The organism is Caballeronia sp. AZ1_KS37, assembly GCF_023631165.1.
Lineage (GTDB): Bacteria > Pseudomonadota > Gammaproteobacteria > Burkholderiales > Burkholderiaceae > Caballeronia > Caballeronia zhejiangensis.
The window spans coordinates 1-404,573 of sequence record NZ_JALQDP010000038.1 but is presented as its reverse complement, the minus strand read 5'-3'; the positions used below and the strand labels follow the sequence as shown (position 1 = coordinate 404,573).

Genomic DNA, 404,573 nt, shown 5'->3' with positions numbered 1-404,573 from the left:
ATCGTCGCGATCAACAAAGACCCCGAAGCGCCGATCTTCAGCGTCGCCGATTACGGTCTCGTCGGCGATCTGTTCTCCGTCGTGCCGGATCTCGCGAGCACGCTGTGACGATGGATCGCGTGCCGCTGCACACGCGCCAGATCACGCTGCAAGGCTTCAGACGCGCGGATGGCCTCTACGACATCGAAGGCCATCTGCGCGACACGAAGTCATACGATCGCGATTCCCATGGCGTGATCGTCAAGGCGGGCGATCCGGTACACGAGATGATGCTGCGCATGACCATCGGCGTCGATTTCGTCATCCGCGAGGCGAAGGCCGAATCGATCATCGTGCCGTATGTCGGCCATTGCGAAACGATCGCGCCCGACTATCGCAAGCTCGAAGGCATGAAGCTCGCGCCGGGCTTCATGCGCGAAATCAGAAATCTGTTCGGCGGCTTGCGCGGCTGCACGCATCTGACCGAACTCATCGGCGCGGTGGCCACCGCCGCATTTCAGACGATGAGCGAGGAAATCAACGCGAGCGGCACCATGCGGCCGTTCCAGCTCGACGGCTGTCACGCGCTTCGTACGGATGGTCCGCTCGTGAAGGCATTTCATCCGAAGTGGTACGAGGCGCCGAAGCGCCTGTGACGCATCGGCGTGCGAGCCGTGGCTAGCGCGCGTTGCCAGCAAATGTGTATTCTCTCGAAGTCGTTCCTCGAGAGGAGCATCCGTGAAATACCCCTTGCTTCTGGGCTTCGGCATCGTCGCAATCGACGTGATCGTATGGCGCGCGCGATTGCCCGACAATGACCTGGCCCGGCTCTTCATACGGCTCGCGCTTTTTTTTGTGTTGAGCTGGGTGCTCTTTGCATCGGGTCTGAGTCCGTTCACGCAGGCGCCGTTCGCCGACGTCGTCGAATTGCACTGGGCGGGGCAAATTCTCGAAGTCATCTGGTGGTTGATGGGCGCGCGCCTGCTCACGCTCTCACTCGACACGCTGCTGCTTCCACGCGCCTGGAGAAAACAGCGGCTGTTCTCGGACGTTTTCGGTGCCGTGGTGTTTCTCGCGGCGGCCGTGGCGGCGCTTGGCTTCGTGCTCGAACTGCCGGTACGCGGCCTCGTTGCGACATCGGGCGCACTGGCGATCGTGCTGGGCCTCGCTATCCAGAGCACGCTCAGCGATGTATTCGCGGGCATCGTCATCAACACGACGGAACCCTACGCGATAGGTGACTGGGTGACGATCGACGACGTCGAGGGCAAGGTCGTCGAGATGAACTGGCGCGCGACACATCTGTTGACGGGGCAAGGCAATACGCTCATCGTCCCTAACGCTGTCGCGGCGAAGGCGAAAATCACCAATAACAGCAGACCGGGCGACGTCCACGGCATATCGATCGTCCTCGAGATCGAACCCGAGGCGCGGCCGAAGAACGTGCTGGACGCACTCGGGCGCGCGCTTACCGGTTGTAATCTGATTCTCGCGACGCCGGCCCCATACGCCCGCATAAAGCGCACGACGACGAACTCGGTCCAGTATGAAGTGGTGGCCTTCGTCGACGACATGAACAAAAAGCTCGCCGTATGCAACGAGCTCTTCGACCTCTGCTACCGCCATCTCACCGCGGCTGGCGTGGCATGGCGCGCGCTGGGCGTAGCGGCGCCCGCGCTTGCATCGAGAGATGAAAAAGAAGCCTTGTTAAGACGCGTCGACTTGTTCGACAGCCTTTCAGGCGAGGAAATAACGCGGCTCGCGAAGCGTTTGTCGCGACACGAATATCAGGCGAATCATCAGATCCTGGCGCCCGACACCGTGCCCGATAGCTTGTCGATCGTGCATTCGGGCGTGCTCTCGGTCGCGGTCGTCGAAGCGGCAGGCGCTCGCGAGGTTGCTCGCATCGGGCCGGGCGAAGCATTCGGGGAAGCGGGATTGCTCGCCGGAATCGCGATGCAAGTATCGATCTCGACGCTCACGCCATCGGTTCTATTTCAGCTGGCCAAGGACGACATGACGTCGTTTCTCAAAGATCATCCGGAAGTAGCGAAGCAAATGTGCGAGCTTCTGGCGTATCGGCAGGATAAGCTCGGCAAGCTCGCGACTCCGATGCCCGCCGAGCACGAACAAGGCCACTCGCTGTTCCAGTGGTTGATCGGGAAAGTATGGAACGCGCATTCGCTGAATCACGACTCCCGAAGCGATTGAGCATACGGCTCAAGCTGCTTCAGCGGAGATGGGTGGCGCGGCCGGATCGATCACATTCTCGTCAGTCACCGACGCAAAAGCCTGAACGGCCGCGCGTGCCGCCGCTTTCCTCGTCTTGCCCGCACGCGACGGCGGCTGGCAGGCGCCGCACACGACGCCGTGCTGCAAGTCATGCTTGTGCGCGACGAACTTGCCGGTGCAGCGGCAGCAGGGCGTCAATTGCAGCATCTCCGCCTCGAAGAAACGCACGAGCGTCCAGGCGCGCGTCAGGTCGAGCACCGGTTCGGCGTCGTTGCGCGTGCAGTGCTCCAGATACAGCCGATATCCTTTGGTCAGCGCATCGAGGTGCGAGCAGCTCGCTTCGTTCTTGAGGAACAGATAAGTGTTGAAGAATAGCGACGCGTGAATGTTCGAAAGCCACGGCATGTACCAGTCCGCGGAGAAAGGCAGCATTCCCTTTGGCGGCGACACGCCTCGCACTTCACGATAAAGACGGATGAGACGTTCGCGCGAGAGCGTGAGTTCGCTTTCGAGGACCTGCATGCGCGCACCGAGTTCGATGAGCGCGACTGCGCGAAACACCTCTTGCGCTTCTTCGGTCAGGCTTTTCTTTGCAATGAGGTTCATGGAGGACGGCGCCTTAGATCAGCAGTTTGACGGGTTGGCCTGCCAATAGAACCGCAGCATGCGTCGAAGCGATGTTGGCGTGCTTCGGAGGTTGCGTCAGCGCGGAGAGCAGCATGTGATCGTTGAAGCGGAACGCGCATAACAGCTGATCGGAAGAGGCGAGCTTCACGACTTGGGGCAGCGAGAGGCTCATCAGCAGATCGGCAACCTCGGCGGATAGCCCGAGGCGAAACATGCCGATCGCGCGGTCCTCGCGCAAGATTCGCTGCGCCAGGATGAGATAGGAAAGATTGATCTCTCGAATGCTTTCTTGGATTTCGAAGGTGCTCATCTTTTTAGGCCTTGATGTCTCCAAGGCTTTCGTTGCCTTCAATGATTTCAGTCTAGGCGCGCGTCTCCACCGGATCAATCGTCAGAAGATTGATTTTAATTAATCGATTAGCAACACCGTTAAAGGATTGTTATCCCGTTCTCCGGGAACGGAATATGCGCTGCGGGGCGGCCTTGTCGGCACAGGAAAGCGGCTTTGCTCACGATGATCGAGCGGCAGTCGATACCGGCGGCGCTTCAGTATTCAACTATCCGGCGAGTGGCCGCCTACCGAACCTCGACCATTTTCGCGCCACAATCCCGACATGCTTCCACACGGACAGGCTATGGAACGTCGCGCACTGCTTCCCCCGTTGAATCCGACCCGGGCGTTCGAGGCGACCGGACGCCTGCTGAGTATTTCCAAGGCCGCCGACGAATTGGCCGTGACGCCCGCCGCCGTCAGCCGGCAGGTACGCACGCTCGAAGCCTATCTGGGCGTCGATCTGTTCGAGCGTGTGAAAGGACGGCTTGAGCTGACCTCGGCGGGTGCGCGGTATCTGGCGGAGTTGATGCCGCTCTTCGCAGCGCTGCGCGAAGCCACCGACAGTCTGCGTTCGTCGGAACGGCGCGCCCGCGTGCTCAAGATCCGCTCGCCCGCCACATTCGCGGTGCGCTGGCTGATTCCGCGTCTCGCGAGCTTTCATCGGCTGCATGAAAACATCGACGTGCAACTGACGACATCACCGGCTCCGCTCAATTTCGCGCGTGAGGATATCGACGCCGGCATTCAGCTAGGCGACGGCAAGTGGCCCGGTCTGCGCGTGCAACGTCTGATCGCGAACGAACTGGTGCCTGTCGCCGCGCCGTCGAGACAGGTCAAGGCGCGCTCGCAGTTACAGGGCGAAACGCTTCTGCACACGCTCGCACGCCCTGAAGACTGGACCTTGTGGCTGAAGGCTGCGGGCCTTCCATTGAGCGGGCGACGCCGCGAGATGCGCTACGAAACGTCGCTGCTCGCGTATCAGGCAGCGATCGAAGGGCACGGCGTCGCGATCGCGCAGAAGGCGCTGGTGCGCAGCGAACTCGAAAGCGGTCTGCTCGTCGCTCCGTTTTCATTCGAGCTGGACCGCGGCAATCACACATACTACTTCGCGTGGCCGACGGCGCGTCCGCAATCCGATGCACTGAAGATTTTCCGCCGATGGCTGCACTCGTTGCTCAACGAATAGCGCTCACGAATCGCCGACCCTTTAACAAAAAGTCAAAGGCTCGTTTCTAAATTGTCGATTGTCTGGAAGGCCGGTGAGTACCTATTCTCGTCGGCATGATTCGTCGCAGTGACGAGTCACGAGACAGGACAATCACAAATGCCAAGAGACAGCCTCAACGGCGTGCGGGTGATCGATTTCTCGCATGTCCTCGCCGGTCCGGTCTGCTCGATGACGCTCGCCGATCTCGGCGCGCACGTCGTCAAGATCGAGCCGCCCGACGGCGAGATCGGGCGGCGCATCGGCCCGCCGTGGATCAGCGGTGAAAGCCCGGCCTTCATCAGCGTCAACCGCAACAAGTACAGCGTCGCGATCGATCTGAAAACCGACGCGGGGCGCGAAGCCGTTCGCCGCATGTTGCGCGAGGCCGACGTGCTCGTCGAAAACTTTCGGCCGGGCGTGATGGCATCGATGGGACTCGACTTCGACGCACTGCGTCAGTTGAATCCCCGGCTCGTCTACTGCTCGATCTCCGCCTTCGGTCAGACGGGCGCGAATCGCAAGCGGCCGGGCGTCGATGGCGTGATCCAGGCTGTCAGCGGTCTGATGAGCACGCTCGGCACGACGAACGCCGAGCCGCTGAAAGTCCCGATTCCCGTTGCCGACATGATGGGCGGCTATCTCGCATCGATCGCGATTCTCGGCGCGCTGCATCAGGTTCGCGCGGGCGGCGGTGCCCAGCATCTCGACGTGAGTCTCTACAACGCGACGCTGATGCTGCAGCAGATCGGCTTCGCTGCGTATTTCGCGTCCGGCCGCGAGCCGGAAAAAACCGGCAGCGCCGCGCCTTATGCATGCCCGAACGAAGCGTTCCCGACGCAGGACGGCTGGATGATGGTCGTCGCCTATCATCCGGAACGATGGCGCGCGCTGTGCGAGGTGCTCGCATCGTCCGCACTCGCAGCGGATCCGCGCTTCGCCACCAACGACGATCGCGTGCGCCATCGCAAGGCGCTGCATCACATGCTCGCGGCGCGTTTCGTCGAACGCCCGACCGCGGAGTGGATGGAACGGCTCGCAGCGCGGGACATTCTGTGTTCGCCCGTCGCAACCTACGGCGATGTCATCGAAACGGCGGAATACGCCGAATGCGGACTGGCGCAGACGATCGATCATCCGGTCGCGGGAATCATGCGTACGCACGGCTTCGCGCTCGGTCCATCCGACCGCGCAAGCGTGCCCGACGTGCCAGCGCCGCTGACGGGCCAGCACACGCTGCAGATGCTGGAGCGATACGGCTTCGCCCAAAGCGAGATCGCGGAACTGCTGAACGCGGGCGTGATCCGCCTGGGCCGCGCAACGCGCGAGACCTGCGATGAAGACCGCAAGGTGAGCGCATGAGCGCCGCGATCATACGGAGCGAACGACGCGGCCAGGTCGCGCTCGTGCGTCTCGCGTCGGATAACCCGCTCAATCCGCTGACCGACGCGTTGATGGATCAGCTCATCGACGTCCTGCTGCGCAACGAAGCCGATCCGCAAATTCACGCAATCGTTCTGACAGGGTCCGACAAGGCCTTCGCCGCCGGCGCCGACATCGTCGCGATGTCGAAGCTCGATTACGCGAGCGCATTCTCGGATGACTACATCGGACGAAGCTGGGACCGCATCCGCATGGCCCGCAAGCCGATCATCGCTGCGGTAGGCGGCTATGCGCTGGGCGGCGGCTGCGAACTGGCGATGATGTGCGACATCGTCATCGCCGCGGACGATGCGCTCTTCGGCCAGCCCGAAATCAAGCTCGGCATCGTGCCGGGCGCGGGCGGCACGCAGCGTCTGCCGCGCGCGGTGGGCAAATCGACCGCGATGCTCGCGTGCCTGACCGGCGAATCCTTCAACGCAAGCGAGGCATTGGCATATGGACTCGTGTCGATGGTCGTCGCTCGCGAGCGCTTGATCGACGAAGCGATGCGCGTCGGCGAGCAGATCGCGCGTCATTCGCTGCCGGTGATCGTCGCGATCAAGGAAGCCGTCAATCGTGCGTTCGAGTCCTCGCTGTCGGAAGGTCTGTTGTTCGAGCGAAGGCTATTTCATGCGGGCTTTGCGCTCGCCGATCAGAAAGAAGGCATGGCCGCGTTTCTCGAACGTCGTCAGGCCGCATTCCAGAACCGGTAGTTGCCGGCGAAACTATCAGGAGACTTTGTCGTGTCAGCTTATTCAAACGATTCGGGTTCGCTGGTCGAGTCATCCCTCGACGACGGCGTGCTCGTGCTCACGCTCAACAGCGCAAGCGACGGCAACGCGCTGAACGTCGCGATGACAGAGGCGCTGTCGGATGCGCTCGAAGAGATCAACGACCGGCGCGACATGCATTGCGTGCTGCTGCGTTCGTCGTCGCGGCACTTCTGCACGGGTGGCAACGTGAAGGACATGCAAAGCGGCAGCGACCTGATGAGCGGCAGCGTCGAAGACGTGCGCGACCGCTTGCATCGCAGCTTGCACCGGATCACGCGCGCATTGAGCGGTCTCGATGTGCCTTCGGTATGCGCGGTCAATGGCGCCGCAGTCGGAGCGGGCTGCGATCTCGCGTTGATGTGCGATATCCGCGTGGCGAGCACGAAAGCCGTTTTCGCAGAGAGCTTCTTGCGGCTGGGACTTGTATCGGGCATCGGCGGATCGTGGTTTCTCGCGCGCATCGTCGGCTATGCGAAGGCGCTCGAACTGACGCTGACCAGCGAGTTCATCGATGCTGAAGCGGCGCTCAAGCTCGGCATCGTCTCGAAGGTCGTGCCGGAGGATGCGCTCGACACCGAAGCGTTGTCGCTGGCGAAACGCATCGCGCACAGCCCGCCGACTGCACTGCGCATGGCGAAGCGGCTCGTGCGCGAAGCGGCCGATGCATCGCTTGAAACGACGCTCGGAATGGCGGCGAGCATGCAGGCCATTCTGTTGTGCGGCCGCGAGCACAAGGAGGCTGTCGACCGGTTTCTCGCGCAGCAAGCGGCGAAGAAGCGCACGCACATGTGATGCGCCTTACGGCCACTGCGTCGATCGCGCGGGGCCTCACGAACTGAATCACAGGAGACGACCATGTCCACGACTTCCGGCGCGCGACATTCAAAGCCCGGCATGCTGCGGATCATCGCGACATCGAGCCTCGGCACGATGCTCGAGTACTACGATTTCTTCGTCTACGTCGCGCTGACATCGACGCTGACGCACTTGTTCCTGCCATCGACGGATCGCACGGTCGCCGCGATGGCGGGCGTCGCCACGTTCGGCATCGCGTATGTCGCGCGGCCGCTCGGCACGATCATCTTCAGCCCGATGGCCGACCGCATCGGACGCAAGAAGACCTTCGTCATCACGCTCGCGATCATGGGTATCGCGACGGTGGGCATCGGCTGTCTGCCGACCTACGCGATGGCCGGCCTGCTTGCGCCGATCGGCCTCATCGCGCTGCGCGTGGTGCAGGGCATCGCGCTCGGCGGCGAATATGGCTCCGCGGTCGTCTACGTCATGGAGCATGCGCCCGCGGGCCGCAAAGGCATGGCGACGAGCGTGCTGCAAAGCACCGCGAGCCTCGGCCTTTTGCTCGCGCTCGCTATCGTGTCGGCGCTGAAGTTCGCGCTCGATGCAGCCGCATTCGAATCGTGGGGCTGGCGCGTCCCGTTCCTGATCTCGGCGCCGATCGTCGCGGTGGCGACATGGATCCGGCTCGGCATGAAGGAAACGCCCGTGTTCGCGGAGATGAAAGAGGCGGGCCGTCTGTCGAAATCGCCGCTGCAGGACACGTTGTCGAGCGCGACGTCGTGGAAGGCGATTCTCGTCGCGATGTTCGGCGCGCAAGGCGGAACGTCGGTATCGCTTTATACGTCGATCGTCTACATGCTGTACTTCCTGCAGAACGTGTTGAAGGTCGATCCGTCGCGCGCAAATCTCTGCCTTGGCGTCGCTATCGTCGTGGCCGCGCCGCTTTATCCGGCGTTCGGCCGTCTGTCCGATGCGATCGGCCGGGCGCGCGTGATGCTGATCGGCATCGTGCTCTGGATACTCGCAGCGTATCCGGCATTCGCGGGCATCAGGACGAATGCGCTCGCGGGCGGCTGGGTCACGGCGACGCTGCTCGTCGCGCTGCTCGCCGTGTTGACCGCGATGATCATGGCGCCGCTGCCCGCGTTCATCGCCGAATGTTTTCCACCGCAAAGCAGGACCACGGGCTTCGGATTGTCGCAACAACTCGGCAATGTGCTGTTCGGCGGGTTTCTTCCGCTCATCAGTCTTTCGCTCGTCAATCTGACGGGCAACCCGCTTGCGGGCGTCGGGTATTCGATCGTTTCGCTGTTGCCCTGCCTTGCCGTTACCTATTTTTGGGGACTGCGGCAGGACCGGCTCATTCGTCAGCGTCATTACGAAGTGCAGTGCGCGAGCCCTGCCGACACGGCTCAATTGCCGGTACGTTGAATCGGCGATGACACGAAGCGCGGCATCGCGATGCCGCGCTTCGCGTGGTTCAGGCGAGACCGGCCATCAGCGTGTATTTCACATGCACATATTCCTCGATTCCATGATGACTGCCTTCGCGTCCGTAACCGGATTGCTTCACGCCGCCGAACGGCACCGAAGCCGTGCCGACCGAGCCGGAATTCAGAATCACCATGCCCGCCTCGATGTTGCGCGACAGCCGGAACGAGCGGCCCAGATCGCGCGTGAACGCATAGGCGACGAGTCCATATTCGCTGTCGTTGCTGCGTGCGATGACTTCTGCTTCGGTCGAGAAGCGATAGATCGGAAAGACGGGACCGAAGATTTCGGTCGATGCGATCGGCATATCGTCCGCGACATCGACGAGAATCGTGGGCGCATAGAAGAGTCCGCCTTTCGCGTGCGCATGTCCGCCGAGCACGGCCTTGGCGCCGCGTTCGCGCGAATCGTCGACGAGCTTGCCGACCTTGTCGATGGCCGCACGATTGATCAGCGGACCGACGACGAACCGGTCCTGCAGCCCTTGATCGACCGGGATCGCTTCGACGAGCGCCTTGACGCGCTGAACGAACGCATCGTGGATGCTCGCCTGCACATACACGCGGTTCGGCGAAATGCAGACCTGTCCGCTGTTGCGCAGCTTCGCGGACACGAGCGCTTTCGCGGCTTCGTCGAGATCGGCATCGTCGAAAACGATGAAGGGCGCGTTGCCGCCGAGTTCCATCGTCATTTTCTTCAGCGTGCCGGCGCACTGCGCGGCGAGCAGCTTGCCGACCGCGGTCGAACCCGTGAACGAGATCTTGCGAATGCGCGGATCGTCGGTGATGAGTTTGCCGATCTGAACGGGGTCGCCCGTCACCATTTCGAACACGCCTTCCGGAATGCCGGCGCGGCGAGCGTATTCGAGCAGCTTGTATGCGGTCAGCGGCGTTTCCTCGGCAGGCTTCAAGAGGATCGTGCAACCCGCCGCGAGCGCGGTCGCGACCTTGCGCGTAATCATCATGAACGGGAAATTCCACGGCGTGATCGACGCAACCGGCCCGACAGGCTCTTTCGTGACGATCACCGCTGCGTCTTTCGCGTGCGTGGGGATGGTATCGCCGTACACGCGTTTCGCTTCCTCCGCGTACCATTCGACGAAGCCCAGGCCATAGTCGATTTCGCCGAAGGCTTCCGACATGCACTTGCCGTTCTCGCGGCACATCAGTTCGGCGAATGCGGTCTTGTCGGCGCTGACGAGGTCGAACCATGCGCGCAGCAGTGCGCTTCGTTCGCGTGCCAATGTGCGCGACCACGCCGGAAAGGCCGCGCATGTGCGGTCGATGGCGGCGCGCACCTGCGCTTCTGAATGATGTTCGACTTGCCCGACGAGCGTGCCGTCGGCGGGATTGAGTACATCGATCATGCTTGTTCTCCGAGGTGAGTTGACTTGCATGATCGAATGTTAGGCATATGGCAACGCGACGAGAACGCGTGATCGTCTGCAAAGCTTGCCCGATTCTATGAACACGCCTTTATCGAACTCGACGCATGAAAACGCACCGCCCGCCCAAATTGCCGACGATGGAAACCGAAGCCGCCGCACTCGCTCGCGTGCACGCTTCGATGGTGAGCCGGCTGCTGGAACTCGCGCCGAACGAAGGCTATAACGCGACGCCGATGCCGGACATTCGCCTGTTGCGATCGAACCGTCCGCTCACGCGTACGCCGGTGCTGTACGAGCCGGGTATCGTCGTCATCGCGCAAGGCCGCAAGCGCGGCTATCTCGGCAGCAAGGTGTATGTCTACGATGCGCAGCACTATCTGGCTGTCGCGTTGCCGCTGCCGTTCTCGATGGAAACCGACGCCACCGCCGACGAACCGTTGCTCGCGGTGTACGTGCGTCTCGATGCGACGCTCGCCGCCGATGTATTGCTTCAGATCGACGAGCGCAATGGCGTGGTGCCCGGCGGGCCGGGCGGCATGGCCACGACGCGGCTCGATCTGGCGCTCGGCGAAACCATGCTGCGCTTTCTCGACGCAATGCGCGATCCGCTCGAAGCCGCGCTATTGGGGCCGACGCTGGTGCGCGAGATTTACTTTCGCGTGTTTATCGGCGAGCAGGGCGCTTCGATGCGCGCCGCGCTCGACCTCGATGGACATTTCGGGCGCATTTCCAAGGTGCTGCGCAAGATCCATTCGAGCTATGCCGAGGCGCTGACGATCGAAACGCTCGCAAGGGAAGCGGCCATGAGCGTGCCGTCCTTTCATATGCACTTCAAGGCGGCCACCAATACTTCTCCGCTGCAGTACATCAAGTCGACGCGACTGCATCAGGCGAGGCTATTGATGGCGCGGCAAGGCATGACGGCTGCGGCGGCGAGCGCGCGAGTCGGCTATGAGAGCGCATCGCAGTTCAGCCGCGAATTCAAGCGGCTTTTCGGCGGCACGCCTTCGGAAGAATTACGACGAATGAAGCGGCATTTCGCGGTGCCGGAGGCGGGGCCGTCGCCTTATGTGTCGTCGCATTGAACCGACGTTCCTCGTTAAAGCTCATTGCGTCGAAGCTGCTCGTCGCGCTTCTCTTTGCATAACTCGATGAACCTCTGCACCGGCGCCGTCGGCGTAGCGCCGCGACGCGTTGCGATCCCGTACGGCGCGCCACGTCGCTCGATACGGATCGGCAGCACCGCCATCATGCCGTGCGCCTGAAAGTATTGCGCGACCTTCAGTGGCATCAGCGCAACGGTCCCCGCGCTGGCGCGCAATAACGACAACGTCGCGAACGTCGATGACGTTTCGATCGCGTATCGCGGAAAAGGAACCTCCGCGTCGTCGAAAAGCTGTTCGAGCAGCGAGCGCATCGGCAGGGCGGCTTGCGGCACGATCCACGGATTGTCCGCAAGCGCTTCGAGCGTCAGGCGCTGCACGCTCGCGAGCGGATCGGCGCCATCGACCACGAGACACACTTCCTCCACTTCGAGCGGAATGAAATCGTAAGCCTCAGGGTGAACGCTGATGCTCGGCCGCCCGATGACGAGATCGAGCAGACGCTGATCGAGCATCGACAGCAAACGCGCGCTGTTGTCCTCCCAGACCTCGACGGACACGTCCGGCTGCACTTGCCGCAGCGCACGCAGGATGGGCGCGAGCCACTCGGGCATCGAACCCATCACCGCGCCGATGGCAAGCATCCCTCCGCCGCCGCGCATGATGGCCGCGAGCTCGTCGCGCAGCGCGCCGATCTCCGAACGCACCGCGCGCGCGTGACGAATCACGCAGCGCCCGAGTTCGTTCGGCACGATGCCGCGCGGCGAACGGGCAAACAGTTCAGTGCCGAACATCGCCTCGATTTCGCGCAGCGACTTGGTCGTCGCGGGCTGCGAGAGCGACACCTGTTGCGCCGCCTTGCGCAGCGAGCCATGGTCGTCGAGCGCGATCAAAAGCGCGACGTGATTGCCGCGCAGCCGCCTCAATATCGCATCGATACTGGTTATCACCGATATAACTCCAACGTCTCACCTGATCGGAACGTTTCATTATCTGGCCGCGCCGATGCCTCTTTAAACTGGCTCGGTCGATGTTCGTCACAGCCGGGCGCTCGACGGCGCGGCTCGATCATGCCGGAACTCACGCGGCCTCGGCAAGCGCAGCAGAAATCACGCATCCACAGGAGAGAGGCAAATTGAAAAGAATCGGACTCGATGTCGGCGGCACCTTCACCGATGTCGTGATGGTGGACGACGAAGCAGGGCGCATCTGGTCGACCAAGGTGCCGACGACGCCGAAGGATCGCGTCATCGGCACGATTGAAGGCTTTCGCAAGATTCTCGAACTCTCGGGCACCGACAGCGCCGACGTATCGTTCATCGGCCACGGCACGACGATGGCGACCAACATGGTCGTCGAGGGCACCGGCGCGAAGACCGCGCTCGTCACCACGCGCGGCTTTCGCGACATCCTCGAACTAAGGCGCGTGTCGCGTCACGACCGCGCCGATCTTTACGATCTGCTGTTCGAGAATCCGCGTCCGCTCGTCGAGCGCCGCTGGCGGCTCGAAGTGAACGAGCGCCTGCGCCATGACGGCAGCATCGAAACGCCGCTCGATCACGCGCAGCTCGAAGCGCTCGCCGAAGAGATTCGCGCGTCGGATATCGAAGCCGTCGCCGTGTGCTTTCTGCACGCGCACGTCAATCCGCGGCACGAACGCGAAGCCGTCGAAACGCTGCGCCGTCTGCTGCCGGAGCGCTTCGTGTGTGCATCGCACGAAGTGAATCCCGAATCGATGGAATACGAGCGCGCGAGCTCGACGGTCATCAACGCGATGCTCGGTCCGGTCTGCGGGCGCTACATCGGCCGGCTCATCAGCGCGCTGGCGCAGCATGGCTTCGCGGGCAAGTTCCTTTTCATGCAGTCGAACGGCGGGCTCGCGAGTCCGGCCATGGTCGCCGACAAGCCGATCGTGCTGCTCGAATCCGGACCGGCGGGCGGCGTCTCGGCGGCGATCCGCAACTGCGAGAAGAGCGAGCTGAAGAACGCGATTCTCGGCGACATGGGCGGCACGACCTTCGATGTTTCGCTGATCCGCGACTCGCGCCCCGAACTCCGCAACAAGAGCCTGCTGCACACGTACACCGTGCGCTCGCCCAGCATCGACATCGATTCGGTCGGCGCGGGCGGCGGCTCGATCGTGTGGATCGACGCGGGCGGCGGCGTGCGCATCGGACCGGAGAGCGCGGGCGCCGATCCCGGACCGGCGTGCTACGGGCGCGGTGGCACGCGCCCGACCGTCACGGACTGCAATCTGGTTCTCGGCTATATCGATCCCGACAGCTTCCTCGGCGGCGAATTCAAGCTCGATGCGCAGGCGGCATGGCGCGTCGTCGATGAAGTCATCGCGCAGCCGCTCGGCGTCTCCGTGCCCGAAGCCGCGCAGGTCGTGCGCTCGGTCGCGAACGCGTTGATGGCGCAGGCCATCCGCATCATGACAGTCGAGCGCGGCTACGACCCGCGCGAGTTCTCGTACATCTGCTACGGCGGCGCGGGGCCGGTGCACGCGGTCGATCTCGCCCACGAAATGGGTATCCGGCGCGTGGTGATTCCGCCGCTGCCGGGTCTTTTCAGCGCGTTCGGCATGACGGTCGCGGATCAGCAATACGACTATCAGCGTCCGCTGGAAAGCGATCTCGCGATGATCGACGACGCGACTCTGAACGCCGCGCTCGATGAACTGGCAGCGCTTGGCATGGAAGAGCTTCAGCGTCACGGCGTCGAAGCGCAGGGCGTGAAGGTCGTGCGTCTCGCCGATTGCCGCTACGCCGGCCAGCCCGATGTCATCACGGTCGAAGTGCAGGCAGACGCAGTGGGCATCCGCGCGGCGCTCGCGCAAGCCTTCGAGGACGCGCATCTGCGGCAATGGAACTTCATCAGCAAGGACAAGCCGGTCGTGGTCGCCAACGTGCGTCTGCAACTCGTGACGACGACCGGCTGGCGCGGCTCGGTCGCGAGCGCCGATGGTGGCGCGCTGCCGCAGCCGGTTCGCACCCGCGAAGTGTATTTCGATGGCCACGCGCGCACGCTGCCGGTGTTCGCGCGCACGCAGATTCCGGTCGGCGCGACGATCGAAGGGCCGGCGGTCATCGAAGAACACAGCAGTTGCGCGGTGCTGAAGGCGTCGCATGTCGCGCGCGTCGATCCCGATCTCAATCTCGTCATCGAACTGGCAGCCTGAATTCATGGACATCGTTACTTACGAAATCATCCGCAGCAGTCTCTTCGCGATCGCCCGTGAAATGAAGATCGCGATGATGCGCACCGCCGGCAGCCCGCTCATGCACGCGAGCGGCGATTCGTCGGCGGCCATTTTCGACGCCGACATGCAGCTCGTCGCGCAAGGCAACGACATCCCGACGATGCTCGGCTCGGCCGTCATCTCGACGCGCGTGTCGGTGGAAGCGGTCGGGCGCGAGAACCTGCGTCCCGGCGACGTCATCGTCAGCAACGATGCCTATGTGGGCGGCGGCAATCATCAACCGGACGTGCAGTTCACGCGGCCCGTTTTCGCGGGCGGCAGGATCGTCGCCTTCGTGATGACGCGCGGCCACTGGACCGACATCGGCGGACAGTCGCCGGGCAGCTATACCGTCACGACGTGGGACGTGTTCGCCGAAGGCATTCGCATTCCGCCGGTGTTTCTGTATCGTAACGACGAGCCGGTGCAGGACATGCTCAACCTGCTCACGCGAAACAGCCGCAACGCGCACGAACTGCTGCTCGACATTCAGGCGCAATACGCGGGCACGTTCGTCGGCGACCGGCGCATCGGCGAACTGGTGGCGAAGTATGGCGCCGATGCATTGCGCGACGTGATGAGCCAGAGTCTCGATCACTCGGAGAAGCTCATTCGCGCGGAGATCGCACGCATTCCGGACGGCGTGTACGAAGCGCAGGAGTATCTCGATCCGATCGAGGCGCCGGGCTGGAAACAGGAGCGGCCGCTGCTCAAGGTGAAGATCACGAAGACGGGCGATCACATCACGTTCGATTACACCGGCACCGGGCCGCAGGCGCGCGGCGGCATCAACTGTCCGCTTTCGGTGACGTGCAACAGCACCTGGTTCACCGTGAAAGCGCTGACCGATCCGGGCATTCCGACCAACCAGGGCTGCTATCGGCCGGTGACGATCATCGCGCCCGAGGGCAGCGTGCTGAACTGCCGCTATCCGGCGTCGGTGGTGTCGGGCAACACGGAGACCTCGCCGCGCGTGATCGATCTGCTGCTCAAGGCGCTTGCGCCCGCGGTGCCGGAGCGCATCACCGGACAAAGCAACTGCGCGTCGTGCGCGGGCATTTTCAGCGGACGCGATACCGATGCCGCGCGCATCGCCCGAACCGGTCAGGAGTTCGTCACCATGCACGACGTCCACGCGGGCGGCATGGGCGCGCGCGCGCAGAAGGACGGCGTGAGCGGCGTGCGCGTCTACGTGGGCAACGCGGGCAGTCAGTCGATCGAAATGATCGAAGCGACTTCGCCGCTGATGGTCGAGGAATGGTCGCTCGTCACCGACAGCGGCGGCGCGGGCCGACAGCGCGGCGGGCTGACATCGCGGCGCGTGTATCGCGTGGAATACGACGAAGCCACCTTCACCGTGTCCGGCGAACGCGGACGTTCCGCCCCCGAAGGTCACTTCGGCGGGCAGGCCGGCACGCGCTTTCTGTGCGTCGTCGAACGCGCGGACGGCAGCACGCAGGAGGTCGCGGCGAAGGGCGGACAGACGGTCGTGTATCGCGGCGATCGCGTGACCGTGCAGCCCGCGGGCAGCGGCGGCTATGGCGATCCGCGCGAACGCGATGAGAAGCGCGTCGATGCCGATGTCGCCGATGGCTACATCAGCGCCGATGCCGCCGCGCAAGTCTACGGCCGCACGCGCGAAACCATCGACGCACCGCTCGAAGTCACCGCCGAATGAGCGCGAGCGAAGCCATGAATCAGCCTTTGCCGCTCGCGGGCGTGTGCGTGATCGAGATCGGCCACAGTCTCGCCGCGCCGTATGCGGGCATGATCCTCGGGTCGCTCGGCGCGGACGTCATCAAGATCGAAAGCGCGGAACACGGCGACTACGCGCGCGATTGGGGCCCGCCTTTCGTCGATGGCGCGGCCGCGTTGTTTCATGCGGTGAATCACGGCAAAAAAAGCATCGCGATGTCGCTGTCGAATCCGGACGAAGCACAGGCGTTGCGCGAGCTGATCTCGCAACGCGCCGATGTCGTGCTGCAAAACCTGAAGGCGGGCGGCACGGAGAAATACGGTCTCGGCGGCGAGGCGATGCTGCGCATGAAGCCGTCGCTCGTCTATTGCAATCTCGGCGCGTTCGGCACGGCCGGGCCGCTGCGCGACAAGCCCGGCTACGATCCGCTCGTGCAGGCGCTTTCGGGCCTGATGAGCTTTCTCGGTCAGCCGGGCGAGCCGCTGTCGCGCATTCCGGTTTCGGTGAACGACATGGGCACCGGACTCTGGGCCGCGATCGGCGTGCTCGCCGCGCTCTTCCGGCGCCAGACGACGGGCGCGGGCGAGATCGTGTCCGTGTCGCTGTACGAGACGGCGATCAGTTGGGCGGGCATCCAGATCGCCGACTATCTCGCGTCGGGCGTGCTGCCGGGACGCTGGGGATCGGGGACGGCCGCGATCGTGCCGCATCAGGCCTTCGAATGCGCGGACGGCACCATCATGGTCGCCGCGGGCAACGACCGCCTGTTCCGCCGCTTGTGCGACGTGCTCGATATCGCCGCGCTCGCCGACGACGCGCGCTTCGTCACCAACGGCGCGCGCGTGACCAATCGCGTCGCGCTGATCGACTTGCTGCATATCGAGTTCCGCAAGCGGGGCACCGCGCACTGGCTGGAAGCGCTCGATACGGCGGGCATTCCGTGCGGACCGATTCAGACCATCGATCAGGTCGTCGAACACGAGCAGACCAAGGCGCTCGATCTGCTGCGCATCACCGACGACGGCGCGGCGACGGTCGTCGGCGTGCCGATTTCATTCGGCGGCGTGCGGCCTGCGCGCACCGGCGTCACGCCGAAACTCGGCGAACACAATCATCTGCTGGCGAAGAAAACACTGGAGACATCGTGAAACTTGCATCGCAACTGGTCGGCGCGCTCGACACGCTGACGCTCGAAGAAATCGACGAACAGATTCTCATCGTCAAGCTGAACCGTCCGGAAGTCTCGAACGCGATCAGCACGACGATGGGCGACGAGATCATCCGCGTATTCGGTGCGCTCGAAGCGAACCCCGCGCTGTATCGCTGCGTGATCCTGACGGGCGCGGGCGAACGCGCGTTCTGCGGCGGCGCGGACCTCAAGCAGCGCGAAGGCATGACCGACGAGCAGTTCGGCGTGCAGCACTATCTGTTCGAGCGCATGAACCGCGCGCTCACGTATTGCCCGGTGCCGGTCATCTGCGCGGCCAACGGCGCGGCGGTCGCGGGCGGACTCGAACTGCTGCTCGCGTGCGACTTCGCTTATGCCGTCAGCCACGCGACGTTCGGCTTCACCGAAGTGAAACGCGGCATCATGCCGGGCGGCGGCGGCACGCAGCAACTGCCGCGCGCGATCGGCGTGCGGCGCGCGAAAGAGCTGATTCTGCGCGGCGGCAAGTTCACGGCGCAGGAAGCGCTCGCGTGGGGCGTCGTCAACCGGCTGTGCGAGCCGGGGCGCGTGCTTGCCGACGCCATCGACGCCGCGCGCGACATCTGCACGAGCGCGCCGCTTTCGGTCGCGCAGGCGAAGAAGGCGATCGACCTCGGCATACAGGGCGATCTGCGCACCGGGCTCTATCTGGAAATCGAAGCGTATAACCGGCTGATTCCGACCGAGGATCGTCTCGAAGGCATCAGCGCTTACAACGAGAAGCGCGCGCCGCGATTCAAAGGCCGCTAGATCAAAACCCGGACTCACCGGAGGAGACAGACATGACACCCGACATCGGCAGCTTCGACAGGCCCAAGGCCGAAGCGACCTACGGCAAAATCACGCGCAGGCTCATCCCCTTTTTGTTCCTGTGCTATGTGTTCGCGTTTCTCGATCGCATCAACATCGGCATCGCGCAACTCGACATGAAGCACGACGTGGGCTTCAGCGATCTCACTTACAGCATCGGCGCGGGCATCTTCTTTCTCGGCTACGTGCTGATGGAAGTGCCGAGCAATCTGCTGCTCGCGCGTATCGGCGTGAAGCGCACGTTCTCGCGCATCATGATTCTGTGGGGCTTGATCGCGGCGGGCACGGCGTTCGTCACGCTGCCATCGCATCTCTATACCGTGCGCTTCTTTCTCGGGCTCGCGGAAGCGGGGCTTTATCCCGGCGTGATCTTCTATCTCACGCGCTGGTATCCGGTCGAGCGGCGCGCGAAGGTCATCGCCATCTTCACTTGCGCGACGGGCATCGCGGGCCTGTTCGGCGGGCCGCTGTCGGGCGCGCTGATGACTTACTTCGACGGCTATGGCGGCCTGCACGGCTGGCAGTGGATGTTCATCGTGCAAGGCTTGCCCGCGAGCGTGCTCGGCGTGATCGCGTTCTTCTTTCTCGATGACGGCCCGCAGCAGGCGAAGTGGCTCACCGAGAACGAAAAGGCGATCGTGCTCGACGACATCCGCAAGAGTTCGAGCGTCTCGACGAAGCACGCGGAGCATACGTTCGGCCGCGCGCTGAAGGACTTTCGCGTCTACGTGATGGGCTTCGTGTGGTTCACGCAGATCGCCGGCGTATTCGCGATCGGCTTCTGGCTGCCGACGCTCATCAAGAGCGCGGGCGTGTCGGGCGCGTTGCAGATCGGCTGCTATTCGGCGATCCCGTACTTCGTGAGCTGGATCGCGCTCATCGCGCTGAACCGTCATTCGGATCGCACGATGGAGCGGCGCTGGCACTGCGCGATCGCGATGGTGTTCGGCGCGGCCGGTCTCGTCGTCGCGGCGTTCACGACGGGCAACCTTGCGCTGTCGCTCGCGGCGTTGTCGGTGGCCACCGCCGGCATCCTCGCGCCGAATCCGCTGATCTGGGCGATCTCGACCGATTACATTCGCGGCAGCGGCGCGGCGGGCGGCGTCGCGGTGATCAACTGCGTCGGCCTGCTCGGCGGCTTCGTGAGTCCGATGATCATCGGCTCGATCAAGACGATGACGAACAGCATGGCGGGCGGACTCGGCGCGATCGCGCTTCTGATGGTGCTCGGCGCAATTGCAGCCGTGGTGCTTGCGCCGTCGACATCGGCGGTCGCAAGCGGCGCAGGACATACGGATGAAGGCAGCGATGCCGTCGCGGACGCGACCGTCTGAAACCGGAGCAGACATGAAAGAAAGAGACGTGCAGATTCGCGAAGTGGGCTTGCGCGATGGCTTACAGATGGTGCGAACGATCCTCACGAGCGGGCAAAAGCTCGAATGGTGCGCGCGCATGGTCGATGCGGGCGTGGTCGATATCGAAGTGACGTCGTTCGTGCCGCCGAAAGTCGTGCCGCAATTCGCGGATGCGGTCGAGGTCGCGGCAGGCGCGCTTGCCATCGACGGTCTTCATGCAGCGGCACTGGTGCCGAATCTGAAAGGCGCGCAACGTGCATTCGATGTGGGGCTGAACAAGGTGCATTACGTGCTCTCCGCGAGCAACGAGCACAACCTGAAGAACGTGCGGCGCAGCACGGCGGAATCGGTCGCGGACTTCGAGCGCATCGCGGCGGCGCGTGACGAACTGAATCGCGATGTCGTGCTCGGCGCGGGCGTGGCGACCGCGTTCGGCTGCACGATCGCGGGCAAGGTCGATGAACGCACGGTGCTCGGACTCGTCGAGACGCTCATCGATGCGGGCGCGCAGGAGATCACCATCGCCGATACGGTCGGCTATGCGAATCCCGCGCAAGTGCGCGCGCTGATGCGGCAGGTCATGTCGCTTGCGGGAGCGGTGCCCGTCGCCTGTCACTTCCACGATACGCGCGGGCTGGGCCTCGCCAATGTCATGGCTGCGCTCGATGCAGGCGTGCGTGCTTTCGATGCATCGCTCGGCGGGCTCGGCGGCTGTCCGTTCGCGCCCAACGCGACGGGCAACATCAATACCGAGGACACGGTGTTCATGCTCGAAGCGCAGGGCTTGCGCACGGGCATCGACATAAACAAGCTGCTGGCGCTACGCGAGACGATCGCCGCATGGTTGCCGGGCGAGCCGTTCACGGGCGCGATCGCCCGCGCGGGACTACCCGCGACCTTCGTCGCTCGCGAGGCCGTCGCCGCGTAACTTCAGTCAGCGGCTCAGGATGCCGCCGCGAGCCGTTCCAGCAGATCGGCGAGCAGGCCGGGCGCGAGCACCATCGCGTCATGGCCGGTGTCGATGCGCTCCCAGCCCCAATCCGGGCATTGCGATTTGACATGCTCGCGCACCGGCGCGAGCGTGTCGTATGAAGGATTCGCGCAGTGCACGTAAGTGCAGGGCAGGCCATTGCCGAGCGGCGATTGGAGTTGAAGCGGCGTGGTGTAGGTCGCGAGCGGATGGGGCGTGAGCCGCCGTTGAACCCACTCGGCAAGCGGATGATCATCCGGAATGCCGGTGCCTTTCAGTCCGTTGACGGGCATCGCGATTGCCTGGCCGCTTGCGCCGACCGATGCCATACGCTCATCGACGACGCTTGCGGGCAGCACATCGAACGCGGATTGGCCGCTTTGCGCGAGCAGGCTGTCGAGGAAGACGATGGTGCGCAGCGTGTGCGCGATGCGATCGGCGACGCCCGACGCGACGAGTCCGCCATAACTATGGCCGACCAGCACGACGCCGTTCAATTCCTCCGCCTCGATGACGTTGACGATATCCTCGATGTTCACATCGAGCGACGTGACCGACTCAATCAGATGATGGCGCTCGCCGAGTCCGGTCATGGTCGGCGCGACGACGCGATGACCACGCGCGATCAGTTCATCCGCGACGAAGCGCCAGACCCAGCCGCCATGCCATGCGCCGTGAATCAGGACGAAGTTGAACTGCGTGTCGTTCCGTGGACTGCTCTTCAAGTCGGTCTCCTGATCGATGTGCACGAATGCACAAATCGTCTCAGAGATAGCGCGGCCACGCAACCGGTTACGCATGCAACTATCGCCGCTGCTTACTGGTTATCACCGATATAACCCGCGCGTCTCACCTGATCTCATCTTTTCACTATCCGCGTCTATCGATGTTTCTTAGACTGGCTCCATTGCTCGAATCGTGGCCCACGCCGTCAATCATGGAGAGCGCGAGTGAACCCGTCCGTTGTGGAATCCGATCCGGCGTCAGCCGATTCTTCGCAAGTTCCTTCCACCGCACTCGCGCATGAGCGGGCGCTCTACTGGCGCGTCACGCTGCGCATCGTGCCCTTGCTTTTCGTGTGCTACGTCGTCGCGTTTCTGGATCGCATCAATGTCGGCTTTGCGAAGTTGCAGATGCAGGACGCGCTCGGTTTCAGCGACAGCGTGTACGGCCTCGGCGCAGGCATCTTCTTTCTCTCGTACTGTCTGCTCGAAGTGCCGAGCGCGATGCTGCTCCGGCGCATGGGCGCGAAGAAGACCATCGCGCGCATCATGATCTGCTGGGGCATCGTCGGGGCATGCTCCGCGTTCGTCACGAACGTCACGCAGTTTTATATCGTGCGTCTGCTGCTCGGCGTGTTCGAAGCGGGCTTCTTTCCCGGCGTCATCTTCTATCTGAGCTCGTGGTTTCCGGAGAGACGGCGCGGTGTCATCATCGCGTGCTTCATGGTCGGATTTCCGGTCGCGGGTCTTGTCGGCGGTCCGGTCTCCGGTTGGGCGATGACGAGTCTCGCGAACGTCGCGCATCTCGCCGGATGGCAATGGCTTTATATCGTCGAGGCGTTGCCGGCGGTCGTGCTCGGTCTCGTCACGCTGATGCTGCTGGACGACAACATCGACAAAGCGAAATGGCTCACCGAAGCGGAGAAGGGCGTGCTTCGCCAAGGTTTCGATGTCGAGATGGAACGAAAGCGAAGGGCAGGGCAACACGGTCACGCGAAGCTCGCCGAGGCGCTCGCGGATCCGAAAGTCTATATGCTCGCGTTCATCGATTTTGCCTTCGTTTGCGGCACGTATTCAGTGACGTTCTGGCTTCCGACCGTCATGAAAGACTCGGGCATTACGAATCTTTCGCTGCTCGGATGGCTTTCCGTTATACCGTACGGAATGGGCGCGATCGGGATGGTCACGATAAGCCGAAGCTCGGATCGCATGCTCGAACGCCGTTGGCATGCGGCGATCTCGGGTTTCATCGGCGCTGCCGCGTTGTTGATGGTTTCGCATCCGACCAACTCGCCCGCGTTGACCGTTGCGTTGCTGACGGTGGCCTGCGTCGGCATCTTCGCGACCAACGTGCTGATCTGGTCGCTCGCAGCGGATTATCTGAACGGATCGCCGGCGGCGGCGACGAGCATCGCGTTCGTCAATTGCATCGGCTTGTTGAGCGGCTTTTGCAGTCCCTTCGTCATCGGATGGCTGAAGACCGCGACGGGAACGCTCGTCAGCGGCCTCTACGTGATGACGGCGATACTCGTCGCGGGCATTCTCGTGATGCTGCTCGGCTTCAAACGTCATACCGAAACGCAGGCGCGCGCCGCGCTGACGGCAGGAACAGAGTGAACCCTATGCATAACATCGCCATTCTCGATGACTTCCAGAACACCGCGCTTCGCTTCGGCGAGTGGAACAGCTTGCGCGAACACGCGGACATTACCGTTTTCACGGACCCTATCCGCGACGAGAACGAACTGGTCGAACGTCTTCGACCCTACGACATTCTTTGCGTGATGCGCGAGCGCACATGGTTCACGCGCAGCGTGCTTTCGCGATTGCCGAATCTGAAATTGCTGGCAAGCACGGGGCCGTGGAATGCAGCCATCGATATCGAAGCCGCCGATGAACTCGGCATTGCCGTATGCGGCACGGCATCGTCGCCGACGGCCGCCGCCGAGCTTGCATGGGCGCTCATTCTCGCCGCGACGCGGCACATCCCGAGCGAAGTGGCATCGTTCAGAAGGGGAGGCTGGCAGGTGTCGGTGGGCGGCGATCTGCACGGCAAGACCATCGGACTGATAGGACTCGGCTATACCGGCGGCGCGACCGCGCGAGTCGCGCAGGCTTTCGGGATGCACGCCATCGCATGGAGTCAGAACATGACGCAGGAGTCCGCCGCGAAATTCGGCGCGCGCTACGTGTCGAAGGAAGAATTGCTCGCATCGAGCGATATCGTTTCGATTCATGTGCGGCTATCGGAGCGCACGCGCGATCTCATCGGCGAGAAGGAGCTCGCGACGATGCAATCGCACGCGCTGCTCGTGAACACGGCACGCGGACCGATCGTCAACGAACGCGCGCTGATCGATGCGTTGACCGCGAAACGAATCGCGGCCGCCGCGCTCGATGTTTTCGATCAGGAGCCGTTGCCCGCCGATCATCCGTTCCGATTGATGGATAACGTGATCGCGACATCGCACATCGGTTATGTCACCGATGACTCTTATCGCATCTACTACGGCGAGTCTGTCGAAAACATTCGCGCATGGATCGCGGGCACGCCCATTCGCGTGCTGACGTCCCAGAAACGCGAGATCAGTTACGTCAGCGGGGTCGCATAGCGGTCGCTAGAACCGATACAACTCAGCGGGATTATCGACGAGTATCTTGCGGCGAACCGCGTCGCTTTCCACGAGCCGCATCGTCCAGTCGAACATGCGCGCGTCGTCCGGAACGGGCTTGACGTTCGGATGCGGCCAGTTCGACGCCCACACGCCGCGCTCGGGAAAACGCGCCGATATCGCGCGCACGAGCCAGGACACGTCGTCGAAATCGGGCGCGCCGGTGCGCGAGCTTTCATACGGCGCGGACAGCTTGATCCAGCAACGCGGCCCGTCGAGCAGGCGGCACAGCGACGCGAATCCATCGCTTTGCGATGTGACCGGCGCAAGGAACTTGCCGAGATGATCGATGACGAGATTCGACGGCAAACGCGCGAGCATCGCTTCGTGCTGCGGCAGCGTGTGGCCGTCGAGCTGAAGGTTGATGTTCCAGCCGAGCGGTGCAATGCGCGCCGAGATGTCCGCGAGTGCGTCCCACGGCAGCACGCCGCCCGGCAGCATCATGAAGCGCACGCCGCGAATGCCCGCATCGTGCAGACGCTGCAGTTCGTCATCGCCGATATCCGGCGGGACCACCGCGATGCCGCGCGCGCCGTCGCCCAGTTGCGCGATGGCCGCGAGCGTGCAGCGATTGTCGAAGCCATACCCGGTCGGCTGCACGACGATCGCGCGCGAAAAGCCCAGCGTGCGCTGCACGTCCCGATACGCCGATGCGGGCGCGGGCGGCGGCGCGAACGTCGCGGTCTTGGCGAGCGGATAGCCTGCTTCGTAGACGTGAATGTGGCAGTCGCAAGCGCCTTCGAGTTTCATCGCGCGTGCTCCTGCATATCGAAACCGGCGAGACGGAACGCTTGCGCCGCGTTCACCGCGCCCGCGGGCACGTGGCCTTCGAACAGCGCTTGCGTTTGTGCGACCGTTTCCATCGATTGATGCTCGATCGCGCCCGGCGTCAGCCCGCCGACATGCGGCGCCGCGATCACGCGCGGATGCGCCGCGAGCGCCGGCGCGGGCATCTGATCGACCGCGCGTCCGACATCGAGCGCGCATCCCGCGAGATGGCCGCGCTCGAGCGCATCGAGCAGCGCGTCATCATCGACGAGTTCACCGCGCGCGGCGTTGATGAAGTACGCGCCGCGCTTCATCGCGGCGAAGGCGCGCGCGTTCATCAGATTCGCCGTCTGCGCATTGGCCGGCGCGAGGCACACGACGAAGTCCGACTGCGCGAGCAAGTCATCGAAGCCGGTTTGATGAAGCCGCGTATCGTCGATCGTCGCGTAAGGATCGGACACGACGACGCGCATGCCGAATGCCAGCGCCAGATCGCAAAGATAGCGCGAAATCTGTCCATAGCCGATCACACCGAACGTGCTGCCGCGCAACTCGCGGCCCATCATCGGCGCGGGCGCTTCGTGGCGATGATAAGCCTCCGCATACGCGGTCGTGCCGCGCGCGAGATCGAGCATGGCGCCGATCACCCACTCCGACACGGACGGCACGAAGCCCGCGCTCGCCTGCGTGACGAGCACGCCGAGCTCGCTGGCGGCATCGACATCGACGGTGCGAATATCCACCGCGCAGCGCACGAACGCGGCGAGCTTCGGCAGCGCCTCGAACAAGGCGCGCGGCGCGGGCGTTTGCCGGTACGCGATGATGACATCGGCATCGCGCGCGGCATCGGCGAGTTCGGCGGTCGTCAGCTCGCGATCCTCGGTGTTGTACGCGACGTCCGCGAACGCCGCGAGCGCAGCCGAAGCGCGTGCGCCGAAGTAATGATCCAGCATGTGCCGGGGATGACTCACGAATACCTTGTTCATGTCCTCGTCCTGATTCGTTTCGCGGGCGCGGCGACCGACTCGCGCTCCACCAGCGTGATATCCGTGAACAGCGCCTGCTCCGATGCCGGCATGGGTTCGTCGTGTGGACGCATCGCGCGCTCGACCATCGCGGCGGCCATGGCGGGCACGGGAAGCTGCACGGTCGTGAGCGCGGGATTCGAGATCGCCGCCAGAAAATGTCCGTCCATGCCGACGATCGACACGTCTTCCGGCACGCGCAAGCCGCACTCGCGCAAACCCGCCATCAGGCCGAGCGCCATCAGATCGTTGACGGCGACGATGCCGGTCGGGCGCGCATCGTCCGGCGCGAGCAGACGCGCGAGCGCGCGGCCGTTTTCGGCGATCATCGAATCGCCGTATTCGTTCACCGGGCCGCTATCGAGCACGCGCGCCGTCTGCGCGAGACCTGCATCGTTTGCGGCGGAAAGAAAGCCGTTGATCTTGTCGCGCCGGCTCATCGTCACGCCGGTCAGCGTGGCGAAGGCGAGCCGCGTATGGCCATGTTCGATGAGATGCCGCGTCGCGATGCGCGCCGCTTCGAAGTTGTCGGGCGTGACGTGCTCGACGCGCGTCGCTTCGCCTTCGGTCGCGCGCCGGTCGTAGCTCACGACGACCATGCCGCGCTCGACGGCGGTTTCCAGATGCCGCTCGTTCGCGAGCGACGAGATCACGATCACGCGCCGCACGCCTTGCGAGAGCAAGTCCTCGAAGAACGACGCTTCCTTCGCCGGATCGCGATACGTGTTGCCGATCATCACGCGATAGCCGTAGCGCTCCTGCGCATACGTTTCCACTTCGCGCGCGATATAGCCGTACATCGGATTGGCGATCGATGGCACCAGCAGTCCGATGATCGGCGTCTGCCCTGTCTTCAACTGACGCGCAAGCGTGCTCGGACGGTATTGCAGCGCGTTCATCGCGGCCTGCACGCGTGCGAGCGTTTCCTGGCGCATCTGGTCGGTGCGGCCGTTCAGCACGTTGGATACCGTGCTTACGGACACACCGGCCTCGCGGGCGACATCCTGAATGGTGCTCATAAGGTTTGACATCTGCCGGCTACAGGCCGAGCCGGGTCGGCAACCACAACGAAAACGACGGCACCAGAATCAGCGCAACCAGTGCGATGAACAGCACCAGCAGATATTTGAGCATAGGACGCGCGACGGCTTTCATTTCCGTGCCGGTGATGGCGCAGGTCGCGAAGAGCCCGAGCCCGACCGGCGGCGAGAAGAGACCGAGGCCCATTGCGACGACGATCACCGTGCCGAAGTGCAGCGGGTTGATGCCGAGCTGCGTCGCGATCGGCGTGAGCAGCGGCCCGAAGATGATGAGCGCGGGCGCGCCTTCCAGCACCGCGCCGAACACGATCATGATGAGCACGGACAGCAGCAGGAACATCGTCGGGCCGTATTGATGCGCGAAGGCGATCATCGAATCGGACACGAGCGCGGGAATCTGCTCGATGGTCAGCGCGAAAGACACGCTCGAAGCCGCCGCCACGATGAACAGAATGCTGCTCGCCATCGACGCGGAGCGCACGAACACGCGCGCCACCGACTTCGGCGTGAGCTCGCGAAACGCGATCCAGCCGACGATCAACGCATACACGACGGCGAAAGCCGACACTTCCGTCGATGTCGCGATGCCCGAGGTCACGCCTTTGCCGATCATCGTGATCATGACGAGCGCGACCAGCGCGCCGCCGGCGAGCGGCAGCCACTTGCGCGGGTTCGTGAGCGCATCGGCGAGATTGATGCGCCGGCCGCAGATCACCGCGACGATCGCGAGCGCCACCGCCAACACCGCCGCCGGAACGACGCCCGCGAGAAACAGCCCCGCGATCGAAATGTTGGCGACAAAGCCCATGATGATCATGTTCACGCATGGGGGAATGGTCTCCGCCATCACGGCGCTGCACGCGAGAAGCGCCGCCGCTTCGTTCGGATCTTCCTTGCTCTGGCGCACGGCAGGCATGACGACGCCGCCGACCGCCGCGATATCCGCGAGCTTGGAGCCGGATACGCCCGAGAAGAACGCCGTCGCCATGATCGTGATGAGGCCGAGTCCGCCGCGCACGCGCCCGAAGATGCGCAGCAGCAATTCGATCAGGCGCGACGACATGCCGTTGGTTTCCATCAGCAAGCCCGCCAGCACGAAGAACGGAATCGCGAGCAGCACGAAGTGGTCGGTGCCGGCCATCACTTGCTGCGAGTAGACGAGCATCGGCAGGGTCGGTTCGGCGAGGAAGTAGAGCAGGGCCGAGAACGCGAGCACGAAGCCGATCGGCACGCCGAGCACGAGTCCGCCGATGAAACCGGCCATCAGCAGAAAGCCGGGCTTGAGCGCGTGGGCGGGCACGAATGCGTTCCACGCGAACACGGCTGCCGCGAGCAGCACGCAGCCGGCGAGGGTGCCGAGCACGGTCTTGCGCGCGCCGTTCAGCGCGTTGGCGAGCGCGAAGACCGTCATGAAGACGCTGCCGATCACGAGCGGATAGACGTTGATCCACGCGGGCAGGCCGCTCGGCGTCATCTGGCCGTAGGAATCGACGAGCAGCAGACACGACGACACGCACAGATTGCCCGCGACGCCCGCAAGCACCCAATGTCCGACGTGCACGAGCGCGGGTTGCCAGCGCCTCGGCAACATGCCGCGAAACAGGTCGACGCCGACGTGCTGGCTGCGTCCGAGCACGGTGGCCGCGCCGAAGAACACGAGCACGATCATCAGCGCGCCGGCGACTTCCTCGGCCCAGTCGAACGGATCGTGCAAGAAATAGCGGTAGATCACCGAAAGGAACACCACGATCACATCGGCCGCGAGCACGGCCGCGCAGAAGTATTCGATCCAGTGCATGAGGCGCGCGAGGCCGCGCGCGAGCACGGTCTCATGGCCGAAGCCGGGCGCGGCGAGTTGCGCCTCGGGTCCGGGCGTCGCGGAGAAGGTGGTCATGGTGTCGGCCTCTTTGGCGTCGTTGGTGCGCTCAAGCGCGCGCGGCGGCGATGGCGGCGAACAGCGGCGCGGTCGCCGGATACTGCTTCGCGAAACTCGCATACAGCTGCGACTGCATTTCAGCGCGTGCGGTGTCGCGATCGGCCTTCGACATCGGGTAGAAGGTCATGCCTTTCTTCTTCAGTTCCTGCTCGGCGGCGGCGGCGGTCTGAATGGCGGCGGCGCGCTGCTTCGCGGTCGCGTCCTGCGCCGCTTTCTGAAACGCGGGACGCAGGTTTTCCGGAATCTTCGCGAGCGCGCGGCGGCCCGTCACGACGACGAGCGGGCTGAACACGTGCTGCGTCTGCCAGCACGACTTCACGACTTCGTCGTACTTGCTTGCGAGGACCGTTGCGCAATCGTGTTCGAAGCCATCGACGACACCGGTCTGCGCGGCCATATACAGCTCGCCGATGGGAATCGGCGTGGGCACCGCGCCCATCAGCTTGAAGGTTTCCATGAAGGCGGGTGTGGGCAGCACGCGCAGCTTCACGCCTTTGATATCGGCGAGCGACTGCGTGGGCTTCTTGGTGAACACGTTGCGCGCGCCGAAGGAATAGCCCCACGTGAGCACCGAGCAGCCCGCGCGCTGTTGCAGCAGCGTATCGAACGATTTGCCGACGGTGCCGTCCATCGCGCGGCCGACGTGATCGAAGTTGTCGAACACATAGCCGAGATCGAGCATGCCGAGCTCGGGCAGCGCGGTTGCCCAGATCGACGAGCCCGTCACCATCATGTCGACCGCGCCGACTTTCACCTGCTGGACGACGTCGCTTTCCTTGCCGAGCTGGTTGTTCGGGAAATAGTCGATGCGAATCTGATCGCCGACGCTCGCCTTCAGGTTCGCGGCGAGGTTCTGATACCAGACGTAGTGGGCGGCGTTTTCGTTCGGCGGCATCGATGACGACAGCCGCAACGTGGCCGCGGGCTGCGCGCGCACGATCGCGGGAAAGCCCGCGCCCGCCGCCGCGAGCGTTGCCGCCGAGGCCGTCTGAAGGAACCGTCGGCGGGAAATGCCTGAACCGAATTGCATGGTGTTGTCTCCTGGATGCCGCTCTGGGCGCGGGCGGAAATAGGCAGCCCGACACGACAGGCGTGGCGCGACTGTATCGATTTAGTGTATCGATACAGTAAAGGGAAGCGTGGGTGGGTCATATGGGCGTATACCCGCGGGCAATCACGCGCCGAGGTGGGTTCGAAGAGGGAGAAAGCGCTGAAACTCGAACCGCCGCGGCAACCGCACTCCACCGCATCCTTTCGCGGCAGCGCTTCTAACCCCCCAACGCCTCCTTCTCCGCCACCAGTTCGTTTCGCAACAGCCGCGCCCCGGGCGACAGCGGCGCACCTCGCGTGGTCACGAGCTCATACGGCTCGCTGCGCGAGGTGAACGACAGCGGCAAAATGCGCGTGGCTTCGTGCCTGACGAAGAACTGAGCCACGTCGATGGACACCAGCGCCACGAACGAAGGATTGTCCTGAAGCAGGCTCAGCGTCGCGAAGGCCGACGTCGTCTCCAGCAGGCTCGACGGAAAGCGAATCGCGGCTTGCTGAAATTCGCGCTCCAGCAGCACGCGCATGGGCATGTTCGCGCGATAGACCACCCAACGGTACGCGGCCAGATCCTTGAGCGTCACTTTCTTCGCCTTGCGTAACGGATGCTGCACGTTCGCCACGACCGCGAGCGTTTCATCCTGCAGCTTGATGCTCTCGTACATCTCCGGATGCTGGCTGACCGAGGTCCGGCAGATAGCCAGGTCCAGCCGTCCCGCATCGATGAGACTCAACAGCGTCTCGCTGGCGTCCTCGATGATCTCGACAGACATTTCAGGCTGCCGCGCGATCAGCGCGGACACGGCCCGGGTCAGCAAAGGCACGGCGCCCATGATGACGCCGACCGCGACACGTCCGCCATGTCCCCGCAGGATGCCCGCGATCTCTTCCCGCATGTGCGACAGATCGGTGTAGATCAGCCGCGCATACCGGATCGCGCAATGGCCCGCGTCATTCGCTTCGAGCCCGCGCCGCGTGCGCGTGAACAGCGCTGTTCCAAAGGTGGTTTCGATTTCCTGAAGCGCCTTGCTCGCGCCCGGTTGCGTCAAGCCGACTTGATTGGCCGCTTTCAGAAGCGAACCATGATCGCCCAGCGCAACAAGCAACCTGAGTTGCCTGACGTGGAGGCGCGAGGCGATCGAATTCACGTTGGGTGTCATGAGACTTGAGAGAGAGTTATATCAGCATGAGAACTTCTCAATTTTGCTCCGATGCGCCGCTCTCTATACTTCGCCGAAAGAACGCATGAAAACAGCGCGCCTCGATCATTTCCGGAAGATGGGCAGCGCAAACCGACAGCGCGTCGAGTATCGGAAACTATAACGGAAGGTCATCATCATGTCTCTCATCAACTACGTTACGCAGATCCAGTTCGACTTCGGCGCGGTGAACCTGCTGAAGAGCGAATGCGAACGCCTTTCGATCCGGCGGCCGCTGATCGTCACGGACCGGGGCATTCGTGCCGCGGGCATTCTCGACACGGTGCTGAAGGTGCTGGAGCGCGCCGACGGCGAAATGATCTACGACGCCACCCCGCCGAATCCCAACGAAGCCGCGGTGCGCGAAGCGGTCGCGCTGTACAGGCAAGCGGAATGCGACGGCATCATCGCAGTGGGCGGCGGCTCGTCGATCGATCTTGCAAAGGGCGTGGCCGTCTGCGCGACGCACGAAGGCCCGCTCCAGAGCTTCGCCGTCATCGAGGGCGGCGCGAGCCGGATCACCGCGAAAACCGCGCCGGTGATCGCGGTGCCGACCACGGCGGGCACCGGCAGCGAAGTCGGACGCGGCGCCATCCTGATCCTGGACGACGGCCGCAAGGTGGGCGTGATCTCGCCGCATGTCGTGCCGAAGGTCGCGATCTGCGATCCCGGCCTGACGGTCGGCCTGCCGCCGCAACTCACCGCCGCCACCGGCATGGATGCGATCGCGCACTGTCTGGAAACTTTCATGTCGCCGATGCGCAATCCGCCGGCCGACGGCATCGCGCTGGACGGGTTGCGCCGCGCCTGGGCGCATATCGAACGGGCCACGAAAGAGCCGACCGACCAAACCGCGCGGGAAAACATGATGATGGCTTCGATGGAAGGCGCACTCGCTTTCCAGAAGGGACTGGGCTGCGTCCATAGCCTGAGCCATTCGCTCGGCGGAATCGACCCGCGACTGCATCACGGCACGCTCAACGCCATCTTTCTGCCGGCGGTCGTGGAGTTCAACCGAAGCGCTCCGTCCATGCGCGACGAAGAAAAGATGGAGCGCATGGCGAGCGCCATGCAGTTGCGTCAGGACACGGAGATTTCGTCGGCGCTGCGCGACATGACGGCACGCCTCGGCTTGCCGACCGGCCTTCGGGCGCTGGGCGTCACGCGCGAGATGTTTCCGCGCATCGTGTCGGGCGCGCTCAAGGATCACAGTCACAAGACCAATCCGCGCGAAGCATCGGAAGCGGATTACCTCGGCTTGCTGGAAGCGTCGTATTGACGAAGAGACGGACGCCCGGCCAACGAGGCGTCCGCGCATGACACGGACGGAGACACCGCATGAACAAGAGCAAACGGATCGTACGGATCCAGCGCATTTCGATCTTCTTTCTGACCCTCGCCGGCAGCATCAACTATCTGGATCGCAGCGCGCTCTCCATTGCGAATAGCGTGATTCGCGGCGAGATGGGCCTGAGCGCGTCGCAGATGGGCCTGCTGCTGTCGGCCTTCTCGCTCGCCTATGCGTTCGCGCAACTACCGGTCGGCGCGATGCTCGACCGTTTCGGCGCGCGCGTGATGCTGGGCTGGGGCATGATCCTGTGGTCGGTCGCGCAGGCCTGCTGCGGGCTCGTCGGCAATATCCAGCAGTTCTTCCTGGCGCGCGTGTGTCTCGGCATCGGCGAGGCGCCGCAGTTTCCGGCCGGCGCGAAGGTCATCGGCGAGTGGTTCGCGGTGCGCGACCGCGGCACGCCGACCGGCATCTTCGTCGCGTCGACGACCGTGGGCCCGGCGATCGCGCCGCCGATCCTCACCGCCATGATGCTCGCGCTCGGCTGGCGCAACATGTTCTTCGCGACGGGCGTGTTCGGCGTCATCGTGGCGATCGGCTGGTATGTCGCCTATCGCAATCGCGACGAAGTGAAGCTCGCGGCGGAGGAGACCGCCTATCTGAACCAGGACTCGCAGGAAGACGAAAACAGCAAGCCGCTCAGCGGCGCGCAATGGCGCAGCCTGTTCCGGCAGAAGACGACGTGGGGCATCTTCTTCGGCTTCATGGGCGTCATCTATACCGTGTGGCTCTACCTCACATGGCTGCCGGCGTATCTCGAACACGAACGCGGCCTGAGCATCGCGAAGGCGGGCTGGGTCGTCTCGATTCCCTATGTCTTCGGCACGCTCGGCATGCTGAGCAGCGGCTTCACGGCAGACCGCCTGTACCGCAGAGGCCTGCAGGCGATCACGAGCCGCAAGTGGCCGATCTGCATCGGTCTCGTGGGCGCGGCGGCGTTCACCGTTCCGGCGGCGCTGACGCCGTCCACCACGCTCGCCGTGATCTACATCTCGGGCGCCATGTTCTTCATCAATCTGGCATCGGGCGGCGCGTGGTCGCTGATCTCGATCGCCGCGCCGCGTCAGGCGGTGGCCTCGCTCGGCGGCATCCAGAACTTCGGCGGCTTCCTGGCCGGCTCGGCCGCGCCGATCGTCACCGGCATCGTCGTGGACCGGACGCATTCGTTCGTCGCCTCGCTGATCGTGAGCGCGGTCATCGCGCTGCTCTCGGCGGTGGCGTATCTGCTGCTCGTGCACCGGCCAGTCGCGGTATCGGAAGACGTCGGGGAAACGGCCGTCGGCGCGCTTTCCTGATTCGCTCGCCATGCCGGCGTTGCGTGTCGTTTGAAAAGATCTTCTGTCGGAGTTCGAGCTTCAATGCAAACAGTAACGTGTGTCGAAGACCTTCGCCTCATGGCGAAAAAGCGGGTGCCCAAGGCGTTCTACGATTACGTCGATAGTGGCTCGTACACCGAATCGACTTATCGCGAGAACGGTCGCGCGTTCGCCCGGCTGACGCTCAAGCAACGCGTGGGCGTGAACGTGGAAGGGCGCAGCACCGCAAGCACGATGCTCGGACAGCGGGTCGCAATGCCCGTGGCCATCGCACCGACCGGACTGACGGGCATGCAATGGGCCAACGGCGAGATCCTGGGTGCGCGCGCGGCCGAGCGCTTCGGCGTGCCGTTCACGCTCTCGACCGTGAGCATCTGTTCGATCGAGGACGTTGCGGCTCATACGAAGGCGCCGTTCTGGTTTCAGCTCTACGTAATGCGCGACCGTGGCTTCAACCAGTCGCTGATCGAGCGCGCGAAGGCCGCCGGTTGTTCGGCGCTGGTGGTCACGCTCGATCTGCAGATCAACGGGCAGCGTCACAAGGATCTCAAGAACGGCATGACCGTGCCGCCTCGCCTGACGGCGGCGAACCTGCTTGATTTTCTGCGCAAGCCGGGCTGGGTGATGCGCGCCGCTTCGGGCAGACGCAACTTCGGCAATCTCGCCGGCTTTATCAAGGGCGGTGACGATGTGATCGCGATCAGCAAGTGGGTCGCATCGCAATTCGATCCGAGCCTCGACTGGAACGACATCGCGCATATCCGCAGTCTCTGGCCCGGCAAGCTGGTGCTCAAGGGCATCATGTGCGCCGAGGATGCGCGCATGGCGGCTTCGCTGGGCGCCGATGCCATCGTCGTCAGCAATCATGGCGGACGGCAGCTCGACGGCGCGCCGTCGACGGTCGAGGCCTTGCCCGCCGTGGTGGATGCCGTGGGCGACGCCACTGAAGTGTGGGTCGATGGCGGCATCCGCACCGGCCAGGATGTGATGAAGGCGCTCGCGCTGGGCGCGAAGGGCACGATGGTCGGCCGAGCCTTCATGTATGCCCTCGGCGCGATGGGCGAACCCGGCGTCGCGCGCATGCTCGAGATTGTGCGGAACGAACTCGACGTGACGATGGCGCTGACCGGCGTCCGGTCGATCGAGGAGATCGGGCCGCACAACTTTCACGAGCCGCGTGTTGCACAGGCTTTCCGCGCGCGCACGGCCGGGGCCATGACTCAACGAGAAGAATCTGTCATTTGATTGGAGGTTGGACGCGCAATGGATCTGCAAATCGAGGGTAAATGGGCGCTCGTTTGCGCCGCGAGCAAGGGGCTGGGTAAGGGCTGCGCCGAAGCGCTGGTCGCTGAAGGCGTCAACGTCGTGGTGACGGCGCGCGGCGAGGACGCGCTCGAATCGACGGCAGCCGGGCTTCGGCAACTGAATCCCCGCGTTCAGGTGATCGCGGTGGCAGGCGATATCACGACGAGCGCCGGTCGGGAGCGGGCACTGAGCGCGGCGCCTCGCATCGACATCCTGATCAACAATGCGGGCGGCCCGCCGCCGGGCGATTTTCGCGACTGGACCCGAGACGACTGGATCGCGGCGCTCGATGCGAACATGCTGACGGCCATCGAACTGATGCGCGCCACCGTCGATGCGATGGCCGAGCGAGGCTTCGGCCGGATCGTCAACATCACGTCGGGTGCGGTGAAGGCGCCCATCGATGTGCTCGGGCTGTCCAACGGCGCGCGTTCCGGCCTGACCGGCTTCGTCGCGGGTCTGGCCCGGCAGAAACGGATCGCGGAGCATAACGTGACCATCAACGATCTGCTGCCGGGCTTGTTCGATACCGACCGCCTGAAGCAGTCCACCCAAGCGGCCGCTACCGCGCAGGGCAAGGCGTATGACGCTGTGCTCGAAGCGAAACGTCAGGCAATACCGGTAGGGAGATTCGGCACGGCGCAGGAGTTCGGCGCGATGTGCGCTTTCCTGTGCAGCGGACACGCGGGCTACCTGACCGGTCAAAACATCCTGATGGATGGGGGCTCGTTTCCCGGGACGTTCTGACGGATCGTTTCATCGCGGCCGTCAGTCACGAGCGGCGTTCTTCTCCGAGCGCCAAAATCAGGCGGCGTTACCGGCGTGCAACGCGTCGTCCAGTCGCCGCCTTTTTCGGCATTGATAACGTTTGAACATCAATGCTTCGAAAAATTGCACTTCTTGTTTCAGCCTTCTTGCGCAAGTATCTGGTCTCAAGACGTTCATAAAAGAGAACGCGTCGGAGACAGGCACGAAGCGCAGCACAGCGTTTCGCTGCATCCCGGTGCACGCCCGTTCAGGGCTGCCGTCAAGAGTCGTCGACGCCCATCTCGCGTAACCCACCTCGCTACTTGAATCCTGCCGCCGCTTTCGAGCGCGTCTACGGCAGCGGTGCATCTCGCGCCTGCCGCAGCGAGTCGATGCACTTCCAGTATCCGCTTCATTCGTCATTGCTCAAATCAGGAGACACGTCACATGCAGATCACCGGAATGTTGCACGGCTCGCGCCTGCTGCAATTCGTCGGCTTTCCGTCCAGCGAAGTGCTGGGCCCGGGCGCCAGCGAAGAAGAGATCAAGTCGCTCATCGACCGTCACGGGCAGATATTCATCAAGCCGGTGTTCAAGGGCGGTGTGGGCAAGAAGGGCAAAGCGGGCTTGCTCGGCCGCGCCACGGATCTCAAGACGGCGCTCGCCGAAAAGGAACGACTGTACTTCGCCGAACACGCCGTAGGCCATGTGAAAGCCAAGGCGAACGGCGTGACGTTCGAAGCGGGCGTGCCGGCCAAGCACGAGGTCTACTTTTCGATCACCGATTCCACGCGTTTCCGCGCGCCGACGATGACGCTTTCGCACATGGGCGGCATGGACATCGAGGAAGTCGATCCGAAGCACGTCGCGATGGTGCCGTTCGATGCGCTGACCGGATTGAAGGCGTTCGTCGTGGCGAATGCGCTGAGCGAGATCGGCGCGCCGCGCGAAATCATCTCGCCGCTCGTGCAGCAGTTGCCGAAGCTCTGGGAGTTGTTCCACGACTTCGGGATGACGACGCTCGAACTCAACCCGATCCGCATGCGCGAGGACAAGAAGGGACGTCTCACGCCCGTCGCGTGCGACTTCAAGTGCGGATTCGATCGCGACGATCCGCGCTTCTCGCGGCTCGGCCTGCCCCCGCATCTGTTCGCCGCCGACTACTCGGATTTCGAACAGGAGATCAACCAGTTGCGCACCCACCAGGGTCAAAGCGATGTCTACGTGATCAACGACAAGGGCACGATCCTCGCGCCCACCTTCGGCGGCGGCGCGAACTCGCTCGTCACGGAAATGCTCGGCGATGCGGCCATCATCTCGTCGGACTTCGGCGGCAATCCGCCCTACGAAAAGATGAAGGAAGTGGCGCGCATCTGCTTCCGGCACTGGCTGAAGCAGTCGAATGTGCTGTTCATCATCGGCGGCAAGTCCAACAACACCGACATCTTCGAAACCCTGCGCGCGATGGCCGATGCGCTGCGCGAGCACTTCAGCGAGCACGGACCGACGCCGCTCTATGTCGTGCTCGGACGCGGCGGCCCGAACCTCGTGCGCGGCATGTCCGCGCTGCGCGACACCTGCGACTCGCTCGGCCTGCCGTATCGCCTTTTCGGTTTCGACTCCGACATCAGCGAGGTGATCCAGTACGCGCGCCGTGCGGATACATGGATGCAATCGGGCGGACGCGCGCAAGTTGCGGCGCGCATCGGCGCGCGCGACGCGCAATCGCATACGGCATCGGCTTGAGGAGATCGGACATGCACAAGCAAGGCAATAGTCGTTTCAAATACTTCGTCGGCATACAGTCGCTGGCGGATATCGCGACGCGCGAAGACCGCGTCTGCGTGCTCAACATCCTGGGCGGCGAATCATCGGACGTGACGCCGGTGAGCCACGCTTTCTCGGGCGCGAATGTCGTCTTCGGCACGGCGCCCGGCAAAGGCGGACAGATGCTTGCGACGCCCGCGGGCGACATTCCGGTCTTCAACAACGTGCGAGAAGGGCTGGAAGCCGGACATCGGTTCAACTGCGGCGTCGTCTATCTGCCGCCTTCGGCCGCGCGCGACGGCGTGGCCGAACTGATCCGCGTGAATCCGGATCTGCGCAAGATCTTCATCATCACGGAGAAGATCGCCGTGCACGATGCGCGTGAGATTCGCGCGATGGGTCAGCAGGCGGGCATCGACATCTTCGGCGCGAACGGGCTGGGCGTCGCGGACTCGTGGCAACGCGTACGCATCGGTGGCGCGCTCGGCGGCGACGATCCGGGCGCGACCTTGCGCCAGGGATCGATCGCGATCTTCTCGAATTCCGGCGGCTTCAGCACAACGATTGCGCAATACCTGCGCATGAGCGGCTGGGGCACCTCGACGGTCATTTCCAGCGGGAAGGATGTCTACATCCACTATGCCGCGCCGGAATTCGCCTTCGCGCTCGCAAACGATGCGCGCAGCAAGGCTGCCGTGCTGTACTGCGAGCCCGGCGGCTATTACGAAGCCGACGCGGACTTCACGAAGCCCGTGGTCGCGTGCGTGGTGGGCCGCTGGAAAAGCCGTCTGACGCGCGCGGTGGGACATGCTGGCGCGATGGCGGGCGGCGCCGACGATGCGCTCGCGAAGGAACGCTGGTTCAAGGAGAAATTCGGCGTCGAAAGGCTTTTCACGCCCGGCGATCCATGCTGCTCGGCGAAGGGTGCGGTGGTGACGAACATCGCGCATATTCCCGCCGCGCTCACGGCGGTGATGCGGGCGAACGCGACGATGCCCGACTTCGAGCCCGAAGGCAGCCTCGCGCTCAAGCCGTGGTTCGGCTCCGATCAGGGGCTCGATTTGCCCGACGATCTCGCGCTTGCGGTCGTGAAAGCCGTCGCGCCCTATGACGAACAAGTCGCGCGGGTGAACGACCAGATCGGCGCGATTCCGCCGCGGCAGCCGTTGAAGGACGCATCGGGCGCCTCGCAGATGGATGCGAAGACTCAGGTGAGCAGCCTGCACGGCGTATCGATGCTCGACGCGTCGACGCATTCCTTCGAAGCGAACGTGTGCCTCGCGCTGCTGCACGAGTTCGGCGGCGCGAACGATGAGAAACTGATCGACGTCGCGGTCGGCGCGGCGGTCAACCTGTACGGCACGCCCGAACTGGCGGCGGCGCAGGCGGCGCGCGAGGCCGGCAATGCGCCCAATGCCGTGCTCGCGGCTGCTGCCGCCATCGTCGGGCCGAATCGCCAGCGCGCGGCGCGCGAGGCGGCCAAGCTGATGATCGACCGGTTCGCCGCAGCAAGACTCGTCGACGCATTCGATCGCGATTTCCACATCGACGCGATCGACACCGAGGGTAGCGCGGCACTGTTCTGCGAGGAACCGGATCCGAAGGCCGAAGCCATGCTCGCCGGTCTCGCCGCCCGTGGCGTGAATTCCGTATTCGTGCGATGGATTGCCAGCGGCCCGGGCCATCCGCGCGCGGACGCCGTGCTCGCGGCGATCACGACGACACTCGCCTGGGGCCCGCTCATGCGCAAGCGCATCTCGCGTCTGACGGCGGAGAGTCTGCCGTGGTGGACGAAGCTGTTCGGCACGCTGATCGGCGCTTCGGCGGACGCGTCGCGCCATCGTCCCGACAGCTTCTGCGATGTTTCCACCGAGGCGTTGCTCGGCGAGCGCTCGCTGACGGAGATTGCGTTCGCGGCGCTGCTCGGCCTCGAACCGTCCGCCGACGACCTGTTCGCTTTCAGGACGCTGACCGGATTGCTGCTCACGAACGGACCGGGTGCGATCTCGGCGCAAGGCGCGAAGGGTGCGGTATCCGCCGATGGCCCCGAATCACCCGAACGCGTGCAACTGAACAAGGCGTTGACGGGTTTTCTGACGCACACCGGCTATACGCACGGCGGCAATGGCTACGAAGGCATCGCCTTTCTCAACGATGCGTTTCGCGACAGCGCCCTCGACGATCCCGCGGACCCGCATCACGGCGTCGATCTCGACGCGCTCGCGCGCCGTTCCGTCGAGCATTACGCGCGCTACAAGGCGAGCCAGAAGCAGGCCGGCAGCCTCGACATCGCCAAGCTGCCGGGCGTCAATCACCCGGTTTTCAAGGACAAGCCGGTGAATCACGATCCGCGCGAGGTGTTCATCGCAGATCTGTACGAGGCGCGAGGCGAGTACAACGCGTTTCATGCGTATTACCGCGCGCTGGTGCAGGCCTTGTTCGACGCGGGCGTCTCGCGCAACGTCTACTGCGTCAATGTCGATGCCGTGATCGCCGCGCTGCTGCTGAAAATGCTGTGGCAACCGCTCAAACGCGGCGCATTCAGCGAGGCGGATCTCGAAACCGCTGCGTTCACGATCTTTCTGTATCCGCGCATGCTCGGTTGCGCCGCGGAAATCGACGATCACCTGAACCGCGGTCGAAACATGGACACGCGCACGCCCGCTTCACAGTGCCGTTTCGTGGCCTGAGCGCCGACATCCGGGAGGTCGGCCGAGCCGACCGTTTCCGGCGATTGATAACCATAGGACATCAATCGTTCAGAACATTGCACTTATCGTTTTGATGGCGACGCGCCATCATTCCCGAAAGACAAGAGCGGACACTCCGCAAATTTCGGGACTTCAGGAGACACATCGATGCATCCCTCACCTTCCACCCTTTCGCCGGGACATTCCAAGGCTGCGGCGGTTTTCCGCGTAACGGCCGGCAATTTCCTGGAGCAGTTCGACTTCTTTCTGTTCGGCTTCTACGCGACGCAAATCGCCGGCGTGTTCTTTCCGGCATCGAGTGAATTCGCTTCGCTGATGATGACGTTCGCGGTCTTCGGCGCCGGATTCCTGATGCGTCCGCTGGGCGCGATCGTGCTCGGCGCGTACATCGACGATGTCGGCCGCCGCAAGGGCCTGATCGTCACGCTTTCCATCATGGCGAGCGGCACCATCCTGATCGCATTCGTGCCGGGATACGCGACGATCGGTCTTCTGGCCCCCGCGCTCGTGCTCGTCGGACGTCTGCTGCAGGGGTTCTCCGCGGGCGCCGAACTGGGTGGCGTATCGGTCTATCTCGCCGAGATGGCCACGCCCGGCCGCAAGGGCTTCTTCACGAGCTGGCAGTCCGCGAGCCAGCAGGTCGCGATCGTCGTGGCCGCGGCGCTCGGCTTCGCGCTCAACCAATTCCTCGACACCACGGCCATCGCGAGTTGGGGATGGCGTGTGCCGTTCTTCGTCGGCTGCATGATCGTGCCGTTCATCTTCATGCTGCGTCGCAATCTGGAAGAAACGCAGGAATACAAGGCACGCCAGCATCGCCCGAGCATGAAGGAAGTGTTCCGCACGCTGGCCCAGAACTGGGCCGTCGTGATCGCCGGCATGATGCTGGTGGCGATGACCACCTCGAGCTTCTATCTCATCACGGTCTATGCGCCGACTTTCGGCAAGACGGTCCTGCATCTGAGCACGGCGGATAGTCTCCTCGTGACCTTGTGCGTGGCCGTGTCGAACTTCGTGTGGCTGCCGATCGGCGGGGCGCTCTCGGACAAGATCGGCCGCAGGCCGCTGCTCGTCGGCATGACGGTGCTCGCTATCGCAACCGCATACCCCGCGCTGTCGATACTCGCCCACGCGCCGAGCTTTATCAACATGCTGCTCGTGCTGCTTTGGCTCTCGTTCATGTACGGCATGTATAACGGCGCGATGGTCGTCGCGCTGACCGAGGTGATGCCGGTTCAGGTGCGCGTGGCGGGCTTTTCGCTTGCTTACAGCCTTGCGACGGCGGTGTTCGGCGGCTTCACGCCGGCCATCTCGACGGCGCTCATTCACATGACCGGCGACAAGGCCGCGCCCGGATACTGGATGAGCTTCGCCGCCGGCTGCGCGCTTCTGGCGACGTTCGCGCTCTATCGCCGGCGTGCGGCGACGCTGACTCCGGCGCACTGACGCGTCGCTCGTTGCGCCAAGCGTCTATCGAACCCTACACGACTCCGATCATGAAAAATCTGCTTCCGAAACTATGCGCGGCTGCGCTCATCGCCACCTCGGCCGTTGCGTTCAGCGTGCAGGCCGCCGACCTGCACGTCATGAGCTCGGGTGGCTTTACCGCGGCGTACAAGGTGCTCGGTCCGAGGTTCGCGTCCGAGACGGGCAACACGCTCGACACGGCGCTGGGTCCGTCGATGGGCAAATCGCCCGAAGCCATTCCCAACCGTCTCGAACGGGGCGAGCCGGCCGACGCCGTCATCATGGTCGGATACGCGCTCGACGAGCTGATCAAGCAGGGCAAGGTCGTGCCCGGATCGCGCGTGGAACTGGCGGACTCGCGCATCGGCATGGTCGTGCGCGACGGTGCGGCCAAGCCCGACATCAGCTCGGCGGAAGGCCTCCGGCAGACGCTGCTGCATGCCAAGTCGATCGCCTACTCGGACAGCGCGAGCGGTGTCTATATCGAGCGGGAGCTGTTCACGAAGCTCGGCATCGAGGATCAGGTCAAGCCCAAGGCGAAGATGATCCCGCGCATACCGGTGGCCTCGGTCGTCGCGAACGGCGATTACGAGATCGGCTTTCAGCAGGTGAGCGAGTTGCTGCCGGTCACGGGCGCGACCTTCGTCGGAAAGATTCCCGAGTCTTTGCAGTCCGTCACGCGTTTTGCCGCTGGCATTCCCGTGAGCGCACAGCATCCGAAGGAAGCGAAGGCGCTCCTCGACTATCTGGCATCGCCCGGCGTTCAGGCAGATGTGAAATCGACGGGACTCGATAGCGTCGCCGCGCATTGATACAGCCTTCGCCGTCAACTTCTCGAGGTGCTGCTCGCGTGGTCCTCTGCGCCGTCGGCGTCGCCCGGCGCCGGCGCGCGCAGCATCCGGGCGAGGCGCGCGCGATCGCAAGCGCCTTCCCACATCGAAACGAAGATCACCGCGCACGCGTTGCTGATGACGCTCGTGAGCGCGCGCGCTTCGGACATGAAGCGGTCGATGCCCACCAATAGCGCCACGCCGGCGACGGGAAGATCCGGAATCACCGTCAGCGTCGCGACGAGCGCCACCAGGCCGCTCCCGGACACGCCCGCCGCGCCTTTGGACGTGAGCAGCATGACCGCGAGCATCATCGCGATCCGCGGCGCGGAAAGCGAGACGTCGCACGCCTGCGCGATGAACATGGAAGCAAGCGTCAGATAGATCGCGGTGCCGTCGAGATTGAACGAATAGCCCGCGGGCAGCACGAGTCCGACGACGCCCTTGTCGCAGCCGAGCATCTCCAGCTTGGTGATGAGGCGCGGCAACACCGGTTCCGTCGACGAAGTCGCCAGTACGATGAGCAATTCCTCGCGCAGATAACGCAAGAGCCGCCAAAGCGCGAAGCCGTGCAAGCGCGCAAGCGCAGCGAGGACGAGCGCGACGAACAGCACGCATGCCACGTAGAACGACACCATCAACATGCCGAGGGAGCCGACCGAGTGAATCCCGAAGCGGCCCACCGTGAAAGCCATCGCGCCGAATGCGCCGAGCGGCGCGAGCCGCATGATCATCGCGAGGATGGGAAACAGCGCCTGGGCGATGCCATCGATGAGCGCGAGCACGGGCCTGCCTGCGCCGGGATGCAGATTCAGTGCAAAGCCGAATAGCAGCGAGAGCAGCAGCACCGGCAGCACCTCGCCCTTCTCGAAGGCGCCGAGCATCGTTTCGGGGATGACGTTCAGTGCAAAGGCGACGAGACCATCCGGATGCGCCTGCTTCACATACTGCGCGATGATCGTCGTATCGAGACTTCGGGCGTCGATATGCATGCCCGCGCCGGGCCGCATCAGAAAGGCCGTGACGAGTCCCAGCGCGAGCGCCACGGCAGTCAGAAAATAGAAGAGTCCCAACGCCCGGAAGATTGCGCGCCCGATGGCCTTTCCGCTCGCGACAGACGTGATCCCGGAGACGATCGTGCAGAAGACGATCGGCGTGATCATCATCCTGACGAGGCCGACGAAACCGTCGCTGACAGGCTTGAGAAGCGAGCCGGCTTGCGGCCAGAAGTGCCCGAGCGCCATGCCGAGCAACATGCCGAGCACGACCTGCACATAGAGCAAACGGAGCGTTCTCGCCACCCTCACGACGCGGGCTTCCTGCTCGGGCGCGCTTTTGGAGCGACGTCGTCGGTTAATGTGCCGCTGCTCCTGACATCGCCTCTCATATCCAGAATCGTTTGATGAAACTCCTGCGCGGCCGGCGTCAGCGTACGCCCGCGGCGTCTCACGATTCCCACTCGTCGCTTCACGACGGGGTCGACCAGCGGCACACTCGTGAGGATGTGATGATTGCGTCCGGGCATGGCCATCGACGGTACGGCGGCGACGCCGAGGCCCGCTTCGACGAGACCGAGCATGGTCGTGACGTGACGTGTTTCGCACACGCTGGGCGCGCGCGGCGATACGGCCGAAAGAGCCTGATCGAGCAACAGGCGATTGCCGGACGTCTTGTCCACGGATACGTATTCGTGTTCGTAGAGCTCGTTCCAGGTCACGCGTTTCTTGCGCGCGAGCGGGTGGTCACGACGGCAAGCCGCAACGAACTGCTCCTGCAGCAGCACTTTGAAGTCGACCTCGGACTCCTGGCTTCCCATGAAGCTGACGCCGAAATCGGCCTCGCCGCTGATGACGGCGGAGAGCACTTCGTTCGCGCTCGCATCGAGCAGTTTCACCCGGATGCGCGGAAAACGGCGATGGAAGCTCGCAACCGCGCTTGGCAGAAAGTAGTAGGCCACGGATGGCACACAGGCAATGGTTACGTGACCCAATCGGCTCGATGAGACATCGCGGATGCCGAGCAGGGCGACATCGAGATCGTCCAGCAGCTGCTCCGCGCTCGGCGCGAAGGCGCGGCCGACAGTCGTGAGCGTCACGCTGCGCGTGGTGCGTTCGAAGAGACGCACGCCGAGCGCTTCCTCCAGCTTGTCGATCCGGCGGCTCAAAGCCGGCTGGGATATGTTCACCGCCTCGGCTGCCTTTCGGAAGCTGCCCAGTTCCACCACGGCTCTGAATGCCTGCAAGTCGTTGAGGTCGAAGTTGACGCCCACGGGCCATTCTCCGCGTTCTTAGATGCCGATATTGTGCATTACGCGGAGGGGGGCGGCTATTTGTGGGGGCGGGTTGTGATCTTGGTCTGGTCGGACGAGGGTGGCGGTGGGGCTTCGCGAAGCCGTGAGCCGGAGATGATGGCGAGCGGATAACGATTGATGCGTTCGATGCTATTTTCCGGTTGTCGATCGGCGCGCGTTTTCAAGCGGCAGGGAGCGGGTGGGCGGGTCTCTCGGCACTAGACGTCGATCGTTACAACCCCGACCGCACGGCGGAGGTTTGGGCAAAAAAGCGTGCAGTGAGCAAGCGGGTCGATCAGAGTCGGAAGTTGGTTCGAAGGGGGCTTATCGGCCATGAAGGGCCTTCGCTCGCAGAAGCGGCGAGACATTCCAGCGTCCGAAATACATCGACTAGCGACATCAAGCCAGGGCGATGGAGCCCGCTTAGAGGATTTGACGATTGCGTCGCGCGTCGGATGACTTTCGGCCATGGAAGGGTTAGCGATGCGGCTACCCCCGGCTGGTAGACGTCTAGGTGCTTTGACGGTCGATTATGGTGAAGCCAGTATCGATCTTGACGTGCACAGGCTGATGCCCGGCTGCCGAGCTTTGCGCAAAGCGCGACAGTAATGATTCGGCCGCTTTCACGCCGATGACGGCGCCTTCGACTCGCACTGTCGAAAGAGAAGGATAGATGTGCGCGGCAGAGCTTAGATCCCCGAAGCCCATCACAGCAATCTGCTCAGGTACGCTCATTTTCCGACTGGCTGCTTCGGCAAGCACCCCCTGCGCGAGCGTATCGGAACTGCATACGACGATTTCCGGCGGCGTCTCATCGAACAGACGGGCCGCGCCTTCGCGCCCCCTTTGCACGGTGGCCGGTGCAGGGAGGATCGCGAACGTAGCTTTGCCAATGCCGTGTTTCGCGAGTTCGGCGATCAGGCTCCTGCAGCGGCGCAAACCTCGCGGATCATCGATGGAAACGACGCCGAAGCGCTTATAACCTTTCGCGAGAAGGTGCCGCGCGACTTGCTTGCCTACTTCTTCGTGCGAGAAGCCAATGACGGTGTCGATCGGTTTGTTGGTGAGATCCCAGATTTCGACGACCGGAATCTTGGCTTTGACGAGCCGCTCGACTGTCGCCTTGGTATGGCTTGTACCGGCGAGCACGATCCCATCAGGCCGCCTGCCGAGAATCGCTTCGACTAAGGCTTCTTCGCGAGCTGTCGAGTAAGCGGTGAGACCCAAAAGCGTCTGATAACCCGACGCGGTCAATTTGTCGACGAGCGACTGCACGGTCTCCGCAAAGATAGAACTTGCGATGGTCGGCAACAGGATGGCGACCAGCCGGCTTTTGCTGCTGGCCAGTCCGCCCGCAAGCATGTTGGGCACGTACCCGGTGGCCTGGACCGCTTCAAGCACTTTCTTCTGGGTGTCGCTACGAACGAGTTCCGGCCGATGAAGGGCACGGGAGACTGTCATCGGCGCAACGCCCGCCACCCTTGCCACATCGATAAGCGTCACGCTCTGGAGCACGCCCGCTTCGGTCGTTTGCCGGTTATCGCTTTTCTTGGCCATTTCAGAGTACTGGATCTAACGATTAGTGCGCAACAGCATTAGACCACGAACCGCATCGAACCCATGCGGAAACGCAAGCAGGCCCATGCCGCAAGGGTAAACGACAATGGTTGCGCAATCAATGAGCGAACATGATTGCGCAATCATGACGAGACACGGCGCTCGGTGCGGCGACTGAGCGCCGACCGTCGAGACAAACGGAGGCGGCAGTGGTTACTCGGAGCAGCATTCCAGACAATGGCAAGCGCACGCGAGTGCGGTGGTTCATTCTCGCGATCATTTTCATCGTTACGGTTTTCAACTATGTAGACCGCGCGACGTTATCGATCGCCGCGCCGAGCATGCGCCACGACCTCGGTTTCGACGCGTTGACAATGGGCGTTGCCTTCTCGGCGTTCGGCTGGGCCTACACCGCGATGCAGATTCCCGGCGGTCTCATTCTTGACCGTTTCGGCGCCCGGACCGTGCTCGGCATCAGTCTGATTCTGTGGTCGGCACTGACGTTCGCCCAGGGTTTCGTTCATCTGTTTGCGTCAGCATTCGTGGCGCTCTTTGCCTTGCGCTTCCTGATGGGAATCGCGGAATCGCCGGCGTTCCCGTGCAACAGTCGTCTTACCGTCATGTGGTTCCCGAGCGCCGAGCGCGGTCTCGCGACGTCGGTGTTCCAATTGGCACAGTACTTCGCGCTCGCAGTGTTCACGCCGGTCATGACGTACACCGTGAGCATGTGGGGTTGGCATTACGTCTTCTACACGACCGGCGCTGTGGGCGTTCTTCTAGGATTCTGGTGGCTCAGGTCGGTGCGGGAACCACAGCGCGATCATCGCGTGAGTGCGGCCGAACTTGAGTACATCGCGGCAGGCGGTGGTCTGCCGACCATCGGCGACAGCCCGCAGCCGTTCAAGTGGAAACAGGTGAGGGCAATCGCTGCGAACCGCATGATGATAGGCATCTATATCGGCCAGTTCTGTCTGACGTCGATCACCTGGTTCTTCCTGACGTGGTTCCCGACCTACCTGATCGAAGCGAAAGGCATGTCGATCCTTAAGGTCGGCATGGTGGCGGCGCTGCCGGCAGTGGCAGGTTGCGTGGGCGGGCTTGTCGGTGGCCTCTGGTCCGACTGGATGCTTAAACGCGGTTTCAGTCTCACCGCCTCTCGGAAGACCCCGATCATCTGCGGCCTCGTTCTGTCGAGCACGATCGTGGTTGCCAACTATGTGCATTCGACGACGATTGTGATTCTCGTCATGTCGATTGCGTTCTTCGCCAAGGGCGTCGGCAATTTGGGCTGGTGCATTGTCGGCGACGTTTCACCCAAGCGCGCGATGGGCATCAGCGGCGGAATCTTCAACCTGTGCGGCAATCTCGCGAGCATCGTTACGCCGCTTGCGATCGGCTGGATGATCAAGAGCACCGGGTCGTTTGAAGTCGCGCTGACTTACATCGGTGCGCTGTCGCTGCTTGGCGCGTGCTCATACCTGCTGATCGTCGGAAAACTCCAGCGTCTGGAAACCGACGACGAAGGCGACGGATCGCGCAAGAGCGCCACCGCCTCCCTCAAACCGCGCCACGGCCACTGAGTCGCCGCCTCCCAACACCTTATCGCAAGGAGCCCCTCCCATGAATGCCACATCTTCGCTCATCGCTGGACCGTCGAACGACTCGATCAAGTGGATTCGCGTTGCATCCACGTTTCTTCCGCTCGCCAACCCGATCAGCGACGCCAAAGTCCTGACGGGTCGGCAGAAGCCGATGACAGAGATCGCCATTCTGTTTGTCGAAATCGAGACGGCAGACGGTCATCGCGGGCTCGGCTTCAGTTATTCAAAGCGTGCCGGTGGCCCTGGCCAGTTCGCGCATGCGAAGGAGATCGCTCCTGTGCTCATCGGCGAAGACCCGAGTGACATCGCTCGATTGTGGGACAAGCTGGCGTGGGCAGGGGCATCGGTAGGGCGCAGTGGCATGGCGGCACAGGCGATCGGCGCGTTCGACGTTGCCCTGTGGGACCTGAAGGCCAAACGCGCGAATCTGTCGCTTGCCAAGCTCCTCGGCGCCCACCGCGATTCGGTGCGTTGCTACAACACCTCGGGCGGGTTCCTTCACACGCCACTCGATCAGTTGCTTGTCAACACCGACGCCTCGCGCGAGAAGGGAATCGGCGGGATCAAGCTCAAGGTCGGGCAACCAGACTGTGCGATTGACATTCGCCGGGTCCAGACGGTGCGCAAGCATTTGGGTGACGCCTTTCCGTTGATGGTGGATGCCAATCAGCAGTGGGACCGGCCGACCGCTCAACGTATGTGCCGCACCTTCGAGCAGTTCAATTTGATCTGGATCGAGGAGCCGCTCGATTGCTATGACGCGGAAGGTCACGCTGCGCTGGCTGCCCAGTTCGATACGCCGATCGCAACCGGCGAAATGTTGACGAGCGTATCCGAGCACTGGGAGTTCATCCGTCAGCGCGGCGCGGATTACCTGATGCCGGACGCGCCGCGTGTCGGCGGCATTACGCCATTCTTGAAGGTCGCGACGTTGGCTGATCACGCGGGGCTGATGCTGGCGCCGCACTTCGCGATGGAATTGCACGTGCATCTCGCGGCTTGTTATTCCCGTGAACCCTGGGTCGAACATTTCGAATGGCTTGAGCCGCTGTTCAACGAGAAGCTGGAGACGCGTGACGGCCGGATGTTGGTTCCGACACGACCGGGCCTGGGGCTCACACTGAGCGACCGCGTAGCAGGCTGGACGGCTCAAGAGGCGGAAGTCGGTGTACGCGGCTGACGCAAGGCCGTCAATCAAGGCGACATGGCCGCTCGTCGCTGGGAAGGTGCTTGGGAGAGGTTCGGACGCTCCCGATCAGTTTGTCAGGAGCGCGCGAAAGACCCGTCCGAGGTCTCCACGATAGGCCGTACCCGGCCCATCAGCAGCCAGTCATAGACCAACCGTCTCAATGGCGGAAAGGGGTCGGCTTCAGCCCTTCGGACCACGGTCGTAGCAGAACAACGAGGCGGTAATCCGCGAATTTCGGCTGATGGTCATCAAGGGCCGTCAGAGATTGCATCCGCATCGAATCGTCGCTGCTGCTTCCAGCCCACCGCGCCCGTCCAGCAACCCACAAAAAAGGCGGCACAACCAAGTGCCGCCAATCCAAAAACCAAAACCCCTACCGCACCTTACCCGCCTTCCACGCCGACAGCAGTTGCTCATACTTCACCGTTTCCCCCTTCGGCTTCTCATTGGCAAGCGCCTTCCACGGCGCGTGCTGGTCGGACAGCCACTTCGACGGATCGCTCTGCGCATTCAGCTCCGGCGCGCAAACCTTCATCCCCGCCCGCTGCAAACGGGACAACACCTGGTCCATTTCCTTCGCCAGGTTATCCATCGCAGCCTGCGGCGTCTTCTCACCGGCGACAGCAGTGCCGACGTTCTTCCACCAGAGTTGCGCCATCTTCGGATAGTCGGGCACGTTGTTGCCGGTCGGCGTCCACGCGACGCGCGCCGGGCTGCGATAGAACTCGATCAAGCCGCCGTATTTATCCGCGTTCTTCGTGAAGTAGTCGCTATGAATGTCGGAGTCGCGAATGAACGTGAGGCCGACAATCGACTTCTTGAGCGACACGCTCTTCGACGTCACGAACTGCGCGTATAGCCACGCGGCAGCGCGCTGATTCGGCGGCGTCGACTTGAAGAAGGTCCATGAGCCGACGTCCTGATACCCGTTTTGCATGCCCTCCTTCCAGTAGGCGCCGTGCGGGGAGGGCGCCATGCGCCACTTCGGCGTGCCATCCGCATTCGTGACGTTGCCCGGCTTGAGCATCGACGCCGTGAACGCGGTGTACCAGAACACCTGTTGCGCGATGCGTCCCTGCGCGGGCACCGGGCCCGCTTCGCTGAAGGTCATGCCCGACGCTTCCGGTGGCGCATATTTCTTGAGCCAGTCGATGTATTTGGTCGTCGCGTAGACCGCTGCCGGGCTATTAGTGCCGCCGCCGCGCGATACCGACGCGCCTACCGGATGACAGCCATCAGGCGTCACGCGGATGCCCCATTCGTCGACGGGCATGCCGTTCGGAATGCCCTTGTCGGCTTCGCCCGCCATGGAAAGCCACGCGTCCGTGAAGCGCCAGCCGAGCGACGGGTCTTTCTTGCCGTAATCCATATGGCCGTAGACCTTTTCTCCGTCGATGGTTTTCACGTCGTTCGTAAAGAACTCGGCGATGTCTTCATACGCGGACCAGTTGACCGGCACGCCGAGTTCGTAGCCATATTTCGCCTTGAACTTGTCCTGCAAGTCCTTGCGTGCGAACCAGTCCGCGCGGAACCAGTAAAGGTTCGCGAACTGCTGGTCGGGAAGCTGATAGAGCTTCTTGTCCGGCGCGGTCGTAAAGCTCGTGCCGATGAAATCTTTCAGGTCAAGACCAGGGTTCGTGTATTCCTTGCCTTCGCCCGCCATGTAATCGGATAGCGGAACGATCACGCCATAGCGATAGTGCGTGCCGATCAGGTCCGAGTCCGAAATCCAGCCGTCGTAAATGCTTTGGCCGGATTGCATCGAGGTCTGCAATTTCTCGACGACGTCCCCTTCCTGAATGATGTCGTGCTTCACCTGAATGCCGGTGATTTCGCTGAACGCTTTCGCTAGCGTTTTCGATTCGTAGGTGTGCGTGTCGATGGTTTCCGACACGACATGAATCTCCTTGACGCCCTGCGACTTGAGTTTCGCCGCGGTATCGATGAACCATTTCATCTCGTCCATCTGCTGCTGTTTCGACAGCGTGCTGGGTTGAAACTCGCTGTCCACCCATTTCTGCGCCTCGGGCGTTCCCGCCAGAGCCTGGTTCGCGAAGGCACCCGACACGATACTTGCCACTGCCAGCGCGACGATCCGTCTCCTCTGATGCATGGTCTTCTCCTGTGTCTTCCGTGCCCCTTCGATCTTGTCGGCGCCCGCTGGGGGCATCAGCGGAACCGGCAGTTGTCAGTCATCGCTGCATGCGTCGGTTTGCTAGCCTTTCCACATGATCGCGAGCAGCACCAGCACCGAGGCTACGAAGCCCGGCCACGAACTCGAGCCCTCCGCGCTGATCGCAAGCCACGCGAGATTCACATAAGCGGCAGTCAACAGGCCGATGAAAAGGCGATCGCCGCGAGTCGTCGCGATAGGCAGAAAACCCTTGCGTTCATGAGTCGGCGAGCACAGTTCCCATACCGTCATGCCGCCCAGCATCACGACGATGCAGCCGAAAAAAATCGCCACCTCGGGCGTCCAGTACATCCACGTGAACATCACACTCTCCCCATCGCGAAGCCCTTCGCGATGTAGTTGCGCACGAAGTAGATCACGAGCGCGCCGGGAACGATCGTCAGCACGCCCGCAGCCGAGAGCACGCCCCAATCCATGCCGGCCGCCGACACGGTGCGCGTCATCACGGCAGCGATAGGTTTCGCGTTGACCGAAGTCAGCGTGCGCGCGAGCAGCAGTTCGACCCAGCTGAACATGAAGCAGAAGAAAGCCGTGACACCGACGCCCGACTTGATGAGCGGCAGAAAGATCTTCACGAAGAAGGCGGGAAACGTATAACCGTCGATATACGCGGTTTCGTCGATCTCGCGCGAGACGCCCGACATGAAGCCTTCGAGAATCCATACGGCAAGCGGCACGTTGAAGAGCATGTGCGCGAGTGCGACGGCAATGTACGTGTCGGTCAGGCCGATGCTCGAATAGAGCTGGAAAAACGGCAGCAGGAACACGGCGGGCGGCGTCATGCGGTTGGTGAGCAGCCAGAAGAACATGTGCTTGTCGCCGAGAAAGCGATAACGCGAGAACGCATACGCGGCAGGCAGCGCGACCAGCACGGACATCACCGTGTTCATGAGCACGTAGATGATCGAATTGATGTAGCCCCAGTACCACGAGGGATCGGTGAAGATCACCTTGTAGTTGTCGAACGTGACGTGCTGCGGCAGCGTGGCGAACGTCGACATGGTCTCCTCGTTCGTGCGCAGGGAGATCGACAACATCCAGTAAAGCGGAATCAGCGCGAACAGCATATAGACGACGAGCACCAACGTCCGCATCCAGCGGCGCTTATCCTGCATGGTCGTCTCCTTGCGCAGCGGGGCCGCCTCTGCCGACGCGATTCATCCAGTTATAGAGAATGAAGCACAACAGCAGAATAATCAGGAAATAGATCAGCGAAAAAGCCGCGGCCGGGCCGAGGTCGAACTGGCCGACCGCTTTTTGCGTCAGGTACTGACTGAGGAAGGTCGTGGAATCGCCGGGTCCGCCGCCTGTCAGCACGAACGGCTCGGTGTAGATCATGAAGCTGTCCATGAAGCGCAGCAGCACGGCGATCATCAGCACGCCGCGCATCTTCGGCAACTCGATGTAGCGGAATACCGCAAAGCGGCTTGCGCCATCTATCTCCGCGGCCTGATAGAAGGCGTCCGGAATCGCGCGCAAGCCCGCATAGCACAGCAGCGCGACGAGCGGCGTCCAGTGCCAGATGTCCATCACCAGCACCGTGAGCCATGCGGCGGTGGGACTCGCCGTGTAGTTGTAGTCGAAGCCGAGACTATTGAGCCAGTAGCCGAGCAGTCCGATATCCGGGCGCCCGAAGATTTGCCAGATCGTGCCCACCACGTTCCATGGAATCAGCAACGGCATGGCGAGCACGACGAGCGTCGCCGATGCGCGCCATCCCGAAGCCGGCATCGACAGTGCGAGGCCCACGCCCAATGGAATCTCGAACAGCAGAACGCACGCAGAGAAAATGACCTGTCTGCCGAGTGCCTGGCGCAAATCCGGATCGGTCATGGTGTTGCGAAACCACTCCGTACCGACGAACACATGCTGCGTCGGGCCGATGATGTCCTGCACCGAATAGTTGACCACGGTCATCAGCGGCAGGATCGCGGAGAACGCGACGCAGATGAACACCGGAACGACCAGCAACCACGCTTTCTGATTGACGGGCTTCATCGCGCGGCCTCTTCGGAGATGCGTGTTTCGATTCGTTCGTCGTTGCAGAAGAATACGGTCTCAGGCGCAACCAGATGCAGCCAGGCAGGTCCGTCGACAATCCGTACATGCGGTTCGAGCCTCGCATTGAACACATGGCCGTCGCATTGCGCGGACACCAGTTGATAGTTGCCGAGTTGCTGTGCGCGAAGCACCCGCGCGTTGAGCGCACCCGCTCCGCCTTCATGCGAAAGCCGTACGAATTCCGGGCGAATCCCCAGCTTGAGCGCGCCGTTTGTCTGCTGATGCGCGGCCCGTAGCGTCGCGAGCGTGCCCGCGTCGAGCGGCAGGCGCTGCGAGCCGATTTTTGCGCCGTCTGCGTCGAGCTCGATCGGACAGAGATTCATGCCCGGACTGCCGATGAAGTAGCCGACAAAAGCGTGATCCGGCCGCAGAAAAAGCGCATCGGCTCCGCCTTTCTGAACGACGCGGCCATTCGTCATGACCACGACTTCATCCGCGAAAGTCAGCGCTTCTACCTGATCGTGCGTCACATAGATAAGCGTGAGCTTGAGTTGCTGATGGATCTTCTTCAACTGCCGGCGCAGCATCCACTTCATCGCGGGATCGATCACGGTGAGCGGTTCGTCGAAGAGAATCGCCGCCACGTCCTTGCGCACGAGGCCGCGCCCGAGCGATATTTTCTGCTTGGCGTCGGCGGCCAGATTGCTCGCCTTGAGCGGCAGGTCGCGCGTCATATCGAGGATTTCCGCGACTTCGTGCACGCGCTTCGTGACCTCGGCGGTCGACATCATCCGATTGCGCAGCGGAAACGCGAGGTTGTCGAACACGGTCATCGTGTCGTAGACCACGGGGAACTGGAACACTTGCGCGATGTTGCGCTCGCGTGCGCCGAGCGCAGTCACGTCGCGTCCGTCGAACAACACCTTGCCCTCCGACGGCTTGACGAGCCCCGACACGATATTCAGCAGCGTGGTCTTGCCGCAACCCGATGGCCCGAGCAACGCGTAAGCGCCGCCGTCATCCCAGACCATGCTCATGGGTTGAAGCGCGTAGTCGTCGAGCGTCGCGGGGGCCGGTCCGTACGCGTGCCCGAGATTCTGGAACTCAATGCACGCCATGAGCTGCCTCCGGGCTGGACACCAGTTGGGTATCCGCGCCGAACACGAACAGTTCGTCAGGGTCGATGAAAACATCGAGCTGCGTGCCGAGCTCGATCTGATGCACGCCCTGCAATTGCGCAACCAGGTCGACCGCGCCGGTCAGCGTGCGCAAGTGCAGGTATGTTTCCGAGCCGCTCAGTTCAGCGAGTTCGAGCCGGCACGCAACGGCGATCGCACGAGCGGCCTTCGCCTCGAGACGCACGTGCCCGGGCCGGATGCCGATGCGGCATGCGCCGTTCGCGGCGAGACCGTGCCGGACCGGAACCTCGACGCCGATCGGCAGACGCGCGCGGCCGTTGCCGCAGTCGCTCGTCAGCATGTTCATCGGCGGGTCGTTGAAGACGGCTGCGGCTGCGACGTTGACCGGTGCGTTATAGACATCGAGCGTGGGACCGAACTGCAGAACCCGGCCTTTATCGACGATTGCCGTATGGCCGCCCAGCAGCAGCGCTTCGAGCGGTTCGGTGGTCGCGTAGACGACCGTCGTCTTGCCGTCGGCGAAAAGCGTGGCCAGTTCGAGGCGCAATTCCTCGCGCAGCTTGTAATCGAGATTGACGAGCGGTTCGTCGAGCAGCACCAGCGACGTGCGCTTCACGAGTGCACGCGCGAGCGCGCAGCGCTGCTGCTGTCCGCCCGACAGTTCGCCTGGCCGCCGCTCCAGCAAATGGTCGATATGCAGTCGGGCCGCGACTTCGTGCACGCGCCGGCGGATTTCGGCAGGGTCGGTTTTTTGCAGACGCAAAGGCGAGGCGATGTTCTCGAACACCGTCATCGCGGGGTAGTTGATGAACTGCTGATAGACCATCGCGAGATTGCGCTGGCGCACGCTGACGCCTGTCACGTTCTGGCCGTCGACGAGCACCCGGCCGTCGTTCGGCCTGTCGAGACCCGCCATCACGCGCATCAGCGTGGTTTTGCCGGCCTGCGTGGGTCCGAGAAGCACGTTGATGGCGCCTGGGACAAGGCGCAAATCCACGCCGTACAGATACGGCTGCCCGCCAGAAACGACGCTGACCCGCTCCAGTTCAAGGACCAAATCGCTCTCCTCTCGGCATGCACGACGCCAGCCGCAGAGCTGGCGCTTCAGAATGACGTCAATTGGGTTGCGCTTCGATTACATGCAGCAGCCAGAATGTCCCTTTTGTTGGTTTGCGTTTAAATCGGGGTAAACCTTACGACAGGATGAAATCCGGAAACCGGCTGCGGGCTGGGGGCGATCGGCATGAGATACGTTGAAATAGAGCATTGACTCAATTTCTTTAGACGCACGTTGGACGGTCCGATTGCTGCGTAGCAAAAAGGCGGATTCGTATGCTGCCCGTCGGCACGAACGGCGCATTCGCCGAGCCTCAGAAGAGAAACCACGCCTCGGCGTCTTTCGCGAGCGGCGAGGCTGCGGTGCGTTCGGGCAGCGCGCGGAGATGCGCGCGTGCATGCTGAAGTGCATCGGAGAAACCGCGCAGTGTCTGCGTCGTCGGCCGGTCGTCGAGGCGGCGGCGTTGCACGGCCTGCGCGACGTTCCGGTGTATCAGCGCCGTCTGCGCATCGATATAGGCGATGCACGCGCGCGCGAGCGCCGTCGATAACGTGCCGATACCCATGAGCGCCGGCACGCTCGCAATGGTGCGATAACCGTCGGAAGGAAGCATCGCGAGCGCGCGGCGCGGATCGGCGAAGTCGCGTCTCAGGACATCGAACAACGGCGCGGCCCATAGCTCGCGCTCGATGCCTAGCGCGTGCCGTCTGCGTTGCACGGCCGCCTTGGCCTCTTCATCCACGATCTCGCCAGCCTTGAGGAGCAACGCACCCGGATGCTCGCCCGGGCGGATGCATTGCGCGCCGATCCATCCCGCGCCACGCGAGCGCTGCGCAAGCACCGCATGTTGCAGGTGATCGGGCACGAGCGGGTCGAGCGGCACCGCGATGCACTGATCCGGCTTGCCCTTTGCATGAAGGCCGCACAACCCGTCATGCGCAAGCGCGGAACAGCGGCCGAGCGACGGGTAATCGAGCGCAAGCGTCGTGATGGTGATGGCACTGGCCTCATCGACGGGAAACGCGTGCAGTGGCGTGTCTGCGCCTCGCGGCATACGCCCGAGCGCGATGCAGCCGACGAATACGTCGCGGTGTTCGAACAGTTCGCGTAGCGACATCGCCGGCGGACTGTTGCAGCATTTGCCGCACGCGGTGCAGTCGAACGAGTAGCTATTCACCAAGGCCGGCGCACGGAATCCTGATACTGCGTGAGGATGAAATGCGCGACGTCGTCGGAATGAAAGACACGAACGAGTCGCCCGACCCAGGCGGCCTTCGCGTCGCGCGTACGCACGGCGAGAACATGCTGATAAGGCGAGCGCGCATCTTCGATGCCGATGCTGTCGCGGCCCGGCTTCAGGTTGTTGCGCGCGGCGTCGTCGGCGTTCATCGCGACGAAGCTCGCCGTGTCGAGCGCTTCGTAGAGCTTCGCGCGTTCCACCCGGCGGATCTTCAGATCGAAGCGATTGCCGGCGATATCCCCGAGCGTCGGATGAAGGCCCGCGCCGTCCTTCAGCGTGATGAGCGCATAGTTCTGCAGGAGGATCAATGCGCGCGCGGTGCCGGCGGCATCGGCCGGAACGGCGACGGTCGCGCCGCGCGGCAAGTAGGCGATCGATGCGAGCTTGCGCGAGTAGAGCGCCATCGGCAAGGTCACGGTCGCGGCGACGCTTTCGATCGCGTAGCCGTTGCGCGCGCTGCGGGCGGCGAGGCTGGCTTCGTCCTCGAAACTGGCGGCATCGATGGTACCGTTTGCGAGCGCGGCGTCGATGCGCGCGGCATCGTCGAAAGTCACGACGGCGAGCGGCAAGCCCTGCTTCGCGGCGACTTCACGCACATGCGCGACGATCGTCGCTTCCTCGCCCGGCATCACGCCGATGCGAACCGTCTGCTCCGCGGCATGCGCCGTCGTCACGAAGGAGGCTGCCAGAACCGCCCCCGCGAAAACGAATCGCGCGCGCATCAGCCGTCCCTCAGCACGGTGCGAAAGCCGATATGCGACGCGGGCAAATCCGCTTCCTGCTGCTCGCGCGACGACGCCCGGTAGCGCACGCAATAATCCTGCGCGCACAGGAACGAGCCGCCCTTGATGACCATGGCCGTGTCGTGCTTGCGCGCTGGGATCACCGCCGCCGTGTCGCCGTTCGAATGCGGCTGACGCGGACCGGTGTAAGGATCCTTCGTCCATTCCCATGCGTTGCCGATCATGTCGTACAGCCTGAAATCGTTCGCCGCATAGCAACCGACCGGCGCCAAACCCGCATGGCCGTCTTCGGCGGAGTCGAGCACGGGAAACACGCCTTGCCAGTAATTCGCCGATGGCTTGCCGCGCGCATCGCGCGGAGCGGCGTCGAGCTGCGCGCCTTCCCGCCCGGCCTTGCCCGCGTATTCCCACTCGGCCTCGCTCGGCAGATCGCGGCCGAGCCAGTGCGCGTAGGCGAGGGCGTCGGCGAGCGTCACCATCGTCACCGGACGATTTTCGTGCCCTTTCCATGTGCTCGACGATCCCGTGGGATGCTTCCACGACGCACCTTTCACCCACGACCACCACGCGAGATCGCGTGCGTTCATTTCTTCGCGCGTCGGGACATGGAACACGACAGCGCCGCCCTGACGCTCGGCTTCGGTCACATAGCCCGTCGCGTCGACGAAAGCGGCGAACTGCGCGTTGGTTACATCGGTCTGGTCGATCCAGAAGGCTCCGACCTTCGTCTTGCCATCGCCCACCGGGCGCTCGTCCTCATAACCCTGTGTGCTGCCGAAGACGAATTCGCCGCCGCGCAGGTGCACCATGCCCGCGCGCGGATCGTCGCGCCACTTGGCGGGAATGCCCGAATAGCGTTCGCATTGCTGCTCGGAGCCGAGCGGCGCCAGCGTGCGCGCGAGATTGCGCGGATCGAAGCCGTGCTCCGCGTTCACGGCGAGCGCCCCGCCGAAGCCCGCGCCGAACAACGCGAGCGTCACGGCGCCGGCGCCTGCAACGGATGTCCATCGACGACTCATCGCGCGCTCAGTAGTAGCCGCGCGGCCGCAGCGGTTCGACGCCGCCCACCGTGCTCATGTAGCTGTTCCACTGCTGCACGAGACTGTCGATGACGGACGGATTCTGCGCCGATACGTCGTTGTTCTCGCCGCGATCGGCCTGCAGGTCGAAGAGCTGCCAGTGACCGTCGGCGGGACCGGTCGGCGGCTCGGTCCAAAGCGCCTTCCAGCGGCCATCGGAGCTGCGCAGATAGCCGCGTCCATAGGCTTCGTCACCGAACGCGGCGGTGTGCACTTCCGCGGTGCCGTCGCCCTTGAGAATCGGGAGCAGCGACTGTCCGGTGACCGGATAGACGTAGCGGTTGTTATAGACCACCTTGCCCTTGTTCGAATCGACGCCCGTAAGCGTATTGATCGAAGCCGGCGCGGGCTGCGTCGGCGGCGTGATCTGTGCGACGGCGAGGAAGGTCGCGGTGTTGTCGGTGACGTGCGTGAAGGCGCGCAAGGTGGGCAACTGCGCCGTCTGTCCGGGCAAATGTGCGATGAGCGGTGTCGATACGCCGCCTTCGCCCGCGTAGCCCTTGGTGAGGCGGAACGGCGTCGCGCTGACTTCGGCCCAGCGCAGGCCGTATTGCAGACGCCGTGCGTTCTGCTGACCGTTGTCGGTGCCGAGCGTCGAATAGACCGCATCGGATGCGTTCGCGGTATCGGTCGCGGTCGGATCCGCGCCCGAGTCGATCGGCCAGCCTTCCGCGCCGTTATCGGACTGAAACAGGATGAACGTGTTGTCGTATTCGCCGATGTCTTTCAGATGCTGGATCAGCAGGCCGATGTTGTGATCGAGATTCTCGACCATGCCGGCATAGATTTCCATGTAGCGCGCTTGCGCCTTCTTCTCGGCGGCGGACAGGCTGTTCCACGACTTGTTGACCGTGCCGGGACCATAGTCGCTGTAGCCTTGCGCGGCGTTGTGCACGGCGCTGATGTATTTCGCGTTCGCGGTGCCATTGTTCGCCGTGGCGGGCGACGAGGTCAGCGTTTCCGGCGCGCCCTGATACGGATTGAAATCGGCGGGAATGATGCCGAGCGCCTTCTGCCGGGCAATCCGCGCATTGCGGATGACGTCGTAACCTGCGTCGTACTTGCCCGCATAGTTGTGCAAGTAAGGCTCGGGCACCTGCAAAGGCCAGTGCGGCGACGTGTAGGCTGCGTAGGCGAAGAAGGGCTTGCCGTCGCCCTTGTTCGAATCGATGTAGGAGATCAAGCGCTGCGTATAGAAGTCGGTCGAATAGAAGACGCTCGGACTGCCGCCTGCGCCGCCTGGCTGGCCGGGCTGTCCCGGCTGAACGTATTGACCGTCTTCCGTGTAGTTTTTCGAGGCTGCGGGTTCGTGCGCGAAGTGATTCGTCGCGGCGCCGCCGAGCAGCGCATAGCTATGCTCGAAGCCCCACTGATCCGGCGTTTGCCCGCCGCCCGTGGTGCTGCCTACGATTCCCGAGCCGATGTGCCACTTGCCCGCCATGTACGTGTGATAACCGCCATCCTTCAGCAACTGCGCGACCGAGAGCGCCCGGTCGTTCAGATAGCCTTCGTATCCCGGCAGGCCCTTGCGTTCGTCGGTCGGCGTGCCCATCGTGCCTTCGCCGACGAGATGGTGGTCGGTGCCTGAGATCAGCATGGCGCGCGTGATCGCGCAGACCGTGCCGGTGTGATGGTTCGTGAGGATGCGGCCCGATGCGACGAGCGCATCGAGATTCGGCGTGTTGATTTCGCCGCCGAACGCGTGGATATCCGAGTAGCCGAGATCGTCGGCCATGATGTACAGGATGTTCGGCCGTTTGGCGGCGGCGACCGGCGCGGTCGTCGGCGAGCTGTCGCTGGAAGAGCCGCACGATGCCAGCGCGAAGAGGCTGGCGACGGCGAGCGCAACGGCGGCGCGGCGGGTAGCGATCGAGCGGTGCAAGGTCATTGTCGTTATGGCGGTCCGTTGAAAGCGAGCGGCGATCTTAGCAACCGGCTCAAGGCCGCCAAAGATCGATTTCTGCTTTGCTTGTCGCCTTCAGAGATTTGAAAGAACCGCGATTGCGCGTCGCGCGAATGCGCTCGGCGACGCTCGAAGCACGAGGCTTCGAGCGTGTCTTCCGGATGCGCCCGATTCGTGTAAGCGCGTAGGGAAACGGTGTGAGCGCAGCGTATCGAGGGTGTCGTTCCGCGCTTTCGCCGCGGGATTTTCACCGGTTCGATGCGGTTCTTCGCAGCTCAGAAGCGCACGCGCACGCCGCCGAACGCCGCCACTTGCCGGTTCGTCGACGACGGCGTGCCCGCGTCGGCGATAGCCGCGATCTTCTGATAGCCGTTGCCGACGCGCGTCGAGGCATCGCCCGCCGCGAGCTGATAGACGCCGGAGAGATAGAGGTCGGTGCGCTTCGACAATACATAGTCGACGCCGAGCGTGAACTGATGCCAGCGCGGCTTGAGTGTCGCGCCGCCGGTGCCGGGCAGACTGTTGGCGCGGCCATCGGTGAAGGTGTACACGCCGATCAGCGTCGTCGCCGGCGTAATGTTGTAGCGGCCGTTCACATCGTAGTTGTTGAACTTGCGCGACGAGCCATCGTTGTAGTCGAGCTGCGTGTGGCTCCAAGCGAAGCCGACTGTCGCGACCGATCCGATCGCGTAGTTGCCGCCCGCGACCGCCACTTGCTGCCGCGCGACGCCGCCGTTCAGGCCATAGAAGAAGGCGCCGCTGTAGTCGTCGCCGGACGTGGTCGATGCACCGCCGACCGCGCCGCTCGTGTTCGACGCGACATTCGGATGATCGAGCAGCAAATAGCCCGCGCCGAGTTGCAACGGCCCGCTGGCGTAGCTCGCCGATACGCCCCAAGCGCGGTTGTTGCCGAAGCCCGCGCCCGCGCCGTTGCTCGCCTGATTGCTGAACCCGTAGAGCGCATCGACAGTCACGCCCGCGAAGGTATCGCTCTTGAACTTCACGGCATTGTTGATGCGGAAGGTCTGATTCAGATTGTCGTTATCGCCGACGTGCGTGGCGGGCGACCAGAATCCCGGCCCCGCGAAGAGCGCAACGAGATCCGTGTTCGGATCGTACTGACGCCCGAGCGTCAGCGTGCCGATGCCCGTCTTCGCCACGCCCACATAAGCTTGCCGCCCGAATTCGCGTCCGCCTTGAGCGAGTGTGCCGTCGTTGACGCGATAGCCGCTCTCGAGCGTGAACAGTGCCTTGTAGCCGCCGCCCAGATCTTCGATGCCTTTGAGGCCCCAGCGGCTGCCGTTGAGCTTGCCGCTCGTCGCCTGCACGTTGGATGCGCCACGCTGATTGTTCGTATAGGCGAGGCCGGCGTCGATGATCCCGTACAAGGTGACGGAACTCTGTGCCTGAACGATGCCCGGAAGGGCGGCCAGTAAGCCAGCGGCGCCGGCGAGTGCGACTCGTTTCATTCGCTTCCTTAGGTATTAACCATGAGTTCGAGGAAGCCGGATACTACGGTCGTGCTTACCGAAGTCCAACAAAGGATTTTTCGTTTGTAATGGTCGGAGCGTCTGATTTGGATTCCGGATTACATCGGAGAAGCGATGCAGAAATCGCGAGCAGGCGCGCAACGAACGCTTCGCGCCGCGCGAGGCCGGTCATATCGATATGAGGCTTCGTTGGTTAGCGCGCCGGCCGTTGCTGCATAACATGAGCGGCTGCGCGTGATGTCACGCATTCATACCGACAGGAGCACCATGAGCGCTGACGAAAGACTCGACCGTCTGATCGACCCCGAACGCACTTCGAGCAACCCGAAGGCTAACTATCGCAATGCCACGCGCTGGGGCGATCTCGTGTTCGTGTCGGGCAAGTCGGCGGGCGCCGCCATCGACGGTAAGCCGTCCAAAGGCAGGCTGGGTGACACGCTCACGCTCGAAGACGGCGTTTCGTTCGCACGCGAGGCGGCGGTGGAACTGCTGCTCGTGCTGCGCGATGAACTCGGCTCGCTCGAACGCGTGAAGCAGGTGCTCGACGTGCAGGGGCTTCGTGAATGCCGACGCCGCCTTCGAAGACCACGCGAAGGTGCTCGACGGCGCATCGGATCTGCTGGTCGAGGTTCTGGGCGATGCCGGCGTGCACGCGCGCTCGGTGTTCGGCGCCGTGTCGTTGCGCGGCGGGCAGCCGGTGATCCTGCGCGCCGTCGTCGGCGTGAGCGACTCATGATGTCATCGCATTCGCAGGAACGCGTTAGACGATGGCGCTTAAGCAACCCTTGTCATTTGCATAGTCGCAATCGCGATTGGGCATCCCGAAACCGCGACCTATAATCGGGCGCCCGACTGCCTGTCTTCTCTGCCCGACTCATCGAGCATGCCGAAAATCCCGCGTTTCTCATCGTTTTCCGCCACACGGCCGGGCGATCCCGCGAAGCCGGAGCAACACGCTCCCGCGTCGCCGCGACGCCGGATGCTGGGCGGCCTCGCGCTGTCGGCAGCCGTGGCGCCTCACGCGAATGCGGCGTCCGGACTCTTGCAGCCGCTCAGCGTCGAGCCGTGGACGCGCATGCCTGGCGCGCCGATTCTCGATCATCCCTATGGCCTGCCATCCCCGCGCGAATCCGAGGTCGTGCGTCGCGCGGCGCGTGCGTGGCCGGTGCCGGGAGCGGCTTCGTCGCTGACGCCGCTCGCCGAACTGCACGGCGCGATCACACCGAACGGGCTTGTCTACGAACGCCATCACGCCGGTGTGCCGGATATCGACCCGGACCAGCACCGGCTCGTGATTCATGGCCTCGTGCGCGAGCCGAAGCTCTTCACGATGGACGATTTGCTGCGGCTGCCTTCCGAGTCGCGCGTGCACTTTCTCGAATGTTCGGGCAACACCGCCAGCGAATGGAAGGGGCCGAGCGGGCTGCCCGTTCAGCTCACGCACGGGCTTCTGTCGTGCTGCGAGTGGACCGGCGTGCGGCTTTCGACGTTGATCGAGGCGGCCGGCGGGCTCGCTGCGAACGACGGCCACGCGCCGCGCTGGATTCTCGCGGAGGGCGCCGATGCAGCCGCGATGACGCGCAGCCTGCCGCTCGATCGCGTGCTGGATCGCGCGCTCGTCGTGTATGCGCAGAACGGCGAGCGGCTGCGGCCGGAGAACGGCTATCCGCTGCGGCTTCTGGTCCCCGGCTTCGAAGGCAACACCAACGTGAAGTGGCTGCGCAGGCTGAAGCTCGTCGACGCGCCGCTCGAAACGCGAGAGGAAACGTCGAAATACACGAACTTGCTGGCCGATGGTCGCGCGCGCCAGTTCGTGTTCGAGATGGATGCGAAATCGGTCATCACGCGGCCATCGCCCGGGCACAAGTTGACGACTCACGGTTACTACCCGATCGTGGGGCTCGCCTGGTCGGGACGCGGTGCGATCCGTCAGGTCGAAGTATCCGTCGATGGTGGCCGTTCATGGCAAGCGGCGCGGCTCGATGGCACGCCCGGCGATCGCGCGCTCACGCGCTTTCATGCGGGATGGGTGTGGAACGGTGAACCGGCCACGATCCTCTCGCGGGCAACGGATTCGACCGGATACATCCAGCCGACGCGCGAGGCGCTCGTCGCCGCGCGCGGGCTGAACTCGAACTACCACTACAACGGCATTCAGCAATGGCGCGTCGACGCCGATGGCAGCGTGAAAAATGCATAGGGAATCAACTCGACAACTTCGCGCCGTGCGCCCGCTGATCGTGGGTCTGACGGCGCTGTGTCTTACCGCCTGCTCGGGGCCGTGGCTAGACGGGCGCGCGTCGCAGGCCGGGTTGGACGATGCAACGCATCGCGCGGCTGTCGGCACGATCGGCACGATCGGCACGCCCGTGAGCGCGGCGGACATCGCCGCGTGGAACATCGATGTCGCGCCTGACGGTCGCGGCCTGCCCGCGGGCAGCGGCGACGTGGTGACCGGTGCGCGGATCTTCGCCGCCAAGTGCGCCTCGTGTCACGGCGCGAAAGGCGAGGGCGTGCTGGGCGACCGGCTGATCGGCGGGCGTGGCACGCTCGCGAGCGAGAAGCCGGTGCGCACGGTCGGAAGCTACTGGCCGTACGCGACGACACTCTTCGATTACATTCGCCGCGCGATGCCCTATAACGCGCCGCAATCGCTGAGCGCGGACGAGGTGTATGCCGTGAGCGCGTGGATCCTGAATCAGAACGGCATCGTTCCCGACGACGCCCGCCTCGATGCCCATTCGCTTGCCGCCATCCGCATGCCGAATCGCGATGGATTCGTTCCGGATCCGCGACCGGGACGCCTTTGACCTGCATGGCATGACGTAATGACGAATCGATGCGGCCGGTGATTTGCAAACGTAAAAGGATTGGTTGGCCATGCGTTCGTCGGCCCCTAGCATGAAGCGGTTCGGGCAATGTTGCCTGAATTTGCCGCGAGGACTCGCTCCATGCAATACAAAGGTTATGAGGTTGCACCCTCCGCTCAGGCCATGCCGAGCGGCTTGTATGCGGCCAACCTGACGATCGAACATCGCCGGTACGCGCACGGTGCAAGCTTCACTTTCGATGCGCTCGATTACTTCTTCGAGCGCGATCATGCGATCGCCTATGCGGCACGCTGGGCGCGGCTGTGGATCGATCAGCGCAGCGCGCGCAAGAAGCGCGGATAACGTCGACGAAGCATCGGATAGCCGCATGAGCTGTCGGTCCGGAAGGCGCCCGCGATCCGTCTTTCGTCATGCGCGCCGCAGATTTGGTTAGCAGATCCAATTCGTTCCAATCTCCGCGCGGGATGGTTACGCTGTGGCGGCTCTCAACCACGCATGACGTCGACCATGACCCAACGCGATCTACTCATTCTGCTGGAACCGGGCTTCACCGATCCGAAGCGCCCGGGCGAAGTGTTCATCTGCCCGGACGGTGCGCCGATCGAAGGTCTGCTCGCAAGCGATCCGGCGCGCAACGCGCGCCTCGATATCCGCCGCGTGCCCTTCGAGCGTCCCCGCAAGGCCGCGGTCGAAGCACTAAGCGAGGCGCATCAAAGTCTGCCGGTGCTGGTGCTGGGCGATGCGTACCCCGCGCCGTCCGACGCGCAAACCGTCGGCGAGAAACGCTTCGTCACCGATACGCGCCGCATTCTCGCGTTGCTCGCCGAGCGCCACGGTTTTCCCAAAGTGCATGACTGATCCGGCAAACGAGACTATTCGCTCATGCCCCGACCTATACATCTGAATCTCTTCGTTCACGGACGCGGCCATCATGAAGCAGGCTGGCGTCATTCCGGCGCGACGCGCCAGGCGCTGACCGATATCGACTATTTTCGCGATCTCGCCGTCAGGGCCGAGCAAAGCCTGTTCGATTCCGTGTTTTTCGCCGATGCCCTCGCGCTCGGCGATGGCGCGCAATTCGTCGCGTCCGGCGCGCTCGAACCGATCACCACGCTCGCGGCGCTTTCGCAGGCGACTTCGCGCATCGGGCTGATCGCGACGGCATCGACCACGTACACCGAGCCGTTCAATCTCGCGCGTCAGTTCGCTTCGCTGGATCACATTTCGCGCGGGCGCATCGGCTGGAACATCGTGACCTCGTGGGTCGGCGGCGCGGGGCCGAACTTCGGCTACGAGCAGCAGATCGAGCATGCGGAGCGCTACGCACGCGCGCACGAGTTTCTCGAAGTCGTCACGCAACTGTGGGATAGCTGGGCCGATGACGCCATCATCGATGACGCGTCGAGCGGACGCTTTCTCGATCCGGCGCGCGTGCGCAAGATCGGCTATCGCGGGAAGTTTCATCGCGTGGCGGGGCCGCTGAATCTGCCGCGCCCGCCACAGGGGCATCCGGTGCTGGTGCAGGCGGGCTCGTCGGCGACGGGCAAGGCGTTCGCCGCGCGCCATGCGGAAGCCGTCTTCACCGCGCATCTGACGAAGCAATCCGCGATCGACTTTTATGCCGAGCTCAAGGCGGGCGCGAGGGCCGCGGGCCGCTCGGAGCAGGACATCGTGATCCTGCCGGGCATCAGCGCGGCGATCGGTTCGACCGAAGCGGAAGCCAGCGCTCTGCTCGACGAACTCGACTCGATCACCGATGTCAGCGTGGGACTCGGCCGCCTGTCGAACCGCTTCGGCGGCTACGATTTCTCGACGCTGCCGCTCGATCAGCCGCTGTCCGTCGATGACTTTCCGGACCCGTCGACGGTGCAGGCCGCGCAAAGCCGCGCGGCAGTCATCACGCAACTGGTGGCGCGCGAGCGTCCGACCTTGCGCAGCCTGTTGAGGAAGCTCGCGGCGGCGCGCGGGCATTTCACGCTGTCCGGCACGCCCGAACAGATTGCAGATGTCATTGCCGACTGGACCGAAAGCCGTGCCGCCGATGGCTTCAACGTGATGCCGCCCGTACTGCCCGCGCAGCTCGAGCACTTCACCGAGCATGTCGTGCCGATTCTGCAAAGGCGCGGCCTGTTCCGGCGCGAGTACGAAGCCGCCACGCTGCGCGGTCACTACGGTCTCGCACGTCCCGCCAATCCTTATTTCAAGTCTTGATGCCGATCCGCTTCCTGAAATCCATCATCGCCGCCGGTTGCTTCGCCGCCGCGTTTGCCGCGCACGCTGACGAGGGCTATCCCGCGCAGATCAACATCGGTATCCAGAAGGGCGACGGTCTCGTCGCGCTGCGGGCATCGGGCAAGCTGGAGCAGGCCTTCGCTTCGCATCACGTCAAGGTTTCGTGGCACGAGTTCGTGTATGGCGCGCCGCTCGTCGAAGCCATCAATGCGGGCGACGTCGATGTAGGCACGGTCGGCTCGACGCCGCCGATCATGGCGCAGGCGGGCGCGGCGCCATCGGTCGTGTATGTGGCGTATGCGCCGAGACTCGTCAAAAGCTATGCGATCGTCGTGCCGAAGGATTCGCCCGTGAAGGACCTGCGCGATCTGAAGGGCAGAAAGATCGCCTTCGCCAAGGGCTCGCAAGGGCACCTGTTCGTGCTGAAGGCGATGCAGGATGCCCACATGGACCCGAACGCCGCGCAGTTCACGTACCTGTCCTATGGCGATGCGCGCTCGGCGTTCGAGCGCGGCTTCATCGATGCGTGGGCCGTGCCCGATCCGCGTTACGCGGACACCGAACTGACCACCGGCGCGCGGACCATTCTCACCATCGGGGATCTGTCGGTGCCGCAATACGGCTTCTATATCGCGACGCGCGACTTCGCGCAAAAGTATCCCGCCGCGCTGCGTCTGCTGTTCGATCAGCTTGCACGTCAGACGAACGACAGCCTCGCGCATCCGCAGGATACGGCGCGCTTTCTGTCCGCCAATACGGGCGTGCCGCTCGCCGTATGGAACCGGGCGATCTCGCGCCTGGAGTGGGGCGCGAGCTATCCGATTCCCGACGACGTCCTTAGCGCGCAGCAGGACTCGGCGAATCTGGCTTTCGATACGAAGGTGATTCCGCGCCGCATCGATGTGCGCCAGGCGGTGTTGCAGATCAGGTAAGGATCGACGCGCGCGCTACGCAAGCCTTATCCGTTTAGCGCCGCTTTTCATATGCTTCGTCGAATTCGTTCGTGGCGTCGTTCGCGTCGCCCGTACAAGATGGAGAGTTATCCCTTTCTGTGGAGCTTTCCATGAGCGGCGATGCCCCGCGCCAACTGCATCTGAACATCAACGCGCTTCATTCCGGATTCGTGCCGTCGGCATGGCGTCTGCCGGATTCGGATCCGAACGTATTCCTCGACGTGAGCCACTATGTGCGCCTGGCGCAACTGGCGGAACGCGCGTGTCTCGATGCAATCTTTCTCGCCGATAGCGCCGCGATCTCCGATCAGCTCGACATGCGCCCCATCACGGCGCTCGAACCGACGATGCTCCTCACGAGCATTGCAGCCGCGACCACGCATCTTGGGCTGATCGCGACGGCATCGACGAGTTACAACGAGCCGTATAACATCGCACGCCGATTCGCGACGCTCGATCTGATCAGCGGCGGGCGCGCGGGCTGGAACATCGTGACGACCGCGGACCTGCCGTCCGCGCGCAACTTCGGTCACGACACGGTCCCCGACCATGCAACGCGCTATGCACGCGCGGACGAGTTCGCGGCGCTCGTCAAGACGCTGTGGAATAGCTGGGATGACGACGCATTCATCGCGGACAAATCGAGCGGGCGCTTCGTCGATCTCGACAAGGTGCATCCGGCCGATCATCGTGGGCGATTCTTCAGCGTGCGCGGCGCGCTGAATCTGCCGCGCTCGGCACAGGGTCATCCGGTTCTGGTGCAGGCGGGCGCATCGGGCGACGGACGTGAGCTAGCCGCGCGTCACGCGGAAGCGGTGTTTTCGGCCTCGCAATCGTTCGATGAATCGCGTGCATATCGCGAAGATCTCAACGCGCGCGCGGCGCGTTACGGACGCGGCGCGAACGCGGTGAAAGTGCTCGCGGGACTGACGACGATCATCGGTTCGACGGAAAGCGAGGCGCTGCGACGCCGTGACGAACTCGTCGATCTGATTCCGGTGCAGTACAGCCTGAACCGCATCGCTGGCACGCTCGGCGTGCCCGTCGATTCGCTTTCGCTCGACAGGCGTTTGCCCGACGACTTGCCGCTGCCCAATGGCGGCAACGGCAATCACACGTTCTTCAACGCGACGCTCGCGCAGGCGCGCACGCATGGCTACACGGTGCGCGAGCTCATCCGTGCGCTGGCGGGCGGCGGCGGACATCGCGTGATCGTCGGCACGCCCGAGCAAGTCGCGGATGACATCGAGCACTGGTTCAGGAACGGCGCCGCCGACGGCTTCAATCTGATGCCCGACGTGCTGCCCGATGGTCTCGAAGCCTTCACGGAAGGCGTCGTGCCGATACTTCAGCGGCGCGGCATTTTCCGTCGCGCGTATGAGGGCAAGACCTTGCGCAGCCATCTGGGGTTGTCGGTGCCCGAGGGCGCGGTGCTCGACATGCATTAGGCGGGAGGTGGGGGAGCGGTGCGCGTGGCGTAGCGATCGCCTCTCGGCATTGCACCCAACGTCACATGCTTTTCGCGTCGCCATGCTTTCCATATGCATAACCGTTCGTTCACGCGCGCGCGCAGCCGTTTTATCGTGATCGCCGCGGCGCGTCATATTCGGCCGTCGAACAACGAACAGAGAGGAATGGCATCACATGGCAGGCTTTAACCGACGCGATTTTCTGGTCTCATCAGGCGCGGCGCTCGCGTCCGCCGGCCTGTCTTCGCTCGCTTTCGCGCAGGAAGCGGCACCCAGGCGTGGCGGCACGCTCAACATGTTGATCAATCCCGAGCCGCCCGTGCTCGTATCGATCTTCCAGACGACGGGCCCCGCGCTCGTCGCGAGTTCGAAGGTGCTCGAAGGCCTGCTCGCCTATGACTTCGATCTGAAGCCGAAGGCGCAGCTCGCGACCGCGTGGAACGTGAGCCCGGACGGTCTCAAGTACACGTTCACGCTGCGCCAGAACGTGAAGTGGCACGACGGCGAGCCGTTCACATCGGCGGATGTGGCGTTTTCCATCGACTTGTTGAAGTCGATCCATCCGCGCGGGCGCAGCACCTTCGCCAACGTGACGCGCGTGTCGACGCCCGATGCGCGCACCGCGATCATCGAATTGTCGAAGCCCGCGCCGTATCTGCTGAAGGCGCTGTCGGCGGGCGAATCGCCGATCGTGCCGAAGCATCTCTACGCGAACGGCGATCCGCTGACGAACCCGCATAACAACGCGCCCATCGGCACCGGGCCGTTCCGCTTCAAGTCGTGGACGCGGGGCGCGAGCATCGTCTACGAGCGCAACCCGGATTACTGGGACGCGGGCAAGCCGTATATCGATTCGCTCGTGTTCAAAGTGATTCCCGATGCCGCCGCGCGCTCCGCCGCGTTCGAAACCGGCGCGCTCGATCTCGGCGGCGAGAATCCGGTGCCGCTTTCGGATCTGCCGCGTCTCACGCAATTGCCGCAGCTCGCCGTGGAAACGCGCGGTTATCGCTTTCTGGAACCGCTCTCGGAGATCGATTTCAATCTCGCGCATCCGATCCTGAAGGACGTGCGCGTGCGTCAGGCGATCGCCCATGCGATCAATCCGCAGATCGTGCAGAAGACGATCGCCTACGGTTACGCCGACATTTCTCCGACGCCGATCACGCCCGCCTCGCCGTATCACGACGGGAAGCTCGCGCCTTACGCATTCGATATCGCGAACGCGGAAAAGCTGCTCGATGCCGCGGGTTATCCGCGCAAGAACGGCGGCCCGCGCTTCCAGTTGACGCACGATTTCCTGCCTTATGGCGACATGTACCGGCGTCAGGCCGATTACGTGAAGTCGGCGCTCGCGCGTGTGGGCATCGACGTGACCGTGCGTTCGCAGGATCTGCCTTCGTTCCTCAAGCGCGTGTATGCGGACCGTCAGTTCGACTTCACGAGCATCGGCGTGAATACGTTGTTCGATCCGAGCGTGGGTGTGCAGCGTCTCTACTGGTCGAAGAACATCCGGCCCGGCGTGCCGTTCTCGAACGCGCCGCACTACAGCAATGCGGAAGTCGATACGCTGCTCGAATCGGCATCGATCGAAACGGATGAGAAGAAGCGCGTGGCGCTCTATCAGCAGTTTCAGCAAATCGTGTATCGCGACCTGCCGATCCTGAATCTCGTCGCGCCGCGCATGGTCACGCTCGCGAACCGGCGCGTGCGCAATCACACGGTGTCGGCGCAGGGGCTGGAAGGCAATCTCGCCGATGTGTGGCTGAGCGCCTGAGGACGGACGCCGATGAACCGACGCACGCGCTTCGCCGCCATCGCGCGGCGCACCGCATGGCAGGCCTTGCCGACGATGCTCGCCATCGTGGTCCTGAACTTCTTCCTGCTGAAGCTGATGCCAGGCGACGCCGCCGATGTGCTCGCGGGCGAAGCGGGCTCCGCGACCGCCGAAACGCTGCAGGCATTGCGCGCGAAGTTCGGCCTCGATCAGCCGGTGCTGCATCAGCTCGGCGCGTATCTGTCGCATCTCGCGCACGGCAGTCTCGGCTATTCGCCGCGTTACGACGCGCCCGTCATGCAGCTGATTCTGTCGCGGCTGCCGAACACCTTGCTGCTGATGGGCACGGCGCTCGCCCTCGCGATCGTCGCGGGCATCGTGCTCGGCGCGGTCATGGCGCATTGGGCGGGCAAGTGGCCGGATCGCGTGCTGTCCGTGCTCGCGCTCGTGCTGTATTCGACGCCCGGCTTCTGGATCGGCCTGCTCGCCATCGTGCTGTTCTCGGTGCATCTCGGCTGGCTGCCGAGCGGCGGCGATATCACCGTCGGTCCGTCCTTGCACGGCTTCGCGTATGCCGCCGATGTCGCGAAACATGTGCTGCTGCCGGCCGTGACGCTCGCGACTTTCTTCGTCGCCATCTACGCGCGTCTCACGCGCGCCGCGATGCTCGAAGTGAAGCGCCAGGACTTCGTGCGTACCGCGCACGCGAAGGGGCTGCATCCGCTGCGCGTCACCGTGCGTCATGTGCTGCGCAACGCGCTGATGCCGCTCACGACGATGGTCGGCATTCACTTCGGCACGCTGCTCGGCGGCGCGGCCGTCACGGAAACCGTGTTCAGTTGGCCGGGCCTCGGGCGTCTTGCGCTCGATGCCGTCATGGCGCGCGATTTCAGCGTGCTGCTCGGCGTGTTGTTGCTTTCGTCGCTGCTCGTGATCGTCGCCAACGTGACGGTCGATCTGCTGCAGGCGTGGCTCGATCCACGCATCGTCTGACTCATCGAACCTGAAAACGCATGGCTTCCGATTCCACCGAACTCGCTTCATCCGGCCACGGCTCGGCGTGGCGGCGCCAGCTCGCCGGTGCGCTATTCGGCACGCGGCGCGCTCAACGTGCGCCTTACGCTCGCGCCTCGCGCGGCGTGTGGCGCGCGCTGCTGCGCAATCCGTCCGCGCTCGCGGGCATCGTGCTGCTGACTGCGTTCATCGCGCTTGCGCTGAGTGCGCCGTATCTTTTTCCCGGCGATCCGCTCGATATGGTCGCCGCGCCCTTCGAATGGCCGGGCAGCGACCCGCTGTATCGCCTCGGCACCGATTCGCTCGGCCGCGATGTCGCCGCCGGCATCGCGCACGGCGCACGCGTGTCGCTGCTGATCGGCGCATCGGCGGCGGCGATCGGGCTCGTCATCGGCACGCTCGTCGGCGCGATCGGCGGCTTCTTCGGCGGCGTCATCGACGATCTTCTCGTGCGCGTCACCGAGCTGTTTCAAACCGTGCCGTCGTTTCTGCTCGTGATCGTGATCGTCGCGATAGGGCGGCCGAACGTGACGGTGATCGCGCTGGCCATCGGCATCGCTTCGTGGCCGACGGTCGCGCGTATCGTGCGCGCCGAGTTCCGCACGCTGCGTTCGTCGGACTTCGTGCTCGCCGCGCGCAGTCAGGGGTTTTCCGACGCGCGCATCATCTTCGGCGAGATCTTGCCGAACGCACTGCCGCCGGTGATCGTGACCGCATCGGTGATGGTCGCGAGCGCGATCCTGATCGAGTCTTCGCTGTCGTTTCTGGGCATGGGCGACCCGAACGTCGTCACATGGGGCGGCATGATCGGCGCGGGGCGCGATTCCTTGCGCACCGCGTGGTATCTGACCGCCGTGCCGGGCGCGGCGATCGTGCTCGCGGTGCTCGCGCTCAATCTGCTCGGCGACGGCCTCAACGACGCACTCAACCCGCGCATGCGCGAACGTTCCTGACCCGAGACCTGTCCGTGGCGAATCTTCTTGAAGTGCGCGATCTGCGCGTGAGTTTCGGCGCGCATCGCGCGGTGCGCGGCATCGATCTGGACATAGCCGAAGGCGAGACGCTCGCGCTCGTCGGCGAGTCCGGCTGCGGCAAATCGGCGACCGCGCTGTCGCTCATGCGGCTCGTGCCGGAGCCGGGCCGCGTGACGGGCAGCGTCCGCTTCGACGGACGCGACGTGCTCGCGCTGAGCCCGCGTGAAATGCGCGATGTGCGCGGCCGCGACATCTCGATGATTTTTCAGGAGCCGATGACATCGCTCAATCCGGTGCTCACGGTCGGCGCGCAGATCGTCGAGACATTGGGGCGGCACGAAGCGCTGTCGAAGCCAGCGGCGATGAAGCGCGCCGTCGAACTGCTCGATCTCGTGCGTATTCCGGAGCCGCATCGACGCGTCTTCGACTATCCGCACGAGCTGTCGGGCGGACAGCGCCAGCGCGTGATGATCGCGATGGCCGTCGCATGCCGTCCGCGTCTGCTGATCGCGGATGAACCGACCACCGCGCTCGACGTCACGATTCAGGCGCGCATTCTCGAACTGCTTGCCGAATTGCGGCGCGATCTGTCGATGTCGCTGCTGCTCATCACGCACGATCTCGGCGTCGTCGCCGAACATGCGGATCGCGTCGCCGTGATGCTCGCGGGCGAAAAGGTCGAGGAAGCGCCGGTGCGTCAACTCTTCGAGCGGCCGCGGCATGCGTACACGCGCGGGCTGCTGGGCGCATCGCTGAACGTGGCGACGGAGTTGCATTACCGCGACTGGAAGCTGCCGGAGATTCGTCACGTGCAAGGCGCCGATGACAAGCCCGCGTTCAACGTGACGCCGCTTGCGCCCGTCAGCGCGCCGGAAACGCGATTCGACAACGACGCGCCGCTGCTCTCGGTGCAACATCTGACGGTCGATTATGTGCATCGGCATGGCAGGGGCGCGTTGCGCGCCGTCGACGACGTGTCGTTCGATATCGCGCGCGGCGAAACCGTGGGTCTCGTCGGCGAATCCGGCTGCGGCAAGTCGACCCTTTCGAAAGCGATCCTGCGTCTCGTGCCGGCGTCGGGTGGCGCAATCCGGCTGCGCGGCGTCGATCTCGCGCCCCTGAGCGAACGCGCGTTGCGCCCGCTGCGGGCGCAGGTGCAGATGGTGTTTCAGGACCCGTATGCGTCGCTGAATCCGCGCCGCAGCGTCGGCGACATCCTCGATACGGTGATGATCGTGAACGGCATCGCCGATGCGCGCGAACGCCGCCGACGCGCAAGCGCGATGCTCGATCGCGTCGGTTTGCCGAGCGCCGCGCTTGATCGCTATCCGCACGAGTTTTCGGGCGGTCAGCGGCAGCGCATCGGCATTGCGCGCGCGCTCGTGCTCGAGCCCGCGCTGCTGATCTGCGACGAACCCGTCTCCGCGCTCGATGTGTCCATTCAGGCGCAGATACTCAATCTGCTCGTCGAGCTGAAACGCGACCTCGGGCTCGCTTATCTCTTCATCTCGCACGATCTCTCGGTGGTGCGCTATATCGCCGACCGCGTCCATGTGATGCATGGCGGGCGCATCGTCGAAAGCGGCGATCATCGCGAGATATGGCGCGCGCCGAAGCATGCGTACACGCGCACGCTGCTCGAAGCGATTCCCGGCAAACGATTCGACGCGCAGGCCGCGTAGAGCACGCATCAATACCATAGGAACGTCACGTCATATGTCGAATAAAAATCAGAAACTCGAAGCCGCGCTCGCCGCGCTGCCTGAGCTGGCACAGGCCATCGGCGAAGATGCGGCCGCGCGCGAGGCGCGCCGCGAACTGCCGTTCGATGCCTTTGCGCTGTTTCGTCGATCGGGCCTCGGGACGTTGCGCTTTCCGCTCGAATGGGGCGGACTCGGCGGCTCGCTCGAAGACGTCTTCGACGTGATCGCAACGCTTGCCGCGCACGAAAGCAACGTCGCGCACGCGTTGCGCATTCACTTCGACCAGACCGAAGCGCTGCTGCTTGCGCCGCGCACGCCGTTCAATGCATTGCAGATCAAGCGCGTGGCGGAAGGCGCGATCTTCGGCGGCGCATCGACCGAAGCGGGCACGTCGCGCCCCGGCGAAATCACGACGCAACTTCGGCGCGAAGGCGATCACTTTCGTCTGAGCGGCCGCAAGTACTACGCGACGGGCACCGCGTTCTCCGACTACGCGCGCCTGAACGTGCAGGACGAACACGGCGAGGCCGCCATAGCCGTCGTGCCGGTTCAACGCGAGGGGCTGCGCGTGCTCGACGACTGGGACGGCATGGGGCAGCGCATGACCGCGAGCGGCAGTCTCGAGTTCGACGATCTGATCGTGTACGCGGACGAAGTCACGCCGCGCGTGCAGACGACGCTCACGGGCCGTCACGGTGGCGCGCTGCGTCAGTTGCATCTGGTGGCGGTGGCGGCGGGCATCGTACGCAACGTCGTCGCGGATGCGGAGCGCTATGTGCTGAAACACGGACGCCCCGTGCTGCATAGCGCGGCGCCGTCGGCGCGCGAGGATGCGTTCATTCAGCAGGTCGTGGGCGAATTGAGCGCGAACAGTCACGCGATCGATGCGCTCGTGCGCGACAACGCGCGCGTGCTCGAACGATCGTCGCAAGCGATCCGCAACGGCGATGCCGGCGCCGACGCGCTCGTGCTGGAAGGCGCGCTCGCGACGGCGCGCACGCAGATCGTCGTCAGCAAGCTCGCGTTGAGCGCGGCGGAGCGCATGTTCGAAGCGGGCGGCGCATCGGCGACGGCGCGCGCGCACAACTTCGATCGCCACTGGCGCAATCTGCGCACGATCTTCAGCCACAATCCGCTGATGCATAAGGCGCGCGTGATCGGCGATTACGCGCTCAACGGCGTGACGACACATCTGACCGAAGGGCGCGTGTTCTGACGTCTTGCGCGGATCGCTACACGATGCCGCGCCTTTCAGGCGCGGCGCGCGAGGCATCGACGGCCGTCAAGCAAGACCGGGCGGCGCGGCCCTCAGCACGTCGACATGTTTCGGCACCAGCCCGAGCTCGACGAAGGTGTCGGCGATCTGCTGCTGCTCCGCGATGATCGCCCGCGTGATGGCTTCCGTACCGAAGACCTGCCGGCTCACCGCGAGATCGACGACAGGTTTGGGCAGGCCCCAAAGCCGCGCGAGTTCGCTCGCGAGTTCGTCCGGATGCTGCTTGCCCCATTGATCGACGGCCTTGATCTCCTCGATGACGATGCGGATCACGTCGGCATTCTTCGCCACATAGTCTTGCGACGAAAAATAGTAGGCGCGGTTGCCCACGACGCCGCTCGCGTCCGCCACGACGCGCGCATTCAGCGACTGCTGCGCGGCGGCGAAGTACGGGTCCCAGATGACCCACGCATCGATCGAGCCGCGCTCGAAGGCGGCGCGCGCGTCGGCGGGCGCGAGATAGGCGAGTTCGACGTCGCGATACTGAAGGCCATGTTGGCGCAGCAGCTTCACGAGGAAGTAATGGACATTGCTGCCCTTGTTCAACGCGATGCGCTTGCCTTTCAAATCCGCCACCGTTTTGACGGACGATTGCGCCGGCACCAGCACGGCTTCGGAATGCGGCCGCGTCGGCGTGGCGGCGACGTAGGCGAGCGGCGCGCCGGCCGCCTGCGCGAAGATCGGCGGCGCTTCGCCCACGTCGCCGAAATCGATCGAGCCGACATTGAGCGCTTCGAGCTGCACCGGACCCGCGGAGAACTCCGTCCAGCTCACGGATACGTTGAGCGGAGCCAGACGCTTCTCCAGCGTTGCACGTCCCTTGAGCAGGTTCAGATAGCCTTTCTGATTGCCGATGCGCAACACGCGCGGCTGCGCTTGCGCGGCTTGCTGGGCGAACGATGCCGGCGTGACCGCGAGCGCGGCGGCGCCCGTCGCGGCCCGCGCGGTCAGGGAGAGAAAAGCGCGGCGATCGGTGGTTTTTGTTTTCGACATGGCGGGAGCTCTGGTTGGCGAAAGCTTCCGATGCTAAGACGAGCGCCCATTCGGACCAACGTAGCGATGCACATATCGCTATCGCAACGGAAGTCATAAGCATGTGCACGCGACGGCAATGCGGGCGTCGCGCCAAATCTCCACGCCTGCTTTCTTCGTGACAAAAACTTCGTTCCGTCGGAGCGGCGGCACCGATAGAGTGCCAGCCTCGCCATCGTGCCGCCGCCCGGCGACGCACACCGGCGCAACGAACAAGGAACTCACCAATGAAAATCAGGACCTGGGGCGCGGTGCTCGCTGCACTGCTGGCAGTGGCTTCGAATGCCGCGCATGCGGACAGGCTGGACGACATCAAGAAAGCCGGCGTGCTGCGCGTCGCGGCGTTCGACAGCAATCCGCCGTTCGGCTTCGTCGATCCGAAGGACAATCAGATCGTCGGTCTCGATGTCGACTATGCGCGCGCGGTGGCGAAGAGCCTGGGCGTCAAGCTGGAAGTGCAGCCGACCAATCCGGCCAACCGCATCGCGTTTCTGAAGTCGGGCAAGGTCGATCTCGTCTTCGCCAACTTCACGATCACCGACGAGCGCAAAAAGGAAGTCGATTTCAGCACGCCGTACTTCGCATCGGGCACGCAGTTCATCGCGAAGAAGGGCGTGCTGAAATCGCCCGATCAGATCAACAGCCTGCGCATCGGCGCGGACAAGGGAACGACGAACGAACAGCAGGTGCGGGCGAAATTCCCGAACGCGACCATCGTCGCCTATGACGACACGCCGTTCGCTTTCGCCGCGCTGCGCACGGGCAACGTGCAGGCGATCACGCAGGACGGACCGAAGCTCGTTGCGTTGCTCGCGCGCGTGCCGGACAAGGCCAGCTACGAAATTCCGGCCTTCACGATCTCCAACGATTACGAAGGCGTCGGCGTGCCGAAGGGCGAGACGCGCCTGCTCGACGCCGTGAACGGCACGCTCACGAAACTCGAAGCGGACGGCGAAGCGACGCGCATCTACGACAAGTGGTTCGGCCCGAAGAGCGCCGCGCCGCTGCCGCGCCTCTTCAAGATCGGCGATCCGCAGAAGAACGGTTGATCGCCGTCGATCATGCATAGCTGGCTCGATCCGAAATATCTCGCGTGGCTGGAGCAGGGCTTCGCCGTCACGCTGATGTTGTCCGCCTGCGCGGCGATCTGCGCGACGCTGCTCGGCTTCGCGCTGGCCGTCGCGCGCACGTCGGGCAATGCGGCGCTCGCACGCGTCGCGGCATCGTATGTCTTCGTCTTTCGCAATTCGCCGCTGCTCGTCCAGTTGCTGTTCTGGTATTTCGGGGCGGCCGCGTTGCTGCCGTCCGAATGGATGACGTGGCTCAACACGCCGCATGCCGCGACGTTCGGGCCGTTCGTTTTGCGTTGGCCGAGTTTCGAGCTGTTCGCGGGCTGGATCGGATTGACCTGCTACACGACGGCGTTCATCGGCGAGGAGTTTCGTGCGGGTATGCGTGGCGTGAGTGCGGCGCAAGAGCAGGCGGCGGCCGCGCTCGGCATGAGCCGCTATGCCGCGCTGCGCTACGTGATCCTGCCGCAGGCGCTGCGCATCGCGACGCCGCCGCTCGCCGGGCAATACATGAACGTGGTGAAGAACTCCTCGCTGACGATGGCGGTAGGCGTCGCGGAGCTTTCGTACATGTCGCGTCAGGTCGATACCGAGTCCTTCAGGACATTTCAGGCATTCGGCACGGCCACGGTGTTCTATGTGCTGACCATCGCGGTCATCGAAGCGGCGCTGGTCGTGTGGCAGCGCACCGGCGTGCGCGCGTTGCGGCGAGTCCACGCATGAACGAGGTCGACTGGTTCGCGTCGCTGCGCTATCTCCTGCTGGGCGCGTTTCCTTCCGGACCGCTCGGCGGCGTTGCGCTGACGCTCGCGCTTTCCATTTCCTCCGCGATTCTTGCGGCGATCATCGGGCTCGCGGGCGGCATCGCGCTTTCGATGACACGCGGCGTCGCGCAGATCCTGCTGACCGCGCTCGTTGCGTTCTTTCGCGCGATTCCCGTGCTGATGCTGATTTTCTGGACCTTCTTTCTGATGCCGATTCTGCTGCACGTCAATGTGCCGGGCCTCGCGACCGTCGTATGCGCGCTCGCGCTGATCGGCGGCGCGTATCTGTCGCATTCGGTCCATGCGGGCATCGTGTCGATCGGCAACGGGCAGTGGCAGGCGGCGATGTCGCTCGGCCTCACGCGCTGGCAGGCGCTGCGCGAAGTCGTGCTGCCGCAGGCCGTGCGCGTGATGATGCCGTCGTTCGTCAATCAATGGGTCTCGCTCATCAAGGATACGTCGCTTGCCTATATCGTCGGCGTGCCGGAATTCACGTTCCTCGCCAATCAGCTCAACAACCGGTTGATGGTCTATCCGGCGCAGATCTTCCTGTTCGTCGGCTTCGTCTATCTGATGCTGTGCGGTGCGCTGCAAGCGCTCGCGCACGCACTGCTCTCGCGCCGCTCCGCAGAGCGCAGCCGGGTCCGCACGATGCCTGCAATGCAACGCAGAAAAGCTCGTTTGTGAAACGCGTCGCGCGGGCCTAGATTGATGTCATCGTCATTCGAAGGTAGCGAGTCATGGCGCATATCCTGACGTCTTGCTGGCACATGCTGTCCAACCGTTTCGAACGGTCGCGCGAGCGCCGCTTTCTGCGTGAAGCCAGACGCGCGATGAATGCGTGCGGGTGCGAAGCGCCGCGCACTTCTACGCGCGGCGACGGAGAGGCGAGCCGCGCGGAGCGGCTCGAACACATCGCGTTATTCGCGCAGGCGGGGTACTTCAACATGGGCAATGCGGTCGACATGTTTCAGCCGCCGGTCGAACCGCCGCTGTTTCGCTGCGATGCAGGCGGCGCGTCGACCGCTCGCACCCATCGATGAGCGCGCGCGACGAATTTACCGCTCGCGCATCGCAAGCCCGCGCGAGCTGACCCATTACATAGAAAGGACTGCACTGTGGCTGCATTCGACATCGACGACATCGTCCAATCGCTTCAGACAGTCCGCCAGCAGTGGCGCGAAGCCCAGAAGCGCTCGCTCGAACCGGGCGGGCGCGAGCTTCCCGCACGCGAGGCGCTTGGCGACATCATCGGCGCACTGAAAGGCGCGCTCTTTCCGATGCGGCTCGGACCGCCCGACCTGCGACAGGAAAGCGAAAACTTCTACGTCGGCCACGCGCTCGACTTCGCGCTGCAAGGGCTGCTCGTGCAGGCGAAGCTCGAACTGCAATACAAGGCGCGTCATCTGCCGCGCGACGATCACGCCGTCGAAACGCGCGCGAGCGATGCGATACGCGCGTTCGCGAAAACCCTGCCGCGCATTCGCAGTCTGCTCGACAGCGACATCCTCGCGGCCTATCAGGGCGACCCGGCGGCGGGCAGCGTCGATGAAGTGCTGCTCTGCTATCCCGGCATTCTCGTGATGATTCACCATCGCGTCGCGCACGAGCTCTACCGGCTCGGGTTGCCGCTGCTCGCGCGCATCGTCGCCGAACTCGCGCATGGGGAAACGGGCATCGACATTCATCCGGGCGCGCGCATCGGCTCGGGCTTTTTCATCGATCACGGCACGGGCGTGGTGATCGGCGAGACGGCGGTCATCGGCAATCGCGTGCGCGTCTATCAGGCGGTGACGCTCGGAGCGAAACGCTTTCCGCGCGACGCGGAAGGTCATCTGGAGAAGGGCCTCGCGCGTCATCCGATCGTCGAGGACGATGTGGTCATCTATGCGGGCGCGACGATCCTCGGACGCGTGACGCTCGGACGCGGCGCGGTGATCGGCGGCAACGTATGGCTCACGCACGACGTCGCGCCCGGTGCTTCGGTGACGCAGGCGCTTTCGCAAAGCGGTGAGGAAGGCGCGCGTGCGTCCGCAGTGGAGGTTGCGCGGTAAGCACTATGATTCGCGAAGCGCAAGCCTGAATGCAGAAGTTCAAGCGCGCAACGCATGGAAAAGTCAACCATGCGCCGCGACGCTCACGCCTGACCGAGCACCCCGAGCCAAGCCTGACCGATGACTTCATGCGCCGCATCCGCGTTCGGCGGATGAAACGCGCCCGCGCGCACATCGCGATACAGCCGTTCCAGCTCGCTATGACGCGACAGCGAAGCCGCGCCTGCGATCTTCAGCGCGAGGTTCACCACGCGCAACGCGCCATCGACGGCATGCTGTTTCGCCGCAAGCAAGTGCGCGATCCACGGTTCGCTTTCGCCGTAACCCGTCCACCAGCGCTCGGCCGCGCGCTCGACGAGCGCCTCGATGCTCGCAAGCTCGATGGCCGCCTGCGCGACCGCCTGCTGCGTCAGCGGCTTGTACGCATAAGTCTTGCCGCCGATGGCCGGCGATGCACGCTGCTTCGCCGATTCCACCGCGATGTCGAACGCGCGCTTCGCGATGCCGTAATAGACCGCGCCGAGACCGGGCAGCACCGCGCCGAGAATGCCATCGACGAAAGGATCGTCGGGAATGCCCGCCGGCAGCACGCGGATCACCTTGTCGCGCGGCGCGATGGCGCCTTCGAGCCAGGTATCGTCGCTGCGTGTCGCGCGCAGGCCGAGCGCATCCCAGGTCTGCACCGTGCGATGTCCCGCCGCGTCACGCCGGATGAACGCATGCACGATCTTCGGCGCCTGCGGATCGGAGTCGTCGATGCCATGCACGCCGAGCCAGTCCCATGCGGGCGCGAGCGAGGTGAAGATCTTGCGGCCGTCGAAGCGATAGCCGCCGTCCGGCAACGGCGTCGCCTTCACCGACGACCACGCGAGACCGAGATCGTTGCCCGGCTCGCCATGGCCTGCCGCGAACACCTTGCCCGCGCCCGCTTCCTCGAGAATCCATTGCGCGGACTTGTCGCCGCGCCGATACAGATGCAGCGCCGCGCCGACCCAGTACAGATGCATGTTCAGCGCAAGCGCCGTCGATGGCGCGCGGGCCGCGAGCCGCACCTGCTCGCGCAGCAGTTGCGGCAGCGTGAGGCCGAGTCCGCCGAATTCGATCGGCACCGTGGCGCGCAGGAAACCGGCTTCGTGAAGATCGCGCAGGTCGTCGGAGAAGAAGCGATTCTCGCGGTCATAACCGGCGGCGCGCTGGCCGATCGCATCGAGCAGCGCGTCGGACAGCAGATGCGAGGCATCGCCCGGCGCGGGCGACGCGATGACGGGTTCGAGTACGGCGCTCATCGAAACTCTCCTGTGTGCGGATGCGGGATCGGCATTACGCGAGCGCCGAGAAATACTTCTCGTCGGGCACGACGCCGGCCGCGATGAAGATGCGGTTCGTATGGTTGAACCACGACGCGGTTTCGATCGCTTCGAGGATATCGGCGTCGTCGAGGCCGAGCGTGCGCAGGCGGTCGAAGTCCTTACGGGTAATCGCGCGCGGCGATGTCGTGATGGTCTCGGCGATTTCGGCGAGCGCCAGTTGCCGCGCGGACAGATCCGCGAGGTGATAGTCGAGCGCAATGCGCCGGGCCTGCACGCGGTCGCCGAGCGCCTCGCCGAGCGCATGCGCGTGATGGATTGCGCACAGCCCGCAGCCGTTCGTGCGCGACACGATCACCGCGATCAGCTCGCGCTCGTCGAGCGGCAGTCGTCCGCCCGTCGCGCTGAAAAGTTTCTCGAAGTACTGCGTGAAGCGGCGCGCGGTATCGGCATTCAGGGACAGCGCCCGAATCCAGTTGTCGCCGCCGTGCTGCTCGACCAGTTGCCGGAGATCGTCGCTCAGCGCATCGTGCGTCGGAACGTCGAGCCGTCCGATGACGTGCGTCTCAGTGCTCAGAACTTCTGCCATGTCACATGCCTCGCCTGGAAGGAGTGAAGAGAAGCTGCGGCTCATTATGCGCAGCGATCTTTCGTGCGATCCAATATCGATTTGCGATTTGCAATTCGGCGAGCGCGATGTGTCCAAACACCGATTAGCTTATGAAAAATCAGTCACACCGCTCGTCGGCGAGTGCGTTAATTTGGATGCCCGAACATAGCGCCAGGAGACTCCATACGATGTCCACTCTTGCACCTTCAGATCCGTTCGCCGATCAGCTGAATTCGGATGCCGATGCAATACGCGAACCGGTTTCCCGTTTCGGCTTGCCCGACGAGGCCCGCTTGCCGCCGCACGTCGCGGCGATCCACGCGAAGTTTCGCCGTCAGTATGGCTTCGTGCCCAACTGGCTTGCGGCGCTTTCCGTCAACCCCGATACCGCGTACCGGCTCGTCACGTTCTACGAGCATCTATTCGATCCGCACCGCAGCCATCTCACGGCAGCCGAGCGCGAGCTGATCGCGGTGGTCACGTCGGCCGTGAACGAATGCAGCTATTGCGTTTTCAATCACACGCAGGCGCTGGCGGCCGTCTCGGGCGATACCGTGCGTGCGCAGCGCATCGCGCAGGGCTTTCGCCATGTGCGCCTGTCCGTGAAGGAGGCGGCGCTCGCGGAGATCGCGGAGCGCCTCACGCGCGAGCCGGGCAGCATTCGCGATGAGCATCTGCAATGGCTGCGCTCGATCGGCTTCACGCAGCAGGCGGTGACCGAAGTGCTGGAGATATCGGCGTTCTTCAACTATGCGAACCGGCTGACCATCGCGTTGAATGTGGTGCCGGACGAACAGTTCTTTGCGGGCCGCGATCCGGCGACACAATGAAGCCGGGGCCTGTTTCCTTCCGAAAACAGGCCCCGCGTCCCGATGATCGGCGATGCTTCGCCGTCGCGTTCAATGCTGCGGCGCGTCTTCCCACGCCGGCAACGTCGCCCCGTGATACACGGAAAGAATCGACGACGCGACATTCGCCTGCTGATAGCTCTCGACCAGTGCCTTGACCCACGGCGCCTGCGCATCTTTCGCGTTCACCGCGATGAAGTTGCGATACGGATTGTTCGTCACCTTTTCCTGCGCGATGCGCTCCTGCGGAATCTGGATGCCCGCCTTGATCGCCCAATCGGTATTGACGACCGCGGCGTCGACATCGCCGATCGCGCGGCCGACGATACCCGCGTCCAGTTCCTTGATCTGCACATGCTTCGGGTTGCTCGCAATGTCACGAGCGGTCGGCAGCAGGCCGACGTTCTCGCGCAGCTTGATGACGCCGTTCGCCTGCAGGAGCAGCAGGGCGCGGCCTTCGTTGCTCGGGTCGTTCGGCACGCCGATCGACGCGTTCTGCGGCAGCGCGTCCACCGACTTCACCTTGCGCGAGTAGAGGCCGATCGGCTGCACATAGGTGAAGCCGACCGGCACGATGTCGTAATGGCGCGCCTGGATCTGCGCATCGAGATAAGGCTTGTGCTGGAACGAGTTGGCGTCGAGATCGTGCTGCGCGAGCGCCTCGTTGGGCTGCGTATAGTCGGAGAAGGTCGTGACCTTGACCGTGATGCCGCGCTTCGCGGCGTTGGCCGCGACGGTGCGCCAGACATCCTCGTCCTCGCCGGACATGATGCCGACCCGCACGGTCTGGTTCGCCGCGAACGACGGCTGCGCGCTCACGACGGCGCACGCGAGCAGGACCGGGAACAGGACAGTCTTGAATGAATGCTTGATCTTCACGAATGGACAGGCAGGCTGGTTGAAAGAAGCCGATGCTAGAGGCGCGGCGCGTGCGCGGCAAATAATATCGGGCGCTATGGATATGTCCCGTCGCATGATTTGCAAATGGTCAGCGCGATCGAGCGTGTTTGCGCGAGTTGGAGTAAGTTGACGCGGTTCGCCACTCCTTCATTCATCGACGCGATGCCACAGTCCCGACAACTCCATCTCGGCGCATTCATGCGTCCGGTGAGCCTGCACACCGGCGCGTGGCGCTATCCCGGCGCGTATCCCGATGCGAACTTCAACTTTCGACATCTGAAGCGGTTCGTTCAGACGCTGGAGAAAGCATGCTTCGATGCGTTCTTCATGGCCGATCATCTTGCCGTGCTGAACATGCCGGTCAACGCGCTCAAGCGCAGCCACACGGCGACATCGTTCGAGCCGTTCACGCTGCTGTCCGCGCTCGCTTCGGTGACTGAGCACATCGGCCTGATCGCTACTGCATCGACGACGTTCGACGAGCCGTATCACATCGCGCGGCGGTTCGCATCGCTCGATCATCTGAGCGAAGGGCGCGCGGGCTGGAATCTCGTCACCACGTCGAACCCGGATGCCGCGCTGAATTTCGGCCGCGACGAACACATGGAGCACGACGAGCGCTATCGGCGCGCGCACGAGTTCTACGATGTCGTTACCGGTCTCTGGGATAGCTGGGCCGACGACGCCTTCGTGCAGGACACGCAACGCGGCCTCTTCTTCGATCCCGCGAAGCTGCACGTGCTCGATCACAAGGGCGAATATCTGTCGGTGCGCGGGCCGCTGAACATCGCGCGGCCGGTGCAGGGCTGGCCGGTCGTGGTGCAGGCGGGATCGTCCGAAGCGGGCAGGCAGCTCGCCGCCGAAACCGCCGATGCCGTCTTCACCGCGCAGCCGAATCTCGCCGCGGGCAAGCGCTTTTATGCCGATGTCAAAGGCCGGATGGAGCGCGCAGGCCGCGCGCGCGAGCATCTGAAGATACTGCCGGGCGCGTTCGTCGTAGTGGGCGACTCGCGTGACGAAGCGCAGGAAAAGCGCGCATTGCTCGACACTTTCGTGCATGACGACAGCGGTTTCGCGTCGCTGTCGATCGCGCTCGGCCACGATGTCTCGTCGTTCGATCCGGACGGCCCGTTGCCCGAGATTCCCGAAACCAACGCGAGCAGAAGTGCGCGCGAACGCGTCATCGACATGGCGCGCGCGGAGGGGCTCACCGTTCGGCAACTGGCGCAGCGTGTCGGCGGCTATTCCGGCTTGCAGATGGTCGGCACCGCGACGGATATCGCCGACGAAATGGAACAGTGGCTCGTCGAGGAAGGCAGCGACGGCTTCAACGTGATGTTCCCGTATCTGCCCGCGGGCCTGGATGATTTCGTCGCCAAGGTGGTGCCGGAGTTGCAGCGGCGCGGCATTTTCCGTCGCGCTTACGAGAGTTCGACACTGCGTGAGCATCTCGGCTTGCCGAGGCCGGCCAACCGTTTCTTCGCGCGCGGCTGATGCGCGCGGCATCGCGCGGAACGTGCGTCGGGATACCAAGCATCGTCCATGGTCGAAGCGCACGGATCGACCGTATGCTTTCGACGTCTTGCCTGCCTCAGCGCTGTGCGAGCGCGACTTCGCGAGTCACTGCATGCCACGCATCCGGCCGGTGCGAAGCGAACGCGAGTGCGAAGTTCGACGCCTGCTGTCCGACGGTAAACAACTGCTCGACGACCTTCGGATCGGAACAATGGTCGGCGCTTTCGAAGCGCGTTTCCAGCGTGTTGACGGCGGCGCCGAAGGGCGTCGGCCAGCCGCGCAGCGCATGCACGATCGAGCGCAGCGAGGTCAGCACCGTGCCCGCCGCCTGCCAGCCATAAGCGGTGACGATGCTGCCGACCGCGCGGCCGTCGAGATAAGGGCGCTCGTCGTTGCGCAGTTCTTCGAGTGTGTCGAGCGCGTTCTTCACGAGCCCGGAGATACCGCCGTGATAACCGGGCGTCGCGATGACGAGCGCATCGGCGTCGCGCACGGCTTCGATCAGTTCGCGCTGGGCGTCGGTGAGATCGCGCGTTTCGGGCGCGTAGTGGGGCAGGCTGTGCAGAAATGCGCCGCCGAACAGGCGCACGCGAGCGCCGGATTCTTCCGCGCCTTTGAGCGCGAAGCCCAGCGCGCGTTCGGTGGACGATGCAGGGCGCGTAGTGCCGCCGATGCCGACCACGAGCGGCCGGCGAATGGGTTCGATACGGGACAAGATAACAACTCCGGATAAGGCGGAACAGCGCGCAGCGACTATTCAGCGGGCGGCTAAGACTGACCATGATAGTCGCCCGGATCGCCAAGCGGAAAGCACGAATCGAGCTAAGGATATGCGTGTACATGCCCGCGGCGCGGGAAGGCGGCTTATCGTCGGCGCCGATTTAATCAGCACGGGAAGTCATATCGCGTTCGCGCCGCACGGCTTATGCTGGAAGCCCTTTTTTATTTCGATCGCCAGAATCCATGACGCACCGACCCGCACCGACCGATATCGACATTCATCCTTTGCTCGCCGGACGATGGAGTCCGCGCGCCTATGGCGAACAGCCCGTCGCGCACGCCGATGTGCTTGCGCTGCTCGAAGCGGCGCGCTGGGCGCCATCGGCGTATAACGTGCAGCCCTGGCGCTTTCTCGTGTTCGAGAAGACCCGGAACGCTGCCGCATTCGAGGACGCCTTCGCCACGCTGGTTCCGTTCAACCAGACGTGGAACCGGAACGCGCAAGTGCTGATCGCGGTGCTCGCGGATACGCTCAACGCCAAGGGCGAGGTCAATCCGAACGCGAGCTACGATACCGGCGCCGCGGCGCTGGCGCTGCTGCTCGAGGCGCATGCGCGCGGCCTCGCCGCCCATTCGATGAGCGGCTTCGACGCGAAGGCCTTGCGGGACGCGTTCGGCATCGCGGAGCGCTACACGCCGCTCGCCGTGATCTCGGTTGCGCATCATGGCGATGTAGGCGTGCTGTCCGACGCGTTGGCCGAACGGGAGCAAGCGCCGCGCAAGCGGCTGCCGGTGGTCGACATCGCGCAGTTCGGCGGGTGGAAGAACTAAGTAAAGCGGGAGCGCGCCGCGACATGGCGCGCGACTGTGCAGCGCACGGTTTCTCGTCCCGGGTGTAAAGCCCATGTCGATTCGTGTCGATAAAGACTAGTCAAAACGTGCGCCGCGTGCGCGATCCGAAAAATTCATGAAAGATAAGCCAGCCATCCAGCTCGCGCACGGCGATGCGTCGCACAAGTGCACGGGTTGCCGCGTCCCCGATAGCGACGTCATCGATCTGGCCTTCGCGTTCCAGCCTATCGTCGATACGCGCAATGGCGTCGCGTATGCCCATGAGGCGCTGGTGCGCGGCCCGAACGGCGAATCGGCGGGATCGGTGCTCGCGCGGGTCGACGAAGCCAATCGCTACCATTTCGATCAACGCTGCCGCACCGTGGCGATCGAACAGGCCGCGTCGCTCGACATGAGCGGATTCCTGTCGATCAATTTCATGCCGAACGCGGTTTATCAGCCTGAAGCGTGTATCCGCAGCACGTTCGAGGCGGCCGAGAAATTCAAGTTCGCGACCGATCGCATCATCTTCGAAACCGTAGAGGGCGAGAGCGTCATCAGCCGCTCGCATCTGGTCGAGATATTTCGTGCGTACAGACGCTTCGGCTTTCAGACCGCCATCGACGATTTCGGCGCCGGCTACTCCGGGCTCACGCTGCTCGCCGAATTCCAGCCAGATTTCATCAAACTCGACATGGAACTGGTGCGCGGAATCGACACGGATTCGGTGCGGCAGAGCATCGTGCGGGGCGTGTTGTCCATGTGCGGCGATCTCGGCATCCGCGTGATCGCCGAAGGCATCGAAACCCGTGGCGAGCGGGACTTCTTCTTCGCGCAGGGCGTCACGCTGATGCAGGGATATTTCTTCGCGAAGCCCGCGTTTCGCTCTCTGCCCGCGCCGACCGAAGACTGGACAGTCCAGTCCTGAGCGCGCGAAATTGCCGTTTCAGCCGTGCTTTTCGCAAAGCAAGCTGACTTGGCGACCAAAACTCTTCAAGGCCGAAAAATTGCTAGGAGGTAAAAAACACCACTCAAAGGTCGGTTATGCCAGAGATCGTTCCACTGCCGCTCACGAAGACAGGAATCCCCGAACTCGATGTCGTTCTGCGCGGCGGGCTGCCGACGCATCGGCTGCATCTCGTCGAAGGGGCGCCCGGCACTGGAAAAACCACGATCGGCATGCGCTTCCTCATTGCGGGCGTCGAGAAAGCTGCGAAGTGCCTGTATGTCACCTTTTCGGAGTCGGAGCAGGAGCTTCGAAGCGCCGCAGCCACGCATGGCTGGGACATGTCCGGTATCGATATCTTCGAACTGATACCGGACGAGGCCAACGCATCGCGTCAGCAAACGGTGCTCTTTCCGTCGGAGGTCGAGTTCGACAGGACCATCGAACGGATCATCCGCCGCGTGGAGGAGACAGGCGCCGAGAGGGTCGTCATCGACAGCGTGTCGGAGTTGCACATGCTCGCGCAAAACAAGCTCGCCTACCGGCGGCAGATGCTCGAACTCAAGCGCTTCATGCAGGGAAGGGAGGTCACCGCCATCCTTCTCGACGACCTTCTGAGCGGAGAGGACGGAGAACTTCATAGTTTTGTCCATGGCGTTATCACGCTCCAACTGATCGAGCGCGACTACGGCGCCGCGCGCAGGCGGCTGCGGGTCGCAAAAATGCGCGGCATGAACTTCCAGAGCGGATGGCATGACTACATGCTCGTGCCGGGAGAAGTGCTCGTGTTTCCGAGCCTGATCGCCGACGAACATGCGAGTCTTCCCGGCGGAGCGCCGCTCGAAAGCGGCTTCGCGGACCTCGATCGCATTCTCGGCCACGGACTCGATCGCGGGACGACCACGATGATGATCGGTCCATCGGGTGCGGGAAAATCGTCGATCGCCTTGAGCTATGCGCTGTCGAGCGCGAACAACGGCGAGTTTGCGTCCTACTTCTCGTTCGATGAGACCTACGAGACATTCCTGCGACGCGGCCACAGCCTGGGCCTGAGCGCGGACGAGGCCATGGCGAGCGAGCGATTCTCGTGGCGGCGGATGAACCCGTCGCGTCTCTCGCCGGGCGAATTCGTGTGGGCCGTGCGCCGCGATGTCGAAGACCGCAACGCTCGCGTGGTCGTCATCGATAGCATCAATTCGTATCTGAGCACGATGCCGGAAGAGCGTTCGCTCGTGCTGCATCTGCATGAGTTGCTCACCTATCTGAATCGGCGCGGCGTCGTGACGATCATCGTGCTCGCTCAACAGGGCGTGGTCGGCGATGTCCAGAACCCGATCGACCTCAGTTTCCTCAGCGACACCGTGTTGCTTCTGCGCTTTTTCGAAGCCGCGGGCCGTTTGCGGCGCGCGCTTTCGGTCATCAAACAGCGAACGGGCCTGCACGACAACGCGATCCACGAATATCAGCTTTCGTCGATTGGCGTGGAAGTCGGGCCACCGCTCGAAACCTTGCGCGGCATTTTCACCGGCGTTCCGACCTACGAAGGCGCCCGCGAAGAATTGATCGGCGAGGGCGACCAACCGGCTGACGCGTCATGATGCGTGACGAAGCGCCGACGACGGTGCAGGTGCTCGCGCCGGTCGGACAGGATGCGCGGATCATCGTCGAGACGCTGCGCGCCGGCGGCATCGATGCGCTCGAAATCGGCACATTGGCCGATATCTGCAAACAGCTTCGGCAAAACGACGGCATGAGCATCGCGGGGCTGCTGTTGACCGAAGAGTCGCTTTCCGAGCTGGCGCCGTCGGGCGATTTTGCCGACTGCCTCGAAAAACAGCCGCCGTGGTCGGACATTCCTATCTGCATTCTGACGGTGCCGGGCGATCGTCCGAGCACGGTGCAACGCTGGCGTCTCTTCGAAGCGCTCGGCAATGTCACGTTGCTCGCACGACCGTTGACCGCGGAAGTGCTTCAAAGCGTGGCGCGCGGTCTGATTCGCGCGCGCGCACGGCAGCTTCAGACGAAACGGCATCTCGACGAGCTCAAGGACGCCGCGCAGCTTCTGGAACGGCGGGTCGCCGAGCGCACCGAAGAGCTGATGACGGCCGAAGAAACGCTTCGGCAAGCACAAAAGATGGAGGCGATCGGTCAGCTCACGGGCGGCATCGCGCACGACTTCAACAACCTGCTGCAGGTCATCAACACCAACATGGAGTTGACCAAGCTGCGCATGCGCCAGGGCCGTTTCGCCGACATCGAACGCTTCGTCCAAAGCGCGCACGATGCGACGCAGCGAGCCGGCGCGCTGACGCATCGGCTGCTTGCCTTCGCACGCAGACAAACGCTCGACCCCAAGGCGATCTCGCCGAACCGCCTGATCGACGGCATGCTCGATCTGATAAGGCGCACCTTGGGACCGTCCGTCGAAGTGAATGCGCGGCTCGAAGAAACCCTGCACACGACGTTGAGCGACCCGGTGCAACTGGAGAACGCCGTGCTCAACCTGTGCATCAACGCACGCGACGCCATGCCCGCGGGCGGCACGCTGACGATCCGCACGAACAACGTCTCCTTCAAGGGACGCCTTGCGCGCCTGCACGGTTTGAGCGATGGCGATTACGTCGTGATCGCGGTCGCCGACACGGGATACGGCATGGCAGCGGAAATCATCGACAAGGCGTTCGATCCGTTCTTCACCACGAAGCCCTTGGGGCAGGGCACGGGCCTGGGCTTGTCCATGGTGTACGGATTTTCGCGTCAGTCGGGGGGCAAAGTGTCGATCGAGTCGCAGGTCGGCAAGGGCACGACGGTGAGCATCTATCTGCCGCGACTGACGGATTCGACACCGGAAGCGGAAGATTTGCCGGCGACGATCGTCCTGCCTGCTGTCGGAAAGCAGCGCACGGTGCTCGTCGTCGATGACGAAGCCGATATTCGCCTGGGCTGCACCGAAGTGCTGAAGGATGCGGGTTTCAATGTCATCGAAGCCAGCGACGGTCCGTCCGGGCTCGACATCCTCAATTCGAACGCGGAGATCGACATCCTGGTTAGCGACATCGGCATGCCGGGCATGAACGGGAAGGAGATGGTGGACCGGGCGCGGTTCAGGCGGCCCGCCTTGCCGGTCCTTTTCATGACGGGATATGCGGAGAAATCGGTGTTCGGCAACGGCAGGGTCGAAGAGGGCGCGCACCTGCTGACGAAGCCGTTTGCGATCGAAGAGCTCGTGCTGAAAATTAACGACATGATCGACGCAGAAGACTGACGCGCTCGACGTCGAACCTGCGAGACGGGAAGTCCGGAGCGTCGTCTTGCCCTGTCATTTCGAGTACACTGCCGACCTGAAGTGGCGGGATCGGAACCGACAGGTACGGAACGGCGGCGGCAAATGGGTAGCGATGCCCGGCTTGCCACCCAACATAATGGATCGACGCAATGGACAAACTCGCGCGGCTACGCAGCGAAGTTCCGGGACTTGACGATATCTGCGACGGCGGATTGATAGCGGGCTCGTCTTATATCGTGCAGGGACGGCCGGGAGCGGGAAAAACCATCCTCGCCAATCAGATTGCCTTTGCGCAAGCCCGTCAGGGACACAAGGTTCTCTACATCACGCTGCTCGCGGAATCGCACGACCGGCTGTTCCAGTCGCTATCGGCGCTGAGTTTCTACGATGCGAGCCGCCTCGGCAAGGATCTGACTTACCTCAGTCTTTTTCGCACGCTTCGCGAGAAGGGACTCGATGCGCTGGTCGCATTGCTGCGCTCCGAGCTCGCGCGCACGCAGGCCAGCATTCTCGTGCTCGACGGATTGCTCAATGCCCGCGAAAGCAGCGAAACCAATCTGGACATCAAGACCTTCGTCGCGGAATTGCAAGGTCATGCTGCGTTCACCGGTTGCACGGTTCTCTTCCTGACCAGTGCCCGGATCGACGAATCCAGTCCCGAACACACGATGGTCGATGGCGTGCTGCACCTCGAGGAGAACCTGTTCGGGTCGCGCACCGTACGGCACATTCGCGTTGCGAAATCGCGCGGCAGCCGTGCGCTGAGCGGCTTGCATCTCTATGAAATTTCGGAGCGCGGCATCGCCGTATTCCCTCGCCTCGAAGCCGCTCTCGCTCGACCGTCCACGCAAGAGACCGTCGGGTTGACGAAGGTCGCCACGGGTACGGGCGGGCTCGACGAACGGCTCGGCGGCGGTTTGCCTGCCGCCTCGATGTCCGTCGTGGTGGGGCCAGCCGGCAGCGGCAAGACGACCTTCGGAATCGGCTATCTCAACTGCGCGACCGTCGAGCGGCCTGCCGTGCATTTCGGTTTCTATGAAACGCCGGAGCGGCTGTACGCGAAAGCGAAGGCACTGGGTCTCGATCTGCAAACGCTCGTCGAAAAGAAGGCGCTGTGCATGTTGTGGCGCCCGCTCACCGAAAATCTTCTCGACAAGCTCGCCTACGAGCTGCTCGACGCGGTTCGCACGACGCGCGCAGAACGTCTGTTCATCGACGGCCTCGCCGGTTTCGAACGCGCGACCGTCGATCCGCATCGCATGGTCGAATTCTTCGCCGCGTTGAGCAACGAGCTGCGCGCGATCGGCGTGACGACGGTGTGCACCTGGGAAACGAAGGAGCTGTCGGGGCCGTGGCGCACCAATCCATCGCCGGAAATCCTGTCGCAGATCGACAATGTGATCGAGATGCGCCATCAGGCGGCGGGTGGTCCTTTGCGACGCAGCATCACGGTGCTCAAGGTGCGCGACAGCCTCTTCGATACATCGACCGCGGAAGTGCAGATTTCCGGACTCGGCGATGGGCTGCACGTCACGGGAACGATGTCCACGGCGCGAGGCGCAATGGGCGACGACGCGAGCGGACGATAGCCAGGCTGCGCGCATGGCTAATCTTGTCGTCGTGGACGATGAACCTCTCGTTACCGATTTCCTGAAGTTCCTGCTGCAGGACTTGGGGCACGTCGTGCATGCTGCTTCGAACGGCGCGGACGGGTTGCAGGCGATCCAGCGCATCAGACCGTCGCTCGTGGTGACGGATTTCATGATGCCCGTCAGTTCAGGCGTGGACCTTGCGCGAGCGCTCAGCGGCGACGATGACTTCCGGCGGATTCCGATCGTCCTGTGCAGCGCCGCCCCGCACGCGATCGATCCGGCCGATCGGGCGTTGTTCGCGGCAATACTGCAAAAGCCTTATCCGCCGTATCGTCTGATCGAACTGGTGACATTGCATGTTGAAAGAGGCGGCGCCGGATTGCGCGGCCAGCCGTAGTGACGAACAAGCAGGATACTGAGGATTTGACTCAGTCCCGCGCCGGGATTCCAACCGTTTTTGTATGGCTGTGAGCGGTCCATGACGCGTGTCCTTCTCGTTGATGACGAACCTGATCTGCTCGAAGCGTGGAGCTTCGCGCTCGAATATTCCGGCTACGAGGTGGAGCGCGCGCGCGATGGACGAGAGGCCATTGCCGCGATGCAACGCTCGGTGCCCGACCTGCTCATCACAGACCTGATGATGCCCGGCATGGACGGAGAGGCATTGTGCCGGGCCGTTCGGGAGCGGCCGGAATGGGCGGCGATTCCCATCGTGCTGCATACGTCCGCCCATGTGGCTCGGCCAAGCGGCATCGTTCTCTGGAACGCCTTGCTCAGAAAACCGGCCTCGATGGACCAGTTCCTGAAGACCGTTGCCGAACTCACGCAGGGATTTGGACAAGGAGAGGATCGATCGTGACGAAGCGTCCTCTGGCAACATCACCACGGCTCTTCCGATGACCGACTCGACTTCCCGTTCGGCGGAAGCGAGCGCTGTCGGCACGGCCGACCGGGCGATCTTCGACCGCTTGATCGAGCCGTATCTCATGCTCGATCAGGGCCTGAGAGTCGTGTTCGCGAACCGGGCATGGCTTGCGATGTTCGGCGAGACCGAAACGGCTTTGGGGCAATGCGAACATCTGATCCGCGCGCTCGTGGCGAATCTGCACCCGGGTCAGCGACGCCTCTCGCCCGCTTTCAGCCTGGACACGCCGGATCGCGCCGCCACGCACGAACAGCCGTCGCGGTACTGGCAGATTCACGTCTCGCATCTTCCCGCGACCGCCGATGAACCGCCGCTCATCCTGCTGCGCTTCGATGACGTCACGATGCACACGCTGGCGACGCGCACGGAACGGCGAGAGAAAGCGCGACTGCGCTCGCATGCGCGGCTCCGGCAGATTCTTGCGAGAGAAGCCGAGCAGCGCCTGCACGATCATCGCGTTCGGTTCGAACGGGCGTTGGCTTTCGCTGGCGTGGGCGCGTGGGAGCTCGACGTCGGAACGGGCGCGGTGCATTGCAGCGAACAATGCGTCGAAGATCTCGGCTTGCCGGACATCGCCGGGCTGGATCGGCAAAAGCTGTTCATCGAGCAGCCCGATCCGGTTGCGGAGCACTGGCAGGCGCTGCAAGCCAAACGAAGCTTCGAGTGCGAACGATGCATCGATGGAGCGCGTGGCCGGCGCTGGGTCCTGATTCGCGGCACAGGGCAGTTCGCGGACGACGGCACCATGCAGTCGGTGATGGGCTTCACGCTCGACATCACGTCGCGCAAGGAACGTGAGCTCGAGCTGTCCGCGACGGCCGGCGAGGAACGTTCGGGGCGCGAGCGCAGCGAAGCGCTCGCCAAGACAATGGATCATTTCATCGCGGCCGTCAGTCACGAGTTGCGCTCGCCTTTGAACGCGATCGTCTCGTGGGCGGAACTGCTGCAGGTCGTCGCCGATCCTTCACACGTCGCGCGGGCGGGCGAAGCGATCCGCCGCAACGGCCGCCAGCTGTCGCATATGGTCGACGATCTGCTCGATAGCGGCGCGGTCGTTACCGGCAAGCTCTCGGTTCATCTGCAGCCGGTGGATATCGGTGCGCTCGCGCTCAACGTCGTCGAAGACATCCGCAAGACCGCGGAGCACAAGGGCCTGCGATTGCAGACGCCGCACGTCGAGCCGTGCATCGTCATGGCGGATGAAAGCCGCCTCGAGCAAGTCGTCTGGAATCTGCTCACGAACGCGGTGAAATTCACGGACGCGGGCAGCGTGTCCATTTCCGTGAGCACATCGGACGGCCAGGCGGTGCTGACCGTTCAGGACACGGGGCGCGGCATTGCACCCGATGCGCTGCCGGACGTCTTCGACCGCTTTCAGCAGATCGCGCCGCAGTCGAGCGGACGCGTCGGCGGCCTGGGGCTCGGACTGTGGCTCGTCAAGAACATCCTGAGCCTGCACGGCGGAACGGTCGATGTTGCGAGCGCCGGACGCGGGCAGGGCGCGACTTTCACCGTGCGTCTGCCGCTCGACTCGAACTTGCGTTGAGAGGCGCACGGCTCGTCGGCTCGTTACGCATGCGGAGCGAGCATCGCTTCGATGTATGCGGCCACCGCGCACACCGTCTCGTCATCGCCTTTGCGGCCGACAATCTGCAATCCCGCCTTGAGCGACGCCCCTTCAACCGGAACCGGTAACGTAAGCGCCGGATGTCCGCTCAGGTTGAAAGGTCGGATAAGCGACGACATTGCGATCACCGGAGTGCCCGCGCGCGCGGCCTCGATCGTGATCGGCAGCGATGGCATGGTCGGAAGAATGAGGACGTCGGCGTCCGCCAGCACGCGATCGACCTCGTCCGTGAAGTCGCGACGTATGCGCTCGGCTGCATCGAGCTCGGATACCGGCGTGTTCGCGGCGGCGCTCAACCGCGCCAGGATATCCGGGCCAAGCTTTCCGCTGCCGACGAGATGACCGAACGCGCGCCACGTCTCGGCGTTGATGACGGCGAGACCGGCCGTGAACGCATCCTGAATGGATTCGAGCTGCACGGCGCGCGACGCGAGTCCGCTGCGCGCGACCGCGCTCGCCACCGCGTCGCGGATCCGACCTTCGGCTTGCACATCGGGCAACGCGACGCGTATCGCTGTCACGTCGCGGCGCGCACGGCCGCCCTGAAATGACGGATCGATTGCGAGCATTACGTCGATGACCGTGTTCATCGCCCGTGCAAACGGGCCGACACAGTCGAGCGACGTCTGGCGCGGCGCGACACCTTCACGCGACACGCGCCCGAAAGTCGGCTTCAGGCCGATCACGCCGCAGCATGCCGCGGGGCAACGCACGGAGCCGCCGGTATCGGTGCCGAGGGCGGCATCGACGAGCCCGAGCCCCACCGCCGATGCCGAGCCGCTCGACGATCCGCCGGGAATGCGCGCCGGATCTTGGGGATTGACGGGCGTGCCGCTGAAGTCGTTGAGGCCTGTCATGCCGAACGCCAGTTCGTGCATGTTCGCCTTGCCTGTAATGCGCCAGCCCGCATCGAGCAGCCGCTGCACGACTTGCGCGTGGCGCGGTGCGGGCGGCGCATCGGCGAGTGCGCGGCTGGCCGCGGTCGTCGGATAGCCGGCTATGTCGATACTGTCCTTGATCGCGATGGTCGGTGCATCGGCGGCGGCATGCGTCGCGAGATCGAATTGCTGCAAAAAGGCGCTCATGCACGGACTCCTTGCGCGGGGTTGAGTTGCCAGGGCGCGTCGAAAAGGCGTTCGGTGCGGAAGTGGCGAATCAGCCAAACGTCTTCATCGTGAGGCGACGGAGTGAAATCCACATCGAGCCGCGCCGAGATGAGCTCGGCGTTTGCATCGACATATCCGGATGCCTGCAACATGATCCAGCGGCCCTTCGCCGTATCGCCTTGTACTTCGATATGCTCGCTCGTCAGGAAGTGGACGTTGGTCGCGAAGTGCGGCGTGGGCGGCAGGTAGCGTTGCAGCATCGCGACGATAGCGTTCGGCCCCGCCAAGCGGCCGAACTTGTCCGCATACTGTGGACCGATGCCTTCCCACACGGCGTCATCGCTGAAGAGTGCCGTCAGCGATTCACCTTCGAGCGCGCGTGCCGGCACATCGCAGAGCGCCATGTATCGGGCGATGGTCTTGCGCACCGCGTTCTGCGCTTCGAGCACGCGCAAGCGCGCCTGCAGGCTCTCGATGATTTTGTCCGTCATGGCTTCACGTATTCTTATCGGCCCAAGGCGCGAGCGGTCTTTCCGCCCAGGCCGAAATCGGTATTCGGAATGTCTTTGATCAACACGCGCGTGGACTGCAAGGGCACATTCAGCACGGAAGCGCCGGTCTCCGACAGATACGCGATCAGCGCTTCTTTCTGCGTCTGCGTGCGGCCAGCAATCAGGATCGCGATGATGACGGGCAATCCCGCCGCGCTGACTTTGCCGCCGAGGCCGCTATTGGATGCGGGCAACTCCGACAGCAGAATGCGCACGGATTCGGCCGGCGCACCGATCGCGTCGACGGTCGCTTGCGTGAGCCCTTGAATGAGCGATGCCTTGCGTTCGTCGGCGTGACCTTGAGGCAAATAGACTTCGAGTGTTGGCATGAACGTAGCGAATGGATAGCGCGCGCATCGCTGAAAGCAATGCCGGACGACCGACATCGACACGACGCGCGCATGACTTCAAAGCAGAAAGCCGATGGCGCTCAGCGCCTCGGTCGAGTCGATCAGGCGGATCACCTTCTCCGACAGACGCGGCTCGCCGCTCGACATATCGATCTTGTGCGTCAGGTCGGCAGCAAAGATCGTGGACAGACCGCGCTTGTAGGCAATCACGATCTGCGAGGACTTGACCTCGACGAGGTCCGCGCTGTCGCCAGATAGCGTGAAGCGCGACACCGTGCGCACCGTGCGCGCCGCATCGGAGGCCGACGCCGAAAAGCCGGACGTCATACGCTGCACGCGCAACTCGCGAATGTGATGGTCATCGTATGCGTAGTTGAGCGTGGACGCGTAGTCGGTCGTCCGCGGATCGATCGGCACGACGTAATGGCCTTTCGGGTCCCACAGATCCAGCCAGGCGCGATAGTCCCGGCGGTCGAGCAGTTCCGCTTCCCGCCAGATGAATGCGATCGCGCGCGCCAAGGTCTGGTCCGTGAAGAGTGCGTTGCGTTCGTCCATCATGCTTGCTCCATCATCGCGCGCCATTGTCTGTAGGCTTCGCGCATGCCGGTTTCGTCGGTCGAATGCGCGGTCTTCTCACCGTTCGGTGCGATCGTTTCGCGGTTGAGGCCGCGGTTCACGAGGATAGGTACGTCAGGGCCGGCGTATGAGCCGCGCTGCACGCGCTCCCACGCTTCGGCGTCGTCAGGGCTGCCGAAGCCCAACGGGCCCTGGAAGTGCTCGTGCATGCGCAAGCGCGCGCGATTGGCTTCCTCGGGGCCGCCGTCCATTCCCAGCGCGACATGGCGGATTTCCGTTTCCACCGCGGAGATCGGGCGCAGCACGCGGAAGAACGCCATCGAAAGCGCGAGGTTCGGAAACAGATTGAGGTTGAAGCCGACGCCCATCAGCGAACGCACGATGCGGCGCACTTCTTCTGGCGTGTGTTTCTCTGCGAGTTGCGCGGCGAGTTCATTGAAACGTTCGGGCAGCGGCGCGCCGTCGTCCTGATCGAGATCGACGAATTCCGGCATCAGCACGGCAAGGCTGTGACCATTGCCGAGCGATCGGCAGAACGCCTTGTCGCTCGTCATGAAGCTCGTGATGACGGCGGCCGTTTCATCGTCGATGGACTTCATCCATGACTTATGGACGACGGGAAAGTGATACAGGTCCGTCGTGTTCTCGAGCTGGATCTTCCAGTTGCCCTTGAACCTGAACTTGTGCTCGCCATTCGCCTTGATGGGGTAGCCCGCGCCCTGCTTCATGAAAAGATCGATCCACGGTTTGGCGCCGCCGAGGAAGTCCTCGAGCGGTTCGATCGATTCATCGAAGCTCGCGAAAATCAGCCCTTGATAAACGCCCACGCGCAGCTTCTTGAGCGGCAGATCGCCTTTCTCGCACACGCCTTCATAACCATCGCCGTAGGGCAGGGCGCGCAGCGTGCCGTCGAGCGCATAGGACCAGCTGTGATACGGGCATGTGAAACCCTTGGCGTTGCCCTTGTGCTCTTCGCAGACGGTCGCGCCCCGATGACGGCAACGGTTCTGCAACACGTTCACGGTTCCGGTCTTGTCGCGCACGACGATGACCGGCTGACGGCCGATGGTCGTCGTCACGAAGTCGCCGGGCTTCGGCAACTCGCTGTCATGCGCAACCCACACCCACGTCTTGTAGAAGATGCGTTCGAGTTCGGCCTCGAACAACTCCGGATCGTAGTAAAGCGAAGGCGCAATGCGATCGGACTCCGCGCGCCTGGCGAGCGCGCTGGTGTCGATGGTCTGATAGGTCGGCGTACTCATCGTATTCCTCGGAGAAGTTGAGTGGCTGATCGAACGACTGACGCGAGCTTGGCTGGGCGCTCGGCAAATCCTCTCGTTGACATCAGTCTCGCTTTTCGAGGATCATGCGTCAAATCGATTAAAAACGGGTCGCTCAATCAGTGCGGCCTATATCTCGGACGGCCCGTCATGACATCCATCGACCATATCGATCTGAATCTGCTGCGCGTTTTCCAGGCTATCGTGGAAGAGCGCAGCCTGACGCGCGCAGGCGAGCGTCTCGCGCTCTCTCAACCGGCGGTCAGCTATTCGCTCGGGCGATTACGCACCTTGTTCGACGACGCGCTATTCATCCGCACGCGCACGGGCATGCAGCCCACGCCCGTCGCGCTGGAATTGGCCGAGATCGTCGGGCGCGCGCTCGACACCGTGCGCCAGGCGTTGCGTTACGCCGAGCGTTTCGATCCGGCGACGAGCACGCGTACCTTTCGCCTGTCGCTCTCGGATGCGGGGGAGATGGCGTATCTGCCGGCGATCTGCGCCGCGTTGCACGATGCCGCGCCGCGCGCGAAGCTGGTGGTCGAGCCGTTGCCGGTCGAAGAAATCGAAGAAGCGTTGCGCGCGAGCCGGCTGGATTTCGCGATCGGCAACTTGCCGTCGCTATTGCCGCGCACGCGCCATTGCGTGCTCTTCGAGGAGTCGTATGTATGCATGACCCGCAAGCGCGACGATCTGCCCGAAGGCACGAAGCTGAAACTCGCGCAGTTCCTTGCCGCGTCGCACGTTCAGGTTCGCTCGCTCGAACACAGCCATGACGCGCTCGACGATGCGCTGCGCGGACGAGGCGTCGGACGCAATATCGCGCTGGCGTTGCCGCATTTCGTGGCGGTGCCCGGCGTGCTGGCTGCAACGGATCTGTTCGCCACGCTGCCGGAAAAGCTCGCGCATATCCTCAACAGAGGCGAGGCGTTCAACATTTACGCGCTGCCTGTACCGTTGCCGAGAGTGGCCGTGACGATGCACTGGCACGAACACTTTCACGACGACGAAGGCAACGCGTGGATGCGCGCCCTGATGACCGACACCCTCGCGAGCTTCAAGACGATGTGATTTCGCTCAGAGATCGAGCACCAGCACGGGCGAACGGGAACGCGACACGCAGCAGCAAATCACGCTGTTGCTTGCGCGTTCCGCTTTGCTCAAACAGTGATCGCGATGCTCGGGCTCGCCGCTCACGACATCCACCATGCACGTACCGCAAACGCCTTCGCCGCACGAGGTATCGACTTCTATGCCGATGGAGGCGAGCGCATCGACGATCGACGTGCTCTTGTCCACGCGAACCGTTTGTCCGCTGCTTGCGAGTTGCACCTCGAAGCTGTCCAACGAGGCTTCGGCCGTGGCAATCGGCTCGGCTTTGAAGCGTTCCAGATGGATCGCATCCGCGGGCAGGCGAGCTTGCGCCGTCTCGACCACGGCATCCATGAAGGCGCTCGGCCCGCATGTGTAGACATGTGCGTTCGGACCGGCATCGCGGATACATTCGTCGAGCTTGTCGCGCTGCTCGTGCCGCTCGACGCCGAAATGCAGCTTCACGTACGCGTTGAACGGGGCACGCGTCAGCAAGGTCATGAATGCCGCATGCGCCTCGCTGCGCGCGAAGTAATGCAGCGTGAAGCGCGCATTGCTCGCGACGAGGCGATAAGCCATCGACAGCAAGGGCGTGATGCCGATGCCCGCGCCGATCAGAATGTGCTCGCTTGCGGCCGCGTGAAGCTGGAACAGACTGCGCGGCGCGCCGACGGAAAGCTCGGAGCCCACGGTCACTTCCTCGTGAAGCGAGCGTGAACCGCCGCGCGATTGCGCTTCCTTCTTGACCGCGAAGATCTGCGTCCGGAGACATGCCGGATCGCCGCAGAGCGAGTACTGACGCGTGACACCCGAGGGGCCGGTCACATCGATATGCGCGCCGGGCTCATAGGGTTCGAAGGGCGCGCCGTCGATTCGCGAGACGCTGAACGAGCGCACGCCGTGCGCTTCCTCGCGCAACGCGTCGACTCGGACTTTCACGGTTTGAGCTTGCATGATCGCCTTCCTTTCGATGTGTTTCCCACAACCATGCATCGATCTTAGAGCCGCACGCCGAATAAGAAAAATAGGCTAAAAATCGTGTATCGCATCAATGTGACTGATGACGCGTTTCGTGCGTGAAGCGCAGGGTGACGACCGTCACGAGACTGAGCGCGATGAGAAACACCGCGACGGGCCAGGACGCGTGATAGTGCGAAAGCAACGCGGTCGCGAGGAGCGGCGACAGACCGCCAGCGAAAATCGAAGCCACTTCATGCCCGAGCGCAACGCCCGAGTAGCGCACTTCCGTGCTGAACAATTCGCCGACGAGCGCAGGCAAGGTGCCGATCATCGCGCCGTGACAGACGGCCGTGCCAAGCACCAGCGCAAGCCAGATGAGCGGCGTCGAATGCGTGTCCAGCAGCCAGAAGAACGGGAAGGCCATCGCCGCGAGCGATGCGGCGCCGATCATATACACGGGCTTGCGTCCGATGCGATCGGAGAGCTTGCCCCACAGCAGCATCGCGATCATTTCGACAACCATCGCGAGCATGACGCCGGTGAGCATCGTCGAATTCGGAATGCCGATGAACTTGCCGTACACCAGCGAAAACGCGAGAAAGATGTACGCGCCGCCGTTCTCCGCGACGCGCAGGCCCATCGCCATCAGTATTTCCTTCGGATGACGCTTGATCGCTTCGAGCACCGGCATATGCGACGTCTTGCCCGCTTCTTCCGCGTTCTCGAAGTCGCGACTCTCAGGCAGGCTATGACGAATGTAGACGCCGAGCGCGAAGATCACGATGCTCGCGAGAAACGGCAGGCGCCATCCCCACGAGATGAACTGATCGTGCGGCAAGGCCTGCACCGCGAGAAACGCCGCCGAGGAAAGAACGAAACCGCCGCCGACGCCGAGCTGACTCCACGCCGCGTAATAGCCGCGCTTTTCAGGCGGCGCGTTCTCGCTGATCATCAGTACGCCGCCGCCCCATTCGCCGCCGGACGCGATGCCTTGCAGCAGGCGAAGTGCGACGAGCGCAACAGGCGCCCACAGACCGACGTGATCATAAGTCGGCAACAGGCCGATGCCGAACGTCGCGAAGCCCATGATGAGCAATGTCCAGACGAGCGACGCGCGCCGTCCATAACGGTCGCCTATATGGCCGAACACGATACCGCCGAGCGGCCGTGCGACGAAGCCCATCGCGAATGCCGCGAACGCGCCGAGCGTGCCGATCAGCGGGTCCGCATTGGCCGGAAAAAACAAACTGCCGAACACGAGTGCGGCCGCCGTTCCGTAGACGAAGAAGTCGTACCACTCCATCGCGTTGCCCGCGACCGACGCAATGACGATACGTCTGAGCGTGCGATCCGGCATTGCTGCGCTGGTTTCGGCGGTCGAGGTATGAACTGTTGCCATGTCTGCTCGCATTGAATGAGAAGGGCTGCAGCCTTCTTGAGGCTTCGCATGACAAACAGTGTCGTGGCGACACTCACCCCGGTCAAATTCGCCGAAAAGAACGCGTGATATCAGCCCAGCAAATGAGCGTCACGCGTCGGGCTGGCGAAACATCGAATGGATCGTATTGCGCAGCCACGCTACGCCCGGATCGCTCGTGAATTGCGTGTGCGAGTGCACCTGAATCTCGATGGGCGGCAGCGCAAAAGGCAATGGCAGAATGCGAAAGGCCTTACTACGATTGAAGCGCAGCGCGATGCTCTTGGGGAAGAGCACGGCAAGGTCCGTGTTCATCACGATTTCGGGCGCCACGACGAAATGCGGCAGCCGGACCGCGACATCGCGCTTGAAATTCAGCTCGTCGAGCCATTGCTCGACCATGCGATGGCCCGTCGCGTTGGTGCTCGCGTAGACGTAGCGCAAGGCGGTCAGGTCGTCGCGTGTCGGCCGCGACTTGCGTAACGGATGATTGGCGCGCACGACGCATACATGCTCGTCGACGAATAGCGTCTCGCTCACGCATCCCGCGTCGAGACCCGGCACATAGCCGAGCGCAAGATCGATTTCTCCGGCGCGCATGGCGCTGCTTACGGATTCCACCGGAACATTGACCGCTTCGATTCGAATGCCGCGCGCCTCGCGGTCGAGCAGCGCGACGAGCGGCGGCAGAAAAAAGAATTCCGACATGTCCGACATCGAAATGCGAAACACGCGCCGGGCGGTCGCGGGATCGAAGCTGGCGAGTTGCTGGACCGCCTCGTTGATGATCGACAACGCCTGCGCGAGCGGCGGATACAGCCGATGCGCGGCATCGGTCGGCACCATGCCGGCGGGCGTGCGCACGAAAAGCGGATCACCGAAGATCGTGCGCAAGCGCCGTAGCGCATGACTGACCGCGGGCTGCGTCAGTTCGAGACGTTCGCCGGCGGCGGTCAGGCTGCGCAAATCCCAGATGGCGAGGAACACGCGCAGCAGATTGAGATCGGCGATACCGGAGTTGGGCTTCGTCATACACGGTTGACTCACGAACGAGCGCTGGTCGCGCCATGCGGCCATCAATGTGTGGCGAGATTACCGTATGTGCTGTGCATTGCAAAATGCGGCGTGGCTCCGCGATAGGGCGGCAAGGTATGGAAATCGCGCCGCATCGATTCGCGCACCGGCGAGGCGAGTGCGTCGGCGAGCGCGGACGCATCGTCGAAGACGACCTTGTTGCGCTGCATCGCATTCGCGCGCGTGCAAGGCAGGCCGATGGTGCAATCGATGCGCGTGTAGATCTCCAGCTCGCGCAATCGCGGCAAGGTGGACATCAACGGCGCGTGATGCCGCAGGTAATGCGCGAGCCATGTGTCGAAGTCCTCGGCCGGCCCTTCGTACGCGACGAGATAGGTGCAGCGCTGAATGCGCGCTTGGGTGGATGGCGCGTGCGAGGCCAGCGCGCGCACGGCCATGACTTGCTGCATGAAGCGCCCGGCGATCAAAGGTTCTCGAAGCGCGCGATGGATCGGGCCATCGAGTCTCGCGGCAGCTTCGAGCGCGGCGAGTTCATCGAAATACAGTTGAAGCACGCACGATGGCGCATCGGCCGCGGGCGGAATGCGCGGATCGACGTGTTGCGCCATCGGCTCGTGCACGACCAGACTGCGTAAGCCGTCGATGCGCTGCAATGGCGCAATATCGACCAGCGGGCGCTGCCCGCCCGCATCGATCAGAAACAGGCAGATTTGCATACTTACGCCGCCTCGCAGGAAGCAGCCGCGCGCGCGAGCCGATGAAACTGCCGGCCGAAGTACACAAGCCCATCGCCGTCTTCGCGCGAGCCGATGTGTTCTACCTGTACGAAAAGCACTGAATGCGAACCGACCTGCTTGCTGTCGACGATACGGCCTTCGAGACTCGCGATTGCATCGTCGAGCACGGGAAGTTGCAATGCGCCAGGCCGCGAACCGCAGCGCGCAAAGCGTTCGTCCATCGAGCCTCCGTCCATGCCCGCGAACGCGCGCGCCAGTTCCTGCGCGTGCGCGCCCAGCACGTTGATGCACGCCCGGCCGTTAGCGAGCAACACATCGTGAACGTAACTCGACTGATTGATGCAGACGAGCATCGTGGGTGGCGTATCGGTCACGGAGCACACGGCGCTTGCCGTGATACCGCAGCGTCCGTGCGGGCCGTCGGTGGTAATGACGTTGACGGCGGCGCCGAGCGAGGCCATCGCGTTGCGAAACTGTGTGCGCGCTTGATCGTGTGTCATGGCAGATGTCCTTTCAGGATTCGCGGGTTCAGGGATACGGCGTAACGGGCGCAATGCCGACGAAGATCGCGCCCGATGCGTCGTAATTGCCTTCGCCGAGAAAGGCGTGTTGCGTGACGACGATCGAATCGCGTACCAGACGCTGCGTCCGGTTCTCGCGATAGATCGCGCCGATGCCCGCCATCTTGTACGCCTGCATCACGATATCGGCGCAGGTGTGGGCCGCGTGCGTCGCCGAAAGACGCAGCAAGTTTGCTTCGGCAGGCAACACCGGGTCGCCCGCGAGCACCGTGCGCCACGATGCTTCCGCGCACTCGAAGAAGAACGCCCGCGCGCTGCGCAGTTGTGCTTCCGCCTGCGCGAGCCCGGAACGATAGTAGGCGCGATCGGCGAGACGCGGCGCACCGGTCGTGGTTTTCGTCACGCCGGACATCCCCGCCAGCAGGTCGAGCGCCGCGCGCGCCAGGCCGATGTTCACTGCCGCATGCACCTGCGCCTGATACGCGACGGCGGGATACCGGTACAGCGGTTCATCGATCAGCGGCGTGCCGCCGCGCACGAAGGTCCATTGTTCCTCGACGTATTTGTCCTTCAGGCGCAGATCATGGCTGCCCGTGCCCTGCATGCCGACCACGTTCCAGTTATCGACGATCTCCACTTCGCTCGCCGGGAAAACCGCAGTAAAAGGCTTGCCGGCGTTCTTGTCGTCGGTGCCGGCCGGCGCCCCGCCGATTCCCACGCCGATCCAGTCCGCGCCCTTGCAGCCGCTCGCAAAGCGCCACTGTCCCGACACGAGGAATCCGCCGGGCGCGCGCTCGGCCTTTTGCAGCGGATACAAGCCGCCCGCGAAGACCTGATCGGGACCGGCCGCATAGATTCGCGCCTGGGTCTCCACAGGCAGTGAAGCCAGGTACGTGTTCGCGGAGCCGAACGCCGCGACCCAGGCGGCCGATCCGTCCGCGATCGCGATACGTTCGAGCATCTCGAGGAAGCGCGCGGGCGGCAGCGCATCGCCGCCGAAACGTTTGGGCGTGCTCGCGCGGAAAATCCCCGCGCGCTTCATCTTGCCGACCATATCGCGCGGCACGTGGGACAGGGCGTCGAACTCGTCGCGGCGGCGCTCGACTTCCTCGATCAGCGTATCGAGGTGCAGCGGTCCGGCGTACTCGGGATAGTCGTTTTGCGAATCGATGATGGCTTCGCTTCGAAGGGCTTGCATAGGTGATACCTCTCGGTCGATGTGTGTCGATGTCATTCGGGCTGACGGCGTGCAGCGGCGCGCATCGCTTTGGGATACGTCTCGCGTGCGAGCAGCGTGGCGACGACGGTGATCAGGCCGAGTACGCCCAGATAAATGGCGACCGGCACGGCGCTGTGATAGTGGGCGAGCAACGCGGTGGCGATCATCGGCGAGAGGCCGCCGCCGAGTACGGAAGAGACTTCCCGGCCAATGCCGAGTCCCGAGAAACGCAGGTGCACCGGCAACATCTCGCTGATGAACGCGGGCTGCGCGCCTTCGAGAATGCCAAGCGTGATGCTGTTCGCGAGGACGAGCGCCGCAACCACCTTCCAGTACTCGCCCGAGCCGAGCAGCGCGAAGTACGGCCACGCGACCAGCACGATGGCGATTGCGCCGGCGAGATACACCGGCTTGCGTCCGACCTTGTCGGTCACCCAGCCGAAGAAGAGCGAAACGGGGATCATCAGCAGCATCGAAATGCACAGGCCGCTCAGAACCCAACTCGACCTGATGCCCAGAAACTGCCCGTAGGCGATCGAAAATGCGAAGAAGAGGTAGGACGCCGCGCCCTCGCCGAAGCGCAGGCCGAACACGGTCAGCACTTCGCGCGGACATTGGCGCAGCACTTCGATGACAGGCATCCGGCTTTCGTGGCGCGTCGCCTTGACTTCGGCGAATGCGGCACTTTCTCCGACGGAGCGGCGCATCCACAAGCCGAGAAGAACGAGTGCGGCGCTCGCGAGAAACGGAAGGCGCCATCCCCAACTCTGGAAGTCGCCCGCCGGCAAGTTCTGCACCAGCAGGAACGCACCGGTGGACAGGACGAAGCCGAGTGCCGCGCCACACGGGCTCCACGCCGCGAGCGCGCCGCGCTTCGATTGCGGCGCGTTCTCGTGGATCAGCAGGATACTGCCGCTCCATTCGCCGCCGGCGGCCAGTCCCTGAAGAATGCGCAACAGAACGAGCATCACGGGCGCCGCAATGCCGACCTGCTGATAGGTCGGCAAAACGCCCATCAGGACCGTGGCGGTGCCCATCGTGAGAAGGGTCAGCATCATCACGACCTTGCGGCCGTAACGGTCGCCGATATGTCCGCATAGCACGCCGCCGATAGGTCGCGCGATGAAGCCGACCGTGAAGCCGCCGAATGCGGCGATGGTGCCCGTGAGCGGATCGGTGCCGACCGGAAAGAACAGCTTGCCGAAGACGAGCGCGGCGGCGGTGCCGTACAGAAAGAAGTCATACCACTCGAGGATCTGGCCGAGCACTGCCGTCGTGACTGCACGGCGCACGTTGCTTGGGCGACGAGCCGATCGGGTTTGAGCGAGCGCGCTCAGGTCGGAATTCAGAGCTTCAGGGTTCATGGTTGGGGAAGACATGAGGTGATGGTTCCCGCTTCCCTGATGCTCAAGAAGCGGTGCGAGTCGTATCGATGCGATGCGATGGGCCCACGATATGAGCCTCGATAATCGCGGTCAAATTCGAGACAAAAATGCGCGACATGAATCTGGTGCATGTGCCGTTGCATGTCGTACGGAATAGCCCTTGCCTCGCATGACATATCGATCGCGCTTATCGCCGGTCATGCTTTTGGCTTATTTGCCGCGTGAAACGAGCGGCCGCAGACTGCGTGGCGCATCGCATTCATCACCGCAATGAGCCTTCATTGCGTCAATCAACAGAACGACTCGCATGGAACACGCACGTATGAAACTCGCCTTGGGAACTTCTCTGGCGCTGCTTGCAGTTGCAGGCACGGCGCACGCACAAAGTGCGGTGACGCTGTACGGCATCGTCGACGATGGCTTCAACTGGACATCGAACGCCGGCGGCCACAATCTCTACAACCTGTCGAGCGGCGTCATGCAGGCCAGCCGCTGGGGATTGAGGGGCAGGGAAGAGCTTGGCGGCGGGCTTGCTGCGCTGTTCGTACTCGAGAACGGCTTCGACCTGAATAACGGCTCGCTTGCGCAGAAGAACCGCGGCAGCACGCAAGGTCTGATGTTCGGCCGGCAGGCGTACGTGGGCTTGTCCAGTGCTTACGGCACCGTGTTGCTCGGGCGGCAATACGATTCGGTCGTGGATTATGTGGGCCCGTTCGAGTCCGGTACCCAGTGGGCGGGATATATCGGCGCGCATCCAGGCGATCTGGATAACCTCAACAACGCGTATCGCGTGAACAACGCGATCAAGTTCGTCAGTAAGGCTTACTACGGCGTTACCTTCGGCGGCGTCTACAGTCTGGGCGGCGTCGCGGGTGCGGTCTCGCGCAACCAATTGTGGTCGCTCGGTGCGGGCTATGCGAACGGCCCGCTGACGTTGGGCGTCGGTTACCTGAACGCGCGCAATCCGAACGTCGGCTTCTTCGGCGACAACGGCGCAAGCACGCCGCCCGCTGCGAGCGCGAACTTCATCTCTTCGCCCGTCTATAGCGGCTATGCATCGGCTCGTACCTATCAGGTGGTCGCGGCAGGCGCTGCTTATGCATTCGGCGCGGCCACGGTGGGTGCAACGTATTCCAACGTGCAGTTCAAGAACCTCGGCGATACCGCGAACTCCGGTCCCAATCCGCGCGGCTATTCCGGCAATGCGAACTTCAATAACGTCGAAGTCAACTTCAGGTATCAGCTCACGCCGGCGCTCCTGCTCGGCGCGGCATTCGACTACACGAAGGGCGGCGACGTCGATTCGGCCACCGGCAACAATCCCGGCGCCAAGTATTACCAAGGCGCGCTCGGCGCCGATTACTTCCTGTCTAAGCGCACCGATGTCTATCTGATCGGCGTGTACCAGAAGGCATCCGGCATCGATTCCACCGGCACAGCGGCGGTTGCGGCGATCAACAACCTCACGCCGTCGACGAGCGATCGTCAAAGCACGGTCCGCGTGGGCATCCGCCACAAGTTTTGAAGCCAGCCGACATTCGCGCCGGGATGTCATCCATTTCACGGATGGCATCAACCACATTTGATCTATTTGACGGATATGCGGGTGCGGCCTAATTTGTCGTCGAGACGACGCGTGAGTCCGCGCGTGGTACCGCGGAACGGAAGACCTGTGTCGTACCCCCCCATACCTATGGAGACAACATCGTGAGCGTCAAAGTATTCGATACGAAGGAAGTTCAGGGCCTGCTTTCGGCCGCCGCCAATCTCGGCAGCGATAACGGCAATGCACGTGCGAAGCAGATCACGCATCGGCTGCTAAGCGACCTGTTCAAGGCCATCGACGACCTCGATATGACGCCCGATGAAATCTGGGCAGGCGTGAACTACTTCAACCGGCTCGGTCGCGACGGGGAAGCGGCCTTGCTCGCGGCGGGTCTCGGTCTCGAGAAGTTTCTCGACATTCGCATGGATGCGCAGGACCGTCACGCGGACATTCACGGCGGCACACCGCGTACCATCGAAGGTCCGCTGTATGTGGCGGGCGCACCGTTGCGCGATGGTGTGGCGAAGATCGACCTCAATCCGGACGATGACGCCGGGCCGCTTGTCATTCGCGGCACCGTAACCGGTCCCGACGGCAAGCCTGTCGCGGATGCCGTCGTGGAGTGCTGGCATGCAAACTCGAAAGGCTTCTACTCGCATTTCGATCCGACCGGCGCACAGAGTGACTTCAACTTGCGTGGCGCGGTGAGAACAGGACAAGACGGCAAGTACGAGTTCCGCACGCTCATGCCCGTAGGCTATGGATGCCCGCCTCACGGTTCGACGCAAGAATTGCTGAACGCGCTTGCACGGCATGGCAATCGTCCTGCACACGTTCATTTCTTCGTGACGAGCGATAACTTCCGCAAGCTGACCACGCAGATCAACATCGAGGGCGATCCGCTCATCTGGGATGACTTCGCGTATGCCACGCGCGAGGAATTGATTCCTCATGTCGTCGAAAAGAAGGGCGGCTTTGCGCTCGGTCTAAAGGCGGACGCTTACAAGGAAATTCAGTTCGATATCGCGCTGACTCGCCTCGTCGAAGGCAAGGACAATCAGCTTGTCAGTCGTCAGCGCACGGCGGTGACGGCTTAAGTCGGCGAAGCGGCTGACTCCGCTTCCATTTGCTGCGGCAGCGACGATGTTCATCGCGTTGGCGGCGATGGGGCGAGAGTGACGAATCACCTGATCGCGGGTGCTACGCTCTGCAGCAAAGCCTGAAGGTCGTCGATGTTGAAGGGCTTGGAAAGAATCGTTACACCGGCGTTTTTTGCTCGTTCGAACTCGTCGGCATAGCCGGTCATCAGCGCAATAGCCTGCTTCGGCCATTTCCGCCGCACTTTTTCCGCAACATCGATTCCGTTGTTGAGCCCAGGCATTTGAATGTCGGAGAGAATGAGATCGAACTTCGCGCCGTCCTCCAGCAGACCTAGCGCTGCATCTCCGGTGAGTTCGTGTCGGGATTGCCAGCCGAACACCTCCAGTACGGCCGAAAGTCCCGCGGCCACTTCCTCGTTGTCTTCGACCAGCAAAATGGAACCCTTGGTCGCCTCCGTCACGGTGACGGGTGGTGAGGGAGACACGGTCGTCGCTTTGGCTTTGGCTTCGGCCTGCCCGGAGCCACGGGGAAGAATGAGCGACACGGTCGTTCCTTTACCTTCCTCGCTCTCGATACGTGCTGTTCCGCGCGCCTGCTCGCACATCGCGATGACCTGCGCAAGGCCGAGCCCCGTGCCAGCGTTCGCGGCTTTGGTCGTAAAAAGCGGCTCGAATGCGCGTTGCATCACTGATGCCGGCATGCCGACGCCGGTATCGGAACAAGCGATGACAACATAGTCACCGGGCTTCAGGCTTCCTTTCGAAGTATCGAGCGTGATGTTCCTGGTGCGAATGGTAAAGTCGCCGCCGCCGGGCATTGCATCCCTGGCATTCACCGCAAGGTTTATCAGCGCCGATTGAAGTTCGGTTTGGTCAACGTAGATTGGCCAGATTTCGTCAGAAGACCTGATGTGAAAGCGGATGCGCTCATTGAGCGACATCTGAATCAGAGAGGCTTCCCGTTCGAGCCAATCTTTGACATCCACGAACTCCTCACGCAGCGGTTGCTTGCGAGCGACGCTGAGTAGCCGCCTTGCCAGGACCTCCGCCGAAGCGGAAGCCCGTTCCACTGCGATGACTTCTTTCTCCAGTCCGTTGAAGTGCTTGCGACGGGCCAGTTCCATGTTCGCCTTGACCACCATGAGGAGATTGTTGAAGTCATGCGCGACGTTTGCCACGAGATTGCCGAGTGCGCCCATACGCTTCATCTGACGGCTTGTTGCTTCCGCGGAAACGCGCATCCCGAACTCGGCTTTCCATCTGTCCCACGCCGTTCGTTCACGTTTCAGACGGCTCAAACTGAACACGACCAGAAACCAGATGCCTACGCATGGAACCAGCGTCGCGATGGCGATAAGACCGTCGTGTCGCAACCATCTGTATGTAACCGTCGAGACCGGGATTCCGGAGGTCACGTAAAGCGGGTATGAGCCGACCTCTCGATACACCAGGAGCTTCTCGACGCCGTCGAGCGTCGAGAAACCCTTGAGACGTCCGCTTTGCCGATTAGCCTGAATAGCTTCCAGCAAGGGTTGACTGCTTGTCGGTGCGCGTCGCGCTTTTGGCTCGGGAAATCGAACGAGCGTAGTACCGTCGCTTCGGAAAAGGCCCACCGTCAAAGCCCGGTCATGTGCGGTCAGCCGGTCGTAGAACGACGAGAAATAATCGCGTCGAAGGGATATGGCCAAGACACCGAGATACTGGCCACTCGAGTCGTATCGAGGGAACGTCACATCGAAAACGTCCCGAGCCGGGTCGGATATTTGTTCGGGCCGCAGCATGCCAACTGCCGCAGAAGCGGCATGGCGTGCAGACCAGATATCCGAGCGGTCTCCAATCGATTGAAGGCCGACCGGATAGGTGCTGCTGCTGGCAAGCAAATTTCCTTTCCGGCCAAAGACAGCAATCGAGAAAACCGATGGCACCCGCTCGGCGGTTTGCCTCAGAAAGCGATGAACAGATTGCTGTCGCGCGCGAAGTGGGACATCCCCGTCGTCACCGAGAAAGGCCATTATTCGAAGCGATACCTCCTGATTCACGTCGAGGACTTTTACGGCCTGCTCCTCGGCAACTCGCGAGAGTCTGTCGATTCCTTCAGTCGAATCCGCGATTCTGGTTTGAAAACCGAAATAACCGTACGTGGCGAGAAAAAGCAATGGTGTGATGATTGATGCTGCAAGCACGGCGAGCAGCATGCGCCGGGTCACGCCAAAGTCGCGTGGCGGAACGGGGATATCGAGCGCAGTGCTGTCCGGGACAGATGTTTCCTGATGGGCAATCATGGGACTTCGGGGCGGGGCGCGAAGGCGAAGTCTATTCAGATGTTCGTACGACGTCAAACTTACCGTTGGCGCGGCGGTCGTCGACGTGTTTAAGGGCCGGATAGATACGGCGTCATGGATTCTTTTGTTTGCTCGCACGATTTTCTTGAAGCCGTGCGTCTGTGTTTGGCGAGCGTTCGTATTGACTGATACGTCGGTAGATTTGTGGCCGACGCCGTAAAACTTACTTGAATCTGAACAAGATTGGAGAACTCCCATGCTTCATCAACTCGATGTCCGTAGAACCCTTGCGTTGTCGGTTTCCATCGCGACGTTGTTAGTTGCAAGCTCGGCAGTTGCAGGTGGTAATGGCAACGGTGGAAATGGCAGCGGCGGATCTCACGGTGCCGCCACGTCGGGCATGACGTATCACAGTGAGCCGGTATCGAGCCCTTGGAATCGAATTCCGGGGGACATGCCGAGAGAGGTAAGTTCGACGGATGCCAAAGCGCGTTCCACGTCGGCGGGTACGCCCGATATGTCGATGGCACCGGGAGAATAGGGTATCGGGTAATCGACTGGAAGAGGGCGGCGACGTTCTCGCGATGTGAATGTTTCGGATGCCGATTCAATTGCGCAGCAATCGACGACTTACCCGCACCGCATCCGACCGACGGCAAAGCCGGTCAACCCCGGCGCGGGCGAAGCCGACCTGGCAATGCGCGGCGCGACGCCGCCTCGCCAGTCGTACCTGTTCGCTTACTGGCTCGCACCCGCGGGTGCGTCGCTGGCGGCGGTCGCCGGGAAGCTGGCGGCAGCCGGCGCGGATGACCCTGCGCTGTCGCTTGCCGCGGTGCTTCCGCCGCTCGTATTGCGGTTGCAGCCCGACGTAAAGCAGACGGACGCCGTCACTGCGGCGATCAACATGGCCCTGATCGTGATGGTTCGGTTCATGGCGTGCTCCTCATGGACTTATCGAGTCAAATGGCGCTGCGTTTGACCGGCAGCGCCGATGTCAGTCGGGTGACTTCAGGCGGTCGCCTTCGCTTTGCGTGCCCGGCGGTGTTCCCGGCTTGGTAGCGGGACCGGCGTCCGGCGCGCGATCCTCGTTGGGGCCGCGCGGCGCCGGCTCCTTCGGGTTCGCCGGGATGTTCTCGGTGTGTCCCGGCACCGGCTGCCCTTCGATATGCTGCGGCGTCTGTTCGTCGGTCATGATTGCCTCGTCGATGCCTGATGGTTGTCCGGCTTGGGATCGGGTTCCGCCGTGGTATCGGTGCCGCTCTTGCCATTGCTGCGGTTGGTGATCTCGCCGGTTTCGTCGAGGACGTCGTCGAGATCGTCGTCGGCATCCTCGTCGGGAGCCGACAACCATTGAAGCAGCGGCAGACGCGCTGTGTACTGCGATGCAGGCAAGAAGAAGTGGGTCATGGTGATCGCTCGATTGGCTGAAGGTAGTGAGATCGAGCAAGCGTTATTCCATCAGCGTGACGAGCGCATGCATTGCCGACTCCGCACTCAGGCGCCGTTGCCATCGCTTCGCGCTGCGCCGCGCATCTCGTCCGCCGGACGCGGAAAGCCCGTGCGGTCAAGATAAAGCTGGGCGTAATGCTCCGAGCGTTCGCTGCGCTGCCGCGCCCGGTCATCGGACAGCGAAGTCACCGCGCGCGCATCGAGCGCGGTGACGCCCGCGACGTTGAGCAAGGCGCCGAGCGCACGCGTGTGCGCGCCTTGCCGGCGTTCGCGTGGCGCCGTCGCCACGGTCATCAGATCGAGCGCGTCGCCGCCGATGCGCGCCATCAGATACGGAGACGGATCGCGCGACGAAAGTATGCCGATGCCGCAGGCAATCTCTCTCAGCCCATACAGCCTGACGAGGCCAGGGCTGACGCGCAGGCCGGACATGCGTGCGACGGTACGGGGCGCAAGCAGTTGGGCGGTTCCCAATGCGAGACTGAAGAATGCGAGTCCACGGGCAAGCGAGTGGCCCTTCGCTTGCTGGTTGTCGGTCGCGGGATACTGGCTCATGGTGTGTTCCGGCTAGGTATGACGACTGGATGAACGAACATGTCGAAGCCTCCTGCAAGGCTTATTTCTTCGCTTCCTGACCGGATGCCGAGCGGTCCAGATATTCGGTCGAGATGGAAGGGATGTGTTCGAGCAGCCATTGCGCCATTGCCTGCTCCTGAGGCAGGATCCGTTCGCACGCGGCCCGGGTTTCGGCATCGCCGCAGCGCGTCGCTGCCGCAATCAGCGAGGTGTAGGACGCGATCTCCATGTTCTCGAACACATAGCTCATGATGGCGCCTTTCACGACTTCGTCGGTCATCGTCATGCCGCCCGCCGCTTGCGCGAAGGCCATCATCTTGGCGGCAAGATCCTTGACCGTCGATGTGCTGCCGCCGAGCCGCTCGATGCACGCGGCGACGATCTTCTGCTGGTCCAGCGTTTCTTCCAGATGCTGATCGATACGCGCCTTCAGTTGCGGATAGTGCTCGAGGCGCCCGGACTGCGCGCGCAGCATTTGCTCGGCTTGCTGTTCCATCGCGTGCGCGTCGCGAAGCCAGTCGAGCAGGTGTTCGGTCGGTTGAGCCATGGTGTCTCCCGGATCGATGTGAACGGATGAGCGAAGCAATCGCGCTTCGCGCTGCCCGATGACTCGCAATCGTCATGCCGCGCATGTTCGTGGCATGACGACGAATAGTTAGGATGCCCTTCGTACTGTTGCGACATGAAAATAAAGCGCGATACTTTAAGCGCGCCTTGAATGGCGCGTTATCTTCCGTGGCTTCAGCCCGCCGTTTTCAGGCGGGCCTTTTTTTTGCACAAAGTCGCATCGAGCGGGGCAGATGGATCGACCAGCCCGTGCCCGATGTGCGGGCGAGTCACGCGCTTCCCGAGCATCTCGGGTACGCTTCGTCCGCTGCCGAAAGAAGGCATGAACATCGCACGCACCAGGAGTTTTTCCCATGCTCGCCGCAATTGCTACATTGCTCGTTTTCCAGTGTCTCGGAGAAGGGCTTTCCTATCTCTTCAGCCTGCCGGTGCCCGGCCCGGTCATCGGCATGCTTCTGCTCGCCGGATACTGCGCATTGCGTCCGGCCGCCGCGGCCACGCTCGAACCCACGGCGCTCGAACTGCTCCGGCACCTGTCTCTGCTGTTCGTGCCGGCGGGCGTCGGCATCATGGTGTCGGCGCATGCGCTGCGCGGCGACGTGCTTGCCGTCGTGTTCTCCGTTGCAGTCAGTACCACACTCGCGATCGCCGTCACCGCGCTCGTCATGCGTGCGATGCTGCGCGGCCGCCGCCGCGTCGCCCATGAACACGGAGACCGCACATGATCCCGGTGCCGCACTTCGGAGCGATCTGGGTCTATCTGGCGGCCACGCCGCTGCTCGGCCTTACCATCACGCTGCTCGCGTACCTCATCGCGCAGCGCATCTACGCGGCGTGCCGCTTCAATCCGCTCGCCAATCCGGTGCTGATTTCGGTGGCCATCGTCGTCGTGGTGCTCAAGACGAGCGGCACGGCCTACGAAACGTATTTCGACGGCGCGCAGTTCGTGCATTTTCTGCTCGGGCCGGCCACGGTCGCGCTGGCGTTGCCGCTTTATCGGCAGTGGGCGAATCTGAAGCGGCTCGCGTGGCCGATTCTCGTGAGTCTCGCCGCCGGCTCGCTGACCGCGATCGTATCCGCCGTGTCCGTGGCGGCCTTGCTCGGGGCGTCGCGTCAGTCGATTGCATCGCTCGCGCCGAAGTCCGCGACGACGCCCATCGCGATGGCCGTGGCGAAGGAGATCGGCGGCGTGCCTTCGCTGACGGCGGTGCTCGTCATCACGACGGGCGTGTTCGGCGCCGTCACCGCGCGGGGTATCCTCAATGTGCTGCGCGTTTCCGACGTCGAGGCGCGCGGCTTCGCGCTCGGCGTGGCGTCGCATGGCATCGGCACGGCGCGCGCCTTTCAGGTCAGCGAAGAGATGGGCGCGTTCGCCGGCCTCGGCATGGGGCTGAACGGCGTGTTTACCGCGTTCGTCGTGCCCGTTCTGCTGCCTGTGTTGTCGAAGCTGCTGTGATGTCCGCGCGCCCGGCTTGAATGTCGCACGGAATAGCCATTGCTGGCGACGACGGCATGAGTCGCGCCCTCGCGACGTCACAACCGCCAAGGAACCTGTCCATGTCACAGCCTGCACTGTTCCAACCTGCGCGCTTGCGCAATCTGACCCTCGCCAATCGCATCGTGATCGCGCCGATGTGCCAGTACTCCGCCGAAGACGGCTGCATGAACGACTGGCATCTGATTCATCTCGGTCAGCTCGCGCTGTCCGGCGCGGCCTTGCTCACCATCGAAGCAACGGCCGTGCTGCCGGAGGGACGCATCACATATGCGGATGTCGGTCTCTGGAACGACGAAACCGAAGCGGCGCTGAAGCGCACGCTCGACGGCATCCGGCGATGGTCGGACATGCCGGTCGCGATCCAGTTGAGTCACGCGGGACGCAAGGCATCGACCGATGTGCCGTGGGAAGGCGGCGCCCAGATTCCAGCCGATCACGCGCATGGCTGGCAGACCGAAGCGCCTTCGAGCGTCGCCTATGAGGACGGCGAAGCGCCGCCGGTCGCGCTCGATGCGGCCGGACTCGCGCGCATCCGCGATGCGTTCACGGCGGCCGCCACGCGCGCGGCGCGTCTCGGCATCGATCTCGTTCAGATCCACGCGGCGCATGGCTACTTGCTGCATCAGTTCTTGTCGCCGTTGTCGAACCGGCGCGACGATGAATACGGCGGTTCGCTCGAGAACCGCATGCGTTTTCCGCTCGAAGTGTTCGACGCCGTGCGCGCCGCATTTCCCGCCGAGCGGCCGGTGACGATCCGCGTGTCCGGCACCGATTGGGTCGAAGGCGGCTGGGACATCGAGCAGACCGTCGCATTCGCCAAAGCGCTCGAAGCGCGCGGCTGCGATGCCGTTCACGTATCGAGCGGCGGGCTTCATCCGGCGCAGAAGATTCCGGTCGGGCCGAGCTATCAGGTGCCGCTCGCGCGCGCCGTGAAGCAGGCGGTCGGGATGCCGGTCATCGCGGTCGGGCTGATCACGGGCATCGAACAGGCGGAGGCCATCGTCGGAACCGGCGATGCCGACATGATCGCGCTCGCGCGCACGGCCCTGTACGACCCGCGCTGGCCGTGGCACGCCGCGGCGGAGCTGGGCGCACAGGTGCGCGCGCCGAAGCAGTATCTGCGCTCGCAGCCGCATCAGTACCGGCATCTCTTCGAAGAAGACTGATCGTGCGATGCGGTCGCGCGCTCGAAGGGAGCGACGCTTGCAAGCCGGTTCTCATGGCGGCGTTCGTTCGCCGCCCTTCGCGCCGGGCGCGAGCACGTTCGGCAACACCGGATTCTCGGGCTGCGTATAGCGCACCTGCACGAGACGGGTGATCGCAGCGAGGCTCTCCTCGGCGGAATCCCGATGTTCGCGCTCGACGGCGGCGGTTTCGTCGGCGAGTTCGGCGTCGCCGATTACATCGCGGAACCACGTCGAATAGTCGCCGCGCCGCAGATGAAAGAGCCATGTGTCTTCATCGACGCCATCGGCCAGTTCGAGGAAAAGCGTGAGGTTGTGCGCGCGCAGCTTGAGCCGATTCTCCGGCCCGCGAAAGTAGAAACTGCGCTCGGGGATAAGCATGCCCGCCGCATATTTGCGCACATGACGGCGACGCTGCGTTTTGGCCGGCTCCACGCGAACGATGCGCGGATCGCCCCAGGCGTCGCCGCTGAGCGGCTCGCGCCGCCAGACGAGCGCCTGACCGACTTCGGGCGCGTCCGATAGCCGGCGCGGCATCGCGATGCCCGCGGCGCGCGCGAACTCCTCGAGCGCTTCCCAGGCGCCGGGACCTGCGCCGATGAACACGTTGACGCGTTCGAGCACGCGCTGCGAGATCGCGTTCGGATGCACCGTCGCGAAAATGGCCGGGCCGAGTTGCTCCGGCAGGGTTTCGTCGGCGGCGTTCGCGGCGTTCGGGAAAAGCTGATGCGCCTCGTCGAACAATATCCAGTGCGGCCGCCCGTTGAGCGCGCGCGTCGATTGCAGCTCGGCGAGCAGTTCCGCGCAGTACGAAGGCCGCTCGGCGAACGCAACGTGCATCAGATTCGCGACGACAGGCTGGCGCGGCTGGCGCAGCAACTTCATGATGTCGTCGCCTTTGGGCGCGTGCTCCGCATTGCCGATGGCGAGCGTCTTTTCGAGGTTGTCGAAATCGCCTTCCGGATCGAGCGCGCAGAACTGATATCCCGCCGCGCACAGACGCTCCATGAGTCCGGTCAACAAGGTCGACTTGCCGCCGCCCGACTGCCCGGCGAGCAGCGCGACGGTGCCTTGCTGTTCGAGCGTTTCGGCGGTGTCTTCATCGCCGCCATCGCCGCTTACGGTGCGATGCCCGATCAGCAGGTTGTGCCGCGCGTCGCGTCGGCTCAGGTGTGCGAGGTCGTCGGCCAGAATCTTGTCGATGAGTTCCGCGACGCCCGCCCCGGCGACGCCTTGGAGACAGATATCCGCGTGCGCCTTCAGCACATCGAGCGCGTTGCCGACCGCGGCGCCGAACTCGCACGCGTCCAGCAGCGGATGATCGTTCTGCGCATCGCCGACGCCGACGGCATTGCGCGGCGAGAGCGCCATCGCATCGAGGGCGGCATCGAGCCCCGTCGCCTTGCTGATGCCGGGCGCGAGAATCATCACCGCGTCGCCGTTGAACACGACGTGCAGATCGAGGCCGAGTTCGCGGATCGCTTCGTGCGCCTGTTCGTCGTACGGGCGCGATGTGGCGACGAGCGTCTCGCTCACGCTCAGGTGCTTCACGCCGCGTTGCCGCATCGCTTCGACGAACGCGGCGGGCGGCGGCGGCGCGAGAAGCGTGCGTTCGCGCGTCGCCGGGTGATAGAGCACGCCGCCGTTCTCCGCGACCACATACGAAAACCGGTCGATGCCGTCGCACAGACTCAGCAGATCGTCGAGTTCGCGGCCGGTCACGAGCACCATATGGCGGCCGGATTCGCGCAGCCGGTCGACGGCGCGCCACGTCGCTTCATCGACGCGGCCATGCTGCGCCAGCGTGCCGTCGTAATCGCTTGCAACCACCATGCAGCGCATTCAAACCTCCGTCAATGTGAGCCGCGCGGTGCGCTCGCGCACGAGCCGCTCGTAGACCTCGACATAAGCACGCGCCATGCGCTCCGCCGTGAAAAACTGCTCGAAGCGCGCGCGGCATGCGCGCCGGTCGATCTCCGGCAATCGCGCGACGGCGTCGACCGCCTCGTCCTCGTCGCGCACGATGAACCCGCTCACGCCATGCTCGATGATCTCCGGCACCGAACCGCGCCCGAACGCGATGACCGGCGTGCCGCACGCCAGCGCTTCGATCATCGCGATGCCGAAGGGCTCCGGCCAGGCGATCGGAAAGAGCATCGCGCGGGCATGGCCGAGCAGTCCGCGCTTGCCGTGATCGTCGAGTTCGCCGACGAATTCGACGTGCGGCGCCTCGATGAGCGGTTCGACATCGCGAATGAAGTAGGGGCGATCCGCTTCGTCGATCTTCGCCGCGATCCTGAGCGGCACGTTCGCCCGCCGCGCGATGCGGATGGCCGCGTCCGGTCCCTTCGATGGCGCGATACGTCCGACGAACGCGAGATGCCGTTCCGCCCGCGCCTGAAACGGCAGCAACGCCGCGGGCATGCCGTGATGCACGGTCGCGGTCCAGCCGGCCCACGGCATCGGCTCGCGCTGCGCATCGGAGATGGACACGAGCGGCACATCGGCGAAACGCCGGTAAAGCGCGTCGAGGCCGGGCACGTCGAGCCGCCAGTGAAGCGTCGTAACGTGCGCGGCATCGAGCCGGCGCGCGTACGGAAAGCTCATGTAGTCCGTATGAAAATGCACGATGTCGAAATCGCCGGACGCGCGCACGACGTCCTCGAGCATCGCGAAGTGGAAGGCTTGCGGATCGGCGGTGTCTTCGAGCAGTCTCACGGCGCAGTCCGAACTCGCGACGAGCTTCGCGCGTGTGCGCGAGTCGGCGCTTGCAAAGAGCGTGACGTCGTGTCCCATCTTCACGAGTTCTTCCGTGAGCCAGGACACGACGCGCTCTATGCCGCCGTAACGTCGCGGCGGCACGCTCTCATAAAGAGTGGAAACCTGAGCGATGCGCATGGCCAGTTATGCGAGTGAATGCAACCGGAAACGGCAATCGTCATGCCTGCATCGGGTCGCCGGGTGCCCATTCCTCGCCGCCTCGCGCTGGATCCGCGAGCAGCGTGCGATAAATCGCGAGGTAATCGCGCGTCATGCGCTCGGCGCTGAAGCGCCGCTCGAAGCTGCGCCGGCAATCGTTGCGACGAATGGTGCCGAGTTTCTGCACTGCACGCGCGGCCTGTTCGACATCGTCGACGATGAAACCCGTCACGCCATGCTCGACGATCTCCGGCACCGCACCGCGCCGGAAAGCGATCGCGGGCGTGCCGGAAGCCATCGCCTCGATGAGCACGAGGCCGAAGGGCTCCTCCCAGCCGATCGGAAACATCAACGCACGCGCGTGGGAGAAGAGTTCGAGGCGCGTCTCGCCGCCCACTTCGCCGAGATATTCGACGAACGATTGCGAGGCCTCCAGCATCGGATAAATCTCTTCCCTGAACCACGCGCGTTCGCCGGGATGCACGGCCGCGGCGATCTTGAGTGGCAGCCCCGCGCGCCGCGCGATCTCGACGGCGCGCTCGATTCCCTTCTCGGGCATCATGCGGCCCACGAAAAGCAGATAGTCGCCGCCGTTCGGAGAGAAGCGCATGGCATCGAGCGGCAGGCCATGATGCACGGTGCCGATCCAGTTGGCGTGCGGTGTGTCCTTGCGCTGGCTGTCCGAGATGGAAACGAGCGGCGCATCGGGATAAGCCTCGTAGAGCGGACCGTGATCGGGCACGAGCAGTCGGCCGTGCACGGTCGTAAGCGACGGACACGACATATACCGCTGCAATGGCAGATGAAACGGCTCGCCGTGGAAGTGGACGAGGTCGAACTGCGCGGACCGGCGCACGACGGCGTCGAGCTGACGCAGATGATGGCTCGTCGTATCCCACACGCGTTCGTCACGCCAGAGTCCCACCGGATGTGTCGCGCGAAGGCGCGCCCGGGTCTTGGAGTCGCCCGCAGCGAACAATGTGACGTCGTGACCCCACGCGACGAGTTGTTCCGTCAGCGCGGAAACGACGCGTTCGGTCGCGCCATAGGCTTTGGGGGGAACACTTTCATAGAGCGGTGCAACTTGTGCGATCTTCATTTTGCGGTCCTTGCGGGCCGTTCGCTGCAAGCCCGATTGCTTGCGGATGACGGATAAGCTCGCCGAGCAATCGAAGGGCCACACGCGCGACGATCGCGGGTCGCGCTCGAAGCAGGCACGTCGCCGCCGCGATTCAGATCATTTGTCCTGGACGCCGGGCTTCGCCGGATGGCCGATTGCGCCGCCGGTGTGCTGATTGTCGTGGCCGGCGAGATATCGATCGATCAGCCGGCGCGCCTGCTCGACGCCGCCGCGCAGCGCTTCCGCGCTCGTCAGCCAGTTGGGTTCGACCGTCTCGACTTGAGGCAGAGCGACCGGCCGTCCGTTGCGGGTGACGCGCAGCTCGGGTGTCCAGTCGCCGGTTGGCGTTTGTTTCGTCGATACCTCGACGTCGTAGCCGCCAAGGGAAAAGGTCTCGGTTTTCATCGTCGGTCTTGTATCGGTTGGATCGGTTGTTTCGGGTGAACGAGGTCGCAGCAGCAGGCCCTATGCCCGACAGGCATCGAATCTGCTGTAAGCACGCATCGCATCGTGCACGACGCACGCAGCAGCGGCCTCAGGAGAAGAGTCAATGTCCGAATCGCAAGCAGGCGCCGAGTCGCCCCACCTCGACCACGATCAGCGCGAGCAAGCCGCGGATCATTCGACGCCGCATGCGCTCGTCATCCACGAAATCGTGCGCGAAGAGGGCGAAACCGCGATGGAGCGCACGGCCTCGGCGCTCATATGGTCCGGGCTCGCGGCCGGTCTTTCGATGGGTTTCTCCTTTCTCGTTCAGGCGATCTTGCAAAGCGAGCTGCCTGCATCCAAATCGCAGCATCTGATTGCAAGCCTGGGATATACGATCGGCTTCGTGTTCGTCATCCTCGGGCGTCAGCAGCTTTTCACCGAGAGCACGCTGACAGCGGTGCTGCCCGTGCTCACGCGGCGTGACTTGCGCACAGTGGGTAAAACGCTGCGCCTATGGTCGATCGTGTTGTTGTCCAATCTCGTCGGAACGGCCGTATTCGCCGCGCTTCTGCAGTTCAAGGACGTGTTCGATCCCGACGTCAACGCGGCGCTCGCGGAGGTCGCGCGTGCGCCTTTCAGCGCCGGCTTCGGCGTCACACTGGTACGCGCCGTCTTCGCCGGCTGGCTGATCGCGCTGATGGTCTGGCTCTTGCCGAGCGCGCGGTCCGCGCGCCTGCTCACCATCCTGCTCGTGACTTACACCGTCGGCGTGAGCAAGCTGACGCACGTCATCGCCAGTTCGGCCGAGGCCGCGTATGCCGTGATGACGCACGCCGCGAGCATCGGCGATTACTTCGGCGTGTTCCTGCTGCCGACGCTTCTCGGGAACATGATCGGCGGGATATCGATGGTCGCGATCGTCAACCATGCGGCCATCGCGCCGGAAATCGGCGACACGCAGTAACGCGGACTCTGTCGGCCCGGAGCCGTGGACCGCTGCACCGTCAGCGGGATTTATCGCACACGGCTGGGTCATTGCTGAACCGGCGTGGATCACGCCCGGTCGCCGCTAGTCGCGACGCTGATGCCAAATCGTTGATTTAACGGCGGAATCTGTCACTGGCACGGACAGTGCATTGTGCGTTCAACTTGTATTCAAGATTGAACTCATGAACGCGACCGCATCTGCCGACGATCACGCACCGCTCACCGTTCGCGCACTTCTCGATGCGTACGCGCGCGGCGATACCGACCCGCAGCGAATCGCCGTAGCGACGCTTGCTCGCATCGAAGCGAGTGATCGCCCGGAAGCATGGACGCTCGTCGTTCCGGCAGCGGATCTGCAAACGACGGCAGCGTCGCTTGCACGCGAGCTCGCCGAAGCCGGACCCGCGATCTTCGAGCGCAAGCCTTTATTCGGCGTGCCGTTCGCGGTGAAGGACAACATCGACATTGCGGGCTTGCCGACGACCGCCGCATGTCCGGCGTTCGCCTATACGCCCGGCGAAACGGCGTTCGCCGTGCAGCGCTTGATCGATGCGGGCGCGATGCTCATCGGCAAGACGAATCTCGATCAGTTCGCGACCGGGCTCGTCGGCACGCGCTCGCCGCATGGCGCCGTGCAACAAGTTAGTCATCCGGAATATGTGTCGGGCGGATCGAGTTCCGGTTCGGCGGTGACGGTGGCGCAGGGCATCGTCGCGTTTTCGCTCGGCACCGATACCGCAGGTTCGGGCCGCGTGCCGGCGGGTTTCAACGGCATCGTCGGAATGAAGCCGTCGCTGGGGCTCGTCAGCAAGCGCGGGGTCGTGCCCGCGTGCAAGAGTCTCGATACGCTATCGATCTTCGCGCACGACGTCGCCGATGCCTGGATCGTGCTGCAGCAGATGGTCACTTTCGATGCGCTCGACGGATATTCGCGCCGCGTCGCAGCGCTCGGCTTGCTGCCGGATGCGCCGCGCGTCGCGATTCCCGACACGCTGGAATTCTTCGGCGACACGCACGCGGCCGACGCCTTCGCGGCGACGCTGGATCGTCTGCAACTCGAACCCGCGACGTTTCCCTTCGCGCCGATGCAACGCGCGGCCGCGTTGCTGTACGACGGTCCGTGGGTCGCGGAACGCCGCGCGGCGCTGGGCGATTTCTTCGTCACGAACCGCGATGACATCGATCCGACCGTAGCGAAAGTGATCGGCAAGGCCGACGCATTCTCCGCCGCCGACGCATTCAACGCGCAATACGAACTCACGCTGCTGAAGCGGGAGGCGGAAGCGTTGTTCAAAACGTTCGACATCCTGATCGTTCCCACGACGCCGACGCATCCGACCATCGCGCAAGTGCAGGCGAACCCGGTGGAAGTGAACAGCCGTCTCGGCGTCTATACGAACTTCGTCAATCTGCTCGACCTGTGCGCGCTCGCCGTGCCGGGACCGCCGCGCGCCGATGGCTTGCCCGCGGGCATCACGCTCATTGGGCCAGCGGGCGCGGATCGGAGACTCGCGGCAATGGGCGCGAAGATTCAGGCACTTTCCGATGCCAGCATCGATCCGCTGCCGATCCAGGAGCCAAGCATCGAGCTCGCCGTAGTCGGCGCACATCTGCGCGGCATGCCGCTCGAATGGCAGATGAAGCAGGCGGGCGCGCGGTTCATCGAAGAAACGATGACGTCGCCGCACTACACGCTCTACGCATTAGCCGATACGCAGCCGCCGAAGCCCGGACTCGTGCGCACCGAAAACGAGGGTGCCGCGATCGCCATCGAGATATGGGAGATGCCTATGCGGACCTTCGGCGCATTCGTCGCGGCGATTCCCGCGCCGCTCGGTATCGGCACGGTCACGACCGCCGATGGCCGCATCGTCAAAGGCTTCATCTGCGAACCGGCCGCCGTCGCGCCGGACAGCGGCGCACGCGACATCACTTCCTTCGGCGGCTGGCGCGCGTATCGGCACAGCCTCGTCTCTTCATCCAGCGATCAACTCAAACAGGAAGCTACATCATGACCAATCGCCGCCAGTTCATCCAAGGCGCGGGCGCGCTCGCGCTCGGCAGCGCGCTGCCCTTCGATCTCGCCTTCGGCGCAAGCAATCTCACCGTCGGCGTGATCTATGTCGGCGCGAAGGGCGATTACGGCTATAACCAGGCGCAGGCTCAGGCCGCCGCGATCATCAAGAAGATGCCGGGCGTGAAGGTGGTCGAGGAAGAGAACGTGCCCGAGACCGTGGCCGTGCAAAAGACGATGGAAGCGATGATCGAACAGGACGGCGCGACGCTCATCTTCGCGACTTCGTTCGGCTATTTCGATCCGCATGTGCTGAAGATGGCCGCGAAGTATCCGAAGGTCCGCTTCGCGCATTGCGGCGGTTTGTGGAAGCAGGGCAATCCGCCGAATATCGCGAGCTACTTCGGCTATATCGATGAATGTCAGTACCTCAACGGCGTCGTCGCGGGACACGCGAGCAAGAGCAAGAAGCTCGGTTTCGTCGCCGCCAAGCCGATTCCACAAGTGCTGCGCAATATCAATGCATTCACGCTCGGCGCGCAATCGGTGGATCCGTCTATCACCACGCACGTCATCTTCACCGGCGACTGGTCGATGCCGGTCAAGGAAGCCGAAGCGGCCAACAGTCTCGTCGATCAGGGATGCGATGTGCTGACCTGTCACGTCGACGGTCCGAAGGTCGTCATCGAAACGGCGGAGAAGCGCGGCGCGATGAGTTGCGGCTATCACGCGAGTCAGGCCGCGCTTGCGCCGAAGGGTTATCTGACGGGCGCGGAGTGGGATTGGGCGACGCCTTTCAAGGAACTCGTCACGGATGCGCAGACCAGCAAGCCGCAGCCCAACATTCTGCGCGGCGGCCTGAAGGAAGGCTTCGTGAAGATGTCGCCCTACGGCGCGAAAGTCACGGCCGATGCGAAGTCCAATGCCGACGCCATCAAGACGAAGATGGCCGCGGGCGATTACGTGATCTTCAAAGGCCCGATGAAGGACAACAAGGGCGGCAGTGCCATCGCATCGGGCACGGCTTACGCGCAGACGGATATCAAGCTGGAAAGCATGAACTATCTCGTCGCGGGCGTCGTCGGGCAGATCTGATTCATTCCTTCGCGGAGCCGGCATGCGTTCCTATCCTCTGTTACCGCGCGTGGCGCTGGGCGCATTGCCCGCTTTGCCGACGTTGTGCGCGCTCATCGGCACGCTGGTGCTGTTCTCGCTATTCCTGCTCGTGCAGGGCCAGCCCGCCAACGATGCGCTCGTGCTGATCGCGCAAGGCGCATTCGGCTCGTCGTTCGCGTGGCAGAGCACGTTGCTGCGCGCCGCGCCGCTGATGCTCACCGCGTTGTGCGTCGCGTTGCCTGCGCAGGTCGGGCTGATCGTGATCGGTGGCGAAGGCGCGCTCGCGCTCGGCGGACTCGCATCGGCGGTCGTGGCGACGGTCGTGCCTGCCGCGATGCCGTGGTTCGTCGTCGCTCCGTTGATGGCGCTCGCCGGCATGATCGCGGGCGGCGTGTGGATCGGCGCGGTCGGCGCAATGCGGCAACTGCGCGGCGTCAACGAGACGATCAGCAGTCTGTTGATGTCGTATATCGCGATTGCATTGTTCAAGCATCTCGTCGAAGGACCGTTGCGCGATCCCGCGAGTCTCAACAAGCCTTCGACGCTGCCCGTTCCCGACGCGTTCTCGATCGGTTCGTTGCCGGGTCTCGATGTGCATTGGGGCTTGTTCTGGGGGGCGCTCGCGTGCGTCGCGGCATGGGTCTTCGTGCGCCACAGCACCAAAGGCTTCGCGATGCGCATCGCGGGCGGCAACAACCATGCGGCGAAGCTCGTCGGGCTGCCGGTGAACAAGCTCGCGATCGCGGCCTGCGCGATGGGCGGCGCGGCGGCCGGTCTCGCGGGCATGTTCGAAGTCGCGGCGGTGCAGGGCAGCGCGAACGCATCGCTGCTGGCGGGTTACGGCTATGCGGGGATTCTCGTGGCGTTCGCGGCGCGTCAGAACCCGTTGGCGATCATTCTGTGCGCGGTGCTCGTCGGCGGTATCGAAGCGAGCGGCTCGCTTCTGCAACGCCGCCTGGGTCTGCCCGATGCTACCACGCTCGTCCTGCAAGGTCTGCTCTTTGCCAACCTGCTCGCGTGGGAAGCGATGGGCAGTCGTCTCGCGGCGTGGCGCATCAGGCTGCAGGCGATGACCGTCGCGCGCTCGTCGGTTCGACTGGAGGGCACTCATGTTTGATGCACATTCACCCGTCGCGGTGCTGCTGCTGTCGTTGTTCGCGGGCGCCATCCGCGTGAGCACGCCTTATTTGTTCGTGAGCATCGGCGAATGTCTGACGGAGAAGGGCGGGCGCGTCAATCTCGGCCTCGAAGGCATTCTCGTATCCGGCGCGATGACCGGTTATGCGGCCGCGTATCTGTCCGGCTCGCCGTGGCTCGGCGTGCTCGCGGCCGGCTGCGCGGGGTTGCTGCTCGGCTGCCTGCACGGTCTCGTGTGCTCGTTGCCGCGCGTGTCGGACATCGCGTTCGGCATCGCGCTGATGCTGGTCGGCACCGGCCTGGCGTTCTATCTCGGCAAGCCGTTCATCGAGCCGCAAGCGCCGATGTTGTCATCGATCGATCTCGGTGCTTGGGCATCGTCGCCGCAGTTGCATAACGCGTTGCATGTCAATCCGCTCTTCATCATCGGCGTCGCGCTGGCGTTCGCGTTGCAATGGGGCTTGCGACATACGCGTTGGGGCATGGCTTTGCGTCTCGTCGGCGAGAACGCGGAAAGCGCCCGCGCGATGGGTTATCCGATCACGCGCGTTCGCATTCTCGCGACGACGGTCGGCGGCTTCTTCGCGGGCGTAGGCGGCGCGTATCTGTCGCTGGTGTATCCGGGAAGCTGGAACGAAGGCTTGTCGAGCGGACAAGGCCTGATGGCCGTCGCGCTCGTCATCTTCGCGCGCTGGCAGCCGTTGCGATGCCTGTGGGCCGCGCTGATCTTCGGCGCAGCGGGCGCGCTCGGACCCGCGTTGCAGGCCATCGGCGTGACGAGCGGTTACTACCTTTTCAATGCGGCGCCTTACGTCCTCACGCTCGTCATCATGATCGTCAATTGCCGTCCCGACCGCACGCTCGCGGGTGCGCCCGGCGAACTGAGTCTCACGCGTTGAACCCTATTTTCATGGAGTCGAACACATGAGCCGCTTCATCGAAGCACGTCCCTATCCGTGGCCCTACGACGGCAATCTGCGGCCGGAGAACACCGCGCTCGTCATCATCGACATGCAGACGGACTTTTGCGGCATCGGCGGTTATGTCGACAAGATGGGCTATGACCTCTCGATGACGCGCGCGCCCATCGAACCGATCAGGAACGTACTCACGCTGATGCGCGAGCAAGGCTTCACGATCATTCATACGCGCGAAGGGCACCGGCCCGATCTGTCGGATTTGCCCGCCAACAAGCGATGGAGAAGCCGTCGCGCGGGCACGAACGGCATCGGCATCGGCGATGAAGGACCCTGCGGCAAGATACTCGTGCGCGGCGAACCGGGCTGGGAAATCATCGATGAACTGAAGCCGATCGAAGGCGAGATCGTCATCGACAAGCCAGGCAAAGGCTCGTTCTGCGCAACGGACCTCGAAATGGTATTGCGCACGCGCGGCATCGTGAATCTGGTGCTCACGGGCATCACGACCGATGTCTGCGTTCACACGACGATGCGCGAAGCGAACGATCGCGGCTTCGAATGCACCATTCTCGCGGATTGTTGCGGCGCGACCGATCAGGGCAATCACGACGCCGCGCTCAACATGGTGCTGATGCAGGGCGGCGTATTCGGCACGGTGTCGGATTCGAAGGCTTTGCTCGCGACGCTGGGACGCTGACCATGAACGCACCGACCAAAGCGATGAGCGTGGAAGTGCTCGGCGCGACGAAGCGTTTCGGCGCTTTCACCGCGCTCGACGACGTGACGCTCAAAGTGCGCGCGGGCACCGTGCATGCGCTGCTCGGCGAAAACGGCGCGGGCAAGAGTACGCTCGTGAAAGGGCTCGTCGGTTATGGCGTGCTCGATCACGGCGAGATCATCGCGGATGCGCGGCAGGTGAGAATCGCGTCGCCGCGCGATGCGCAGGCGCTCGGCATCGGCATGGTGTATCAGCATTTCACGCTGGCGGCGGGCTTGTCGGTCGAAGAGAATTTGCTGCTCGCGCGCGGGCGATTGCCGTGGAAGATCGACTGGCCGAAGGAACGTGCCGCGCTCGATGCCTTCATGCGTTCGATGCCCTTTCGTCTGCCTCTCGATGCGCCCGTCGCCGGTCTCGCCGCAGGAGAAAAGCAGAAGCTCGAGATTCTGAAACAGCTTTATTTGCAGCAGCGTTTCCTCATTCTCGATGAACCCACGTCCGTGCTCACGCCGCAGGAAGCAGACGAAGTGCTCGGCCTGATGCGCGATCTCGCCACGCGCGGCGAGCTGACCGTGTTGATGATCACGCACAAGTTCCGCGAAGTGATGGCGTATGCCGACGACGTGACCGTGTTGCGTAAGGGCAGGCTCGTCGGGACGAGCGCGGTCGCGGATACGAGCCGCGACAAGCTCGCCGCGTGGATGGTGGGCGGTGAATCCGCGAAGCAGGACGATCCCAAACTCGCCGGAATGCAGCCCGGACGCAAGCCGCTCGATGCGGCTTCGCCCGTGCGTCTCGCGCTGTCCAGTCTCAACGTCGTCGATGATCGTGGACATCGGGCGGTGCGCGACGTTTCGCTCAGCGTGAAGTCGGGCGAGATACTCGGCATCGCGGGCGTATCGGGCAACGGGCAGAAGGAACTGATCGAAGCGCTCGTCGGCCAGCGCCGCGTGCAAAGCGGTGAAATGCGCATGCATGGCGAGCCATACCGCGCGACGCGTGAAGAGATGACGCGGCTGCGCGTATTTGCGCTCCCCGAAGAACCGCTGCGCAATGCGTGCGTCGCGAACATGAGCATCGCGGACAACCTCGCCTTGCGCGACTTCGACCGTGCGCCGATGAAGCGTCACGGCTGGCGTCTCGATCGCCGTGCGATGCGCGAACGCGCCGAACGTCTCATCGCCGAGTTCAACGTGAAACCGCCGGTGCCGGCGCGCGCCATCGGCACGTTGTCGGGCGGCAACGTGCAGCGCGCCGTGCTCGCGCGCGAGCTCGGGCAAGCGGTGGATGTGCTGATCGTCGCGAATCCCGTATTCGGACTCGACTTCGCATCGGTCGCGGACATCCACGCGCGCATTCTCGCCGCACGCGATGCAGGCGCCGCAGTGCTGCTCGTCAGCGAAGACCTCGATGAACTGCTGGAACTGGCGGATCGCATCGCGGTGATCGCGGAAGGGCGGCTGGTACACGAAACGGCTGCGAGCGGCGCGGATCGCGTCGCGTTGGGAAGACACATGGCGGGTCATGTCGAAAGCGCCACGCGCGCTGCGTCGGAGCCGCTCGCCGTTCACGCATAAAGGAGCAAGGAAGAATGAGTTCGAGCGGTCTCGGTGGATTGAACAAGTCGCCGCAAGGCATCGTCGTGGGTCTCGTGCAGTTGCAGAATCCGGCTGTCGCCACCCCGGAGCAACTGGCCGCGCAGACACGGCGCATCGTCGAACTGATCGGCAAGGCGCGCCGCAACAATCCGTCGATGGATCTGGTCGTGTTTCCCGAATACATGCTGCACGGCCTGTCGATGGATACGAACGATGCCATCATGTGCTCGCTCGACGGTCCCGAAGTTGCCGCGTTCAAGGCGGCGTGCATCGAGCATCGCATCTGGGGATGCTTCTCGATCATGGAGCGCAATCCAGGCGGCAATCCCTATAACAGCGGGATCATCATCGACGATCGGGGCGAGGTGCGACTCTACTATCGCAAGATGCATCCGTGGGTGCCCGTCGAGCCGTGGGAGCCGGGCAATCTCGGCGTGCCGGTGTGCATCGGGCCGAAGGGCGCGAAGCTCTCGCTCATCATCTGTCATGACGGCATGTTTCCGGAGATGGCGCGCGAAGCCGCTTACAAGGGCGCGGAAATCATCTTGCGCACGGCGGGCTATACCGCGCCCATTCGCCATGCCTGGCAAATCACCAATCAGTCGAACGCATTCCAGAATCTCGCGCAGACCGCGAGCGTGTGTCTGTGCGGCAGCGACGGCACGTTCGACTCGATGGGCGAAGGCATGTTCTGCGATTTCGACGGCACGGTGTTGGTCGAAGGCAGTCATCGCCCGGATGAGATCATCACCTGTGAAATGCGCCCCGATCTCGTGCGCGAAGCCCGCATTCACTGGGGCGTCGAAAACAACATCTATCAGTTCGGACATCGCGGCTATGTCGCCGTGAAGGGCGGCGCGCAGGATTGTCCTTACACGTTCATGCAGGACATGGTGCGTGGCGAATATCGTCTGCCGTGGGAGGACGAAGTCGTCGTGAAAGACGGGACGTCATGCGGTTTTTCGAAACCCGAACGCCGATACGAGGGCTGACGCGATGCCTACCCTGACCCGCGCCCGACCGTCTCCGTTCACGTTCGATGTAGCGCATACGGCGTTGATCGTCATCGACATGCAGCGCGACTTCGTGGAGCCGGGCGGCTTCGGCGAAGCGCTCGGCAACGATGTGTCGCTGCTGACGTCGATCGTGCCGACCGTCGCGCAACTGATCGAACATGCGCGCGATCGCGGCTGGCTCGTCGTGCATACGCGCGAATCGCACGCGCCCGATCTCTCCGATTGTCCGGATGCGAAGCGGCTGCGCGGCGCGCCACGAGCGCGCATCGGCGATATGGGACCGATGGGCCGCATTCTCGTTCGCGGCGAACCGGGCAACGCCATCGTCGATGCGGTCGCGCCCATTACGGGCGAGATCGTCATCGACAAGCCCGGCAAAGGCGCCTTTTACGCAACGCGCCTCGGCGAAGAGCTTGCGCGATGCGGCATCACGCATCTCGTGTTCGCAGGCGTCACGACCGAAGTATGCGTGCAGACGAGCATGCGCGAAGCGAACGATCGCGGCTACGAATGCGTGCTGATAGAAGACGCGACGGCGAGCTACATACCGTCGTTCAAGACTGCGACCATCGAGATGATTCGCTCGCAGGGCGGCATCGTCGGATGGACGGCCACGCTCGCCGATGTGCTGGAGAATTGATGGAACTGAATCGTCCGGAAACGGTGGCTGAAGTCGAGCGCGCGTTCATCGCCTATGAGAAGGCGCTCGTCGATAACGATGTGGCTACCATGAACGCGCTCTTCTGGCACGCGCCGGAAACGGTACGATACGGCATCGCCGAAGTGCAGCATGGCGGCGATGAAATTCGCCGCTGGCGCGAGACGTGCGCGCCGGTGCCGCGTTCGCGGCGTTTGCATCGAACGGTGGTCACGACTTTCGGCACGGATTACGCTTCGGTCAGCACCGAATTCACGAGCGATGCCACGCCTTTGCTCGGACGTCAGATGCAGACGTGGGCGCGCATCGGCCATGCATCGAATGCGTTCGCGGGGTGGACCATCGTCGCGGCGCACGTGAGCCTGATCGAAACGCCCTGAAGAGGCATTACACGGAGACATCGAATCAACTCGCCCAAACTCACGGAGCGCAGTGCCGTGCGCGCCATTCAGAGCGCCAATCCGCTTGCCGAGCAGGTTTATCAGCAGTTGAAGCAGGACATCTTCAGCTTTCGCCTGTTTCCCGGCGACCGCTTCTCGGAGACCGACATCGCGCAATACTACGGGGTGTCGCGTACGCCGATGCGCGACGCGCTGTTCCGCCTGCTGCGCGAAGGCTATCTCGAAGTCGGTTTCAGGCGTGGCTGGAAGGTGTCGGAGATCAACTTCGCGCAGCTCGATCAGTTGTATGACTTGCGAATCGTGCTGGAGACCGCATCGCTCGACAAACTCGCGAGCAGCGCGCCACCGCATCCGGAAGTGGATGCGCTCAAGTCGGTGTGGTGCGTTTCGCCCGATGCGCAGGAAAGCGATCCCGTCGCGATGTTTCGCCTGGACGAGGACTTTCACCGCGGACTCGTGCGCGCAAGCGGCAACGGCGAGATGCTGCGCGTGCATAACGAAGTGACGGAGCGCATCCGCATCGTGCGGCGGCTGGATTTCTTGAAGCCGCATCGCACTAGCGCAACTTACGACGAGCACGCGAAAATGCTGCGCTTCATCGATCGCGGCAAGTGCGGCGAAGCGGCGATGCTGCTGCGCGCGCATATCACGCAAAGCAAGCTGGAAGTGCGCAAGATCACCGTTTCCATGCTGACGGAAGCGCGCGACCGCAAGCTGCCTTTCGTCGACTGAGCGAACGGGAATGTAGCGGACGCAGACGTGCGGAATCAGCCGCTCCGCAGGGAGCGGCCGATCTCACCACGCGTTACAGCGGCGTCTTTTTCGCCGGCGGAACCGCGCCGTCGGCTACGTCCCGGTTGCCCGCCGTCCGCTCGACTTCCACTTCGGTACCGCGCACCGTGTCGTGAATGGTTTCGGTGCGGTTCGTTTCTTCCTTGCCGACGACCACTTCCTCGACCACGCGCGCCGTCTTCGCCACGACGGGCTGCTCGGCCGTTTCCCTGATCTCGACGAAGCCTTCCTTCAGATCCGCCACCGTCGCCGGACGATCCACCGGCCGACGCTCGATGTTCGCGTGTTCTTCACGCAGATTCACCGATTCGCTCACCGGCGTTTCGGTCACCCGCGAATAGACGCGCACGCCGCCCGTCTGCACTTCGCGCTTGCCGACTTCGACGGATTCCTTCACGACGGGAAAGGCCTGCCGTTCAGCGGCGATCTCATCGGCCGTATAAGCCGGCGCATTGCGGTCATAGCCGCTATAGCCCGTGCTGCGCCATTGCTCGACGCGCGTGTCGATGTCGATGGCGCCGGCTGCATAGAGCGCGTCGCGCACGCGTTCGATCGACGATTCGTCGATCACATCCACCGTCAACAGCGCGCCGCCGCGACGGACCGCTTCGTGATAGTGGCCGATTTCCTCGGGCTGATCGTGATCGCCAAACAGGTTCTTGAAGAAGTGCTCGATGCGCGCCATCGCGCCTTCGTGATGCTCGCCGGCGGGACGGTCGGTGGCATCGCCGGACACGGACGTGGACGCGCTCATATCGTTCGCATGCACGTTCATATTCGTGCGGGCGACGCCTTCCGTTTCGAGGCGCGTCTGAGCAAGTTCCGCGTCCTGAAGCGTATTGAATACACCGATGATGGTCTGGCTCATTGCATTATCTCCGTGAGAGTGAATTGGGGTATCGAGAGGTGCGCCGGTCCATATGCGCAACGGCCGTTCCCGCCTCGGGTGCGGGTGAATCTAGCCGGCATCCGGATCGGGCTTCCACTTGCCGCTCGTGCCTTCGCGGCGTTCAACCACCAATTCTTCGGAGTTCAGAAGAACCTGGTGGACGACGTCCTGTTGCGTCTCTCGCGTTGTCACATGCACCTCTTCTTTCAACGTGAGCTGCATGCGAACGACCGGCACGTATTCGTACACAGGAATGATGAGCGTGTCGCCTTCGCGACGCGGCTCGGCACGTTCCTCGACCGGACGATTCACGGCCACGCGCCTGACTTCCACCTCTTCGGCGCTCAGGCGCATGCTGACCGGCTGCATCTCTTCATGCACCACCTTGCGAACGCGCACGGCGCCGGTCTCCGTCCGCTTCACGTCGACGGACAATTCTTCCTGCACGGCGGAAAGCCGGAGCTCGTCGGGCGTGCCGGACGAGTCCGCGTTCGTCGCGTTCGGGGTCGTGGGCTTGTCATCGGCGCTCATCGGCGTCTCCGTTGAAGCGTGGTCAGGTCGTCGGCCGGGCGCGCTCAAAGGCGGGCGCCTGCCTGCACGGTGCGATTGCGAGGGGCCGCGTTCTTGCGATCCAGCGCGGAGCCGCCGCCTTCCTCAACCGGCGGCTGATGACGAAAGCCCGCGCCGCCCGAAACGATCGCGATGATCGCGCCGACGACGAGCGCCGCGAACGAGAACCAGCTTGCGCGAGCGACGCCACGCGCGGCGGTGTCGGCGGCCTGGCGCGCGTTCTGTTCGGCATCCGGAGAGGATGCAGCCGACGCCGCCGATGCCATCGCCGCCTGCACTTGCTGCTTCGCGGAGTCGATGAGCTGATTGTTGCCGCCCGCCTGATTCGCGGCGGTCGCGCCGGCTTGTGCGCCGACTTGCGCGGTGGTTGCGACGATGCTGCCGGCCGTGCTCACCGCGCCCGTAATCAGCGAGGTCATGCCGAACACGACGAGCAGCGTCATCACCGCCCATGACAGCAGACCGTGGAGCCATCCGAGGACGGGCGCGCAGCGTCCGGCGTAATAGGAGCCGACGAAAACCGCGAGCACGGTCGTGACGATTACCCATACGCCCGAGCCGAAACCGAAGCCGTGCAACGTATCGGGCTTCGACAACGGCGAGAGGAGCGATGCGCCGATCGCCGTGCCGAGCACGCTCATGATGAGATAGACGATCATCGAAAGGATGACGCCCGCGATGATCGAACCCCACGACAGGCGCGGCAGGCCTTCTTGAGTAGTAAGCAGTTTCATGATGTCTCCAGGAAGAGTTGCGGCGTCGATGCGCGCGGCACTGATGCGCAAGCGCTGTGCCGCGCGCAAGTTTTGAATCGGCGCGTAAATGCGAGTGATTCAGACGCCGTCTGATCGATGGATCCGCCTGCTCGGGGCGTCACTTCGCGGCGGGAGGGAAGCGTGCGTCAGTGGAGCAGAGCACGAGAGACGTATGACTTGCGGGAATGCGATGGGATTTGCATCGGGCGCAGGCGCTGGTTCACAGCGACGCACTTCACTTCAGCGGACTGCGGCCCATAGCAATGACACACCCGACGACACCATCAGCGCATCGACGATGAACCGGAAGGTGTTAGCGGACATGCGCGCGACGATCCCGCGCGCGCAAAACGTGCCTGCCATGATCGCCGCGCCGGTAATCAACCCTTGAGCGACCACTTGAGTGGGCAGGGCGCCGAACTGCTGAAAGGCCGCGACTTTCGCTCCGTAGACGATCAGCGAACCGGTAGCTTCGGTCGCGAGAAACGCGCCCTTCACAAGGCCGTAGTTCATGAAAACCGGCACGGTGATCGGTCCGGTCGAAACGACGATGCCCGTCAGGAAGCCGACCGGTGCGCCAATCAGCGCGAGCTGGAAGAGCGAGAGGCGCATGGCCCGGCGGGCGAGCCATCGGCGCGTGGGCACCATCGCGATAAAGAAGAGACCAAGCGCGAGCTCGACCGCGTGCGGCGGGAGCGCAAGCAGCGTGTGAACCCCTAATATCGCGCCGGGCGCGGCTGTCGCGCCATAGGCAATGGAAGCTTTCCAGTCGATCTCGCGCCACCAGGACAGGACCTTGCCGAGATTGCCCATGATCGCGGCGATGGCCATGATCGGAACGGCCTGCTGCGGGCCGTAGATGAGCACGAGCACGGGCATCAACAGCATCGACGAGCCGGTGCCGATCACGCCGCTCAAAACACCCGCCATCCAACCCACGCTCAATACGATCAGGTATCCCATCGAGGTCTCCATGCGCCAGCGCCGATTCTAGCCGCGGACGCGAAACCCGCGAGACGCTGGTTCCAAGCGGATGCGCGAGCTGCGGCATGCACGCAACGCCGCATTGCATGGAAGATTGACTTCACTCAATTGCCGTGGGAACTGTGTAACACTATTGTCACAATCTAATTTTCGACAGCCTGGCGTCAGCGTCACGTCCATTCAAAGGAAATCGATTCGCCGTGCTGGTTCTTCTCAATCTGCTCTCTGGCGTCGCCCTCCTGGTTTGGGGCTCACATATCGTTCGCACCGGCATTCTCCGGGTGCTCGGCGCCGATCTCCGCGCCATTCTGGGCCGTAGCACCGGCAGCAAGACGCGCGCGTTTCTGGCGGGCATCGGCGTGACGAGCCTCGTGCAGAGTAGCAACGCCACAGCCGTCATCATTACATCGTTCGCCGCGCAGGGACTGGTGCCGCTCGCGGCCGGGCTAACGGTTCTGCTCGGCGCGGATGTCGGCACCGCGTTGATGGCGCGAGTGCTGACGCTCGACCTGTCATGGCTTTCGCCGATCCTGATCCTGTTCGGCGTGCCGCTTTTCCTGACCCGCAAGCAGACGCGGGCGGGGCAGGTGGGCCGAACCATCATCGGACTCGGATTGATTCTGCTGGCGCTGCATCTCATCGTCGAAGCGGCTCAGCCGATGATGCAGGGCGCCGGCGTCAGGGTCATGTTCGGCGCGCTCACAGGCGACACGATGCTCGACGCGCTCGTGGGCGCGGGCTTCGCGATGCTCTCGTATTCGAGCCTCGCCGCAGTCCTGTTGACGGCGACACTGGCGTCGTCGGGCGTCATCTCGCTGAAGGTCGCCTTGTGCCTCGTCGTCGGCGCGAATCTGGGCAGCGGGCTCCTGGCGCTCTTGAACGCGCTGCCGCAGAACGCGGCAGCACGGCGTCTTTCCGCTGGCAGCTTCGCATTCAAACTGGCCGGCGCGATCATCATTCTGCCTTTCGCATCGCTGCTCGCACGCGGATTGCCGGTTCTGATCGCCAATCCGCGCGAAGCCGTAGTCGGTTTCCATGTGATCTACAACACCGTGCGCTGCTGCGCGTGTCTCGCCCTCGTCGAACGGGTCGCTGCGATCAGCCGGCGTTTGCTGCCGGATCGCACGGTCGCGACCGGCGAGTTGCGCCCGCTGTACCTGGATCCGGCAGGCCTCGTGACGCCGAGCCTCGCGCTGGCGAATGCTTCGCGTGAAGTGCTTCGCATCGGCGACATCGTGCGCGTCATGCTCGATAACGTCGCCGATCTGCTGAGACGCAACGATCTCGCCGTCGCCCGCGAAACCATGCGCATGGACGACGACGTCGACCAGCTCTACGCGGAAGTGAAAAGCTATCTGACGCTGATCTCCCGCGAGCAGCTCGACGAGGCGGAGAGCCGTCGCTGGACGGACATCATTTCGCTGACGATCAATCTCGAGCATGCGGGAGACATCATCGAGCGAATCGTCAGTGATATCGAAGAGAAGAAAATCTCGCAACGGCTCGCGTTCTCGGAACAGGGCCTGGGCGAACTCGACGATCTGCATGCGCGGCTCATCAGTAACCTGCGGCTCGGATTGTCGGTGTTTCTCAACAACGATCTGCGATGCGCCGAGCAGTTGCTGGCCGAGAAGGAACGCTTTCGCGATCTGGAGCGCGCCTACTCGCACAAGCATCTGGACCGGCTGGCGGGACAAAGCTCGCGCAGCGTGGAAACCAGCGCGCTGCACCTGGATCTCATCGGCAATATGAAACGGCTGAACTCGCTCTTCTGTTCGACGGCGTATCCCGTGCTCGATGCGGCGGGCGCGCTGCATGACACGCGTCTGCGCAAGCGCTCGCTCGACACGCTGCACGTCAAGGAATGACGCAGCTCACGCAAGCACCAGGTCGCCCACTGTCTTCTTGAGCGCGCGCAAATCCGCGGCCTCGCCGGACTTGCGATCGGTCACGAGAACGTCGATGTCGCGAGGCGCGCAAAACGTGATGCGGCTGCGCTGGCCGATCTTGCTGTGATCGGCGAGGATCGCGACGCGGTCCGCATTCTCGACCATCGCCCGGGCAATCTCGGCTTCTGCACGATCGAAGTTGCTCGCCCCGTGCCGCTGATCGATGCCGACGGGCGAGAGCATCGCCAGATCGGCGCGGTATCGCCGGATGTCGAGCACGGTCGTCGCGCCCGTCGTGGCCGCCGCGCGCTCGCTGAGCATGCCGCCGAGCAGGATGACTTCGTTCATCGCGCGCACGCGCTCATGCGGTCCCGATGTGCCGCGCAACCGCAGCGCGACATCGACCGAATTCGTGACGATGGTGAGATTGGCGAGCTTCGCAAGCTCGTCCGCGAGGATGGCGGTCGTGGTTCCGGCATCGACGAATACGGTTTGCCCGGCGTGAACGATGCCGATTGCCGCCCGCGCGATGGCCGACTTCGCGCGCACGTTCGCGCGGGCGCGTTCGGCGATGGGCGCCTCGTCGCTCGACGGGACGGCGCCGCCATGCACGCGCCGCAGCGCACCCGCCTGCTCCAGATCGAGCAAGTCGCGGCGCACCGTTTCGCGCGACACGGAAAGCTCCGCCATGATCCTCTCGTTCGAGACACGGCCGAGCATCGACAGGAGCGCGCGTATGCGCTGATGACGGTCTTTCTGCCACATAGGGAATGCTCGATGGTGGAAGCAACAATGAGAATTGCGCTGGCACGCTGTTGTTCAGCTTACATCCGTCATAAGCGAAAGTTGTACTTTTTTGGCAGCTTGCAAATTTGAGGATTTGAAACTAGCCTGCATCAGCAATCGGCGGTTCTCTTCAACGCACTACCTTCCTTTCGGGAACAGCGATGACGATGAAGCGTATCTGGGCGGGCCGTCTCCTTTCGATCTCCACGGCAGCGGGACTCGCGGCGGGCGGCATCGACGCCGCATCGGCCGCGCCATCCGAGGCGCTCGTGGCCGCCGCGAAGCAGGAAGGACAGTTGACCACGATCGCGTTGCCGCACGACTGGTGCGGATACGGCGCGCTGATCGACACGTTCCAGAAGAAGTACGGCATCCACGTCAACGAGCTGAATCCGGATGCGGGCTCGGGCGACGAGATCGAAGCGATCAAGGCCAACAAGGGCAACAAGGGTCCGCAAGCGCCGGATGTGATCGATGTCGGCCTGTCGTTCGGTCCGTCCGCGAAGAAGGAAGGCTTGTTGCAGCCTTACAAGGTGTCGACGTGGGATTCGATCCCGGCTGCGTCGAAGGATGCGGAAGGCTACTGGTACGGCGACTACTACGGCGTGCTCGCGTTCGAAGTCAACGCGGACATGATCGACAAGCCGCCGTCCGATTGGGGCGATCTGCTCAAGTCCGACTATCGCAACGCGGTCTCGCTCGCGGGCGACCCGCGTTCGGCCAATCAGGCGATTCAGGCTGTCCATGCGGCGGGCCTTTCGCAGACGAAGGGCGACGCGTCGAAGGCCGACCAGGCGGGCCTCAAGTTCTTCGCCGATCTGAACAAGAGCGGCAACTTCGTGCCGGTGATCGGCAAGGCCGCGTCGCTCGCGCAGGGGACGACGCCGATCATCGTGCGTTGGGATTACAACGCGCTTGCCGATCGCGACACGCTCAAAGGCAATCCGAAAGTGCAGGTGATCGTGCCGAAGACGGGTGTCGTCGCGGGCGTCTATGTGCAGGCGATCAGCGCCTACGCACCGCATCCGAACGCCGCGAAATTGTGGATGGAATTCCTTTACTCCGACGAAGGGCAACTCGGCTGGCTGGCCGGATACTGCCATCCGATGCGCTATAACGAGCTGGTCGCGCAGAAGAAAGTGCCGCAGGCGCTGCTTGCCAAACTGCCGCCGGCATCGGCTTACAGCAACGCCGTGTTCCCGACGCTCGAACAGCAAAACGCCACGAAGGACGCCGTCACCAAAGGCTGGGATCAGGTCGTCGGCGCGAACGTGAAGTAGCCGCGAGTTCGCCGGAATGAGCGCATCGCCGCAGCCAGGCGCTTCGGGCCCGGATCTGCTGACGCCGGCCGCGCCCGCGCCGCAGTCCGGCCCCGCCCGCGCGAGCCGCGGCGCGGGCTGGCTCACGTATGCGGGCGTCGCGCCATTCTTTGCGTTCGCGCTGCTGTTTCTGTTGTTGCCCACCGCCTTTCTGATGATCGGCGCGTTTCAGGATGCGCAGGGACGCTTCACGCTGGCGAATCTTCGCGAACTGTTTCAGCCCGCCGTGCTCGATGCCTACTGGATCAGCGTGAAGGTGAGCGTGGCATCCGCCGCCGGCGGGACGCTGTTCGGCGCGTTGCTCGCCTGGGCAGCGGTGCATGGCCGGCTGCCGGCGTGGATCCGTCCGACGCTCATGACGTTCTCGGGCGTCGCGTCCAACTTCGCGGGCGTGCCGCTCGCGTTCGCATTCATCTGCACGTTGGGACGCGTGGGCCTCGTCACGGTGCTGGCGCGCAAATACCTCGGCGTCAATCTGTATTCGACCGGCTTCAGCATCCTCAGCTTCGTCGGGCTGACCATTACCTACCTGTACTTCCAGATTCCGTTGATGGTCCTCATCATCACGCCCGCGCTCGACGGTCTCAAACGCGAGTGGCGCGAAGCGTGCGACTGTCTCGGCGGCACGGCCGCGCAGTACTGGCGATACGTCGGTTTGCCGGTCCTGTGGCCGAGCGTGCTCGGCGCGGCGCTGCTGCTCTTCGCCAACGCGTTCGGCGCAGTGGCCACGGCCTATGCGCTGACGGGCAGCTCGCTCAACATCGTGCCGATTCTGCTGTATGCGCAGATTCGCGGCGACGTGCTGCATAACCAGAACCTCGGCTATGCGCTCGCGCTCGGCATGATCGTGGTCACGGGCTTGTCGAACGGCGGCTACATCTGGTTGCGCGCGAGGGCCGAAAGGGGACGCGCATGAAGACGCGAAGACGCGCATGAAGACGCACATGAAGACGCAATCGCGCGCGGGCGCCTGGATCGCGATGATCGTCGGCACGATGTATTTTGTGATTCCGCTCGCCGCCACCTTCGAATTCAGCCTGCGGATGCGCCGCGACGCTTACAGCTTCGACGCGTATCGCGTCGTTCTCGGCGATCCGCGTTTTCAGGCTTCGTTCGGCTACTCGGTGCTCATGGGCCTGCTCACCATCGTGATCGGCGTGCTGCTCGTCGTGCCGACCGCGTACTGGGTGCAATTGCGTCTGCCGAAGCTGCGGCCCGTCGTAGAGTTCATCACTTTGCTGCCGCTCGTGATACCGGCCATCGTGATCGTGTTCGGTTATCTGCGCATCTATAACAGCAGTTCCATCCTGCCGCTCACCGGCAACGAGCGCGCGACCGATCTGCTGCTCGTCTTCGGCTACGTCACGCTGTCGTTACCGTACATGTACCGCGCCGTCGATGCGGGCATGCGCGCCGTCGACGTCCGCTCGCTGACCGAAGCCGCCGAATGTCTCGGCGCCGGCTGGACGACGATCCTTTTCCGCGTGATCTTTCCCAACGTGCGCTCGGGCATTCTGTCCGGCGCGTTCCTGACGTTCGCCGTCGTCATCGGCGAATTCACGATCGCGAGCCTGCTGGACCGTCCGGCGTTCGGACCTTATCTGCAACTGATCGGCGCGAATCGCGCATACGAGCCCTCGGCGCTGGCGATCATCGCGTTCGTCGTCACATGGGCATCGATGGGCCTGATCCAGGTGTTCGGATCGGCGCGCGCACTGGCCGGCCATAAAACCTGAGCCGACGAGGCCGCGACTTATGCCATTTCTCGAAATCGACGATCTTCACAAAACGTTCGGGCCGAACGTCGCGCTGCATCGGTTCGACATGACGATCGAGCAGGGCGAATTCATCACGTTTCTCGGTCCGTCGGGTTGCGGCAAGACGACGGTGCTGCGCATGATCGCCGGATTCGAAACGCCCACGCGCGGCACGATCCGTCTGAATGGACGCAACGTCACGCACATGCGTACGCGCGACCGCGCCGTCGGCATGGTGTTTCAGGCCTATGCGCTTTTCCCGAACATGACGGTGGCGCAGAACATCGGCTTCGCGTTGAAGGTCGCGAAGCGTTCGCAGAAGGAGATCGACGCGCGCGTCGCCGAGATGCTCGAACTCATCAAGCTGCCGCAACTCGCCGCGCGTTATCCGTGGCAATTGTCGGGCGGACAGCAACAGCGCGTGGCGCTGGCGCGCGCGCTCGCGAGCAAGCCGCAGGTGCTGTTGCTCGACGAACCGCTGTCCGCGCTCGACGCGAAAATCCGCGTGTCATTGCGCGAGGACATTCGGGCGCTGCAGCGCGAGCTCGGCATTACATCGATTTTCGTCACGCACGATCAGGAAGAGGCGTTGTCGATCTCCGACCGCATCGTCGTGATGAACGACGGGCGCGTGGAACAGATCGGCTCGCCGCTCGACATCTACAATTTTCCGCGCACGCGCTTCGTCGCATCGTTCGTCGGGACGCTGAACATTCTCGCCGGGCGCGTGATCGATCCCGGAAGCGGGCGCATCGCGGTCGATGGTCAGGAGCTCGTGACGTCGCGCCAACTGCCGCCGGATGATGCCGGCAAGGAACGATTGCTGGCGCTGCGCCCCGAAGCGATCATCCTGGAGCCGCCGTCGAACGGACGGAATTCGCTCGCGGCCACCGTCGAGCAGATCAGCTTTCTCGGCGCCGTGGTGCGCATTCGTGCGCGGGTCAGCAACGCGGTCGTATCGCTCGATGTCTTCAACGATCCCAACAGGACCCTGCCGGAGCGCGGGCAGCCGGTAGCGCTCGGGTTTTCTCACGACAACCTTCTCGTGCTCGATGAAAACGGGCGCTAGCTTTGCAATGTGAGGAGCAGTTGCCCACGCAGATCGGCAATCCGGCGCGCGCGGGTTATCGATTGCGCGCGCCGCGTTGCCGGCGATGGCTTCGTGACACCCTCAGGCGAGCGGAATGCGCGTTTCGTCGAGCGGGCGCAGCTTGCCGGGATGCACGGCGCGGCATAGCGCCTCGACGCAGTAGAAGTCGCCGAACATGGTCGCACCGTCGACGCCGATATTGTGCGGCTTCGAGTAACACGAGTTATGCAGCAGCCCGTGCTGACCGTCGCGTGTGAATTCGTCGCGGCAGAGCGCTTCGAGCATCGCGAGGCCGTGGCCTTGCCATTTGCCCGCAGCGTGCGCATCGGGATGCACGCGTGCCATCTCCAGCAACGCCGACGCCACCACGGCGGCAGCGGCCGTGTCCTTGATCTCGGCGTCGCGGCCGGTCGCATCGAAGTCCCACGGCGGCACCTGACGCCCTTCCAGGCGGCGCAGGTAGTAATCGGCGAGACGCTCGGCGAGGTCCAGATAGCCGCGCTTGCCGGTTTCCCGCGCGGAGTTCACATATCCGTAGATCGCCCAGGCCTGGCCGCGGCTCCATGCGGATTCGTCGAACGCGCCCTGGAACGTGTAGCCGCGTTTGCGCGCGCCGCTCTCCACGTCGTATTCGACGGCGTGATAGGTCGAGTCGTCGGCGCGCACGAAGGCGCGCGCGGTCATCTCGGCGTGCGCGTCCGCGGCGTGCCGGTAGCTGCCGTCGTCGGCGTGATTGGCGGCCCAGTAGAGCAGCGACAGATTGGCCATCGTGTCGATCGCGGAGGCGCTGCGGCCGCGCGGATCGGAGATCGGCCCCCAGGACGCGAGATAGGCGCCGCCGCGCGTGGTCACGAGCCGGGCGCGCAGCTTGTCCGCGGCTTCGAGCGCGATATCGGCGAACCACGCGTCGCCGGTGATGTGATGCCCCGGCACCGCGCTGCTATCGAAGATAAAGCCGATGTCATGCGTGTTCGGATCCTGCGCGCGCTGGCGCACGAGCAGCATGCGGGCACGCGCCCATTCGAGAAAGCGCGCCTCGCCGGTGTGCAGATACGAACTCAGCAGCAAGCCGACCCAGAAGCCGCAGAACCAGTTGCCGTGGCTCCATGCGTCGCCGTCGTAGCCCGCAGAGAGCGACGCGGGCAGACGCACCCATTGACCATCGGGACCGGTGACTTGCGGGAATTCGACGCCGAAGGTCAGCTCGTCGGAAGCGACCTTCTGCGCGGTTTTATCGAGTGTTTCGCGAAACAGCTTTGCCTGGTTCTCGCTGAGTGACAGCGGGTTCATTGCGTTCGACACGGCGTCTCCTTGAGTTCGTCATTCGCAGGACGATTCTAAGAAGCGCCTGCGCGAGCGCGTTAGGATGAAACGCATGAACTGTTGGACATTTCCGCACCGAAGCGGCGCACGACGACGCTCAGATGTGCAGCTTGTCGAGGCTGCGCCGATAGTCGATCGGCGAGCGGCCCGTGTGCTTGCGAAAGCATCGGCTGAAGTAGGCGGGATCGTCGAACGAGAGCATCGCGGCGATCTCCGCGACATTCACTTCGGAGTGCAGCAGCAGCCGTTTGGCCTCCAGCATCACGCGCTCGCGGATCAGCTTGGGCGCGGTGCTGCCGAGCGCCTGACGCGTCGCCTCGTTGAGCGCGCGCTCCGTGACGTTGAGCAGGCGCGCGTAATCGGCCGCCTCGTTGACCGAGCGAAAATGCTTCTCCAGCAGACTCTTGAAGCGGCGCGACAGCAGCACGCTGCGCGTCGCGGCGGCATCTCGCATGGCGGCGGCGTCGCACATGCGCGCGACCTTGATCAGGAAAACGTGCAAGTAGGCCCAGATCGCGTCGGTGTAGCCGACCTGTTCCTCCTGATACTCATGGCGAATGCCGTCCATCACGCGCGCCAGTTCGCGCACCTGCGCGTCGCTCAGATTGACGCACGGCGCGAGCTGCTCGAAGTTGTAGACGGGCACTTCGGTTTCGGTATGGCGGTTCTGCACGCGGAACGCGAAAAACTCCGACGAAAAGCTGAGCGAATAGCCGAGCGTGTCGGCCGAAAGATCCAGATCGTGAATCTGTCCGGGCGCCATGAAGTAGAACGTGTTGGGACGCACGTCGTAGCGCACCGAATCGATCACATGCGAGCCGCTGCCCGCGAGCACCCACATCATGTGATAGAAGTCGTGCCGATGCGGATAGACCAGCGTCGACTTGAGCGCCTCGATCGGCGCGAGATGAAAGTCCGGCGTCTTGACGTGTGCGCCGTATTCGTAGTCCTCGATCCGGATCACCGGAACGTGACAGCAACATGCGGTATCCAACTGTCTCCTCCGTCGGCGGCGAGTGTCTTCGCGCCCGCCTGCATGCCCGCGCTGCGCGGGCGACTGCACGAGTGTAGCCGTGCCCGCGCCCGCCGGTTAACTGGCATTTACACCATGCGGCCCGCGCGGCGATGTCACGCCGCCGCGCTGCGCGCCATCAGCGCATGATCGAAGCGCAGTTCCTTCAGCGCGGAAAGTCCGCTCAGCACGACGTGCCCTTGTTGATTGCGCACGGTCGTGTCCATCACGAGAATGTGTTTCGCGGGCTTCTTTTCGACGACGCATACGCTGATCGTCACCGTATCGCCGATATACACCGGCCCCAGAAAACGCAGCTCCTGTCCGACATACACGAAGCCCGGCCCTGTCAGTTCGGTGTGCGCCGCCGACACCAGCGCGGCCGTCAACAGGCCATGCACGACGCGCCGTCCGAACGGCGAGCATTCGGCGAAGGCGTGCTGCATGTGCAGCGGGTTCAGATCGCCGGACAGGTGCCCGAACGCGTCCACTTCGGCCTCGGTGACCGTGTGCACGTTCACCTGCGTACGGCCGATCTCGACGTCGTCGAAGCGCAAGAGCGCCGGCCAGTTGTTCGGTTGTGCGCTCATGCTTCTCTCCTCGATGTCAATGCGATGCCGCGTTCGACATAGCCGTCGATTTCCTGCGGCGTGTAGCCCAGTTCCGCGAGCACTTCGCGGGTATGTTGTCCCTGTTTCGGCGGATGCCGCCGCAAGGGCGGCGCCGCGCCGTCGTAGCGCACAGGATGCGCGAGCACGCGCACCGGTCCCGCTTCCTCGTGATCGAACGACAGGATCATTTCGTTGTGGGCGACTTGCGGGTCCTGCTCCACCTGCTCGTAGTCGTTGACGGGCGCGAACCAGATATCGTGTTCCTCGAAGGTGCGCATCCAGTCCTCGGTCGTGCGCGTTTTCAGCGTGTCATAGACAAGGCGATTGATCTCGTCGCGCCTTCGCACGTTGTCCTTCGGATGCGTGAATTCGGCGAGCGCGGGACACGACAGCGCATTCGCGAGCTTCTGCGTCGGCGTGAGCGACATCGCGATATAACCGTCACGCGTCCGGTACACGCCATACGGCGCGGGATGAAAACGGCTGCCCATCGGCGGATGCGTGCGTGCCCACAACGGCCCCTTGTTCATGTAATACGTGAACGGCTCGATTTGCAGATCGAGCGCGGCGTTGAGCAGATTGCTCTCGATGCGCGTGCCGACGCCCGTGCGCTCGCGCGCCTGCAACGCGGCCACCACGCCGAATGCGGCGAGCACGGCGGCATGCTGATCGACGATGGCGGAACCGACCGGCGTGGGCGGCGATTCGGCATCGCCGGACAGCATGGTCAGTCCGCTCATCGCCTGCAAGAGCAGATCCTGGCCCGGACGTTTCAGATAAGGCCCGGACGAACCGTAGCCGGTACACGAGCAATACACGAGACGCGGATTGACTTCGTGCACCTGCGCGTAGCCGAAGCCCATCTTGTCGAGCACGCCGGGACGATAGTTCTCGACGAGCACGTCGGCTTCGCGTATCAGACGCCACACGATCTCGCGCGCGGCTTCGTCGCGCAGATCGAGCGAGATGCTGCGCTGATTGCGGTTGCCGAGCAGAAAGAACACGCTCACGCCTTCGATGAACGCATCCGCGCCGGTCCAGCTACGTTCGAACGCGCCGCCGGGCGGTTCGACCTTGATGACATCCGCGCCGACATCGGCGAGCATCTGCACGGCGGCGGGGCCTTGCAGGAAATGCGTGAAACTCAGCACCTTGATGCCTTCCAGCATGAACATTCTCCTCTCGGTTTCAGCGCGCGATCACGCGAGCAGCGTGCGCGCGATGATCATGCGTTGTATCTCCGACGTGCCTTCGACGATCTCCAGCACCTTCGCATCGCCGAATGCGCGCGCGACGGGAAACTCGGCCATGACGCCGTAGCCGCCGTGAATCTGCAATGCCTGATGCGCGGCTTTCATCGCTTGCTCGGTGGCGAACAGCTTGGCTTGCGACGCCTGCACATCGAAGGGCGCGCCGGCATCTTTCGACGCGGCGGCGTCGTAGAGCATCAGACGCGCGGCGTGCGCATCGGCCGCCATGTCGGCGATCTTGAATTGCAGCGCCTGGAACTCGGCGATCGCGCGTCCGAACGCGCGGCGCTCCTTCATGTACGCGACCGAGCGATCCAGCGAGCCCTGCAGGATGCCGAGCGCGAGCGCGCCGATCAGAATGCGCCCCGTGCTGATCTGCGCGAGCGTCTGACGCAAGCCCGCGCCGCGTTCGCCCAGCAGTTGATCGGCGGGAATCGCGCATTGCTCGAAGAACAGTTCGTGCGTGATCGATGCGCGCCAGCCGATCTTGCGCAGCTTTCTGCCCTTGCCATAGCCGGGCGTTCCTTGCGGCACGATGAAGTTGGAGATCTCCTTGCGGCCGTCGGGTCGCGTGCCGGTGACAGCCGCGATCACGGTCGGCCCGCCGATCTCCGTACCCGAATTGCTGATGAACGTCTTCGCACCGTCGATGATCCAGCGTTCGCCGTCGAAGACCGCGCGCGTGCCGATATTCGCCGCATCGGAACCGGCGTCGGGCTCGGACAATCCGATCGCGCCGATCTGCGTGCCGTCGAGAATGGGGCGCAAGAAACGCGCTTTCTGCTGCGGCGTGCCGTAGTTGTTCAACAGGCTCGCGACGGTCGAGTTCGCCATGAGCGCATTGGCGACGGCGCAGTCCACGCGCGCGAGTTCTTCGAGCACGATCACGAACGACAGCCAGTCACCGCCACCGCCGCCGAATTCGTCGGGATACGGCAAGCCCGTGAAGCCGAGTTCGCCGGCCTGCCGCCAGATCGCGTAGGGAAACGCTTCCTGCTCCCAGAGCGTCTCCGATTGCGGTGCGATTTCCTTCTCGGCGAAACGGCGCACGGCCTCGCGCATCATCGTGTGCTCTTCGCCGAGCCAGTGAGGTTGATTGAAGGTTGTCGTCATGGCGTGACCGGTGCGGTGTCGGCTTGCGCGGCGCGGCGTGCGCGTTTGCGTTCCACGAAGTGGCGCAGGCCCGCGCGCGCGCCTTCGCTCGAAAAATTCACCGCGTATTGCGCGGCCTCGAAGTCGAGTCCGGCGGACAAGGGCATGTCGCTCGCGCGATTCAGCGCGCGCTTCGCCATCTCGGCCGCGAACGGATCGTAGGAGGCGAGGGTGTCGGCCAGCGCGCGCACGGCGTCGAACAGTTTCGCGGGCGCGGCGATTTCGTGGATGAAGCCGAACGCCTCGCATTCGCGCGCGGAAAAGCGCCTGCCGCTCATCACGAAGCGTTTCGCGCACGCGAGCCCCATCTTGGCGACGGCGAGTTGCGTGCCGCCCCAGCCGGGCATGGTGTTCAGGGTGATCTCGGGAAATGCGAAGCTCGCCTCGCTCGATGCCACGATGAAGTCGCACGCGAGCGCCAGTTCGAAGCCGCCGCCGAGCGCGTAGCCGTTGACCATCGCGATGGTCGGCTTCGCGCTTTCATGCAGACGCAACAGCGCGCGCTGTCCGGCCACCATGTCGCGATAAGCCGAGACGCCGTCGAGCGACACGAGCCGCTCGATGTCGTTGCCCGCGGCGAACGCCTTTGCGCCGCTGCCGGTGAGCGCGATCACGCGCGTCGCGTCGTCGGCGAGCGCATCGGCGATTTCGGCTTCGAGCGCCGCGAGCATGTCGGGCGTGAACGCGTTGAGCTTGTCGGCGCGATTGAGCGTCAGGAGGCGCAGCGCGCCATGCTGCGACGCGAGAACGGGAAGCGTGTCGTTCGTCATGGCGTCACAGCACTTTCAGATAGGTCTTGCCCGATGCCACGACCACGCCGTCCTGGCGCGTCACGTCGGCGGCGAAGATGCACACGTTGCGCTCTTCATCCTTTTCTTCGAGCGTGAGACGCGCGCTCACCGTGTCGCCGATGAACACCGGCGCGTTAAAGGTGATGTCGTAGCGATACGATACGGCGCCGGGGCTCGGCGCTTTCGCCGCCATGTATCCCATCACCGTGGAAAGGAAGCCGACCGACAGGCAGCCCTGCGCGATGCGCTTTTCGAAGCGCGTGCCCTTCGCGTATTCCTCGTTGAGATGCACGGCGTAGAAATCGCCGACGATGCCGGCAAAGCCGTAGATATCGTATTCGGAGACCGTCTTGGCGAAATCGGCGGTGTCGCCGATTGCATAGCAATCCATATGAGGGCGTTTGGCCATGTCGATGTTTCTTCTCGGATGAGTTGGGGTTAACGCTGAACGATGCGTGCTGATGTTGCATCGCCGGCTTGGAAGTCACTTTAAAGACGCGTTACAGGCAACCGGTAGGACGGTTCGCGCGATCTTTTGGACTTTTTTGCATCGGACCCGGCGATGCGAAAGGGCAGCGTAAAAAAGTCCAAGAAATTCGACGACTGGTCCTAACGCACCCTCGCCGCGATCACAAATACTTGCGTCAACCCGCCGGCTCCGCATTCGCACCGGGCACTCGCACCGAACGATGCGGCGCACTCGCCGGGCGGTATCCATATCGAGCAAGGAGACAACATGAGTTCGCTTTTCAGAGCGCAGAGCATGCTGCGCATGGCGATGAGCGCGGCGCTCGCCGCGATGTGCGTGGCGGCGTCGTCTGGCGCGAGCGCGCAGGACAAGGTCGTGATGAAGCTCGGTCACACGCTGGCGCCGGACAATCACTATCAGTTGACCGCGCAGGTCTTCGCGAAGGAAGTCGCCGCGCGCACGCACGGTCACATCGAGATTCAACTGTTCCCGCAATCGCAGCTCGGCGGCGAAGTGCAGATGACGCAGGCGCTGCGCACCGGCACGCAGGAGTTGATGATCTCCGCGCAGGCGCCGATCGACAACACGATCAAGCAATGGCAGATCTTCGATATGCCGTATCTCTTCTCCAGCATGGACGAGGCGAACGGCGTGCTGCAAGGCCCGGTCGGGCGAAAGTATCTCGACATGATGAAGCCGGTGAACATGATCGGCCTGACGTGGCTCGCGGTCGGCGAACGCAACCTGTTCACGACCAAACGTCCGGTCACGTCGCTCGCGGACATGAAGGACCTCAAGGTGCGCGTGATGCAGAGCCCCGGCTATATCGCGGGCTACAAGGCACTCGGCGCGAATCCGACGCCGCTCGCCTACAACCAGTTGTTTCTCGCGCTGTCGCAAGGTCTCGTCGATGGCGCCGATACTTCGCCCGAGCAGTTCGTTCAGGACAAGTTCTCCGACGTCGCCAAGCACTTCTACGTGACGCATGTGAACTATCTGCCGGTCGTGCTGGCGATGAGCAAGAGCGCGTGGGACAAGCTTTCGCCCGCCGATCAGAAGGCGTTCCAGGACTCGGCGAAGATCGCGGCGGACTTCGATCTCAAGGAGTACAAGCGCGAATACGACGCCGCGATCGCCGCGATGAAAGCGAAGGGCATTCAGGTCACGACGGTCGATACCGCGCCGTGGGCGCAAGCGACCAAGACCGCGCGCGACGAACTGATCGGCAAGATTCCGGACGGCCCGGCGCTGTATCAGGAGATCAATTCGGCCAAGCAGGCGCCGGCGGTCGCATCGAAATGACGGATGCGAACGACGGCCACCGCACAACCCAGGCACCACGGGAGGCGACACGCATGGAAAAGCTCGCGCGCGGCTTGATGTTCGTTGACGGCATCGTGCTGAAGATCAATCTGTTCGTCTGTAGCTGCCTTTTGCTCGGGGCGGTGATCGTCGCGGGGCTCGGGGTGATCTTCCGCTTCGTGCTGCACGATTCGCTGTCGTGGTCCGACGAAGTGTCGGCGTATCTGTTCGTGTGGCTGACGTGCCTCGGCGCCGCGGCCGGCGTGAAGCTGCGCGCGCATCCGGAAGTGCGCGTGCTGGCCGATCGCGTGCCGACTGCGTTCGCGCCGCTGCTCAAGGACTTCACCGACTGCGCGATCCTGGCGCTCGGCGCGGTGTTCGTCCTGTACGGCACGGACATGCTCGCGCTGATGGGCACCGAAACCGCCGCGTCGATTCCGATCTCGATGGTCTATCCGTATCTCTCGATTCCGGTGTGCGGCGCGCTGCTCGCGTTTCATTCGCTGGTGCGGATCGCCGTCTCGCATCTCGCGCCGCAGACGCAGACCGACGCCACGCTCGTCGAGGGCGTGTCCGAACATCTCTAGGAAAAACATCATGTGGGCAATCGCATTTGGAGCAGGGCTGCTCGGGCTCGGCGTGCCGGTGGCCATCTGCATCGGCATTGCGGCGACGCTCGCGCTGTCGATCAACGGCACGTCGCTGCTCGTGATTCCGCAGCAGCTTTTTTCGAACCTCAACAACGTCGGCCTGCTCGCCATTCCGTTCTTCATGCTGACGGGCGCGATCATGGATTCGGGCGGCGTGTCGAAGCGCATCATCGAATTTTCGCAAGCACTGGTGGGCTTCATGCGCGGCGGCATCGGTCAGGTGACGATCGTTGCGAGCATGTTCTTCGCGGACCTTTCCGGCTCGGCGACGGCCGACACGGCAGCCATCGGCTCGGTGATGATTCCCGGCATGGTGAAGAAGGGCTATAACCGCGCGTTCGCGGTGGCGCTGCAATCGGCGGCGGGCTCGCTCGGGCTGCTCTCGCCCGTGTCGATGAGCATGCTCGTCTATGCCTATACGGCCAACGTGTCGGTCGGCACGATGTTCATCGCCGGCATCATTCCGATGCTGCTGGTGGTCGCGTCGTTCATGATCGTCAATTACGTGACCGCGGTGAAGAAGGGCTACAGCGCCGTCGAGCCGTTCGATGGGCGCAAGCTGTGGACGACCTTCCGCGAAGCGTTCTGGGCGCTGCTCACGCCGGTCATCATTCTGGGCGGCATCCTCGGCGGCATCTTCACGCCGGTGGAGGCGGGCGTGGTCGCGGCCGTCTATGTGACGCTGGTGAGCGCGTTTATCTTTCGGACGCTGAAGCTCTCGCATTTCAAGGACATTCTGGTGCGAACTTCAGTGAACACCACGCGTGTCTCGTTCCTGCTCGGGCTCGCGTTCGTGCTTGGGCGCTATCTGATCGAAGCGCAGATTCCGCTGCACGTCGCGAATAGTTTTCTCGCGATCACCACGAGCGCGATCGTGCTGCTGATCCTCATCAACCTGTTTCTCATCGCCGCGCATACCGTGCTGGAAACGATCTCGAGCATTGCCGTCGTGATTCCGGTGTTCCTGCCGCTCGTCGTGCAGATGCACATCGATCCGGTCGTGTTCGGCGTGATCGTGCTGATCAACTCGGCCATCGGCATCAATCTGCCGCCGATAGGTTTCTGTCTCTTCACGGCGGCTTCGATCGGCGGCGTGTCGGTAGAGAAGGCGACACGCGCGATTCTTCCCTTCATCTTCGCGCTGGTGATCGACCTGCTGCTGATCATCTTCTTCCCGCATATCCCGGAGTTTCTGCCGCATTTGCTGGGGGCGAAGTAAGCGGGCATTTGCCCTTCATCGGATAAGAAGGGCGCGAAAGCGCCCTTTTTCACATCATGCGCGCGCGTGGTGCAGGCGACTTCTCGGCACGTGAGACGTTCGAGCCTCCGATCTGTCTTCGCCCAAAGCCGCACATTCACGCCGTTCATCGGGTAAACTCCTCTGGCACTAGTCGTTTTCCTGAATAAAGCACTCACGTGCAGTTATAGGGACGAAACTTCATGTCAGAACCGCCGAAAATCAGTGTGCTGGTGCCCGTGTACAAAGTCGAGCCGTATATCGAAGAATGCCTCGACTCACTACTGTCGCAGACTTCCACCGATTTCGAAATCATCGCCGTCGACGACAGCAGTCCTGACCGCTCCGGGGAAATGACCTTACGCATCCTCGAACAGCAAAGCAGAATTCGCTGGAAGTTCATCAAAAACGCTGAAAACAAGGGGCTCGCAGAGACTCGCAGGATTGCGGCACTCGCCGCGAGCGGCGAATATGTGCTCTGCGTGGACAGCGATGACCACGTTCATCACGATCTCATACGCCGGGTCGCCGAAGAAGCGGAGAAGCTCAATGCGGATATCGTAATTTTTGCCGCCGAGAATATTAGCCCGGACGGCAAGATCAATTATCGCGTCGAAGCCGGCGATACCGTCATGAGCGGTGTTGAAGCCGTAGAGAAAATTCTGGACTTGACGTTGCAGGCGTATTGCTTCAACAAGTTAGTACGCCGCTCGATCTTCCTCGCGATCGAGCATCCGACGGGGCTGATCTACGAGGATATTTGTGTTTCGGTCCAGACGCTCGGTAAAGCCAGCGTCGTTCGTCTCATGCCCGATACCTTGTATTCGTACATGTATCGCGAATCGGGCATCTCGACACGATTCAATCCGAAGATCATTGACATCTTTGCGATCATGGATCGGGTAGAGAAGAGCACGGCGTCCATGCCGATAAGAAATTACCGGAAGCTTTTCTTCAGGCTGAAATATGTCTATGGCTTTCGGACCATCGCGTTTCAGGCAGCGATCAAGGCGCCGACGTATCGGTCAGCCGAGCCTATTCTGGATAGCGTCGCGCAGAGGCTTCGTCTCAGGCACTTGCTCGGCATGGTTTCGGACCATCGGCCGAAGCTGTCGCTGGTCATGGCGATGCTGAAGATTCATCCGTGGATCTTCTATCGTTTCGTGCGACGATTCGGGCACTAGGCGGCGGATCGATCTCGCAGGGCCGTGCGAGCGTCGCTGCTCATCCCGGTTTTCTTCATGGCGCCTCGGCGGTGTGTGCGGCAGCTTTCGTCTGCCGCCTTTCTAACTGACTTTACATAAGCTTTATTATCGTGCCTTGTATTGTAGGTCCCAAGTTCAAATGTCGTGTTTCTGCAAAGTACATATGCCACACCTGCAGCGTTTCGAGTTCAAGTTGATCCGTCTTCACCCTATACGCAAGGATGACCTGACTGTATCCACGACTGATGGCGTCGAGCGCGTTGCGAACGTATCGTGAGTCCATCGCGCGGCAGGAGCGCGCCTGAATTTCAGCCCGGAGACAAAGCCGACATGGACAAGCTCTTCAGCATGCGTGTGTTCTCGCGCGTCGCCGAGACCGGCAGTTTCAGCGGCGTCGCGAAAAGCATGGATTGCAGCGTCGGAATCGTCTCACGCGCGGTCGTTTCGCTCGAAGACAGCTTGCGCACGCGGCTCTTGCAGCGCACCACCCGCCGCGTGTCCCTCACCGATAGCGGCGAACGTTACTACCAGAAGTGCAAGGAGATCCTCGCTCAGATCGACAGCGCCGAAGCCGAGGCAAGCGACGCCGCCACCGTCCCGCGTGGACGCCTGCGCGTGCATGCTTCGCCGGACCTGGGTCTCGCGCAGTTGATGTCGGCCGTGGTGGAATACCGGCGCGCGCATCCGCAAGTGAGTGTCGATCTGAAGTTGCTGCCGGGCATGCCGGATCTCGTGCACCAACAGTTCGACGTCTCGGTGCTGGCGGCGGCGGCGCTCCCCGATTCGGGCAACGCGTACAGGATCGTCGGGCGCTTCGAGCGTGTGCTCGTCGCCGCGCCCGGCTATCTCAGGCGTCACGCGGTGGAATCCCTCGGCGATTTGCCGACGCACGCGCGCACGCGCATCAGCGCGCCTTTCGGACACCCGTGCGACTGGCACTCGGAATTCGCCACGGACTCAGGCAGCAGAGCCGAAAACGACAGTCAGATCATGGTGAACGATGCACAAGCAATGCGCGCCGCCCTGCTCGCGGGCGCCGGCGTCGGTGCGATGCCGCACTACGTCGTCGCCGACGACATCGCGTCCGGGCGACTCGTGCGGGTCTTTCCCGATCACGCGCTGCGAACGGCGTGCGTATATGCGGTCTATCCGTCGCGACAGCATATCGATGCGAAGACCAGAACCTTCGTCGAGTTGCTCGCATCCTCATTTCAGAACCGCTTCGACGCAGCGCCGCATTCCGCAGCGGGTCTCGCCTCGACCGTCGATCGCTTTGCTATTGCTTAGGCTTGCGTATAACTACGTAAAAAGGGCGAATCGACATCCATCAGCACGCTACGCATGAAATGCAGCCGCGCGAGCAAGCTGCGCATGCGCAGGATCTCGTGGTCCGCGCCACGCATCGCTTCGATGCCGTGCATCGCGACTTCAATCTGGCGGTCGATCGCGCGAAGGCTCGCGTCGCGCGTGTTGTGCGACGGCGTATCGAGAAGTTGCATCAAACGCCGCATCGTCTCTTCCGTCGATGCGCGCCAGTCCGCAGCCACCATGCGAACCGCATCGACATCGCGACTATCGATGCGAAATTCGATGGATGCGTGCCCCAGTTCCAGCACGACCAGAATCCACGAAAGCGCTTGACGATACTGTGCCGTTGGCTGCGGAAGCAGCGCGCGTATCTGAGCGATGAGATCGAACGTGCCCGACTGGAAGAGCTGCCTCGCGTCGTCGAGCGGCGCGGTGCATGCGACGTTCATCTGACGTCGCAGGTCGCGAGTCAACGCAGCGACGCGCCACGGCTTCTCGACAGGAAACACGAACGTCCATGCGACCGCACATGCAAGCATCGCGAGCGTAAGCGCGATGCCGCTATTCAACAGCGGCTCGGGTGCGTAACGGATGACGCGATCCGGTCCGCCGAGGATACAGAAGAAGATGCAGAAACTGAGGCCGAAGCCGGTGAACTTCGGTCTTGTCGCGAGGAATGCGCCGAGCCCGAGCAAGGGAGTGAGGACGAAGCACAGCAGTGGAAAGCCGTCGATCGCCGGATACACGTAGTCCAGCACCAGATACGCCGCGAGCGTCGATACAGCCGCGCCCGATGCCATCTGCAACGAGAACCGGATGGGTGTCGGCGAATTCGATCCCAACGCCGACACGGCCGCCGCGCCGATGATCGCGTAGCCACCGGCGGGCCAGTCGCTCGACAACCACCAGGCGCCGATCGTTCCGAGCACCGCACACGTCATCAGGAACGTCACTGCGATCACGCTCGTGTTCGTGACAAAGACGCGCTTGATGTCCGACTCTTCGAAGACGTGCTTCTCGTAGACGAGCGATACATACGCACCGGCATAGTACGTCCAAGACGACACGTAGTCAGACAGCAATTGAACGGCAGCATCGAAATCCATCAGTGCTTGCGCGCTCACGGTGCGCGCGAGTTCCTCGCGATCCGCTTCCGCCCGCGCATTCAGACGCACGCCAAAAGCCGAGACGAGCGCGGCTCTGCGGCTGATCGTATCCTCATCGATCATTCCGGCATCGCGCGCGACGTCCAGCAAAGTCGCGAGTTCCGCGCAATAGGCGGCAACCACGTCGACCGCATGGCCACGACGCGTCGCCAGGAAACGATGCAGCGCATGCAGCCTCGTGCACAGATCCATGAACGCAGCATTGAGGCGCGCGAGACGACGAGAGCGCGATCGCACTTCGGGGTCTTCGAAAGAAGCGAATGCGCGCGTGGCTTCGAAGCCAATGACGCTGTCGATAAACTCGCCGTACTTCGTCAGGAAGCGTTCGTTGTCGATCTCGCCGCGCAACGCTTGCGCCGCGAACTTCGAGAACGATACGAAGCGCTCGCGACGGATACGTCTCAGCCGCGCGGACGACCATTGCGGCAGCACGATCGCGCTGACCACCCCGCTACAGACGATGGCGAGCAACACGGCCGCCGAACGGTTCAGCGCGGCGATGAAGAGCCCGTTCGGATCGGTCACGCTGGGAATGCCGATAAGCGCGCTCGTATAGCCCGCCAACACGAACGCATACCAGCGGAAGTTGCGATAGCGCAGCGCGGCGGCGGTGCAGAGCGACACCCACAGCGTCAGCGCACCGATATAAAGCGGCGGTTGCTGCGGGAACAGCGCACCGAGCATGACCGCGACGATGGTTCCGATGATCGTGCCGACCATCCGGTAAAAGCTCTTCGATAGCACCATGCCGCTCTGCGGCTGCATCAGCACGAAAACCGTTGTCATCGCCGTGCGCGGCGTGGGGATGTCGAGCTTCATCGCGATGCCCATGGCGATGAACGCGGCAGTAAGTGTCTTTGCCAGATGCAGCCAGACGAGACCATCGGTCGCCGCCCAGTGAGCAAGCCCGAGGCGCAGCGTGCTGCGTTGCGTACGACGGGATTCGATCGCCGCGTTTCGCATTACAACGCACTTTGCACACGCGCGATGACTTCATTCGCATATCGAACGATATGCCCTTGTGATAGCCCACTGTCGACGACGACCGTGCATGTCGTCCCCGCCGTCAGCTCGACGCCCTCCGGCACGCTGTCGATGCCGATCCGCACCGGCACGCGCTGCGCGAGCCGCACCCAATTGAAGACGGGATCGACGTTCGCGGTGAGGTCCATGCTTTGCGGATTGTCGCGGTCATAGATGCCCCGTGCGATGCTTTGCACATGACCTCGCAGCAGCGTTCCACTCATCAGGCGGATCTCCGCCGCCCGACCGACCTTCACTTCCGGCAGCTTCGTTTCCTCGAAGTAACCATAGACCCAGAACGAGTTTCGATCGACCACCGCGAGCTTCGGCGTCGAAATGCTCGCGTAGTCACCCTGCCATGTGTTCAGGTTCGTCACGTAGCCGTCGACCGGAGAAACGACGCGCGTTCGCGAAAGATTCAGCTTCGCAGCATCGAGCGCGGCTAGCGCCTGGTCGTAGGCAGCCTTCGCGGCATCGGCCTGAAGGCCGGAGTTCTGCTTGACTTCGTCGGAGACGACTTCATTGTCGAGAGCCGCGCGGCGCTTCGCATCGTCGCGACGCAGTGCCAGTTCCGCCCTGCTCGCGGCGACCTTCGCCTCGGCCTCGGCGACCGCGATGCGGTAATGCGACGGATCGATCTGCATCAGAAGATCCCCTCTTCTGACGAACTGATTGTCGTGCACCGGCACGCCGACGATCATGCCCGATACATCGGGCGCGATCGTGACGACATCGGCATGCACGCGGCCGTCGCGCGTCCACGGCGCATCCATGTAGTGATCCCACAAGGTCTTGCCGATGAACGCGGCTATCAGGAAGAGCGCCATTGTGCCAAGTACGCTCCAGACTCGCTCGATTCTCATTGCGCTCTCTCGTCGATCGCATAGGGAATGCGACCCCGCACCGCGTTGCCCGGCGCGCGGCCTCTTTTGCTCAGAGCCCCAACTCGCTGAGCCCCGGATGATCGTCCGGTCTTCGGCCAAGCGGCCAATGAAACTTGCGTTCGCTTTCGGCGATCGGCACGTCGTTGATGCTCGCATGACGATGTCTCATCAGACCATCGAAGCCGAACGCCCAGTTCTCGTTGCCATAAGAACGGAACCAGTTGCCCGCATCGTCGCGCCATTCATAAGCGAAGCGCACGGCGATGCGATTGCCGCCGAACGCCCAAAGCTCCTTGATGAGGCGGTAGTCCATTTCCTTGCGCCACTTTCTGTCGAGAAACGCGCGCACCTCCTCGCGGCCGTGAACGAACTCCGCCCGATTGCGCCATTGCGTGTCGAGCGAATAGACGTGCGATACGCGATCGGGGTCGCGCGAGTTCCATCCGTCTTCGGCCTGACGCACTTTCTCGAGAGCCGTCTCGCGCGAGAACGGTGGAAATGGAGGGTGAGATTCCGGAATGTCTTTCATGGCTCTCACCATCACTTGCGAATGAACGCGAGCAGTTGCTCGTTCACGATATCGGCATGCGTTGTGCAGATGCCGTGCGGCGCGCCGGGAACGACGACGAGCGTGCCGTCGGGGACGATCTTCGCGGAGAGCTTGCCGGAGTCGTCGAGCGGCACGATCTGATCGGCGTCGCCTTGCAGCACCAGAGTCGGCATCGTCATCTTCCTGAGGTCTTCGGTGAAGTCCGTTTCCGAGAATGCCTCGATGCAGTCGTAGGCGCTCTTGATCGAGCACTGCATGCCCGCGAGCCAGAACCAGTCGATCGTGCCTTGCGAAGCGTGCGCGCCTTCGCGATTGAAGCCGAAGAAGGGCGTCGCCAGATCCTTGAAGAACTGCGAGCGGTTCCCGATAACGCCCTTGCGGATATCGTCGAAAACGGAAAGCGGCAGGCCGCCGGGATTGGCCTCCGTCTTGAGCATCAAAGGCGGCACCGCCGAGATCAGCACGGCCTTCTTCACGCGCTTCGTGCCGTGACGGCCGATATAGCGGGCGACTTCCCCACCGCCCGTCGAATGGCCGATGAACACGGCGTCTTGCACATCGAGGTGATCGATCAGCTCCGCGAGGTCGTCCGCATAGCGGCTCATGTCGTTGCCGGCCCACGTCTGGCCCGAGCGCCCGTGGCCGCGTCGATCGTGCGCGATCACTCGATAGCCACGCTCGGCGAGATACATCATTTGCGCGTCCCACGCGTCCGCGTTGAGCGGCCAGCCGTGCGACAGGACGACCGGCTGGCCCGAGCCCCAGTCCTTGTAAAACAGTTCGGTTCCGTCTTTCAGTGTGAATGTGGCCATTGCAATAGCTCCTTGAATGCTCGATCAGGCGCGCCGCTCATGCAGTCGATGTTCGGCACGGCGCGTAACGCGGCGGGTCCGTCGCGTAGGGAAGGAGTATTCACGGCCATCGAAACCCGGTCTTTTCGATGCAACCGGTGTTTTAGCGTATGCACGGCGATGGCGAAGCGGCAACGCCCGCTTTCGCAATTCGTGCGGATCGCAAACGGCCCGGCTTTTATGCAAAACCCCTCGTATGCGAACGACGATCATCACGTTTACCAAACCAACGAATGGCATTGTTTGCGAGGCGAAGGAAATGAGCGAGAAGAAAGCAATACGCATCTATAGCGAGCCTGCGGGCGGCTGGGGTGCATTGAAGGCCACCGGCGAGGCGCTGAAGATCCAGGGCATTGCCGTGTCGGGCGCGCAGACGCTGCTGCGCATGAACCAGCCGCAAGGCTTCGACTGCCCCGGCTGCGCATGGCCCGATCCGAAACATACTTCGTCGTTCGAGTTCTGCGAAAACGGCGCCAAGGCGGTTGCATGGGAGGCCACCGCGATGCGCTGCACGCCCGAGTTCTTCGCGCAGCACAGCGTCTCCGAGCTTGCGGCATGGAACGATTACGACCTCGAGATGGCGGGCCGTCTCACGCACCCGATGGTCTATGACCCGGAATCGGACCGCTACGTGCCGATCGAATGGAACGATGCGTTCGCCCTCGTCGGCCGTCATCTCGACGCGCTCGAACATCCGGATCAGGCGGACTTCTACACGTCCGGCCGCGCGTCGAACGAAGCAGCGTTCCTGTATCAGCTCTTCGTACGCGAATTCGGCACCAACAACTTCCCCGACTGCTCGAACATGTGTCACGAGGCGACCAGCGTGGGCCTGCCGCAATCCATCGGCGTCGGTAAAGGCACTGTGCTGCTCGAAGACTTCGAGCATGCGGACGCGATCTTCATCTTCGGTCAGAACCCCGGCACCAACAGCCCGCGCATGATGAGCGACCTGCACGCCGCAGCCCGCCGCGGTGCGAAGATCGTGTCGTTCAATCCGTTTCGCGAGCGCGCACTGGAACGCTTCGCATCGCCGCAAAATCCGGTCGAGATGGCGACGCTCGGTTACACGAACATCAGCTCGTTTCTCTATCAGGTGCGCGTGGGTGGCGACGTGGCCGCGCTCAAGGGCATGATGAAGGCGATCGTCGAAGCCGACGATGCCGCCCTCGCCTGCGATCAGCCGCGCGTGCTCGATATCGAGTTCATCGAAGGCCATACGCACGGCATCGAAGCGCTGCTCGCCGATCTGCGCGCGACGCCGTGGGACGCGATCGAACGTCACGCAGGACTCACGCGCGACGAGACCACGAACGCGGCGAACATCTACATGCGCGCGAACAATGCGATCCTTGTTTACGGCATGGGCATCACGCAGCATCGCCGCGGCACGGAGGCAGTGCAGCAGATCGCGAACCTCGCGCTGTTGCGCGGCAATGTCGGGCGGCCGGGGGCGGGCATCTGTCCGGTGCGCGGACACTCGAACGTGCAAGGCAATCGCACGGTCGGCATCACGGAGAAGCCGAGCGCGCAACTGATCGCGGGCATCGAGCGCGCGTTCGGCTTCACGCCGCCGCCCACGCATGGCAACGATGTAGTCGCCACGCTCGAATCGATGATGCGCGGCGAAGCGAAGGTCTTCATCGCGCTGGGCGGCAATTTCGCGGCGGCGATTCCCGACTGGGAACGCATGCAAAGCGCGATTCGCAAGCTGAATCTGACGGTGCATATCGCGACCAAGCTCAATCGCAGTCATCTCGTACATGGCAAGGACGCGCTGATACTGCCCTGCCTCGGCCGAACCGAGATCGACATTCAGGCGGACGGGCCGCAGTCGATCACCGTCGAGGATTCGATGTCGATGGTGCATGCGTCCGCCGGGCGCAACGAGCCCGCATCGCCGTATTTGATGAGCGAGCCGGCCATCGTGGCGGGCATGGCGCGCGCCACGCTCGGCGAGAAGTCACGCGTGCCCTGGGAGCATCTCGTCGCGAGCTATGACCGCATCCGCGACGCGATCGAGATCGTCTTTCCGATCTTTCAGGCGTACAACGCGCGCATTCGCGTGCCGGGCGGCTTCCATCTGAGCTCGCCGGCGCGCGAGCGCGTGTGGGACACGAACACCGGCCGCGCGAATTTCCTCGTGTTCGACGGTCTCGATGAAGATCCCGCGCAGGACGATCCCGAAGCGCTCTCGCTCACGACGATGCGCAGCCACGATCAGTACAACACGACGCTCTATTCGCATTCGGATCGCTATCGCGGCGTGTTCGGTCAGCGCGACGTGGTGTTCATGAACGCGCGCGAGCTGGCGAAACGCAAGCTGCGTGCGGGCGATCGCGTCGATATCCGGGCCATTGCGCAAGACGGTATCGAGCGCGTCATCCGCAACTTCAAGATCGTCGAGTACGCGCTTCCCGACGGGTGCTGCGGTGCGTACTACCCGGAAGTCAATCCGCTCGTGCCGCTTCATGCGTTCGACCCGCAAAGCCGCACGCCTGCCTACAAGTCGGTGCCTGTCAAGGTCGTGCGTAGCGGCGCTGTCGACGATTACGCCTCGAGCGCCACCGATCAACGACACGGAACCGAACATCATGCTTGATCACGTACTCGACCTGTCGCGCGCGCAGTTCGCGATGACCGCGATCTTCCACATACTCTGGCCGATTCTCACGATCAGCCTTTCCGCGTTTCTCGTGCTCGTCGAAGTGCTGTGGATCCGCACCGGCGACGTTGCGTATTACCGGCACGCGCGTTTCTGGAGCAAGCTGCTCGTGCTGAACTTCGCGGTCGGCGTCGTGAGCGGCATTCCGATGGAGTTCCAGTTCGGCACCAACTGGGCCGGCTTCTCGCAGTTCAGCGGCCAGTTCACCGGCAATATCTTGGGCTTCGAAGGCGCGATGGCCTTCATGCTCGAAGCAGGTTTCATCGGCGTGATGCTGCTCGGCTGGGGACGGGTGTCGCGCGGCGTGCACCTGTTCGCCACGTCGATGGTCGCGCTCGGCTCCAGCATCTCGGCGTTCTGGATCATGGTCGCCAACTCGTGGATGCAGACTCCGGCGGGCTATTCCATCGTCGACGGAAAGATCGTCGTGACGGATTTTCTCGCGGCGATCTTCAACCCCGACATGGTCTGGGGCGTGGGGCACATGTGGGTCGCGGCCATCGAGACGGGCATGTTCGTCATCGCCGGCATATCAGCGTGGAATCTCTACCGGCGGCGTCATCCGGAGTTCTTCGTGCGCTCGTTTCGTCTCGCGCTGCTGGTGCTGGTGTTCGTCGCGCCCTTGCAGATCTGGCTGGGCGATTCGAGCGGCGTGAGTGTGTTCGAGACACAACCTGCGAAGGGCGCGGCCATCGAAGGGCACTGGAAGACGAATGCGCCGGGCACAGGCGCGTCCTGGTCCCTGCTCGCCTGGCCGGACCGGGAGGCGCAACGCAACGACTGGTCCATCGAGGTGCCCGGCATGCTGAGCGTGCTCGGCACGCACTCGCTGCACGGACAGGTGAAAGGACTGACCGACTTCGCCCGCGACGATCAGCCGCCCGCACTGCCGCTGCTCTACTACGCGTTCCGCGTCATGGCGGGCATCGGCTTCGCGTTCATGCTGCTTGCGTTCTGGACCGCGTATGCGCTGCGCAAGACGCGCGGAAAGCTCGATGCGCTGCTCGCCCGGCGCAAGCTGTTGCTCGCGTGGGTGCTCTGCATCCCGTTGCCCTACGTGGCGGTGGAAGCGGGCTGGATCGTGCGCGAAGTCGGCCGGCAACCGTGGGTCGTGTACGGCTTGCAGCGCACGCGCGATGCCGTCTCGTCGGTTCCGGCCTCTTCGGTCTCGCTCAGTATCGCGATGTTCCTCGCCTTCTACGCCGTGCTGCTGTTCACGTTCTTCGTGCTCGCAAGACGCTGGCTGCGCGCCGGCCCCGATCTGGACATCATGCCGCCCGCCGCGATGGCCGGCGAGACGGCTCGATCGAAAGCGAACGCCGTCACCGGTTACTGAACTCAGGAGTCTGCAAATGGATAGTGCCGTTCATACGATGCTCGCCGATACATGGTTCGGCCTGATCGGGCTGATGCTCGTCTTCTATGTCGTCACCGATGGTTTCGATCTCGGCGTCGGCATCCTCACGCTGCTGCGCAGGCAGTCCGCCGACCGCGATGTCATGGTCCAGTCGATCGGTCATGTATGGGACGCCAACGAAACGTGGCTCGTCGTGCTGGGCGGCGCACTGTTCGGCGCGTTTCCCGCCGCCTATGCGCTGCTGATGGAGCATCTCTATTTGCCCGTCATGGCGCTGATCGCGGGATTGATCATGCGTGGCGCCGCAATCGAGTTTCGTCATAGCGTGGATCTCTGGGACAAGGTGTTCGGCATCGGCAGCCTGATCGCGGCGCTCTCGCAGGGCGTCGTGCTCGGCAAGGTCATCACGGGGCTCGCGCCCGGCAAGGTGGCGCTCGTGTTCGTCGTCGTCACGGCGATGGGCGTCGTCGCGGGCTACTGCCTGCTCGGCGCGACCTGGCTCGTCGGGAAGACCTCGGGCATGGTCGAGCAATGGGCGCGCAGGATGTCCCTGCTGAGCGCGATGTTCACGGTGGCCGCCGCCGCGCCGCTCACGCTGGCGACGTGGTTCAGGAGCGATATCGGTCATGCGCGGTGGTCGCAACCGGGCGTCATGCATCTGCTGATCGTGCTTGGACTCGGCGCCGTGGCCGCGTTGGCGTTCATCATGGCATCGCTCTATCTCGGCAGTTCGCGCGGGCCGTTCCGCGCATCGGTAGCGCTCTTCGTGCTGTCTTTCGCGGGACTGGCGATCAGCGTGTTCCCCGATTTCATTCCGGGCAAGCTGGGCGTTCTCGGAGCCGCTTCCGACTCGCCGACGCTCGCGTTCATGCTCATCGGCATCGGACTCGTCTTTCCGGTGATGATCGGCTACAACCTTTATCAGTATCACATCTTCCGCGGCAAGCTCGCGGGCGGCGCGCACGCGGGAGAGTGAACGATCTTCGTTGATGGACACGAAAACGCCGCCCTGGGGCGGCGTTGCATTGAAGTCGCGCCATTCGATCGGACAGCGCTCATGCCGCGTCGAGCGTCGTCTGCCAGTGCTTCGGCGTAGCGCCGACCAGACGCTTGAAGACCGTCGTGAAGTGCGCCTGCGAGCGGAATCCGCAGGAAAGCGCGACATCGAGAATGCTGTGCTTCGAGGTGCGCAAAAGCGCCTGCGCGTGATCGATGCGCTTTTGCAGCAGGTATTCGTGCGGGCGCATGCCGGTGGCGCGCCGAAATTGCGCGGCGAAATGCATCCGTGTGAGTCCGGTGCTCGCGGCGATGTCGGCCAGGCTGATGTTGTCGGCCAGATGCGATTCGACGAACTCCGATACGCGGTTGATGCGCCATTGCGGCAGCGCCGACGGCTCGCGTCCGCGCACGGCCGGCGCCGAGAAATGACGCGCGACGAGCCGCGACACGATTGCACAAGCGACGCTGTCGATGAACACTCTGCCAGGCGCCGCGCCTTCCGTCTTGCAGACGGCGAGCGCTTGTCCCAGACGTTCGAGCGCGGGATCGCGTATCAGCTTCGGATCGCCGAGCACGATGTCGCCCGCATGCGGCCGCTGGAACAGATCCTCGTAGCATTCCGCCAATGCCCGCTGCGGCACGAAGAGATGCAGCACATCCATCGCGGATTCGAACACGGCCGAGACGCGCGTCGCGGGCGCGGTCACTTGCACCACGCCGGCCGGCACGCGCCCGTGCAGCAGCTTGCGCCCCGCATGACGAAAGATCAGTTGCGCGCACCGGAGATTCAGGCTGACGCAATGATGCGTGCCGCTGCCTTCGTTGACGGCTTCGAGCGGCGCTTCGCCGTGATGCAGCCAGCGAGACATTGCCATTCGCTCGGACTGCGCATCCGCTGCGGGCTGCAGCACGCGCGGGCTTGGGCTGCGCCATCGGTCTTCGAGTTCGATCAGGGGCGCGCGCGGCGTCCCGGCTTGCGAAAGCAGGTCGAGCGTCATGATGTTTCCTTCTCTTGCTTGGATCTGACGGCGTGCCGAGGACCGGCACAGCGATGACTCAACGTTAAAGAAACGGAAACGGCCCGCCTAGCCGTACAAAAGGTTGACTGCCCCGCCGAATGGTTGAGCCGACCTATATCAAGGTTTGATGCCCGCGTCCGGCAATGCACTTGCACCGGGTCAACCCCGATTGTTCCGATGAAAGATCGTCTGCTACCTTCCAAATCATACGTATGATCTAGAGGGAGCTGAATGCCGACCTTGCACAGGCAAGTCCTCAATCAAATGGGCGAACAGATCTGCGCGGGCAAATTCGCGCCCGGCGACATCCTGCCGGCCGAAGGCGAACTCGCCGAACTCATGCAGGTGAGCCGCATCACGATTCGCGAGACGATGAAGTCGCTGTCCGCGAAAGGCATGCTGCAGGTGCGGCGCCGTCACGGCACGATCGTGTTGCCGCGCTCGCACTGGCAGTTGTTCGATCCCGACGTCATCACATGGCGCGCACGTTCGGGCGTGGTCGATGACGACCTCATCCGCGACCTGATGGAACTGCGCACGATCATCGAGCCGAATGCCGCGAAGCTCGCGGCGAAGCGCGCGACGCCCGAGGACCGCATCGCGTTGCGTCGCGCATTCAAGGCGATGGAGCGCGCCGTTGCAGGACAAGGCGAATACGTGCCGGCGGACCTCGCGTTCCACGGTGCGATTCTCACGGCATGCCACAACCAGTTTGTTCAGCAGATGCAAAACGCGCTCTCCGCAATTCTGCGCACGAGCTTTGAGTTGAGCTCGGAGATCGAGGGCGGCCCCGCCCGCTCGCTGCCGATGCACGAAGCGTTGTGCATCGCGATCGAACAAGGCGATGCACATGCGGCGGAGCAAGCCGTGCTCACGCTGATCGAACGCGCGGAAAAGGACTTCGACGATCGCGCGGCGCTTGCCCGCACCGTGAACGACACGCCTTCATAGCAATACATCATCGTTTGGCAACCAGGAACGCAGCCTCGCCAAAGAGGCTGCGCGGACGCGCTCGCGTCGACGTTTCGACCGCATCACATAAGGAACACGCATGAACAAGTTGTTCGATCTCAATGGCCGAACGGCCCTCGTCACGGGTTCGGCACGCGGCATTGGCTACGCGCTCGTGGAAGGACTGGCGAGGGCGGGTGCGCGCGTTATCGTCAACGGCACGAAAGCCGAAACCGTCGATGCCGCTGTCGGCCGTCTGCAGGCACAAGGCTTCGACGCACGCGGCCGCGCATTCGACGTCACCGATGAAGCGTCGGTTGCCGCTGCGTTCGCCGCGTGGGATGCGGAGGGCATCGAAGTGGACATCGTCGTGAATAACGCGGGCATTCAGTTCCGCAAGCCGATGATCGAGCTCGCGCTCGCCGACTGGCAACGCGTGATCGATACCAATCTGACGAGCGCATTCATCGTCGCGAAGGAAGCCGCGCGTCGCATGATCGAGCGCAAGCGCGGCGGCAAGATCATCAACATCGGTTCGCTTACGAGCGAAGGCGCGCGCGCGACCGTTGCGCCTTACACGGCCGCAAAAGGCGGCGTCAAGATGCTCACGCGCGCGATGAGCGCCGAATGGGCGTCATTCGATATTCAGGCGAACGCAATCGGCCCCGGCTACATCCTGACGGACATGAACCAGGCGCTCGTGGATAACGCGGACTTCGACCGGTGGGTCAAGAACAGCAATCCGTCGCAACGCTGGGGCAAGCCCGAAGAGCTCGTCGGTACGGCGGTGTACCTCGCGTCGTCTGCATCGAGCTATGTGAACGGGCAAATCATTTACGTCGATGGCGGCTGGCTCGCCGTACTCTGACATCGGAGACATCATGGACAACATCAAAACGGTCGCACCGCAAAGATGGTGGCATCTCATGCCGATCATCTTCATCACGTACAGCCTCGCTTATCTGGATCGCGCGAACTACGGCTTTGCGGCGGCTGCGGGCATCGACAAGGATCTGGGCATCACGTCGGCGACCTCGTCGCTGATCGGCTCGCTGTTCTTCCTCGGATACTGCCTGTTTCAAGTGCCCGGCGCGATCTACGCACAGAAGAACAGCGTCAAGAAGCTGATCTTCGCGAGCCTCATCTTGTGGGGCCTATGCGCCGCCGCGACCGGCATGGTGAGCAACATTCCGACGTTGATGGCGCTGCGCTTCATCCTCGGCATCGTCGAAGCGGCGGTGATGCCGTCCATGCTCATGTACATCAGCCGATGGTTCACGCGCACGGAACGCTCACGCGCAAATACGTTCCTCATTCTCGGCAATCCGGTCACGGTGTTGTGGATGTCGATCGTGTCGGGCTATCTCATTCGCAACTTCGGCTGGCGCGAAATGTTCGTGATCGAAGGCGTGCCCGCGATTCTGTGGGCCATCGTGTGGTGGTTCACGGTAAAGGATCGTCCCGCCGATGCCCCTTGGATGAGCGACAAGGAGAAAACCGATTTCGATGCCATCCTCAAGTCCGAGCAGGCGCATATCGCGCCGGTGCGGGACTACAAGGCGGCGTTCCGTTCGTCCATCGTGCTCAAGTGCTGCGCCATTCACGCGTTGTGGAGTATCGGCGTGTACGGCTTCATCATGTGGCTGCCGTCGATTCTGAAGTCGGCGTCGAAAACGATCGATATCGTCTCGGTCGGCTGGCTCTCCGCCGTGCCGTATCTCGCGGCCATCGTTTTGATGCTGCTCGCATCGTATCTGTCCGATAAAACGCGCAATCGAAAGCTCTTCGTGTGGCCGTTATTGTTGATCGGCACGGTCGCGTTCGTGGGTTCGTATCTCGTCGGCACGTCGAATTTCTGGCTGTCGTTCACGTTGCTCGTGATCGCGGGCGCCACGATGTACGCGCCTTACGGACCGTTCTTCGCGCTCGTCCCCGAGCTGATTCCGAGCAATGTGCTCGGCGGCGCGATCGGTCTCATCAACGCGTGCGGTGCGCTCGGCGCCTTCCTCGGCGCGTGGCTCGTCGGCTATCTGAACGGTGCGACGGGCAGTCCTTCCGCATCGTATGTGTTCATGGCCGCGGCGCTGCTCGCGTCGGTCGTCCTCATGATGCTGGTGCCCGCGCAGACCGGCCAGCGCTCGACACCCAAGGGAGGCACGGGCAGCAAGTCCGATTCCGTGACTTCTCTTCTCGTGAAATAACTCATGGCAACGCTCATCACCGACGTCAAGGTCATCCTGACCGCGCCTGAAGGCATTAATCTCATCGTCGTCAGGGTCGAGACGAATCAGCCCGGCTTGTATGGGCTCGGCTGCGCGACCTTCGCGTACCGGCATCTCGCGGTCAAGTGCCTGATCGAAGATTACTTGCGGCCCTTGCTGATCGGGCGCGATGCCGAGGCGATCGAAGAGCTCTGGCAATTGATGCATCAGAACGCGTACTGGCGCAATGGACCGATCGAAAACAACGCGATCTCGGGCATCGATATGGCGTTGTGGGACATCAAGGGCAAGCAGGCGAACATGCCGCTGTATCAGTTGTTCGGCGGCAAGGTGCGCGAAGGCGTGCCGATCTATCGTCATGCGGATGGCCGCGATCTCAACGAACTCTGCGACAACATTCAGCGATATCGCGAGCGGGGCATCACGCATGTTCGCTGTCAAAGCGGCGGATACGGCGGCGGCGCATTCGGCCGCGCGCCATCGAATGCGCCGGAAGGCGCTGCGGACGGCATTTACCTCGACAGCCGCAAGTACATTCGCGACACGCTCAAGCTGTTCGATGGCATCCGCAGCAAGATCGGCTTCGATGTCGCGTTGTGCCACGACGTGCATGAGCGTCTGAAGCCGGTGGAGGCGATTCGCTTCGCCCGCGAGCTCGAGCCTTTCGAGTTGTTCTTTCTCGAAGATGCGATCGCGCTCGAAGAAGGCGAATGGATGCGCCAGTTGCGCGAGAAAACCACGACGCCGCTGGCGCAAGGCGAGCTATTCAACAATCCGTATGAATGGCGCTTTCTGATTACGGAGCGGTTGATCGACTTCATTCGCGTGCATCTGAGTCAGATCGGCGGCATCACCGCGGCGCGAAAACTGCAGATCTTCGCCGAGCAATTCGGCGTGCGGACAGCCTGGCATGGTCCGGGCGACATGTCGCCGCTCGCGCACGCAGCGAACATTCATATCGACCTTGCATCGCGTAATTTCGGCGTGCAGGAATGGTCGGGCACCGAGCCGCCGAACTTCGTGATTCAGGAACTGAAAGGTCCGCGTGAGGCACTGCTCGATGTGTTCCCGGGACTTCCTCAGTTTCGCAACGGCTTCGTTCATGCCAACGAAAAGCCGGGCTTGGGCGTCGATCTCGATGAGCGTGAAGCGGCGAAGTATCCGTGCGAGCGTAACGTCACGCTATGGACGCAGACGCGCTTGATGGACGGCGGGTTGCAGACACCCTGACGGCTGCGCTCGATTGACTTCCTGCCGGCTCCATGGCTATTCTCGCGTCATGAAAACGTCGCGGCGCGAGCGATCGCGTCCCCGGAGATTCACTTGCGCTTCGACCTCCAATCGCTGAAGCTTTTCGTCGCCGTCTGCGAACACGGGAGCATCGCGCGGGCTGCGGAATTCGAGAACATCGCGGCTTCGGCGCTCAGCAAGCGCATGTCGCAGCTCGAAGACATCCTCAAGACGGCGTTGTTCGTGCGTAGCAACAAGGGGCTGGAATTGACCGTCGCGGCGGCAGCACTGCTGCAACACGCACGGACGCTGCTGCGCGACATCCAGCAGATGGAAAGCGAATTGCTCGACCACGCGGAAGGCGTTCGCGGTCAGATCCGGCTACACGCCAGCCTCTCCACCATCGTCCAGTACATCGCCAAGGATATCCGCGATTTCCTGGATCTCCATCCAGCTTTGCGCATCGACCTTCAGGAGAGCCTGAGCCCTGCTGTCGTGCGCGCCGTTTCCGAAAACACTGCCGATATCGGCGTGTTCGGCGGCACCACGGTAACTGCCGGCCTGCAGGTCTATCCGTACCGAAGCGACCGCCTCGTGGTCATCATGCCGCCCGATCATCCGCTGGGCCGTGCCGGCCGTCTCAAGTTTCGCGAGGTGGCGCGATATCCGCTCGTGGGGCCTCAGGAAGGAAGCTATCTGAATTCGCTGGTGTTGCGCGCGGCGGCAGACCTCGACCATCCGCTCAAGCTGTCTATCCGGGTCAATGGCTTCGAGCCGGTGCGCAGCATGGTCGAAGCGCGCCTTGGCGTGGGACTCGTGCCCGAGCATCACGCCGAGCGCTACGTCAGCTCGGCGCCGCTGGTTGCTGTCCTGCTGGACGAACCGTGGGCCGAGCGGCACTGGAAAATCTGCGTGCGTGAGGCGGAGTCTCTTCCCGCACCCGTCCAGCTCTTCCTCAAACACCTGCTCGCAAGCGCGCAGCAGCAGCCCGGCAATCACGAATAAGCTAGCCTCAATCCGGGTTCCGGCCACGACAGCACACCCAGACGCCCGGTGCCGGACATCGTGACATACGCTGTCTTCATGTCGGCGCCTCCGAAGCAGATGTTCGTCACCATGCCGTCGGGGACCATGACTTGCCGCATCACCTCGCCGGTCGGCGCGACCACGGTGATGCAACCCGTGACGAGCGTCGCTACGCAAATGTTTCCTGCCGCGTCCACGGCCAGGCTGTCGAATCGCTGGTAGCCCGGAAGCCCGCACACGAGACGTCCGCCGTGCGGCGATGGATACGGATGCTTGCGCGCCCGGCCGGGTTCCTCCAGGTCGAACGCCCATAAGCGCGCCGTTTCTGTTTCGGCGACGTAGACCACGCGATCGTCGGGTGACAGACCGACGCCGTTCGCGGTAGTAAGCGGATACGCGACTTCGACGATCATCGACCCGTCGGCTCGCGCGTAATAAAGACCCGCGTGATCGCGATCGCGCAGCCGGTTCTTGCCGAAATCAGTGAAGTAAAAACCGCCTTCGTGGTCGAACACGATGTCGTTCGGCCCGCACAGCGGTTGATCGCCGCAGCGGTCGTAGAGCGTCGTCAGCGTGCCCGTGCGCGGGTCGAACCGTTCGATCCGCCCACTCGTATAGCCTGGATGGATACCCGGCCGAGTGCGATTGAGCCCCGCAACGGTACGGAACAGGAATCCCCCGTTGTTGCAGATGTAGAAAGCGCCGTCCGGACCCACAGCGAGACCGTTCGGCCCTCCGCCTGTTTCCGCAACGACGCTCACGCTGCCGTCGACGGATACGCGGCTGATCGTCTCGCGCTCGATTTCGACCAGCACGACCGAGCCATCGGCCATCGCCACCGGTCCCTCGGGGAACATCAGGCCCTCCGCCAGGATGCGGATGTCGCTCTCCATGTCTGGTCTCCTCGGTTCAACGCTTGTCCGCATTCTCGACGAAACGGTTGTCGTATGTGGTCTTCAGGTCGATCGATGCTTTGCCGATTTCGGGATCGAATGCGGTCAGGACATCGTGTACGGTATGCGCGGCGGCGTCCGTCATCAGGCCGTCGCGCGAAATGCAGCTTCGCATGTTGGCGTACGCACGAGCGAAGACATCCTTTTCGGCCAGCGCATATTGCTGCGGCACGGCGGCGGCGACCTGTTCGGGCGTTGCATGCGCCATCCAGCGCTCGGCCTCGACGATCGCATTCGTCACCGCTTGCACGGTATTCGGATACTTGACGAGAAAATCTCTCGTCGTGTACATGGCCGCTTCCGGATAGTCGCCGCCCAGTGTCGCGCGCGTGCCGGCCGGGTCTCGCATCACGGCCAACGGAAACAGATCGCCGCTGCCCTGCAGAACGGTGGCGACCGGGTCGTTGCTCATCAACGCGTCGATCTGACCGCTGCGCGCCGCAGCGATCGCTCCGGCAGATGAACCCACGCCGATGATCGACACGTCGCCGGGCTTCAAGCCGGACTTGCTCAGCAGATAGTTCACGCCCATATGAAAGCTCGATCCGGGCGAACTCACGCCGATACGCATGCCTTTCAGGTCCGCATAAGTCTTGACCTTGTCGTGGCTCGCGCGCGTCGCACCGAACACCCATCCGGGGCACGAGGCCAGCGTCACGAACGAGACCAGCTTCTGCCCCTTGGCGGCCATGGTTATCGTATTGGAGTAGGCGCCTGCCACGATGTCGGCACTTCCGCCCATCATCGCCTGCAGAGCCTTAGCGCCTCCGCTGAACACGCCGATTTCGACATCCAGCCCGGCCTGTTTGAAGTAGCCCCGGCTGTCCGCAATGACGAACGGCAGGTAAGGAAAGCCGACGCCCGCCGCCGCCAGATGCAGCTTCGGCTTCTCCGGCACAGGCGCGCCGCTCGCGGCCGATGCAGTCGAGACGGCAGCGAAGATTGCCAATGCAATGGAAACCTGACGCCAAAGCGCTGTCACGATGGTTTGTCTCCGTCGAATATTTCTCGCGCGACCGTGCCGCGAAGCGTTCAACCCTGCACGACGTTCTGGCGCTGCTGCCCGAGGCCCTCGATACCCAGCGTCACGATATCGCCCGCTTTCAGATAGACCGGAGGCTTCTGCCCCAGGCCGACTCCGGGCGGCGTGCCCGTGGAAATAATGTCGCCCGGCTGCAATGACATGAACTGCGACAGGTATGAAACCAGATATCGCACGCCATACACCATGGTGACCGTACTGCCGTTCTGATAGCGATGTCCGTTGACTTCCAGCCACATCGGCAGCGTCTGCGGGTCGGGAATTTCGTCCGCGGTGACGAGCCAGGGCCCGGTCGGACCGAACGTATCCGCCGACTTGCCCTTGGTCCATTGGCCCTGACGCTCCGCCTGAAACGCGCGCTCGGACACATCGTTGATGACGCAATAGCCCGCGACATGGTTCATCGCATCGGCCTCGCCGACATACTTGGCCGTCGTGCCGATGACCACGCCCAACTCGACTTCCCAGTCGGTCTTGAGCGAGTCGCGCGGAATCTCGATCGAGTCGTTCGGACCGACGATCGCACTCGTGGCCTTCATGAAGATGATCGGCTCCGGCGGCACCGTGGCGCCGGTTTCCGCTGCGTGGTCGGAATAATTCAGGCCGATGCAGATGAACTTGCGCGTGCCGCCCACGCAGGGGCCCAGACGCGGATTGCCTTCCACGCGCGGCAACGACGCAATGTCCAGCGCTTTCAGGCGTGCGAGGCTATCCGGCAGCAGAGCGTCGCCGGCGATATCGGCAACATGGTTCGACAGGTCACGGATATGTCCATCGGCATCGAGAAGGCCCGGCTTCTCTTCGCCCGGTGAACCGTAGCGCAACAGCTTCATATGTATGCTCGCTTCAGTAGGTGGCGCGCCCGCCGGACAGATCGAAAACCGCTCCGGTGGTGAAGGAATTTTCTTCGCTGACGAGCCACGCGATCATCGCCGCGGCTTCATTCAGTTCGAGGAAACGGCCCCGCGGAATCTTGCCCAGCATGTACTCGATATGCTCGGGCGCCTGCTCCATCGCGCCGGGCGTGCGCGCAACGGCCGGTGTCACGCAATTGACCGCGATGTCGTGACGTGCCAGCTCCTTTCCCAGCGACTTCGTCATTGCGATGACCGCGGCCTTCGCCGAGCTGTAGGCCGCCGCATTCGGATTGCCTTCCTTGCCGGCGACCGAAGCGAGATTGACGATACGGCCGTAGTTCTGACGGACCATTTCCGGGACCACCGCACGGCAGCAATGGAACGTGCCGTTCACGTCGATCTCCATGACCTGCTTCCAGATATCGATCGGATAGTCGATCAGAGGCGCATTCGGGCCGACGATCGCCGCGTTGTTGACAAGGATATCGATACGTCCCATCGATTCCAGCGTTGTCGCGACAGCCGCTTGCACGCTCGCGTAATCGGCAATGTCGACGCGCTCGAAGTGAACGTCGTGCCGGCGCAGTTGAGTACGGGCCTGCTCGATGCCAGCAGGATTCACGTCCCAGACCACGAGTCGCGCACCGGACTCGAGCAGCCGGCGGCCGACTTCGAGACCGATGCCTTGGGCGCCGCCCGTCACGACAGCGACGCGGTCCGCCAGATTGATTGTGTTCGTCTGCAATTTAGTCCCTTCAGGTTGGATCGCGCATTCACGCGCTGGCGGCAACGGTCTGTCCGGCCACGGGGCGCCAGCGCAGCAGATAGTCTTCGATCATCGATACGGCCGTATCGAGCACTAGCGCGAACACGGTCAGCACCAGGATCCCCGCGATGACCGAGTTGATATCGAACACGCCTTCGGCCAGCAGAATCAGATAGCCAACGCCTTTCTCCGAGCCCAGATACTCGCCCACCACGCTGCCGACGAACGCGATGCCGATCGCGTTGTGCAGGCTCGAAAACACCCAGCTCGTCGCCGATGGCAGATACACATGCCTCATCAGTTGACGCGAGTTCGCCCCGAGCATCCGCGTATTGGAGAGCACGGTCGGGCTCACTTCGCGCACACCCTGGAACACGTTGAAAAAGACCACGAAGAAGACGAGCGTCACGCCCAAGGCGACTTTCGACCAGATGCCCAGCCCGAACCAAAGCGCGAAAATCGGCGCGAAAATCAGGCGCGGCATGGAGTTCATCGCTTTGATGAACGGATCGAACACGACCGCCAGAAACGGGCTAAGGGCAAGCCAGAGACCGCATCCCAAACCCAGAACCGTGCCGATTGCGAACGCAAGCATCGTTTCGAGCAGCGTCGTGTACAGATGGCGAAACACCGAGCCCGTGACGAACCACTCGACGATGCGACGCGCCACGCCTACCGGATCGCCGAAGAAGAACGGCGACAGCCATTTCTGATACGTGCCGAGCCACCAGATGAACAGGACGCCGAGCAGGATTGCGAGCCGCGTCGCCAGAACGGTGAAGCGATTGCCTGGACTAAACTCGATTGCGCGCATAGCTTTTCAGAACCTCGCCTCTAAGCACGTCCCATATCTGGGTGTGCAGTTGAAGGAAACGCTGCGTCATCCGGATCTCCGACATCTCGCGCGGCCGCTCGAGATCGATCTCGAACTCAGCGATAGGTCGTGTACCCGGTCCCGCCGATAGCACGATGACCCGGTCGGAAAGCGAGATCGCCTCTTCGAGATCGTGAGTCACGAACATCACGGACTTGCGGTCGTTCGACCACAGCCGTAACAGCTCGTTTTCCATCAGATGACGAGTCTGGATATCGAGCGCGCTGAACGGTTCGTCCATCAGAATGATGCGGGGATTGAGCGCCAGGGCTTGCGCGAGACCGGCCCGCTTGCGCATGCCGCCCGACATCTGATGCGGATATTTCTTCCCATGACCTTGCAGCCCTACTCGCTCGAGCCAGCCGCGGGCGACGCTCAAGGCTTCCTCGCGCGGCATCCCGCGAAAGATCAGGCCGATGGCAATGTTCTCTTCGGCGGTCTTCCACGGCATGAGCGCATCGACCTGGAACAGGTAGGCGGCCTGCGTGTTGAGACCGTGAGTCAGTTTCTTGCCGAACACGCTCAGGCTGCCCGACGAAGGCCGGGTAAGCCCGGCGGCGACGTTCAACAGTGTCGACTTGCCGCAACCCGTAGGACCGACGATCGAGACGAACTCGCCGTCTCGTATCGTCAGGCTTCCGCCGGAAACCGCGGTGTAGGTCTGCGCTCTCTTGCCGTTGCCGGCAAAAGTGCAGGTCACGTTGTCGAAGCGTAACGCTTCGCGCGCTTCCGCCTGTCCGCTGTCGAGCGGGACGCTATACGCGGCGGTGCTCATGGCTGGACCTCTGCCGCCTTTCTGACAAATCGATTGTCGTAGGTCGTGGCGAGGTCGATCTTGGCCGAGGCCACCGCCGGGTCGAAGGCCGCAAGCACTTCATGCACCGTTTGGGCGCCCTTGGCCGTGATTTCCCCGTTCTGCGCGATGCAGCGTCGGCTGTTCGTGAAGGCCTCGGCGTAGAGCGCCTTGTTGTCGCCCAGAAACTGCGGCGGCACGTTGTCGGCGACCTGTTGCGGCGTCGCCGTGGCGATCCACTTTTCCGCGCGCACGATCGCATTGGCGACTGCCTGAACCGTCTTCGGATTCTTGTCGATGAAGTCCTGCGTCGCGAATACGCTCGACTCGGGATAGTCCGCCCCGAACACCTTCACGTTGCCGTCCGCCGTACGCATGTTCTCGAGCGGTCTCAGGCTGCCGTCTTTCGTCAGGATCGTGGCACTGGGATCGTTGACGATAAGCGCATCGATTTGCCCCGCACGCACCGCCGCAACGGCGCCGGCCGCCTGCCCTACCCCGATGATCGATACGTCCGAAGGCTGCAGCCCCGCCTTGTGCAGGATGTAGTTGACCGCCATGTGCGTGCTGGAGCCTGGCGCGCTCACGCCGATTCGCATGCCCTTCAAATCCTTGGGCGACTTGACGTCGGTCTCGTGTTTCTGCGATACGCCGAAGATCCATCCCGGGCAAATCACTTGTGCGGCCACCACGACGAGGTGCTGACCCTTCGTCGCCATGGTGATCGTGTTCGAGTACGCGCCCGCCACCATATCGGAGCTGCCGCCCAACAAGGCCTCCAGCGTCTTCGAGCCGCCCGAGAATGCGGCGATGGTTACGTCGAGCCCCTCGTCCTTGAAATAGCCGCGCTGCTTGGCGACGAGCATCGGCAGGTATGTGATGCCCGTCGACGCCGCCGCGATGTGCAGCTCGGGCTTCTCAGGCGTGTCCTTCGCCACTGCCGTGGCCGATGCGCAAACGAGTCCCACGGCTGCGCACAGTGCAACTGCGAGTTTCAGCTTCATGGTTGTCTCCTCCCTTTCAAGGGATGTGGGTGCGAAAACTGCCCTGCAAGGCTGGCCTTGCGTGATCGTGACGCCGCGCTGCCAGCCGGTCCAGGCCGCGATCCGCCCTAAACGACTTCTTTCTGCAAGGCTTCGACCACTGCATCGCCCATGTCACGGGTGCCGACGCTTTGCGCACCTTCCTGATGGATATCGGCGGTTCTGTAGCCGGCGGACAGCACGGCCCGCACGGCCTGTTCGACGCGCTCGGCGGCGTCTTCCATCTCGAAGCTCTCGCGCAGCATCATCGCGAGCGACAGGATGGCAGCAAGCGGATTGGCGATGTCCTTGCCTGCAATGTCCGGCGCCGAGCCATGCACGGGCTCGTACAGCCCTTTGCGGTCGTAGCCCAGCGAAGCCGACGGCAGCATGCCGATCGATCCGGTCAGCATGGCCGCGGCGTCCGACAGAATATCGCCGAACAAGTTGCCCGTGACGATGACATCGAACTGCTTGGGCCGGCGCATCAGCATCATGGCGGCGGCGTCGACGAAGAGATGGCTCAGTTCGACGTCCGGATAGTCCCGCCCGACGCGCGTGACAGTTTCGCGCCACAATTGACTCGCCTCCAGCACGTTGGCCTTGTCCACCGAGCACAGCTTGTGGTGACGTCGACGAGCGGCGCGGAAAGCCGCGTGCGCGACGCGTTCGACTTCCGATTCCGAATAGCGCATCGTGTTGAAGCCGACGCGCTCGCCTGCCTCGTTGGTCTCGAAGCCGCGCGGCTGACCGAAATAGGCATCGCCGTTCAGCTCGCGAACGATCACGATGTCGAGTCCATCGACGACTTCCGGCCGCAAGGTCGAAGCGCCGATCAGTTCCGGGAACATATACGCCGGACGGAAGTTCGCGTACAGCGTGAGCGCTTCGCGCAACTGCAGGAGACCCGTTCCGGGACGACGCTCGCGGGGTATCCCTGCTTCGTCCGCGACGCCTACCGCACCGAACAGGATGGCGTCGGCCTTGCGCGCCACGTCGAGCGTGGGCTGCGGAAGGGGCACGCCGTGCGCCCGGATGCCGGCCTCGCCGATATGCGCCTCCTGGGTCTCTGCATGGGGCGCCACGACTTGCAGCACCTTGAGCGCCTGCGCCACTACTTCCGGACCGATGCCATCACCGGGCATGACTGCAATCTTCATCTGAACTCCTCCAGGTCGTTTTGGAAAGCGCGCGCCTCACCATGCATCGGCACGATTGCGCTCGAATGCATCGATGCGGTCTCGATGCGAAAGCGTGTAATCGATCTCGTCCATGCCGCGCAGCAGGCATTCCTTCGCGAAGGGCTCCATATCGAAAGGATGCGAAGCGCCATCGGGTAACGTCACGGTCTGCGCGGGCACGTCGATGGAGATCCGGCTGACTGCCCTGCTGCCGAGGCTTTCCAGGAGCGGAAGCACGACGCTCTCCGGCAGCACGATCGGAAGCAGCCCGTTCTTCAGGCAGTTGATGAAGAAGATATCGCCGAAGCTCGGGGCGATCACCGCCCGGATTCCGTAGTCATACAGCGCCCAGACCGCGTGCTCCCGCGAAGAGCCGCAACCGAAGTTGTGGTTCGCCACCACGATGCGCGCCTCGCGAAACGACGCCTGGTTGAGCACGAACTCAGGCTTCTCGGCGCCATCCGGACCGAAGCGCAGCGCACGAAAGAGGAACTGGCCGAAATCGTCGGAGCGGGGTTTTTGCAGGAAGCGCGCGGGCAGGATCTGGTCCGTATCGCAATCGATGCCGGCGATCGGGACGGCGACCGCATCGAGGTGAATCAGGCTTTCCATTTCATGCTCCCAGGAGACGGCGCACATCGGTCAGACGCCCTGTCACGGCAGCGGCAGCAGCCATGGCCGGACTCATCAGATGCGTGCGCACCCCCGGTCCCTGACGGCCCACGAAATTGCGATTCGAAGTGGAAGCGCAACGCTGCCCGGGCGCGGCGATATCGCCGTTGGTTGCAAGGCACATCGAGCAGCCGGGATAACGCCACTGAAAACCGGCTTCCTTGAACACGCGGTCCAGTCCTTCCGCCTCGGCCTGCGCCCGTACCTCGTGCGAGCCCGGCACGACCCACGCCTCGACGCCAGATGCGATGCGGCGGCCGCGCGCCACCTCCGCCGCGCTGCGCAAATCCTCGATGCGCCCGTTCGTGCACGATCCGATGAACACCCTGTCGATCGCCACGCCTTCCAGCGCCGCGTTCGGAGGCAACCCCATGTAGTTCAGCGCTTTCGACATCGCCGCGCGTCGATCCGGGTCGGCTTGTCGCGCGGGATCGGGAACGCGTCCGTCGATGCCGCAGGCGTATTCGGGCGTCGTGCCCCACGTGACCATAGGGGCGATGTCGGAGACGTCGATGTGTATTTCCCGATCGAAGGGCGCGCCCGGATCGGTGAACAAGTCGCGCCATTGCGACATCGCGCTGTCCCACGCATCGCCATCGGGTGCGTAGGGACGCCCCGCGATGTACGCGAACGTGGTTTCGTCCGGTGCGATCATGCCTGCTCGCCCGCCAGCTTCGATGGTCATGTTGCAGAGCGTCAGCCGGCCTTCCATCGACAGGCCGGAGATCGCGGAGCCCGCGTACTCGATGACGTGGCCCACGGCGCCGGCCACGCCGATCCGGGCGATCACGGCGAGAATCAGGTCCTTGGCGGTGACGCCCGTGCCCGGGCTGCCATCGAGTGTGACGCGCATGTTGCCCGACTTGCGTTGCCACAGGCATTGCGTGGCGAGCACGTGAGCCACCTCGGTCGCGCCGATTCCGAAAGCAAGCGCGCCCATCGCCCCATGTGTCGATGTGTGGCTGTCGGCGCAGACGACGGTCATGCCGGGCAAGCTCAACGCTTGCTCGGGCCCGACCACGTGAACGATGCCGCGACGGGAATCGTCCATGTCGAACAGCGTGATCCGAGACTCGGCGGCGTCGCGCTGAAGCGCCTGAATCATGCCGCGCCGCTCCGGGTCGGCAACCGCGGACAGGTCGTTTGCGACGCTGGAAACGTAATGATCCGCCGTGCCGAAGATGCGCTCGGGGGAGCGTGGCGTCAGGCCGCGCTGACGCAACAGATCGAAGGACTGCGCGGTGACGTCGTGAATGAAATGGCGGTCGATGAACAACAGATCCTGTCCGTCGTCACGCGACATGACCCGGTGACGGTCCCAGATCTTGTCGTAAAGCGTGCGCGGGCGACCCGCTCCTTGTTCGAGTTGCATCGCTTCGTCTCACTCCGTGAATGCGCCGTTTGCGAACGCTTGCGTATGCTCGGCGGGTCGGTGTTGTGAGAGCATCATGCGCCAGACGCACTGCGTTGTACGTGCTATTTCGGCAAGGCACCATCGTGAAACGCGATGCCGGGGCGGCCCCTGCGGTAGACGACGCGATAGTCGAGGTGCAGCCCCGGCTCCATGCTTGCCAGATTCCGACTGTGGACAGCGGCAAAACGGCAGGCTGGAAGCGGCGAGATATGCCCGGCGGCGGGTTCCGATGCGTTCAGTCGACAGAAGATTCGAGCTCCGAACCGCTGCGAAACCGCGCGGGCGACACGTCGTGATACCGCCGCCACACGCGCCGAAAATCCCGGACGGATGCGAAACCGGATTCCTCCGCCACGCGCTCGATGTTGTAGTCCGACTGCGCGAGCAAGCGCTGCGCGCTCGCCACCCGCAGACTCTGCTGATACTCCAGTACGGTGACGCCCGCGTGCTCCGCAAACAGGCGGCTCAGATGCCGCTGGCTCACATGCGCGGCACGCGCGAGTTCGGCGACGCTCCAGTCGCGCGCAGGGTTTTGCGCGATGGCATCCTGCGCGCGATGCACCGCCGGATGCATGTGATTCCGATGCGCAAGCCACGGCGAAAGCTGCACGTCGTCGCCTGCACGGCGCTGATAGACCACCTGACGGCGTGCGATATCGGCGGCGCGCTCGGCTCCCGCATAGTGCTCGATCAGATACAGCGACAGGTCGATACCCGCGGTGATTCCGGCGCTCGTCAGCACGTCGCCGTCATCGACGAACAGGCAGTCGTATTGCACGCGCGCGGTCGGTTCCGCGCGCGCGAGTTCATCGACGAGTCCGAAGTGCGTGGTGCAGCGCCGTCCCGCAAGCAGCCCCGCGCGCGCAAGCAGGAGCGCGCCGGAACAGATGCTGGCGATGCGCGTGTCTTCGGCCGGGGCGCATCGAAGCCACTGCGCGACCGTATCGAACGGCGCGTTCGCGCCCGGCTCCGGCGACTCCGTGCTGCCGACGACCATGACGAGACTGTTCCGCGGCAGCCTGTCGGGCAACGGTTCGATACCGTCGATGAAGGTGCCGAGCGACGTCGCCGCGCGCTCGAGCGGGCCGCAGTGATGCAGCGCGAACGGCCCGCCGGCTTCGGCCGCCATTCGCATCGCCTCGGCCGGGCCGGCATAGTCGAGCATCAGCACGGGCGGCGTCAGCACGAACCATACGGATATCGGCGGAATCATGCAGCTTTTGCCGTGCGCCACGCAGCGAGCGCGTCGTCGGTTGTGGCGATGCGCGCGAAGCGTCCCTGCAGCACGAGTTCCGTATGCGCCTTGATCTCGGACGTCGAGTAGACGCGGCCGCTGATGGCGTGAGTCATCGGAAACGTGAGGGTAGCCTCGGTCACGTAGTCGACGGCATAGCCGATGTCCGAGGCGACTCGCGTCGTCGTCTCGCAGCACTGTTCGGTGCGGATGCCCGCGATCACCAGATGATCGATCTGGCGCCGGCGCAGCCACAGGTCCAGGCCGGTATCGGTGAACGCGTTGTGCGTGTGTTTCTCGAAGACGACATCGGGCGAAGCGGGCAACCAGTCCAGCGGCTTCACAAAGCCCGATTCCTTCTTGAACGGTCCGGCCTTGCCGACATGGAAGATATGAACCACCGGAACGCCGGCTTCGCGCGCGCCGCGGTCGAGGCGCAGTACGGCTTCCTTGAAAGCCGGCAGATCCGTGTCGGACCAGTCGGGCATGTGGCGAAACGATTCCTGAACGTCGATGATGACGAGAGCGGAGCGGCGTTGGTCAGCGGTCATTTTTGGCCTCGATGATTGAACGTGCAATCATCATAATGCCCCGTCAACCGCGCAGGAAAGAGCATTATGCGTCATCTTTGCGGACAAAATCCGCCATCACGAGCCCATAAGTTCGTCGGGCAGCATCGCGAGTATCCATGCCGCTGCGTTGCGACCGGATGCGGCCAGCCCTACACTTGGCTACGCGCATCGCGCGCGGGAGCAACGTGTCATGGTCGAAGTCCTCGTCATTCTCCAGTTATCCATATCGGCCGCCGAGCGCGATGCCGTCATGCGCGCCGCCCCGCCGACGCAATCCATCTCGAACCGCGTCTACGTGAGCACCGCGGATGCTTCGGCCGTTCCACGCATCGCGTCGATGCACGGCGTCGCCAGCGTGCTGACGCACGCGGAATCGTCGGTGAAGCAGTCGAACGGGCTCGACGATACCGAAGCGCTTTTCGTCGATGCATGGATGTCGCGGCTCGGCCAGGTCAAGACGCGCCGTGGCGATCAGCTCGACTGGGACACGCCGCCGATGCAACCGCCCGATCCGAAGCGGTGACGCATCGGCCGCGTGGACCCCTAGCCCATCGCGCTCAGGAAACCGATCCGCCTCCGAGTGCTTCCATCGTGAGTTCCGGTTGCGGCGCGGGCGCATCGCCGGGTTGCGGACTGCCGCCGAAGTATCCGCCGCCGAACGCGTTGCCGCCGCCGGCGGTAGGGGTGCGGGTCGCGGTCGAAGTCGACGCGAGGCCGCCGCCGTTCGACGAACCGCCGCCGACGCCCGCGAGCCTGCCCGAATCCGGGGCCGATACCGCCGTGCCCTCGCCGTTCACGCTCCCCATTCCATAGCCCGCTTCCCCTGCCAGCGTGGCTGCGCCGGGACCGCCCTTGCCATCCTCGTAAGAATCGAACGCCGATGCCGATGCGCTCGCCATGCCGCCGTAAGAAGCCGCGACCGATGATGGCGTCGGACTCTGCGCGCCGGAGCCCGGCACTACGTCGAGATCGACGAGCCGCATGCCTTGCGCCGATACCTCTTCCCATTTCGCGACGAAGTGCTGCCAGTCGGCGCCGGACCACAGGTAGTACGCATCCGCGCCGGGCAGCCAGACGCCCGAGAAGCGCTGACCTTGCGCGGACTGCGTAATCTCGATATCGACGAGACGCAGATTCTGCAGGGCGAGCTCCTGCCACTTCGCGACGAAGTTGTTCCAGTCCGCATTGACCCAGAGATAATGACCGCCCGTGCCCTGCCGCCACACGCCGAAGAAGCGCTGCTCGTTGCCCACATCGACGATCTTGAGATCGATGAGACGAAGGTTCTGATCCGCGAGCTGCTGCCACTTCGCGACAAAGCTGTTCCAGTCGGCGTTGATCCAGAGATAGTAACCATCGTCGCCGGGCAGCCAGACGCCCGAATACAGCAGCGTGCCGTTGACGTTCTGCACTTCGAAATCGACGAGCCTCAACCCCTGGGCGCCCAGCTCCTGCCATTTGGTGATGAAGTCCGCCTGATTCGCGTTGACCCAAAGGTAATAGCCGCCCGTGCCCTCGCGCCAGACGCCGTGGAATCGCTCGGAACCGTTCTCGCGCGTGATCTTGAGATCGGCGAGACGCAGATTCTGCTCCGCGAGTTGCTGCCATTTCGCGACGAAACTGTTCCACGATGCGTTGACCCACAGATAGTGCGCGTCGTTGCCCTGCCGCCATACGCCGGTGTAGGTCTGTGTAACGAGCGGAAAGCCGAGATGGAACGGCGTGTGCACGCACATGTTCCAGGTGTTGCCCTTCATCAGACAATCGACGCCGCCCCCTGGCGCGCAATTCGCGCAGTTGGCGTTCGGTTTGAAGTACACGCCCCACGATCCGCCGCAGTTGCAGCCGCTCGCCGCGTATTCGTCCGGCGCGCCGAAAATGTGCCCGCTTTCGTGCGCGAATACGCGGTCGATGTTGTCGGGGCCCCATCCATCGTTGTCGTAGTTCATCACGAGACGCGGGCCGCCGATCGACGCATAAGCAAAATGCCCGAGCGGATACTTGGTGAAGAAGCCGCAATACGTCCAGTCGGTGCCGAGATCGGTGCGCAGCTTTTCGATGTACGCCGTCACCGCGCCCATGCCCGTGCCGTAGCCGAGCTGCGTCATCGCGGGATCGCGCCACAGCGTCTCTTTTTCATCGAAAGTCAGCGTGTCCGCGCCGGGCTGCACCTCCACCGCGACGATCTTGATGTCGTACTTGAAGGTCAAGCCTTCCGGGTTTTGCGTCGCCAGCCAGCTCAGTCCGTTCTGCACTTCGGCGACGACCTTCGTACGCTCGTCCTGCGAAAACTTGAGATTGTCGTTCGGTCCTTCCACGATCACGATTCCCACCGCGACCGAGCCGGTCAGACGCTGGCTCGTCGGCGCGCCCGCCTGCGCCATCGCCCTTTCGGCGCGCTCCCTGGAGTCTTCGGGCGGCGTACACGAATACTGCATTTCCTCGCTGGAATCCCACGATTCGCCCTCGCGCGGACGCGATGACTTCGCGGTCCGATACGCGCTCGATTCGCGCAAGGCGAACGCGTTGTAGCCCAACTGCTCCGTCGCCGACAGCGAGTCGACCACCATCGCGGATGCCTGCAGCGATTCGTACGCCAGCGCCTTTGCCGCGGGTTCCGCCGATTCCTCCATCACGATCACGCGCGAACCGTAGACATGCACGACACGGCGGCTCGATGTGGATTCGGGATGACGCCGCGCCTCGGCGAATGCGCCTGTCTCGGGCAAGATCACGACACGTTCACGAATGTTGATATCACCGGCCATTTCAACCTCCTTTGAAGAGATAGGGATTTCCTGGAAGGCCATTGAGTAAGGGGTCTTCAGGAAGCGCGTGTTGAACACGCTCGTCGTCTGCGCGCCATCAGGTCAGCTCGCAGTGATCGGGACGCCGAAGAAATACAGCCTCGATCGAAGGGACGCGCCGTGATACGGCGCCCATGATTCGCGTTCTTCGTCAGAATGGGCGCAACGGTTCTTTGAGGGCCGCATTGCGAAGATCGTCCGCTTACCTTGCAGCGCGCGTTTTTATCGGCACCTTAGGTAAGACGCGTTCGCTCGGCCCGATTGAAAGCCTAGTAATCTTTCGATGCGATTTTTATTCTTTTTTCGCGCCGTTCCAGTGGCCTTTCGACGCGGGAGGCCGACTCACACCCGGAGGATCAAACGATGACGAAGTACCTAATCTCCTTCCCTGCATCGGCGATGAACGTCTCCGATGAAGACATCGACGCGGTCGGCGAAGCGGCACGCGCGGTCATCAGAGAGGCGAAGGAAGCGGGCGTCTATGTGTTCGGCGGCGGTATCAATGGGAACGTGACGCCGCAGATGGTCGCCGCCGACGGCACCGTCACGAACGGGACGTATCCGCAGACGAAAGAGTTCGACGGCGGCTTCTGTGTGCTGGAACTTCCATCGCGCGAAGCGGCCGTCCAATGGGCCGCTGACATCGCCAAAGCCTGCCGCTGTGCGCAGGAACTCCGCGAGTTCGGGTACGACCCGGAGAGCTGACACGCTCAACCAAGTCGACGACTGCCGCCACCTTGTATCGCAACGTATCGGCGGCGGCTGCGGATACGCGCGATTACACAACGCCTCGATTTCGACACGCACGGGATACGTCGGCGCGCTTCAATACGTCCATCGCGCAGCAGTGAGCCGCGCCAGCAGCGGGATTCGACGTATTACGTATGCAACGCGATCCGAGCCGAACGATCGTGTTCGAAGCGCAGTACGCGTGACGGAGTCAGCCGCCGAAATAGCTTTGCCTTCATCAGGAGTTCTCATGTCATATAACAAGACGCTTCCCAAGTCGCCGTCGCGCCGCCGCTTCGTCGAGGTTGCGGCGGCCGGTATCGCAGCGGCATCGCTGAACAAGCTCGCGTTTGCTGAACCGAACTCATCGATCGTCTCAGTCGCGAAGACCGCGAATAACGACAAGGAAGCGATTCGTCCGCTTCGCGTGCATGTTCCCGAAGCGCAACTCACCGATCTGCGCCGCCGCATCAAGGCAACGCGCTGGCCCGAGCGCGAGACCGTTTCCGACGAATCGCAAGGCGTGCCGCTCGCGATGATGCAGGAACTCGCGCGCCACTGGTCCACGGACTACGACTGGCGCAAGTGCGAGGCGAAACTGAACGGCTATCCGAATTTCATCACCGAGATCGACGGGCTGGACATCCACTTCATCCACGTTCGCTCGAAGCACGAGAACGCGATGCCGCTCATCGTCACGCACGGATGGCCCGGATCGGTGATCGAGCAATTCAAGATCATCGATCCGCTGACCAATCCCACGGCACACGGCGCGAGTGCGTCGGATGCGTTTCATCTGGTGATCCCGTCGCTGCCGGGCTATGGCTTCTCGGGCAAGCCGACGGCGACCGGCTGGGGACCCGAGCGCACCGCACGCGCCTGGGTCACGCTCATGAAGCGGCTCGGATACGACAAATTCGCGGCGCAAGGCGGCGACCTCGGCGGCGTGGTCGCCAACGTGATGGGCAAGCAGGCGCCGCCCGAGTTGCTCGGCATTCACGTCAACTTCCCGGCGACCGTTCCCGCCGATATCGCCAAAGCGCTGCAGGCAGGCGATCCGCCACCTGCGGGCCTCAACGATGAAGAAAAGCACGCGTACGAGCAGCTTGCCAGCGCCGCAAGAAAACGCCGGGCGTACGCGCTGGAAATGGGCACGCGCCCGCAAACGCTCTACGGCATCGCGGATTCGCCGACAGGTCTTGCCGCATGGCTGCTCGATCATGGCGACGGCTACGTGCAGCCTGCGGCGGCGCTGACTTCGGCGGTGTTCGGGCGCGACGTCAACGGCGAATCATCAGGGGCGATGACGCGAGACGACATTCTCGACGACATCACGCTCTACTGGCTGACGAACACGGGTGTCTCGTCCGCGCGCTTCTACTGGGAATCGCACTTCAACTTCCTTGCGGCCGCCGACGTATCGGTTCCCGCGGCCGTGAGCGTGTTCCCGCGCGAGAACTATCAGGCGCCGCGAAGCTGGACGGAGCGCGCTTATCACAACCTCATCTGGTACAACCGGCTCGACAAGGGCGGACACTTCGCGGCGTGGGAACAGCCGGACCTGTTCGCCGGGGAAGTGCGTGCGGGGTTGAGGTCGTTGCGCACGTGAGCGCGTGCTGGGCCACATCGCAAGACGAACGTTCGGCGCGTCGACGGCATGTCCGCGATCGCATCGCGCTTCGTGATCCACGCCTAATAAGCGATGCGCGTAACCACGCTGAAGGACATATCGTTCTGTTCCAGGCGTGCAGTCATTGCCTCGCGTGCGTCCGCATTGGTCGGAACGTCCAGGTAGCTCTTGCCCGCAAAGCCCGGCTCGAAACTTACTTCGGCTTCGTCGGCAATCGCCTGAAGAATCTCGTGCTCGGCGGATTGAACGAGCTGGTCGTCATCGGTATGGCTTACTGCGAAGCAGGTGAGCATCGTTTGACCCCTTGCGATTGTGCTGTGACGCTGATGCGTCTCGACTGCGAAACGGGCGAGCGCCTGCGTGGCGCACAAGTGCCGACGCATCTATTGTCGCCTCGGATGAGCGACATGATTACTTGACAAAAAGTCAGTGGTGCCGAGATCGAAACAGGCGGAATACAGTCAGCTTCCTCGTGAATTGCCGGGCTAGAATTTTGGGCTCGTGTACGGCCGATGGCACCGATCGGCCGATTCGCGACATCGCGTGAATGAAACAGCGGCGAGCGGTACTTTCGAACCGCTCGCCGCCCGCCATACCGCCATTCGTTGCGCCGCGTTCCTTACTTCTGAACGACGACAGCCTTGTTGAACGAACCGCCCTGCGTGATCGCAGCCGCATTGCCGATACCGCTCTGAGTCACGGAGCCGTAGTTGGCGTTGCCGATCTGGACGATCGAAGCCGTGTTATACGCACCGGCTTGCGAAGCATCCGCGGAGTTGAAGTAGCCGACTTGCGTCAGCGTCATGTCTTCGTGCGAGCCCGACTGCTTGCCCTTCGCTTCGTTGAAGCCGCCGCCCTGACCGGCCAGCAGCGTCGATTCGAACGCGCCTTGTTGCGTCAGATCCATGTTGTTGTTCGAACCGACCTGCACCGCGGCTGCCAGGTTGCTGCCGCCATCCGTCTGATGAACGGCCGCCGTGTTGCGATCGCCCGCCTGAACGACATACGTGTGATCGTTGGCTTCGCGATACTGATCGACGTATGCCGTGTTGTAGGCCGAGCCGGTTTGCAGGATCGTCGTCGTTTCGTTGGTCGCGTTGCCTTGCGTCACCTGCGCATAGTGCGGTGCGCCTGCGCCGCTCTGGTCGATGGTGGTCGTGTTGCCGCCGCCGTTTTCCGAATGCACTTGCGCGCGGGCGAAGTCGGCCTGCCTGATCGACACGTTGTCGCCGATTTCCGAAACCTGCTCGATCTTGCCGTCGTTATGATCGCCGATCTGATCGATGCGAGCCGAGTTGTAGCCGCCATTCGTCTGCGTCACGGTCGCGATGCCGTTCTTGTTGCCTTGCAGGATGTCGACGCGGTTGCCGATCGTGGTCGTCTGCGTGACCGTCGCTTTTGCGCCGTCGCTCACGCCTGCCGTCTTGCCGGTGCCTTGATCGACGTTGACCGTGTTCCAGCTCGAGCCGGTGCGATCGATGGTCGCCGAGTCGTTCTTGCCGAATTGCGTGACCGTGTCCTTGTCGTACGACGAAGCCGTCTGCGTCACGTTCACCGTGCTGTTGCTGCCCGTTTGCTTGATGGTGGTCTTTTCACCGATCGCCTGCTGCTGCGTGAGCGTCGCGCTCAGCTTCGATTCGCCCGAAACGCGTGCCGCGTTTTGCTGGATGTCGGTCACGTTGGCGCCGCCGTTGCTCGAAGTAACGGTCGCGCTCGAACCGTCGCCGTTCTGCTGGACCTTCACGCGGTCATGGCTGGACGCCGTCTGCGTCACGCCAGCAGTGTTGCCGTTGCCGTACTGCTCGACGATCGCGCCTTCGCCGACCGACGCTGCAAAAGCCGACGTCGATGCCAATGCTGCCAGACCCATAGCGATGATGATTGCCTTCACTTTCATTTTTATGCCTCGTTGACTTGATGTTTTTTGCACGTAGATTCGTAACCCTAACGGACGTCAACCCCCGCTGACGCCCGGCCCTGCACACTCACACACCTACCTGTACTGCGTGGTCTCCTCGCCTGCCTACTTCATCAGAACCGCAGCCCGGGCGCCGCCCGTCTGCGTAACCGATAATCCTGAACCGTTCCTGCTCTGCAAGATCGAAATCTCGTTGTTGTTGCCAAGCTGCGTCACCGACGACGACATCGAATTCCCGACCTGCGTGACCGTTGCTTCGTTACCGCTGCCGTTCTGCATCGCGATCGACCGGTTGTACTGACCCGACTGATATCCGGCGTAAAGATTGGCGGCGCCGCTTTGCTGAAGCACGGTCCAGTTGTCGTTGCCGGCCTGCGCCGTCGCCGCCGCGTTCGCGATGCCGATCTGATTGGCCATCAAGCCGTTATGTCCGGCCTGAATCGCGTCGAGACGATTACCCTGGCCGTGTTGCGACACGCGAGCGACTTGCGTCGCGCCGCCGAAGCCCGGTTCCGGCGGACCGAAATCCGAGACCGACGACAGGTCCGCCGCATACACCGCGAGCGAGACGACCGCGCCGAGCGCCGCGCACACAGCGACCTTCGATGCGCGCATTGGCGCACGCGATGCTTTCATGCTGATCTCCTTCGCTGAGACTGATTAACTGCCGATGGTCTTCGGCGGATCGATTCTCACCGGGCTATACGACGGGTTCACGTCTTCCATCGTCTGCGCGTAGCCCTGGTTTTCCTGCAGATATCGCTGCATCGTCGGGTCGTACCAGTCCTTCGTGTCCTTGAGCGCCCACGACTGGTTCGCGACGCCTTGCACGATCAGATGCACGAGCGCCGATTCGATCGCTTCGTTCACGCACAGCTGCTGCGGCTCGTTGCGCGTCATGCCGGCTTCGGCCTGCAACAGATCCTTGAAGCCGATGAAGCGATACACGCCGGTATCGACCTGAATCGAATAGATGGTCTTGGTCGTCGACACGCTGTTGAGTATCGTGCCGTTGCGGATATCCACGGCGCGCAGGTTCACCGTCACTTGATCCACGCGATATTGTTGGGATGCCGAAATACCAAGATACGCGATGCCCGCGCCGCCCGTGCGAATGTTCGTGTCGTAACCGACGATGCCGCCTTCCAGCACGATGCTCGCCGGTGCGAGCGCGCCGATCTGCGGTATCGCGTTCTTTTTGTCGTCCGGCGTTTCCAGCGCGCGCATGATCTTGCGTTCGGTCAGGAGGTCCTGAAGGTTTTCGCGCTCGACGGGCGTGAACCAGCCGGAATCGCGCATCGCCTTCACGAGAAACGAAGCGCCGCCCTGCGTCACCTGCGACGAGAACGAGCTGTCCGGCGACGGCTTGTACTGGCCCGTCAGATCGCGAAAACCGTACACGGCCGCGACGATGCGCCCTTTCGGCGGCGGCAGGTGCGTGAGGTCGCGCGTCACGCGCGTCGGCGGCGTGAGCGTCGCGTTGCCCGCCGAAGGCATCGGCGTCGTGACGCAGCCGGTCAACAGCATCGTTGCAAGGAGCGTGGCGCCCAGTGCCGCGCGCGTCGCCAGTGTCGTGATAGCTTCTTTGTTCATGTCGTATGCGCGCTCGCGTTACTGTCCGTTGCCGACGACGAAGGTCGTCGAGGCGCCCGTGGTCTTGTCGGTCGTCGTCACTTGCAGATTGCCGCCGGTAACTTGCGTGATCGCAATCGAGAAGTTGCCCGTGTTGATCGTGCCGGGATGCAGCGTGCCGTCCGTGCCGACGATCGAGCTCGATATCGACGACGCGACGCGCGACAGAATCGCCTGCTGCAATTGCGTGTTGAACTGGTCGAGCGTGGACTGGCTGCTCGTACCGAGGTTCTCCGTCGACGGATCCTTGTACTTGTTCTGCGCGTTCGCCTCGTTGAGCAGATTCGTCCCGTTCAGCGGATTGCCGCCGAAGTTCGGATTCACCGGTTCATACACAAGCGATGTGGCTTGCGCGGCGATAACCGGCATCGCAAGCGCGCAAGCGAGCAACGCGCGTTTCAAGAGCGCATTCGTTTTCATTGCGGTTTCCCCGTATTTTTTGGCCTTACTGCATCGATTTTCTTACGATGCGATTTTTTTATAGTTCGTCCATCGCCATGTCGGCGTCGCGGAACAGCAGACGGGTCAGGTCCGCCTGCATCACGTTCTGAAAGGCGATCTGCGCCGCGCCTTCGGCAATCGGCTTCACGTTCGAGCGCGCAATCGGCAGGAACGCCTGGAAAACGCGACGCTGGCCGTACTCCACCCACACGAGACTGCCGTAGCGCGGCGACGGCCGCTCGTGCACCGAAACGATGTAGCGCTCGGACAGCGGGATGGCGCCCCAAGCCTGCGCGAACCAGGTGTAGAAGTCCTGCCCCGCGAGCGTCACCGTGTCGGTCGTGACCACGCCGCCGAGCGTATCGTCGAGCGCTTGCTTGCCTTCGATATCGACGGTGCGCGAGCGTGCCGTGCCGGCGAGGGTGGCGCTCTTGTCGAGCGACGATGCGGCATTCACCGTGCCGCGCGGCGTGAGAGGCGCGCCATTGGCGGCCGGCAATTCGCCGGTGTTGCCGACCGGACCGGGCGTCGGCGTGCTGGGCAGCGAGATGAGCGGTTGAGCCTGAGACGCCGTGTTCACGTGCGCGGCCGGCTGCGTTTCCGCATCCTGCGCATTCGCATTGATCGCGACGATCGAAACCCCGATGCACACTGCGATGACCCGCCCTTTGACAGGCGCGTTGTTCTTCTCACGCTGCATGACTTCCCCGTATGTCTTTGGCCGCTATGGTGCTGCCTTCAGACGGTCTGTTTTAAACGCTTCGTTTTTATTTGTACGACGAGACGGATTCTCCGTAATAACCGGTAATGGCTATGTTGTCCGCGCCACATTCATGCCAAGAAAATCGCAAGCAACGACGCATCGGCTCAAAGCGTTGCGCCGATGTTTTCGCGCGTCTACCCAAGGAAACGTTTGCTGGCAACCAAGGATGACGCCCGATGTTGGTGCAGCCGATACATCAAACGTGCGCCGCTTTCACCGCGGATGGGCAATGCGCTCCGTCCGAACCTGCGCAACGCCGCCAGCAGCCATAAAAACTGTTGGCACGATTCCCGCTTAGAGGGGATGGCAAGGAGCCGGCGCATCATCCGGTTCATCGAACAATCTGGAAATGGACGGCTAGGGTTCCGGTCTGCTTCACGCGGATGCTGGTCCGAGAGCTGTCGACCTCAGGCGAGGTTACACGGCGGGATAAAAGCCCGGGAGAGAACGCGATGAGTCGCGCTGCTCCCTTGCCGTCGCCAACCGTCTCCTTCGAGGTCAACCTCATGCGCAAGCTCGCTCGCTTTCTTGGCATCGCCGCACTCTCCGTCGCCGCTTTCGCGTCCAGCGCCGCATCCGCCGCGCCGCGCAACGACTTCAAGGTCTGCTGGACTATCTACGCGGGCTGGATGCCGTGGGGCCAGGCCAAGACGCAGGGCATCGTCTCCAAGTGGGCGAACAAGTACGGCATCAATATCGATGTCGTCCAGCTGAACGACTACGTCGAGTCCATCAATCAATACACGGCCGGCAAGTTCGACGGCTGCGCGATGACCAACATGGACGCGCTCACGATCCCGGCTTCGGGCGGCGTGGACTCGACGGCGCTGATCGTCAGCGATTACTCGAACGGCAACGACGGCGTGCTCATGAAGGGCAAGGGCAAGCAGATCGCCGATCTCAAAGGCCAGCAGATCAACCTCGTCCAGTTCTCGGTCTCGCATTATCTGCTCGCACGCGCACTCGAAAGCGCGCACATGAGCGAGCGCGACCTCAAGGTCGTCAACACGTCCGACGCCGATATCTCCGGCGCATTCGCCACGCCCACCGTGCATAACACGGTCACATGGAATCCGATGCTCGCCGACCTGAAGGCGCAGCCGAACGTCACCGAAGTCTTCGACTCCAGCAAGATTCCCGGCGAGATCATGGACATGATGGTCGTCAATACGAAGACGCTGAAGGACAACCCGGCGCTCGGCAAGGCATTGACCGGCGCATGGTTCGAGATGGTCGCGCTGATGCACGGCGATTCCCCCGAAACCACGAGCGCGCTGACTTCGATGGCCAAGGCGTCCGGCACCGATCTCGCCAACTTCAAAGGCCAGCTCTCGACCACCGCCCTCTTCTACACGCCGAAGGCCGCGCTCGAATTCGTGACCAGCCCCGACATGCCGAAGATCATGACGCGCGTCGCCAAGTTCTCGTTCGATCACGGCCTGCTGGGGCAAGACGCGAAGAGCGCGGATGCCGTCGGCATGGCGTTCGACAAGGGCGTCGTCGTCGGCAACAAGAACAACGTGAAGCTGCGCTTCGATCCGGCCTACGTCGAGATGGCGGCGGCCGGCAAGCTCTGAGCGCTTCAGGTTCTACTACATGGCGGTCAACATGCGACTCATCAATCGACATCCGAGCAGGACCGGCGCGCTGATGCTGTTACTGCTGCCGTTCGTCGTGCTGCTCGCGGTGTATTTCACCGGCTCTTCGATGCGGCTCGCCGACAATCCCGACGACAAGCTGTTGCCGAGCGCGACGCAGATGAGCGATGCGATGAAGTCCGCCGCCTTCGCCGAAGACAAACGCACCGGCGAGTATCTGCTCTGGACCGATACCGCGTCGAGCTTGCGAAGGCTCGGCATCGGGCTCGTCGTGAGCGCGGCGATCGCGCTCGTTGCGGCCATCGCGACGGGATCGTTTCCGCTCGCAAGCGCGACGCTTTCGCCGTTCATCACCGTCATATCGATGGTGCCGCCGCTCGCCGTGCTGCCGATTCTCTTCATCGTCTTCGGTCTCGACGAACTGTCGAAGGTCGTGCTGATCGTCATCGGCATCACGCCGATGATCATTCGCGATCTGCACGCGCGCGCCGCTGAAATCCCGGCCGAGATGTGGATCAAGGCGCAGACGCTCGGCGCGAACAGTTGGACGCTTGTTCTGCGGCTCGTGCTGCCGCAGCTTCTGCCGCGTCTGCTCGTCGCGATCCGGCTTTCGCTCGGCGCCGCATGGCTCTTTCTCATTGCAGCGGAAGCGATCGCATCGACCGACGGGCTTGGCTATCGCATCTTTCTCGTGCGGCGCTATCTGTCGATGGATCTCATTCTTCCCTACGTCGCGTGGATCACGCTGCTCGCGTGGCTCACCGACGAACTGCTGCGTCGACTCACGCAGTGGTGCTTTCCGTGGTACGGCGGAGGCGCGCGATGATCGTCGTTCACAACGTATGGAAAAACTACGGCGATCAGGTCGTGCTGGAACGGCTGAATCTCACCGTGAAGGAAGGCGAATTCTGTTCGATGGTCGGCGCGTCCGGCTGCGGCAAGTCCACGTTTCTGCGCCTGCTGCTCGGACAGGAACGGGCGACGCGCGGCGAGATTCTGCTCGACGGCGAACCGTTTCCCGCCGAACCGGACGCGCATCGCGGCGTCGTGTTTCAGCGCTACTCCGTCTTCGATCATCTGAGCGTGCTGCGCAACGTGATGCTCGGTCTCGAACTGCCGCGCGCGAAATTCACGGGACGGCTCTTCGGCGCACAACGACGCGCCGCACGCGACGAAGCCGCCGCGATGCTCGAACGCGTGGGTCTTGGCGCGGCGCTCGACAAGTATCCGCAGCAACTTTCGGGCGGCATGCAGCAACGGCTCGCCATCGCGCAGGCGCTGATGATGAAGCCGCGCGTGCTGCTGCTCGACGAACCCTTCGGCGCGCTCGATCCCGGCATCCGCAAGGACATGCATGTGCTGTTGTCGGAGTTGTGGCGCGAATCGAAGCTCACGATTTTCATGGTCACGCACGACCTCAAGGAAGGCTTCACGCTCGGCAGCCGCGTGCTCGTCTTCGACAAGGTGCGCGTCGATCCGCAAGCGCCCGGCGCGTACGGCGCGCGCATCACCTACGACATTCCGCTCGACCGCACGCGCGCCTCGGCATCGGCGGTGCATATGGCGCAGGCCGCGGTGCAGGGCGCATCCAGCATCGAACTCGTCTCCGACTAAAGGAAGCTCTACGCCATGACAGTGTTACTCGAAGAAACGGTCCCCGGTGGCGGTCATGCATCGCTGATCGTCAAGCGCGGACAGTCGCTCTGCATCACCGATATTCGCGGCGGCGCGAACGTCAGCGTGATGATGGTCAACGCGGCCGAAAAGAGCGAGCGGCTCAATCTGCCGGATTCGCTGAAGTGCCAGCACACCGCGAAGCTCACCACGGGCCATTGCCTCTATTCCGACATGGGGCGCGTCCTGGCCGCCATCGTCGCGGATACATGCGGCTGGCACGACAGCATCGGCGGGGTATCGAATGCGCAGGAAGTGTTCGAACGATACGGCGCGGGCCGCTATCAGGAGTTGCGCAACGGCTTCTATCGCAATGGCACCGACAACTTGCTCGTCGAGATGAGCAAGTGGGGCCTCGACGTTTCCGACCTGCTGATGACGCTCAATCTCTTCAGCCGCATCGACGTGACGAGCGATGGCGCGCTCGCCTTCGTGCCCGGCAATTCGAAAGCGGGCGATTACGTCGAACTGTATGCGCCGATGAACACGCTCGTCGTGCTGACCGCGATCCAGCATCCGCTCGACCCGCATCCCGAATACTCGCCGAAGCCCGTCAAGCTGGAACTGAAGGAATCGCATCCCGAAGTCGCGGAAATCTGCCGTACCGCATGCGAAGAGAACGTGCGCGGCTTCATCAACACCGAACGCTTTTTCCTTTGAGCGAACCTGAGAGATGAGCAACATGACCCAAGCGCTTACCGTCAGTGAAAAACATCCAGAAAGCGCGGTGTATCGCGAAACGCTCGCCGCGGGCGAACCGTGGCTGCATGAAGTGAAAGCGGGGCAGACGCTGCGCATCGTCGATCTGGAGGGCAATCAGGCCGTCGATACGCTCTTCTACAGCCTTCACGATCCGCGCGAACGCTTCGATCCGCAACGCACGTTGCGTCGGCAGCAGAGCCTCTATCTGACGTCCGGCTCGGTGCTGTATTCGAATCTCGGCAATCCGATGCTGACGATCGTCGCCGATACCTGCGGCCGTCACGACACGCTCGGCGGCGCATGTGCGCAAGAGAGCAACACGGTGCGTTATGCGCTGGAAAAGCGCTACATGCATAGCTGCCGCGACAACTTCCTGCGGGCATGCGCGCACGACGGACGGCTCGCGAAGCGCGATATCGGCGCGAACGTCAACTTCTTCATGAACGTGCCGGTGACGGCCGAAGGCGGCCTGACCTTCGAAGACGGCATCTCGGCGCCGGGCAAGTATGTCGAGCTGCGCGCGGAGATGGACGTCATCGTGCTGATCTCCAACTGTCCGCAACTGAACAATCCGTGCAACGCCTATAACCCGACACCCGCGGAGCTGATCATATGGAACTGAAGCGCATTCGCAGCTGGATCTATCACGTCATGCTCGTTCGCTCGGGACGCTGCTGCACGACCACGCGCGAACAACTGAACCGAAGCTATCGCTGAAGCGATCGCGGCCGCGGACGACCGCGGCTCGCCATGCTCACGGCGGGACGGCCCGCCTCCGAACGACCCTTCCCTTTCCATGTTCGAGAAGATCCTGATTGCGAATCGCGGGGCGATCGCCTGCCGCATTCTCAGAACCTTGCGCGCGCTCGATGTCACCGGCATCGCCGTGTATGCCGAAGCGGATCGCGCTAGCCGCCATGTAAGCGAAGCCTCGATTGCGCATTCGCTCGGCGACGGTCCCGCCGCGACGACCTATCTCGACACGGCGAAGATCCTCGACATCGCGCGTGCCGAAGGCGTGCAGGCGATTCATCCCGGCTACGGCTTTTTGTCGGAGAACGCGGCGTTCGGCGAAGCGTGCGAAGCGGCGGGCATCGCGTTCATCGGACCGACGCCCGCGCAATTGCGCGCGTTCGGCCTCAAGCACACCGCCCGCGAAATCGCCGCGAAGGAAGGCGTGCCGATGCTCGAAGGCACGGGCCTCCTCGACGACTTGCCGTCCGCGCTCGCTGCGGCAGAGCGCATCGGCTATCCGGTGATGCTGAAGAGCACGGCGGGCGGCGGCGGCATCGGCATGCGCGTGTGCTGGAACGCGGGCGAACTCGGCGCGCATTTCGACGCCGTGCGCCGTCTCGGCGAGAACAACTTCAGCGACGCGGGCGTGTTCCTCGAGAAGTACATCGAGCGGGCGCGGCATCTCGAAGTGCAGGTCTTCGGCGACGGCCAAGGCGACGCCATCGCATTGGGCGTGCGCGACTGCTCGGTGCAGCGGCGCAATCAGAAAGTGCTCGAAGAAACGCCCGCGCCATCGTTGCCCGAAGGCGTATCGGCTGCGCTGTGCGATGCCGCGATCCGTCTCGCGAAGGCCGTCGATTACCGGTCGGCCGGCACGGTCGAATTCGTCTACGACAGCGCGGCGGAACGGTTCTATTTCCTCGAAGTGAACACGCGTTTGCAGGTCGAGCACGGCGTCACCGAGCAGGTCTGGGGCGTCGATCTCGTCCGCTGGATGATCGAACTCGCCGCTGGAACGCTCGCGCCGCTTTCCTCGCTGATGGCGGGCCTGAAGCCGCGCGGCCACGCGATCCAGGCGCGCCTGTACGCGGAAGATCCGGGCCGCGACTTCAAGCCGAGCCCCGGCCTCGTGACCGATGTCGCCTTCCCCGAAGCCGATGGCCGCGCGCTGCGCATCGATACGTGGATCGAAGCCGGATGCGAAGTGCCGCCCTACTTCGATCCGATGCTCGCGAAAATCATCGCGTGGTCGCCGACGCGCGACCAAGCGCGCCACGCGCTCGACGAGGCGCTCGCGAACACGCGGCTTTACGGCGTGGAGACGAATCGCGACTATCTGCGGCAGATCATCGGCGACGCGCCGTTCGCGTCGGGCGAGCCGTGGACGCGCTGCCTCGAAGCGCTGAAGTATCGCGCGAGCACGATCGACGTCGTCAGCGGCGGCACACAGACGACGGTGCAGGACTATCCGGGCCGGCTCGGCTATTGGGCGGTCGGCATTCCGCCGTCGGGACCGATGGACGACCGCTCGATGCGCCTCGGCAATCGTCTCATCGGCAACGCCGCCGACGCCGCCGCGCTCGAAGTGACGATGAGCGGCCCGACGCTGCGCTTCAATACCGATGCGGTGATCGCGATCACGGGCGCTGACATTCCCGTCACGCTCGACGATATCGCGCAGCCGATGCACACCAGCATCCATGTCGCGGCGGGCTCGACGCTCGCGCTCGGCACCATTCGCGGCGCGGGCGCGCGTGCCTATCTGTGCGTGCGCGGCGGCTTCGATGTCGCGTCGTATCTCGGCAGCCGCAGCACGTTCACGCTCGGCCAGTTCGGCGGACACGGCGGACGCGCGATCCGCGCCGGCGACGTGCTGCACGTCTATCCGCTCGGCGACGCGCAAGCAGGCGCGACGCTCGGCGATGCGCTGCGCCTCGAACCTGTTCGCACGATCCGCGTCATCTACGGCCCGCATGGCGCGCCCGAGTATTTCAGCGCGGCGTATATCGAACGCTTCTTCGATACCGAATGGGAAGTGCACTTCAATTCGAGCCGTACCGGCGTGCGCCTGATCGGGCCGAAGCCCGAATGGGCGCGCGAGGACGGCGGCGAGGCGGGCCTGCATCCGTCGAATATTCACGACAATCCGTATGCCGTCGGCGCGATCGACTTCACCGGCGACATGCCCGTGATCCTCGGCCCCGACGGCCCGAGCCTCGGCGGTTTCGTGTGTCCGGTGACGATCATCGAAGCGGACTTGTGGCAGATCGGCCAGTTGAAGGCGGGCGACAAGGTGCGCTTCGTTCCCGTCGAGATCGGCGAAGCGCGTGAGGCCGCGCGGCGGCGGCGTCGTGAAATCGAATCGCTCGATATCGAACGCGGCGAAGTGACCGAACGACGTGCGGCGCTGACCTCGCCCATCGTGCTCGATAGCGGATCGGGCCGCGAAAGACTCGTCGCGCGCGTGTCCGGCGATACGCATCTGCTGCTCGAAATCGGCCCGGCGGAACTCGATCTCGTATCGCGCTTTCGCGGTCATGCGCTGATGCAGTCGCTCGAATCGCAGGCGCTTCCCGGCGTGGTCGATCTGACGCCGGGCATCCGCTCGCTGCAGATTCATTACCGGCCCGACGACTTGCCGCTCGCGCCTCTGCTTGCGATCGTCGAAGAAGCGTGGGCGCAAGTGCTGCTGCAAGGCGATCTGCGCGTGCCGTCGCGCATCGTGCATCTGCCGCTTTCGTGGGACGACCCGGCGTGCAGGCTCGCGATCGACAAGTACATGACGACGGTGCGCAAGGATGCGCCGTGGTGCCCGAGCAATCTGGAGTTCATCCGGCGCATCAACGATCTCGATTCCATCGATGCCGTCAGAAAGATCGTCTTCGATGCGAGCTATCTCGTGATGGGTCTCGGCGACGTGTATCTCGGCGCGCCGGTCGCGACGCCGCTCGATCCGCGTCATCGTCTGGTGACGACGAAGTACAACCCGGCGCGAACGTGGACGGCGGAGAACTCGGTCGGCATCGGCGGCGCGTATCTGTGCGTGTACGGCATGGAAGGTCCGGGCGGATATCAGTTCGTCGGACGCACGCTGCAGATGTGGAACCGCTACGCGCAGACCGCGGATTTCTGCGGCCAGCACTATCTGCTGCGCTTCTTCGATCAGATCCGCTTCTACGAAGTGTCCGCCGACGAACTCATGCGCATTCGCGCGGATTTTCCGCTCGGGCGCTATCCGCTGCGCATCGAGGAAACGGAGCTGTCCTTGCCGGACTATCAGGCGTTTCTCGCAGACGAAGCGTCGAGCATCGATGCGTTCCGCACGCGTCAGCAAGCGGCGTTTCAGGCCGAACGCGAGCGCTGGCGCGAAGCGGGCGCATCGGAAGACGCGCAGGATGCGCCACTCGTCGATGACACCGAACTCGCACCGCTCAAGGCTGGCGAACTCGCCATCGACAGCGAGATCGCGGGCAGCCTGTGGCAAGTGAAAGCGGCCCCTGGCGATGAAGTCGCGGCGGGCGACGTGCTGCTCGTCATCGAGTCGATGAAGATGGAGATTGCCGTCTGCGCGCCGTGCGCGGGCACCGTCGCCGCGATCCATGTCGCGCCGGGTTCTCCGCTGCGCGCGGGACAGCGCATCGCGGTCATCGAACGTCACTGAATCTATCCAACGGAAAACCATGTCGACATTCGATCTGCGTCTCTCCACGCTGCGCCGCGAATATCGCGAAGGCTCGCTCACGCCGCGCAAGCTCATCGCCCGGTTGCGCGACAAAGCCGCCGCGCTCAATCCCGAGTTCAATCTCTTCATCCATCTGCTGACGGAAGAAGAGATGGCGCCTTTCGTCGATCGGCTCGAAGGCCACGATCCGGACAGTTTGCCGCTCTACGGCATTCCGTTCGCGATCAAGGACAACATCGACCTCGCGGGCATCGAAACGACGGCGGGCTGTCCCGCGTTCGCGTACACGCCCGATGAATCCGCGACGCTCGTCGGCCAGTTGATCGCGCTCGGCGCGATTCCGCTCGGCAAGACCAATCTCGACCAGTTCGCGACCGGTCTCAACGGCACGCGCTCGCCGTATGGCAAGTGCCGCAACAGCGTGCATCCCGGGTATCCGTCGGGCGGATCGAGCGCGGGGTCGTCGCTTGCGGTCGCGCTCGGCGTCGCGAGCTTCGCGCTCGGCACCGACACGGCCGGATCGGGACGCGTGCCTGCCGCGCTGAACAATCTCGTCGGCCTCAAACCGACGAAAGGATTGCTCTCGACCGCGGGCGTCGTGCCGGCATGCCGAACGCTCGACTGCGTGACGTTCTTCACGGCAACCGCCGCCGAAGCCAGCGAACTGCTCGCGCTGACCGCGCGGGACGATCCGCGCGACGCATACAGCCGACGCAATCCGCAATGGAACGCGGCGCGTGCGTTCGGCACGCCGCACGCGTTCCGTTTCGGCGTGCCCGCGCAACTGGAGTTCGCGGGCTGCAGCGAAAGCCCCGCATTGTTCGCGCAAACGCGTGCGCTACTCGAAGCGGCGGGCGGCGAAGCGGTCGAGATCGACTTTCAGCCGTTCGTCGAGGCCGCGCAATTGCTGTATCAGGGACCGTGGGTTGCCGAGCGCTATAGCGTGACGGGCGAGTTGATGACGACGCAGCCGGATGCCGTGCTGCCCGTCATTCGCGATGTGCTGGCGAAAGCGCCGGGCGCGACTGCCGTGGAGCTGTTTCGCGCGCAGTATCGGCTTCAGGATCTGAAGGCGCTATGCGATGCATCGCTCGATACGCTCGACTTCGTGCTCACGCCGACGTATCCGCGACCGGTGACGCTCGCTGAACTGGAGCGCGATCCCATCGGCCCGAATTCGCTGCTCGGCTACTACACGAACTTCATGAACCTGCTGGACTATGCGGCGGTGGCCGCGCCCGCCGGCTTCATGGAGAACGGATTGCCGTGGGGCGTGACCGTCTTCGGCCGCGCGTTCACGGATCAATATCTGCTCGGCGTCGCCGATCTGCTTCAGCGCAGAAGCGGCATGCGCTGCGTCGGGGGAGGCGAAGTCGATGCGAGTCCGCACGGCGCGGCGGCCAACGATCGCATGACGGTCGCGGTATGCGGCGCGCACATGCAGGGCTTGCCGCTCAATCGCGATCTCGTCGCGCGCGGCGCGCGTCTCGTGCGGGCGACGCGCACCGCGCCTTGCTATCGGCTATGCGCGTTGCCCGCATCGGCCGACGGCACGCGCAGGCCAGGCATGTGGCGCGTCGCGGACGATGGCGTCGGCATCGCCGTGGAGGTCTGGGAGATGCCGAGCGCGGAATTCGGATCGTTCCTCGCGACGATTCCTTCTCCGCTCGGGCTGGGCAAGGTCGAGCTGTCGGACGGTTCGTGGACGGCCGGTTTCATCTGCGAGCCGTACGCGGTGCAATCCGCCGAAGACATATCGGCGTTCGGCGGATGGCGCGCGTGGCTCGACGGTCGGCATCTTCAAGCCGCGCCTGGTTGATCGATCGGATTTGTCAACGCGCAGTCTGTAGCGAGCGCAAGGCCCGGCAAAGGAAAAGCGGATTCATGTCGCCAGAGAGGAATCTTGCGCGACGTCGCGGTGAATCCCGCACGCCTTTTTGAGCGAAGCGCCGAAGATGAGCCAGAGTGCGAGCGAGCCTGTCGATACGCCTCCCAGCACGAAGAACGCCGTTGCATAACCGAAATGCTGCGCGAGCACGCCGCCCAGTGCCGGGCTAAGCGCAGCGCCCATGCCCTGCACGGTCATCACGACGCCCTGCCCCACGTTCACCCGTCCGGTTCCCCGCAGCAAGCGCACGACCAACGCGGGGACCGCGACGCTTTGCAGACCCGCGCCGATTCCGTCGAGCGCCTGCACGGGCCACACGCCCCATGCCGCGATAAACATTCCCGCCACGAGTCCGCGCGCCGGCAGCGCGAGAAACGTGATCAGGATCACACCCCAGTAGCCGATTCGCTGGATGAGGCGGTTCGCGAAGATCGCCGCGACGACCATCACGAGTTGCGCAATCACGATGGTCTGCGCAGTGAACGCACTCGGATCGCCCTGATGCGCCGCCACGACCGCGAGCCCGTAAAGCGGCAGCATCGCCGCGTTGCCGAGATGGAACATCGCCAGCGAGGCGGCGAGGAGCAAGATGGGCCGGCACGTCAGCAGCACGCGAAATCCGCTCGCCTGTTCATGCCCGGTCGGGGACGAACTGCTCAAGCCGCGCGCGCTGTCGTGATCGATCGCATCGCGCCGGATGAGCAGCGTCGAAATCACCGTCATCGCGCCGAACACGCCCGCGAGCACGAACACCGCGCCGAACCCATAGCGCCATCCGAGCCAGCCGGACAGCGCGGCGCCTACGACGTTTCCCGCGTGATTGGCCACCTGATTGCGGCCGAACTGCCTGTCGAATCCTTTCTCGCGCACGATTCCCAGCGTGATGCCGGCGACGGCGGGACCGAGCGCAGCGCCCGTGACCGCGGTGAATATCTGCGATGCAGCGACCATCCAGTAGCTGTGCGATACCCATAGGACGAGCGATGCAAGCGTCGTCATCACGCCTGCGATGACGATGACGCCGCGCTTGTGATGCGTCGCATCGACCAATGCGCCAGCCGGGGACGTGGCCAGCATGCCGGCGATGCCGCCCAACGTCATCACGGTTCCGATCGCATCCGCATGCCAGCCGTGCGCCTGCAGGAAAACGCCGAGAAACGGCCCGATGCCCGCCTGCACGTCCGCCATGAAGAAGTTCAGCCCTTCTAACGCGTATGAGGGATTCATGGTTCACCAATGACGTCCGTTTCGTTGGGCCTTGGTCGGTTCCGAGCGCGGGCTTCGCTTTGAGACTTTGGGATCGCCCTCAACCGTTTTCGGGCGCGTCGACGAGTTGGGCGATTTCATCGACCTCGATCGTCCGACCATGCCTGTTCCTGACGCCGTGCCCCCAGGCGTGGACATGCGCGCCCGGACTCAGGTAATCGGCCAATTCGGCCGCGGCGTGCGGTGGCATGCGCAACGAGGTGCCATCGTCGAGCAAGGCGCCGCGCAATTCGCCTTTCGGTCCGAAGAGCGACAGCAGGACCTCGCCCGACGCTTCCATCGCCTTGCGCTCGACATGCGGTCTCTGATGCGTTTCGCCGTTAGCGTGCGGACCTTCGTCGCGAATGAGCACACCGCTTTTCGATGTCAGCGAGACAGCGGCGATGATGTCCGCGTCTCGCGGCTTTATCCCGCGCACGCGGATCTGATCGCCCGGCGCGACATGCCGCGCGAGTTCCTTCGATAGATGCGGTGGAAAATGAACCTGACGCGAGCCGAGCACGAGGCCGTCGATTTCTCCGTGTGAATTGAGCAGAAAACGTGTCACCTTTCCGCGGGTCTCGGGAAGGCTGGCGGGATCGATCCAATGCATGTCGCTACTCCTGAATGAGCGTGAGTGGGTAGGTCAGGCTTGCGCCGATCAGGGCGCTGTCGGCGGACGGTCGTAAATCTGCGTGAGATTGCCCGGCGAACCGAACGACGTCGCCTGAAGCGCCGTGCCGTATTGATTGCGCGTGCCATAGCCGCGCGCCGAAACCGTGGCTCCCGTTCGAACCAGGCTTCCGAACTGCTGTGCGACCGGAGGCGTGAGTTTGATGACCGTGCCATCGGAGAGAATCACGCCGTCGGGCTCGCCACGCGGCGCGGTCGTCACGTGCGCCACCTGCCCCTGCGCACTGAGGCGCGAGAGACCGGCGCCGCGCAGTTCCCGCGGAAGTGGTAGCGCGCCGGGCATCGGCGGCTGATCGATCAGTTGCTGTCCACTTCGCGTGTCGGCGATGCGTTGCGCGATGAAGTTGCCGCCTTCATCGCGCCAGCCGCTCAACTGCACGCTGTCGCCTTGTCGAACCGTCGAAGTCAGTTGCGCGCTCATGTGCGGCGGGAACCGTACGAGCGTCCCGTCGCTGGCGAGAAAGCCGTCGACATCGCCATCGGGATTCGTCAGAAAGCGCGCTACGGTCGCTTGCGTCGTGGACATCGAGGCCGCGTTGGAGATCGGTCTCGGGGCCGGGCCCGGAGGCCGAGGCGGCGGCGCGTCTGCGGAGACCGGCGGCGGGGGCGGCGGCGCCGTCACAGCGCTCGTTTGCGCTGCGCAACTCGCGCTCATCACGAGGGCGGCGGCAAGGCTCGTCGCGCCGAGCAGGCGAACGGCGATTCGTCGATTGGCTGGCTGGGTCGATTGCATGTTTCACTCCTTTCGCGTGGCGCGGAGTGTTCTGCAAGTGCTATGCCATTCGAAGAATGCTGAAGACTTCGACGTCTTGCGCGAACGAAGATCGTCGATGTGTCAACGAAACGGACATCGCCTGTCCGATTCGTTGACACTCGTTTCCCTACGACGACGCGTCGGACATTCCGAGACTCGTCATCCGCGTATAGAGCGACTGACGGCTGATGCCGAGCCTCCTTGCCGCCTCCGCGCGGTTGCCACCCGACGCAGCCAGCGCGTGAGTAATCAGCGCGCGTTCGAGCCGCGCAACGGCTTCCGTAAGCGGAAGCTCGAGCAGCGCTGGCGGAATTGCCTCGCCGGTTTTGTCTTTTGCCGCAACGAGAAACGCGAAATCTTCGCGTGTGAGCACTTGCCCCGGCGCAAGCGCACTCGCCCGCTCGATCGCGTTGGCCAGTTCGCGCACGTTCCCTGGCCAAAGGAAAGTGGCCAGAAGGCGCTGGGCATCGGCGGAGAGATGCTTGCGCGTCGCTTCGGTCGATGCAGCTTCCAGAAAGTGCTCGGCAAGCGGCAGGATGTCGGCCACACGCTCCCGTAGCGGGGGCATGTGCAACGGGATCACGTTGAGGCGAAAGAGCAGGTCCTGTCTAAACGTGCCCGCCTCGACCATCGCGGCAAGATCGCGATGCGTTGCCGCGATCACGCGCACATCGACCGATATTGTCCGGTTCGTTCCGAGCGGCGTGACTTGCCGTTCCTGTAGCGCGCGCAGCAGTTTCGCCTGCATGGAACGCGGCATGTCGCCGATCTCGTCGAGAAACAGCGTGCCGCCGTGCGCCTCTTCGATCCGGCCTTTGCGCTCGCCCTGAGCGCCGGTGAACGCGCCTCGCGCGTGCCCGAAGAGTTCGCTTTCGAGCAGGTCTTCGGGAATGGCCGCGCAGTTCACCGCGACGAAGGGACCTTCCGCGCGCGCCGAGGCGCGATGGAGCACGCGAGCGGCCACTTCCTTGCCGGTCCCGGTCTCGCCGGTGATCAGCACGGTCGAGTTCGTTCCCGCCGCGCGGCCCAGGCGCTTCTGCACGTCGCGCATGGCTTCGCTTACGCCGAGCAGTCGCGGCTCGCGAGAAGTCACGTCGTCGCTGAATGCGGGCGTGAGGGGGGAGCTTCGCTGCGCCGATAGTATCCGCTCCAGCAGCGCGACGATCTCATCGCGTCCGACCGGCTTGGTCAGATGTTCGAACGCGCCGAGCCGCATCGCGCCGATGGTGTTGTCGCTCGTGGCGTGGGCCGTCAGCATGACGACGGGCACGGCTTGCAGCTTCGCGATCGCACGCAATGACTCGAGCACCGCAAGACCGTCCGCGCCCGGCAAGCGGAAGTCGAGAAAGATGCACTCGGGCGCCGGGTTCGCGCGCAGCCAATGCAGTGCCTCTTCGCCGGAGCGCGCCTCGATCGCCCGGTGGCCGAGGTCTTGCACGGTTTCCACGAGTCCTTCGCGGAAGGCATCGTCATCGTCGGTGATTAATATGGTCGCCATGGCAAGTCGATCACGAAGCACGTCATGTTCGAGTCGTCGTCGAGATAAGCACGTCCGCCGTGCGCCGACGCGATCTCCCGCACGACGGCAAGGCCCAGGCCGGACCCGTCGGGCCGCCCCGTCACGAATGGCTCGAAGATCCGTTCGCGCTCGGCCGCGCCGACGCCGGGACCATTATCGATGACCATGAGCCGAAGCCGCTTCCCGTTCGCCGACTCGACGCCGCGTGCGCGGAGCATTACCTGCGTGCCAGACGGCGCGTGCCTCAGCGCGTTCAGGATGAGGTTGTCGAGCGCGCGCGCCAGTTGCACGGGATCGAAGATCGGCATGCCTGCGTCTTGCTCGACGTCCACATCTTTGCCGAGCGCGATGCCACGGCGTTCGGCGCCCGGCTCATGCGTATGAATAATGTCGTCGAGCCATGCGTGCAGGCTGACCTCACGCGTCTGCAGCGAAACGGGCTGCGTCAGCGCGAGCAGGCTCGTCACCTGCGACTCGATACGGCCCACCTGCTCGATGATCGACCTCAACGCTGCTTCGCGGCGCGCAGCATCGCCTGCCAGCGCGTTCTCGGCCTTCAGACGCATGGCGCCAGCCGGATTGCGAATTTCATGCGCGATTTGCGCCGCCATTTTGCCGAGCGTGCTGAACCGTTCGGCCTGTGCGAGCTGGGCGTTCAGTGCGTCTGCGTCCCGCTTGAGCTGCTCCGCACGCGCGACGTAGCGGTTGAGGGCTTCGACGATCTGATCCAGATCACGCTCGCCCAACCGTTCCAGCCGTTCGCCGCGCTCGAACTCGCCCTCTGGCGCAAGCGCGCGTTCAAGCCGGGTCAGGTTGTGCTTCCAGCGCTTGAGCGTCAGCGCCAGAAACACGGCGAGCACGACGATGACCGAGAGCACGCCGGCGAGGATGGCCGCTGCGCGCTGTCCGTATGGCCCGAGCGGCGGCCGCGCGCGCGTGAGCGTCCAGGCCAGCAGGCCCGCGTGGCGCGGCACGGGGCAAGCGATCGCGATGACGGCGTCCGTTCCGCTCGAAACGACATCGGCGCGCATCTGTCGGATGCTGGCTGCGTGCTGAAGCGTGCGCAGGATAAGCGGTGTCTCCGCTTCGGGAACGTCTCGTTTCATGCCGCTCCCGCCATAGGTCGGAAAGGCATAGGCCAGGAAGCCGTTCGGCGCGCCGGATGCCGGCTCTTTCGCCCAGAACCCGCCTTCGATGCCCTCGGTCCGTATCAGAACCAGATCGAGCACCGCGTGCATGAGATCTACATTGGTTTCGTCGGGATGCTGCATGGACATGTCGTAGCGCGAGGCCACCGCCTCGCATGCTGCAGCAGCCTGCTCCTTCGCGACGACCACGCGTTCCCCAAGTGCCGACGAAAGCGTGAGCCATACGGCACCGCTCAAGAGCCCGCACAGAACGGCGACCAGAAGCCAGAGCGTGAAGAGTTGAGTTGAGAACGACGGTCTCGGCATGGACGGTTTACCGGCGAGCCAAAGTGAGCGCGTTGGGAAGCAAGTATTCTGCCATCTGTAAAGGCCGTCCACTTTCGGCGCTTCGTCGCGATTATCACGATTCGAATGTTCGGCACTGGTATGGAAGTCGTCCGCGTCAGAAAACGCCAAGCGCCCACGACGGACCCGATGTGGGCGTCTCGAAGGGGCACGCAGGTGGCATGCCGTCATTCGATTTGCGCGCTCAGGTTGGGCCAAGTCAATATTTTTACGCGCAGTAGGTCTCAATGTCGGGTTAGTCCGCTGCGCTAATAGTTGCCATCTAACGCTTTTGTTTGACGCATGACCGTGTTTCGTTTCGAACATCGGCGCCTAGCGCACGATGATGACGAACAGCTCTTGTTGTCGAATTCTGTTCCGACCAAGCCGCGAAGGCAGGTGCGGTCGTATCCTGAATCCTTTCGGATTTCGTATTGATGTTTATGGCGTGTCGCTTGTCAATTGGATTTACCGACTGCCTAATGTTTTCGCGCAATGAAGCGCGGACAGTCAGCGATATAGAAGGACGGCGCGCTATCGAAAACGCGTCGTCGGTGCATCTTTCGGGGAAGCAGGCCGATGACGTGCGCCTTCTGCTGAGCGGAATTGGAGGCATCTATGTGCCTCATCACGCGCCACCCTCGGAACTTTTGCGACTGTTGCGCGACGCGGTTGCAGGCGGGCGGATCGTGGTCGTGTCGTCCCGACGAGAGCGCTTATACAGCGGGGGTTCAGCGGAACAGCCGCCGCGACACCGCCACGCGACGGTGACGCCCTCTCAACTTTTTGGTCGGGCTCGTGCGTCTTCGTCAAGCAGTTATTTCGAACGCGCGCCTCGAACCTGGGGCAAACTAGCTGCCGAAGATGGGCCTGCAATTTTTAGAGCGAACCCGGGTGACGTGTTGCCCGACGGCCGTATCGCCACAGCAATTCGAAGCCGCAACAGCGAGTCCCACGGCGGGACCGATTGGCTCAGCGCCGCGCAACAGGCGCTCGGGGTGGTCGTGGGGGGGAGGCGGCACCCTTGCGTTGGGGTTCGATGGGAACGCATCACCCTCCGGCGACGCCCCTTTTGAGTATGCTGACGACTCGCCGTTCCTAGACAGTGCGCTCCAGCTCGCAGGTCACCGCGCTGTAAGCGAAACTGATGAAGCCGATTGCTTCAGCGCTTACGAGAATGACCTGGACCGCTGCCAGTTTGTTCGTGCGATGACGCAAGACTTACGGGCGTATGCGAAGTGCACGTCGGACGCATTCTTCAACTACCAAACCTGTAGAGGCTTTTGATGGCAAAACCACCGCGCGTGAGCATCGTCTTTTATAACCCCGATACGCAGCAAATTCAGATCTGCATGGTGAACCAAGACGAGGTTCAGCGATCGATCGATCGTGAAATCGCGCGAGGATCGGCAATGAACCTTCCGCTCGGTGCAGACGATGAGAGCCAGTCGCCGGTCACCGACGAGTTGCTACACCAGTTGGGAGGTTTGGCCGTACTGAACCTTGGCGCTGCCCATCCGGAACTACGCGCACGCTTTCGATTCACCACCGCCAATCCGATGAATTGGAACGCGGTAGACCGCGGTCCTTCTGCGGAGGACGAAGCGTGAATACTTCGCGACTGCGGCCGCGATGCATCGTGATTCGCGTTTGACGAGAGGGGCGCGTCGAGTCCCGCCGTCGCGGCAATGCCCCCGATACGGAGAACTCGAGCGACACCACGGACGAGAGTTCCGTCACGCGCACCTCGCAGATCGGCAGGATCCTGGCACCCAGCGCGCGCAACACGCCAAACGCCCGACCGCAAATTTGACGATGTCCTCGTCGTCGTTAGCATGAGTCAGACGGGGGTCAGCGTTACATTAGGAAGACGGATTAGGCGCTCTGCTGCCGCGGATGCAGCAGAGCGCCTCAACCGCCGTCCTTCATCTCGCGCAGATGCTTGTAGACCGTCGCGCGGCCCATTCCGAGCACCTTGGCGACATAGTTCGCCGAGCTCTTGCCTTTGAATGCGCCCTGCGCGTGCAGCGCCTCGACGAGCTCACGCCGATGATCGCGCGTGAGCGAGTTGAGCGCGATCTGCCGCTCGCGCAGCCAGCCATGCAGGAAGGTGTTGATGCGCTCCTGCCAGTCGTCCTTGAAAAGCTCGACAGGCTGCGCGACGACGCCCGCGCCACGCAAAAAGAGATCGAGCGTCGAGCGCATCTCGTCGAACGCCGCGATGTTGAAATTGATGCACATCACGCCCGCGGCATTGCCCGCGTCGTCGAAGAGCGCCGTGCTCACGCAGCGCATGCGGCGTCCGTCCCAGTTGAGCTTTTCGTACGGACCGACGAGGCGCTCGCGCGCGGTCTCCTCGACATCTTCGAGCGCCGAGTCGTCGCCGATCTCGCGCTTCGAGAGATTGTTCGACAGGTACGCGATGGTCTGGTCGGAGAGATCGTGGATCACCACTTCCGCATAGGGGAAGAAGAGCGTCGTGATGCTGTCCGCGATGTGCGCGTAGCGCGCGAGCAGCGATTCGCGAGCGGCGTCATCGGGCTTCGGCGTCTTGCGTCGGGGCATGGAAGTCGGCATGAGTTCGGAACGGCGAATGGCGATGATACCGCTAGGCCGCCGCGCGCTGCTTCGCGAGATGAACATACAGCGCGTGCGCGACCGCGATGTCCTCGAGGCCGAGCCCGATCGAGCGGAAAAACACCGCGCGCTCATGCGAAGGTGCGGGACACGCGCCGCGCGCAAGCTCTGCAAGATCGCCGCGAATCGCATCGGGCGACCAGCCGTGACGCTCCCGCGCGATCACCATTTCGCCGGCGCTCGCGGGCGTCGTCCGCCGATAGTCGCAGTAGACATCGAGCGCGTTCAGCGCGGCCGCGTCGATCTCGTGCGCGCGCGCGACGTTCGTGCTGATGGAGGTAATAAGCGCAGGCTTCGTGAGCGCATCGAGCGCGAGCACCGGCGTGCCCGATGATGTGCACAGCATCACGACATCCGCATCGCGCACGCACTCGTCAACCGACGCCGCGACGCGCACACGCGCATCGAGCGCCCGCAGCGCGTCCGCACGCTCGCCATCGCTTGCGAGGCGCGGGGAATGGATGCGGATCTCCGACCATCCGCGCAACGGCGCGACATGCCGCAGATGCGCGAGCGCGACGCTTCCCGATCCGATGACCGCGAGCCGCTCGCTCGATACGCGCGCGAGCCGGTCGACCGCGAGCGCCGTCGTGCCCGCCGTGCGCTCGGTGGTGAGGAGCGCGGAATCGCACCACATCAGCGGCGCGCCGGTGCGCATCGACATGAGCGCGGTCCAGGCGGTGACGATCGGCGCGCCAGGCTGCGCGATGTAGGGCGAGAGCTTCGCGCCGAAGACCTCGTGCTTCGCCAAAACGCCGAGATAGGTGATGAAATCGCCGGCATCGCGCGGAAACAACGTGAGCGTCTGCGGCGGCTGAACGGCTTCGCCATCACCGAGCGCGGCGAACATCTCTTCGAGCGCGCCGCGGATATCGAGCGAAGGCAGCGCCCGCCTCACTTCCTCTTCGTGAACGATGAAAGGAATCTGCGCGCCGGGCGCGGCCTCGCGCGCTTCTTCGGGCAAGGAAATCATTCGAAAACCTCCGGTTCGTGGCCGTTGAGCGATTGCTTCGTGACTGCTTAGACGTAGACTATTTTGTCCATTCTAGACTTTTATTTTATTTTTCGTCTATATTTCGATTGGGCGCGCGGGCATCTCCGCGCGCCTGGCGCAAGACAGAGACGGTGCGGGTTCACAAACGACCTTGGTGACGACAATGAACTGGAAGATGATCTGCTTCGCGGGCGCGGCGAGCCTCGCGTTCACAATTGGACTGGCGCACGCGGAGTCGCAGACCTTGCGATTCGGCGTCGAGGCCTCCTATCCGCCGTTCGAGAGCAAGACGCCGGCGGGCCAGCTCGAAGGCTTCGACATCGACATCGGCAACGCTGTGTGCCAGCGCATCAAGATGAAGTGCGTATGGGTGGAGAACAGCTTCGACGGGCTGATTCCGGCGCTGCAGGCGCGCAAGTTCGACGCGATCAATTCGGCGATGAACATCACCGACAAACGCAGGCAGGTGATCGACTTCACGCCGCCCGTCTATGTCATGCCGATCCAGATGGTCGCGCGCCGCGACGCGAAGCTGCAGCCGACACCCGCGAGCCTCAAGGGCAAGTCCGTGGGCGTGCTGCAAGGCTCGACGCAAGAGGATTACGTGCGCAAGCACTGGGCGAGCGAAGGCGTGCAGGTCGTGACGTACCAGAGCCAGGACCAGATCTTCGCGGACCTGAGCGCCGGACGGCTCGACGGCGCGGTGCAGGAAGTGCAGACCGCCATCGACGGTTTCCTCGCGAAACCCGAGGGCAAGAACTTCGATTTCGCGGGCGCCGCCCTCACCGACCCGTCCACGCTCGGCGAAGGCACCGGCATCGGCTTGCGCAAGGACGATGCGGCGTTGAAGGCGAAGGTCGTCGCGGCGCTCGACTCGCTGAAGAAAGACGGCACACTGAGCGCTTTGTCGCAAAAGTACTTCAAACGCGACATCATTGCGAAATAGGCACTTCATCAGGCATCGGAAAAAATGGCTCAGGACGTGATCGTGCTCGGCGCGGGCATCGTGGGAGTGAGCGTGGCGCTGCATCTGCGGCAGCGCGGATGGCAAGTGACGCTCGTCGATCGCCGCGCGCCCGGCGAGGCGACGAGCTTCGGCAATGCGGGCCTGATCGAGGCGTCGTCGGTCGTGCCTTATGCGTTTCCGCGCGACTGGGGCACCGTGCTCAAGTTCGCGATGAATCGCTCGACCGCGCTGCGCTACGACCTGCGCTCGCTGCCCGCGTATGCGCCGTGGCTCACGCGGTTCTGGTGGGAATCGGCGCCCGCGCGTCTGGCCGCCGCCGCGCGCGACATGCTGCCGCTCATTCAGCGAAGCGTGGCCGAGCATGAGGCGCTGATCGCGCGGGCGGGTCTCGCCGATCTCGTGCGGCCCACCGGCTGGCTCGAAGCGTATCGCTCGCGCGAGCAGTTCGAGCGCGAAGCAAGCGCCGCCGAACGGATCGCGCGCGAGCACGGGCTCGGCTTGAAGGTGCTCGATGCCGAGGCGCTGCATCGGCTGGAGGCATCGCTCGATGGCGGATACGCGGGCGCGATGCACTGGACCGATCCGCGCAGCGTCATCGATCCGGGCGCGCTGACGAAGGGCTATGCGGCGCTGTTCGAGCGCGAGGGCGGACGCTTCCTGAGCGGCGACGCCGCGACGCTCGAACCATCGGGCAGCGGCTGGCGCATCATGGCGTCGAGCGGACCGGTCGAAGCGCAGGCGGCGGTGGTGGCGCTCGGCGTATGGTCCGGCGACCTCGTGCGCCGGTTCGGATACCGCATCCCGTTGATGGCCAAGCGCGGCTATCACATGCACTACGCACCCGACGGACGCGCCGCGCTATCGCGGCCGGTGGTCGATATCCAGAACGGCTACGTGGTCGCGCCGATGCGGCGCGGCTTGCGTCTGACTACCGGCGTCGAGCTCGCGAGCCCTGACCGGCCGCCGAGCCCCGTGCAACTCGAACGCGCGGAGCGGATCGCGCGACCGGTGTTCGGCCTCGGGGCGCGCATCGACGAGTCGCCGTGGCTCGGGCTTCGGCCCTGCACGCCGGACATGCGGCCGGTGATCGGACCGGCGGATCGCCATCGCGGGCTCTGGTTCGCGTTCGGGCACGCGCATCACGGCCTCACGCTCGGTCCGGTGACGGGCAGGCTTGTCGGCGAGCTGATGAACGGGGAAGCGTGCTTCACCGATCCAGTTCCGTATCGCGCGGGCAGGTTCTAGCACTTGTCGAGCGGCGAACGTTTCCGATCCGGCGCAGCATCGCCCGCGCGATCGAGCACGCCGTCATGGCCTACCCCGAAGCGCGTTTCTTGGCCCTTCAGACTGCGCCATCGCATCGGTAATGTATGTGTCATGCATTGTGGAGAACACGCATGGACACATCGATCGTTTTTCGACACCTCGATACCCCCGAAGACTGGACGCGCGCCTTCGACGTAATGAAGGAACTCCGGCCGCACCTTACGGACCCCGACACGTTTTGCGCACAACTGCGCCGTCAACGCGAGGAAAGCTATCGGCTGCTGGCCGCCAGTGACGACGAAGGCGCGATTCTCGGTCTCGCCGGGTATCGAACGCAGACGAACACGCTGTACGGACGCTTCGTTTATGTCGACGATCTCGTCGTCACGGCGCGTCTGCAAGGCAGCGGCATCGGTGCCCGTTTGCTGGACACCGTCCGCGGGATCGCACGGGACGAACACTGCGCCCGCTTCGTGCTCGACACCGGCCTGCATATGGCGCTCGCACAGCGCTTTTATTACCGCAACGGCCTGCTCGCCAAGGGCATGCATTTTGTGCAGACGCTGGCTGTGCCCGGCGAGGAGCGCGCGCGATGAAAGTGCTCTTCATCAACGCGAGCCCGCACGGCGACGCGAGTCACGGCTACCGGCTCGCGCTCGAAATGATCGATACGTTGCGCAAGCGTGCGCGCGTGGATACCGTGAAACGCGATCTCGCCGCAACGCCGCTGCCTCCGCTCACGCAGGACTACGCGCGCGCCATCACGTCGCGCCATCCGGACGAAGCGCAGTTCGACATCTCCGAACAATTGATCCGCGAAATTGAAACCACCGACACGCTCATCATCAACACGCCGATGCACAACTTCACCGTGCCCGCCGCGCTGAAGCTATGGATCGACTACGTGCTGCGCATTCACCGCACGTTCGTTTCGACGCCCGAAGGCAAGGTCGGTCTGATGCGCGACCGGCCCACGTTCGTGATCGTCGGTTCCGGCGGATTTCATGGCGGTGAGCTTGCGCGTCAGCGAGACTTCCTTACGCCGTACCTGCGTTACGCGCTCGGTTCGATCGGCTTGCAGGACCTGCGCTTCGTGACGCTCCAAGGCCTCGTGCGCGGCAGCGAAGCCGTCGCACAGGCGCTCGATCTCGCGCGCGAGGACATCGCGAGGCACGCGCCCTTCGCATCCGACGGCGACACCGTCACGCCCTAACCGTCATACGCCCGGCGAAGCATGCGCGCGAGACGCGCCGCTTCGCCGGCATCGGCGACATTCGCGAAGCCGACGACGATACCGCGCAACGTTTCCTTGCTTCGCCCGTTGAGATACCACGCGGACAGCGCGAGCACCGCGAGACCCGCCTCCCGCGCGCGGGCGGCCATCGCCAGATCGTCGACGGGACCGTCGCGATCCGCACGGAAGATCGCGACGAGATGCATGCCGCCCGTCGGCAACCCGATGCTCACGCGATCTCCGAACGCCTTCTGTATCGCCGTCGCAAGCCACTCGCGCCGTTGCGCATACAGCGCGCGCATGCGCTTCAGATGCCGCGCGAAATGCCCCTGCGCGATGAAGTCCGCCACGGCCGCCTGATAAAGATACGGCGAGCCCGCGTTCATGCTCGCCGTGACCTGGCCGAAGCGCTCCACGGCCCGGCCGGGCGCGACCACATACGAGAGCCGCAGGCCCGGAAAAAGCACCTTGCTGAAGGTGCCGCAATAGATCACGCGATCGTCGCGATCCAGGCTCTTCAGCGCCGGCAACGGGCGGCCCGCGTAGCGGAACTCGCTGTCGTAATCGTCCTCGACGATCCAGCCCTGCGCGCGGCTCGCCCAGTCGAGCAGCTTCATGCGCCGCGCGAGCGACAGTGTGACGCCGAGCGGACTCTGATGCGCTGGCGTGACGAACGCGAAACGCGCATCGGCCGCGAGCGCGATGCCGGCATCGACGTCGAGCCCTTCGTCATCCGTCGGCACGGGCACGAGCCGCATGCCGGCATCGAGAAGAAAGTTACGCGCGAGCAGATAGCCGGGCTCTTCGAACCACGCGCGATCCCCCGGTTTCGCGAGACCGCGCAGCACGAGTTCGAGCGTCGCGCGATAACCGTTCGTCACGAAAACCTGCTGCGGATCGCACGCCACGCCGCGCGACAGGCCGAGATATGTCGCGATGCGTTCGCGCAACGGCCGATATCCGGCGGGGTCGGGATAGGCAAGCGTGGCGAGATCGCCGCTGCGCGCGCGATGCGCGACGAGACGGCTCCATACCTTGCGCGGAAAGGCATCGAGCGCGGGCAGACCGGGACGCAGCGGCTTCGCATCGTGGCCGATCTCGGCCGCCGGTTCGGCGCGCGTTGCGCGTGCCGTGCGCGGCGCGTTCCCGCGCTCGCGGTCCTTGCGCGCGCCCGACGGCGTCGCGGCTTCGGGCAGCGACGACGACACGAACGTGCCCGCGGCGCCGCGCATCTGCAGATAGCCTTCGTCGACGAGAATGGTATAGGCTGTTTCGACGGTGCCGCGCGCAATGTTCAGTTGCGTCGCGAGGCCGCGCAACGCGGGCACGCGGTCGCCGGGTTTCAGATGACCCGCCGCAATGGCCGTCTTGAAGCGCTCGCAAATCTGCAGGTAAATCGGCGCGGCCTCATGCCGGTCGATTGCTATCTTCAACGCATGGTCGGCTGATGGCATGACATGTCTCATGGACTAGTTCGATCGACGATTCTTGTCCCTTTTCGCTAAGCCATGATTCTCACACAATGACTTCACGTTCACTGTCTTTTCACTTTAAGCACGAGGTGCATCATGAAGATCGTCGTCATGGGAGGTTCGGGTTTGATCGGCACGAAAACGGTCGCGATCCTGCGTTCGAAGGGTCACGAGGCCGTCGCCGCTTCGCCGCGCAGCGGTGTGAATGCCGTAACGGGCGAAGGATTGCATGAAGCGCTTCGCGATGCGCAAGTGGTGATCGATCTGACGAACGCGCCTTCGTGGGCGCCGGACGACGTCATGGCCTTCTTCCGCGCATCGGCGACGAATCTCGGCAAGGCCGAGGCCGCGGCGGGCGTGCGGCATCATGTGGCGTTGTCGGTCGTCGGAACGGACCGCATGCCGGACAACGGCTATTTCCGCGCGAAGGCCGCGCAGGAGAAACTGATCGCCGAAGCGGGCGTGCCGTATTCGATCGTTCGCGCGACGCAGTTCTACGAGTTTCTCGGCGGCATCGCCGATGCCGGCATGCAGGACGGCAAGGTGCATCTGTCGCCGGGACAGTTTCAGCCGATCGCCGCGGACGATGTCGCCGCGATCGTCGCGGATGTCGCGCTCGGCGCGCCGCTGCTCGGCATCGTCGATATCGCGGGGCCGGAGCGTGCGCCGCTCAATCGGATCATCGGCCGGTATCTGAAGGCGAAGGGCGATGTGCGCGAGATCGTCGTCGATCCGGACGCGACGTACTTCGGCGGCACGATCAGCGAAGACTCGCTCGTGCCGACCGGCGAAGCGCGTCGCGGCGGCATCGGTCTGGATGAATGGCTGGCACGCGCGCACGCGTGAGTGTGACGGCGGGCGCCGCCGTGCCCGGCGCCCGCTTCGGTTGCGCTTTTCGGATGGTCAGAGATATTCGACGTTGCCGTCGACGCTGATGGCTTGTCCCGAGATGTTGCGCGCCGCCGGCGATGCCAGGAACAGCGTCATCGCTGCGATATCGTCGACCGTGACCATGCGGCGCAGCGAAATCTTCTTCAGGTACTGCGCTTTCATTTCATCGAAGCCGACGCCCGCCGATTCGGCGCGCGCGGCGATCACCTTGTCCATGCGCTCGCCCTCGACGACGCCCGGCAGGATCGCGTTGACGCGGATATTGCTCGGCCCGAGTTCGACGGCCAACGACTTGACGAGACCGACGATCGCCCATTTCGTCGATGCATACGGCGTACGGTACGCATAACCCAGCCGGCCAGCGACGGACGACATCGCGATGATGCCGGGGCGATCCGACGTCTCCTTGAGCAGCGGCACCGCGCGACGCAGAAAATAGTATTGGCTGTTGAGATTCGTCGCGATGGTTCGCTCCCAATCGTCCGGATCGATGGCTTCGATCCCGGCAGTCGGACCCGCGATGCCCGCATTGTTGATGAGCAGGTCGAGCCCGCCGAGCCGCGAGCGCGCGTCGTCGATGACGCTATCGACTTGCTCGCGCGCGCCGACATCGGCGACACCGGCATGCAGCTTCGGATTGCGCGCTTTGGCGCCATCGACCGCCTGCTGGTTCACGTCGCAGATATAGACTTGCGCGTCGGCTTGCACGAATGCGTTCGCGATTGCAGCGCCGATGCCGGCAGCCGCGCCCGAGATGAGTACGCGCAAGCCCGGGACCGGTTTGAGAAGCTCAAAAGTATTCATGTTCGATATCGACATTCGTTCGGTTCATCAGCGAGCGGGAGAAGCATCGGCGACAGGACGCTGCGCGGCGTGAATCGATTTCGCGAGCAGCGGCACCAGCAGCAAGCCCAGCACCGAGGCAGCCACGACGACGTTGAAGCCCGCATCGCTTCTGCCGGTCATCGTTTCGGCGAGCCCGAAAAGATAAGGTCCGACGAAGCCGCCCAGCAAGCCGATCGTGTTGATGAACGCGAGGCCGGCCGCCGCTTGCACGCCTTGCAGCCGCTTCATCGCGACGGCCCAGTACGACGGCAGAATGCCGCCTGCAAAGAAGCCCGTGATGCCCAGCAGCGTAATCTGCACTGCCTGATTCCGGCTGGCGAGGAACGCACACGCACTGACGACGACGCCCGCGGTCAGCACGCCGAGAAAGCCGCATTCGTTGCTCACACGGCGATGAATGCGCGGAAGGGTCAGCACGCCGAGCAGAAAGCCGATGCCGACACTGCTCGACAGAACGCCGACGAGAATCGGCGAGCTCACATGCATCTGCGCGACGATCGACGGCGTGAAGAAATACAGGCCGACGAACGCCACCTGATTCAGGAAGTAGATGAGCGCGATCAGCACGGTCGTCGGGCGCTTGAGCGCGGCGAGCCAGTCTGCCGTGGTGAGGTCCGCGTGTCCGTGCGTGTCGATGACCGCGTGCGTTTCGAGCGCCTGCGCTTCCTGCGCGGACAGCCACTTCACTTCGGACGGACGATTCGGAAGCTTGAAGAACAGCACGATGCCCAACACGATGGTCGGCAAGCCTTCGAGCAGGAACATCCACTGCCAGCCGTGAAGACCGCCGATGCCGCCGAGCTGCATCAGACCCGCGCCCAACGGATTGCCGATGATGAGCGCGATCGACGGCGCGGTGTAGATCCATCCGACGGCAACGGCGCGGTCTTTGGGCGCGAACCAGAGCGTCACCATGTACATCAGCGCGGGAAACAATCCCGCTTCGGCGACGCCCAGCAACACGCGCAATATGTAGAAGGACCACTCGCCCTGAACGAACATCATCGCGGTCGAAAGCGCGCCCCACGTCACCGCGATTCGCGCGATCCACGCGCGCGGCCCGACGCGATGCGCGATCAGATTGCTCGGCACTTCGAGCAGCGCATAGCCGATGAAGAAGATGCCGGCGCCGAGTCCATACGCCGCGGCGCTGATGCCGAGGTCGGCAGCCAGAGCGCTCTTGGCGAGCGCCACGTTCGTCCGATCGATGAACGACAGGAAGTAGATTCCGCACATCAGCGGAAGCAGTCTTGCCATGGCCTTGCGAGTCGCAAGCCAATGCGTTTCTCCGAGGCTGTGGTCAACGGTAGCGGCAGTCATGATGTCTCCAGATTTGACTTCTTCGAGTCAGAGCGAAACGTTGTCGCGCCCTTTGAGCCCGAGCATGGCTCGCGCATCGGCGGGTGTCGCGATGTCGAAAGACAACTCTTCGAGAATGCGGCGAATCTTGCGGACCTGTTCGGCATTCGATTTCGCCTTCACGCCTCGCGACAGGTAGACGCTGTCTTCGAGGCCGACTCGCACGTTGCCGCCCATGATCGCGCCCATCGTCACCAGTGACATCTGATGACGCCCGGCGCCGAGAATCGAAAGATGGTAGTTCTCGCGTCCGAAAAGACGGTCGGCGGTCGCGCGCATCATCGAAAGATTCTCGGGATCGTGGCCGATTCCGCCGAGAATGCCGAACACGGATTGGATGAAGAACGGCGGCTTGATCAGCCCGATATCGATGAAATGCGCGAGGCTGTACAGATGCCCCACGTCATAGCACTCGAATTCGAAGCGCGTTCCATAGTCGCGGAATTCGGTGAGGATGTTTTTGATGTCGCGGAACGTGTTGCGGAAGATCATGTCCTCCATGCCTTCGACATAATCCTTCTCCCAGTCGAAGCGCCACGAAGACATCCTCGCCGCGACGGGATGAAGCGAAAAATTCATCGAGCCCATGTTCAGCGAGCACATTTCCGGCTTCGCCACGCGTGCGTAAGCGAGGCGCTCGTCGAGCGTCATGCGCGTGCTGCCGCCCGTCGAAATGTTGATGACGGCGTCGGTTTGCGCGGCGATCGCGGGCACGAATCGCCGGAATATTTCGGGCGATGGCGTCGGGCGGCCGTCTTCCGGATTGCGCGCATGCAGATGAAGAATCGCGGCCCCGGCCTCGGCGGCTTCGAGCGCCTGATGCTTGATGTCATCGGGCGTGATAGGCAGATATTCCGACATCGACGGCACATGCGCCGAACCGGTCACGGCGCAGGTGATGATGACTTTGCTGCTCGGATTGCTCATTGAATGTCCTTCGAAAACGCGCTCGATGGGCGAGCTTCGGCAATGCCCCGGCGCGCCTGAACGAGGCAAGCGCGGGAGGACGCCGTTGGAAAACGTAGGGCGGAACGGGAAACGACCGTGCGGCTGGCTTAAGCCGGCGGCGACGAACTGACGTGAAGTTGGCGTTGCATAGCTGTCTCCGATGGATTCGCGAGTCGCGCATTCGCGATGCGGACTCGTCTTGTTACGGTGATAGTAGTGGGATACGATGCGCTGCGAAAGGTCATATTCGGACAAGATGGTGTCCCCGCAGGACACACGAGGAGGCGCTGTGTCGTCGAGACTGCCACTGTTGAACGAGCGCATCTATGCGCCCTACAAGATCGCCGCGCTGGTGGACGTGCTCGCTGAGCAAGGCATTGCGCCGGCGGACAGCCTGAAAGGAAGCGGCGTTGCGCCCGAGGAGATCTACGATGCCTCGGTGATGACGTCCGTCCGGCAGTACGCCGCTGTATGCAGCAACGCCGTCGCGCTTTCCGCCGATCCGCGAACGCCGTTCAAGACGGGCGCGCGGCTGCATCTGGCCGCGTATGGCATGTACGGCTACGCGCTGATGTCGTGCCTGTCGCTGCGCGATTACTTTCGGCTCGGCGTCAAATACCATCGGCTCGCGACGCCGACCATCACCATCGAATGGCACGAACATCCGGACACGTCGGTATGGACGTTTCCCGACGCGTTCACGTCGCCCTTCCCGCATGACGTGCAGCAGTTCCTGCTCGAACAGCAGTACACGCAGCATGTGACGCACTTGCAGGATGTCGCGGGCAGAAGCTGTCCGCCGATGCTCGCGCGCTTCTCGTATCCCGCGCCGCCGCACGCCTCCATCTATCCGGAGTATCTCGGCTGCCCATGCGAGTTCGACGCCGACGAATGTCAGCTCATCTACGACGGCGCGATACTCGAACTCAAGCCTCATCTCGCGGACAGGCACTCCGCCGCGCTTCTGCAGGAGACGTGCGACAGGCTCATCGGACAGGCGAAGACATCGACCGGTGTTTCCGGCGAGGTCTATCAGGTTCTCATGCGCAAGCCGGGCGAGTTTCCCGGCATGGAGACCGTCGCTAGCGCGTTGAAGATGACGAGCCGCACGCTGCGTCGACGGCTCGAGTCGGAAGGCACGTCGTTCGTCGCCATCGTCGACGATGTGCGGTGCTCGCTCGCGACCGAGTATCTGAAGACGACGAAACTGAGCACGGACGATGTCGCCATGCTGGTCGGCTTCACCGACACCGCCAATTTCCGCCGGGCGCTGAAGCGCTGGACCGGCAAAGGCCCCGCCGAAATTCGCGAGCAGGAGTGACGCCGGCCGCGCAGGCTTTTCATTCGTTACTTCAGACAAAAATGGGTTCGACGGCGCACATACGTAACCTTACAGAAAGATAACAATGCACTCACTTCGCGGCAGTGGCGAATGAGCGAAGGCTGAACCGAGGAGTGTGCGAAATCCGAATCCGTCGAATTGCGATCGATCGCATCGACCGGATCGAGCAGTCGCGGACTCGAAAAAAACATCAACACTCGTGTGCCAGGGGGACCGTCGGATGCTGCATTCTCACTTCTTCGATTCTGCTGCGAACCAGCCGGACAGCCCTGCGTTATGGGTCGATGAGCGTCTTTACAGCTACCGCGAGATTGAAACCCGGGTCCGTCGCTTGTCGGCGGGACTGGCGGCGTTCGCACGAAGCACTTGCACGAGCCGATGCCTGCTGTTTGCATATCGCAGCGTCGGCGCGTATGTCGGCATCCTGGGCATTCTCGATGCCGGCATGGCCTATGTGCCACTCAACCCGAAGATGCCGGCAGCGCGGATCGCGGCGATCATCCGGCAATCCGGCGCGCCGTTGATGCTCGTCGATCGGCGTTGCGCCGAGTCGCTCGATGAAGTGCTGTCCCTGCTCGACGAACCTCCGCAGATTGTCCTGCTCGACGCAGACGCGGAAGAATCGCAACTTCCATCCCCTGCTTTCTCGCTCATGCAGAGCCGAGGCGCCGCGCACGACATCGCCTACATACTTTTCACGTCCGGTTCGACGGGATCGCCGAAGGGCGTGCCGATCACGCATGCGAACGCCGATGCGTACGTGAACGGCCAGTTGCAACTGGTCGACAAGGTGCGCGATGCGCGTTACATGCAGCTATGCGAGCTGAGCTTCGATCCGTCCGTGCATGACATGTTCGTCTGCTGGGCGAACGGCGGCTGCCTATATGTGCCCGAAAACGTCGATCCCGTCGGTAACGCGAGCTTCGTCCAGACGCACCGGATCACGCATTGGTGCAGCGTGCCATCGGTCGCCGGCATCATGCAGCAAATGCGCAAGCTGCCGGCGGGCGCATTTCCGAGCATTCGCGTGTCGATGTTCGGCGGCGAGCCGTTGCCTCGCTCGCTCGCGCAGGCGTGGATGCGTGCCGCGCCGAACAGCCGGCTGCTGCACATGTACGGGCCCACGGAAGCGACCGTCGCCTGTACGTGCTTCGAAGTCACGCCCGAATTCCTGGACGATCCGCAGCACACGGTCATACCGTTGGGCCAAGGCCTGCCCGGCGTGGAACTCATGATCGTGGATGCCGAGCTCGAACCGGTCGCCCCGGGCCAGACGGGCGAATTGCTGATCGCGGGACCGCAGCTTGCCGAAGGCTATCTGTCGTCCGACGAACCCGGCAATAGCCGGTTCATCGCGATGAACTATCCGGGCAAGACCGCGCATCGCTGGTATCGATCCTCCGACGCCGCGCGCGAAACGACGCCACACGGGATCGTGTTTCAGGGCCGTCTCGATACACAGGTGAAAATCCGCGGCCACCGGCTCGAGCTGGAAGAAGTCGAACATGTCGTGCAAGCGGCCAGCCACGCCGCGTCGTGCGCGGTTGTCCCGTGGCCGCTCGACGAAGTCGGACGAGCAACCGGCCTCGTCGCGTTCGTGACGAATCCGGAAGTCGAGACCACGCATGTTTTGCGGGCGTGCCGGCAGCGTCTGCCGGTCTATGCGATGCCGCAACGAATCGTCATCATCGATGCGTTCCCGCTGACGGTGAACGGCAAAATCGACAGAAAGGCGCTCGCGGAATATTGCGCACGCGGCGAGGTCGCGGCGTGAGGCGTGGGGCGATGGGCTCGCGTCGTTTCAGTCGATCTGCTCCGTCGCGGCCAGCGTGCCTGTCGTAAGGCCGATACGAAGCATTTCTATCAGCCGTTCGATGTCGCCTACGGTGTTGAACATCGCGAGCGACACGCGGATGCCGCCACGCTCCGGCGAGACGCGCACGTTGTTTCGAGCGAAGTAGTCGGTCCACTTGTCGACCGGCAGTTTCAGCACGTATATGTGATTGCGCTTGCCACGCGCTCGCGGACCGACGACGCTTACACCCAGCGCATCGAGGCGTTCGAGCAGCAGATCGCCGAGCGCCAGCACATGCTTCTGGATCGCCGCGACGCCTACGCTCTGAATGAGGCAAATCGCCGCGGAAAGTGCGTGCAGGTCCGGGAGATTGACGTTGCCGAATTCGAAGCGCCGCGCGTCCTTGCGTAAAGCCATGTCGTCGGGACGGGCGACATAGTCGGCTGGCGGATTCGCCATGCTGGACATCGCAAGGTAAGCCGGCTGCAATTCGTCGAGACCGTCGGCGATATAAAGCACGCCGAGTCCTTGCGGCACGAGCAAGCCCTTGTGCGTGCCGGCTGCCAGCACCGAAATGTTCAGCGCCTTGACGTCGAGCGGAATGACGCCGACGGACTGCATCGCATCGACGATCAGGTAAATGCCGCGCGCCTTGCACAGCCGTCCGATGCTCATCAGGTCATGGACCTGGCCCGCATGGAACGTCACATGCGAAAGCGAAACGACTTTCGTACGCGCATCGATATACGGCTCGAACGTCTTGGCGGTGGCAATCTCGTCGTCCGGCAACGGCGCGAACCGCACTTCGATGCCATTGCGCTTGAGGTTCAGCCACGCATAGGCGTTGTTGGGATGATCGCCTTCTATCAGCACGACGTTGTCGCCGGCCCGGAGCGGGACCGCGTTCGCCGCGATATTGAGTCCTTCCGACGTGTTCTTGGTGAATGCGATTTCGGTCGGCGCCGCGTTGAAGAACGTCGCGACGCTCTCGCGTGTTTCCTCGACACGTCGCAACCAGACCGGCTTCGGACCGGCCATCTCGAAGCCTTCCGACAAGAAGGCTTCGAGCGCTTCGCGCACGCTTAGCGCAAGCGGCGTCTGGTGGGCGGAGTCGAGATAAAGCTGCCTTGTGGTGACGGGGAACTGCTCGCGGACAGCGGCGAGCTTTGCAGTCGGGATCATGAGCGATGTCTCATTTCAGGTTTTCTTTGCGAGGGCATACACGGCACGGCACGAATCCGTCGAGGCATTAGACGATCGCCGAGAAGCGATGTCAAATACATTCCGATACGTGGAACTACCGAGTTCCTATTTATGGAATCGTTAGACGGAGATGCTAAACTGGCCGCATGTCTCCCACCGTCGCGAACCTTCCTGTCACCCTCCCGGCCCGCAATTCGAATCGAGTATCCTAGGGAACCGCTTTTCGCCTGATCCGCGAAGGATGCGCGGCACAGGCCCAAAAAACCAGAAAACCCAGCACACATGCGCAAGGAAGAACAAGCCATCGTCGAGACGTCCGAGCCGGAGGTCTCTCCCACCGAGCGCGCGTTTCACATCATCGAAATGGCTGCGCAAACCGGTCGCGTGACGACCGCCGACATCATCACCGCGCTCGGCATTCCGAAGACCACTGCGCATCGCCTCGTCAGCAATCTCGAAGAGTTCGGCTTTCTCGAACACGGCATGGAACGCGGCCGGTATCAGGTCGGCCCGCGCCTGCTGGAACTCGCGACGAACATCCTGGCGGCGTCCACCTCGCATGGGCCGATCCACGCGCTGCTGATGGAACTGTCGCGACGCACGGATGAAACGGTGAGCCTCGGCGTCATGCGCGGCTCCGAGGTCGTGTATATCGACAGCGCAATCGGCAATTCGCCGTTGACGCTCAATTTTCAGAAAGGGCATCGCGCGCCCGTGCACTGCACGTCCAGCGGGCGCGTGTTTCTGGCGAACATGGAGAAGAAGCAGCTCGACGCTTATCTGCTGAGCGGACCGTGGGAACCGATCACGCCCTACACCATCGTCGATCCGGAACGGCTCAGGCTCGAAATCGACCTCGCGCGAAAGAATGGCTATGCGACCAACGATTCCGAGTTCGCGATCGGCGTGGTCGGCGCCGCCGTGCCGATCTCGGGGCCGCACGGCCGCCTGATCGCGTGCTTGAGCATCTCGGCGCCCAAAGCGCGCAAGTCGCTGGAAGACATTACCTTGCTGGTGCCGACCTTGCAGGCAGCGGCGCTGCGAATCACAAAGATTCTCGGCGTGATCGACGGCGGAACGACCGCCGAAGACAATGCCGATACCGATAGCAAGGCGACGCGCCGCAAGCGCTCCTGATCAACCGCCCGTCACGCGACCGATCTCCGCGCCGGCGGTGACGAAGCGGATCGCGCGGCGCATGTAGAACACGCCTTTCGTGCGGCTTCTGAGCGTCGTCGTTGCGCCGGTGATCGGGTCGACGATGTCGCAGATCGCCTCCCCGACCTCCACCACGTCGCCGATGTTCGCCGCGTACACCACGATGCCGCTGGTCGCGGCGTAGAAATGCTCGCTCGCCGCTTGTCGCGTCGCCGGATGAATCAAGGCGGGGCATGGCGACGGCGTATCGCGGATAGCGCCCCGATCGACGAGATAGGCAACGATCGCTCGCGCATGACGCCGCGCCGATTCATACGTGACGTCGCGCTCGCCGGCGCACTCGACGATGGCGGCGACAGCGCCCTCGCCAACCGGATACCGGTCGCCGAAGCGCGCTTCGACGTCGGCCCACGCCAGGCGCGTCCAGTCGATGAAAAGCCCGAGATCCGCGCCGTCGAACAGCATCTGCGCCCGCGATTGCAGATGGCGCGCGAGCGGTTCGACGCGCGGCCACGCGGCGGTGTCGGCATAGACGTGGACGACCGCTTCCAGCGAGCAATGAATGTCGAGAACGATGTCGGCATCGCAAGACAGCTTCAGCAGGGTCGAACGCAGCGCGTCGAATTCCGTCGTCGGCGCGCAAGCATCGAGCGATGCGCGCATTGCGTTCTTTATCGCGCGCCTGTTCGCGTCTTCGTCGCTGCCGAGACGGCCTTCCAGATGCGCGCAGATGTCCGAGGGGCGCGCGACGCCGCGATTGAAGTTCGCGGCGCTATTCAGCTCGAAGCAGCCGAAGAACTGGCCGAAGACATGCTGACTCAGGCCGATCGGATTCGCTATCGGAACGAGCGTGACGGTCGCGTCGAGCTTGCCCGCGGCTTCGAGCGCCTGGAGTTCGTCGCGCAGGACGTGCGCCGTGAGCATCGCGGGCGTTTCGTCGGCATGAAGCGATGCCTGCAGATAAACCTTCATGTCCGCGTCCGGCGGCCCGAACGTCAGGCTTACGAGATCGCGCTGGGTACCGATGGTCGCTGCGAGTAACGGCGTCCGCTTGAGTAGCACCTTTCGTCTCCTTTCTACGATGACGCGCGAGGTTCCGGCTGCGCAACGAGATTCTAAACTCGCGCATCTGAAAAATGCCGTTTTACGGTTCTAAGTAGTTCCACTTATCGGAACTTCATTGACATCGAATTTGGCATGCGCTCAAATGTGCCACATCGGACACACAAGGGACATCGTCCATGAGTTCTCTTCTACACGGATATGGCGCGCTCGTTCTCGAAGGCGCGCTGCAGACCGTGCAACTGGCGGTCTGTTCGCTGGCGCTGGCCTTCGCGATCGGCTTGCTCGGCGCCTGCGCGAAGCTGTTCGGCAGCCGATGGATCGCAAAACTGGCCCGTCTCTACACGACGATCGTGCGCGGCGCGCCGGATCTCGTGCTGATGCTGCTGCTCTACTACAGCATCCAGATTCTGCTGAACGGCATCACCGAGCGTTTGCATTGGACGCAGATCGATATCAAGCCTTTCGCGGCCGGTGTGATCGTGCTGGGTCTGATCCACGGCGCGTACTTTACCGAGACGCTCCGTGGCGCTTTTCTGGCGATTCCGCGCGGGCAACTCGAATCGGGCACTTCGCTCGGCATGTCGTTCGGCCATGTCCTTGCGCATATCCTGTTTCCGCAAATGATGCGCTATGCGCTGCCGGCGCTCGGAAACAACTGGCAAGTCATCGTCAAATCGACGGCGCTCGTATCCATCATCGGACTCTCGGATGTCGTCAAAGCCGCGCAAGACGCAGGCAAGACCACCACGCACTACTTCTTTTTTATCGGCGTGGCCGCATTCGTTTATTTGCTGATCACGACAGCATCCAATCTCGTATTACGTCACCTCGAAAATCGATATGACGTCGGCGTGCGCAAGGTAAACGTATGATCGACATCTTCCGCGAATACTGGCGGCACTATCTTTATACCGACGGCTATCAGTTCACCGGATTGATCGTCACGATCTGGCTGCTGCTGTTCTCCGTCGTGCTCGGATCCGCACTGGCGGTGCCGATGGCCATCGCGCGCAGTTCCGCGAACCGTTTCGTGTCGCGCGCGGTCTGGCTTTACACCTATCTGTTTCGTGGCACACCGCTATTCGTTCAGTTACTGCTTTGCTATACGGGCGTGTTCAGCCTCGACGTGATTCGAAATCACGAGCTCACGAACGCGTTCTTTCGGGACGGAATGCATTGTTCGCTACTCGTTTTCGCATTGAATACATGCGCCTACACGACCGAGATTTTCGCCGGCGCGATCAAGGCCACGCCTGCGGGCGAGATCGAAGCCGGCGTGGCCGCGGGAATGTCGACGTTGCAGCTTTATCTGCACGTCATTCTCCCCTCCGCGCTGCGGCGCTCGTTACCGAGTTATAGCAATGAAGTCATTCTGGTCTTCCATTCGACTTCCGTTGCGTTCGCCGCAACCGTGCCGGATCTGCTGAAAGTGGCGCGCGACGTGAATTCCGCGACCTATCAATCGTTCGCCGCATTCGGCATTGCGTTTCTGCTCTATTCCGCGATCACCTTTTCGCTGGTCTGGCTCTTTCGCCAGGCGGAAAACCGTTGGCTCGCTTACCTGACACCGCAAAAATGACTAACGATGTCTGCATCGATTCGTCGCGTTCACCTGAAAAAGTCGTGGTCGCCGATCTTCACAAAAGCTTCGGCACGCACGAAGTGCTGAAAGGCGTGTCGCTCAGCGCGCGCGCCGGCGACGTCATCAGCGTTCTCGGCTCGTCGGGCTCGGGCAAAAGCACGCTCTTGCGCTGCATGAACTTGCTCGAACATCCGTCGGCGGGCCGCATCTTCGTCAATCAGACGGAAATCCGCATGAAGCAGGACAGAACGGGCACGCTTAAGCCGGTCGACAAACATCAGTTGCGGCGCATTCGGTCCAAGCTCGCGATGGTGTTTCAGCACTTCAACTTATGGCCGCATATGACGGTGCTCGAAAACGTGATTCATGCGCCGGTTCACGTACTCGGACTCGGTCGGCGCGAAGCCGAAGAATATGGCCGGGCCAATCTCGACAAGGTCGGTTTGGGCGTCGATATCGCCGGCCGTTACCCCGCGCATCTCTCGGGTGGCCAGCAACAGCGCGTCGCAATCGCCCGCGCACTGACGATGGATCCCGACGTTCTGCTTTTCGACGAGCCGACTTCCGCTCTCGATCCCGAACTCGTGTCCGAAGTGTTGAAGGTCATGCAGAAACTCGCGGCGGAAGGACGGACGATGATCGTGGTGACGCATGAGATGAACTTCGCCCGCAATGTTTCCAGCGAGATCATTTTTCTGCATGAAGGACGAATCGAAGAGCAAGGAAAACCGGCGGACCTGTTCGCCAATTCCGCAAGCAGCCGACTCCGAAGGTTTCTGTCCGCGGCATAGCTTTTCTTTCTCTTTATCGACAACAAGATCATCAGCCGGAGACTTCTGTAATGAAACGATTCGTGTCGACCCTGCTGTTTTGCGCGGCCGCCTTCACCTCATCGTATGCAAGCGCTCAGGATGCGTCGACGCTTCGATACGGCGTGGATCCGTCGCATCCGCCGTTTTCATCGCGCGACTCCAGCGGCAAGCTCGTCGGATTCGACATCGATCTCGGGACCGAAATCTGCAAGCGCATGCACGCAAAATGCGAATGGGTTCAGAACGACTTCGATGGCATGATTCCCGCGCTTCAGGCCAAGAAATTCGATGCCATTCTCGCGTCCATGTCGATTACCGACAAACGCAAACAGGTGATCGATTTCACATCGAGGTTATATAAGACGCCGAACAAACTGATCGTGCGTAAAGACACGAACCTCGAACCCACCGCGGAATCGCTGAAAGGAAGATCGATCGGTGTCCAGCAGGGCACCGTTCCCGAATCCTATGCGAAGGAACATTGGGCGCCCGCCGGCGCGCGCGTCGTTTCTTATCCGAATTTCGATCAGGTATTCGCGGATCTCGCCGCTGGCCGTCTCGATAGCTGCTTCACCGATGCAGCCGTCGGCGAGTACGGATTCCTGAGAACGCCGCAAGGCGCCGGTTTCAAGTTCACCGGCGGCAATGTCTATGCGAGCAACGGCGCGGGCATTGGAATCCGCAAGTCGGATATCGAACTGAAGGAAAAGATGAACAAGGCGATCGCCGACATGCTCGCCGACGGCACCTATAAACAACTCGCAGCCAGGTATTTCCAGTTCGATCCTTACGGCAGTTGAGAGGTTATCGTCTCGACGCCGGCATCAGCGGATCCCGACGTCACACTTGCCGAACGGGGATGATTGCAGTGAAACATGTGCCATCGGCGAGCGATGACGATACCTGCAGATCGCCATGGTGAGCCTGCACGATTTGCTTGCAGATGAAAAGACCGAGACCGAGACCCCCGCCTCGCGGTTGATCGGCGGGCCGCCAATATGGCTCGAACACTTTCCTGATGTCCTCGGGCGCAATGGCATCGCCACCGTTCTTCACGGCGATGATCAATTTACCGGCCTCGACTTTCCCATTTACGGTAATAGGCAAGTCCGCCGCGCCATGCGTGATTGCATTGCCTAACAGATTGGACAATAGCTGCTGCATACGAACCGAATCGCAGTGGACGGTTCCTTCAATGGCGATGCTGTCTTCTATCATCAAGCCGGGATGACCCGCCTTTGCCTCGGAAACGATATCGCGCAAAAGCTTGCCGAGATCGGGCACCGGCGCGATGTGGGCGCCCAGTCCGGCGCCCAGGCGTCCGCGCGCGAAGTCCATTACATCGTCGATCAAACCCGCCATTCGGCCGGCGACCGCCTTCAATCGCAATCCGAGTTGAGTGATCTCGGTGGTTCCACCTTTGATCGAAAGATATTCGGCAATCGAATGCACCGCTGTTAGCGGATTGCGCAGGTCATGTCCGAGAACGGCGATGAACTGCTCACGCAATTCCGCGGTCTCGCGCGCGTGCGATAGCGCAGTTGCCGACGCAGAGCGGTTTTCCTCCAGTTCGAGCTCAAGCGCGATGAGCTTGGCGTACGCCTCGAACATGCAGACCGTGCGGACATCGGACAGATAGTGCGGACGCGGATCGATCGCGCATAGATTGCCGAAGTACCGGCCGTTGGATAGAACGATCGGCACGGAGATATAACTTTGAAGGTTATAGATTCTGGCCGTGTGATGACCGCAGTAACGCGGATCGTTCCCGAAGTCATCGATGACGATCGATTCGCGCGCTTCTCGCGATTCGAAGCATAGCGTCGTCTTCAGATCGAGTTGACCGCCGACTTCCAGACCGAAGCCAATGTCGTCGTGAACGGCGCACGCTGTCCATGTATTGTCTGTCACGCGCGCGACCGCGGCGTAGCCCATCGATGTTCTTTCGCAAATCGCCTTGAGCATCGAGCCCACGGCACTCACGCGGCCGATAGCCTCGATGTCGTCCTTCAGTGCGTCAGGGCCGTCTTCCCCGGTCAAAGTTATCATGTCGAATGCTGCTGAGATGTGACAAGGCCGTATTATGCGCCGCGAACATTTCTTTTTAGCTCCGAAAGTCCTGCCCAATGCGAGACATGCTGACTTCTTTCTTCTGGAGCGGCGACGCGATCCGCAGTCGTCGCGTCAGTGACATCGTTCTATCCGGCACGCTCGATCTGCCTGCGCCTCCCGCGTCGATGCTCGCGGATTGGCAGAGAGAAACCACGAAGCGTCTCGCGCTGCAACCCGGTGATGTCGAGCCGATGCATCTCGCGCGGACGCAATTTCGCTGGCCGGATTACAAACGCTGCGTGCAGGCCATGTCCGACTGGACCGGCGCGCTGGGGCTTCCCGCGGTGCTCGACGATAGCGACATGGCGTTGATGGCCTGTCGTGGCGCCAGGTATCACCATGACGGCGAGCAGTATGGCGGCGCCGCTTTTTGCAATCTCTTCCTGAGCGAAGACAAAGGTCTGGACTTGCACTTCCCCGCTATCGGACAACGCATTGCGCTGACGAGGGGAACGGCCGTGATCTTCGATACGGTCCAGCCTCACGGCGTCATTCAGCGCGACAGCGACCGCTTCTGCGCCGCCGACTTCCCCCCGGACCACGACTTCACCCAGATTTTCCTGACGTGGGAACTTCCCATCGAAGACGCCGATATCGGAAACGCGCTGAACGTCGTCTTCGATAGCGACCGCTCGAACGCGCTGCAACTCGAGGAAGCGCAAGTCTGGCTGAACGGCTCACGAACCGCCGTGTGCCCGGAATCGGGTTGCTGGGTGCGCGTCTGAGTCGCGATCGCGTCTGCGCTAAATCGCAAAAATCATCGTTGACGCTCTCTTGAAATCCTCCTATAACCATCCACATGGATGGTAACGGGAGGTTTTTCACACTATGGCAAAAGAAGTGCCGGATCGCTCGCGAGGCAGCGAAACCGAAAAAATCACGATCAATCTCGGTCCGGTCGACTTGGGCCAGATCGATCTGCTCGTCGAGGAAGGCTTTTACTCGAACCGGACGGATCTGATCCGCACGGCCATCCGCAATCAGTTGTCGATTCATGCGCCGGCTCTGAAGGACACCGTGACGCGCCGCGAACTCGTGCTCGGCCTTCAGCATTTTTCGAAACAGGATCTCGAGGCGGCATGCGCGGCCAATCAGCGTCTGCGGATTCAGGTGCTCGGTTTGGCGAGCATTGCCATGGACGTCTCCCCCGAACTCGCGCTGGCAGCGATCGACTCGATTCTGGTTCGAGGCGCGCTCCATGCGTCACCGGCAGTCAAGGCCGCATTGGCGGATCGAATCCGCTGATGCGCCTGACGCCTTCCCGCTAACGGAATGAACATGAAACTCAACGAAGGTTTTTTGGACTCGATGAAAGAGGCATTCGCGCTCTTTCGCAGCAACGATCCCGCCGCGGCCGCGGAAATCGTCAAACGCGCCATGCGCGGCGAACGGACGGACACGGCAACCGCGCACCCTAACCCGCAGGACGACACGACGACCGCGCGATTCGCCGATCTCTTGCAACCCCGGCGCCACGCCGGCAAGACGCGGACCGATCCGGACGTGCAGGATCGCGGGCACTTCAGCACGCGTCGTTATGTCGGCGCCGCCGGTCAACGCGATTACAAGGTCTACGTTCCCGCTCATTCACGTCGCGATCCTTTACCGCTGATCGTCATGCTGCACGGCTGCACCCAGGACGCCGACGACTTCGCATCCGGCACGCGGATGAACGCGCTCGCCGAAACGCACGGCTTTATCGTCGCTTATCCGATCCAGCCGCAGAACGCGAATACGTCGAAATGCTGGAACTGGTTCAGGCACGGCGACCAGCAGCGCGACCACGGCGAGCCGTCGCTGATCGCGGGCATCACGCGAGAGGTGATGGCCGATCACGACGTCGATCCGAAACGCGTCTTCGTTGCGGGGCTTTCGGCCGGCGGCGCAATGGCGGCGATCGTGGCGCAAACCTATCCCGACCTTTACGCGGCAGCAGGCATTCACTCGGGCCTGCCCGTGGGATGCGCGCACGACTTGCCATCGGCGCTGGCGGCCATGCGCGGCGGCAAGGCCCGATCCAAGGCGCGCAAAGCCGGCCGGGCGGACATTCATCACGCGCAGGCGTCGCAATGCCCGCTGATCGTCTTTCACGGCGATGCCGATGCTACCGTGCATCCTTCGAACGCCAACGAACTGGTACGCGAGTTTTCTGCGAGCGAAGCGACACCCGCCCGCGCGTCGAGCGGTGACGGCCGGGCGCGCAAACATACGGTCCGGCACATGACGTCGCAAGCCGGGGTGGATGCAGAACTCTGGATCATCCACGGCGCGCCGCATGCGTGGTCCGGTGGCTCGTCAAGCGGAAGCTATACCGATCCGTCCGGCCCCGACGCCAGTGCCGAAATGCTGCGATTCTTTCTCGAACATCCGCGCCGGCAGTGAGCGGTCGCCTTTGCGCCCTCGATCGGCGGCGTCCGACCGGTTGCCGCCGGTCGGATAACGAAACGCAGCGCGCACCGCGTCACGCGCCAAAGGCCTTCGTCAAAGCCGGCACGCTCAACACCGCCGTGTAATAGCCCATGAACTGCACGCCGGTATTGAAGCCGAAGTTGCGCGACAGCAATCCGCCGAGCAAGCCCACGCTCAGAATCACGAGCAGACCGAGCAGTTGCCCTTCCCACACGCTGATTACGACGATCAGACCGACGAACGTCGCGATGATCGCCTCGTGACTCAGCTTCCTCGCGACGAACGACGCCGCGCGATGCGCGTAGTTCATCGACAGCGGATACGCGACGAGCGCCGCGAGCACGACCGCGAGCAAGCCGAAGCCGAGGAACTGCCACGTCGTCATCAACGTATGCAGATTGTTGATGTGGCCCGTCGCCGTATCGACGAAAAAGCGCGGCGGCGCGTTGAATAGCGGCGCGGCCGGTCCCGCCGCGACAGGACTCAGCGGCAGACCGAACGCGATCAGCGGAATCAGCGCTTCGGCGATGTAAGTCGCTTCGGTCACGCCGTTGCGCGCGGAGATCACCGTCGTCAGGCGATGATACGCATGCTTCACACGCGAGCCGACGAGTTCGCCGAGCACGACCGTCATCGCGACCGGGCTGAACACGAATGTCGCGCTCGATATCGCCGCGGTGGCCGCGACCCAGCCGCGTTGCTGGCCGTCGAGCACTTTCATCGGATTGGGGAAGTAGCCGCTCCAGCCCTTCACGTCGGGCGCGAGCGAGAACGTGCGGACGCGTTCGCGGCGCATGCGGGCGCGATCGGCGGGCGAGAGTATCGAGAACAGATCGGCGATGAGCGGCCCGATCGCGATGCCGAGGAAGTAGCTCACCGAGAGCTTCACGCCGTATTTGCCCGTGAGCGCCTGAAGACCGACGATCACCAGCACGAACGGCACGAGCAGAAACACCGAAGCCCATCGTCCCGACGAAAAGAACGCAATGGCGACCGATGCCGCGAGAAACACCCACGGCGCGGCCTTCGTGATGACCGGCCCGAACGGCGCGAGCAGCACGGCGAACAGCACCGCGAGCGGCACGGCGACGAACGCCGCGACGATCGCGCCCGAGATCATCTTGCGCAGGGCGATATGCGGCACGCCGAGGTTGCGCAGCATCGTCGCCTGTTGCAGCAGGGGCGTGGCGAGCGTGTCGCCGGGAATGCCGAGCAAGGCGGTCGGAATCGCGTGCGTCATGTGCTTCGACACCGCGCCCGCCATGAAGAAGGAAAATACGCCGACAGGCGGCACGCCGAGCAGCACGACGAGCAAGGTGAGCGGCGCGAGCGTCGTGGTTTCATCGGTGCCCGAAATGAGGCCGATGCCGGAGAACACGATCGCGCCGATGAGTCCCATGCCGAGCGCGACGAGCAGTTGAGTGACGAACGGTTCCATCAGCGCGCTCCTTCGCGTTGTTCATCGCGTTGTTCATCGCGTTCTTCATATTCGGCGAAAAGCTCGTACAAACCGAGCTCCTTCATTTCCGCGACGACCGAAGGCGGCAGGTCCGCGACGCGCCCGAGTCCGCCCGCTTCGTTCGCGAGCTGCTTCAGCACTTCCTCGCGGCCCGCCGCGCCGTGCGCTTCCTCGACCACTTCGCGCTTCGGCTTGAAGAGCTTCGCGCAGACCGCGCCCGCGATCAGGCATCCGGCGAGGCCGACGAGCATCGCGTAAGCGCGGGCCATCGCGGCATCGGGCACATAAGCGGCGAGCACGCGATTCGCGATGGCGAACGCGCCGTAGCTGATCGCGATGCCGAGCACGACCGACCACGCGAGATGCCGCGTATCGACGGTATCGCCCCATATTTCGACGAGCTGATACTCCGTCGTTTCGGCGCTTTGCGAGAGCGCCCGGCCGCGCTCGTGCGCGGCGAGTTGCTGTTCCATGTCTCCTCCTTGAATGGAGTGATCAGATGCACTGCTTTTCTTGTCGCTGACGCTTGGCCTCGAGTGCGCGCGCCACGCGCGATGACGTTTCGCGCTTCAATGCCGTCGAAATGAATGCGCCCGCTTGCACAAGTCCGTTCAGATCGATGCCCGTCTCGATGCCCATGCCCTCGCACAAATAGACGATGTCCTCCGTTGCGGCGTTGCCCGTCGCGCCCGGCGAATACGGACATCCGCCGATGCCCGATACCGAGCCATCGAACACCGCGACGCCGCGTTGCAGCGCCGCGTGCACGTTCGCGGCGGCCATGCCCCACGTATCGTGGAAGTGACCGGCGAGCGCATCGACGGGAATGTGTTCGATGCACGCGTCGAGCATCGCCTGGGTTTTTCGCGGCGTGCCCGCGCCGATGGTATCGCCGAGACTGATCTCGTAGCAGCCCATGTCGAAGAGCTTCCTTGCGACGCGCGCGACGGCTTGCGGCGCAATCTCGCCTTCGAACGGGCATCCGAGCACGCAGGATACATAGCCGCGAATGCGTACGTTCGCCTCGCGCGCCGCCGCGATCACCGGTTCGAAGCGCGCGATGCTTTCGTCGATCGAACAGTTGATGTTCTTCTGCGAGAACGATTCGGATGCCGCCGCGAAGACCGCGATTTCATCGACATGCGATGCGAGCGCGGCGTCGAGGCCCTTCATGTTCGGCACGAGCGCGGCGAGCGTCGTGTGCGTGGCGCACGCCTTGTCGCGCACGCGTTCGAGCACGTGCGCGCCATCGGCCATTTGCGGCACCCATTTCGGCGATACGAACGAGGCCGCTTCGACATAGCGCACGCCCGCATCGATCAGGCGCTCGATGAGTTCGGCCTTCACATCGGCCGATACGGGCGACGGCTCGTTCTGCAAGCCGTCGCGCGGACCGACTTCGACGATGCGTACGCGCTTCGGCAGCTCATTCATCGCGCGGCCCTTGCAGAAGACTCATGCCGTAATCGACGCTCACGTTGCGCGCGGCGACCATCTTCTTCACGACCCAGTCGATATCCGTTCCACTCGCGCCCGCTGCCAGCGCGATGTTGCGCGCGTGCAGCGCCATGTGGCCGCGCTGGATGCCCTCCGTCGAGAGCGCACGCAACGCGCCCATGTTCTGCGCGAGACCGACCGCGACGGCGATCTCGCCGAGTTCCTGCGCCGAGCCCACGTTCATGATCTTCAACGCGAGACGCGCGAGCGGATGCGTCTTCGTCGCGCCGCCGACGAGTCCGACGGGCATCGGCATTTCGATCGTGCCGACGAGGTCGCCGTCGTTCGCCACTTCCCACGTCGTCAGCGACGTATAGCGCCCGCCGCGGCTCGCGTACGCGTGCGCGCCCGCCTCGACCGCGCGCCAGTCGTTGCCCGTCGCGACGATCACCGGATCGATCCCGTTCATGATGCCCTTGTTGTGCGTGGCGGCGCGGTACGGATCGATCGCCGCGAACAGATACGCATCGACGACGCCGGCGATCACGTCCTCGCCCGCGTATTCCTTCGTTTGCAGCGTGGCCGCACTGTAGCGAACCTGCGCGCGCGCGAGGCGCAGATCCGCGAGATTCGACAGGATGCGCAGACGCACCTTGCCGCCCGTGATTTCCTCCATGCGGCCCGCGACGGTTTCGGCCATCGTGTTGACGGTGTTCGCGCCCATCGCGTCGCGCACGTCGACGATCAGATGCGCGACGATCATCGCGCCGCGCGGCGTGTCCGGAAACACGTGCACTTCGATGTCGCGGCAGCCGCCGCCGAGACCGATCAGCACCTTGTCGCGCGCGTTCGCCATTTCGATCAGCTCGTCGCGATGCTTGAGAATCGCAAGCCGCGCGCCATACGGGTCCGACACGCCGACGATCTGCACTTGCGCGCGCATCAACGGCCCGGTGCTGGAGGTGCGAAAGCCGCCCGCCTCGCGCGAGAGCTTCGCCATGAACGACGCCGCGGCGACGATCGACGGCTCTTCGACCGCCATCGGCACCAGCACGTCGCGGCCGTTGATCTGGAAGTAGCCCGCCACCGCCATCGGCAATTCGAACGTGCCGACAACGTTTTCGATCATGCCGTTCGCAGTTTCGAGCGGCAGCGCGCCGGGTTTCGCGAGGAGCGCGTGCTCGGCGTCGTCGAGGTCCGCTGCCTGCGCGATGTGCGAGAGGCGTTGCGCGGGCGACATCGCGCGGAAGTTCGGCAACTTCGAATCGATCATGTGTCTTCCTCTTCTGTCTGGATGTGTGTCGTGAGTGTTCGCTTTCGATGCTTGCAGCAACGCACCGGGTGAGCGAATAATAGGCTGACTGTACCCATTTCAAAGGTACAATTCCGACAAACAGTGACCTTGCTGTACCCATTACAGCAGGATCATTTTCAGAACAGGTCGATACGATGCGGCATGAGAAGCTGAGCCTGTCTGCGACACTCGCGGACAATCTCGCCAGACAGATCACCGAAGGTGTACTGCGCGCGGGCGACAAACTCCCGTCGATCAGGGAATACGCTGAGGCGAACGGCTGCGCAAAAAACACCGTCATCAGCGCGTTCGACATGCTGACGGCGAACGGTCTCATCGAGCCGCGACGCGGCGCGGGCTTTTACGTCGCGAGCGTGGCGAAGCCGCAGCAGCATGACGAAGATGCGCCGACGCTCGATCGCGCGATGGATTCGGTCTGGCTCATGCGCGAACAGTTGCAGAGCAAGACGGACTTTCTCAATCTCGGTGAGGGATTTCCGCCCGTCGCATGGCTCGAAGAGACGCGGCTCGATCACTTCCACCAGCGCGTGGTGCGAACCGGTGTCGCGTCGCTGTTTCGTTACGGCAGCCGCTTCGGCTATCTGCCCTTGCGTCAGCATCTGCAGCAAAAGCTCGCCGGCTATGAGATCGAAGCCGCGCCGCAACAGATCGTCCTCACGCACGGCGCGAATCAGGCGATGGACATGGTCGTGCGTTACTTCGTGCGCCCGGGCGACACCGTGCTCGTCGACGATCCCGGCTATTACGCGCTGTTCGGCAAGCTGAAGCTGTCGGGCGCGAATATCGTCGGCGTGCCGCGCGCGGTCGACGGGCCGGATATCGCGGCGCTGGAGGAGCGGCTCAAGACGCATCGGCCGCGGCTCTTCTTCACGCAATCGGTCGGACACAATCCCACCGCGACGGACATCAGCGCGGCGAAGGCGCACCGCGTTCTGCAACTGGCGGAAGCGCACGATCTGATCGTCGTCGAGAACGACGCCCTCGCCGATCTCAAGCCGCGCTCGGCGACGCGCATCAGCGCGCTGGATCAATTGCGGCGCACGATTTATATCGGCAGCTTTTCGAAGTCGGTGTCGGCGGCGCTGCGCGTGGGCTTTCTCGCCTGCGATGCCGATCTCGCCAGCGATCTCGCCGACGTGAAGATGCTCACGCACGTAAGCAGCAGCGAATACTGCGAGCGCACGCTCGATGCGATCGTCGGCGACGGACACTTTCTGCGTCACACGAACCGCTTGCAGGACCGCCTCAAACGCGCGACGGCGACGGGCGTCGAAGCGTTGACGCGTCTTGGCGCGACCATCTTCAAGGTCAGCGATCAGAGTCTTTATCTATGGGCGCGTTTGCCCGCGCACGACGATTCGATAGCGTTCGCGAAGGAGATGCTCGGCAAGCACGTGATCCTCGCGCCGGGGACGATTTTTTCCGCGCACGCGAACATCGTTTCGCCGTGGTTTCGCTTCAATGTCGCGTATCTCGGCGACCCGCGATTCTCGAACGCACTCGCGCCTTGAAACGCCGGGCAGGCCTGCCCGACGTGTCGCTACGCTGCAATTACGCGCTGGCTACTGCTGTTAAGCCCGTCCGCGAAGACTTCTCGGCCACGGGGGTCGATTGTCCCGCCGATTGAAGCGAAGGCTCCGCCATCTGTCCTCGCAGCTTGATGAGCGCGAGCACCGTATCGATCGTCGGTGTCGGCTGCCCGACGAGACGCCCCATTTCCTGGACGACGGTAAGGAGCGGATCGATTTCCATCGGCCGGTTGGCCTCGAGATCCTGGAGCATCGACGTCTTGTGCGCGCCGACCGCACCCGCACCGTCGATACGTCTTTCGACATCGACACGGAAATGCACGTCGAAGCGATCCGCGATCGCTTTCGCCTCCAGCATCATCGCTTTCGACACGGCGCGCGTGGCCGGATTGCTCGTAATGACATCGAGCGTTGCATGAGTCAATGCGCTGATCGGATTGAAGCAGAGATTGCCCCAGAGCTTCAGCCAGATTTCATCGCGAATACGCTCCCGAATGGGCGCATCCAGATCCGCCGCGCTCATGATTTCATGCAGCTTCTGAACGCGCTCGCTGCGCTCTCCATTCGGTTCGCCGATGGGGAACTTCTTGCCGTACACATGGCGAATCACGCCCGGCGCGACGACTTCCGCCGCCGGATACACGACACAACCGATCGCACGCTCCGGTCCGAGCGCGTTCCATTGCTTCGCGCCGGGATCGATGCTGTCGAGCGTGGAGCCTTCCAGCTCGCCGCCATGCTTGTAGAAGTACCAGTACGGAATGCCGTTGACGGCCGTGACGATAGCCGTCTCTGGGCCGAGCAAAGTCTGGATCTGGCCGACGACGCCCGGCACCGAATGCGCTTTTAACGCGATGATCACGTAGTCTTGCGGACCCAGCTCGCGCGGATCCGGCGCGCATCTGACCTTGACGACACGTTCCCCGCCATCGATTTGCAGCCGTACACCGTTTTCCTGCATCGCCGCGAGATGCGGACCACGCGCAACGAAGCTCACGTCCGCGCCCGCCGACGCCAGTTGCGCGCCCATATATGCACCGATCGCTCCGGCGCCATACACACAGATCTTCATCGTTTAAACCCCTATCTCAAGCGCCAAGATGACTGAGCAACGCATCGACACTGCCCTTCGCATCGCCGAAGAGCATCCGCGTGTTTTCCTTATAGAAGAGCGGATTGTCGACGCCGGCGTAGCCTGCCGCCATGCTTCGTTTGGACACGACCACGGTGCGCGCCTTCCACACTTCGAGCACGGGCATCCCGGCGATGGGACTGCCCGGATCCTCCAGCGCGCCAGGATTCACGATGTCGTTTGCGCCGATCACCAGCACGACATCCGTGTTGGAAAAGTCGTCGTTGATCTCGTCCATCTCCAGGACGATGTCGTAGGGCACCTTCGCCTCCGCGAGCAGCACGTTCATGTGCCCCGGCAAGCGGCCCGCCACCGGATGAATGCCGAATCGCACGTTCACGCCCTTGCTGCGCAGCTTCTTCGCGATCTCGCTGATCGTCGCCTGAGCCTGCGCGACCGCCATGCCGTAACCGGGCACGATGACGACTTCCGACGCATCGCGCAGCAGCGAGCCGACTTCATCGACCGTGACCGGCGCGACTTCACCCTCGATCGTCTTCGAAGCGGTCGAGGTCGCCGTGCCGAATCCGCCGAGAATCACGGAGAGGAACTTGCGGTTCATCGCGCGGCACATGATGTAGCTCAGAATCGCTCCGCTCGACCCGACCAGCGCGCCGGTCACGATCAGCAGATCGTTGCTCAACATGAAACCCGTCGCGGCGGCGGCCCAGCCCGAATAGCTGTTCAGCATCGACACGACCACCGGCATGTCCGCGCCGCCGATCGCCATCACCAGATGCACGCCGATCAGCGCGGCGATGACGGTCATCGTCAAGAGCGAGCTGATGCCCACATCGGCGTCGGGCGCTGTCAGGAACACATAGCCGAGCGCGATGCACGCGAACACGCCGACGAGATTCAGCGTGTGCCGCATCGGCAGCAGCAACGGCTTGCCGCCTACCACGCCCTGCAACTTCAGAAACGCGGCGATGGACCCCGTGAACGTTACCGCGCCGATGAACACGCCGAGATAGATCTCCACGTTGTGGACCGACTGCGCCGCGCTGTCCGATTCCGCGCCGGCTGCCGGCGACAGGTAGCTCGCAATGGCGACCAGCACGGCCGCGAGACCCACGAAGCTATGCAATGCCGCGACGAGTTGCGGCATTTGCGTCATCTCGACGCGCCGCGCGAGGATCGCGCCGCCCGCGATGCCGATCGCCATCAGCGCGGCGACGGCCGGCAGCGCTTCCCCGCCGTTGAGCCAGAGCGTGGTGACGATCGCGATCGCCATGCCGGCGACGCCATAGAGATTGCCGCGCCGCGCCGTCGATGGATGACTGAGCCCGCGCAGGCTCAGGATGAACAGCACACTCGCCGCCAGATAGGCGATGCTTCCGATTCCAGTTTGCATGTCGATCTCCTTAGCGCTGGAACATGTTCAACATGCGTTGAGTGACGAGAAAGCCGCCAGCGATATTGATTGTCGCGACGAGGATCGCGAGGCCCGCGAGAATCGCGACCAGATGATCCGGCGTGCCGACCTGCAGCAGCGCCCCCGTCACGATGATTCCGCTGACCGCGTTGGTCACGCTCATCAGCGGCGTGTGCAAGGCGGGCGTCACGTTCCACACGACCTGAAAGCCGACGAAGATCGCCAGCACGAACACCGTGAAGTGCGCGACGAACGCAGGCGGCGCAACGGCGCCGAGCGCGGCAAGCAACGCAGCCGCGATGACGAGCCCGGCCACGCCGATCCATCCCGCGCGACGCTTCTGTTCGATGGTCACGGCAATCGTTGCAGCGGGCTTTGCGGCAGCGGGCGGCGCAATCGCGGGCTCCGGCTTCTTGGGCGGCGGCCATTTCACCTCGCCGCGCAGCACGACGGTGACGCCGCGCATCACTTCGTCATCGGTATCGAGCGTGATTTCGCCGTTCTTCTGCGGCGTCAGATCGGTCAGAAGATGCCGCAGATTGGTGCCGTACAACTGGCTCGATTGCGTTGCCATGCGCGATGGCAGATCCGTATAGCCGACGATCGTGACGCCTTCGATCGATGCCGCCTCGCCCGGCCGCGTCAGCTCGCAGTTGCCGCCCTGCTCCGCCGCCATGTCGACGATCACGCTGCCTTGGCGCATGCTGCGCACCATGTCGGCGGTGATCAGTTTCGGCGCGGGCTTGCCCGGAATCAGCGCGGTCGTCACGATGACGTCGACGTCTTTTGCCTGCGCGGCGAACAGCGCCATTTCAGCCGCGATGAATTCGGCGCTCATCTCTTTCGCGTAGCCGCCGCTGCCGCTGCCGTCCTCGACGTAGTCCAGTTCGAGAAACTCGGCGCCCATGCTTTCCACCTGCTGCCGCACTTCGGGCCGCGTATCGAAAGCACGGACGATCGCGCCGAGACTGCGCGCCGCGCCGATCGCCGCCAGTCCCGCGACGCCCGCGCCGATCACCATCACTTTCGCGGGCGCGATCTTGCCCGCCGCCGTGATCTGTCCCATGAAGCCGCGGCCGAACTGGTGCGCCGCTTCGATGACCGCGCGATAGCCCGCCATGTTGGCCATCGAACTCAAAGCATCGAGCTTTTGAGCGCGCGAGATGCGCGGCACGCAGTCCATCGCGAGCACGGTGACGTTGCGCGCAGAGAGGCGCGTCAACAACGCTTCGTTCTGCGCCGGCCAGATGAAACTGATGAGCGTCGATCCTTCGCGCAGCAACTCGACTTCATCGCCCACGGGCGCAATGGAAGGCGCACGCACTTTCACGACGATATGCGCGTCCGCATAGAGCGACGGCGCATTCTCCACGATTCGCGCACCCGCAGCGCGATAGGCATCGTCGGAGAATGCGGCAAGCTCGCCCGCGCCGGCCTCGACGCTCACTTCAAATCCGAGCTTCAGCAGATGCCCGACTACTTCCGGCGTCAACGCGACACGACGCTCCCCGGGAAAGCGTTCCCGTGGCACAGCAATCATCATTGGCATGACTAAATTCCCAATCGACGGTTTCAATTCTTCAGTGGCGCGCGCCTGCATTCGGCTGGCGAGCATGCCAAACCTCGCATCAGCGAGAAAGCTGGCGCGAGATACGAATAATGGTCAGTGTCTGGTCGGTCAGCCGCGTATACGGGCATCGAGCGAAGCGGCCGGTGGGATGGGTGGCCGCTTCGTCCTTGAGCTGCGTTCATGCGCCTTTTGTTGCGCGGACGCGAGCCGTTATCTCTATGGTGCTTTTTATACTTTGAATCGCTGAATCATCAGGCGTCGACTTTCGCCTCCAGTTCGGCGATACGCTTGCGGAGCGCACGCTCTTCCTGAAACCGCGCCGTTTCATCGCGGATGATCGCGACGATACCGGTCAGCTCGCCTTGCGGCGAATGCAGCAGCGCGACGGTGAACGCTATCGACATCGCGCGTCCGGCCTTATCGACGGCGGGAACCTTGAGCAGATCGTGCCCATAGCGCGTCTCGCCGGTCGCCATCGTCTTGTGATAGCCGTCCCAATGACGACCGCGCAGGCGCTCCGGAATGATCAGATCGAGCGACTGCCCCAAAGCTTCGCTCTGGGTGAAGCCGAACATGCGTTGCGCCGCCGGATTCCATAGCGTAATCGCGCCGCTCGCATCCGAAACGATCACGGCATCGCCGATCGCATTGACGAGTTGTTCGTAGTCGATCGTGGGGGTCATTGTGTCGTCCATGCTTGGGTATCGATCGAGACTGATTTCTGAAGGGCCGCTGCCGTCTTGGGCTTTCGTGGACGGCAGCGGTTACCTTTTCAAGCGCGTCAGACAGCTCGCGCTTCCTTCATTTGCGCTACCTGCTCCTTGCTATAGCCGAGTTCGAGCAGCACTTCTTCGGTATGTTCGCCCAGCAGCGGCGAGCCCGTGATCTCCGGCTTCAGGTCCGAGAACTTGATCGGGCTGCCGACCGTGAGATATTTGCCGCGCACCTTGTGATCGACCTCGACGATGGAACCGCTCGCACGCAACGACGGATCGTTCGCGAGTTCCTTCATCGTCAGCACCGGCGCGCACGGAATATCGAACTTGCGCAGGATATCGACCGCTTCGAACTTGGTCTTGTCGGCGAGCCATTCTTCGATCTTGCCGAAGATATCGAAAATATGCGGCTGGCGCGCTTCGGCCGTCATGTAGTCCGGGTCCTCGATCCATTGCTCCTTGCCGATTGCGCGGCAGATCGGCGCCCATGCGTGCCCCTGAATCGTGAAGTAGATGTAGGCGTTCGGATCGGTTTCCCAGCCCTTGCACTTGAGCACCCAGCCCGGCTGACCGCCGCCGCCCGCATTGCCGCCGCGCGGCACGACGTCGCTGAACGTGCCGTGCGGATACTGCGGATATTCCTCGAGATAGCCGACGCGATCGAGACGCTGCTGATCGCGCAGCTTCACGCGGCACAGATTGAGCACGCTGTCCTGCATCGACACGGCGACTTTCTGTCCCTTGCCCGTTTGCTGGCGGCCGATGATCGCCGTGAGAATGCCGATCGCGAGGTGCATGCCGGTGTTGCTGTCGCCGAGCGCCGCCGCGCTGATGGTCGGCGGGCCGTCCCAGAAGCCCGTCGTCGATGCCGCGCCGCCCGCGCATTGCGCGACGTTTTCGTAGACCTTCAGATCGTCGTAGTGATGGCCGTCGCTGAAGCCCTTGACGGACGCCACGATCATCTTCGGATTCAGCTTGCTGATGTTCTCCCAGGAGAAGCCCATCCGGTCCAGCGCACCCGGCCCGAAATTCTCGACCAGCACGTCCGATTCCTTGATGAGCTTCGTGAGCACTTCCTTGCCTTCGGGCTGCTTCGTATCGAGCGTCAACGAGCGCTTGTTGCTGTTGAGCATCGTGAAGTACAGCGCATCCGCATCCGGAATGTCGCGCAGCTGGTTACGCGTGACGTCGCCGGAACCGGGACGCTCGACCTTAATGACATCGGCGCCGAACCAGGCCAGCATCTGCGTGCATGCGGGACCCGCCTGAACGTGCGTGAAGTCGATGATCTTGATGCCTTCGAGTGGTTTCTTGCTCACGAATTTCTCCTGGGTGGCTAGTCTTGGTTACTTTTTCGATGCCGCGCTTTGCGGGTTCAGATTCGTCAGGCGACCGCTCTCCGTGCCGGCCGTTTCGTCGATCACTGCGTTGATGAGCGTCGGCTTGCCCGACTTGATCGCTTCTTCGAGCGCATGCGTGAGCTCTTCGGGCGTCGTCGCGTTGTAGCCGATGCCGCCGAATGCCTCGATCATCTTGTCGTAGCGTGCGTTCTTCACGAACACGGTCGGCGCGACGTCCTTGCCGCCGGTCGGATTCACATCGGTGCCGCGATACACGCCGTTGTTGTTGAACACGATGGTGCAGACGGGCAAGTCGTATCGGCAGATGGTTTCGAGTTCCATGCCGCTGAAGCCGAACGCGCTATCGCCTTCGATCGCGACGACCTGCTTGCCGCTCGTCACCGCGGCGCCGATCGAGAAGCCCATGCCGATGCCCATGATTCCCCACGTTCCGGAATCGAAGCGCTTGCGCGGCTCGTACATGTCGATGATGCTGCGCGCATAGTCGAGCGTATTCGCGCCTTCGTTGACGACGTTGATGTCCGGGCGCGTCTTCAACACGTCGCGAATGGCGCGCAGCGCGCTGTGGAAGTTCATCGGCGACGGATTCTTCGCGAGCGTCGCGGCCATCTTCTCCAGGTTCTTGTTCTTGCGCTCGTTGATCGCGCCCGTCCATTCGACGGACGGCTTCGGGAAATCCGCGCCGATGCCCTCGACGAGCGCCGCCACGCACGAGCCGATGTCGCCGATCAGCGGTGCGGCGATCGCGACATTGCTGTCGATTTCGGTCGGCGAGATATCGATCTGCACGAACTTCTTCGGCGCCGAGCCCCACGTCTTGCCCTTGCCATGCGCGAGCAGCCAGTTCAGACGCGCGCCGATCAGCACGACGCAGTCCGCTTCCTGCAGCACGAACGACCGCGCAGCCGACGCCGATTGCGCATGCGTGTCCGGCAGCAGGCCCTTGGCCATCGACATCGGCAGATACGGGATGCCGCTCTTCTCCACCAGTTCGCGAATCTGCGCGTCGGCCTGCGCATACGCTGCGCCCTTGCCCAGCAGAATCAGCGGACGCTTCGCACCCTTGATGACGTCGAGCGCGCGCTTCACCGAATCCGGCGACGGCAACTGACGCGGCGCGGCATCGACCACCTTGATGAGCGATTGCTGGCCCTTGAGCGCGTCCATCGTCTGCGACAGCAGCTTGGCGGGCAGATCGAGATACACGCCGCCCGGACGGCCCGACACGGCCGCGCGGATCGCACGCGCGATGCCGATGCCGATGTCCTCCGCATGCAGCACGCGATAGGCGGCCTTCGCATACGGCTTCGCCGCGTTCAGCTGATCCATCTCTTCGTAATCGCCCTGCTGCAGATCGACGATTTCACGCTCGCTCGAACCGCTGATCAGGATCATCGGGAAGCAATTGGTGGTCGCGTTGGCGAGCGCCGTGAGTCCGTTCAGGAAGCCCGGTGCCGACACCGTCAGGCAGATGCCCGGCTTCTGCGTCATGTAGCCCGCGATCGCGGCTGCGTTGCCCGCATGCTGCTCATGGCGAAAGCCGATGAAACGCATGCCTTCGGCCTGAGCGAGTCGCGCGAGGTCGGTGATGGGAATCCCGACGAGGCCGAAGATCGTATCGATGTCGTTCAGCTTCAACGCGTCGATGACGAGATGGAAACCGTCGGTCAATTGCGGCGCCTGAACTTCGGCGGCTTCCTGTGTTCTTGCCTCGAGTACGTCTGCCATTTGTCTCCCCCAGAGGGCCGGTTATGTTGGTGATATACTAGATATTAGATACAGAATTTGTCAAAGCTTAGTTTGCTGTTCGGGATCGGGATGAACCCTTAGATGAGATGTTTCGGTGTCAACGCGCTGACGATCATCAGATCAGGCGCGGCACCGCTAAAGAAAGAAAGGCCGCGGACATCTGTCACGCGGCCTTTCTTTTTTCAAATCGAATGCGCAGCTCTTGCGGATGACGCGCGACAGCGTGCGCTTGAAACGCGTCGCTTCGGTATCAGCAGGCGGGATTCATCGCGTCGACGACTTGCTCGGCGCGTCCGTCCAGTCGGTCTGGAAGGGCAAGTCGATATAGGACTGCGGCGAAGCCTGCGTGACCGTGTTCTCTATCCATCGGCGACGCATTGGCGCGAGTACGAACTTCGCGCACACGCCCGCCGCGATCGACGTGATCGCGGTAGCGATGAACACGGCGTTCCATGAACCGAGCGACGCGAGCACCGACGCGAGCGGCACCATCATCGAAGCCGTGCCCTTGGCCGTGTATAGCGTTCCTGCATTGGCGGCGGCGTACTTGCTGCCGAAGGTGTCCGCGCAGGTCGCCGGGAAGATCGAGAATATCTCGCCCCAACACAGGAAGGTCAGCGCCGCGAACAGCATGAACATGTAGGGGTTCTGCCCGAACTGCATCAACCCCAGCAGCGCGACGCCTTCGCCCAGGAAGATGATGAACATGGTGTTTTCGCGACCGATCTTGTCCGAGATGAAACCGCATAGCGGGCGCGTGAAGCCGTTGCACAGATTGTCGATGGACAAGGTCATCGCGAGCAGCGGCAAGGTCGCGCCGAACAGACTCACTGGCAAACTTGCGAAGCCGTATTCCTTGGCGATCGGCCCGAATTGCGCAGTGGCGATCACACCGCCCGCCGCCACCGCGACGAACATCGCATAGAGCACCCAGAAGATGGGCGCTCGCACCATCTGTCCGGTCGTGTAGTCGATCTTGGTCGCCACGATGCGCTTGGCCGGCACGATGCCTTTCGGCGGATTCGGCCGCACGAGCAACAGTGCAAGCACGAATATGACGGCGCCTTGCAGAATGCCGAAGAACATGAACGCATGCTCGTAGCCTGAGCTCTGGATCATGTTCGAGATCGGAATCACCGTGACGGCCGCGCCCGCGCCGAAGCCCGCCGCGGTCAGGCCGGCCGCGAGACCGCGTTTGTCCGGGAACCACTTGAGCGCCGTGCCGACGCATGTACCGTACACGCAGCCGGCACCGATGCCCGCAACGACTGCGGCGATGTACAGATGCATGAGCGTGGTGGCATGGGCGTCGATGATCCAGCCGATCGCAGCGAAGATCGCACCGCCCATCACCACCGGGCGCGGTCCGAATTTATCGACGAGCCAGCCTTCGACAGGCACGAGCCACGTTTCGGTCACGATGAAGATCGTGAAGGCGGTTTGAATCGCCGCTTGCCCCCAATGGTGCTTTGCGTCCATCGGCATGACGAACAACGTCCACGCATACTGGAAATTGGCGACCAGCCCCATGCAGACGATGCCGATGACCAACTGCACCCACCTGTTCTGACGACGCCCGTGCGACTGCCCGGCCACCGTCGTATCTGCGCTCACCATGTCTGTCTCCGTTATGTGTCATTGCGCTCGTTCGGCGCTTGATGTCGTGCTGAAAAGCCGATGCGTCAGGTTTGTTTGCGAGACGGGCGTGCAGGGGGAAAGCCGATTGACGCGCGCGAGTGGCGCGTGTATTGAGCCAACGATTTCGCTCGACGGGCACGCGATCGAGGTGTGCCGTCGTTTCCTGCTACGTCCGCGCTTTCCTCCAAGTGGTATCGAGAGTGGACAGTGTGAGCATCGTGCGCGAGAAAAAATATAAGGGAAAGTTATTAAAAATTTCGGTTTGGATTAATTATCGTGAATGGATGACGGGGCCAGATTGGCCGCCACGTCTATGCGCGCGCGCCGGAATGTCCGCGCGACGGCAACAGATATCGCGCGGCAGTTGGTCGGCGGCCATCACCGCGGACTTGCGGCATTCCCGTTCACGATCGCAATGTCTCGTCTAATCAACGATCTGGCGTGCCACTGAAAATTGGCACGTCGCATGCAATGTTGGGTCAAAGCCCGCGTTGCCATTGATACTGAACAGCATGAGCGGCTTCCAGTCACCGGGCGCATTGGCGCGCGGTACGGTTGTCAGGAGTCCGCCCATGCCACTCGCCCGACTGCTTGTCTGCTTTCTCCAGTGCTCGCTGGCAGCCGCGCTTCTTTTGCCCGTCGTCGCGGGCGCAGCGAACGTAGCCGCATCCGGCGCGCATGTCGCGGTTCCTGACGATACGGCCACGCCTCATGCGCTCAAAGCCGGCATCGAGCGCCTGCGCACCGGCACATGGTGGGAAGCCAACCGCAAGATGCGCCCGGAGCTCGCGCAGGTCGGCGACCTGATCTTTCTCTTGCCCCTTGCCGACAGCAAGCTCGAGCCATCATCGGATGCGATCGGCCGCGTGCAGCGCCTGCGCGAAGCGCTGCGCATCCATCAGATGCGCGAACCCGCCGGATGGACTCGGCTCGTTGCGCAGGTCAAGGCCGCGCGCGCAAAGACCGGCGATCGCTCCGCCGCGCTGCTCGCCGACGCGCTCGTCAACGAGATCCGCTACCGCGACGGAACCGATGGCAGCTACTACGCGCCGGCGCGTTTCTTCATCGAAAGCGGCGTGTGCAAGGATTTCGCCGTCGCCAAATATCTGCTGCTGCGCGACGCGGGCTTCGACATCGCGCGCTTGCGTCTCGTGTCGCTCGCGCCGCGCTACAGGAACACGCCGGACGACTGGCACGTCATCCTCGTCGTGCAGATCGACAACGCGAGCGAGCCGCTCACGCTCGATTCACCGGGTGCGGCATCCGCGAAGCGTGCAGACGATAAGGTTTCCGAAGCATCGGCCTGGACTGGTCCGTCGGCGCTGCTCTCCGCGATCCTCGCTGGTCGCAAGCCTGCCGAAGCAGTGCTGCGCGCGCCCGCAGGACCGCTCGCCGCTCCGCTCAGCGAGTCGGGTCAGGCAGACCGCCCGCTTGCGACGGTCTTCAACGAGCTGGGCAGCCGGTCATTCGACCGCGATGCGCCGCGTGCGCGCAGGACATCGGCTGCCAAGGGACGCGCGAGCGCGATCTACGTCGATGAAGCGGGTGATGCGTGGCAAGTCGACAGCTCCGGCACGTTCCCGAAGTGGCGCGTCGCCGCTGATAGCGCAGACGCGCCCATCAATCAAGGTCCGGCAGCAAGGCTCATTCGCGTGACGGCACGCTGACTGGAGCACTGACTGCAACGGTCCGTCCCGCGGCGAACTGAGAAGCATCCAGTCGCAAAACATCCGACGGTCGTACGAAAGCAGTCTCCCAATATGCGGAACGTTCTTTGCGTCGATAACGACATGCCGATGTCGAACGTCGGCTCATTGGGAGACAAATCATGTCAGTCGATACAAGCCAGATGAACATTGTCGGGAAAGGCGCCGAGACCGCGGATGGTCCGGGCCCCGACGTCATGGCCGCGAGCACGCTGGATGGAAACAACGTACTGAGTTCCGATGGAGACGATGTCGGCAAGATCAAGGAGATCATGCTCGACGTCACATCCGGACGCATCGCGTATGCGGTCCTTTCGAGCGGCGGCTTCCTTGGGATCGGCGACAAGCTGCTCGCGATTCCATGGAGCGCCTTGACGCTGGATACCAACAACAAGTGCTTTCGGATTTCAGCGACCACGGAACAAGTGAAGAGCGCGCCCGGCTTCGACAAGGATGCGTGGCCATCGATGGCAGATCGCTCGTGGGCCGACTCGATTCACCGGTACTACAGCCGGCCGCCCTATTGGCAACGCTTCGAGCGGGACGACGCAACGTATCGCAACGTGCCCCCGGAACTCTGAAGCGAACTTCATTGATCGGCGATGCCGTTAGCCCGCCGCGTCGGGAGCAGTCATTCAAAAACAGATGTACAGGAGATATCGATCATGAAAAAGCTCATCGCTGTTATCGCGTCCACACTCCTCGCCACGACGGCGTTTCAGCACGCGGCAGTCGCCGCAGATGCCTCGGACGCGCAAAAGGCTCAAATGAAGGCAAACAGCGAAAAGATGGAGGAGCAGGCGACGGCGAACAAGAAGAAGGCCGAAGCTCGGAGCGATGCGGCCAAGGCACAGGCATCGGCGGACGAAGACAAGGCTTCCGCTCAGGCCGATGCCGACAAGAAGGCCGCCAAGGGCGCGAAGGCGACCACGGCTGCGGAGGCATCGGGCGCCCGAAACGACGCGGCCAACGCGCAGAGCAAGGCCAACAAGAAGATGCACGATGCCCAGGCGAAGGCCGACAGGAAGAAGCAGGACGCCGCCCACAATGCGAACGTAGCGCAGGCCAAGGCCGATGAAAACAAGGTCGAAGCCCAGAACGACGCGAACAAGAAAGCGGCCGAAGCGAAGGTCGATGCCGCGAAGAAGCAATAAGCATATGCAATAAGCAATGCAGGGGCGCACCGTCCCGGTTCGCCCTTCATCGACTTCACGCGATCGGTATGGTCAACGACCTCTGGTACAAGAACGCGATCATCTATTGCCTGTCCGTCGGCACGTTCATGGACGCGAACGGCGATGGCGTCGGCGACTTTCAGGGCTTGCTGCGGCGGCTCGACTATCTTCAGGGGCTCGGCATCACCACCATCTGGCTGATGCCGTTCCAGCCGTCGCCTGGCCGCGACAACGGCTATGACATCAGCGATTACTACAACGTCGATCCGCGATACGGCTCGCTCGGCGACTTCGCGGAGTTCACGCACGCGTGCCGTCAACGCGGGTTGCGCGTGATGATCGATCTCGTCGTGAATCACACGTCGGATCAGCATCCGTGGTTCCGTGAGGCGCGGCGCGATCCCGATTCGAAATATCGCGACTGGTACGTCTGGTCGAAGAAGCGGCCGGCCAACGCGAAGGACGGCGTGGTCTTCCCCGGCGTGCAAAAGACGACGTGGACTTACGACAAGGAAGCGGCCATGTGGTACTTCCACCGCTTCTACGAGTTTCAGCCCGACCTCGATACATCCAATCCGTTCGTGCAGGCGGAGTTGCTGAAGATCATGGGCTTCTGGATTCAGCTCGGCGTTTCGGGCTTTCGCATGGATGCGGTCCCGTTCGTCATCGCCGCCAAGGGCGCACAGGTGAAGCGGCCCGTTGAACAGTACGACATGCTGCGTATGTTTCGCGAGTTCCTGCAATGGCGTCAGGGCGACGCGATCATTCTCGCGGAGGCGAACGTGCTGCCCGACACCGACATGAAATACTTCGGCGACGCGGGCGAGCGATTGCAGATGATGTTCAACTTCCAGGTCAATCAGAACACGTTTCATGCGCTCGCGTGCGCCGACGCCACGCCTCTGAAGAACGCGCTCGACGCGACGAAATCGCGCGCCGCAACCGCGCAGTGGGGCGTATTCCTGCGAAACCACGATGAACTCGATCTTGGCCGTCTATCGCCCGCGCAGCGCGAAGCCGTGTTCGCGGCGTTCGCCCCGGAACCGGACATGCAACTGTACAAGCGCGGCATTCGCCGTCGTCTTGCACCGATGCTCGACGGAGATCGTCGTCGGCTCGAGCTTGCGTACAGCCTGATGCTGACGCTGCCGGGCACGCCCGTCGTGCGCTACGGCGATGAGATCGGCATGGGCGACGACCTGCGCCTGCCCGAGCGCGAAAGCGTGCGAACGCCGATGCAATGGTCGACGGAGCCGCATGCCGGTTTCACGAAGCACGCGCGTCCCGTTTGCCCGGTGATTTCTGGCGGACCCTACGGCTACGAACGTGTGAACGTCGCGAGCCAGCGCCGCGATCCGGACTCGCTGCTGAACTGGATGGAGAGAATGATCCGGATGCGCAAGGAAGTGCCCGAGATAAGCTGGGGCGACTTCGCGATTCTGAAGGCATCGCGCGACGACGTGCTTGCGCTGCGTTACGACTGGCGAAACAACTCGGTGGTCTGCCTGCATAACTTCAGCGCCGCGGCGTGCACCGTGAAGTTTCGGGTCGGCCTCGGCGCTGGAGAGAACGACGTGCTGGTCAATCTGTTATCCGACGATCATAGTCAGGGCGATGCGAAGGGACAGCATACGGTCGTGCTGGAGCCGTATGGCTATCGATGGTTTCGCGCAGGCGGTCTCGATTATCTTCTGAAGCGCAGCGAAGTTTGACGTTGGAGAGCATGGCCCATCGACGTGCGGCCGCGGGCGCGCCGTCGCCGCCACCGGCACGCCATGGCCTGAACGCTTGCGCGCGATGAATTCGCACTCCGCGTTCGCGTGATGCCTGCCGTCGATATACATCGCGGTGGGTATCGCCTCGCGCGGGAGCTTCAGGGCTGCTTTCGATTCACTCGTCGTCACCCTGTCTGCCTCATTCCATGCACTACCCGGTTACTCTCTTAAGACGAACGTTTTGGTTTATAGTCGTCGCCAGACCGCCGGCATTGGCCGGCTCCCGGACTTCTGTGCATGAGAACCCCATGACCATTGCGACCACGCCAGAAAAAGCGGCCGCGAAATCCGCCAAAGCCACGAAGGCTACCGCCACTCGCCAACCCAGACAGCGCGATCCCGAAGTCACACGCGCCCGCATTCTCGAAGCGGCGAAGAAGGAGTTCGCGAAACTCGGTCTCGATGGCGCTCGCGTCGAAGCCATTGCGGCCCGCGCGAAGTCCAACAAGCGGATGATCTATCACTACTTCGGCAGTAAGGAGAACCTGTTCCTCGAGGTGCTGGAGGATGTCTACGCCGACATCCGTTCCGCCGAGCAAAAACTCGATCTCGATCATCTGTCACCCGAGGATGCGATCGCCGCCCTCGTCACACATACCTGGAACCACTACCTTCGTCATCCGGAATTCCTGAACCTCGTCAGCAACGAAAATCTTCACAAGGCTCGTCACGTGAAGAAGTCCGCGCGCTTCATGGAACTCCATCAGAACTTCACGTCGATGCTGCAGCGCATCCTCGATCGCGGCGTCGCATCGGGCGCATTTCGCAGCGGCATCGATCCGCGGCAGCTGCACATCACGATGGCCGGCATCAGCTACTACTATCTGACCAACCGTTTTACGAGCGGGCTGATCTTCGACTTCGACTTCATGGACAAGGAAGCGCTCGATGCGCGCCTCGCCTTCAACATCGACACGGTGCTGCGGACCATCCGCAAATAGCGAATACGTTCGCGCCGCTTATGCGGCCGCGAGAAGCCGCTCACACGCCTGACCCTTCCCTCGTGAGCCAGGCGGCCTAGCCCGCTGCCCTTGCCATCGCCGATGCAGAGCGCACGAACGATCGTCAGATCGCGCGAGTGCCCGGTCGCCAAGGAAACGCGCCTCAAGTTGCGCGAGCACCGCGTCGGCGGCCTGCATCCACTTGCTCAAGTCATCCTCCGTTTTCATCGGCCGCGAAACACGTTGACAGCGGCGTTTCGTTGGTCTTAAATAACCCACCAGATGGTTACTTGCTGCGAATGCCGGCACACGAAACCACGTAATTCAAGGTCTTCTGCGAGGCGCTCCGGTTTATCTGAACGGGTCGGCCGAATGCAAATTGCGGGCCTTTTCATATCGATCGGAGACGGCATGAAACTCTCGGAAACACATCAACAGATTCGCGACACGACGCGCCGTTTCGCGCAGGAAGTCATCCGTCCGCTGGCGGAAGAACTCGACCGCGAAGAGCGCTTTCCGGCGGAGGTTTATCGGCAGATGGGCGAGCTCGGGCTTTTCGGCATCACGGTGCCGGAAGCATTCGGCGGCGCGGGTCTCGATGCCGCCGCGTACGCGCTCGTCATGGAAGAACTGTCGCGCGGCTATTCGTCGGTGGCGGATCAATGCGGCCTGCTCGAACTCGTCGGCACGTTGCTGAGCGTGCACGGCACCGAGGCGCAGCGCGCGCAGTACATGGAGCCGTTGTTGCGCGCGGCGCTGCGGCCCGCGTACTGCATCACCGAATCCGATGCGGGCACCGACGTCTCCGGCATTCGCACGACGGCCACGCGCACCGCCGAAGGCTGGGAGCTGAACGGCGCGAAGCTGTGGATTCACAACGCGCCCGTCGCGGATGTCGCGTTCGTGCTCGCGCGCACGAATCCCGCCGCGGGCAAGCGCGGCATGAGCATCTTCATCGTCGATTGCGATCTCGAAGGCGTGTCGAAGGGACCGAAGGAACACAAGATGGGCCAGCGCGCGTCGCAAGTGGGCGAGCTGCATTTCGATCGCGTGAAGCTGCGTCACGATGCATTGCTCGGCGAAGAAGGACGCGGCTTTCACATCATGATGAGCGTGCTCGACAAGGGCCGTGTCGGCATCGCGGCGCTGGCGGTCGGCATCGCGCAGGCGGGGCTCGAAGCCGCGCTCGACTATGCGCAGACGCGCAAGCAGTTCGGCAGCCATATCGCCGAATTTCAGGGCGTGCAGTGGATGCTCGCCGACATGGCGAAAGACATTCAGGCCGCGCGCCTGCTCGTGCACGACGCGGCCGAGCGTCTCGATACGGGCGACCGCGCCAGCATCGCCTGTTCGATGGCGAAATGCTTCGCGGGCGACACCGCCGTCAAGCACAGCGCGAACGCCGTGCAGATATTCGGCGGCAGCGGCTACATTCGCGGCTATGAAGTGGAGCGGCTGTATCGCGACGCGAAGATCACGCAGATCTACGAAGGCACCAATCAGATTCAGCGCACGATCATCGCGCGCGATCTCGTCGCGAACGGAGCATCGCTGTGAGCGCGCGGCCCATTGCGCTCGTCACGGGCAGCCGGCGCGGCATCGGACGCGCGATCGCCATCGAACTCGGATGCGCGGGCTTCGATATCGCCCTCACCGATATCGCCGCATCCGATGAACTCGATCAGGCCGTGCGCGATGTCGAGGCAAGCGGCGCGCGCGCCATCGCCGTCATCAACGATCTCGCCGATATCGACAGCCATCGCCCGATGCTGCTCGATATCGAAGCGCGGCTCGAAAGCACGATCGACTGCCTCGTGAACAACGCGGGCGTCTCGGTCATGTCGCGCGGCGATCTGCTCGACGTCACGCCGGAAAGTTTCGACCGCTGCATGACGGTCAATACGCGCGGCACGTTCTTTCTCATGCAGACGTTCGCGAAGCACATGCTGGCTCGAACGCGCGCGAGCGTCGCGGCGCATCCGAGCGTCATCACGATCACGTCGTCGAATGCAGTCGCGGCGTCGCCGTTGCGCGGCGAATACTGCGTATCGAAGGCCGGGCTTTCGATGGCGAACACGTTGTTCGCGCTGCGGCTCGCGCCGCACGGCATCGGCGTGTATGAAGTGCAGCCGGGACTCATCGCGACCGAGATGACCGCGCCGTCGAAGGAACGCTACGACCAGCAAATGGAGCAAGGTCTCACCGCCATCAATCGCTGGGGCACGCCGCAGGAAGTGGCCGTCGCCGTGCGCACGCTCGCCACCGGCGGATTGCCCTACAGCGTTGGCCAGGCCATCCGTGTCGACGGCGGCCTGCTCGTCACCAAATACTGATCCGACATGAACTCGACCATCACGCTCCCGACCGCATCCGGCACACTCGAGACATATCGTCTGCAAGGCGTGCCGCTCGACGTACGCACGCCCGCCGCGCCCTTCAACCGCATCGCGTATTCGGCGGCGCACGTCGTCGCGGATCCGTTGCGCGCGGGCGAACTGAACGGCACGCCCGCCATCGACTGGGCGCGCACGCTCGACTATCGGCGCTATCTGTTGCAGCAAGGCTTGGGTATCGCCGAAGCGATGGATACCGCGCAACGCGGCATGGGCTTGCCGTGGCCGAGCGCGCTCGAACTGATCACGCGCACGATCGAGGGCACGCGCGACATTCCCGGCGCGCGCATCGCGTCCGGTTGCGGCACGGATCATGTCGCGCCGCGCGATATCTCGACGTGCGATGATGTCATCCGCGCCTACGGGCAGCAACTCGAAGCCGTGCAACGCGTGGGCGGCCGCGTCATTCTGATGGCGAGCCGCGCGCTCGCAAAAGTCGCGCGCACGCCGGACGATTACCGGCGCGTCTATCGGGAAGTGCTCGCGATGTGCGATCAGCCGGTGATCCTTCACTGGCTCGGCGAGATGTTCGATCCCGAGCTCGAAGGCTACTGGGGCGCGGACGATCATCGAGGCGCGGCGCGCGTGTGCCTCGACGTGATCGGCGAGAACGTCGGGAAGGTGGACGGCATCAAGATCTCGCTGCTCGACGACGCGAAGGAAATCGCGTTTCGCCGAAGCCTGCCGTCATCGGTGAAGATGTACACGGGCGATGACTTCAACTATCCGAGTCTCATCGCCGGCGACGAGCACGGCTTTTCGCACGCGCTGCTCGGCATTTTCGATGCGATCGCGCCAGCGGCGTCGCAGGCGCTCGCCGCACTCGCAAACGACGATCTCGACACCTTTCATGCGTTGCTGTCGCCGACTGTCCCGCTGTCGCGCCACATTTTTCGCGCACCGACGCAGTACTACAAGACGGGCGTGGTCTTTCTCGCGTATCTGAACGGCTTTCAGGATCACTTCTTCATGCCGGGCGGACATCACGGCATGCGCCCGCCCGCCTATCTCGCGGATGTGTTCCGGCTCGCGGATCAGGCGCGTCTGCTGCGCGATCCGGCGCTCGCGATCGAGCGCATGCGCAAGGTGCTCGCGCCGCTCGGCATCGAGGCATGAGCGCGCGAATCTGCTTTCGTTGACGCATTCACGGGCGCTGGCATACGTGAGCGCACTCGGACGCCGCGGCCTGAGAATCGAACTCGGCTGGCCTATCGGCCCGCTGCGCCCACGCGATCCGCGCGCATCAGGATCGCTTGCGCCTCTCCAACACCCGAAAAGTTTTTCTTCTCCGCGTTGGCAGATCTTCTCGTTTGCCGGTGTCGGGCCTCTCGCCGATAGTTGAGTCACCGGGCAGCGCAATCAAGCGAAAGCCCCTGACCTCAAACATCGATCGAAGGAGCAAGCCATGAAACTGAAGAACAAAGTCGCGCTCATCACGGGCGGCACGTCGGGAATCGGACTGGAAGCGGCCAAGCTGTTTCAGAAGGAAGGGGCGACGGTCATCCTCACCGGCACGACGCAAAGCCGGCTCGACGAAGCAGCGCGGATTCTCGGCGATTCGGCGATCGCGCTCAAAGTTGATTCGCGCGATCCGGCGCAGATCGATCGCGCGATCGTCGATATCGTGGAGAGCCACGGCCGTATCGACATCGTGTTCGCCAACGCCGGAGCCGGCCAGGCCGCGCCGCTCGAAGCCGTGACGCCCGAACAGATCGAAGCGCAATTCTCGCTCAACTTCAACGGCGTGTTCTTCACGATCCAGAAGGCGGCGCCGCATCTGCCGAAGGGCGGCGCAATCGTCGTCACGACTTCGTTCCTGAATGAAACCGGCACGCCGGGACTGTCCATTCTTTCCGCGACGAAAGCCGCGCTGCGTTCGCTCGTTCGCACCGCCGGCGCCGAACTCGCGCCGCGTGGCATTCGCATCAATGCGGTGAGCCCCGGCCCGATCGCCACGCCGTTTCACACGAAACTGGGCTTGTCGGACAAGGAACTCGCCGATGCGGGCGCGGCCATCGAAGCCGCCGTGCCGCTCAAGCGTTTCGGCGAAGCACAGGAAGTCGCGCGTGCCGCCCTTTTTCTCGCGAGCGAAGATGCATCGTTCGTGACCGGCACCGAAGTCGTCGTGGATGGCGGACTGACGCAGCTCTGACGCATCGCCTTCGATGGCGGATGCACGCGTCACCATGATTCTGTACATTCACGAGATCCCACGGCTGAATGACGAAACATGCGAGCGCCCAGCAATCTGAACGCACTGCGAGCCTTCGAGGCGGTCGCGCGGCATCTGAGCTACGCTGCGGCGGCGGACGAGTTGAACGTCACGCCGGCCGCGGTCGGCCAACTGATTCGCGGACTCGAAAGCTATCTGGATATCGAGTTGTTCCATCGATCGGCATCGGGACCGTCGCGTCTCACATTGACCGACGCTGCCCGCGCTGCGCTGCCGGATCTGCAAGGCGGCTTCGATCTGCTGTCGAGTGCCGTCGAACGGCTGAAGGCCAGCAAGTCGCGCATCGTCTTTACGCTGACCGTGCCGCCGGCTTTCGCGGATCGCTGGCTGCTCTGGCGCGTCGAACGCTTTCAGCGAAGACATCCTTACTACGACCTGCGGATCGACACGAGCGGCCGCCTCACGGACTTCACGGCCGAACGGATCGACGTCGGCATACGCTACGGCGCGGGAGCATGGGCGGGCCTCGTCTCTACGTTCCTGCTGCGCGACGAATTTTTTCCGGTATGCAGCCCGGCGCTGATGGAAGGCGAGCACGCGCTCGGAGCGCCGTCCGATTTGCAACATCATCCGCTCATCCACGATACGTCGATGACCGGCGCCGGTCTCTTCCCGACGTGGCGTTCGTGGCTGCTGCATGCCGGCTGCCGCGACCGCATCGATACCGACCGCGGACTGCAGCTCAACGATTCCGCGATGGGCCTGCAAACCGCGATTTCCGGTTACGGCGTGGCGCTCGGACGCACGACGCTCGTCGAACGCGATCTGGCCGAAGGCCGCCTCGTCAAGCCGTTCGATATCGTCCAGAGTTGCGAGTTGGCGTACTACCTCGTGCATCGGCCGGAAAGCGCGGCCCATGCGCCCGTGATCGCGTTCAAGGAATGGCTGCTGGAAGAAGCCGGCGTTCGTTGAAACAGGCGCGCCCGTCGCCGGTCATCCGGGCGCGCGGCATCTTCTTTGCTAGGTCCACGGAGAAAACTTCAGAGACAATCAAGGACAAGCATGACGGTGCGACGCGACATTGCAGTCGTTGCAGCTTCGCAGGGCGGGTTCAAGGCGCTATGCCGGCTCGTGAGTGCGCTCGATCCCGACTACGAAGGCTCGCTTCTGATCGTGCTCCATTCGGGAATGACAGGGCCGCGTCTTTTGAGCGAGTGCATCCAGCGGCATACGTCGCTCACCGTGGAATACGGGCGTCACGGACAAAGCATCGAGCCCGGACGCATTTATCTCGCGCCGCCGGGCCGTCATCTCGTGGTATCGGCTGACGGCCATCTCGCGCTCGACGACGGTCCCAAGGTCCATCACGTGCGCCCGGCGGCCGATCCGCTCTTCGAATCGGCGGCGGCGTGCTTTCACGGACGCGTCGTGGGCGTCGTGCTGACGGGCGGCGGCGGCGACGGAACGCGGGGCTTGCAGGCGATCAAGGCGGCGGGCGGAATGAGCATCGTGCAACATCCCGCGCAGGCCGAAGCGCCGCAAATGCCGATGAACGCCCTGAATTTCGATAGCCCCGATCAGGTTCTGTCGGTCGCCGAAATCAGCCATCTGCTCGGACCGCTGGCGCGTCAGCGAGCACGCTGGCGGGCCGACCGCGCGGGAAGCGCCTGACGGATCAACGCACTTCGGTGCTGCGCACGTCCCAGCCGAACTTCACGGCGCCGCCGAGCGCGCCCTTGTCGTCCTGCGGCTTGTATTCGAACTCGATGTCCGCGTAGCTCAGATCGACCGTCTGCTCCGGATGGCCATTCGGCACGCAGATCAGCGAGACCTTCGTCACCGTGACCTGTTTCATCGTGACGGTGAGAAATTCCTTCTGCCCTTCGCCCGCCTTGCTGACGGTGAGTTTCGCGTTCGCCATGTGCTTGCCGCTCGCGCAGTTCTTCTTGAGCGTGGGCGCGGACTTGTCGTACTGATGCACGAACTGGAACACGCCGGGGCACGCCTTGCCGATGCCGCTGCCGCTGCCCGTCATCGGGTTGCTCGCGTTCGTCACGCCCCAGTTGAAACTCAGCACTTCGATCTGCCCTTCCGCCCCCTTGTGCTTCGACTCGCCGTCGATTCCATCGATCTTGAGATAACAGTCGGTCGTAGCCATGTGATCCTCCGTCGTGATCGGCTTTCGTTGCGCGCCGCGCGTGCAATCCACTGGTAAAACGAAACGCACCGCGCATTTTTGAACTTCAAAATCGCGCGATGTGCGCCGTCTTGTGTTCAGACCGTCGTCCACCGGATGAGCACGATGCAACCCAGCGATACGCGCCCCGACAGCCACCTCACGCTCGACGCCCTGCGCCAGTTCGATCTGCTCGCGCTCACGGAATCGGACGACATGTTCCTGCACGTCGTCCCCAAGCGCAGCAACACGCCGGTCAAGGGCGAAGCGGCCAAGCGCGGCGACTGGGACACGCCGATGCAGATCCACGGCTGGCGCTGGGCGCAAGGCTACGACGCCGCGCCGCACGCCGCCGCGCTCAATGCCAACGACATGCGCGTCACGGCGCTTTGCGTCATCAAGTCGGTGGACTCGGCCTCGCCCGTCCTCGCGAAGCTGTGCGCGCAGGCCGAACTGCTCGCGGTTGCGCATGTGAAGTGCTTCAAGGCGGCGGGCACGGACCACGGCGTGCAGATCGAATATCTGTCGATGAAGCTGGAGCAGGCGTACATCCGCAACTATCAGATCTACACGAGCGTGCGCCTTGCGCGGCCCTGCGAGGTCTTCGAACTGTCGGCGCAACAACTGACGATGACCTGTGCGCCGCAGACCGCGACCGGCAGCCGCGGCGCGGAAGTGACCTTCGCGCTCGATGTATCGACGCGGCGCGTGAGTTGAGCGCAAGGACCGCGCGATGAACGAGCCCAGCGCCGCCGACCGTCTGCAGCCCACGCTGCTCGACCGCCTGATCGACGACGATCCCGCCACGCGCGCCGATCCGCCCGGCGAGCGCTTCATGTCGCATCGCGGGCTGCGCGCGGCCGTGCTGCGCGACGTGTCGTGGCTCTTCAACACGACGAATCTGGGCGATGCGATCGTCGAGGACGACTTTCCGCACGCGTTCGCGTCGGTGCTCAATTACGGCTTGCCGTGTTTGTCGGGGCGATTCGCATCGACCATCGACACGGTATTGCTCGAACAGGCGATTCGCCAGGCGATCGAGCGCTTCGAGCCGCGCATCGATCCCTCGACGCTCGAAATCGAGCCGGTGCTCGACCGTTCCGTGCTCGACATGCACAACCAGATCGCGCTCGTGATCCGCGGCCTGCTGTGGGCGCAGCCCGTGCCGCTGGAATTCGCGCTGCGCACGCAGATCGATCTGGAAGAAGGCGGCATCACGGTGATGGAACTCCCGCGCTGACCACGACGACCACGCACATGGACCCGCGACTTCTGCGTCACTACAACACCGAGCTCGCGCATCTGCGGGAGATGGGCGCGGAGTTCGCGCAGCAGTTTCCGAAGATCGCCGCGCGCCTCGGCATGAGCGGCATCGAAGTGGCCGATCCCTATGTCGAGCGTCTGCTCGAAGGCACGGCGTTTCTCGCGGCGCGCGTGCAACTGAAGATCGAAGAGGAGTTTCCGCGCTTCACGCAGCAACTCGCGCATGTCGTGCTGCCGCAGGCCGCCTGCCCGACGCCTTCGATGCTGATCGCCCGTCTCGCGCCCGATCTCGCGAATCCGAATCTCGCCGATGGCTTCACCGTGCCGCGCGGCACCGCGCTCATCGCCCGGCATGCCGCGAGCGCGCACATGACGCCGTGCGAATTCCGCACCGGCGCCGATCTCACGCTCTGGCCGGTCGAGCTGACGGACGCGCGCTATGTCGCGCAGATGCAGGACCTGCCGCTCGCCGCGATTCCCGCGACGCAGACGCTCGCGCCGCGCGTGAAGGGCGCGCTGCGCATCCGCCTCGCGACGCCCGAAGGCCTGTCCTTCGACGCATTGCGTCTCGATGCGCTGAACCTGCATTTCGCGGGCGGCGACGAAACCGCGTATCGCCTGTACGAACTCGTGATGTCGGGGACGCTCGCCGTCGTCGTATCGACGCCCGAGCGCCCGAGCCGCGCGCTTGCCGCGTTGCCCGCCGATGCCGTCGCGCCCGCCGGTTTCGGCGATCGCGAAGCGCTCCTGCCCGTCACGCCGAACGCGTTTCAGGGTTATCGGCTGCTGCATGAGTATTTCGCGCTGCCCGAGCGGTTTCGATTCGCGCGCCTCGCCGGGTTCGCCGATGTGCTGCCGTCGTTCGCATCGCGCGAAATCGAACTGACGTTTCTGCTCGCGAACGGCGATGCGTCGCTCGAACGCATCGTCACCAAGGACAACGTTTTGCTCGATTGCGTGCCCGCGATCAATCTCTTCGCGAAGCACGCGGATCGCGCGCTCGTGACCGAAGCCGCCGCGCGCTTTCATGTCGTGCCGGACCGCACGCATCCGCTCGACTTCGAAGTGCATTCCGTCACTGCCGTCTCGGGCTACGGCGCGAACGACGATGCGGAGCAGACATTCCATCCGTTCTACGCGGACTTTCTCGCGGACCGCCCCGGCGACGCCGCGTACTTCATGACCGAGCGCGAGCCGCGCATCGTGCCCGCCGGACGGCGCAAGAGCGGCGCGCGCACGGAATACGTGGGCAGCGAGACGTATGTATCGATCGTCGACCCCAACGCCGCGCCGTATCGCGGCTCGCTGCGGCAACTGTCGTTCGCGACGCTCTGCACCAATCGCGATCTGCCTTTGATGATGCCGCGCAGCGCCACCGGCGACGATTTCTCGCTCGACATCGCCGCGCCCGTGAGCCGCGTGCGCTGTGTGAGCGGCCCGTCGCGGCCCGCGCCCGCGAATCTCGACGCGGCGCGGAGCTGGCGGCTCATCGATCAATTGTCGCTGCATTACCTGTCGGTGTCGAACGGGCCGCGCGAAGCCGCCGCCGCGTTGCGCGCGCTGTTGATGCTGCATGTCGCGGACGCCGATCAGGCGGGGCGAAGCCAGGTCGCGGGCGTCGCCGCCGTGGATGCGCGCGGCGTCGTGCGCCGTCTGCCGATGCCCGGTCCGATCGCGTTCGGTCGCGGCCTCATGATCGACGTGCTCGTCGACGATCTCGCCTTTCAGGGCGGCAGCGCGTGGCTCTTCGGCTGCGTGCTGGACCGCTTTTTCGCGCGCTACGTGTCGATCAACGCGTTCGTGCAGACCGCTTTGCGCACGAGCGCGCGCGGCGAAATCCTGCGCCTGGCACCGCGATGCGGGACGAGAGCGATCTTCTGAGCGCGGCGGCGCTGCCCGAGCCTGCGCGCGCACTCGTCGATCTCTTCGATGCAGTCGCCGCCGAGCCGCATCGGCACGATTTCTATCGCCTGATGCGGCACGTCGAGGCACTGACGCCGCACTTGCCGCGTCTCGGCTGCGGCGCGCGTCCCGCCGACGAGCCGCTGCGTCTCGCGCAGGACGTATCGCTTTCGTTCGCGCCCGCGCCGCTCGCCGCGCTCACACGCGATGAGAACGCCCGCGCGCCGCGCCTCGAACAGCGCTTCTTCGGTTATCTCGGACCGAACGGCCCGCTGCCGCTGCATCTGACAGACTTCGCCCGCGAGCGCGCGCTGCATCGCGGCGACACGGCTTTCGCGCGCCTGCTCGATACGCTGCTGCATCGATTCCTGCTGCTGTTCTATCGCGCGTGGGCGCAGGGACGGCCGGTAGCGTGGCTGGATCGTCCCGGCCACGACCGCTTCGCCTTCTATGCGGGCGCGCTGATCGGACTCGCGGATGAAGCCAGGCGCAATCGCGACGCCGTCTCCGATCACGCGAAGCTGCATTTCGCGGGCCTCGCCAACATGCAGACGCGTCCCGCCGACGTGCTCGAAGCGATCGCGAGCGCGCTCTTGCGCGTGCCGGTGCGCGTGGAGCCGTATCGCGGGCACTGGATGACGCTGCAACGCGACGAGCGCACTGCGTTGCGGCATCGGGCGATGCGCGGTCCCGGCGATCCAGCGGGCTTCGCCCAACTCGGACGCGGCGCGGTGCTGGGACGCGCGGTGTGGGATCGGCAGCACGCGTTTCGCCTCGCGATCGGGCCGCTGTCGCTCGCGCAGTTCGAGTCGCTGCTGCCGGGCGGCGCCGCGCTGCCGACGCTCGTCGCCGTGGTGCGCCGGCATCTGAACGGCGAGCTTGCATGGGACGCGCAACTCGTCCTCGCCGCCGACGACGTGCCGACCGCGCAGCTCGGCCGCTACGGACGGCTCGGCTATTCGGCGTGGCTCGGTCTCGCCGCGCGCCGTGCCGATTGCGCCGATCTCGCGCTCGACGCCGACGCGCATCTCGCCTGAACGCGGACACGTTGAAAAAAAGCCGCCGCTGCGCCGTCTTATCGGATGGAGGCGCGCCTTCGATCCGCGCGCATCGTAAAAAAAGGAGTCCGGCGATGGCGGAAATCAGTCGTGTCGCGCTGTTCGGCAAGCTCGACAGGCTCGGCTACAAGACCGTCGAAAGCGCGACGGTCTACTGCAAGATGCGCGGCAATCCGTATGTCGAGCTGGCGCACTGGATCATGCAGATTCTGGAGACGCCGAACTCCGACTGGCAGCGCATCGTCGCGCATTACGGCGTGGACGCCGCCGCCCTTGCGCGCGAGCTGACCGCGTCGCTCGATCGCCTGCCGCGCGGCGCGACGTCGATCTCCGACATCTCCGAGCACATCGGCGATGCGATCGAGCGCGGCTGGGTCTACGGCACGCTGCTGTTCGGCGCGAACAAAGTGCGGACCGGGCATGTGCTCGTCGGCATGCTGAAGACGCAGCGGCTGCGCAGCGTGCTCGTCGGCATATCGCGGCAATTCGAGCGCATCAAGCCGGAAGACCTGTCGGACAATTTCGCGCGCATCGTCGCGGATTCGGTCGAGGAAAGCGAAGCCGAGCCGCAGCCGGACGCGGCCGATGCGCAAGCCGCGCCCGCCGCCATGGGCCAGCAGGAAGCGCTGCGCAAATACGCGACCGATCTCACCGACAAGGCGCGCCGCGGCCAGCTCGACCCCGTTACGGGCCGCGACGACGAGATTCGCCAGCTCGTCGATATTCTCATGCGGCGGCGGCAGAACAATCCGCTGCTGACGGGCGAAGCGGGCGTCGGCAAGACCGCCGTGGTCGAAGGCTTCGCGCAGCGGCTCGCGCGCGGTGACGTGCCGCCGCCCTTGCGCGAGGTCGCGCTGCTGTCGCTCGATCTCGGGCTTTTGCAGGCGGGCGCGAGCATGAAGGGCGAGTTCGAGCAGCGTCTGCGTCAGGTCGTCGAGGATGTGCAGGCGAGTCCGAAGCCGGTGATTCTCTTCATCGACGAAGTGCATACGCTCGTCGGCGCGGGCGGCGCGGCCGGCACCGGCGATGCCGCCAATCTGCTGAAACCGGCGCTCGCGCGCGGCGATCTGCGCACGATCGGGGCCACGACGTGGGCCGAATACAAGCGGCACATCGAGAAAGATCCCGCGCTCACGCGGCGCTTTCAGGTCGTGCAGGTTCAGGAGCCGGACGAGGACAAGGCCGTGCGGATGCTGCGCGGCGTCGCGGCGGTGCTCGAAGGGCATCATCGCGTGCAGTTGCTCGACGAGGCGATCGAGGCGGCCGTGCGGCTGTCGCATCGCTATATTCCGGCGCGGCAGTTGCCCGACAAGGCCGTGTCGCTCATCGACACGGCGTGTGCGCGCGTCGCCGTCAGCCAGCACGCGACGCCGCCGCTCGTCGACGACTGCCAACGCCGTATCGAGGCGCTCGAAGTCGAGGCGCAGATCGTCGCGCGGGAGGCGAATGCGGGCGTCGATGTCGGCACGCGCGCAGCCGATGTCGCCGCGATGCTCGCACGCGAACGCGATGCGCTCGGCGGGCTCGAAGCGCGCTGGAACGAGGAAAAGCGCGTCGTCGACGAACTGCTTGCGTTGCGCGCGACGTTGCGCGAAGCCGCCGACGCCGCTTCACGCGATGACCAGCTCGCGCGCCTCGCGTCGCTCAAATCGCGTCTCGCCGAATTGCAGGCCGATGCGCCGCTGATTTTGCCGAGCGTCGACGCGGGCGTGATCGCGGGCGTCGTCGCCGATTGGACCGGCATTCCGGTCGGCAAAATGCTGAAGAACGAGCTGGCCGCCGTGCTCAATCTCGCCGATGCGCTCGATCGCCGCGTGATCGGCCAGCGCCACGCGCTCGAGATGATCGCGAAGCGCATCCAGACTTCGCGCGCGCGGCTCGACAATCCCGACAAGCCGATCGGCGTGTTCCTGCTCGCGGGCACGTCGGGCGTCGGCAAGACGGAAACAGCGCTCGCGCTCGCCGAAACGCTCTACGGCGGCGAGCAGAACGTCATCGTCATCAACATGAGCGAGTTTCAGGAAGCGCATACGGTTTCGACGCTGAAGGGCGCGCCGCCCGGCTATGTGGGTTACGGCGAGGGCGGCATCCTGACCGAAGCGGTGCGCCGCCGTCCGTACAGCGTCGTGCTGCTCGACGAAGTGGAGAAGGCGCATCCCGACGTCCACGAAATCTTCTTCCAGGTTTTCGACAAGGGCTGGATGGAAGACGGCGAAGGGCGTTACATCGACTTCAAGAACACGATCATCCTGCTGACGTCGAACGTCGGCTCGGAAGTCATCATGTCGATGTGCCGCGATCCCGCGCGCGCGGTCGCGCCGGAGGAACTCGCGCGCGCGTTGCGCGGCCCGCTGCTCGACGTGTTTCCTGCCGCGCTGCTCGGCCGGCTCGTCACGGTGCCCTACTACCCGCTTTCCGACGCGATGATGGCCGACATCGTGCGGCTTCAGCTCGAACGCATCCGGCGGCGCGTCGCGGACAATCACGGCATTCCGTTCGAGTACGACGACGACGCCGTGCGGCTCATCGTTTCGCGCTGCACGGAAGCCGAATCGGGCGGCCGCGTGATCGACGCGCTGCTCACGAACACCGTCCTGCCGCGCATCTCGACGGAATATCTGACGCGTCTCACCGAAGGCGGCGCGCTGGCGCACATCCGGCTCTCGGCGAGCGCGGGCGACTTCGTCTACGCGTTCGAGTGAACCATGCTCACGCTCACGGTGACGCTTCACAACGGACAGCCGCCGCGCGTGCCGCTCTCGGCGACCTTCGATGCCGACGGCGGCACGGTCGGGCGTGCGGTCACGAACCGGCTCGTGCTCGATGACGCCGAGCGCACGGTCTCGCGTCTGCATGTGCAGATCGAGTGGCGCGACGGGCGCTTTCTGCTGATCGACCGCGGCAGCAATCCGGCGCTCGTCAACGGCGCGCCGCTCGATCCGGGCCAGGAAGTCGCGCTCGCGCACGGCGACGAAGTGCAGATCGGCGGCTATCAGCTGCGCGCGGATATCGGCGTCGATGACGATACGGTCACGGCCAACGCGCCATCGGACGATCCGTTCGCGGGATTGTTCGACGCGGGTTCGTCGGCACCTGGCGATTTCGACGCCAACCTCCACACGCCGAAGCCGAAAGCTGCCGAACACTTCGACTTCGGCTTCGACGATCCGGCGGGCAAACGCTCGATCGACGAGTTGTTCGACCTCGCGCCGGGCGCGTCGTCCGACGGAGCGTCGATCACCGATCCGCTCGTCGAACCGCTTGCGCAGCCCAACACCGCGCACGATGCCGATCCGTTCGCCAGCCTGACGGCCGCGGCGCGCCCCGCCGGGACGCCCGCGACGCGGCCGGACGCCGGATCGGAACTGCACAGCGCGTTCACGCCGCCGCGTCCGCGATCGGCGCCGACGCCGTCAGCGGTTGCATCGAAAGCGGAGCTCGCCGACGATCGCGCGCTCGTCGATGCCTTCCTGCGCGGGCTGAACACGCACGGCGTGCGCATCGATGCGCTGACGCCCGCGCTGATGCAGCTTCTCGGCGAGCTGCTGCGCGAAGCGGCGCGCGGCACGCTCGAACTGCTCGCCGCGCGCGCCGCGCTCAAGCGCGAGATGCGAACGGGCGCGACGATGATCGAAGCGTCGGACAACAATCCGCTCAAGTTTTCGCCGAACGTGGAGGCCGCGCTCATGCATCTGCTCAATCCGCAGATGCGCGGCTTCATGCCGCCCGCCGCCGCCCTCGACGATGCGTACGCCGATCTGCGGGCGCATCAGGTCGGCATGGTCGCGGGGATGCGCGCGGCGCTCGACGGCGTGTTCGAGCGCTTCGAGCCGCAGCGCATCGAGGCGCGGCTGTCCGGGCGCTCGCTGCTCGACGGCGTGCTGCCAGGATTGAATCGCCGCGCGCGCTGCTGGGATCTTTTCATCGAGATGTACGGCCAGCTTTCGAGCGAAGCCACCGAAGATTTCCATACGCTGTTCGGGCGAGCGTTCGTCGCCGCCTACGAGGCGCAGATCGACGAGCTTAAACAACGCCGGTAACGAGAGACACGACATGCAATTGCAAACCGCGAGCGTGAGCGATGTGGGCGGCCGGTCGCGCAACGAGGACGCGCTGGCGACGTGGCGGCATGCGGCGCTCTTTGCGAGCGTGGTCGCGGACGGCGCGGGCGGTCACGGCGGCGGCGATGCGGCATCGCGCATCGCGGTCGATACCGTGCTCGCGGAATTGACGCGCGTGGCATCGGCGGGCGTCGCGCTGACCGGGCCGAACCTGTTGCGTGTGCTGCTGCGCGCGAACGACGCGATCATCGATGCGCAGGAGCACGACCGCGATCTTTCGCAGATGCGTTCGACGGCGGTGCTGCTCGGCATCGACGAAAGCACGGGCATCGCGGCGTGGGCGCATTGCGGCGACACGCGGCTTTACTGCTTCCGGCGCGGCGCGACGGTTGTGCAAACGCAGGATCACAGTCTCGTGCAGAGCATGATCGATGCGAATCTGCTGGAGAGCCGCGACGTGCGAACGCATCCGCGCCGTAACGTGCTGTTTTCGGCGCTCGGAACGGCGGATGATCTGTCGATCGCGGCGTCGGATGAGCCGTTTCTCATCGCGGAGGGCGACGCCTTTCTGCTTTGCACCGATGGGTTTTGGGATTATCTCGACGAGTCGGTCATGATCGATGCGATCGGGCGCGCTCGGACGCCTCAAGCGTGGCTGGATCTGATGGTGGCGCATCTGCGTGGGGCCGCGCGGCCGGGGCACGATAACTTTAGTGCCAGCGCGGTTTGGGTGGGGGATGCTTCGCAGGTGACGGTGATGCAAATGCCCGCGACGTAACCATCGCGGGCAATCTTCCAACCAACCACGCATCAAGCCGCCTGCTTCGCCGAAGGCAACCTCGAAACCAGCCTGAGCGACACCGTCAGCCCTTCCAACTGATAATGCGGCCGCAAAAAGAACTGCGACGTGTAATACCCCGGCGCGCCCGGCACTTCCTGCACTTTGACCTCCGCGGCCGCGAGCGGCTTTTGCGCCTTCGTGTGCTCGGACGAATTCGCCGGATCGCCATCGACGTACTGCGTGATCCACTTGTTGAGCCAGATCTCCATATCCGAGCGTTCCTTGAACGTGCCGATCTTGTCGCGCACGATGCACTTCAGATAATGCGCAAAGCGGTTGCAAGCAAAGAGATACGGCAACCGCGCGGCAAGCGCGGCATTCGCGGTCGCGTCCGGATCTTCATACTCGAACGGCTTTTGCAGCGACTGCGCGCCGATGAACGCCGCGAAATCCGAGTTCTTGCGATGAATCAGCGGCATGAAACCGTTCTTCGCCAGTTCCGCCTCACGCCGGTCTGAAATGGCGATCTCGGTCGGGCATTTCATATCGACGCCGCCGTCGTCGGTCGGAAAACTGTGCACCGGCAAACCTTCGACCGCGCCGCCCGATTCCACGCCGCGAATCCGCGAGCACCAGCTATGCAACTTGAACGACCGGTTGATGTTCACCGCCATCGCATAAGCGGAATTCGCCCACGTGTATTTCGTGTGATCCGCGGAACCGGTGTCTTCCTCGAAGTCGAATTCATCGACCGGTTCGGTCTTCGCGCCGTACGGCACGCGCGCCAGAAAACGCGGCATCGCGAGACCGATGTAACGCGAATCCTCGGATGCGCGCAGCGATCTCCAGCTCGCATATTCCGGTGTCCCGAATATCTTGGTGAGATCGCGCGGATTGGCCAGCTCCTGCCACGAGTCCATCTGCAAGAGACTCGGATCGGCGGCGGCGATGAACGGCGCATGCGCCGATGCCGCGATCTTCGACACTTCGCCGAGCATCTCGACATCGGGCGGCGTCTGGTTGAAGTAGTAATCGCCGATCAGCGCGCCGAACGGCTCGCCGCCCAACTGCCCGTACTCGTGCTCGTAAATCTGCTTGAAAAGCGGACTCTGATCCCACGCGACGCCCTTGAAGCGCTTGAGCGTCTTGCCTAGATCCTTCTTCGAGATGTTCATCACGCGAATCTTGAGCATCTCGTCGGTTTCGGTGTTGTTGATGAGATAGTGCAGCCCGCGCCACGAACCCTCGAGCTTCTGGAAGTCCGCGTGATGCATGACTTCGTTGACCTGCTCGGTGAGCTTCGCGTCGATCTCGGCGATCATCGCCTGAATCGAGCGGATCGCATCGCCGGAAACGAGCTTCGTCTGCGAAAGCGCCTGCTGCGCTAGCGTCTGCACGGCCGTCTGCACGGCGCTCTTGGCTTCGTCGCTCTTCGGACGGAACTCACGGTTGAGCAGCGCGGCGAGATCGTCGCCTTCGAGCAGCGCGCCCTGCAACGCGGAAGGCGCTTCGGCTTGCGGTTCGGCGGATTGCGGAATGTCGGACATGGTCGTTTCCTTTCAAGGCTCTCGGGTCTCATTCGGCTGCAGCAGCCGCGGATGGCGCAGCCGTGGCGAGCGTCTTGAGCAGCGCGGGATCGTCGAGCACGCGCGCGATCAGTTCTTCCGCGCCGTTCTTGCCGTCCATGAAGATGACGAGATTCGCGAGCTGCGTGCGCGCTTCGAGCAACTTCGCGAGCGCATCGACCTTGCGCGCGACGGCCGCGGGCGAAAAATCGTCCATGTTCTCGAACGTGATATCGACGCTCATGTTGCCCTCGCCCGTCAGCTTGTTCGGCACCTGAAACGCGACGCGCGGATGCATCGCCTTCATGCGGCTGTCGAAGTTGTCGATGTCGATCTCCTGGAACTTGCGCTGATCGACGGGCGGCAGCGCTTCGGCGGGCTTGCCGGAGAGATCGGCCATCACGCCCATCACGAACGGAAGCTGAATCTTCTTCTCGCTCCCATAAGTTTCGACGTCGTATTCGATCTGCACGCGCGGCGCGCGATTGCGCCCGATGAATTTCTGACTGCTGGTTGCCATGACGTCTCCTTCGAGTGGGCATGAGCCACGCAATTAAAACGAACGAGTTGTGGCCGGATTGAAGACTCGATTCGAGAACCCGCGCTCACTGCGGCCTCGTCCCCGCGATCAGATGAATCTGCGCGAGGCTGTCGGGCGCGAGATCCTGCATCACCGCGAGAAAATCCTTGCCCATCAATCCACGCGCGCGGCGGATCAACAGCGGCGCGGGATTGGTCGGCTCGGTGCGTTCGAGAAACGCGCACACCGCGTCGAGCGCGGCGAGCGCATCGTCGCGCGTCGCGATCTCGCCGGGGCGAGCAATCGCGCGACGAAGCGTCGGCGCTGCTTTCATCTTCGTGATGTCGGCGGATGCTTCGGGCGCGTCCGTCGAAGCGAACGCGCGAAACTGCGCGGCGACGTGACGCGTCGCGATCGTCAGCGCGGTCATCGAAGGCGCGCGTTCCGCGCCGAGCTTCTCCGTCAGGCAAGCGCACAGCGTCTGCACGGCGCGCGGCAGATCGAGCCCATTCGCGAGAAGCTCGGCATCCTGCGCCACGGCATCGGCGAGCATGCCTTCCACGCGCGCCGGCGTCGCGGCGTTCGCGCCTTCCTCCGGCGCGAGCCTGCCCTGCGCCACCAGAATGTCGCGCACGGCGAGCCGCTCGCCATGCACGCGACACACTTCGCATTCGCGCAGATCGTGCAGCAAGGTCTCGGCTTCCGCGAACGGCGTGTAGGCATCGGCGAGCGGCGCAAGCGCGTTGATGCGCAGTACGGCATCGTTGTCGTCATCGTGATCGAGCGGCGGGAAGAGGCCGTCCCAATAGCGCTCGACGAGGCCCGTCAGCAGGCGCAAACCCGCATGAAAGCCCGCGAGTCCGTGGACATGCGCCGCCGCGCGCGTCCACGCAATCGCCACGCGCACATCCTTCGAGCGCGCGAGCAGCGCGTCGCCCTGCTCCAGCACGTCGTTCCACGGCGGCGGCTCGACGAGCACGTCGAACTGACGCTGCGGCATGCCGCGCGCGAGCGCTTCGAATTCGAGAAACGCCGCGTCGTATTCCAGATCGATGCCTGCGGGCGGCGTCGTTTCTGTCGGCGCGAGGAGCGGTTCGATGTCGATCATCGCGGCTCCTCAGAACTCGCCGCAGCCGTGCTGTCCGTTCACGACCAGACAGTTGTTCAGATTCGGCCGCGAGCGCACGCGCTTCCATTCCGCCGCGAGCGCGTCGGCGTCGCCTTCGGGCTGTTGCAGCGCGAGGATCGGCTCGTTCGTGCCGACGCAGATGTTGACCGCGCCCAGATTGCTCTCGTAGACGAAGGTCTGTTCCTGCGCCGTGAAAAGCGGCTGAAGTCCGCTGGTGTTGAAAACGGCGCCCTGAAGCTGCATCGGCGTGACGGTCAGCGTGCCCGGCTCCACGACGACGTTGTAGCCAACCGGCGACGAAAACGTGCCGTCGATGCCATACACGCCCGCCGCCGATATCGTCGTCGCGGACGAGCCGAGCCGCCCCGCGACGACGGACGTGCTGCGCCGATCGCCGGCCAGCAGACCGCTGACGTCGAAACCGAACGCGCCGTTCGCTCCGCCTTGCTCGCGCGTTTGACTGCCGATGGTGACGGTGACCGTCGGCCGGTCGGCGTAGACGAAGTGGTTGCCGTCCGCCGGCACGACGCTCTGCGACGGCTGCCCGTTCCAGCTACAGAATCCGCCGTAGACGCAGCCGTAGAAGTTCGGCAGCGCGCCGCCCGGATCGACGCCGTTGCGGTTCTCGCCGTTGCGCGTCGCCGCCCAGATGCGCCACGCGTTGCCCGCGCCGATCGTGCCGCCCGACGCGTTGTCGAAGACGCCGCGCTCCATCACGAGGTCGATGCTGCCGCCCGCGCTCAGGTGCGTCGGCGCGCCGGGCGTGCCGGGTGTGCCGGGTGTTCCGATCGCGATCGCGCCGCCATCGGAAATCGCGGTGAGGTCGCCGGTGACGTTCGGCTGCGATCCGCCGATTCTGGCGAGGTTGCCCGTCGCGCCGTCGAAACCATTGGCGCTCGCCGTGCCGATCGTGAAGCCGCCCGCCGTCGCAAACCGCACGTCATGCGCGCCCGACAGCGCGAGCACTTTGACGTCGTTGCCCGCGTCGGCGAGATCGAAGTCGCCGCCGCCCGCGAGCAAAAGCGTCTGCGCTTTTATGCCGCCCGGATCGGTGACGCGACCGGACGAATCGAGCGCGAGCGTCCTGTCCGGCATCGCGGCGCCCGAAGGCAGATCGATGCCCTGGCTGCCCGCGCCCGTGTTCTGCAGCGTGAGGTCGTGCGCGAAGCCTTGCGGCAGGCTGACCGTGATCTTCCCGGTCTGGGTCGACGAGCCGATGACGACCGTCGCGATGTTCGACGCGATCGCGCCGAGCATCGACGGTCCGATGCTGAGGCCGCTGCTTGCGCCGAGCACGTTGATCGCCTGCGCGTTGTCGCCGACGATGCCGAAGTCCGCGCCGACCTTGCCGGGCACGAACACGACCGTGCCGAAGCGCGACGAGAACGTGCTGCCGGAATCGTCGAACACGAAGCCGTATTTGCCCGAGTTCGACGCCCGCACGACGATCGTGCCGTGGTCGCCCGCCGAGAGCGTCGCCCGGTTCATATACAGCGCGGTGGCGGCGTCGGCGGGTGTCGATGCCGTGACCGACACCGTCTGCGCGGGCGCGTTGGCCTGAAGCGTCACATCGGCGAGCGATACGCCTTTGCCATGCGCGCCGTTCGCGTCGAGCTGGCCGTTGGTGCCGCCGCGAATATCGATCGAACCGTTCGCCGAGCCGACGACGCCGCGATTCGACGACGACGTGCCTGCCAGCGCCACGCCGTCCGCGCCGCTGCCCAGACCGTAGATCGTGACCGCGCCGTCGGCGTGCAAGCCGAGCGCCGGGCTCATGCCCGCCACGAACACGCCGTAGGCGGCGATGCCATCGGGCGCGGTGCCGCGAATCGACAGTCTGCCGCCGCTTGCCGCGACATCCGATGCTTCGAGATGCACGCCGTCGAAATGAACCGGTTCTTCGCTGCCCTCGATCGCCGGAACGTAGCGCCGCTTGCCGTTCGCCGACGTGCCGGTGATCGACACGTCCGCGCCGGTCGATGAGATCCGCGCGTTCTGCGCGTACACACCCGCGCCCGCGACCGCGGCGCTGCCGCCGCCGGCCGTCGCGCCCGTTCCCGTAATGCTCATCGCGCCGCCGGTGCCGAGCGACGTGCCGATGATCCGCACGCCGTTGCCCCCGACACGCCCGGGCGAACGCTGCACGACCGCCCCGGTGCCGTGAACATCGACGTCGCCGCTCGCGGACAAAATCACCGGAACGATCCCGCCAGCGCTCGTGCTGAGCGAAGCCCGCAGCAGGCTCACGCCGTCGCCGGTCACGCTGCCGATGCCGGTCGACACCGAGGTCGAAGTCGAAAGCGAGGCCACGGTCTGCACGGCGGGCCCCTTGCCGTCGATCGAAATGCGGCCCGTCTGCGTCTGCACGAGCGGTGCGTTCGCCGTGCTGATCGAGTTGATGTTCGTGGAGACGGACGCCGCCACCATGCTCACGCCGGAACCCGACACCGATCCGGTGTTGAGCGCCTGCACCTTCGGCCCGTTGCCGTTGAGCGTGATGCTGCCCGCGCCGCCTGTGCTCAGCGCGACCGACGATCCGCCGATGGCGATGCCCGAGCCGCCGACCGTTCCGCCGCTCACGGTTCCCGTGACGCTCGCCCCGTTGCCCGTAACGAAGATATTGCCGGCGTCCGAAACGACGGACGGGCTGAAGGGAAAGCCTTGGCCCCCGTCCGCCGCGATGCTCACGCCCGAGCCGGACAGCGTTCCCCCGGTCAGGTTCGCGATCGTGGTCGCGGAGGCCGAAATCGAGACGTTGCCCGAGCCGGTATGCACGAGCGGACCGACGCCCGAGCCGAGGAATTCCGGCCGCAACATCAGGCCCGCGCCGCTCACGCCGCCGAACGCGGTGCCGATCGACATCCCGTTGCCGATGATGTTCACGTTTCCCGACCCGGTCCGTATGACCGTGGTGCTCTGGTCGAGGCGTGCCGTCGGCGCGATCAGGACGCCGCCGCCGCTCACCGAGCTGACCGCGCTATCCATCGCCGGTCCCGTACCGGTGATGGAAATGTTGCCCGTCGTGGTACTCAATAGCGCCGTCGACGGACCGAGCGATGCCGGACGAAGCGCGACGCCGTAGATGTCGGTGAACGTCTGCACGCGCTCCTTGGTGGTCGGCGCGCTGCCTGTGATGCTGATGTTGCCCGACGACGTGCGCAGGCTCGATGTCCCGCCGATGGCGACGCCCGCCGGCGCCCCGAAGTCGCCGCCGGCCTGCCCCGACACGGAAATGTCGCTGACCGAAGTGGCGATGCTCGAACTGCTGATGGTGACGGGCGCATAGGCCTGGTTCTTCGTTAGGCCCACGTCTGTGTCGCTGATCCCGAAAATCGTGTCCGGAACCTTGAGCGTGCCTTGCCCGTTGACCGTCACCGAGCCGCTCGCGAGACCGGTCGGGCCTTGCGGCACGGTCGTGTCGATCCTGGAGTCGATGATGCCGACCGCCGCGCCGTCGAAGCGCTTCGCGGCCGCGGGCGTCCCGGCAACGCTTTTCGGCACGCCGATGGCCAGATAACCGCCATTCGTGCTGATCGACGCGCCGGAAAGCAGAATGTTGCTTTGCCCCGAGGCGCCCGTGTTCGCGTCGAGCACGACGTTCAGCTTGCCCGCCGGCCGCTGGTCGCCCGCCGCGCCGCCGATGGTTCCGAGCACGGTGATGGAGCCGTTGGCGCTCAGCGTGAGCGTGCCTTCGTTGTCGGCGGCGGTCTTTGTGATGCTCGTCCCTTTCAGCATCGTGATGTCGCCGTTGTATTCGCCTCCGCCGTCCTTGCTGGTCGAGATCGTCACCGACGCGCCCCGGTTCAGTTGCGACGTGATGTCCGACGCGAGCACGTAGCTGTCGCCCGCGCCCGGCGTGAACGTCACCGGATTCGTCGTCGTGGAAAGAGCCGGACCCAGGCTCGTGCTGAGCGCCTGAAGCGAGCAGCATGACGTGCTGTCGGTGGTGCCCGTGCTCACGCTCGACGGCGCCGTATTGACGATTTCGATGCTCGACGGATCGAGCAGCCATTGCCCGCCGTGCCCGCGCAGCGCCTCGACGTGAATCCGCGCACCGTCCGTCGCCAGATACTTGCCCGACGTCTCGACGAGCCCGCCGTTGCCGCCGCCCGGCCCGCCCTTCGCGGAAAGCTCGCCGTACACGCGCGCCGCTTCCGTCCCGAACATGACGATGTTGCCGCCGTCGCCCGCGACGAGCGCATCGGCCATGACGTGCGCGTTCGGGCTCATCCAGAGCGCATCGGCGTTGACGATGTCCGGCGCCTTGCCCGCCGCGCCGCCGCCCACGCGCACGCGGCCGCCGCCGCCCGCGCCGCTCGCGTCGACACGCGCACCGTCGCTCACCGCGACGTGGTAGCCGGTCACGTCGATCTGTCCGCCCTTGCCCGAATCGGGCGCGCTGACATCGACGCTGCCGCCGATATCCGTCTCGCCCGCCGATCCGCCATCGAGCACGATGCGCCCGTTGCGCGACTCGACGCTCCTCGCGCGCACCGTGCCCGTCTGGTTGAGCACGCTCGCCGCGGCGTCGTCGGCGGCGCGCGCCGACATCACGATCTGTCCGCCGTCCGCCTGCAGCGTCCCCGAATTGCCGATGAGCGCGTTCGCGACCTTGTCGTTCACCTTCAGCATCGTGAGGCCGTCGCCCGCGAAATCGAGCGTGATGTCGCTGCCCGCGCCGATCGCGATCTTGCCGAGCGTCGCGCTGACGAGTCCGCTGTTGTCGACCTGCGCGCCGAGCAACGCGACCGCGCCGCCGGTCGCGGCCGTGATCGATCCTTGGTTCGACACCTTGCCGGCCGCCGCGCCGCCCTGCGCGAAGTGATATTTGCCCGCCAGAAACGCGTCGTTCGAAATGCCGAGCGTCGATGCGACGAGCGATCCCACATTCACCGATGCCCCGCGGGCGAACACGACGCCCGCCGGATTCACGAGAAACACTTGCCCGTTCGCGTTGAGCTGCCCCGCGATGCGGCTGACTTCATTGCCGACGACGCGATTGAGCAGCACCGCCTGCGCCGACGGCTGCGAAATATCGACGCGCTCGTTGCCCGCGATCGAAAACCCGTTCCAGTTCACGATGCCCTTCTGCGAGCCTTGCGTGATCGTCATCGACGTCGCGTTTGGCCGGTTGACCGTCACGCTGCCCGCCTGAACCTGCTCGCCGACCGGCAACGCGAACGCGCCCGGCGCCGCGACGACCACGAGGAGCGGCAACAGCGCGGACACCCTCACATCGGCGCCCATGTGACGGGCGGCGCGTCTGGCGAAACGCCTGATCGCGCGCTCCCATTCCCGGCGATGCCTGCGGGTCCGTAGGCAGGTGATGTCGCTCATGTCGAACTCCTCGTTTCCTGTTTCCGCGCTAGAACGATTTGGATACCTGCACGTAGACGCGCGGCACCTTGTCGTCGCCGGTGGTGTCGGCGCGGGTCGTGCGCCAGGCCACGCTCGCATCCACGGTGATGCCGTACGGCCCGCTCCAGAACGCGCCGAGACCCACGCCGCTGCGCGTCACGGTGTTCGCGCCCTGTCCGGGAATCGAGCGCGCGTTGTAGCGGCCCACGCCGATATCGAAAAACGTCGACAGCGTGAGCGACGGAATCACCGCATAGCGAAGCTGGGCCGTGGCGATCAGCCCTTCATCGACGACGGATTCCGACGGCGAATACGCGCGCACCGCACGCGGCCCGCCGAGCGTGATGCGCGACGAGCTGTCGAGGTTCTGGTTCGCCCATTGCCCCGACACGCCGATGAAAAAGCTCGTATTGCGCGTGATCGCGTTCAGGCGATTGGCCTGCATCGTGAGGCGCACGCTGTTGCCTTGCGTGTTGCGCCCGAACGGTCCCTGATCGATGGCCTCGGCGAGCGCCGAATCGATGTTCAGATGCGCGAACGCCAGTTGCACGTCCGCGCTGTTGAAGCCGCCGCCGAGAAAGCTGTCGCGGCTCTCGTACGACAGCCCGACGCTCGCCACATACAGCTTCTGCGGATTGTCGAAGTTGACGCTGTCGATCTTGTCGGTGAGCGAGCGGTATTCGAGCGCGCCGCGCAACAGCAGGTTCTGGCTGCGCGAGCGGATCAGCGGATGCGACACCGACGCGGTGACGACATCCGCATCGCCATGCGTGTTCAGCGAGGAGAACTGCTCGCCGAGGTAGTAATACAGATGCGAATACGCGATGCCGACGCGCGTGCCGCTCGCATCGACAGGCGCGTCGTAGCCGATGCGTCCGTAGACGGTATCGGCGCGCTCGGCCGCGAGCAGGTTGATGTCGAGGTTGTCGCCGATGCCGAACGGCGACGCGAGCCGTCCCACCGCGCCGAGCCGCCAGCGCCCGGCGGGCGCCGCGCCGTAGTCGTCGACGGAAACCGCGAAGTTCCAGCGGCGCGTCGGCTCGACCGTCACGTTCAGATCGACGGTGCCGGGCGCGCTGCCCGTTTCCAGCGCCGAGCTCACGCGAATGCCGGGCAGGTCCGACAGCAGGAGCATCGTGCGTTCGAGTTCGTTTTGCCGCAGCGGCTTGCCGGGCTCGATCGCGGCGAGCCGCGCGCGCACCATCGATTCCTTGACGGGCGCGCCGGGCGCCATCGTCAGCCGCACGCGGCCGATCTTGCCTTCGAGCACGGTGAACGTGACGTCGCCGTTCGTCACGTCCTGCGGCGGAATCACGACCTGCGCGAGCGGATAGCCGCGCTCGCGATACGCCTGCGCGACCTTCGTGCTCATGGCGTTCAGATCGTTGATCGACACTTCCTGGCCGATCCTGTCGGAAACGAGCGCGAGCAGCGTGTCCGAGGGCAGCGTTTCGTTGCCCGCGAAACGAATGCTCTTCAGCGTGAACTTCTTGCCGTCCGGCACTTCCGGCGCGGCGGCCGGCGGCGCGGGCAGCGCGCTCGAACCGCCCGGCGGCGGCGCGGACGTCGACGGACGCGGCTGCTCGTTGAGCAGCGTGCCCGCGCTCGGCACTTGCGCCGTGCCCGGCATCGGCACCTGCTGCGCCCACGCGGAGAACGCGCTTGCACAGACGATGCCGACGCCCGCCGCACGCGCTTTCGAACGTGAGGAAAAGCATGGGGATTTCGTAGCTTGGTTCACTTCTGCAATCCTCACCGGTGATCGGAAAACGTCTTTCAGCGCGCGACCGAGAGCCGCCAGTTGCCCATCAGATCGAAAGGCGCCCAGTAGAACGGATGAGCGAACTTGCCGTCGGCGAGCACGGCTAGCTGCGCGTCGCGCATCGCGTCGATGGCTTCCTCGCCCTTCGTGAGCGCGCCGTAGAACGTGCGCATGGTGAGCGCGGTCGATTCGTCCGAAACGGGCCACATCGACACGAGCAATGCCGACGCGCCCGCATAGAAGAACGCCCGTGTGAAGCCCATGATTTCGTCGCCGCGCTCGATGCGCCCGAGCGCCGTCTCGCACGCCGACAACGTGACGAGCGCGACCGAATCGAACTTCAGGTTGTAGATGTCCTGCGCGAGCATCGGGTCGGGGCCGTCGGCGGGCTGTTTCGCGGGCGCGAGCAGCACGCGCGAATGCAGCGGATCGATGGTGTCGGCCTGCGCATGCGTCGCCACATGCACGATGCGGCCCTCGGGCGCGTTGTCGCTGAAGGTCTTGCGCGTGACGTCGCCTTGCAGAAAGGTCTCGCGCTGCGCGAAGAGCGGTCCGATCGCGCGGACTTCGGCTTCCGCGCCGGGCAGATCGAATTCCGGCGAGATGCGCGGATTGCCGAACGCGACGAGATTGCTCGCGATGCGCTGCTGCCGCCGCACGAGCTGCACCGCGATGCTCGCCGATGGCGCGAGCGCAAGCGCATGCCGCTGGATCAGAAACCCTTGCGCGTTCCTCAGCGCCTGAAACGGCATGTAATGCAGCGAGCCGTTCGGCACGATGACGATCCGTTCGTTCGGCCGCAAGCCGAGCGGCTGAATCAGGAGCGCATCGAGCTTCGCGCCGTAGGTCAGCGCCTGCGGACGTCCGCGGATGATCGACGTGCGGAAATCTCCGACGGCGAGCGTCATGTCCTTTCGCGGAACCGGCAGCGTGAAGCCCTGAATGCCGTCGCGGCGCACGACCCACGCGATCAGCTTGTCGGGCAGGCCGTGATATTCGACGATCGCCTCGCCGGTATTCAGCGCGCTCGTCACGTCGTCGAGCGAGAGCGCGCGGCCGTTCAGTTGCGTTTCATCGACGTTCGTCGCGAGCCGGTTGCGCACGACATCGAGCAGCGCGCGACTGCGGCTTCTCTCGGAAAGCGCCCACGCCTGCTTGTAGTCGCCGTCCTCGACGACGAGCGCGATCGTTTCCTCGAAGACCGTCTGCGTATCGGAGAACAGGCCGGTCTTGAACTCGTCGCTGCGAAAGCGCGCGCGGATCGTTTCCGAATCGTCGAGCGCGGCGAGCCAGGCTTCGCGCGCCTTGCCGCGGTCGCCGAGCGCGAGATACGCGCGGCCCATGCCCTCGTGCGCCCACAGGTTGTCGTAGCTCGCGTCCGAGCCGCCTTTTGTGGCGCTTGCGGAAAACGCTTCGAGCGCCGCCTGCGGCTTGTGCTCCGCGAGCAGCAGATTGCCTTCGATGCGCCTGCGCAACGGCGCAAGCAACGTGTCCTTCACGCCGGACGTTTCTTCGAACGTGGCGCGCGCGCCCGCCGCGTCGCCGGTCGCGATCTGCGCGTTGGTGATCGAGAGGAGCACCATCGGCCGATAGCGCGCCGACGCCGTCGCGAGCGCCGCGCGATATTCCCCGAGCGCCGCCGACGGATCGCCGCGCCGCGCCGCGATATCGCCGAGGATCTTGTGCGCGGGCGCGAGCACCTGCTCCGGATTCTTCCCGCCCGCCGCGATGGCTTCCTTCGCGTAGCGTTCGGCATCGTCGAGATCGCCCGCATAGCTGTACGCGATGGCGAGATCGCGCCGCGACAGCGCGGCGAGATGGGCGTTGTCCGTCTCCCGCGCGACGACGAGCGCCCGCGACGCCGCCTCGATGCTCTCGCGGAAATCGCCGCGCTCGGCCGCCGCCACCGACATGCTGCAATACGCGTAGCCGTCGAGCTTCACCTGATCCCGCGCGAGCAGGAGCCGCCCTTCCTGCGACAGCGTCGCGATGGTTTCCGCGTCGCGCACGCGGGCTTCGGCCTGACGCGCGGCCGGCGTGAGCGCCTGATCCGCCGTGGCCGCATGCGCCTTCTGCGCCGTCTGCGCGCAGACGCTAAGCATTGCAAAGAGCGCGAGCCCCGCGCATGTCCGCCCGATCGGTTTCACGAACGCCCTCCTCGATGACCGCCGCTTCGCACTGGCGCTACCGGCGAAGCGCCAGCGCGGTGCCCTCACTAGACGAAACACCGCGAGCGATTTGAAAAGCGCGGCGTTTTCGTTCGTCTGTTGTGGTGTCCGAAGCCACTTGCGAAGTCACACGATCCGATGATGGAGAACCCGCGTCCGCGTCTTTGCGCACTGCTCTTTTGCGCGCTCGCGGCGAGCGCCTGCAAGTCGCCGCCGCCGCCGCCCGCGCCGACGGTCGTGCGTATCAGCGTGAGCGCGCTGGATGGCGCGAATCCCGATCACGCGGGCCGCCCGTCGCCGGTCGTCGTGCGCGTGTACGAGCTGAAGACGACGGCCGCCTTCGACAGCGCCGACTTCTTCACGCTCTACGGCAAAGACCAGGCGACGCTCGGCGGCGATCTCAACGCGAAGAACGAATACGTGCTGCGGCCCGGCGACAGCCGCAGCATCGAGCAGACGGTGCAGCCCGGCACGAAGTTCGTCGCGGTCGTGGCGGCGTATCGCGACATCGAGCGATCGCGCTGGCGGGCGAGCGCGCCGGTGCCGCCGAACCAGACGACGCTGATGAACGTGCGTATCGACGCCGCCGACGTATCGATCGCCGCGCAGCCCGCGCCGCCGCCATCGGGCAAGAAGAAGTGACAGCGCGCGCCGGTTTGCAAATCCGCCGCGCTGAATCGTTCTTTCAGCATCGAGCCCAAGCCCATACGAGGCACCATGACCTGGCACCAACGCATGATCTGGTCCGAGGGCCTGTTCCTCGAACCCCAGCACTTTCAGCAGCACGACCGCTTCATCGAGCATCTCGTGCGCTCGCACGCGCGCGCGACCGAGGCGTGGTCGTGGGGCTGGGCCGCCGTGATGCTCGACGAAATCGCGCTCGGGCTCGGCAAGATCGCGCTTGCGTCGGCGTTCGGCGTGCTGCCCGACGGCACCGCGTTCTCCTTTCCCGACGACTTCCCCGCGCCGCCGCCGCTCGACATTCCCGCCGGCACGCGCGACGAGCTCGTGTTGCTCGCGCTGCCGCTCGCGCGCGCGGGCGCAAAGGAATTCGACGCCGATGGCGCTGCCGATGGCCGCATCGACGGATTGCGCTTTCGCACGACGGATACTTCCGTCGCCGATATAACGACGAGCACGGACCGCGTCGCGCAGATTCGCGTCGGCGCGCCGAACGTGCGGCTCATGCTCGCGCGCGACGCGACCGACGCCTTCGCGACCATCGGGCTTGCGCGCGTGCTGGAACGGCGCGCCGACAACCGCGTCGTGCTCGATCCCGGCTACATCCCGCCGATGCTCCACGCGCACGCCGACCCGCGTCTCTTCGGCTATGCGCAGGAACTCGCCGGCCTCGTGCATCAACATGCGGACCGCCTGGCGAGCCGCCTCGCGAATCCGGGGCGCGGCGGCGTCGCGGAGATCGCCGATTTTCTGCTGCTGCAAACGCTCAATCGCTTCGAGCCGCAGTACGCGCATCTGTTGCAGGTGCCGCTGCTGCATCCCGAACGCCTGTATCAGACGACGCTCGCGCTCGCCGGCGATCTCGCCGCGTTCGACGAGCGCCGCCGCGTGCTCGCGTATCCGCCGTATCGCCATGACGATGTCGCGACGTCGTTCGAGCCGCTCATGCGCGACGTGCGGCAACTGATCGGCATCGTGCGCGAACCCGACGCCGTCGCGATCGAGCTGCAAAGCCGCAAGCCCGGCGTGCGCGTCGCGCTCATCAACGATCTGGAGCTCGTGAAGAGCGCCGGCTTCGTGCTCGCCGCGAACGCGCAGATGCCGGGCGAAGCGCTGCGCACGCGCTTTCCGACGCAGGTGAAGATCGCGCCCGCTGAAAAGCTGCGCGATCTCGTCAATCTCGCGCTGCCGGGCATCGGCCTGCGCGCGATGCCGGTCGCGCCGCGGCAGATTCCGTTTCACGCGGGCTTTTCCTATTTCGAGCTGGATCGCGGCGGCGAGCTGTGGAAGGAGCTGGAGCAGACCGGCAACCTGGCGATGTACATCGCTGGCGAGTTTCCGGCGCTCGAACTCGAATTCTGGGCGATCCGTCATTGAGCGAGGTCATCGACGAACATGACGAACGACGACGATCCCTTCGCCGGATTCGAATCCGATCAGACGATGATCAAGCCCAACCCCGGCGCGCGGCGGCGCCGCGCGGGCGGCGGAAGCACGCAGGGACCGTTCTCGGCGAGCGGCGCGGCGGCCTCCGGGCAGCGCGCGTTCGACGCCGCCTTCGCGACGGGCGGCGCGGTGAATCCGCTGGTCGCCGCGTGCGCGCCGCTGTTGCAGCTCGCCGCGCGCATCCGCACGATGAGCGCGTGCGCCGATCCCGCCGCGCTGCGCGACGCGCTCGCCGCGGGCGTGCGCCGCTTCGAGGACGAGGCGCGCACCAACGGCATCCCGGCGGAACAGGTGACGGCGGCGCGCTACATCGTCTGCACGATGCTCGACGAAGCCGCGTCGGGCACGCCGTGGGGCGCGGGCGTCTGGGCGCGGCAAAGCCTGCTCGTGACGTTTCACAACGAGGCGTGGGGCGGCGAGAAGGTCTTTCAACTGCTCGCGCGGCTCGCGCAGAAGCCCGCGCAACATCTGCATCTGCTGGAACTGGCGAGCATGGTGCTCGCGCTCGGCTTCGAGGGACGTTACCGCGTGGCGGCGCAAGGCCGGCAGACGCTCGACGCGATCCGCGCGCGGCTGTATCAACTGATCCGCAAGGAGCGCGGCGAACCGGAGCGCGCGCTGTCGCCGCACTGGCAAGGCGTGCCGACGGCGCGGCGGCGCACGACCGACGTGCTGCCGGTTTGGGTCGTCGGCGCGTTTGCGCTGCTCGTGCTCGCGCTGGCGTGGCTCGCGATGAGCTTCCAGCTCGGACGCCTCTCCGATCCCGCGTTCGGCACGCTCGCCTCGATCCGCGCGGGCGCGCAGCGTCCTCTCGTCGTGACGCAGGCGGCGAAACCCCGTCTCGCGGAATTCCTCGCGCAGGAAATCCGCGATGGCCTCGTCGCCGTCGATGACCGCGTCGACCGTTCAGTCGTCACGCTGCACGGCGACAACGTCTTCAAACCCGGCAGCGCCGAAGTGTCGGGGCAGACGCGGCCGCTCATCGAACGGATCGCGGCGGCGCTGAAGGCGGTGCCCGGCAACGTGCTCGTGACGGGCCACACCGACGACCGGCCGATCCGCTCGGCGCGCTTTCCTTCGAACTGGGAGCTGTCGCAGGAACGCGCGGCGAACGTGCGCGACCTGCTCGCGGCGACAATCGCGCCTTCGCGTCTCAAAGCGGAAGGCAAGGGCGACGCCGATCCCGTCGCGCCGAACGATTCGCCCGCCGGCCGCGCGCGCAACCGGCGCGTCGAAGTGACGCTGTTCGCGAAGCCCGGGTCCTGACATGAAAAAAATCCTCTCGATCCTGTTTCATCCGGTGCTGCTGCTGATCGTCGGGCTGCTGCTCGTTGCGGCTGCGATCTGGATCGCCGGGCCGCTCCTGTCGTTCGCGCGCAGCTATCCGCTCGAATCGGCGATGTCGCGTTACATCGCGATCGGCTGCGTCGTGCTGCTCTTCGTGCTGCGGCGGCTCTGGGCCGCGTGGCGCACGCAGGCGGCGCTGTCGGCGGGACTCGCCGCGCAGAGCGAAAGTCCGCGCCGCGAGGCTGCCGCACCGAGCGCCGGCGAAGCGGAAGTCGCGACGCTCGGCAAGCGTTTCGACGAAGCGCTCGCCGTGCTGCGCGAGGCGCGCATTACCGCGTCCGGCAGAAAACCCGGCTGGCGCGACTGGGTCACGCTGTCGGGCCGGCAATATCTGTATCAATTGCCGTGGTACATGTTCATCGGCGCGCCGGGCGCGGGCAAAACCACGGCGCTGGTGCATTCGGGGCTGCGCTTTCCGCTCGCCGAGCGCTTCGGCACCGACAAGATTCGCGGCGTCGGCGGCACGCGCAATTGCGACTGGTGGTTCACCGACGACGCCGTGCTCATCGACACGGCCGGGCGCTACACGACCCACGAAAGCGACCGCGACGCCGACCAGACCGCGTGGCAAGGCTTCCTCGCGCTCCTGAAAAAGACGCGCCCGCGCCAGCCGATCAACGGCGTGCTGCTGACGCTCGCCGTCCCCGATCTGCTCGCCGCGACGCCCGCGAGCACCGACGAAACCGCATCGACCTTGCGCGCGCGCATGCGCGAACTGATGCAGGCGTTCGGCACGCGCTTTCCGGTCTACGTGCTCGTCACCAAGACGGACCTGCTCGCGGGCTTCACGGAGTTTTTCGCGGATATGTCGAAGGAAGAGCGCGCGCAGGTGTTCGGCTTCACGTTTGCCTACGAGCCGAAACGCACGCTCACGCAGGCCGCATTCGGCGAACGGATCGATGCCGAGCTGGACGCGCTCGAAGCCCGGCTCGTCGCGCGTCTGCCGGAGCGCCTGAACGCGGAAAGCGGACTCGCGCAACGCGCCGCGATCATGAGTTTTCCGCAGCAGTTCGCCGCGTTGAAGCCGCTCGTCGCCGATGCGCTGCGCGCGACCTTCGTCCAGTCGAAACACGACGATGCACCGCTTTTGCGCGGCGTCTATTTCACGAGCGGCACGCAGGAAGGCACGCCGATCGATCGCGTGCTCGGCTCGCTCGCGCGCGCGTTCGGCATCGAGCGGGGCGTGCAGCCGCCGCGTCCGTCGAGCGGGCGCAGCTTCTTTCTGGAGCGGCTTCTGACGCAGGTCGTGTTCGCCGAACAGGGACTCGCCGGATCGAATCTGCAATGGGCGCGCAAGCGGCATCTGTGGCGGCTCGGCGCGTATGCGGTCATCGCGGCCGTAACGGCTGGCGTGCTCGCGCTCTGGGGCACGAGCTATGTGCGCAATCGCAGCTATGTCGCGAACGTCGATCACACCGCGCGCGCGGCGAAGGAAGCCGTGGCGGGGACATCGGCGGCGGGCACGAATCTCGTCGCGCTGCTGCCGTTGCTGTCGGCGGTGCGCGGCCTCGCATCGACGCCTCAGGTCGATGCCGCGCATCCGCCGATCGCGATGCAATGGGGCCTCTGGCAAGGCGCGAAACTCGACGCCGCCGCGACGCTCGCGTACGAGCGCCTTCTGACCGATCTGTTCCTGCCGAAGCTCGCGGCGCGCATCGAGGAACAGGCGCGCGGCGCGACGCCCGCGAATCCCGGCTACGCGTACGAAGCGCTCAAGGCGTATCTGATGCTGAATCAGCCCGATCATCAGGATGCCGATTCGCTCAAGGCGTGGATTCTCACCGACTGGGACCGCTCGCTGCCGCGCGAGGTCGGCAACGAGGAGCGCGCGGCGCTCGCCGGGCATCTCGATGCGTTGCTGGCGCGCGGCCTCGTGCATCCGAATCTGCCGTTCGACGAGCGTCTCGTCGCGCATCTGCGCGCCATGCTCGCCGCCAACACGCTCGCGCAGCGCGTGTACGGGCGCGTGAAGCAGCAAGGCGTCGGCGCGGATTATCCGGAGTTCACGATCGCGCACGCGGGCGGGCCGAACGCGTCGCTCGTGTTCACGCGTTCGAGCGGCGCGCCGCTCACGCGCGGTGTGGCGGGGCTTTATTCGTTCGACGGCTATCACAAGGCGTTCCTGAAAGCCGTCGATGAAACCGCCGCCCAGCTCGCCGCCGAAGAGCCGTGGGTGCTCGGCATCCGCGATCAGGGCGGCCTGCCGCGCGGCGATCCGGCGGCGATGCAGCGCATCACCGAGGACGTGCGGCTGCTCTATCTTCAGGATTACGCGCGGATCTGGACCGAGTTCCTGAACGATGTCCGCATCGTGCGCGCCGACACGCTGTCGCAATCGACGCAGATCGCGCGCATTCTCTCCGCGCCCGATTCGCCGCTCGCCGCGCTCGCGAAGGCGGCGTCGCGCGAAACGACGCTCGGCGCGAAGCCCGAAAGCGAAACGACCGTCGCCGATCGCGCGGGCGACAAGCTCGGCGCGGCGCGCGAAAAGCTGCTGAAGGTGATTCGCGGGGCCGATCCGACGCAGATCGCGCCGGTCGCGCCGGGCGCTCAACTGGAAAGCATCGTCGATGACCGGTTCACCGGCCTGCGCGCGCTCGTGACGAGCCCCGGCGCGGGGCAGCCCGCGCCGATCGCGCAGACGCTCGCCGTCATCAACGATGTCTACACGTATCTCAGCGCCACCGACGAAGCCCTGCAGCAGAAGACCGCGCCGCCGCCATCGGACGCGCCGGCGAAGCTGCGCACGCAGGCCGCGCGCATGCCCGAGCCGATCCGCACCGCGCTGCTCGATCTCGGCAGCCAGGGCGCGGCGCAGTCGCAGGAGGCGCGGCGCGTGAATCTGTCGGCGGACCTGAAGGAGTCGATCTCGGCGTTCTGCGTTCGCGCGGTCGGCGGGCGTTATCCGTTCAGCCCGAACTCCGCGCGCGACGTGCTGCCTGAAGACTTCGGCACGCTGTTCGCGCCGGGCGGCAAGTTCGACGATTTCTTCCAGAAGAACCTCGCGCCCGACGTCGATGTTTCCGCGAAGCCGTGGGCGTTCAAGAAGTCGGATTCGTCGGCGTCGCAGATCAGTCCGGCCGGTCTGGCGCAGTTCGAGCGCGCCGCGACGATCCGCGGCGTGTTCTTCCGCGGCGGCGGCAAGTCGCCCGCGCTCGCGCTGCAGTTCAAGCCGCTCGACATGGACCCGTCGATCCTCTCCTTCACGCTCGACGTCGACGGGCAAGTGCTCACCTACGCGCACGGCCCGCAGATCGCGACCGCGATTCAGTGGCCCGGCACGCGCGGCTCGGGACGCGTGAGCCTGCAACTCACGCCGCCGCCGACGAGCGGCGCGAGCAATCTGGTGTTCGAGGGGCCGTGGGCGCTGTTTCGCATGTTCGACCGGCTCGACGTGCAGCCGACCGATCAGCCGGAGCGCTTCATCGTCACGTTCGATGTCGAAGGGCGCAAGACGCGCTTCGAAGTGACGGCGAACAGCGTGGAGAATCCGTTCCGGCTCGCCGATCTGCGCAAGTTCTCCTGTCCGGAGCGGCTATGAACGACGCGCTCGGCGGCACGCTCGCGGACGACGGCGCGGCGATCGCAGGCTGGTACGGCAAGCTGCCGTCGCTCGGCGATTTCGCGGCGCGGCGGCTGTCGGACGCGTTCGTCGCGCCGTGGGACGCATGGCTCGCCGAGCGCGTCGGCGAAACGCAGCTCGCGCTCGGCGACGCGTGGCTCTCGATCTATCTGACGTGCCCGGTGTGGCGCTTTTTCGCGATGCCCGGCGCCATCGCGCCGGCGCTCGGCGCATGCTGGACGGGCGTGGTGATGGCGTCGGTGGACCGCGTCGGGCGGCATTTTCCGTTGACGATCGCGGCGTCGCTGCAGGCGGCGCCATCGACGGGCGGCGAAGTCGCCGCGCTCTGGCAATGGCTTTCGGCGATCGAGAATGTCGCGCTCGCCGCGCTCGATTTCGATCACAGCATCGAGCGGCTCGACGAACAGCTCGCCGCGCTGCCGGTGCCGCAGCCGGCGAACGCCGGCACGCGCGCCGCCATGCTCGACGAACCGTGGATCGCGCAATCGGCCGCGACGCTGCCCGATTCACTCGCGCGCACGCTCGCGCCGCTCTGGCAAGCCGAGATCCAACGGATGAGCCTGTGGACCGCCGCGCAGACGGCGCCCGCTTCCGACGAGCCCGACCAGCCCGACGATCGCGACGATCGCGCGCCGCGCCCGATCACGATCTGGCCGGCGTACGGCCTGCCCGACACGGCGCTTTTCATCACCCTGCTGCGGGACTGCGGATCATGAATGCGACGGGCAGGCTACCGGAAGAAGGCGGCGGCACGACCGGCAACGCCGGCAAGACCGAAACCAATCCGGGCGACGCGGGCGACGACAAGACGGTGATCGTCAGCGGCGCGCGCGTGCGTCGATCCGACGTGGCGGGCGCGGGCGCGCCTTCATCGACGTCCGACGCGCCGCCCGCGCACAGCATCCTGCCGCCCGGCACGCGGCTCGGCGAGTTCGAGATCGTGCGGCTCATCGGCGAGGGCGGCTTCGGCATCGTCTATCTGGCCTTCGATACTTCGCTCGACCGCTACGTCGCGGTGAAGGAATACATGCCGGCGGCGCTCGCCTCGCGCGTCGGCGTGACGCAGGTTCAGGTCAAGTCCGGCCGCTACGAGCCGATGTTCCGCGCCGGTCTCAAGAGCTTCATCAACGACGAGGCGCGGCTGCTCGCGCGCTTCGATCATCAGTCGCTCGTGAAGGTGTACCGCTTCTGGGAGGCCAACGGCACCGCCTACATGGCGATGCCCTACTACAAGGGCGTGACGCTCAAGGAAACGCTCCGGGCGATGAAAAAGCCGCCCGACGAAGCCTGGCTGCGCGCGCTGCTCACGCCGCTCATCGACGCGCTCGCCGTGCTGCACGCGTCCGACTGTTTTCATCGCGATATCGCGCCGGACAACATCATCCTGCTGGAGGAAAGCCATCGGCCGGTGCTGCTCGATTTCGGCGCGGCGCGGCGCGTGATCGGCGACATGACGCAGGCGCTCACGGTGATTCTCAAGCCGGGCTACGCGCCGATCGAACAGTACGCCGAAGTGCCGTCGATGCGGCAAGGACCGTGGACCGATCACTACGCGCTCGCCGCGCTCGTGTATTTCGCGATCACCGGGCGAACGCCGCCGCCTTCGGTCGGGCGCGTGGTCAAGGACAGTTATCAGCCGCTCGCGAAACTGGCGGCGGGCCGTTACTCCGACCGATTCCTGAAGGCGATCGATCATGCGCTCGCGGTTGCGCCCGCGCATCGGCCGCAGACCGACCGGCAGTTCGCCGCCGAGCTCGGCATTTCGCTCGACGACGCGCCCGCGCCGCGCACGGCGAAAAGCGCGGCGCGCAGGCGTATCGGCTGGGCGGCCGGCGCCGCGTGTCTGCTCGGCGCGGCGGCGACGCTCGGATGGTTCGTGCCGCGCTTCACGTCGCATCATGCGCCTTCGGCCGAGCGCGTCGCTGCTTCGGCGGTCGTCGCGGCTTCGGCGCCTGCGCCGGAGGTCGTGCCCGAAGCGCCGCCGCCTCCGCCGCCCGCCGCGCTGCCGCCTTTCACGCCCGATGGCGAATTCGCGCGCATCGTTTCGCTCGCCGATCCGTCGTTCGATGTCAAGGTGGACGTGCCCGTCGCGCGCGCCGTCGTCGACCGCGACTTGTTGCGCTTCGCGATCACGAGCAATCGCGACGGCTATGTGTATGTTTTCGTCGTCGATCCGGCGAATCAATATCTGCAACTGTTTCCGAACGCGCTCGATAGCGACAATCGCATCGGCAGGAAGAAGCGTCTCGTGCTGCCGCGTCCGAGCTGGCCGATGCAGGCCGGCGAGCCCGTCGGCGCGAATCATTTCGTCGCGATCGTTTCCGCCGCGCCGCGCGAGTTCCCGGCGCTCGGTCTCGCGCACGACGCCGTCTTCGCCAGTCTCTCGCCCGAGGCACAGAACGCGGCGGCCGCGCAGCGGACGCTCAGCGCATCGCCGTTCGCGGGCGTGCCGGCGTGCGGCGGCAACGCGCCGTCGTGTCCCGTCGCGTATGGCGCGGCGACCTTCAAAATCGATGTCGTCCGTTCGTCTAAATAGAGAAATTCGAAGCGAAAGCGAAGCGCTTCGGCCGCGAGACGAGGGCACCATGGCATCACGAACGAGCGGCGTCGCCGCGCAGCCGGGCATCGCGCCGGGCGCTTCATCCGGAACGGCGCATCCGCTCGCCGCCTTCGCCGCCCTTGCGTTGACCGCGGCCACGCTCGCCGGATGCGCGGGCGCGCCGCCCTCGCCCGCCGGGCGCGCCGATGAGGCCGCGCCGCCCTCCGCGCCAGGCGACGACGCGCGCATGGTCAGCGCGACAGGCGCGGAGCCGGGCATCGCGAATCCGTCGCCGGCGAGTCCGTCGGCGTCGGTCGGCATGAACGCCACGCCTTTCGCGACGAAGAACGCACTCTATACGCCCGTCGCCTTCGCGAGCGTGCCCGGCTGGGCGACCGACAACGTCGCCGAATCCTGGGACGCGTTCCGGCGCAGTTGCGGCGTGCTGAGCGGCAAGCCGGCGTGGGCGGCGCCCTGCGCGGCCTCGCGCGGCGTGGATACGCGCAACGCCGCCGCGGTGCGCCGCTTCTTCGAGGAAAACTTCACGGTCTATCAGATCCTCAATGTCGACAGAAGCGCGCGCGGCGTCCTGACCGGCTATTACGAGCCGATCCTGAAGGGCAGCCGCGAGCGCCGCGCGCCGTATGTCTATCCGGTCTACGGCGTGCCGACCGACATGCTGTTCCTCGACGCCCGCCGCCTGCCGCCCGGCGCGCGCGGCACGCCGGTTCCGGCACGCATCGAAGGACGCAACGTCGTTCCGCTGTCGACCGTATCGATGAGCGGCAAGACGTACACGCTGCGCGTCGGCGACAGCGTGCCGGACATCCGCGACAAGAAGCTGCGGCTGCGCCGCGAAGGCGCGGATATCGTGCCCTACTACGCGCGCGCCGATATCGAGCGCGGCATGAGCCGCGCGCCCGTGCTCGCCTATGTGGAAGACCCCGCGATGCTCTACTCTATGCAATTACAGGGCGCGGGAAAGATCGTGCTGCCCGACGGCAAGAGCGTCATCCGTCTCGCCTATGCGGAACAGAACGGCTTCGCGTTCAATCCGCCCGTCGCGAGCGCGGGAAGCAAGGGTCGCAAGATTCTGGTGCGCGGCGTGGAGATCGATCTGGAAGAAGGCAGCGTGAGCACGCAGAACGCAAAAAACGATGTCGGCGGCGCGGCTTCCGACGATGTGCCTCAGTCCTCGCTCCTGCGCGGCGCTCAGGACGCGGACGCGGACGGCGCATCGCCCGCCGTGCATGGCGACGCCGACGGTCCGCCGCAATCGCCGCTGCTGCGCGGCTTCACGCTCGCGAAGAGCGCCGCCGTTCCCGCCGCGCGTCCGGCGCGGGTGAGCGCGCCGGCCGCGCCATCGGACCGCGCCACGGACAAGACCGCGACGCCATCGCTCGCGAAGAGCGCGCCGATCGGCTATGCCTTCGCGGCATCGGACCCGAGCTACGTCTTTTTCCGCACGATCCCCGATTCGCCCGCCGGACCCATCGGCGCATTGGGCGTGCCGCTTTCCGCCGGGCGCTCGGCCGCGATCGATCCGCGCACGACGCCGCTCGGCGCGCCCGTCTTCGTCAACGCGAGCGAAGGCGGGCCGGCGGGCGCATCCATCACGCGCCTGCTCATGGCGCAGGACGCGGGCGGCGCGATTCGCGGGGCCGTGCGCGCCGATTATTTCTTCGGCACCGGACCGCAGGCCCAGCAGCAGGCGAGCCGCATGAAGCAGCCGACGCAAATGTGGGTGCTCTTGCCGAAGGGCTTGCGCATCTCCGCGAAGGAGACCGGCGTGCGCGTGCGCGGCGGGCCCGCGATGCCGAGCGCGGATTGCGTCGTCAGCGATCCCGACCTGTGCGTCGACGATACGCAATGACGGAACCTATCGGGGAAGCGCATGAGGTTTCTCGTCGCCGATGACCACGAACTGATCCGCCAGGCCGTCAAGGCGCTTTTGCGCGGCATCGATCCGGACGCGCAGTTCGACGAAGCCGACAACTGGGAGACGCTCGCCGCCGCCGCGCGTCCGGAAGCGAATCACGATCTCGCGATCGTCGATCTGCACATGTCGGGCATGGAAAGCGCGGCGTCGCTCTCGGCGCTGCTGAAGGCGAATCCGGCGCTGCCGCTCGTGGTGCTGTCGGCGGAAGAATCCGTCGACGAGATGCGCGCGGTGCTCGCCGCGGGCGCGCTCGGCTTCGTGCCCAAGCGCGAGCCCGCCAACGTGATGGTCAAGGCGATCGAGCTCGTGCTGTCCGGCGGCGCGTATGTGCCGATCGAGGCGCTGAGCCTGATCGATCCGTCGCCGTCGCGGCTCGCGCGCCAGAGCGCCGCCGAACGTCCGCGCCCGATGACGAACACGGCGGCGCCCGCGCTCGCGCCGCATCATCTGCATCTGATGGAAAACCTGTCGCCGCGTCAGCGCGAAATCATGCGGCTCGTGCATCGCGGCTGCACGAACAAGATGATCGCGCGCGAATTGCAGGTCGCCGAAGGCACGGTCAAGGTTCATCTCTCCGTGATTTTTCGTGCGCTCGGCGTGCACAACCGTTCTTCGGCGATCGCGCTCATCAACGGCTGGCTGCAAGGCGGGCGCACGCTCTGAGCGGCGCGCCGCGCTCAGGCCGCTTCGTCCTGTCCGCGCGGCTGAAGCAGCATGTCGAGCGTGCGGCGCAGGCGCGTCGGCGTAACGGGCTTGTGCAGGACCGGCAAACCGGCGGCGACGAGCGCCGCGAGGCCGGGCGACGCCATGTCGCCCGTAATCACCACGCTCGCCGGCTCGCCGTGGCCGCGCCGCCGCAACGCCTCGCGCACGGCCTGAAGCACTTCCGCGCCGGTCTCGTGGCGGTCGATCTGGTAATCGCACAGCAGCACGTCCGGCACGAAGCCCTCGGAAATGGCGCGCACCGCCGCCAGCTCGTCGCGACAGCCGCGCACGCTGCATCCCCAGCGCGTGAGCAAGGCGCTGAGCGCATCGAGATTCGCGGGATCGTCGTCGACGCACAGCACATGGCGTCCTTCGATGCATCCGATGACCGGCAGCGGCGCGCACAGACTCGACGTAACGAGATTCGCATCGCCGAAGCGCACGGGCACGCGGATCGTCGTGCCGCGTCCCGGCTCCGAGCGCAGCGTCGGCTCGCCGCCGAGCAGCCGCGTCAGACGGCGCACCGTCGCGAGACCGAGGCCGTGTCCCTCGCGCGCGCCGTGATGCGCGAGCGGCGCCTGATAGAAGTCCTCGAAGACGAGCGCGTGTTCGTCGGGCGCGATGCCGATGCCCGAATCGCGCACTTCGATATGACCTTGCTCCGGATCGCCGCCGTGACGCACGCCGATCCATATCGAGCCGCGCTCGGTGTAGCGCACGGCGTTCGACACGAGATTGCCGATCACGCGTTCGAGCAGCACCGGATCGGTGAAGGCGACGCTCGACGTCGGCGCGATGCGCAACGCCAGCCCCTTCGCGGCGGCGGCGGGCCGGAACTGCCGCTCGATGCGCGCGAGCAGCTCCGACATCAGGAAATGCTGCGGAATCACCTGCGTGACGCCGCTTTCGATGCGCGCGAGGTCGAGCACCTGATTGAAGAGCTGATTCAGCGCGTCGACGTTGGCGATGATGTGCTGCGCGGAGTCATCGCGCTCCTGCGCGCTCGCGCGGCCGTCGGTGAGTGCCTGCGCGAGCAGGCCGATCGCGTGAAGCGGCTGGCGCAGGTCGTGACTGGCGGCCGCGAAAAAACGCGTCTTCGCAAGGCTCGCTTCCTCGATCACGCTTTTCTGCAGCGCGATGGTTTGCGCGAGCCGCTCCTGCTCGACGCGCGCCTTCACGATGCCGCGAAAAAGACGCCGATACTGCGAGCCGAAAAGATGGATCGCGACGACGAACACGGCAAGCACGACGCCCAATCCGAAACGGCCATCGGCGGGCTGCATCAGGCTCGCAATCGTGACGGGCAGAAGCAGCGTCAGCACCGCGCCCGACAGGTTGCGCACGCTCAATCCGTTCGAACCGTAGGCAAGCGCGGCCAGCGTGACGAGCAGAACGGCCTGCGCGGCGACCGATCCGGCGGATTCGTTCTGGAACGCGAAACAGATCGCGATGCCCGGCGCCGCGTGAAGCAGCACGTTTCGCAGCGCATGCAGGCCGATCCATCGACGCGCGCCGAAACGAAGCGGATCGTGACGCCGCCAGGCCCAAAGACCGATCGCGAGACCATTCGCGCCCGCGTGGAAGAGCACGCAGCCGAAGACGAGCCATCCGGCGTGCGGGCGTGACAGCAATGCCGGATAGAAGAGCGCGATCGCGCAGCAATGCGCGATGAAGGATGCGGGGTCCGCCGCGTAGAGCGCACTGGCGACGTCCTCGTCGGTCTCGCCGTGCTCACGATCGCCTTGCATCTGTCATCCCCTTGCTGCGTTGATCCGCCCGGTTTACCCGAAAGTTCTAGTCGACGGATATGACTAACTTCATATTGGTCGTTTAATAGGAGAAAACCATACTCATCACGTTGCCACCGTTTTGAGGGGATTGACAACGTGGAGACCTTGACAATGAATCCCGTCCAGGAGACGGGTGCGCCCTCGATGCTCACCGACCTTTGGCGCCGGCGCACGCATCTGTCGCAGGACGAAATGGTTTCGATCTACAACCTCGTGAAAGGCGCGTTGCGCGGCTATCATCCGCCCGAGCTGCAATCGCTCAAGGAGGACAAGGAAGAACTCGTCGCGCAGTTCATCTACGCGAAAGTGCTGCGGCTCGAACCGGGCCACGGCGAATCGCACGCGAGCGAGCACAGCGCGCCGTCGAGCGGCTACGCCGTATGCACGTATTTCAGGCGCTTTCTGATCGATTGTCTGCGCAGCGCGAGCAATCAGCGCGATGTGTCGATGGAACTCGACGGCGTCGCCGCGCAGATAGACGAGCACGCGCACGCGCCCGACGATCCTGTCGCCTCGGTGCTGATGCAGTACGGCCTCGACGAAGCGCGCGTGCGGCGTCTCGCGCGCGCGTTCATCGACGGCCTGGACCGGTACGAGCAACTGGTTCTCGCGGGCACGCTCGGATGGTGCTCGGAGGACAAAGGCGGCCTGTTCGCGCTCGCGACGCGGCATCACATCCCTTCGTACCACTATCGGGCCGTGAGGCTCGGCGTGACGCTCAAGAAGTCGGCGCAAAGCGCGGATTTCGCCGCGACGAAGATCGGCAGATGGATCGGCGGCACGCTCGGCATCGCGATCAGCGCCGACAATCAGGCCGCGATTCTGCTCGTGCTCAATCTGCTCGCGGTCGAGTCGGCGGGCTGAGTGTCAGCGATTGCCGGTCAGCGCGAACTCCGTGGTCTTCACGGCTTGCGCGAGATAGTCGACGAACGAAGCGATGCGCGCGGAGATCGCCGTGTTGCGATAGTAGACGGCGCTGATCGGCTGCCGCACTTCCTGCGTATGACGCGCGAGAATCTGCACGAGCCGCCCTTCGCGCCGGTCGCGCAGCGTCATGAAGTCCGACAGGCACACGATGCCCGCACTCTCCAGCGCGAGATGCCGCAGCGTCTCGCCGCTCGACGAAGCGATGCTCGGCTTGATGCGATACGGCTCGTCATCGCGCCCCGCGAGCGGCCAGACGTTGAGCGATTCCGGCTGCGTGAAGCCGAGCAGCGCGTGATTGGCGAGCTCGTCGACGCGCTTCGGATGCCCGTGCGTTTCCAGATAATGCGGCGTCGCCAGCACGCGAATGCGGCTGCTGCCGATCGGACGGCTATGCAGCGTCGAATCCTTCAGCTTGCCGATGCGGATCGCGACATCGGTGCGGCGTTCCAGCAGATCGATCACGCCTTCGTTGCTGTTCAGCTCCAGCTCCACATGCGGATAGCGCTCGCGATAACCCGCGACGAGCGGCACGATCACATGCAGCATGAAGGGCGTCGCGGCATCGACGCGCAAGAGGCCCGACGGCCGTTCGCGGCGCGCGGCGACCTGCTCTTCGGCGCTCTCCACCGCGTCGATGATCTCGCGCGCATGCTGCAGGAAGCTCCTGCCCTCTTCCGTCAGTTCGAGGCGGCGCGTGGTCCTGCGCAGGAGCGTCGTCTGCAGTTTCTCTTCGAGGCGGCCGAGCGTGCGGCTCGCGCCCGAAACCGTCTGATCCAGTTGCTCCGCAGCCGCCGTGATGGAGCCTGTATCGACGACCGTCGCGAAGGTCTGAAGCTCGTCGAGCGTGACTTTCATAATTGAGTTTTTTTCAAGGATGGCTCCTTTATAAACCCGTCCTTTTGCAAAAGTAAAGCCGCCATTCGATCTCGGTTAGGCTCTTTCGGCCAAAGCGTCGTTCGCAGAAGACGTGCGGCTTGCCGATCGATCGCCGAGACACTAAGACATACTGAGCGAGTGCTTGCGGCGTCACGATGGAAAGGAAGGTGCATCATGAGCAAGAACATCATTTTCTGCGCGGATGGAACCTGGAACGGTCCCGACACCGATCACGACAACGACGGCACGCCGGATCCCACGAACGTATTCAAGGCGTTCATGCTGCTGTCCGGCGAACCGGACCCCGCGTCCACGCTGCTCGCCTCCGAACAGGAAATCGCCGAACCGGGGCCGGACGGACAGGTCGCGAAATATCTGCATGGCGTCGGCGATTCGCGCAACGTCATCGCGAAACTCGTGGGCGGCGCATTCGGCGATGGCATCATCGCGCGCATCGTGCGGGGCTATACGTTCATATCGCGTCACTACCGGCCGGGCGACCGCATCATCCTGATGGGCTTCAGCCGCGGCGCGTACACGGCGCGCGCGCTCGGCGGAATGATCGCGAGCGTCGGCGTGCTCGACACGAGCCGTTACGACGTGAACGACAAGGCGCTCGCGTATCGCATGGGCATACTCGCGTGGCGCAAGTATCGCGAGGCGAGACCGCCGGCGCGCAACGCGGGCGGACTGCGGGGGTTGCTCGAAAAGATCGTCAATTTCGATCCGAAGCTCGCGTTAGCGAGACTGCAGCCGGATGACACGCTGCCCGTCGATGAAATTCGCGCCATCGGCGTCTGGGATACGGTCGGCGCGCTCGGCATTCCGATTTATCTCGACAGCAAGGATTCGACGGTCGATCTGTTCCGCTTCGCCGATACCGCGCTCAGCCCGAAGGTCAAGTTCGGCATTCACGCGATCAGTCTCGACGAGCAGCGCGGCGATTTCACGCCGACGCTGTGGGATTCACGCGAGGGCATCACGCAGGTGCTGTTCGCGGGCGCTCACGCGGATGTCGGCGGCGGTTATCCGAATGCCGAATCGGGGCTTTCGGATATCGCCTGCGAATGGATGCTGAAGCGCCTCGCCGATCCGGCCATCGGCATGCGTCTGAAGACGCCGCCCTGGTCCCTGCAGCCGGATTTTCTCGGCAAGTCGCATTCGCCGTGGACGGAGCCGCCCTTCTCGCTGCGTCCATTCGGGCCGCGCGGCCCGTTCGCGTTTCCGCAGGACATTGGCGCGCATGTGTCGGTCGCGCAGCGTTTGGGCCTCGTGATGGTGGCGGGCAAGCCGGTGCCGGTTCCCAACACGTACTCGCCCGCCGTGCTCGGCACGCTCTTCCCGGCGCACACCAACTGGATCACGACCTGAAAACGTTGCGGGCCCGGGACTTTCGTTCCCGGGCCCGCTTCCTACGCCACTTCGCTAGTGCCACTTCGCGCTCTTATGGCGATTTCGGCCAATGACGTCCCACAGCTTGCGCGCCTCTTTCTGCACCGATTTCGCGTGTTCCTCGTGGTGAGGCTCCGCGTCCCCGGGAGCAGCCGTCGCGCCGCGTTTCGGGCGCTTGAACATATCGGCGAATCTCATCGCAACCTCCTTTCGCGGCAGGCACACCGCAAAAACAGTCTACTCCGGCTGGCGCGAAACGGCGTCTCAAGCCGCCGACGCGATGCCGCGCGGCTGCGTCAGCATCGCGGGCTGCAGGATTTCGTCGAGTTGCAACGGGCTCAGCAGCCCTTTTTCGATGACGATCTGCGCCACGCTCTTGCCGGACACGAGCGCTTCCTTCGCGACTTCCGTCGAATGCGTGTAGCCGATATACGGATTGAGCGCCGTCACGATGCCGATCGAGCTTTCGAGGATCGCGCGCAAGCGGTCGCGATTCGCGCTGATGCCGTCGACGCATTTCGACGCGAGCGTGAGGCATCCCGCGCGCAAATGCGCGATGCTCTTGAAGAGACTGTGCGCGATGATCGGCTCGAACGCATTGAGCTGAAGCTGGCCCGCCTCGGCGGCGAAGCTCACGGTCACATCGTTGCCGATGACTTCGAACGCGATCTGATTGACAACTTCCGGAATCACCGGATTCACCTTGCCCGGCATGATGCTCGACCCGGCCTGCACCGGCGGCAGGTTGATTTCGCCGAGTCCCGCGCGCGGTCCGCTCGACAGCAGACGAAGATCGTTGCAGGTCTTCGAGAGCTTGACCGCGACGCGCTTCAGCACACCGGAAAGCTGCACGAATGCGCCGACGTCCTGCGTCGCTTCGACGAGATTCGGCGATGTCGTCAGCGCGATGCCGGTCACGTCGCTCAAATGCCTGCACGCGAGCTGCGCGTAGCGCGGATGCGTGTTGATGCCCGTGCCGATCGCGGTGGCGCCGAGATTGATTTCGCAGATCAGTTTCGCCGCTTCCTTCAAGCGCGCTTCGTCCTCGCCGAGCATCACGGCGAAGGTGCTGAACTCCTGGCCGAGCGTCATCGGCACCGCGTCCTGAAGCTGCGTGCGGCCCATTTTCAGATCGTCGCGGAACTCGAGCGCCTTGCGTTCGAACGATGCGCGCAGCACGCCCATCGCTTCGATCAGTTGCATGATGCCCGCGTACGTGGCGATCTTCAGTGCGGTCGGATAGACGTCGTTGGTGCTCTGGCCGAGGTTCACGTCCTCGTTCGGGTGCAACACGCCGTATTCGCCGCGTCGATGCCCGAGATGTTCGAGCGCGAGATTGGCGATGACTTCGTTCGCGTTCATGTTCGTCGACGTGCCCGCGCCGCCCTGAATCACATCGACGACGAAATGCTCGTGCGCCGTGCCCGAGCGCACTTGCCTGCATGCGTGCACGATGGCCTGCATTTTCACTTCGCTCAGCACGCCGAGTTCGTGGTTGGCGAGCGCGGCCGCCTCCTTCACGCTCGCCAGTGCATCGACGAGATTCGGGTAAGCGGAAATGGCGATGCCGGTGATCGGAAAGTTCTGCAGCGCGCGCAGCGTGTGCACGCCGTAGTACGCGTTGGCGGGCACGGCGAGATCGCCGAGCAGATCGTGTTCGATACGTTCGATGGGCGCGAGCATGAATTTCCGTCCTGACTTGGGATGACGCACGAACGATCGGTCATAACCGGCGCGCGCGCTCGGGAATGGCAGGCGCATCGAAGTCGATGCGCCGCTTTCTTGTGTCAGGTTGGAATCTTAGGGAAGGCAGAAAAAACGTGAATGCTACTGTCGCATACGGCTATGCAACTTTTGCATGACGTCCAGACCCGCGTTGGTCAGTTGGTTGGACGCAGGTAGGTGAGCAACATGTCGAGATGCATCTCCGCGATCGCGTGCTGACGTTCGGGCTCGGCGTAATTGCGGCCGGTGAACATGTCGATGGTGAAGCGGTTCGACACGATGTAATAGCCCATGCCGACGAGCGTCACGTAAAAATCGAGCGGATCGACGCCCTGACGAAAGTGTCCGGCGGCGGCGCCACGTTCGAGCGTCGCGCGCAGCAGATCGACCACTGGCGAAATGGTCTCGCGCAAATGGCTCGAACGCTCCAGATAACGGCCTTCGTGCAGATTCTCGTTGTTGATGAGACTCAGCCACTGAGGGTTTTCCCGCAGATGCGTCCAGATCGAATGAGCCAGTTCGCGGACCGCTTCCGCTGGTTGCAGGCCGGACAGATTGAGGCCTTGCTCGCGTTGCGAAAACTGCATGTACATCGCTTCGAGCACGGCGACGTAGAGCCCTTCCTTGCTCGCGAAGTAGTAGTAGAGCATGCGCTCGTTCGTGCCCGCGGCCGTGGCGATGGCGTCGACTCTCGCGCCCGCGAGGCCGAACTTCGTGAATTGCTCCGTGGCGGCCTCCAGAATGCGCCGCCGCGTCCCCTCGGGGTCTCGTTTTGTTCGTTGTTCGCTCATATCTTTGCGGCTACGGATCGAATTACGATTGTCATTTTGATAGATGACATTATGCCGACCGTAATGGGCCAGAGCATAGATCCGAGTATAAGTAATCTTGCCGCCTTGACGACGAAAAAATGAAACGCTAGCGATATCGTCGAATCGATGAGAAACCATAGGAAACCGTCAGTCCAGCTTGACTCTCGCCGCGGCAGGCGGCCGCCTCCCTGCGCCGTAATGCAGAAAACGGTCCGGCGCAAGATGCTTGCGGTAAAGCGTCGCATGCATCGATTTTGCGACGAGGCGCAAGCAAAACTCACCGCTCTTTCGAACCTTAGAGCACCCGCTGCTCACGACCGCACAGTCATACATGGAAACGCAGGAATGAACATGTCCTCGAATCGACGACTCGAACAAGCGCGACGCCTGTTGGCCCTCGCACAAACGGGACTGCACTATACGAACGGCGCATTCGACAAGGAACGCTACGAAGAAATAGCGACGATCGCGCATGAACAGCTTGCCGAGATCGCATCGATGAAAGCGGGCGAAGTGGCGGAGCTTTTCGCATTCGAGTCGGGTTATGCGAACCCGAAGCTCGACGTCAGATGCGCCGTGTTCAACGAGTCCGGGCACATCCTGCTCGTGCGCGAAGCAGCCGATGGATTGTGGTCGCTTCCCGGCGGCTGGGCGGATGTCGGCCTGTCGCCTACGGAGAATGCCGCGAAGGAAGTGCGTGAGGAAAGCGGCTATACGGTCGACATCGTGCGGCTGCTGGCCGCGTGGGATACGGCGAAGCACCCGCATCCGCCGTCGGTCTTTCACATCTGGAAGCTCGTCTTTCTCGGCGAGATCGTGGGAACCGGCAATGTGATCGGCGTGGAAACCGATGCCGTCGAGTTCTTCAGTCTCGACGACCTTCCGCCGCTGTCGCTGGGCCGCATCATGCCCGCGCAGATCCGGCGTCTGGACGCGCTGCGACGCGGCGGCGAAGTCGACTTCGACTAAAGCGAATTCTGATGGGCTTCGACCAGATCGGCCATGCTGTTGAAGCGGAAGTCGATCTTCGGCTGAACGCCCGGGTCCATCGTCGCGCCGAAGCCGGGCTGCGAATGACGGCGATAAATCCAGCACGATGCAAGGCCAAAACCATTCGCAGGCTTGTGATCGTGGAAAAGGCTTTCGGCCGTATGCAGGATCTTTTCCTTGCGGATTCCGCGCTCGCCCAGCTTTTCCAGCATGTATTCGAAATTGCGCGGCGAAGGCTTATAAGATCCGATATCTTCCGCCGTAATGATTGCGTCGAACTCCACCTGTAGCCTTGCATTGCTATGGGCAAAGCTCTCATTGTCGACATTCGACAGAATCACGAGCTTGTAATGCTGCTTCAGATATCGAAGGGCATCGGCGGAATCGGGGAATGCGGGCCAGTCGCGAATCGAGCGGCCATAGACCATGCAATCTTCCTGAGTGAAAGAAACGCCCCACTCTTCCGCGAGCCGCTTGTACACGATAGCCAGTAACTCCTGATAGCGCTTGCCCGGCGTGTACTTCTGTTGCGACGACTCGTGACGCGCATGGGCCTCGAGCACCTGATCGCGAGTCAGCTCGGGCTGAACGCGATCCAGCAGCGGACGCAGCGCTTCGAAGATACCGGTTTCCCAGTCGATCAGCGTGCCGTAGCAGTCGAAGGTCAGCGTATCGAAGTCAGTCAGTTTCACAGTCGCTCCTGTCGGTCGATGAAGATGATTGGATCACGAAGTTTGGCGCTCCGTGATGTTACATAACCGTGCGATTTCGGGTATTGATCACATGAACTTGGTGTATCGTCGGTTCGCAGCAGTGATACGCCAGCTTATGATCCTATGAAACTTCAGGTTATCTTTTCAGATGCCAAACAACACACCCGAACCACAAGCCGTCTGTGATCCTATTTCCCGAAGCGCGATCTTCATCGTCGCCACCGTGGCGCGCGGCGAAGGCAAGGCCGATGTCGTGCGCTCATGGTGCGGCGACATCGCGGCGCTGGTCCGCGCGGTCGGCACGCGCGCGCCGACCGCGAATTTGTCCTGCGTATGCGGCTTCAGCGCCGATGCGTGGGACATGCTCTTCGGCGCGCCGCGCCCCGCGTCGCTGCATCCGTTTCGCGAGTTCGGCTCGGGCGAGCGCCGCGCGATCGCGACGCCCGGCGACATCCTCATGCATATCCGCGCGGATCACATGGACCTTTGTTTCGAGCTCGCCGCGCAGATGCTCAACAAGCTCGGCGATGCAGTGACGGTCGTCGATGAAGTGCATGGCTTTCGCTACTTCGATCTGCGCGACATGGTGGGCTTCGTCGATGGCACCGAGAACCCGACAGGAAAGAGCGCCGCGCATTACACGATCATCGATGAAGAAGATCCCGATTTCGCCGGCGGCAGTTATGTGATCGTGCAGAAGTATCTGCATAACCTGGATGCGTGGAATGGCCTCACCGTCGAGCAACAGGAACTGATCATCGGACGTGAAAAGTTATCCGATGTCGAACTGGACGATTCGATCAAGCCGTCGTGCTCGCATAGCTCGCTCACGACGATCGAAGAGAACGGCAAGGAAGTGAAGATCCTTCGGCATAACATGGCGTTCGGACGTCCGGGAGCGAAGGAGTTCGGCACGTATTTCATCGGCTATGCGCGCACGCCCGCGCCGATCGAACAGATGCTCGAGAACATGTTCGTCGGCAGGCCGCCGGGCAATTACGACCGCCTGCTCGATTACAGCCGCGCGGTGACGGGCGGCCTGTTCTTCGTGCCGTCCAACGATCTGCTCGACGAACTTCCCGACCGCAACCCGGATGCCGCGACTTCTTCCGCCAGCGATAACGCGCCTGAAGATAGCCGCGCAGGAACATTGAACATCGGCTCACTCAAAGGAACTTCACAAGATGAATAACTTGCATCGAGAGCTCGCGCCGATCTCCGGCGCCGCATGGTCGCAGATCGAAGCCGAAGTCGCGCGCACGTTCAAGCGCGCGCTCGCGGGCCGCCGCGTCGTCGACGTGAAGAGTCCCGGCGGCACGGCGCTATCGGGCATCGGTACGGGGCATCAGACGAACATCGCTTCACCGAAGCAAGGCGTCGCGGCGAAGTTATACGACGTGAAGCAACTCGTGCAACTCACCGTGCCGTTCACGTTGCAGCGCGAAGCGATCGACAGCGTCGAACGCGGCTCCAACGATGGCGACTGGCAACCCGCGAAGACCGCCGCGAACGAACTGGCGCTCGCGGAAGACAGCGCGATCTTCGACGGCTTCGCGGCCGCCGGCATCACCGGCATCCGCGAGGGCAGCTCCAATGCGCCGACGTATCTCCCCGCGGACGTCGCCGATTATCCCGCCGCGATCAGTCAGGCGCTCGAGAAGCTGCGCCTTGCCGGCGTCGACGGACCCTATTCCGTGCTGCTCGGCGCGGATGCTTATACCGCGCTCGCCGAAGCGAGCGATCAGGGCTATCCGGTCATTCAGCACATCAAGCGCATCGTGAGCGGCGATCTCGTGTGGGCGCCCGCGCTTCAGGGCGGCTGTGTGCTCTCGACGCGTGGCGGCGATTACGAGCTGCATCTCGGCCAGGACTTGTCGATCGGCTATACGAGTCATACCGACACGACCGTGCAGCTCTATCTGCGCGAAACGCTCACGTTCCTGATGCTGACGAGCGAAGCGTCCGTGTCCATCGCGGCGGGCGAATAACGTTTCGTCGCGATCGCTTCAGTTGTCGAATGTGCCCTGATACTCGGGCGCGGCATCGGAGCGCGTATTCATTTCGAACATCACGCCGCCCGGGGCGCGGCAGAAAAAGCGCGAGCCGCGCCCGTTGTTGAAGATGTCCGTCTCCATCTCCACGCCTTCCGACTTGAAGCGTTCGTATAGATCGCGCACATCATCGAGGCTCGGCAATTCGAAGCCGACATGAAACGCGCGCGGCCATTCCGGTGCATCGTCGCGCGCGTGATCGATCACGACATCGAAACCGGGACGCTTGAGTATGTACGACTGGTCCCACGTTCCGGATATCGTGAAGCCGAGATACTGCTCGAAGAATCGAGCGGTCGCGGGTGTGTCGGCGGAAGGGAAACTGAGGTGATTGAGCTTCATGTCTTGGCTCGGTCTCTACTGGGTTGATAGAGACTTCAGAATATAAGCAAAAGCTCACATTCGACTACTCGCATTGCGAACAGCCGCCGAAAGCCCGCAGCGATGCGGCTTGCACCGTCGCGTCGCTTCCATTGCTCGCATTTACGCGCCGCCGCTTCTCGACAGATAGCCGAAAACAGCGGCCCGAACGCGGCGTTCGAGGTCGTCGAGATCGCGCTCGCCGCGTTCGCCCGCGGCATCGACCATGCCTTTGACGATGGCGAGCAGATCGGCCGCCGCCACTTCCGGATTCGGATGACGTGGTGCGGCACGACCGACGATCGTCTCGACCAGCGCGTCCATTTCCCCTTTCGCCACTTCGCCGCGCAATGCCGGCCGTCCTTCCGCGATATCGAGCAGACGCGCGAGCATCGGACGCTGTAGTTGCTGACGCACGGACGCGCCGATCAGATATTCGAGCGCCGCCTTGCCGCTACGTTTGGTGAGCGCGACCGATGCATCCTCATAAAAGCGCGCGCTTTCACGACGAATCAGCGCGACGATGAGCGCATCCTTGCCCGGAAAGTATTGATAGAGCGAACCGATGCTGACGCCCGCGCGACGCGCGACCGCGTTCGTGTTGAATCCTTCGAAGCCCTCGCTTTCGAGCACTTGCGCCGCTGCTTCGACGATGGATGCCACCGTGGCTTCGGAGCGCGATTGCGCGGGCGCTTTTCGCGGGCGATACGGTTTGTGCGATGGACGCTGGCTCATTCGTTTCCTCTCGTGGATTGCGGAGCCGATTGTACAAAGCCCGGTCAAGCATGTTTTCGGACGACCTGATAACCTCGTCCGAATTCATATTGCAAAGGAGCTTGAAGCATGAGCGCATCGAACGAATATGTGCCGCCGGCCGTATGGACCTGGACCAAGGAAAGCGGCGGACAATTCGCCAATATCAATCGGCCGGTCTCCGGTACGACACATGAAAAGGCATTGCCCGTCGGCCGTCATCCGTTACAGCTCTATTCGCTCGCCACGCCCAACGGCGTGAAAGTCACCGTGATGCTCGAAGAGTTGCTGGCGCTTGGTCATCGCGATGCGGAATACGATGCGTGGCTCATTCGCATCGGCGATGGCGATCAGTTCGGCAGCGGCTTCGTCGATATCAATCCGAATTCGAAGATTCCGGCGCTCGTGGATCGCAGCGGCGCAACGCCCGTGCGCGTTTTCGAATCCGGCGCGATCCTGCTTTATCTCGCGGAGAAGTTCGGCGCATTCGTGCCGACGGAACCGGCAAAGCGCGCCGAGTGCTTGTCGTGGCTTTTTTGGCAGATGGGAAGCGCGCCCTATCTGGGCGGTGGATTCGGGCACTTCTATGCTTATGCGCCGAGCAAGATGGAATATCCGATCGATCGCTTCGCCATGGAAGTGAAGCGTCAACTCGACGTGCTCGACAAGCGTCTCGCGCAGAGCACTTATATTGCCGGGGACGATTACACCATTGCGGATATCGCGATTTTTCCGTGGTACGGCGGCCTCGTGAACGGCTGGCTATACAACGCCGCCGAGTTCCTCTCCGTGCATGAATACAAGCATGTGCGCCGCTGGGCCGAATTGATCGGCGCACGTCTCGCCGTTAAACGCGGCCGCATGGTGAACCGTACTTTCGGCGAGCCGTCGAGCCAGTTGCATGAGCGCCATGACGGATCCGATTTCGATACGCGCACGCAGGACAAGATCGCCGCGGAGAAGTGACGACTGCGAGCCGCGTGACGATAAGCCTGATATTTGCTTTCAACACGCGGCATGCATAAAAACGCACGAGCGTCATCCATTTTTCAAAAAGCAGTTTCTTCATTGCACTGCGCAAATACCAGATTGACGCGGCCCCTGTGATGCTGTCACGATTCGTAGGCCATACGATCCGCTAACGGTTCTCTCGCCCGATTTCATGCGACGAATAGCGGATCAATCGCAAAGGATTCGTTACAGCGCCCTTACAACGTGACAGCCGGCACACGGGAGAACGTCCATGTTGAACGCTCGGGTTGGCGCCAGATCTGCGGATAACGTCCGGATCATCGCGGCTTTGCTCATGCTGGTCGCGGCGGGTTTTCTCGCGATTCGCATGGTCATCATCTATCACTACACGCTGAGTTATTCGGCCGATCATCCGAAGGCCTTCAGCGATTTCAATTTCTACTATTACGCCTTCAGCAGCGTGCTGAATTCGCCGCACGATCCGTCGCTCATCTATAACAACGAGCGGCTCGTCGCCTATCTGACGACGCTCGGCGCCAATCTCGACGATATCCTGATCTATTGTTATCCGCCGCAATTTGCGCTGATCTTTGCGCCGTTCGCGTTATTGCCGTCGTTCACCGCGAAGCTCGCCTGGGTCGCGATGTCGGTCGTGCTGTCCATCATCGGCGCAGTGCTTCTCGCGAAGATGGCCTATCGCGGCGAAGACAGGCGCGTGACCGCGCTGCTCATCGGCGTGACCATGCTGAGCTTTCCGGTTCTGCATGACGCCTATCTCGCGCAATCGAACCAGCTTCTTTTCTTTCTTCTCGTGACGTCGTTCTTCTTGATCGAGCGCGGCAATCGCTGGCTCGCGGGAGTCTTTCTCGCGTTCGCCGTCGTCTTCAAGGTGACACCGCTCGCCATCGTCGGCTTGCTTCTCTTGCGACGCGAATGGCGCACGGTAATCTCGACGGGCGTCTGCGCCATCGCGATCACGCTCTTCACCGCGAGCAAGCTCGGCTTTCGCGTGATCTGGGAATATCTGACCGTCGAGATCGGGCGAGCGCAGACGTACATCCTCGGCGCGGGCGGCTTGCCCGGCAACAGTTCGGTGCGCGGCGCATTGCAGACGATATCCGAAAAGCTCGGCACGCCCGCATCCGAAGCGACGCTTCACGCGACATCGACGATCTTCGCCGCGATCATCTGCGTGTTCGCGTGTTACCTCGTCTTCTTCCGCAGCCGCGACAAACGCATGGACTACGCGCTCGCATGCATGACGATGCTGCTTGCCGCGCCGATCCTCGAGCCGATCCACATGGTCGTCGCGCTGATTCCGCTCGTGATTCTGCTCGGCACGGCAATCGAGCGCCGCGATCTGCAACTGTCCGCGATTTCGCCTCGCATCGAGATGCTGCTTCTCGCGATTGCCGTGCTCTTGCTGTTCTTCATGGAGCGATCCGCGATGTACACGATCTCGGCGCTGATCACCTACGCGCTCTGCATCGCGCGTTATTTCGGGCCTGCCACAGCGGTGCGTCGCAATCAGCACGCGGAATCGGGCGGCCTCGAGTCGCGGGCTTGACGGACGCCCAGCAGTGCCTTCGGTTCGAGGAACGCTTCGATGCCGAACGTGCCGTATTCGCGTCCGATGCCCGATTGCTTGAATCCGCCGAACGGCGCAGCAGGTTCATGCGCGAGCGTGTTGACGAGCACGCGCCCCGCGTCGATGCGCGACGCCACCGCGTTCGCGCGCGCGGCGTCCGATGAAGCGATGTACGCCTGCAAACCATAAGGCGTATCGTTGGCGATCGCGATGGCATCTTCGATATCGCCGTACGCGATGATCGACAGCACCGGCCCGAAGATTTCCTCTCGCGCAATGGTCATGTCGTTGGTCACGTCGCTGAAGAGCGTCGGACGCACGAACCAGCCGGCGCCGACGTGATCCGGACGCCCCTCGCCACCCGCGATCAGTCGCGCGCCCTCATCGATGCCAATACGGATATAACGCTGCACGCGCTCCCATTGCTTGCGGCTCACCATCGGGCCGATGCTCGTATGCGGATCGCGCGGATCGCCCGAGCGAATCTTCTCGATGGCGCTCACGATTTTCTCTTCGAACTCCGCGAGCCGCGCACGCGGCACCAGAATGCGCGTGCCCGCGATGCATGCCTGACCGCTGTTCATGAAGCCAGCATCGAGCGCGAGCGGCACGGCTTCGTCGAAGTTCGCATCGTCGAGCACGATCGTCGGCGACTTGCCGCCGAGTTCGAGCGTCACGCGCTTGAGCGTATCGGCGGCTGTGCGCAGGATCGTCTTGCCGACGACCGTCGATCCCGTGAACGACAGCTTCGCGACATCGGGATGCGCGCTGATCTCCGCGCCCACAATATCGCCTCGGCCCGTGACGATGTTGAACACGCCTGCCGGAAGTCCCGCCTCATGCAGCGCTTCGGTGACGACGCGCGTTTGCATCGCGCTCATTTCGCTCGGTTTGATGACCGCCGTGCAACCCGCCGCGAGCGCCGCCGCCAGCTTGCCGCAGATAAAGCCGGCGTCGCTATTCCACGGCGTGATCAGCCCGGCAACGCCGAGCGGTTGCATCATTACTTTTGCCGTACCCGCGTCACGCACGAACGCATAGTCTTCGAGCACCTTCGCCGCTTCCAGCAGCACGTTGCTCGCATGTCGCGCCATCCAGCGCCCGCGCGAAACCGGTGCGCCGTATTCTTCGACGATGGCCTCGAAAAGCTCATCCTCTTTCGCGATGACGGCGGCGTGCATGCGCTTCAGCATGTCGATACGTTCGCGCTTGTCCGTCCGCGAGAATGCGGGAAATGCGCGCTTCGCCGCCGCAATTGCATTGCGCGCATCGTCCTTGTCTGCGAGGCGCACGCGGCCGATAACTTTTTCTGTCGCGGGATTGAAGAGTTCGAAAAGCTCGTTGCCGTGCGGCGTGACAAACGCGCCGCCGATATAAATCTGGTCGATGTCATGCATGATGAATTCGCTCGGTCGATGTATTGAGCAAAAGATAAGGCGTTTGCATTGATTCGACTAGACGTACAATCCGGCATGACATATTGAACGATTTAGCATAATGAAAACATCGGGGCTCACCGAACTCGAAGCGGTTCTTTCCGTCGCGCGGCATCGCAGCTTTCGCGCGGCGGCGAATGAACTGAGCGTATCGACGTCCGCGCTGAGTCATGCGATCGCCGCGCTGGAGGCTCGCATCGGCGTGCGGCTCTTCAATCGCACGACCCGAAGCGTGTCGCTTTCCGAGGCCGGCGCGCAATTCGTGCAGAATATCGCGCCCGCGCTTTCGACGATTCGCGACGCGCTCGAACAGGCCGGCAGCTTTCGCGACACGCCATGGGGTACGTTGCGTATCAATACATCGGTGGGCGCGGCGCATCAGGCGATGCCGCTTTTCATCGCGTTCCTGAAGCGCTATCCGGACATGAAGCTCGATATCGTCACCGAAGGCCGGCTCATCGATATCGTCGTCGAAGGTTTCGATGCGGGCATTCGTCTGCTGGAAACCGTACCGCAAGACATGATCGCGGTGCCGTTCGGCGATCGCCAGCGCTTCGCCGTCGTCGGCAGTCCCGCGTACTTCGAACAGCACAAGCCGCCACGCACGCCTGCCGACCTCGCGACGCATCGTTGCATTCGCAGCCGCATGCCGAGCGGGTCGATCTATCAATGGGAATTCGAGCGGCATGGCGAATCCATACGCATCGATGGCGACGGCGCGCTGACGCTCGACGAACCGGGCATGATGCTGACCGCCGCGCGCGCGGGGATCGGTCTCGCTTACCTGACCGAATGGAATGTCGCCGCGGATCTCGAAGCAGGCGCCCTCGTGCGCGTGCTCGAAGACTGGACGCCGCCGCTCGACGGACTATGCCTCTACTATCCCGGCCGTCGTCATGTGCCGGCGGGCTTGCGCGCATTGACGGACATGATCCGCGAATATGCCGACGCAAATCGAAAGCACCCGGCGCCGAAAAAGAAGCGTCGAAAGGTCAATTCAAAGACTTAACGCCGCCATCAGTTTTGTTTATCGCGATTTTCGGTGTGAGGCGTTCGATTGTCGCTTGAAAGCGGCATTCCGACACTGTGCCTGCAAGGCTCGCCTCATTTCCGGACGCGACCTTGCATTTCACTTTCGGTATCGGATCAATGGTTAACCCTTTCTTTTCATGCCCTGTCATCGGCGTACGTTCGCACCGGCGGGCAATCGTCGCACTACGCGCGATGCTATCGCTCACCAATCCAACGACAACGATGAGGGTGTATGAGAGTGAGACATCAACTGAAGCCATTAAGCGCGGGCGTGTTGTTCTATGCGGCGGCGATCGCAACGCCGGCGTTAGCGCAAAGCAGCGTCACGCTGTACGGTATCGTCGACGATTCGATCGTCTATCAGAGCAGCCAGACCAATCTCGCAAAGACGAACCCGGGCCGCTCGAACGTCAAGACCGGATCGGGCATCTGGGCCGGTAGCCGCTTCGGTTTGAAGGGCGCCGAAGATCTCGGCGGCGGCAACAAGGCCATCTTCCAGTTGGAATCGGGCTTCGACATCAATAGCGGACAAGCGCAGTTCACCAATGCGATGTTCGGCCGTCAGGCATGGGTCGGTCTCACGAATCCGGCGTACGGTACGTTGACGTTGGGTCGTCAATACACCTCGTACTACACGCTGCTCTCGCCGTATAGCCCGACGAACTGGCTGACCGGTTACTTCGGCGCGCATCCGGGCGATCTGGACGGCCTCGACACGATCTATCGCGCGAACAATTCGATCGTCTATACGTCGCCGAAGATGTATGGCTTCACCGTAAGCGGCTCGTACTCGCTTGCAGGCGTGCCTGACAGCGTGTATCAGGGGTCGACGTGGTCGGCTGCGTTGCAATACCAGCAAGGCCCGATCGGCGGCACGGTCGCCTTCTCGCGCATCAACAACGCGGCCAATGGCGGCGGCATCTACAGCAGCAGCTCGACGACGATCAACAGCACGGCAGCGACCGATGGTTCGGGCCAGCCGGGCGTGTCGGCGGTGACGGCCGGTTATCAACGCGCACAAGCGCAGCAGCGCTTCGCGGTTGCAGGCGGTTATCAGTTCAACAGCGCGTGGGACATCTCGGTCACGTACACGAACGTTCAATACATCCCGGGCGTGAATTCGCAATTCACCGACGAAGCCGTGTTCAACACGGTCGGCTCGGTGTTGCACTGGAAGGCGACGTCGGCATGGGACTTCGCAGCGGGCTACAGCTATACATGGGCCAGCAAGGCGAACGGCATCAACGACGCGGCTTCGTACCACCAGTTCAATCTCTCGCAGTACTACTCGCTGTCGAAGCGCACGGGACTGTACGCACTGGAAGCGTTCCAGCGTGCGAACGGCAACACGCTGGCGGCGCCCTCGGGCACCGCTACGAACCGTCAGACGGCCGCCAACGCAACGATCGGCGACGGCTTCCAGAGCGCGCCGTCGGCATCGCGCAGCATGTTCGCGGCGGGCGTCGGCATCATCCATCGCTTCTGATCGAACGCGCGTAGCACCACGATCGTTTCATATCGTCCGCACGCTTCGGCGTGCTGGCGACGTTCGTCCGTACGCCATCAAAACGAAGTCTAGGAGATAACTATGAGAGCTCTGGATCCCAAGCGATTAATGGCGCTGATAACCGCCTGCCTCGTGACCGTCGTCGTCACGGCATGCGGAGGCAGTGGCAACAATAGCGGTAGCGGCAACGCCGCGCAAACACCCTTGGCCGTGGTGAAACCTACGGTCGATTGCTCGAAGCTGGCATCGGTCGATTTGAGCGATATCGGCGGCACCGGCAGCACGATCACATCGGCGACGGTCACGGCCGCGACCGTCAACGGCGCCACCGTCAACTTCTGCACGGTCAAAGGCACGCTCGCGCCTTCGAATACGTTCGAGGTCGCACTGCCCGTCGACTCGTGGACACAGCGCTTCGCCGAACTCGGCTGCGGCGGCTTGTGCGGCAATCTGAGCGATCCGACTCAGCAAAGCTCCTTCAGTTTCAGCTATACGTGCCCGCTCGTTCAACAAGGCGGCTTTGTCACGGCAGCGACCGACATGGGTCATTCGGGTCAGGATTCGACATGGTCGACCGATCCGCAAAAGCAGGCCGACTTTGCGTATCGCGGCCAGCACATCACGACGCTCGCCGCGAAGAAGTTGATCAAGGCTTACTACGGACAAGAGCAGAAATACGCTTACTTCGTCGGCTGTTCGGATGGCGGCCGTGAAGCGCTGATGGCCGCGCAACGTTATCCGTCGGATTACAACGGCATCGTCGCGGGCGCGCCGGCTGCGCATTTCCAGATTCAAAACTCGCTCTATCACGGCTGGAACGTCGAATCGAACAGCACGACGGGTACGAGCGCAGGCAAGGCCGTGCTCTATGCCGACAAGGCTCAACTGCTGCACAAGGCAGTCGTGGCCGCATGCGGCGGTCAAGCCAACGTACCCGATGGTCTCCTCGCCGATCCGCGTACCTGTCACTTCGATCCCGCATCGATTCAATGCGCGGCCAATGCATCGAGCACGAGCAACTGTCTGACGGCCGCCGAAGTCGCAACGGCCTCGAAGATCTACAGCGGCCCGACCGATACGAATACCGGCATGCTCATGCTGGGCGGCTCGCCGCAGTTCGGCTCGGAAGCGAACTGGATCGGTGTCGAAGTGCCGACGACGAACTCGACGGACGCAGCCGTGCCCGTCACCAGTCTCTTCAGCTACATGATCGTGACCGGGGCATATAACCTGATCTTCACGGGGTCGCCGTCGATGCCGAATGTCGACACCTTCGGCTATCACGATGCGAGCTTCTATTCGAGCTATCTGCAGGCGAACCATCCGCTCAACGATGCAACGAGCCCCGATCTGTCGGCGTTCAAGAACGCGGGCGGCAAGCTGATCCTGTGGCACGGCTGGGCGGATCAGCACATCTCCCCGCTTTTCACGATCCGCTATTACCAGGCCGTGAAGGACACGATGGGCGAAGCGAGCGCGAACGAGTTCTCGCGTTTGTATGTCGTGCCGGGCGTGGGTCACTGCGGCGGCGGCGAAGGCTTTCCGAACATCGATCTCGTATCGCAGATCACGGGCTGGGTCGAACAAGGCACATCGCCGAATGCGGTGATGACCTATCAGACCGATGCGACGACGAGCAAGGTGACGGCATCGCGTCCGGTGTATCCGTATCCGGCCGTGGCGAAGTTCAGCGGCAGCGGCGACTGGCACGACGGTGCGAACTGGAGCCAAGGTGCGCCGCTGTATAACGACGCTGCGCCGACATGGGCTGGCGCGAGCTTCTATACGTCGTATAGCCCGAAGACGCAGGGCGTGGCTGCACCGTAAGTTGCATCGAGCGCGCTGCTGTCGTTCCATCATTACCGGTGATGCAGCGGCGCGCACATCCCCCTTGACTCACGCGGGCAAAGAGTCAGTTCTGCTGCCACGAGAAGTTCCTGTGCCGTTCTCGCCGAAGCATGGTAATCCAAGCAAGGCAAGCGAAACGATTATCAGCACCCTTGCTGCAGTAGAAACGGCTACGCAGAAAACGATAAACGGCAGAAAAGACCAGTCGAAATGTTGCCGTACACAAGATGTTTTTTCTGCTATCGGGTTTACTTCTACGTCGGAACAAAGTAACCTTTCCCCGCTGATTTAATACCGGCAACGCACGCTCAGGGCGCGAACTGCATCGCGCCGCCGTCAGCAATTTTGACGTCATCGAAGTCGTATCGCTGCACATGTTACCGATGACCGACGCGAATTCACCTTCGCGGATCATCGTCATCGAACGCTGGCCATTCCGCATGCACATCGTTTTTGTGCTCGGCTTTGCTTCAGCGAATCTGCACTGGCTTGGCTTTTTCGGCGCACCGATACGCGTCGTCAATGGCGTTCATCCTGAGCCAGTCATTCGGATTACTAACAAGCTCTTTCAACTATTTCGGATGCGCGACCGATTCTGCGCATCGCCTCGTTGATCGCTCGACCCGGCGCTCAACGTGTGCCCTGATCGTTGCGAAAGCGCGCATCTCCGTTAGTCATACTAAACGCCATGAAGAACAGAATTGCCTCCTTCCTGCCCCGATCCATTGCGGCAACCCTCGCCGCAAGCATGGTGCTTGCCGCCTGCGGTGGCAGCGACAACCCCGCCGACACCGCCGCGGCGAGCACGAGCGCGGCATCGCTGAAGTCGACCGCGAAGGCCGCAAGCGGCAGTGGCTCGATCTTTTACGGCGCGAACGGCCACAACAGCAACGGCGGCGCATACGACGTCGTGGGCGCGAAGACGCAGTTGTCGCAATTGCAGGATCTCGGCGCAACGATCTATCGCAATGACGTGTACAGCCAGACATCGGCCAACATGGTTGCGAACATCGCGAAGACGATGGAAGAAGGCGGCGTCACCGTGTATCCGGTGATGCTCATGAACCTGAACTACAACAGCGAGAACGACGCCTACAAGGCGGGCTACACGCTCGGCCAGCAGACGGCCAACAGCTACCCCTACAAGTACTACGAGGTCGGCAACGAACTCGAAGCGAAGGCGCTTATCGGCAATGTCGACGGCACCGTCTGGTATCAGTACAACAACTGGTCGTTCATGCTCGCGCGCGGCGTGATCCGCGGGATGATCGCAGGCGTGAAGTCCGTGGACAGCTCCGCGAAGATCGTCCTCGGCGGCACCTGGCTGCACACCGCTTTCTTCCAGATGCTCGCCGACGGTTCGCAACCGGACGGCACCTGGGGTCATCCGGCGGTGAGTTGGGATGTCACGTCGTGGCACTGGTATTCGAGTCAGGGCGACATGACGCACGCATGTGGCGGCACGGGATGTCATGACGTGCTCCAGTTTCTGCACGATATGGGCAAGCCGGTATGGATCAACGAGTTCGGCGTGCGCCCAGACTTCGGCTCGTACAGCCAGATCGCGACATACATGACAGGCAGTCTGATGATGGCGCAGTTCGCGAGCGTCGCGTCGAAGTACAACATCCAGTCGATTCAGGCCTTCGAACTCTACGACGACAGCGAAGGCGATTACGGTCTTATCCAGAGCGACGGACTCACGCAGAAGGCCGCCTACTGGGCATACAAGACCTTCGTGCAGAACCATCCGATGTGATCGGGCCACCGGTAAGGAACCGAAAGGCGGGCGTGTTCAAGCATCGTCGCGACAGGCCGTTATTGCGGCTTTGCAGTAGCGCATAAAGACGAGGCCAGCGATGCAGATCAACAGTGCGACCACGGCCGCCTATACGAGCGCCGATACGCCTCTTCCCCGCCGCGCCGCGCCTGCCGATGACACGACCGACGTCGAGCAGGACACATCGGCCGACGATGCCGCCGTCCCTCAGCAAACCAACCCGCCGTCATCGGTGAAATCGTTCGCTTATGGCGCGCTCGGGCTGGAACGTCCCGAAGTGCAGGCGACCGATACGAATGGCTTCTACACCGCGGGCAAATGGGTTGCAGCGGCGGCGACCATCGGCGGAATCGTGTCCCTGTTCGTCTGATCGCTCGCGGATTAATACCTGGAAATAACTCGCCGGATTGGCGCCTTGCTCCGCATATCGGATTACGGCGCGTCGCGGGAAGATATCGATGCGTGATGTCGACAGACACACCGCCCTTCTTTCCATCGATACGACGCCAAGCCATGCAAGTTCAATTCGGCGGCCCGAGCATGTTCGGCACGCTCATCGCTCGCGCGCTCCTTGCCTTCGGGGCAAGCGCGCTTTCCGGCTGTACGTGGACGCTGATTACGGCCGCCGATGCCGCCGGCTCGCTCGTGCAGGCGGGCATGACGGTCGCGTCGAACTATTCGTCGCCGACATCGGTGACGGGCTCGCCTGCCTCGTTGCAATCCGTATGCATCGAACTGAACCAGAACGTCGCGACAGGCGACTTCGTGCCCTCGCTGCAGGTCGCGTTGCAGCGGCGCGGCGTGATTTCGACGGTCTATAACCCCGGCACGTCGCCGCCCGGTTGCGAGGCGATGTTCGTCTACGCCGCGACGACGAGCTGGAACAAGCGCGCGTTCGGCAGCGAGCCGGTGCCGTATCTGTCGGCGATCGATCTCACGATCGTGCGTCAAGGGCAGATTCTCGTGACGGCGCGCTACGACACCAATGGTCTGAACGTAGACCGTTTCGCGAGCGCGCGGCAGAAGCTCGATGCGCTGGTCGACCGTATGGTGGTCTCGCGCACACAGTGAAGGTCGCTTTCCTTACGGCATCTTTCCGATGCGATTTCACGCGTGAAACCGGTGCTAATCTGCCTGCGCAGTAGTTGTTGACCGATCCCTCTTGCGGCTCGCCATCGTTCTTCTGGCGAGTCGCCTTTTTTTTATCACATGCTCCCGGCGGTCCGCTCGCGCAGCGGATGCCAATAGCACACGCGCAGCCCCGTCTCTGTGTTCTGGAGCACGAAGCGAGCGCCACTGCGCCGCGCGGTTTCGGACACGATCGAAAGGCCGAGGCCGCTGCCCATCGTGCGCGTGCCGGGGATGCGATAGAACGGCTCGAGCACGCGAGTCAGTTCGTCGTCGGGGATGCCTGGTCCCGAGTCTTGCACCTCCAGCAGCAAGTCCTGTCCGCTCACAGTGACGGATACATCCACTCTGCCGCCTTCCGGCGTGTAGCGCACGGCATTGTCGACGAGATTGCGCAACACGACGGCCAGCGCGGGCGCGTCCGCGATCACGTCGACATCGTCGACGCGTTCGAGCCCGAGATCGACATGCTTGTCCTCGGCCATGTTCACCGACTGGATCACGATATCGGTTGCGAGTTCTCGCAGCGATACGACCGATGGCTTCATCGACGATCCATGCTGCGAACGCGCGAGCGCGAGCAACTGTTCGACGAGCCGCGCAGTGCGCCGTATCGCGGCGTGAAACGTGACGAGACGCTCGCGCGCGACGATGGCCGAGTCCGCGGCGCCGAGATGCTCCGCCTGCAACGACAGCGCGGCAAGCGGCGAACGCAGCTCGTGCGCGGCATCGGCGATGAAACGGCGCTGCTGGGCCATCGCATCCTTCAGGCGGCCGATGAGCCGGTTGATCGACGTGACGAACGGCAGCAGTTCTGCCGGGATGTCTTCCTCGGACAGCGTGTCGAGCGTTGCATCGTCCTGCGAGTCCACGACACTCGCGAGACGGCGCACCGGCAGGAGCATCCGCCGCACGAGAAAGAAGACCAGCGCGACAATCACGGGCGTCAGGGCGAGCATCGGAAAGAGGGTACGCATTGCGCCGTCGCTGGCGATTTCATCGCGGATCGTGGACAGCTCCGCGACCGCGATCCGGTCTCCGGAATGCAGCGTGCGGACATCGACACGCCAGCGCCTGCCATGCGTTTCGAGGTCATGCAGGCCGTCCTTGAGCGTCGCCGGAACGATGATCGGTGCCGATGCGTTCGCGGCTTCCCATTCAGGCTCCAGGCGCGAGATGACGAGCCGCACGTCCGAATCCTGACTGCCTTGCCACGCGACGGCGGTCGTATCCAGAACCAGCTTTTTCGCATCGATGAGCGCGCCGATCTCGCGCAGATGGCCGTCCTGAAGCTTGTTCGCTTCGTGAGACGCGGCGGCAAACGAGGCGACGCCCGCCATCACGCTCAGCGCGGCGACGACGGAGGCAATCCACCAGGTGAGCCGCGAGGTCATCGAGCGGGGTGAGCGGGTCTGGTGTGTCTCCATTCGAGGCCTCGTCAATTTTTTTATGTATCGCAGGGTTCTATTTTTTCAGAATGGCGGGCGTGCTTGATTCGTGGCGGGAATGCTAGCACCGCCGCGAAGGAGATTTGATTTTGACAGGCGATACGGGAGCGTGCATATCGCCACGATGACGGCCCGTGCGGGAAAGCGAGGCAGAGAGCCTCGTTCGAAGGACTGGAGCGACGCCGGCGCGGCGAGAAACCGAGCGAGCTTATCTGAGCAACTGCTTCAATTGCGGAATCGGTAAGACATCGGAGCGCGCGGCGAATCGGAAGGCCGCGCTCGAATCCTCCACCACCCTACCCCACCAACTTCGCCCGCAACATCGCCACATCGGCGGCACTCACCGCCAACCCCTGCGCGAGATAGTTACTCAACGTCCCGAACCCGCTGTGCATCTCCTCGAACGCGGCTTCGATCGTCGCGCTTTGCGCCCGATAAAGCGGCGCGACCGCCTGCGCATTCATCCCGGCACGCGCCGCATGCGCTTTCACGCGCGCATCGATCTGCGTCTCTGCCGCCGTGTTCGTCAGCAGATAGTCCTGGATGATCACATCGAGCGGCACATCGGCGATGGCGAGCAGCAGCGCCGCCGCCCAGCCCGTCCGATCCTTGCCCGCCGTGCCGTGGACCACCTGCGCGCCTGAAACACGCGCAAGCCGAGTCAGCAGCGCGCCGAATTGCAAGCGCGCGGCCGGATCGGTCACGAGCTGACGCTGTCGCGCGTTCATCCACGCGGTCGCGGCGGCCGCATCGACGGGCGTCGCGCCGGCTGCGTCGATCGGCGCGATCTCGTGGGTCTCGCGCACCGCGTCCGTCGGCACGCGGTCCGGCGCAAGCGACGCCTCCGCCACCACGCGAAGATCGTGCACCGCGCGCAACGACAAGCGCGCAAGCAACGCCGCGTCCGCATCGCCGGGTGTCAGTGCGCCGGACCGATAGAACACGCCACGACGCAAGCGGCCGCCATCGACGGTCGGATAGCCGTCGCCCACGCCGGCCACATCGCGGAAATTTTCGACCGTGGAGAGCCTCGGCGTTTCCATCACGCTGCGCTCTTCGCTCGCGCCGCCGCACGCCGATAGCAATGCGCCCGCGCCGAAAGTGGTCGAAAGCAATGCGACGCGCGCGCCGCCGCGAATGAAAGCGCGGCGCGACAAAGGCGCCTCACGCGTGGACGAAGCAAGCATCATGTTTGATCAAAGGGAATGACGATACGCACGATCAGCCCGCCGCCCTCGGCATTGGCGATCTCGCAGCGGCCGCGCTGCTCGCGCGCCAGACGTTCGACGATGGTGAGCCCGAGGCCGCAATGCCCGTTGCCGCTGCGCGCGGGATCGAGCCGCACGAAGGGACGCAGCGCTTCGTCCAGGCGCTCGTCGGGAATGCCGGGTCCGTGATCGCGCACTTCGATCAGCCAGTCGCCATCCCGCAGCGCGGTGCGAATCTCGACGGGCGGCTCGCCATGTTCGAGCGCGTTGTCGACGAGATTGGTCATCAGCCGGTCGATGAAAGTGCGCGGCAAGTGAAACGCATCGCCCGCTTCGAGCGACAGCGCGAACAACGGCTCGTCGCCATCCTCGGGCGACGCGAACTGCTCGGCGATGAACGCATCGACGCCGGTCGTCGCGCCGTCCGACGACGACCGTCCCGCGAATTCGAGAAACTGCTGCACGATGCGCGTCATCGAATCGATGTCGCGCAGAAAATTCGCGCGCTCGCGTTCGTCCTTCGCGAGCACGCTCGCCCGCAGCGACAGGCGCGTGAGCGGCGCCTTCAGATCGTGCGCGATGCCGGCCAGCATCACGGCGCGATCGTCGTCGGCGTCGGTGAGCTTTTTCATCATCTGATTGAACGCGCCGATGAGCTCGCGCAATTCGCGCGGCCCGTTTTCCTCGACGGGCACCGGCCGCTCGCCGCCGCCGAAGCGTCGCGCGGCCTGCGCGACGCGCGCGAGCGGCCGCTGCAACTGCCATGTCGCAATCAGCGAAAGCACGAGCGCGCCGGCGAGCAGCACGACGCCTTCGGTCATGAAGGGCGCGGGCGGCGGAAGATCGATCGGCGCGACGATCCACACATTGCTCGACGGATAGCGCACCCAGAGCCGCGATTTGTTATGGCCGTCGATATCGATCGCGATCTGCGTCCCGGGCGGCAAACGACTGGCGAGCTGCCGCGCGAGATGCCCGTGACGCGTCTTCGCGGGATCGCGCAGCGTCAGCGGCTCCGGCATGTTCCACACCGGCACGATATGCACGCGCGTCTCGCGCATCAGCCGTCCGCCGAGCGCGACATCGTTGTGCGCCGCTTCCAGCACGATCAGCAGCGCGCGCGCGTAACCATCCGCTTCCTTGTGCGGCCCTTGTACGTGGAGAATCGCGAACCATCCGACCTGCAGCGTGACCAGCACGCCGATCGACACGATCGCCATGCGGCCGAACAGCGAATCGATGAAACCGCGCAGCGTCCGCGCGGACTGCCAGAAACCCGAACGCATCGCGGCTACGCCTCGATCCAGCCGGATGCCGAATCGTCCGCATCGGGAACGAAGACATAGCCTTGCCCGCGCACGGTCTGCACATGACGCGGATGCGACGGATCGTCTTCGATCAGACGGCGCAGACGCCAGATCGGCACATCGAGGCCGCGATCGCGGAAAGGCAGATCGTCGCGATGCACGAGATCGTGGATCAGCACGCGCGACAGCACCTTGTACGGATTCTTGATGAAGACCTTCAGCAGCGCGAACTCGCTGTCGCGCAACGCGATGCGCTCGTCGCCGCGCAACAGCGAACGCGACACGAAATCGACTTCGAAGCGCCCGAAGCGTTCGCGCGGCGCGGGTTCGGGCCGGCTCGGCGCGGCCGTGCGCCGCCGCAGCACCGCTTCGATCCGCGCGAGCAATTCATGCGGATCGAACGGCTTGGCGAGATAGTCGTCCGCACCCGATTGCAGGCCGGCGATTTTTTGCGGAACGCTGTCGCAACCAGTCACGAAGATCACCGGAATGTCTTCGCCCGCCGCGCGCAGATCGCGCAGCGCGCGCAAGCCGTCCGTGACCGGCATCATGATGTCGAGCACGACGATGGACGGACGTTCGAGCTCCAGACGCCGACGCAAACCGGCGCCATCGTGCAGCACGGAAACGTCGATGCCTTGCTCTTGAAAGAAGCGGCGCAGCAGGTCGCGCACCGCGGGATCGTCGTCGACGATAAGAACCGATGTAGCCATCCCAAAATTCTATTCGTACACAAATGCCTTACAGCGCGTCTCGCGCGTCGCGCAACGTTACGGATTCTTACCGGACGCGTCTTTCGCGCGATGAAGCCTCGCAGCACGCGCGTTCCATTCCCGCGACAAGCCCCGCGCGTCGGTAAAGCGCCGTCGAAACGCGCGCCGAAACAGGCCGTAACGGAAAGAAATGGAAAGTTCGCAAGCGTCGCGGGGGCCTCGGCGTCGCGCTTAGAATTTGGGCATGACACCACATGTACTGATGGTCGACGACGACCCCGTCGTGCGCGATCACGTCCGCGATTATCTGGAGCAGCACGGCTTCGACGTCTCCGTTCTCGACGACGGGACGGAGTTGCGCCGTCGCGTGCAGGCCGAGCGCCCTTCGATGGTCGTGCTCGACGTGATGATGCCCGGCAAGGACGGCATCAGCGCGCTGCGCGAACTGCGCAATGCGCGCGACGATATCCCCGTGATTCTGCTGACGGCCCGCTCCGACGTGCTCGATCGCGTCATCGGGCTGGAGCTCGGCGCAGACGATTATCTCGGCAAGCCCTTCGATCCGCGCGAGCTTCTGGCGCGCATCCGCTCGATCCTGCGACGCCGCGAGCCCGTGTCGTCCGACACGGCGAGCGCGCCCGAAATTCGCCCGGCCTATCGTTTCGGCCCGTTCGAAATGGACTTCGGCGCGCGCGAGTTGCGCCGCGACGGCGAACGCATCGCGCTGCGCTCCGGCGAATTCGCGCTGCTCAAGACACTCGTGAAGAACGCGATGGTCGTGCTCACGCGCGCGCAGCTCAACGAAAAAATGCGCGGCAACGGCGCGCATCGCGATCGCAGTCTCGATGTTGCGATCTGGCGTCTGCGCCGTCTGCTCGAAATCGATCCGTCCGAACCGCGTTACGTGCAGACGGTGTGGGGCCAGGGCTATATCTTCGTGCCGCACGGCGATCCGACCGCGGCCGGGCGCATCGCGGCGCGCGCGACCCTGTAGCGCGCGCGGCTTCATCGTCAGAAAGTCAGCACGCTCATGAAGAGACGTTGCAGCCAGCCCATCGTCGTTGAATCCGCGAGCATGCCGACGCCCGCCTGCTCGATGCGCGCATTCGCCACCTTGTTCGACGCGACGTAATTGCCTGCCTCGATGTCCTTCGGATTGACGATGCCCGAGAAACGCAGCCGGTCCTGATTGCCGCTCATCGCGATGATCTTGTCGCCCGCGACCACGAGATTGCCGCCCGGCAACGTGCCGATGACCGACACCGCGAGCGTGCCGCTCATCGCCGACAGATTGCTCGTGCTGCCATTGCCCTTGAACGACGTATCCGCCGAACCGACGTTGAAAAGACGCGCAAGCCGCGCCGCCGCGCTGCTGGACTTGTCGGCGGCCTCGGCGCTGATGCTGCTCGCGCGGCTCGCCTTGGCATCGGCGGAATTGCTGCCCTGATACGACTCCGCAAGACGGATCGTCAGCACGTCGCCGACCTTCTGCGCGCGCGAAGTCTCGTACAGCGACACCGACGATCCCGCCTGATAGATCGCGCCCAGCGTGTTGACGTTGACCGGTTGCGCGACGGCCGGCGCATAAGTGGGCATCTCGACGATCGAGTGCGAGCCCGACGATGAGCACGCCGCCAGTGCGAGTGCGAACGCCGAGCAGGGCAATGTCGCGAATTTCATGAACAATCCTCTCCTTTGATTCAGGGCGCGTCGTGCACCGCGGCAAGACGCCACCGGTCGGTCGTGTCGCGCAGCCACGCTTCGTACGCCTTCAGCCGATAAATCACGCGCGCCGAGGCCGCCGCGCCGTTCGCTTCCAGCGTGATCGAGCTGGTCGCGTTCTCCCAGGTGCGCGTCTGATAACCGTTCGCGCGTTCGACGCGGCTTCGGCCGAACTTCGACGACAACCCTTCGGCGAAGTCGTCGGCGACGCGCGCATCGATCACGAACGACATGCGATACAGCCGCGGCGACGGATCGCCCGGCATCGCCAGGAAGCGCAATACGTGATCGCGGGCGAGCGTGCCATCGACAACGGCCGCCGATTCCCTCCAGCCGCCTTGCGTGCGATGCGCCCACTTGCAGGCGATCGACAGGCTGTGCGTATCGCGCAGCACCATGCCGAGCGATGCCGCGTCGATATCCGTGTCGCATACGGCGACGCTGCCGGGCGGCGTCGCGCGCGCGGGCTCGTCGCGCCGGAATGCGTCGAGCGCGATGCCGAGCTGCAGGCCGCGGAAGTCGAAAGGCTTCTGCGCCGCGGCGAATGCCGGCATCGCCATGCAAACGAAAAACGCGCAACGAAGAATCGTTCGCTTCATATCAGTCGATGGCAGTAGCGCAGGCGTCGAAAGGCGTGGACGCGGCATGACCCACGACCGGCACGACCTTCAGCAACGCCGATGTCGCGCGGCACGGCAACGCGGCGAGCGCGCAGCCGTCGAGCACGAACGGGCACGCCGCAAGCGCCGCGCACGCAAGGGCAAGACGAAAAGACCTCCGCATGATTTACGCAGTCGTATCGACGTGATTGCCGAGATGCGCCGGATTGCTCGCGGGCGTCTTCGCCGCGGGCGTGCCGGTTTCGACGGTCGGCGTTTCGGTGCCGCGCTTGATCGGCAGCGTGTGCGACGTCGCTTGCGTCGTATGTTGAGTGGCAGGGCTGGTGACGTTCATGCTGCTCCTTTTCGGATAAGGGACGTTGCGGATTGCAACGGGAGCAATCTTCGTCGAGCGCGCGAAGCCACGATCACACAAGCAAAACGTCGTTTCCCCGAGTGCTTACGAGCCATTAGCAGCGATTACGCAGGCGTTACCAGTTCTTTCCTCGCGTGCGAATCTGCATGTTGCGGCGCAGCGCGCGGTGCGAGATGGTATGACTGTTTCGGTAGTAAAAGCGGGTTAACGTGAATTAAAACTGGCCGAATACCTTCATATAGTCAATCTATCTCGGCGCCGTTGCCTCGCTCGTCTCAAAACCCAAATACCGGAATGGCATCGGGATGAATAGAACAACGAATTAACAGGTTATTCCATAATCATTCGAACAGGCACGGATACATAGCCAACGGATGGAGGAACCACTGACATGAAACGCCGCACCGTGTTAGTTGCGATGGCCGCCGCGCCACTCGGCGCAACGCTCCCGCTTTCCGCGTTCGCGCAGAAGCCCATCGTCCTCGGGTTCGCGCAGGTGGGCGCCGAAAGCGAATGGCGCACCGCCAACACCGAGTCGATCAAGTCGAGCGCGAAGGAAGCCGGCATCGACCTGAAGTTCTCCGACGCGCAGCAGAAGCAGGAGAATCAGATCAAGGCAATCCGCTCGTACATCGCGCAAAAGGTCGATGTGATCGCGTTCTCGCCCGTCGTGGAGACTGGCTGGGAGACCGTGCTCGTCGAAGCAAAGAACGCGAAGATTCCCGTCGTGCTGACGGACCGCGCGATCAGCAGCAAGGACGACTCGCTCTATGTCACGTTCATCGGCTCGGACTTCACCGAGGAAGGCCGCAAGGCGGGCCGCTGGCTCGTCGAGAAGGAGAAAGGCAATCCGGGGCCGATCAACATCGTCGAATTGCAGGGAACGGTGGGCTCCGCGCCCGCGATCGATCGCAAGAAGGGCTTCGAGGAAATCATCAAATCCGATCCGAAGTTCAAGATCATTCGCTCGCAGACCGGCGACTTCACGCGCGCGAAGGGCAAGGAAGTGATGGAGGCATTTCTCAAGGCCGAAGGCAAGAAGATCAACGTGCTTTACGCACACAACGACGACATGGCGATCGGCGCGATTCAGGCGATCGAGGAAGCGGGCATGAAGCCGGGCAAGGACATCATCATCATTTCCGTCGATGGCGTGAAGGGCGCGTTCGAAGCGATGATGGCGGGCAAGCTCAACGTATCCGTGGAATGCAGCCCGCTGCTCGGGCCGCAGCTGATGTCCGTGGTGAAGGACATCAAGGCGGGCAAGTCGGTGCCCAAGCGGATCGTTACGCAGGAAAGCATCTTCCCGATGGAGGTCGCGGCGAAGGAATTCCCCAACCGCAAATACTGACCGCCGATGACATCGCCAGTACTGGAGTTGCGCGGCATCGACAAGCGCTTCGCCGGCGTTCATGCGCTGCAGGACGTGAACCTTGCGCTCTATCCGGGCGAGGTTCACGCGCTCATGGGGCAGAACGGCGCGGGCAAGTCGACGCTCATAAAAGTGCTGACCGGCGTCGTGAGTCTCGACGCCGGCGAGATCCTGCTCGAGGGCCGCGCGATCCATCCCGATTCGCCGCTCGACGCGCAGAAGCTCGGCATCAGCACGGTCTATCAGGAAGTGAATCTGTGCCCGAACCTGTCGGTGGCGGAGAACATCTTCGCAGGCTATTTTCCGCGGCGCGGCGCGCTGCATGGCTATCGCATCGACTGGGATAAGACGCACGGGCAAGCGCGTGAGCTGCTTGCGCGCATCGGCCTCGATATCGACGTGACGCGTGTGCTGACGAGCTATTCGGTCGCCGTGCAGCAGATGGTCGCGATCGCGCGCGCGCTCAAGCTATCGTCCAAAGTGCTGATTCTCGACGAGCCGACCTCCAGCCTCGACGACGACGAAGTGCGCCGCCTCTTCGATGTACTGCGCCGCTTGCGCGAACAAGGGCTCGCGATTCTCTTCGTCACGCACTTTCTGAATCAGGTCTATGCGATCTCGGATCGCATCACGGTATTGCGCAACAGCCGGCGCGTCGGTGAATGGCCGACGAGCGAACTGGGCGCGCAGGCGCTCATCGCGGCGATGCTCGGCCGTGAGCTTGCCGCCGCGCAGGCGCGTCAGTCGCCGCCCGACGACATCGAAACGGCCACGCAGGAAACGGCGTTGCTCGATGCCACGCGACTCGGCCAGAAAGGCCAGCTTCAACCGCTCGATCTGCGCGTGCGCGCGGGCGAAGTGGTGGGCGTCGCGGGCCTGCTCGGTTCGGGGCGCACCGAACTCGCGAAGCTGCTCTTCGGCCTCGAAAAGCCCGACGAAGGCGAACTGCGCATCGATGGCATGCCGGTCTCCTTCACGACGCCCGCACAGGCGATCCGTCACGGCATCGCGTTCTGTCCGGAAGAGCGCAAAGCGGACGGCATCGTCGCGGAGCTGTCGCTGCGCGAGAACATCGCGCTGGCGTTGCAGGCACGCATGGGCGCGCGGCGCTGCCTCACGCGCGCCGAACAGAACGCGCTCGCGGAACGCTTCGTGCGCGCGCTCGGCATCAAGGCAGCGACGCTCGACATGCCTATCGGTCTCTTGTCCGGCGGCAATCAGCAGAAGGCGCTCATCGCGCGGTGGCTCGCGACCGAGCCGCGCCTTCTGATTCTCGACGAGCCGACGCGCGGCATCGACGTCGCCGCGAAGCAGGAAATCATGGACGAAATACTCCGGCTCGCATCGACGGGCATGGCCGTGCTGTTCATTTCTTCGGAGATATCGGAGGTGGTGCGTATCGCGAATCGCATCGTCGTGTTGCGCGACCGGCGCAAGGTCGGCGAGTTGCCCGCCGGAACCAGCGAAGATACGGTATGCGAAATGATCGGAGCCGAACATGGATGACACCGCGCGCCGCATGACGCTTCGTTCGATGATGGAACATCGGCTCGGCTGGCCGATCGTCACGCTCGTGCTGCTGCTCGCGCTGAACGCTGCGTTCAATCCGGGCTTTCTGCATGTCGAGTGGCGCAACGGTCACGTCTACGGCAGTCTCGTCGATATCCTCAATCGCGCCGCGCCGCTCGCGGTCGTCGCGCTCGGCATGACCATCGTGATCGCCACGCGCGGCATCGATATCTCCGTCGGCGCGGTCGTCGCCATCGCGGGAGCGGTCGCCGCGTGGGCGATCGGCGGATCGGTCGCGGGCAACGTCACGCGCTTCCCGTTGCCTGTCGTGATCGTGGCGGCGCTCGGCGTCGCGTTGCTGTGCGGCTTGTGGAACGGCCTGCTCGTCGCGCGCGCGGGCATGCAGCCGATCATCGCGACGCTCATCCTGATGGTCGCGGGACGCGGCATCGCGCAGCTCATCACGAACGGTCAGATCATCACGATCTACTACACGCCCTACTTCTTCTTCGGCGGCGGCTATCTGCTCGGATTGCCGACATCGATATGGATCGTCGCGCTCGTGTTCGTGCTGCTGTATCTTGCGATCACGCGCACGGCGCTCGGCCTCTTCCTGCAGGCGATCGGCATCAACCCGACCGCCGCGCGCGTCGCGGGCGTGCAGGCGAAACGGCTCACGCTCGGCGCGTATGCATTCAGCGGTTTGTGCGCGGGCGTGGCGGGCATTCTCATCAGCTCGAACGTCAAGAGCGCCGACGGCAACAACGCGGGCCTCTTGCTCGAACTCGATGCGATCCTCGCCGTCACGCTCGGCGGCACCGCGCTCACGGGCGGTCGCTTTACGCTCGCGGGCAGCGTGATCGGCGCGCTCATCATCCAGACGCTCACGTATCTGATCTATTCGCTCGGCGTGCCTCCGGAGGTGAATCTCGTGGTGAAAGCCATCGTCGTGTTCGCGGTGATGATGCTGCAATCGGGCGAGTTCCGCGCGACGGTCGTGAAGTTCGCGCGCCGCCCTGCTATTGGCCGCAGCGAGGTGCGCCGATGAGTTCGCCCTTGCCCAAGCCGCCGGGCGTCACGCTTGCGCATCCTCGCGACGCCGCTGCACCGAAGCGCAGCTTCTCGACGAGCCGCTATCTGCCGCTCGCCGCGACAATCACGCTGTTCATCGCGATCTCGGTACTCGGCTCGGTGATGTACACCGGCTTCTTCTCGCCGCAGGTCTTTCTCAATCTGCTGATCGACAATGCGTTTCTGATCGTCGTCGCGGTAGGCGAGACCTTCGTGATTCTGTCGGGCGGCATCGACCTTTCGGTGGGATCGGTGATTGCGCTGACGACGATGGTATCCGCCGCGCTCGTCGAAAAAGCGGGCTGGCATCCGCTCGTCGTGATCCCGCTCGTGCTCGCGATGGGCACCGCATTCGGCACGCTCATGGGCTGGCTCATCGCGCGCTTTCGCCTGCAGCCGTTCATCGTCACGCTGGCGGGCATGTTCCTCGCGCGCGGGCTTTGCTATCTCATCAGCATCGATTCGATCAGCATCACCGATCCGTGGTATGCGGCCGTATCGCAGATTCGCATACCCGTCATGAGCGGCGCGTCGCTCTCGCTCGGTGCGGTGATCGCGCTAGTCGTGCTCGCGGCCGCCGTGTTCATCGCGCATTACACGCCGTTCGGCCGCACCATTTATGCGGTCGGCGGCAATCCGCATTCGGCGCTTCTGATGGGCTTGCCGGTGAACGCCGCGACCATCGGCGCGTACGCGCTATCGGGCTTCTGCTCCGCGCTCGGCGGCGTGCTGTTCACGTTCTACATGCTCTCGGGATACGGCCTGCACGCGATGGGTCTCGAACTCGATGCGATCGCCTCGGTCGTCATCGGCGGAACGCTCTTGACGGGCGGCGTCGGCTATGTGATCGGCACGCTGTTCGGCGTGCTTCTTCTCGGCATCATTCAGACGCTGATCTCGTTCGACGGCTCGCTCAGTTCATGGTGGACGAAGATCGCGGTCGGCGCATTGCTGCTCGTGTTCTGTCTGTCGCAGCGCGCGTTCGGCGATCGCTCCGCGGCGAAGCGCTGACGACGCCATGGACTATCGTCATCCACAACCTCGCAAGAGCATGCACGCGCGCATCGTGCAGGAGCTCGGCATCGACATCGTGAGCGGCAAGCTCAGTCCCGGCGATCGCCTGCCCGCCGAAGCGAAGCTGTGCGAAGCCTACGGCGTGAGCCGGCCCGTGCTGCGCGAAGCGACGCGCGTGCTGGTCGCGAAAGGGCTCGTGCTGTCGAAGCCGCGTCTTGGCAGCGTCGTGCGTCCGCGCGATGAATGGCACACGCTCGATCCCGATGTCCTCTTCTGGACGATCACCAGCGTGCATGAAGGCGCGTTCTTTCAGTCGCTGCTCGTGGTGCGCAGGATCGTCGAGCCGGCGGCGGCCGCGCTCGCCGCATCGAATGCGACAGAGGAAGATGTCACGCGCATCCGCGATGCGTACGAGCGCATGTCGCATGCGCCGACGCCCGAGGCACTGCTTACGCCCGATCTGGAGTTTCATCGCGCGATCATGACGGCGACGCACAACGACATGCTGATGTATATCGGGCACATGTTATCGCTCGCGCTGTCGGAGTCGATCAAGCTGACGAGCCGTCATCCGGATACGCACGCGCTGTCCTTGCCGCGCCACAAGGCAATACTCACCGCGATCGCGAATCGCGATCCGCTCGGCGCGCGTCATGCGAGTCTCGTGCAACTCGACAATGCGCTCGCCGATGCTCAAAGCGTGTTGACGGCGGTTTATCAGGAGTAAGGCTTCAAGTATTGCGCCGCCACGCGTTGTCCTTCAGCGCGTTCGCGAGCGCATCGACAGACCATGTTTCATCGAGCGCCTGACGCAATAGCGCCTGCTGACTCTTCGGCGCAAGACCGCCGATGGGCGGATCGCGATCGAGGTTCGTCGGGAACGCGTAGCCTTCCGCGCACGCAGCGATGACCGCATCGATCTCCGCATCGCTCATGCTTTCCGTCGACTTGAAATCGAGCAGTACCGGATAGACCGATTCGCACATGCGCGCGCGATCGAGCGTTTCCATCGCGCGTCCATATGCCGATGACACCTGCAGCAGATTCGCCATGCGCTGCACGTCGCGCGTGCGGTTCGCGCCCGCGGCATGAAAGAGCGCGGGGCTGAAGAAAAGTGCATCGCCCTTTTCGAGCGGCAATTGAACGTGATGCGCTTCGAAGTATTCGCGGAAGTCCGCGCGCCGCCACGCGAGATACCCTTGCGCATAGCGCTGCGAAAACGGCAGCAGCTTCGTCGGACCGCTTTCCACAGGCATGTCGCTATGTGCGACCGCGCCTTGCAGCGTGAGATACGGCGAGATCGCGTGAACATGCGCCGGATAGCGCCGCACTTCATCGGTAGTCTGGAAACCGAGGTGATAGTCGCGATGCGCCTGCTGCGCGTCGCCGCCCGGACGCACGACATTGACTTGCGATGTCATCTGAAAACCGGGGCCGAGCCATGCAAGCGCCGCGCATTCGATGAACCGGTTCGCAAAGTAACGCGCGAACACGCGCGGCGCGTGCAGACAGAGCTTTTCCTGCGCATTCCAGATACGATCGTTCGCGCCCGCCTTCGCGAAGTGATCGGCGGCGCTCGCACCGCGTTCGCGCTCTTGCCGGATGATCGATTCGAAGATCGCGGCGGCCTCGTCGATAGGATCGACATCCGCATACGCATGCTTGAGCACGAACACGCCTGCGCCATCGCGCAGGACCGTGGCCCATTCCGCCTGCAACGCCATGCATGTCGATGAATCGTCCAGCGCGGGGGCGAGCGCGCCGCAGTCATATAACGGAATGCCGCGCTGAATGTCCGAGGCGAATGTCAGCTTGGGTCGCGCGTCGCGCTCGAGCAGGCTCGCGAATTCATCGAGTGAGCAATCGCTTTCGGCGTACCAGTTCGTCTGATTCATGTCTCGCTCCGTTTTCGACAAGCATAGCGGCTGATGCTGCCGAATGCGCGGCACGAATGACGGCAGCCTACTTCAGCGGATCGTGGCCCCAGTTCATCAGCGAGTATCGCCAGTGCGAATGCTCGACTTCGTGCGGGCGCTGCGCGAGGTGCCGCTTGATGTAACCGACGACCTTGCGCATGTGCGCGTAGTCGTCTTCGCCGAGATCGGCCTTCTTCTTGCCGAGAATGTCGATGATATGCCGACCCGACTTGTGCCCCACCGATTCGCCGCCGCCGTTCTTCTGGCCGACTTCGCGCGACTCGTCGGTCGCGAGCCACTTTTCGAGTTGAGCGGGCGTCATGTTGACGAGATCCTTGAAGGTGCCGTAAGTCGCGGCGTCGTCATCGTGGTGCTGCGCGGTCATGAGTGGCCTCCGTCGTCGGCGATGTCATGCCCGCGATTCAGCAAGCATCACACCCGCTTCAGATACCGCTCAAGGAACTCGATGAATACGCGCACTTTCGCCGACAAATTCAGCCGCTCGGGATAGATCGCATAGATATCGGCGGGCGGCATCGACCAGTCGGTGAGCACGCGTTCGAGCGCGCCGGAATCGATAAACGACTGCGCGTCCCATTCGGAACGCGTCAGCACGCCGTGACCGTCGAGCGCCCAGCGCAGCGTCGCTTCGCCATCGTTGCTGCTCATCGTGCCGTGGACTTTCACCGTTTCGTGCCGCTTGCCCTTCGTGAAATGCCAGGTGCCGTACGCCGTGTCGTTCTCGCGCAGCACGATGCAGCGATGACCGCGCAGATCGTCCGGCTCCTTCGGCGTGCCATGCGCTTGCAGATACGCCGGCGCTGCGCATACGAAGCGCCGGTTCGCCGCGATCTTTCTGCCGACCACGCGCATGTCCGGCAATTCACCGAAGCGAATGCCGACATCGAACGCGAATTCGGCGAGATTCATCGGACGATCGGTGAGATCGAGCTGCACTTCGACATCCGGATATTGCCGACGAAACTCCGACAGCGCCGGCGCGATATGACGCCGCCCGAAGCCGAACGTCGCGTTCACTTTCAACAGGCCGCGCGGCAGATCGCGGCTGCTCGACACCATGCGTTCCAGTTCCTGCACCTGTTCGAGCAGGCGCGAGCCGGTGCCGAGATAGAGCTCGCCTTCCTGCGTCATCGCGAGCCGCCGCGTCGTGCGGTTCAGCAGCTTCACGCCGAGACGCCGTTCGAGCTGGCTGAGGCGCGCGCTCACGGCGGGCGGTGTCACGCCGAGCTCGCGCGCGAGCGCCGACAAGCTGCCTTGCGTGACGAGCCGCGCGAAAAACTCCAGGTCGGCGATCGAGTCCATTTTTAAATTTAGCTTAACAATGGGTTAAGACAAGCTGCATTTTACGGTCTCCGTTATCGAATTACACTGGCTTCGACTGATCGGAGAAGCAAGAACGGAGACAGCATGGGACAGACGCTTTATCGGAAGATCGTGGACAGCCACACGGTTTTTCACGTCGACGATGAACACGTCGCGCTTTACGCCGACCTGCACATCATGAACGAGTACACGAGCCCGCAAGCATTCGCGGGACTCGCGCAAAAAAACCTGCCGGTGCGTTGCCCGGAAAAGCAGATGGGTGTCGTCGATCATGTGATTCCGACGCATCCCGTCGCGGTCGACAAGCGCACGATCAGGATCGACGCCGCCGCGCAGCAGGCCGCGAACTTCACGCGCAACTGCGCGGAGCACGGCATCCATCTGTTCGATGTGCGCGACCATGCGCAAGGCATCGAGCATGTGGTCGCGCCGGAGATCGGCCTGATTCGCCCCGGCATGGTCGTGCTGTGCGGCGACAGTCACACCACGACGTATGGCGCACTCGGTGCGCTGGGCTTCGGCATCGGCACATCGGAAGTGGAACATGTGCTCGCGACGCAGACGCTCGTCTATCGCGTCGCGAAGGACATGCGCATCGTCGTGGATGGCGCGCTGCCTCGCGGCACGACATCGAAGGATCTCGTGCTCTACATCATCGCGAAGATCGGTGCGCAGGGCGCGCGCGGTTACGTCGTCGAGTATGCGGGCAGCGCGATCGATGCGCTCTCCGCCGAGGCGCGCATGACCTTGTGCAACATGACCGTCGAAGCAGGTGCGCGCGGTGCGTTGATCGCCCCCGACGAGACGACGATTCGCTATGTCGCCGAGCGCATCGGAACCGATGCATTCGTCGCGCAATGGAAGCAGTTCGCGTCCGACGCCGACGCATCGTTCGACATCACGCATCGCTTCGACGCGCGCGATGTCGCGCCGTTCGTCACATGGGGCACGAGCCCGGATCAGGCCATCGCGATCGATGCGCGCATTCCCCGCCTCGCCGATGAACCGGTCGCGCAACGCAATGCATCGAAGGCGCTGGACTACATGGGACTCGATGCCAATCAGGCGATCGAGGGCCTCGCGATCGATCACGTATTCATCGGTTCATGCACGAACGCGCGCATCGAAGACTTGCGCGCCGTCGCCGATATCGTGCGCGGCCGCAAGGTCGCGCCTTCCGTGCGTGCGATGGTCGTGCCCGGTTCCGGCATGGTCCGCGAGCAGGCGGAACGCGAAGGCATCGCCAGCGCGCTGATCGAGGCGGGCTTCGAATGGCGTCAGCCTGGCTGCTCGATGTGCCTCGCGATGAACGACGACATCCTGCAACCCGGCCAGCGCTGCGCGTCCACGACCAACCGCAATTTCGAGGGCCGCCAGGGACGCGGCGCCCGCACCCATCTGATGAGTCCCGCGATGGCTGCCGCCGCCGCGCTCGCGGGCCGTATCGTCGACGTACGCAAGGAGCTGGAGCATGTCTGAACACGCAACATTGACCGGCATCGCCGCGCCGTTGCCGCTGAACAATCTCGACACCGACCAGATCATGCCGAAGCAGTTTCTGTTCGGCATCGACAAGTCCGGTCTCGCGCGCGGCGTTCTGTATGACTTGCGCTTCGATGCATCGGGCAACGCACGCAAAGACTTCGTGCTGAACAGGCCCGACTATGCGGGCGCGCGCATTCTCATCGCGGGCGCGAACTTCGGCTGCGGATCGAGCCGCGAGCACGCCGTATGGGGCTTGCAGCAAGCGGGAATCGATGCCGTTATCGCGCCGAGCTTCGGCGAAATCTTCTACTTCAACGCGCAGAACAATCGCTTGCTGCTCATCGCGCTCGATGAAGCCGTCGTCGCTGCATTGAGCGCGCTCGCGAGCGATGCAAAGACGAATCAGTTGACCATCGACGTCGCGAATCAACGCGTGAGCACGAGCGACGGCACGCACTACGCGTTCGATCTTCCGCAGCGACAGAAGCGCATGTTCATCGAAGGACTGGACATGATCGGCATGACGCTCGCCGACAGCGACGCGATCCGCGCATTCGAAGCGAAGCACGAGGCGCTGCATCCGTGGATGAAGATCGATTTGCCCGCGCTACGCAACAAGCAAGCAGCGTAAGGCGAAAAAGAGACGCACGAGCGTCCATCGCCGCATCACTTCTCAATCAGGAGACACGATATGGAAAGCCCTTCGTTGCGCACGGGCGCGACGCCGCTCGGACTGCGCGCGCGCATTTCGTTGATGACCATCGGCGGCATGCCGGTCGCGATGTTCGTCGCGCTCGCACTGGTCACGATACTCGCCGCCATCACCGGCAAATTGCCGAACGACATGATCGGCGGCTTCGCCGTGCTGATGTTATCGGGCCTGTTGCTCGGCGAAATCGGCAAACGCATTCCGGTGTTCAGGCATATCGGCGGGCCCGCGATTCTCTGTCTCTTCGTGCCTTCGGCGCTGCTCGGCTACAAGCTGATGGACGATGCCGCGCTCAAGGCCATCACCACGACGATGAAGACCGCGAACCTGCAATACCTCTATATCGCGTGTCTCGTCGCGGGCAGCATTCTCGGCATGAATCGCAAGATCCTGATTCAAGGCTTTCTGAAGATGTTCGTGCCATTGCTGGTCGGCACGGTGACGGCGATCGCGGCGGGCGTGCTAGTCGGACTGATGTTCGGCTATGACCCGAAGCACACGTTCTTCTATATCGTCATGCCGATTCTGGGTGGGGGCATCGGCGAAGGCATTCTGCCCTTGTCGATCGGTTATGCGGAAATCACCTACGCGGCGCAAGGTCATCTGATCGCGATGATGGTGCCCGCCGCGCTCATCGGCAACGTCGTCGCGATTCTCGCGAGCGGCTTGCTCAAGCGCTTCGGCGAGAAACATCGCGCATATAGCGGCGACGGCATGCTCGTGAAGAGCGGCGACGATCAGGCGCTGCTGAAGGAACAGAAAGCCGAGGCCGCGCTCGATCTGCGCCTGATGGGTTTCGGGCTGCTGCTCGGCTGCACGCTGTTCATTCTCGGCATGCTGCTCGCGCCCGTCACCGGCATTCCCGGACCCGTGCTGATGATCGTCGCAGCCGCCGTGCTGAAGGTCGTGCGCGCGATTCCCGAACGCATGGAGATCGGCGCGTATCAGATCTACAAGTTCATGTCGACGAATCTCACCTTCGCGATCCTCGTCGGACTGGGCACGCTCTTCGTGTCGTGGGACAAGCTCGTCGGCGCATTCTCGCCCGCGTACTTCGTGATCTGCGCGTCGACGGTCGCGGCGATGGTCGTATCGGGATTCTTCGTCGGCGCGTGGCTGAAGATGTATCCAGTCGAAGCGGCGATCATCACCGCTTGCCATAGCGGTCTCGGCGGCACCGGCGATGTCGCGATTCTGTCGTCGTCGAATCGCATGGGACTCATGCCCTTCGCGCAGATTTCGACGCGCATCGGCGGCGCGGGCATGGTCGTGTTCGCCACGCTGATGATGAAGTGGTTCGGCTGACGTGCATGCGGCGCGCGCGTCGCACGATTAGCGGTTCGGCGCGCGCGGAACGGGCAGGAAATGCAGCAAGGCTTTGAGCGTATAGATGACGATCATGGTCCCGGCAAGATCGCCGATGAACATCGCGAAGAATCGCGCGACGATATGCTCCGTATCGCCCTGAAGATAAAACCAGATGTTATGCAGCAGCGGACCGGCAAGCGCATAAGCGACGGTGAGCATCATCAATCTGCCCGCCGTCAGATTCGATAGCGACGCGTCGAGTCCATAGATCTCGCGCGCGAGTCGATACACGGCATAAGGCGCGACGGTCGCAATGATGCCGCCGACGAAAGATCTCACCGGATCATTTGGAAAGAAATAAAAGAAATCGACGAGCCAGCTTGCGAAAAGCAGCCCGAGTGCGCCGTCCGCGCCCAACAACAGCGTGCTGAGCAGCCGAATGCCGGCCGGAAGATAAATCCAGTTCACGCCTCGCACGAACTCGGAATGAGTAAAGATTTCCTGATTGGCCCAGAGCGAGGTGATAAAGACGAGCGCCGTTCCGACGACGGAACATAAGCGAAGTTGAAGGGAAGACATTGGCGGCGTGCCAGTGAGCGGCGGTAAGGACGCACATCTTATCGCAGCACCGCGCGAATTCATGCGTCGCGCATCGTGCGCGTCTGGCCTTGCGCTCTTCCGCCGTAATTCGCCGACGATTCGAGTTTGGCCGCGATGCGCTCCAGTTCGTTCAGAAGCGATTCGAGCTCCATGCGCTGAAGCGGCGCGATGGCGGGCGCATGCTGCAATTCCTCGATGCGCTCGCGCCAGTACGAAACGGGCCACGCCGCGCTGCGATGCCAGTGGCGCGAGCGGATCATCCTCGCGAGATGTTCGATCTCCTGCTCGATGAAATGCGCCGTGATGTAGTTGTTATCGCGTTCCTGAACCACGCCCCTGCCCTCCCGGGAAATCGCTCGGGCAATAGCGAAACGCGCTCACTCGTCCGCTCTTCGTATTGCTCCCTTGTATTGCGACCTTGCTCGACGCACTATCTTAGCACTTACTTATCAACTTGATAAATAGATCGTCGATTGTGGTTTGCCGTATATCGCAAATGCTATGATCGGTTCGTTCCCTAAAAGCGATTTCTTCATGGCCAAAAAGAGCGTCTTCGATGCCTATTTCCGCTTCCTGAATCTGGCTCAGGCAGTGCAGGCATTGCCTTCGGTGCCGAAGCTCGATGCTGCCGAAGAACGCTTGCTCGAAGCGCTCACGGCGTCGTGGCACGCGGGCCATGCGCTGACGGTCACGGAGACGATGGCGCTGTCTATCGCGGGCGCGCCGGCGACGGTGCATCGCAAGCTGACGAACCTCAGAAAGCAAGGCCTCGTATCCGTCGATGAAAGCAGCGACGATCTGCGCATCAAGACCGTCGTGCCGACGCGAAAAGCACTGGATTACTTCGAGAAGCTCGCGGCGTGCCTCGATGACGCGAAGAAAAGACGCTGAGAATCAGAACCGGTCGATCATGCCAACCTGCACGCCGCGCACCGGCGCGCCGGGATAAGCCGCCGGAATCCCGACTACGTTCACGCCGCGCAGCGTGAAGGTCGCGTCGCCATGATTGCGCAGCATCGCGCCGCTCGCGTAAAGCAGCACCTTCGGCGAGAGATCGTATTCGCACGCAACGCTGAACTGGTCAGCGTCGTTATCGCTGCCCGAGCGATCGCGTGCATACGCATAGCCGAGCGATGCGCGCAGGCGCGGCGTCACCGCGTAGCGCATCGAGACCGAAAGACCGTCGTTGTGATAGCGCGGCGACCCGCCATCGCCGTTGAAGTACGAGAGGAAGGCCGTCGTCTTGCCGAAGCGATACGACACGCCGCCGAGATTCGCACGCAAGCCGGTGTCGCCTTGCGTGTCCTGATGCGCGTACGAAATGCGAAACGGCCCGCTGTGATACGCGAACGTCTCGTAGTTCCCCGATAGCCCGTTGCCGTTGCCGCTATCGCGCAATGCGACCATGAGCGTCGTCGTGAAGCCGTGAAAATCGGGCGACAGATACGTGATGCCGTTATTCGTGTAAGGCGTGATCTTCGACAGATTGTTGAGCCCCGACGCGATCGTGCCCGCACCGAATGCATCGAGTCCGCCCTTGAACGGAATGTAGATCGGCGAATACTGCCGGCCGAAGCGCAACTCGCCCCACGGCGCGCCGAGCCCGATCCACGCCTGTCGATTGAAGATCGTGTTGGCCGTCGCGAAGGTGCCGTCGGCGGAACTGAAGCCGCTTTCCAGATCGAAGAGCAGACGCGTATCGTCGCTCAATTGCTCGTAGCCGCGCAAGCCGAAGCGCGAGCCGCGATACGCGCCCGAGTCCATGCGCGGAGTCCACGACGAGCCCGGGTTCGTCACTTCGATGCTCGTATCGATGCTGCCGTACAAGGTCACGGCGCTCTGCGCATGCGCGGACGTTGCGCCGATGCCGCACAGCATCGATACAGCCAGCAGGCAAATGAAAGTGTTGGTCAGACGCATGAAATCTTCGGTTCGTACGATCAGCGGTTCAATGCATACGCGATGACGTAATCGCCACGATCCGGCGATTGCCGCGCGCCGCCCGCCGAAATCAGCACGTATTGCTTGCCCGTCTTCGGCGACACATAGCTCATCGGACCGCCCTGGCTTCCGACCGGCAAGCGCGCCTTCCACACTTCCTTGCCGGTGGCGCTGTCGAACGCACGCAGATAATAGTCCTGCGTGCCCGCGATGAACACGAGGCCGCCTTGCGTCGCGAGCGTGCCGCCGAGCGTCGGCATGCCGATGGGCATCTTCACGCGCATCTTGATGCCGAACGGACCCGTGTCCTGCACGGTGCCGACGGGCACTTGCCACACGATCTTTTGCGTCTTCAGATCGACCGCGGAGAGCGTGCCGAACGGCGGCTTCTGGCACGGAATGCCGAGCGGCGACATGAAGCGGTTCTTGTTCACGGCATACGGCGTGCCCTTCAGCGGCACCGCGCCCATGCCCGTGTTGACGGCTTCGCCGCCGTTGCTCGCGGGCGCGCTGTCGGTCTTTTGCGGAATCATCTGCACCCAGAGACCGAGGCGCATGTCGTTCACGAAGACGACGTGATGATTCGGATCCGTCGACAGGCTGCCCCAGTTCATGCCGCCGAGCGATCCCGGGAAGCTCAGCGAGACATCGGTGTCGGGGGCGGTGAAGAGGCCGTCATAGCGCATCGACTTGAAGCTGATGCGGCACATCAACTGATCGAACGGCGTCGCGCCCCACATGTCGGATTCCTTCAGCGTGTCCGCGCCGATCGTCGGCATGCCGGCCGAGAACGGCTGCGTCGAAGAGTACTGTTCCTGCGCGATCGTGCCCGTCTTCACCTTGCGTTCTTCGACGCGCGTAAGCGGCTTGCCCGTCATGCGGTCGAGCACGAAGATCTGACCGGATTTCGTGCCGAACACGACCGCGGGCTTCGTCGATCCATCCTTCTCGGGAAAGTCGACGAGGCTCGGCTGCATCGGAACGTCGAAGTCCCACAGATCGTTGTGGACCGTCTGGTACACCCACTTTTCTTTGCCGGTGGTCGCATCGAGCGCGAGGATCGACGTCGCGTACTTGTGATCCAGCGGCGTGCGATTGCCGCCCCACAAGTCCACCGACGAGCTGCCCATCGGGATGAAGACAGTGTTCATCGCGGCGTCGTAGGACATCGGCGCCCACGAATTCGGCGTGCTGCGCGCGTAAGTCTGACCCGGTTGCAGGCGCGCGTTGGGGTCGTCGTGGCCCGGATCGAACGCCCAGCGCATCTCGCCGGTAATGACGTCGAAGCCGCGCAATACGCCGCCCGGCATGTCGGTCTGCACGTTGTCGGCCACGCGTCCGCCCACGACGACGGTCGTGCCCGCGAGCGTCGGCGCCGACGTGAGCTGATACTTCGGATCGTCGGCCGCGCCGAGACCCGCTTTCAGGTTCACGAAGCCGTGTTCGCCGAAGCCTTCGCACAGCGCGCCGGTGTCGGCATCGATGGCGACGAGACGCGCATCGATCGTGTTCATCAGCAAGCGGCGCTGGCAGCTTGCGCCCGCCGCGATGGAAACGGGGGTCACAGGCGTCGAACCGATTATCGTCGGTTGCGCCACAGGTTTCGTCGCATCGAAATACGCGAGGCCGCGACAGCGGTTCCAGACCTGCGCCCGCGCGTTGATCTCGCGCTTCCAGATCTGCTTGCCGCTGTCGGCATCGACGGCGATCACGTTGTTGTGCGGCGTGCACAGGTAGATGCGGTCGCCGATCTGCAGTGGCGTCTCCTGATCTTCCGCGCCGTTGCCGGTCGGGCTTTCGGGGACATCGCCCGTATGGAAGGTCCACGCGACACGCAGATCCTTCACGTTATCGCGCGTGATCTGATCGAGCGCCACGAAGCGGCTGCCGCCGGCCGTGTTGCCGTAGTTGCTCCAGTCCTTCTGCGCGTGCTCCTTCGCGACGGGCACGAGCGGCGTTTCATTGCCATCGGATGCGACGGTCGGATGCGGCTCGAACATCTGCACGAAGGTAACGAGCATGCAAAGCGCGATGACGCCAGCGAACGCATACGCGCGCTTCGACGCGGGCTTGCCGGTCTCATGCGTGCGCAACGATGGCCACGTAAGCAGCGCGAGCATCATGAAGCCGGCGGGCAGCATCAGCCGCGACACGAGCGGCCAGAAATCGAAACCGCCGTCGATGGGCGCCCACACGAGCGTGCCGATAAATACCGCGCCGAAGGCGAGCACAGCCGACGACTTCGCCCGCATGAACTGCACCGCGGATACGACGATAACCGCTCCCGCGATCACGAAATACGCGCTGCCGTGCAGAAGCGCGAGCTTTGCGCCGCCGACGACGAAAATCAGACCAGTGGCCAACAGCGCGAGGCCCAGCACAACACACCCTGCTCTCAGCGCGGCTGAAAGACGGGCTTTACTCGTAGACATCGAAATCTTCTCCAGGAGTCTGCCATGCGATCCGCTTCGGCGACGACAGGAATGCCGCGGCCGTATCGCACCGCGGAATGAAAGCGTTCCGTGAAGTCGATACCGCGACACGCGAGAAGCGGCGACGCATGAACGCGTGCGCCGATGTGCGCGGCTGGATCGCATGTCCCGCGCGATCAGTCAGACCGGCCGGGGCATTAGCGTAAACCCGTGCATTCTAACCAGATAGTTAAATTTCTGCATAGTTCGCACGAATGCAGCGCGGCGCAGGCTCACACGTCGTGCTCGGTCGCGAACGCTTGTCCTTCTTGTTCGAGCCATGCGCGAAACAGCACGATCAGATCGTGCCCCGCTTTCTCATCGGCGACATACGTGCAATAGCTTCGCGACGGCAAACGCGGCCCGTCGAATGGCGCAACGAGACGGCCTGACGCGAGATCGTCGGCGACGAGCGCGGTCGGGCCCATCGCGATGCCCATGCCATCGACAGCGGCCTGCAAGGTCAGATAGAAGTGATCGAAGGTGAGCACCGCCGCTGGCGTGAGCGCCGCGATGCCCGCCTGCGCGAGCCAATCCGGCCAGACGCGCGGCAAGCTCGACGTGTGCAGCAGCGTGTGCCGCCGCAAGTCTTCAGGCGTCTGCAAAGGAAGACGTTTGGACAGCGTGGGGCTGCACACCGGCAGACGTTCCTCTTCGAGAAAGCGCCGCATCACGTAACCGTAAAACGTGTCGGGGCCGCCGCGAATCACGATGTCGTATGTGTCCTTCAGGCTTTCTACCGGTTCGTTCGATGTCTCTATCCTGACTTCCACATCGGGATGACGCGCGCGAAATTGTTCGAGCCTCGGCACGAGCCAGCGCAACGTGAAGGTAGCGGGCGCATTCACGGTGAGCGTGCGCGACACGGCCTCGGACACGCCATAGCGCGCCGTGGCCTGCGAGAGCCGATCGAAGAGCGGACCGATTTGCGCGAGATAAACGCGCGCCGCCGGGGTCAACACCACACGCCGGTTATGACGCTCGAACAGGGGCGCGCCGAGCCACGCTTCGAGCAAACGCACTTGCTGGCTGATCGCCCCGTGCGTGACATGCAGCTCGGCTGCGGCTTCCTTGAAGCTACCGAGTCGCCCAGCGGCTTCAAAAGCGCGCAACGCATTGAGTGAAGGCAATGCCGGTCTCATTCGCAAGAGCTTTTCTAACGCGACGATGCAATTTATATGGTTTGTGAGCGGCTCACAAGATAGTTATTCTAGTAACTATCCGTCATATAACCGACATAAGAAAGCATGTTCACCTACACCGGCGGTGTCGTTCTCTTGGCAGCCGTGCTCCACGCAAGCTGGAACGCGATGCTCCATGGCAACCGCGACCGGTTCTTCTCGATGACGTGGATGAGCATCGCGATCGGCGCCGTGTCCGCGATCGTCGTCTTCTATCTGCCGATGCCCGCGAAAGCCGCGTGGCCCTACATCGTCGCGTCGGGGCTCGTGCATATCGTCTACAACGTGAGCCTCGTGCGCTCGTATCGGCGCGGCGATCTCGCGCAGGCTTATCCGATCGCGCGCGGATCGTCGCCGATGCTCGTCACGCTCGGCGCGGCCATCTTCGCGCACGAGGCGATCGGCCTGCTGCATGCGCTCGGGATCGTGCTGATCTCGGGCGGCATCATCGCGCTTGCATTGCAGGGCGGCCGCGTATCGCGCGCGGGGGTGCTCGCCGCGTTGACGACGGGCGTGACCATCGCGATCTACACGGTGATCGACGGCATCGGCGTGCGTCTGTCCGATGGCGAAGCGCTCACCTACACCGCGTGGATGTTCATGTTCTATTGGTTCATGCCGATGATTTTCGTCGCGAAACGCGGGCCCGCGGCGCTATGGACGCCCGTGAAGCGAGCGCCGATGGCCGTGGGTTCGTCGCTCGCGGGCGGCCTCGTGTCGATCGCGGCTTACGGCATCGTGATCTGGGCGATGCAATCCGGCGCGATGGGCACGGTCTCCGCGTTGCGCGAAACGAGCGTCGTGTTCGCGGCGCTCATCGGGCGCGTGTTCCTTCAGGAAGCCGTCAGCGCGAGGCGCTGGCTCGCCTGCGTGGTGGTCGCGGTCGGGGCGGTTTGCCTGGGGCTATGACCGCTCTACGTCATTTCGTCCGTAAGGCACATCTCGCGAACTGAGGGAAAAGCCGGCCTTTGATCGGCGAATCGGGATTGCGGAAGGTTCGATAAATTGCTCATCGTGGCATTGGGCCCGATGGCGAATACCGAATCGAGAAGAACCTTGCAACCCGTACACGAATGGCACACGGCGCCTCTGCCCGCCGACGAAGCGAAGCGGCTCCAGTTGCTGCGCAGTCTCGACCTGCTCGACACGCCACAGGAAGAAGTGTTCGACCGCGTAACGCGCGTCGTCGCCGAGCTGTTGCAGGTGCCGATCGCGCTGGTATCGCTCGTCGATGAACATCGGCAATGGTTCAAGTCGCGTGTCGGACTCGATGTATGCGAAACCGCGCGCGACGTGTCGTTCTGCGCGCACGCGCTTCACTCCGAACGTCTGCTGCTCGTCGAGGACGCTCACGCGGATGCGCGCTTCGCCGGCAATCCGCTCGTCAGGGGCGCGCCACACATCCGCTTCTATGCGGGCGTGCCGTTGCGCTCGTCCAGAGGTCTCGTGCTCGGCACGCTTTGCGCGATCGACACGAAGCCGCGCAAACTCACGGCAAGCACGCAGGCCGCGCTGTGCGATCTCGCGGCGACCGTCGAGCGCGAGATCGTGCAGCGCGAAGCCGCGCACGAAACGCGTGAGATTCAGGAAGCCGACCGCCGCAAGCTGCGCCTGTCCGAGACGCGCTTTCATACGATCTTCGAACAGACGCCGACGGGCAAGGCTATCGTCGATCTGGAGGGCCGCTTCGTCGAAGTGAATCCGAAGCTGTGCGAAATCACCGGTTATAGCGCCGATGAACTCGTCACGATGACCTTTCAGCAGATCACCGACGAAGCGGATCTGTCGGCCGATCTGCAACTCGTCGCGGAACTGCTCGACGGCACGAGCAAGACGTATACGCTGGAAAAACGATATTGCCGCCGTAACGGCGAGCCGGTTTGGGTCGAGCTTTCCGTCGCGCTGATTCGGGACGAACGCGGCGAGCCGCTGCATTTCGTGAGCGTCGCGCACGACATCTCGAGCCGCAAATACAGCGAACAGGTGTTGCGCGATTATCGGCAGGAACTGGAGCGCCGCGTGCTCGAACGCACGCGCGAGCTCACCAGCAATCGCGCCGCGCTGCAGACGATCACGGACAATCTGCCCGTTCTCATCGCACACGTCGATGCTGACCTGCGCTATCGCTTCAACAATCAGGTGTATCGCGAGGTGTTCGGCGTCGAGCCTTCGGCGTTGCGTGGCAAGACTGTGCGCGACACGATAGGCGCGTCGATCTTCGAGCGCTGTCTGCCTTACTTTCGCCGCGTGCTCGCCGGCGAACGCGTGACGCACGAGGACATCGTCTATGAAGGCGCGCCGAGCCGCGTCTGGAACGCGACGTATATTCCCGAGTTTCAGCGCGAGGAAATTGCCGGTTTCTACATCATGTCGCAGGACATTACCGAGACCAAGCGGCGCGAAAATCAGATGCGCTCCGAAGTCATGCTGGACGCGCTCACGGGCCTGCCGAACCGGCGCGCGCTCGCCGAGCAACTCGCGCTTTCCGTCGATGCCGCTCGCGATGACGCCGTGCCTTTCGCGCTCTTCTTCATGGACCTTGACGGCTTCAAGAGCATCAACGATCAGCACGGTCACGACGTCGGCGACGCGCTGTTGATACAGGTGGCCGCGCGCCTGAAGAAGACGACGCGCGCGGGCGATCTCGTCTGCCGCCTCGCCGGCGATGAATTCGTGCTGCTGGCGCGCGGGATTTCGTCATCGAGTGCATGCAGCCGCATCGCGCAGGACATTTGCCGCGCGATCGGACGGCCGTTCGAACTCGGCCGCGTCGAAGCGCATCTCGGCACGAGCGTCGGCATCGCGATGTGCGCGGGCGGCTTCGACACGTCCGCCGAAGCGATGCTCGGCGACGCGGATCGCGCGATGTACGAAGCGAAGCGCAAGGGACGCAACGGCTTTCGCTTCGCATCCGTCGCGGCGGACGTCGCGCCGACGATCAACAACTATCTCGATGCCGATCGCCGCAGCGCCGTGCATCACTGACTTCCACGATATGCAATGAAGGTCCGTTTCACGAAAACGCGCGCTGCATGGCAGCATGCCGCGAGTTGCATATCGGAGAATGGGCTTTCTCATCATGGGAACCCGCAACTAGAGCATTGATTTACTTCGATAATTATTTGCTTCGCGATGTCGCGCATCGTCGCCGGCCGCGTCCCTTTCTTCGCTAACCTCTTATACAAGAGGCGCACGTTCGCCAATGCGAACCGCCCGGTGCTTTCCAATCAAGCTGGAGAAACGCGATGCAGAATGTCTATGTCGAACCGATGCCGAAGGGCCAGTGGGGACCGATCGACGGTTACGCGCTCGAATTCCCTGACGGTACGAGAATGACGCAGCAGAGTTATCGTTCAGAGCGGCTCGCCGTCGATGAAATCAAGCTGCGCGGCTATGCGCCCATGGTCGCGAAGGTACGCGTAACCGACAAGACCGTCGACGAACACTGGGAAGCCGTCGAATAAGATCGTCAGCGCGCTTCGCGTCCCGCGCGAAGCGCTTCCCTTTCCTTTCCGATCCGCGCGGGTTTTCAGTTCTTCTTCTTGCTCGGACGCCAGCTATCGTCGGCGGTCATCGCGGGCTTCACCGCCGGAGCGATGGCCGCGACCTTCTGAAATTCCTTCGTGTCGGTTTTCGCTCGTGCGACGGGCGCAGCAGGCGGCGCCGCGCGCGTCTGACGCTGCTTCGGCTCGGTCCTGGATACGCGGCCTTTCGCTGCTTCAGCGCACGCGCGCTCGGACTTGCGCGAACATGCAGAAGCCGACTTAGATACGGGATTCGCTTTCGACGTCTTGACCGATTGCTTCGCGCCGTGCGTCGACGGTTTTTTTGCGATCGAGCGTTCGGGAATCACGCTCTGCCGCGTGCTGTCCTTGCTCGATGCCGTGACAGGAATCAGTGGCGACGCAGCTTCCGCTGACGGACGCGCGGCGGAGCGCAGCGGGCCGTCCACGATTCTGTCCGCCGAATCGATATTAATGGCGGCGATCGGCGCGGCCTTCGTCTCGATCGGACGGACCGTGCCTGCCACGGCCACAGGCAGCGTTCCCGCGCGCGGTGTCGATCCGTGCTGCTCGAAGTAAGCACGCGCGAGAAAACACGCACCGAGCACGACGGCGGCCATGACGACCGTTGCGAGTATCGAATGCGATGGACGCCCCGTCGCAAGCACGGCAGCGCCATTGGCGATGGAGGCACGCGCAGGCGCGGGTAAACGCGCTTCGTATGTTCTCGAACGCGCCGGCCATCGCACGCGGGCCACTTCGCCCTGTGGCGCAAACTGGCGCGTCACGCCTCGCGCCGCCTCGACTGCCCGCAGAGCTGTCTCCGCGCCCCTCGTCAGCACGGCCCCGTGGCGGTCGGCGCCGCAAAACGGGCACACGCTTTCTTCTACTGATGAAAGGGTTTCACATCGGGGGCAGATGACGAAATAAAGCGAGCCATCGCCTCGCTGTTCCATTGTCACACTCCATCCGAATCATTTCGGAAGGCCGATCGACAATCAGCGATCGTCCGGTCGCAAGTAATACATACGAATTACCGTAGCACACCGGGCATTGTTTCGGAAGCACAAACAACCCCTTTTGAACAGGGTCATTTGTCAGCCGAATAGCGGCTTTCGCTTCGCTACGTCTAATCAATGACTAATCAGCACTCGGAACTTTATTAATGGTTGCTCATGCGCGCGGCAAATGCGGCGCCGTCTGTGCGATCTGGTCGAGTTCATCGCGCACCGCATCGACGACACACGCATCACGCAGAGAAACATCTGCCGCATGAATCGCTTCGAGACGCCGCCGCACGGCGCCGTACTGCGCACCCGCACGGCGATGCAATTCCGCACGCTCGCTATAGCGCAAAAACGTCTGCAACGAGGCGAGCACGGCGGCGCTCAGACTCGTCATCCCGATCAGGACGTGCACATCCGGCGACACCGCCGTCGCTACGAGCGATAAAAACGCGGACGTGCCCGTCGCCGCCGTGATGCCGATGACCGCAAGCCCGAGCCGTCTGCCGCAGCGCGTCAGCCGGTCGGCCATCGTGTAATGACGAATCTGCGATTCGCGCGCGCGCCGGATCCACGCCAGCACGAGCGTCGACATGTCTCGGGGCGGTTGATATGAGGTTTCGGTCATGTTCTAAGCACTCTACGAACAGACTTCATCCTCCCGGCTAATCAGGACATTTACCGTCCCGATGGCGCTTGAATCATCTTCCAGCCATTGCCCGCGGGATCGCGAAAACCGGCATCGACGCTGCCGTAGCGATCGACCGGTTCCTGCGTGAACTCCACGCCGCTCGCCTTCAGCCGCTCGTAAGTCGCGCGGCAGTCCGCGACGGACAGCACGAGCGGCGGCATCGCGCCCTTTGCGACCATCGCGCGCAGCGTTTGCGCGGTCGCATCGTCGTGGATCGGCGCGCCCGGCGCGAACAGGCCGAGCTGAAACGACGGCTGATCCGGATGCTGCACCGTGAGCCATCGATACGTGCCGTTGCGCACGTCGGTATGAACGCGAAAACCGAGCTTGTCGACGTAAAACGCAAGCGCTTCGTCCTGATCGTCGACATAGATGCCCACCACGCCGATGCCCTGATTCATGTGACCTCCTTCGTTGAAGATGGCCGCACTGTACCTTTCGCACCGCGCCGCCGCTTCTCCAAAACTGCGATCGTGAGATCGGGTCGTTGCGCGGCCTTCAGCACGCACGCGGGCACGCGATCGAGCGCGTCGACGCCGGCGCGCGCTTGCACGCGCATCGCGCTCGGACTGTGGCCGGTGATATCGCGAAAGATGCGGCCGAACGTTCCGAGACTTTCCCAGCCGGTGACGAAGGCAATATCCGTGATGGCGAGCTCGGTGTCGCGCAACAGCGTGACGGCCTGCTCGATGCGCCGCGTCAGCAGATAGCGATGCGGCGGAACGCCGAACGCGCGCTTGAACGATCGCGCGAAATGCGCTTCGGAGACCCCGCTGACTTCGGCCAGACGGCTGACCGGCCAGTCCTCGTGCGAACACGCGTCCATGCGATCTTTGGCGCGCAACAGACGCCGCAACAATGCCGGATCTTGCAACGCATCGGCGGTGGCGGGTTTGCGAGTCGGCATGGCGTTCGGGGTGCGGAAAACGAGCGGCTAGTGTAGCCCGGCGCGCACAAAGAAAAACGTCGTGCAGAGGCTATCCGCACGACGCAAAAGTCGCTCATTCCCTGAGAAGAAAGAGCTAGAGGAGATGGAAAGTATCTTAGCCCGCGTCCCCGATGCGCGATGTGCCGGAAAGCGGCCGTTTTGCGGCCCAATTCGCGCAATCGGTCTTGCATCACAACAACGGCAGCGTGAGACGGATGTGTTCCGCGAACGCCGATGTCAACATCGAAGGACGCTCGCGCGCGAACTTCAGCGATATGCCGACGCCCGGCAAGGCCGGCAACCCGGCATCCGCATTCAGCACGCACAGATCGGCGGGCACGGCGGTCTGCGTGATGACCGCGAACGCCTGCCCCGAGCGCACCAGCGCCGTGAGCCCCGCGAGACTGCTGCTCGCGTACGCGATGCGATACGCCCTGCCCGCGCGCTGCAAGGCTTCGCATGCGGCGATGTGATCGAGCGTGTCCGGATCGGAGAGCGCGAGCGGCAACGGATCGTAATGCGCGGAATCCATCCCCGGACAGCCGATCCAGACCAGTTGCTGGCGCCGGATGACCTCGCCGCCGGGTTTGTCTTCGGGAAGCGAGAGCATCGCGAGATCGAGCGCGCGCTTTTTCAGTTGCTCGGCGAGCCGGGGCGTCGGCCCGCACACGACTTCCACCAGCGCGTGCGGATGCTGACTCGAAAATTGCCGCAGCAGGCTCGGCAGGAACACGGCGGCGTAATCGTCCGGACAGCCGAAGCGGATGCTGCCCGACAAGCCTTTTCCGCACAGATCGGCCATCGCCTCGTCGTGCAGACGCAGGATGCGCTGTGCGTGAACCAGCAGGCGCTCGCCGGGATTCGTCAGGACGACGCCGCGTCCGGTGCGCTGAAAAAGCGGCTGATCGACGATATCCTCGAGCCGCTTCATCTGCTGGCTCAGCGCCGATTGCGTCCGTCCGACGCGCTCGGCCGCGCGGCTCAGCGCGCGCACTTCCGCGATGACGGCAAACGAGCGCAACAACTCGATTTCCAGTGACAGGCTCAAGGTATTAGCGCCTCTTCTATCTCGCATTAGAACTATTCGATTCTATAAAACCTGAGCGTTGTCTACACTGCAGATTCCTTCCTATCCCGCCAGGAGAAGCACGGTGTCCCTGAACAACGACGCAACTTTCTGGCGCAACGCCAGACAGCACCTCATCCGCTACGGCGGCACGTTCGAGCCGATGATCATCGAGCGCGCGCAAGGCAGCTTCGTCTACGATGCCGATGGCCGCGCGATCCTCGATTTCACCTCCGGACAAATGAGCGCCGTGCTTGGCCACAGCCATCCCGAGATCGTGTCGGTGATCGGCGAATATGCGGGCAAGCTGGATCATCTCTTCAGCGGGATGCTGTCGCGTCCCGTCGTCGATCTCGCGACGCGTCTCGCCGATATCACGCCCGCCGGTCTCGATCGCGCGCTCTTGCTGAGCACCGGCGCCGAATCGAACGAGGCCGCGATCCGCATGGCGAAGCTCGTCACCGGAAAATACGAAGTCGTCGGCTTTGCGCAGTCGTGGCACGGCATGACGGGTCACGCGGCGTCCGCAACTTACAGCGCGGGGCGCAAGGGCGTCGGTCCCGCGGCGGTCGGGTCATTCGCGATTCCCGCGCCGTTCCCATATCGCGCGCGCTTCGAGCACAACGGCCGATACGACTGGCTCGCGGAACTCGACTACGCATTCGATCTCATCGACCGGCAGTCGAGCGGCAATCTCGCCGCGTTCATCGCGGAACCGATTCTGAGCTCTGGCGGCATCATCGAATTGCCGGAAGGCTACATGGCGGCGCTAAAGCGCAAGTGCGAAGAGCGCGGCATGCTGCTGATTCTCGACGAAGCGCAAACCGGCATCGGCCGGACGGGCACCATGTTCGCGTGCCAGCGCGACGGCGTCACGCCCGACATCCTCACGCTATCGAAGACGCTCGGCGCGGGCTTGCCGCTCGCGGCCGTCGTCACATCGGCGGAAATCGAAGAGAAGGCGCATGCGCTCGGCTATCTGTTCTACACGACGCACGTATCCGATCCGCTGCCCGCCGCCGTCGGCCTGCGCGTGCTGGATGTGGTCGAACGCGATGGCCTCGTCGCGCGCGCGAACGTGATGAGCGCGCGCCTGCAACGCGGCCTGCTCGATCTGATGGAGCGCTTCGACTGCATCGGCGACGTGCGCGGCCGCGGCTTGCTGCTCGGCGTGGAGATCGTCAAGGATCGCCGCACGAAGGAACCCGCCGATGGTCTCGGCGCGAAGATCACGCGCGAATGCATGAATCTCGGCCTGAGCATGAACATCGTGCAATTGCCGGGCATGGGGGGCGTGTTCCGCATCGCGCCGCCGCTGACCGTGAGCGAGGAAGAGATCGACCTCGGGCTCGATCTGCTCGGCAAGGCTATCGAGCGTTCGTTGTAGGCATCGTCAGCGCAGGCCGGCGCGCAGATCGCGCACGCCGCGTCCCAAGCGCTGACGTAAAAGCGTTCGCAAAGTCGCGCCGTCTTCGTAGCCGACTTCGGCGGCGATCGCTTCGAGATCGAGTCCGCTGCCGTGCAGAAGCGATTGCGCGCGTTCGACGCGCAAGTCCTGAAAGTACGCCAGCGGCGATTTGCCGAGCACTTCCTGGCATCGGCGCTGAAGCGAGCGCGTGCTCGTCGCCAGCGCGTTCGCCGCGTGCTGCAGCGAAAATCCTTCCTTCAGATGGTCGCGCGCCCAGCGCTCGAAACGCTGGATCAGCGGATCTGCCTGCGCGAGATGGTTCGGGATGATGTACGGCGCCTGCGACGTGCGGATATCGGCGAGCAGAAAGCGCGACACGAGCGCGGCCAGCTCGGGGCTCGACTTGCGCACGAGCCACAGCGCGAGATCGAGATGCCCCATCGCGGCGCCGGCCGTCACGCCGATATCGGTCGGCACGAGCATCCGCGATTCGTCGAGCAGAACATGCGGATAGCGTTGCCTGAAAAGCGGCGCGAGCGACCACGTCGATGTCGCCTGCCGATGATCGAGCAATCCTGCTTCCGCGAGCAGAAACGTCCCGATGCAGGACGCCCCGATCGATACGCCTTGCGCGCGCCACTTCTGCAATTGCCGCACGGCGTCCTTGACGTCGGCGCGTTCCAGTGCGGGCAGCAGCAGTTCCGGCGTCGTCGCGGCGAGCGCCGGAACGATGACCCAGTCCGGCTTCAAATCGGGCGTGACGGGCTCCACCGGAATCGCGAAGCCGTGACCCGAACGCACGCGCTTGCGCACGCCAACAGTGGATACATCGAAGCGCGGGGATCCGCCCATCGTGCGCGCGGCCAACGCGTTCGCGGCTCTGAGCGTGTCGAGCGTCACGGCGAGGCCGGTATCGAAGAGACCATCGAGAGCGAGTATCGCGATGTGCATGGCGCAAATGACCCAGAAGTTGTCATTTGCGACGATACCGATCTTTCGTCCAGGCGGCTACGTTAAACGAGGAACAAAAAAAATGCGTCGTGCCGACCAGCCTCGGCACGACGCCTTTTGCTTGAGAGCCGTCAACGTCGCATGAGGCCCATTACCAGCGTCACGAGGAAAATCACGAGGAATATGAAGAACAGGATCTTCGCGATGCCCGCCGCGCCCGCCGCGATACCGCCGAATCCGAGCGCGGCAGCGATGATCGCGATGATGAAAAAGACCAACGCGTAATACAACATGATGTTATCTCCCTCTCGTCCGAGTACGCCGCGCGCCCCATGTGCGCGGAGTTCTCTAGCGTAAGCAAGCAGTATTCCTTACCGGATGGAGCATCGTTTTCTGCCGTGCTATCCTTGGCCTCGTCCTGCATACGCCATCAAACCCGCATCACGCTGCGAGCGCGGATCACGCGTTTTTTACATTGCCGTCAAGAAGACCCGTTACCTGCCGTTAATCAAAAAAAAGGGGACGTGTATTTCAAACGGCGTGTCGAACGCTCGTTCGCGCGCTGCTTCGCGTTATCGAATGGTCATGCATTACGGGCACCATTCCAGCGAAGCAATCCCTGCAAACAGGGCCATGCTCGCATGGTTGACGATCTGCGGTTCAAGGTCGATCGCTTCGCCATCTTGAGCATCAAGACATGCGCGCGGGCATCCCACCACCGAAGCACGATAAGAGACACACGTTCGGATGCCATTCCTCCGACGATTGCTTTAGGGCGCCGCGCGTGCGGGCCCATTGGACAGAATTGATGAAACCGGCAAGGAATTCGCTGCGGTCACGCGTTGGCCGATATATCGCTTATGGTGTGATCGCGGCCGCGCTCGTGACGGGCGCGGGCTTTCTGCATTGGCGCCATGAAGTGCGGGCCGCGCAATCGCAGACGGCGGCGCTGACGGGCGTCGCCAATCAGATGCGCAATGACGCATCGCCGTGGACGCATCGCGAGAAAGACGCATCGGAAATGCTGACCGATATTCGCGCGAAGAATGTCGCGACGATCGGCGTGAGTCCCGACGCGATTCTCGTCTCCACGACGAAGGGCGAGAAGTATTACGTGGCCGATCATAACGGCGCGTTCTCCAACGCATTGCTGCTCGGCGATATGAAGCCCGACGCGGCCTCGCCGTATCAACTCGTATGGCTGCCCGACGCCAACGTGCGCACGGGCATTGCGCGCTGGAGCGAGATGTTCGACCGTTCGCGCGACGCGCTGAGTCTCTTGCTGCCGCTCCTGATGATCGGCGGCCTTCTCTGGTTCATGCGCCGCGAAATGCGCGGCGGCGCGCAATTGCTCGGCGAATCGCCGACGCTGCGTTTCGATGACGTCATCGGCGCGGGCGAAGCGAAAGCCGCGCTCAACGACGTGCGCGCGTGGCTCACCGAGCCCGCGCAATTCACCGGCATGGGCGTGCGCGCGCCCTGCGGCATCCTGATGACGGGCGGACCGGGCGTCGGCAAGACGCGGCTCGCGCAGGCGCTCGCGGGCGAATGCGGCGCGAACTTCATCGCGATCACGGGCAGTTATTTCAGCGCGAAGTACTACGGCGTCGGCATTCAGAAGGTGAAGCATCTGTTCGAGCTCGCGCGCAAGAATGCGCCGACCGTCATCTTCATCGACGAAGCCGATGGCCTCGGCAAGCGCACCGATACCGGCGGCGGCCCGGTCGAAGCGGAAAGCAATCGCATCATCAATCAACTGCTCGCGGAGATGGACGGCTTCGCATCGAACGAAGGCGTCATCATCGTCGCGGCGACGAATCATCCCGACAATCTCGATGAAGCGCTGCGTCGTCCCGGCCGTTTCGATCGCACGGTGCAAGTGCGTTTGCCGGGCGTCGAAGATCGCGCGGACATCCTGCGTTTCTACGCGGACAGCTTGAAGACGAAGCGCGACGACATCGACTTCGATCAGCTCGCACGTCTGACGACGGGCCTCTCGCCCGCCACGCTGTCGATGATCGTCAATCAGGCAGGACTCGTCGCGCGCAAGGCGGGCGAACGTGAAGTATCGGCGGCGCATTTCCTCGAAGCGATCAAGATCGCGCGCATCGGCGATGTGAACGGCGCGGAACGCGCGCTATCGGATGACGAACGCACGCGCATCGCGGTGCATGAAGCGGGTCACGGCCTCGTTGCGGCGCTGCTCGGCACCGGCGTGCTCGAAGAAGTGACGATCCTGCCGCGCGGCGGCGCTCTGGGCGTCGCGCTCATCACGAAGATGCAGGACAAGCATCTGTATCGCGAAACCGAATTGCGCAACGAGATTCAGGTGCTGCTCGGCGGGCGCAACGCGGAACTGCTCATGTTCAAGGAAGCATCGAGCGGCGCGGCATCGGATCTTCAGGAGGCGTCGCGCATCAGCCTCGATATGGTGTCGAAGTTCGGCTTCAACGAGGAAGGCAATCTGTTCAGCCTTGCGGCGTTGCCGCAGCAGTATGCGGGCTTGCAGCTCAAGAATTCGATCGGTCATGCGAACGCGTTGCTGCACGATCTGAGCGACGAATGCTTCGCGCTGCTGCAAGCCAACGAGCCGGTGTTGCGCGCGATCGCCGATGAATTGCTCGAATCGGAAACCGTGCCGGGCGAGACGGTTTATCGCCTGATCCGCGAGCATGCGGCGGCTGTCGCGAATGTCGAGGCGGCCAACGAAGTGCTGGCCGCCTGAGCGGTTACTTCTTCACGCGAGCCGTCGCAAATCGAACGGCGTCTCGCGCAGGCGCTTGCCGGTCAGCGTGAACACGGCATTGGCAACGGCCGGCGCAACCGACGGGCTCGACAACTCGCCTACGCCGCCAGGCTTCGCCGGATCGCCCTGCATGATGCGTATGTCGATGTCGGGCATGTCGCTCATACGCATCACGCGATACGCATCGAAATTGGACTGCTGAACCTGGCCGTGCCGAATGTCGATGCGGTCGGCGAGTGCGTGTCCGAGTCCCCACATCAAGCCGCCGTATAGCTGCTCTTCCACACCGCCGGGCGACACCGCGAGCCCGCAGTCGGCCACGCACGTGAGCTTCTCGATCACGATACCGTCATCCTTGCGCGAGACGCGCGCGATCACCGCGACATAACTGCCGTACGCGCGATTCGTCGCAACGCCGAGCGCGGTGCCGCGCGGCAACGGCTTGCCCCAGCCGGCCCGCATCGCGGCCTCGCGCAATACCGCGACATGGCGCGCGTCCTTCATATGCGCGATGCGAAAGTCCACCGCATCGCGATGTCCCTTATGCGCGGCTTCATCCATGAACGATTCGACCGCGAACACGTTCGGGATATAACTCACCGCGCGATACCAGCCCGTTGGCACGCCCGTTTCATGACGCACCCAGCCGATATCCACATTCGGCGCGCCATACGCGAACTCGAACTTGCTGATTGCTTCCGTGGTGCTGTAGTCCATGCGATCGGGACGATCGAAATAGCCCGGCTCCCATTGTTCCGGCGATGCCGGCATCACCGCGCGCAGTTGCAGCGCCGAAAGATTGCCGCGTGCATCGAGCGTGGCCTTTGCGCGATGATGACTCGCCGAGTGATAGAAGAGCGCGCGCATTTCGTCCTCGCGGCTGTTCATCAGCTTGACGGGCTTGCCGGTTTGCAACGCGAGCCATGTGACTTCGAAGAGCCAGTACTTCGATTCGCGCGCACCGAAGCTGCCGCCCGAAACCAGTTCATGCAGCACGACACGATCGGCCGGAATGCCGCCGATGACTTGCGCCGCCTCCTGCGCCGTCGACGGCACTTGCAAGCCGCCCCAATACGCAATGCCGCCGTCCTTCGACCACGCCGTCACGTTGATGGGTTCGAGCGGATTCGCGGCCTTGTACGGCATCGAATAAGACGCCTGAATCACGCGCGCGCCATGCTTGAGAATGGCATCGGCGTCGCCGTTCGTGATGGTCGGCACGACGCGCGCAGCGGGATCGTCGAGCCATGCAGCCTGGCGCGCGGGCATATCGCGGCTATCGAAGTTTTCGAACGGACTGTCTTCCCATTCGACGCGCAATGCGGCTTGTCCCTTGTGCGCGGACCAGTAGTCGTCGGCGAGAATGGCGACGCCCGCCTGATTGCCGCCGAGCACATCGGGACGTCCGGGTATCGGCAGCACTTGCCGCACGCCGGGCACGGCGAGCGCCTCTTTCGCATCGACGCTGCGCACGCGCGCGTCGATGACGGGCGCACGCGTCACGACCGCGACGAGCATGCCGGGCAAACGCACGTCGATGCCATACGCGAACGCGCCGCATACCTTCTGCGCCGCGTCGCGCTTCTTGCTCAGCTTGCCGATGTACCTGAATTGCGATGCGTCTTTCAACGGCACGTCTTTTGGCGCGGGCAAGCTCGCGGCGATGACGGCAAGCGATCCATAGCTGGCACGCGCGCCGCTCGCCTTGTCGATCACGAAGCCGTTATCGGTCGAGCACGTTGACGGCGATACCTTCCATTGTTTCGCGGCGGCTTCGATCAGCATGGCACGCGCAGTCGCGCCCGCGCGCCGCAAGCGATCGTATTCCAGCGAGACGCTCGTGCTTCCGCCCGTGGAAAACACCTTCCACAAGGGATGAATGTAATCGGCATAGAAAGGATTCTCGGGCGTGATGACGTCGATGCGAAACGGATCGACATCCAGCTCTTCGGCGACGAGCGCGGCGAGCGCGGTGCGCGTGCCCGTGCCCGAATCGTGCTTGTGGACGACGAGCTTGATCGTGTCGTCGGGCAGCACGCGCACCCATGCGTTCGGCTCGAATTCGCCGTCACGCGGATGAGCATCGCCGTTCTTCGCCAACGCATCGGGCAATCGAAATCCAACGGATAGGCCCGCTGCCAGCAGCGCCGAACTCTGCTTGATGAAACGACGGCGCGCTGCGTGATGTTCGATACGCATTCAGACCTCCGCCGCCGCGCGCTTGATGGCCTTGCGGATGCGCGCATACGTTCCGCAGCGGCAGATGTTGCCGGACATCGCAGCGGCGATGGCGTCATCGCTCACGGACGGTTTGCCCTTCAGAAACGCCGCTGCCTGCATCAACTGTCCCGACTGACAATAGCCGCATTGCGGCACGTCTTCCGCAACCCACGCGCGCTGCAACGGATGCGTGCCGTCCCTGGAAAGACCTTCGATGGTCGTGATGCGCCTGCCCGCCACGGCCGCTATCGGCAGCAGGCACGAACGCACGGCCTCGCCATCGAGATGCACCGTGCATGCGCCGCAAAAGCCCCCGCCGCAGCCGAATTTCGTGCCCGTCAAACCGATGCGATCGCGCAGCACCCACAACAGCGGCATGTCTTCCGGTACATTGTCGAGCGAGTGCCGCGCGTCATTGACGACGATTTCGATCATGCGCTGTCTCCTGAATGTCGTTCGAGCTTGCGGCCATTATCGGAAGCCGTCATGCAAGAACGCCAGCGACGATTTCTTTGATCACCCGTAAGCCTGGCTAACACCCATGTTGAAGCGCTACCCTTCGATCCAGTCGATGCAGGCCTTCTTGCAGGCGGCGCGCGCCGGCAGCTTTTCGAGCGCGGCGCGTCAGTTGTCGCTCACGCATAGCGCGATCAGCCAGCAGATCCGCACGCTCGAAGAGTTCGTCGGCCAGCCGCTGTTCGTGCGCGAAGGCGCGCGCGTCGTGCTCACCGATGCCGGCGCGCTCTTCGCGAATCAGCTAGGCGATGGCTTCGAGCAGATCGATCGCGCGTTGTCGTCGGTGAAGGAGCGCGCGGTGAAGCAGTCGATTACGCTCGACGTCGATCCGGAGCTTGCGCAAAGCTGGCTGGTCGCGCGCCTGCCCGCGTTGCTCGGCGCATTGACGGGCACGTCGCTGACGATGCTTTCCGCGCCACGTCATGACCGCAGCGCGTTCGAACGCGTCGATCTCGCGCTGCGTTACGGCTATGGCGAATGGGACGGCTTCGAGAACGCGCTCATCTGCGGCGACCGTCTGACGGTCATGGGCTCGCCCGCATTGTTAAGCGCGCGCGGACTCAGCGTGCCGCTCGCGCCGGAACAAGTGCTCGCGCTGCCCTTGCTCGGCTACACGAAGCGCTCGTGGATTCCGTGGCTCGCCGCGGCGGGCCTGCCGGAAGCGGAGCCGCACGCAGTCGCCGTCTTTGACAACGCTGCGGGGCTGATCGCCGCCGCGAGCGCGGGCGTCGGCGTGGGACTTGCGCGCGGCCTGCTCGCCGCCGACGCGCAACGCGACGGCAAGCTCGTCGAACTCACACGCGTCGAGATTCCGACGCACTACAACCTCTACGCCGTGTGGCCGCGCGAGAAGTCGGCACGCGTTGCGCCGCTCGTCGATGCGATACGCGAGCTCGTCGCGCAAACGGTCAACGCACGCGATCCGGACTGACGACTTCGCGCACGGTATCGAGAAACCGCGCCAGCACCGGCGACGGCGTGTCCGCGCGATAACGCGCATGAAGCGAGACTTCGGGCGCGGGCGCTGCGAGCGGCACGAATGCCACGCCGCCGCCCGACAGCTGTTGCGCCGATGCCGGCAGCAGCGCAATGCCGAGCCCTTCGCGCAACAGACATAGCAGCGTATGCAGTTCGACGACTTCCTGCTCGATGCGCGGCGTGAATCCCGCTTCGACGCAACAGTCGCGCAGAAACCGCGCGAGTTGCGATTGCAGCAGACCAAACGACAGAAAGCGCTCGGCTTCGAGATCACGCAGCGCGATATCCGCGCGTGAAGCGAGCGGATGCGCGAGCGGCAATGCGACCACGGCAGACTCGCGCAACACGACTTCGCTGACGATCTCCGGATCTTCGTGCGACACGCGAAAGAAGCACACGTCGAGCCGCCGCTCTTTCAGCGCCTGAATCTGCGCGGCGGGCGTCATCTCGTGAAGCGTCCATCTGACTTGCGGATGCTTGCGCGCGAACTCGCCGAGCGCGCGTGGAATCGGCTCGACCATCGCCGAGCTGATGACGCCGATCTCGAGACTTCCCACTTCGCCACGTCCCGCGCAACGCGTGAGATCGATCGCGCGCTCGAACTGCGCGAAGATCAGCGGCGCCTGTTCTTTCAGTGTTTTCCCTGCCTCGGTGAGTTCGACGCGATGTTGCGAGCGCAAGAAAAGCGCAGTGCCCATCTCCTCTTCAAGGATGCGGATCTGCTGACTCAGGGGCGGCTGCGAAATGTGCAGGCGCGCGGCTGCGCGGCCGAAATGGAGTTCATCGGCGAGCACCGCGAAGTACCGCAAAAGCCGCATGTCCATATCGCTAACGTATCAAGATCGTGGTCAAAAAATATTGTACAGAGCGCGCATAACTTGTGAGACTGCATCGCAAGCAGCAGTGCACGTCAGTGTGACACTCGATGCCGGCGAGGGGAAGGCGCATCAACGCGTCTTGCAAAAGGCCGCATGGGCAAGCTCGCAAGAGCTCTTGTTCCATCGACGCGCCTGCCCGCGATCCGGCGACTGGACACGCCAGTTCCCCTCAAGGAGATCGAGACCCATGATCATCGACACAAGCTGTTATCCGACCAATCTCGTCGACCTCGCCTGGCGCCATGACGGCGAACCCTTTTCGGGCGAGCGTCTGATCGAGGTGATGGACGGCCCGTACATCATCAACGGCAAGCCGCGTCGCATCGACAAGGCATTCATCCAACCGCCGCAAGGCAACACCATCTATACGTGGACCGATGGCGTGAGAAGCGGCCGCGAGTCGATCGACGACTACATGGCGTACACCGTCGAGATGACGCAGAAGTATCCCGACCGCCTGCTCGGCTGCTTCGTCTATAACCCGCGCTGCGGCCCCGAGAACGGCGCCGACGCAATCGAGTTCTACGCGAAGGAACACGGCTTCAGGATGGTGCAGTTGCAGGCCAACATGCACGCGTATCGGCCGGACCGCGCGCTCGACTGGCTGCGTCCCGCGTTGCGCAAATGCGCGGACCTCGGGCTTATCGTCAAGCTGCACACCGGCGACGGACCGTACAGCATTCCGAGCGAATGGTATCCGCTGATCCGCGAGTTTCCGTCGGTGCCGTTCATCATGGCGCACTTCGGCGTGCAGACCGGCGGCGTGTATTGCTTCGAGCCTTATCAGATGGCGCTCGATACGCCGAACGTCTATTGCGAATCGAGCTGGTGCCTGCAATCGCGCATCGTCGAATTCGCGAAGGTATTGCCGACGCACAAGATTCTCTATGGCTCCGACACGCCGCCCAACGAACCGGGCATGTGGCTGCGCCTGCTCGAAGTGCTGTGTCACGAACCGCCGCAAGGCCTCAATCTCGACGAAGACACGCTCGAGGATTATCTCGGCAACAACCTCGCGCGCATGCTCGGCATCGAACCGAGCGCGCCGCCCAAAAGCGTCGAAGAAGCGCAAGCCAATCTCGACCAATACAAAGAAGCTGACTACGCAGGAGCGCGCCGATGATCATCGATACCCATCTGCATCCGACCAATCTCGTCGACGAAGCCTGGCGGCACACGGGCGAGCCGTTCACCGGCGAACGCCTTCTCAAGATGATGGACGGTCCGTACATCATCAACGGCAAGCCGCGCCGCATCGACATGGGTTTCATCCAGCCGCCGCCGGGAAACACCGGCTATCGCGACGGCAACCGGCGCGGGCGCGAAGGCATTCGCGATTACATGTCGTATATCGCGGAGCTGACGCAGAAGTATCCCGATCGTTTCATCGGCAACTTCACGTATAACCCGCGCTGGGGTCCGGAAAACGGCGCGGCGGAACTCGAATTTCACGTCAAGGAATACGGCTTCAAGATGCTCAAGCTGCACGCGAACATGCATGGCTATCGGCCGGATCGCGCGCTCGACTGGCTGCGCCCTGCGATGAAGAAATGCGCCGAGTTGGGCGTCGTCGTGCTGATTCACACAGGCGATGGACCGTACACGATTCCCACGCAGTTCTATCCGATCATCCGCGAATTCCCGATGGTGAATTTCATCATCGGTCACTTCGGGATCCAGACGGGCGGCAATTACTCGTTCGAAGCCTTCTGGATGGCGATGGATACGCCCAACGTGTATTGCGAATCGGGCTGGTGCTATCAGTCGCGCATCGTCGAGTTCGCACGCGAGTTGCCGCGCAACAAGATCGTGTTCGGCACCGATTCGCCGCCGAACGAGCCGGGCATGTGGCTGCGCGAACTGGAGATGCTGTGCGGTCCCGCGCCGCAAGGCATGGACCTCGATGAGGACGGTCTCGAAGACTACATGGGCAATAACATCGCGCGACTGGTGGGCATCGAGCCGACTAAACCGCCGAAGGACCTTGCCGAAGCGGAGAAACGGTTGAAGGCCACGTATGTAAAGAACGACGAAGTCGCGCAGACGGCCTGATGTCATGCGGGCGCGGTCGCTCACGCGCCCTTCCTTCTCTCGATGGAGCTCACGATGGCCGATAACCTCTTTCGCGCCACGCAGGACTTTCATTGCTTTGCGCACGCCTATCGCGAGCAATATCCCCACGATGTGCTGACGCTCACGCAACAGTTGTCCGCCGATCAGGACGTCACCGCGATCGTCGCCGCGCTTGCCGCGCGCGGGCAGCATCCGATGCTCGTATGCGAGCACGTCGAAGGTATCGCAACGCCTTTGGCGACCAACTTCTTCGCATCGCGCGAGCGTATCGCCCGTCTGTTCGATGTCGATGCGCCCGGCCTCTTCGACGCCTATCAGCAACGCGCGAATGCACCGATCGCGCCGCTGCATGTCGCGCGCGGTCCCGTGCTCGATGAAGTCGTCGAAGCCGACGCGGTCGATCTCGCGCATGTGCCGATGATTCGCCACTTCGCCACCGATCGCGGCGCGTACATCACGAACGCGGTAATCGTCGCCGAAGATCCGGTGACCGGCATCGCGAACATGAGCTATCACCGTTCGATGCTTCATGCGAGGAACGCGCTCGCAACGAGCCTGCATTCGCGCGGTCATCTGTGGCGCATGTTGCAGACGGCGAAGGCGCGCGGCGACACGCTCAAGGTTGCGATGGTCATCGGCGCGCATCCGTTGTTCATGCTCGCGGCGGCATCGCGCGTGCCGTTCGGCACAGACGAGCGCGCCATCGCCGGCGGACTGTTCGGCGCACCGCTCGAACTGGTACGCACGCCGCGTTATGGCATTGGCGTGCCGGCGGCCGCGGAGTTCGTGCTCGAAGGCACGATCGATCCCGATGCGCGCGCCGATGAAGGTCCGTTCGGCGAGTTCACCGGCTATTCGTCGGACCGTTCGACCAACAACGTTATGCGCGTCGATACGATGATGCGCCGCCGCGATGCATGGCTCGTCGATGTCGTCGGTGGTCCGTATGCCGAGCATCTCACGCTCGCTCGTCTGCCGCGCGAAGCGGAAATGAGCGAGAAGCTGAAGGCGCGTTTTCCAGCGGTCACTGCGCTGCATTACCCGAACTCCGGCACGCATTTTCATTGCTATGTGGCGCTGAACCAGACGCGCGATGGCGAAGCGCGTCAGATCATGCTCGCGTTGCTGGGCTGGGATCCGTATCTCAAGCATGTCGTCGCCGTCGATGGCGATATCGACATAACCGACGACTCGCAAGTGCTCTGGGCGATCGCGGCACATGCGCAACCGCATGACGATGTGTTCATCGTCGGCGGATTGCCGGGCAGCCCGCTCGATCCTTCGTCGTCCGTCGAAGGCACCACATCGCGCATGGGCATCGACGCGACGCGCGGCTCGCAATTCGACGGCATACGTGCGCGCATCGGCGAAGATGCGATGCAACGTGCAGCCGCCATTCTGAAAGGAGCCGCACGATGAGCAGGCGGCGCATCGCGGTCGGTATCAGCGGCGCATCGGGCTTCACGTACGGCGTGCGCCTTCTGGAATTGCTGCGCGAACTCGACATCGAAACGCATGTGACGATCTCGCGCAGCGCGCTTCTGACGATGCAGCAAGAGACCGAACACAAGCTCGCCGATGTCAACGCGCTCGCGAGCTTCACCTATCGATGCGATGACATGGCCGCCGCCATTTCGAGCGGTTCGTTCAGCACGCTCGGCATGATCGTCGCGCCGTGCTCGATGAAGACGCTCGCCGAAATCGCCGGCGGACTTTCATCGAGCCTCATCTCGCGCGCCGCCGACGTCACGCTCAAGGAGCGACGCCCGCTCGTGCTGCTGGCACGCGAAACGCCGTACACGCTGGCCCATCTGCGCAACATGATCGCCGTCACCGAAATGGGCGGCATCGTCGCGCCGCCGGTGCCCGCGTTCTACGCGCGCCCTGCTTCGCTTGACGAAATGATCGATCACACGCTCGGCCGCGTGCTGGATCTCTTCGGCCTCGATTGCAACGTGGTTCGACGCTGGAAAGAACATAGAGCTGACTGACTCAAAGGAGACAAGCAATGACTCACATCCATACGACTCATAACGCGTTCCAGAAGATTCCGGTCACGGTGCTGACCGGCTTTCTCGGCGCGGGCAAAACCACGCTGCTCAACTACATCCTCCGCGAAAAGCATGGACACAAGATCGCGGTGATCGAGAACGAGTTCGGCGAAGTCGGCATAGACGGCGGGCTCGTGCTCGAATCGACCGAAGAGATCTACGAGATGACGAACGGATGCGTATGCTGCGTCGGCGCAGTGCGCGAAGACCTCGTGCGCATCGTGAGGATGCTGGTGGAGCGGCCCGAGCGGCTCGATCACATCATCGTCGAGACGAGCGGGCTCGCCGATCCGTATCCTGTCGCGCAGACCTTCTTCATCGACGATCCGATTGCGCAACGCGTGACCCTCGATGCCGTCGTGACGATGGTCGATGCAAAGCATATCGCCGCGCATCTGGACGATCTCGTGCTCGACGGCCGCGACAACCAGGCGGTCGATCAGATCGTGTGCGCGGATCGTATCGTCGTCAACAAGGTGGACCTCGTGACGGCGCAGGACATCGCTTCATTGAAAGAGCGGCTGCGCGGCCTCAACGCAACGGCTGAAATCGTCGAATCGAGTTTTGCGCAGATCGATCTGCACACGATTCTCGGCGTGGGCGCGAATGAGTTCGCGCAGCAGCTCGTCGAAGCGGACGACGATCACGATGACCACCACGACGATCATCACCACGACGAAAGCGTGAGCTCGGTAGGCATCGAAGTCGATGCCGATATCGAACTCGACGCGCTGCAAGCGTGGCTCGCCGAACTGCGCGCATCGGATGCGACGAACCTCTTTCGCATGAAGGGCATCTTCGCCGTGAAAGGACAGCCGTATCGCTACGTGCTGCAAGGCGTGCACGACATCATCGAATTGCGCGCGGCGCAGGCGTGGGGCTATGAGCCGCGTTCGAGCCGAATCGTGTTCATCGGACGCGAACTCGACCGCGCCGCGCTGACCGAGCGCTTTCATGCCTGCCTTGCGGTGCCTGTCGCGGCCTGACGAACGCAGCCGCCGATAACGATAATCAGGAGACACGTTGATGAACACCGACCAACATCCCGTCGATCGCATCCTGCCCAAGCGGCAGATGATCACGCTCGGCCTGCAACATATGCTCGTCGCTTACATCGGCGCGATTGCCGTGCCGTTGATCGTCGCATCCGCATTGAAGATGTCGCCCGCTGACACCACCGTGCTCATCAGCACGGCGCTTTTCTGCTCGGGCATCTCGACGGTGCTGCAAACCGTCGGCGTATGGAAGTTCGGCGTGCGTCTGCCTATTCTGCAAGGCGTCGCGTTCAGCAGCGTGGGACCGGTCATCGCGATCGGCCTGAGCCCCGGCGTCGGCTTCGCGGGCGTGTGCGGCGCGGTGATCGGCGCGGGCGTGTTCACGATGTTCGCCGCGCCGCTCGTCGGACGTTTGCGGCGTTTCTTTCCGCCTGTCGTGACCGGCTGCATCGTCACCGTGATCGGACTGCAGCTCTTTCCGGTCGCGTATCAATGGGCGGGCGGCGGTGAGAACGCGCGGCACTTCGGCGCGTTGCCGTTCCTTTGCGTCGCGTTGTTCGTCGCGCTCGTGATTCTCGCCGTCAACCGCTTTGCCAATGCGTTCCTGCGCAATCTGTCGGTGCTGATCGGACTTGTCGCGGGCAGCGTGCTTGCCTGCTCGCTCGGCATGGGCGACTTCGCCAACGTCGCCAACGCGCCGTGGTTCACGATGCCGTTGCCGTTTCACTTCGGCATGCCCGTGTTCTCCGTGGTGCCCGTTCTGACGATGATCGTCGTAATGGTCGTGCAGATGATCGAATCGATGGGTCTCTTCGTCGCGATCGGCGATATCGTCGACAAGAACATCAGCGAGGAAGACGCGGTGCGCGGCATGCGCGCGAATGGTCTCGCGAGCGCGATAGCCGGAATGTTCGCCGCGTTCCCGTTCATCGCATTCATGGAGAACGTGGGACTCGTGATCCTGACAGGCGTGCGCAGCCGATGGGTCGTGGCGGTGAGCGGCGTGCTGATGTGCGTCGTCGCGCTGGTGCCCAAGATCGGCGCGGTCGTCGCATCGACGCCTGCCGCTGCGCTCGGCGGCGCGGGCATCGCGATGTTCGGCGTCGTGGTCGCGGCGGGGGTGCAGACGCTCTCCAAAGTGGACTTCGAGCGCAACCGCTACAACGTGCTGATCGTCGGCTTCACGATCGCGACCGCGCTCATCCCGGTGATGGCGCCGCAAGTGTTCAAGCAGATGCCCGACTGGACGCAGCCCTTCGTGCACAGCGGCGTCGTGCTCGCGTGTCTCGTGTCGGTCGTGCTGAACGCCGTGCTCAACGGCGCACATGAGGAAGACGTCGTACCTGCGCCCAGCATGGTGCGCGAGTAAAACGTGTTGAAAGGACAAGCGTTCATGAACATCTCAAACGAAGCATTACTAATCAAACATCCCGTCGCGGTGATGAGCGGATTGTGTGGCGACGCCGCACGGCTCGGCAACGTCGATATTCGCATCCGCGATGGCGTCATCCGCGCCATCGCGCCGAATCTCGACGCACGCGACGACGAACGCGTCATCGATGCGCGCTCGTGCGTCGCCTATCCAGGCTGGGTGAACACGCATCATCACCTGTTCCAGAACCTGCTGAAAGCGGTGCCTTCAGGCATCAACGCCGATCTGCAGGAATGGCTCGCCGCGGTGCCGTATCCGCGGCTCGCTCGCTTCACGCCGGACCTCGCGCGTGTCGCTGCACGCCTCGGCATGGCCGAGCTGCTTTTGTCGGGCGTGACGACGTGCGCGGATCATCACTATCTCTATCACGCGGAAGGCACCACGGAAACAGGCGATCTGCTCTTCGACGAAGCGGCGTCGTTCGGCCTGCGCTTCGTGTTGTGCCGTGGCGGCGCGTTGCAGGCGGCAGGCGATCATCCGGGCTTCTCGAAGGTCGCGTTAAAGCCCGAGACGCTCGATCAGATGCTTGCCGATATCGAACGCCTGAAGGCGCGCTATCACGATGCCCGCGCGACATCGATGCGCCGCGTCGTCGTTGCGCCGACGACGCCGACCTTCTCTCTGCCGCCCGATCTTCTGCCTGAGATCGCACGCGCGGCACGCGGCATGGGCTTGCGCATGCACACGCATCTTTCGGAGACGCAACGTTATGTCGATTTCTGCCGCGAGCGCTTCGACAAGTTGCCGGTCGAATTCGTCGCCGATCACGAATGGCTCGGACCCGATGTGTGGTTCGCGCATCTCGTGCATCTCGAAGCGAGCGAGATCGCGATGCTCGCGGAGACCGGCAGCGGCTGCTCGCATTGCCCGATGAGCAACGCGCGGCTTGGCAGCGGCATCGCCCCCGCACCGCAAATGTCCGCGGCGGGCGTGCCGATGTCGCTCGGGGTCGATGGCGTCGCGTCGAACGAATCGGGCAGCATGATCAACGAGGCGCATTTCGCGTGGCTCGTGCATCGCGCGGCGCAGGGCGCATCGGCGACGACGATCGAGGAGACGATTCACTGGGGCAGCGCGGGCGGCGCAAGCGTGCTCGGTCTCGATGCAGTGGGCACGCTCGAAGTCGGCAAGGCGGCGGACCTCGTTCTCTATGACATCGACGATCCGCGCTTCTATGGCTATCACGATCTCGCCGTGGCGCCCGTGGCATCGGGCGAGCCGGCGCGCGTTCGCTACAACATCGTGAACGGCCGCGTGGTCGTCGATGACGGCGTGATCCCGGGCCTCGATCTCGACGCCCTGCGACACGAAGCCGCCGAGGGCGTGAAAGTGCTGTTGGCAGATTAGAGGAACATTGCCATGGTTAGGATGCGCTTTCCGCCCGACGTGGATATGCCTGCGCTATCGAGTTGGAGGAAGTCATTCCGGCTGCGCCTGTGAAGCGCGAAACGTGCGATCACACTGCGTCACCGCTCTTCTTTCGAGACCGGTATTCCGTTGGCGACATCAGAAATTGCTTTCTGAATACCTTCGAAAATCTTTCGCCATTGGTCAAACCGGTCCTGCGCGCAATCTTGTCGATCGGCAAGTCGCTCTTAATAAGCAATTCGCAACTCAAATCGAGACGCGCACGCAAAAGATACTGCGAAGGCGTCAGACCGATCTCACGCTTGAACAGCCGCAGAAAGTTGCGCTCGCTCATCGCAACGGTGCGAGCCGCGTCGCCGACGGAGATGGGACGGCCGCAATTGCGCTCCAGCCAGCGCGCGGATTCCTGCGCTTTCTCGGCGAGCGTCGTCGTGCCGATGGTACTCAGCATGATTGGCAGATGCTGATCGTTGGACGAGGCCAGCCGGTCTGCCAAAGCCGTTGCGATGTCATAGCCGAGATCGCGCTTCACCAGCGCCAGCGAGTTGACGAGCGCATCGCCGCGTTCGGTCGACGTCGTGCTTTTCAATGTTCCGCCAGCCCATACGCCGCGTCCCATCGAAGCCCAGTCGCGCCGGGCGACGCCCGCGGCGGCGAGCAGCGCGTCGCCATTGCCGAGCGAACCGACCGCGCCGCTTTGCGAACACGCGATCCTCAATGACTCGAGGAGACTTTCATCCGCAGCTGCGCGCGTCACGCCAGCGCCGCCTGCAATGTATAGCGCGTCGAAGCCCTGAAAGCGCTGGCCACCTAAGCGCTCGGTCCACACACAGACCGACGATGAACAAGCTATCGCGCCACCGCGGGCGGAGACGAGACGAACGCTATAGGTCACGCCATTGCTCAGGATAGCGGATTGCAACTCGTTGGCGATATGAAGCGCCTCGGCAAGCGTTCCAGCGCCCAGAAGAGAAAATCCGTCATACAACATGATTCCTATGAGCTTTGTGCTTCTCTCTTCCGCTGCATGATAGAGACCGCTCGACTCTGCATCGCCGAAGGCTGTAACGTTCGACATGGCGTTATCTTCCTATGTTTCGGTTGCAGGTCTGCGGATCGCAGGCCGTACCGATGCCGTCGATTCCGTACTATTTCGGGAGCGTAGTTTCCTATTGCATCCGTTCTTTCCGCCATGGCGGCGAAAAGCATGGTTTTGGCCGAGATCGGCGCGTTCGGCCGCGATAACAACACGACTGTTCGATCTCTTCGGCTGTTTGAAAATAAGTGCATGAAAGTTATGGAAAGGCGCTTAATACGGAGTTCGAACTATGTCGTTTCGCGGCGCCTAAACAAAAGACCGTGTTGCGGAATGACCTATTCGGATCACCTTCATCCTCCGGGATCGAAGACTCGATGATCTCCGAAACATAACTTCTATTTCCGTCATCGCCTTGTCAAAACCGGCCTCGCGGCCTGCACAGGCGGCCCGGCCAACATCTTGCCGAATTCCGTCACGCATGAAGTCGCGATTCGTGCGAAGGCTACGCTCTGTCTTGAACCGGAACGTCAAGTGAGACTTGTTATCGAGCGGCGCTTCGGTCACCTGGACGAATGCGCCATTGCGCGGACATGCGTTGGGCACCAACTCTAATTCGGAGTGGCTCACATGAGTTTCAGCACGCGATACTCGCAATACTATGATCTTTTCTATCACGAGAAGAACTACAAGGCGGAGGCCGCGTTCGTCACCGACCTGCTCGGTCGATATGGAATAGTCAGCGGCCATCTTATGGATCTCGGTTGCGGGACAGGACGCCACGCGGCGGAGCTTGCGGCCACCGGCTTTTCGGTTTCCGGCATCGACATGAGTTTCGACATGCTCGCACGCGCCGATGCGAGACGGACTTCACTGCCGGGCACGGTGGCGAAGAGACTGAAGTTTCAGCAGGGCGATGCGCGAAGCGTCCGCACCGAAGAGCTATATGACGCGGTCGTCTCGCTGTTTCATGTCGCAAGCTATCAGACGACGAACGCGGATTTCATGGCGATGTGCCACACCGCAGCGACTCATCTGCCGCGCTCAGGACTCTTTCTGTTCGATTGCTGGTACGGTCCCGCCGTGCTGGCCGACCCGCCCAAGGTTCGCATCAAGCGCGCCACGAGCGATGAAACCGCGGTAATCCGCATCGCCGAACCGCTGATGCGTCCTCATGAGAATACCGTCACCGTCAACTACACCATCATGATGACGGACGGAAAGACGCAATGCGTCGAAACCGTTCTCGAGACGCACGTCATGCGTTATATGTTCAAGCCTGAAGTCGAGTTGATGCTGGATCTCAGCGGCTTCGAAGTGCTCGACAGCGTGAGATGGATGGGCGGCGAACTTAGCGCCGCCGATCTGTCGGCGACCTTCGTCGCGAGAAAGAGATGATGCCTGCATCGCGCACGCCGGGCGCGATACTTACGCTTCAGTAAGCGTTGGCCCCGCGCAGACCCTTGAACACCGTCGCGGCAATGATCCGCATATCGAGTGCGAAAGTCCAATTTCCCAAATAGTACAAATCATGGGCCACGCGCGCCTCCATCTTTTCGATCCGGTCCGTTTCCCCACGAAAGCCATTGACCTGCGCCCATCCGGTGATGCCCGGTTTGATGCGGTATCGATGGATATAACCTTGCACGACTTTCTGGTAGAGATCGTCATGTTCGAGCGCATGTGGACGCGGTCCCACGACCGACATGTCGCCGAGCAGGACGTTGAAGAATTGCGGCAGCTCGTCGAGACTCGTGCGCCGGAGAAACGCACCGACACGCGTCACGCGCGGATCATTGCGCGTAGCCTGTTTCAGCATGCCGGACTGTTCGATATGCAGGCGCATCGACCTGAACTTGTAGATGGTGAATTCGCGTCCATCCGCGCCCTTGCGCCGCTGTCTGAAGAATACGGGCCCGGGCGAACTAAGCTTGACCGCGATTGCGATAGCGATCAGAAGCGGCGCGACCGCGATGAGCGCCGCGAGCGCGAACAGCCGGTCGAAAACATCCTTCTGCAATAGCGCTCTTTGCGAAAGCGGAGAAGCGACGAGATTGATCGCCGCCACCCCGAGCAAATCGCTCACGCCGCTTTCGAAGAGGGCCAGGCTGCGCACGTCGGGAATGAATCGCACGTTGACGAGATCGTCGCGAAACTCATTCACGAACCGCAGAATGGCTTTCTCCTGCGATAGCGGCAGTGCAAGCCAGACTTCATGCACATGCTGCTCGCGAGCGTGGCGCACGAAGGTGTCAAAATCTTCGAAGACCGGCACTGTTGAAGTTATCGGCAATTCGGGCGATGCGTTGAATACCGCGACCGTACGAAAACCCGAATGGCTCGCGCGCTCGATTCTTTTCATGATCGACTCGCAATGCCGCCCGCAACCGACGACCGCCACGTCATGAAAGTTCATCCCGGCGTGACGCATGCGCGCGAGCACCGCATGCGTGACGAGACGGCCCACGATCATCAGCGCGCCCGACATCGCAGTCCAGTACGCGAACCAGAGGCGCGAGACATCATCGAGCCGATGCAGCGAGAACATCAGCACGAGGACGCACGCCTGCACCACGAGCCATGAGAGCGACACGCGGCTCGTCAGCACGAGCTTGCTGCGCCCGCGCCACGACTCGTACACGCCGAAGCCCGGAAACAATACGAGCGAAAACGCCGCAGCAAAGGCCACGAACGGCACGTAATAGCCCGGTTCGGCGATGTTGTCGAACCTGATCCGCGATGCAACGGTGGCCCCTCCGACGACCATCGCGACATCGAAGAGCCTTGCCAGCAATCCTTGAATATCGCGCATGTCATGCCCCGCCTTCGTGAGCTTTGTCGATAACATCAGATACGGCCATAGCAGTCATCCAGCCGCACGATATCGTCTTCGCCGAGATACGAACCCGATTGAACTTCGATGATCTCGAGCTGCACCTTGCCCGGATTTTCCAGCCTATGCCGGACGCCGAGCGGAATGTAGGTCGATTCATTTTCCGACAACAGAAACTGATCGTCCCCGCGCGTGACGAGCGCGGTGCCGCGCACGACGACCCAATGCTCCGCACGATGATGGTGCATTTGGAGCGAAAGTCGTGCGCCAGGCGCCACGACGATGCGCTTGACCTGGAAACGCTCGCCATGTTCGATCGAATCGTAAAAGCCCCATGGACGACGAACCTTGCGATGCGTTTCGGCCTCGGGCGCATGCTGTTCGCGGATGCGCGCGACAAGGCGCTTGATGTCCTGCGCGTGCGAGCGATCGGCGACCAGCACGGCATCGTCGGTATCGACGACAACGACGTTCGACGTGCCGACGCACGCGACGAGCCGTCCGCCATCGGAGCGCGCGTAGCTCGACGTCGCGCCTTCGAAGACCACGCGGCCGCTTCCGACATTGCCCAAGCCGTCCTTTTCCATGGCCTCCCATACTGCGTCCCACGATCCCAGGTCTGACCATCCCGCCGACAGCGGCACGACTACGCCGTTGCAAGGCGAGCCAGCGTCGCCGATATGCTCCATCACCGCGTAATCGATCGAATCGGAAGGCACACGGCCGAACTGATTCGGACACGGACGAAAGAAATGGCCATCGGCTTTGCCGTCTTTCAGTGCCGCCGTGCATGTCGCATGCATATCGGCATTGAGATGCGCCAGGGCATCGAGCCACACGCTCGCGCGAACGACAAAGATGCCGCTGTTCCACCAGTATGTTTGTGCAGCGAGGTATTGCGCGGCGAGTTCGGCGGCAGGCTTTTCTACGAAGCGGTCGATAAGATGAGCACCCTTCTCCAGCGCTTCGCCGAGACGAATATAGCCGAAGCCGGTATCGGGACGCGTCGGCGGAACCCCTAACGTCACGATCATTCCGCTATCGGCGTAGTCCGCCGCGATCGATATCGCTTCATGCAGCGCGCCAAGATCGGCGATCGAATGATCGGAAGGCATCGCGACGAGAATCGCGTCTTCGTTTCTTTCGACGGCCGCAAGCGCCGCGAGCGTCAGTGCGGGCGCAGTATCACGACGCGCGGGCTCGACAATGATCCGCGCATCGACGCCGCATAACCGCACTTGTTCCTCGGTCGTGAAACGATGCTCTTCGCCACACACGATGATCGGATGCATATCGACGTCGAAGTCGCCGGAGAATCCGTCCATTCGTAACACCGTAGCCTGAAGCAGCGAGTCACGTCCGACGACGCCAATCAGTTGCTTCGGAAACTGCTCGCGCGACATCGGCCAGAGGCGCGTGCCCGATCCTCCCGCGAGTATGACCGGCACAATGCGACGGCAAGACTGCATATGCGGCGCTAGCGCGTTGGCCATCGACATCGAGTCGGTCGAACGCATTGCATTCTCCATGGCTGCACTCCGTGGTGTTACGACCCATCATCGATGTGACTGATGACGGTCATATGAAGCAGGCAATGTCCGCGAGCATGGCTTGCGGAGTTTCTAGACATACTCGGCCATCATGTTCCGGACCGCGGCCACCGCTTGATCCTGCTGCGCTTCGGTTAGTGCAAGTCCGCTCGGCAAATAGAAACCGCGCCGGCTCATGCGCTCGGCGACCGGATAACTTTCGCCCTCGAATAACCCTTGCTTGCGAAATACAGGCTGCTCGTGCATGGGCCAGAAGAATGGCCGCGCGCTAACGCCGGCATCGGCGAGTATTGCGCATGCTTCGTCCGCGCCGATGGGCAGGCGATCATCCAGCACCACGCCGAACACCCAATAGATGTTCTCGGCATAGGAACACGCAACAGGAGCAAGTTCCAGGCCCCTTACATCATGCAAAAGCGCTTCGTAACGCCGCCCCAGTGCGCGCTTTCTCGCGATGCGTTCATCGAGCTTCTCGAACTGCGCAAGCCCGACCGCAGCCTGAAGACTGCTCATACGATAATTCCAGCCTAGCTCCTCATGCACGAACCGCCTCTCGGGCTTGAAGCAAAGATTTCGCAAACTCTTTGCGCGCGCCGCCAGTGCATCGTCGTCGCAGAGAATCATGCCGCCTTCGCCCGTCGTGATGTGCTTGTTCGCGTAGAAGCTGAAGCAGGAGATATCGCCGAAGCTGCCGCATTGCTTTCCTTCATAGGTGAGCCCGATAGCCTGCGCCGCGTCTTCGATCACAGCCAGGCCGTACTTCTTCGCGAGGTCCAGCACCGGCTTCATGTCGACCGGCAAGCCGAAGGTATGTACGGCCATGATCGCGCGCGTGCGGCTCGTGATGGCCGCTTCGATTTTCGCTACGTCCATGTTCCATGTATCCGCATTCGAATCGACGAGCCGCAGTCGCGCGCCGGTTCGAACGATCGCCGATGCACAGGAGATGATCGTGTGCGTCGGGATGATGACTTCATCGTCCGGCTCGAAACTCAGTGCAGCGGCGGCGACGTCGAGCGCCGCGCTTCCGTTTGCGACGGCGATCGCATGCTTGCGGCCTACATATGCAGCCATTGCGCGTTCGAAGCGCTCGACGAATACGCCGTCCGACGAGATCCAGCCGCTTTCGATGCATTCGTTCAGGTATGTCCTCTCGTTTCCCTCGAGCAGGGGTTCGTTTACTGGAATCATCAGGTCCCTCTCCTGGTGTCAAGATCGATGCTCGATGGCTCGTCTGAGCCGGTCCGTTCAAGGACGAATCGATCCCGTAACGGCCTGCATGCGTTCACGCAGCATAGGATTGGGGAAAGCCGCGCCAGGCGGGGTGGCCGAATCTGCCATGACGTTGGCTGAGGCGGGTCTCGCGGGTAATGAGCCGTCCATGGCGCATAGATGGCGGCCGCGTCATCGATGACGAGAAAGCCCGGTCGCGACAATACCTTGCCAACGTCCGCCACAAGCTGATGATTGACCGAATGCCTCGCTAATCTGGCAATCGCACATCGGGCCTCACGTTCCGATCAACGCACATCAATGGACGATTGAGCACCAACATGAATAAAGGCTCTCGGATATTTATTGCCGGGCATAAGGGCATGGTCGGCTCGGCCCTTCTCCGGCATCTCGCCAGTCGCGGCTATCACCATTTGGTTACCCGTTCCAGACAGGAACTCGACTTGCTCGATCAGCGCGCTGTGGCCGATTTCTTTGCGCACGAGCGCATCGATGTCGTGCTGCTCGCCGCTGCGAAGGTCGGCGGCATACACGCCAACTCCACTCAACCGGCCTCGTTTCTCTATGAGAATCTCGTCATCGAAACGAATGTGATCCACGCGGCCTTCAAGAAGCGCACGCCCGAGCTGGTCTTCTTCGGTTCGTCGTGCATCTACCCGAAGTATTGCCCTCAACCCATCAAGGAAGAATATCTGCTGACGAGCGCCTTCGAGCAGACCAACGAGGCATATGCAATCGCCAAGATTGCGGGGCTCAAGCTGTGTGAGGCATATAACCGCCAGCATGGGATGCGGTATATCTCGGTGATGCCTACGAACTTGTACGGTCCGAACGATAACTATGATCTGCAGAACGGGCACGTTCTGGCCGCGCTGATCCGAAAGGCACACGAAGCGAAGCTGAACGGACTCCAATCGATCTCGGTCTGGGGATCGGGCTCGCCGAAACGGGAATTCCTGCACGTCGACGATCTGGCGTCGGCGGTATTCGCGTTGCTCGACAGCCATAACGCCGAGGGCATGTTCAATATCGGATGTGGACGCGACATAGCAATCGCGGACCTCGCCCGCCTCGTCTGCGACGTCGTAGGCTTTCAGGGCTCACTGGAATTCGATAGCTCGAAACCGGATGGCACGCCGAGGAAATTGCTGGATGTATCCAGGCTATCCGCTTTGGGCTGGACGCCCACGATCTCGCTCAGAGAAGGCATCGCGGCCACTTATGCCGACTTCACGAAGAACGCACAGCGCACCGGGTACGTCGACGCGTGACGCGGGTATTCACGCGAACATAATCAACAGGAATCGAACATGTTTCGCATGGTGGTGGATCAATTGAGGAAACTGCGTCGTAGTGAAACATTCAAGTACTCGCTTGCCGCGCCCAGCCGCGCGATGTTGTTTGCACGGCAGCGGCAGAATCACGGTGTGTTTTCGATCGAGATCAGGGAAAACTGCGGCTTCTTCGCGATCATGCAAATGGTTCTCTTCATCCTTATGCACTGTGAAGAGAACCGCCTGACTCCGCGAATTTCGGCCCGAGGCGGCCTGTACGGCGATGTGAAAGGAACGATCGACTGGTTTTCGGCGCTCTTCGAAAGCGTCCGGCCGGAGAACGGGCACGCCACGTCGCATAAGGTTCGGACATCCACCGTGCGCGATCCGGTTCAACTGGGTTTCCGGCAACGGTATGACGCAGCGCTTCGTCTGCGAAGCGCGAGCGATCTGTTCCGCTCGTATTACCGGCCCGCGGCGCACATCCGCGAAGAAGTCGAATCGACCTGCGCAAGACTCGGGATCAGCGCCTCCACGTTGGGCGTGCACTTCAGAGGCACTGACAAGAAATTTGAAGCGGTGACGCTTCCGTGGGTCGATTTCTGCCGGCTTGTCGATAAGACGCTCATGCTCAACCCGCAATTGACCAACATATTTGTTTCCAGCGACGAGCCGGCTTTCATCGAATTCTTCAGTGCGTGGCCGTTCGAGCGTCCGATCAATGTCGCGCCCGCGAAACTGTTATCCAACGGCGATAAGCCAGTGCACTTCAGCGGTCATCCCGGGCTGGAGATCGGACGAGAAGCGCTGGTATCGAGTCTGCTGCTTTCGAACTGCGGCCATCTTGTGAAGATGCCGTCCTATCTGTCGGCCTGGTCAAAAATATTCAATCCTGACTTGCCAGTGACATTGGCTGCGCCGCCAAAATCCAGAGAGTTCTGGTTTCCCGACAGTCAGATCTGGATTGGGCAAGAGCAGAACATGAGCGGCGTCCCCGCCTGAAGCACTCACCGTTCTCTAAACCGGCGAGAGGTTACTTTCGACGTGCCATACCGCTATAGAGCGGCCTCGCCGTGCGCGGCTCGGCGCGTCTGCTCTCTCGCGATGTGAGGAGCACGGACACGAGTTGAAACGTGACGAGAACGGGCACCACGTAAGCGACCGCGACCATCAATGACCCGCGCAGGACGAACACAACGTAGAACGACAGATAGCATCCCAGCGCTCGCCGAAGCGGTATCGGCGATTCGACCAACGCGTCGGCGCGGCGCGAGAAATAACCCAGCAAGAAACCATAAGCTACGACGCCCGCCCACGAAAAATCGAAATAGCCTTCGGCAGGCAACGGCGCGGAAAGGTTTAGAAACCACATGCTGTAATTTCGCTGCAGATATTCGCCCACCAGAATTGCGGTCGCAAGAGGCTTGTCGGGCCAGACAGTGTGTGGAACGAAAAACAACAGGGAGCCCGCGAGCTGCCTGCCCGCATTGATTCCTTCCCGACTCACCATTTCCACAATGGCTTCCGTATTGGCCCACGCGTCATAGGTCGTGGATGCGAAGTGCTCCTCGAAGAAGCTCTCTATCGTGGCCCAAGAAAGCGGCCACTTATCGATTCTGCTGTTCGTGAACAACTCCGAAAAAGGAAAAAACAGTCCGCTCAAAACGAAGATTGCCCAGAACACTCGGGATGGACTCTTGAGGTGCCGCTGAAACGCCAATGCGAGCAGCGTCAGATAGATGGGACCGAGTGCGTTTCGCTTTTCCGTCAGCGGATTCTGGCAAATGAGTAGCAAGACGAACGCGAAAAGCGCGAGCGCAATCCACACCAGTCCGATTCGACGAGGACGATGCAACACGATAAGAATGAACACGGGCACGATCAGAAAGAAAAGCACCTTCGCGCGAATCATGTCCAAAGGGGTGACGTCGATTCCATCCAGATCGCCGGCCTGCAGTTGGCTGGCAAAATTGAATGCGCTCATCGCAGCCACGACGCAGATCGCCAGAGCCGGAATAAGCGCCGCATAACGGATCGTCAATGGTTCCGAAGCGCGGGCCGTCGACGCTTGAATCGTGCGCGGAAGAAGATGTCGCGCGCCAAGGTAAGTGACAATGAAAACGATAAATATGAGATTCGCATGCAGCGCCGAAGTGTCGTCGAAGGGCATCGTATTCACGAGCACTTGCGCGTCATGCGCCAACTGAAGAGCCGGTGCGAGTATCAGGAAAGTTATCTCGAACACCACGACAGATGCGTCCGCAAACGACGGCTTGCTGTCGAACAAGTGCATGCCGAGGTGAAAGAGGACCACGCCAAGCAAGAGAACGTGAGACACGAGCATCAGCGGGCTATGCCCGGGACTCATCCCCAGGGTATAGAACTCGGCCGCGAACAGGAAGATACCCAATGCAAGATATGAAACCACGTTCGCCGGGCTTTTCATGTGGCCGCCATGTCGTTTGTTGAGCGCGCTACTGGCTGCATACCAGACTTACGGGCGAGCGCGCCGATCCTCCGCCGATGTATAACGGGTCCTGCGCCGCGCCTACCGAGACGATCGATGTGGTCGACGTTACCTGTGCGACTGTGGCTCCATTGCGGATAATGGCGAAGCTCGGTACGCCGGAGACCGCCGGAACACGGAATACGTTCAAGCCCGCCACGCCATTCGACGTGTGGTCCGTTCCGCCGGAGGTTATCCGCAAGACAGCGGGCGCGGTCAGGAAGGCGACCATTTCGATGTCGTTGACGACTGAGCCCACGCCTTCTTCGACCATCGCGGTCTCCGGCGTCGAAGACTGGCCCGGCGTAAAGATCTGCCTGCGATGAAAGTAGAGAATGCTATCCCGAACGATCGGCGGCGGATTTCCGGTCTTGGCCCATTCGATGTAGTAAGCCGCGAGATCATAGAAGGCATACTGCGTACCCACAGAGGGCGAGACGTGAGTCGATTCCGAGTAGTCGTTCCAGGTGACGAGCTGCACGTAGGCTGGATCTCGCGACGTCACCTGAGACCACTGCGCCCGAAAGAGTGCGGAATTCTGCGCTTCCCAGAACACCGAGTCTTTTGGCCGTGAATCCTGAGGCGCGACGGGCGTCATGATATCTGCACCGAACGATTCGAGATTTGTAAGCGCCTGATCTTCCCAACCGCCTTTATCGGTCGATTCCGGCACCGTTCGAACGCCCCAGAACGAAAAGGAATTCGTGATTGTGCGAAAGTCGGCGGATTTGGCGGGATCGAGAAGAATGGGAATCAACGTGACGTTCACGCCTGCAGCCGCAGCTCCGCGAATCACATCCGACCAGAAATTCTGGCTGACGTTCTCCGCGTAGAACGGCGCAATTGCAAGGCTTCCGTCGGCCATTCGATACGCGTTCTTCTGTCCTGCAATGACACGTATGGCCGCGACCATATCCGACACACTGACACCATCGAGCGCCGCCATATCCGGTTCGGCCAGAATCTTGAAGTCGGGCGCGACATGCTGTGCAACGGAATAGACCCGCATCACGTCGTCCCATAGCGAGCCGCTGTTGATTTGCAGAAGGTCTACGCCGAAGCCGTCTATGTCAATCTTCCTCGCGCGCAGTATCTCCACGGCCAGGGCGCGCTGCTTATAGACGTTAGTGGTGTAACGGGCCAAAGGTAAGGGCCGGTCGCGCAGATAGCCGCCAACGCTCGCGTATTTGCTTCCTTCACCGGAGCGATTCAGATACTCCGTGCAATAGTAATCGGAACGTGCCGGAAGGTTATCGATAGAGAGAGGAAATGGAGTGAAGTAATGAGCAAATACAATAGGTCGACGCCCGGTTCCTATGAGCGCAGTGCTTATCGTGAAAGGCAATGCCGATGCCGGTGATTCCGTATCGACGATCGACTGTGCGTTTTTCTGCAAGGCGGTCCATTGGGCGCTGGTAAGATCGGCGGCGCGCGTCGAAGTCGACGCCACGGAGACCACCGAGGCCAGCGCAAAGACCGCTACAGCGCGACGGGATCCGTCATGACACCCGCGGGCTGCGGCGGCCCGGCCGACGCTACACATTTGCAGATCGTTCATGTCTCGTGAAGTCCCGATGGACGAGGCGCGATGCCGTCGCGAATCGCGTCGCGTTGCGTGGTCAGTGAAGCGCCGCCGAAGGCGCTCGGCGAAGCGCGCGAGTTGCCGGCCGTCGAAGACGACTCGGCGCCGACGACGGGGGCGGCTGTCAGCGCGTTATGTTTTCTGCGGCCCAAGGTATTAAGCACGGCCCCGGTTACCCGAACGCCGATCGATTCGAACGCGTCGACGCAAGCTGTCAGATCGGCGATTCTCGATAAATTCGCTCGCGCGACAATGAACACACAACCCGCCTGCCGCGCCATGACGAGCGTCTCGGCCGCGCTGAGCACCGGCGCAGCATCAAGGATGACGAACTGGTAACGCTCGCCAACCGACGTCAGCGATTTTCGTAGTGTATCCCTCGAAAGGCTGGAAGGTACTCCGTCCGTTCGCACTCCGCTCGGCAATAAGTCGAAGTCACCTGCGGAGCCGATCCGAACGACCTCGTCGAACGTGCTGCGTCCGGAGATAACATCCGATAGCCCGGGCGCAGATCCGGCGTTTCGCCTCTTGGATAAGCGTCCCGCGCGCGCGTCGGCATCGATCAAGAGCACGCGCGCGCCGCTCTGAGCAAGTTGAGCCGCGACTTGCTCCGCTACGAATGATGTTCCCGTCCACGCATTGACCCCGCTAAAAACCGCAATGCGAGAACCGGACTCGAGCATCTTATGCTCGAAGATGGCAGAAAATCGACGCAGGCTCTCGATCGACGGCGCTCTGGATGTGGTATTCGCGCCTGCACGAGCAACGTCGATACCTTGGCGATACGATGCGGCCCCTGCTACGTTTCCGAACGCGCCACTCACAAACACAGGCAAACCCGTGCGCCGCTCGATATCATCGGGACCGTCGATTTTGCCCGACCATGCTTTTCTCGCGAGCGCGAGCAGAATTCCCAGAAAAGCGCCGCCAACAATTCCGAGCACAACAATGAGCAATCGCCGTGGCTTTATCGGATCTTCAGGAAGCGTGGCGTCGTCGATCAGTCGTACTTCATTCACCCGGCCGGCCTTGATGAAGCGTAACTGCTGCATGTTCGCCAGCAAGCCTGCGTAGAGTTGATTGTTGACGCTGATATCGCGTGAAAGCCGAAGCGCCTGTTGCTCGAGTTCCGGCAACATTCGCGCTTCGGCTTCCAATTGCGTGGCACGCGCGCTCAGTGTAGTGATTTGCCGATCCACCGCAAGCACCGTGCTGTCGTCTTTCGTGAACCTTCGCAGAAGTTCCTGCCGTTGCACTTGGAGATCCGTCATCTTGGCCTGCACGTCGGCCAGCTGTCTGATGACGACGTTCGCTTGCTCGCTAAGATTGACTGAGCCCGTCTCGTTCTTGAACCGGCTGAACCGGTCCTCCGATTTCTCTATCTGACCCTTCAGTATCGGCAGTTCCGTGCTCAACGCCTCCATCGATTTCTGTGCGTCGGCGCTTCTTCTCGCCTCTTCACTTGCGACATAGGTCGTGCCGATTGCATGAAGTATGTTTCGAATGAAAACCGGATCGGTGCCTTCCAGGGATGCGCTAACGATATTCGATTCTTTCCCTCGCTCCGTGACGCTCAGTCTTTCCTGAAGCTTTTCGACCACTGCCGATCGCGATAACCGCCGAAGATCGAAAACCTGACCGGCACCTCCAGGAAGCGCATCGATCTTCAACGCGATCGCACCGCGCTTCGTCTCGAAGTTTTCCAATGTCGATACGTTGCCCTTAAAAGTCTCTCCGTCGGGAGTTAAAAGACGATAGTGTCCGTTGCCTTCCGACACTACTTCCAGTGCCTTCTTGCGCAGGCCTTCGGGCACTTCTGCAATCGAAGCCAAACCCGGTTGAACGCCGCCTACCTCGGCCTCGCCGGTGATTCTGCGCCACGCGGCGCCAAACTTCGATTGCGCGCGAGTCCAGATATCGCGACGCGGAGTGAGCGAGATGTCCAAATGCATCGGTGCGATAGCTGATTCCAGCACGCTGCGCGACGTGATCTTCTGGACTTCGGCTGCAGCGCGAGGCTTCACCGCGAACAGTGACGACACATCTTCGAGCGAGCTTCTGCCCGACGATTCGGGAGGCTCCTGAACCTGCAGCAATATGCTTGTTTGATAGATCGGCGTTGCGAGGATCGCGTACTCGCACGCGACGCTGCCAACGATTACGGTCGTCCCGACGATAACCTTATAGTTGCGCTTCAGAAACCGTATATACGATTCCGTGACCGTTTCCGCGCTATCGCCACGTGGCAAGGCAACGTCGTCTGCGAAGTCCTTAGTCATCTGTAGCGCTCCGGCAATCGTCAGAAAAGAATGCTCGTATAGCCGATCCAATACTCCACCCGCTCCGACAGCCTTGAATGTAGCCAGCCCGCCGCTGCGCCGGCTTGCTTGACCGAATGTGGCAAGACATTGGCGCGAACGGCATCGTGGTTGAAGACGTTACTGCGCTTTCCTGCCGGTCGTTCGCTTATGCGGAAGTCGCACCTTTGTCGTCGAACACGCTCAGATGCGCGAATATGCGCTTTCTGAACAGGAACAGGTACACGCAGTAGTCAGACACCAGGCTTGCGATCACCGTCGACCACACCACCCAGGCGACTTCATGGAATGTGGACACGAGCCAGAATTTGAGCGACAAGGCGAGCGCACAACTCACACACACCGCGACCAGTTGTGATTTCAGCTCGCCGACGCCGTTTAGAAAGATGCCGAAAGCATTGCCGAACGCATCGACTACCGACATGACCGCAACCGCGCAGAGCAGCGCGACGGGAATACTAAGGTGGTTGCCGACCCACTTGCTCAGAAGCCACGAGGAGGCGGCGAATATCGATCCGCTGGTCACGATGGCGATCGCACCGGTGCCGAGCATCGACAGCTTTAACGTCATCGACAGGAAATTCGTGTCGCCCCTCGCCTTCGCATCGGCATAGAGGCCCCACAGCGGCACCGTCAGCATCGAGATCCCGACAGTAAGGAACTGGAACAGACGCTGTGCGACGGCGAGCTTCGCGACTTCCGTCACGCCCAATAACTTTGCGACGATGAGCGCGTCGAAGCCGCTTGCGCACATGACGCCGACCTGCAGTCCGAAAAACAACGATCCCATGCTGAGGATCTTCTTCGAATCAGTCCACATCGTCGAGTGCGCCCCACCCGAAATCAAGCCGAGCAATCCTTGTCGATTCAATCGCACAACGAGACACGACGACATGCAGATCTGAATGCCATAGGTGACGAACAAGAGCCACGGAATTGATGCTTGACGCAGACAACACCAATACAAGAGCGGCAGCGATATCAGATAACCGATCGAGCTGACGATATGCTGTTCCCAGCCTCTTTGAAGGCCATGACATACACGCTTCACTCCACCGAGAGGAATGTTCAGGCAGGTTAGAACGAGAAAGAGCGTCGCGGCCACCAGCGTTTCATCAGCGGCGTCAGCGCTATGGCCGAAGACGAGGCGCAAGTCGAATATGTGGAGCGCAGCGTACAAACAGATTCCGCAAATCGCGCCGACAGTGCCGAGCAGCCATACCCCATGTGTGATCAGCTCACGAATGCGCCGAGCATCTTCATTCGCTCGCGCCCCTGCAACGAGATTGAGAAGCGCATTGCCTATGCCGAAGTCGAGCATGGCGAGCGTTGCGGCGAGACTCGAGAACGTCATCCATACGCCGAAACGTTGTTGGCCCAGATACGGCAGCGTCCACGAGACGGATGCAATCAGGACAATGAACGCCAGGCCGGAACTGCAGACGTTGCACGCGATCGTAAGCGCAGCTCGCCGATATCGATCCCTGTCGCGTCCTTCCGATCTGCCGACGCCGAATGGCAACATTTCGAACAGACGCGAGGACATCGCGAAGAGGGCACGGCGCGAGGCGGCCAAAGGTGGTGGCATCGCTCAGGCTCTGTCGAGCATCGCAAGCACGCATTCGATCTTCGTCACGTCCATGCCTCTCCCCGGTGGTTTCACGCCCGACGCGATCCTGCGGAAATTGGCTGCTCGCGGCACATGTCGACCCGTGAACCACCTTCGCACGTGCACGAAGCATAGGAGCGCACGTCTGGCCGATGACGGAGTTGACGGAATATGCCATGAGGTTGGCCGAATCGGGTCGATGTGTCGGGAGAGCGCTCACACCTCGCCCTGTCTCGGCCAATTCCTTGCCGACATCCGCCTTGCATCGGTCAATGAGCTGTGCGCGACTAGTATGGCCTGTTGACGATCCACCGCGTGCCGTGTCGGCTTGACACGCGACTTACGACCGGAGAATCAAATGGCAAGCTTGCCTTTCGACGCCGCAGAACCAGGTCTCAATGAAGAGGCGATCGAGCACTCGTCGCCTGACATTTCCGTTCGAGCTGGCTTATCGTGGAGCCAGACGGAGAAGGCGCTCTTCACTCGCGAATTCCTTTCTGTCAATCCCGAACAGGTAGTCGCAGAGCTGAATCAAAAAGGATACTTTGCGTTTCCTTCCGCCCTTGCACCAGCGGCCATCGAACGCATAGAACACGATTCGACTGCAACGAAGCTGGGCCTGAACGTCAACAAGGTCGCCGGTGTATTCTGGGAGAAGCAATACTATCTGACGAACCTGCTCGCCGTGTCGAAGACCTTCTACGACTTCGCGACCTCATCATTTGTTTTCAGGGTCTGCGAAGGATATCTGGGCGACAAGTTCAGACTCAAGGCGCTGAGATACTACGAAACGTACGGCGGGCACCACATGCAGTGGCATACCGACAACAAGACCGACAAAGCCTTCGCTCATATTCCCGGAATCATCTTTATCTTCTATGTCTCCGATGTCGACGACGGCGAGTTCCAGTACATCGAGGGCTCGCATCTCTGGTCCGGAGAAAAGGCGTATAGCGACTACACGGATGAGTTCATCGCTGATATCCTCGCGTCGGACGTCAAGAGCTTCAAGATGCCGCGCGGATCGCTCGTCATTTACAACACCTACGGCATTCATCGAGCGAGACCCGTATCCGACAAGAACTTCGTCAGGAAAAGCGTGTTCTTCCAGGTTGACAGTGAAATACAGAAGTCCGAGCCCATCATCGTGAACACGGAATTTATTTCGGAAGTCAACGAACGAACGTCGATGTTCCTCGGATTCGGACAGCCCTCGGAGTATGACGTCTTTCCAAAGACCTCGATGAACACTGCGCCGCTCGATCGAACGATGATGTCCGTGCTGGGCGAATATCTTTTCTTCCGCTTGACACGCGCGGGATTCGCTAAGCTGCCTCGGGGTCTGCAACCGCTGATCCGCAGGTTAGCCGGAAAATGAACCGACTCTGCGATCAAAGGCCCGCTGGCCGCGAAGCCAGCGGGCCCAGTCGACACTCGCACGTGCGCGCTTATTCGTGATGTTCCAGCGCACGGTATCCGGCTAGGGTGATCAGAGCATCGCGCTTCGCTATCTGATAATCGGACTGCACCATTTCCTTGACGAGCGCTGGAAAAGTCACCGTTGGCGCCCAACCGAGTTTCGCGTGAGCATTCGACGGATCGCCCAGCAGGGTCTCTACTTCCGTCGGCCTGAAGTAGCGAGGATCGACACGCACAATCACGGTCCCTGGCGCGACACGGCATTCCTTGCTGGTGATCCGCTCCACGATCGCGACCTCGTCGACACCGCTGCCCTCGAAGCGCAGAACGATACCGAGCTCCGCGGCAGCAAGTTGCACGAATTCCCTCACACTGTATTGCACGCCGGACGCGATCACGAAGTCCTCCGGCTCGGGCTGTTGCAGCATGAGCCACTGCATCTGAACATAATCGCGTGCGTGTCCCCAGTCGCGCATTGCGCCCAGATTGCCGAGATACAGGCAGTCCTGCGATCCGATTGCGATGCGAGCAATCGCGCGCGTGATCTTACGCGTGACGAACGTCTCTCCACGAACCGGCGATTCGTGGTTGAACAAAATGCCGTTGCACGCATAGATGCCATAAGCCTCGCGATAGTTCACCGTGATCCAGTACGCGTACAGCTTCGCAACGGCATACGGGCTTCGCGGATAAAAAGGCGTGGTTTCCCGCTGGGGTATTTCCCGGACCAGCCCATATAACTCGGATGTCGATGCCTGATAAAAGCGAGCGCTTTTCTCGAGACCCAATATGCGCATCGCTTCCAGTATTCGCAGAGCGCCCAGACCGTCCGCGTTGGCCGTGTATTCGGGTTCCTCGAACGAGACCGCTACGTGACTTTGCGCGGCGAGATTGTAGATCTCGTCCGGTTGAACGCGCTGGATGATACGCAGGATGCTCGAAGAATCGGTGAGATCGCCGTGATGCAAATGAAACCTTCGCTGCGCTACGTGATCATCTTCGTAAAGATGGTCGATACGGTCGGTGTTGAAGAGCGATGAACGGCGTTTGACGCCATGCACCTCATATCCTTTATCGAGCAGGAATTGAGCGAGATAGGAACCATCCTGACCGGTTATTCCGGTAACAAGCGCGACCTTATTCGGCATCGTTTCTTCTCCTCTTATGCCAAGTCACATGCGAACAACAATCTCAGGGTCTTGATGCCGCTTTCTTCAACGCCGTAACTCACGACCGCGGTTCGAATCGAACCTTGTCGTGATCGCCCATGTAAGGCCCTTGTTTCACCTCGATGAAGGCCGCGTCCTCGAGCATTTCGAAGCCGTGACCGCCCGCGGACAGCAATATGACGTCTCCGGGCCCAAGTGTCCGGCTCGTCACATAGTGCAGGTTCGCACCATAAAGATCGACGCGAACGCGTCCTCTTTTGATCAGCAGAACTTCTTGCGTCAGCTTTACTTCACGCGCCATGATGTTATGCACATGCGCGCATATCTTCGTTCCGGCGGCATGCTCCATATGCGCGAGTTGCTGCGAGTATTCGCGCGGCGTGAAAAAATTCACGCCTTCTCTCGAGAAGGAAGCACGGATGATAAGAGCAAGTGTGACGCCTTCGTGAGCGATGATATCGACGCTTTCTTCAACCCCAATGTCCTGCTCGGCCGAAAATACCCTCATGATGTGTCCCGACTGGAGAATGTCCGACATGGACGCGCTTTGAAACGCGTAGCAGAGGCCAGAACGCGCATCGTCCGTAACTGAAGCTTAGCGCCCGTTGTGATTCGTCTCTCGTCAAGTGACGGAATCTGGCAAGGTGTTGACCGATTCGCGTCGCGGCTCCACCCTTTCTCGTCATATAAGTCGCGCATGCGAAGGTCGCGCGCACGAACGCACGTATCTTGCCTCGATCATTAGGCGCGGCCGTCACTCATCAGCGAAATATATTTCCTGGCCGCGCGAGATACATGAAAGCGGTCGTCGAAGCACTGCCTCGCAGCTGATCTCATCGCATCCTTTTCATGCTCCGGCAAGCTCGTCCATTGCATGAGCAACCGAGTGATGCCGGGCAGCGTATCCACATCGACGAGGCCCGCTCGGTCCGCCACGACTTCCTGCCAGATTCCGACCTTGTCGGTCAGTAGCACCGGCACGCCGCATGCGAGCGCCTCGGCCACCACGACGCCGAAGTTCTCCTGATGCGAAGGTAAGACCATGACGTCCGCCGCCCGCAACAAGGACCACTTGTCCGCGCCCGTCACCATATCGATCCAGGTGATTTTCCTGGCAAGCCCGAGTTGCTCGGCTTCACGACGCAGCTTCGCCGCGACGCCGTTGTTGTCAGGCCCCGCAATAACTAGTTGATAGTCGTTCGCGGCGTCTCGCAGATCATGAAAGGCGCGAATCAACAGGTCGCAGCCTTTCTTTTCATGGAGCCGCCCTAGAAACAACATCAACTTCTTGTCATTCGAATGCCCAGACGCGCGCCACTTTATAACCTCTGCCTTTTCGATCAAAGGTGGCGGCACGGTGCCGATCGTCATGGTGTTTTCCTTGGCGCGATATAGCGGGAATGCTTTGCGCGCGAGGGTTCGCTCGCTATCCGTAGTGAAAAGAACGCCTTTCGCGTTGCTCAGGACGTGTCGTTCAACGAATAACCAATAGACAAGCTTCTTCGCGAACTTCAGTGGATGGCCTATGTTGAACCATGGATCCAGCATTCCGTGCGGCATGACGAAGTATGGAATCTTCCGCGGACGCAGCGAAAACACGGCCGCCGCGCTATGAAACTGCCAAATGCCATCCACGACAATCGCATCGTATTGCCTGCCATGCTCGATCAGCCAGCGAACGAGGCGGAAGTTGAACGAGTATTTCCCTGCATGGTGTCCAAGGCGGACCACTTGATCGAACACAGCGTCATCTGACGTGTCGGCATGGGCCGAAGGATCGAGACAGACGATATCGACCGTGTGTCCAAACAGCCGCAGTTCTGCGGCGAGCTTCTTGATTGCCTCCGCCGGGCCGCCACTCCTTGCCTCGATAGACGGAATGATGTGGAGCGTTTTCAAAGACGTTCTCCAGTGAGCCAGGACGCATGCGGGAGCGGCAATGTTCGTCGACACCTTTCGACAGCCTCGTGCAACGCCCCGGAAAGGCATCGTAGCGCCGCGGATGCCCGGCAAGGTCCGTTGGCGGAAATCATCAAGCTTTTGGCCGGGCGTCCGCGTGCTGAGTCCGCGGCGATGGCGGGCGCGGTCTCACTCATCGGTCAGCCAACGTCTTGCCGTCATCCGTCATAACGGGTCGCGCGGATATACGGCAGGCTATCGTTAGACCAGCCCACGATAGACGATCCGATATTGATCGTGTCGCTGTGAACGCAACATGTCCTTTCTTCTGCGGGGAACTCAAGATATGTTGTTCAAGAGAGCCGCTTCGAGCACTACCTATCAAAGTGATCTGGCAGTTCCCCGATTCGCCCATCGCCGCGTTGAAACTCGTGAACATGCGAGCGGCGCGGATGTCACCGGCATCGGCTTTCATGTCCGGCCGATCCGGATGGTGGTCTTTATCGAACTGGACAATTCAGTAGGCGGAGGATTTCAGCAAGCGACGAACGCTGCGCTTCTGGCCAAGCGCCTGCCGCCCGAACTCTGTAACGTGACCTTCATCACGACGCGCAGGTCCGCGATCGAAGAACTGCATCGGAATGGAATCGATGCTCGCTATCTTCGCGTTCACCGCTGGCAAAAGCTGCTTGCGCGTTTCCATGTCATGTGGCGCCTGCTCAATCCGCCTCAACTATTCAGAAAGCACGTGTACTTCAATTGGCTCGACCGGTCTTTACGGGAAATGGGCGCGGACCTCGTCTACTTCACGGGTCCGTCCTATCTGGCTCTCGTGACTGCACAATTCAGCTATCTCTTTACGGTCTGGGATCTGGCGCACCGCGATGAAGTGGACTTTCCTGAAGTTCGCTGTGGCGGCGAGTTCGAGCGCCGCGAGCAGATCTATCAACTTGCGCTGAAGAAAGCGACCGGTGTCGTAGTCGATTCAGAAGCGGGACGCGATAACGTGATCCGACGATATGCCGTCGATGAGGAACGAGTTCATGTGATTCCCTTTTCTCCTGCGATTGGAACGCAGTTGCGCGAGCATGAGCTTGATCATCCGGATCGCTTTATCGACATCAAGGCAAAGTATGGCCTGGATTGCGACTACGTCTACTATCCCGCCCAGTTCTGGCCGCATAAGAACCATGTCTATCTATTGCGGGGATTGCGCAGCCTGGAGGATCGCTTCGGGATCAGGGTCGGCGCCATATTCTCTGGGCGCGACTTCGGCAACCTGGCTCATGTACGCTCAGTGGCCGATGAGCTCAGGCTGGCGGACCGAATCCGCTTTGCAGGCTTCGTGTCCGATATCGAAGTGACCTGCCTCTATCGTCAGGCGGTCGCATTGGTGATGCCCACGTATTTCGGTCCCACGAACCTGCCGCCCTACGAGGCGTTTCAGCTTCGCGTGCCCGTGCTGTATTCCGACCTGAAGAACCTGCGAGACCAGATTGACGACGCGGGGCTTCTCATCGATCTTGTGAACCCGGACAGCATGGCCGATGCACTTCGTGAGCTCATCATCGACCCCGACCTGAGAATGCGGCTGATCCAGCGAGGCAAGCAGCGCATCGAATCCTTGACGGACGACCGCAGGCTGTCGGTGCTTCGTCATGCACTGGAGACGTTTCGAGTGCGCCGTATGTGCTGGCAGCCCTCTCCGAAGATGTCCCGGATTGGCGACAGTTAAGTCGATCTGTCCGCACCGCCAATACCTGAAACGTGCAACGACTGCTGGGAGAGCTTCCAAATGGCGTCAGAACTCCTCACCGACAATGCGGTGTCGAACGCGGAAACCCTTGTCCACGACGTCAAGGACGAGCACCCTGCCAATCGCATCATCGATCTCAGCCGAGCAGGAAAGGGCAACTATGAGAAGGCGCGATCGACGCTCATCGAAGCACTATGGTTTGTTGTCGAAGCCTGCGTCATCAATAACAAGCTCAACCCGTTTTCGAATGTGCGAGTTGCGTTACTCCGTCTCTTCGGCGCGAAGATAGGCGTCGGTTGCCGCTTCCTGCAACAGCTTCGCGTGAAAGCACCGTGGAATCTCGAAGTGGGCGATCACTCATGGTTCGGCGCCGATGTGTGGATCTATAACCAGGCGCCCATCCGCGTCGGATCGCATGTGTGCATTTCACAAGGCACGTTCCTCACAGCCGGCTCGCACGCAATGAGCACGACGATGAATCTGAGCGTTGCACCGATCGTCATTGAAGACGGCGTGTGGATCACGGCGAATTGTGTCGTGCAAATGGGCGTGACCATCGGCCGTTCGGCGGTCGTTACACCGCTTTCCGTCGTACATCGTTCGCTCGAGCCCGAAGGCGTTTATGGCGGCAACCCATGCCGCTTCATTCGCAAGCGCTTCGATTGAAAGTCAGCGCGTTCGGCGCGCCGACTTTTCAGTTTCAACCACATTGGGTGGCTCGATGAAAGTGCTGATGATCTCGCTCAACTACGCCCCGGAAGTAACCGGGGTTGGAAAGTATTCTGCCGAGCTGGCGGAATGGCTTGCATTGCGCGGACATACGGTACGCGTAATCACCGCTTCTCCGTATTATCCCGAGTGGCGCGTTCGCGCCGGCTATAACTCGCACACATACGTGACGGAACAGCTCAACAATGTTTCGGTGATACGCGTGCCCTTCTGGTGCCCGAAACGCCCTTCGGGCTTGAAGCGCATATTGCATCTGATGAGCTTCGCACTCTTCTCCATTCCCGCCGCGGCAGTGCAAATCGCGTGGCGTCCGCAAGCCGTATGGCTCGTCGAGCCGCCCTTGTTCGCGTCGCCCATGGCGCTGTTGGCAGCGCGCATCGCGAGTGCATCGTTCTGGCTTCACGTACAGGACTACGAGGTCGATGCCGCTTTCCGGCTTGGAATCCTGAAGGGCCGTGCGGCGAAGAAGCTCGCATCGTCCGCTGAAAAATGGCTGATGTCGCGCGCCGACGTGGTCTCCACACCTTCAGCCGCGATGACGCGACTGGCGGTGCAAAAAGGCGTCCTATGCGAGAACGCTTTTACATTTCCGAATTGGGTCGACATGCAGCATGCACAATCGGACAGCGCGGATAATTCGTTTCGCGGGCAACTCGCTCTCGGTCGCGGCGTGCAGGTCGTACTCTATTCCGGCAATCTCGGGCTCAAGCAAGGTCTGGAAGTTATCGCGGATGCGGCAAAGCTTCTCGCGTGGCGCGAGGACATCATGTTCGTGATCTGCGGTGCCGGGCCCGCAAGATCGTTCCTGCTCGATAAGGCCCGCGACTTACCCAATGTCAAATTCCTCGATTTGCAGCCTAAAGAGCGCTTCCACGAACTGCTCGCGCTCGCGGACATGCATGTTCTGCCGCAACGCGCCGATGCCGCCGATCTCGTCATGCCATCGAAGCTCGGCGCCATGCTGTCGAGCAATCGGCCGGTTATCGCCACGGCGAATGAAGGCACCGAGCTATGGGACGTCGTGAATTCCGTCGGCCTCGCGGTCGAACCCGAGTCTCCGACTGCATTGACTAAAGCCATACTTCGTCTCGCCAATGACCGCTCGCTTCGTGAGCGTCTTGGTGCGCTCGGCCGACAATACGCGGCATCGAATCTCGCCAAGGAATCGATCCTTCTGCAATTCGAGGCGCGTCTGCGTAGTTCGGTCAAGGCCAAACGAGGTGTCGGCGATCAGGCGCCGACAACCTGAGCGCTTCGCTCTCAGCGCTTATTCCGGCTTCGTGCGCGAAATTCGGTTGGGGACATCGAGAATTCCTTGCGGAATAGCTTCGACAGTCTCTCTCCGTTGCTGAGGCCCGTTCGACGGGCGATCTTGTCGACCGGAAGATCGCTATTTTCGAGCAGCTTGCAAGTGAGATCGAGCCGCGCGCGAAGCAGATATTTCGAAGGCGTGACGCCGATCTCGCGCTTGAACAGACGCAGGAAGTTGCGCTCGCTCATCGAAGACATGCGCGCTGCATCGACGACGGATATCGCCTTTGCGCAGTTCAGCACGAGCCAACGCGCCGCCGCGCGCGCCTTCTCGGCCAGCGTCGTGTCATACATCTCTTCGAACGCCGCCTCGAGCGACAAGCCTCCGCCCGATTCGAGACGGTCCGCGACACGCATAGCCAGATCGGCGCCCAAGTCCTTCTTGACGAATGCAAGCGATGTCATCAATGCCTGATCGCGTTCATGCTCTGATAGGGTTTTGGTCGCCGAACTGGGCGGAATATCCTGCTTCATCGAAGGCCAGTCCCGCGGCGTAACGCCCGCGGCCGACAAGAGCATGTGCGCGTTTCCCATCGCGGTAATGGTGACGCTCTTCCCGCTCGCGCGTCTCAGGAGCTCCATAAGATTGTCGTCCGAGGACGCGCGTGCCACGCCGCTGCCTCCTGCGACGAAAAGGTTATCGAGACTATCGAATTTTCCTCCGGCGAGTTGTTCCGTCCACACGGACATGGAAGAAGAACACGAGACCGTACCCCCGCGCGCCGATACCAGATTCACGCGATATTTCAAAGAATGATTCGCTGCTTCGGATTGCAACTCGTTCGCCACATGCAGCGCTTCGGCGAGGGTGCCTGCGGCCAGCAAAGAGAAACCATCGTATAAAACAATGCCGATGTGCTTGATTACCGTCGAATCATGCATCGCATACGCGCAGTCGCCAGCGACGGACGTAGCTTCGAGGACGTCAGTTGAGGTTGACATCGCGGAGCCTCCAATTCGTTGCGTTAGTGTTATTCCTTCCGAACGAGCGTGTCGACTGTGGGCGTCGTTTAACTTTTGGGAGTCACCAGGCGTTCTCACAGACGCAGGTTACAGGTAAGAAAAAATTGCGTCGAGGCAACGATAAAAATAGACATCCATATGAAAAAACTTCTTAATCGCTCGCGGCGTTGAACGGATACGCACGTTCGTATGGACAGACGGCATAGTCGTGGACGGTACTTTTGCAAACGCCGGCATGATCGCACTCGCAATCGTTTGCTTTCGTAGCGTTTCGCGAAGTTAGGTGAAGAAGCGTATTCGCGCAGTGCCGAGCAATACAAAAGCGGGCGCGAATTCGCGCCCGCCTCTCGCCGGAAGTTCTTTACGGATGCAGCAGAATCAAAAGCTATCCCGCGTTGCGTTCAAATCATATGTTATGACGAGCATGCGTCGATTGATTCGCCAAAGGCTAATGCGACGTTTCGCCATAAGTTCTCCATGAGCAAAGAGCCAATTCGCATCACGCGCGGTCATGCATGCCGGCATTAGCGCGTTTGATTCTTTTCTGCGAATCGGCGGCAGATGGCATCGGCAATGAACTAAAGCGCTGGCGTATTACGGACTACTCCGGCGTGCCACGCGCCTCGCAGGGACTCGGGAACCGTGCGCTCTCCTGCCTGATCCGTTCGCAATGCCTTGACCAATGGACGAGGTTATCCATCGCGTGACTCATCACTTCGATAGTTCCGTGATGTTCTTCGAAGGAGATTGTCAGAGCGACGTGCGAGGCAGATAGCCGCTCGGCTTGCCCTGCAATCTGCGGCTCACCTTGAGCGCGAACAACACAGGCTTCGTGATGTGCGGACGAAGGATGGCATGCTTGCGCACATACTTAGGAACGTACCACTGAGATCGCGTGCCCGCGTAAAACAATGCGGCGTGTCCCGCGCGCAGCGTGCGCGGTTCCTGACCTTCGGCGGTAATGATGACTTCGCCTTCGATCACATAGATGGTCTCGTCTTGCTCGAAGTACCAGTTGAAGCGGCCGGCAGTGCAATCCCAGACCCACGAGGAGGTCGTCGTGTCGAGACTTTGCGACCATCTGCCACTGCGGGCGACAGGATTGCCTTCGAGTATCCATGCGGGGTCGATCGGATCTGGTTCGAGCAACACATCGTCTAGACGTACGGACTCGAAAACGGGAGTTGGCATGAAGTCTCCTTATAGTGCGGCTTGATCGGTCATCGAAAGAGCGGGAGAGAGTCTGCGCTCGCTCATTCAGCAATCTGGCTCCGTCAAGGTTTCGGCGCCTTGCGCATTTACAGACAAAGAGGCAAGGAAAACGTTCATCATCAACATTACAGTCTGTAATGTTTGGCAATCTTATACAGCACGCCGGGATTGCGCAAACGAGAAACCGGTGTTTTGTATGAGCCAACGCACATACATAATTCTTGAATCCTAGCCTCGGTCTAAGGCTGGTTTGATAGCTCGCGCGGGTGAGGTGATCGAACGCGAGAACGGCAGTCGCGGAAGTTATCGAGCGATTGCCGTTCTGCCTTTGATTGACGTGTAGATGCTTCTGATCGCCGCCGATCGATCGACGGAGGGCATCTCGATGATGATCGAAGCAGAACTTTGGCGGGCTTCATAGACACTCCGTTTGAATGTATGGAATCAGCAAACTGCAAGCACATCTTACGAAAGCAGAGTTAGCTGGGAATTATCCAATTCAGCCGAAGTGTCGACGCATGCACAGCCGGAAGTTAGCGATGTCCATGCCGCTTGATGAACTCCATCAAGGCGGCAAAGGCAGGGGGTATGGAAGGATCGGCGGCCTGAAGGTGAAGCGTATCGTCGCCATCGACATGGATCCGATAGGTGCGGCCGTCCGGAACAGGTTTCGTTGCGCGTGGCCTCGATGCGCTTGCCTCGGCACGCGCCGCCACGACGAGATGCGCGAATGCAACGCCATCGTCGGGCGAAAGATCCTTCTCGTCGAGAACGATCGGCCGTGCAAGTCCGGGAAAGGCAGCTAACCCGCCATCGGTCGTCAGCTCCGCGTGCATTGAAGGCTCCCACGACGATTGATGTGAAGCGCAGCCCGCGCACACCAGCGCCGCGCCCGACAACAGGAGCGCGGCGAAGATGCGAGCGCGCGCACGATCACAATACACCGACTTCGTGCCATCCCTTCTTGACCGCCGATGCCTCCGCGCTGCTCGCGCCATATAGCCTGCTCGCCGTAGTTAGCGTCAGCTTCGCGAATGTCTTGAAGGTCGCGGTCGGCTTGAGGTGCGAGTCGGTCAGCGTCTCATACCAGATTCGCCCCGCCTTCTCCCAAGCATATCCGCCGATTTCAAGAGCGATCATGCAGAACGCCTTGTTTGGAATGCCTGAGTTGATATGCACGCCGCCGTTGTCCTGCGTCGTGCGAACGTACTCGCTCATGTCGGCGGGCTGCGGATCCTTTCCGAGCCTCGGATCGTCGTAGGCCGTGCCGGGATTCTTCATCGAGCGAAGCGCGACGCCATTGACGCCCTTCGCGAGCAATCCCTCGCCGATAAGCCAGTCCGCCTTGTCCGCCGTCTGCTTGTGCGCGTATTGCTTGATGAGCGAGCCGAACACATCCGATATCGACTCGTTCAGCGCGCCCGCCTGCGTCATGTAATTCAGGCCGGCGGTATGTTCGGTCACGCCATGCGTCAATTCGTGACCGATGACATCCAGTGCAATGGTGAAGCGGTTGAAGAGCTCGCCGTCGCCATCGCCGAAAACCATCTGCTGCGAGTTCCAGAACGCGTTGTCATAGTCCTTGCCGAAATGGACGGTGCCGATGAGCGGCATGCCCGCATCGTCGATCGAATTGCGATGAAACACCTCCAGATAGAACTCGAAGGTCGCACCGAGACCGTCATAGGCTTCGTTGGCGGCATCGTCTTTTACGGGCTTTGCGCCTTCGGTACGAATGACCGTGCCGGGCAACGTTTCAGTTTCGTCGGCCGTGTAGATCGTGCGATGCGCGGAAGGCGCGGCGGCAGTGGGCATCGGCGCTGCGCGCCGGACTGCGAGCGTGGCCTCCACGGCACGGAAGGACCGCATCGTGTGATCCTTCGACAGCGTGTCGATGGCGATCTCGCGCTCCTTCGCGTCGCCATGCTTCGCGATGTGCTCCAGCATGTGCGGCGGCAGAATGCAATAGATGGAGTGAGGGCGTCCGGGTTTCAGGCGAGTGCACATGATCGTCTCCTTGGCGAATCGAATCGATGGATTGAGCGCGGCCACGACGAAAATCTAGACGATGCCTCCGAATAGTCAATAGATGCCCTTCTACCATTGCCAAGCGCTATGGCGATCCTCGCGAACCGCTTCATTCCGGCTTTCCGTTCATGTAGATCTCCTTAGCTTTTTTTCGTACCAAGAGACGCGAATGTGCGATAGCGAACATTGCATCGACGTCTAGACGACCGGTCTCGTGCATGCATGGCGGTATCCCCATGCATGCGGCAAAACATCACTTTGTTGTCCAGCGCACCGAAGGCCAGAAACGAAAGGAGGTTAAATCTTGCAAAACGTGCAATGAGAACCTCAACAAATGCGCGACCTAAATAAAACATCGAGCGGCCCAGGGATTCAGTGCGTTGCCAATATCGCTTCTTACCGAAGCGAGCGCCTATGCGTCGGTAATTTTGGAAGTGGGGCCGACGCATGACGCCGATCGTCTTCGGAGGCCGCTTCGGGTGGCTTCACGTCGGCCATGGAAGCCACGGCGTCGTGCTATGCAACCCATTCGGGCATGAGGAAGCGTGGGGCCACAAGGCCATGCGCTATCTGGCCGAAGAGCTTTCCCGACGCGGCATTCCGGTCTTGCGCTTCGACTATCTGGCGACCGGCGATTCAGTCGGCATCGATCATGAGAGCGATCGGGTCGATCACTTCATCGCGGATATCGGCGCGGCTATCGAACGTTTGCGACAGGAAACGGGCGTAACGAAAGTCACGCTGTGCGGCTTGCGTCTGGGCGGCACACTGGCTGCGCTGGCATCGCATCATCCGCTGGTGGATTCGCTCGCGCTCCTCGCGCCCGTGGTCAACGGACGCCACTATCTGCGCGAACTCACCGCGCTGCGACAGACGTGGGTCGAAAATCTTCCCGTCGTCGTGAGAGCGGTGCAGGTCGATTCGCCATATCACGTGCTCGGTCAGGTTTATAGCGAAGCGTTTCGCAGCCGCCTGAGCGGGCTCGATCTCGGCAAGGCGATGAGTCATCAGTCCGCTCTGCCCAAGCGCGTGTTCGTGGCCGACTTGCGGCCGGGCGCGAGCCGGTCGCTATGCAACGTATTGCTCGATCGAGGCGTCGACGTGCAGACGGAAGCCTTCGACGACTACTTCGAATTCATGCAGGAGACTGCATCGTCGGTCCTGCCCGAGAAGACGCTCAAGCGCGCGGCGCAATGGATCGAGGAGGGCGTGGCCGAAGGCATGGCCCGCGATCTCAAGCCGGCCCGCACGAGAAAGGCAGCGCGGCCGAGCATGAGCGACGATGCGATCATCGAAACGCCGGAAGCGATCGAGCGCCCGGTGATCTTCGGCGCTGCAGGACTCTTCGGCATCTTGTGCGAGCCGCGCGACGGACTGCCGGGCGGCCCTGTGATCGTCATCACGAATACGGCGGGCAGCGTGCATCAAGGCGACAGCCGGCTGTCCGTCCGCATGGCGCGGGAGATGGCACAACGCGGCATCGCATCGTTGCGCTTCGATGCGCGTGGCATCGGCGACAGTCCCGCACGTTCGCCGGATGGCACGCACGACACCGTTGCGTCGATTCATGCGCAAACCACGATCGAGGATGTCGCGACCGCAGCTGCATGGCTCAAACGCAAGGGCTACGATAACGTCGTTGTGTTCGGCATCTGCTCGGGTGCATATAGCGCGTTGCGCGCTTCGCTGATCGAGCCGGCTATCGGCGCTGTCATCGCCGTGAATCTGCAGCGCTTCCATGTACCTGAGCATCTGACGCTGCAAGAGCTCAGAGCGCAGCGGCGCAACACGATGGCGCGTCTCGGACCCGCGATCCTGAAGCCGCAAAAATGGTGGCTCGTGCTGAGCGGCAAGCGCGGACTCAAGCCGATCCTGAAAGCTTTCGCATCGAATGCGGCGGCGCGGCTGCAATCGCAGATGCCCGGTGTGACGCGCAAGAAGGTCGTTCAGGCGGATCACGGTTCGCTCACGGATCCGCACAGCATCGTCCATGCGCTCGAACGCAAAGGCGTGCGCACGCTGCTCGTGTACGGCGCAGGCGACGAAGGTCTCGATCAACTGAACGCGCATTTCGGCAGGCACGGCAAGAAGCTGTCTCGAACGACGCGCGTCCGGGCCGCCGTGTGCGGCGACGTCGATCACGCGCTCTACGACACGCGCGCGCTCGCCACCGTGATCGCGATGTCCGACACCTTCATCAAGGATCTGAAGCCGGAAAGCGCGCCGGTCATGGAACCCATTGCGCCGCTCGGTGTTTCTCCGCAGCTCTAAGCTGATCTTCATCTCATCGACTCTGATACGGGACGCGGCTCGTCCGCGCACGCGCGTCCCGTATCGTTGACCACGCTGTTCGTCGGAATCCGACAAGTCCCCGCCCTCTGTTTCTCTGCGGCCCACACTTCGGCCTCGCCTATTGCGGATGGTTTCGGCGCGCAAATCGCGCTTCCACCCCGCAATCCCTTTCCTATCAGGCCGGCGAGTTAACCGAACAGGTCCTCTAGTAGCCGCTGGCACAGCCCTCGCATATGTAGCTGCGAGCGCAACGATTGGTGCTCATCCAACCAACCAAGTCAGGAGCTACATCATGTTGAAGATCGACAACCTCGCTGTCAGCAAAGAACTCGGCCGTGCTGAAATGGGCGCCATCGTCGGCGGTTCCAGCATCTTCCAGAACAACGGCATCAACGCCAACGTCAACGGCGGCTTCTCCTTCGCCAGCCCGCAAACGAACGTCGCGCCCGTCACGCAAGTCGATGCCTCGCAACACACCGACGTCGACGTGAAGAACATCACCAAGTCGCTCGCTTCGGTCGGCAGCCTGCTTGGCGGCGTCGCACTCTGATTCCCCATCTCATCGCAATCATCCACGCATCCGGAGAACCATCATGTTGAAGATCGAATCCCTCGCAGTCAGCAAAGAACTCGACCGTGAAGAAATGGGCGCTATCGTCGGCGGCTCCAGCATCTTCCAGAACAACGGCGTCAACGCCAATGTCAACGGCGGCTTCTCGTTCGCCAGCCCGCAGACCAACGTCGCGCCCGTCACGCAAGTCGATGCTTCGCAACATATCGACGTCGACGTGAAGAACATCACGAAGTCGCTCACCACGGTCGGCAGCGAAATTCTCGGCGCGAAGCTGTAAGCATCATCCCTCGAAGGGAGAAGGAACCGACGACGTTTCCTTCTCCTTCTCGTCATTGTTCCGAAGGCCGCACGCGCGCAATGCGCGGATTGACCAGGCCGCTCCTCTTTTGGCTTTTTTCCGCTAAGGCAATCGCCTGCAAGTGGCTTTGTCACCAGCGTTGTACGGTGCGTGCATGTGATATGGGCTGTTTCACTGAGCCCGTCGCATTCGTGTACGCGGACCGTCGGTCGTGCGCCGACATGTTCGGCGATCTGTCATCGCGCAGCCGACGAATCGATGCGCCTCTCGTTCGTGAATGATGCTGTAGATGCCCGGTGAGCCTTGCTATTCAATGGATCGGCCTAACCGGACAACATCCGGACGCTTCTGGCACAGCTCTCGCATATGGAGATGCGAGCGCAACGATTGGTGCTCACCCAACCCAACCCGTCCCAGGAGACACATCATGCTGAAGATCGAAAACCTCGCCGTTAGCAAAGAACTCGGCCGTGCTGAAATGGGCGCCATCGTCGGCGGCGCGAGCATCTTCCAGAACAACGGCATCAACGCCAACTACAACGGCGGCTTCTCGTTCGCCAGCCCGCAGACCAACGTCGCGCCCGTCACGCAAGTCGATGCTTCGACGCACACCAACGTCGACCTGACGAACGTGACGAAGACGCTTGATTCCGTCGGCAGCCTGATCGTGGGCGGAAAGCTGTAAGGCATCGTCTACAAGGGGAGAAGGGACAACGCTGCTTCCTTCTCCTTGCTTCTCTTCGCTGTACTCCCTTCCTGCCGGTTCTTCCTTCCCCAAGTTGCGACCCAACGCTCGATGCGAGCGCTGTTCGTCTTTTTCATCGACACTTCGGATTCCGTAGTTTCGTCTCTCTTCTTGCGGCGTGAAACGTGTCGCGTGTCTTATTACCTTGCGTGTTCGCCGGCTCCAGACATGTTTCGAGTATCTGTCTTTGGACGGCCGACAGCCGGCGACCATTAGCGACCTGGACTGCGCGTAGAGATCTGCTTTGATTACCTCGATTTTGTATGTCGATCAATGACTTGCATTAACCGAACAGATCCTCTAGTAGCCGCTGGCACAGCCCTCGCATATGTAGCTGCGAGCGCAACGATTGGTGCTCATCCAACCAACCAAGTCAGGAGCTACATCATGTTGAAGATCGACAACCTCGCTGTCAGCAAAGAACTCGGCCGTGCTGAAATGGGCGCCATCGTCGGCGGTTCCAGCATCTTCCAGAACAACGGCATCAACGCCAACGTCAACGGCGGCTTCTCCTTCGCCAGCCCGCAAACGAACGTCGCGCCCGTCACGCAAGTCGATGCCTCGCAACACACCGACGTCGACGTGAAGAACATCACCAAGTCGCTCGCTTCGGTCGGCAGCCTGCTTGGCGGCGTCGCACTCTGATTCCCCATCTCATCGCAATCATCCACGCATCCGGAGAACCATCATGTTGAAGATCGAATCCCTCGCAGTCAGCAAAGAACTCGACCGTGAAGAAATGGGCGCTATCGTCGGCGGCTCCAGCATCTTCCAGAACAACGGCGTCAACGCCAATGTCAACGGCGGCTTCTCGTTCGCCAGCCCGCAGACCAACGTCGCGCCCGTCACGCAAGTCGATGC

Annotated in this window: 361 protein-coding genes, 1 pseudogene and 1 riboswitch; of the genes and pseudogenes, 193 read left to right on the top strand and 169 right to left on the bottom strand. The window is 63.2% G+C overall.

Going from position 1 to position 404,573, the window contains the following annotated elements:
• The 3 genes and pseudogenes from NCS00_RS27515 to NCS00_RS27505 all read left to right on the top strand — a co-directional run.
• Window positions 1-108, top strand: a pseudogene (locus NCS00_RS27515) (electron transfer flavoprotein subunit alpha/FixB family protein); the annotation flags it as partial.
• 2 nt (window positions 109-110) lie between these two features.
• Window positions 111-635: a DUF2889 domain-containing protein gene (locus NCS00_RS27510; RefSeq protein WP_175981697.1), complete on the top strand. Its 525-nt coding sequence runs from the start codon at window positions 111-113 to the stop codon at window positions 633-635.
• An 82-nt stretch (window positions 636-717) separates the two neighbouring features.
• A complete protein-coding gene (locus tag NCS00_RS27505) occupies window positions 718-2,190 on the top strand; it encodes a mechanosensitive ion channel domain-containing protein (protein WP_250441508.1) in 1,473 nt (490 codons plus the stop codon).
• 9 nt (window positions 2,191-2,199) lie between these two features.
• On the opposite strand, the gene flhC is transcribed toward NCS00_RS27505, so the two are convergent.
• Window positions 2,200-2,808 carry a flagellar transcriptional regulator FlhC gene (flhC, locus tag NCS00_RS27500; RefSeq protein ID WP_250441514.1) on the bottom strand — a complete coding sequence of 203 codons (609 nt, stop codon included), beginning with the start codon at window positions 2,806-2,808 and terminating at the stop codon, window positions 2,200-2,202.
• A 22-nt stretch (window positions 2,809-2,830) separates the two neighbouring features.
• Entirely contained in the window at window positions 2,831-3,148 is a 318-nt protein-coding gene (flhD, locus tag NCS00_RS27495) for a flagellar transcriptional regulator FlhD (protein WP_250441507.1), read from the bottom strand.
• A gap of 325 nt (window positions 3,149-3,473) precedes the next feature.
• Between flhD and NCS00_RS27490 the strand changes: the two genes are divergently transcribed.
• The 5 genes from NCS00_RS27490 (at window position 3,474) to NCS00_RS27470 (ending at window position 8,800) form a co-directional block, all read left to right on the top strand.
• A complete protein-coding gene (locus tag NCS00_RS27490) occupies window positions 3,474-4,358 on the top strand; it encodes a LysR substrate-binding domain-containing protein (RefSeq protein ID WP_008346873.1) in 885 nt (294 codons plus the stop codon).
• A 138-nt stretch (window positions 4,359-4,496) separates the two neighbouring features.
• Window positions 4,497-5,738 carry a CaiB/BaiF CoA transferase family protein gene (locus NCS00_RS27485; protein ID WP_175981521.1) on the top strand — a complete coding sequence of 414 codons (1,242 nt, stop codon included), beginning with the start codon at window positions 4,497-4,499 and terminating at the stop codon, window positions 5,736-5,738.
• Window positions 5,735-6,511 carry an enoyl-CoA hydratase-related protein gene (locus tag NCS00_RS27480; RefSeq protein ID WP_250437355.1) on the top strand — a complete coding sequence of 259 codons (777 nt, stop codon included), beginning with the start codon at window positions 5,735-5,737 and terminating at the stop codon, window positions 6,509-6,511. Before NCS00_RS27485 ends, NCS00_RS27480 begins: the two co-directional genes overlap by 4 nt.
• A gap of 30 nt (window positions 6,512-6,541) precedes the next feature.
• Window positions 6,542-7,363, top strand: coding sequence for an enoyl-CoA hydratase-related protein (locus NCS00_RS27475; RefSeq protein ID WP_250441506.1), 822 nt, complete (start codon window positions 6,542-6,544; stop codon window positions 7,361-7,363).
• Window positions 7,364-7,426: 63 nt separating this feature from the next.
• Window positions 7,427-8,800, top strand: a complete 1,374-nt coding sequence (locus tag NCS00_RS27470; RefSeq protein ID WP_250441505.1) for an MFS transporter — start codon at window positions 7,427-7,429, stop codon at window positions 8,798-8,800.
• 49 nt (window positions 8,801-8,849) lie between these two features.
• On the opposite strand, the gene NCS00_RS27465 is transcribed toward NCS00_RS27470, so the two are convergent.
• Complete coding sequence (locus tag NCS00_RS27465; protein ID WP_008346868.1) at window positions 8,850-10,226, bottom strand: NAD-dependent succinate-semialdehyde dehydrogenase; 1,377 nt, start codon at window positions 10,224-10,226, stop codon at window positions 8,850-8,852.
• Between the two features lie 125 nt (window positions 10,227-10,351).
• On the opposite strand from NCS00_RS27465, the gene NCS00_RS27460 reads away from it, so the two are divergent.
• Window positions 10,352-11,332, top strand: a complete 981-nt coding sequence (locus NCS00_RS27460; RefSeq protein ID WP_250441504.1) for an AraC family transcriptional regulator — start codon at window positions 10,352-10,354, stop codon at window positions 11,330-11,332.
• A 14-nt stretch (window positions 11,333-11,346) separates the two neighbouring features.
• Here NCS00_RS27460 and NCS00_RS27455 read toward each other — a convergent pair whose 3' ends face one another.
• Window positions 11,347-12,300: a LysR family transcriptional regulator gene (locus NCS00_RS27455; protein WP_033535810.1), complete on the bottom strand. Its 954-nt coding sequence runs from the start codon at window positions 12,298-12,300 to the stop codon at window positions 11,347-11,349.
• A 185-nt stretch (window positions 12,301-12,485) separates the two neighbouring features.
• Here NCS00_RS27455 and NCS00_RS27450 point away from each other — a divergent pair, with 185 nt between their 5' ends.
• The 6 genes from NCS00_RS27450 to NCS00_RS27425 are packed head-to-tail and all read left to right on the top strand — an operon-like array spanning window position 12,486 to window position 20,587.
• Window positions 12,486-14,531 carry a hydantoinase/oxoprolinase family protein gene (locus NCS00_RS27450; RefSeq protein ID WP_008346862.1) on the top strand — a complete coding sequence of 682 codons (2,046 nt, stop codon included), beginning with the start codon at window positions 12,486-12,488 and terminating at the stop codon, window positions 14,529-14,531.
• 4 nt (window positions 14,532-14,535) lie between these two features.
• Window positions 14,536-16,269 carry a hydantoinase B/oxoprolinase family protein gene (locus tag NCS00_RS27445; protein ID WP_175981530.1) on the top strand — a complete coding sequence of 578 codons (1,734 nt, stop codon included), beginning with the start codon at window positions 14,536-14,538 and terminating at the stop codon, window positions 16,267-16,269.
• Complete coding sequence (locus NCS00_RS27440) at window positions 16,266-17,435, top strand: CaiB/BaiF CoA transferase family protein (RefSeq protein WP_008346859.1); 1,170 nt, start codon at window positions 16,266-16,268, stop codon at window positions 17,433-17,435. The genes NCS00_RS27445 and NCS00_RS27440 overlap by 4 nt, the downstream gene beginning before the upstream one ends.
• Window positions 17,432-18,244 carry an enoyl-CoA hydratase-related protein gene (locus tag NCS00_RS27435; protein WP_250441503.1) on the top strand — a complete coding sequence of 271 codons (813 nt, stop codon included), beginning with the start codon at window positions 17,432-17,434 and terminating at the stop codon, window positions 18,242-18,244. Before NCS00_RS27440 ends, NCS00_RS27435 begins: the two co-directional genes overlap by 4 nt.
• 32 nt (window positions 18,245-18,276) lie before the next feature.
• Window positions 18,277-19,638, top strand: a complete 1,362-nt coding sequence (locus NCS00_RS27430; protein ID WP_250441502.1) for an MFS transporter — start codon at window positions 18,277-18,279, stop codon at window positions 19,636-19,638.
• Between the two features lie 13 nt (window positions 19,639-19,651).
• Window positions 19,652-20,587 carry a hydroxymethylglutaryl-CoA lyase gene (locus NCS00_RS27425; protein ID WP_250441501.1) on the top strand — a complete coding sequence of 312 codons (936 nt, stop codon included), beginning with the start codon at window positions 19,652-19,654 and terminating at the stop codon, window positions 20,585-20,587.
• A gap of 14 nt (window positions 20,588-20,601) precedes the next feature.
• On the opposite strand, the gene NCS00_RS27420 is transcribed toward NCS00_RS27425, so the two are convergent.
• Complete coding sequence (locus tag NCS00_RS27420; protein WP_051996399.1) at window positions 20,602-21,354, bottom strand: alpha/beta fold hydrolase; 753 nt, start codon at window positions 21,352-21,354, stop codon at window positions 20,602-20,604.
• 225 nt (window positions 21,355-21,579) lie between these two features.
• Here NCS00_RS27420 and NCS00_RS27415 point away from each other — a divergent pair, with 225 nt between their 5' ends.
• Window positions 21,580-22,968, top strand: a complete 1,389-nt coding sequence (locus NCS00_RS27415; protein WP_008346849.1) for an MFS transporter — start codon at window positions 21,580-21,582, stop codon at window positions 22,966-22,968.
• A gap of 5 nt (window positions 22,969-22,973) precedes the next feature.
• Window positions 22,974-23,963 (top strand): D-2-hydroxyacid dehydrogenase family protein, encoded by a 990-nt coding sequence (locus tag NCS00_RS27410; RefSeq protein ID WP_250441500.1) that lies wholly within the window; start codon window positions 22,974-22,976, stop codon window positions 23,961-23,963.
• A gap of 6 nt (window positions 23,964-23,969) precedes the next feature.
• Here NCS00_RS27410 and NCS00_RS27405 read toward each other — a convergent pair whose 3' ends face one another.
• From NCS00_RS27405 to NCS00_RS27380, 6 genes are all read right to left on the bottom strand, one after another.
• Window positions 23,970-24,773 carry an amidohydrolase family protein gene (locus NCS00_RS27405; protein WP_250441499.1) on the bottom strand — a complete coding sequence of 268 codons (804 nt, stop codon included), beginning with the start codon at window positions 24,771-24,773 and terminating at the stop codon, window positions 23,970-23,972.
• Window positions 24,770-25,777: a hydroxyacid dehydrogenase gene (locus NCS00_RS27400; RefSeq protein WP_250441498.1), complete on the bottom strand. Its 1,008-nt coding sequence runs from the start codon at window positions 25,775-25,777 to the stop codon at window positions 24,770-24,772. The genes NCS00_RS27405 and NCS00_RS27400 overlap by 4 nt, the downstream gene beginning before the upstream one ends.
• Window positions 25,774-26,835: a LacI family DNA-binding transcriptional regulator gene (locus NCS00_RS27395; RefSeq protein WP_250441497.1), complete on the bottom strand. Its 1,062-nt coding sequence runs from the start codon at window positions 26,833-26,835 to the stop codon at window positions 25,774-25,776. The genes NCS00_RS27400 and NCS00_RS27395 overlap by 4 nt, the downstream gene beginning before the upstream one ends.
• A gap of 19 nt (window positions 26,836-26,854) precedes the next feature.
• Window positions 26,855-28,750, bottom strand: coding sequence for a TRAP transporter large permease (locus tag NCS00_RS27390; RefSeq protein ID WP_250441496.1), 1,896 nt, complete (start codon window positions 28,748-28,750; stop codon window positions 26,855-26,857).
• A 31-nt stretch (window positions 28,751-28,781) separates the two neighbouring features.
• Window positions 28,782-29,822 carry a TRAP transporter substrate-binding protein gene (locus NCS00_RS27385; RefSeq protein WP_175981545.1) on the bottom strand — a complete coding sequence of 347 codons (1,041 nt, stop codon included), beginning with the start codon at window positions 29,820-29,822 and terminating at the stop codon, window positions 28,782-28,784.
• 238 nt (window positions 29,823-30,060) lie between these two features.
• A complete protein-coding gene (locus NCS00_RS27380; RefSeq protein WP_250441495.1) occupies window positions 30,061-30,999 on the bottom strand; it encodes a LysR family transcriptional regulator in 939 nt (312 codons plus the stop codon).
• Window positions 31,000-31,177: 178 nt separating this feature from the next.
• Here NCS00_RS27380 and gbd point away from each other — a divergent pair, with 178 nt between their 5' ends.
• The 8 genes from gbd to NCS00_RS27340 all read left to right on the top strand — a co-directional run bounded on the left by gbd (window position 31,178) and on the right by NCS00_RS27340 (window position 42,511).
• Window positions 31,178-32,317 (top strand): 4-hydroxybutyrate dehydrogenase, encoded by a 1,140-nt coding sequence (gene gbd / locus NCS00_RS27375; RefSeq protein WP_008346832.1) that lies wholly within the window; start codon window positions 31,178-31,180, stop codon window positions 32,315-32,317.
• A 59-nt stretch (window positions 32,318-32,376) separates the two neighbouring features.
• Entirely contained in the window at window positions 32,377-33,681 is a 1,305-nt protein-coding gene (locus NCS00_RS27370) for an MFS transporter (RefSeq protein ID WP_008346830.1), read from the top strand.
• A 63-nt stretch (window positions 33,682-33,744) separates the two neighbouring features.
• Window positions 33,745-34,947: an alpha-hydroxy acid oxidase gene (locus NCS00_RS27365; protein ID WP_081851806.1), complete on the top strand. Its 1,203-nt coding sequence runs from the start codon at window positions 33,745-33,747 to the stop codon at window positions 34,945-34,947.
• An 18-nt stretch (window positions 34,948-34,965) separates the two neighbouring features.
• Complete coding sequence (locus NCS00_RS27360) at window positions 34,966-35,754, top strand: SDR family oxidoreductase (protein WP_250441494.1); 789 nt, start codon at window positions 34,966-34,968, stop codon at window positions 35,752-35,754.
• A gap of 447 nt (window positions 35,755-36,201) precedes the next feature.
• The gene (locus tag NCS00_RS27355) at window positions 36,202-37,500 is read left to right on the top strand and encodes an ATP citrate lyase citrate-binding domain-containing protein (protein ID WP_175943170.1); all 1,299 of its coding nucleotides are present in this window, start codon (window positions 36,202-36,204) and stop codon (window positions 37,498-37,500) included.
• A gap of 11 nt (window positions 37,501-37,511) precedes the next feature.
• Complete coding sequence (locus NCS00_RS27350; RefSeq protein WP_250441493.1) at window positions 37,512-40,211, top strand: CoA-binding protein; 2,700 nt, start codon at window positions 37,512-37,514, stop codon at window positions 40,209-40,211.
• Between the two features lie 168 nt (window positions 40,212-40,379).
• The gene (locus NCS00_RS27345) at window positions 40,380-41,678 is read left to right on the top strand and encodes an MFS transporter (protein ID WP_250441492.1); all 1,299 of its coding nucleotides are present in this window, start codon (window positions 40,380-40,382) and stop codon (window positions 41,676-41,678) included.
• 50 nt (window positions 41,679-41,728) lie between these two features.
• A complete protein-coding gene (locus tag NCS00_RS27340) occupies window positions 41,729-42,511 on the top strand; it encodes a substrate-binding domain-containing protein (RefSeq protein WP_008346818.1) in 783 nt (260 codons plus the stop codon).
• A gap of 14 nt (window positions 42,512-42,525) precedes the next feature.
• Here the strand turns inward: NCS00_RS27340 and dctA are convergent, their stop codons facing one another.
• The 3 genes from dctA to NCS00_RS27325 all read right to left on the bottom strand — a co-directional run bounded on the left by dctA (window position 42,526) and on the right by NCS00_RS27325 (window position 46,376).
• Window positions 42,526-43,836: a C4-dicarboxylate transporter DctA gene (gene dctA / locus NCS00_RS27335; protein ID WP_250441491.1), complete on the bottom strand. Its 1,311-nt coding sequence runs from the start codon at window positions 43,834-43,836 to the stop codon at window positions 42,526-42,528.
• Window positions 43,833-44,798, bottom strand: coding sequence for a LysR family transcriptional regulator (locus tag NCS00_RS27330; protein ID WP_008346814.1), 966 nt, complete (start codon window positions 44,796-44,798; stop codon window positions 43,833-43,835). The genes dctA and NCS00_RS27330 overlap by 4 nt, the downstream gene beginning before the upstream one ends.
• 531 nt (window positions 44,799-45,329) lie before the next feature.
• Window positions 45,330-46,376, bottom strand: coding sequence for a LacI family DNA-binding transcriptional regulator (locus NCS00_RS27325; protein ID WP_250437333.1), 1,047 nt, complete (start codon window positions 46,374-46,376; stop codon window positions 45,330-45,332).
• A gap of 254 nt (window positions 46,377-46,630) precedes the next feature.
• On the opposite strand from NCS00_RS27325, the gene NCS00_RS27320 reads away from it, so the two are divergent.
• Both NCS00_RS27320 and NCS00_RS27315 read left to right on the top strand, forming a co-directional pair.
• Window positions 46,631-47,956, top strand: coding sequence for an MFS transporter (locus NCS00_RS27320; RefSeq protein ID WP_350029735.1), 1,326 nt, complete (start codon window positions 46,631-46,633; stop codon window positions 47,954-47,956).
• Between the two features lie 40 nt (window positions 47,957-47,996).
• On the top strand, window positions 47,997-49,157 hold the full coding sequence (locus NCS00_RS27315) for an L-talarate/galactarate dehydratase (protein ID WP_250441489.1): 1,161 nt from the start codon (window positions 47,997-47,999) through the stop codon (window positions 49,155-49,157).
• A 382-nt stretch (window positions 49,158-49,539) separates the two neighbouring features.
• Here NCS00_RS27315 and NCS00_RS27310 read toward each other — a convergent pair whose 3' ends face one another.
• The 11 genes from NCS00_RS27310 to NCS00_RS27260 all read right to left on the bottom strand — a co-directional run bounded on the left by NCS00_RS27310 (window position 49,540) and on the right by NCS00_RS27260 (window position 61,991).
• Entirely contained in the window at window positions 49,540-51,279 is a 1,740-nt protein-coding gene (locus tag NCS00_RS27310; RefSeq protein ID WP_008346806.1) for an ABC transporter substrate-binding protein, read from the bottom strand.
• A 102-nt stretch (window positions 51,280-51,381) separates the two neighbouring features.
• The gene (locus NCS00_RS27305; RefSeq protein WP_175981569.1) at window positions 51,382-51,663 is read right to left on the bottom strand and encodes a DUF2160 domain-containing protein; all 282 of its coding nucleotides are present in this window, start codon (window positions 51,661-51,663) and stop codon (window positions 51,382-51,384) included.
• A complete protein-coding gene (locus tag NCS00_RS27300) occupies window positions 51,663-52,475 on the bottom strand; it encodes a carbohydrate ABC transporter permease (protein ID WP_008346802.1) in 813 nt (270 codons plus the stop codon). The genes NCS00_RS27305 and NCS00_RS27300 overlap by 1 nt, the downstream gene beginning before the upstream one ends.
• Window positions 52,465-53,358: a carbohydrate ABC transporter permease gene (locus NCS00_RS27295; RefSeq protein ID WP_008346800.1), complete on the bottom strand. Its 894-nt coding sequence runs from the start codon at window positions 53,356-53,358 to the stop codon at window positions 52,465-52,467. Before NCS00_RS27295 ends, NCS00_RS27300 begins: the two co-directional genes overlap by 11 nt.
• Window positions 53,355-54,479, bottom strand: a complete 1,125-nt coding sequence (locus NCS00_RS27290) for an ABC transporter ATP-binding protein (RefSeq protein WP_250441488.1) — start codon at window positions 54,477-54,479, stop codon at window positions 53,355-53,357. Before NCS00_RS27290 ends, NCS00_RS27295 begins: the two co-directional genes overlap by 4 nt.
• A complete protein-coding gene (locus tag NCS00_RS27285) occupies window positions 54,466-55,557 on the bottom strand; it encodes an ABC transporter ATP-binding protein (RefSeq protein ID WP_250441487.1) in 1,092 nt (363 codons plus the stop codon). The genes NCS00_RS27290 and NCS00_RS27285 overlap by 14 nt, the downstream gene beginning before the upstream one ends.
• A gap of 313 nt (window positions 55,558-55,870) precedes the next feature.
• A complete protein-coding gene (locus NCS00_RS27280; protein ID WP_250441486.1) occupies window positions 55,871-56,734 on the bottom strand; it encodes a hypothetical protein in 864 nt (287 codons plus the stop codon).
• Entirely contained in the window at window positions 56,731-57,519 is a 789-nt protein-coding gene (locus NCS00_RS27275) for a MetQ/NlpA family ABC transporter substrate-binding protein (RefSeq protein WP_250441485.1), read from the bottom strand. The genes NCS00_RS27280 and NCS00_RS27275 overlap by 4 nt, the downstream gene beginning before the upstream one ends.
• On the bottom strand, window positions 57,519-58,559 hold the full coding sequence (locus tag NCS00_RS27270; RefSeq protein ID WP_250441484.1) for a formylglycine-generating enzyme family protein: 1,041 nt from the start codon (window positions 58,557-58,559) through the stop codon (window positions 57,519-57,521). Before NCS00_RS27270 ends, NCS00_RS27275 begins: the two co-directional genes overlap by 1 nt.
• 7 nt (window positions 58,560-58,566) lie before the next feature.
• Window positions 58,567-60,507 carry an arylsulfatase gene (locus NCS00_RS27265; protein WP_250441483.1) on the bottom strand — a complete coding sequence of 647 codons (1,941 nt, stop codon included), beginning with the start codon at window positions 60,505-60,507 and terminating at the stop codon, window positions 58,567-58,569.
• Window positions 60,508-60,797: 290 nt separating this feature from the next.
• Entirely contained in the window at window positions 60,798-61,991 is a 1,194-nt protein-coding gene (locus NCS00_RS27260; RefSeq protein WP_250441482.1) for a porin, read from the bottom strand.
• 580 nt (window positions 61,992-62,571) lie between these two features.
• Between NCS00_RS27260 and NCS00_RS27255 the strand changes: the two genes are divergently transcribed.
• The 13 genes from NCS00_RS27255 (at window position 62,572) to NCS00_RS27195 (ending at window position 76,178) form a co-directional block, all read left to right on the top strand.
• The gene (locus NCS00_RS27255) at window positions 62,572-62,748 is read left to right on the top strand and encodes a RidA family protein (RefSeq protein ID WP_250441481.1); all 177 of its coding nucleotides are present in this window, start codon (window positions 62,572-62,574) and stop codon (window positions 62,746-62,748) included.
• Between the two features lie 243 nt (window positions 62,749-62,991).
• A complete protein-coding gene (soxC, locus tag NCS00_RS27250; RefSeq protein ID WP_250441513.1) occupies window positions 62,992-64,212 on the top strand; it encodes a sulfite dehydrogenase in 1,221 nt (406 codons plus the stop codon).
• Between the two features lie 25 nt (window positions 64,213-64,237).
• The gene (locus tag NCS00_RS27245; RefSeq protein WP_250441480.1) at window positions 64,238-64,822 is read left to right on the top strand and encodes a c-type cytochrome; all 585 of its coding nucleotides are present in this window, start codon (window positions 64,238-64,240) and stop codon (window positions 64,820-64,822) included.
• 141 nt (window positions 64,823-64,963) lie between these two features.
• Window positions 64,964-65,185, top strand: coding sequence for a DUF6566 family protein (locus NCS00_RS27240; protein WP_033535802.1), 222 nt, complete (start codon window positions 64,964-64,966; stop codon window positions 65,183-65,185).
• Between the two features lie 165 nt (window positions 65,186-65,350).
• Window positions 65,351-65,701, top strand: coding sequence for a DUF3088 domain-containing protein (locus NCS00_RS27235; RefSeq protein WP_033535827.1), 351 nt, complete (start codon window positions 65,351-65,353; stop codon window positions 65,699-65,701).
• A 24-nt stretch (window positions 65,702-65,725) separates the two neighbouring features.
• Complete coding sequence (locus tag NCS00_RS27230; protein ID WP_008346780.1) at window positions 65,726-67,054, top strand: LLM class flavin-dependent oxidoreductase; 1,329 nt, start codon at window positions 65,726-65,728, stop codon at window positions 67,052-67,054.
• Window positions 67,054-68,007: an aliphatic sulfonate ABC transporter substrate-binding protein gene (locus NCS00_RS27225; protein ID WP_250437304.1), complete on the top strand. Its 954-nt coding sequence runs from the start codon at window positions 67,054-67,056 to the stop codon at window positions 68,005-68,007. Before NCS00_RS27230 ends, NCS00_RS27225 begins: the two co-directional genes overlap by 1 nt.
• Window positions 68,008-68,138: 131 nt before the next feature.
• Window positions 68,139-69,476: an LLM class flavin-dependent oxidoreductase gene (locus NCS00_RS27220; protein WP_008346778.1), complete on the top strand. Its 1,338-nt coding sequence runs from the start codon at window positions 68,139-68,141 to the stop codon at window positions 69,474-69,476.
• A gap of 196 nt (window positions 69,477-69,672) precedes the next feature.
• A complete protein-coding gene (locus tag NCS00_RS27215) occupies window positions 69,673-71,271 on the top strand; it encodes an ABC transporter substrate-binding protein (protein WP_250437300.1) in 1,599 nt (532 codons plus the stop codon).
• 12 nt (window positions 71,272-71,283) lie between these two features.
• Window positions 71,284-72,264 carry an ABC transporter permease gene (locus NCS00_RS27210; RefSeq protein ID WP_250441479.1) on the top strand — a complete coding sequence of 327 codons (981 nt, stop codon included), beginning with the start codon at window positions 71,284-71,286 and terminating at the stop codon, window positions 72,262-72,264.
• A 20-nt stretch (window positions 72,265-72,284) separates the two neighbouring features.
• Entirely contained in the window at window positions 72,285-73,238 is a 954-nt protein-coding gene (locus NCS00_RS27205) for an ABC transporter permease (RefSeq protein WP_250441478.1), read from the top strand.
• A 14-nt stretch (window positions 73,239-73,252) separates the two neighbouring features.
• Complete coding sequence (locus tag NCS00_RS27200) at window positions 73,253-74,941, top strand: ABC transporter ATP-binding protein (protein WP_250441477.1); 1,689 nt, start codon at window positions 73,253-73,255, stop codon at window positions 74,939-74,941.
• 34 nt (window positions 74,942-74,975) lie between these two features.
• On the top strand, window positions 74,976-76,178 hold the full coding sequence (locus tag NCS00_RS27195; RefSeq protein ID WP_239295381.1) for an acyl-CoA dehydrogenase family protein: 1,203 nt from the start codon (window positions 74,976-74,978) through the stop codon (window positions 76,176-76,178).
• Between the two features lie 66 nt (window positions 76,179-76,244).
• Here the strand turns inward: NCS00_RS27195 and NCS00_RS27190 are convergent, their stop codons facing one another.
• Complete coding sequence (locus NCS00_RS27190; protein WP_034470195.1) at window positions 76,245-77,231, bottom strand: sulfonate ABC transporter substrate-binding protein; 987 nt, start codon at window positions 77,229-77,231, stop codon at window positions 76,245-76,247.
• Between the two features lie 266 nt (window positions 77,232-77,497).
• On the opposite strand from NCS00_RS27190, the gene NCS00_RS27185 reads away from it, so the two are divergent.
• The 5 genes from NCS00_RS27185 (at window position 77,498) to epsC (ending at window position 81,158) form a co-directional block, all read left to right on the top strand.
• Window positions 77,498-78,319, top strand: a complete 822-nt coding sequence (locus NCS00_RS27185; RefSeq protein ID WP_250441476.1) for an ABC transporter substrate-binding protein — start codon at window positions 77,498-77,500, stop codon at window positions 78,317-78,319.
• A 12-nt stretch (window positions 78,320-78,331) separates the two neighbouring features.
• Window positions 78,332-79,063, top strand: a complete 732-nt coding sequence (locus NCS00_RS27180; protein ID WP_008346762.1) for an amino acid ABC transporter permease — start codon at window positions 78,332-78,334, stop codon at window positions 79,061-79,063.
• On the top strand, window positions 79,060-79,791 hold the full coding sequence (locus tag NCS00_RS27175) for an amino acid ABC transporter permease (RefSeq protein ID WP_008346760.1): 732 nt from the start codon (window positions 79,060-79,062) through the stop codon (window positions 79,789-79,791). The genes NCS00_RS27180 and NCS00_RS27175 overlap by 4 nt, the downstream gene beginning before the upstream one ends.
• A 53-nt stretch (window positions 79,792-79,844) precedes the next feature.
• Window positions 79,845-80,147: a hypothetical protein gene (locus NCS00_RS27170; protein WP_250441475.1), complete on the top strand. Its 303-nt coding sequence runs from the start codon at window positions 79,845-79,847 to the stop codon at window positions 80,145-80,147.
• A 75-nt stretch (window positions 80,148-80,222) separates the two neighbouring features.
• Window positions 80,223-81,158, top strand: coding sequence for a serine O-acetyltransferase EpsC (gene epsC / locus NCS00_RS27165; RefSeq protein ID WP_250441474.1), 936 nt, complete (start codon window positions 80,223-80,225; stop codon window positions 81,156-81,158).
• Window positions 81,159-81,241: 83 nt separating this feature from the next.
• Here the strand turns inward: epsC and NCS00_RS27160 are convergent, their stop codons facing one another.
• Together NCS00_RS27160 and NCS00_RS27155 are read right to left on the bottom strand one after the other, a co-directional pair.
• Window positions 81,242-82,444, bottom strand: coding sequence for an acyl-CoA dehydrogenase family protein (locus NCS00_RS27160; protein ID WP_008346754.1), 1,203 nt, complete (start codon window positions 82,442-82,444; stop codon window positions 81,242-81,244).
• Window positions 82,445-82,478: 34 nt separating this feature from the next.
• A complete protein-coding gene (locus NCS00_RS27155) occupies window positions 82,479-83,054 on the bottom strand; it encodes a peroxidase-related enzyme (protein ID WP_008346752.1) in 576 nt (191 codons plus the stop codon).
• Between the two features lie 209 nt (window positions 83,055-83,263).
• On the opposite strand from NCS00_RS27155, the gene NCS00_RS27150 reads away from it, so the two are divergent.
• A complete protein-coding gene (locus NCS00_RS27150) occupies window positions 83,264-83,905 on the top strand; it encodes a peroxidase-related enzyme (RefSeq protein ID WP_008346750.1) in 642 nt (213 codons plus the stop codon).
• Between the two features lie 69 nt (window positions 83,906-83,974).
• On the opposite strand, the gene NCS00_RS27145 is transcribed toward NCS00_RS27150, so the two are convergent.
• Window positions 83,975-84,802: a MetQ/NlpA family lipoprotein gene (locus NCS00_RS27145; RefSeq protein ID WP_008346747.1), complete on the bottom strand. Its 828-nt coding sequence runs from the start codon at window positions 84,800-84,802 to the stop codon at window positions 83,975-83,977.
• Window positions 84,803-84,985: 183 nt separating this feature from the next.
• Between NCS00_RS27145 and NCS00_RS27140 the strand changes: the two genes are divergently transcribed.
• Window positions 84,986-86,317: an LLM class flavin-dependent oxidoreductase gene (locus tag NCS00_RS27140; RefSeq protein ID WP_250441473.1), complete on the top strand. Its 1,332-nt coding sequence runs from the start codon at window positions 84,986-84,988 to the stop codon at window positions 86,315-86,317.
• 97 nt (window positions 86,318-86,414) lie between these two features.
• Here NCS00_RS27140 and NCS00_RS27135 read toward each other — a convergent pair whose 3' ends face one another.
• Window positions 86,415-87,053 carry an NADPH-dependent FMN reductase gene (locus NCS00_RS27135; RefSeq protein WP_033535800.1) on the bottom strand — a complete coding sequence of 213 codons (639 nt, stop codon included), beginning with the start codon at window positions 87,051-87,053 and terminating at the stop codon, window positions 86,415-86,417.
• A 248-nt stretch (window positions 87,054-87,301) separates the two neighbouring features.
• Here NCS00_RS27135 and NCS00_RS27130 point away from each other — a divergent pair, with 248 nt between their 5' ends.
• The 8 genes from NCS00_RS27130 to NCS00_RS27095 all read left to right on the top strand — a co-directional run bounded on the left by NCS00_RS27130 (window position 87,302) and on the right by NCS00_RS27095 (window position 96,184).
• Window positions 87,302-87,889, top strand: coding sequence for a nitroreductase family protein (locus NCS00_RS27130; protein WP_008346743.1), 588 nt, complete (start codon window positions 87,302-87,304; stop codon window positions 87,887-87,889).
• 136 nt (window positions 87,890-88,025) lie between these two features.
• Window positions 88,026-88,817: an EAL domain-containing protein gene (locus NCS00_RS27125; RefSeq protein WP_250441472.1), complete on the top strand. Its 792-nt coding sequence runs from the start codon at window positions 88,026-88,028 to the stop codon at window positions 88,815-88,817.
• 116 nt (window positions 88,818-88,933) lie between these two features.
• Complete coding sequence (locus NCS00_RS27120; RefSeq protein ID WP_008346739.1) at window positions 88,934-90,433, top strand: ATPase domain-containing protein; 1,500 nt, start codon at window positions 88,934-88,936, stop codon at window positions 90,431-90,433.
• Window positions 90,430-92,100, top strand: coding sequence for an ATP-binding protein (locus tag NCS00_RS27115; protein ID WP_008346738.1), 1,671 nt, complete (start codon window positions 90,430-90,432; stop codon window positions 92,098-92,100). The genes NCS00_RS27120 and NCS00_RS27115 overlap by 4 nt, the downstream gene beginning before the upstream one ends.
• A gap of 170 nt (window positions 92,101-92,270) precedes the next feature.
• On the top strand, window positions 92,271-93,710 hold the full coding sequence (locus tag NCS00_RS27110) for an ATPase domain-containing protein (RefSeq protein ID WP_008346736.1): 1,440 nt from the start codon (window positions 92,271-92,273) through the stop codon (window positions 93,708-93,710).
• A gap of 13 nt (window positions 93,711-93,723) precedes the next feature.
• Window positions 93,724-94,110, top strand: a complete 387-nt coding sequence (locus NCS00_RS27105) for a response regulator (RefSeq protein ID WP_250441471.1) — start codon at window positions 93,724-93,726, stop codon at window positions 94,108-94,110.
• Between the two features lie 81 nt (window positions 94,111-94,191).
• On the top strand, window positions 94,192-94,572 hold the full coding sequence (locus NCS00_RS27100) for a response regulator (RefSeq protein WP_008346733.1): 381 nt from the start codon (window positions 94,192-94,194) through the stop codon (window positions 94,570-94,572).
• 37 nt (window positions 94,573-94,609) lie between these two features.
• Entirely contained in the window at window positions 94,610-96,184 is a 1,575-nt protein-coding gene (locus NCS00_RS27095) for a sensor histidine kinase (RefSeq protein WP_250441470.1), read from the top strand.
• 23 nt (window positions 96,185-96,207) lie between these two features.
• On the opposite strand, the gene NCS00_RS27090 is transcribed toward NCS00_RS27095, so the two are convergent.
• The 5 genes from NCS00_RS27090 to NCS00_RS27070 form a co-directional block, all read right to left on the bottom strand.
• A complete protein-coding gene (locus NCS00_RS27090; RefSeq protein WP_250441469.1) occupies window positions 96,208-97,350 on the bottom strand; it encodes an amidase in 1,143 nt (380 codons plus the stop codon).
• A complete protein-coding gene (locus NCS00_RS27085; RefSeq protein WP_250441468.1) occupies window positions 97,347-97,862 on the bottom strand; it encodes a nuclear transport factor 2 family protein in 516 nt (171 codons plus the stop codon). Before NCS00_RS27085 ends, NCS00_RS27090 begins: the two co-directional genes overlap by 4 nt.
• 14 nt (window positions 97,863-97,876) lie before the next feature.
• Window positions 97,877-98,251, bottom strand: coding sequence for a tautomerase family protein (locus NCS00_RS27080; RefSeq protein WP_250441467.1), 375 nt, complete (start codon window positions 98,249-98,251; stop codon window positions 97,877-97,879).
• Window positions 98,252-98,329: 78 nt separating this feature from the next.
• On the bottom strand, window positions 98,330-98,830 hold the full coding sequence (locus tag NCS00_RS27075) for an aromatic-ring-hydroxylating dioxygenase subunit beta (protein WP_250441466.1): 501 nt from the start codon (window positions 98,828-98,830) through the stop codon (window positions 98,330-98,332).
• Window positions 98,827-100,110, bottom strand: a complete 1,284-nt coding sequence (locus NCS00_RS27070) for an aromatic ring-hydroxylating oxygenase subunit alpha (protein ID WP_250441465.1) — start codon at window positions 100,108-100,110, stop codon at window positions 98,827-98,829. The genes NCS00_RS27075 and NCS00_RS27070 overlap by 4 nt, the downstream gene beginning before the upstream one ends.
• Before the next feature lie 168 nt (window positions 100,111-100,278).
• Between NCS00_RS27070 and NCS00_RS27065 the strand changes: the two genes are divergently transcribed.
• Entirely contained in the window at window positions 100,279-101,199 is a 921-nt protein-coding gene (locus tag NCS00_RS27065) for a LysR family transcriptional regulator (RefSeq protein ID WP_008346723.1), read from the top strand.
• 6 nt (window positions 101,200-101,205) lie between these two features.
• On the opposite strand, the gene NCS00_RS27060 is transcribed toward NCS00_RS27065, so the two are convergent.
• The 7 genes from NCS00_RS27060 to NCS00_RS27030 all read right to left on the bottom strand — a co-directional run bounded on the left by NCS00_RS27060 (window position 101,206) and on the right by NCS00_RS27030 (window position 108,473).
• A complete protein-coding gene (locus tag NCS00_RS27060; protein WP_008346721.1) occupies window positions 101,206-102,174 on the bottom strand; it encodes a PDR/VanB family oxidoreductase in 969 nt (322 codons plus the stop codon).
• 94 nt (window positions 102,175-102,268) lie between these two features.
• On the bottom strand, window positions 102,269-103,579 hold the full coding sequence (locus NCS00_RS27055) for an MFS transporter (RefSeq protein WP_033535799.1): 1,311 nt from the start codon (window positions 103,577-103,579) through the stop codon (window positions 102,269-102,271).
• Window positions 103,580-103,708: 129 nt separating this feature from the next.
• A complete protein-coding gene (locus tag NCS00_RS27050; RefSeq protein WP_250441464.1) occupies window positions 103,709-104,629 on the bottom strand; it encodes a LysR family transcriptional regulator in 921 nt (306 codons plus the stop codon).
• Window positions 104,630-104,673: 44 nt separating this feature from the next.
• Window positions 104,674-105,348 carry an ethyl tert-butyl ether degradation protein EthD gene (locus NCS00_RS27045; protein WP_175981623.1) on the bottom strand — a complete coding sequence of 225 codons (675 nt, stop codon included), beginning with the start codon at window positions 105,346-105,348 and terminating at the stop codon, window positions 104,674-104,676.
• Between the two features lie 2 nt (window positions 105,349-105,350).
• Window positions 105,351-105,869, bottom strand: a complete 519-nt coding sequence (locus NCS00_RS27040; RefSeq protein ID WP_008346713.1) for a flavin reductase — start codon at window positions 105,867-105,869, stop codon at window positions 105,351-105,353.
• A 28-nt stretch (window positions 105,870-105,897) separates the two neighbouring features.
• Window positions 105,898-107,088: an acyl-CoA dehydrogenase family protein gene (locus tag NCS00_RS27035; protein ID WP_250441463.1), complete on the bottom strand. Its 1,191-nt coding sequence runs from the start codon at window positions 107,086-107,088 to the stop codon at window positions 105,898-105,900.
• A gap of 32 nt (window positions 107,089-107,120) precedes the next feature.
• On the bottom strand, window positions 107,121-108,473 hold the full coding sequence (locus NCS00_RS27030) for an MFS transporter (protein WP_175981704.1): 1,353 nt from the start codon (window positions 108,471-108,473) through the stop codon (window positions 107,121-107,123).
• Between the two features lie 343 nt (window positions 108,474-108,816).
• On the opposite strand from NCS00_RS27030, the gene NCS00_RS27025 reads away from it, so the two are divergent.
• Together NCS00_RS27025 and catA are read left to right on the top strand one after the other, a co-directional pair.
• A complete protein-coding gene (locus NCS00_RS27025; RefSeq protein ID WP_008346709.1) occupies window positions 108,817-110,019 on the top strand; it encodes a porin in 1,203 nt (400 codons plus the stop codon).
• A 182-nt stretch (window positions 110,020-110,201) separates the two neighbouring features.
• The gene (gene catA, locus NCS00_RS27020; RefSeq protein ID WP_175981631.1) at window positions 110,202-111,137 is read left to right on the top strand and encodes a catechol 1,2-dioxygenase; all 936 of its coding nucleotides are present in this window, start codon (window positions 110,202-110,204) and stop codon (window positions 111,135-111,137) included.
• 86 nt (window positions 111,138-111,223) lie between these two features.
• On the opposite strand, the gene NCS00_RS27015 is transcribed toward catA, so the two are convergent.
• Window positions 111,224-113,422: a hybrid sensor histidine kinase/response regulator gene (locus NCS00_RS27015; protein WP_008346705.1), complete on the bottom strand. Its 2,199-nt coding sequence runs from the start codon at window positions 113,420-113,422 to the stop codon at window positions 111,224-111,226.
• 586 nt (window positions 113,423-114,008) lie between these two features.
• Here NCS00_RS27015 and NCS00_RS27010 point away from each other — a divergent pair.
• Complete coding sequence (locus NCS00_RS27010; protein WP_250441462.1) at window positions 114,009-114,401, top strand: hypothetical protein; 393 nt, start codon at window positions 114,009-114,011, stop codon at window positions 114,399-114,401.
• Between the two features lie 15 nt (window positions 114,402-114,416).
• Here the strand turns inward: NCS00_RS27010 and NCS00_RS27005 are convergent, their stop codons facing one another.
• From NCS00_RS27005 to NCS00_RS26990, 4 genes are all read right to left on the bottom strand, one after another.
• Entirely contained in the window at window positions 114,417-114,614 is a 198-nt protein-coding gene (locus NCS00_RS27005; RefSeq protein WP_008346702.1) for a hypothetical protein, read from the bottom strand.
• Window positions 114,611-114,829: a hypothetical protein gene (locus NCS00_RS27000; RefSeq protein WP_008346700.1), complete on the bottom strand. Its 219-nt coding sequence runs from the start codon at window positions 114,827-114,829 to the stop codon at window positions 114,611-114,613. The genes NCS00_RS27005 and NCS00_RS27000 overlap by 4 nt, the downstream gene beginning before the upstream one ends.
• Window positions 114,830-114,916: 87 nt before the next feature.
• Window positions 114,917-115,426 carry a hypothetical protein gene (locus NCS00_RS26995; RefSeq protein ID WP_008346698.1) on the bottom strand — a complete coding sequence of 170 codons (510 nt, stop codon included), beginning with the start codon at window positions 115,424-115,426 and terminating at the stop codon, window positions 114,917-114,919.
• Between the two features lie 61 nt (window positions 115,427-115,487).
• Entirely contained in the window at window positions 115,488-115,994 is a 507-nt protein-coding gene (locus NCS00_RS26990) for a ferritin-like domain-containing protein (protein ID WP_008346696.1), read from the bottom strand.
• Window positions 115,995-116,367: 373 nt separating this feature from the next.
• Here NCS00_RS26990 and NCS00_RS26985 point away from each other — a divergent pair, with 373 nt between their 5' ends.
• The 3 genes from NCS00_RS26985 (at window position 116,368) to NCS00_RS26975 (ending at window position 118,678) form a co-directional block, all read left to right on the top strand.
• Entirely contained in the window at window positions 116,368-116,739 is a 372-nt protein-coding gene (locus NCS00_RS26985) for a CidA/LrgA family protein (RefSeq protein ID WP_008346694.1), read from the top strand.
• Entirely contained in the window at window positions 116,736-117,470 is a 735-nt protein-coding gene (locus NCS00_RS26980; protein WP_008346692.1) for an LrgB family protein, read from the top strand. The genes NCS00_RS26985 and NCS00_RS26980 overlap by 4 nt, the downstream gene beginning before the upstream one ends.
• 101 nt (window positions 117,471-117,571) lie before the next feature.
• A complete protein-coding gene (locus NCS00_RS26975) occupies window positions 117,572-118,678 on the top strand; it encodes an NADH:flavin oxidoreductase/NADH oxidase (protein ID WP_250441461.1) in 1,107 nt (368 codons plus the stop codon).
• Window positions 118,679-118,729: 51 nt separating this feature from the next.
• Here the strand turns inward: NCS00_RS26975 and NCS00_RS26970 are convergent, their stop codons facing one another.
• The 4 genes from NCS00_RS26970 to NCS00_RS26955 all read right to left on the bottom strand — a co-directional run bounded on the left by NCS00_RS26970 (window position 118,730) and on the right by NCS00_RS26955 (window position 123,140).
• On the bottom strand, window positions 118,730-120,538 hold the full coding sequence (locus tag NCS00_RS26970) for an HAD-IIB family hydrolase (RefSeq protein WP_250441460.1): 1,809 nt from the start codon (window positions 120,536-120,538) through the stop codon (window positions 118,730-118,732).
• Window positions 120,539-121,594 (bottom strand): glycosyltransferase family 4 protein, encoded by a 1,056-nt coding sequence (locus NCS00_RS26965; protein ID WP_250441459.1) that lies wholly within the window; start codon window positions 121,592-121,594, stop codon window positions 120,539-120,541.
• Between the two features lie 40 nt (window positions 121,595-121,634).
• Window positions 121,635-122,714 (bottom strand): glycosyltransferase family 4 protein, encoded by a 1,080-nt coding sequence (locus tag NCS00_RS26960; RefSeq protein WP_175981644.1) that lies wholly within the window; start codon window positions 122,712-122,714, stop codon window positions 121,635-121,637.
• 138 nt (window positions 122,715-122,852) lie between these two features.
• The gene (locus tag NCS00_RS26955; protein ID WP_175981646.1) at window positions 122,853-123,140 is read right to left on the bottom strand and encodes a DUF6566 family protein; all 288 of its coding nucleotides are present in this window, start codon (window positions 123,138-123,140) and stop codon (window positions 122,853-122,855) included.
• 145 nt (window positions 123,141-123,285) lie between these two features.
• Between NCS00_RS26955 and NCS00_RS26950 the strand changes: the two genes are divergently transcribed.
• The 11 genes from NCS00_RS26950 to NCS00_RS26900 all read left to right on the top strand — a co-directional run bounded on the left by NCS00_RS26950 (window position 123,286) and on the right by NCS00_RS26900 (window position 134,461).
• A complete protein-coding gene (locus tag NCS00_RS26950) occupies window positions 123,286-124,128 on the top strand; it encodes a formate/nitrite transporter family protein (protein ID WP_008346682.1) in 843 nt (280 codons plus the stop codon).
• A gap of 205 nt (window positions 124,129-124,333) precedes the next feature.
• The gene (gene atzF / locus NCS00_RS26945) at window positions 124,334-126,166 is read left to right on the top strand and encodes an allophanate hydrolase (protein ID WP_250441458.1); all 1,833 of its coding nucleotides are present in this window, start codon (window positions 124,334-124,336) and stop codon (window positions 126,164-126,166) included.
• Entirely contained in the window at window positions 126,163-127,260 is a 1,098-nt protein-coding gene (locus NCS00_RS26940) for a BMP family ABC transporter substrate-binding protein (protein ID WP_250441457.1), read from the top strand. The genes atzF (NCS00_RS26945) and NCS00_RS26940 overlap by 4 nt, the downstream gene beginning before the upstream one ends.
• 22 nt (window positions 127,261-127,282) lie before the next feature.
• Window positions 127,283-128,398 carry an ABC transporter permease gene (locus NCS00_RS26935; protein ID WP_250441456.1) on the top strand — a complete coding sequence of 372 codons (1,116 nt, stop codon included), beginning with the start codon at window positions 127,283-127,285 and terminating at the stop codon, window positions 128,396-128,398.
• Window positions 128,391-129,317, top strand: a complete 927-nt coding sequence (locus tag NCS00_RS26930) for an ABC transporter permease (RefSeq protein ID WP_008346674.1) — start codon at window positions 128,391-128,393, stop codon at window positions 129,315-129,317. Before NCS00_RS26935 ends, NCS00_RS26930 begins: the two co-directional genes overlap by 8 nt.
• Before the next feature lie 25 nt (window positions 129,318-129,342).
• Window positions 129,343-130,035, top strand: coding sequence for a biuret amidohydrolase (gene biuH / locus NCS00_RS26925; RefSeq protein ID WP_008346673.1), 693 nt, complete (start codon window positions 129,343-129,345; stop codon window positions 130,033-130,035).
• Between the two features lie 2 nt (window positions 130,036-130,037).
• The gene (locus NCS00_RS26920) at window positions 130,038-131,633 is read left to right on the top strand and encodes an ABC transporter ATP-binding protein (RefSeq protein ID WP_250441455.1); all 1,596 of its coding nucleotides are present in this window, start codon (window positions 130,038-130,040) and stop codon (window positions 131,631-131,633) included.
• A 14-nt stretch (window positions 131,634-131,647) separates the two neighbouring features.
• The gene (locus NCS00_RS26915; protein ID WP_008346670.1) at window positions 131,648-132,646 is read left to right on the top strand and encodes a formamidase; all 999 of its coding nucleotides are present in this window, start codon (window positions 131,648-131,650) and stop codon (window positions 132,644-132,646) included.
• A gap of 4 nt (window positions 132,647-132,650) precedes the next feature.
• Window positions 132,651-133,310 carry a cysteine hydrolase family protein gene (locus tag NCS00_RS26910; protein ID WP_033535797.1) on the top strand — a complete coding sequence of 220 codons (660 nt, stop codon included), beginning with the start codon at window positions 132,651-132,653 and terminating at the stop codon, window positions 133,308-133,310.
• The gene (gene hpxZ, locus NCS00_RS26905; protein WP_250441454.1) at window positions 133,310-133,708 is read left to right on the top strand and encodes an oxalurate catabolism protein HpxZ; all 399 of its coding nucleotides are present in this window, start codon (window positions 133,310-133,312) and stop codon (window positions 133,706-133,708) included. Before NCS00_RS26910 ends, hpxZ begins: the two co-directional genes overlap by 1 nt.
• Window positions 133,709-133,765: 57 nt before the next feature.
• The gene (locus tag NCS00_RS26900; RefSeq protein ID WP_008346667.1) at window positions 133,766-134,461 is read left to right on the top strand and encodes a GntR family transcriptional regulator; all 696 of its coding nucleotides are present in this window, start codon (window positions 133,766-133,768) and stop codon (window positions 134,459-134,461) included.
• Between the two features lie 73 nt (window positions 134,462-134,534).
• Here the strand turns inward: NCS00_RS26900 and NCS00_RS26895 are convergent, their stop codons facing one another.
• The 4 genes from NCS00_RS26895 to NCS00_RS26880 all read right to left on the bottom strand — a co-directional run bounded on the left by NCS00_RS26895 (window position 134,535) and on the right by NCS00_RS26880 (window position 137,698).
• Complete coding sequence (locus tag NCS00_RS26895) at window positions 134,535-135,389, bottom strand: YsnF/AvaK domain-containing protein (RefSeq protein WP_008346666.1); 855 nt, start codon at window positions 135,387-135,389, stop codon at window positions 134,535-134,537.
• Window positions 135,390-135,479: 90 nt separating this feature from the next.
• Window positions 135,480-135,941: a YsnF/AvaK domain-containing protein gene (locus NCS00_RS26890; protein ID WP_250441453.1), complete on the bottom strand. Its 462-nt coding sequence runs from the start codon at window positions 135,939-135,941 to the stop codon at window positions 135,480-135,482.
• A gap of 44 nt (window positions 135,942-135,985) precedes the next feature.
• On the bottom strand, window positions 135,986-136,714 hold the full coding sequence (locus NCS00_RS26885) for a YrzE family protein (protein ID WP_250437261.1): 729 nt from the start codon (window positions 136,712-136,714) through the stop codon (window positions 135,986-135,988).
• Window positions 136,715-136,975: 261 nt separating this feature from the next.
• Window positions 136,976-137,698 (bottom strand): sulfite exporter TauE/SafE family protein, encoded by a 723-nt coding sequence (locus NCS00_RS26880; RefSeq protein ID WP_250441452.1) that lies wholly within the window; start codon window positions 137,696-137,698, stop codon window positions 136,976-136,978.
• A gap of 221 nt (window positions 137,699-137,919) precedes the next feature.
• Here NCS00_RS26880 and NCS00_RS26875 point away from each other — a divergent pair, with 221 nt between their 5' ends.
• Window positions 137,920-139,587 (top strand): Na/Pi cotransporter family protein, encoded by a 1,668-nt coding sequence (locus tag NCS00_RS26875; protein ID WP_008346662.1) that lies wholly within the window; start codon window positions 137,920-137,922, stop codon window positions 139,585-139,587.
• A 6-nt stretch (window positions 139,588-139,593) separates the two neighbouring features.
• Here the strand turns inward: NCS00_RS26875 and NCS00_RS26870 are convergent, their stop codons facing one another.
• Window positions 139,594-140,373: a DeoR/GlpR family DNA-binding transcription regulator gene (locus NCS00_RS26870; RefSeq protein ID WP_008346661.1), complete on the bottom strand. Its 780-nt coding sequence runs from the start codon at window positions 140,371-140,373 to the stop codon at window positions 139,594-139,596.
• 182 nt (window positions 140,374-140,555) lie between these two features.
• Between NCS00_RS26870 and NCS00_RS26865 the strand changes: the two genes are divergently transcribed.
• From NCS00_RS26865 to NCS00_RS26850, 4 genes are read left to right on the top strand one after another with little or no spacing between them, the layout of a single operon-like run.
• Complete coding sequence (locus tag NCS00_RS26865; protein WP_175981664.1) at window positions 140,556-141,674, top strand: ABC transporter substrate-binding protein; 1,119 nt, start codon at window positions 140,556-140,558, stop codon at window positions 141,672-141,674.
• Between the two features lie 16 nt (window positions 141,675-141,690).
• Complete coding sequence (locus NCS00_RS26860) at window positions 141,691-142,629, top strand: ABC transporter permease (protein ID WP_175981666.1); 939 nt, start codon at window positions 141,691-141,693, stop codon at window positions 142,627-142,629.
• Between the two features lie 28 nt (window positions 142,630-142,657).
• On the top strand, window positions 142,658-143,449 hold the full coding sequence (locus tag NCS00_RS26855; protein WP_250441451.1) for an ABC transporter permease: 792 nt from the start codon (window positions 142,658-142,660) through the stop codon (window positions 143,447-143,449).
• Window positions 143,450-143,468: 19 nt separating this feature from the next.
• A complete protein-coding gene (locus NCS00_RS26850; RefSeq protein WP_250441450.1) occupies window positions 143,469-144,539 on the top strand; it encodes an ABC transporter ATP-binding protein in 1,071 nt (356 codons plus the stop codon).
• A gap of 102 nt (window positions 144,540-144,641) precedes the next feature.
• Here the strand turns inward: NCS00_RS26850 and NCS00_RS26845 are convergent, their stop codons facing one another.
• The 7 genes from NCS00_RS26845 to NCS00_RS26815 form a co-directional block, all read right to left on the bottom strand.
• Window positions 144,642-145,862 (bottom strand): glycoside hydrolase family 88 protein, encoded by a 1,221-nt coding sequence (locus NCS00_RS26845; protein ID WP_250441449.1) that lies wholly within the window; start codon window positions 145,860-145,862, stop codon window positions 144,642-144,644.
• A gap of 118 nt (window positions 145,863-145,980) precedes the next feature.
• The gene (locus NCS00_RS26840) at window positions 145,981-146,877 is read right to left on the bottom strand and encodes a helix-turn-helix domain-containing protein (protein ID WP_250441448.1); all 897 of its coding nucleotides are present in this window, start codon (window positions 146,875-146,877) and stop codon (window positions 145,981-145,983) included.
• Between the two features lie 134 nt (window positions 146,878-147,011).
• Complete coding sequence (locus NCS00_RS26835) at window positions 147,012-147,485, bottom strand: MaoC family dehydratase (RefSeq protein WP_008346652.1); 474 nt, start codon at window positions 147,483-147,485, stop codon at window positions 147,012-147,014.
• Window positions 147,482-148,675 carry a CaiB/BaiF CoA transferase family protein gene (locus NCS00_RS26830; protein ID WP_250441447.1) on the bottom strand — a complete coding sequence of 398 codons (1,194 nt, stop codon included), beginning with the start codon at window positions 148,673-148,675 and terminating at the stop codon, window positions 147,482-147,484. The genes NCS00_RS26835 and NCS00_RS26830 overlap by 4 nt, the downstream gene beginning before the upstream one ends.
• A gap of 30 nt (window positions 148,676-148,705) precedes the next feature.
• Window positions 148,706-149,869: an acyl-CoA dehydrogenase family protein gene (locus tag NCS00_RS26825; protein ID WP_250441446.1), complete on the bottom strand. Its 1,164-nt coding sequence runs from the start codon at window positions 149,867-149,869 to the stop codon at window positions 148,706-148,708.
• Window positions 149,866-150,678, bottom strand: coding sequence for an enoyl-CoA hydratase/isomerase family protein (locus NCS00_RS26820; protein WP_175981676.1), 813 nt, complete (start codon window positions 150,676-150,678; stop codon window positions 149,866-149,868). The genes NCS00_RS26825 and NCS00_RS26820 overlap by 4 nt, the downstream gene beginning before the upstream one ends.
• Before the next feature lie 4 nt (window positions 150,679-150,682).
• Complete coding sequence (locus NCS00_RS26815) at window positions 150,683-151,108, bottom strand: MaoC family dehydratase (RefSeq protein ID WP_033535795.1); 426 nt, start codon at window positions 151,106-151,108, stop codon at window positions 150,683-150,685.
• Window positions 151,109-151,435: 327 nt separating this feature from the next.
• On the opposite strand from NCS00_RS26815, the gene NCS00_RS26810 reads away from it, so the two are divergent.
• The 5 genes from NCS00_RS26810 (at window position 151,436) to NCS00_RS26790 (ending at window position 156,849) form a co-directional block, all read left to right on the top strand.
• Window positions 151,436-152,470 (top strand): TRAP transporter substrate-binding protein, encoded by a 1,035-nt coding sequence (locus NCS00_RS26810; protein WP_008346643.1) that lies wholly within the window; start codon window positions 151,436-151,438, stop codon window positions 152,468-152,470.
• 53 nt (window positions 152,471-152,523) lie between these two features.
• On the top strand, window positions 152,524-153,057 hold the full coding sequence (locus NCS00_RS26805; protein WP_250441445.1) for a TRAP transporter small permease: 534 nt from the start codon (window positions 152,524-152,526) through the stop codon (window positions 153,055-153,057).
• 10 nt (window positions 153,058-153,067) lie between these two features.
• On the top strand, window positions 153,068-154,339 hold the full coding sequence (locus tag NCS00_RS26800) for a TRAP transporter large permease (RefSeq protein WP_250441444.1): 1,272 nt from the start codon (window positions 153,068-153,070) through the stop codon (window positions 154,337-154,339).
• A 221-nt stretch (window positions 154,340-154,560) separates the two neighbouring features.
• The gene (locus tag NCS00_RS26795; protein WP_008346637.1) at window positions 154,561-155,541 is read left to right on the top strand and encodes a glycosyltransferase family 2 protein; all 981 of its coding nucleotides are present in this window, start codon (window positions 154,561-154,563) and stop codon (window positions 155,539-155,541) included.
• 351 nt (window positions 155,542-155,892) lie between these two features.
• On the top strand, window positions 155,893-156,849 hold the full coding sequence (locus NCS00_RS26790; protein ID WP_175980131.1) for a LysR family transcriptional regulator: 957 nt from the start codon (window positions 155,893-155,895) through the stop codon (window positions 156,847-156,849).
• Here the strand turns inward: NCS00_RS26790 and NCS00_RS26785 are convergent.
• From NCS00_RS26785 to NCS00_RS26770, 4 genes are all read right to left on the bottom strand, one after another.
• Window positions 156,846-158,999 carry an FUSC family protein gene (locus NCS00_RS26785; RefSeq protein ID WP_250441443.1) on the bottom strand — a complete coding sequence of 718 codons (2,154 nt, stop codon included), beginning with the start codon at window positions 158,997-158,999 and terminating at the stop codon, window positions 156,846-156,848. The two genes, NCS00_RS26790 and NCS00_RS26785, sit on opposite strands and share 4 nt — an antisense overlap.
• On the bottom strand, window positions 158,999-159,922 hold the full coding sequence (locus NCS00_RS26780; RefSeq protein WP_250441442.1) for an efflux RND transporter periplasmic adaptor subunit: 924 nt from the start codon (window positions 159,920-159,922) through the stop codon (window positions 158,999-159,001). The genes NCS00_RS26785 and NCS00_RS26780 overlap by 1 nt, the downstream gene beginning before the upstream one ends.
• 70 nt (window positions 159,923-159,992) lie before the next feature.
• The gene (locus NCS00_RS26775) at window positions 159,993-160,472 is read right to left on the bottom strand and encodes a nuclear transport factor 2 family protein (RefSeq protein ID WP_250441441.1); all 480 of its coding nucleotides are present in this window, start codon (window positions 160,470-160,472) and stop codon (window positions 159,993-159,995) included.
• A gap of 11 nt (window positions 160,473-160,483) precedes the next feature.
• On the bottom strand, window positions 160,484-161,305 hold the full coding sequence (locus tag NCS00_RS26770) for an alpha/beta fold hydrolase (protein WP_250437248.1): 822 nt from the start codon (window positions 161,303-161,305) through the stop codon (window positions 160,484-160,486).
• A 298-nt stretch (window positions 161,306-161,603) separates the two neighbouring features.
• Here NCS00_RS26770 and NCS00_RS26765 point away from each other — a divergent pair, with 298 nt between their 5' ends.
• Genes NCS00_RS26765 through NCS00_RS26755 form a run of 3 tightly spaced genes read left to right on the top strand, consistent with a single transcriptional unit; the run spans window position 161,604 to window position 166,342 of the window.
• Window positions 161,604-163,946 (top strand): FdhF/YdeP family oxidoreductase, encoded by a 2,343-nt coding sequence (locus tag NCS00_RS26765; protein WP_250441440.1) that lies wholly within the window; start codon window positions 161,604-161,606, stop codon window positions 163,944-163,946.
• Window positions 163,939-165,345, top strand: coding sequence for a cytochrome ubiquinol oxidase subunit I (locus NCS00_RS26760; RefSeq protein ID WP_250441439.1), 1,407 nt, complete (start codon window positions 163,939-163,941; stop codon window positions 165,343-165,345). The genes NCS00_RS26765 and NCS00_RS26760 overlap by 8 nt, the downstream gene beginning before the upstream one ends.
• A 16-nt stretch (window positions 165,346-165,361) precedes the next feature.
• Window positions 165,362-166,342 carry a cytochrome d ubiquinol oxidase subunit II gene (locus tag NCS00_RS26755; RefSeq protein WP_250441438.1) on the top strand — a complete coding sequence of 327 codons (981 nt, stop codon included), beginning with the start codon at window positions 165,362-165,364 and terminating at the stop codon, window positions 166,340-166,342.
• A gap of 79 nt (window positions 166,343-166,421) precedes the next feature.
• Here the strand turns inward: NCS00_RS26755 and NCS00_RS26750 are convergent, their stop codons facing one another.
• Window positions 166,422-167,363: a helix-turn-helix transcriptional regulator gene (locus NCS00_RS26750; protein WP_250437670.1), complete on the bottom strand. Its 942-nt coding sequence runs from the start codon at window positions 167,361-167,363 to the stop codon at window positions 166,422-166,424.
• 252 nt (window positions 167,364-167,615) lie between these two features.
• Here NCS00_RS26750 and NCS00_RS26745 point away from each other — a divergent pair, with 252 nt between their 5' ends.
• The 5 genes from NCS00_RS26745 to NCS00_RS26725 all read left to right on the top strand — a co-directional run bounded on the left by NCS00_RS26745 (window position 167,616) and on the right by NCS00_RS26725 (window position 172,792).
• Window positions 167,616-168,335, top strand: a complete 720-nt coding sequence (locus tag NCS00_RS26745; RefSeq protein WP_250437669.1) for a FadR/GntR family transcriptional regulator — start codon at window positions 167,616-167,618, stop codon at window positions 168,333-168,335.
• Between the two features lie 100 nt (window positions 168,336-168,435).
• Window positions 168,436-169,203: an SDR family oxidoreductase gene (locus NCS00_RS26740; protein WP_250441437.1), complete on the top strand. Its 768-nt coding sequence runs from the start codon at window positions 168,436-168,438 to the stop codon at window positions 169,201-169,203.
• Between the two features lie 13 nt (window positions 169,204-169,216).
• On the top strand, window positions 169,217-170,536 hold the full coding sequence (locus NCS00_RS26735) for an MFS transporter (protein WP_250441436.1): 1,320 nt from the start codon (window positions 169,217-169,219) through the stop codon (window positions 170,534-170,536).
• 3 nt (window positions 170,537-170,539) lie between these two features.
• Entirely contained in the window at window positions 170,540-171,787 is a 1,248-nt protein-coding gene (locus NCS00_RS26730; protein WP_250441435.1) for an enolase C-terminal domain-like protein, read from the top strand.
• 93 nt (window positions 171,788-171,880) lie between these two features.
• Window positions 171,881-172,792 (top strand): LysR family transcriptional regulator, encoded by a 912-nt coding sequence (locus tag NCS00_RS26725; RefSeq protein WP_008346626.1) that lies wholly within the window; start codon window positions 171,881-171,883, stop codon window positions 172,790-172,792.
• Here the strand turns inward: NCS00_RS26725 and NCS00_RS26720 are convergent.
• From NCS00_RS26720 to NCS00_RS26665, 12 genes are all read right to left on the bottom strand, one after another.
• The gene (locus NCS00_RS26720; protein ID WP_250441434.1) at window positions 172,783-173,706 is read right to left on the bottom strand and encodes an SMP-30/gluconolactonase/LRE family protein; all 924 of its coding nucleotides are present in this window, start codon (window positions 173,704-173,706) and stop codon (window positions 172,783-172,785) included. The genes NCS00_RS26725 and NCS00_RS26720 overlap by 10 nt on opposite strands.
• A 16-nt stretch (window positions 173,707-173,722) precedes the next feature.
• Window positions 173,723-174,748 carry an ABC transporter substrate-binding protein gene (locus NCS00_RS26715; RefSeq protein ID WP_502801601.1) on the bottom strand — a complete coding sequence of 342 codons (1,026 nt, stop codon included), beginning with the start codon at window positions 174,746-174,748 and terminating at the stop codon, window positions 173,723-173,725.
• A 50-nt stretch (window positions 174,749-174,798) separates the two neighbouring features.
• A complete protein-coding gene (locus tag NCS00_RS26710) occupies window positions 174,799-175,641 on the bottom strand; it encodes a fumarylacetoacetate hydrolase family protein (protein WP_008346620.1) in 843 nt (280 codons plus the stop codon).
• Between the two features lie 13 nt (window positions 175,642-175,654).
• Window positions 175,655-176,410: an SDR family NAD(P)-dependent oxidoreductase gene (locus NCS00_RS26705; protein WP_250441433.1), complete on the bottom strand. Its 756-nt coding sequence runs from the start codon at window positions 176,408-176,410 to the stop codon at window positions 175,655-175,657.
• A gap of 28 nt (window positions 176,411-176,438) precedes the next feature.
• Entirely contained in the window at window positions 176,439-177,245 is an 807-nt protein-coding gene (locus tag NCS00_RS26700) for an ABC transporter permease (protein ID WP_008346615.1), read from the bottom strand.
• Window positions 177,226-178,080: an ABC transporter ATP-binding protein gene (locus NCS00_RS26695; protein ID WP_175980146.1), complete on the bottom strand. Its 855-nt coding sequence runs from the start codon at window positions 178,078-178,080 to the stop codon at window positions 177,226-177,228. Before NCS00_RS26695 ends, NCS00_RS26700 begins: the two co-directional genes overlap by 20 nt.
• Window positions 178,077-179,102, bottom strand: a complete 1,026-nt coding sequence (locus NCS00_RS26690; RefSeq protein WP_008346612.1) for an ABC transporter substrate-binding protein — start codon at window positions 179,100-179,102, stop codon at window positions 178,077-178,079. Before NCS00_RS26690 ends, NCS00_RS26695 begins: the two co-directional genes overlap by 4 nt.
• Window positions 179,103-179,209: 107 nt before the next feature.
• On the bottom strand, window positions 179,210-180,280 hold the full coding sequence (gene leuB / locus NCS00_RS26685) for a 3-isopropylmalate dehydrogenase (RefSeq protein WP_250441432.1): 1,071 nt from the start codon (window positions 180,278-180,280) through the stop codon (window positions 179,210-179,212).
• Between the two features lie 36 nt (window positions 180,281-180,316).
• Window positions 180,317-180,913, bottom strand: a complete 597-nt coding sequence (gene leuD, locus NCS00_RS26680) for a 3-isopropylmalate dehydratase small subunit (protein WP_175980147.1) — start codon at window positions 180,911-180,913, stop codon at window positions 180,317-180,319.
• Window position 180,914: 1 nt separating this feature from the next.
• Entirely contained in the window at window positions 180,915-182,345 is a 1,431-nt protein-coding gene (gene leuC / locus NCS00_RS26675) for a 3-isopropylmalate dehydratase large subunit (protein ID WP_250441431.1), read from the bottom strand.
• Between the two features lie 277 nt (window positions 182,346-182,622).
• Window positions 182,623-183,600 carry a GlxA family transcriptional regulator gene (locus NCS00_RS26670; protein ID WP_250441430.1) on the bottom strand — a complete coding sequence of 326 codons (978 nt, stop codon included), beginning with the start codon at window positions 183,598-183,600 and terminating at the stop codon, window positions 182,623-182,625.
• Complete coding sequence (locus NCS00_RS26665) at window positions 183,597-184,172, bottom strand: isochorismatase family protein (RefSeq protein WP_034470174.1); 576 nt, start codon at window positions 184,170-184,172, stop codon at window positions 183,597-183,599. Before NCS00_RS26665 ends, NCS00_RS26670 begins: the two co-directional genes overlap by 4 nt.
• Before the next feature lie 211 nt (window positions 184,173-184,383).
• Between NCS00_RS26665 and NCS00_RS26660 the strand changes: the two genes are divergently transcribed.
• On the top strand, window positions 184,384-184,716 hold the full coding sequence (locus tag NCS00_RS26660; protein ID WP_008346602.1) for a hypothetical protein: 333 nt from the start codon (window positions 184,384-184,386) through the stop codon (window positions 184,714-184,716).
• Between the two features lie 34 nt (window positions 184,717-184,750).
• On the opposite strand, the gene NCS00_RS33405 is transcribed toward NCS00_RS26660, so the two are convergent.
• Complete coding sequence (locus NCS00_RS33405; protein ID WP_284508183.1) at window positions 184,751-186,961, bottom strand: hypothetical protein; 2,211 nt, start codon at window positions 186,959-186,961, stop codon at window positions 184,751-184,753.
• A gap of 402 nt (window positions 186,962-187,363) precedes the next feature.
• On the opposite strand from NCS00_RS33405, the gene NCS00_RS26650 reads away from it, so the two are divergent.
• Together NCS00_RS26650 and NCS00_RS26645 are read left to right on the top strand one after the other, a co-directional pair.
• Window positions 187,364-187,705, top strand: a complete 342-nt coding sequence (locus NCS00_RS26650; RefSeq protein ID WP_250441429.1) for a YciI family protein — start codon at window positions 187,364-187,366, stop codon at window positions 187,703-187,705.
• 274 nt (window positions 187,706-187,979) lie between these two features.
• Entirely contained in the window at window positions 187,980-189,338 is a 1,359-nt protein-coding gene (locus NCS00_RS26645; protein WP_250441428.1) for an epoxide hydrolase family protein, read from the top strand.
• An 83-nt stretch (window positions 189,339-189,421) separates the two neighbouring features.
• Here NCS00_RS26645 and NCS00_RS26640 read toward each other — a convergent pair whose 3' ends face one another.
• From NCS00_RS26640 to NCS00_RS26615, 6 genes are all read right to left on the bottom strand, one after another.
• Window positions 189,422-189,652: a hypothetical protein gene (locus NCS00_RS26640; RefSeq protein ID WP_144403629.1), complete on the bottom strand. Its 231-nt coding sequence runs from the start codon at window positions 189,650-189,652 to the stop codon at window positions 189,422-189,424.
• A gap of 326 nt (window positions 189,653-189,978) precedes the next feature.
• A complete protein-coding gene (locus NCS00_RS26635; RefSeq protein ID WP_250441427.1) occupies window positions 189,979-191,256 on the bottom strand; it encodes a hypothetical protein in 1,278 nt (425 codons plus the stop codon).
• Between the two features lie 126 nt (window positions 191,257-191,382).
• Entirely contained in the window at window positions 191,383-191,913 is a 531-nt protein-coding gene (locus NCS00_RS26630; protein WP_008346589.1) for a hypothetical protein, read from the bottom strand.
• Window positions 191,914-191,937: 24 nt separating this feature from the next.
• A complete protein-coding gene (locus NCS00_RS26625; RefSeq protein WP_250437661.1) occupies window positions 191,938-192,870 on the bottom strand; it encodes a CsgG/HfaB family protein in 933 nt (310 codons plus the stop codon).
• An 18-nt stretch (window positions 192,871-192,888) separates the two neighbouring features.
• Window positions 192,889-193,329 (bottom strand): curli assembly protein CsgF, encoded by a 441-nt coding sequence (locus NCS00_RS26620; protein WP_008346584.1) that lies wholly within the window; start codon window positions 193,327-193,329, stop codon window positions 192,889-192,891.
• Window positions 193,330-193,387: 58 nt separating this feature from the next.
• On the bottom strand, window positions 193,388-194,050 hold the full coding sequence (locus tag NCS00_RS26615; protein WP_008346582.1) for a CsgE family curli-type amyloid fiber assembly protein: 663 nt from the start codon (window positions 194,048-194,050) through the stop codon (window positions 193,388-193,390).
• Window positions 194,051-194,459: 409 nt separating this feature from the next.
• A riboswitch (guanidine-I (ykkC/yxkD leader) is annotated at window positions 194,460-194,559 on the top strand.
• A 60-nt stretch (window positions 194,560-194,619) separates the two neighbouring features.
• Here NCS00_RS26615 and NCS00_RS26610 point away from each other — a divergent pair.
• From NCS00_RS26610 to atzF (NCS00_RS26580), 7 genes are all read left to right on the top strand, one after another.
• Window positions 194,620-195,690 (top strand): putative urea ABC transporter substrate-binding protein, encoded by a 1,071-nt coding sequence (locus NCS00_RS26610; RefSeq protein WP_250441426.1) that lies wholly within the window; start codon window positions 194,620-194,622, stop codon window positions 195,688-195,690.
• Window positions 195,691-195,721: 31 nt separating this feature from the next.
• Complete coding sequence (locus NCS00_RS26605; RefSeq protein ID WP_250441425.1) at window positions 195,722-196,537, top strand: ABC transporter permease; 816 nt, start codon at window positions 195,722-195,724, stop codon at window positions 196,535-196,537.
• On the top strand, window positions 196,534-197,325 hold the full coding sequence (locus NCS00_RS26600) for an ABC transporter ATP-binding protein (RefSeq protein ID WP_250441424.1): 792 nt from the start codon (window positions 196,534-196,536) through the stop codon (window positions 197,323-197,325). The genes NCS00_RS26605 and NCS00_RS26600 overlap by 4 nt, the downstream gene beginning before the upstream one ends.
• Window positions 197,326-197,340: 15 nt before the next feature.
• A complete protein-coding gene (locus tag NCS00_RS26595; protein WP_033536001.1) occupies window positions 197,341-198,045 on the top strand; it encodes an urea amidolyase associated protein UAAP1 in 705 nt (234 codons plus the stop codon).
• Window positions 198,046-198,067: 22 nt separating this feature from the next.
• Window positions 198,068-198,709: an urea amidolyase associated protein UAAP2 gene (locus NCS00_RS26590; RefSeq protein ID WP_008346571.1), complete on the top strand. Its 642-nt coding sequence runs from the start codon at window positions 198,068-198,070 to the stop codon at window positions 198,707-198,709.
• A 174-nt stretch (window positions 198,710-198,883) separates the two neighbouring features.
• On the top strand, window positions 198,884-202,483 hold the full coding sequence (gene uca / locus NCS00_RS26585; RefSeq protein ID WP_250441423.1) for an urea carboxylase: 3,600 nt from the start codon (window positions 198,884-198,886) through the stop codon (window positions 202,481-202,483).
• A 19-nt stretch (window positions 202,484-202,502) separates the two neighbouring features.
• Window positions 202,503-204,323: an allophanate hydrolase gene (gene atzF / locus NCS00_RS26580; RefSeq protein WP_250441422.1), complete on the top strand. Its 1,821-nt coding sequence runs from the start codon at window positions 202,503-202,505 to the stop codon at window positions 204,321-204,323.
• Window positions 204,324-204,386: 63 nt separating this feature from the next.
• Here atzF (NCS00_RS26580) and NCS00_RS26575 read toward each other — a convergent pair whose 3' ends face one another.
• From NCS00_RS26575 to NCS00_RS26555, 5 genes are all read right to left on the bottom strand, one after another.
• Window positions 204,387-205,619, bottom strand: a complete 1,233-nt coding sequence (locus NCS00_RS26575) for an MFS transporter (RefSeq protein ID WP_250441421.1) — start codon at window positions 205,617-205,619, stop codon at window positions 204,387-204,389.
• 79 nt (window positions 205,620-205,698) lie between these two features.
• Complete coding sequence (locus NCS00_RS26570; protein WP_250441420.1) at window positions 205,699-206,250, bottom strand: hypothetical protein; 552 nt, start codon at window positions 206,248-206,250, stop codon at window positions 205,699-205,701.
• 48 nt (window positions 206,251-206,298) lie between these two features.
• Window positions 206,299-207,063, bottom strand: a complete 765-nt coding sequence (locus tag NCS00_RS26565; RefSeq protein WP_250441419.1) for a hypothetical protein — start codon at window positions 207,061-207,063, stop codon at window positions 206,299-206,301.
• Window positions 207,064-207,211: 148 nt separating this feature from the next.
• A complete protein-coding gene (locus NCS00_RS26560; RefSeq protein WP_250441418.1) occupies window positions 207,212-208,582 on the bottom strand; it encodes a sigma-54-dependent transcriptional regulator in 1,371 nt (456 codons plus the stop codon).
• Window positions 208,567-210,057 carry a sensor histidine kinase gene (locus NCS00_RS26555; protein WP_250441511.1) on the bottom strand — a complete coding sequence of 497 codons (1,491 nt, stop codon included), beginning with the start codon at window positions 210,055-210,057 and terminating at the stop codon, window positions 208,567-208,569. The genes NCS00_RS26560 and NCS00_RS26555 overlap by 16 nt, the downstream gene beginning before the upstream one ends.
• 1,304 nt (window positions 210,058-211,361) lie before the next feature.
• Between NCS00_RS26555 and NCS00_RS26550 the strand changes: the two genes are divergently transcribed.
• Window positions 211,362-211,685, top strand: a complete 324-nt coding sequence (locus tag NCS00_RS26550; protein WP_175980163.1) for a hypothetical protein — start codon at window positions 211,362-211,364, stop codon at window positions 211,683-211,685.
• Window positions 211,686-211,986: 301 nt separating this feature from the next.
• Here the strand turns inward: NCS00_RS26550 and NCS00_RS26545 are convergent, their stop codons facing one another.
• Window positions 211,987-212,640 (bottom strand): helix-turn-helix transcriptional regulator, encoded by a 654-nt coding sequence (locus NCS00_RS26545; RefSeq protein WP_033536029.1) that lies wholly within the window; start codon window positions 212,638-212,640, stop codon window positions 211,987-211,989.
• Window positions 212,641-212,683: 43 nt separating this feature from the next.
• Entirely contained in the window at window positions 212,684-213,685 is a 1,002-nt protein-coding gene (locus tag NCS00_RS26540; protein WP_008346555.1) for an ornithine cyclodeaminase family protein, read from the bottom strand.
• A 184-nt stretch (window positions 213,686-213,869) separates the two neighbouring features.
• Here NCS00_RS26540 and NCS00_RS26535 point away from each other — a divergent pair, with 184 nt between their 5' ends.
• From NCS00_RS26535 to NCS00_RS26520, 4 genes are all read left to right on the top strand, one after another.
• Window positions 213,870-214,652: an ABC transporter substrate-binding protein gene (locus NCS00_RS26535; protein ID WP_008346553.1), complete on the top strand. Its 783-nt coding sequence runs from the start codon at window positions 213,870-213,872 to the stop codon at window positions 214,650-214,652.
• A gap of 24 nt (window positions 214,653-214,676) precedes the next feature.
• The gene (locus NCS00_RS26530) at window positions 214,677-215,918 is read left to right on the top strand and encodes an NAD(P)/FAD-dependent oxidoreductase (protein ID WP_250441417.1); all 1,242 of its coding nucleotides are present in this window, start codon (window positions 214,677-214,679) and stop codon (window positions 215,916-215,918) included.
• A gap of 152 nt (window positions 215,919-216,070) precedes the next feature.
• Window positions 216,071-216,535: a GNAT family N-acetyltransferase gene (locus NCS00_RS26525; RefSeq protein ID WP_250441416.1), complete on the top strand. Its 465-nt coding sequence runs from the start codon at window positions 216,071-216,073 to the stop codon at window positions 216,533-216,535.
• The gene (locus NCS00_RS26520) at window positions 216,532-217,152 is read left to right on the top strand and encodes an FMN-dependent NADH-azoreductase (protein WP_250441415.1); all 621 of its coding nucleotides are present in this window, start codon (window positions 216,532-216,534) and stop codon (window positions 217,150-217,152) included. The genes NCS00_RS26525 and NCS00_RS26520 overlap by 4 nt, the downstream gene beginning before the upstream one ends.
• Here NCS00_RS26520 and pdxR read toward each other — a convergent pair.
• Window positions 217,149-218,627, bottom strand: coding sequence for a MocR-like pyridoxine biosynthesis transcription factor PdxR (gene pdxR / locus NCS00_RS26515; RefSeq protein ID WP_250441414.1), 1,479 nt, complete (start codon window positions 218,625-218,627; stop codon window positions 217,149-217,151). The two genes, NCS00_RS26520 and pdxR, sit on opposite strands and share 4 nt — an antisense overlap.
• A 114-nt stretch (window positions 218,628-218,741) precedes the next feature.
• On the opposite strand from pdxR, the gene NCS00_RS26510 reads away from it, so the two are divergent.
• The gene (locus NCS00_RS26510) at window positions 218,742-219,491 is read left to right on the top strand and encodes an SDR family oxidoreductase (RefSeq protein WP_250441413.1); all 750 of its coding nucleotides are present in this window, start codon (window positions 218,742-218,744) and stop codon (window positions 219,489-219,491) included.
• A gap of 57 nt (window positions 219,492-219,548) precedes the next feature.
• On the opposite strand, the gene NCS00_RS26505 is transcribed toward NCS00_RS26510, so the two are convergent.
• The 3 genes from NCS00_RS26505 to kce are packed head-to-tail and all read right to left on the bottom strand — an operon-like array spanning window position 219,549 to window position 222,668.
• Window positions 219,549-220,340 (bottom strand): SDR family oxidoreductase, encoded by a 792-nt coding sequence (locus tag NCS00_RS26505; RefSeq protein ID WP_175980167.1) that lies wholly within the window; start codon window positions 220,338-220,340, stop codon window positions 219,549-219,551.
• 27 nt (window positions 220,341-220,367) lie between these two features.
• Window positions 220,368-221,702, bottom strand: a complete 1,335-nt coding sequence (locus NCS00_RS26500) for an MFS transporter (protein WP_033536003.1) — start codon at window positions 221,700-221,702, stop codon at window positions 220,368-220,370.
• 27 nt (window positions 221,703-221,729) lie between these two features.
• On the bottom strand, window positions 221,730-222,668 hold the full coding sequence (gene kce, locus NCS00_RS26495; RefSeq protein WP_008346539.1) for a 3,5-dioxohexanoate:acetyl-CoA acetone transferase: 939 nt from the start codon (window positions 222,666-222,668) through the stop codon (window positions 221,730-221,732).
• Window positions 222,669-222,978: 310 nt separating this feature from the next.
• On the opposite strand from kce, the gene NCS00_RS26490 reads away from it, so the two are divergent.
• Both NCS00_RS26490 and NCS00_RS26485 read left to right on the top strand, forming a co-directional pair.
• A complete protein-coding gene (locus NCS00_RS26490; protein ID WP_175980168.1) occupies window positions 222,979-224,010 on the top strand; it encodes an AraC family transcriptional regulator in 1,032 nt (343 codons plus the stop codon).
• Between the two features lie 241 nt (window positions 224,011-224,251).
• A complete protein-coding gene (locus NCS00_RS26485) occupies window positions 224,252-225,805 on the top strand; it encodes an amino acid adenylation domain-containing protein (protein ID WP_250441412.1) in 1,554 nt (517 codons plus the stop codon).
• 27 nt (window positions 225,806-225,832) lie between these two features.
• Here the strand turns inward: NCS00_RS26485 and NCS00_RS26480 are convergent, their stop codons facing one another.
• On the bottom strand, window positions 225,833-227,008 hold the full coding sequence (locus tag NCS00_RS26480; protein WP_250441411.1) for an aminotransferase class V-fold PLP-dependent enzyme: 1,176 nt from the start codon (window positions 227,006-227,008) through the stop codon (window positions 225,833-225,835).
• A gap of 303 nt (window positions 227,009-227,311) precedes the next feature.
• Between NCS00_RS26480 and NCS00_RS26475 the strand changes: the two genes are divergently transcribed.
• Window positions 227,312-228,166, top strand: a complete 855-nt coding sequence (locus tag NCS00_RS26475) for an IclR family transcriptional regulator (RefSeq protein WP_008346531.1) — start codon at window positions 227,312-227,314, stop codon at window positions 228,164-228,166.
• Here the strand turns inward: NCS00_RS26475 and NCS00_RS26470 are convergent, their stop codons facing one another.
• A complete protein-coding gene (locus NCS00_RS26470; RefSeq protein WP_008346529.1) occupies window positions 228,167-229,249 on the bottom strand; it encodes a M14 family metallopeptidase in 1,083 nt (360 codons plus the stop codon). It abuts the gene before it with no gap.
• Between the two features lie 179 nt (window positions 229,250-229,428).
• Here NCS00_RS26470 and NCS00_RS26465 point away from each other — a divergent pair, with 179 nt between their 5' ends.
• From NCS00_RS26465 to NCS00_RS26450, 4 genes are read left to right on the top strand one after another with little or no spacing between them, the layout of a single operon-like run.
• On the top strand, window positions 229,429-230,124 hold the full coding sequence (locus NCS00_RS26465) for an ABC transporter permease (protein ID WP_008346526.1): 696 nt from the start codon (window positions 229,429-229,431) through the stop codon (window positions 230,122-230,124).
• Entirely contained in the window at window positions 230,121-230,831 is a 711-nt protein-coding gene (locus NCS00_RS26460) for an ABC transporter permease (RefSeq protein ID WP_008346524.1), read from the top strand. Before NCS00_RS26465 ends, NCS00_RS26460 begins: the two co-directional genes overlap by 4 nt.
• Window positions 230,828-231,625, top strand: a complete 798-nt coding sequence (locus NCS00_RS26455; protein WP_250441410.1) for an ABC transporter ATP-binding protein — start codon at window positions 230,828-230,830, stop codon at window positions 231,623-231,625. Before NCS00_RS26460 ends, NCS00_RS26455 begins: the two co-directional genes overlap by 4 nt.
• A gap of 50 nt (window positions 231,626-231,675) precedes the next feature.
• Entirely contained in the window at window positions 231,676-232,446 is a 771-nt protein-coding gene (locus tag NCS00_RS26450) for an ABC transporter substrate-binding protein (RefSeq protein ID WP_008346519.1), read from the top strand.
• Between the two features lie 40 nt (window positions 232,447-232,486).
• Here the strand turns inward: NCS00_RS26450 and NCS00_RS26445 are convergent, their stop codons facing one another.
• Window positions 232,487-233,611, bottom strand: coding sequence for a GAF domain-containing sensor histidine kinase (locus tag NCS00_RS26445; protein WP_502801603.1), 1,125 nt, complete (start codon window positions 233,609-233,611; stop codon window positions 232,487-232,489).
• Between the two features lie 170 nt (window positions 233,612-233,781).
• Here NCS00_RS26445 and NCS00_RS26435 point away from each other — a divergent pair, with 170 nt between their 5' ends.
• The 3 genes from NCS00_RS26435 (at window position 233,782) to NCS00_RS26425 (ending at window position 236,140) form a co-directional block, all read left to right on the top strand.
• Window positions 233,782-234,483: a hypothetical protein gene (locus NCS00_RS26435; RefSeq protein ID WP_250441409.1), complete on the top strand. Its 702-nt coding sequence runs from the start codon at window positions 233,782-233,784 to the stop codon at window positions 234,481-234,483.
• Window positions 234,484-234,586: 103 nt separating this feature from the next.
• Window positions 234,587-235,003: a ribbon-helix-helix domain-containing protein gene (locus tag NCS00_RS26430; RefSeq protein ID WP_008346513.1), complete on the top strand. Its 417-nt coding sequence runs from the start codon at window positions 234,587-234,589 to the stop codon at window positions 235,001-235,003.
• Between the two features lie 33 nt (window positions 235,004-235,036).
• Window positions 235,037-236,140 (top strand): extracellular catalytic domain type 1 short-chain-length polyhydroxyalkanoate depolymerase, encoded by a 1,104-nt coding sequence (locus tag NCS00_RS26425; RefSeq protein WP_250441408.1) that lies wholly within the window; start codon window positions 235,037-235,039, stop codon window positions 236,138-236,140.
• Between the two features lie 79 nt (window positions 236,141-236,219).
• On the opposite strand, the gene NCS00_RS26420 is transcribed toward NCS00_RS26425, so the two are convergent.
• The 4 genes from NCS00_RS26420 to NCS00_RS26405 are packed head-to-tail and all read right to left on the bottom strand — an operon-like array spanning window position 236,220 to window position 240,336.
• A complete protein-coding gene (locus tag NCS00_RS26420; RefSeq protein WP_061133369.1) occupies window positions 236,220-237,605 on the bottom strand; it encodes a tripartite tricarboxylate transporter permease in 1,386 nt (461 codons plus the stop codon).
• A complete protein-coding gene (locus NCS00_RS26415; RefSeq protein ID WP_250441407.1) occupies window positions 237,605-238,099 on the bottom strand; it encodes a hypothetical protein in 495 nt (164 codons plus the stop codon). The genes NCS00_RS26420 and NCS00_RS26415 overlap by 1 nt, the downstream gene beginning before the upstream one ends.
• A gap of 22 nt (window positions 238,100-238,121) precedes the next feature.
• On the bottom strand, window positions 238,122-239,060 hold the full coding sequence (locus tag NCS00_RS26410) for a hydroxymethylglutaryl-CoA lyase (RefSeq protein ID WP_250441406.1): 939 nt from the start codon (window positions 239,058-239,060) through the stop codon (window positions 238,122-238,124).
• Complete coding sequence (locus tag NCS00_RS26405; protein ID WP_008346501.1) at window positions 239,053-240,336, bottom strand: hydroxymethylglutaryl-CoA reductase, degradative; 1,284 nt, start codon at window positions 240,334-240,336, stop codon at window positions 239,053-239,055. The genes NCS00_RS26410 and NCS00_RS26405 overlap by 8 nt, the downstream gene beginning before the upstream one ends.
• 176 nt (window positions 240,337-240,512) lie before the next feature.
• Between NCS00_RS26405 and NCS00_RS26400 the strand changes: the two genes are divergently transcribed.
• Entirely contained in the window at window positions 240,513-241,889 is a 1,377-nt protein-coding gene (locus NCS00_RS26400) for an aminotransferase-like domain-containing protein (RefSeq protein ID WP_250441405.1), read from the top strand.
• 40 nt (window positions 241,890-241,929) lie between these two features.
• Here the strand turns inward: NCS00_RS26400 and NCS00_RS26395 are convergent, their stop codons facing one another.
• From NCS00_RS26395 to oxlT, 7 genes are all read right to left on the bottom strand, one after another.
• Complete coding sequence (locus NCS00_RS26395; RefSeq protein ID WP_250441404.1) at window positions 241,930-242,979, bottom strand: 2-dehydropantoate 2-reductase; 1,050 nt, start codon at window positions 242,977-242,979, stop codon at window positions 241,930-241,932.
• A gap of 16 nt (window positions 242,980-242,995) precedes the next feature.
• Window positions 242,996-244,393 (bottom strand): NAD(P)(+) transhydrogenase (Re/Si-specific) subunit beta, encoded by a 1,398-nt coding sequence (locus NCS00_RS26390; protein WP_250441403.1) that lies wholly within the window; start codon window positions 244,391-244,393, stop codon window positions 242,996-242,998.
• 10 nt (window positions 244,394-244,403) lie between these two features.
• Window positions 244,404-245,963: a Re/Si-specific NAD(P)(+) transhydrogenase subunit alpha gene (locus NCS00_RS26385; RefSeq protein ID WP_033536005.1), complete on the bottom strand. Its 1,560-nt coding sequence runs from the start codon at window positions 245,961-245,963 to the stop codon at window positions 244,404-244,406.
• 272 nt (window positions 245,964-246,235) lie between these two features.
• On the bottom strand, window positions 246,236-246,667 hold the full coding sequence (locus NCS00_RS26380) for a PAS domain-containing protein (RefSeq protein ID WP_008346492.1): 432 nt from the start codon (window positions 246,665-246,667) through the stop codon (window positions 246,236-246,238).
• A 98-nt stretch (window positions 246,668-246,765) separates the two neighbouring features.
• Entirely contained in the window at window positions 246,766-248,019 is a 1,254-nt protein-coding gene (gene frc, locus NCS00_RS26375; protein ID WP_008346490.1) for a formyl-CoA transferase, read from the bottom strand.
• Between the two features lie 27 nt (window positions 248,020-248,046).
• Window positions 248,047-249,789 carry an oxalyl-CoA decarboxylase gene (gene oxc / locus NCS00_RS26370; protein ID WP_175980183.1) on the bottom strand — a complete coding sequence of 581 codons (1,743 nt, stop codon included), beginning with the start codon at window positions 249,787-249,789 and terminating at the stop codon, window positions 248,047-248,049.
• Window positions 249,790-250,074: 285 nt separating this feature from the next.
• Complete coding sequence (oxlT, locus tag NCS00_RS26365) at window positions 250,075-251,427, bottom strand: oxalate/formate MFS antiporter (protein WP_175980184.1); 1,353 nt, start codon at window positions 251,425-251,427, stop codon at window positions 250,075-250,077.
• Between the two features lie 593 nt (window positions 251,428-252,020).
• On the opposite strand from oxlT, the gene NCS00_RS26360 reads away from it, so the two are divergent.
• The 11 genes from NCS00_RS26360 (at window position 252,021) to NCS00_RS26310 (ending at window position 263,282) form a co-directional block, all read left to right on the top strand.
• A complete protein-coding gene (locus NCS00_RS26360) occupies window positions 252,021-253,115 on the top strand; it encodes a transglutaminase-like domain-containing protein (RefSeq protein WP_250441402.1) in 1,095 nt (364 codons plus the stop codon).
• A gap of 161 nt (window positions 253,116-253,276) precedes the next feature.
• On the top strand, window positions 253,277-253,735 hold the full coding sequence (locus tag NCS00_RS26355) for a PRC-barrel domain-containing protein (RefSeq protein WP_008346482.1): 459 nt from the start codon (window positions 253,277-253,279) through the stop codon (window positions 253,733-253,735).
• Window positions 253,736-253,819: 84 nt separating this feature from the next.
• On the top strand, window positions 253,820-254,308 hold the full coding sequence (locus tag NCS00_RS26350; RefSeq protein ID WP_250441401.1) for a hypothetical protein: 489 nt from the start codon (window positions 253,820-253,822) through the stop codon (window positions 254,306-254,308).
• 68 nt (window positions 254,309-254,376) lie between these two features.
• Complete coding sequence (locus tag NCS00_RS26345) at window positions 254,377-256,041, top strand: alpha-amylase family protein (RefSeq protein ID WP_250441400.1); 1,665 nt, start codon at window positions 254,377-254,379, stop codon at window positions 256,039-256,041.
• A gap of 209 nt (window positions 256,042-256,250) precedes the next feature.
• The gene (locus NCS00_RS26340; RefSeq protein ID WP_372492609.1) at window positions 256,251-257,045 is read left to right on the top strand and encodes a TetR/AcrR family transcriptional regulator; all 795 of its coding nucleotides are present in this window, start codon (window positions 256,251-256,253) and stop codon (window positions 257,043-257,045) included.
• A gap of 411 nt (window positions 257,046-257,456) precedes the next feature.
• Window positions 257,457-258,602 carry an acyl-CoA dehydrogenase family protein gene (locus NCS00_RS26335; RefSeq protein ID WP_250441399.1) on the top strand — a complete coding sequence of 382 codons (1,146 nt, stop codon included), beginning with the start codon at window positions 257,457-257,459 and terminating at the stop codon, window positions 258,600-258,602.
• Complete coding sequence (locus NCS00_RS26330; protein ID WP_008346475.1) at window positions 258,599-259,378, top strand: 3-ketoacyl-ACP reductase; 780 nt, start codon at window positions 258,599-258,601, stop codon at window positions 259,376-259,378. Before NCS00_RS26335 ends, NCS00_RS26330 begins: the two co-directional genes overlap by 4 nt.
• A gap of 6 nt (window positions 259,379-259,384) precedes the next feature.
• Window positions 259,385-260,554 (top strand): dihydrodipicolinate synthase family protein, encoded by a 1,170-nt coding sequence (locus NCS00_RS26325; protein WP_250441398.1) that lies wholly within the window; start codon window positions 259,385-259,387, stop codon window positions 260,552-260,554.
• Window positions 260,555-260,843: 289 nt separating this feature from the next.
• Window positions 260,844-261,590 (top strand): SDR family oxidoreductase, encoded by a 747-nt coding sequence (locus tag NCS00_RS26320; protein WP_250441397.1) that lies wholly within the window; start codon window positions 260,844-260,846, stop codon window positions 261,588-261,590.
• A gap of 78 nt (window positions 261,591-261,668) precedes the next feature.
• Window positions 261,669-262,583, top strand: a complete 915-nt coding sequence (gcvA, locus tag NCS00_RS26315) for a transcriptional regulator GcvA (protein ID WP_175980192.1) — start codon at window positions 261,669-261,671, stop codon at window positions 262,581-262,583.
• Between the two features lie 90 nt (window positions 262,584-262,673).
• On the top strand, window positions 262,674-263,282 hold the full coding sequence (locus tag NCS00_RS26310; RefSeq protein ID WP_250441396.1) for a chemotaxis protein CheB: 609 nt from the start codon (window positions 262,674-262,676) through the stop codon (window positions 263,280-263,282).
• A 4-nt stretch (window positions 263,283-263,286) separates the two neighbouring features.
• Here the strand turns inward: NCS00_RS26310 and NCS00_RS26305 are convergent, their stop codons facing one another.
• Window positions 263,287-263,769, bottom strand: a complete 483-nt coding sequence (locus tag NCS00_RS26305; protein ID WP_008346465.1) for an Hcp family type VI secretion system effector — start codon at window positions 263,767-263,769, stop codon at window positions 263,287-263,289.
• A gap of 144 nt (window positions 263,770-263,913) precedes the next feature.
• Between NCS00_RS26305 and NCS00_RS26300 the strand changes: the two genes are divergently transcribed.
• The 7 genes from NCS00_RS26300 to NCS00_RS26270 all read left to right on the top strand — a co-directional run bounded on the left by NCS00_RS26300 (window position 263,914) and on the right by NCS00_RS26270 (window position 272,849).
• The gene (locus tag NCS00_RS26300; protein WP_008346463.1) at window positions 263,914-264,504 is read left to right on the top strand and encodes a type VI secretion system tube protein Hcp; all 591 of its coding nucleotides are present in this window, start codon (window positions 263,914-263,916) and stop codon (window positions 264,502-264,504) included.
• A 16-nt stretch (window positions 264,505-264,520) separates the two neighbouring features.
• Complete coding sequence (tssE, locus tag NCS00_RS26295) at window positions 264,521-265,027, top strand: type VI secretion system baseplate subunit TssE (protein ID WP_250437628.1); 507 nt, start codon at window positions 264,521-264,523, stop codon at window positions 265,025-265,027.
• A 17-nt stretch (window positions 265,028-265,044) separates the two neighbouring features.
• Window positions 265,045-266,931: a type VI secretion system baseplate subunit TssF gene (gene tssF / locus NCS00_RS26290; RefSeq protein ID WP_250441395.1), complete on the top strand. Its 1,887-nt coding sequence runs from the start codon at window positions 265,045-265,047 to the stop codon at window positions 266,929-266,931.
• Window positions 266,907-267,989 (top strand): type VI secretion system baseplate subunit TssG, encoded by a 1,083-nt coding sequence (tssG, locus tag NCS00_RS26285; RefSeq protein ID WP_250441394.1) that lies wholly within the window; start codon window positions 266,907-266,909, stop codon window positions 267,987-267,989. Before tssF ends, tssG begins: the two co-directional genes overlap by 25 nt.
• 95 nt (window positions 267,990-268,084) lie before the next feature.
• Window positions 268,085-270,712 carry a type VI secretion system ATPase TssH gene (gene tssH, locus NCS00_RS26280; RefSeq protein WP_250441393.1) on the top strand — a complete coding sequence of 876 codons (2,628 nt, stop codon included), beginning with the start codon at window positions 268,085-268,087 and terminating at the stop codon, window positions 270,710-270,712.
• 3 nt (window positions 270,713-270,715) lie between these two features.
• On the top strand, window positions 270,716-272,050 hold the full coding sequence (gene tagH, locus NCS00_RS26275) for a type VI secretion system-associated FHA domain protein TagH (RefSeq protein ID WP_250441392.1): 1,335 nt from the start codon (window positions 270,716-270,718) through the stop codon (window positions 272,048-272,050).
• Between the two features lie 13 nt (window positions 272,051-272,063).
• Window positions 272,064-272,849 (top strand): PP2C family protein-serine/threonine phosphatase, encoded by a 786-nt coding sequence (locus tag NCS00_RS26270; RefSeq protein WP_250441391.1) that lies wholly within the window; start codon window positions 272,064-272,066, stop codon window positions 272,847-272,849.
• A 32-nt stretch (window positions 272,850-272,881) separates the two neighbouring features.
• Here the strand turns inward: NCS00_RS26270 and tssC are convergent, their stop codons facing one another.
• The 6 genes from tssC to NCS00_RS26240 form a co-directional block, all read right to left on the bottom strand.
• On the bottom strand, window positions 272,882-274,399 hold the full coding sequence (gene tssC / locus NCS00_RS26265; RefSeq protein ID WP_250441390.1) for a type VI secretion system contractile sheath large subunit: 1,518 nt from the start codon (window positions 274,397-274,399) through the stop codon (window positions 272,882-272,884).
• 28 nt (window positions 274,400-274,427) lie between these two features.
• Entirely contained in the window at window positions 274,428-274,937 is a 510-nt protein-coding gene (gene tssB / locus NCS00_RS26260) for a type VI secretion system contractile sheath small subunit (protein WP_250441389.1), read from the bottom strand.
• 85 nt (window positions 274,938-275,022) lie between these two features.
• A complete protein-coding gene (tssA, locus tag NCS00_RS26255; RefSeq protein ID WP_250441388.1) occupies window positions 275,023-276,045 on the bottom strand; it encodes a type VI secretion system protein TssA in 1,023 nt (340 codons plus the stop codon).
• Window positions 276,046-276,054: 9 nt separating this feature from the next.
• A complete protein-coding gene (locus NCS00_RS26250; protein ID WP_250441387.1) occupies window positions 276,055-281,403 on the bottom strand; it encodes a beta strand repeat-containing protein in 5,349 nt (1,782 codons plus the stop codon).
• A 28-nt stretch (window positions 281,404-281,431) separates the two neighbouring features.
• Window positions 281,432-283,165: a ShlB/FhaC/HecB family hemolysin secretion/activation protein gene (locus tag NCS00_RS26245; protein WP_250441386.1), complete on the bottom strand. Its 1,734-nt coding sequence runs from the start codon at window positions 283,163-283,165 to the stop codon at window positions 281,432-281,434.
• A gap of 35 nt (window positions 283,166-283,200) precedes the next feature.
• A complete protein-coding gene (locus tag NCS00_RS26240) occupies window positions 283,201-285,333 on the bottom strand; it encodes a CHAT domain-containing protein (protein ID WP_250441385.1) in 2,133 nt (710 codons plus the stop codon).
• A gap of 162 nt (window positions 285,334-285,495) precedes the next feature.
• Here NCS00_RS26240 and tssJ point away from each other — a divergent pair, with 162 nt between their 5' ends.
• From tssJ to NCS00_RS26200, 8 genes are all read left to right on the top strand, one after another.
• Window positions 285,496-285,996, top strand: coding sequence for a type VI secretion system lipoprotein TssJ (gene tssJ / locus NCS00_RS26235; RefSeq protein WP_250441384.1), 501 nt, complete (start codon window positions 285,496-285,498; stop codon window positions 285,994-285,996).
• 75 nt (window positions 285,997-286,071) lie between these two features.
• On the top strand, window positions 286,072-287,412 hold the full coding sequence (gene tssK, locus NCS00_RS26230) for a type VI secretion system baseplate subunit TssK (RefSeq protein WP_008346440.1): 1,341 nt from the start codon (window positions 286,072-286,074) through the stop codon (window positions 287,410-287,412).
• An 18-nt stretch (window positions 287,413-287,430) separates the two neighbouring features.
• Window positions 287,431-288,747: a DotU family type VI secretion system protein gene (locus NCS00_RS26225; RefSeq protein ID WP_008346439.1), complete on the top strand. Its 1,317-nt coding sequence runs from the start codon at window positions 287,431-287,433 to the stop codon at window positions 288,745-288,747.
• A gap of 1 nt (window position 288,748) precedes the next feature.
• Window positions 288,749-292,369, top strand: coding sequence for a type VI secretion system membrane subunit TssM (gene tssM, locus NCS00_RS26220; protein ID WP_250441383.1), 3,621 nt, complete (start codon window positions 288,749-288,751; stop codon window positions 292,367-292,369).
• Complete coding sequence (gene tagF / locus NCS00_RS26215; RefSeq protein ID WP_250441382.1) at window positions 292,366-293,127, top strand: type VI secretion system-associated protein TagF; 762 nt, start codon at window positions 292,366-292,368, stop codon at window positions 293,125-293,127. The genes tssM and tagF overlap by 4 nt, the downstream gene beginning before the upstream one ends.
• The gene (locus NCS00_RS26210; RefSeq protein ID WP_250441381.1) at window positions 293,124-294,947 is read left to right on the top strand and encodes a serine/threonine protein kinase; all 1,824 of its coding nucleotides are present in this window, start codon (window positions 293,124-293,126) and stop codon (window positions 294,945-294,947) included. Before tagF ends, NCS00_RS26210 begins: the two co-directional genes overlap by 4 nt.
• Before the next feature lie 49 nt (window positions 294,948-294,996).
• Window positions 294,997-296,823 (top strand): MltA domain-containing protein, encoded by a 1,827-nt coding sequence (locus NCS00_RS26205; protein WP_250441380.1) that lies wholly within the window; start codon window positions 294,997-294,999, stop codon window positions 296,821-296,823.
• A 21-nt stretch (window positions 296,824-296,844) separates the two neighbouring features.
• On the top strand, window positions 296,845-297,552 hold the full coding sequence (locus tag NCS00_RS26200) for a response regulator transcription factor (RefSeq protein ID WP_008346429.1): 708 nt from the start codon (window positions 296,845-296,847) through the stop codon (window positions 297,550-297,552).
• A gap of 14 nt (window positions 297,553-297,566) precedes the next feature.
• Here the strand turns inward: NCS00_RS26200 and NCS00_RS26195 are convergent, their stop codons facing one another.
• Window positions 297,567-299,342, bottom strand: a complete 1,776-nt coding sequence (locus NCS00_RS26195) for an ATP-binding response regulator (RefSeq protein WP_034470142.1) — start codon at window positions 299,340-299,342, stop codon at window positions 297,567-297,569.
• A gap of 153 nt (window positions 299,343-299,495) precedes the next feature.
• Here NCS00_RS26195 and NCS00_RS26190 point away from each other — a divergent pair, with 153 nt between their 5' ends.
• Window positions 299,496-300,248 (top strand): hypothetical protein, encoded by a 753-nt coding sequence (locus tag NCS00_RS26190; RefSeq protein WP_008346426.1) that lies wholly within the window; start codon window positions 299,496-299,498, stop codon window positions 300,246-300,248.
• 3 nt (window positions 300,249-300,251) lie between these two features.
• Here the strand turns inward: NCS00_RS26190 and NCS00_RS26185 are convergent, their stop codons facing one another.
• Window positions 300,252-301,166, bottom strand: coding sequence for a LysR family transcriptional regulator (locus NCS00_RS26185; protein ID WP_175980210.1), 915 nt, complete (start codon window positions 301,164-301,166; stop codon window positions 300,252-300,254).
• A gap of 195 nt (window positions 301,167-301,361) precedes the next feature.
• Here NCS00_RS26185 and NCS00_RS26180 point away from each other — a divergent pair, with 195 nt between their 5' ends.
• Window positions 301,362-302,558: a T6SS phospholipase effector Tle1-like catalytic domain-containing protein gene (locus NCS00_RS26180; protein ID WP_008346423.1), complete on the top strand. Its 1,197-nt coding sequence runs from the start codon at window positions 301,362-301,364 to the stop codon at window positions 302,556-302,558.
• Between the two features lie 54 nt (window positions 302,559-302,612).
• Here the strand turns inward: NCS00_RS26180 and NCS00_RS26175 are convergent, their stop codons facing one another.
• The 3 genes from NCS00_RS26175 to NCS00_RS26165 all read right to left on the bottom strand — a co-directional run bounded on the left by NCS00_RS26175 (window position 302,613) and on the right by NCS00_RS26165 (window position 305,095).
• Window positions 302,613-302,777, bottom strand: coding sequence for a hypothetical protein (locus NCS00_RS26175; RefSeq protein WP_008346421.1), 165 nt, complete (start codon window positions 302,775-302,777; stop codon window positions 302,613-302,615).
• A 66-nt stretch (window positions 302,778-302,843) separates the two neighbouring features.
• Window positions 302,844-304,262 (bottom strand): aspartate ammonia-lyase, encoded by a 1,419-nt coding sequence (aspA, locus tag NCS00_RS26170; protein WP_034470240.1) that lies wholly within the window; start codon window positions 304,260-304,262, stop codon window positions 302,844-302,846.
• A 197-nt stretch (window positions 304,263-304,459) separates the two neighbouring features.
• Window positions 304,460-305,095: a TetR/AcrR family transcriptional regulator gene (locus tag NCS00_RS26165; RefSeq protein ID WP_008346417.1), complete on the bottom strand. Its 636-nt coding sequence runs from the start codon at window positions 305,093-305,095 to the stop codon at window positions 304,460-304,462.
• 372 nt (window positions 305,096-305,467) lie between these two features.
• Between NCS00_RS26165 and NCS00_RS26160 the strand changes: the two genes are divergently transcribed.
• Entirely contained in the window at window positions 305,468-306,085 is a 618-nt protein-coding gene (locus NCS00_RS26160; protein WP_250441379.1) for an NUDIX hydrolase, read from the top strand.
• Here NCS00_RS26160 and NCS00_RS26155 read toward each other — a convergent pair.
• Complete coding sequence (locus NCS00_RS26155) at window positions 306,082-306,798, bottom strand: haloacid dehalogenase type II (RefSeq protein WP_250441378.1); 717 nt, start codon at window positions 306,796-306,798, stop codon at window positions 306,082-306,084. The genes NCS00_RS26160 and NCS00_RS26155 overlap by 4 nt on opposite strands.
• 169 nt (window positions 306,799-306,967) lie before the next feature.
• On the opposite strand from NCS00_RS26155, the gene NCS00_RS26150 reads away from it, so the two are divergent.
• Window positions 306,968-308,011, top strand: coding sequence for a Dyp-type peroxidase (locus tag NCS00_RS26150; protein ID WP_033536009.1), 1,044 nt, complete (start codon window positions 306,968-306,970; stop codon window positions 308,009-308,011).
• A complete protein-coding gene (locus tag NCS00_RS26145; protein ID WP_008346410.1) occupies window positions 308,004-308,807 on the top strand; it encodes a family 1 encapsulin nanocompartment shell protein in 804 nt (267 codons plus the stop codon). Before NCS00_RS26150 ends, NCS00_RS26145 begins: the two co-directional genes overlap by 8 nt.
• Window positions 308,808-308,825: 18 nt before the next feature.
• Here NCS00_RS26145 and NCS00_RS26140 read toward each other — a convergent pair whose 3' ends face one another.
• Both NCS00_RS26140 and NCS00_RS26135 read right to left on the bottom strand, forming a co-directional pair.
• The gene (locus tag NCS00_RS26140) at window positions 308,826-309,212 is read right to left on the bottom strand and encodes a VOC family protein (RefSeq protein ID WP_008346408.1); all 387 of its coding nucleotides are present in this window, start codon (window positions 309,210-309,212) and stop codon (window positions 308,826-308,828) included.
• A 141-nt stretch (window positions 309,213-309,353) separates the two neighbouring features.
• Window positions 309,354-309,965 (bottom strand): TetR/AcrR family transcriptional regulator, encoded by a 612-nt coding sequence (locus NCS00_RS26135; RefSeq protein WP_008346406.1) that lies wholly within the window; start codon window positions 309,963-309,965, stop codon window positions 309,354-309,356.
• A gap of 108 nt (window positions 309,966-310,073) precedes the next feature.
• On the opposite strand from NCS00_RS26135, the gene yghU reads away from it, so the two are divergent.
• On the top strand, window positions 310,074-310,949 hold the full coding sequence (yghU, locus tag NCS00_RS26130; RefSeq protein WP_250441377.1) for a glutathione-dependent disulfide-bond oxidoreductase: 876 nt from the start codon (window positions 310,074-310,076) through the stop codon (window positions 310,947-310,949).
• A gap of 277 nt (window positions 310,950-311,226) precedes the next feature.
• Entirely contained in the window at window positions 311,227-312,522 is a 1,296-nt protein-coding gene (locus NCS00_RS26125) for a glycosyltransferase family 87 protein (protein WP_239295316.1), read from the top strand.
• Here NCS00_RS26125 and NCS00_RS26120 read toward each other — a convergent pair.
• A complete protein-coding gene (locus NCS00_RS26120) occupies window positions 312,483-313,940 on the bottom strand; it encodes an aldehyde dehydrogenase family protein (protein WP_250441376.1) in 1,458 nt (485 codons plus the stop codon). The genes NCS00_RS26125 and NCS00_RS26120 overlap by 40 nt on opposite strands.
• A 100-nt stretch (window positions 313,941-314,040) precedes the next feature.
• On the opposite strand from NCS00_RS26120, the gene NCS00_RS26115 reads away from it, so the two are divergent.
• The 7 genes from NCS00_RS26115 to NCS00_RS26085 all read left to right on the top strand — a co-directional run bounded on the left by NCS00_RS26115 (window position 314,041) and on the right by NCS00_RS26085 (window position 321,217).
• Complete coding sequence (locus NCS00_RS26115; protein WP_250441375.1) at window positions 314,041-314,988, top strand: LysR family transcriptional regulator; 948 nt, start codon at window positions 314,041-314,043, stop codon at window positions 314,986-314,988.
• A 255-nt stretch (window positions 314,989-315,243) separates the two neighbouring features.
• The gene (locus NCS00_RS26110; protein ID WP_175980217.1) at window positions 315,244-316,497 is read left to right on the top strand and encodes a porin; all 1,254 of its coding nucleotides are present in this window, start codon (window positions 315,244-315,246) and stop codon (window positions 316,495-316,497) included.
• 102 nt (window positions 316,498-316,599) lie between these two features.
• Window positions 316,600-318,345 (top strand): tannase/feruloyl esterase family alpha/beta hydrolase, encoded by a 1,746-nt coding sequence (locus NCS00_RS26105; protein WP_239295315.1) that lies wholly within the window; start codon window positions 316,600-316,602, stop codon window positions 318,343-318,345.
• A gap of 404 nt (window positions 318,346-318,749) precedes the next feature.
• Window positions 318,750-318,980 carry a hypothetical protein gene (locus tag NCS00_RS26100; RefSeq protein ID WP_250441374.1) on the top strand — a complete coding sequence of 77 codons (231 nt, stop codon included), beginning with the start codon at window positions 318,750-318,752 and terminating at the stop codon, window positions 318,978-318,980.
• Window positions 318,981-319,054: 74 nt separating this feature from the next.
• A complete protein-coding gene (locus NCS00_RS26095; protein WP_033536012.1) occupies window positions 319,055-320,125 on the top strand; it encodes a hypothetical protein in 1,071 nt (356 codons plus the stop codon).
• A gap of 100 nt (window positions 320,126-320,225) precedes the next feature.
• Window positions 320,226-320,516 carry a hypothetical protein gene (locus tag NCS00_RS26090; protein ID WP_175980219.1) on the top strand — a complete coding sequence of 97 codons (291 nt, stop codon included), beginning with the start codon at window positions 320,226-320,228 and terminating at the stop codon, window positions 320,514-320,516.
• Window positions 320,517-320,659: 143 nt separating this feature from the next.
• On the top strand, window positions 320,660-321,217 hold the full coding sequence (locus NCS00_RS26085; protein ID WP_008346383.1) for a hypothetical protein: 558 nt from the start codon (window positions 320,660-320,662) through the stop codon (window positions 321,215-321,217).
• Window positions 321,218-321,351: 134 nt separating this feature from the next.
• Here NCS00_RS26085 and NCS00_RS26080 read toward each other — a convergent pair whose 3' ends face one another.
• The 4 genes from NCS00_RS26080 to NCS00_RS26065 form a co-directional block, all read right to left on the bottom strand.
• Entirely contained in the window at window positions 321,352-322,701 is a 1,350-nt protein-coding gene (locus tag NCS00_RS26080) for an ATP-binding protein (protein WP_175980220.1), read from the bottom strand.
• 317 nt (window positions 322,702-323,018) lie between these two features.
• Complete coding sequence (locus NCS00_RS26075) at window positions 323,019-323,912, bottom strand: tyrosine-protein phosphatase (protein WP_250441373.1); 894 nt, start codon at window positions 323,910-323,912, stop codon at window positions 323,019-323,021.
• Window positions 323,909-325,216 carry an ATP-binding protein gene (locus NCS00_RS26070; RefSeq protein ID WP_175980222.1) on the bottom strand — a complete coding sequence of 436 codons (1,308 nt, stop codon included), beginning with the start codon at window positions 325,214-325,216 and terminating at the stop codon, window positions 323,909-323,911. Before NCS00_RS26070 ends, NCS00_RS26075 begins: the two co-directional genes overlap by 4 nt.
• A gap of 5 nt (window positions 325,217-325,221) precedes the next feature.
• Entirely contained in the window at window positions 325,222-325,950 is a 729-nt protein-coding gene (locus tag NCS00_RS26065; protein ID WP_008346377.1) for a response regulator, read from the bottom strand.
• 244 nt (window positions 325,951-326,194) lie between these two features.
• On the opposite strand from NCS00_RS26065, the gene NCS00_RS26060 reads away from it, so the two are divergent.
• Window positions 326,195-326,944, top strand: coding sequence for a response regulator (locus NCS00_RS26060; protein WP_033536014.1), 750 nt, complete (start codon window positions 326,195-326,197; stop codon window positions 326,942-326,944).
• 17 nt (window positions 326,945-326,961) lie between these two features.
• On the opposite strand, the gene NCS00_RS26055 is transcribed toward NCS00_RS26060, so the two are convergent.
• From NCS00_RS26055 to NCS00_RS26040, 4 genes are read right to left on the bottom strand one after another with little or no spacing between them, the layout of a single operon-like run.
• On the bottom strand, window positions 326,962-327,630 hold the full coding sequence (locus NCS00_RS26055; RefSeq protein WP_008346373.1) for a flagellar basal body L-ring protein FlgH: 669 nt from the start codon (window positions 327,628-327,630) through the stop codon (window positions 326,962-326,964).
• A gap of 20 nt (window positions 327,631-327,650) precedes the next feature.
• Window positions 327,651-328,226 (bottom strand): hypothetical protein, encoded by a 576-nt coding sequence (locus tag NCS00_RS26050; RefSeq protein ID WP_235366186.1) that lies wholly within the window; start codon window positions 328,224-328,226, stop codon window positions 327,651-327,653.
• 46 nt (window positions 328,227-328,272) lie between these two features.
• Entirely contained in the window at window positions 328,273-328,455 is a 183-nt protein-coding gene (locus NCS00_RS26045; RefSeq protein WP_033536015.1) for a DUF6726 family protein, read from the bottom strand.
• Between the two features lie 3 nt (window positions 328,456-328,458).
• The gene (locus NCS00_RS26040) at window positions 328,459-328,626 is read right to left on the bottom strand and encodes a hypothetical protein (RefSeq protein WP_160172871.1); all 168 of its coding nucleotides are present in this window, start codon (window positions 328,624-328,626) and stop codon (window positions 328,459-328,461) included.
• 412 nt (window positions 328,627-329,038) lie between these two features.
• On the opposite strand from NCS00_RS26040, the gene NCS00_RS26035 reads away from it, so the two are divergent.
• From NCS00_RS26035 to NCS00_RS26015, 5 genes are read left to right on the top strand one after another with little or no spacing between them, the layout of a single operon-like run.
• The gene (locus tag NCS00_RS26035; RefSeq protein WP_175980223.1) at window positions 329,039-329,998 is read left to right on the top strand and encodes an ABC transporter substrate-binding protein; all 960 of its coding nucleotides are present in this window, start codon (window positions 329,039-329,041) and stop codon (window positions 329,996-329,998) included.
• Window positions 329,999-330,004: 6 nt separating this feature from the next.
• Window positions 330,005-331,525, top strand: a complete 1,521-nt coding sequence (locus NCS00_RS26030) for a sugar ABC transporter ATP-binding protein (RefSeq protein WP_034470137.1) — start codon at window positions 330,005-330,007, stop codon at window positions 331,523-331,525.
• Window positions 331,518-332,576, top strand: a complete 1,059-nt coding sequence (locus NCS00_RS26025; RefSeq protein WP_175980224.1) for an ABC transporter permease — start codon at window positions 331,518-331,520, stop codon at window positions 332,574-332,576. The genes NCS00_RS26030 and NCS00_RS26025 overlap by 8 nt, the downstream gene beginning before the upstream one ends.
• A complete protein-coding gene (gene yjfF, locus NCS00_RS26020; protein WP_008346364.1) occupies window positions 332,573-333,610 on the top strand; it encodes a galactofuranose ABC transporter, permease protein YjfF in 1,038 nt (345 codons plus the stop codon). The genes NCS00_RS26025 and yjfF overlap by 4 nt, the downstream gene beginning before the upstream one ends.
• 7 nt (window positions 333,611-333,617) lie before the next feature.
• Window positions 333,618-334,340, top strand: a complete 723-nt coding sequence (locus NCS00_RS26015) for a FadR/GntR family transcriptional regulator (RefSeq protein ID WP_033536016.1) — start codon at window positions 333,618-333,620, stop codon at window positions 334,338-334,340.
• Window positions 334,341-334,344: 4 nt separating this feature from the next.
• On the opposite strand, the gene NCS00_RS26010 is transcribed toward NCS00_RS26015, so the two are convergent.
• From NCS00_RS26010 to NCS00_RS26000, 3 genes are all read right to left on the bottom strand, one after another.
• Entirely contained in the window at window positions 334,345-335,508 is a 1,164-nt protein-coding gene (locus NCS00_RS26010) for a phytanoyl-CoA dioxygenase family protein (protein WP_250441372.1), read from the bottom strand.
• Window positions 335,509-335,575: 67 nt separating this feature from the next.
• The gene (locus NCS00_RS26005) at window positions 335,576-335,914 is read right to left on the bottom strand and encodes a DUF3140 domain-containing protein (RefSeq protein ID WP_008346360.1); all 339 of its coding nucleotides are present in this window, start codon (window positions 335,912-335,914) and stop codon (window positions 335,576-335,578) included.
• Between the two features lie 47 nt (window positions 335,915-335,961).
• On the bottom strand, window positions 335,962-336,852 hold the full coding sequence (locus NCS00_RS26000; RefSeq protein WP_239295314.1) for a LysR family transcriptional regulator: 891 nt from the start codon (window positions 336,850-336,852) through the stop codon (window positions 335,962-335,964).
• 105 nt (window positions 336,853-336,957) lie between these two features.
• Between NCS00_RS26000 and leuC (NCS00_RS25995) the strand changes: the two genes are divergently transcribed.
• The 3 genes from leuC (NCS00_RS25995) to NCS00_RS25985 are packed head-to-tail and all read left to right on the top strand — an operon-like array spanning window position 336,958 to window position 340,372.
• Window positions 336,958-338,352, top strand: a complete 1,395-nt coding sequence (gene leuC, locus NCS00_RS25995; protein WP_250441371.1) for a 3-isopropylmalate dehydratase large subunit — start codon at window positions 336,958-336,960, stop codon at window positions 338,350-338,352.
• Window positions 338,345-338,989, top strand: a complete 645-nt coding sequence (leuD, locus tag NCS00_RS25990) for a 3-isopropylmalate dehydratase small subunit (protein WP_250441370.1) — start codon at window positions 338,345-338,347, stop codon at window positions 338,987-338,989. Before leuC (NCS00_RS25995) ends, leuD (NCS00_RS25990) begins: the two co-directional genes overlap by 8 nt.
• A 60-nt stretch (window positions 338,990-339,049) precedes the next feature.
• Window positions 339,050-340,372, top strand: coding sequence for a 2-hydroxycarboxylate transporter family protein (locus NCS00_RS25985; RefSeq protein ID WP_250441369.1), 1,323 nt, complete (start codon window positions 339,050-339,052; stop codon window positions 340,370-340,372).
• 27 nt (window positions 340,373-340,399) lie between these two features.
• Here the strand turns inward: NCS00_RS25985 and NCS00_RS25980 are convergent, their stop codons facing one another.
• Window positions 340,400-340,954: a hypothetical protein gene (locus NCS00_RS25980; protein ID WP_175980231.1), complete on the bottom strand. Its 555-nt coding sequence runs from the start codon at window positions 340,952-340,954 to the stop codon at window positions 340,400-340,402.
• 59 nt (window positions 340,955-341,013) lie between these two features.
• Window positions 341,014-341,307: a hypothetical protein gene (locus NCS00_RS25975; RefSeq protein WP_008346348.1), complete on the bottom strand. Its 294-nt coding sequence runs from the start codon at window positions 341,305-341,307 to the stop codon at window positions 341,014-341,016.
• A 202-nt stretch (window positions 341,308-341,509) separates the two neighbouring features.
• Here NCS00_RS25975 and NCS00_RS25970 point away from each other — a divergent pair, with 202 nt between their 5' ends.
• Complete coding sequence (locus tag NCS00_RS25970; RefSeq protein WP_250441368.1) at window positions 341,510-341,866, top strand: winged helix-turn-helix domain-containing protein; 357 nt, start codon at window positions 341,510-341,512, stop codon at window positions 341,864-341,866.
• A 3-nt stretch (window positions 341,867-341,869) separates the two neighbouring features.
• Here NCS00_RS25970 and NCS00_RS25965 read toward each other — a convergent pair whose 3' ends face one another.
• From NCS00_RS25965 to gcvA (NCS00_RS25955), 3 genes are all read right to left on the bottom strand, one after another.
• On the bottom strand, window positions 341,870-342,853 hold the full coding sequence (locus tag NCS00_RS25965) for a porin (RefSeq protein WP_502801602.1): 984 nt from the start codon (window positions 342,851-342,853) through the stop codon (window positions 341,870-341,872).
• Window positions 342,854-342,915: 62 nt separating this feature from the next.
• Window positions 342,916-345,348 carry a glucose/quinate/shikimate family membrane-bound PQQ-dependent dehydrogenase gene (locus tag NCS00_RS25960; protein WP_250441366.1) on the bottom strand — a complete coding sequence of 811 codons (2,433 nt, stop codon included), beginning with the start codon at window positions 345,346-345,348 and terminating at the stop codon, window positions 342,916-342,918.
• A 272-nt stretch (window positions 345,349-345,620) separates the two neighbouring features.
• Window positions 345,621-346,529 (bottom strand): transcriptional regulator GcvA, encoded by a 909-nt coding sequence (gene gcvA / locus NCS00_RS25955; RefSeq protein ID WP_250437592.1) that lies wholly within the window; start codon window positions 346,527-346,529, stop codon window positions 345,621-345,623.
• Between the two features lie 105 nt (window positions 346,530-346,634).
• Here gcvA (NCS00_RS25955) and NCS00_RS25950 point away from each other — a divergent pair, with 105 nt between their 5' ends.
• From NCS00_RS25950 to NCS00_RS25940, 3 genes are all read left to right on the top strand, one after another.
• Window positions 346,635-347,477 carry an EamA family transporter gene (locus tag NCS00_RS25950; RefSeq protein ID WP_250441365.1) on the top strand — a complete coding sequence of 281 codons (843 nt, stop codon included), beginning with the start codon at window positions 346,635-346,637 and terminating at the stop codon, window positions 347,475-347,477.
• Window positions 347,478-347,624: 147 nt separating this feature from the next.
• Entirely contained in the window at window positions 347,625-349,553 is a 1,929-nt protein-coding gene (locus NCS00_RS25945) for a bifunctional diguanylate cyclase/phosphodiesterase (RefSeq protein WP_250441364.1), read from the top strand.
• Between the two features lie 260 nt (window positions 349,554-349,813).
• Window positions 349,814-350,032, top strand: coding sequence for a hypothetical protein (locus NCS00_RS25940; RefSeq protein ID WP_008346335.1), 219 nt, complete (start codon window positions 349,814-349,816; stop codon window positions 350,030-350,032).
• A 65-nt stretch (window positions 350,033-350,097) separates the two neighbouring features.
• Here the strand turns inward: NCS00_RS25940 and NCS00_RS25935 are convergent, their stop codons facing one another.
• The 5 genes from NCS00_RS25935 to NCS00_RS25915 all read right to left on the bottom strand — a co-directional run bounded on the left by NCS00_RS25935 (window position 350,098) and on the right by NCS00_RS25915 (window position 353,769).
• Window positions 350,098-350,739: a hypothetical protein gene (locus NCS00_RS25935; protein ID WP_250441363.1), complete on the bottom strand. Its 642-nt coding sequence runs from the start codon at window positions 350,737-350,739 to the stop codon at window positions 350,098-350,100.
• 505 nt (window positions 350,740-351,244) lie between these two features.
• Window positions 351,245-351,703 (bottom strand): SLATT domain-containing protein, encoded by a 459-nt coding sequence (locus NCS00_RS25930; RefSeq protein ID WP_250441362.1) that lies wholly within the window; start codon window positions 351,701-351,703, stop codon window positions 351,245-351,247.
• A 50-nt stretch (window positions 351,704-351,753) separates the two neighbouring features.
• The gene (locus NCS00_RS25925) at window positions 351,754-352,167 is read right to left on the bottom strand and encodes a VOC family protein (protein ID WP_008346331.1); all 414 of its coding nucleotides are present in this window, start codon (window positions 352,165-352,167) and stop codon (window positions 351,754-351,756) included.
• The gene (locus NCS00_RS25920) at window positions 352,164-352,673 is read right to left on the bottom strand and encodes a helix-turn-helix domain-containing protein (protein WP_008346330.1); all 510 of its coding nucleotides are present in this window, start codon (window positions 352,671-352,673) and stop codon (window positions 352,164-352,166) included. Before NCS00_RS25920 ends, NCS00_RS25925 begins: the two co-directional genes overlap by 4 nt.
• 211 nt (window positions 352,674-352,884) lie before the next feature.
• On the bottom strand, window positions 352,885-353,769 hold the full coding sequence (locus NCS00_RS25915; protein WP_250441361.1) for a LysR family transcriptional regulator: 885 nt from the start codon (window positions 353,767-353,769) through the stop codon (window positions 352,885-352,887).
• A 76-nt stretch (window positions 353,770-353,845) separates the two neighbouring features.
• Between NCS00_RS25915 and NCS00_RS25910 the strand changes: the two genes are divergently transcribed.
• A complete protein-coding gene (locus tag NCS00_RS25910) occupies window positions 353,846-355,147 on the top strand; it encodes an aspartate aminotransferase family protein (RefSeq protein WP_008346328.1) in 1,302 nt (433 codons plus the stop codon).
• Window positions 355,148-355,153: 6 nt separating this feature from the next.
• Here the strand turns inward: NCS00_RS25910 and NCS00_RS25905 are convergent, their stop codons facing one another.
• Both NCS00_RS25905 and NCS00_RS25900 read right to left on the bottom strand, forming a co-directional pair.
• Entirely contained in the window at window positions 355,154-356,119 is a 966-nt protein-coding gene (locus tag NCS00_RS25905; protein ID WP_250441360.1) for a GlxA family transcriptional regulator, read from the bottom strand.
• 131 nt (window positions 356,120-356,250) lie between these two features.
• Window positions 356,251-356,412, bottom strand: a complete 162-nt coding sequence (locus NCS00_RS25900) for a DUF1328 family protein (RefSeq protein ID WP_008346326.1) — start codon at window positions 356,410-356,412, stop codon at window positions 356,251-356,253.
• Window positions 356,413-356,927: 515 nt separating this feature from the next.
• On the opposite strand from NCS00_RS25900, the gene NCS00_RS25895 reads away from it, so the two are divergent.
• On the top strand, window positions 356,928-358,844 hold the full coding sequence (locus NCS00_RS25895) for an AAA family ATPase (RefSeq protein ID WP_250441359.1): 1,917 nt from the start codon (window positions 356,928-356,930) through the stop codon (window positions 358,842-358,844).
• 12 nt (window positions 358,845-358,856) lie between these two features.
• Here NCS00_RS25895 and NCS00_RS25890 read toward each other — a convergent pair whose 3' ends face one another.
• A complete protein-coding gene (locus tag NCS00_RS25890) occupies window positions 358,857-361,064 on the bottom strand; it encodes a xanthine dehydrogenase family protein molybdopterin-binding subunit (protein WP_250441358.1) in 2,208 nt (735 codons plus the stop codon).
• Window positions 361,065-361,520 (bottom strand): (2Fe-2S)-binding protein, encoded by a 456-nt coding sequence (locus NCS00_RS25885; RefSeq protein WP_175980241.1) that lies wholly within the window; start codon window positions 361,518-361,520, stop codon window positions 361,065-361,067. It abuts the gene before it with no gap.
• A gap of 106 nt (window positions 361,521-361,626) precedes the next feature.
• Here NCS00_RS25885 and NCS00_RS25880 point away from each other — a divergent pair, with 106 nt between their 5' ends.
• On the top strand, window positions 361,627-362,532 hold the full coding sequence (locus tag NCS00_RS25880) for a LysR substrate-binding domain-containing protein (protein WP_034470129.1): 906 nt from the start codon (window positions 361,627-361,629) through the stop codon (window positions 362,530-362,532).
• Here NCS00_RS25880 and NCS00_RS25875 read toward each other — a convergent pair.
• Window positions 362,510-363,403 (bottom strand): LysR substrate-binding domain-containing protein, encoded by an 894-nt coding sequence (locus NCS00_RS25875; RefSeq protein WP_250441357.1) that lies wholly within the window; start codon window positions 363,401-363,403, stop codon window positions 362,510-362,512. The genes NCS00_RS25880 and NCS00_RS25875 overlap by 23 nt on opposite strands.
• A gap of 241 nt (window positions 363,404-363,644) precedes the next feature.
• Between NCS00_RS25875 and NCS00_RS25870 the strand changes: the two genes are divergently transcribed.
• The 7 genes from NCS00_RS25870 to NCS00_RS25840 are packed head-to-tail and all read left to right on the top strand — an operon-like array spanning window position 363,645 to window position 371,355.
• On the top strand, window positions 363,645-364,580 hold the full coding sequence (locus NCS00_RS25870) for an amidohydrolase family protein (RefSeq protein ID WP_250441356.1): 936 nt from the start codon (window positions 363,645-363,647) through the stop codon (window positions 364,578-364,580).
• On the top strand, window positions 364,577-365,509 hold the full coding sequence (locus NCS00_RS25865) for an amidohydrolase family protein (protein WP_175980244.1): 933 nt from the start codon (window positions 364,577-364,579) through the stop codon (window positions 365,507-365,509). Before NCS00_RS25870 ends, NCS00_RS25865 begins: the two co-directional genes overlap by 4 nt.
• 54 nt (window positions 365,510-365,563) lie before the next feature.
• Entirely contained in the window at window positions 365,564-366,949 is a 1,386-nt protein-coding gene (locus NCS00_RS25860; protein WP_250441355.1) for a UbiD family decarboxylase, read from the top strand.
• Complete coding sequence (locus NCS00_RS25855) at window positions 366,946-367,521, top strand: UbiX family flavin prenyltransferase (RefSeq protein WP_250441354.1); 576 nt, start codon at window positions 366,946-366,948, stop codon at window positions 367,519-367,521. Before NCS00_RS25860 ends, NCS00_RS25855 begins: the two co-directional genes overlap by 4 nt.
• A gap of 17 nt (window positions 367,522-367,538) precedes the next feature.
• Window positions 367,539-368,567 (top strand): CobW family GTP-binding protein, encoded by a 1,029-nt coding sequence (locus NCS00_RS25850; RefSeq protein ID WP_008346316.1) that lies wholly within the window; start codon window positions 367,539-367,541, stop codon window positions 368,565-368,567.
• Window positions 368,568-368,607: 40 nt separating this feature from the next.
• Window positions 368,608-369,945 carry a nucleobase:cation symporter-2 family protein gene (locus tag NCS00_RS25845; protein WP_175980248.1) on the top strand — a complete coding sequence of 446 codons (1,338 nt, stop codon included), beginning with the start codon at window positions 368,608-368,610 and terminating at the stop codon, window positions 369,943-369,945.
• A 30-nt stretch (window positions 369,946-369,975) separates the two neighbouring features.
• A complete protein-coding gene (locus NCS00_RS25840; protein ID WP_502800908.1) occupies window positions 369,976-371,355 on the top strand; it encodes an isoxanthopterin deaminase in 1,380 nt (459 codons plus the stop codon).
• 109 nt (window positions 371,356-371,464) lie between these two features.
• Here the strand turns inward: NCS00_RS25840 and NCS00_RS33565 are convergent, their stop codons facing one another.
• Window positions 371,465-372,133 carry a helix-turn-helix domain-containing protein gene (locus tag NCS00_RS33565; protein ID WP_250441352.1) on the bottom strand — a complete coding sequence of 223 codons (669 nt, stop codon included), beginning with the start codon at window positions 372,131-372,133 and terminating at the stop codon, window positions 371,465-371,467.
• 909 nt (window positions 372,134-373,042) lie between these two features.
• On the opposite strand from NCS00_RS33565, the gene NCS00_RS25830 reads away from it, so the two are divergent.
• Entirely contained in the window at window positions 373,043-373,810 is a 768-nt protein-coding gene (locus tag NCS00_RS25830; RefSeq protein ID WP_175980251.1) for a class I SAM-dependent DNA methyltransferase, read from the top strand.
• Between the two features lie 37 nt (window positions 373,811-373,847).
• On the opposite strand, the gene NCS00_RS25825 is transcribed toward NCS00_RS25830, so the two are convergent.
• The 3 genes from NCS00_RS25825 to NCS00_RS25815 all read right to left on the bottom strand — a co-directional run bounded on the left by NCS00_RS25825 (window position 373,848) and on the right by NCS00_RS25815 (window position 377,986).
• The gene (locus NCS00_RS25825; protein ID WP_250441351.1) at window positions 373,848-375,224 is read right to left on the bottom strand and encodes an undecaprenyl-phosphate glucose phosphotransferase; all 1,377 of its coding nucleotides are present in this window, start codon (window positions 375,222-375,224) and stop codon (window positions 373,848-373,850) included.
• A 35-nt stretch (window positions 375,225-375,259) separates the two neighbouring features.
• Complete coding sequence (locus NCS00_RS25820) at window positions 375,260-376,762, bottom strand: mannose-1-phosphate guanylyltransferase/mannose-6-phosphate isomerase (RefSeq protein ID WP_502801545.1); 1,503 nt, start codon at window positions 376,760-376,762, stop codon at window positions 375,260-375,262.
• Between the two features lie 105 nt (window positions 376,763-376,867).
• Complete coding sequence (locus tag NCS00_RS25815; protein WP_250441350.1) at window positions 376,868-377,986, bottom strand: DegT/DnrJ/EryC1/StrS family aminotransferase; 1,119 nt, start codon at window positions 377,984-377,986, stop codon at window positions 376,868-376,870.
• Between the two features lie 362 nt (window positions 377,987-378,348).
• Here NCS00_RS25815 and NCS00_RS25810 point away from each other — a divergent pair, with 362 nt between their 5' ends.
• Together NCS00_RS25810 and NCS00_RS25805 are read left to right on the top strand one after the other, a co-directional pair.
• A complete protein-coding gene (locus tag NCS00_RS25810; RefSeq protein WP_250441349.1) occupies window positions 378,349-379,299 on the top strand; it encodes a GDP-L-fucose synthase family protein in 951 nt (316 codons plus the stop codon).
• Between the two features lie 39 nt (window positions 379,300-379,338).
• The gene (locus tag NCS00_RS25805; protein ID WP_250441348.1) at window positions 379,339-380,304 is read left to right on the top strand and encodes an O-fucosyltransferase family protein; all 966 of its coding nucleotides are present in this window, start codon (window positions 379,339-379,341) and stop codon (window positions 380,302-380,304) included.
• 31 nt (window positions 380,305-380,335) lie between these two features.
• On the opposite strand, the gene NCS00_RS25800 is transcribed toward NCS00_RS25805, so the two are convergent.
• The 4 genes from NCS00_RS25800 to NCS00_RS25785 all read right to left on the bottom strand — a co-directional run bounded on the left by NCS00_RS25800 (window position 380,336) and on the right by NCS00_RS25785 (window position 387,296).
• A complete protein-coding gene (locus NCS00_RS25800; protein ID WP_250441347.1) occupies window positions 380,336-381,748 on the bottom strand; it encodes a hypothetical protein in 1,413 nt (470 codons plus the stop codon).
• A gap of 28 nt (window positions 381,749-381,776) precedes the next feature.
• Window positions 381,777-383,366, bottom strand: coding sequence for an endo-1,3-alpha-glucanase family glycosylhydrolase (locus NCS00_RS25795; protein ID WP_250441346.1), 1,590 nt, complete (start codon window positions 383,364-383,366; stop codon window positions 381,777-381,779).
• Window positions 383,363-385,669 carry a GNVR domain-containing protein gene (locus NCS00_RS25790; RefSeq protein ID WP_250441345.1) on the bottom strand — a complete coding sequence of 769 codons (2,307 nt, stop codon included), beginning with the start codon at window positions 385,667-385,669 and terminating at the stop codon, window positions 383,363-383,365. The genes NCS00_RS25795 and NCS00_RS25790 overlap by 4 nt, the downstream gene beginning before the upstream one ends.
• Before the next feature lie 187 nt (window positions 385,670-385,856).
• Complete coding sequence (locus NCS00_RS25785; protein ID WP_235366189.1) at window positions 385,857-387,296, bottom strand: lipopolysaccharide biosynthesis protein; 1,440 nt, start codon at window positions 387,294-387,296, stop codon at window positions 385,857-385,859.
• 379 nt (window positions 387,297-387,675) lie between these two features.
• On the opposite strand from NCS00_RS25785, the gene NCS00_RS25780 reads away from it, so the two are divergent.
• Entirely contained in the window at window positions 387,676-388,695 is a 1,020-nt protein-coding gene (locus NCS00_RS25780; protein WP_250441344.1) for a phytanoyl-CoA dioxygenase family protein, read from the top strand.
• Window positions 388,696-388,765: 70 nt separating this feature from the next.
• Here the strand turns inward: NCS00_RS25780 and gmd are convergent, their stop codons facing one another.
• From gmd to NCS00_RS25765, 3 genes are all read right to left on the bottom strand, one after another.
• A complete protein-coding gene (gene gmd / locus NCS00_RS25775) occupies window positions 388,766-389,884 on the bottom strand; it encodes a GDP-mannose 4,6-dehydratase (RefSeq protein WP_175980257.1) in 1,119 nt (372 codons plus the stop codon).
• Between the two features lie 79 nt (window positions 389,885-389,963).
• A complete protein-coding gene (locus tag NCS00_RS25770; RefSeq protein ID WP_250441343.1) occupies window positions 389,964-390,443 on the bottom strand; it encodes a cupin domain-containing protein in 480 nt (159 codons plus the stop codon).
• Window positions 390,444-390,646: 203 nt separating this feature from the next.
• Window positions 390,647-391,804, bottom strand: coding sequence for a glycosyltransferase (locus NCS00_RS25765; RefSeq protein WP_250441342.1), 1,158 nt, complete (start codon window positions 391,802-391,804; stop codon window positions 390,647-390,649).
• 316 nt (window positions 391,805-392,120) lie between these two features.
• Between NCS00_RS25765 and NCS00_RS25760 the strand changes: the two genes are divergently transcribed.
• From NCS00_RS25760 to NCS00_RS25750, 3 genes are read left to right on the top strand one after another with little or no spacing between them, the layout of a single operon-like run.
• A complete protein-coding gene (locus NCS00_RS25760; RefSeq protein ID WP_250441341.1) occupies window positions 392,121-393,539 on the top strand; it encodes a glycosyltransferase family 4 protein in 1,419 nt (472 codons plus the stop codon).
• Window positions 393,540-393,599: 60 nt separating this feature from the next.
• Window positions 393,600-394,226, top strand: coding sequence for a DapH/DapD/GlmU-related protein (locus tag NCS00_RS25755; protein ID WP_250441340.1), 627 nt, complete (start codon window positions 393,600-393,602; stop codon window positions 394,224-394,226).
• 55 nt (window positions 394,227-394,281) lie between these two features.
• Window positions 394,282-395,538 carry a glycosyltransferase WbuB gene (locus NCS00_RS25750; protein WP_250441339.1) on the top strand — a complete coding sequence of 419 codons (1,257 nt, stop codon included), beginning with the start codon at window positions 394,282-394,284 and terminating at the stop codon, window positions 395,536-395,538.
• Between the two features lie 11 nt (window positions 395,539-395,549).
• Here NCS00_RS25750 and NCS00_RS25745 read toward each other — a convergent pair whose 3' ends face one another.
• The 4 genes from NCS00_RS25745 to NCS00_RS25730 all read right to left on the bottom strand — a co-directional run bounded on the left by NCS00_RS25745 (window position 395,550) and on the right by NCS00_RS25730 (window position 399,782).
• On the bottom strand, window positions 395,550-396,641 hold the full coding sequence (locus tag NCS00_RS25745; RefSeq protein WP_250441338.1) for a GlxA family transcriptional regulator: 1,092 nt from the start codon (window positions 396,639-396,641) through the stop codon (window positions 395,550-395,552).
• Window positions 396,642-397,313: 672 nt separating this feature from the next.
• Entirely contained in the window at window positions 397,314-397,754 is a 441-nt protein-coding gene (locus NCS00_RS25740) for a cupin domain-containing protein (protein ID WP_033536022.1), read from the bottom strand.
• A gap of 554 nt (window positions 397,755-398,308) precedes the next feature.
• Window positions 398,309-398,611 carry a protealysin inhibitor emfourin gene (locus NCS00_RS25735; protein ID WP_033536023.1) on the bottom strand — a complete coding sequence of 101 codons (303 nt, stop codon included), beginning with the start codon at window positions 398,609-398,611 and terminating at the stop codon, window positions 398,309-398,311.
• A 97-nt stretch (window positions 398,612-398,708) separates the two neighbouring features.
• Window positions 398,709-399,782, bottom strand: a complete 1,074-nt coding sequence (locus NCS00_RS25730; protein ID WP_250441337.1) for a M4 family metallopeptidase — start codon at window positions 399,780-399,782, stop codon at window positions 398,709-398,711.
• 468 nt (window positions 399,783-400,250) lie between these two features.
• Between NCS00_RS25730 and NCS00_RS25725 the strand changes: the two genes are divergently transcribed.
• The 5 genes from NCS00_RS25725 to NCS00_RS25705 all read left to right on the top strand — a co-directional run bounded on the left by NCS00_RS25725 (window position 400,251) and on the right by NCS00_RS25705 (window position 404,357).
• Window positions 400,251-402,074, top strand: coding sequence for an alpha/beta fold hydrolase (locus NCS00_RS25725; RefSeq protein ID WP_175980262.1), 1,824 nt, complete (start codon window positions 400,251-400,253; stop codon window positions 402,072-402,074).
• 313 nt (window positions 402,075-402,387) lie between these two features.
• A complete protein-coding gene (locus tag NCS00_RS25720; protein WP_008346270.1) occupies window positions 402,388-402,645 on the top strand; it encodes a hypothetical protein in 258 nt (85 codons plus the stop codon).
• A gap of 43 nt (window positions 402,646-402,688) precedes the next feature.
• Complete coding sequence (locus NCS00_RS25715) at window positions 402,689-402,946, top strand: hypothetical protein (RefSeq protein ID WP_008346268.1); 258 nt, start codon at window positions 402,689-402,691, stop codon at window positions 402,944-402,946.
• Between the two features lie 448 nt (window positions 402,947-403,394).
• Window positions 403,395-403,652: a hypothetical protein gene (locus tag NCS00_RS25710; RefSeq protein WP_008346266.1), complete on the top strand. Its 258-nt coding sequence runs from the start codon at window positions 403,395-403,397 to the stop codon at window positions 403,650-403,652.
• 447 nt (window positions 403,653-404,099) lie between these two features.
• On the top strand, window positions 404,100-404,357 hold the full coding sequence (locus NCS00_RS25705) for a hypothetical protein (RefSeq protein WP_008346270.1): 258 nt from the start codon (window positions 404,100-404,102) through the stop codon (window positions 404,355-404,357).
• Window positions 404,358-404,573 lie beyond the last annotated feature (216 nt).

Coding starts and splice junctions, on each gene's coding strand:
- NCS00_RS27510 (WP_175981697.1), top strand. CDS start 111: ATGGATCGCGTGCCGCTGCACACGCGCCAGATCACGCTGCAAGGCTTC.
- flhD (WP_250441507.1), bottom strand. CDS start 3,148: ATGAGCACCTTCGAAATCCAAGAAAGCATTCGAGAGATCAATCTTTCC.
- NCS00_RS27490 (WP_008346873.1), top strand. CDS start 3,474: ATGGAACGTCGCGCACTGCTTCCCCCGTTGAATCCGACCCGGGCGTTC.
- NCS00_RS27485 (WP_175981521.1), top strand. CDS start 4,497: ATGCCAAGAGACAGCCTCAACGGCGTGCGGGTGATCGATTTCTCGCAT.
- NCS00_RS27480 (WP_250437355.1), top strand. CDS start 5,735: ATGAGCGCCGCGATCATACGGAGCGAACGACGCGGCCAGGTCGCGCTC.
- NCS00_RS27470 (WP_250441505.1), top strand. CDS start 7,427: ATGTCCACGACTTCCGGCGCGCGACATTCAAAGCCCGGCATGCTGCGG.
- NCS00_RS27465 (WP_008346868.1), bottom strand. CDS start 10,226: ATGATCGATGTACTCAATCCCGCCGACGGCACGCTCGTCGGGCAAGTC.
- NCS00_RS27460 (WP_250441504.1), top strand. CDS start 10,352: ATGAAAACGCACCGCCCGCCCAAATTGCCGACGATGGAAACCGAAGCC.
- NCS00_RS27445 (WP_175981530.1), top strand. CDS start 14,536: ATGGACATCGTTACTTACGAAATCATCCGCAGCAGTCTCTTCGCGATC.
- NCS00_RS27440 (WP_008346859.1), top strand. CDS start 16,266: ATGAGCGCGAGCGAAGCCATGAATCAGCCTTTGCCGCTCGCGGGCGTG.
- NCS00_RS27430 (WP_250441502.1), top strand. CDS start 18,277: ATGACACCCGACATCGGCAGCTTCGACAGGCCCAAGGCCGAAGCGACC.
- NCS00_RS27425 (WP_250441501.1), top strand. CDS start 19,652: ATGAAAGAAAGAGACGTGCAGATTCGCGAAGTGGGCTTGCGCGATGGC.
- NCS00_RS27410 (WP_250441500.1), top strand. CDS start 22,974: ATGCATAACATCGCCATTCTCGATGACTTCCAGAACACCGCGCTTCGC.
- NCS00_RS27405 (WP_250441499.1), bottom strand. CDS start 24,773: ATGAAACTCGAAGGCGCTTGCGACTGCCACATTCACGTCTACGAAGCA.
- NCS00_RS27400 (WP_250441498.1), bottom strand. CDS start 25,777: ATGAACAAGGTATTCGTGAGTCATCCCCGGCACATGCTGGATCATTAC.
- NCS00_RS27395 (WP_250441497.1), bottom strand. CDS start 26,835: ATGAGCACCATTCAGGATGTCGCCCGCGAGGCCGGTGTGTCCGTAAGC.
- NCS00_RS27390 (WP_250441496.1), bottom strand. CDS start 28,750: ATGACCACCTTCTCCGCGACGCCCGGACCCGAGGCGCAACTCGCCGCG.
- NCS00_RS27385 (WP_175981545.1), bottom strand. CDS start 29,822: ATGCAATTCGGTTCAGGCATTTCCCGCCGACGGTTCCTTCAGACGGCC.
- NCS00_RS27380 (WP_250441495.1), bottom strand. CDS start 30,999: ATGACACCCAACGTGAATTCGATCGCCTCGCGCCTCCACGTCAGGCAA.
- gbd (WP_008346832.1), top strand. CDS start 31,178: ATGTCTCTCATCAACTACGTTACGCAGATCCAGTTCGACTTCGGCGCG.
- NCS00_RS27370 (WP_008346830.1), top strand. CDS start 32,377: ATGAACAAGAGCAAACGGATCGTACGGATCCAGCGCATTTCGATCTTC.
- NCS00_RS27365 (WP_081851806.1), top strand. CDS start 33,745: ATGCAAACAGTAACGTGTGTCGAAGACCTTCGCCTCATGGCGAAAAAG.
- NCS00_RS27360 (WP_250441494.1), top strand. CDS start 34,966: ATGGATCTGCAAATCGAGGGTAAATGGGCGCTCGTTTGCGCCGCGAGC.
- NCS00_RS27355 (WP_175943170.1), top strand. CDS start 36,202: ATGCAGATCACCGGAATGTTGCACGGCTCGCGCCTGCTGCAATTCGTC.
- NCS00_RS27350 (WP_250441493.1), top strand. CDS start 37,512: ATGCACAAGCAAGGCAATAGTCGTTTCAAATACTTCGTCGGCATACAG.
- NCS00_RS27345 (WP_250441492.1), top strand. CDS start 40,380: ATGCATCCCTCACCTTCCACCCTTTCGCCGGGACATTCCAAGGCTGCG.
- NCS00_RS27340 (WP_008346818.1), top strand. CDS start 41,729: ATGAAAAATCTGCTTCCGAAACTATGCGCGGCTGCGCTCATCGCCACC.
- NCS00_RS27325 (WP_250437333.1), bottom strand. CDS start 46,376: ATGGCCAAGAAAAGCGATAACCGGCAAACGACCGAAGCGGGCGTGCTC.
- NCS00_RS27315 (WP_250441489.1), top strand. CDS start 47,997: ATGAATGCCACATCTTCGCTCATCGCTGGACCGTCGAACGACTCGATC.
- NCS00_RS27310 (WP_008346806.1), bottom strand. CDS start 51,279: ATGCATCAGAGGAGACGGATCGTCGCGCTGGCAGTGGCAAGTATCGTG.
- NCS00_RS27305 (WP_175981569.1), bottom strand. CDS start 51,663: ATGTTCACGTGGATGTACTGGACGCCCGAGGTGGCGATTTTTTTCGGC.
- NCS00_RS27300 (WP_008346802.1), bottom strand. CDS start 52,475: ATGCAGGATAAGCGCCGCTGGATGCGGACGTTGGTGCTCGTCGTCTAT.
- NCS00_RS27295 (WP_008346800.1), bottom strand. CDS start 53,358: ATGAAGCCCGTCAATCAGAAAGCGTGGTTGCTGGTCGTTCCGGTGTTC.
- NCS00_RS27290 (WP_250441488.1), bottom strand. CDS start 54,479: ATGGCGTGCATTGAGTTCCAGAATCTCGGGCACGCGTACGGACCGGCC.
- NCS00_RS27275 (WP_250441485.1), bottom strand. CDS start 57,519: ATGCGCGCGCGATTCGTTTTCGCGGGGGCGGTTCTGGCAGCCTCCTTC.
- NCS00_RS27270 (WP_250441484.1), bottom strand. CDS start 58,559: ATGAGTCGTCGATGGACATCCGTTGCAGGCGCCGGCGCCGTGACGCTC.
- NCS00_RS27265 (WP_250441483.1), bottom strand. CDS start 60,507: ATGACCTTGCACCGCTCGATCGCTACCCGCCGCGCCGCCGTTGCGCTC.
- NCS00_RS27260 (WP_250441482.1), bottom strand. CDS start 61,991: ATGAAACGAGTCGCACTCGCCGGCGCCGCTGGCTTACTGGCCGCCCTT.
- soxC (WP_250441513.1), top strand. CDS start 62,992: ATGCTGGGCGGCCTCGCGCTGTCGGCAGCCGTGGCGCCTCACGCGAAT.
- NCS00_RS27240 (WP_033535802.1), top strand. CDS start 64,964: ATGCAATACAAAGGTTATGAGGTTGCACCCTCCGCTCAGGCCATGCCG.
- NCS00_RS27235 (WP_033535827.1), top strand. CDS start 65,351: ATGACCCAACGCGATCTACTCATTCTGCTGGAACCGGGCTTCACCGAT.
- NCS00_RS27230 (WP_008346780.1), top strand. CDS start 65,726: ATGCCCCGACCTATACATCTGAATCTCTTCGTTCACGGACGCGGCCAT.
- NCS00_RS27225 (WP_250437304.1), top strand. CDS start 67,054: ATGCCGATCCGCTTCCTGAAATCCATCATCGCCGCCGGTTGCTTCGCC.
- NCS00_RS27220 (WP_008346778.1), top strand. CDS start 68,139: ATGAGCGGCGATGCCCCGCGCCAACTGCATCTGAACATCAACGCGCTT.
- NCS00_RS27215 (WP_250437300.1), top strand. CDS start 69,673: ATGGCAGGCTTTAACCGACGCGATTTTCTGGTCTCATCAGGCGCGGCG.
- NCS00_RS27210 (WP_250441479.1), top strand. CDS start 71,284: ATGAACCGACGCACGCGCTTCGCCGCCATCGCGCGGCGCACCGCATGG.
- NCS00_RS27205 (WP_250441478.1), top strand. CDS start 72,285: ATGGCTTCCGATTCCACCGAACTCGCTTCATCCGGCCACGGCTCGGCG.
- NCS00_RS27195 (WP_239295381.1), top strand. CDS start 74,976: ATGTCGAATAAAAATCAGAAACTCGAAGCCGCGCTCGCCGCGCTGCCT.
- NCS00_RS27190 (WP_034470195.1), bottom strand. CDS start 77,231: ATGTCGAAAACAAAAACCACCGATCGCCGCGCTTTTCTCTCCCTGACC.
- NCS00_RS27185 (WP_250441476.1), top strand. CDS start 77,498: ATGAAAATCAGGACCTGGGGCGCGGTGCTCGCTGCACTGCTGGCAGTG.
- NCS00_RS27180 (WP_008346762.1), top strand. CDS start 78,332: ATGCATAGCTGGCTCGATCCGAAATATCTCGCGTGGCTGGAGCAGGGC.
- NCS00_RS27175 (WP_008346760.1), top strand. CDS start 79,060: ATGAACGAGGTCGACTGGTTCGCGTCGCTGCGCTATCTCCTGCTGGGC.
- NCS00_RS27170 (WP_250441475.1), top strand. CDS start 79,845: ATGGCGCATATCCTGACGTCTTGCTGGCACATGCTGTCCAACCGTTTC.
- NCS00_RS27160 (WP_008346754.1), bottom strand. CDS start 82,444: ATGAGCGCCGTACTCGAACCCGTCATCGCGTCGCCCGCGCCGGGCGAT.
- NCS00_RS27155 (WP_008346752.1), bottom strand. CDS start 83,054: ATGGCAGAAGTTCTGAGCACTGAGACGCACGTCATCGGACGGCTCGAC.
- NCS00_RS27150 (WP_008346750.1), top strand. CDS start 83,264: ATGTCCACTCTTGCACCTTCAGATCCGTTCGCCGATCAGCTGAATTCG.
- NCS00_RS27140 (WP_250441473.1), top strand. CDS start 84,986: ATGCCACAGTCCCGACAACTCCATCTCGGCGCATTCATGCGTCCGGTG.
- NCS00_RS27130 (WP_008346743.1), top strand. CDS start 87,302: ATGACGCACCGACCCGCACCGACCGATATCGACATTCATCCTTTGCTC.
- NCS00_RS27125 (WP_250441472.1), top strand. CDS start 88,026: ATGAAAGATAAGCCAGCCATCCAGCTCGCGCACGGCGATGCGTCGCAC.
- NCS00_RS27120 (WP_008346739.1), top strand. CDS start 88,934: ATGCCAGAGATCGTTCCACTGCCGCTCACGAAGACAGGAATCCCCGAA.
- NCS00_RS27115 (WP_008346738.1), top strand. CDS start 90,430: ATGATGCGTGACGAAGCGCCGACGACGGTGCAGGTGCTCGCGCCGGTC.
- NCS00_RS27110 (WP_008346736.1), top strand. CDS start 92,271: ATGGACAAACTCGCGCGGCTACGCAGCGAAGTTCCGGGACTTGACGAT.
- NCS00_RS27105 (WP_250441471.1), top strand. CDS start 93,724: ATGGCTAATCTTGTCGTCGTGGACGATGAACCTCTCGTTACCGATTTC.
- NCS00_RS27100 (WP_008346733.1), top strand. CDS start 94,192: ATGACGCGTGTCCTTCTCGTTGATGACGAACCTGATCTGCTCGAAGCG.
- NCS00_RS27095 (WP_250441470.1), top strand. CDS start 94,610: ATGACCGACTCGACTTCCCGTTCGGCGGAAGCGAGCGCTGTCGGCACG.
- NCS00_RS27090 (WP_250441469.1), bottom strand. CDS start 97,350: ATGAGCGCCTTTTTGCAGCAATTCGATCTCGCGACGCATGCCGCCGCC.
- NCS00_RS27085 (WP_250441468.1), bottom strand. CDS start 97,862: ATGACGGACAAAATCATCGAGAGCCTGCAGGCGCGCTTGCGCGTGCTC.
- NCS00_RS27080 (WP_250441467.1), bottom strand. CDS start 98,251: ATGCCAACACTCGAAGTCTATTTGCCTCAAGGTCACGCCGACGAACGC.
- NCS00_RS27075 (WP_250441466.1), bottom strand. CDS start 98,830: ATGATGGACGAACGCAACGCACTCTTCACGGACCAGACCTTGGCGCGC.
- NCS00_RS27070 (WP_250441465.1), bottom strand. CDS start 100,110: ATGAGTACGCCGACCTATCAGACCATCGACACCAGCGCGCTCGCCAGG.
- NCS00_RS27065 (WP_008346723.1), top strand. CDS start 100,279: ATGACATCCATCGACCATATCGATCTGAATCTGCTGCGCGTTTTCCAG.
- NCS00_RS27060 (WP_008346721.1), bottom strand. CDS start 102,174: ATGCAAGCTCAAACCGTGAAAGTCCGAGTCGACGCGTTGCGCGAGGAA.
- NCS00_RS27055 (WP_033535799.1), bottom strand. CDS start 103,579: ATGGCAACAGTTCATACCTCGACCGCCGAAACCAGCGCAGCAATGCCG.
- NCS00_RS27050 (WP_250441464.1), bottom strand. CDS start 104,629: ATGACGAAGCCCAACTCCGGTATCGCCGATCTCAATCTGCTGCGCGTG.
- NCS00_RS27045 (WP_175981623.1), bottom strand. CDS start 105,348: ATGCAAATCTGCCTGTTTCTGATCGATGCGGGCGGGCAGCGCCCGCTG.
- NCS00_RS27040 (WP_008346713.1), bottom strand. CDS start 105,869: ATGACACACGATCAAGCGCGCACACAGTTTCGCAACGCGATGGCCTCG.
- NCS00_RS27035 (WP_250441463.1), bottom strand. CDS start 107,088: ATGCAAGCCCTTCGAAGCGAAGCCATCATCGATTCGCAAAACGACTAT.
- NCS00_RS27030 (WP_175981704.1), bottom strand. CDS start 108,473: ATGAACCCTGAAGCTCTGAATTCCGACCTGAGCGCGCTCGCTCAAACC.
- NCS00_RS27025 (WP_008346709.1), top strand. CDS start 108,817: ATGAAACTCGCCTTGGGAACTTCTCTGGCGCTGCTTGCAGTTGCAGGC.
- NCS00_RS27015 (WP_008346705.1), bottom strand. CDS start 113,422: ATGATTGCCCATCAGGAAACATCTGTCCCGGACAGCACTGCGCTCGAT.
- NCS00_RS27005 (WP_008346702.1), bottom strand. CDS start 114,614: ATGACCGACGAACAGACGCCGCAGCATATCGAAGGGCAGCCGGTGCCG.
- NCS00_RS27000 (WP_008346700.1), bottom strand. CDS start 114,829: ATGACCCACTTCTTCTTGCCTGCATCGCAGTACACAGCGCGTCTGCCG.
- NCS00_RS26995 (WP_008346698.1), bottom strand. CDS start 115,426: ATGAGCCAGTATCCCGCGACCGACAACCAGCAAGCGAAGGGCCACTCG.
- NCS00_RS26990 (WP_008346696.1), bottom strand. CDS start 115,994: ATGGCTCAACCGACCGAACACCTGCTCGACTGGCTTCGCGACGCGCAC.
- NCS00_RS26985 (WP_008346694.1), top strand. CDS start 116,368: ATGCTCGCCGCAATTGCTACATTGCTCGTTTTCCAGTGTCTCGGAGAA.
- NCS00_RS26980 (WP_008346692.1), top strand. CDS start 116,736: ATGATCCCGGTGCCGCACTTCGGAGCGATCTGGGTCTATCTGGCGGCC.
- NCS00_RS26975 (WP_250441461.1), top strand. CDS start 117,572: ATGTCACAGCCTGCACTGTTCCAACCTGCGCGCTTGCGCAATCTGACC.
- NCS00_RS26970 (WP_250441460.1), bottom strand. CDS start 120,538: ATGCGCTGCATGGTGGTTGCAAGCGATTACGACGGCACGCTGGCGCAG.
- NCS00_RS26965 (WP_250441459.1), bottom strand. CDS start 121,594: ATGCGCATCGCTCAGGTTTCCACTCTTTATGAGAGCGTGCCGCCGCGA.
- NCS00_RS26960 (WP_175981644.1), bottom strand. CDS start 122,714: ATGAAGATCGCACAAGTTGCACCGCTCTATGAAAGTGTTCCCCCCAAA.
- NCS00_RS26955 (WP_175981646.1), bottom strand. CDS start 123,140: ATGAAAACCGAGACCTTTTCCCTTGGCGGCTACGACGTCGAGGTATCG.
- NCS00_RS26950 (WP_008346682.1), top strand. CDS start 123,286: ATGTCCGAATCGCAAGCAGGCGCCGAGTCGCCCCACCTCGACCACGAT.
- atzF (WP_250441458.1), top strand. CDS start 124,334: ATGAACGCGACCGCATCTGCCGACGATCACGCACCGCTCACCGTTCGC.
- NCS00_RS26940 (WP_250441457.1), top strand. CDS start 126,163: ATGACCAATCGCCGCCAGTTCATCCAAGGCGCGGGCGCGCTCGCGCTC.
- NCS00_RS26935 (WP_250441456.1), top strand. CDS start 127,283: ATGCGTTCCTATCCTCTGTTACCGCGCGTGGCGCTGGGCGCATTGCCC.
- NCS00_RS26930 (WP_008346674.1), top strand. CDS start 128,391: ATGTTTGATGCACATTCACCCGTCGCGGTGCTGCTGCTGTCGTTGTTC.
- biuH (WP_008346673.1), top strand. CDS start 129,343: ATGAGCCGCTTCATCGAAGCACGTCCCTATCCGTGGCCCTACGACGGC.
- NCS00_RS26920 (WP_250441455.1), top strand. CDS start 130,038: ATGAACGCACCGACCAAAGCGATGAGCGTGGAAGTGCTCGGCGCGACG.
- NCS00_RS26915 (WP_008346670.1), top strand. CDS start 131,648: ATGAGTTCGAGCGGTCTCGGTGGATTGAACAAGTCGCCGCAAGGCATC.
- NCS00_RS26910 (WP_033535797.1), top strand. CDS start 132,651: ATGCCTACCCTGACCCGCGCCCGACCGTCTCCGTTCACGTTCGATGTA.
- hpxZ (WP_250441454.1), top strand. CDS start 133,310: ATGGAACTGAATCGTCCGGAAACGGTGGCTGAAGTCGAGCGCGCGTTC.
- NCS00_RS26895 (WP_008346666.1), bottom strand. CDS start 135,389: ATGAGCCAGACCATCATCGGTGTATTCAATACGCTTCAGGACGCGGAA.
- NCS00_RS26890 (WP_250441453.1), bottom strand. CDS start 135,941: ATGAGCGCCGATGACAAGCCCACGACCCCGAACGCGACGAACGCGGAC.
- NCS00_RS26885 (WP_250437261.1), bottom strand. CDS start 136,714: ATGAAACTGCTTACTACTCAAGAAGGCCTGCCGCGCCTGTCGTGGGGT.
- NCS00_RS26880 (WP_250441452.1), bottom strand. CDS start 137,698: ATGGGATACCTGATCGTATTGAGCGTGGGTTGGATGGCGGGTGTTTTG.
- NCS00_RS26870 (WP_008346661.1), bottom strand. CDS start 140,373: ATGTGGCAGAAAGACCGTCATCAGCGCATACGCGCGCTCCTGTCGATG.
- NCS00_RS26865 (WP_175981664.1), top strand. CDS start 140,556: ATGACGATGAAGCGTATCTGGGCGGGCCGTCTCCTTTCGATCTCCACG.
- NCS00_RS26860 (WP_175981666.1), top strand. CDS start 141,691: ATGAGCGCATCGCCGCAGCCAGGCGCTTCGGGCCCGGATCTGCTGACG.
- NCS00_RS26855 (WP_250441451.1), top strand. CDS start 142,658: ATGAAGACGCAATCGCGCGCGGGCGCCTGGATCGCGATGATCGTCGGC.
- NCS00_RS26850 (WP_250441450.1), top strand. CDS start 143,469: ATGCCATTTCTCGAAATCGACGATCTTCACAAAACGTTCGGGCCGAAC.
- NCS00_RS26835 (WP_008346652.1), bottom strand. CDS start 147,485: ATGAGCGCACAACCGAACAACTGGCCGGCGCTCTTGCGCTTCGACGAC.
- NCS00_RS26830 (WP_250441447.1), bottom strand. CDS start 148,675: ATGCTGGAAGGCATCAAGGTGCTGAGTTTCACGCATTTCCTGCAAGGC.
- NCS00_RS26825 (WP_250441446.1), bottom strand. CDS start 149,869: ATGACGACAACCTTCAATCAACCTCACTGGCTCGGCGAAGAGCACACG.
- NCS00_RS26820 (WP_175981676.1), bottom strand. CDS start 150,678: ATGACGAACGACACGCTTCCCGTTCTCGCGTCGCAGCATGGCGCGCTG.
- NCS00_RS26815 (WP_033535795.1), bottom strand. CDS start 151,108: ATGGCCAAACGCCCTCATATGGATTGCTATGCAATCGGCGACACCGCC.
- NCS00_RS26810 (WP_008346643.1), top strand. CDS start 151,436: ATGAGTTCGCTTTTCAGAGCGCAGAGCATGCTGCGCATGGCGATGAGC.
- NCS00_RS26805 (WP_250441445.1), top strand. CDS start 152,524: ATGGAAAAGCTCGCGCGCGGCTTGATGTTCGTTGACGGCATCGTGCTG.
- NCS00_RS26800 (WP_250441444.1), top strand. CDS start 153,068: ATGTGGGCAATCGCATTTGGAGCAGGGCTGCTCGGGCTCGGCGTGCCG.
- NCS00_RS26795 (WP_008346637.1), top strand. CDS start 154,561: ATGTCAGAACCGCCGAAAATCAGTGTGCTGGTGCCCGTGTACAAAGTC.
- NCS00_RS26790 (WP_175980131.1), top strand. CDS start 155,893: ATGGACAAGCTCTTCAGCATGCGTGTGTTCTCGCGCGTCGCCGAGACC.
- NCS00_RS26785 (WP_250441443.1), bottom strand. CDS start 158,999: ATGCGAAACGCGGCGATCGAATCCCGTCGTACGCAACGCAGCACGCTG.
- NCS00_RS26780 (WP_250441442.1), bottom strand. CDS start 159,922: ATGAGAATCGAGCGAGTCTGGAGCGTACTTGGCACAATGGCGCTCTTC.
- NCS00_RS26775 (WP_250441441.1), bottom strand. CDS start 160,472: ATGAAAGACATTCCGGAATCTCACCCTCCATTTCCACCGTTCTCGCGC.
- NCS00_RS26770 (WP_250437248.1), bottom strand. CDS start 161,305: ATGGCCACATTCACACTGAAAGACGGAACCGAACTGTTTTACAAGGAC.
- NCS00_RS26765 (WP_250441440.1), top strand. CDS start 161,604: ATGAGCGAGAAGAAAGCAATACGCATCTATAGCGAGCCTGCGGGCGGC.
- NCS00_RS26760 (WP_250441439.1), top strand. CDS start 163,939: ATGCTTGATCACGTACTCGACCTGTCGCGCGCGCAGTTCGCGATGACC.
- NCS00_RS26755 (WP_250441438.1), top strand. CDS start 165,362: ATGGATAGTGCCGTTCATACGATGCTCGCCGATACATGGTTCGGCCTG.
- NCS00_RS26750 (WP_250437670.1), bottom strand. CDS start 167,363: ATGACGCTCGACCTGCTTTCGCAAGCCGGGACGCCGCGCGCGCCCCTG.
- NCS00_RS26745 (WP_250437669.1), top strand. CDS start 167,616: ATGCCGACCTTGCACAGGCAAGTCCTCAATCAAATGGGCGAACAGATC.
- NCS00_RS26740 (WP_250441437.1), top strand. CDS start 168,436: ATGAACAAGTTGTTCGATCTCAATGGCCGAACGGCCCTCGTCACGGGT.
- NCS00_RS26735 (WP_250441436.1), top strand. CDS start 169,217: ATGGACAACATCAAAACGGTCGCACCGCAAAGATGGTGGCATCTCATG.
- NCS00_RS26730 (WP_250441435.1), top strand. CDS start 170,540: ATGGCAACGCTCATCACCGACGTCAAGGTCATCCTGACCGCGCCTGAA.
- NCS00_RS26720 (WP_250441434.1), bottom strand. CDS start 173,706: ATGGAGAGCGACATCCGCATCCTGGCGGAGGGCCTGATGTTCCCCGAG.
- NCS00_RS26710 (WP_008346620.1), bottom strand. CDS start 175,641: ATGAAGCTGTTGCGCTACGGTTCACCGGGCGAAGAGAAGCCGGGCCTT.
- NCS00_RS26700 (WP_008346615.1), bottom strand. CDS start 177,245: ATGCGCGCAATCGAGTTTAGTCCAGGCAATCGCTTCACCGTTCTGGCG.
- NCS00_RS26695 (WP_175980146.1), bottom strand. CDS start 178,080: ATGAGCACCGCCGCGTATAGCGTCCCGCTCGACAGCGGACAGGCGGAA.
- NCS00_RS26690 (WP_008346612.1), bottom strand. CDS start 179,102: ATGAAGCTGAAACTCGCAGTTGCACTGTGCGCAGCCGTGGGACTCGTT.
- leuB (WP_250441432.1), bottom strand. CDS start 180,280: ATGAAGATTGCAGTCATGCCCGGTGATGGCATCGGTCCGGAAGTAGTG.
- leuD (WP_175980147.1), bottom strand. CDS start 180,913: ATGGAAAGCCTGATTCACCTCGATGCGGTCGCCGTCCCGATCGCCGGC.
- leuC (WP_250441431.1), bottom strand. CDS start 182,345: ATGCAACTCGAACAAGGAGCGGGTCGCCCGCGCACGCTTTACGACAAG.
- NCS00_RS26670 (WP_250441430.1), bottom strand. CDS start 183,600: ATGATTCCGCCGATATCCGTATGGTTCGTGCTGACGCCGCCCGTGCTG.
- NCS00_RS26665 (WP_034470174.1), bottom strand. CDS start 184,172: ATGACCGCTGACCAACGCCGCTCCGCTCTCGTCATCATCGACGTTCAG.
- NCS00_RS26660 (WP_008346602.1), top strand. CDS start 184,384: ATGGTCGAAGTCCTCGTCATTCTCCAGTTATCCATATCGGCCGCCGAG.
- NCS00_RS33405 (WP_284508183.1), bottom strand. CDS start 186,961: ATGGCCGGTGATATCAACATTCGTGAACGTGTCGTGATCTTGCCCGAG.
- NCS00_RS26650 (WP_250441429.1), top strand. CDS start 187,364: ATGACGAAGTACCTAATCTCCTTCCCTGCATCGGCGATGAACGTCTCC.
- NCS00_RS26645 (WP_250441428.1), top strand. CDS start 187,980: ATGTCATATAACAAGACGCTTCCCAAGTCGCCGTCGCGCCGCCGCTTC.
- NCS00_RS26640 (WP_144403629.1), bottom strand. CDS start 189,652: ATGCTCACCTGCTTCGCAGTAAGCCATACCGATGACGACCAGCTCGTT.
- NCS00_RS26635 (WP_250441427.1), bottom strand. CDS start 191,256: ATGAAAGTGAAGGCAATCATCATCGCTATGGGTCTGGCAGCATTGGCA.
- NCS00_RS26630 (WP_008346589.1), bottom strand. CDS start 191,913: ATGAAAGCATCGCGTGCGCCAATGCGCGCATCGAAGGTCGCTGTGTGC.
- NCS00_RS26625 (WP_250437661.1), bottom strand. CDS start 192,870: ATGAACAAAGAAGCTATCACGACACTGGCGACGCGCGCGGCACTGGGC.
- NCS00_RS26620 (WP_008346584.1), bottom strand. CDS start 193,329: ATGAAAACGAATGCGCTCTTGAAACGCGCGTTGCTCGCTTGCGCGCTT.
- NCS00_RS26615 (WP_008346582.1), bottom strand. CDS start 194,050: ATGCAGCGTGAGAAGAACAACGCGCCTGTCAAAGGGCGGGTCATCGCA.
- NCS00_RS26610 (WP_250441426.1), top strand. CDS start 194,620: ATGCGCAAGCTCGCTCGCTTTCTTGGCATCGCCGCACTCTCCGTCGCC.
- NCS00_RS26605 (WP_250441425.1), top strand. CDS start 195,722: ATGCGACTCATCAATCGACATCCGAGCAGGACCGGCGCGCTGATGCTG.
- NCS00_RS26600 (WP_250441424.1), top strand. CDS start 196,534: ATGATCGTCGTTCACAACGTATGGAAAAACTACGGCGATCAGGTCGTG.
- NCS00_RS26595 (WP_033536001.1), top strand. CDS start 197,341: ATGACAGTGTTACTCGAAGAAACGGTCCCCGGTGGCGGTCATGCATCG.
- NCS00_RS26590 (WP_008346571.1), top strand. CDS start 198,068: ATGACCCAAGCGCTTACCGTCAGTGAAAAACATCCAGAAAGCGCGGTG.
- uca (WP_250441423.1), top strand. CDS start 198,884: ATGTTCGAGAAGATCCTGATTGCGAATCGCGGGGCGATCGCCTGCCGC.
- atzF (WP_250441422.1), top strand. CDS start 202,503: ATGTCGACATTCGATCTGCGTCTCTCCACGCTGCGCCGCGAATATCGC.
- NCS00_RS26575 (WP_250441421.1), bottom strand. CDS start 205,619: ATGAATCCCTCATACGCGTTAGAAGGGCTGAACTTCTTCATGGCGGAC.
- NCS00_RS26570 (WP_250441420.1), bottom strand. CDS start 206,250: ATGCATTGGATCGATCCCGCCAGCCTTCCCGAGACCCGCGGAAAGGTG.
- NCS00_RS26565 (WP_250441419.1), bottom strand. CDS start 207,063: ATGCAATCGACCCAGCCAGCCAATCGACGAATCGCCGTTCGCCTGCTC.
- NCS00_RS26560 (WP_250441418.1), bottom strand. CDS start 208,582: ATGGCGACCATATTAATCACCGACGATGACGATGCCTTCCGCGAAGGA.
- NCS00_RS26555 (WP_250441511.1), bottom strand. CDS start 210,057: ATGCCGAGACCGTCGTTCTCAACTCAACTCTTCACGCTCTGGCTTCTG.
- NCS00_RS26550 (WP_175980163.1), top strand. CDS start 211,362: ATGGCAAAACCACCGCGCGTGAGCATCGTCTTTTATAACCCCGATACG.
- NCS00_RS26545 (WP_033536029.1), bottom strand. CDS start 212,640: ATGCCCCGACGCAAGACGCCGAAGCCCGATGACGCCGCTCGCGAATCG.
- NCS00_RS26540 (WP_008346555.1), bottom strand. CDS start 213,685: ATGATTTCCTTGCCCGAAGAAGCGCGCGAGGCCGCGCCCGGCGCGCAG.
- NCS00_RS26535 (WP_008346553.1), top strand. CDS start 213,870: ATGAACTGGAAGATGATCTGCTTCGCGGGCGCGGCGAGCCTCGCGTTC.
- NCS00_RS26530 (WP_250441417.1), top strand. CDS start 214,677: ATGGCTCAGGACGTGATCGTGCTCGGCGCGGGCATCGTGGGAGTGAGC.
- NCS00_RS26525 (WP_250441416.1), top strand. CDS start 216,071: ATGGACACATCGATCGTTTTTCGACACCTCGATACCCCCGAAGACTGG.
- NCS00_RS26520 (WP_250441415.1), top strand. CDS start 216,532: ATGAAAGTGCTCTTCATCAACGCGAGCCCGCACGGCGACGCGAGTCAC.
- pdxR (WP_250441414.1), bottom strand. CDS start 218,627: ATGCCATCAGCCGACCATGCGTTGAAGATAGCAATCGACCGGCATGAG.
- NCS00_RS26510 (WP_250441413.1), top strand. CDS start 218,742: ATGAAGATCGTCGTCATGGGAGGTTCGGGTTTGATCGGCACGAAAACG.
- NCS00_RS26505 (WP_175980167.1), bottom strand. CDS start 220,340: ATGAATACTTTTGAGCTTCTCAAACCGGTCCCGGGCTTGCGCGTACTC.
- NCS00_RS26500 (WP_033536003.1), bottom strand. CDS start 221,702: ATGACTGCCGCTACCGTTGACCACAGCCTCGGAGAAACGCATTGGCTT.
- kce (WP_008346539.1), bottom strand. CDS start 222,668: ATGAGCAATCCGAGCAGCAAAGTCATCATCACCTGCGCCGTGACCGGT.
- NCS00_RS26485 (WP_250441412.1), top strand. CDS start 224,252: ATGCTGCATTCTCACTTCTTCGATTCTGCTGCGAACCAGCCGGACAGC.
- NCS00_RS26480 (WP_250441411.1), bottom strand. CDS start 227,008: ATGATCCCGACTGCAAAGCTCGCCGCTGTCCGCGAGCAGTTCCCCGTC.
- NCS00_RS26475 (WP_008346531.1), top strand. CDS start 227,312: ATGCGCAAGGAAGAACAAGCCATCGTCGAGACGTCCGAGCCGGAGGTC.
- NCS00_RS26465 (WP_008346526.1), top strand. CDS start 229,429: ATGAGTTCTCTTCTACACGGATATGGCGCGCTCGTTCTCGAAGGCGCG.
- NCS00_RS26460 (WP_008346524.1), top strand. CDS start 230,121: ATGATCGACATCTTCCGCGAATACTGGCGGCACTATCTTTATACCGAC.
- NCS00_RS26455 (WP_250441410.1), top strand. CDS start 230,828: ATGACTAACGATGTCTGCATCGATTCGTCGCGTTCACCTGAAAAAGTC.
- NCS00_RS26450 (WP_008346519.1), top strand. CDS start 231,676: ATGAAACGATTCGTGTCGACCCTGCTGTTTTGCGCGGCCGCCTTCACC.
- NCS00_RS26445 (WP_502801603.1), bottom strand. CDS start 233,611: ATGCTCAAGGCGATTTGCGAAAGAACATCGATGGGCTACGCCGCGGTC.
- NCS00_RS26435 (WP_250441409.1), top strand. CDS start 233,782: ATGCTGACTTCTTTCTTCTGGAGCGGCGACGCGATCCGCAGTCGTCGC.
- NCS00_RS26430 (WP_008346513.1), top strand. CDS start 234,587: ATGGCAAAAGAAGTGCCGGATCGCTCGCGAGGCAGCGAAACCGAAAAA.
- NCS00_RS26425 (WP_250441408.1), top strand. CDS start 235,037: ATGAAACTCAACGAAGGTTTTTTGGACTCGATGAAAGAGGCATTCGCG.
- NCS00_RS26420 (WP_061133369.1), bottom strand. CDS start 237,605: ATGGAACCGTTCGTCACTCAACTGCTCGTCGCGCTCGGCATGGGACTC.
- NCS00_RS26415 (WP_250441407.1), bottom strand. CDS start 238,099: ATGGAACAGCAACTCGCCGCGCACGAGCGCGGCCGGGCGCTCTCGCAA.
- NCS00_RS26410 (WP_250441406.1), bottom strand. CDS start 239,060: ATGAATGAGCTGCCGAAGCGCGTACGCATCGTCGAAGTCGGTCCGCGC.
- NCS00_RS26405 (WP_008346501.1), bottom strand. CDS start 240,336: ATGATCGATTCGAAGTTGCCGAACTTCCGCGCGATGTCGCCCGCGCAA.
- NCS00_RS26400 (WP_250441405.1), top strand. CDS start 240,513: ATGCGGCATGAGAAGCTGAGCCTGTCTGCGACACTCGCGGACAATCTC.
- NCS00_RS26395 (WP_250441404.1), bottom strand. CDS start 242,979: ATGAAGATCTGTGTGTATGGCGCCGGAGCGATCGGTGCATATATGGGC.
- NCS00_RS26390 (WP_250441403.1), bottom strand. CDS start 244,393: ATGCAAACTGGAATCGGAAGCATCGCCTATCTGGCGGCGAGTGTGCTG.
- NCS00_RS26385 (WP_033536005.1), bottom strand. CDS start 245,963: ATGCCAATGATGATTGCTGTGCCACGGGAACGCTTTCCCGGGGAGCGT.
- NCS00_RS26380 (WP_008346492.1), bottom strand. CDS start 246,667: ATGACCCCCACGATCGACTACGAACAACTCGTCAATGCGATCGGCGAT.
- oxc (WP_175980183.1), bottom strand. CDS start 249,789: ATGGCAGACGTACTCGAGGCAAGAACACAGGAAGCCGCCGAAGTTCAG.
- oxlT (WP_175980184.1), bottom strand. CDS start 251,427: ATGGTGAGCGCAGATACGACGGTGGCCGGGCAGTCGCACGGGCGTCGT.
- NCS00_RS26360 (WP_250441402.1), top strand. CDS start 252,021: ATGCCACTCGCCCGACTGCTTGTCTGCTTTCTCCAGTGCTCGCTGGCA.
- NCS00_RS26355 (WP_008346482.1), top strand. CDS start 253,277: ATGTCAGTCGATACAAGCCAGATGAACATTGTCGGGAAAGGCGCCGAG.
- NCS00_RS26350 (WP_250441401.1), top strand. CDS start 253,820: ATGAAAAAGCTCATCGCTGTTATCGCGTCCACACTCCTCGCCACGACG.
- NCS00_RS26345 (WP_250441400.1), top strand. CDS start 254,377: ATGGTCAACGACCTCTGGTACAAGAACGCGATCATCTATTGCCTGTCC.
- NCS00_RS26340 (WP_372492609.1), top strand. CDS start 256,251: ATGCACTACCCGGTTACTCTCTTAAGACGAACGTTTTGGTTTATAGTC.
- NCS00_RS26335 (WP_250441399.1), top strand. CDS start 257,457: ATGAAACTCTCGGAAACACATCAACAGATTCGCGACACGACGCGCCGT.
- NCS00_RS26325 (WP_250441398.1), top strand. CDS start 259,385: ATGAACTCGACCATCACGCTCCCGACCGCATCCGGCACACTCGAGACA.
- NCS00_RS26320 (WP_250441397.1), top strand. CDS start 260,844: ATGAAACTGAAGAACAAAGTCGCGCTCATCACGGGCGGCACGTCGGGA.
- gcvA (WP_175980192.1), top strand. CDS start 261,669: ATGCGAGCGCCCAGCAATCTGAACGCACTGCGAGCCTTCGAGGCGGTC.
- NCS00_RS26310 (WP_250441396.1), top strand. CDS start 262,674: ATGACGGTGCGACGCGACATTGCAGTCGTTGCAGCTTCGCAGGGCGGG.
- NCS00_RS26305 (WP_008346465.1), bottom strand. CDS start 263,769: ATGGCTACGACCGACTGTTATCTCAAGATCGATGGAATCGACGGCGAG.
- NCS00_RS26300 (WP_008346463.1), top strand. CDS start 263,914: ATGCAACCCAGCGATACGCGCCCCGACAGCCACCTCACGCTCGACGCC.
- tssE (WP_250437628.1), top strand. CDS start 264,521: ATGAACGAGCCCAGCGCCGCCGACCGTCTGCAGCCCACGCTGCTCGAC.
- tssF (WP_250441395.1), top strand. CDS start 265,045: ATGGACCCGCGACTTCTGCGTCACTACAACACCGAGCTCGCGCATCTG.
- tssG (WP_250441394.1), top strand. CDS start 266,907: ATGCGGGACGAGAGCGATCTTCTGAGCGCGGCGGCGCTGCCCGAGCCT.
- tssH (WP_250441393.1), top strand. CDS start 268,085: ATGGCGGAAATCAGTCGTGTCGCGCTGTTCGGCAAGCTCGACAGGCTC.
- tagH (WP_250441392.1), top strand. CDS start 270,716: ATGCTCACGCTCACGGTGACGCTTCACAACGGACAGCCGCCGCGCGTG.
- NCS00_RS26270 (WP_250441391.1), top strand. CDS start 272,064: ATGCAATTGCAAACCGCGAGCGTGAGCGATGTGGGCGGCCGGTCGCGC.
- tssC (WP_250441390.1), bottom strand. CDS start 274,399: ATGTCCGACATTCCGCAATCCGCCGAACCGCAAGCCGAAGCGCCTTCC.
- tssB (WP_250441389.1), bottom strand. CDS start 274,937: ATGGCAACCAGCAGTCAGAAATTCATCGGGCGCAATCGCGCGCCGCGC.
- tssA (WP_250441388.1), bottom strand. CDS start 276,045: ATGATCGACATCGAACCGCTCCTCGCGCCGACAGAAACGACGCCGCCC.
- NCS00_RS26250 (WP_250441387.1), bottom strand. CDS start 281,403: ATGAGCGACATCACCTGCCTACGGACCCGCAGGCATCGCCGGGAATGG.
- tssJ (WP_250441384.1), top strand. CDS start 285,496: ATGGAGAACCCGCGTCCGCGTCTTTGCGCACTGCTCTTTTGCGCGCTC.
- tssK (WP_008346440.1), top strand. CDS start 286,072: ATGACCTGGCACCAACGCATGATCTGGTCCGAGGGCCTGTTCCTCGAA.
- NCS00_RS26225 (WP_008346439.1), top strand. CDS start 287,431: ATGACGAACGACGACGATCCCTTCGCCGGATTCGAATCCGATCAGACG.
- tssM (WP_250441383.1), top strand. CDS start 288,749: ATGAAAAAAATCCTCTCGATCCTGTTTCATCCGGTGCTGCTGCTGATC.
- tagF (WP_250441382.1), top strand. CDS start 292,366: ATGAACGACGCGCTCGGCGGCACGCTCGCGGACGACGGCGCGGCGATC.
- NCS00_RS26210 (WP_250441381.1), top strand. CDS start 293,124: ATGAATGCGACGGGCAGGCTACCGGAAGAAGGCGGCGGCACGACCGGC.
- NCS00_RS26205 (WP_250441380.1), top strand. CDS start 294,997: ATGGCATCACGAACGAGCGGCGTCGCCGCGCAGCCGGGCATCGCGCCG.
- NCS00_RS26200 (WP_008346429.1), top strand. CDS start 296,845: ATGAGGTTTCTCGTCGCCGATGACCACGAACTGATCCGCCAGGCCGTC.
- NCS00_RS26195 (WP_034470142.1), bottom strand. CDS start 299,342: ATGCAAGGCGATCGTGAGCACGGCGAGACCGACGAGGACGTCGCCAGT.
- NCS00_RS26190 (WP_008346426.1), top strand. CDS start 299,496: ATGAATCCCGTCCAGGAGACGGGTGCGCCCTCGATGCTCACCGACCTT.
- NCS00_RS26185 (WP_175980210.1), bottom strand. CDS start 301,166: ATGAAAGTCACGCTCGACGAGCTTCAGACCTTCGCGACGGTCGTCGAT.
- NCS00_RS26180 (WP_008346423.1), top strand. CDS start 301,362: ATGAGCAAGAACATCATTTTCTGCGCGGATGGAACCTGGAACGGTCCC.
- NCS00_RS26175 (WP_008346421.1), bottom strand. CDS start 302,777: ATGAGATTCGCCGATATGTTCAAGCGCCCGAAACGCGGCGCGACGGCT.
- aspA (WP_034470240.1), bottom strand. CDS start 304,262: ATGCTCGCGCCCATCGAACGTATCGAACACGATCTGCTCGGCGATCTC.
- NCS00_RS26165 (WP_008346417.1), bottom strand. CDS start 305,095: ATGAGCGAACAACGAACAAAACGAGACCCCGAGGGGACGCGGCGGCGC.
- NCS00_RS26160 (WP_250441379.1), top strand. CDS start 305,468: ATGTCCTCGAATCGACGACTCGAACAAGCGCGACGCCTGTTGGCCCTC.
- NCS00_RS26150 (WP_033536009.1), top strand. CDS start 306,968: ATGCCAAACAACACACCCGAACCACAAGCCGTCTGTGATCCTATTTCC.
- NCS00_RS26145 (WP_008346410.1), top strand. CDS start 308,004: ATGAATAACTTGCATCGAGAGCTCGCGCCGATCTCCGGCGCCGCATGG.
- NCS00_RS26140 (WP_008346408.1), bottom strand. CDS start 309,212: ATGAAGCTCAATCACCTCAGTTTCCCTTCCGCCGACACACCCGCGACC.
- NCS00_RS26135 (WP_008346406.1), bottom strand. CDS start 309,965: ATGAGCCAGCGTCCATCGCACAAACCGTATCGCCCGCGAAAAGCGCCC.
- yghU (WP_250441377.1), top strand. CDS start 310,074: ATGAGCGCATCGAACGAATATGTGCCGCCGGCCGTATGGACCTGGACC.
- NCS00_RS26125 (WP_239295316.1), top strand. CDS start 311,227: ATGTTGAACGCTCGGGTTGGCGCCAGATCTGCGGATAACGTCCGGATC.
- NCS00_RS26120 (WP_250441376.1), bottom strand. CDS start 313,940: ATGCATGACATCGACCAGATTTATATCGGCGGCGCGTTTGTCACGCCG.
- NCS00_RS26115 (WP_250441375.1), top strand. CDS start 314,041: ATGAAAACATCGGGGCTCACCGAACTCGAAGCGGTTCTTTCCGTCGCG.
- NCS00_RS26110 (WP_175980217.1), top strand. CDS start 315,244: ATGAGAGTGAGACATCAACTGAAGCCATTAAGCGCGGGCGTGTTGTTC.
- NCS00_RS26105 (WP_239295315.1), top strand. CDS start 316,600: ATGAGAGCTCTGGATCCCAAGCGATTAATGGCGCTGATAACCGCCTGC.
- NCS00_RS26100 (WP_250441374.1), top strand. CDS start 318,750: ATGACCGACGCGAATTCACCTTCGCGGATCATCGTCATCGAACGCTGG.
- NCS00_RS26095 (WP_033536012.1), top strand. CDS start 319,055: ATGAAGAACAGAATTGCCTCCTTCCTGCCCCGATCCATTGCGGCAACC.
- NCS00_RS26090 (WP_175980219.1), top strand. CDS start 320,226: ATGCAGATCAACAGTGCGACCACGGCCGCCTATACGAGCGCCGATACG.
- NCS00_RS26085 (WP_008346383.1), top strand. CDS start 320,660: ATGCAAGTTCAATTCGGCGGCCCGAGCATGTTCGGCACGCTCATCGCT.
- NCS00_RS26080 (WP_175980220.1), bottom strand. CDS start 322,701: ATGGAGACACACCAGACCCGCTCACCCCGCTCGATGACCTCGCGGCTC.
- NCS00_RS26075 (WP_250441373.1), bottom strand. CDS start 323,912: ATGATGCTTGCTTCGTCCACGCGTGAGGCGCCTTTGTCGCGCCGCGCT.
- NCS00_RS26070 (WP_175980222.1), bottom strand. CDS start 325,216: ATGCGTTCGGGTTTCTGGCAGTCCGCGCGGACGCTGCGCGGTTTCATC.
- NCS00_RS26065 (WP_008346377.1), bottom strand. CDS start 325,950: ATGGCTACATCGGTTCTTATCGTCGACGACGATCCCGCGGTGCGCGAC.
- NCS00_RS26060 (WP_033536014.1), top strand. CDS start 326,195: ATGACACCACATGTACTGATGGTCGACGACGACCCCGTCGTGCGCGAT.
- NCS00_RS26055 (WP_008346373.1), bottom strand. CDS start 327,630: ATGAAATTCGCGACATTGCCCTGCTCGGCGTTCGCACTCGCACTGGCG.
- NCS00_RS26050 (WP_235366186.1), bottom strand. CDS start 328,226: ATGCCGGCATTCGCCGCGGCGCAGAAGCCTTTCGACTTCCGCGGCCTG.
- NCS00_RS26045 (WP_033536015.1), bottom strand. CDS start 328,455: ATGCGGAGGTCTTTTCGTCTTGCCCTTGCGTGCGCGGCGCTTGCGGCG.
- NCS00_RS26040 (WP_160172871.1), bottom strand. CDS start 328,626: ATGAACGTCACCAGCCCTGCCACTCAACATACGACGCAAGCGACGTCG.
- NCS00_RS26035 (WP_175980223.1), top strand. CDS start 329,039: ATGAAACGCCGCACCGTGTTAGTTGCGATGGCCGCCGCGCCACTCGGC.
- NCS00_RS26030 (WP_034470137.1), top strand. CDS start 330,005: ATGACATCGCCAGTACTGGAGTTGCGCGGCATCGACAAGCGCTTCGCC.
- NCS00_RS26025 (WP_175980224.1), top strand. CDS start 331,518: ATGGATGACACCGCGCGCCGCATGACGCTTCGTTCGATGATGGAACAT.
- yjfF (WP_008346364.1), top strand. CDS start 332,573: ATGAGTTCGCCCTTGCCCAAGCCGCCGGGCGTCACGCTTGCGCATCCT.
- NCS00_RS26015 (WP_033536016.1), top strand. CDS start 333,618: ATGGACTATCGTCATCCACAACCTCGCAAGAGCATGCACGCGCGCATC.
- NCS00_RS26010 (WP_250441372.1), bottom strand. CDS start 335,508: ATGAATCAGACGAACTGGTACGCCGAAAGCGATTGCTCACTCGATGAA.
- NCS00_RS26005 (WP_008346360.1), bottom strand. CDS start 335,914: ATGACCGCGCAGCACCACGATGACGACGCCGCGACTTACGGCACCTTC.
- NCS00_RS26000 (WP_239295314.1), bottom strand. CDS start 336,852: ATGGACTCGATCGCCGACCTGGAGTTTTTCGCGCGGCTCGTCACGCAA.
- leuC (WP_250441371.1), top strand. CDS start 336,958: ATGGGACAGACGCTTTATCGGAAGATCGTGGACAGCCACACGGTTTTT.
- leuD (WP_250441370.1), top strand. CDS start 338,345: ATGTCTGAACACGCAACATTGACCGGCATCGCCGCGCCGTTGCCGCTG.
- NCS00_RS25985 (WP_250441369.1), top strand. CDS start 339,050: ATGGAAAGCCCTTCGTTGCGCACGGGCGCGACGCCGCTCGGACTGCGC.
- NCS00_RS25980 (WP_175980231.1), bottom strand. CDS start 340,954: ATGTCTTCCCTTCAACTTCGCTTATGTTCCGTCGTCGGAACGGCGCTC.
- NCS00_RS25970 (WP_250441368.1), top strand. CDS start 341,510: ATGGCCAAAAAGAGCGTCTTCGATGCCTATTTCCGCTTCCTGAATCTG.
- NCS00_RS25965 (WP_502801602.1), bottom strand. CDS start 342,853: ATGCTGTGCGGCATCGGCGCAACGTCCGCGCATGCGCAGAGCGCCGTG.
- NCS00_RS25960 (WP_250441366.1), bottom strand. CDS start 345,348: ATGTCTACGAGTAAAGCCCGTCTTTCAGCCGCGCTGAGAGCAGGGTGT.
- gcvA (WP_250437592.1), bottom strand. CDS start 346,529: ATGAGACCGGCATTGCCTTCACTCAATGCGTTGCGCGCTTTTGAAGCC.
- NCS00_RS25950 (WP_250441365.1), top strand. CDS start 346,635: ATGTTCACCTACACCGGCGGTGTCGTTCTCTTGGCAGCCGTGCTCCAC.
- NCS00_RS25940 (WP_008346335.1), top strand. CDS start 349,814: ATGCAGAATGTCTATGTCGAACCGATGCCGAAGGGCCAGTGGGGACCG.
- NCS00_RS25930 (WP_250441362.1), bottom strand. CDS start 351,703: ATGACCGAAACCTCATATCAACCGCCCCGAGACATGTCGACGCTCGTG.
- NCS00_RS25925 (WP_008346331.1), bottom strand. CDS start 352,167: ATGAATCAGGGCATCGGCGTGGTGGGCATCTATGTCGACGATCAGGAC.
- NCS00_RS25920 (WP_008346330.1), bottom strand. CDS start 352,673: ATGCCGACTCGCAAACCCGCCACCGCCGATGCGTTGCAAGATCCGGCA.
- NCS00_RS25915 (WP_250441361.1), bottom strand. CDS start 353,769: ATGCGAGATAGAAGAGGCGCTAATACCTTGAGCCTGTCACTGGAAATC.
- NCS00_RS25905 (WP_250441360.1), bottom strand. CDS start 356,119: ATGCACATCGCGATACTCGCTCTCGATGGTCTCTTCGATACCGGCCTC.
- NCS00_RS25900 (WP_008346326.1), bottom strand. CDS start 356,412: ATGTTGTATTACGCGTTGGTCTTTTTCATCATCGCGATCATCGCTGCC.
- NCS00_RS25895 (WP_250441359.1), top strand. CDS start 356,928: ATGAAACCGGCAAGGAATTCGCTGCGGTCACGCGTTGGCCGATATATC.
- NCS00_RS25890 (WP_250441358.1), bottom strand. CDS start 361,064: ATGCGTATCGAACATCACGCAGCGCGCCGTCGTTTCATCAAGCAGAGT.
- NCS00_RS25885 (WP_175980241.1), bottom strand. CDS start 361,520: ATGATCGAAATCGTCGTCAATGACGCGCGGCACTCGCTCGACAATGTA.
- NCS00_RS25880 (WP_034470129.1), top strand. CDS start 361,627: ATGTTGAAGCGCTACCCTTCGATCCAGTCGATGCAGGCCTTCTTGCAG.
- NCS00_RS25875 (WP_250441357.1), bottom strand. CDS start 363,403: ATGGACATGCGGCTTTTGCGGTACTTCGCGGTGCTCGCCGATGAACTC.
- NCS00_RS25870 (WP_250441356.1), top strand. CDS start 363,645: ATGATCATCGACACAAGCTGTTATCCGACCAATCTCGTCGACCTCGCC.
- NCS00_RS25865 (WP_175980244.1), top strand. CDS start 364,577: ATGATCATCGATACCCATCTGCATCCGACCAATCTCGTCGACGAAGCC.
- NCS00_RS25860 (WP_250441355.1), top strand. CDS start 365,564: ATGGCCGATAACCTCTTTCGCGCCACGCAGGACTTTCATTGCTTTGCG.
- NCS00_RS25855 (WP_250441354.1), top strand. CDS start 366,946: ATGAGCAGGCGGCGCATCGCGGTCGGTATCAGCGGCGCATCGGGCTTC.
- NCS00_RS25850 (WP_008346316.1), top strand. CDS start 367,539: ATGACTCACATCCATACGACTCATAACGCGTTCCAGAAGATTCCGGTC.
- NCS00_RS25845 (WP_175980248.1), top strand. CDS start 368,608: ATGAACACCGACCAACATCCCGTCGATCGCATCCTGCCCAAGCGGCAG.
- NCS00_RS25830 (WP_175980251.1), top strand. CDS start 373,043: ATGAGTTTCAGCACGCGATACTCGCAATACTATGATCTTTTCTATCAC.
- NCS00_RS25825 (WP_250441351.1), bottom strand. CDS start 375,224: ATGCGCGATATTCAAGGATTGCTGGCAAGGCTCTTCGATGTCGCGATG.
- NCS00_RS25820 (WP_502801545.1), bottom strand. CDS start 376,762: ATGCGTTCGACCGACTCGATGTCGATGGCCAACGCGCTAGCGCCGCAT.
- NCS00_RS25815 (WP_250441350.1), bottom strand. CDS start 377,986: ATGATTCCAGTAAACGAACCCCTGCTCGAGGGAAACGAGAGGACATAC.
- NCS00_RS25810 (WP_250441349.1), top strand. CDS start 378,349: ATGAATAAAGGCTCTCGGATATTTATTGCCGGGCATAAGGGCATGGTC.
- NCS00_RS25805 (WP_250441348.1), top strand. CDS start 379,339: ATGTTTCGCATGGTGGTGGATCAATTGAGGAAACTGCGTCGTAGTGAA.
- NCS00_RS25800 (WP_250441347.1), bottom strand. CDS start 381,748: ATGAAAAGCCCGGCGAACGTGGTTTCATATCTTGCATTGGGTATCTTC.
- NCS00_RS25795 (WP_250441346.1), bottom strand. CDS start 383,366: ATGAACGATCTGCAAATGTGTAGCGTCGGCCGGGCCGCCGCAGCCCGC.
- NCS00_RS25790 (WP_250441345.1), bottom strand. CDS start 385,669: ATGACTAAGGACTTCGCAGACGACGTTGCCTTGCCACGTGGCGATAGC.
- NCS00_RS25785 (WP_235366189.1), bottom strand. CDS start 387,296: ATGCCACCACCTTTGGCCGCCTCGCGCCGTGCCCTCTTCGCGATGTCC.
- NCS00_RS25780 (WP_250441344.1), top strand. CDS start 387,676: ATGGCAAGCTTGCCTTTCGACGCCGCAGAACCAGGTCTCAATGAAGAG.
- gmd (WP_175980257.1), bottom strand. CDS start 389,884: ATGCCGAATAAGGTCGCGCTTGTTACCGGAATAACCGGTCAGGATGGT.
- NCS00_RS25770 (WP_250441343.1), bottom strand. CDS start 390,443: ATGTCGGACATTCTCCAGTCGGGACACATCATGAGGGTATTTTCGGCC.
- NCS00_RS25760 (WP_250441341.1), top strand. CDS start 392,121: ATGTCCTTTCTTCTGCGGGGAACTCAAGATATGTTGTTCAAGAGAGCC.
- NCS00_RS25755 (WP_250441340.1), top strand. CDS start 393,600: ATGGCGTCAGAACTCCTCACCGACAATGCGGTGTCGAACGCGGAAACC.
- NCS00_RS25750 (WP_250441339.1), top strand. CDS start 394,282: ATGAAAGTGCTGATGATCTCGCTCAACTACGCCCCGGAAGTAACCGGG.
- NCS00_RS25740 (WP_033536022.1), bottom strand. CDS start 397,754: ATGCCAACTCCCGTTTTCGAGTCCGTACGTCTAGACGATGTGTTGCTC.
- NCS00_RS25735 (WP_033536023.1), bottom strand. CDS start 398,611: ATGCACGCGGAGCTGACGACCGATGGCGGGTTAGCTGCCTTTCCCGGA.
- NCS00_RS25730 (WP_250441337.1), bottom strand. CDS start 399,782: ATGTGCACTCGCCTGAAACCCGGACGCCCTCACTCCATCTATTGCATT.
- NCS00_RS25725 (WP_175980262.1), top strand. CDS start 400,251: ATGACGCCGATCGTCTTCGGAGGCCGCTTCGGGTGGCTTCACGTCGGC.
- NCS00_RS25720 (WP_008346270.1), top strand. CDS start 402,388: ATGTTGAAGATCGACAACCTCGCTGTCAGCAAAGAACTCGGCCGTGCT.
- NCS00_RS25715 (WP_008346268.1), top strand. CDS start 402,689: ATGTTGAAGATCGAATCCCTCGCAGTCAGCAAAGAACTCGACCGTGAA.
- NCS00_RS25710 (WP_008346266.1), top strand. CDS start 403,395: ATGCTGAAGATCGAAAACCTCGCCGTTAGCAAAGAACTCGGCCGTGCT.
- NCS00_RS25705 (WP_008346270.1), top strand. CDS start 404,100: ATGTTGAAGATCGACAACCTCGCTGTCAGCAAAGAACTCGGCCGTGCT.